Origin of the sequence: Campylobacter concisus, from assembly GCF_015679985.1 — a bacterium.
GTDB classification, from domain to species: domain Bacteria; phylum Campylobacterota; class Campylobacteria; order Campylobacterales; family Campylobacteraceae; genus Campylobacter_A; species Campylobacter_A concisus_AC.
In genome coordinates this window covers 1,383,556-1,800,519 of sequence record NZ_CP049239.1, presented here as the reverse complement: position 1 = coordinate 1,800,519, position 416,964 = coordinate 1,383,556, and the positions used below count along the sequence as shown (strand labels likewise).

The window sequence follows — 416,964 nt, the reverse complement described above, 5'->3', positions numbered from 1 at the left end:
ATTTTTATGCCTTAAATTTCGAGAATTTTTATAGTGATACTATCTTAATTTTAATAAAACCTTTGTTAAACTCTGACAAACTTTTTCACATCGTGAAAAAGTCGTGAAAAAGTATTGAAAAGATAGTGATGAAAATTTTAGGAATCGATCCAGGTACGAAGAATTGCGGTTACGCGATACTTGAAAAAAATAAATTTAAAACTACTCTTCTTGAAGCAGGACTCATAAAAATAAAACCAAATACACTTCAGTATCAGATTACCGAACTTTGCGAGGGGCTTGATCTCATCTTTGAAAACCATAAATTTGACGAGGTCGCGATCGAAGATATATTTTTTGCCTACAATCCAAAAACGGTTTTAAAGCTTGCTCAGTTTCGAGGGGCACTTAGCCTTAAAATTTTACAGCTTCATGGTGATTTTGCCGAGTATACACCGCTTCAGGTGAAAAAGACGGTCACTGGCAAGGCTAAAGCTGATAAAGAGCAAGTGGCATTTATGGTGAAGAAAATTTTAGGAATAAATAAAGAGATAAAACCGCTTGATATCACCGATGCGATCGCGATCGCACTAACTCACGCAAATAATTTAAGAATAAGCTAAATTTTGATAGGGAAAAGATGGCAACATTAAAAGCATTATTAATTGGCGAGGTGAAAAACTATGGCTCGCAAAGTGCTACTAATAAGCTAAATACACCATGGAGTTCAGCTATATTTAAAGTAGCTCAAAATGGCGAAATTTTCGCAAATGAACTTGGCTTTGTGGGTGATAGTGTCGCTGATACAAAGCACCATGGCGGCCCTGAAAAGGCAGTTTTTGCAAATTCATTTGCAAATTACGCCGATTGGGAGAGTTTTTTAGGATTAAAAAATATGGCTTATGGAGCTATGGGGGAGAATTTATGTGTTGATGGGCTTGATGAGAGCTGCGTTTATGTGGGTGATATCCATAAGATTGGCTCGCTTGTGCTTCAAGTCTCGCAGCCTAGAAAACCATGCTTTAAGCTCTCAAAAAGATGGGGCAATGAAAATATGGCTACTCACATCTTTGAAACTGGCCTTACTGGCTGGTATTACCGTGTCATAACACCAGGATCGTGCAAAGTGGGCGATGTGATAGAAGTTATAGAAAAAGATCCAGTTCATATGAGCATTTTAGAAGTAAATAGACTTTTTTGCGCTCCAAGTAAAAATTTAAATTTACTAGAGAAATTTAACTCTCTTACTACTCTTCCAAAAAGTTGGTATAGTGACATGGAAAGACGTATTCAAGGTATTTATAGCACAGAATATATGAGAAATTTATAATAGTAAGTAAAATTTTTATTATTTTAATACCCACAAACATTCAGATATTACAAGGTTTATCTGAAATTTTGCATGAGCCTTTAAATTTTAAACATTTTTTACGCTAGAATTACCAAAAATTTAAAGGAGAAAATATGCCATTACTTGATAGTTTTTGTGTAGATCACGTAAAAATGCAAGCCCCAGGAGTAAGACTAGCAAAAAGTATGAAAACGCCAAAGGGCGATGATATCAGTGTTTTTGACTTAAGATTTTGCAAGCCAAATGAAGAAATTTTGCCGGAGAAAGGTACTCATACATTAGAGCATTTGTTTGCTGGCTTTATGAGAAATCACCTAAATGGCAATAGCGTGGAGATCATAGACATCTCACCGATGGGCTGTAGGACTGGCTTTTATATGAGTTTGATCGGCACACCTAGCGAAGAAGCTGTAAAAAAAGCATGGCTTGCCTCTATGAAAGACATCTTAGAAGTCAAAGACCAAGATAAAATTCCAGAGTTAAATAAATTTCAATGTGGCACTTATAAGATGCACTCACTTGATGAAGCACACGCCATAGCAAAGAAAATTCTTGATCTTGGCTTAGTCATCATAAACAACGATGAGATCAAGCTTGACGTTGATGGTATGGGACTAAAAAAGCACTAATTTGAAGACGACTAAGCTAGAAAATCAAGCCTATCTAAAAGAGCAAATTTTAACCTATCTTGGTAACAAACGCTCGCTTTTAGGCTTTATAGATCTAGGCGTAAAATACGCAAAAGACGAGCTTAAAAAAGAGAAGCTTAGCTGCTGCGACCTCTTTAGTGGAAGCGGCGTGGTAGCTAGGTTTTTAAAACAAAATAGCGAATTTCTAGTTACAAACGACTTGGAGTTTTATAGCTTCATCACAAACTCATGCTACCTGCAAAACGCCACAAATGAGCTAAGAGATGAGATAAATTTTTGGCAAAAAAAGCTTGAAAAAGAGATAGAAAATAACCTTTCTGAAGGCTTTATAACAAAACTTTACGCTCCAAAAGATGATGAAAATATCGCTTTTGGTGAGCGGGTCTTTTACACGAGAAAAAATGCCAAATTCATTGACACTGCTAGAAGGCTCATAGATGAGATGTTGCCAGAGGAGATGAGAAAATTTTTCATAGCTCCACTACTTTATAATGCAAGTGTGCATGCAAATACAAGTGGAATTTTTAAAGGTTTTCATAAAAATAAAGAGGGCATTGGCCAGTTTGGTGGCAGGGGGCAAAACGCCATTTCAAGGATCACTTCTGATATAAATTTGACTAAGCCAATTTTTTCAAATTTTAGCGTGCCATTTGAGGTCTATCAAAAGGACGCAAATTTACTAGCAAAAGAGCTTGATGGGCTTGATCTAGTCTATCTTGATCCGCCTTATAATCAGCATCCATACGGCTCAAACTACTTCATGCTAAATCTCATCGCAAGCTACGAGGAACCAAGTAAAATTTCAAAAGTTTCAGGCATCGCAAAGGACTGGAACAGATCAGTCTTTAATAAAAAATCATCAGCAAGCGAGGCATTTTTCGAGTTGATAGCAAATTTAAAAGCGAAATTTGTGCTTATCTCGTTTAACTCAGAGGGCTTTATCAATCAAGATGAATTTGATCAAAACCTAAATAAAATTGGCAAGGTTCAACTATTGCGCCAAAAGTATAACGCCTACCGTGGTAGTAGAAATTTAAAAGCTAGAAACATCCACGTAGACGAGCTTCTTTATGTTTTACAAAAGTAAATTTAGTGCTCGTTTCATCACTTCTAAACCATAAACTACACTAACATAAATGTTAGTTTTGCTCATCCTCTGGCAAGCACTTTTCAAAGATAAATTTATGCTCTTCAGGCAAGGCATCGTAGATAGCATTTGCTAAATTTCTTATCTCCCAAAGGGCTGATTTTGAGCTTCTTAGTGAGATGAAATTTTGCAAGCTTCTAGCATTTATGCTCCATGTAAGCTCAGTTTTATAGCACTCTGGCAAGCAGTATTTGACGATGTCAAGGCTTTTTGTAGTTGAGGCTAAAATTTCACGCAAATTTTCAAGTGCTTTTATGCTTGTGTTATCGACTAACTCATCATTTGTTAGTACAATAAATTTAGCCGCACGCTCAAACTGCCCTAATTCAAATTTTTCCTCTTTTTTAAGCTCTTTTAATGTGTAGCGAGTTGATTTGACGCTTAAGCTCGCTAAGCGGTGACGAGCTAGCTCTTGAAGTAGCGCACGAGAGATACCTTGGATGTAGAAGTTGTAGTATAGGTGCTCTAAGGTCGAGGCGTGTTTAAATTTATTACCTACTCTATCTATTAGCTCAACATCTTTTTCACCGCCGTTGTCACCTTTTTCAAAGCTTTGCCAGCATGTGCGGATAGCGTGAGAGCAGATATTTAGTGGAGTATGATTTAGTAGTGTTACTTGCATTTTTTCTCTTTTGTAAAATTTTTTAGCATTTTACAAAAAGAAGGCTGATTTTATTTGTAAATTTAAAGCATAAATTTTAAAGGGAGACAAACGCTCCCTTTTGTAAAAGTATTAGTTATTATTGTTTTAATTGAAGAAGTGTATTTAGCATCTCATCACTTGTTGTGATCGTTTTTGAGTTTGCTTGGAAACCTCTTTGAATAACGATAAGATCTGTTAGCGCACGGCTTAGATCGACGTTACTAGCTTCAAGTTTTGAAGCCGCGATCGTTCCTTTATCGCCTGTGCCAGCTGCACCGATAACTGCTTCACCTGAGTTTGCGGTTTGTGAAAAGACATTTCCGCCCTCACTTTGAAGACCTTCATTATTTGTAAAGGTAGCAAGTGCTACTTTAGCCAGGCCAAAGCTTTGACCATTTGAAAATGAGCCTATTATCGTTCCGGTCTCATCTATTTTTATGCCATTTAGAGTGCCACCTGTGTAGCCATCTTGTGAGATTGACTCAGTTGATGAGTCTTTATCAAAGCTTGTTAAGCCGTTAAAATCAGTTCCCAGACCAAAATTTAAGCTAATGTTTTGACCACTTTGTGAGCCGTTGTTAGCTGAAAATGTTATCGTTGCTGGGTGGAAACTTGCGAGTGAGCCATTTGCGTTAAATCTAGCTGTTCCAGTTATAACGTTATCTGGGCCTTCACCTGTATAGTTTATCTTAGCTGGCTCTGGTACTTGTATGACCATACTCCACTCAGTTCCACCATCTGTTGTGGTGCCTGTCTTTGTCCATTTGATACTAACTGTGTGTTTTGAGCCAAGTGAGTCAAAAATTTCTGCCGTTGAGCCGTGGCTTGACATCATCATCTTTCCACTTGCTCTTAGAGCTTGGCCTGGGCTTAGTGCGCCATCAAGTGCTTTCATAATAGTTGTAAGTCTAACGTTTTCATTTACAGCTGAATTATTTGTACCTTGAGCTGGCTTTGTAAGACCAGTTGTTGTCATGTAAAGTGCATGATCTGCTACTTCATTTGATGGGTTTTCTAGTTGAAATTGACCTAGTTTATTTACAGTGATCTTTACACCATCGTTTGTATCATCACCTGCAAGTGCTTGAAGTGCCGCGATACCAGCTGCGTGCTTTTGATCCGGAGTACCAGCTGCAGCGGCATATGCTGTATTATAAGCTGTTTGATATGCAGTGTTAGTTATGGCTGCTCCACCAGTTCCAGGTGCTATTCTATGTGCTGCGGTTGCTAGTTTTGCCGCATCAAGTGCATCTGAGTTTGCTCTTATTTGGCCGTCGCCGTTATAGTCAACGTGGTTTCTAGCATCTTCTTGCATAGCAGCGCGAAGATCTTCTGTTGTTGTTACTTGTCTTGCGATTTTATCGTTATTTGGATGAACAGCTGTTGTTTGTGAGCTTGTATAGACATATTGATAAGCTGTTATGATATCTTTATCAGCTAAACCAGTAACTGTATTTCCGCCATTTACTTTTAAATGGATATTTTTTGTCTCTTCAGTAGTGCCTGAGTTATTTCTATTTATAAGTGTTAGTTTATTACCTTCTGAAATTTCAGCTCTAACGCCAGTTTTATTATACTGGGCGTTGATAGCAGCTGCAACATCACTTATACTTGTTATTGTGTTAGCTTGAGATTTGATGTTTGTGCCATTGATCGTGATATCAAGTGTTGCTGCTGGGTTTATCTGTCCGATGCTTTGTGGCAATCCACTTCCTACTGTAAATTTTTCAGTTTTAGCATTTGCGTAGCTCACCCAGATACCTTGTCCATCTCTTAAAGCAAGGCCATTTCCAAGCTCATCAAATGTAACACCAAGATCGACGCCACGCTCTGTTAAGCTTTGTTCTTTTCTTGAGTTCGTATAAAACTGATCATTATTTACATCATTCTCGTTATGGACTTCGTTTGCATTTAAAATTCCATCATTGTTATAGTCACGTCCACCAGCAACAGAGTCTAGTGAATAAATAGGCGTGCTTCTTTGTCCTATGGTATTACCTGAGTCAAGGTTGCCTTTTATCTTTACTTCTGTTGTCGCTCTTGCTGGAGTGGTAAGACCCTCTTTGATCACGATATTTTTTATAGGACCTGTTGAGTCGATAGTGCCAGTCTCTTCATCTCTTGTCCAGCCTTGAACGATATAGCCACTATTGTTTACAAAATTTCCAGCTTTATCACGGACAAAGTCACCATTTCTTGTATAGTATCTTGTAGTTCCACCATCTGGAGATACGACAAAGAAACCATTTCCTTGAAGTGCAAGGTCTGTTTGCTTATCAGTAGATGTTAGTGTGCCTTGTGAGAAAATTCTTGTAGTTGAGTTTATAGTCGTTCCTAGACCTATTTGCATAGCATTTTGACCGCCTAGCTGACCTTGTGGAGCAGTAGCGACTCTTGGAGTTTGGCTTAGTATATCAGCAAAATTTGCACGGTTGTATTTATAACCATAGGTATTAACGTTTGCGATATTGTTGCCTTCTACGTCCATGGCTATCTGGTGGGCTTGTAGGCCTGAAACACCAGACCAAAGTGATCTCATCATTGACTTATCCTTTTTGCATTTTAAATTTTTATATTTTTCAAAAGCAAAAGATGTTCCAAAAATTTATATTGATAAAAAGTAGAAGAAATAAAAAGAAATTTGGCGTAATTAACGCCAAATTTTATCCAAGTATCATAGCTCCAACTATGCCACCGATGATAAGTGGGATATTGAAAAATACAAATGTAGGCACACAAGTATCATATATGTGGTTGTGTTCACCATCAGCATTTAGACCGCTTGTTGGCCCAAGTGTGCTATCGCTTGCAGGACTTCCAGCATCTCCTAGAGCTGCTGCTATACCAACTAACAAGATGATGGCTGGTACGCCAAAACCAAGACTAACGCATAGTGGCACATAGATAGAAGCTAAGATAGGGATCGTACCAAAGCTAGTGCCTATACCCATCGTAACGAGAAGTCCGATAAGAAGCATCAAAAATGCTCCGCCTATCTTGCCGCCAGATACCAAGCTAGCGTATTTTACAAGCTCGTCTATGCCGCCACTCTCTCTTAAGATAGTGCCATAACCTGCAGCAACTAGCATGATAAATGCGATAAATCCCATCATAGCAAGGCCGTTATCCATGATCTTATCTACTTTTTTATACTCGATACCGCCAAAAACGACCATAACCAAAAGTCCAAGTAATGCACCAAGAGGTAGTAGCTCAGTATAAATTTGCACACCAAAAGCCACAACTGCACCAGCTAAAACCGCCCACTCTTTTTTAGTCATCTCAAGGCTTTTTGCACGCTCGATCTCATCAAGCTCTTCTTTTTCAAATTTTGAAGTTTTATAAGCTCTTTTTTTACCATAAAAAAGTATGGCAAGGATAAGTCCAATAAGCATCGAAGCACCACCTATCCACATAACAGAAGAGATATCAGAAATAGATGTGGTTATGCCGTTATTTGCTAGCTCTTTTTTTAAGATATTGTGAAAAAGCAGACCAAAGCCAACGCTAAGGCTTACATAAGGCGCTTGAAGACCAAATGTCAAAGCACAAGCCACGGCACGTCTATCTATTCCCATTTTGTTCATAATAGCAAGAAGCGGCGGGATCAAAATAGGTATAAAAGCTATGTGAACAGGGATTAAATTTTGAGATAAACACGCTATAAATGCGATAGTTAGTATAAAAATCACTTTATTTGAGCTAAGGAATTTACTCAAAGCATTTATCAAGATAGCAGTTAAATTTGTATTTGCGATGGCGGCTGCTAAAGCACCAAGCAAAATATAACTAAGCGATGTTTCAAGATTGCCTTGCATACCGCTTATGAGGCTTTGTGTAGTCTCTTTTAGGGCTGTAAAGAGGCTATCGATCCCACCTGCAATGCCACTTTCAAATCCACTAAATCCATGCTTATACATTACTCCCGCAACAAGAGCAGAGATAAGTATAGAAAGCAAAATGTTAAAACGCAATAGACAAAGTATCGTCATTACCAAAATGCTAAAAACAACAGGGTTAAATATAAGCATGAGCGTCCTTTTTGTGAGTGTTGAGAGATTATACAAATGTGTGGCTTATTAAATTTTAAAAAGAGTGGCTTAAGTGGGCTTGTGTTAAGATTTTGAGTAAATTTTAAAAGGAAAAAACGATGGATTTAGAGAAAATTTATAAAGAGGCTGGGGCATATTTAGAGGGACATTTTTTACTAAGCAGCGGTAATCACTCGCAGTTTTATCTCCAAAGCGCAAAGGTGCTTGAAGACCCAGCTTTGGCTGGAAAGCTAGCTGACGAGCTTGCCCGTGTGATAGAGAAATTTGGTATTAAATTTGATAGCGTTTGCTCGCCTGCACTTGGAGGAATTTTAGCTGGCTATGAGCTAGCTCGCGCAGCAAAGAAGCGATTTATATTTACAGAGCGAGTTGAAAAGGCAATGAGTCTTAGGCGCGGTTTTGAGGTAAAAAAGGGTGAGAAATTTATCGTTTGTGAGGACATCATCACGACTGGCGGCTCGGCACTTGAAGCAGCGCACGTGATAGAGAGCCTTGGTGGTGAGGTAGTTGGCTTTGCAGCACTTGCGAATCGTGGCTTTTGTAAGGTTACAAATTTAGACAATAAGGCCAAGCCAAATGCAAAACTGCCAAGCGATAAGCCATTTTTTGCTTTAGGAAATTTTGAGTTTGAAATTTATGAGCCTGAGCATTGCCCACTTTGTAAAAATGGAAGCAAAGCGATCAAACCTGGAAGCAGAGGCAACTAAAATTTATACTATAAATATAGCTATCTTTCTTTTTTAAATTGATTGATAGCTAAAATTTTTAGAAAAATCCAAAATAGTACTCATAGAAAAATTTTAATCAAGACTTCAAATCACTTCAACAAAAATTTATAGTTTAATTTTTAAAAGTAATCTGTTTTTTATATTGGTATGAATTATTTTTTAGATAATCTTATTTTTTAAGCTACCAAGTGATAATATCTGCTCAAAAAGCGAGATGAAGCTATGCAAGAATATGATATTTTAGACGTTTTATCAAATAAAAAGGTCCTTTGCCTTGAAGATGAAGAGGCGATTTTAAAAAATATTTGTGCTTCTTTGGAACTATTTTTTGCCGAAGTAAATGGTGTAACAGATGGCTATGATGCACTTGAGCTAGCGATGAGCGATGCTTATGATGTTTTGGTGCTTGATATAAGCGTGCCAAACATCGATGGCCTAGAGATCGCTAAAAAAGTAAGAACCATAAATCAAAAAATTCCTATCGTGATCTTATCAAGCCATGTCGAGCAAGAGTATTTGTGGAGAGCGGTTGAGCTAAAGATCACAAGATATCTTGCAAAGCCATATGATAAAAAATCATTTATAAAGGCCCTAGAAGACGTTGCTTTAGAGCTTGTTGGACGCAAACCTACTCTTAGGCTAAATGATGAATTAGAATACGATTTTGGCAAAAAAGTACTTTATATAAATGGTGAAATTTCTCATCTAAGTAAGAGTGAAAGTAGGCTTTTAGAGTATTTTTTAAACAACAAAAATCAAACTATAACTTATGAACAAATTTTTGATTATATTTGGGAGTATGAGCAGCCAAGCAAAGAGGCGATAAAGACGATCGTAAAAGAGCTTAGAAGGAAGCTTGGCAAAGATGTGATTAAAAATTTATACGGTGTAGGTTATCTTTGTGAAATATAAATTTCAGCTAATCGTAAGTGTTTTTATCTTTGTTTATCTCTTAATATCCGCACTTGTTTTAAATTTTTATAATAATCTTGCAATGAAAGATGCCAAAAAAGAGGCGTATTATGTGCTTGAGAGTATAAATTCTGTAAGAGAGTACATTGCAGGCGTTCAGCGTCCGCTAATAGAGCAGCTAAAACATGATGGCATTATAAAAGAGGATTTTTTTGACGAGAGATTGCTTTCATCTTCATATATAAGCCGTGAAATTTATAATATCCAAAAGAAAAAATACAATCTTGACTTTGACTACAAACTAGTCGCCATGGCGCCTTTAAATAAAGCTCATGAGCCAAATGAATTTGAAGCGCAGGTATTAAGAGGCTTTAAAGAGAATAAATTTAGTAAATTTTCAAAGATTATAAAAGATGAAAATGGCTCACAATTTTTTGTAGGGCTTCCTATAAGAAGTCAAAATACATCTTGCTTAGCCTGTCACAATAGCGAAAGTGCTCCAAAACAGATGTTGGATCGTTATGAAATTTCAAATGGAAAAATTTCTGAAGCAAGTGAGATGATGGCAATGCTATCTTTTAAAATCCCACTACGTGCCATTTTTTCTTACCATTTAAAAGAGGTTGTCATCATAATGAGCGCGATAGCCTTTATATTTGGGATATTTTTGCTAATTGTTTATAAGATGCATAGGCGCGGAGAAGAGAGCAAAAGACAGACCGAGCAGCTAATGATACATCAAAGCCGCCTAGCCTCAATGGGCGAGATGATAGGCAATATCTCACATCAGTGGAAGCAGCCTTTAGCTCAAATCAGCTCAGCTTTAATAAATTTAGAACTCTATCAGGAGCGAAAAAAGCTTGATGAAGCAAAAATTTATGAGTTTATAGAAGAGACTAGCAAGCAGATAAATTTTATGTCTGAAACGGTTGATGATTTTAAAAACTTTTTTAAGCCAAATACTTTAAAAAGGGAGTTTAGCGTAGAGGAAGTAGTAAATCAGACTATAAAAATTCTAAACGCCTCACTTAAGAAATATCAAATCGAAGTAGAGATCGATATAAGAGAAAATTTTACGATTTTTGCAAATTTTAATGAAATAATTCAAATTTTAATAAATATTATAAATAACGCAAAAGATGCATTTAAACAAAGCTATGTAAAGCCAAGAGTAATAAAAATTTATACTTTTGTAAAAGATAATCGTAAAAATTTATGCGTGCAAAATAATGCAGGAGCGATAAAAGCTTCGTTTTTAAAGGTTATCTTTGAGCCACACTTTAGCACAAAAGAGTCTGGTAGCGGGCTTGGCCTATATATGAGCCGACTAATCGCTAGCAAAAATAACGCCCTAATCTTTGCTAGAAACGTAGATGAAAATAGTATTACATTTACAATTAGTTTCGAAAATTTATAATTTATTAAAATTCCCCCTTTTCTACCCTTTTTTGGTGTTAGTATTATCAGTATGAAATCATTTTGATTTTAGGATAAAAAATTTAAAGGAGGGCACATGAGAAATCTACAAAAAGCCTTAGCTGGTTTGCTCATGGGTGTTAGCATCTTCGCTTCACAAGCCTGTTGCGAAGAGCATAATATGCAGATGTCCGATAAAGCACGTGATGTTATCGCAAATCCTAAAGGCACACTGCAAAGTAGAGGTGTTATCTCCTTGCAAGACTACGTTGTAGAAGAGCAAGAGATGTATAACTGGTTATTTAAAAACCACCCTATTTTTACAAAATATGGTGGTAAAACCGTCGGTAAAATGGTCGTTCACGACCGTGGCTTAGAGTGGCTTGCCGAGGGACATGGCTTTGATATGTCAAAGCTTAGTAAAAGAGATGGCGGTAAGGGTTATAGCTCTATGATGTATAGAATTCCAGCCACTTCATCGCTTCAGTTTCCTAATAAATTTGTAGGACCAGAAAAGTGCGGTGAGTGTCACCCAGCTCAGTATGAAGTGTGGAGCAGATCTCGCCACGCAACTACTATGCGTTTTCCTGGTGAGCACCCAGAGGTTAATAACAACCTAACTGAGCCAGTATTTGACAAAGATACCGCTTCTATCCTTCCAAAAGGTATCACTCCAGATGTCATCTACGCAACCGTTGGTCACTTAAGAACCAAAATGGGCTACGTAGATGCATGGCTACTTCGTGGTACTTACTACGTTGAGGGCGGCTTGCTAAGAGATGGCACAGGTCAGATCGTAGCTGGTGGTAACCAATGGCAAAGAACATGGGCGTTAAATTTAGACGACGCTACTGTTAAAAAGATAAAAGAGCTTGTTCCAGAATTTCCTGGCACTCTTGAAGAGTATGGCGACAATGGCGGATATGTTAGAGGTCTAGCTTCATACGCCGCAAAACATAAAAAGTCGATGTTTTTCCAAGCAAACTCATCATATTGTGAAGTTTGTCACCCAGTTAAATTCGATTTCAAATCAAAAGCAGAATTTTACGCAGCACTTGGTAATGCCAAAGAGCTTCAAAAACACACTATCTCAAAAGGCGTAAGCTGTGAGGAGTGCCACGGAGCCGGTGGTCACCTTGACGGCGCTACGAATTTTAGAACATCAAACTGCGAACGCTGCCACCAAAGATTTAACTTTAGCCCAGATCTAGCTCGTGCTAATCCTCTTAATAACGGTAAGCTTGATCTATCACTTAGCTCTAAATTTAAATCAATGGGACCAGGATGTGGTTCTGAAGGTTCACAATCATACTTTACAGCTCACTATGACAAAGGTATGAGATGTGTTACTTGCCACGATCCACATGATAACACAGGTCCAGTTGTAGGCGATAAGAGCGTAACAGGTATGAACTATAACTCAGAACAAGGCTATCTAAGCTCATTCTATACTAAACCAAAAATTAGAAAAGAGTGTAAAGATTGCCACGAAACTCAAGCATATATCGCATCTAAAGCAGATACTCACAAAGATAACACTTGTGCATCTTGCCACATGCCATTTATGATGAGTTGTGAGAATTTCTACGCTGTTCAGTTCCAAGACAACGCTGGCTTTGATACTCAAAGACGCTCTCACATCTGGAAGATCATGGTTGATCCAAAAGAGAAATCTCTAGTACCAGGCGATGCTGCTAAAGGTCCAAGAGATGCTAAAGATTGGCACTTTGAGAGAGATAAAAATGGCCATAACTACGTTGACTTGATGTGGGCTTGCGCTAGAACATCTTGGGCTGATAAAGATATGAAAGATACCAAAGGCTGCCATAGCCCAGTATTATCTGAGCTAAAACCAACACTTCACTTCAAAAACCAAAAACAAGTTTATGATGAAGTTATGGGATGGCAAACTCCAGTTAAGAATGAATTCTCTGAAGTTAAGATTGGTATTGAAGGACTTTACTCACTACTTGAGACTAAAAAACTTGATGCAAGTGATAAAGTAAGAGTTTATGAGCTTATCCAAAATGCTCAAGAGATCATCGATATGGTTGAAAAAGATGGTTCGTGGGGTATGCACGGATTTAAATTTACTAAACAAAAACTCGATGCATCAAAAGAGTATATAAAAGAAGCTCAAAGAATTTTGAATAAAAATTTATAGCATTTAGGGGCTAGTTTTAGCCCCTTTAATCTTAAGGGTTTGATATGAAAAATAAGGTTTTAAAATTTACGCTACTTCTTAGCTTAAGTGCTTATGGTTTGCTTGCAAATGTAGATTCAAATGAGTCTTATGCTATGGGAGCAACAAGTGGTGGATATGTTTTAAAAGGGTTACTTGAACAAAAACAAATAGGCATTAGCTACGATGCTGAGGCCGTTATCAAAGGTTTTAGTGATGCACTAAAAGGAGAGCTAAAACTAAGCGATGATGAGATAGCAAAGCTACTAAACAAAAGAGCTGAAAATTTAGACAAGATAGTAAAAGAAAAAGAAGCCGCCATACTTAAAGAGAATTTAAAGCAAGGCAAGGCTTTTATGGATAAAAATGCAAAAAATAAAAATGTAAAAACGACAAAATCAAAATTGCAATATGAAATTTTAAAATCAAGCAAAAAAGGAGCGACTCCAAAACAAGAGAGTATCATCATAGCAAACTACAAAGCTAGCTTTATCGATGGTAAGGTCTTTGATGAGACAAAAGAGGCTCCAGCTCATCTTTCTATGCTAAATTTGATCCCAGGTCTTGAAGAGGGCTTAATGCTCATGAAAGAGGGCGATAAGTTTAAATTTGTTATCCCGCCAGAACTTGCGTATGGCGATAGCGGCATGGAGGGTATACCTGGAGGCGAGACTATTGTTTTTGAGATAGAGCTTGTTAAGGTCTTAAAGCCAGGTGAATTAGCCGAGGCTGCAAAGAAAATTCACGAAAAAGAACTAAATGAGGGCATTAAAAAGCCTCATTAAGATATAAAATGGAGTTAAAAATGCAAAATCAAAAAAATAGAAGAGCCTTTTTAAAAAGCATGGTAGTTGTGGCTGCTGGTGCTGGTGCGGCAAGTAGTGGTTTTGCTTTTAAGAGTGAAGAAAGTGTAAAAAAACCACACTTTGGTATGATATTTGACCAAAATAAATGTGTTGGCTGTACAGACTGCGAGATAGCTTGCAGAAAGGTAAATTTAGTCCCAAAAGGACAGATGAGACTTTTTATAGAAGATAAGACTAATCCTAAAAATTTACTAGATAAAAGATTTGTAAGAGTATCTTGTCAGCAGTGTGTCGATGCGCCTTGTGTAGCTGTTTGTCCAACCAAGGCTTGTCATAAAGACGAAAAAACTGGCATACAAACTACAAATATAGATGACTGCATCGCCTGTAAATACTGCATCGTAGCCTGTCCATATGATGTGAGATATATCGATAAGGTTACGCATTCAGCTCAAAGCTGTAACTTTTGCGTAGATACAAATTTAAAGGACGAAAAAGAGCCAGCTTGCGTAGAAGCTTGTAGATATGAGGCGATCGTCTTTGGTGATCTTAACGATGAAGATTCGCACATCAGTAAGCTACTAGCTGTAAAAGATAGCATAAGGCTAAGAGCAGAGCTTGGCACAAAACCAAGCCTTAGATATATTCCTAAAGTAAAAATGGGGGTGTAAGATGGATGGTGCATTAAATTTCACTGCAACATTTTCGCATGGAGTAGAGTGGGGCTGGCCGATCGCTGTTTATCTTTTGCTAGCTGGTATGAGTGGTGGAGCGCTAATCGCTGCTATACTTTTAAAACACTATAAAAAGCAAGAGAGCTTTAGCCCATTTTTCAAGGCTGCTTCGCTTTTAGCATTTGTTAGCATCATGCTTGGTATGGTTTGCTTGATAGCTGATCTTGAAAAGCCACTTTTGTTTTGGAAAATTTTGATTAATTATAATTTCACATCAGTTATGTCTATCGGTGTTGCTGGACTTTGTGTATTTATACCGCTTAGCTTTTTGATGTGCATTTATGCATTTAATGATGAGATTTCAAATTTCTTAGCCAAAAGTTTAAAATCTTTTAGCACTCTTTTTGCATTAATAATGAAAATTTTAATACCGCTTTATCCATTTTTAAGTCGTATTTGTCTTATTTTTGCTGTAATAATTTGTGCTTATACTGGATTTTTGATCTCAGTTTTGATTAGATTCCCGCTCTTAAACACAGCTGTGCTTCCAGCTTTATTTATAGCTTCAGGACTAAGTGCTGGTATAAGTGGCAGTAGCTTGGTCGCAGCAGCTTTATTTAAAGAAGATCCACATTCAAGCGACCTTCATTCGCTTCATAGCGTAGAATTTAGCGTTTTGGGAGCTGAAATTTTACTCATTTTAATGCTTTTTGTATCGCTTTTGCTTGGTTCAAGTTATCAGCAAAATGCAGCTGTTGCTTTTTATAGCGGTGTTTGGGCAAATTTCTTTTGGCTTGGTGTTGTGCTAGTTGGCTTCATTGTGCCTTTTGTTTTAAATTTTGCATTTGGCAAAAAAGTAGCTAGCCTAAAATTTAGCTTTTATATCAGTTCATTAGCGGCTGTTATTGGTGTTTTACTGCTTAGGGTATTTATACTTTATGCGGGACAAACTTATAGCATCTAAGGCAGAGGCGGGCGATGAGAATTTTAAATATCTACCGCTTGTCTTTGATATTATTATTTATTCTTGCTTTTGGTGCAGGGCTTGCGACTTTTTTAGAAAATTTTTATGACACACAAACGGCCAGAGTGCTTGTCTATGAAGCGCTTTGGTACGAGTGTGTTATGTTTGCTTGCACTATTTGTTTAGCCATTAGTATCGTAAAAACCAAGATGTATAAAAAATTTGGCGCATTTTTGATACATCTTGCTTTTATCGTTATCTTCATCGGAGCCACGCTTACAAGGTATTTTGGCGAAGAGGGCGTTATGCATCTTAGAACCTTGCAAAGCTCAAATTTAATGCAAAGCGTCAAGCCTTATCTTAGAGTCGAAATGCTTGGAGAAAATTTTAGTTATCCATTAAAATTAAGCTTATTTGGTAAAAACGACTTTGAGTTTAAAAAATTTATAGACGGCAAGGAATTTATAATTAACCTGCTTGGATATAAAAAAGATGAGAAAAACGCTCCAGCTACGCTTAGTTTAGAAATAAGCTTTAACGGCGAAAAAAAGAGTGTTAAGCTAAAAGGCGGAGCTGGATATGAGCTGGAGCCTAGTGTGCTAAGTTTTGGTGGGCAAGAGGTGAAATTTTACTTTAGCTCAAAGGCTTTAAATTTACCATTTTCATTAAAGCTTGATGAGTTCATTTTAGAGCGATATGCAGGGCTAAATAGTCCATCATCTTATACAAGTAAAGTAAGTATCGCTGGTGGTAAGTACGACATCTCGCTAAATAGTCCACTAACGATTGATGGCTATAAAATTTTTCAGTCTTCATACGATCCTGACGAGCTTGGAAGTGCTTTTGAGATCAGCCGTGATCCTGGCAAAATCCCAACTTATATCGGATATTTTTTGCTTTGCGTTGGCTTTTTGGCAAATTTATTTAGCAAAAAGAGCCGATTTTTTAGGCTACTAAATTTTATAAAAAGTTCCCAAATCGCATTTTTGGCTATTTTGCTTTTAAATGCTACTCCAAATTTTGCCGATGAAAATAATAAAAATTTAGAGATACATGCAAGCAAATTTGCCAAAATTTTGACTCAAGCTGATAGCAGAATCGCTCCAGCTGGCTCTTACTCAAGAGCTGTGATAAGTAAAATTTCAACCAAAACCACGCTCTTTGGGCTTAGTAGCGAGGAGCTAATGCTCTCTTTTGCCATCTCGCCAAAAGAGTGGATGGATAAAAGATTAGTAAAGATCACAAGTGAGCGTGTGGGCGAGCTTTTGGGAGTTAATGAAAAATTTGCTAGTTTTAACGATGTCTTTAACGAAAATGGCGAGTATAAGCTGGCTAAATTTGTAGAAGCTGCAAATGAAAAATCCGCCTCAAAAAGAGATAAATTTGATAACGATGTCATTAAATTTGACGAGAGGCTAAATATCTTATACCTTGCACTAAAGGGAGAAATTTTAAAATTTATACCAGCTAAAAATGGCGATAAATTAACGTGGCTAGGCGTAAATGAATCCTTTGGCTCAAGTGAAATTTCAAGCGAGCTTAAAAGCGTTTTAGGCGCTTATATAGAAAATTTAAGCCTTTGCGTAAAAAGTGGTGAGTGCAAAGAGGCTGATAGGAGTTTGGAGAAAATTTCAAGTTATCAAAGAAACACTCTAGGCTCTCTTGTGCCAAGCGAGGCAAAGGTGGAGCTTGAGGTGCTTTATAATCAAATGGAAATTTTTAAATTTCTTATATATTTTTACATGATTCTTGGGCTAGTTTCGCTCGCTCTTGGTTTTTATAGGCTATTTTCTGGAAAGAAATTTAGATTTGAAAGCGCATTAAGCCTTGCATTTTATTTTGGCTTTGCGGTGCATTTGTTAAATTTAGCTCTTCGTGCTTATATCTCAGGGCATGCACCTTGGAGTGATGCTTATGAGAGCTTAGTCTATATCTCGCTTGCAAGTGTACTAGCTGGAGTTTTATTTTTTAAACATCAAAACTTTGCTCTTGGAGCTGCTTCACTTTTTGCAAGTGTGAGCTTGCTGGTCGCTCATCTAAATTTTATAAATCCACAAATAACAAATCTAGTCCCAGTTTTAAAGTCATTTTGGCTTAGCGTGCATGTAAGTGTCATCACGGCAAGCTACGGCTTTTTGGGCTTTAGCTTTGTGCTCGGGCTTCTTGGGCTTCTTTTAATGGCTATAAAAAATCAAAAAAACGAGCAAAAGCTTAGTGAACAGATAAGATACCTCGCTGCAACTGATGAGCTAAGCCTCATCATAGGACTTAGCTTGCTAACTATTGGAAATTTTCTTGGCGGCGTCTGGGCAAATGAGAGCTGGGGTAGATACTGGGGCTGGGACAGCAAAGAGAGCTGGTCATATATTACGATAATTATTTATGCCATTGTGCTTCATTTAAGATTTATCCCAAGATTAAAAAATATTTTTACCTTTTTGGTAGCTAGTGTGCTCTCTTTTGGTTCAGTTATTTTTACCTATTTTGGTGTAAATTTCTATCTAAGCGGACTTCACTCATACGCAAATGGCGATGGATTTAGCGTTTCAAATTTGCTTTATTTGCTTTTAATGCTCTTGGCTTTACTAATCGCCTTTGCTTATAGAGGTAAGGATATAAAAGAGATTTAGGAGATATGATGAAAAAGAGTTTGGTTTTATTGTTTGCTTGTTTGGGACTATTGAATGCTGGCTATATCAAAGAGGCTTTAAGCGCAAAAGACGATCACAATAAGCTAGCACAAATTTATGAAGATGCTTGTGATAAAGAGAAAAAGGCATCAGGCTGCTACAATCTAGCTGTGCTTTACAGCAGAGGTGATGGCAATGTCAAAAAGGACGAAGCAAAGGCAGCAATGCTTTATGAAAAAGCTTGTGATCAAAACTTCTCTATGGCTTGCAGCAACCTTGGCTACGTCTATGAAAAAGGCAAAGGTGTGGAAAAAGACCTAGCAAAAGCAGTTAAATTTTATGAAAAAGCATGTAGCGACAACGAGGGTTGCACGGAGCTAGGCTTGCTTTATGCAAATGGCACCGGCGTGACAAAGGATATTAAAAAGGCAAAAGAGCTTTATGAAAAGGCTTGCAAAGCAGGGGACGGCATAGGATGTAGTAACCTTGGCTATCTATACGCGCAGGGTGAAGGTGTCGAGAAAGACTATGCAAAAGCCAAAGTAAACTACGAAATGGCTTGCGCAAACGAAGCTGGCATAGGGTGTGATAATCTTGGCTTTTTATATGTTTATGCACAAGGCGTTGATCAAAACCTCACAAAAGCCACAAAACTTTATGAGCAAGCGTGTATATATGGATATGAAAAGGGCTGCAATAATTACGCTATCATGCTAGCTGAAGGTAAAGGCGTAAAAGAAGACGTGGAGGAAGCACGTGAAATTTTTACTAGAAGCTGCAAAAATGGCTTAAAAGAAGCGTGCGAGAATTTAGAAATTTTAGGAAAGCATTGATGCTTGATAAAGTTAGCCCAGTGGCATTTAAAGCTTATAAATATAAAAATAAAAAATACTAAAGGAGATAATTATGATTTTACGTTCTATCTTGAGTTCAGCACTACTAGCAACCATACTTTTTAGTGCTTCTACAAATGAACAAGCCGTCAAAATGAAACCGATGTTTCAAAGCGTGGATCCTAGCAAGGCTACACTAGTAGGAAATGGCGAGGGCAAGGAGTACTGCGCCGTTTGTGGAATGAATTTGGTTAAATTTTATAAGACCAATCACGTATATAACGGCAAGCAAGTAGCATCACTCCACTGCCTATACGAGCTAACAGAAGGCAAGATCCCAAGCGACGCACAAGTCGTTGATACTAAAAATTTAAATTTGATCGACGTAAACAAGGCATTTTACGTAGTTGGTAGTAGCGTCAAAGGCACAATGACTAGAAATAGCAAATATGCCTTCTCAACCGAGGCTGACGCAAAAGAATTTCAAGCAGAAAATGGCGGCGAAATAATGAACTTTGCTAAAGCTTACGAGATCGCTGGACAGGATTTCGAGGGTGATAATAAAATGATAAAAGCTAAACGTGAGGACGGCGTTTACGCACATGGTAAGGAATTTTACGAGGCAAACTGCGATAAAACTGATCCAAAAAGCTTTAAAGCTATCTCTGAGCTAAAAGCTCATCTTAAACAAGTATGTGACTCAAAAGAGGCCAGCAAAGCTCCAGAGTACGACAAACACCTACAAGCTGCCGCTTTGTATCTATGGGACGCTCCGGCAAATTTAGGTACTAGCAACCAAGCCTCAAAAGCTAAACAAGAAATAAAAAAACCTGAGAGAATAGTCGTACCAAAAGGTGCAAGATGTGCGGTATGTGGCATGATTGTTAAAAATTCTCCATGGGCGACACTCATCAAAGCAGATGGCAAGGATTATTATTTTGATGGCGTAAAAGATATGGCACAATTTTATTTTGCGGACGGTAAAATGAAAGATGCTTATGTGAGTGACTATTACACGCTAGAAAAGCTTGATGCAAAAGATGCGTTTTATGTTCACGGCTCAAACGTTTACGGACCAATGGGCGATGAGTTTATCCCATTTAAAGATGAAGCAAAGGCAGAGAGCTTTTTAAAAGATCATGCTGGCAAAGGTGTCATAAGATTTGACGAGATAAAGAATTTTATCGGTAAATAGTGTGAAATTTCTAGTTTTTTTGGCGTTATTTTTTGGACTTTCTTATATGCTTTTAGCGGCACACTATCTTAGCTTTGATTATAAAGCAAAGCAAGATGAGCTAAGAGAAATTTCTAAGATAACAAGAGCAAATGCTGCTTTTAGTTTTAATCAAAAGGGGCAAAAAGGCTTTGTCTATGATAGGTAAAAATTTTATAAACTACGCCGTGGTTCTGCTTTTTAAAGATAGAAAGGATCACCTTTTTAGCTTTTGCCTCTTTGCACTCATTATCTTTGTGCTAAGCTCGGTACTTTTCATCTCTGGATCGATCCAGCATGATCTTATAAATTTAGTAAAAGATAGATCAAGTATAGTAGTGAGTGCATTTCGTGCTGGCAAAGGCGATCTAATGCACCCTGGCTATATCTACGATATCTCGAAGATTGATGGCGTAAGTGATGTAAAGGGTGTAGTTGATGGAGAGTACTACTTCGTGCAAAAGCGTGTTTGGTTTCATCTATATGAAGATGATAGCTTAAAAGAGGATGAGATGATCGTCGGAGAAGGTGTCAAGGCAGCGATGAATGAACTTTACTACGATGAGAGCTTTAATTTTCTAACTGAAGAGCGCATGATACCAGTAAAGATATTAAAGACTATGCCGGCACAAAGTGGTTTAATCTCAAATAACGCTATATTTTTGCATCCAAATACGCTAAGAGCTATCTTAAATTTAAAAGATGAAGAGTATACAAAGCTCTACGTTGAGGTGCCAAATACCGATGAGATCAGTGAAGTAGCTTTAAAGATAGAGAATTTATATCCAAATTCTTTCGCTCTTAGTATAGAAGATGAAGTGGCTAAGGTTAGGCACCTTTATTATTATAAGGGTGGAATTTTTATGAGCATTTACGTTAGCGTTATGCTTATATTCTTTGTCTTGCTTAAAAACCAAATTTCACTCGCCTATGGTAGTAAAAAGCGTGAAATAGCTATTTTAAGAAGCATTGGTTTTTGCATAAAAGACATTATATTTTTAAAATTTATACAAAATTTCATCGTTAGTGTTAGTGCTTTTTTACTAGGTGTTATGCTGGCTTATCTCTTTGTTTTTGTATTAAATGCTCCACTTCTAAAAGGAATATTTTTAGGTGATGAGCTTTTAAATTTTACAGATTTCACGCCTATTTTAGAGTTTGATAAGCTCTTTTTGATCTTTGTTTTTGGTGTGATACCATTTTTGGCGTTTGTGCTCATACCTTCATGGAGAGTAGCAAGTAGTGACATAAATGAGGGGCTAAAATGATAAATATAAGAGGTGTTAGCCTAGTTTATAACCAAAACAAACAAAATGAGTTTTGTGCTTTAAAAAATATAAATTTAGATATTAATGACGGCGAGCTAGTGATACTAAAAGGCATTAGTGGAAGCGGTAAAAGTACCTTGCTTTCGCTTATCGCCCTACTTCAAAAGCCAACTAGTGGAGAAATTTTAATAGATGGCACTAACATTGCGAAGCTGCCTGATGCTTTTTGCTCTGAGCTTAGACACAAAAGGCTTGGACTTGTCTTTCAAAATTTTAACCTTATCGAGGGCTTAAGTGTCTATGAGAATTTACTAGCTCCATTTGCTCTAACAAATTTCAAGGCAAATGTGCGAGATGAGATGATAAAAAAGGCTCTAAGCCTAGCAAATATCTCTCATAAAAAAGATGAGAACGTATCAAATTTAAGTGGTGGCGAGCGTCAAAGATGCGCGGTAGCTAGGGCTTTATCTATGGATGCTAACATCATCTTGGCCGATGAGCCAACGGCAAATTTAGACAGACAAAATGCACGTGCATTTTTAGGCTTGCTAGAGTCTTTTAAAGCTCTAAAAAAGAGTGTTATTGTCGCTACTCACGATAGCATTTTTGATGAGCTAAGTGCAACAGATAGGGTTGTCAGCTTGCAAAACGGAGAGATAGTATGAGTGTCTTTTTATCAAACGCCGTTATTGCCTTTTTGTTAGCGGAGTTTGTTCTTTTAGTTTTGATGAGTATTTCGCTCTTTTACGTCGTTAGGATCGTGAGGTCGTGGGACTATAACGCACTAACATCGCTTCAATACTCGCTTGAAAAACAAAACTATCTTGTAAATACCATCTTGCTTTTTTGCGTCTGTATCAAGATCGTATTGTTTATATTCTTTGCACTTTGCCTAAATGAACTCTCTGATATTGTGCCTGGTGCTATGTGTTCAGCTGGTGTGATCGGCTCAAATAAATTTGGTGGCATATTGATGCTCACTAAAATTTTGCTGATCTTTGGGCTTGGTATCTGGCTGGTTATAAATAAGCTTGACTTGCAGGCCCTAAATTTCCCTTATCTAAAGAAAAAATACGCCATTTTTATCTGCCTTTTTGTCATGATACTACTTGAGCTTGGTATAGAAATTTCGTTTTTTTACAATATTCCACTAAAAGTGCCGGTCTTTTGCTGCTCTGTCACTTTTCAAGCTCCAAAGCTACCATTTGGCTATACAAATTTTGGCTTAGTAAGCGTATTTTATGTGCTATTTTTTGTTATTTTGGTGCTAAATTTTTTAAAGCAAAGCATGGCAAGCTTTGTGGCAAATTTATTGTTTTTGGTGCTTAGCTACTATGCTATTACCTACTTTTTTGGCCTTTATGTTTACGAGCAGCCGAACCATAAATGCCCATACTGCATGCTAAAAAGTGACTATTTTTATGTTGGCTACCTCATCTGGGGCAGTTTGTTTCTTGGTGTATTTTACGGCCTTATGCCGTATCTTGTTGAGATCATTACAAAGACAAACTACTCACACAAGCTTAAATTTTCATCGATCTGGCTAGGTATTTGCGTGCTGATCTGCTCGCTTTATGTCCTGAAATATTATTTGTTAAGAGGATTTTTATTTTGATAAAGCAAATTTTTTCTTTGTGTTTGTTAGCTCTAGTTTTAGCCGTACTTGCCTATAATGCCGACATAAGCGACGATAAAATTTTAGTTTTAAATAATGGCAAATCAGAGCCGATCGAGCAACTTACGCCAAATAAATTTATATGTTATGAGAGTAGGACGCTTATCGCTGATAACAACGACACAGCCCAAGCCATCATGCCAAATGGCGACATCTACTTCTTTAACGACATCACAAATTCTTTCATCTGGTATATGGCGCAAAATAGCAAAGATAAGATAAAGCTATATGTCTATTCAAGAGATACGAATCGCTATATTCTAGCGCAAGATGCTTGGTATTCAAGGGTTGATATAACTCCGATGGGATACGGCATAGGGGCGTATGAGTTTCACACTTACGGCATAAACGATAACTACTTTAAAGAGGTCTTGCTCTACGCAGCACGCGGTGAGACGTTACTAAATCCATATATAAACATCTTGCTTTCAGAAAATAAGATATAAATTTATGTAGCTCTAAATTTGTTAGAGCTCGCTAGGTTGTTTTTGGTATTAAAAGCCTTTTTCATTTAGTTTTTTATAGGTGTCACATCCATTTTGATGCCCCAGATCACAAGATTCACCAAAATATTCTTTTGCAATGCGATAATCTTGTCTTACTCCTTGTCCTTTTACATACAAAAATCCTAAATTATAGCAACCTTGAGCATTTTCCCCATTGCAGGCTTTTTCAAATAGTTCTGCTGCTTTGTTATAGTCTTGCTTTACTCCTTGACCATTCATATATAGTATTCCTAAAACACCACAACTATCGGCATAACCGCTATCACAAGTTTTTTTCAAACTGCTCAACTGCTATTTTATAGTCTCCTCTAATATAAGCTTCAGCTCCAAGCCGCAAAAGATCTTTGGAAAAACCAACAGATAGCAAAACTACAAACAAAAAGATAATTTTTTTTATTTTTACTCCATCTTTTACAAAATTCTTAAACAATATTTTGTCCTTTTAAAACTTAGATTATTGTTAATTATCTATTTATCTTTTGGTTAATATGTAAAATAAATTTACATATTATTTTATTAATTTTTGTAATTGTGGTGTGTGTTTTAAAGGTATATTTGACTTGCCTCCTTTTTTAGAGAAAGCAAGCCAAATTTAGTATCTAACGTTATTAACCTTTAAAAAGTCTCTTAGGTCTTCGTATTCGCTGTTTTCAAAGTAGCGCCATTTGCCAGGCTTTAGCATATCAAGGCTAACACGTCCAAAGCTAACCCTTTTTAGATCCATCACCTCAAGGTCAAAGTAGCCAAAGAAACGGCGCAGTTCCCTATTTTGCCCCTCGTTAATGATGACCTTTAGTTTTGTATAGCCTCCGCTTGAGCCAAAGACTTTATAGGCTAGAAATGGCTTAAATTCCATTGATTTTATAGTAGTTTTTGCGTGAGCGCCTTTGGTGGCGTCCTTGGCAAAAAAGCCATTTGTCATCGCTTCTATAACCTCTTTTGTTACCTCACCTTTTACCTTTAGGTAGTATTCACGCTCTAAGTCGCTATTCATGAGTGCTGTGGCGATCGCTGGAGCGTCAGTTAGTAAAAGTAGTCCCTCGCTTGCATAGTCTAAGCGTCCTACGCTAACAAATTTTGCAAATTTCTTATCTAGCGTATCATAGATCGTCTTTCGTCCGCGGTCATCTTTTTTGCTAACTAGTTCACCCTTTTGTTTATGATAGACGATAACAGTAAATTCCTTTTTTAGCTTTATCAAACGGCCGTTTATACGCACTTTATCATCTTCATCCACGCTTGTGGCAAGGTCGCTAACCACACGTCCTGCTATGCTAACCTTGCCAGCTTTTATCAGCTCATCTGCCTCACGGCGTGAGTAGTTTGTGTTATGTGAGATAAATTTATTTAGTCTTGTTTTTTTCATTTTTATAGTCCTAAATTTGCAAGGTCATGAATGTGTAAAACACCCACGGGTACGCCATCTTCCACAACGGCAAGAAGCTGAATTTTATATTTTTCTATCAAAGCTAACGCATCCACAGCTAACATTTCCTTGTCGTTTATCTCTTTTGGATGTAAGGTTGCAAATTTCATTGCTGGCTCGTCTAGGTCAAAGTCCTCTCGCATAAGTGCACGTCTAAGGTCGCCGTCGCTTAAAAGGGCATCTAACACACCATCTTTATCGACGATAAGAACCGTGCCAAGTTTGCCATGTGTCATAGTATCGATTGCTTTTTTTAGGCTTGCATTCCAGCGAACTATCGGTAAATTTTCGCTTCTCATCACATCTTTGACCTTTAAAAATAGCCTCTTGCCAAGGCTACCACCTGGATGAAAATTTGCAAAGTCCTCTTTTTTAAAGCCTCGCCTTTGCATCAAACAAACAGCCAACGCATCTCCAAGAGCTAACGTTAGCGTAGTTGATGCTGTTGGAGCGGCATTTAGTGGGCACGCCTCTTTTTCTACGTCAATGCTAATAAATGCATCGCTAAATTTACCAAGTGAGCTTGTTTTACTTCTTGCCATTGCGACGATCTTTACGCCAAAGCGCTTTACATGAGGTAAAATTTTTATAAGCTCATCGCTCTCGCCACTAAAGCTAATGGCTAACAAAACATCATCCTTTTCTATCATGCCAAGGTCGCCGTGCATAGCCTCTGTTGGATGCAAGAAAAAGCTTGGCGTACCAGTGCTTGCAAGCGTGGCAGCGATCTTTGCGCCTATGTGACCGCTCTTGCCTACGCCTGTTACTATGACCTTGCCTTTTGTATTAAATATCAAATTTACAGCATCTTCTATCTCTAAGTTTTTAGCATGTCTTAAAAGCTCGTTTGCTTCTATCTCTAAAACTTCGGCTGCGATTTGGTTGATTGTTTGCATAAATTTCCCTTACATTAGATAGATAATTGGTACGATAGTTGGGTACTTTTTGACCTTTCTAAAGATATGCTTTCTGATCACTTGGCGCACTTGTGACTCAAGCAATCTACCATCTTTTAAAAGCTCCTCTTTGACGTTGCTTAAAAACTGCGTCAAAATTTCTTGCATCTCTTTGCTAAACTCCGCATCTTGCTTGTTACCCACAAGTCCGTAGCTAATAACACGAGGCTTATTTATAAGCTTTGCACCATGACGTGAAATTTGAGCAATTATCATGACGACACCTGCTTCAGCAAGGTTTTGTCTATCGATGACGACATCGTCTGAGATTTGTTTATTTATTTGATTGTCTATGAAGACTTTGCCGGTTTTTACCGTTTTTACACGTTTTAAGTATTTTTGGCAGATCTCCATTTGATCGCCATCACTCATTAGATAGATATTTCTCTCATCCACACCACAGCTAATGGCCGTCTCTTTATGCTTTGCGATGTGATTGTATTCGCCATGCACTGGCAAGAAAAATTTTGGTTTTATAAGACGTAGCATCAGCTTTTGCTCTTCTTGTGCCGCGTGACCGCTGACGTGGATCTCGCTAAAGTCTTGATAAGCGACACTTGCACCTGATTTTATTAGGAAATTTAATACAGTTGAGATGCTGCTTTCATTACCAGGGATCGCCTTTGAGCTGATTATTATCTGATCGGTTGGCTTTATTTTGATGTATTTGTGCTCATCGGTAGCCATTCGGTAGAGTGCGCTCATAGTCTCACCCTGAGAGCCAGTGGTAACGATCAGCACTTCGTTATCTTTAAATTTGCCAACCTCGTTAGCGTCGATAAAAATTTTCTTATCAAGTTTGATGTAGCCAAGCTCCATTGCAGTATATAAATTTCTCTCCATTGATCTACCGATGACACAGACTTTGCGGTTGTATTTTAGCCCCCACTCGATCGCCTGATAAACGCGGTGGATGTTTGAGCTAAATGTGCTCATAATGACGCGTCCTTTGGCCTTTGAGAATATCGCGTCAAAGGTCTTGCCAACACTACTTTCGCTTTTTGTAAATCCTTCTCGGTAGCTGTTCGTGCTATCGCTCATTAGGCACAATACACCTCTTTCGCCGTAGTATGCAAGTCTGCCAAGATCTGTCGGATAGCCATCTATCGGCGTATGGTCGATCTTAAAGTCACCCGTATGGATGATGGTGCCCGCCTTTGTCGTGATAGCAAGTGCTGAAGCATCGATTATAGAGTGAGTTATGTGTATCCACTCAACCTCAAAGTCGCCTATTAGATATGGCTTTCTTTTTTCAACAGAGCGGAAAAGCGAGCGCTCCTGCTTTAAGCCGTGCTCTTCAAATTTATTGTTTATCATACCAAGTGGCAAAGGCGTAGCGTAAATCGGAAATTTAAACTCTTTGTAAAAATATGGTACCGCGCCGATGTGATCCTCGTGCGCGTGAGTGATGATGACGCCTTTTATCTTATCTTTTATTTTTCTAACATAGTCAAAGTCAGGGATGAGTATATCCACGCCATGCATACTCTCACTTGGAAAACTCATACCAATATCAACAATGATGGCGCTAGTTTCTGTTTCAAAGATAGTCATATTGCCACCGATCTCGCCAAGACCGCCAAGTGGAGTTATGCGAATTTTATGCTCGCTTGAGTTTAGATACTTCATCGGCTCCAGACGTAGCTCGTGAACGGCCTTGTTTGCTACCATTGCGCTTGCGATATCTTGCTGCCATTGTTCATTACCATTTAGTTTTGCAGGTAAATTTTTCTTTGGCTTTTTAGCTTTTTTAGGCTTTTCTTTTTGTTCTTGCGTTTTGGTTTTTGTTTCTTGTGGTTCTTGTTTTTGATCTTTTGGCTTATTATTTTCGCCATTTTTGTTTTGATTTTTATTGTTTCTTGGCTTTTTTGGGCGAGGATTTTGGCTCTTTGGCTCGGCGTGAGTTTCAGTTTCGGCCTGCTCTGCTGCAAAAAAGTTATCTATCACACTTTTGCTTACTAGTGAAGCTTGCTCGGTAGTTTCGCCTTCTTGTTTTGGTTTATTTTTTGGTCTAAATCTTCGTCTTTTGTTGTTTTTACTTTGGTTAGTTACAACTTTTTCTTCGTTTTTGTCGTTCATTATCTTCCTTTAATCTTTCAAATACTTTTAGATAAAAATCGACATCTAGCTCGTGTGGACGTAAATTTTGAGCTAAGCCTAGGCTTTCAAAAATTTCTTCTAACGCATTTTTGTCAAAATTTGTGGATAAATTTTTCAAAAGCGTCTTTCTTGGCGAAGCAAACGCAGCTCTTAAAAATACTTTAAAAGCCTCGTACTGTTTTGCATCTTTGAAAATCCCGTCTTTGCCAAAAATCTTTTTTGTTTTTTGTAGTTTGATGACTGAGGATGTGACCTTTGGAGGTGGATTAAAAAGCTTTGCATCCACGTCGAACAAAAGCTCACACCTACCTTGAAGTGAAGCGAGGATCGATAAAGAGCTAAATTCTTTATCCTTGCTCTTTGCACTAAATTTAAGAGCAACCTCTTTTTGTATCATCACAATAAGCCCAAGGCATTTTTCGTCATCTATCGCATTTAGGATCATCTTCGTAGCAACATAATAGGGCAAATTTGCGACCAAAAAGTAGTTCTCACTACTTAGTCCGCCCTCTTGCTGCCACTGCTCTAATGCATCTTTACAAAAAAGTTTTAATTGTCCATTTTGGATCTCATTTGCAAATTTGGCCTTTAAAATTTGAAACAGCTCACAATCTATCTCAAAACAGGTTGTCTTATAAATTTGCAAAAGTCTAAATGTCAAATCACCTAAGCCAGGCCCAATCTCAACGACGTTTGCTACATCATTGGGTATCGCTTGGATGATCTTATCTAGTGTTGCTTTGTCTTGTAAAAAATTCTGTCCAAAGTGCTTTTTTGCCTTTATCATAGCCGCGATATTAGCCAAAAATTACTTATACAATGATTACAAGTTTAGTTTAATCATATATAAAATGGATTATAATCACTAAACAATAACGAAATAAGGCATAAATTTGAGCAAAGCAAATACCTTAAAATACTTTTTATTATCACAATATTTAGAGCCAAAAACCTTAGACGAGCCAAAAAAGACAAATACCAAATTTAAAAAATCAATAGACCTTGACATTACAAATTTTGATGAGAAATTTCTACAAATTTTAAGGGTATTTGATAGGTCGCTTTTAAAAAATGGTATAGAAATTTCAATTTATGGCGGCATTTTTGAGACTGACTTGCTTGCTCTTGCGATATCAAAGCTAGCAAATGTTAAATTTGAAAAAGAGCAAATTTTAGAGGAACTACGCTCTGAACAAACGAGCTTTGATAAGGCGTTTTGCTATAAATTTAAGCTTGCTGGTGATTTGGTATTTTGTAAAGATGATCAAAATTTTGCTTTAAAAGATGTAGATTTAGATGATGATTTAACTCCGTTTTTTACACCAAACTCATCTGATGACCTTTTCATCCCAACAGCTCCTTGGGCAATGGCTCGCCTAGATCATCTAAAAGAGATAAATCAAAGTGACTTTAGCAAAGAGTGCGAGCGCATAAAAGACAAGCTATCTATCTATAAAGAAAAAATGGAATTTGGCAAATATATAAAGCTTATAAACGATGAGCTAAAAAGTGTACTTAAAACACCATTTTGTAATGATTTCTTAAGGCTTGAGATAAAGATCATAAATCCAAATTTTAAAGAAAATGATAGCCTTTTAAATAGCTTTTTTATAGATGATATAAATTTGCTTATAAAATTTTACGAGTCAGGCAGGACACACGAGCTAACGGATCAGTTTTTGGACGAGGGCAGTGAGAATAAATTTGAAAGACTTGATGTAAGAGATGAGCAAAATAAAAGGCTTGTTAGAGATTTTCTTAAAGCAGAAGAGTATCCAAGATCAGCCTTTGCTAGCGACTTCGCTCTAAATTTTTCACAGCAAATTGCCGTTAATAACATCATTAAAAAATTTAAAGAAAAAAGTGGTGGAATTTATAGCGTAAATGGTGCTCCAGGCACTGGTAAAACAACGCTTTTAAAAGATGTAATGGCTGAAGTTGTTACGCTTAGGGCGATAAAGCTTGCACAAATGAGTAGACATGATATCTTTGCTCCAGTTCGAGATAGTAGCGATAAGGTGCTTTATTTCACTCTAAATAAAGAACTCCAGGGCTATGAGATGGTTGTTAGCTCTTGCAATAACGGTGCGGTTGAAATTTTAAGTAAAGAGCTTAGCCAACTAAAAAGCATCGGTAGTTACGCAGGCGAGATTGATTATTTTAAATTTATAGCTACAAGGCTTCTCTCGGCCGATGAAAAGATAAATTTTGGAGAAAAATCTTTTATCTCAAAACCTGCATGGGGGCTTTTTTGCATACCTCTTGGCTCAAAGCAAAATAAGTCAAATTTTGTTTTTAATGCGATTAATGGCGTAAAGATCGAAAAAACGCATAGTCAGTTTGAAGATATTTCAAAAGAATTTAAAGAATTTATAGAACAAGATGGCTTTTTAATGGGGCTTGGCAAATACTTGGCTACCGGCGAAGGAATTGATGATTACGACGAGGCAAAGGAGAAATTTAATCAAGCCCTACATGAAGTAAATCTACTTTTTAGTGAGATCAGGATCAAAGAAGAGGAGCTAAAAAGTATAAATAGTGAGCTTATAAATATTGATAAAAGACTTGATAACTATAATTCAGCAAGGCAAATAGACGAGCTTTTAAGGCCACTAATAGATGAACTGGATTTGAGCAAAAATGAGCTAGAGCAAAAGGCTACGGAAGCTAACGAGCTAACAAAGCTTATTGGTCAAAATGAAATTTTACAAGAGTATCTGAGTACGCCTCCAAAGCCATCATTTTTTATTTTCCAGCAAATTTTAAAGACGCAAGCTTTTGAAAAATATAACAATGAAGCGCAAAAAGTTAGTGAGATAAATCGCCAAATAGCTGAGCAAAATTTGAAAGCAAGCAAGCAAAATAGTGAAAATAAAGAGAAGAATGAAGTAAAATTAAACGAACTAAAAGCTCAAATAACTCAGCTTGAAGAGAAAATTTTAGAACTTAATACCAAGATAGACCATCTAAACAAGCTTAATGATGACTTTATTAGACGTCAAAAATTAATTGGTAGAAGCGAAGAGCTTGATAGCTTTTTAAATGGTAGTTTTAATCAGAGTAATGAAGATATGCAAAAGAGTATGCCATTTATGATGGAGCGTGATCTTGATGAGAAACCCCACAAGACGAAGCTTTTTAAGGCAAGAATTAAGCTTTTTAAAGAAGCGCTTAATCTACATAAAGCCACTATCTTTGCTTGCAAAGAAGCTGTTAGAACAAATTTACGAGCTCTTAGCGTTGTATTTAATGATGAAAAAATGGCTGAGAAAAACGGGCTTGAGGCTAAAGATAGACGTAAAATAATAAAAGGATTATTTTTACTAACGCCAGTTGTTAGTTCTACTTTCGCATCTTTTAATAATACCTTTAAAGAGCTACTAAATGGCGATATAGGTTTGCTTTTAATAGATGAGGCAGGGCAGGCAAATTTAACTAACGCATTAGGTGCACTGCTTCGTTCAAACATGGCTGTTGTAGTTGGTGATCCACTTCAACTTGAGCCTGTTGTAACATTGCCACCAGCTTTAAATAATGCTATTTTACGCTACTGTGATGCAAAGGATGAGTTTAATCTACTAAAATCATCAGTTCAACTTCGAGCCGATAAAGTACAAAATATTGGTACATATATAAAAGGAGAGGGTAAGTCCATTTGGGTTGGTTCGCCACTTATCGTTCATAGAAGGTGCGCCAACCCTATGTTTAAAATTTCAAACGAAACAACATATGATGATATGATGATACTTGGCAGAAGTAGTGAAAGTAAACTTAGTGACCCTAATATCAAAACAGAATGGATTGATGTTAGTAGTGATGAATGGATAGGTAATTATAATAAAGCCGAAGGTATGATCGTTAAAGAGCTTTTAGATGGTAAGCTAGCCAAGCTAAAAGATAGTGTTAAAATAATAACACCTTTTAAAGATGTTTGTAAAAATTTAAAAGGGGCTGGTACCATTCACACCATGCAAGGCAAAGAAGCTGATGTTGTTATCTTTGTTCTTGGTGGTGCCACAAAAGGTGCTAGAGCATGGGCCGCTAGTACACCAAATTTACTAAATGTAGCACTAACAAGAGCAAAAGAGGTTGTTTATATAGTTGGCAACCGAGAAAATTGGTCTAATCTTCCATATTTTGAGGTAGCTGCTAGAAAAATAGATAAAGGATAGATTTGAATCATTTTGCAAAACGTATAATCCCATGCCTTGACGTAAAAGATGGTAGAGTCGTAAAGGGCGTAAATTTCGTAGGGCTTGTTGATGCTGGAGATCCTGTCGAGATAGCTAAAAGATACAATGACGAGGGCGCTGATGAACTTTGCTTTTTGGATATCACTGCCTCTCATCTTGGGCGTGATACGATAGTTGATGTCGTAAAAAAGGTCGCAAGTAAGCTTTTTATCCCACTAACAGTTGGCGGAGGTATACGCACGATCGATGATATCTCTCGCCTTTTAAATGCTGGTTGCGATAAAGTAAGCTTAAATTCATCAGCTATACAAGATCCAAATTTGATTGATGAGGCAGCTAAGAAATTTGGCTCGCAATGTGTTGTAGTAGCGATCGATGCTAAAAAGATTGAAAATGGTTATAGCATTTTTATAAATGGTGGTAGGATCGATACCAAAAAAGATGCCTTTTCTTGGGCAAAAGAGGTCGAGTCGCGAGGAGCAGGTGAGATATTGTTAACCTCTATGGACAATGACGGTGTCAAACAAGGCTTTAATCTTGAGCTAACAAAGATATTTAGTACGCTTTCTATACCGACTATTGCAAGCGGCGGAGCTGGTAAGATGGAGCACTTTAAAGAGGCTTTTGAAGCTGGGGCTGATGCGTGTTTAGCTGCTTCGATATTTCACTTTGGCGAAATTGAGATAAAAAAGCTAAAAGAGTATCTCAAAGCAAATGGTATTGAGGTTAGGCTCTGATGTTAGTTATCTCTGCTGGAAAAAATGAAATTTTTGACTTTGCTTTGCCAATGGGTGTGGGGCTAGTTGATATGGCAATAAATTTGACAAAATTTTTGCAGAAACGAGCATGTATTGGAGCGGATGAAAAGGGTATAAATTTAAAAAATATCGATCCGCACTATCTTGCAAAAATTGAAGCTAAATTTGCAAACTCATCAAATTCAGAGCTACAAAATCTAAGCCAAAATTTGTCAAAAAATCCTGAACGAAATTTGTATCAGATGCCAGAAAAAATAGTTTTTGTTGGCTCTGCAGGGCTTTATAAAGATGGTGAAATTTTGCAAATTTATGAAAGTTCGGTTGGGGCAAATGTTGAAATTTCCAGCATAGAAAATAGATCTTATACGCCTATTGAGTGTGAAATTTCTTCTATCGTTTCACGTGGAACTATCAAAACAAATTCGTCAAATTTTATAACGACTGATAAAAATTTAGCTTATAAAATGTTTGAAAAAGGCTATTTTTTAGAAAATATGGAGTTTTTTTCTGTTCTAAAAGTAGCTCAAATTTTTAAAATTCCAGCTTATGGAATTTTCGTAGCGACAAATTTTTGTAATAAAGATGCACATACTGATTTTGTAAAAAATCACGTAGAGGCCAAGAAAATTCTAACAAAATATATAAAGGAAAATATGTGATAAATTTGCTTGATCTTAGTATCGATGAGCTAAAAGAGTTAGTTTCTCCACCATTTAGAGCAATACAAATCTACGAGTGGATATATAAGAAAAATGCAACCGATTTCAGCCAAATGCTAAATTTGCCTAAAGATATGCGTCAAGGTCTAGCTGAAAAATTTTATATCGATCCTTTAAAATGTGTGAAATTTGAGCAAAGTAGTGATGGTTCGATCAAGTATCTTTTTGAGCTAAAAGATGGGCTAAAGATAGAGAGCGTTTTGCTACCGATGAAAGAGGAGATAAGTGATGAGAATGGAAAGATCAGTCGCCATGCTCGCTATACGGTTTGTGTTAGCTCGCAGGTTGGCTGTAAAATGGGCTGTGCTTTTTGTCTAACAGCAAAGGGTGGGCTTGTTAGAAATTTGACTGCAGGCGAGATTGTGGGGCAAATTTTATGGATAAAAAGAGAGAATAAGATACCTTATGAAAGACGCATAAATATCGTTTATATGGGTATGGGTGAGCCACTTGATAATCTTGCAAACGTTAGTAAAGCTATCAAAATTTTAGCTCTTAACGAGGGTCTAGCCATATCTCCATGTCGTCAAACCGTTTCAACTAGTGGCCTTGGCAGCCAGATAAAAAAGCTTGGTGAGATGGATCTTGGTGTGTTATTGGCCATATCGCTTCATGCTGTTACTAATGAGCTTAGAAGCCGTCTAATGCCGATAAATAAGGCGTATAATATTGAGGCTGTTATGGATGCTGTTAGGGGATTTCCTATCAATATGCGCAAACGCGTGATGTTTGAATACCTTGTTATCAAAGACCTAAATGACAGCGTTAGTGATGCAAAAAAGCTGGTAAAACTGCTGCATGGTATCAAGGCAAAGGTAAATTTGATCTATTTTAACCCACATGAGGGCAGTGAATTTGGACGACCTGAGCTTGCCAGCATGCTAAAATTTCAAGAATATCTAAGAGATCATGGCGTCACTTGTACGATTAGACAGAGCAAAGGGCTTGACATAAGTGCAGCTTGTGGGCAATTAAAACAACGCAATGAAAATGCAAAATTTAAAGCTATTGCTGGTAATAAAAATTCAAAAACACAGTCACTCGAAGAAATAGTAAAGCCAGTGTGAGTTAGAATGAGTGCGCTTGATATAGCCGAAATAGTCTTTATTGTTGTTGTGGTTTTACTTGGATTAGGGCTTATTTTAAAAGTTTTAAAAGATGAAAAAGATAGGCATAAAATCTAAGCCTTAACATTAAGATAAAGCCTAGCTCTCATAAAGAAATAAAATGGAGCATTAATTGCATAAACTACAAAATTATCATTGTGGTATTTAAAAGTGATAAACTTTGGCAAAACGTAGGTAAAGGTTTATGAGAAATAGAAATTTATTAAAAAATTTTAGACTAAAGTAAACCTTCTTTTGCAAATCTATAAAACTCGCTTTCAGCGTCAAATTTACTTTTTATGTTATAAAAAATTTCATCAAATTTAAAAGAAATCTCGTCCGAGTGAAGCAAGAGCCTTTTTGCTCCAGTTAAATTTATCCGTTCACACTCGCTCATCTCTTTATCTAAAATTTTCTCGATCTGCGGACGTGACAAACCATAAAGTGGTTCACCAAGTATCTTGTGTTTCACATGAAACAAATGTAAGCGAATTTGATGTTGTCTGCCAGTGAGTGGAATAGCCCGAACCAAAGTCGTATTGATATCGTCAAAATATCTGATCGGCAAAATTTTAGTCAAAGCACTCTTACCGTTTTCGCAAATTTGCATTCGCATTTTCACATCGTCGTAGTTGTTTGCTAGATCCATTTTGGCATCGATCGTAAATTCTCGTTCGATCTTGCCTTGTACCATCGCGACGTAGCTTTTAAAAACCTCTCTGTCTTCAAAAATTTTCTTTAGTCTAATCGTAGAATTTCTGTCTTTTCCAACGACTATCACGCCACTCGTCTCAAAGTCTAGCCTATGTGCCACGCTCGCATCTCGTCCAAAAAGCGTGTAAATTTCATCATTTAGTGAGTATTCGCAGTGTCTACCATTTGGATGGCTCAGCACCCCGCTTGGCTTGTCAAATACCGCAAAGCTTTCGCACTCAAAGATCGGCTTAAGTCCCTTTGGCTCAGCCTCATAGTCGATCAAAAAAATATCGCCACTCAAAATGGCATTTTTCTCACTCACGACACTGCCGCCACATATCAGCCTACCTTTATCTATTAGTCGTTGCGCCTCTCTCATACTAAAGCCAGTTTTCATTAAAATTTCATACGCTTTTTGTTTGTTTGCAGTGGCAATAAATCTATTTACGTATGGCAAGGTAATCCTTTTAAAAACGAGTGAGCTATCTTAAGCATAAATTTATAAGTATATAACCGACATTTCAGCACGGATTTTATATAATCCAAACTTAAATTTTATAAAATTATACGATGTGATTTTTGGCTTTCAAGGCTAAAATTTACTTTTATGATAAAGAAAAACTAATACAAAAAGGTTCAACAATGGTCGAAAGATACTCACGCAAAGAGATGGCTGATAAGTGGAGTATGCAAGCAAAATACGACGCTTGGCTCAAGGTAGAAAAAGCTGCTGTTAAAGCTTGGAATAAGCTTGGCTTCATAAGTGATGGCGACTGCGAGAAAATTTGCAAAAACGCTAAATTTGAAGTGGCTCGTATCGATGAGATAGAAAAGACGACAAAGCATGACGTCATCGCATTTTTAACAAGCGTCAGCGAGAGCCTTGGTGAGGAGAGCAGGTTCGTGCACTACGGCATGACCTCAAGCGACTGCATCGACACAGCTGTCGCCCTTCAGATGAAAGAGAGCCTAGAGCTCATCATCAGCGACGTAGAGGAGTTTATGCAGGCAGTCAAAGACAGAGCAAACGAGCACAAGCACACGCTCATGGTTGGCAGAAGCCACGGCATCCACGGCGAACCGATAACCTTTGGCCTTGTACTTGCCATCTGGTATGACGAGATCGCAAGGGCGCTAAAGCTTATCAAAGACGCAAAAGATACGATCAGCTATGGCAAACTCTCAGGCGCTATGGGAAATTTAGCCCACGCTCCGATGGAATTTGAAGAGCTAACATGCGAGGAGCTAGGTCTTAAAGCTGCCCCAGCGTCAAATCAAGTGATCCAGCGCGACCGCTATGCCCATGTGGTAAGCGCCATCGCAGTTCTAGCCTCTACTTGTGAGAAGATCGCAGTTGCCATTAGACACTACCAAAGGACCGAGGTTTATGAGGCAGAGGAGTACTTTAGCCCAGGACAAAAGGGCTCAAGCGCGATGCCACACAAACGCAATCCAGTCCTTAGCGAAAATATCACCGGCCTTTGCAGGGTGCTACGCTCATATGTCACGCCAGCGCTAGAAAATGTCGCCCTTTGGCACGAGCGCGATATCAGCCACAGCTCGGTTGAGAGATTTATCCTGCCAGATATGTTTATCACGGCTGATTTTATGCTGGTTCGCATCAAAAATTTGATAGCAAATTTAGTCGTCTATCCAGAAAATATGATGAAAAATTTAAATTTAACAGGCGGACTAGTCTTTTCACAGCGCGTACTTTTGCAGCTGCCACAGCGTGGAATTTCTAGAGAGGATGCCTACAAGATCGTTCAGCGCAATGCTATGAAGGTCTGGGCAGACTTGCAAGAGGGCAAAAAAGCGATCGACGAGCAAGGCCACAGCCTATTTTTGCAAAATTTGCTAAACGACGAGGACCTAACTAAGAGCCTTAGCAAAGATGAGATTAAAGAGTGCTTTGACTACAACTACTACACCAAAAACGTAGATAGAATTTTTGCTAGAGTTTTTGGCAAGTAATTTAAATGCAAGAAGTAAATTTATGCTTCTTGCTTCAATACATCGCTTCAAAAATTTTTACAACTATTTTAAAATAAGATCAAATTTTTTAAAAATAAAATATTATTTTTCGAATTAAATTTTATATCAAAAATCACTTTTTAAACAAAGAGAGTTTTTATCTCCTTTTGGATAAAATCCCAAATTAAAATTTAACATGGAGAGATATTTTTGAAAGTTATAAAACGTAATGGTAGAACAGAAGAGCTTGATATAAGTAAGATCAAAAAATATACAAATGAAGCGGTCCTTGGACTAAGCAATGTAAGCCTTAGCGAGCTTGAAGTAGACGCGAAAATCCAGTTTCGAGATATGATAACTACTGAGGAAATTCAGCAAACCCTTATAAAAACAGCAGTCGATAAGATCGACATCGACCGCCCAAACTGGACATTTGTTGCCGCAAGGCTATTTTTATATGATCTTTATCACAAAGTATCTGGCTTTAACGGCTACAATCACCTAAAAGACTACCTAGTAAAAGGCGAAAAGGTAGGCCGCATCATCCCTGGACTAAAAGAGAAGTATAACCTTGAGGATCTAAACGCTTACATTAGGCCTGAGCGCGACCTTCAGTTTGCATACCTTGGTATAAAAACGCTTTATGACCGCTATCTCATCAAAGACAAAAATGGCATGCCAATCGAGCTGCCACAGCATATGTTTATGGCGATCGCGATGTTTCTAGCGCAAAACGAGCTAGACAGTCAAGGCTGGGCTAAGAAATTTTACGACCTTATCTCTAAATTTGAAGTGATGCTAGCCACGCCAACACTCTCAAACGCAAGGACTACACGCCACCAGCTAAGCAGCTGTTACGTAGGTAGTACGCCTGATAATATCGAAGGAATTTTTGATAGCTACAAAGAGATGGCACTACTTTCAAAATTTGGTGGCGGTATCGGCTGGGACTGGAGCAAGGTGCGCGCAATGGGCGGTAGCATCGATGGACACAAAAACGCAGCTGGCGGTATCATCCCATTTTTAAAAGTGACAAACGACATCGCAGTAGCGGTCGATCAGCTAGGCACTAGAAAGGGCGCGATAGCCGTTTACATCGAGCCTTGGCATATGGACGTGAGCGATTTTCTCGATCTTCGTAAAAACTCTGGCGAAGAGAGACGCCGCGCACACGAGCTTTTCCCTGCGCTTTGGATAAACGACTTATTTATGAAGCGTGTTAAAGAAAATGGCCGCTGGAGCCTCTTTGACCCAGCTCAAGTAAGCGATCTTTGCGACCTTTACGGTGAGGAGTTTGAGAAGAGATACTTGGAGTATGAAAACGACGAAAATATCCAGAAAAACACCATCCTTGCAAAAGAGCTTTGGAAGAAAATTTTAACTAGCTATTTTGAAACGGGCATGCCATTTTTATGCTTTAAAGACAATGCCAATAAAACAAATCCAAACGACCACGAAGGCATCATCAGAAGCTCAAATTTATGCACCGAAATTTTCCAAAATACAGCGCCAAACTACTATAAGATTAAGATCACTTATGAAGATGGCAGCGAGGAGCTATTTGACGAAGAAGAAGACATCACGGTCGATAGTGGCATAACTAAAAAAGCCAAAAAGCTAAGCGCGCTTGATAGTCTAAAAGGTAAGCAAATTTTTATCGTAGAAAAAGAAAGCATCGAAGGCAAAACTGCAGTTTGTAACCTTGCAAGTATAAATTTAAGTAAGATAAACAGCAAAGAGGACATCGAGCGTGTCGTACCGATAGCTATCAGGATGCTTGATAACGTTATAGATCTAAATTTCTACCCACACAAAAAGGTAAAACACACAAACCTTGCTTCTCGCTCGATCGGCCTTGGTGTCATGGGCGAAGCGCAAATGCTAGCTGAGAAAAACGTAAAATGGGGCAGCTATGAGCACTTAGCGCTGATAGACAGCATAATGGAAAACATAAGCTACAACGCCATCTACGCTAGCTCAAATTTAGCCGTAGAAAAGGGCATCTATCCAAAATTTGAAGGCTCAAAATGGAGTAAAGGCATCATGCCAATAGACACTGCAAACGAGAACGCAAAGGCACTTTTAAACGACAAAGGTGGGCTATTTGACGAAAATGTCTGCGACTGGGACAAGCTAAGAGAGAAGGTCAAGCGCGACGGCATGAGAAACGGCTACCTAATGGCGATCGCTCCAACTAGCTCGATCTCGATCCTTGTTGGCACCACTCAGACCATCGAGCCAGTCTATAAGCGCAAGTGGTTCGAGCACAACCTAAGTGGAATGATCCCAAATGTCGTGCCAAATTTAAGCCCAGATACTTGGCAGTTTTACACGCCAGCTTACGAGCTTGATCAAAGAATTCTTATAAAAGCAGGCGCGATCCGCCAAAAATGGATCGATCAAGGTCAAAGTTTAAATATATTTATGAGCTTAGACAAAGCAAGCGGCGGATATTTAAGCGAAATTTACACGCTTGCATGGGAGCTTGGACTAAAATCAACCTACTATCTACGCTCTGAAAGCCCAGATAGCGAAAAACTAAACGACGTGGCCGACCGTTCGATCGAATGCGAGGGTTGTCAGTAAAGAACTTTTTATAATAAGATGTTTGATTTGTTTTCTTATTTTGGAGTAATAAAGCTATGAAAGTATGGTTGTTATATTTTATGAAATATGTTTATATAATTTTAAAAAATAAAGATACTTATTCTATTCTTGGTAATATTGCAACTATTATTGTTGCAATAACTGCCATATACGGATATATTTATACAATCAAACCAACATTTGAAATTAAAATGCTAGAAAAACAAGTAGCTACATTAAACGAAAAAGAACAAAATATTACTATTGAGAATCAAAAAATCAGCAAAGAATTGTTAAAGAAATCAAATGAACTTAATATGACTAATGTTAGAATAGCCGAACTTAATGATAAAGAAAACGATCTTAAAAACACCAATAATGCCTTAATTAAACAAATGGAAGAATATGAAAAAAATGTACAAGATTTACAAAATAAAGAACTGATTTATAAACAAAATTTAATAAATTTAAAAAAATTATATACTAGTAAAACGATTGAATATATCTCTTATGAAAGCAAGATAACCGATCTATTTGATGATAGAAATGTATCTGATATTTTTAAAATAAAAAATGTTAACAATATTGAACAAGATTTAAAAAAATCTCTGATTTTGCCCATTGATAGAATAAAACAACAACTTAATAAATTATACGAATATTTAGGCAATGCTAAAAGCAGTTCAGAAAAAGATAACTATCAAAGTATAATAAAAACATATTTATCTAACATGAAAAAATATCAAGAAATTTTGCATATTCAAGAACCTGACTATAGATTATGGAAAAATAGTTTTTTAAAAACAGTAGAGGCAAAGCAAAGATTTGTCGATATATGCAAAAAAGATTATGAAAAAGAATTTATAGAAATTAACATGAAAAATAGTAATTGGAACGATAATGTTCTAAAACATATGCGAGACAGCGGTGAGATAACAAAAACAGTAGAAAAACATAGCGATTGCGAAAGGCGTATTAACTTTCATATAGAATATTTATTTTTTGAAAAATGGTTAAAAAATCAAGGTATTGTTTCAGAAATAGGATTTGATATGTTAGATCTTATATATGGAAAAATAGGTGTAAAACAATTAAAATCTCGCGAATTATTATCTCCACCAAGCGAAGCAGATATAGAAAAGTATATTCTGGATATCTATAAAATTAAATAGCCATAATACTATATAATCTAATTAATATACTAATTTAAAAACTTAAATTAAAATAATTATTTAAGTAAAATAATCAAAATTTAACTTAAAATACTTATATAACGTAAATTTATGCTTTAAGAAAACTTCATAAAATTTTATATTTTTTGATAAATATTATTAAACAAAATAAAATAGTTGTCTATTGTTTAAGCTATCTTGTCCTATACTTTAAAACTCCATATTAAAAAAACAATCGGAAAGAGTGAGTGATGCGTGAGATTTTAAAACGAGACGGCACAAGACAAGAATTTGTAGCATACAAGATAGTAGATGCGATAAAAAAGGCATTTGCAAGCGAAAATGTGGCTTATGACGAGCAAGTTTTTACAAACGTAGTCCAAGATATCTTTCAAAAATCAAGCGCAATAACAGTCGAGGACATCCAAGATGCGATCGAAAAAGAGCTATTTGCTGGTGGTTACTTCAACGTCCTAAAAAGCTTCATGCTCTACCGCCACACACATAAGCTTCAACGCGAGCAAATTTTAGGTCTAAACGCCGACACGACCTATATAAACTCGACCCAAACCATAAATGAATATATAAACGGCACCGACTGGAGAATTTCTGCAAACTCAAACACTAGCTACTCAAACGCAGGCCTTATAAACAACACCGCCGGCAAAGTCATAGCAAACTACTGGCTAGATGCAGTTTATAACAAAGAAGAAGGTCTAGCTCATAGAAATGGCGATTATCACATCCACGACCTTGACTGCCTTACAGGGTATTGTGCTGGCTGGAGCCTACGAGCCTTGCTAAATGAGGGCTTTAACGGCGTTCGTGGCAGGGTCGAGAGCAGGGCTCCAAAGCACTTTAGAGAGGCGCTTTATCAGATGGCAAATTTCTTAGGAATTTTGCAAAGCGAGTGGGCTGGCGCTCAAGCTTTTTCTAGCTTTGACACCTACCTTGCGCCTTATGTTTTTAAAGATGATCTAAGTGATACCGAGATCAAAAAGGCGATAACTAGCTTTATTTTCAACCTAAATGTGCCTGCACGCTGGGGACAAAGTCCATTTACAAACGTAACAATAGACATCACCTGCCCAAGCGACCTAAGAGATCAGATCCCAACGAGCGATGATATACACCTCTTTACGAATGTAAAAGATGAGAAAATTTTGAAAAAAGCAAACGAGCGTGGCAGGAAAAATTTGATTGATATGACCTACAAGGACTTCGAGCCTGAAATGGCACGCATAGATAAGGCATTTTACGAGGTTTTAACAGCTGGCGATAAGTGCTCACAGCCTTTTACATTTCCGATACCAACGGTAAATATCACAGAGGATTTTGACTGGGATAGCGAAGTGGCGGATGTACTCTTTGAAAATACCGCCAAAATGGGCTCAAGCTACTTTCAAAATTTTATCGGCTCACAATATACTTATGACGAAAATGGCAATAAGATAGAAAACGAAAAAGCCTACAAACCAGGGCATGTCCGCTCTATGTGCTGCCGTTTGCAACTTGATCTAAGAGAGCTTTTAAAACGAGGTGGTGGCCTTTTTGGTAGTGCTGAGATGACAGGCTCTATCGGCGTCGTTACTATAAATTTGGCTCGCCTAGGATACAACTTCAAAGGCGATAAAGTCGCACTTTATAACAGGCTAAGCTATCTTTTAGAACTTGCTAAATCAACGCTTGAAAAAAAGCGTAAATTTATCCAAGAGATGTATGATAGAGGGCTTTATCCTTATACGGCTAGATATCTAAAGCACTTTAACAACCACTTTAGCACAATCGGTATAAATGGCATGAACGAGCTTCTTAGAAATTTCACAAATGATAAAGAGAATATCTCAACAAAATTTGGACGAGATTTTGCTATTGAGATGGTTGAGTTTTTGCGCGACAAGATAAGGACATTTCAAGAAGAGACTGGAAATTTATACAACCTTGAGGCGACTCCAGCTGAGGGCACAACATACCGCTTTGCCAAAGAGGATAAAAAGCGCTATCCAGACATCATCCAAGCAGGTGGCGGGGAGAATATTTACTACACAAACTCAACCCAGCTTCCAGCAAATTTTACAGATGATGCTTATGAGGCGCTTGATTTGCAAGATGATCTTCAGACTTCATATACTGGCGGCACAGTATTTCACCTTTATATGAAAGAAAGGATTAGCTCACCTAAAGCTTGCAAGGAGCTTGTAAAGAGCATAATCTCAAATTATAAGCTTCCATATATCACGATAACGCCTGTGTTTAGCGTTTGTTCAAAACATGGCTACATTGCTGGAGAGCATGAATTTTGTCCACTTTGTGATGCAGAATTAATAGAAAAAGAGAAAAACAATTCCAAATAAGGAGAGGAAATGACAGAAAAAGAAATTTTGGAAAAAGTACAAGACAAACGCACAAAATGCGTAGTCTATACTCGTGTTATGGGTTATCATCGCCCAGTTGAGAGCTTTAACCTTGGTAAAAAAGGCGAGCATAAAGAGCGTATTAAATTTGATGAATACGCAAGTTGCTGCAAAAGATAATTACCGCAGCCAATAAAAACATAAAAACTCAAATAAAAAAGGCACAATCTTCTGTGCCTTTTAAATCTCAAAAGGTCCACAAATTTGCATAAAGTCTTTAGCATAACGCCATTTACTACGCTTGATTATCCAGACAAAGTGGCAGCGGTAGTTTGGTTTGCAGGCTGTAATATGCGGTGTGTATACTGCTACAACGTAGAGGTTGTAAACTCAAATGGTACTATAAGTATGAATGAGGTTTGTAGCTTTTTAGACCGCCGTATAGGTAAGCTAAATGGCATCGTATTTAGCGGTGGCGAATGCACGGCAAATCCTTTGTTTTTAAAACTCGCAAGAGAGGTTAAGTCAAGAAATTTTTGCCTAAAGGTCGATACAAATGGCTCTCATATTGAGATTTTAAAAGAGGCGATAGGTGAAGGGTTGATTGACTATATTGCACTTGATTTTAAAGCACCAAAAGAGAAATTTGCTGGCGTAACTGGCTCAAATTTATATGAAAAATTTATTAGTACACTAAAATATCTGCTTGAGATAAATTTTGATTTTGAAGTAAGAACAACCGTGCATGCAGATTTTTTAGATGAAACAGATATTTCTTTGATGTCTGAAATTCTTTATGACCTTGGATATAGAGGCAATTATTATTTGCAAAAATTCCTTAGCACAGGTGAAAATTTTGGAAATTTGGTTGATGCTAAAAGTAGCTTTGATCCGAAAAAAATAATCTCAAAACTTCCTATCAAACTAAGAAACTTTTAAATTTCTACTCATTATTTTTAACAAAAATTTTTGCTTTGCAAAACTATAATCATTAAAATTTAGTAAGGAGAAACTATGCAAAACTTCAGCTTTTTAAATCCCACAAGAATAGAATTTGGCAAAGACAAAGAGCAAAACATCGGCAGATATATGAGAGAATTTGGCGCTAAGAAGACACTTATTATTTATGGTAGTGAAAGGATCAAGCAAAATGGCCTTTTTGACGTGGCGACAAAGAGCCTAAGCGCAAATGGTATTGAGTTTTGCAAGATCGGTGGTGTGAAATCAAACCCAGTTCTAAGCAAGGTAAATGAGGCCATAAATTTAGCTAAAAAACAAGGCGTCGATAGCGTGCTAGCCATAGGCGGCGGCTCAGTACTTGACACGGCAAAGGCTGTGGCTGCTGGAACTAAATATAACGGCGACGTTTGGGACTTTTTTACCGGCAAAGATCCAAGTGAAGCGCTTATGATATTTGACATCATAACGCTTGCAGCAACTGGCTCAGAGATGAACGGCGGCTCGGTCGTCACAAACGAAGCCACAAAACAGAAATTTGCTATGCACGGAGCATGTCTTTACCCAAAAGTTTCAGTGATAAACCCAGTGCTTCAAGCAAGCGTGAGCAAAGAGTATTTGGTGTATTCGGCCTCAGACATTATTGCTCACAGCATCGAGGGCTATTTTACGGCTAGCATTCAGCCTGAGATCATAAATTTATACATCGAAGCAAACATAAAAACCGTTATGAAAACGACTGAAATTTTACTAAAAGAGCCAAAAAACTATGACGCTAGAGGCGAGTTTGCTTGGGCTGCGACGATGGCGCTAAATGGCCTAACTTACGTTGGCACGGCTGGCTACTCATATCCAAACCACATGATTGAGCACGCCATAGGTGCGGTGGTTGATTGTGCGCATGGAGCTGGGCTAAGTGTCGTGATGCCAGCTTGGATGAAGTGGTATAAGAGTAGAAATTTAGAGGCATTTAAGCGCTTTGGCAAAGAAATTTTTGGCGTGGATGACGCAGACGCAGGCATAGAGAAATTAAAAGAGTGGTTTAGCAAGATCGGTACACCTACAAGCCTAATTGAGATCGGCGTTGATGAGTCAAATTTAGACGAGATCATGACGCTAGTTTATGACTACGCAAAGGGCAGGGGCTTGGAGCAAATTTATACAAAAGAGGCCATAAGTGAAATTTTTGCCTTAGCGAGATAGAATTTATCTAAATTTTACAAAGGAAAGATATGAAAAAGATCGCCCTTATAGCTGGAGCTAGCGGTGCTGTGGGAAGTGAGATTTTAAAAAATTTATGCGAGAGTGAGTACTACAACAAGGTTATCGCCCTTGCTAGGCATGAGCTAGAATTTACTCACGAAAAGCTTGAAGTAAAGATAGTAAATTTTGACGAGCTAAAAGATGAGGTGCCATTTATCGCTGATGATGTCTTTTGCGCGCTTGGCACGACGATGAAGGTGGCAAAGCACAAGGAGCAGTTTTACAAAGTCGATGTGACCTATCCGCTAAATTTTGCGAAATTTGGCTTGGAGTGCGGCGCAAAACGTTTTGTCTTGCTCTCGGCTGCAGGTGCTAGCAGAAAGTCAGGCTCGTTTTACCTAAAGGCAAAAGGTCAAGCAGAAGCAAAGATAAAAGAGCTTGGATATAGCTCATTTCACATCGCTAGGCTGCCACTTATTGAGGCTGAGAGAAAGGAATTTAGGCTTGGCGAGTACATGGCGATAAAGGCGTTTAAATTTATCCCAAAAGGCTTTTTTGACGAGTATCGTCCGATGAGGGCGGCTGACATCGCTAAAGTGATCATGCAAGTAGCGCAAGATGACCACAGCGAAGGTGTCAAAATTTATAGCCCTATGGAGTATGCGAAGTGAAAAGATACATCGCCATCACTGGAGCAAGCTCAGGCATAGGAGCGGCCGCGGCAAAGGCATTTGCAAAGAGTGGGGAGAATTTGATCCTTGTTGCAAGGCGTGGCGAGCTTTTAAAGGAGCTAAAAAGCGAGATAGCTAAATTTGCAAATGTCGATGTGGTGATAGAGCTTTGCGACCTTTCAAAACAAGAAAATGCTCTTTCTCTTTGGCGTAATTTAGAAAAATTTGAGCTAAAAGCGCTTATAAACAATGCTGGCTTTGGCGACTACAACAAGGTCGGCGAGCAAAATTTAGACAAGATCACACAGATGATAAATTTAAACATCATCTCTCTTGTCACGCTCTCAACGCTCTTTACGAAAAAGTATAAGGACAAAGATACGCAGCTTATAAACATATCTTCGATAGGCGGCTACAAGATAGTGTCAAACGCCGTCACGTACTGCGCTAGCAAATTTTTCGTAAGTGCCTTTAGTGAGGGACTTTACCACGAACTAGCACAAGATAAGCAGGCAAAGATGCAAGCAAAAGTGCTGGCCCCAGCTGCCACAAAGACAGAATTTGGCATGGTGGCAACTAGCAAAGAGAACTACGACTACGACAAAGCGTTTAAAAAGTATCATACGAGCGAGCAGATGGCGGAGTTTTTGCTTCGCCTTTATGATAGCCATTATTGCGTTGGCTCGGTCGATAGAGATAGCTTTGAGTTTAGCCTAAGTAAGCCAAAATTTGACTATGCGGTCAAATACGAGCCAAAAGATAACTAGGCGCTAAAGCCCTGGTAGCCTACGCCAAGGATGTGGAGCAAAAAGTAGGACAAAATAAAAAGGCAGATCATGAAAGGTGTTAGAGTTGCTATTTTAGGGGTTTGTTTGGTGGGCGCTTGCTTTGGAAATGAACTTAAATTTGATGAAAGCAAATTTGAGCTAAAAAGCGTGCAAGTTGGCGAGAGGACGCTTAAATTTAGAGCATATGAAGGCATAGTCTATGTGGCAAAGCCGGTTAGCGACTATCAGGTACTAAATTTTTATGTGCCAGAGGGTAAATTTAGCGACCAAAAGAGCGCTATCCTTATGCCAAACGCGATCGGCGGCTACATGAGCGCAATGCCACAAAAGCCAGAAATCCAAAACGAAAAACCAAATGCCACCCTTGAAGCGCTTCTTAGAGGCTACGTCGTGGCAAGCGTTGGCGCTAGGGGTAGGACGCTAAAAGATGGCGAGAAATTTATCGGCAAGGCACCAGCTGCGATAGTCGATCTAAAAGCGGCCGTTAGATATCTTAAATTTAACGACAAATTTATGCCAGGCGACGCAAACAAGATCATCTCAAACGGTACGAGCGCAGGCGGCGCGATGTCGGCACTTCTTGGCACTAGCGCAAATGCAAAAGAGTATGAGCCATATCTTAAAGAGCTAGGCGCTGCAAAGGCGGATGATCAAATTTATGCCGCTTCAGCCTACTGCCCTGTGACAAATTTGGAGCATGAGGACGAGGCGTATGAGTGGATGTTTGGGGATTTGGATAAATTTGAGAGGATTGATTTTGCAAGTCTTGACGCGGACTCTTTTAACGACAGGAGCAAAAAGCCAAAAATGATCACAGGCGAGCTAAACGCCACGCAAAAAGAGCTCTCGCGCGAGCTAAAGAGCAAATTCCCAGCCTATCTAAACTCGCTAAATTTAAAAGACGCCAAAGGCCACGCGCTAAGCCTTGATGAAAACGGCGAGGGCAGCTTCAAGGAGTATATAAACGCCCTCATCTCAAAGGCATTTACCGCTACAAAAAGCAGCGACAAAAGCACGCTCACGCCTAAATTTATCACTCTTGATACGCAGGGCTGTTCGCTTGGATATACATTCAAATTTGAGGACTTCATCACTTCGCTAAAACGCGCCAAAGCGGTGGTTGCATTTGATGGCCTTGGGCTAGAAAATCCAGAAAATGACCTTTTTGGCGATAGCAAAACGCCTGCGAAGCACTTTACTAAATTTGCAAAAGAGCGAAGCTTGGGCGAGATGGCAGAGGCTAGCGTCATAAAGATGATGAATGCGATGAACTACACTAAAAATAATGAAGCGGCGAAATTTTACCGCATAAGACAGGGCACAAACGACACCGACTTAGCCCTTGCCGTACCTGCTATGCTCGCGCTTTCGCTTAAAAATGCTGGCAAAGAGGTTGATTTTGAAGCGATCTGGGGACAAGGACATGGCGGCGACTACGATTTAGACGAGCTTTTTGCTTGGATTAAAAGAGTGGTTGAGAAATAAATTTAAGGAAATTTGATGATTAAAAAGCTATTTTTATTAGTATTTTCGGCAGCTTTTGCCTTTGGGGCGGAGGCGAAAGTGAGCTTATACGAGCTGCTTTCAACGCTAAATAACAAGAGCTTGCTGAGACAGCTTGGCAGGGAAAATATCCTTAGCTCAAAGAGCGAGCCAGGCACACAGGCGATCTTTTTTGCAAGCGCAAAGAGCAAGCCAGAGCTATTTTACCTGCTTGAGTTTTACAAGGACGAGGCGGCTTATAAAAAGCATATAAGCTCGGCGCATTTTAAGAAATTTGCAAGCGTAAGCGCTGAAATTTTGGCTAGCAAAAAGGCTATTGGTGTAAAAAAGAGGGCTGCGTTTTCTAAAAATTTAACGCCGGAGAGGCTAAAAGATGCCTACTTTCACATCACAAATTTAAGCCTTTTAGCAAAGAGCGATACGAAATTTGAAAAGATCATCAAAAAATATATGCAAAAAAGCGTAGATGAGGGCGCTTATGCGCAGTTTGCCTTTAGTAAAAAGGATGCGCCAAACAAGTGGGTGCTGGTTGAAATTTACAAAGACGAAGCTAGCTTTGAGAGCTACCGCCACAGCGAAAACTACAAGGCTTACGCCAAAGAGCGAGCAGGGCTAATAGACGAATTTGACGGCTTTGGTCTCAAAAACGAGACCTCATTTAGCAAGGTAAAATTTTAGGAGATCTTATGAAAAAAATTTCGCTTTTTTGCGCACTAGCACTCATTGGTAGCACGACTTTTGCTCTTGATAGGGCCGGATGTGAGAGTTTAAAAGATGTGAAAATTTTAAACAATGAAATCATAGATGTGGGGTCGAATGAAAGGGCGAAGCGCCAAAGAGCATGCTAGCTAAGAGTAGGACCTACGTTAGCAAGGAATTTTTGGTGTGTGCCTATCCAAAGGTGGCTACATACGTGGGCGGAGATACCAGCAAGGCAAGTAGCTTTGTTTGCAAGTAAATTTAAGAAAGTAAATTTAAGGGGCGAAAATGAGTGAAATTTTAGTTGTATCAGGTCACACTGACCTTGAAAATTCCTTTGCAAATAAGATTATATTGAGCGAGCTAAAAAAGCAGGTGCCAGAGGCTAAATTTGACATACTAAGCGAGCTTTATAAAAACTACGTGATAGACGTAAAAGCCGAGCAAGAAAAGCTAGTAAAGACTGATGTGATCGTGCTTGTTTATCCATTTTTCTGGTACGGCGTGCCATCGCTTTTACAAAAGTGGTTTGAAGATGTGCTAGTTCATGGCTTCTCTCATGGCAGCAGCGGAGATAAGCTACGTGGCAAGAAGCTGGTGCTTTCATTTACCTCTGGCGCGCCTGAGGAGCTTTATAAAAAAGAGGCACTTCAGCGCTACGAGATAGAGGAGTTTTTGCCGCCACTTAAGGCATTAGCAAATATGTGTGGCATGGAGTTTGCAGGCTATGTTTATAGCGGAGGGCTATCATATCAGAGCAGGCACGATGAGGCAAAGCTTGCTTTGATGAAGGAAAAGGCGCTTGATCATGCAAAGAGGCTAGGCGAGCTGATAGGTAAAATTTCATGATACCAGCAAAATTTTATAAATATGTTTTTGCGTTTATAATGTCAGCATTTATGGCGTTTTTTATGTCATTTGTGCTGACATATCTAAACCTTGGTTTTATTGATGGCTTTGTTAAAATTTGGCTAATCGCCTACGTAAAAGCCTTTGTAGTAGCTTATCCTGTGCTTTTGCTAGTTTCTCCATTTGTAACAAAACTCACACAAATTTTATGCAAAAAATAAAATAATAATATACGTTATCAATAAAAATTATTATTTACTTATTTTAATTATTTGGTTATAATCCACTCAAAATTTATCAAAATAGGAGTCAAAATGAGACAGTACGAAACATACAAATGCGAAAAATGCGGCAACGAGATCGAGGTGCAAAAGGTTGGCGGCGGCAGACTAACCTGTTGTGGCGAAGAGATGAAATGCATCACTGAAAATTTAACAGCGGTAAATTTGATGAAGGCATTTGCTGGCGAGTCACAAGCTAGAAACAAGTATGAGCTTTACGGCGACCTAGCTAAAGAAGCAGGCTATCACGCGATAGCTAGACACTTTTACGAGGCAGCTGAAAACGAAAAATGGCACGCAAGGGCTGAATTTAAGAAATATCACGAGATGATGAACGATCCGATCGATAAGATGGATAAAAATTTACTTGACGCTGCAGCTGGCGAAAACTACGAGCATACGACGATGTATCCAGACTTTGCAAAGATCGCAAAAGAAGAAGAGCTAAGAGATGTTGAAAGGCTATTTAACGCGATCGGCAAGGTTGAGGTTGAGCATGAGAGGGAGTATCTAGAGCTTAAAAAGATGCTTGATGAAGAGGGCTTTTTTGAGAGCGATGAAGAGGATATCTGGGTTTGCGAAGTGTGCGGACACGTTCACAGAGGCAAAAAAGCTCCAGGCGCTTGCCCACTTTGCAAAGCTCCAAAAGAGTATTTTAAGCGCGAATTCTTAGGCTAAAAAGCCAAAATTTTAGCCAAGGCGCTTGTCTTGGCTAAATTTAATAAATTTAAATCTATTTAAAATAAAAAAGTTATATAATCTCCTTAAATTTTCACAAGGAGAAAGAGATGAAAAAATCACTTTTAGTTTTAGCTACTCTTGGCTTTGCACTAAGCCTAAACGCTGCAGATCTTACAGATACTTGCAAGTCTTACTTCTCAGACATCGACAAAATGGTCGAAGCTTACAAACAAGCTGGTCAAGAGCAACAAGTAAAAATGTATGAAGATCAAAAAGCACAATCTATGAAACAACTTGCTGCACTTCCAAAAGAGCAACAAGACGCTACTTGCAAACAAGCTAAAGAGATGTTTGCTCAAGTAATGGATCAAATGAAAAAACAAGGTCTTTTAAAATAAATTTTATGGCTAGTTTTTCTAGCCATATCCTAATCCTCTTTTTCTAATTCGTTATTTACGCTGATCTCTTTTACTTCTATATCTTTTTGCTCGTCTGGAGACAAGCGTTTAAAATTTTCAAGTCTACTAACAAGACCATCTCTACCACTAAAACTTGATGCAAGGGCGTTAAAATGTTTATTTGCAGTATTTAGTGTATTGCTAAGCCTATTCATGTGCTCGGCCACATTGCGGACTTTATCATAAATTTTAATCGCACTCTTTACGATATTTTTGGCCTCTTCATTGCCACGCTCTATGCGCCATAAATTTGCCACTGTGCGAAGAATAGGCATAAGCGTAGTGTGAGATACTAGTATTACGTGCTTTTGAAACGCATAGTCAAAAAGTGAACTATCAAATTTTATAGCCTCGATATATGCCGGCTCAATTGGTATAAACATCAATACAAAATCAGGGCTATCAGGTACGATTTCACCGTAATTTTTGCTATTTAAACTATCTATGTGATTTTTCATAGAAGCAATATGCTCTTTCAATGCTAAATTTAGCTCCTCTTCATTGCTGGCTGTGATAGCCTTTTCGTAAGCTATAAGTGAGACTTTAGAATCAACTATTAGATGCTTGCCATCTGGTATCTTTACTATAAAATCAGGAATAAGACGTTTGCCTTCTTCGTTCTTGAAATTTTGTTGTGTCAAGTAATGCTCATCTTTTATAAGTCCAGAAGCCTCAAATGTGCGTTCAAGCTGTATTTCGCCCCAGTTACCAAGTGTTTTATTGCTACCTTTTAGTGCAGTGGCTAGCGAGTTTGCCTCTTTTGACATTGAGATACCAATCTCACTTATGTGCTTAATCTGCGTTCCTAGCGCGCTCATGCCTTTAACTGATTCGTCGTGGACTGCATTTACGCGCTCTTGAAAGGTTGAAATTTGCTCCTTTAATGGCTTTAGTAAAAGATCTAAAGAATTTTGGCTATTTTGTGTGAAATTTGCACTTTTTTCTTCAAATATTTTATTTGCAAGATTAGAAAATTCCAAATTTAATTCATTTTTTACTTTTAATAAATTTGTCTCCTGCTCTTTTAGGCTATTTTCTTTTGCTTCTATTTCATTTCTAAGCACAGCCATATCACGTTTTAATCTATTTTCTCTCTCATTTGCTTCAGTTAAAGCATTTTTATTTTGATTTAGCTCAGCTAGAGTTGCAGTGAAATTTGCCTCATTATTCTTGGCTCTTTCATTTGCTGTACCGATACTCTCTTTAAGCTCGTTTATCACGCGCTCCATCGCGTCTTCGGCTTCATCTTTTTGGGCTATTTTGGTTTTTAGCGCATCGATCTCGCCGATGAGCTCGTCTATTCGCTCGTGATTTGACATAAGTCTTGCTTTTTGCTCACTGATTAGCTGCAGATTTTCACTATTTTTAGATACTAAATTTGTTAGATTTGATGAAATTTCAAAATTTTCTTGCTCTTTTTGCGCCAAATTTCTTTTTAGCTCGAGTTTGTCTCTATTAAATGAATAGATGACAAATATCGCAATCAAAAATAGTACTCCTAAAAATATGGCAGCATAAAAATAGAAATCTTGTTGCATTTAGTATCCTTAAAAAATGAAGAAATTTTAATAGTTTTACAAAAAGCAAAGAGGCCACTCCTTGCTTTTGTGATAAATTTTTATGCTTCTAACACCGCTCCGTTGCTTGCGTTTGTGACTAGTTTGCGGTATTGCCTTAACCAGCGAGATGTTAGCGGTTTATCAATTGGCTTAAATTCTGCTCTTCTCTTTGCGATCTCGGCTTCGCTTAGGCGAACGTTTATCTCGTATTTATCGACGTCTATATCGATGATATCGCCGTCTTGTAGCAAGCCTATCATGCCGCCTTCAGCTGCTTCTGGACTTACGTGACCGATGCTTAGACCCCTTGTCGCTCCGCTAAAGCGACCATCTGTGATGAGAGCCACGTCTGCGCCAAGGCCTCGTCCCATGATGAGTGAGGTAGGGCTTAGCATCTCTTGCATACCAGGGCCTCCGCGCGGGCCTTCGTAGCGGATGACGACGACATCGCCTTTATCTACTTTACCACTTGAAATGCCAGCTATAGCTTCGTCTTGTGAGTTAAAGCAGACTGCTTTGCCGCTAAATTTACGCTCGCCAACGATGCCAGCTGTCTTGATGACACAGCCTTGCTTGGCTAAATTTCCAAACAAAATGGCAAGTCCGCCAACTTGCGAATAGGCGTTTTCTACTTTGTGAATGATACTCTCATCTTTGATGTCACTTATCTTTACGCGCTCTCCCAGAGTTTCGCCACTAACTGTGAGATTGTCTAAATTTAGCATGCCATTATCTCTGCGTGAAATTTCTTTTATCACTGCATTCATACCACCAGCTCTGCCGATATCCTCCATATGCACATTTGGCAAGCTTGGGCTGATCTTAGCGATGTGAGCGATGTTTTGGCTGATCTTATTTAGCTCTTTGATGTCTAAATTTACGCCAGCTTCTCTTGAGATAGCTAGCATGTGAAGGACGGTGTTGCTGCTACCACCCATTGCCATATCAACGACAAGAGCGTTGCGGATCGCCTTTTCATTTAGTATGTTTCTTATCTTAAATTTCTCATCAAGGGCGATCTGGCAAATTCTACGAGCAGCTTGCCTGATGAGCTCCTCACGCTCTGGAGTTAGCGCCAGGATGGTGCCGTTGCCAGGGAGCGCTATACCCATCGCTTCACAAAGCGTGTTCATAGAATTTGCTGTAAACATACCGCTACAGCTGCCACCGCTTGGACATGCATTGCACTCGATATCTCTTAGCTCGGCTTCGTCTATCTCTTTGGTCTCAAATTTACCAACCGCCTCAAACGCAGTCGCAAGATCAATCGGCTTGCCATCTTTTGTGTAGCCCTTTTTCATTGGGCCACCGCTTACAAACACGGTTGGGACATTGACCCTTAAAGCACCCATAACCATGCCAGGGACGATCTTGTCGCAGTTTGGCATACAAACAAGTGCGTCAAGTGCATGAGCGTTCATCACGGTTTCTATCGAGTTTGCGATGATCTCGCGGCTAGGCAAGCTATATAGCATGCCTCCATGCCCCATCGCGATGCCATCATCTACGCCGATACAGTTAAACTCAAATGGAATACAGCCATTTTTGCGAATTTCATCTTTTAAAATTTGTGCGTATTTGTTTAAGAAAAAGTGCCCTGGAATGATCTCTATAAAGCTGTTTGCAACGCCGATAAAGGGTTTAGCAAAGTCATCGTCTTTTAGCCCAGTCGCACGTAAAAGTGAGCGGTGTGGGGCTCTTGTGTAGCCTTTTTTGATTATATCGCTTCTCAAATTTGATCCTTTTTTAAAATTTGAGAGGATTTTATCACATATAAAGTATCAAAGATTTTAAAAAAATTTTGCAAATTTAAAAATTTTTTTATTACATAAATAACACATTAAATTTTTAAAATTTAGTCAAAAAGGATGAGCTAAATAGCTACGAAATTTCGGTAATTTTAATCAAAGCAGTATGCAAAATAATAACGTAAAAATATTATCAATGTGTTATAAATATTGATTTATAGGGCTTTATTGTACCTTGGTACAATTTACAAGACTTATGAAAATTTATACAATGCGATAAAATTTTTTAACAAGGATGAGAAAATGATCGTAAAAATAGAGGGCATAAAAGTGATGCCAATGCAAACTAAAATTTTAAATTCTGGCGCAAACTTTTATGAAAATAACTTCACAAATACAACTTTAATTTTTCCTTTTTACGCGAAGAAGTAAAACAACTTCTAATCTCCAAAACAAGAGCGATTTAGCTTTTATTTTAAATTTAATTTATAGTTAAGAGAGTTTTATATGCAAAGTGAAAAAACAGAAATTTTACTTGATGAAGTGAATGAAACAATAGATTCTATATTTAGAACCTGTAATAAAAATGGTGGAACAAAGAAAGCTTTGGAAAATAGAAAGCTAAATAAAGAAATTTTGAAAGATAAATTTGCATCGATCTTTTTAAAATTTGACCAGATAGACGATGATAATTTTAAAAGCACAGTTCTTGAAAGTGATGAGACAAAAGAGCTAAGCGAAATGGTAAAAGTGTTTGAAGCGGATAAAGATATAGACTTGCCAGAACTAGAGCGAGCGATAAATTTTAACCTTACTAGAATCAAAGAAGCAATCTATAAATTTCAAAACAACAACTAAAAGCTGGTGCGAGAAAAATCTCACACCAGATACTGCTAATAACTAAATACCTCCGGATCAATAACCATCGCCCTATAAGCAACATCATCTCTTGAAGCAGAGTCCACATCCATCTCAAATTTGATCTCATTTGTATTTGGATCGATCTCAACTAAAACCATTTTGATAGTCTTATCTGGCTTAAGCAAATTTACGTTTGAGCTTGAGATGAAGTAGGTATTTTTATCTTTTTGCCACTCGACGTTGCTAGTAACTGCACTATAAAAGTCAAAGCCACGCTCCTTACCAAACTGCCAAGTTTGTTCAACCGTACCCTTTTTCTCATCTATCTTATATTCAACTGCACGTGAGTATTTATCCTCTTTAAAGGCTGGCTGCTCCATGCCTCTTGCATCGCCATTGTCAAATACGCTTAGGTGTTTTATGCTGCCTTTGTTGTCATATCTTGGTGTTAGCCATGCGGTGTGCTGAGTCCATGACCAGTCAAATTCGCCCTCGCATTTTGAGTTTTCGCATTTTATCTTATTGCCTTTGCTATCGACTGGAGTTAGCACTTTGGCTTTAAATTCTTCACTCCAGCCCTCAGGCGAAGCCAATATCCATTTTACTTTCTTGCCACGTCCTATCTTTACGATACCTTGGTGGCGAAGTGAGAGGATAATGCTATCGTCGCTCTCGTCATACGAGATCGAATTGACGTGAGCCCAGTTTCTACCTGTGCCAGTAGAGGTGATATCGCCAAATGGTAGATCATTACTTATCTTTATCTCCTTTGCGTCCATGTCGATGTTTAGGCAAACAGCTCTAGCATCAAGCGCTTTTATGAGGTTGCTACGGTAGACATTGTTGCCAAAAATTTCATTTAGATCCCACTCTTCGACCACTTTACCGGTGCTATCGACCTCAATGATGTGATCTCTTATAGTGTGAGAAATTTTGCCATCTTTGTGGTGGTAGTTGTATTTGCCAACCCTAAGAAGTGCGTGATCATCCTTTAATGGCATAACTTCATGGCTTAGATCGATGTAGCCTCTTGGAAGCGGGCGGTTATAAATTTCTTTTCCCATAAGGTCATATCTTAGATATCTTTGAGCCATACCAAAGCTGATATCGCCATTTTTGAGCTGATGAAAGCCCATCATCATGCCCCCATCCATCACTCTTCTCTCGCTGCGGTCGTAAAATTTTTGATAGTCAAGATACCATCTAACCTCACCTTTGGTGTCTACGATGTAGTTTTCGGTAAAGTCATTCCAACTAGCAGCTCCGCCATTTTTCCAATCAAGCGGTTTATAGACGCTTGTGATCGTGTTATTTATGAGATAGAGCCTGTTCTTAAAGGCAGGATCGACCTTTTTTACGCGAGTCTTTTGCATGTGAGAAAATCTAAAATCACGGCTATATGTGACGATAGGCTGGGCGTAAATTTTATATGTTTCTACCTTTTTAGCTCCATTAAATGTGTAGCTAAGCACGACCTCGTTTAGATAGTCAGGATAAAGGCCCCAAATAGGCACACCATCATGCGTAAGCAAAGCATGCTCTGAGACGTTGTAGTCGATGTCGATGCCTCCATCTGGCTTGCCTTTTACTTTGACGTGGATATCTTTGATGTCTTTGCCAGCTCTATCAATGATAGCAGTTAGAGGCGATACGTCATATGGATTTATAAAGACTGATCCAAGCTCGCCTTGAACCTTTACGTGATGAGCCAGGACTCCAGCCTCTAGTGGCGTGATGCCTATACTAAGACCACTAACCAAAACAGCCGCAAGGGCAACAGAACCTAAGAAATTCTTGCTCATTTTTGCTCCTTTAATAAAATTTAATGATATCTTACTACCCAAATTTCACACAAAACTAACGCATATATGAAAAGTGGCTTAAGTAAATTTATAAAAGAGTCGTTTTAAAGGGTAAAAATGAAAAGAAGAATTTAGGAGCAAATGCCCCTAAATTTTAGTTATTTGCGTCAAATTTCTTAAGAGAAAAAAGAACAAATTTGTAGCTAGCAAATAGTGTCACTGGCCAAAGTATCAAAAAAATTCCTGCTTCTAACATCTTTTATCCTTAGTATGCGTGATGATCGTTTTTGATCTCGTCTTGCGTGATCTTCTTGCTATCTATCGCTCTCCAGACGACGATGATATAAGCAAGCACTACTGGCACTAGTAAGCTAACATAGGCCATAACGCCAAGTGTGTAGTGGCTAGAGCTTGCATTTTTGATAGTTAGCGAGCTAGCAAGGTCGCTAAATGATGGATAAAATGCAGTGCCATTTAGGCCAGTTATTAAAAATAGTGCAGTCACGGCCAGTGTTACACCAAGGCCGTAAGCAAAAATTCCACGAATACTTTTTGTAAATGCCCCTTGGAAAATTCCAACAAGTACCAAAACAACGCCAACAAGAAGCAATATGCCAACGATAGGCATTTCGATCAAATTTATAGCATATTTGTAAGGCATAAGGCTAACTACGCCGTTTGCGTCGTATACAAAGCCATCTTTTGTAAGCACCCAAGCAAGAAAGCCTAGGAAAAATGGCAAGAATAGCACGGTGTTGATAAATAGCTGTTTTCTAGCATTTTGTATAAATTCGCCATCAGCGATGTTATTTATAAGATACAAGCAGCCGCCTACGCGAGATAGGAAAAACATCGCTATGCCAAGCAAATACAAGTAAGGATTTGCCAATGCTTCAAGGCCGCGAAATGGAGTCTTCCACTCGACAAAGTTATGCTCATTTAGCACAAAGTCACTGCCGCTAAAAAATGTACTAACCGCCATGCCAATAAGGATAACGCCAAGTGAGCCATTTATGAAAAGGAAAATTTCATAAGTTCTAGCGCCTAAGAAGTTATCAGGCTTTTTGCGGTACTCGTAGCTTACAGCTTGGATGATAAAGCAAAATAAAATAGCCAGCCAAACCCAGTAAGCGCCACCAAAGCTAGTAGCGTAAAATAGCGGGAACGCCGCAAAGCACGCGCCTCCAAACATAACAAGCGTCGTAAATGTAAGCTCCCATTTTCTACCGATAGAATTTATGAGCATGTCTTTTTTAAGCTCGTCCTTGCCAAGGCTAAAGATGAGCGACTGGCCACCTTGAACAAACATCATAAAGACCAAAAGTCCGCCAAGAAGGCTAACTATAAACCACCAATAAATTTGTAAATTTTCTAAGCTTAAACTATGCATGATCATTAAATCCTATCTTTATTTGCTTAAGCATGATTTTGATCTCAGCAATCAGCAAGACCGTAAATAAAACAGCAAATAATATAAATGAAATTTTGATATTTGAGTCTGCTAAATTCGTAGCACCAACGCCAACGGTCATGAGATCTTGTATCACCCAAGGCTGACGACCGACCTCTGCTACTATCCAGCCAGCTTCAGCTGCGATGTAGCCAAGCGGTATGGTAAAGAGGCAGATCCACAAAAACGCTCTTATGTTTTCAAATTTATATTTTCTTGAAAGATTTAGATAGAGCGTAATAGCAAAAAGAGCTATGAAGTAAGTGCCAAGTGCGACCATAATGTGGAAACTATAAAATGTAAGTGCAACTGGTGGCACGGCCTCTTTTGCGTCTTTAAGATAGCCATATCCTAAGAAATTTAGGTTGCTCTCTAAATTTGAAAGCGAGCTTTTCATCAAACTCTCGTCATTTGCTTTTTTAGCCTCTTTGTAGTTTTTAAGAGCTTCGATAGCTACTTTGCCCTTTGCCATCTTCTCCTCAACGCTCATGAGATTGTGCTCGCTATTGCCATAAAGTAGGTCATTTATACCTGGTGTAAATGAGTCAAGCCCTCTGTTTGCCATGATACCAAGTGCGTAAGGCACCTTTATCTCAAGCAAAAATGGCTCGCTCTCGTCGCCAAGCTCTTTAGCTAGGTTTAAAATACCAGCAGCAACTAGCCCAGCGTTAGTCTCGCCCTTGTAAAGTCCCTCCATGGCTGCTAGCTTCATAGGCTGCTTTTGAGCTACAAAATATGCGCTCTCATCGCCGCTAAGTAGTAAAAATGCCGAAGTGATAAGTCCAAATGCGCTAGCAACCACGATACTTTTTTTAGCTAGCAAGATGTGGCGTTTTTTGATTAAAAACCAAGCAGAAATTCCTATCACAAAGATAGCTGAGATGGTGTAGCCGCTAGTTACTGTGTGTAAAAATTTGCTAATTCCAAGAGGATTTAGCGCAACTTCAAAGAAATTCTCCATCTCCATTCTGGCGGTATCTGGGTTAAATTTCATGCCTATTGGATACTGCATCCAGCCATTTGCGATCAAGATCCAAAGTGCACTTAAATTTGAACCGATCGCGACAAGCCAAGTTGAAAGTAGGTGAAATTTCTTACTAACCTTTTCCCAGCCAAAAAACATAATGGCAAAAAATGTACTCTCCATAAAAAATGCGAGCAAGCCTTCAATCGCAAGAGGAGCGCCAAATATATCGCCGACAAACCAGCTGTAATTCGCCCAGTTTGTACCAAACTCAAACTCCATGATGATGCCAGTAGCCACACCGATAGCGAAATTTATACCAAAGAGCTTTAGCCAAAATTTCGTTATCTCAAGCCAGGCTTTGTCACCAGTTTTGACATATATCGTCTCCATAATGGCGATGATAAAACTTAGTCCCAAAGTAAGTGGGACAAACAAAAAGTGGTAAATGGCAGTCAGCGCAAACTGAGCCCTAGACCAGTCAACAAAATCCATCTCAGACATTTTATTCCTTTATTAAATTACGAATTACAAATTCGCTTTTTTCTTCGTCGGTTTGAAATTTGGTATTTAGAGTCTCGTTAAAGATGAAGGCTTTTAAAATTCCAAACATGATGATAAGCTTTATTATTATGAGAAGCCATAATTTTTTGCCTATTTTCATGTTTTTAAAGCCGTCTATATATAAAGAGGCAATGATGTTTAGGTAGTTTTTTATCATAGTTTGTGAAGTCTATAACAAAAAGACTTAAAGAATAATTTTTAAAATTTATACGATTAATGCCTTACTAAATATTTAAGGGGTATAATCCGCAATTAAAAAATAAATAAATTTAAGGAAATTTAATGGCAAAAGAGACGAAGTACATTTTTATCACGGGTGGCGTTTTAAGCTCACTTGGAAAAGGCATCGCAGCTGCGTCTATCGCGACTCTTTTAAAAAATTCCGGACTAAAAGTAAGTGTTTTAAAAGCTGACCCATATATCAACGTAGATCCTGGCACGATGAGCCCACTTGAGCACGGCGAAGTTTTTGTTACAGATGATGGCGCGGAGACAGATCTTGACCTTGGCCACTATGAGAGATTTTTAGATGAGAGCCTAAGTCAAGATAATAACTTCACAACGGGTAGAGTTTATAGCTCGGTCATCGAAAAAGAGCGAAGAGGCGATTACCTTGGAAAGACTATTCAAGTGATCCCTCACATCGTTGGCGAGATAGTTGATCGCATCAAAAAAGCAGGCGAGGGTAAAGACGTACTCATAGTTGAGATCGGTGGAACCGTTGGTGACATCGAGGGCTTGCCATTTTTAGAGGCGATAAGAGCGCTAAGGGTGGAAGTTGGCAAAAAAAGAGCGCTAAATATCCACCTAACGCTTGTACCATTTATCAAAGTAGCTGGCGAGCTAAAAACAAAACCAACCCAGCACAGTGTAGGCGAGCTAAGACGTATAGGCATAACCCCAGACATCATCATCTGCAGATCTGAAATGCCACTAAACCGTGAGCTAAAAGATAAGATCGCAGCAAGCTGTGGTGTTGAGAAAAATTGTGTTATAGAGAGCTTAGATAGCGCAAGTATCTATCAAATTCCACTTTCATTTTTAAAGCAAGACATACTAACTCCAATCGCTGAAAATTTAGGCTTTAATGAGCTAAAACCAGATATGGCAAAGTGGGATAGCCTAGTAAAAAGGATAATCGCTCCAACAAATGAAACTACAATAGCATTTGTAGGTAAATACATCGATCTAAAAGAGAGCTACAAGAGCCTAACTGAGGGTATCATCCACGCTGGAGCAAATTTGGATGCTAGGGTAAATTTACGCTGGATAGATAGCGAAAAGATAGAAGAGAACAATGTAAATGAGCTTTTAAAAGACGTTGATGGCATCTTAGTCGCTGGCGGCTTTGGCGAGAGGGGCGTTTTAGGCAAGATGCAAGCCATTAAATTTGCTCGTGAAAATAAGATCCCTTATCTTGGAATTTGCCTTGGTATGCAGCTAGCACTAATTGAATTTGCAAGGGATGTTTTGGGCTTAGAGGATGCAAATTCTATGGAATTTGACAAAGAGTGCAAAAATCCTATCATCTATCTAATAGATAGCTTTATCGACGCTCACGGCAAAAAACAGATAAGAACGCACACAAGCCCACTTGGCGGCACGATGAGGCTTGGAGCATATAACTGCGACATCAAACCAAAGACGCTTCTAGCTGAAATTTATGGCAATGCAAAGAGCGTAAAAGAGCGCCATCGCCACCGCTACGAGGCAAATCCAAAATATAAAGAAATTTTTGAGAAAAATGGTCTTTTGGTAAGCGGTGAGAGCGATGGACTGATAGAGGCTATCGAGCTAAAAGGCCATCCGTGGTTTGTGGGCGTGCAGTGTCATCCTGAATTTACTAGCCGTCTAACTAAACCAAATCCTGTGATATTAGGCTTTATAAAGGCAAGTTTAGAAAACGTCAAATCTTAAATTTAGAGCCATCTGGCTCTAAAAATTCTTTTAAAAATTTTGCTGTTTTATTCAATTATTTGCCAAATAAATCCCACTTCTTTCTATAAATTTTTAAGGAGAAAAATGAAAACTCTAATCATCTTAGCATACCCTGATATCCAAAACTCGGTCATAAACAAACGCTTGCTACAAGAGGCTCTCAAAGAGCCGCAGCACTTTAGCATTCATGATTTGACGCAGGTTTATGGGGGCGGCAGTATCGACGCTGCGTGCGAGCAAGAGCTCATCAGAGCCCACGATGCCCTCGTTTTGCAGTTTCCACTTCACAACTTCTCCTACCCTCCGATTTTAAAATCGTGGATCGACGCGGTGATGACGCATGGCTTTGCCTACGGACGGGGTTCGGACGGCATAGCGGGGCGCAAGGTAGCTCTAGCCGTGACCGCAGGCATCAAAAAGAGCGATTACTGCCCGCAAGGACGCTATCATTTTAGCTTGCGCGAGGTTCTTACGCCGTTTGAGCTTGCATTTAAATACTATTTTCGCGCCGATTACCGCGACTTTTTCGCATTTTACGGCGCCGAAGAGACTCCGGGTGTGGACTACGTATCGAGCCAGGACGATTTAGAGCAAGGCTCTAGAGAATACGCGGAGTTTTTGCGAAATTTAGAATAAATTTTCATAAAAATGGTTTAAATTTTCTGGCATAAACCATTTAAAAATTTATAAATTTAATTGTATAAATTTTGTTAATACTTACTATTTTTGGCGGGTTAAATTTGTAAAGACTATCAATTTAACAAAGCTTTTAAGCTTGCTATGAGCCCTAAAATCTTACTTTCATTTAAAATTATAAGAAATTAAATTTCAAAAAGATATAATCCAAGCATTCAAAATAAAGACGAAAGATTGCGATGAAAAAGAAGTATTTTTATAGCCAAATTTTTGGCAATATGGGTGTAAATTTAAGTGAACAAGTGGCATTAAATAAAGTTGGTAAGTTCTTTAAAAATTCTTGCCAAAACCATGCTAAATAAAGAGGACATAAGGAATTTACTAGCGCATAGATTTTGTAACGACATACATAAAAAAATTAGTGAAATTCCAACACCAAGTGCCTTAAAAGATATTTACAAGGGTGCTAATCGCATAAAAGAAGCGATCGAGAAAAACGAGCGTATAGCCATTGTGGGCGATTATGATGTTGATGGTGTTGTTTCGAGCGTAATTTTGGCTGAGTTTTTTGATGATCTTGGCGTGAAAGACTACCTAGTAAAAATTCCAAATAGATTTAAAGATGGATATGGGCTAAATCCTGAGATAATAGACGAACTCTCAGCTGATGTAAGCTTGATTATCACCGTTGATAATGGCATCTCTGCAAACGATGCAGCCATTATCTGTAAAGAAAAAGGCATCGATCTTATCATCACTGATCATCACATGCCTCCAGCTGTTCTCCCAGAAGCCTATGCGATCATCAATCCAAAACAAGAAGACTGCAACTTTCCAAATATCGAAATTTGCGGTGCTGAAGTGGCATGGTATTTGGTTGGCGCGCTAAAGGATGTTTGCAAGCTAAACTACGATATGAGCAAGTTTTTAGAGCTTTTAGCTATCGCGATAATCGCTGATATGATGGAGCTAAGAGATATGAATAGAATGCTTGTTCGCCTTGGTATTTGTAAGCTAAATGCGTCTAAGCGTTCCGCATTTCATGCTATAAAAGAGTTTTATGGTAAGGAAAAATTTGAGTGCGATGATATTAGCTTTCTTATAGCTCCTCTTATAAATTCAGCTGGTCGTATGGACGATGCGATGAATTCATTTAACTTTTTGCGTGCAAAGAGCATAGAAGAGGCTTACAACTACCTTGATACGATCATTGAATTTAACAACTCCAGAAAAGAGGAGGAGCGCCAACTCTTTGAGTGCTCGCTAAAGGACGTAAAAGAAGACGATGAAGTCATCATCACTTGGGGCGAGCAGTGGCACGAGGGCGTGATAGGCATCGTAGCTAGCCGCCTAGCAAAGCACTTTGCAAAGCCAGCTATCGTCTTTAGTATCGATAAAGGCCGTGCAAAAGGTAGTGCTAGAAGCATTGGTAAGCTTGATATTTTATCTCTTATAGCAAGCCACGAAAATTTACTAACAAGCTATGGCGGTCACAAAGGAGCGGCTGGACTTACGCTTGCGCCTGAAAATTTGGTGAAATTTAAAGAAGCGATAAATAAAAGTTGCTCATGCCTAAATATGCAAGATTGCAAAAGCTCGGACGAGCTACTTGGCGACATAATGCCAAGCGAGATAGACTTTGAACTGCTTGAAATTTTAGAATTTTATGAGCCATACGGACAGAAGAATCCTCGCCCAGTTTTTAAGATAGAAAATGCTCTCGTTAAAAATGAAAGACTTATAGGAAGAGATCAAAATCACTTAAAGCTCATCTTGCAAAAGGATAATAAAACACTTGAGGCTCTATTTTTTAACTTTACAAAACACGCTAGAGTGGGCGAGATGATAGATATTATCTTTTGTATATCAAAAAATTCATTCCGCGGACTTGTTACCCCGCAGCTACTCATAAAAGAGATTTTATAAATTTTTATCTCGGTTTTATAATGCTAAATTTTAATAAAACCGAGATTGCTTCGGTTTAATTCACCAAAATCGCTTCTTTATATATTTAATGCAGTCCAACTAAAATAATACTATTTGAGTCAAATTTCTGTATTGTAAAATTAATGTTATATAAATATTTATACTTTGTTTAAGTTCATTTTTGCTTTAATTTTAATTTTAAATATTAATTTCATAGGACTAAACATGAAAATTTCTTACGTTTTAGCATTTGCTTTAGTACCAAATTTAATGCTTGGTGCTGAAGAAACGATAGACTTGGCTCCGGTTACCGTTTCCGCAAAGATACAAAAGTCCGTTCTTGACGAACCGACAAAGGCTCAAATAGTGGGCAAAGGCGCGATACTAGAAAATGGCGACATCGCTAAATCACTTTTAAATTTGAGCGGCTTTACGATGGAGCGCAAGGGCGGAGGTGGCAGCGAAGTTTATTACCGCTCGCAGACGGCGGCTAGGCTGCCGGTGCTAATCGACGGTAGCACGCTAAATGGCGGTTGTGGCATGCGCATGGATACGCCCATCACTTACATCTCGGCGCAAAATTATAGCTCGGTTCGCATCGTAAAAGGCCCGCAAGACGTTAGATACGGCGCGCTCATTAGTGGCGGTATATTTTTCGATAGAGAGATAGCAAGGCTATCAAAACCGAGCTTCGGAGGAAACGTAAGCGTGCTTGGCGGTAGTTTTAGAGGATTTGAAACTGCTGCAGACGTAGCGGCGGGTAACGAGCTTGGCAGCTTAGAAATTTCCGGCGGACACTACCAGAGCGGCGATTATAAAAGTGGCGACGGACAGAAAATGCATACGCACTATAAACGCAACAGCGTTTCGCTCGTAGGCACGCTAACGCCCACGGATACTACCGCCTTGCAGCTAAGCGCGGATCTGGGTAATGGAGAAGCGGCTTATGCCGATAGGATGAGAGACGGCGTGCAGTTTGACCGCAAGTCTTTCGGACTAAAATTTGAACAAGACGTTGGCGAGCACAAGATCAGGCTAAGCTCGTACTATCATCAAATCGATCACATAATGGACAACTTCACCATGCGTCCGGTGGTGCCTGGCACGGGGCGCGGCAAGGGATATAGCATCAGTCACCCGATACGCGATATGTACGGCTTTAAGCTAGAAGGCGAGTTAAATTTCGATAATCTAACCAGCTTCATCGGCATGGGATATTCTCAAGATACGTTTAAATGGCGAGGCGCAGGAAGCGGTATGGCGGGCGTATCTAAAGCCGAAATGGACTCCGCCGTATCAAAGCCCCACGTAAAAGAGCGCAAGGTAACGTATAAAACTATATACACTCAAAACGAATACGTTCTTGAAAACGACTACGGGCTTTTTGGCGGACTTAGGCTGGACGCGGGCGAGAGAAAACTGTTAAAAACGCATAAGAGCAGAAAAGAAAATTTATTCTCAGGCTTTTTTAGATACGAAAAATATCTGCAAAATTTAACGCTCTACGCAGGACTAGGCCATGCACAAAGGTTGCCAGATCACTGGGAAACGAGTAAAGACGATAATCTTAAGCTAAATAAAGAAAGAAACACGCAACTAGACTTTGGCGCCGTGCTAAAAGATAAAAACTACGAACTAAACGCAAATTTCTTTGTCTCTAAGATGGATGATTACATAATGATAAAATATAGTCCTATGGGCATGTCATCAAATGTATTTAATACCGATGCCTTACTATACGGCGGCGAGATCGAGGGCGATACGCTACTGGCCGACATATTTAGACTGGGTGCCGGCGTATCCTACGTCTACGGCAAGGTGACTAAAAACGCGGGCGGCCTAAAAGACGGCGACGCGCTGCCTAAGGTTTCGCCTCTAGCGTTTAAACTAAGCGCCGGCTTAGAAAAGCCCGACTGGTTCGTCAAAGCCGACTTCTACGCTAACGCATCGCAAAACCGCGCGCAAAAGGGCTACGGCGACGTGGGCGGCATGGACCTGGGCAAGAGCGATAGCTTTTGGACGCTGGGGCTAAGCGCGGGCTATAAATACAAAAATTATCAATTTTTGCTAGCGGCGGAGAATCTAAACGACGCCAAATATGCCTATCATAACTCAAAAGGCGGCTACGGCGGCGGTATCGCAGGCTACGAGACTATCCCGAACGGCACGAGGCTTTATGAGCCGGGCAGAAGCTTTTGGGCGAAATTTAAGGTGCATTTTTAGGGCTTAACTTAATAAATTTGGCATGGCTGTGGGCTTAGGATTTGCCCTAAAGCTGTGCTAAATTTAAGTATTTCTGCTCTTATATTCTTAACAATACTCACGCTTACTACATTTATTATTAGCAATAAATTGGCACTTGGTATAAAATTTCTTATTAAATTTTAAAGCCAAAGGATGATAAAAATAGGGCTTTATTAAATTTAAATTTTATATAGATTAAAAGCTTAGATGTAAAATCTCAGAAATTTTTTAAAGGAGAGGTATGAAAAATTTACTTGTAAAATCAAGCTTGATTCTAGCTTTGGCAAGCTCAGCTGCACTAGCTCAAGGTGCATTTGTTGGTGGTGAGGGTGATTACTCGTTTAACTCAAAAATCAAAACAAAAAACATAGCAAGTAGTGAGAAAAATAACTTCAAAAAAGGTCACTATGGTCTTGGCTTTTATGGCGGTTATGATTTTGACAGCTATAGAGCTTATGGTGGTTATTATTATGACTTTAAAGCCAGGAAAAATGCTGGTGAATCAGATGCAAAATGGAGTAAGCATAAATTTCTAGGCGGTATTGATTATACGCCAAATATCACTGAAAATTTTAAAGCCGTTCTTGGTGGATACACAGGTCTTGGCTACTTGAGCGTTAGAGAGAGATTTAATAACGAAACAAGTAAGAAAAATTTCAAAGGCTTGCTAGTTGGCGCAAAAGCGGGCGGTATTTACTCATTTGACGAACATAACGCGATCGAGTTTGGCTTAAAAGCTGATAAGACTTTTTATAAGAAAAATAGCGGAGCTCAGCTAAGAGATACAACTATAGGAATTTATACAGGCTATACTTATAGATTCTAACATTTAGGCAAGGCTTAGGCTTTGCCTTATTTTAGGCTACTCTCTACCCTCAAGAAGTGGCACAAAAAGGCACTCATCCAAGTACTCTTTTTCTAAATTTCCATCTTTATCTTTTTTAAATTTAGCGATAAATTGCTTGCCATCCTTCTTCATTGGAGCTACTAAAATTCCACCATTTTTCAGCTGCTTAAATAAATTTGGCGAGATCTCATCAGCAGCTGCCGAGAGCAGGATACGATCAAATGGTGCGTAGCTTCGCCAGCCGTTGTTGCCATCGTCATACCTTACATGTACGTTTTTTATTTTTAGTGCCTCGAAGCGTTTTTTTGCATCCATGGCTAGTTTCTCTATTCGCTCGACGCTAAAAATTCTATGTGCAAGTTTGCTTAAAATTGCTGCTTGATAGCCACTACCGCAGCCTATCTCTAGGATGTTGTCCGTATTTTCACACTCTAGTGCCATTGTCATTTTCGCAACGGTTAGCGGCGAGCTAATCCATTGATTGCCCAGTATGGGCTGAGCGTCAAGTTTATAAGCATGTGCAGTGATTGGTACAAAAATTGCGCGCTCAGTGGTGGCTATCGCATCGAACAAAAGCGGACTTAGCATGATCTCGTCGGCTATATCGCTAGCCAAATTTTGGCATTTTATCGCTTCTAGTTGAGTCAAAATTTATATCCTAAATAAAAATTAAATCGTTATTATACGATTTAAAGCTTATCTTAAAATTTATAAAATCCCTAAATTTGTCTTGATCTCTTTTATTAAATTTGCATCAAATATCGTCTCTTTAACAAGTGTGCCATTTGGTAAAAATACTCCAGCAACTTCTAATGCAAGTGAGCTTGAGATCATGACGTAGCAGTTGTTTGCGATAGCTAGAGCCTTGCAAAGACTAAGATAAGCATCCTCTCTAGCCTTACCCCACATGGCAGGTACCATGATGATGTCACATCCTTTTAGCTTTGCCCAAAGCTTGCTATCGCGTAGTTCAAAACAGATTAGCACCCCAAGCTTTAGCCCTCTAAAATCAAATGCATTTATATCGCTCACATCGCCAGCGGCAAAAATTTCATGCTCTAAATTTGGCCTAAAAAGTTCGGCTTTAAATTGTGAATGAAAGACATTATTTGAGTTAAGAAGCAAAAATTGGTTATAAATTTTTGGCTGGTGCGGATTTAGATTTGAAATTTTAGCAAGGCCAGCACTTTTATTTAGGCTACTAAGGTGCGTAAAACCAAGAAATTTATCTGGGCTAAGCGCCTCTTGCAAGCGTTCAAGCAGCATTGCATCAAAGCTGCCTATCATGCCACCAAGCATCGCTTTGTTTGCCCCTGCGAAAAAGCCGTCGAAATCATATCCACTTATGCAAAGCTCGCTTGCAAGAATGAGTGAGTTTTCAGGCGCAGCCTCAACTAAAGTTGCAAGCTCTTCTAGGCGATCTGTTGCATTTTTTGCCTTTAAAGTTAGGCTTATTAGGTTTAAATTTTCGCTCATTTATTTTCCAAATACAAATGTCATAGGTTTTTCGTCGTGGCAGTCTTTTGGAATTTTGCAGTTTATATCCGTACCACCGATGTTTGGTGTAGCTTTTAAAATGACGCTTATAGCTGTGATTTTATCATCTCTCTGGGAGAGTGGATCATTAAAAACCCAGACCTCAAAGCCAAGACCTATATCCTCATCATGTGAAACTACTCTTACCTCTTTTAGGTCTTTTGCTTCAAAGCCACACTGTTTGTTTATGCCAAGCATCACGTCATTTCCTAGCACAGATCCTAGCGGTGCGAAACTTGGTGCAATTTCGCCGTTTGGCATCTCTTGATAGATTTCTGCTTGGCTTGTCTCTTTTACCTTAACAAGCTTGTAGGCGTAGAAATTTTCGAGATTATTTTTATTTGCTTGATCAATTATCCTTTGATTGCTGCTCGCACACCCTACAAAAAGTACGCAGAAAAGGGCTAAGATGCCGTTTTTAAAAGTCATCAAAGCTTATACTTCCCTTGCTGTAGTTTGTCACTTTTGCTTCAAAGAAATTTGACTTTTGGTCGTTAAATTTCGCAAAGTCATCGACCCATTTGATCGGATGAGCGACGTTGTATTTGCGTTTTAGACCGATCGCAACTAGGCGCTGGTCGATGAGATAGTGGATGTATTGTTCGATGATATCGTCTGTAAAGCCCATTATTTGGTTTTGGGTGATGTATTTACCCCATTTGATCTCTAAATTTCCAGCTTTTTCAAACATATCATAAATTTTTGCCTCAGTCTCAGGCGTAAAGAGGTCAGGTCTCTCTTTGCGGACTGAATTTATCATGTTTTGAAACAAAAGCAAGTGTGTGATCTCGTCGCGTTGTATGAAGCGGATCATTTGAGCTGAGCCTAGCATCTTGCCAGCGCGAGCTAGAGCGTAGATCGCTGTAAAGCCGCTGTAAAAGTAGATGCCCTCTAAAATTTGGTTTGCAACCATCGCAAGAAGCAGCTTCTCGTCAGTCACTTCGCCTGCAAGCTCCTCGTAGACACTTGAGATGTAGTCGTTTTTCTCGCGTAAAACGTCGTCATGCTTCTCCATCTCGTAGATGAGGTCGGTGTTGTCACAGATCGCCTCGACCATGACGGCGTAAGACTTGCTGTGGTTTGCCTCTTCATAGGCTTGGCGGCTTAGCACAGCGTTGATCTCTGGTGCAGTGATGTAAGGGTTGATGTTATCAGCTAGGTTATTTGTCTGGAAGCTATCCATCGAGATGAGCTGGCTCCAGACGAGGTCGTACATACGTTTTTCAGCCTCTGTGAGATTGTAGGCGTAGTCGCGCACATCGTCGGTGGTGTCGACCTCTTTTGGAAACCAGGTGTTTGCCTCCATGAGGTCCCAAAGCTTTAACGCCCACTCGTATTTTGCCTTGGTGAAATTTAAAATACCGTGTGGGTTGCCGTTAAAGACTCTTCTGTCGGTCAAATTTTCATTTGAACTTGGGTTGTAGATGCGTTTTCTGTTCATAAATTTCTCTCTTGTTTGTGGTAAAAATTTCTTAAAATATTACCCAAAGCAAGGTAAAAATTTACTTTTATTTAGAGTGCCTTAGTCCTTTTTATGGTCATCAAAAAGCCAGTTATGATTAGTAAAACTGCGATCACACATGATACGGCAAACACTACCTGACCAATTTCGCCAAACATCTCTCCAGTGTGCAAGCTAAGCACTTTTCGCCCAGCCTTTTTGGCCTCTGGAATGCTTTCAGCCTTGCTAACAAGTTTATTCTCTTTGATCTTACCAGCGCTCGCGTCAAGTTTTAGTTTGCCCACTTGGCTCTCACTTGTTTCGTAGTTTATAGTGTAGGTAGTTTGATTATTTTCAGGTACGTTTATCGTGAGCGATTTTAGCTCTAGCGTGACATTTTCTTTAAAAATTTGCTTCGCAGTCTCGATCTCTTTAAATTTCTCGTCGCTTATTGGGAGTAAATTTGATTGTGGTAGACTTTTTTTCATTGGAGCTGTTTTTAGGTCAAAAAATATACTATTTACGCCACTTCTCACCCAGCCATAAGACCAGTAAAGTCCAGTTAGTGACATCACCACAAGCAAGATTGCCACGTAGGTGCCAAGGCCGGTGTGAAGATTATAGAAGCAGGCGTAGCCCTTTGCTTTTGGTTTAATTTTTAGCGAATTTAAGAAATTTCGCTTGATCGCTGGTGCGTAGAGGATGAGGCCACTGATAGCAAGCAGAGCCATGATGATAGAGCTAATAGCAACTATTTGTTTGCCGATATTGGCTGGTACTTTGCTATCAAGCAAGGCAAGTCCTAAATTTCTATGAAGACTTAAGATAATGATACGAAATTTCTCACCCCAGTCCTCGCTAATAACTTCGCCACTTCTTGGATCTATGAAGAAATTTAATTGCTTTTTATCCTTTGTAATGCTTATACGATAAGCTTCATTTGCTCCACCTATTTGTAAGCTTTCAAGCGTATCAAATTGAATCTCACTTTTTGCTTTAGCTAGGAGTTCATTTAAACTTAAATTTTCTTTTTCACTAGGAACTAGGTTTATAAAATTTTTATTTATCGCACTTTTGATCTCTTCTCTATAAGACGCAAATGGTGCTGAAAGAGTCATAAATATTAGCGGAATAGCCGCAATTAGTCCGATTATTAGGTGGATGTTGAAAATGATTTTTCCTCGTTTTAAAAACATTTTTTTCCTTTAAATTTTAATAGCGAATATTAATTTGTTTTTTGTTAATAGGAGATAAATTTGGTAAGAAATTTGCTATTTATTTTGAGCGATAGGCAAGAGATACTCAAAGGTTCTGATGACTGCGTTTAGATCCTTTTTATTTAGAGATTTAAATGGTTTTAGTAAGTGATAAAGTGGTTTAAATTTTATAATTAGCTGTAGTGAGCGCGCATAAATTTCACTCCCTCCGGCTGCCAAATATTCGCTAATGACTTCGCTTGCAAACTCGTCTGAAATTTTAAAACGAAATAACTCATCTATAAAAACAAGCAGATCGCGACACTTTTGAAGCTCTAGGTCATGGCTAAAAAATTTTGACTCAAAGTCTAAAAATTTTATCTCATCATTTTTTATGGCAATGTCCCTAAGAGCCGGGCGTCCGTGCGCAAAATTTAATGCGTGAAGTCCAGCTAGCGCGTGGGCCGCTTTTAGTAGAATTTCATGTTTAAATTTTTCATCGTTGCTATACTTAAAAAGCCGAGAAATCGGTTCACCGACATCTTCTATCACGAAAAACTCAGTACTTTTTAGAATGAGTTTTGGGGCAGGAGCTTTGGCTTCGTTTAAAATTTCAAGTTTCTTTATTTCGTTGGTAAATGATTTATAAGGATTTGGCTTGAAAATTTTAGTTAAAAAACTACCTTCAATGTTTTTTTCAATACGTTTTAACCAAAATTTTTGTCCATCAAATTCAAAGCTAAAGATACGATCATTGCCGTCACTATGACTTTTTAAAATTTCATTGACATATTGTTTTAAATTTTGCATATTTGTAATTTAGCGAAAGAAATCTGAATTTTTACATATATGTGGCGTAAATTTTAGTAAAAAGTAGTGAAAATATATTAAGCAAAAGAGATAGTAAAGCACTGGTGGAGTTAAGCGGGATCGAACCGCCGACCTCTTGAATGCCATTCAAGCGCTCTCCCAGCTGAGCTATAACCCCAAATAGATTTTGGCATTTTATCTTTTTATGGCTTACAATATTTTGAAATTCGTTTTAGTAAAATAAAATTTTAAGCAATTTTTGGATAATATTGCAAACTTTAACGCGGGAATAGCTCAGGGGTAGAGCACAACCTTGCCAAGGTTGGGGTCGCGAGTTCGAATCTCGTTTCCCGCTCCATTAACTTAGCCCGAGTGGCGGAATGGTAGACGCAAGGGACTTAAAATCCCTCGGTAGTTTTTACCGTACCGGTTCAAGTCCGGTCTCGGGCACCACGATATGGCGACATGGCCAAGTGGTAAGGCATGAGCCTGCAAAGCTTTGATCCCCGGTTCGAATCCGGGTGTCGCCTCCAAACTTCAAAAATAACTACTCGAAGGAATAACAGTGAGAAATTTACTTTTAGCAGCTTGTATAGCATTTTTTGTAGCTGGTTGTTCAAATACTTGGCATGGCGTAAAAGAAGATACTCATAATGCTAAAGAATGGACCAAAGAAAAGATAAATGATGGAGCTACATATATTAAAGAAAAAACAGAGTAAAATTTAGAGATTATAGTAAATTTTAAGCAAAGTTGGTTATAATCACAAATCTTTAATTCGGGAGATGGCTGAGCGGTCGAAAGCGGCGGTCTTGAAAACCGTTGAGGTGTGAAAGCCTCCTGGGGTTCGAATCCCTATCTCCCGGCCACCTATCTAATTTCTTGTATATTTTATAAAGCATTACCTAGATTTATTGTTCATAATGGCTATAAGAAAATTTTTATAAAAATTTAGTCTAAAATTTACTAAAACTAAAAATAGTATAAAATTACTTATTCAAAGTAAGATACTGTAAGATAATGGAAAGTTTAAGAGTTTTTATATTTTATTTTTAGCTGCCTTAAATTCTTAAAATAATATATGTAAAATTAATAATATTGAATAAAGAATTTAAGACGAATCCAAAATAAAAATTTAAATTAAAGCAATCCATGGAAATAGTTTAAAGACAAAGTGGTGGCTATGTTTTATGTAGTTAGGATCTATTTATATTTAATAGATAAAACACAACAGACAAAAAATTAAACTACTTGCTGATAAATATTTTTTTGAAATATTATTTTGAGAGAATATCTAGCTACATAAAAGTAGCTAGATAAGGAAAAATTTCTAAAAATTTTAGATTTTTAAAAGCTCGGCTTCTTTTTCTTTTACAAGAGTATCGATTTTTGCAGTGTAGGTGTCAGTTATCTTTTGAACCTCATCCTGTCCCTTTTTGCTCTCGTCCTCAGTTATAGCTTTGTCTTTTTCAAGCTTTTTGACTTCATCATTTGCATCTTTTCTTACGTTTCTTATACTGACTTTGGCTTTTTCTCCCATTGATTTTGCATGTTTTGCGTTTTCTTGGCGTTGCTCAACAGTCATAGGTGGAAAAAATAGCTTAACGCTCTCACCATCGCTATTTGGATTGACACCGATATTTGCTGCTTGGATAGCTGAAGAGATCGCTTTTATCATGCTCTTTTCCCAAGGTGTGATAGCGATAGTTGAAGCGTCGCTTGTAAGCACAGTGGCTACTTGGTTAAGTGGAGTTGGTGAGCCGTAATAATCAACCATTACATGATCTACGATATTAATATTTACCTTGCCTGTTCTAAGCGTTGTAAAGTCACGTTTTAATGAAGCTATTGCTTTTTCGCAGCCTTCTTTTTGTGTTTCGTAAATTTTATTTAGCATTGATGTCCTTTATTAGAAGTTTTGTACTTCGTTGATAATCTACTTTTAGTGATATTAAAACTTTGCGTTTATCGAGCGGTGGGTTAAATTTACACTCAAAAACACCATTTGTCATAGGTACCTTTTTAAAGCCATTAAAGCCAGTCATGAAAAAACTACCTTCGCTAGCATTTGTATCAGTTTTTATAATGAGTTTGTCTATTGCATTATTTTGTGGATAGCTATCCGGAAATATCCACTGGGCATTTAGAAATTTGCTATTAAAAGTCAGTGCTATTTTGGTACCGTTCATTACTGGTGTTCTATAAAGATCGTAAACATCACTCTTGTCTGAAACTGCACCTGAGTTTTGATTTAAAAGCGCTAAAAAACCAAATTCTTTTGCAAGTTTTACGACTCGACTATCGATCTCGCCGTATGGCACTGCAAAAAATTTTGGCTTATAACCCATATGTTTTTCAAAGGTCTCTACGCCTTTTTGAAAATCCTCTCTTAGTGCCTCGTCGCTAAGCTTCGTCATCCTTGGGTGCGCGTATGAGTGGTAGCCGATCTCGCCGTAGGCCTCAAGTTCTTTAATCTGATCAAAATCCAAATAATCGCCATATTTATTTGCACTGGCTTCCACATAAAGCATTAGTGCAAATGGATAGTTATACTCTTTAAATACACTAAGGGCCTTGTCATAGAAACTTTTATAACCATCATCTACAGTGATGACGATCCAGTTATCAGGTATTTTTTCGCCAGCATTTACAGCATCGACTAACTTTGAAAGTTTAACGACTTCATAGCCATTATTTTTGAAATATTCAAACTGCTCTCTTAAATTTTTAATAGAAATATCAGTGCTTGTATGTCTTGGATCATCAAAGCGATGATAGACTAAAATATGAGCGTCTGCTAAAGCAAATGTTAGCGTCAAGAATGACGCTAAAAGTGTTTTTATCATTGTTATTTTGCTGGAGTCTGTGGTGCACTAGGAGCTGATGGTACGTCGTTCGATTTTGGTATGACTAGAGATTTACTATCGACGCTATCAACGATAGAGCGTTTTAGATCTTTATTGTAGAAGTATCCAAGTGCAAGTGTATTTAAGATAAATAAAATACCTACGATAAAAGTAAATTTAGCTAAAAATCCAGCTGGTCCTTTTGCTCCAAAAAGACTCTCGTTACTTCCGCTATATGCCCCAAGTCCGATAGATGAGCTTTTTTGAAGTAAAACAGCGATAGTTATGATGACAGCTAGAGCAAACTGTAAGATCAAAAATATTAAACTCACGAAATTTCCTTTAAATTTTTAAAAATAATTGTTTGCGATTATACAAGAAAAGATTTAAATTTTTAGTTAAAGTTCTTTTTCAAGCTCATAAAGCTCGTATCTTATGCTTTTAAAAAGCTCGGCTTGTTCTAAATTTATGAGCTTAAAGCACTCTTCAAGCACGCGAGCGCTTTCCTGGGCGCGCTTGAAATTTGCAGTGATTATCTCGTCTAAATTTTCTCTAGCTTGCTCGCTTTTTGTGCTAGTTTTTAAAACGTCGTTTTGAGAATTTCTAAATTTTAAAAATTCTTTTTGCGGGATCTTTGCCTTGTGGCGGAGGGATTTTATTTTGTAGGCGAGCTTAGCGTCATCAAAGACATATCTTTTTATATCTTCAACAACGCGAAGCCCTTCTTTTAGCCTATTTAGGTTCGCATCTATTACTCGATAGATGCGCTCATCTTTAGTCATTCCTGTTGAAAATTCCTAAAATTTGAAGCAGTGATGTAAATAGATTTACAAAATCAAGATACAAAGCAACTGCGCCTTCAACTGGTGTTTCATAGTTTCCACGGATAATATTTTGCGTATCAAAAAGTATATATGCGCTAAATAAGATCGATGAAATACTTGCGATTACAAGTTGAAACATTGTACTTTTAACAAAGATATTGATAATAGCTGCTGCAACGATAACAATTAAAGTTATGAACAACATTTTACCCATTGTTGTAAAGTCACGTTTTGTATTCATTGCAAAGACACTTAATGCACCAAAAGCAACTGTTGTTAGTCCAAATGCTTGAGCTACAATACCAGCTCCACTTGGCATAGCCAAGATCGCTGAAAGTAGCGGAGTTAGCGTAAGGCCACTTATGAAAGTAAACGCAAATAGAAGTATTAAATTTAATCCCTCTTTGCGTTTAGCTGCCATTAAGCCAAAAAGTAGTGCAAACTCGACTATTACAAGTCCCCAGAACAAAAATCTATTTGCCGCAAAAACGCCAGCTATGCTAATACCTACATAAGCGCCAGCTGTTGCTGAAAGTAGCGATGCTGCAAAAAGTTGATAAGTTTGTTTTATAAAAGTGCTTAGTGAGCTTTGAGAGTACGCAAGTTCTTCTTGATTTTGTTTTGCGTAGTTCCTATCATACAGACTCATTTTATCTCCTTATGAATTTTTGAATGAGTTTAGCCTAAAATAATTAAACAATGAATAAAAAGAATTTTAACAAATTATATTAGTTAAAAATTTATATATTAAAGTATTTTTTAGATTAAATAAAAGTTGCTATAATCGCGTAAAAATATAAAAAACGGAGATAAATTTCTATGGATGACTCGTTACTTGAAGGTGCGGTAAAATTTATGGAAGATGGCTTTTTAGAGCATGAAGAGCTCTTTAAAAGTCTACAAAATAGACAAGACCCACATACCCTTTTTATATCCTGTGTTGATTCAAGAGTGGTACCGAACTTGATAACAAACTGCCTTCCGGGAGAGCTTTTTATGGTGCGAAATATCGCAAACATCGTGCCACCTTATAGAGTGAGCGAGGAGTTTTTGGCAACGACTTCGGCTATTGAATATGCATTAGAGCTTTTAAATATCAAAAATATCATTATTTGCGGACACTCTGACTGTGGCGGATGTGCAGCGCTTTATATGGATGAAAAAAAGCTCAAAACCACGCCAAATGTTAGAAATTGGATAAAGCTAATAGAACCAATTAAGAGAGAAGTGCTTAAATTTACAAGCGACGATCCAGCAAAGATGGCGTGGCTAACTGAGAGATTAAATGTGATAAATTCGATCGAAAATATAATGACCTATCCAAATGTAAAAGAGGAGTATGAAAAAGGAAATCTTCAAATTTATGGCTGGCACTACATTATAGAAACCGGTGAAATTTTCAGCTACGATTTAAAAGAGGGTACATTCAAACTTTTAGCAGATAAGAGGGGTGAAAATGCGTAAAATTTTAACCATCATCTTGCTCTCATTTGTAATTCTTCTTGGTGCTGAAAATAATAAAACACAAGAAGAAAATATACTAAGCCTAACAAATCAAATTTTAACTTTAAATAATCAAATCCAAATCATAAAAGCACAGCAAAAAGATACAAACTCAACAAAAGCTGATAATTCAAATTTAGCTGGACTTCAAAAGAAAAAAAATGATCTTTTGGAAAAAATTCCACTATATGTTATGCAGATTGAGGTAACTCAAAATGATATTGATAAATTTATTTTGCAAAAAAATAATTTAGAAAAAAAAGTAGCTAGATTAGAGAAGCAATCAAACAAAGATGCTTACGTTCAAAGTGCTATTGAGCTTGAGAAAATGAAGATAGATTATGCTTATTTATCGGCTTTAATTAATCTTGAAGAGATATTTAAAAAAGGTGCTAAAGCAAACTCTATAAAAGAGGTGATAGATAACGGACTTTTAAATTTACAAACAAATTCTTACGTCAGCATAAAGGAGCTAAAAGATTCGCTAAATGAGACTTCAAGCTCTTATGATAACGCATTTGCAGAGCTTGATTTAAAAAAAGAGACTGATGAGGAAATTTTAATCTATCTTAAAAATAATGCTGATCTTCTAAGCTCAAGCATGATCTTATCAGAGCTAAATTTAGTCGATACGGTCGAATATATAAATAAGCTAATTCCTATAAATTCGGCAAAATTTAACGTTGGTAAGATCGTAGTTATAATCGTAGTATTTTTATTTTTTGTCTCACTTACAAGAATTCTTGCCAAACTCACATATTGGCTTATGTCACTCATTGCATCGGGCGAAGGTGTAAAAGAGGCAAAGGATCAGATAGTAGATATCGTTAAAAAGCCTATATCTGCGCTTCTTATTATTTATGCACTAAATATTTGTATCGGTGTTGCCTTTTATCCAGTACCAGTGCCACTAACTCTAGCAAATATCTTTTCGATCGTCTATATAGTCGCATTTTCATGGCTTGTTTTAACTATCCTAAATGGTTACGGCATAGTGATAATAGATAAAATCGCACAAAAGAGTAGACGAAAAGAGGTCGTAAATTTAGTTTTAAAAGTAGTCTACGTAATTGTATTAATAATCGCACTTTTACTAATTCTTCAAAAGCTTGGCTTTGATATATCAGCACTCATAGCTTCACTTGGTATCGGTGGTCTTGCTGTTGCATTTGCGGCAAAAGATATCATCGCGAACTTCTTTGCTTCTGTCATGATGCTCTTTGATAACTCATTTTCGCAAGGAGACTGGATAGTTTGTGGTGATATAGAGGGCACTGTCGTTGAGGTTGGCTTTAGAAAGACGACTATTAGAAGTTTTGATAACGCTTTAATCTTTGTGCCAAACTCAAAACTGGCAAGTGATCCTGTTAGAAACTGGAGCAGAAGAAAAGTTGGTAGACGTATCAGAATGCTAATTGGCATTGAGTATGGAGCGACAACTGATGAGATTAAAAAATGTGTAGATGATATAAAAACTATGTTGATAAATCATCCAGATATTGCCAAAAGTGAGGATATAACAGCAAAGAAAAAAGGGCTAAAATATAGACAAAGTATAGTTTCGGTTGATGATTATGCTGGATATAAATCAAATTTATTTGTCGTGGTTGATGACTTTGCAGATAGCTCAATAAATATCTTAGTTTATTGTTTTGCAAAGACTATCGTTTGGGGAGAATTTTTAGATGTCAAGCAAGATGTAATGCTAAAGATTATGGATATTTTAAAGCAAAATGGTCTAAATTTCGCATTCCCAAGCCAAAGCTTGTATATTGAAAGTGTCAAAGATAAAATTTAAGGAGAAAACAATGAGTGATGAATTTGATTATGAAGAAGTAGAAGAAGACTACTCTGAATTTAATGACGATGAGGACGATAGTAGCGATAGTTATGACTATAATTACGATGAAAATGACTACAACTACGAAGATAGTGATGAGGATGAAGATAGTTACGACTCTTATTAAAAATACTTAATGAAATTTAATGGAATAAATTTACAGGGAGTTTTATTTGACACACGATTTTGTAGATCAAAGTAGTTATAAAGCGATCGATGATATCTATAAAACGATATTAGACGTTATGATAGCTGCGAATGCACTATCTTTGTTACTTTTTATGATCATAGCTACACCACTACTTTTTATGTGCTTATTATTTATAGCAGCTGGAATATTGCTTAGAATAAAATTTGACATAAAATATAGAGTATTAATATCTCTTGCATTTCACCTAAATATCATATTACTTGTTACTATTATTGTTACTACTATGGGTTGGAATACTGGAATTTGGATAATACTTGTTGGTGTAATTTTTATAAACTACTTCCTAGCGTTTGATTCAAAGAGCCTTACTTATATAATGGCATTTTTAGAACTAATCTTGCTTATACTTCTTTATTTTATTCATAAAGATGAGACGCCGCTGATCCCATCAGCTATACGAGGGACGATAGTCGTGTGTAGTATTGTTTTTGCTTTTTTTATTGTTTTAAGACTTTCAATGTTTGCAGATGTCATCACTTCTAGCGGATATCAGCAAATAAGAAAAGAGACAGAAGAGCTTGAAAAGGACTCAAAGCATGATTTTTTAACTGGTCTTTTAAATAGAAGAACAATAGAAAAAACTTTAAGATTTGAACTAGTTGCTAACAAGGAAAGAAGTGGTAATACAAATTTAGTCATAATGTTAGGCGATATTGATAATTTTAAAAAAATAAACGATACATATGGACATGACTGTGGTGATGAGGTCTTAAAAGATGTAGCCAGTGCCTTGAAGAAATCATTCAGAGGCAAAGACTATGTTTGTCGCTGGGGTGGAGAAGAATTTTTGATAATCTTGCCCGATACAAAGATAGAATTTATCCACGAAGTGAGCAAAAGGCTTAAAAAACAGATAAACAACGCAAAACTTCCAGATAAAACTCCAGTTACTATGACCTTTGGCATGCTAGTATGTGCAAATGGTATTGAGGTGGATTTTGAGCAAGCCATAACTTTAGTAGATAAGCTGCTTTACGAAGGCAAGCAAAATGGCAAAGACCGCATCGAATTAGAAATTTTAAAAAAGGGCTCAGATGCGTAGAATTTCACTCTATACGGCTCAAAAAATTATCATATTTTCAATATTATTAACTCACGTCTGTTATTTTTTCATTTTTGTATTTATGAAAGAAGAAATTCTAGCAGTTATGAATGTATTTTCAGTAGCAACCTATCTTTTTCTTTTAAGGCTTATCTACGATAGCCCTGAAAATAACAAGATAACAATGCTGATAGTCCAGCTTGAAATTTTATTTCATGCATTGGTTTGTATGCTGACACTTGGATGGGGATATGGATTTGGGTTGTTATTTTTAGCGTCGTCACTAATACTATTTTTTACTTCATTTACCTATAAATTTTTTAACTACATAATAGTTGCAGTGCAAATAATTTTATCTATAGCCTGCTATGTATATTTAGACGGACAGCCTGTAAAAGATTTTGACGGCTTTAAAGATCTACTTTTTGTTTTTAACTTAAGTATGGTTTGTATATTTTCGGTTGTTATTTCGTACCTTTTGGAAAGCTCAAATTTATTTATATTTTTAAGCATCTTAGAGGAAAAAGAGATGGCTGAAAATATCTTAAATCACGATCCATTAACAGGACTTTTAAATCGCACTTCGATGCAGAAAATTTTAAGCCAAAATGATCTTTATAAAAATAGGGACTTTGCTATCGTTATGTGCGATATTGATAACTTTAAAAAGATAAATGATACCTATGGACACGGCGCAGGAGATGCTGTTTTAAAAAGCTTATCAGGCATATTTAAAAATACATTTAGAGATAAAGATAGAGTAGCTAGATTTGGCGGAGAAGAATTTTTAGCAGTCGTCTTGGGTGTAAAAAAAGATGTAGCTGTAAGTATCGTAGAGCGTGTGAGAGAGACTTTGAGTAAAAATATAGTCGAGTTTGAAAACATAAAGATCAACGCAACTATGACTTTTGGAGTAGTTGCTCATGATGGCAGGGGAGAATTTAGCTTGGAAAAGATGATAAAACAAGCTGATAATCTACTTTATGCTGGTAAGCGAAGTGGTAAAAATATCGTTATGAGTGCGGATTACGATCCAAAAGCATAAATTTAGAGGCAAGAGCCTCTAAATTTTAATGTCCATACATTATGTTTGGCAACCAAAGAGAAATTTGTGGTATATAAGTAACCAAGATAAGGCCAAAGAATAAAGTAAGTGTCCACGGCAAGCATGCCATGATGACCTCTTTTAAGTTCATATTTGTAAGACCGCTTGCGACAAATAAATTTAGTCCAACAGGCGGAGTCACCATACCTATCTCCATATTTACAACTAAGATAATGCCAAAGTGTATCGGATCTATGCCAAGTTGTGTTGAAATCGGAAGCAAAAGTGGCACCATGATCATGATGACGCTTGAAGGCTCCATAAACTGACCCATGATAAAGAGCAAGATATTTACAAATATCAAAAATCCTATCATACCGATATTTGCGTCAAGTATCATCGAAGCGATCGCTTGTGGGATCTGCTCGCTAGTTAGCAAATATGCAAAAACAACGGCATTTGCAATGATGAAAAATATCATAGCTGTTGTAAGGGCTGAGTCTAGGCAGATATCCCAAAGATCTTTTATCTTTATATCCCTATAGATAAAAAGTGAGATAAATAGCGCATAGACCGCACTTGCCGCAGCAGCTTCAGTTGGAGTAAAAATTCCTCCATAAATTCCGCCGATGACCACGACAACGATTAAAAGCGCCCAAAATGCTTTGGCAAATTTCCGTACTCTTACTTTAAATGGCTCAGCCTTAGTCGCTTTAAAGCCAAGCTTTTTTGCGCCAACATAAGTTTGAACAAGCATAAAAGCGCCGAGTATAAGACCAGGTACAACGCCTGCCATAAAAAGCTTACCGATACTAACCTCAGCAGTTACGCCATAAACTATCATAACAACTGAAGGCGGGATCAAAATTCCAAGTGAGCCGGCCGTTGTTATGCCGCCAACTGCGTACTCTTTTGGATAGCCAGCCTCTTTTATTGCTGCAAACATAATCGAGCCAATAGCTACAACCGTCGCAGGCGAGCTTCCAGATACCGCTGCAAAGATGATGCAGGCAAATATCGCACTCATAGGCAAACCACCTGGTAAGTGTCCGACCATAGACTTTGCAAAGTCGATGATACGTCTTGCTGAACCGCCTTTACTTAGTAAATTTCCGGCCAAGATAAACATCGGTATCGCCATTAGCGAAAATTTATTGATACCATCAAATATAAGCTGTGGGATCGTAGCGATGTCTATGTCTGTAAAAAATATCATCGTTAAAACGGTGCTAGTTCCCAGCGAAACAGCTACAGGCACGCCTATTAGCATTAGTGCAAAAAGTAGGATAAATAAAAATGCTATTGTCATCTTTTTCTCCTTAATCTTTGACTACGCTACCATGAGCTAGCTCATGTGCTTCGTTGCTTACGACATTTTCAGCAGGCGTTAGAGCTACTTTTATGGCTTTTTCGATTGAGCGGTAGCTAGCTGTAACGAAGGCTATTGGAAGTACTACCATAGGTACCCATTGTGGTATGCCAAGGTCTATTATCATCTGCTCGATCTCGTGAAGAATTTGTAGATAATCAATCGAATAGACTGCGATAAATAACAAAAACACAGTAGTTAGTACATGAGAAAAGATTAAACACGCTTTTGCAAGGGCTGGTGGAAATTTTTCCACCAAGATAGTTACGCTTACGTGGATGCCCTTGTTAAAGCCATACGCTGCGGCAAAAAAAGCCGACCAAATAAACAAGTAGTTTGATAGCTCGCTCGCCCATGACCAGCTTTTGTCGAAAAAGTATCTGGCCACGACGTTGGCAAAGGCTAGTAGCGTTCCACTAGCTAGCCCTAAAACGGCGATAGTCTTATTGAGCGAGACTATCAATATATCAAGAGCGTTAATGAAATTTTTCATTATTTTGTCTCGATTGTTTTTTCTATAAGCTCTTTGCCGATGACATCGTAAAATTTAGGGTAGATAGCCTGCATAGTCTTCTCCCACTCAGCTTTTTGTGCGTCATCGATCTTGAAAATTTCTAGCTTTTTAGTATCTGCTATATATTTTTCAAGCTCTGCTATAACGTGAGCGTCCTCTTTAGCTGTCTCTTCTCTCTCGTAAGCTGTAGCTTCGCTTAGAGCTTGTTTTATATTTGCTTTTAGATCATCTGGTAGTTTGTTCCAAAATTTATCGCTCATAACGACTAAATAACCCAAATATCCGTGACTTGAAAGCGTAAGTGAGCTTTGAACTTCGTGAAATTTTGAGTTATAGAAATTTGAAAGTGGGTTTTCTGTCGCATCAACTACGCCTTGTTGAAGTGCAGAATAAACCTCTGAAAATGGCAGAACTTGTGGGTTGCCACCAACTACTTTAATTTGTTCTTCAAGCACCTTTGAGCTTTGGATTCTAAATTTTTGTCCTTTTGCATCTTCTGGCACAAGAACCGGCTTTTTGCTTGAGCTAAAATGCTTAAATCCAGCATCCCAGTAATCAAGCGCCACAAAGCCCTTCTTAGTCACAAGCGCTTTTAGCTCCTCGCCAACTGCACCGTCTTGAACCTTATGAAGGTGGTCTGCATCTTTAAAGATGAAAGGCAGGTCAAATAGCTGAAACTGCGGCACAATAGGCGTAAATTTTGAAAAACTTGGAGCTGCCATTTGAACATTGCCAAGTTTTAGCGCGCCAAAAACTCTATCATCATCAAGTAGCTGAGCTGATGGGAAGACTTGAACTTTTAATTTACCGCCACTTAGCTCCTCAGCACGTTTAGCAAAAAAGTCAGCTGCCTTGCCTTTTGGTGTAGAAGCTGCAACAACGTGAGCAAATTTGATCGTATAGACCTTGTCTGCACCAAATGCTAAGCCACTGATGGCACAAGTAAAAAGTAAAGCTTGTAAGAATTTCATCTTTTATCCTTTGTAATGGTTTTGTTAAACGCATTATAAATTTCAAAAATAAAATTTTAGAAATTTTGTTTCGTAAATTCACAGCTATTTATTTTTATATGTGTATTTTAGTAACAAATGTGCTCTTAAAAGCTAATTTATATTTTTAAAAATTTTTATAATTTTTCGATAACTAAACTTTTAAAGTATATTTGTTACTTTTTTACACATAAAATTTATTTTATTTTTACTTTTAATAAATTTTTGAGTCCATTTAAACAAATGTATGGGGTATTTTGCTCTAAATTTTTCTTTTCTATAAGTTTAAAAGTCAGCCAAAAAAATGTAAGTTTAGTCTTGCTTAAATTTAGCCTATATTTTATGGCTAAATTTAAAAGATTTTTATTTATTAATTTTTTATGGCTATAATACGAAACAACAAATTTTATTATTAAGGAATTATTATGTTTGAACTTAGAAAACTTCCATTTGATGCAAATAGTAATGCAGTAGTTAGCGCAAAAACCTGTGAATACCACTACGGCAAGCATCATGCAACTTACGTAGCAAATTTAAACAATCTTATAAAAGATACAAAATTTGCCAACGCATCTTTTTATGAAATTCTAACAAATAGCGAAGGTGGGCTTTACAACAATGTCGCTCAAGTTTATAACCACGACTTTTACTGGGACTGCATCGCTAAAAAAAGTGAGATGTCAAGCGAGCTAAAAGCTGCAATCGAAGCAAATTTTGCTAATTTTAAAGAGGAATTTTTAAAAGCAGCTACAACGCTTTTTGGCTCAGGCTGGGCGTGGCTTGTATTTGATCCAAGCAGCAAAAAGCTAGAGATCGTACAAACTAGCAATGCAAAAACTCCAGTGAGTGACGGCAAAGTGCCACTTTTAGTCGTTGATGTTTGGGAACACGCTTACTACATCGACAACTTCAACGCTCGCCCAAAATATCTAGAGACATTTTATGAGAACATAAACTGGGAATTTGTAAGCCAAGCTTACGAGTGGGCGCAAAAAGAGGGCCTTGGCTCAGTCGAGTTTTACACAAAAGAACTTCACAAATAATATCTGGCGGGGTTTCCCGCCTTTAAATTTCTACTTTTATCTAAATTTTTAAAATCATCAAATTTATCAGCAAAAACTATCTTGTTTTAAAAGAAAGTGTAACATCAAAAATGGCTCAAAATTTTGTTTTAGCAAACAATTTCTCTTAAAATTAAAACCAGCATAAGCTATCTTAACTTCAAATTTCTGCTTTGTTGAAAATTTTAAACCACTGCTAAATTTTATAAGCCATGGGTATAGAATTTATCACTTCAAAAAGGTACAAATTGCTCGCTTTAATCTACTATATCGTGATTGAGAGAGGTTATATACTTAAATTTAAGCAAGCAAATAAAAACTAGTGTAGGCCATTTTGTCTTTAAATTTATTAGCAAAACTTGATTTGATATTTAAAAATGTTGGGGCAATGTTCACTGTTTCAAAAATGCCCCGAGCTGTATTAATTAGGCAAGGGTAGCTTAAATTTCAAAGCCACCCAGCCAAATTTACTCAATTTATCTTTTTGAAGTGTATAAATTTATGCCATTTTGTAAGCGTTTTAGCCCCTCAAGCACTCTAGCTCTTTGGGTTGCGATATTCATACGGAGGAAAAATCTATCTCCTCTGTAAGCATTGCCGTCATTTAGCCATAGTCCAGCTTTATCACGCAAGAAATTCATAAAGTCGCTCGAATCCTCGCAAAATGCGCTGCAATCAAGCCACAAAAGATAAGTCGCATTTGATGACAAAAGTTTTACTGGCAAATTTTGCTCTTTTATGAAATTTATAACGATTTTTTTGTTTTCAAAGAGATAATTTCTAAGCTCATCAAGCCATGTTTGGCTATCGTTAAATGCCGCTATTGTCGCAGTTATTGCAAATGCGTTTGCTTCACCTATCTCATCATAATTTACAGCCGCATTTATTCTGGCACGTATTTGCTCATTTGGCGTGACGATGGCTGAGCTTTGAAGTCCTGCGATATTAAAGGCTTTTGTAGGTGAGATGCACGTGATTGAGTTATTTTTGCACTCTTCGCTAACGCTGATAAATGGCACGTAGCTTAGCCCAGGATCAGTTATGTCGCAGTGGATCTCATCGCTGATAACCAAAACATCATGCTTATAGCAAAGCTCGCCTATTTTTTTAAGCGTCTCTTTGTCCCAAATTTTTCCTATTGGATTGTGAGGATTGCAAAGAAGCATCATAGTTGTTAGCGGCTGCGCTAGCTTTGCCTCAAGGTCTTCAAAGTCAATCTCATAAGAGCCATTTTTATAGACAAGGTAGTTTGATAAAATTTCACGACCATTATTTTTGATGCAGTTAAAAAATACGTGATAGACGGGAGCTTGAACTAAAATTTGATCCCCTGGATTGCTAAATCTTCTAATAGCAGTAGAAATCGCTGGTATAACGCCAGTGCAAAAGCACATCCACTCGTTTTCAAAGCTAACATCATGACGCCTTTTCCACCAGCCTTTAATCGCTTCGTTCCACTCTTTTGGGATAAATGAGTAGCCAAAGACGCCATTATCAAGACGCTTTTGTAGGGCATTTAAAATTTCAGGTGCAGCCTTAAAATCCATATCAGCAACCCACATTGGCAAAACATCGTTTTTCATTCGCCACTTCGATGAGTTGGTGCCATCTCTGCTAATAAGTGTATCAAAATCGTACTTCATAGCTTTTCCTTAAAATAAAATTTTAAATCAATTATAACCCAAAAGATACTAATATAATTTGAAATTTTCTCTCAATTTAATATTTCAAAAGGAAAAATGATGAAATTAGCTCAGGCTCTCATTTTAAGAGCCGATACACAAAAACGTTTAGAGCAGCTAAAAGGTAGGTTGCTTGATAATGCAAAAATGCAAGAAAATGAAAGACCTAGCGAAGATCCAAAGCTTCTTTTAAAAGAGCTTGATAGGCTAAGCGATGAGCTATTTAGACTGATCTTGGCTATAAATTTAACAAACTCGAGTGCAAAATTTGAAAATGTGAGTCTAACTGAAATGATCGCTAAAAAAGATACGCTAAGCCAAAAAGCAAGCGTGCTTAGGGATTTTGCCAAAAGTGCAAGCCAAAAGGTCGATCTTTACTCAAATAGCGAGATAAAAATTTTAAGTAGTGTTGATGTAGCCATGCTTCAAAAGCAAATAGACGAGCTATCCAAAGAGATCAGAGAGCTAGATATGAAGCTACAAGAGGCAAACTGGCAAGTTGATCTTGTAGAGTAAAATTTATGGTGAAAATGTAGCTAAAGGCGAGTAAAAAGAAAAATTTATTAGGCTTGCGGGGAGAGGACAAAAGTTTAAATTTATCCCAGCAATTTAAAAAATGCATTTTAAAAATAAATGTTACTACCACTTACTGATTTAGCTACGTTTTGGGTGGGTTTGGGGAAGATTAATCTTTATTATGTAAGATTTCACAAATTTTTAAAAGGAAATTTATGAAACTTGACACATTGATCGTAAAAGGCATTGAAGCTAAGAATAATCCAAATAAAGCTGTCATTCCGCCTGTTTTTTTTAGCAAGTACGTTTGTGCAAGATGATCTTGAAAATTTTCAAGAATTTGCATATTCGCGTGGTAGCAACCCAACCAAAAAAGCATTTGATGAAATTTTTGCAAAGGTTGAAGGCAGCAAATACGCATTTAGCTTTGGCTCAGGCATGGCAGCAACAGCAGCCGCACTTAGCCTTATAAAAACTGGGCAAAAAGTCCTGCTAAATAGCAATGTCTATGGTGGCACTTATAGATATGTCACAACCGTTTTTGAAAGCCATGGCATAAAGAGCGAATTTATAGACGATCTAAATTTTTTAAGCGAAGATGACATAAGTGACGACGTAGCGGCAATATTTATCGAAACTCCGTCAAATCCTCTCTTAAGAGTGACAGACATCGCTAGAATTTCAAAGATCGCTCACAAAAAGGGCGCTCTAGTCATCGTGGATAATACATTTTTGACGCCTTACTATCAAAGAGTGCTTGATCATGGAGCTGATATCGTGGTTTATAGCGCTACAAAGTATATCGGTGGACACGCTGATGTGATCGCTGGTATCGTCACGCTAAACGATGATGCTTTGGCTGAGAAGATAAAATTTGCTAAAAACACACTTGGTGGCATCATCAGCCCGATGGACGCATACTACCTAATACGTGGGCTTAAAACGCTTAGCGTTAGGTTTGATAGGCAAACGCAAAATACACATAAAATAATCAAATTTTTACAAAATAATGACGCAGTTAGCGTGGTGCATTTTGCCGGCTCATATAGCGAGCAAGAGGCAAAGATGCAAGCGGCTCAAGCAAGCGACATCGGTGCACTTATCTCATTTGAGTTAGATGAAAAATATGATGTAAATAAATTTGTAAAATCGCTAGAAATTTTTGATCTAGCAGTGAGCCTTGGCGGCGCAGAAAGCCTCATTTGCAGGCCTGCGACGATGACACATGAGGCATATCCAAAAGAGGCGCTAGATAAGATCGGCATAAAGCAAAACTTGCTTCGCCTAGCAATCGGTATCGAAAACGCTGATGATCTAATAGCAGATCTTGATCAAGCATTTAAAAAAGCAAAAAAATAATAAAGGAGATAGATATGGCAACTACAAAATTTAAAGGTAGTGAGGTAAATTTAAGTGGAAACGAGGTCTTTGTAGGTTCTTATGCGCCTGAAGCAAAAGTCGTAGCGCAAGATCTTAGCGAGTTTAGCGTGGGCGGAAATAATGGCGTAGAAGTACTTGTTTGCTTGCCATCACTTGATACTGGCGTTTGCGCAGCAGAGGCTCGTAAATTTAACGAAAAAGTAGCTGGCAAACATGGTGTAAAACTTAGCATCATCTCAAATGATTTGCCATTTGCGATGGGGAGATTTTGCACGACTGAAGGCATAGAAAATTTACATGTTGGAAGTGACTTTAGATACGGAGAATTTGCTAAAAACTATGGCGTTTTAATGAGCGATGGCCCACTAAAAGGGCTACTTGCAAGAGCGGTATTTGTCATCAATGATGGCGTAATAATTCACAAACAAATCGTCCCTGAAGTGACAGAAGAGCCAAACTACGATGCTGTATTTGATGCTATTAAAAGTAGCGGTAGTTGCGGTTGCGGTTGCCATTAAAAAAGGCGTTATCTAAGCATCTATTTGATGCTTAGATAATTAATCTTAGTCAAATAGAGATTTTTCAAAAGACTTTACTACAAAGCTTTTTCTATGAAGGCTTGAATAGCCAAACTTAACAATGGCATCTAGATGTGCTTTTGTGCCATATCCTTTGTGCCCAGCAAAGCCATACTTTGAGTAAATTTTATCCCAGCCTTTCATTAAACTATCGCGGCTAACCTTTGCTAATATGCTAGCAGCGCTTACCCCAGCGACTTTGCTATCAGCCTTTATCATCGTTGTGATACCAACGCCGTAGTCTAAATTTCCATCATAAATAATCTCAAAATCCTTAAAATGCGCCTTAAAAAGTTTGAGCGCTCGTCTTAAACACTCACTTAGCCCAAGTTCGTCTATTTGTGTATTTGAGAAGTAGATGATGAGAAAATTTGAGCTTTTTATGATCTCTTTAAAAAGCTCTTCGCGCTTTTTTGCGGTTAGTTTTTTGGAGTCGTTTAGGCCTGAAATTTCTTTATTTAGCACGCAGGCCGCTACGCTTAAAGGCCCAGCTAAAGCCCCACGTCCAGCCTCATCTATGCCACAAATTTTTGCCATTAAAGTCCGATTTCATCACTAAAGTAAGGTCTTAGCTCATCAAGTGGCACGCTAATTTGCTCCTCATTTAAAAAGGTAAGCCCAAGTGGCGAAATTACAAAATTTTCGCTAACGCCTGCTGTTGCGAGGATTGCTTTTAGATGAGGGTCGTTTATATCTTTAAAAATCTGCTTTAACTTTAGCTTTTTGTTGGTTTTAAGCAAGACGACATCGCAACTAGTTTTGTTATTTTTATAGGTGCAGATGCTTTTTATTTTGTCATTTATATAGTAGATGTTATCTAGGCTTTCAAATTGGTTATTTGGCCATTTTTTACGCTCACTTTTTAGGTCATAAAGTGTCGAGAGTAATTTATTTTTATTTTTTTTAGCCGATTCTTTGGCAAATATGTCGTTAATTATAGCTTCGTATCTCGTGCCATTTGCTTCGGTCATTTGGATGCCAATATTTAGCATTTCATACTCTTTTTCTTTTTTGATAGTCGCATTATAGGCTTTGTTTTTAACGATTATTTTGCCCTTTAGCTCGCCATTTTCATTTTTAACGTCTAAATTTATCTTATCAGATACAGCATTTAGCGATGAAATTTCACTGCTATTTTGCTCAAAAGAGCCTTTTTCGTAGTCATATTTTGTACCATCAAAAAAGATATGTCCGCTTATCTTGGCCGGCACTTTAAAGCTCTTGCTTTGCTTAAAATTTTCAAATTCATCTTTAAAATAGTTCATATAAACTTCAAATTTTATACCATTTGCCTCGCCAATAAATTTATAAAATTTTGCCCAGTTTTCGTGATTTATCTCATAGCCAAATAGGCTTACTATAAGTATAAAAATCCCAAAAAATGCTCTCATATCCGTCCTTTATAGTTTTTTTGATTATAGCTTCTTTACTTTAAGCTTTTAAAACAATAATCAAATAAAGGTTTAAATTTATAAACCTAGACTCCACCTAGAAAATGGCAAAATTTCGCATTTTATGCCCTCAAAGCTAAGCTCAGCTTGGTTTGCGACGCTGATTATCTGAAGCTTACTAACGCCTAGCTCTTTTAAGCTTGCGTGGAGTTTTTTAAATTTTAAAAAGATAATCTCTGGCGCAGAAAACGGCACACAGATGATCGCGATCTTCCTTTTATTAAGGAAGAAATCAACCTCTTTTGTGTAGTAAATTTCATCTTTAAATTTAAGCAATTCGCAAAAAACGACATTTGCAAAGACAGCTAAAAAATCCTTTTTTAGATATAAAGCGTTACGAAGTGCAAAATTTGTAAAGTAGAGCTTTTTGCTCGTGCTGCTCTCATCTAAATTTGGCACTAATTCTATAAAACCATTTTCATTAAGGCTGGTTACTGCGTTATAGACACTATCTTTTGAAATTTTCATCTGCTCTTTTAGGTTTTTGTAGATACCAAAAGTACTAAGCACATCGTGGCATTTTGGAGCGCATTCTTTTAAAATCGCAATGCTTTGCTCGCTTAAATTTGCTTTTAAGAGCTGCTGCAAGTGCGCTGTGACCTCACTCGAGTCCAAAAAAGCACTTGCTATCTCGTTGCCGTGAGCCAAAAAGTAGCTAAAAAGCATGTCTTGGTCCAAATTTTTCTTAAAAAATAGTATAAATTCCTCGTAGTCGAGATAGTTTAAATTTATGCGAGCAAAGCCGTCAATCGTGAGTGAAAATTCCTTGCTTGTAAGGATGATATTTTCAAGTGTTGCGCCCTTTAAAAAGCCTAAATTTGCAAGGTCAGCAGCTTGTAAATTTTCAACTGCGAGCACCTTTATCTGGGCATTTTTTTCTAAAAAATCTTTTAGATTTGCTAAAAGTAAAGCTCTGTCTATCCTTAGATCGTCTAAATTTACATAAAGTCTCTCCTCACTTTTATAATGGCTCAAGAACTCATAAACAAGGGCTGTTTTGCCACTTGAAATGGCGCCTATTATAAGCGTTTTTGGCGAGATGATTTCGTATTTTCTGGGGATAAATTTACTTGATTTAAGCGGCTGATTGTAATAAAGCTCTAATTGGTTCATTTTCTCCCCTTTGTAAGATGTATATGTAAATTTTTACTATACCGTCAATTCCCCCCCCCCCCTTGTTATAAGCGCGATCTCATCGCTTGTTAGTTCATAAAGCTCAAAAACAAGTTTGTCTATTTTTTCGTCACTTGCCTTGATTTTGTCGTTTAGCGTGTCGATATTTTCTTTGGCTTTTAGCTTTTCATCAAGGCTTAAAGTAGGCATGTGCTTCTCGTAAAGCTTGATTTTTTCATTGGCTTTTAAAATTTCATCGACCAAATTTATTATCTCGTTTGCTAAATTTTCATTTTGTGGCGTGATTTGTGGGATAGGTAAAATTTCTAATCGATTTATTTTTATTTCGCCTTCAAGTCCGCCTCCAGCATAGAAAAAGTTGAAAATTTTATAAACAGCTGTTGAATTTAAAAAGGCTAATAAAAATTTTAGATTTTCGCCAGTTATGCAATATGCAGTATTGTCTGGAATATTATTATTTATATCGTAAGCAAATTTAGGGCTTTGCACCATTCTGGCACATAAAATTTTCTCTTTTTCGAATTCCTCCAGATATGCGCAGTTTCGCAGATTATAAGGAGTGGCTCCTTTATCAGAACGATTGGAAAGTTTTGGTTCAAATTTCTCAAGATATAGTTTTAGTTTAGGAAAATTATCTATATTGATGCGAGGCTCGGTGCCATATCCATTATGGATATTTATGAGCCACAGCCCAGCCCACTCATAGTCATAACGCTTTATATCTTGACCTCGTAAGATCGGCCTAATGAGCTTTTGCGTCTGTTCTCTTTCTTCTCCAACGCAGTTATTTAAAATTTTATCACGGGTGTCACTATCAATAATGAAAGCTTCGTTTAGTCCAGTTTTAACACCATAATTAATATTTACACCCCAATCTTTTAATGGCTTTGCGACTTTTTCGATCTTGCTTTTTAGTTCAAATTTGCTACTATCTAGGAAAGTGAAATTTGTTTCGCTTAGTGTGGATTGTGGTATTTGGATAAATTTTTGCGTTTTTAAATTTATGGTGCTTGAAGCTAGGAAATCAAATTTTGAATTTTCACCAGCTCTTATTTTTCTAAAAATAGTAACCGCACTATCTACGCTCGCGTCTTCAAAAACTTTAACCCCAGCAAAATCGATAATATGTGTTATTTGCGTGTTTTCTAGTATAAATTTACGCAAATTTTCACCATAGCTGGCACGGAAAAATTTATTTGAACATATAAAACCTAAAAGCCCATTTTCTTTTAGATGCGTAATGCCAAGCTCATAAAAATAGACAAACAAATCAGCCGTGCCGCTATAAACTTTATATTTTTGTAGAGCTGGCTTTTGCTCTTTTATCGCCTCTTGTCTAACATAGGGAGGATTGCCGATAACGACATCAAATTTAAAGTCAAAAGGAAATTCTAAAAGCGAGTTTGCTGCTATCAAATTTTTACTAAGATCTGTTAAAACTCGTCCCTTTGCAGCTGTGCGGAGCCAAAGAGATAGTCTGGCAATCTCGACTGCATCGGCATTTATATCTACGCCGTAAAGGTTATTTTCCAAAATAGTGCTTTCTATATCGTAAAGTCCCAAGCCTTCACCCTCATATACTTTGCGGTAAGTGTCTAATGCGCCATGCTCGGCAATTAGAAATTCTAAAGCTTGGTTTAAAAACGCACCAGAGCCACAAGCTGGATCAAGTATCTTAAGAGATAAGAGCCACTCGCGGTAAGTATAAATTTTGTCTTTGATCTCACTTTCTGCTTTGGTTAATTTTTTGGGATTTTTTGGTGCTAATAGCTCATTTAGATCAAGCCCTAGCTGATCTTTTTTGGCTTTACAAAGCGTACCAAGCGAATTCTCAATTATAAATTCTGTTATAAACTCTGGCGTATAAAATATGCCATTTTTTTTACGTTTGCTCTGTTTGGCATCAAATTCATTACCATTTATTTGCGCATTTAGCTCTTCAAGGTCGTTTAGTGAGCTTTCAAAGATATGTCCTAGGATATTTACACCGATGTCGCTTAAAAAGTCATAGTCGCTTAAAAACTGCGCTTCAAGCACGCTATCGTCTATCTTTAGTGCATCAAGCTCAGTATCTGTGGCAAAAAGTCCGCCATTGTAGCGTTTGATATCAAGACGTTCACTGCCTTCATCAATGGCTTTAAAGTAAATTTTGTAAAAGTCATAAAAGCTTAGCTCAGTAACTTGGTTTTGAAATTTATCTTTTATCTCGGCTATCGTGCGAAGTCTTAGTAATCCGCGGTCTTCGGCAAATAGTATAAAGACAAACCTATCACATAGTTTTTGAGTCAGGCTTAAAAGCCTATTTTTATCAATACTAGCATTGTTTTTGCAAATATTTTTAAAAAGAGTGAGCCTAAATGCGCTAAAGTCTTTATAAAATTTATTTGAAATTTCACGCTCGTGAGTGGCAAATTTCTCTTTTAGCTTTAGCGGCAGATCTGTGCTAATGCTCTCAAAGCTAAGCAGCAAATGAAGTCTTTTAAACTCGTCAAAGCTTGCTGTAAAAAGGTCAAATTTTTCAAATGTTGTTTTATTGCCGATGTAAAAACGCAGTTCATTAAAATTTGAAACAACGACATATTTGGCATTTTCATGCGAGATAAAATAGCGAAAGGCTTGATCTACTGGGCTAAGCTCGTGGTTGGATGGAGTTTTATCAAGATGCTGTGTAGTCTGATCTTTTAGCTCGATCACGCATCTAACTTCGCTATTTATCAGTATCGCCCCGTCTGCCTTTTTGCCGTCAGTTTCGTTCTTTTTCTCACGCTCAAGATTGAAATTTGTAGGATTAGTAGTGTCCAAAGTGTAGCCAAGGCAGTTTTCAAAGATATCTTTTAGAAACTGCGTTTGAAATTTCTCTTCTTTGAAGCTCTTAATGTCGCTAGCTTTTGCCTGATACATTTGCAAATTTATATAATGCTTTTTAAGCTTCTCCTCGTCTTGTTCTTGGGTTAGTAAGAATTTTGAATTAAAGATCGGCATCTTTTCTCTTTAAAATTTTAATTTCTTGGAATCTTATCTTTTTAAATTTTATATCTTCCTTATTAAAAGGAAATAATTAATCAAAATTCATCAAAAAATAACGTTTTTCTTGACAACTATAATAGCTTTTTTGTAAAATCGCGTTCTCTTTACGAAAAGACAAGCGTCTTTGCTCGTACGATCGCTTGATCCTATGCGAGTTATTTTGATGTAAAGAGGTCGCGAGTTTGCGACAAGTTCTTTTTAAAGGAAAATACATGGAAAGAATCAGGTTAAAGCTAAAAGCTTACGACCATAGAGTTCTAGACCGCACTGTTGCAGCAATCGTAGAAGCTGTCAAACGAACAGGTGCCGACGTTCGTGGCCCGGTACCAATGCCTACAAAGATCAAACGCTATACAGTCTTAAAATCTCCACACATCAACAAAGACTCACGTGAGCAGTTTGAGATGAGAATACACGCTCGTATGCTTGACATCGTAGCTGCTACTCCAGAAACTGTAGATAGCCTAACAAAACTCGACCTAGCTCCAGAAGTTAATGTCGAAGTTCGTGCGATGAAATAAGCGGACAAAAGGATAAGAGTATGGAATATATTGTAGAAAAAATAGGCATGAGTAGAACGATTGCCACGAAGAGTACGCCAGTTACACTACTTAAGCTAGTTGAGGCTAAAGTATGTGAGATCGACGAAAACAAACGTGCTATCGTAGCGTATGCCCACACTAAAGCAAACAACAAAGCTATCGCTGGTCAGCAAAAGAAATACAATCTGACTGCAGAATTTAACAAATTTGCTACGCTTGAAGTAGCTAATAGCGAAGTTGGAAACCTAGACTTTACACCATTAAACGAGGCTAAAATTTTAAAAGTTAGCTTTAACTCAAAAGGTAGAGGCTACCAAGGTGTGGTAAAAAGACATGGTTTTGGCGGTGGTCCAAAAAGCCACGGCTCACGTTTCCACAGACGCCACGGTTCAATTGGTAACTGCGAATGGCCAGGTCGTGTTCAACCAGGTATGAAAATGGCAGGACACATGGGCAATGAGAAAGTTACTGTTAAAAACGAGCTAATAAGCTTTGACGCTCAAAATGGCATCGTAGTTGTAAAAGGTTGCGTTCCTGGTCACAATGGTGCAATGGGTAAAATAAGGATTGTAAAATGAGTAAAATTCACGTATTAAACGATAAATTTGAAAATTCAGGCGAGTTAGAGCTTCCTGCAAGCTACGCTGAAGTAAATCCGCACAACCTATATCTTTATGTAAAATCTTACCTTGCTGGTATAAGAGCAAATTCGGCTCATACTAAAAGCCGTGCTTTTGTAAGCGGTGGTGGTAAAAAACCATGGAGACAAAAAGGACGTGGTGGTGCAAGAGCGGGTTCAACTAGAACTAACGTTTGGGTAGGCGGTGCAGTTGCATTTGGTCCAACAAACGAGAAAAACTATTTTCAAAAAGTCAATAAAAAACAAAAAAGACTAGCTCTTGAGTACGCTTTGGCAGTAAAAGCACAAGATGGTAAAATTTTCGCAGTAGATAGCATCTCAATCGAGTCTGGAAAGACAAAAGATGCAGCTAATATCATCAAAAATTTAAAAGTAAAAGACGCACTTATCGTTAAAGATTTACTAGACGATAAAACACTATTTGCTTTTAGAAATTTAGCAAACTGCTATGTAGTAGATGCAAATGAGGTAAATGCTTATCTTGTCTCTACATTTAGTTCGGTTATCATTGAAAAAGCTGCACTAAAAACTATAACAAAAGAGGGCTAAAATGGCGGATATAACTGATATCAAAACAATTATTTATACAGAAAAAACTCTAGGCCTTCAAGAACAAGGCGTTGTTGTTATCCAAACTTCACCAAGAGTTACAAAAAACAGCTTAAAAGCGGTTTTACAAGAGTATTTTGGAGTAACGCCTGTTCGCGTAAATTCACTTAGAATTAGCGGCAAAGTTAAGCGTTTTAGAGGAAGAGCAGGTCAGCGTGACGAGATAAAAAAATTCTACGTTAAGTTACCTGAAGGCGTAAGCCTAGAAAATACGGAGGCGTAAGATGGCTATAAAATCATATAAACCATATACACCTAGTCGCAGATATATGACTGGACTAAGCTCTGAAGATATAACAGCTAAACCAAGCGTTAGAAGCTTGCTTGTTAAAATACCTGCATCTGGCGGTAGAAATAACAATGGTCGTATAACTTCAAGACATAAAGAAGCAGGTGCAAAAAAACTTTATCGTATAATTGACTTTAAACGTCGCAAATTTGGTATAGAAGGTAAAGTTGAAGCGATCGAATACGATCCAAACAGAAACTGCCGTATCGCTCTTATAGCTTATAAAGATGGCGAAAAGCGCTATATCATTAGACCAAATGGCCTAAATGTTGGCGACGTTATCGCATCTATCGATGAGGGCTCACTAGATATTAAACCAGGCAACGCTATGAAACTAAGATTTATCCCAGTTGGTACTATCGTTCATAACGTAGAGCTAAAACCTGGCAAAGGCGCTCAGATAGCTCGTTCAGCTGGCGGTTATGCTCAGCTAATGGGTAAAGAAGAGAAGTACGTTATCTTAAGAATGCCAAGTGGCGAGATGAGACAAGTACTAGCTGAGTGTATGGCAAGTATCGGTGTAGTTGGCAACGAAGACTGGGCTAACATCACTATCGGTAAAGCTGGACGTAATCGCCACCGCGGTATCCGCCCACAAACACGTGGTTCTGCTATGAACCCAGTTGATCACCCACACGGTGGTGGTGAAGGTAAGAAAAATTCAGGCCGTCACCCAGTTACTCCATGGGGTAAACCAACTAAAGGTGCTAAGACTCGCCGTAAAAAAGCTAGCGATAAGCTTATAATTTCAAGAAGGAAAGGAAAATAGAGATGGCAAGATCACTCAAAAAAGGTCCTTTCGTAGATGATCATGTAATGAAAAAAGTTATTGCCGCAAAAAATGCAAACGATAACAAACCAATCAAGACTTGGTCAAGACGTAGCACGATTGTACCTGAAATGATTGGACTAACATTTAACGTTCATAATGGCAAGAGCTTTATTCCTGTATATGTTACAGAAAATCATATAGGCTATAAACTTGGCGAATTTGCTCCAACACGCACATTTAAGGGTCACAAAGGCTCAGTGCAAAAGAAAATCGGCAAGTAAGGGGAAATGATATGAGTAGAGCAATTATAAAATTCGTAAGACTTTCTCCTACAAAAGCAAGACTTATAGCAAGAGAAGTTCAAGGCATGAATGCCGAGCTAGCACTTGCAAGCTTGCAGTTTATGCCAAATCGTGGTGCTAAATTTATAGCAAACGCTATTAGCTCAGCAGTAGCAAATGGCGGATTTGAGCCAGAAGAGGTTGTAGTAACTAGTTGCCGCGTTGACGCTGGTCCTGTATTAAAGAGATTTAGACCAAGAGCAAGAGGAACAGCGAGCAAAATTCGCAAACCTACTTCTCATGTAATGGTAGAAGTATCTAAACCTGAAAAGAAGGAAGCATAATATGGGACAAAAAGTAAATCCAATAGGTCTTAGACTAGGAATTAACCGCAACTGGGAATCTAGATGGTTTCCAACCAAACAAAGTCTTCCTGAAAATATCGGTGAAGATTACAAAATTCGTGCATTTTTAAAGAAAAAACTTTACTATGCAGGAATTAGCCAAATTCTAATCGAAAGAACGGCTAAAAAACTTCGTGTAACCGTAGTTGCAGCTCGTCCTGGTATCATCATTGGCAAAAAAGGTCAAGATGTTGAAAACCTAAAGAACGAAGTTAGCAAACTTATCGGCAAAGAAGTAAATGTAAATATCAAAGAAGAAAGAAAAGCTCAAGCTTCAGCTCAACTTGCTGCTGAAAACGTAGCTATGCAACTTGAAAAGCGTGTCGCATTTAGACGTGCTATGAAAAAAGTTATCCAAGGCGCTCAAAAATCAGGTGCTAAAGGTATCAAAATTTCAGTTGCTGGTCGTTTAGGTGGCGCTGAGATGGCAAGAACCGAGTGGTATCTAGAAGGCCGCGTTCCGCTTCATACTCTTAGAGCAAAGATCGATTACGGTGTAGCTGAGGCTCATACGACTTATGGAAACATAGGTATTAAAGTATGGATTTTTAAAGGTGAGGTTCTTCAAAAGGGTGTTCAACCTGAGAAAACTGAAGAAGAAGCACCTAAAAAAACACGTAGAGCAAGAAGAGGTAAATAATTATGTTGATGCCTAAAAGAACGAAATTTCGTAAGCAAATGAAAGGTCGCAACCGTGGTTATGCGACTCGTGGAGCATCTTTAGCAACTGGCGAATTTGCACTTAAGGCTGTTGAAGCTGGTAGAATAAATTCTCGCCAAATAGAAGCTGCTCGTCAAGCTCTAACTCGTCACGTAAAAAGACAGGCTAAAATTTGGATTAGGGTTTTCCCTGATAAGCCACTTACTAAAAAACCTCTACAAACTCGTATGGGTAAAGGTAAGGCTGGAGTTGAAGAGTGGGTTATGAATATCAAACCTGGTCGTATAATATTTGAAATGGCTGGTGTTAGCGAAGAGCTAGCTCGTGAAGCTCTAACTTTGGCTTTACACAAACTTCCTTTCAAATCAAAATTTGTAACGCGAGAGAGTGAAAATGAAATATACTGAGTTAAAAGATAAGAGCGTTGCAGAATTAAACGCGTTGCTAAAAGAGAAAAAGGTGCTTTTATTTACTTTAAGACAAAAGCTAAAAACTATGCAGTTAAGCAACCCTAATGAGATTAGTGCTGTTCGCAAAGAGATAGCTCAGATCAACACTGCAATTAGTGCAACAAGACAAGGGGCGTAAAATGGCATTAAAAAGAGAAATTCAAGGTGTTGTTTTACAAAAAGCTGGAGATAAAACAGCTACTATTTTGGTAGAAAGACGCGTTATGCATCCAAGATACCATAAATTTGTAAAACGCTTTAAAAAATATTTAGTTCACGATGAGAAAAATGAGACAAGATCAGGCGATACGGTTGTTGCGATCGAGTGCAGACCACTTTCAGCTCGCAAGAATTTTCGCTTAAAAGCTGTATTGGCAAAGGGAGTTGAGTAATGATTCAAAGTTTTACAAGACTTGCAGTTGCTGATAATAGTGGTGCAAAAGAGTTAATGTGTATAAAAGTTCTTGGCGGCAGCAAAAGAAGATACGCTACACTTGGCGATATCATAGTTTGCTCTGTTAAAAAAGCTCTTCCAAATGGTAAGATCAAAAAAGGACAAGTTGTAAAAGCTGTTGTTGTAAGAACTAAAAAAGAGGTTCAAAGAGATAATGGTTCGCTAATCCGCTTTGACGAGAATGCAGCTGTTATACTTGATAGTAAAAAAGAGCCAGTCGGCACTCGTATTTTTGGACCAGTTGGACGTGAAGTTAGATATGCTAACTTTATGAAGATTGTTTCGCTAGCTCCGGAGGTTTTATAATGGCTAATGTAAAATTTAAAGTCAAAAAAGGCGATACCGTTAAGATCATCGCTGGTGACGATAAAGGCAAAACTGGTAAAATTTTAGCAGTTCTTGCAAAAAAAGGTCAGGTTATAGTTGAGGGATGCAAAATAGCTAAAAAAGCTATCAAACCAAGCGAAAAAACTCCAAATGGTGGTCACGTAAATAAAGAGATGCCAATTGACATATCAAATGTCGCGAAAGTTGAAGGATAAGAGATATGAGTAGATTAAAAGATAAATTTAACGAAACTATCAAGCCAGCTCTCGTAAAAGAATTTGACATCAAAAATCCAATGCTTATCCCTGCACTCGAGAAAATTGTGATCAGTGTAGGCGCTGGAGACTCTGCTAAAGATCAGAAAGTGCTTCAAAATATGGCTGATACCATTTCACTTATCGCTGGACAAAAAGCAGTTATCACTGATGCTAAAAAATCAGTTGCTGGCTTTAAAGTTCGCGAAGGTTTCCCTGTTGGTATCAAAGTAACTTTGAGAAAAGAGCAAATGTATGCTTTCTTAGATAAGCTAATCAGCGTTGCTCTCCCAAGAGTTAAAGACTTCCGTGGTCTTCCAAAAAATGGCTTTGATGGACGTGGAAACTATAACTTCGGTCTTAGCGAGCAGCTAATGTTTCCAGAGGTTGAGTATGATAAAATTTTACGAACTCATGGTATGAATATTACGATTGCTACTACGGCTAAAAATGATAAAGAGGCATTCAAATTGCTAGAGCTATTTGGTGTGCCGTTTGCAAAAGGAAAGTAAAATGGCAAAGAAATCAATGATAGCAAAAGCTGCACGCAAACCAAAATTTGCGGTTCGTGGCTATACTAGATGCCAAATTTGCGGTCGTCCGCACTCTGTTTATAAAGATTTTGGAATTTGCCGTGTTTGCCTAAGAAAAATGGCTAACGAAGGCCTAATACCTGGTCTTAAAAAAGCAAGTTGGTAAGGAAGAGAAATGTTAAACGATTTAATATCAGATGGATTAACACGCATTAGAAATGCAAGTATGAGAAAGCTTGAAACTACGAAATTGCTTCATTCTAAGGTTGTTGAGGCTACTCTTTCTATCCTTGCAGCAAAAGGCTATGTGGAGAGCTACAACGTTATCGAAGAAGGTAACAAGAAATTTATAAATGTAGTTTTAAAGTATGACGAGTACGGTAGAAGCGTTATAAACGAGCTTAAAAGGGTTTCAAAACCTGGTCGCCGTGTTTATCAAGGGAAAGACGACATTAAGCGTTTTAAAAATGGTTACGGAACAGTTATTGTTAGCACAAGCAAAGGCGTTATGAGCGGTATTGAAGCAAGTAAAGCTGGCGTTGGCGGCGAAGTTCTTTGTACGGTTTGGTAATAAACTGCATTAAACGCTATTTAACCTTATGATTTTAAGGTTAAATTTTTAGCTTGGTAAAATTTTAGATTTTGCCAAAGCTAAATTTAGAAATTCAAATGAAGGTTTCGTCAAATTTGACGATAAAATTTACGGCATTGTGGTGTTTATTCGTAAATGTAGGAACACCCTAGACAAGTAAAGGAAAAAAATGTCACGTATTGGAAAACAGCCTATCGCTATCCCAAGTGGTGTAGACGTTAGCGTTGAAAATAATGTCCTAAAATTTAAAAAGGGCAATCATATAAAAGAGCTTGACACAAAAGGTCATGTTGATGTTAAGATAGAAAATGGTCATATAGTTTTTGCTCCAAAAGGCGAAGATCGCCAAAGTAGAGCTTACTGGGGAACATATAGAGCACTTGCTAATAACATCGTAACTGGTATCACTGCGGGATTTACTCGCCAGCTTGAGATCAACGGCGTTGGTTACAAAGCAGCTGCAAAAGGTAAAATTCTAGAGCTTTCTCTTGGTTTTTCACACCTTATCAACTATGAGCTACCAGCAGGCGTTGAAGCTAGTGTTGAGAAAAACGTTATTACTATCAAAGGCGATGACAAACAAGTAGTAGGTCAAGTGGCTGCTCAAGTTAGAGGATTTAGACCACCTGAGCCATACAAAGGCAAAGGCGTTAAATATCTAGAAGAACGCATCATCCGCAAAGCGGGCAAGACATCTAAGAAGTAAGGAGCGGTAAATGACAGCAAAAGTACTAAAAAGAAAAATCGCTCTTAGAATTAAGAGAAAAAGAAGAATCAGAGGTAAAATTTCTGGTGTTGCAACTTGTCCAAGAGTTTCTATTTTCAAATCAAACAGAACTCTTTATGTTCAAGCAATTGATGACGTTACAGCTACTACACTAGCTGCGGTTGATGGCAGAAAGATAGGCATAAAAGCAAATAAAGAAGGTGCGGTCACTTTAGCTAAAGAATTTGCTAAGGCTTTAAAAGATAAGAAGATAGATGTTGCAGTTTTTGATAGAAATGGTTATTTGTATCATGGCGTTATCGCAGCATTTGCTGAAGCTTTAAGAGAAAATGGCATCAAGCTATAACCCAAAGGAAAATCGATGGAAAAATATAATAGAGAAGAATTTGAAGAAGTAATCGTCGATATCGGTCGGGTTACAAAGGTTGTTAAAGGTGGCCGTAGATTTAGATTTACAGCTTTAGTTGTTGTTGGTAATAGAAATGGTCTAGTTGGCTTTGGTTATGGTAAAGCTAAAGAGGTACCAGATGCGATGAGAAAAGCGATTGACGACGCATTTAAAAATATTATCCACGTTAAGATCAAAGGCACAACTATCCCTCATGATGTAGAGGTAAAATATAACGCAAGTAGAATGCTACTTCGCCCAGCTAGCGAGGGTACTGGTGTTATCGCTGGTGGTAGTGCACGTCCTATTATCGAGCTTGCAGGTATTAAGGATATCCTTACTAAATCACTTGGCTCAAACAACTCAGCAAACGTCGTTCGTGCTACTATAAAAGCACTTAGTTTGCTAAAAAGCTAAGAGAAAGGAGTTAAGATGGCATTAGAAAAATTAACACCTGCTGCAGGTTCAACTCATGCAACCAAAAGAATAGGTCGTGGCCAAGGCAGTGGCAATGGCAAAACTGCTGGCAAAGGTAATAAAGGTCAAAGAGCAAGAAAAGGCTACAATGAGAAAAGAGGTTTTGAGGGCGGACAGCAACCACTTCAAAGACGTCTTCCAAAAGTAGGTTTTACTTCTAAATTTGAAAAACCTTATGTTATTAATGTCGAGAAAATTGCAGCTATAAAAGAGCTTGCTGAAATTTCAATAGCAACAATAGCTAGCGTTCATAAAATTTCAAAGAGCGTTACTAAGATAAAACTAATCGGTGCAAGTGCAAAAGCTCTTGCTTCTAAGATCAAAGACGAGAACGTTAGCGTTAGCGGAACAAAATAATGGATAAAACACTGACCAACAAGATTTTAATCACGTTGGCATTTTTGTTCGCATACAGGATACTGGCTTATGTGCCAGTTCCTGGTGTTAATGTCGACGTAATTAAAGAATTTTTTAATTCAAACAATAGCAATGCCTTGGGCTTATTTAATATGTTTAGTGGTAAGGCTGCTGAGCGTTTAAGTATTATCTCTTTAGGTATCATGCCTTACATTACAGCTTCGATCATTATGGAGCTTTTAGCAGCAACATTTCCAAAATTAGGCCAGATGAAAAAAGAGCGTGACGGTATGCAAAAATATATGCAAATTATACGCTATGCAACTATCGTCATCACTCTTGTGCAATCAATCGGTGTTTCTATCGGACTTCAAAGTTTAAGTGGACGCGGTGGCGAACAAGCTATCATGATAGATATAAATTTATTTATCGCGATCTCTGCTGTATCTATGCTAACTGGAACTATGCTACTTATGTGGATAGGTGAGCAAATAACACAACGTGGTATAGGCAACGGCATAAGTCTTATCATCTTTGCTGGTATCGTCTCTGGTATACCTAGTGCGATCGGTGGAACTGTAAATTTGGTAAATACTTCTGAGATGAATTTCCTAACAGTTATCGCTATTTTGGTGATTATATTAGCTACTATTGGTGCTATTATATTTGTCGAGATGGGCGAAAGGCGTATCCCTATTTCTTACTCAAGAAAAGTGATAATGGAAAATCAAAACAAACGTATAATGAACTATATACCGATCAAAGTAAATTTGAGCGGTGTTATTCCACCGATATTTGCTAGTGCGATTTTGATGTTTCCTAGTACTATTTTACAAGCTAGTACAAATCCGATCATCCAAGCTATCAACGACTTTTTAAGTCCAAATGGCTATATGTTTAACGTTTTAACATTTTTATTTATCATCTTCTTTGCGTTTTTCTATGCATCGATCGTATTTAACACAAAAGATATAAGTGAAAATTTAAAGAAACAAGGCGGATTTATCCCAGGTGTTAGACCAGGCGAGAGTACAGCTAGTTATCTAAATGAAGTAGCTGGCAGGCTAACTTTGGGCGGTGCTTTATATCTAGGCATCATCTCAACCTTACCATGGGTACTTGTAAAAACTATGGGTGTACCATTTTATTTTGGTGGCACGTCAGTACTTATCGTGGTATCTGTCGCTCTGGATACTATGAGGCGTATAGAAGCTCAGTCTTATACAAACAAATACCAAACTCTAAGTGCAGTAGGTCTATAAAATGGCTATCACGCTAAAAAGACCGGTTGAGATAGAGAAAATGAGAGCGGCGAACAAGATCGTCGCTCGAACTCTTGATCACATTTCTACGATTATAAAGCCTGGAATTTCCCTTCTTGAGATAGATAAAATTTGTGAAGATATGATAAGGGCTGCTGGGGCAAAACCTGCTTTTAAAGGTCTTTATGGCTTTCCAAATGCAGCTTGCATAAGCGTCAATGAAGTGGTGATCCACGGAATCCCAAATGAATACAAACTAAAAGAGGGTGATATCGTTAGCGTTGATATCGGCTCAAATTTAGATGGTTATTTTGGTGATTCGGCTAGGACATTTGGAGTTGGTAAAATTTCAAAAGAAGACGAGACTTTGATCGCTTGCTCAAAAGATGCACTATATTTTGCGATTGACTATATAAGAGCTGGTATGCATTTTAAAGAAATTTGCTATGAGCTTGAGAAATTTATTCTTGGTAGAGGTTATGTGCCTTTACGTGGATATTGCGGTCACGGTATAGGAAAAAGGCCACACGAAGAGCCAGAAATTCCAAACTATCTTGAGGGGCATAACCCAAAAGCTGGACCAAAGATAAAAGAAGGAATGGTATTTTGTATAGAGCCAATGATCTGCCAAAAAGACGGCACGCCAGTTTTAGGAAGCGATAACTGGAAAGTAACCTCAAAAGATGGTTTAAGAACCAGCCATTATGAGCATTGCATGGCGATAGTTAATGGCAAAGCCGAAATTTTAAGCCAAGCGTAAAATTTATGGCAAAAATTTAAAGAAAGGAGAGTTTGTGGCAAAAGACGATGTCATTGAGATTGATGGAAATGTTGTTGAAGCACTGCCAAATGCAACTTTTAAAGTTGAGCTTGACAACAAACATATAATTTTATGTCATATCGCTGGAAAAATGAGAATGCATTATATAAAGATAATGCCTGGCGACCGTGTAAAAGTAGAACTTACGCCATATAGCCTAGACAAGGGCAGGATCACTTATAGATATAAGTAAATTTGACTTTGTGGCAAATATGCTAAGTAAATTTAAAGCTGGTTTTGGATAAAATCCAAGCTTTGCGAAAAGCTGTATGAAGAATTATTTTCAAAGTTCCCCACTTATTTTGAAAATAGTTGGTTTAAATTCTTTCTTTAGACCTGATGCAGCCCCTAAAAAAGTGGAATAAATTTTTAGGAGACTAAAATGAAAGTTCGTCCTTCTGTAAAGAAGATGTGTGACAAATGTAAAATTGTCAAACGTAGTGGCATAATTCGTGTTATCTGCGAAAATCCAAAACATAAACAAAGACAAGGATAAGGCATGGCACGTATTGCAGGTGTAGATTTACCAAACAAAAAGAGAATAGAGTATGGTTTGACTTATATATATGGTATAGGTCTTTACAAATCTCGTCAAATTCTTGACGCAGCTGGAATTTCTTATGACAAGAGAGTCTATGAGCTTAGTGAAGATGAAGCAGCAGCTATCCGTAAAGAAATTCAAGAGCATCACGTCGTTGAGGGTGACTTGAGAAAACAAGTTGCTATGGATATCAAAGCTCTTATGGATCTTGGAAGTTATAGAGGTCTTCGCCATAGAAAGGGTCTTCCTGTTCGTGGTCAAAAGACTAAAACTAATGCTAGAACCAGAAAAGGCAGACGTAAAACTGTCGGTGCAGCTACTAAGTAAGGCAAGGGTTAAAGGATAATAAATGGCGAAAAGAAAAATTGTTAAGAAAAAAGTAGTTAGAAAAAGTATAGCCAAAGGTATCGTTTATATCAGTGCAACATTTAACAATACTATGGTAACTGTAACTGATGAAATGGGAAATGCTATTGCATGGAGTAGTGCAGGTGGCTTAGGCTTTAAAGGTAGTAAAAAATCAACTCCTTATGCAGCTCAACAGGCAGTTGAAGATGCTCTAAATAAAGCAAAAGAGCATGGTATAAAAGAAGTTGGTGTTAAGGTTCAAGGTCCAGGTAGCGGACGTGAAACGGCTGTTAAAAGTGTAGGAACTGTTGAAGGAATTAAAGTATCTTTCTTTAAAGACATTACACCTTTACCACACAATGGTTGTAGACCGCCAAAACGCCGCCGCGTATAATTAGAGAAAAATAGGAGAAATTATTATGGCTAGATATACAGGACCTGTTGAAAAATTAGAAAGACGTCTTGGTGTGTCTCTTGCGTTAAAGGGCGAAAGAAGACTTGCTGGTAAAAGTGCTTTTGAAAAAAGACCTTATGCACCAGGACAACATGGACAAAGAAGAGCAAAAATAAGCGAATATGGCTTACAACTTCGCGAGAAACAAAAAGCTAAATTTATGTACGGTGTTTCAGAGAAACAATTTAGAAGATTATTTCAAGAAGCAGCACGCCGCGAGGGCAACACTGGTGCTCTTTTGGTTCAACTACTAGAGCAAAGACTAGATAATGTTGTTTACAGAATGGGCTTTGCAACAACTCGTCGTTTTGCTCGCCAGCTAGTAACTCATGGACATATTTTAGTAAATGGCAAAAGAGTAGATATACCATCTTACAGAGTTGAGCCAGGTGCAAAAGTAGAGATTGTTGAAAAATCTAAGAACAATCCACAAATTGTTCGTGCAATAGATCTTACAGCGCAAACTGGTATTGTTGCTTGGGTAGATGTTGAAAAAGAGAAAAAATTTGGAATTTTCACTAGAAATCCAGAAAGAGAAGAGGTTATCATTCCTGTTGAGGAAAGATTTATAGTAGAGCTTTATTCAAAATAATAGAGGGTATAAAGATGAGAAAGATTACTACATCAGCTTATATGCCAACTGAAATTGAAGTTAAAAGTGTTAGTGAAAATGTTGCTAACATTACAGCATATCCTTTTGAGGCGGGTTATGCTGTTACCTTGGCTCACCCATTGCGTCGTCTTCTTTACACAAGCACAGTAGGTTTTGCTCCTATTGGTGTAAAGATAAAAGGCGTTAGCCATGAATTTGATAGTATGCGTGGTATGCTAGAAGACGTAGCTTTTTTTATTATAAATTTGAAAAAGATCAGATTTAAATTAAAAAGTACCAGTGAGCGCGAAGTTATAGAGTATAGCTTTAAAGGACCAAAAGAGATAACTGGGGCTGATCTAAATAATGATCTAGTTGAGATCGTTAACCCAGACGCATACCTTGCTACAATAAACGAAGATGCTGAGTTAAATTTTTCAGTTATCATTCAAAAAGGTATCGGATATGTTCCTAGTGAAGAGATCAGAGAAGAGATTGAAGACGACTATATCGCACTTGATGCTTTTTTTACACCTGTTAAAAAAGCAGTTTATGATATACAAAATGTCTTGGTTGAGGATGACCCAGACTATGAAAAGATTGTATTTACTATAACAACTGATGGTCAAGTTAGTCCGATAGAGGCTTTTAAAAATTGTTTAGAAGCTATGTATCAACAAATGTCAGTATTTAAAGGAATTTTAGATATTGATGTTAGTACTCCAGTTGCTAGCTCAAGCGCAGGTGGTGAGTTTTCAAAGCTACTTTCTAGCGTAGAAGATCTAAATTTAAGTGCTAGAAGTTTCAACTGCCTTGACAAAGCTGATATTAGATTTATCGGCGAGCTTGCATTAATGGATGAAAATGGGCTTAAAGAGCTTAAAAATTTAGGTAAAAAATCTCTTGAAGAGATTAAAGCGGTTATGGAAGAGATAGGCTATCCAGTTGGTGCCGATGTATTAAAAGATGGCAAAGAGCAACTAAGAAAGAAAATAACCGAGCTTAAAGCACAAATGAGTGTAAAAGAATAAAAGGACAATAGATGAGACATAAACACGGATATCGCAAACTTGGTAGAACGTCATCTCATAGATCTGCATTGCTTAAAAATTTGGCGATAGCTATCATCAAAAGCGAAAAGATAGAGACGACTTTACCAAAAGCAAAAGAGCTTAGAAGCTATATTGAAAAGCTGATCACAAGAGCTAGAAAAGGTGACTCTAACGCTCATAGAGCAGTATTTGCTTCTTTACAAGATAAAGAAACAACAAATAAATTAGTTACTGAAGTAGCTCCAAAATTTAAAGAGCGCAATGGTGGCTATACAAGAATCATCAAGACTCGTGTTCGCAGAGGCGACGCAGCAGAGATGGCTTATATAGAGCTAGTAGCTGAATAATTATTAGAGAGCTTCGGCTCTCTTTTTTAATTTATTGAATATAAAATTACACCACTTTTAAAATAAAATCCTTCTTCCAAAAGCTTTCTCAAACTATAAATTTCTTTAATTATCTATCAAATTTATTAACCAAAAAATCATAAAATTTTTTATAGTTAAAAGTTGCAAATTTTCTAATCTAAAATCACATATTTTAAATTTTTACCTTTGAACTCTTTACTAAAATTTTATTTTATTAAGACGATATTTGTTTCAAATATCTTATAAATTTCAAAGGATTTGAGATGATAGGTAGTGTAAATGGAGTTGGCACAAATTTTTATGTTGGCTCGCAAAGTAGTAGAGCACAAGAGCTTGATGCTAATAATACTAAATTCAATATAGATAAAAATTCTTTAAATGATTTATCTAGCGGTTTGGTTGATGAACGAAAAAGTCATACCGATACTAGAGGTGAGCCAATAAATTTAAATGAAACAAATACGATAAAATTTCAAAAAAATAGCGAGAATCTAACATTTGCTAGCAATTTCTCGCTCTCAGGCATAGCTACTAATGGCAAGATAAGTATCTGGGGCAAGCTCATGGGGTACGACAAACAAGTCAGCCAAGATGAGATAAATGATCTCAAAAATTTTATCAATCAGACCAAAGCACTTGGCTTTGGCAGAGCTCACGAAGAGATCATAGGATATTATCCAACAGATGTCGATCTCTTTGCAAAAGAGTATACATCAAAACTTGATAACACACTTCTCGGGCTTGGTCACAAGAGCCACGTGGAAGGATTTGAGATACTTGATAAAGACCTAAGCATAGATGAGTTTAAAGATAAGTGGATTGATTATGCACTTAGGCAGTATCTTGGCGAAAGAGTCGGTGTAGAAAGCATTACGATAGGCAAAAAGGCTATCTCCATGCTAACTAGCACTAACAAGCCACCAATCGAGTATCAGACGCTACAAAATATAAATTTTACTGACGAAGAGAGCAGACATAGATTTCTTACGCTTATGAAAGCTGGCATGAAGAGCGGGGCGGATTTTAAAGAGGTGGTAGAGGGCGTGCTCTCACTTTATAATGTACAAAATACGGATAAACTTGATGGCAACAAGGTCTATGCCTCAGTGATCGGACGAAGCGAGAAACTAGCTACTTATGACATCAACAAAGATGAGAAATTCGCCTATCTTAAGGAGCTAATGCAGCTTGAGAAAAATGGAGTTGACATACTAAAGCTAATGGAAAAAGTGGAGCAAAAACAGAAGTTAGATATAAAAGTATAGGCTAAGTTTAGTTTTTTGTACCGCCTATCTTTTATGATTTTAGTCATAAGCGGCTCTTTTTACTTGGTTTAAATTTTTAAATGATAGAATCTTGATTTCTATTATTAAAATTATGGAGAACTCTTGAGAAAGCTACTTTGGCTAAATCCCGTTGTAAAAAATATGTATGACTTCTCTACGTTAAAAGAGCTCTTGCAAAATAAGGGCTTTAACATAGTAGAGTGCGAAAAAGATCATGTTAGCGATATCAAAAATTCATATAAAAATTTATACTCTAAAGGCATAGTTTTAGACAGTCGCTGTCCAAGAGCTGTAAATTTTATAAGATCAAATTTCAAAGAATTTTCAAATAATATTTCAAGCTTAAATCCCATTTTAATTGAAAGCGCCATTGAACTTAGCTCGAAACTAAAAGAAGATGAGTGGCTTTATATAACAACGCCTTGTGATGACTTGGCTGAGCTTGGAGATTCTTTAAAATTAGAGCGAACTACATTTTTAACATGGAAAAATTTTAAAGAGCTAAACGACATAAATTTACAAATAAACAAAATAGAATCAAGCCCGATTCCTCCTGGATTTTTTGAAAATTTAGGCATAAAAACACTAAGCTTATGTAGTAAAGAAAAGATACAAAACGCATTTTCGTATAAATTTAGCGAGCTTAAAAACTATCATATCATCGAGCTTTTATACTGTGAAAATGGCTGTCACAATGGAGATGGGCTGTGATAGAAATTTTTAAAAAGAGCGTTTTGATCCTAGCGATCTTTGCCCTCTGGCAGGTTGTTTGTGAGCTTAAAATTTTCACACCTTATATATTGCCAAGTCCTATTACGACACTTAAAACGATGCTTGATATGAGCTTAAGCGGCGAGCTAATAATGCATGTGATAATTAGCTTTAAGCGTATATTTATTGGCTATATTTTGGCTTTTGTTTTGGCATTTATTTTTGGCGGAGTTGCGGCGCTATTTCCAAAAGCTAGTATTTATTACGAGTGGATACTAGAGTTTTTTAGAAATGTTCCGCCACTTAGCCTTATTGCTATTTTGGTACTTTGGTTTGGTATAAACGAAACTCCAAAAATTATTATTATCATCCTAGCATCATTTTTCCCAATGTTTTTAAGTATTTCAAAAGGGCTAACTAGCTGCGATGTGAAACTTATTGAAGTTGGTAAAATTTTTTGTTTTAGTAAATTTGAAATTTTTTACAAAATCATCCTAAAAAATGCCATAAAGGATATCTTTGTAGGCATGCGAATAGGTTTTGGCTACGCTATGCGAGCGATTGTGGGAGCGGAGATGATCGCAGCTTCTAGCGGGCTAGGCTATCTCATACTAGATGCGGAGGAGCTTTCGCGTGCAGATAGGATATTTGTTGGCATTTTTACGATAGGAATTTGCGGCGTACTCATAGATAGGATATTTTTATTTTTGATATCTAAATTTAGCCTTTTGCGAAGTGAAAAATGATAGAAATTTTAAATTTATCAAAGCATTTTTTTATCCATGATAAGCGTATCGACGTTTTAAAAGAGCTAAATTTAAGCATAAAAAAAGATAAGATCACCGTCATACTTGGTAGAAGTGGTTGTGGTAAAACGACTCTTTTAAGGCTTATTGCTGGACTTGAGGGCGTAAGTCTAGGCGAGATAAAATTTAAAGAGCAAGCAAAGATCGGTTTTGTATTTCAAGAGCCTAGGCTTATGCCTTTTTTAAATGTCTATGAAAATATAGTCTTTCCACTTAAAAAGTGCGAGATAGACGAGGCAAAGATAGACAGGCTCATATCGATGATAGGGCTTAGCGACTTTAAATTTGCCGCTGTTTCGCAGCTATCTGGCGGTATGAGTTCGCGCGTTTCTCTTGCAAGAGTGCTTGCGTACGAGGCAAATTTGATCCTTATGGATGAGCCATTTGCGGCACTTGATGCTTTTACGAGAGCCAGCATGCAGGCTGAAATTTTAAAGCTCCAAGCCGGCAAAACCATCATTTTTGTCACTCATAATGTCGATGAAGCCCTATATTTAGCAGATGAGATAATTTTGCTTGAAAAAGGTGGGATGAAATCAAGCTATGATCTATCAAATCTAGCTAAGCCAAGAGATTTGCTTTGCGATGAACTAATAAATTTAAAGCGTAAAATTTTGAGCGAAATTTAGCATTTTATAAAATGATAATTAAAACCAAAACGAGGCAAAAAGTTATATAATTTGGAAAATTTTTAAAGGAGCAAATATGAGAAAATTTTTTAAGATTTTGTGTGCAGCCTCTTTGCTTTGTCTAGTCGCAAACGCAAGTGAGCTAGATAAGATCGGTATGACCTATGTCAAATCGCCGCTAAACGTCCCCTCAATCGTCGATAAATTTAAAGGCTTTTATGCTAAATCTTTTGGCATACCAGTCGAGTACTCTGAGATAACATCAGGTGCAAAGCAGACTCAAGCTCTAGCTTCGAATTCGCTCCAGTTTCTAAACTGCGTGGGCGGAACTTCAGTCATACTTGCCGCGGCAAATAAAGCTGACATAAAGATCATAAGTGCCTATTCAAGAGCACCTGAAGCTTTTGCGATATTTGCTAAAGATAAAGGCATAAAAACCGCTAAAGACTTAAAAGGTAAAAAAATAGCAGGCCCAAAAGGCACGATATTAAATGAGCTTTTGGTTAGGTATCTTGCTCTTGGCGGACTTGGTATAAATGACGTAGAGTTCGTTTCTATGGGCATCCCAGCTGCACAAGCTGCACTTGAAAATGGCAGTGTCGATGCAGCACTTCTTGCTGGACCAACTGCTTATAATGCTAAAAAATCAGGACTTAGTGTCGTAACAACAGGCAAGGGCGTCATCACTCCAGTCATCGTTACTGCCACAAGTGGAGAATTTTACAAAAAGCATAAAGATCTAGTTGAAAAATTTAAAAAAGCCCAAGATGAAATTTTGGCTTTTATGAAAGCAAATGAGGAAGAGGCATTAAAATTTACAGCTGAAGAGACCGGTCTTAGCATAGAGGCGGTAAAGAGTATGTATCCGCAGTATGACTTTAGTCCAAAGATCACGCCTGAAGATATAAAAGCACTTGAAGCTACGCAAGAATTTATGCTTGAGAGCAAGATGATCGAGCAAAAAGTAGATATAAAATCACTTCTAATAGATTAAATAAAAAGGGCGAAATTTGCCCTTTTATCCTAAAACTTATAATCAAAAATTTACTAAATTTTAGCTCACGCATTTAATAATCAAAACTGACTAGGTGTGTCAAAAAAGGTTTAAATTATAAAGCAAAATTAGCGCTAAGCAAAAATATAGCCATTATTTTTTGCATTTTTATTTTGCTATAATAGCCCAAAAATTTAATAGGAAAAGATATGATCCCATTTAGCGATGAAGAACTTTTAAAACCAGTCAGTGTGAGTTTGCAAAAGGTATTACCGATGCTTGAAAATGATGGCGGTGGCATGGAGCTACTTGGCATAAAAAACGGCAAAATTTATGTAAGACTTACAGGGCATTGTCATGGATGTGCAGCTAGTACAACTACACTAAAATATGGACTTGAAAGACAACTTCGTATGGATATTCACCCAGAGCTTGAGGTCGTAAATATCCCGATTGGCGAGGAATTTGACATTGATAGATTATAAAAAAATAGGCATTAAACACTTCAAACGCTCAAAATTTAAAGAAGCGATCTTTTACTTCTCTCTAGCTTACGAAAAGACACAGGATAAAAATTTACTATTTTTGATACAAATTTGCTCTCTTGGCGAGAAAAATGCAGAGGAAGCAAAACTTTTATTTGACTATTTTATGGATAAACTAAGAGCTGGCGAAGATGATGAAGGAATGGATGAAATTTTAAAAATTTTAGAATCAAGATTGGCTAGCGATGAGTATTTCGAAGAGCAAGACGCGATCAGCTACGAGGACTTTAAAAAGGCTGTTTATAAGGACGGGAGCTTCAAAAAAGTCTTTGAAAACATCATGTTCTCAACCAAGGTCATGATCTCAAACAAAGATGATTTTTTAGAATTTTTGGGAAATTTGATAAAAAATGACTTTATCGAAATGAGCATAAACTATCTTGAGAGTGCGGCGGTAATGTTTGGCGGTGATGAGCGCATAGATCAGCTTTTTAAAGAGATACAAAAAAGACAAAACGATGAAAATATCAGTAGAAAATAGCTTCATAACAGATGACTCAAACGAGTGCGAGCAGGGTGCATACTTTGTGCAAACTGCTGCAAACGCAAAATTTGCAGAGGCAGCGATAAAAAATGGCGCTAAGATAATCAGCCTTGAAGAGTGCAAGAAGCTTTTAAAAATAGACGAAAACTTAAAGATAGTTGGCATCACAGGTACAAATGGCAAGACCACAACGGCTGCGGCTATCTACGAGACCTTGCGAAATTTAGGCAAAAAGTGCGGGCTAAGTGGCACCAGAGGGGCATTTGTAGAGGGCAAGCAGATAGATGACAAGGCGCTTACGACGAGTGCCATTTTAAGGACTCTTTCATACCTCAAAGCAGCCAGCGAGCAAGGCTGCGAGTACTTCGTGATGGAGGTTAGCTCGCATGCGATCGCTCAAAAGCGTATAGAGAGCTTGAAATTTGCTCTAAAAATTTTTACAAATTTGACTCAAGACCACCTCGACTACCACAAGAGCATGGAGGAGTACGCTAGGGTAAAGTCTAGCTTTTTTGATGATGATGGCATGAAGCTTATAAATGCTGATGATAATGGCATTAAATTTAATCCAAAAAACGCTTATACGTATTCGCTCAAAAAGCCAGCCAGCTTTGCGCCGGTAGTTTATGGGCTAAAGGACGGCATAGACGCGGTTATCAAGACGCCAAATGGCGATGTGGAGATAGACTCAAGCTTGCAAGGCGAGTTTAATCTTTACAACCTAATTGCAGCCCTTGGCGCTGTTTGCTTGCTAGAGCGTCCAGACGCGACCGCGCTTTCAAAGGCGATAAGCAAATTTAAAGGGGTTAGTGGCAGAATGGAAGTGGTTAGCACCGATCCGCTAGTCATCGTGGATTTTGCTCATACGCCAGATGGTATCGAAAAGGTGCTAAACTCGCTTAGACATCTAAATTTGATCGCAGTCTTTGGTGCAGGCGGCGATAGAGATAGGACAAAGCGCCCAAAAATGGGAGCGATAGCCCAAAAATACGCAAGAATTTGCATCGTCACAAGTGACAATCCAAGAAGCGAAGAGCCAGAGAGCATAATCGATGAAATTTGCGCTGGTATGAGTCAAAATGAAAATTTGATACGAAACGCCAACCGCAAAGAGGCGATCGCACTGGCTATCAGCAAGCTAGAACCCGGCTGGGCGCTTGTTATACTTGGCAAAGGCGATGAGCCATATCAGGAGATAAAGGGCGTCAAGCACCCATTTAGCGACAAAGAAGTAGTAAAAGAGCTTTTAAAGAGGTAAAAATGAATATAGAAATTTTAGCTAGTAAGATCCACAGAGCCGTCGTAACAGACGCAAATTTAAACTATGTTGGCTCGATAAGCATCGGCGAGGAGCTTATAAAGGCTGCAAATTTGATAGAAAATCAAAAGGTTGAAATTTTAGACGTAAATAACGGCGAGAGATTTGCCACCTACGTGATAAAGGGCAAAAAAGGCGAAATTTGCCTAAACGGCGCAGCTGCTAGAAAGGTCTGCGTTGGCGACGTGGTCATCATCGTGGCTTATGCTATTATGAAATTTAAAAAGGCTAAGAAATTTAAACCAACCATCGTGCATGTAAATAACAAAAACGAGATCATAAAGGAGTAGGCGATGTTTGAGGGATTTGACTTTTCAAAGATGGGGCAGATGCTTGAGGATGTGCAAAAGCAGGCCAAGCAGATGGAAGAAGAGAGCAAAAATAAAGAATTTGGCGCAAAAAGCGGTGGCGGACTGGTAAGCGTGAGAGCAAACGGCAGCGGCGATATACTTGATATCAGCATAGATGATAGCTTGCTTGAAGATAAAGAGAGCATGCAAATTTTGCTAATAAGCGCCGTAAATGACGTGCTAAAATCAGTTGAGGCCGATAAGAAAAACACCGCTTCAAGGATGCTTGGCGGCCTTGCTTCGATGGGGATAAAATGAGACTAAAATATAAATTTGCCCTTGCTTTTTTGCTATCAGCGCTTTGCCTAAACGCCGATCCTAGGCCTACGCAAGAGGACTTTAACGCCTGCTTTGAAAAGAACAAAAACTCAATCGTCTCGGTAAATAAACACTTTGGCGTGGCTATCACTAAAAATTTGATCGCAGTGCCAAAAAGTGACGGAGCTCCGCTTGGCGAATATGTCAAATTTGACCCATATTTGCAGCTTTTCTTAGTGCGCTCTAGCAAGGAGCTAAGCCCCGTCGTGATGGCTGATGAGACCAACGAGGAGCGCATCAAAAAGAGCACTTGGGTTGGCGTTTTAAACGACTCTAACAACACCGTCATGGGTCACATCAAGTCTTTGGGACAAAATTTAGGCGACTTTGACACGTTAAGCTTCGAGTATAACGCAACTGGCGAGATAAACACGCCTTGTTGCAAGATGATAGGCATAGCTGTTGGAGCTGATAAATTTATACCAAATCGTTATTTGAAGCACTTTGTATCTTATGATGATGTCTATTACGGCGATATAGGTGTGAAATTTTTGCAAAAAGAGGATAAATTTTTTGTGGGTCTTGTTGATCCTTTGGGCCGTGGCAAGATGTTGATGATAGATGATGAGCTTGTTACGATAAATGGCATCAAACCAAAGAGTCTAAGAGAGCTAAATGAGATGGTGCTTTTTGCTCCAAAGGGCACAAAGCTTGACATCATTGTGAAGCGCGATAAGCAAGAAATGCTCTTTCAAGTGCCAGTAAGTGGGGATGTGAAATTTAACCAAAGTCTTGATGTAGACGCCCCTTCAAGCCTTGATATACCAAATTTTAACATCATTCCAAAAGAGCCACAAACAATGCTTGATGATAAGATTTTGATGGATTATGGTATCACGGTGGATAAAAATTTAGTCGTTACAAAGGTCGAGCCAAAGTCAAATGCAGAAATTTTTGGCATCAAGACCGGCGATAAAATTTTAGGTTTTGATAAACAAAGCGTGAGTAGTCGTGAAGAGCTTTTAGAGAAGCTTGGTGAGTTAAAAAATTTTACGCTTCTATTTACTAGAAATGACTTTCAGTTTTTTGCAAGAGTGCCAAAATGAGCCTACTTGAGGACTTTGTAAAATTTCTAAATGCAAATTTGCCAAAGGCGCCTAGCTTTCACCCTTACTACGAGGAGGCGCTTGGCGTTATGCTAAAGGCTGGAGGCAAGCACTTTAGGGCACTTTTGCTTCTTGGTGTGGTAAAAAGCGTTGATAAAAGCCTCACGCAAAAGGCTATGAGAGTGGCTTTGGGGCTTGAGATGATGCACACATACTCGCTCATCCATGATGACTTGCCATCAATGGACGACGCAAGCCTAAGACGCGGCACGCCAACACTTCACGTCACATACGACGAGACAACTGCCATACTTGTAGGGGATGCGCTAAATACGCATGCTTTTTATGAAATTTCACGTGCTGATCTGAGTGCTGAAACACGTATAAAATGCGTGGAAATTTTAAGCGAGAATGCTGGCGTTAGCGGCATGGTGCTAGGTCAGGCGCTGGATTGTTTTTTTGAAAATACGAACAAAGAGGATATCAAAAGAGCAAAGGCTAAATTTGGCCTATCTGGCAAGATGCTAAACCTTAATGAGCTAGTCTTTTTACACATCCACAAGACCGCAAAGCTTATCGCTGCAAGCCTAAAAATGGGCGCTGTGATAGTAAATTTAGACGAAATAGAGTGCGAGAAAATTTATGATATCGGACTAAAGCTCGGCCTTGCTTTTCAGATACAAGACGACATCATCGATCTTACAAGCGACGAGGCGGCCGCTGGAAAGCCTGTGCATAACGACCTAGCTAAAAACTCATTTACAAATTTACTAGGTCTATCTGGCGCAAAAAAGAAAAAAGATGAGCTTATTTGCGAGATAGAAGAGGCACTAAAACAGATAGATGCTGGCATAGCAAAGATGATCTTGGAGCTTACAGATAAACATCTAAGATAGTGCGTAAATTTCGTAAATTTATATCACTTTTTAGACATTTTGGACAAAAATGCAAGGCAAGTTTTAATCACTTTTTTGTATAATCTGACGCAATAAAAGGAGATCATATGCTAAAAAAACAAGCCGATACTATAAGATTTTTGTGCGCTGATATGGTGCAAAACGCTAACAGCGGACACCCAGGTGCACCTATGGGTCTAGCTGATATTATGGTGGTTTTAAGCAACTTTTTAAAACACAATCCAAAAAATCCAAAATGGCTAAACAGAGATAGGCTCGTTTTTAGCGGTGGTCACGCTTCAAGTTTGGTTTATAGCTTTTTGCATCTAAGCGGCTACGATTTAAGCCTTGATGAGCTTAAAAATTTTCGCCAACTTGGCTCAAACACTCCAGGACACCCAGAAATTCACACTCCAGGCGTTGAGATGGCTACTGGCCCACTTGGCCAAGGCGTAGCAAACGCAGTTGGTCTAGCCATGGCAGAAAAATACGCTGCAAACGTGCTAAATGAGCCAGATAATAAAATAATCGATCATAAAATTTACTGCCTTTGCGGCGACGGCGACCTTGAAGAGGGCATAAGCTACGAGGCATGTTCGGTAGCCGGAAATTTAAGACTAGACAACCTTGTGCTCATCTACGACTCAAACAACATCACGATCGAGGGCGACACAGCGATCGCATTTAGCGAGGACGTTAAAGCTAGGTTTGAGGCGCAGGGCTGGGAGGTCGCACGCATCGACGGACATGACTTCAACCAGATCGAATTTGCTCTTGAGCAAGCAAGCGAGAAAGAGTCGCCATATCTCATCATCGCAAACACACACATAGCACGCGGCGCAATGGAGCTTGAGGGCAGCCATCACAGCCACGGCGCGCCACTTGGCGAAGAGATCATCAAAAAGGCAAAGGCCGCAGCTGGCTTTGACCCTGAGAAGAAATTTGCTATCGACGAAGACGTGCTTTTAAGATTTAGAGGCGCAGTTGAAAAGGGCGATCTTGAAGAGGCGATGTGGAACAAAAAGGTTGAGGCGTTAAGCATTGAGGGCAAAAATTTATTAAACTCACTTCTTAATCCAGACTTTAGCAAGATCGAATTTCCAGACTTTAGCGACAAAAAGCTAGCCACAAGAGATACAAACCACGTCATTTTAAATGAGATAGCTAAAAAACTCCCTGGCTTTATCGGTGGTAGTGCAGATCTTGCTCCTTCAAACAAGACTGAGTTAAAGGGCATGGGCGACTTCCCAAATGGCAAAAATATCCACTACGGCATCAGGGAGCACGCCATGGCAGCGATCAATAACGGCATCGCCAGATACGGCCTTTTCTTGCCATTTTCAGCGACATTTTTCATTTTCAGCGACTACCTAAAGCCAAGTGCGAGGATAGCAGCGCTAATGGGCATCAAGCACTTTTTTGTCTTCACGCACGATAGCATCGGTGTTGGCGAAGATGGTCCGACACATCAGCCTATCGAGCAGCTTAGCACATTTAGAGCGATGCCAAATTTCTACACTTTCCGCCCAGCTGATGGTAACGAAAACGCAGCTAGCTGGCAAGTGGCTCTAAATTTAAACGCTCCAAGCGCATTTGTGCTTAGCCGTCAAGGGCTTGATCCACTTGCAAAAGGCGAATTTGGCGAGGTTAGTAATGGCGCGTATCTTTTAAGCTCGGCAAAAGATGCGAAGATAACATTTATAGCAAGCGGCAGCGAGGTCTCACTCTGCGTAAAAGCAGCTGCACTTCTAGCTGAGCAAGGTGTGGGTGCAAACATCGTATCAGCGCCTTGTTTTGACCTACTTTGCGAGCAGCCAGCTGAGTATGTGGCTAGAATTTTAGATAAAAACACAACCATTATCGCAGTTGAAGCTGCAACTGGCTTTGAGTGGTATAAATTTGCCGATGCAGTTTATGGCATGAATAGCTTTGGCGCTAGCGGAAAGGCTAACGAGCTATTTGATCACTTCGGATTTACGCCACAAAAACTTGCAAATTTTGCTAGCGAACTTATATAAATTTAATCTTGGGGAGTAAAATCCCCAACTGCAATCTAAAATCAAAAAAGGCATTTTATGGAAATTTCTCACGTTATTGTTTTGGCCTTGGTGCAAGGCATAAGCGAATTTTTGCCGATATCTAGCTCGGCTCATCTTATCTTGGTGCCAAAGCTACTTGGCTGGCCAGATCAAGGTCTTGCTTTTGACGTGGCAGTGCACGTTGGCACGTTAAGCGCGATACTTTTTTATTTTAAAGATACGATTTTTAAGCTACTTCGTGACTTTTTTGCCTCGATCGCACAAAGAAAGATGGTAGGCGATAGCTTGCTTGTTTGGTGTGTCGGCTTTGCTACCGTTCCAGTGGGAATTTTTGGACTTTTGTTTAACAACATTATCGAAGAATATGCAAGAAGTGGCGTTTTGATCGCTATTACTACGATCGTCTTTGGCATAGCACTTTACTTTGCGGATCTTCGCTCATCAAACAAAAGCGAATATGAAATGACCATAAAATTTGCGCTTATTATCGGCCTTGCCCAGGCCGTGGCGCTCATTCCTGGCGTCTCAAGATCAGGTGTGACGATGACAGCAGCACTTTTTTTAGGATTTAGCCACAAGGGAAGTGCAAATTTCTCATTTTTGATGTCGATCCCAGTCATCATCCTAGCCGGCGGACTTGAGAGCATAAAGCTAATTAAAGACCCAAATGCACTTCCTTGGAGCGACATAGCCCTTGGTGTCATTATAAGTGCTGTTAGTGCTTATCTCTGCGTTAAGTTGTTTATGGAGATCATCTCGAGAATCAGGATGCTGCCTTTTGTCATCTATCGCTTGATCTTGGGAGCATTTTTGCTTTATCTATTTTTATGATTTTAAAGCTTTAAAAAGTAAAAGCCAAGTGTGGATAAAATTTTCACACTTGGCAAGAATATATGGTGCGAATATCTTTCAGGAAAAATTTCAAGATAAGCTTGATAATTTAATCCTCTTTTTTATCTTTTTTAATAACATTTAACAGATCTTTTGCAGCTTGATAAGCCCTATCTCCAAATTTCTTGGCTTCTGATTTGATGTCAATTTGTTTGATGTCTTCAAATTTTTCATTGGCTTTCTTCTCAAGATTAGCGATCTCTTGTTTGATCTCTTCGATTTTATCGTTTGTATCAAAATTTAGTTTTAGCTTTTTGCTCTTGTCATTTAGCTCTTGCTTTAGGGCTTCAAATTTATTATTTGCCTCGCTCATAAGCTTTGCCATGCCGTTTGACTTTAACTCTTCTATCCTTGAAATAATCTGCTCTCTTGCTTGATCGCTAATGCGTTTAAATTTTGCTAGGTTTGTATCTAGCTCGCTATTTATTACATTTTCGATCTCATTTCTTGCTACACCTTCAAATTCCTTTTCAAGTTCCCTAAGCAAGGATATAAATTCTTCATCAATATTTTTTAAGTTTAGTAACTGTGAGTTTAGCCTAAGCTCATCTGGAGCAAATTTCGCCTCATCTTTAAGTTTTTCTATAGCCCTTAAAATACCATCTCTTGTGCCACTTATCGCTCCACTTATCAGCTCTTTTGCAAAGATATGACCCTCATCTGCTAAATTTGCTGCTGCTATGATGATGTTTTTTGAAATTTCAAGTATTCGCTCTTTGCTAAACTCTCCTCCAATGATCGCAACATAAGTCATATTTTTAGCTATCGCACCAGCTGTTTCCTCGACATCTTTTGCACCTTCAAGAGTTGTTAAAAATGCGATTTGAGCGCTCTCTTTTAAGATACCAAGAAGTCTTGTTTCTCTAATGATCGCATTATTTAAAAGCTCTAAAATTTCCTCTTTTTCACTAAAATTTCTATCTTTTACGACCTCTTCAGCTGCTTCAAATGAAATTTTAAGTCTATTTTTTATCTCCTCACGTTTTGCTTCTATTGCACGGTTTAGCTCATCTTTTTTATCAAGTAGCTCATAAAGTGCCTTTTCTTCAGTGCCGACAATGGCCTGATTTATTCCCTCCATGGCACTTTTTAGATTTTTTGCATTTATGAGATCTTCTTTGTTCATCTTGTCATAAAGCTCATTCATTTTAGCCTTTAAAATTTCTGGCAAAGCATTTATATCTTTGTTTGCAGCATCTTGAAAGAAGTTATTGCAAAGAGCTTTTATGCTTATTAATAAGCCATCGCTGCTTTTATAATCATGTAAATTTTGTTCTAAATTATTCATATTTTTTACCTTATAAAACGTATTTTGCTTCGTGTTTTAGTGCTGAAAATATCTCTAGCCTCTCTTCTTCGCTCAAAACTAGCACGGCTAAGTCATAGCTAGCGTATTTTTTATCTTTGCTAAATTTTGAAAAAACTAGCTTAAATTCTCTATCTTTTACTATCTCTTTTACCTTTTCTTCTACATTGACATCTGCATCAAATATTATTTTATATTCCCAATGTGTTGGGTAATCAATTTTTGCTTTTTTGTTATTTAGATCGCATATACTCGCCACTTTTTCCTCCCGTTTTACTCTCTAATACGATATTACTTATTTCCATGCTTTTATCTATAGCTTTCACCATATCATAAATGGTCAAAAGCCCCACGCTAACGCCAGTTAATGCTTCCATCTCAACGCCTGTTTTGCCCTCTATTTTTACGCTCACATAAAGCTTAAAAGCGCAAATTTCAGATAGCTCTTCGATATCACAATCCACACCTAAAATAGCTAGCGGATGGCACATCGGGATTAGCTCGCTTGTCTTTTTTGCACCCATTATCGCAGCAACGACGGCCGTTTGAATGACCGGACCTTTTTTGCCGGTATTTTCTTTTATCGCTCTAAAGGCCTCTTTGCTCATCTTGATGATCCCGCTAGCAGTTGCTACTCTTTTTGTAGGATCTTTTGGGCTTACATCGACCATTTTTGGACGATCTTTCTCATCTAAATGCGTTAGCATTATCTCTCCTTTTTTTGGCGGATTATAGCCTATTTAAACAAATTTAAATTATCAATAGGTTTAAGCTAAAAATATATCAAATACATAAATTTTAGCTTTTTACTTAAATACTAAGGAGAATTCTCATTCCTTAATATAATTATTTAATTTAAATAATTTTTTTAATAAATTATTTATAATTTAATTTTTAATGCATAGAATACCTAAAATAAAGAGCTTTATAGATAATAAATTTTATTAAAGCTATATTAGTATTGATTAAAGTCAAATATATATTTAATGTAAATAATAAAATTTAAAAAAAATTATTGATATTTTTCTTTAAAAGCTTAAAAAAATAAATTAATCGCTAATTTGCTTTTAAGAGTTAAGTATGTATAGTTTTTTGCTTAATAAATTTATGATGAAAGTGCCTTGGATTATGAGATTTCTGCTTTGTATAAGTTTGTTTTTGATAACAGCTTTTGCCCAGCAATTAGGCTGCTTTATTAATGAAAGCAACCAAAGCATCGTCTTTATAAAAGATGGACAAATTAAAAATTTGGATCTAAAAGAGACGATTTATAAAAATCAAGAGTGCGGAAATGATGGAGAATTCTTTTATATCGCAAATTTAAATAATGAGATTATTGAGGTAGCAAATGAGAGAAATTTTTTATTTGCCATGCCAAATGTCGGCTGTAAAATTTCACAAATTACGGCAATTAAAAATAAAATTTACGTAGCTTGCGATATGGCAAATGAAGTCAGCATAGGCGTTTTTGATAAAAATCTAAATAAACTTTTAACTAAAAATTATAAAGATGTTTATAAAATTTCAAGCCTTTTGCCAATTGATGATGAACTATTTTTTACGAGCTTTAATGGCAAAGCATTTTTGCTTGATAAAGAGCTTAATTTAAAAGAGAAAAAGCGTGTTGGTTTTGCTCCACTTAGCGCCTGTAAATTTAAAGGGAATGATATTTTGCTTGGCTTTAGAGATGGAGAAATTTTAGATTTTAAGAGTGGAATCAAAAAGCAAGTTTTAAAATCTAAAATTTCAGCTCTTGCGTGTATGGAGGATGAAATTTTCATAGGTGATGAGGATGGAGTAGTCTATAAATTTGATAAAGATCTTAAGCTAAAAGGACAAAAGGCTCTTTTTAGCAATGAGATAAAAAGGATTTTTATAGATAAAGGTGTCCTAAATGGCGTAAATTTAGACAATGAGATAAAGAGTTTAGAGATAAATTCATTTTAAAAAGGAGAGTAAATGCAAAAGTTATTTTGTGTCGCAAGTGCTGCGTTGCTTGGGCTATCTTTAACTACTGCTTGTGCTGCTAGTAGTGACCTTGAAAAAGTCATGAAAGAGCGTGGGCTAAGCGAAAAAGATGTCCTTGCAGCTGCTAAAACTTATCAGCCTAGCGGTAAAAAAGATGATTTCATCGTCTTTTCATCTGGCGGGCAAAGCGGTCAAGTGCTAGTTTATGGCGTTCCGTCGATGAGAATTTATAAATACATCGGCGTTTTCACACCAGAGCCTTGGCAAGGATATGGCTATGACGATGAGTCAAAAGCTGTTTTAAAACAAGGCAACATCAGAGGCAAAGAGATAACATGGGGCGATACACACCACCCAAATTTTACTGAGAAAAATGGTGAGTATGTTGGTGATTATCTATTTATTAACGATAAAGCTAACCCAAGAATCGCAGTTATAAATTTGCATGACTTTGAGACAACTCAAATCGTTGTAAACCCTATCATGAAGAGTGAGCACGGCGGTAGCTTCATCACTCCAAATAGCGAGTATGTTATCGAAGCTAGCCAATATGCAGCTCCACTTGATAACAACTATCACTCAATAGACGACTATGAAGCAGTCTATAGAGGTGCTGTAACATTTTGGAAATTTGACTATCCAAAAGGTAAGATCGACGAGAAAGAGTCATTTTCTCTTGAGCTCCCACCATACTGGCAAGATCTAAGTGATGCTGGTAAAGGCGAGAGCTACGGCTGGGGCTTTACAAACTCAATAAATACTGAGATGTATACTGGCGGTATCGAAAAAGGTCTCCCTCCATTTGAAGCAGGTGCAAGTAGAAATGACACTGACTTCTTACACGTTTATAACTGGAAAATTTTAGAAAAACTTGTTCAAGACAAGAAAAACTACAAAGTTATAAATGGACACAAGGTAGTTACAATAGACGCTGCTGTAAAAGCAGGTGCGCTATTTTTGATCCCAGAGTCAAAGAGCCCACATGGTTGTGACGTAAGCCCAGATGGTAGATACATCATTATTGGCGGCAAGCTTGATACTCACGCATCAGTTTATGACTTTAGAAAGATCAAAGAGCTAATCGACAAAAAAGAGTATGCTGGCACTGACCCATACGGAATTCCTATCTTAGATAGAGAAAAGTCAATGCACGGACAAGTCGAACTTGGCCTTGGACCTCTGCACAACTCTTTTGACGAAAAAGACGGCGTCATCTATACCTCTCTTTACGTCGATAGCCAAATCGTAAAATGGGATTATAAAAATTTAAAAGTCCTAGATAGGATTAACGTCCATTATAACATCGGACACCTAGATACTATGGAGGGAAAATCGGCCAAACCTAAGGGTAAATACGCTATCGCTCTTGATAAACTTTCAATCGATCGTTTTAACCCAGTTGGTCCACTTCATCCACAAAATCACCAGCTAATAGACATCACTGGTGCAAAAATGGATCTAATCTATGATATGCCTATCCCACTTGGCGAGCCACACGATGTTGTTTCAATAGCTGCTAGCAAATTAAGTCCAGCGCTTACTTACAACATGGGCACAAACTCAAGAACAGGCGAGGCTAGCCCATATGTAACTCTAGCTGGTCAAGAAAGAGTTGAGAGAAACGGTAAAAATGTAACTGTCTATGCGACAATGATCAGAAGTCACATCAACCCAGAGCACATCGAGGTAAATAAAGGCGATAATGTAACAATTCACTTAACAAACCTAGAGCGTGCCCAAGATGAGACTCACGGCTTTGGAGTTGACCTTTACAACATCCATGCGTCACTAGAGCCTGGCAAAACTGCTTCAGTAAATTTCGTAGCTGATATGGAAGGTGTCTTCCCATACTACTGCACCGAGTTTTGTTCAGCGCTTCACCTAGAGATGATGGGTTATTTACTTGTTAAAGATCCAAATAAAAAATATGAATCTGTTAAAAATAACAAGCTAAAAACTCTAAGCCCAGAAGCTTTAAAAGCCGAATACGACAAAGTAATCGCAACTAATAAGGCAACTGACGATGTTATCCAAGAGGTTGTTAAATACCTAAAAGAGAAACATTATGAGAAATATCCAAAAGTAAAAGCTTTGGTTGATGACGCACTTGATCAATACGGCCATATCAAAGAGGTAAAAGCTAAAGCTGACGAAGCTTACAAAAAAGGCGACGTAAATGGCGCTATCCTTTGGGAGTACCAAGTATGGCAATACATGGTTAAAACAGCTGACGTTGGCTTAAGAGCTAAAAATAACCTAGCTAAAGAGATCGCAACTCCGATGAGTCCAGCTGCTGCAAAAGGCGAAGAGGCTTATCTAAAAGGCGGATGTAATGGTTGCCACGTTATCGGTCAAGTAAGCTCAGGTCCAGACCTAACAGGCGTTTTACTAAGACATGAAAATGGCGAAAAATGGGTAGCAGAATTTATCAAAGATCCTGCTAAGTTCTATAATGACGACTACATTAAATCAATGATTGATTACTTTAACCTTAGAATGCCAAATCAGCATATGAGTGATGAAGAGATCAAAAATATCATCGAATACCTAAAATGGGTAGATGAAAACGCTGGTATGTAGTTTTTAAAGGGGCATTTTGCCCCTTTTTTAAATTTTAAAATTTTATTTTTAGCAGATGAAATTTTAAAATTTAAAGGAGAGATCATGAGTAAATATAAAATTTATACCATTGTTGCACTTGTCTTAATGACTGTTTGTTTTACTTTGCCTGTTCTTGGTTGGCACGGAGCAAAAGAGCGTATAGCTGATGGCGATAAACTACCATCTTATACCTACGGCATCTATAATCTTTTTAGCTCATTTCAGTATAAAAATCACCTTTTACCAAAAGATGTAGCAAGCGATCTTCATAAGATGATCGAACAAAAAGCAGAGATTGGTACGCCATCTTTTCCTATCTGGTACGTCTCTCTTGAAGCTCCAAATTATCCAAAATCAGCCTTTCCTGATGGAATTCCTGTATATTTTCACGTAGATGGATATAGTGGCGACGTGCATGAGATGAATACGATAAATCACTACATTGGTATGTATCCTATGGAGCATGGCGGAAATTTAGAGCGAGCGATAGCACCTTATTATTTGCTTATTTCAACGCTTTGTATGCTTGCTTTTTTGTATTACAATGGCAAATTTAACTCGCTTCTTATGGTTCCAACGATTATCGCGCCTGTGCTATTTATGAGTGCATTTGCAGGATGGCTTTACTGGTATGGACACAATATGCAAGAGTGGGGCGCATTTAAGATTAAACCATTTATGCCAACAGTTCTAGGCGATGGTAGCGTTGCACAATTTACAACGCACTCTTATCCAAGTATTGGATTTTGGGTTATGATCGCTATGAGCGTATTTTGCATACTTGCAGTATTTTCAAAGAAAAAAGAGCTAAATGCGTAAAATTTTCAATTTTGCCCTTGCTTTCTTGCCTATTTTTAGCTTTGCAAATATACTTCAAGATGTAATAAATAACGCTAGTCCTGGCGATGTTATAAAGCTAGGAGACGGCATCTATGAAGGAAGTATAACTATAAATAAGCCGCTTAGTATCGTTGGCGAGGGCAAAAATGCTCACATAAAAGGAAATGGTAAAGGCACGGTTGTAAAGATTATTGCCTCAAATGTTACGCTTAGAAATTTAAAGATAAGTGGTAGCGGAAATGACCTTGGTGAGCTTGATGCTGGCATTGGCTGTGATAAAGCAAATAATGTCGTGGTTACGCAAAATGACTTGAGTGACGTGCTTTTTGGGGTTGATTTTAAAGAGTGCAGTAGCTCAAAGATCACTGAAAATAACATCACTTCTAAAAAAGGGGCCAGTCTTGGTTTTAGAGGTGATGCTGTTAGACTCTGGTATAGCCATGAAAATTTAATAGAAGGCAATTATATTTATGATAGCCGCGATATGGTTGCATGGTATGCAAGTCACAATAAATTTTTAAAAAATAAAGCGATCCGCGGTAGATACTCGCTTCACTTTATGTATGCGAATCAAAATTTAGTCGAAAACAATGATTTTATCGGCAATGCAGTCGGAATGTTTTTTATGTATTCAGCTGGCTCAAATATAAAAAATAATCTTGTTATGGATAGTGACGGCGCTTTTGGTATTGGTATTGGTCTAAAAGATGTTTCAAATTTTACTATCGAAAATAATACACTTATCTATAATGCGAGAGGAATTTTGCTTGATAACTCGCCGTTTCAGCCAGGCTCAACGATAAATTTCTTAGGCAATAAAATTTTACACAACGTAGTTGGCGTATATTTTCACGCTACTCAGGGGACAAGTATCTTTGAAAATAATGATTTTATAGGTAATATGGATATCGTTGCGAACGATACTCCAGGCGATAAAATGGCATTAAATCGGTGGAGCAAAAATTATTATGATGAGTATGAGAGTTTTGATAGAGATAAAGATGGCTATGGCGATACGCCGTTTATGCATCTATCGTATGCCGATCAGCTTTGGCAGTATTATCCGAATTTGCAGTTTTTCTATGGCTCAAGTGTCTTTAGTATCTTAAATTTTTTAGCCAAACTCGCACCATTTTCTGAGCCAGTAAAGCTACTTGAAGATAGTACGCCAAGGATAAAACCACTTGATGCTTCAAATTTTAACGCATTAAGGGCAAAACGTGGATAGAAGAAAATTTATAATTTTAGGCTCAGTCGCAGCTGCCGCAGGATATGGCATAGGTAAAATTTTACCAAAAAGTAGCGGCGATAAACTCTATCTTAGACCACCAGGTGCGGTTGATGACTTTGATGATCTTTGTGTTAAATGTGGTCAGTGTGTGCAGGTATGCCCTTATCACAGTATAAGTTTGCTTGATATAAAAGATGGATATTCAAATGGTACAGCATACATCGATCCTAAAAAGAGAGGTTGCTATTTATGTGATCTTTTCCCATGTGTGCTCGCCTGTCCAAGTGGTGCGTTAGATCATGCTACAAAAGTTGTTGATGATGTGAAAATGGGCGTTGCTGTCTTGAGTAATGCAAATGCCTGTATGTGCCTAAAAAGAGAAAAGCTAAGCGAAGATAGCGTTGAAGATTTGCTTGTTCGCAAAGTTTATAATGATAGGGAAGAGGCAGAAAAAGATAAGATAAAAGGCAAAATCGGTCAAATTTGTGACCTTTGCGCCAGCATTTGCCCAGTTGGCGATAGTGCAATAGTAATGAGTGAAGCAAATTTACCACTCATAAAGCATGGCTGCGTTGGGTGTGGGGTGTGTGCTGAGGTTTGCCCTGTAAAAATTATAAATATTGCCCCAAAAATGAGTTATGATGAAATTTATAAGGAGAAAGAATGAGATTAATAACGTCTTTAGTGGCTGCTGCTTTGCTATTTGTCGGCTGTGAAAAGAGCGATGACAAAGCGCAAAAAGCAGCTAGCGAGCAACCAATAAATGTAGCCACGAGCGCTAGCATAAAGGTTGAAAAAAAAGAAAATAATCAAAGTACAAATAAACAAAATGACTTCATAAAATACGATATGCACGGCGAAAAGAGCGTAAAATTTGGACTTGAAGATAATAACGTAAGCCGTCAAATCGGTGCTTTAGCGATGGTAAGAACCCCTCTTCAAACTATAAATTTAAGACTTATAAAGGGCAGACTTAGCAAAATTTTCATTACAAAATGCTCAGCTTGTCACGATGATTATGCAAATGGCATCATCGGGCCATCACTCTTAACAAAAAGTGAAAATGAAATTTATACAATGATAAATGCTTATAAAAATAAAGAAAAAGTCAATGTTTTAATGCGAGACCTTGTTAAAAAAATGGATGATAGTGAAATCAGAAATTTAGCTAAAGAAATCAGTGATTTTAATACACAATTTAGGAGCAAATAATGAAAGTAGGAAAGATTATAACCATTATTTTAGCAGTAGCAATTTGCGGTATCATGGTGTTTATGTTAAGCCAGACTCCGCCTAAAAAGGAAAAAGTAGCAACTAATGCTCAGCCAAAAGTAGAGCAAAATTTTACAAAAGAGCAGTCAAAGTCTAGTGAAGAATTTGCTAGCGAAGATGAGCTAAAAAAGGTAAAAGAGCTAAGTCTAAGTGTGGCTAAAGTGCACAATGAAGGCGTTAGCAAGCAGTATCTGACAACTTGTGCCCCGTGTCATGGTGCAAATGCAAAAGGCGTCGTAGCTCCTGATATAACGCATCTAAGTAAGGATGAATTGCTTAAAAAGCTGGCTGATTATAAAGCTGGCAAGGTGCAAAACTCGCTTATGAAGGGGCTACTCACAAATGTTAGTGATAGTGAGCTTGAAAGCCTTGCAGATGAAATTTCTAAATTTAAAAAGTAAAAATGGACAAATATAACACTCGTGCGACGATTAGAAATGTAAGCTTTCTAAGCACATTAATCACAACTACAAAAGATGGCAAGAAGCGTCCTAGTATACGTTTTTGGCGCATATTTAGCATTATTCTAGTTCATCTTTTATTTGTGCTTTCATATAGAGTTGATATACAAATTTTAGAAGGCGACATCAGTGCCTCAAGGATATTTGGCTTTCACTTAGCGGATGCTTTTATGAGCCTGCAAGTTTTTCTGGCGACGCATGAAATCCATGTAAATTTAATAATTGGCTCACTTAGTATCTTGGCCTTTTATATCATTTTTGGTGGTAGAGGCTTTTGCTCTTGGATCTGTCCTTATTCGTTAATAAGTGAAGTAGCTGAGAAGATCCATGAAAATTTGCGTGCTAAAAAGATAGTGAAACCACGAGTGTTTGACACAAAGTGGCGATATGTTTTTACCATTTTATTTTTAACTCTTAGCTTTGCTAGTGCAAGCCTTACATTTGAAATTTTTAATGTTGTTGGGATTTTTTCAAGATTTATTATCTATGGCTATTTTCATGCTATTTGGTTCGTTGTGGCTATGCTTATGGTTGAAATTTTCTTCTCACGTAGAGCTTGGTGTAGGTATGTCTGTCCTATTGGAGCTACTTACTCAGTGCTAGCTAAACCAAATGCTATAAAAGTTAGCTGGGATAAAGAGAAGTGTGATCACTGCTTAGTTTGCACTGATGTTTGTCTAGTGCCTCACGTACTTTTTATGACAAAAAAAGGAGCAAAACTTGACAAGAATAAAAATATCTTTAGGATAGCTGGTGCTGATTGTACGCTTTGTGGTAGGTGTATTGATGTGTGTCATCAAGATGCACTGAAATTTGACAACGGCTTTAAAAAACTAATATAAGGAAAATTTTTGATAGATATAAAAGAAGTAACTAAAATTTTTGGCTCGCAAAGGATACTTGATAATGTTAGCCTAAATGTAAAATCTGGTGAAAAAATAGCAATACTTGGACAAAATGGAGCTGGCAAAAGCTCGCTCATGCGTATCATTTTAGGTGAGTTTATCCCAAATAGCGGAAGCATCGCAATAAATGGCGTAAACACTCTAAAAGATAGAAAAGGGGCTTTGAAATTTATCTCATTTGTGCCACAAACCCCACCACCGCTTAAATTTAATCTACGTGAGCTTTGTGAGTTTGTTTGCAAAAGTTCAAATGTAAAATTTGAAGAGATTCAGAAATTTAGCAAGCTTTTAGAGCTTGATCTGCATGCAAATTTAAATAAGCCATTTTATAAGCTCTCTGGCGGAATGAAACAAAAGATGTTAATAGCCATCGCATTTGCTAAGGATAGTGAAATTTTGATGTTTGATGAGCCAACGGCAAATCTTGATGTAAAAGCAAGGCTTTCTTTTAAAAATTTACTTGACAACTTCACGCAAAACAAAACACTTGTTTTTATTTCACACCGTATCGATGAGATAGCAAATTTATTAGATAGATGCGTCTATATGGATCTTGGCAAGATCATCAAAGAAGAAAATTTAAGGAGCAAGAGTGAATAATCTTTTTTTAATAGCAAAGCTTGATGTAAAAGAGTCTTTTCGCTCAAGATGGTTTGTGATATATGCTGCGCTTTTTTCTGCTTTGATGATAGGATTTTTATTTAGCGGCGTGACTGACTCACGTGTGCTCGGCTTTTCTGGGCTTACTAGAGCACTGCTTTTGTTTATTCAAATTTGTGTCATCATTGTGCCTATTTTTATTCTCATCTCAACCGTAAGAAGCATAAATCAAGATAGAGATACAAATTTGCTTGAATACATCCTTAGCTTCCCACTAAGCCTTAGAGAGTATTACTTTGGCAAGGCGCTGGGCCGTACATTTGTTGTTTTTGTTCCACTTTTGTTTGCTCTTTTGCTTTGTGTTATTGTTGGTTTTATAAAAGGTGTTGCAATACCTTGGAGTGTATTAACACTTTATTTTGGGCTACTTTTTAGCTTAAGTATCATTTTTTTATCGCTTGGATTTTTTATCTCAAGCGTGATTAAAAATCAAGAGACAGGCCAAGGCGTGGTGTTTTTACTTTGGCTTATAATGCTTGCTTTTATTGATCTAGCATTAATTGGACTTCTTATGCGAAGCTCGGTTGATGAGTACGTTATTTACGCTATTGCTATACTAAATCCGATAGAGCTTTTCAGGATAGCAGCACTTAGTCTTTTTGATCCAAATTTAGCAGTTATCGGTACTGCATCTTATTTTATTTTAAGCACCTTTCCAAAGGCAACATTTGTAGCTTATGCGATTATTTATCCACTTTTACTAGGCATTATTTTGCTAGTTTGTGGCTATTTTGCCTTTAGCAAAAAAGATTTGGTTTGAGATTGTTTTTTGTTAAAGAAAAGTTGGTTTTAAATTTAGACGAAACTTGTATTATTTCACTTGTCCAACAAGAAACCTCCTTTTTGTAATAGCTCCCTTTCCCCCAAAGGGAGCTAACTTCTTCCAAGGAAATTTATGAAAAAATCTATTTTGTTTTTAGCATTTACACTTCTATCTTTGAATGCAAACTGGGATATAAATGTGCAAGAGTGCATTAATAAAAGTAACGCTAAAGCTTGCGAGAATTTTACAAAAAAGCTTTCAAGTGAGTGTGAAAATAAAGATAAAATTTCTTGCTTTATCTATGCAGATATGCTAGGGCGTGGTCTTGGCATAGAAAAAGATACGCAAAAATCTTTTGAGATATTTAGATCGCTCTGTGATGATGGTGGTAGTGAGGCTTGCTACGAGCTAGCGACAAAGTATCTTCAAGGAAATGGCACTGAGCAAAGCTTTGATCTTTCTGCAAACGCTCTTGATAGAGCTTGCAATATGGGCAGTAAACGAGCTTGCAATGTATTAGAGCTTGTGCCTAAAAATTAGCTATTTTAATTTTGTACTTGCACTAATTAAAAGAAATTTCTTAAATGTAGCTTCTTTAAAGTTAAATTTACTTTAGTATTACTTGGAATTTCTTTTTTATTAACTAAAAATTTTATTAAAATTTATGCTTAAATAATACTATTTCATCGTCCTAAATGGACCCTCCTTTTTGTAACTGATAAGTCTTTGCTTCCCCCTTTTCTGGCTTTTCGTATACACAAAGAGGAGTTGTTTATTCTTTTAAAAATCAAATCTATTTATTTTTTTCAACTTACATTCTATAAAAATTTTTCTTTTTTGAAATCATAATTGATAATAGTTTTAAATATTATCAAAGTAAATTTTGTGTAAGATTGCAAGCCATTATCAAAACCTACTACTAAAAGGCTTTAAAACAAGGTGAAATTTCTAAATCAAAAATTTTTTTATAAATTGCACACTTATTTATCTATATTATTTTTCATTCCACTTGCAGTAGTTTGTTTTAGCGGTGCTATTTTGGTTTATAAAATGAGATAAACAGCCTTCTTGCCCCAAATGTCGTAAATGTAAATTTAAACAAAGAAAATTTAAGCAAAAGGATCAGCTTTGATGAGCAAAGAGAGATCATCGCAAGCGAGCTTGACGGCTACGAGATGGTCGGCATCAACATCGATGCCGACCCTAAAAAATGCGACAAAATTTGGTTAATTGAGCACAATGACAGCCAAAAAGAGTGGAAATTTATCTATTTTGACGCTTTTAGCGGTAAGATAAAGAGCGAGCCACTCGCACATGATGAGGGATTTTTTGGAGTTTTAACCGAGTTTCATGAGTCGCTATTTCTTGGGAAAATTGGTCACGTTATCCTTACTTTAACCGCTATTTTTACGTTTTTTATCTGCATAAGTGGTTTTGTGATTTATAGAAAATTCTGGCTGACACTACTTAGGCTTCGTGTAAATAGGCTAAATATTTTTATGAGCGACATTCATAAAATGATAGGAATTTTTTCTACGCCTATTTTACTGCTCATTTGCGTAAGTGGTGTTTGGTGGGAATTTCAAATGGCACGCATGCCAGAGTTTAAAAATGACTTCGTTATAGATACAAAAATTTATAACAAAAGCCTATCTCTTGATGAGCTGGTAGCCCGCTCAAAAAATGATCTTGCTGGCTTTGAACCACACTTCATCTCACTGCCTTTTATGCAAGGAGCAAACATACGCCTTTTTGGCTATGTAAAAGATCAAAATTTCTTGCATAACGAATATTCAAGCATATTAACTTACGATAAAAATAACGGCGAATTAGTAAGCATTTTGGACATAAAAAATGCAAATCTAAGCGAAGAAATTCTCTCAGCATTTAGAAAATCGCACTTTGGTAACTACAACCAAATCACAAAATTTATCTGGTTTTTAGTCGGCATTTCACCGCTTATTTTGAGCATTTCAGGGCTTTATTTGTGGATTAAAAGAAATTTTAAAAGGAGAAAAAATGAAAAAATTTTTAATTAGTTTGGTTGCATTAAATTTGATGCAACCTCAAATTTTTGCTAGCCAAAGCGATAAAATTTTAGAAGCAATTGATGTTGTAGAAAGCGAGAGAAGAGATGATGCAAACTACTTTGCAAAAGAGCTTGTAAAAAGCACAACAAGGCTAAATTTAACCTCTCGTCAAACGCCACAATCACTAACCGTGCTAACAGAAGCTAGGCTAAAAGATCAAGGCATCAAGGACTATCAAGTGCTTCTTAGAAATGTCCCAGGCGTTACGCTAAACAAATGGGACGAGCGCGTATATCCGACGGCTCGTGGCTTTAAGATAGATTATTACTTGCTTGATTCGATGCCTAGCTTTGGTGGCTTTAGTCTTGGCGCAAATGATATGAGCTTGCTGCCTTATGAAAGAGTTGAGGTGGTCAAAGGGGCAAATGGCCTACTTGCAGGCGCTGGCAATCCGGCTGCAAGCTTAAATTTCATAAGAAAAAGGGCAGACTCAAAGGAGCTAAAAGGAAATTTTGGCGTAAGTGCTGGCTCATACGATAGATACGGCGTAAATGGCGATGTGCAAACGCCGGTAAATGAGAGCGGAAGCGTTAGAGCCAGGCTTTCTTTCATGCATGAGAAGTCGCACTCTTATATGAATTATTACAACCGCAAAAATAGTGCGATTTACGGCGTAGTCGATAGCGACATAGGCGATAACTCGTGGCTTAGCCTTGGCGCGTTTTATCAAGAGCTAAGACGCCACGGGGTTAGATGGGGTGGCATGCCAGCTTTTTACGCAGATGGCTCTAGGACAAATTTTAGTAAAAATGAAATTTTCTCTCAGCCTTGGACTAGATGGGACATAAAAACGCTTGATTTTTACGCTGATTTTAAGCACTACTTTGAAAATGAAGCGAGCTTAAATTTAAGCTACTCATTTAGACGGGCAAACACTGACTCAAATCTACTCTACTACGGCGGAGCGGTAAATTTAGACGGCACTGGCAATATGAGTGACCTTAGCGTTTATGCAAACAAAAGAGAGGAGAACATCCACAACGTCGATGCATACGCAAATATCCCTTACGAGGTAGCAAATTTATCTCATGAGTTTGTCTTTGGTGCGATGTATAACAACTATAAAAAAAGTAGCGATAAGGTAAGTAGCTACTGGTTGCAAAAGACCACGCCAGCAGGGCTTGCTTATACGGCTAGAAGTAGGATTGATTTTAAAAACCTGCACCTTGATGATCCAAAGCTACCTTACGAAGATCAAAACAATAAAGACAAAACGATACAAAAGGCATTTTACGCGGCAAATAAACTATCAATCACCGATGATCTTAAATTTCTACTAGGTGCTAGGGTGAGCTACTACAAATACGAGATCGAGGGCGGCAAAGATAATAGAAATTTCACAAATGAGATCACGCCATATCTTGGCATCACTTACGACATCGGAGCAAACCACACTCTATATGCTAGCTACACGAGCATATTTAAACCTCAAAACGTAAAGGGCGCAAATGACAAGTATCTTGATCCGATCCAAGGCAAGGACTATGAAGTGGGCATTAAAGGCGAGTATTTTGACGGGGCACTTCAAGCAAGTCTTGGCATCTTTAAGATCGTGCAAGATAAGCTTGGCATAAAGACTGGCAGGAAAAATCCAGCGACAAATGCCGATATATATGAAGCTGGCAAAGGCGTCACAAGCAAGGGTGTCGAGCTAGACCTAAACGGCGAGATCACTAAAAACTTAAGCCTAAGCTTTGGTGCAACGCACTTTAACGCAAAAGATGCTAATGGCGAGAAATACGCCACCGACTCATCAAGAAGCACGGCAAATTTATTTGCAAAGTATGAGATCAGAGACTTTAGAGTAGGGGCTGGAGCTATGTATAAGAGCAAAATTTATACTGGCAAAGGCGCGGATGAAATCACACAAAAAGGCTACACTTTAGCTAATTTAATGCTTGGTTATAAATTTGCTAAAAACTTTGATGTACAGCTAAATATCGATAATCTCTTTAACAAAAAATACTACGAGGGTATCGGCAAAAATATGATGGTTTATGGCGATCCACGCACATTTAATCTCAGCTTTAACTACAATTTTTAATTTAATTAAATCACCAGCTAAATAAGCTGGTGATAAATTTTAACTCCTAAAGTGTATAATTAGAAAAATATATTTAGGATGAGTGTCATGTTTAAAGTAGAGGTTATTTATAAATTCTGTCTTGTTTTAGTTCTTATTTTAGGGCTTTGCATGCTCGCATTCTCTGGTGTAAATTTTGCATTTGGTGAATATAATGAGTACTTACTAAATGCCCATAAAATCGTAGGTTTTTTAATATTGCTTGCCGCAACACTTCACGTTATAAATCGTAGAAAAAAGCTAGTAAAGCTAATGAATGAAACAATGGATGTGCTAACACGCAGTAAAAATCCAAGCATTTGCAACATGGACCGAATTATCGCCTCGCTCGAGCCATACAGCATAACTGAAATTTCGCAAATGTTGGGCTTTGACAAGGCTATTTTTTGCGAAACTTTACGTAAAAATGGAGTTAAATTTAATGACGCTAGCCAAACTCTACGCCAGATCGCGCGAATGAATGACGAAAAGATATTTTTTGTGCTAGTTCTTATTATCGAGGCAAAATTTGGCAAGAGATTTTGCGGCGAACTAAAGTACAAACGCGGTGGAAAACTTAAAGATAAAAAAATGGTTGCGTAGGGCTAGCTCAGTCTTTGCTAGCTTGTGCCATGCAGATGAAGCTATCTTTACTCCAGCGCCTAAACGCGCAGTCATAGCAGCTTCTCTCGTCCCCACAGCTCGTCTCCTCTTCGTCGCTATCTAGCTTAAATTTAGTGCAGTTTTGGGCTATTTGATGAGCTTTTTTGTAGTTAAATTTGCCGTATTTAAACTCATTTTTCTCATTGAAATTTTGCATCATCAAAATTCCCGAAGCTCTTTTATATTTAAATTTCTAAACTCACCATTTTTGTCTTTTTGCACGAGTAAAGTTGCCTTGTGATGCCAAAATATAGTCTTTAAAGCGCCATCTAAATTTATCATCTCATCTTTTGCGAGCTCTTTAAAATTCTCATCCAAAACCGCCTCGATAAATGGAAGCTCTGTAAGCTTAGTAACGTTTAGCTTTGGCTCATTTAGATTAAATTTGCCCCTTATCTTGCCATCATCGCCGCTAAGTCTAAGCCCTATACCCGCGAGCGCGCAGGAGCTCATACAAAAGACGCGCTGGGGGCTTGGCGGCGAGCTAAGCGAAACGGAGGAGGCGCGGCTAGCGGAGTATTTTAACAGCGGCAAATACAAACCAAAGCAAGAATTTATGCACTGGGCGTTCGTAGCTGTCGATAAGGCAAATAGAATTTTATAGTTAAAATTTCTTCTAGAATGGAGCAAATTTGATGCTAGTTATATGCCTAACTATGACAAAAGTAAAAGATAATTGGCAAGATTTTAGTAAGTTTTAAAAAAGTAGTCTTTTGCTTAGTGCCAATGTTTTAAGCAATAAAAATAAAGGTCAGTAGACTTTAAGTTATAGATAGTTTTATGGCGGGTAGAGAGGGATTTGAAAAATCAACTCTTACTGCGTAATAGACGCCATTTTAAAAATATTAGTCAGCTAAAAGGTCAGCAAAAAAGATATTTTCTATACTTTTTCGGCTCTATTGATCCAGCCTCTTTCATATCTAGCCAAAGTCGGATTAGCTGACATAATAGCTCGATAATATGCTATTTCTGCTCGGTCGTAGTCTTTATCAAAGCTCACTTCATTATACGCATTTATCGCGGCTAGGGTATTAGCACCTAAAATGCCGTCCATTGTAACGCCTACAACCTTTTGGGCTGCTTTAATAGCGTTTTTGCACCCAGCATTTACACCAAATATAAACATTTCCACCTGCTTTTGGTAACTATTTATCTCGTCAAGCCTCATCACGTCCCAGTAGTTAGCCTTGTAAAATTTGCCTACAAGCTCAACTAAGGCGTCATCATTATATAGGGCAACGCTAGCCTTTTCAAGATCGCCGTATGCGTTGATTGCCGCCCTAACTTGCCCCCAGCCTTGCCAACTTGGGTGAGCAGCTTCATAAATACCCATAAAGGTTAAGCCTTTTTCGTTTGGGTTTTTGTGTAGTGCGTTTTTAGGGCTGTTAAATTCTAGGCTCATTAATGTATAAAATGCGTTAGTAAAGTTTTTCATTTTTTTATCCTTTAAAAATTTAAATCTTTAGGCGGTTTTGTAGAAAAATCATCATAGCCACCGCCCTCAAAGCTCTCTATTTTTTTATCGATCGCTTTATCAACGATCGTACATATCCAAGCTGTGCCACGCCATGCAAAAAAGCCGCCTACTGCAAGACTAAAGCGATCATTATTATTTGTAAAAAATGATGTTATTTCAAAGAATATCCAGCAAATAAATCCTGAGCTAATAGTGCCAACTATAAAATTTACTATTTTACGCCCTCTATTTATGGCTTGTTCTTTGTTGTTTATAGACCCTAGCGCTCCACCCAAAAAGCCGACAACTACAACCCAAAAATAAATGCCTACTTTGTTTATAAGATCGTCCATTATCCGCCTCTTTTTTTAAAATTTATAAGTAAAGATGAGCATTATTATCACGGACAAAATTATTTCAAATATAGCCATCTTATTTAGCCAAAAGGCTTTAGTCTTTTTTATGATCGCTTCCATTTATGCACCCTTATTTTTTTATTGTCTATCTCTTTTTTCTTCATAGTCTTTTATAGCCCCTAGTTGTTCTACACAAGACTTATAACCACTATAAACATCTATTAGTAGCACTCCAGCATCGCTTTGATTTGTTACATTTCTATCTGCTATCATAGGGGCTTCAAGCAAGTAGCTTGGTATCTTGTCATATTTATTTGTTACTTCCTTGCTTGCGCAACCCGTCAAGCACATAAGAAACACTGATGTCAAGAGCATTAGACATATCCTTTTTGTCCTCATTTTGCACCCTTTCTTTGACTTTATTTGCCTTTATCTCTATTATTTGCTTTTGTCTGCTGACCTTTTCTATAGTATCAAGCTTAAGAGAGATGAGCCTATCTTGCTCGTTTATCTCATCTTTTAGATTTTGGTTCATCTTATCGCTAGCACTCAATCTCTCCTTTGTGACACTCAGCTCATTATCTAAGCTTTGATACCTGTATCCAAGAAACAAAGTGGTAAGCAGCAAAAAACCACTAAGATATAAACTAGGACTTAGCATTATTGCTCCCTTGCACCCTTTTAAACGGATTTACACACCAAACACTTTTAAGCACCTTCTTATCGTCTGCTTCAAGATATGTGCTTTTGTTCTCTTCATTCATCCCACATATATCCATAAGCTTCCAACCAAGATATATGCGACAATACCATTTTGATTTGCCGTAACGTATTTCGCGGTAGTAGCCGAAACGCTCACGTCCATCTTTCATCTTACAAGTCACTAGGCACTGGGTGCTTTTTGCTCCTTTGTTTTCTGTAACTAGAATATCGCCTATGCTTTTAACACTACTTGCATCTATATCTTCAACTTTGACACCTAGATACTTCGCACTAAAGTTTCCTATACGGTTACGATAGAGCCAACAAAGCCTTGCAAAGTAGGTTCTATTTTTTGGCTCTTTAAAGTGGCATCTCCTCCAGCCATCATCGCCGTTTATGCCATAGTCGTTTTCATCAAACCATGCTGCCCATTTGGGCAAATTCTCGCTTTTCTCATCACAAGCTAACAGAGCGATAGGCACTATGAAAAAATGTGCTATCTCAAGTGGAAGCTCTACAGCTACGTTTTTAAGAATTTGTAGTTTTTGCTTTTGGTTTAGCTTCATCTTTTACCTCTACTTTATAGTTAGGGCACTTAGGGCAACCCTCCCAAGTGCAGTTGCTATCTTTATCTAGCTTACTAGCACACACTTCACATCTTTTTATTCTTACTCTCATTTTTTCTCCTATATAGGTAAGTTCATTTTCCATATTATGTATCCTAAGCATATTAGGACACCTACAATTAGTGATATTCCACAAGCTATTACATAGCTCATTTTAATTCCTCTCTTTGAGCGATTAGCTCCTTATACTCTGCTCTTAAGTTTTCAAGCACGGCGTTGTTACCGATAATCAAAGCGTGGCGTATATAATTTTCGCACTCGGCGATCTCGGCTTCAAGTTCCGATAGTTTCTCGTCTCGTTCATCTGCCTTTGGCTCTTTGTTTAGGCCTTTTTCTTGGCCTAGTTCGGTTATTATTATGGCGTTGTTCTCGTCGTCATAGTAGGTTTCGCCACGCTCGTCTTTTACTTGCTCCCACTTGCCATTAGTAAAAACGTTTACAAAGCCAGCTTTTGGCTCAGTTGGCGCGATCTGCGTTGCATTTGGTGGCATTAGATAGATCGCTTCGCCCTCGCTACTTGCTAGAGGGTCTATTTGTGCTTCTGCCTCGTATAGATATTCATTTGTTTGTGTGTCATAGATATAAATTTTCATTATTGCTCCTAATATTTAATCAATACAACTACGGCCATATTGTATGGGCGTGTTTCGTTGCCACCTGTTGCCCCCGATATAACATTATCTTCACTGCCTGCAAATGTACCAAAAGGCCCAGCATGTGGGGAACCTGAGCCTTTAAATCCAACACCGTGTGTATGTGATTTTATTTCATCTTGCTGCGCCACCCCTAAGGCAGCTGCCTTGCCGCCAGTGCCACGCATGAATTTTCCGTCGCTAAAGTTTGGCAGTAAGAATTTACCGCCACTTTTTCCGTATGTGTATCCGATCACTTCGAAAAGCGCGGAGTATGTGTTTTTATCAAGCGCTGATCCGTCACAGCGCAGAAATCCATCCGGAGTATTTGAGTTTGAGCTGTATAAAAGATAGCTTCCGACTGGCATGCCATCCTTTAATTCTGATTTTTTTACAAATATATCGTCACACCATTTTTGTGTTGCCACAATATCCCAAGTTGTCACCTCGTTGGCTGGGTTTTTGTTTGTGTTTTGGCTTTTTGCGATATAAATAATTCCACCTAGGCTCACAATCGCCCCGATCGGATATTCTAAATCTTTATCCCACTCGCCAACGCCTCGCTGTAATTGGTAGGCTAGCGACCTATCCACGCGATTAAAAGCGGCGTTAAAATACTCCATAGGCGGAATAAAGCCTAAATTCTCGGTTACTCCCCACCCTCTTTTTACGCTTGGAAATTCTACTATTTCGCCGTCTTTTGCGTCACTGGCGAAAATCTCATTTTTTGGTTTTTCGTAAATCATTACTGCTCCTTATATATTCTTGCAAACTTGCCAACACCAAAGGCTAGGTTGGCTTTATTTTGCTTGAAGCCAAAGCATTTTTTGTCAGCGATTAGTATTACGTTTAGCCCTACACCTACCGGGCGAGCTAAAATATCGTTTTTAAAAATTAGGTTTATTAAGAATTGTGTCGTCTTAGCATTTTTTAAGACCAAATTTAGGGTCATATCGTAATTGTCAAATATGAAGTTGCCAGCCCCTAATAAAAACTCTAGCGACTTGTAGCTATTCTCTAGCGTGCCAGTTTGGTAGTTCTTGATAATTTTTGCTTTTATTAAAAATCTATAATCGCTATCGTTGAGATAAAAACTACCCTTTAAAGAATTACCTAGGCGGTAAAACTCACCCTTATTAAAACCTTGTTTTTTCTCGGTTTGGGTAAAGGCGAAAAAATCTTTTAATATTAGATTTTGTTGCTCCCTACTTACGCCTACGTGGCGACCGACCAAATCTAAAGCGTAACCGCTCGCAGTATCAATATTTAAAATTTCGGCTACTTTTATGGCATCGTCAAAGGTTTTATACACTTCATCATTTAGAAGCTTTGCGGTCGCTCTAGCCCGCGGCTTTTTGCGATATTGCCAAATCAGCTCAACCATTACACTACCGCCAAATCAATATCGTTTTTATTGATCACACATATCTCACGCACGGCTACTGGCAAACTTTGCCCACCATTTATCTTAAATTGCGTAACCTCAAAGCCCTTAACGTCGTTTATAATGCTATATAGGCGGCTAATATAAACATCCTCGCCTATGTTAAAAACGTGGTTAGATAGTAGCTCTTTGATTTTATCGGTATTTATATCCGTTGCGCCCTCGGTGCGTTTTATACGCAAAAATATTCTAGGGTTTATCTGCGTTGGGCGGTCAAATTTAACCTCACGCTTAGCACCCAAAAACTCAATTTCTAGTTTTGTTTGCCCTTGTACACCGCAGCCGCCTATTTTTTTTCTTAAAATCGCCTCGCCTATTGCTGTATCGTCGCCACCTAAAACAATAGCATTTAGGCCATGTGGTTCTACTCCGTTGGCATCTGTTTGGTTAGTATAGTTTTCCAAAACCTTGCATTGTTTTACGCCTTTTAGATTGAGTAGGTAGCTTTCTAGCCCTTGGCGCTCGTCGTTGTTGTTAATGCTATGGCTTTGCATAAATCTAAGCAATAAATCGCCGTCGCTTTCCTCGTCTACCCCTAGTTTCGAGTTTTGAGTAGCCACTATTCTATCAACGCCTAGGATTATCTCTTGTATTTCTAGCTCGTCTTGCTCGTTTATCCTAAACGCCCCCGTTTCTTGGCTGGTTATACTAACGGCTTTTGACCCCTCAGCACCTAGTGTTACTTCATAATCTGTTACCCACAAATTGCTATTTTTGTCTTTTAAAATCGTGCCTTTTTTGATAATGGTTCCACCAACTCCGTGTATCATTACGCCACTAGCCCTGCTATAATCCGCTGTCTTTCTTAAAAGCCCTGCATAAGCCACGCGTTGGTCTAGCCACTCGCCTGTTGCTAAATAAGGGTCTAACATTTGAGTGATAAAAGTAAGCACTTGATTAACTTCGCTTAACGCTTCGCTAAATAGCCCGATCATTTGTCCGTCTGGCGTTGATGAGCCTAGCTCTAAATTTTCGCCGTAAATCGCCTTAAAGCCATTTTCTAAACGCTCTTTTATGGTTTCTAATTCGTCGATTATTATTCTATTTTCACTCACTCGCATTTATGTATAACCTTTGGCTTTCGTCGTAAATATCCCTATATTGCACTTCAATAGTTGCCTTGCGTTCGTTTGTGTTTATGTTTAAAATTTCCAAACTGCTAACGCCCTCAACGCTTAAGATTTGCCTTTTTATTTCATCTCGCATTTTGTCCGTGTTAGGATTTTTTGATAAGTAGTTAAACCACCTAACGCCGTTTTCAAAGTCTAAAAACCAGTCATTGTAAAGGCTTAAAATTTGCGTTTTCACGTTTTGTGCTATTGTCGCGCTATCCGCTTTATGCCCTAATAGCCAGTCGCCCTCGCTATCTATCGCCCTTACTTTCACTTATTACCCCTTAGTTTGGTTGTGTAGTTGTACCACCACTATCTCCGCCATGTGTATGGTATTTTAAACTTACGCCACTACCTATCATGTCTGTGGCGGTAATTGTGCCACTACTTACACTATTGCCCTCGACTTGTGAAAAATTGCCAACTAGGTTTTTATTCCCTACTTGCTTGTAGTCGCCCGTCTGTTCTATATTTCCCTTGATTATGATTTTTCCCTCGGTTAGTTTTATGTAGGTACTTTTGCTTAGTGTTCGCATGCAAACGCCGTCTAAATCTACATCTTTAACCGCTAAGGGGCGAGGGCTAAAGCCAGTTAAAAAGAAGCCGTCCGAGTAGTCGTGTAGCCTAAAATCTAACGGCTCGCCCTTGCTAGCACTAGCAAACCAGCCATCAATGCAACGCTCAGCAAATACACAAAGCCCGTGATCGCCCTTTCTTATCGGCGTAGTAATTACAAAATCGCCACCCCTAAAAAATTGCACTGGCACATCATCTATCGGCGGTAATGGTACGCTCACGCCGTCACGTTTTAGCTCATTTATCATCAGCTCAACCTGCACCGTATTATCACCTGCGTTAAATTTAAGCACCTTAGCAGGTAGTGCCGTATGCACCCCTGCCTCAAAGCTTAATAATCCGCTATCAAAAATTTGTGTTAAATTTGGATCGTTCATTTTTTCTCTACTTTGTGAAATTTGCCATTTATGGCGATTAGCTCCGTTTGCCACGTATCGTTTAGAAAATCGCCACTATGCGTTAGCTGGGTTATCTTATAATCGCCGTCATATTCGCTTAAAATTGATTGTATTCGCACGAGTGAGCCGATATTTAGTTTAGGGTTTAGTAAGCACGTAACCCTTAGCCCATCGTCGGTCTTTTCTGGGCTGTTAATCAAGCCAGTTTTTTCACTCAAAACAAAACCCTCGCTATCATTGATTACTTTATCCTTTGGTAAAATGTTTAAATTGCCGTCTAATATATGCCAGTTAGCGTCGTTATTTTTGGCTACGTGCTTTAAATAATCCTTTATATCGCCGCTTAATACTTTGCATCTTGGCAAGGCTTTATCTTTTGGCAAATCTACTACGCCTTGCTTTGAGCTCGACATTGCTTTAACGCACATATTAACTACGTCGCTATCCTTTACGCCAGCTTTTAGCGTTGTATATAGTCTAGATTTTGAGTAGTCATTTTGTCCGTCGCCACACTCAATATGTGTTATAAAATCTAAATCGTTGCGACTGGTGTAAGCCTGCGTTATTTGCCCTGCAAAAATTAATCTTGGCTCGTCGTAGCCTGCAAATAATTTCACTTGGTTAAAAATCTTATTGGCTATTTGGTTACGGTTATTGGCGTTTAGGTTGTAAATTTCTATTTTGCTAGTATTCGGCTCTTCGCTTATCGTCTTTTCAATGTTAAAGCTTATGGCGAGGTTGTCTATTACTATGCTTTGCGTGCTGTTGCCTATTTCTAAGCGGTAGCGTCTGCCATATTGCCTCATGCCCTATCCTTTGCTATCTCACTCATCGCTGCGTTAAACTCTTTTTTATCGACAGCATAAAGCTTCAAGCGTTCGCCTAACTCGCTAAAATAAACGCAATTAACGCCGCTTTTCGTGGTATCAACTAGCATTAAAATAAAAGGTAGGTTCTTATTAATAAAACTTGGTGCATTAACCGCTAAGCCCTTATTAAAAGCCAAAATTTTATTTGTGTTTAGATCGGTTAAATCAAATTGCCAAACTGCACCAACCTCGTTATATTTAAGGGTTAGCTCTAGCTCCATGCCGAATATATTAAAATTTTGCGTTTGTTTTAATTCGTCCGTAGTCATTATTTCGTAAATCAAAATATATCCTTTAAAAGGCTTGATTTTTTTAGTTTTGGCTCGGTCTTGCCTAAATTTACACCTCTTTTACCTACGTTTAGCCCTTTAGCCGTTTTTGTTTCAACGACAAAAATCTCCTCGAGCGTGAGTGTAACGTCAGCGTATAGGTCGCTTTCAGTAGTTACTTCAATGCTTGTAATTAACATATTCCTATATGCTTTTAATCCAGTTGTCACTATCAAAAACTCGCCACTCTTTTGCACTTCTAAAAGCTTTTCATATAGGCTTTGTAGTCTATTTTTGGCGGTGCTGTTGTCCTTATTTTCTTTTCCGTCAGTTAAAAATGGTGCTATTTCGCGTATTTTCTTATCAACGCCAAAAATCCTAGCGTATCGCATCGCCTCGTTTTTTATATGCTTTACATTGTTGTAGAGTTTGTATGCCTTTTGCGTAAAACGATGAGCAGTTTTTATATATGGCAGGTTAAAACGGACTACTTGCATAATCTCGTCAAATTGCGTAAAGCTAGGCGGCTCATAAGCCACTATCTTGCCCTTAATCGTTATTTCTTTCGGCTCTAATACGGCATGATCTGCTACATTTGCACCGCTTTCAATAGGATTTTTAGTAGTGCGTAGCGTGCTTTTATTGTTTTCTTGCTCGGTTGCGTCTAGTCTAAACGTGCCTATCTTACGGCTTGTTACTTCAATCATTAGTAGCCACCTCCCACATTATGATAAGCAGCTGCTAAATTTAATTGATTTTGTTTTTGCATTATGCGTTCAACCATTTCAGGATTTTGGGTTGTTATATTGTATGTATTTGTTATATCTCCGCCATTGTATGTACTCGTTCGATTATTATCTACGTATTGTGTAGGTAAGGCTGCTGTTTTTGCCGCGTCATTACTAAATCCAAATAAATTTTTTGTTTCCTCCCACATATCTTTAGCGGTCTGCCCTATATCAAAGTTTTTAACCGTATCAACGATCGGAGCTATATATTTGTTGTATTGATCTTTTATCCATTTAAAGGCAAGCTCAAAGGGTTGCATAATTGCTTTGCCTAAATTTTCAAAGCCAACTTTTATATCATCTATCCATGCAAATATTGTCTTTTTAACTTTTTCGGTAACCTCGCTCCACGACGTTCCAAATATATTGCACAACCCCTCTATCATTTTTTTGCCACCGTCGCACCAAAACTGAAGAGCTTCTTTTAAATCGGCTAGTCTAAGAGTGAAAAGAGCGCCTATTGAAGTAAGAATGCCAATAACTGACTGACCAAACCCCATAATTACTTTTACAGCTCCATTAAACACTTGTTTAATTGTTGGCTCGATCCCCTTATATACCGTAATAGCTTTCTTACCCCACTCAATAAATGGCTTCCAGTAGTCGCCAAGTAAGCTTTCGCCGCCATCTAAATAGGTCATTAGATCATCAATTAGTAAAATAAGACCGCCTATTAGCAAAATTACCCAGCCGATAGGGTTGGTTAAAAACGCCGCTAGCATTGCACGCTTAACGACTGCCAAAACACCTACAAGAATTAATAACGCCGTTTTCCAGCCTATCGTGCTACTTATTACTTTATTTAAAAATCTAAACGTGTTTGTAAATACTTGCCCTAGCTTCAATATCCACTTAAAGACATTAGTTAATCCCTCGACCACTAAAGCCTTATTCGCTCTTAGAAAGTTGTTAAAACCTTTTAGGCTTTGATTGACGACTGGGATTAATTTTATCGCTGTTTGGGTTACGATTGATTGCACCGCCGTTTTTGTTTTTTGTAGTTGATCTTGATACTCTTTTGCTTGAATTATTTCGGCTTGTGTGATGTTAAATAGTCTATCTTTTTTCTTTGCTAGTTCATCGATATTTTGCAAAGGCACGGTTAAGTAATTTGCTATTAGTCCGCTAGCTGCTGTCGCTGCTGCACCTATTAGCATAAATTTGCTTCTTATATTACTTAGCTCTTGTTTTAAATTGGTAGCTGGCTTTTTCTCGGTTAGTTTTTCCGTCTCTTTCGCTGCTTCTTTTGCTTTCTCGCCGACCTTTTCCTCTGCTTCTGCCACTTCATGAAAACCTGTAGCGAGTTCCTCGGCTTGCTCTCTAGCTCCCTCACACCAATTTTTTACGTTGCTTTTAAATTGATCTATTTTTGCCATTAGCTCAGCATTTCTTTCCATGCCAGCTTTTACTGCATCGCTTATGGGCTGGGCTGTTTGTTTAGCTATGCTAGAGACATTTTTTAACCCTTGCTCTATCTGCTTTATCTTGCCACTATCAACATCAAATCCGATTTTGTAGAGAAATTCATCTAATAGCACTATATATCCTTTTAAGGGGCATATTAGAGTATTTTTGAGTTGATTTTTCGGCTTGTGTGTAGAAAATAGAGGGCTAAACCTTATTTATTTTCTAAGGCTCGGCGCTCCTCGTTTAGTAGCTCTATAATTACTTCGTGCATTGCTATTGCGTCCTCTAGGTCGTAAATAGTGCGTAGGTCGTTTAGCGTGGCATAACCTTTTATTATCGGTAGCCACACCAAATAATCTATATCAAACTCGCTTTTTACACCTTGTTTAGGTAGGCTGTTATACCCGTTAAGGATTTTGCCCCAGCGGGTAAGAAGTCTAAAAAATGGTATTTTAGCCCCTCTAAAATAAGTTGTGCGTAGTCGCCTCTGTTGGCGTTAAAATGCGTTTCGGCTTGGCTAACATTTCTTAATAGTATTTCGCCACCCTCTGCATTTATCACGCTAGCATATTTTAAAATAAAATTTTCTACACCGCTAAACGCTGCACTGCCTATATTTGCTATTATTTGCCCTACGTCTATATTTACATCCTCGCCTTGCATTTTGATAGCGTCTTTGGCTAGCCCTAAAAGGCTTTGTAGTTGTGTTTTAGTTTCAAAAAAATTAGCACTTCTTAAAACGTACTTATTTTCGTTTATCATTAGCTCGTATGTTTGCATTAGTTACCAGCTCCATTTTCTAAGCGTTTGCTTATTCTTTCAAACTGAATTTTAAACTCAGTTGGGTTGTGAGCGTCGCCTCTTTTTAATCCACCGTCATTTACGAAAAAGCCATTTATTCCGCTTAATTCATCGCCGTTTAGTGTGTCCTTAAACTCCATTGTCATAGGGCTAAAGCTTTTAAACTCCGTTCTTTGCTGATTGTAAAGGTCTTGCAAAAATTTACAATCCTCGCTATGTTGTAGAAGTTTTAGGGTTAGCGTGCCACTTTGGTTACAACTGCCCGTAAATACACCCCTACCGCTAGCTCCTATTGTATAAGCTCCTGCATCCGCTGCGTTTTCTATGCTTATTACATCGCTTCCGTCTGCATAAGCGGTTATTTCGTAGCCGTTTAATAGTAAAACGATCGTATCGTGTTGGTATCTTGCCATTTTAGCCCCTTATCTGTTGTAATTTATCAAAATATCTACGCTGTGTATTGCACCAGCTAACTTAATAGCCACATTGATAGGCACTGACTTTCTAGCTTCTCGGTCTGCTTGTAGTTGCTCGGTGTAGCTAGGGCTGTAAACGTAATAGCCTAAATCCAAATAATCGCCACTTTCTAGCGTGCCAACTGGATCACCACGCCATTGTCCTGCTGCGATAAAGCCGTTTTTAACAAATTGCTCGCAAACTTGTTTAACCGCTGCTATTAGTCTTACTTGTCCCTTGTCGGTTTGTGGCACTTTCTTAGCACCTTTTAGCACGTTAAATACTGCTATTTGTGTTCGGTTGTTGAAAGCGTCAAGCCCTACAACTTCATCGATAAATTTACCGCCTAAAGCCACACCCTCGGCTATCATACTTACGCCGTCATAGTCGGTGTAATAATTTACGCCTAACTTGTCGCATTTCTCAGCTAAATTTAGCGTGATTGTTTCATCGGTGCCAGCCGTTTTTAGGTTTTTAAACTTCATTGTTTGGGCTGTGTTTGATCCCTCCCAATTAGTGCTTAGTGCTTTTGCTAGTAATTCAGCGCCTGCGTGTTCGTCGCCCGTGTTGTTATATGTTGCAAAAAAGCGACCGCTGTCTTTATCGGCTATCTTTTTTATCACGTTCGTATTCACACTTTCAAGCTGTGCCTTGCGTGTGATCGTATAGCCTGCTACGCTTGGGTTTTGTGCTGAAGTGATCCACTCGTTAAGCTCTGCTACTTCCTCGTCTGCCAAAATAGCTGACGAATAAACGCCGTAAAAGCCTTGTGTTGCGTTAAATAATTTATCTAACGCCTCGCTTAGGCTCTCTTTTTTCTGCGTTACGCTGTCTTTGCCTACGTAAATATCACTTTTGCCACTAACTAGATTTAAAAGCACGCCTACAAAGTCGCCACTATCTGCTTTCTCAAAATAACCTAGCCTTGTGTTGTCATTTTTGCCAGCCGTTGCTGCTCTAATTATGAAGCGGTTACCCTCTGCGTCATATACTGCCTTTATTCCGTCTTTGCTAATCGCTGCTGTTAGTTTTGTAGCTACCGCTTCAAAATCTACACACGAGCTAAAATCCAAATTTGTATAAACTTTATCCGCGCCGCCTACGTTTAGCTTAAAGCTTCCGCTTGTAATAGCTTTTAATTTATTAATGCCTACGTTTAGCGCTGAGCCTCTTAGCTCATTAGCTGTTGCTTGTGTTGTTTTGTTCTCTTTTACCCACTTAGCAACGATTGCTTTTTTAACCCCACTTACGCTAAAAATAGCTTTGGCGGCTTTAGTTGCTCTACTTTCACTACCAAAATTTAGTGCGGCGTCGTTTGCACTAGCGATACTTACAAATCTTGTATTCACATCATTGTAAGCCTCGCACCAGTCGTCGCTTAGAATAGCGATCACGCTAAAATCTCTATTCTTTGCTATTTGCCCTTGTTCGTTTAGCTGGATATTTACTATCCTTTTTATCGTTAAACTCATCTATTTACCTTTATGCCAAAATCTGCCGTTTTAATCTCGGCTATTTTTATCTCGTTTTGAGAAACTTCCACTCTATTTATGTAGCTTAGTGTTAAATCTATACTAGCTCGCTCCTCTACGCCACCGCCCACTATTTGGCTTAAGTTTCTAATAGGGCTAATCGTTACTAACCCTAACCCTAAAATCTTAAGCTCTTTTAAGCACTCGCTAGAGTAAAAAAGGGTGTTTAATTTTTCGATTATGAAGTTCGCATTTTTACCAAAAGCATTTACGCTCACTATGGCTTCACGTGTTGAAGTGATAACCTCTTTCTCGCCCTCGATAAATTTATATTCTCGCCCTTTTTGCGTGCTAGTTAATAAATGCAATGTTAAATAAGCCGCCTTATCATTTAGCGTTTTGGAGTAGCTATCACGCACTAAGCTTTCATCTACGCTCAAAGCCTTGGCTATCAAAACTTTCAAGCCCGTCAAATCTAACGCCTGCAAAGTTTTTGTATCCATATTCGCTCCAATCTTGCATATTGATAATGCGGTAATTTACGCCTTTGTAAGTGATTACATCTTGCAAATTTAGGTTAAATTTTGTATCTATCCTAACCGCTTCTTTGTATCTTTCCCCCTCTGGCAGCCTTTGCATTTCGTCGTTACTTAAAAACTGCACCACTGCCTTAAGCTCATCATCGCCTCTTTTGATAATTTGGCAAAAATCGCTATCCTCTATTAGCTCGCTAACGTTTATCATTTTCGCACCTCGTAAGTGATAGAATTTAGCAACTGCCCTGTATCAATTAGGGGCTTTGAGCTTTTTTTATGTTTAATCGTGGCTGGCTTTAAAGCTGGGCTTATGCCGTTAATTACTGCCTCTTTGCTTATACTCTTAGCTTCCTCGCCTACGTATCCTAGTGCCGCTTCTAGCGATATTTCACCTGCGATAAATTTTCCTATTGCGTTTTTTGCCAAATTAGCTACCGCTTCAGCATTATTTATCAAAGGCTTACGCAAAAATGAGCGCTCTGGGATATTGTGTGCTGGACTGCCAAACTCGTGTATTAAGGCTAAGTCTGCGTTGGTTAGCTCGTCGCTTCTAGCGTTGCTTTTAGCGGTTACGCCTACCACCACGCTAAGCCCTTTTAACTCGGTTATTTTGCCCTCTAGTTTTTCGATCATCTAACTAGCCCAAAATGTGGAGTTACTAGCTTTTTAAGCTCTAGGTAGCGTTGCCCGTATTTAGTTAAATAGTAGCTTCCGCTTTCACTCTCAAAGCCAGTTTTCCCACTTGTATAGCTTACGCTTAGGCTACCTACGGCTTTACTGCCTATTTCACGCAATGGCTGAGGGCTAGTTGTCGCTTCCGTGTTTAAAGCCCCCTGCATTGCCAAAATGTGAGCCGCTAAGTGTAAAACGCCGACCTCGTAAAAACGCCCCCAAATTTTCTCGGCAACTTGTAGCTTCGCCTCGTCTAAACTTATCTCTATGCGTGTTTCATCTACCGCTTTAAACTCTGGGAATTTATTTAAAAAATCGGCTGCTGTCATTATTAAGCCTTGTAATTTACGTAAGCCACTTTGTCAAGCTGACGGATTAATGTGCCAGTAAATTTAGCTTTAACGGCGATTTCCCAGCTTAGCACGCTTCTTTGAAATGGTGGCATTGCTGTTGGCGATAAAGCCCAGTCAGTGCTTAGTACGTCCTCGCTCTTTGTATATACAACGGCTCTATTTTTACCCTTGCCACCACCTAAGCCTTGTGCAAAGCCTAAAGGTATGCCAACGATATTAACATCGACACCTGTGCTTTGTGATAGTGCCTCTTTAATAGCGGTTAGTGCATTTACGCCACCATTTACCGCGCCAATAGAGTTGTCATATTTGCTAGCTAGTGCCATAAGGTCTTTACTATCGATCGCTATCGTATTAGGGATTAATAGACCGCCGTTTTGCTCGTAGCCAAACTCAATTAGCGACAAGAAAAATGCTCTAGCTTCTGCACCAGTCATTGCACTAATAGCCGTACCAGCTGTTAGGTCTTTTGCTTTTACGCTAGTGTTATTTAGCAAGCCTTGCACCGCACCGACCTTTGCGTGACCGACAAGAGCTGTTTTTTGCATTGTAAGAAGTGCTATACGCTCAAGGTTGCTAAGGTTTGCTGTGTCTAGCTCAATATCTAGCCTTTTAGCTCTAGCTACTGCTTCACTAGTATAAACCGCTGACTTAGCCCATATTAGGTATAGACCTTTTTTAGCTGTAATGTTTAAACCCTCGGTTTCTAGTGACGTTGTGTTTTCGTCAATTAGGCCGTTTTCTAAATCTTGAGTTCCCTCTATCTCACCATAATCTAGTGCGTCTATGCTCTCGTCGCCTTTTTGTGTAATAGGCACAAAATTAGCGAGTTGCACTTCTGGATATTCACGCTCTTTAAAGCCCTCGTTAAAGCTAGCCGCCGCTGACGCTAGTTGGCTTAAAATTTCCTCATCTCTTAGTTTCATATTATTCCTTTCTCATTAGTTTTACAAGATTACCGCTTACTTCGGTTACGTAAAATTTGTCTTTAGCTGCTGTTGTTGCTAGCGTTGCTGCTTTAGCTACCTTGCCAGCGTCTGCGCCTGCTGTTGCTTCTACTTGGATAGTGTCTCCAACCGCTAAGCCGTGATTTTCTTTACCTTGCACCCAAACTTCACTACCATAAGAGATTGATAAAACGCTCATAACCTCGCCTGGCTTGTTTTCGCTCTTTGTTCCCATTTTAAGGCTAACACCCATAATCTGATCGGTTGCTTTACTTATTTTTGCTACGCCGCCATCTTTGCTAGTTACAAATACGCCAAAAGGGATAACCTCAGTATCGTTATTTACATAAGCTAGTGCTACTACGGCACTTTCGCCCGCTCTAGCTACTTGTCCTGCAAAAGCTCTTTTGTCTAAATAGCCCATTATTTACCTCCAAATTTTTTATTTAAATCAATTTTTTTTGGCTTAGCGTCGTAAAACTTGTCTAGCACGCTGCCGCTGTTGTCTTTATTTTTAGCACTTACACGCATACCCATATAAATTGCCTTGATCTCACTATCACTTAGCTTTTTAAGCTCATCGGCAGTAAATGCTTTGCTGTCTAGGATTACCGCCTCATAAACACCCCTAGCGTTCTTAGCGTCGCTTAGTTTTACGTGGCTAAAATTTGCTTTGGCGTCTGTTACGGCTTCGGTTGTTGCTGCCTCGCCTTTTAGCTTTTCGATTTCAGCTTTTAGCTCTGCGTTCTCTTTTTCTAACGCTTCAACTTTAGCTTTTAGCTCTGCAATCTCTGCGTTTTCATCTGTGCCGTCGCTGTCTTTTACGTTTTTAGCCTTTACATCTGCTAGCTCAGTTTTTGTTTTTTCTAGCTCAGCGGTTGTTTCATCTAGTTTTGTGCTTACTTCCTCAGCACCGCTTAATGCTTGCTCTAAAAGATCAACTAGCTCATTGTTAGCCTCGTTGGCTTCCTCCACTTTTTCTTTACCAACTTCGTCGTTATCTTTAAATTTTTTGGCTGCTGTCAAAGCGCCTTTTAATTTATCTATGAATTTCATTTTTATCCTTTTACTATCACCTAATTTACAATCTTTGCCAGCTCGCCCCTCGGCTACTACTGCCAAATGATTGCCCCTTATATTCGTTTGCCAAATTTTCCCATCACGCTCGATTAGTTTGCTGTCATATCCGCAACTTACCTCCTTTATTCCTTGTTCTTTAATAATTTTGATCGCTATCTCGTCGTTGATGTAAGCATCGCCTACTAAAAAATCACCCTCACGGCGCACGTTTTGGATATGCCCTATTGCGGTATCTTTCCAGTTCTTGGCTGTTACGTCGTCGTCTGGGTGCGTTAGCGTTAGTGGCTTACCCTCAAAGCTTTTAATTGTTTCAGGGCTAAATACTTCTTTTTCATCCCTAAAAACTTTATACACCTTGCCACTGGTGCGTCCTATTTCCTCGCCTAGGTATTCCATAGGCTCAATACTTGCCATTTTGGCTTTTGTTATTATGTAGCCGTCATCGTTTATCTTGAAATCCATTTATGCCCCTAAAATCGCTTTTGCAAAACATCGACATTGTATATCAACGCCAGGCTTGCATTTCGGCTTGTCCGCTTCTCGTTTTATCCACGTTTTGCCGCCGTCCTTGCTATATACGCTATCATCATCAAAGCGACATAGCACGCCTTGCATATTTGCGTGCGTGTGCCTTACCCTTTCATCTTTAGCCGTTTGCCAAATATAAAGCTTTACGCCTAGATTTTGCATGCGTTCTTGGTCTAGCTCGGCGTTTATTTTTGCTGTCTGATCTCTAGCTATTAGCCTAGCCCTGCTTTTACTTACGCCCGTGCGTTCGTGTATGATCGTGGCTAAATTTTCAGCCCTGCCATTTTTTAAATAGCTCTCTCTTATTGCTTTTTCCACGTCGCTTAGATAGTCATTTTTTACCGAGGTTATCAAGCTCACATTTTTGGCTACGTATTCGTCTAGTTTTGCTTTTACGGCGGTATCGCCTACAAGCGGGGTTAGGTCTATATCTGTGCCTTTTTGCACGTTTTGGATTAGTCGCTCTTTGTTTGTTTCATTTACTGCACCAACCACACCTCGGCTTAATTTTTTGGCGTAGTCTAATGTGTCGGCTTTTCGTAATCCGTCTAGTATTTGGGTTGTGTGTTCTATTATTTCGGCGTCGCTAGGGTTACCCAGCAAAAACGCTCTAAGCCTTTTTAATAGCGCCGTTTTTAAAGAGGCTATTAGTAATAATAAGGCGTTACGATATTTAACCTCTGCACGCTTGCTAGGCTGCACTGGTTTAAACTCTTTATTACGTTTCTTGCTAAATAGCTCAGATAAGGTCGGTTTCATCGGCTGGCTCGTCTAACTTTTGGGCTAAAAGCTCGGCTTCGTTTATATCCTCGGCGCTTATGTTCTTAATCAAGCCCTCATCTTTTAGCTCTTTTAAAATTATCGCTTCGGTTATTACGCCCTTGTCTAGCAAATTTCCAAGGGCTGTGCTTTTTACGTTTAAAATTTCAGCTTTTTCTTTATCGTTTAGGCTGTCTATGCTGTAAAAATCGTATTCTAGGGTTTCGCCTAATATAAATGGATCGATGAAGTCATAAACTGGGCGTAATAGTGTGTTTTGTAATTCGTTTATCGTTTCATAATATGCTCGATTATCCTCCTCGCCACTACTAAAACCGCCTGCCCCCTCGCCGAATAGTATGCTAATAGGGCGGTTTAATGCTCCAGCTACCACAATACAGCTCTTGCTCCAAAGCTCGGCTATACCAGTTAGGTTATTTTCCTTTGTTAAATAGTCGTCTTTCATATCCATAGCGATTGCGTTAGTGTAGCTTTTGGCTTCGTTTATTAGTCTTAGCCGTTTTAGTATCTCGCTCTCATTACCAGTCGCTATTTGCTCGTTATACCCATCCATTTTGTATACATCTATTTTGCACTCCTCTATCAAGTCGCTAACGCTTAGCGTGATAGTGTCAAACATCTTTATCACATCAAGGGCGGTGGCTATATCGCTTATGCTTTCACGCTGCTTTATGCCATAGCTCTTTATTCCCCCTTGCACTATACAAAGACGGCTAACGTGTGTTTTAACGCCCTTTACATCATAAAGGCTGGGTCGGTTAAATTTATGCTCTGCGTTTCTTGCTTTAAATTCGCCCTTGCCAAATACGATAAATTGTTTAATTGTTTCATTTGGCATTAATGGGAGTTGATAGGTTTCCTCGCTTGCGTCTGTTACGGCTAAAATCGCCGCTTCGCCATAAAGCAAAACGTTAAAAAGCAGATCTTTAATAACGCCGTCTATCTCTAGCTTATTACAAGCGTCGTAATACTCTTTTTTGCGTTCCTCGTCTATATCGTCCCAGTCGATTTCACGCCCCATTTTTAGCATATCGCCTATTGTCTTTTTAATGTAGCGTTTAGCTATCCAGCCGTTGTTGTAAGCGTTTAAAAGCTGTGTGTTTGTGACTATTAACGGCGTATAATCTCTATTTGCCGTCATTTGCCCCATTTTAGTTACTAGGTTTTCTAAGCTATCGGTTATTTTTTGTCCCATTATTCCGCCTTTTATTTTTGATTAATAATAAGGCGTTTTTGGGCGTTAGCTTCGGCTTGTGATGTGTCCCCAAATTGTTGTTTTGCTTTTTATTAATGGCTCTAAGGCGTAACGTAATGCGTCTATGTAGTGGTTATTTTCATCTAGTATTTGAGGCAATATATCACCGCTGTGTGGATCGGTTTTGTAGCTGTATAGTCTAAATTCTCGTGCCGTTTCTACGCAACGCTCGTGTATTATGATCGTCTCAAAGCTACGTATAAATTCTATGCCGTCCTCTATGCTGCCTTTACCTTTTATTGTTGGCGTTATCATACTTAGTCCGTGTCTTTTTAAATAGCTTATACTTTCAGGGCGTGCGTTGTCGGCTCTTATTACATATTTATGTATATTTTCGATACGCTCTTTTAAAAACTCCGCTGTATAATCAAGCTCTAACCCTACCGCTCCGGCTTCGTGGCTTATATAAAGTTTGCGGTCGTGTATATAACACCTTATCGCAGCCGTTGGGTCGTTAGCAAAGCCGAAGTCTAAGCCGTGATAAGGATTTCCTAGCCCATCAGTGCTAAAATTTTCTACTCTAAATTTGCCTTTGAAAATAAGTGCGTCGCTCTTTGTGTTGTAGCCCCCTAGCCAAATATGCTCGTAGGTGCTGGGATTATACCTACGATCGTATTCTTGCTCGTTAAATAGTTCGGTTGGCAAAAATGGGTTATCACTAAAATTTGCCGTAATTAAAACAAAGTCCGTCGCACCATTCTCTTGCATTTGTTTAAAAAAGCTATCCACTGCGTCCGTTTCGTTTTCAGGGTTCCAGCTAAACCAAAGCTCTGAACTTTCCTTGCGTATAGTCGGACGTAAAAGCTCTAGGCTTCGCTTGCTTAGGTTTTGTGCTTCCTCTACCCACGCAATATCAAAGCCCTCTAGTGATTTTATACTATCGGCTGTATGATCTTGCATGCCTTGAAAAATTATTAACCCATTGCCACGCTTAGCTCTGATCTCGGTTAGTGTTATCTCAAAATATTCACTTACCCCTAAACTATTTATTTTACTTTCAATTAGAGCTTTTGATGAAAATTTTAACGATCGTTGTATCTCTCTTATACAAACAATTCTAGCATTTGGGTTAATTAGCATTGTTTCGATTATACACTCAGCGAAAAAATGGCTTTTACCACTACCACGTCCGCCCTTAGCCCCTTTGTATCTTTTGCTTTCTAATAGCGGCTCGAATATAGGGGCAGTGTTTAAATCAATTATCATTTATCCAACTTTACTATTGTTCGCCTAATTTCGGTTACTTCGTTTTGCTGTGCGTTGGTGTTGTTAATCTCTATTTTGTTGCTTTGTGGGTTAGCGATAGCCTCTAGGTCTTTTAACGCGCTAGTGCCTTGCTTGATCTCGGTCGGCGTTGCGTAGCGTTTGTCGCTTATCCCTCGCACAATTAGCGATTGGAATGCCTTTGCTATTTTGCGGTTATTAGAGACTATGGCATTATTTTCTAGCGCAATATTCACCTGCTCGATCATCTCTTTTTTTTGCGTTTCGTTGGCATTGCGAAAGCTTTCGCACACTTTCGCACTTGCTTCTTGAAACTCTGTTAGAGCCGCTTTTTGCTCGTGCGAAAGCACCCACCCCGCCCGCTTTATTTTGCTTCCTAACGTGCCAGCTGAAATATTATATTTTTTTCTTAGCTCGGCTTGGCTCATCCCTGCCTCAAAATCGGCTTTTATTTCGTCCCATTTGTATGGCGGTAATGGTTTAGCCATTTGCTGCTTCCTTGTACTCGTACCAATCAACCTCTTTGCCATTTATCTTTATTTTTGGGTTGTTTGTATAATCTACATATCTCTGAACTATTGCTTGGGCATATTTCTCGTCTAGTTCCATACCATAGCATTGCCTTGATAGGTTTTCACAAGCTATCATTGTTGATCCGCTACCTAAAAATAAATCTAATACAATTTGTTTTGTTTTACTACTATTAAAAATTGCTTTTTCTATCATCTCTACTGGCTTTGGGGTTGTATGCTTATTGTACTTCTTAGGTGTGTATTCCCACACTGAAATTTGCTTCCTGTCGCCGTTCCATTTGTGTGTTCCGCCTTTTAGCCATCCATACATACAAGGTTCGTGTATTGATTGATAGTCGGTTTGACTTAACACTAGTACCGGTTTTTTCCAAATAATCATTGATGAAAAATGACAAAAATCCCTAAATACGTTATGAAAAATATGTGCCATTCTGTCGCTATGAAAAACATAAATTGGTGCGCCTTGTTTTGTAAATGTAGCGTAATTTGAAAAAGCCTTTGTTAATAATCTTTCTAGTTGCTCTGGCTCATCATTTTTTATCCCTTGATAACCAACGCCGTATGGAGGATCAGTAAAAACCATATCTGCTTTTTTGCCATTCATTAATTTATTAACACTTGCCTCATCTGTGCTATCCCCGCATAAAAGTCTATGTTGATAATTATGCCCAAGCTCTATCAAATCGCCTTGTTTTATAATAGGGTGTTCCTCAATCTCTGGCACATCGTCTGCTTTGTCGGTATTTATCTCTATTCCGTCACCCAATAAGCCCATCTCTTCTAGCTCGTCCTCACTAAACCCCGCAAACTCTAAATCAAAATCTAAATTTTGTAACGCTTCTAGCTCCGCTTTTAATAAATCCTCATCCCAACCTGCGTTTAAGGCTAACTTGTTATCCGCTATCACATAAGCCCGTTTTTGTGCTTCGCTTAGCCCTTTTAGCTCAATAGTCGGCACTTCGCCCATATTTAGTTTTTTTGCCGCCGCCAGCCGTCCGTGCCCCGCTATTATCTCGCCCTTTTCGTCAATCAATAATGGGTTAGTAAAGCCAAACTCTTTTATACTAGCCACTATCTGATCTACCTGCTCGTCGCTATGCGTTCTAGCGTTATTTATGTATGGCGTAAGTTCGCCTATTTTTTTATATTTTATTTCCATTTCTACCCTTAAAATAAAGTCAGTTGTTGATATTTTTTCTTTTTGTATTTGCGTTTAGGCTTTGTGATTAAATATTTACTTTGGCACATCTTACGCCTACTTGCTGTCATTCTATGTTTTAATACCCAATCTAAAAATTCTTTAGGCGTATTTAATAGCGTGTTAAGTTCAGCTTGGTATTTTTTTACCTCGCTTACTCTTAGATTATTAATAACGGTTTCGTCCGTATAAGGGCTATTTAATACCTCCCTTATTAAAAACGAAATTTCCGTTAAATAATAATGGTCCTCTCTCTTTTCCCAGTCTGGGTAAAATTTATCGAGCACGGCATAAAATACGTCTAAATGTTTTAAATTAGGCAAATCCATTTATCTAATAAATCCTAAACTCGCCCTCTATCACTCCAAGGGCTATTTTTCTCTCTAGTAGTTTTCGCTTTATTTTGAAAACGTCCGTTTGCATTCCTTTTACGTCCTCAATGATGCGTGTACCATCTTTAAGACGATAAGTAAAATCCGCTATATATCTAATCTCGCGCACAGTCCTAAAACCTTGTCTTGTTGTTTCGTCTGCTATGGTGTAGCTAGGCATAAGCACAAAAGGCACTTGGCGGTTTAGTTCGCTTATCTCTCCAGCTCTTTGTAAGGCTTCTAGTTCTTGGTTTCTGCGCCACTCTTTAGCACTATCAAAGCCTTTAGTCTTTCTGTTGTGGTATTTGTTTCTAACAATCGCCGAAACGTTGCCAATTTTCATCTGCTACCTCCTCATATTTTTCTATACTCTCGTGTTTGTGCGCGTGACACCATTGATGACACTCTCTACAAACGGCTATTTGCTTGCTGTCGTCCTTATCTGCTCCAAATCTGCCATATCTTACATGGTGACACTCTATGCTTTGTTGTTCCTCGCATATTTGGCAAAGTGGGTATGCTTCAAGCAGTCTTAGCTGATAGGCTCTATTCTCGCTTCTTGTCAATCTCAAAATAGCCCCCTTGTTTCGTCGTCCTTGTGCTTCTCATTCCACTTTCTCATTACTTCAAGCACGCCGCTTGCGTCTTTACGACTTATCTCAAAGCTATCAAGTATCTTTTTGTTTTCATCCGCTACCTTTGCGATTATGCTAGCTCCGCTTTCGGTTATTGTGATATATACGGCTTTCATCTCACGCCCCAATCCTTTTTATCGCGCCCGTTAATATCGCCTTAATAGGTGATTTTTGCTCAGTTAGGGCTTTAAATTTAGCCACCTCCATAAATTTGCCGTCGTTATCTCCGCCGATAAAATATACTGGCTCGTTTCCACCTACGCCGTTGAAGCCATTATTCGCCTCGCTCTCGCCGATAAGATAATCAGGACAAATTTGCGGGGTTTTCGCGTAAATTTTGTAAAGCTTGGCGAAGTCCCACTTTTTAAAATTCTCCCAGTCTTGCCCTTCTAAGTTGCAAACCTTTACCCAGCCACCCCTAGCACGCACTACTGACATTATCGCTCCGTCTTTAAAGCACACGCTACGATAAGGTCCGTAGCGTCTTATCGCGTAAGCTAGCTCGTCTAACGCTTTTTGCGCTTTGTCGCCCTCGTCTCCGTTAAGCGCTTCTAAAATTTCCGCCGACGTAGGCATCGTAGGATATTTTCGCGTTTGCCTAACTAGTTTTAGCGCCGCGGCTAATTCGTTCGCCTCGTAGTCCATTAAGTCCTCGAAATAAAGTGCGATAACCGCTGGGCTAAGATCAGCCTTGTAGTATTCGACTATCGGCATAAATACGTCATAAAACTCATTTGTCGTCATAATTTCCTCCTACTCTGTGACCTTGACCGCTAGCTATTAGCTGGGCTTCAAATTCTCTAAAAGCTCGCATTGTGTTGAGCGTGCCTTGATTTAGTCCGTGTGGATTTGTTGCGGCATTGTTCGGCACGTTGCGCCCACTACCCCCTTGCGTCTTGGGCCTAAACACCCCTTGCCACTCGTTTGCCATAGCTTCACGTATGCAGGCGTTTACGTCTATACCATCGTTCGCCCACTTAGCCCACTCGCTAAATTTCATCTCGATACCCTTTTGTGTCAATTTTTCCCTGCGTTCTTTTTTGTAAGCTAGATATTCTTGCCAAAGATTTGGATTGATGAAGTCAGGTAGTGAAACGCCCTCAGGGGGTAGGGGGTTAATTGACGGTTCTTTGATGGTTCTACTGACGGTTCTATTGGTGGTTATATTAATAGGGGTGACACCCTTGTCACTACACGGTGTCATACTTGTCACCCTAGGGGTGTCATCTGTGTCACTAGGTAGTGTCATAGCTGTCACCCTCTCTTTTTCGTTTGTCACCCTAGGGTGCGTCTGTGTCACCCTATCCTTTTCGCTTAAAATTTTGTATAGATTTGCACTGCTTGTTCCATCTTTTAATTCTCTTTTTTCTTTTTGTAAAAATCCAAGTTCAGTTAGCTTTTCAACTGCTCTTATTGCTGTCCTTTTTGATTTTGATATTTTTTTGGCTAAAACTTCATAGCTAGGGTAGCAATAGCCCTCATCGTCTGAAAAGTCAGCCAAAGCCATAAGCGTCAGTTTTGCAGTGCTATCGTCAATTTCCATATTCCAAACTTGGCTCATTATTCTTATACTCATCTAAGCCCTTTCCAAATTTCAATAAATGTGTCAAGTATCGCCATAACACAAAGAGCCACTAAAAGATATAATGGAGTATTCATTACGCTATCCTTTCAGCGGGTTTTAATATCGAAGTGCTACATCCACTTATCACGTCTTTTTTTGATCCAATCTCAACTAAAAAGCCACGCGCTATTAACTCATTGACACGTCCGCAGACGCTGTTTATTGCCACGTTATACCAGCGTGCTATCTCTTGTCTTGTCGCACCCTCTTTGTGCTGGCAAAACATCTCATATACGGCTCTACGTTTGCCGCTTAGCTCAGGCTTTAGTTTGTTGTATGCCTCTAGGCTGTTATTCGCTACCATTGCACGCTCCTTAAGTTATCTTTCATATAAGCCCTTTTAAAATTTCAAAGCGACCAAGCCAAGAAATCCACAAAAAGGACTTATATGACAGATAAAGAGATAGTTTTAGAACTTACAAAACTCGCCATATCAAACAAAAGATATACAAGCGGCGAGAAAAAGAATGACTTGCTTGGAGGGGATGTCTCTGAAATTTTTAATAAAATAGCTCAAGAGATAGCCCCAACGCTAGAAAAACTCAATAAAGACACTAAAAAAGACTAACGTAAGCGTTAATCATTTTTGCGATCTTAGCTTGGTCGTCCATCTCAAACTTATCCAGCTCTTTCATCATCTTTTTTAATGACTTACGAAATTTCTTTTGAAATTTTCTCTTTGCAAGCTCTTTCTCTAGTTGTTCTTGCGTTTTTTTCATCTCCTGCCCCTTAAAATAAATTTACAAGCATTGACTGCCACCGTAAACACGCCAGCTAAGACAAACCCACCGACGAAAAGCGTTATGCTAGTCTTTAAAATTTCGATCATTTTTTAGCCTTTTGAGATTTTTCTTTTAGCCTTTGAGTTCTATACCAGCCGTTTTTTACTTCCTCCCAAAAAGTCGGTTTTATGCCATCCTCGACATACATAGCTGTTATTTTTTCTCTCTTAGGGCTAAAATAGCCATACTTTATTCCTTTGACAGAAACCTCTTTACTGTAATGCTTTCTTAATATTTGTGTAAATTTTTTAGTTGTCATAATGAAAGTATAGCTATACTATTCTTAAAAAGTTATTAATAGTATAGTATTACTATATTAAATTATTTTAAAAAAAGAATATAATTACTATACATTTTACTTTGGAGGATAGCATGGAATACAAACTCAATAAACCACTATTAAAAAAAGTTCTAAAGGAAAAGAAAATATCTTATGGAAAATTAGCAGAGATACTTACAGAAGCCGGGTATGAAATATCAGAAAGCGGTATAAAATTTTGGTTTAAAGACGACAAAAACAAACCCGAAATAGAAAAAGCACAAGCAATGTGCGAGCTATTAGGCATTCCAACAAATGACTTAATTTTACAAGACTTATTTCAGATCGTCCCGCCAGATAAAGAAGCCGAAGATGGAGAAAACAATAGCGATACCGTCTATGTTCCGTTTTTTAAAGATGGGGTAGTGTCTGCTGGGTTTGGTGCCGAGAATGGCGATATGGGCGACTACGATCTACTGCCTTTTAACCCGCAAGATTTAAGATTAATGTTCAACGTAAATCCTCGTGCTAGATTAGGCATAATCCCTTGTTTTGGCAACTCAATGGAGCCGACGATAAAGGAAACGGATTTGGTAGTCTTTTGCGTCGATCAAACAGAAGCGATAGAGGGGGCTATCTATGTTTGCCGTTATGATGGAGAATTGCTCGTAAAGAGGATAAAAAAGCGTCCATCATTACAGCTTATCAGCGATAATAAAGATTATGAACCTATCGTTATGTCCGAAGATCTACCAATAACCATAATAGGTCGCGTGGTAGGATCATATAGCATAAACTCTAAACGAATTTAAAAGTCCATTGCGAAGTGTATAAAGGGCTAACGTTTGAGGATTATGGGATAAAGTAGGGGTATTTTCTAAAAAATTAATAGTAGTTTTTGCAAAATAGTGTTAAAATTTTATAAAAAAGGACACCATAAAAAGAGAAAAATTAAAATGGTTATAGATGCTATAAATCTTTATCAAGAAACTATTAATTACGAATTAATGTGGGCTAGTATTCAAAATAGCAACCTAAAAAAAGTTGACGAGTTGAAACATTCTCAATTGCCGCTAAATATACAAGATGTGCGAGCGGATATAGAAAATTTTTTTAAAGATTTGCCTAAAAATTTTTCTATAATCACAAACGAAAGCTATCAATACCCAGCTCTTTTAAAAGAAACTTACATAAAAAAACTTTACTTTAAAGGGGATATTAGCCTTTTAGAAGCTCCAAAAAAAATCTCTATTGTGGGAGCTAGAAAGGCTACGGATAATGGCAAAACCAGAGCAAGGCATCTAGCTAAATTATTAACAGAAGAAGGCTTTGTAATAGTATCTGGGTTGGCGGCAGGTATTGATACCGAAGCCATGCAATCTACCATAAAGCACAGCGGGCATTTAATAGGCGTCATAGGCACACCGATAAACGAGTATTACCCAAAAGAGAATAAATCATTACAAGATGAAGTGGCACAAAAGCACCTATTGTTAAGTCACGTGCCATTTTTTAAATACTCAAAACAGCCTTTTGCTACAAAAAAATTCTACTTTCCAGAGCGTAATGCAGTAATGGCCGCTGTTTCGGACGCCACCGTAATCGTAGAAGCCTCTGAGACTAGCGGAACATTAACGCAGGCAAGAGCTTGCATGGAGATGGGCAGAAAACTATTTATATTAAACTCATGCTTTGAAAATGGGCTAAAGTGGCCACATACTTACGAGGACAGAGGGGCTATTAGAGTTAGTTCAATTGACGACATCTTAAGGCATTTTTAAAATGTGCAAGCCAATCAAACTAATACCTGATAAAAAGACAACTTATATTACGCAAAATGATGAATGCTACTATTTTTTGAACTATTTGCCAGGTGGTGGTTACTCGGCGTCTAAAGATAACGATTTAATATTTAATTTTAAAAAAGACATAAAATACAAAAACACTAATTCATGGGGCTATAAAACTGCAGCAATAAAAAAATTTGCCGATATGTTACACATTGTCCTAAATGGACGCTTTTGTACTATTATCCCAATGCCTACATCAAAGCCAAGGGGGTCACAAAAGTTTGATGACAGATTAGATCAAGTAGTATTATTCCTTGGTAAAAAGTCCCCAAATTATAATGTTCAATTATGTTTAGATGTTAAAGAAGAATGCTTGCCTGCGCATAATTACGGCGTGAGGAGTCCTGAAATTTTATTTCAAAATATAATATTTACCCAATCACCAGATCCTCTAAAAGAGAATATCATATTAGTAGATGATGTTTTAACTACTGGGGGACATTTTAAGGCTGCAAAAAATGTCATATTAAAAAAATACCCAGAAAAGAATGTTATAGGTTTTTTCTTGGGCAAAACATTGTATGTAGAAGAAGATATTGTGCCACCAATAGATATTAGCAATATTATCATTAATACTAATTAATTGACTAATGCGATTTTTATTTTTATTGCTCCCCTTATTTCTCTTTGCATTTTCAGCTAAAGTCATAAAAATATCTGACGGCGACACGATCACGGTGCTAAGCGGCAAAGAGCAAACAAAGGTAAGGCTATACGGTATTGACGCTCCAGAGAAAAAGCAAGACTACGGACAAAAATCAAAACAATTTTTAGCCCGCCTGATCGCAGGACAAGTGGTAGAAGTAGAGCCAAAAGGCAAGGATAGATATAACCGCACGCTAGGCATTATTTACTATAAAGGGCAGGATATAAACGCCCAAATGGTACTAAACGGCTATGCTTGGGCTTATGTAAAATACTCAAGAATATATGTAGATCAAGAGAAAACAGCGCGTGAGAACAAGCATGGGCTTTGGCAGAGTAGTAATCCTACTCCGCCGTGGGTTTTTAGAAAACAATAATACTAATTTTATTATAATAACTAATTTACTAAACAAAGGAGACTATATGGCTTGTCAAAGAGAACATAGACACAACGACGAATTTACTTTGTTGCCAAACGATCAAGGTGGAGACGGCCGCCACAAATGCGCGGGGTGTGCATACGAGGCTGGGCTTGAAGCAGGAAGGCAGTTGCAGACATCTTTAAATATTAATTTTGATGATCTAGAAGAAAGTCAAGCTGGAACCGTAAGACACAAGAGCCCTCACGCAGCATTTGCTTTGGGCTATTTAAGGGGCGTTTTTGAACATTACAATGAGAGTTGGCCCTTTTGACTAAAAATTTATATTCGCCCAAGCTATAAATTGGGCGAGGCTCATAACTTGAATTATTTTATTGTTGTTTTCGTTTTGGTATCGCCTATTATCGACGGCAGAATTTAGCCACTCAAGTGCACCAGTTTTATATCCATTACCATCAACCAAAATAATAATGTGGCTCTCCGGCATTGTCTCGATACAGTTCAAATAAAGATATGGAAATTTTTCATCAACACTGCCTGCTGCTTGTTGCCATTTGCACTCTATTCTTATCTCTATATTTCTAGAGGCGCTTTTTAATAAAAACTCCGTATTCCCCTGATGTCCATAAATGGTGTTATATGGGACGTTTTTTAAAAGTAGCTCGCCCCCATATAGAGATGGTGACTTTTGCCACTCTCTATACATTGCCACCTGAAAGCCTTTAGTAGTCATGGTTGATATAACAGCTTGCTCCAAAACATTACCAGAGCTATTGGCAGCGTTACCTTGTGTTCTACCTGGCATGATACACCGCCAAAACTTCCCCAGCTCTACTTCTTTTTTCGCCAATACATGAAATATACCTTTGCACCTCAAACTCCTCTATTAGATTAGCTCCACTATAAAGGTTTTGCGAGAACTCGTTATTATGGTTTGAGATAATAACTCTTACCCCTTTTTCTCTCAAATTTTGAGCCATTTTCATAAGGTCTATTTGATCCTGCTCGCCAAAACCTCCCTGTGCGTAAGACGTAAAGCTTGACGTTTTAGACAGCGGAATGTAGGGGGGATCGCAATATACGACATCGCCCTTTTTTGCACTCACCATAGTTTTTCTAAAATCTTGACATAAAAATTTAGCTTTTTTTAGTTTATTTTTAAAATCAATCATTTCATTTTCAGGAAAATACGGCGTCTTGTATCTACCAAAAGGTACGTTAAAACTGCCCTTGCTATTATATCTACACAGTCCGTTAAACCCATGTCTATTTAAATAAATAAAAAGTGCTGATTTTAATCTTTGGTCTTTAGTGGAGTTAAATTCTTCCCTAAGCTCATAAAACTTTTCTTGCGTATTGTTCTCTGTAATAAAGAAAGATTTTGAGTATTCAATAAAGTCATTATCGGCTATCAGTGTTTTGTAAAGCGTTATCAAGTCGTTATTTACGTCGGAGATGACATAGCTTTTTGCGTCCACATTTAAAGATATTGCACAACTGCCAGCAAATGGCTCTATAAATCTATTTTCACAATCTATATATTTTTTAACAATATCTTTTATCTGACTCTTGTTACCTGCCCATTTTAAAAAAGTCTTCATAATCTCCTCCATAACGTAATAGCATTATAACACAAATATTTTTAGCAATTAAATTCCAGCCTATTTTTAAAATTACATAACTTTAAGTAATATTTTAAATAACATTAAGTTATCTTTAATATAACCTTTTGGAATATTCTCTTCCCGCCATGGGTGTGGAGAAAATTAAGATAAATTGTTGGTATTGTTTTTTAATATTTGTTGTCCTATTGGGGTGTTAATTGGCACAAGAGTTTTAGCTCCACACACTGGACAAACATTTTCTTTTTTCCCTATTAGAAAATAAACGATCAAGCCCAATCCCATACTAATAAATATAAAAATTATCCAAAACCATCCCATCGAATACTTTCTTTTAAAATGTGCACCTGTTCTTGAATGGCAAGTGGTGCAAATATAATCTCCACTGTTATTGCCATTTGTCTGATCCGCTATGCTTGTTTCTTTCTTTTTAAATAAAATTTTTAAAATTAAAAAAAATAAAATAACCCCCAATATTACCTGTATATTCTCAAGTACACTGTGAAGCTCTTTATTTGTCAAATCGCTACCTGCCCCAAATAGTGCTATTTGTGTTGTGAGCAATAATAAAGCTAATATTCTTTTCATGTAATCTCCCTAAAAAATTTAACAAAAATTATACCACAAAATATATTTTAAAAAGTATAGTTATACTATTCTATTTTATATAAATTTAAGGATAGTTATACTATACTTCTCTCATCGAAACGAAAAGTAGATAGGCTTCAAGCGTAAGCTGACAGAGTGAGCCTCCTGCGAGTTTTGCAGGTCAATCACGTTTCAATCTGAAGCGGATATAGCGAGCCGAAACGTCGCTATTCGGTGCCAGCCCTGATTTAGGATAGTTTTTCACAGGGTTATTAATAAAACGAAAAAGTCTATTTTTATATGGCGGACGTATGTTAAGTGGCATAAACTCTTGGACGTCCATAAAACGAGATTTTGGAACGCAGGTTCGACTCCTGCCGTCCGCCGCCACCGTATCTTAAATCAAGCCCCGCAGTCTCCTTTGTCGATAGATTTTGCAAATACTAATATTCATCTTAGCGGGGTTTGCTTTAGGATACAAACCAAAGGAGAAAAAATGACAATCGAGGAGCTAGAGCAGGTTTTATCAAGCGTGAAAGCCTTGATAAAGGCAAAAAAAGACTACGAAAAACTAAGTGACAAATGCTCAAAAATAGACTTTAGAGAGGTCTCTAGATCGCAAAGAGCTAGGTCAAACGAAAGGCTAGGCGACGCGGCCTTTGACGTGAAAGTCAAAACAGACAACCTGCACGCCGACCTAGTCGATGCTGGCTTATGCGAAATGAAAGAACGTTACGAGCAAAGAGAGTTAGGACAAAGTGCAGGCTTAGGACATATATACCGCGCTGCGTATTTGCCAAAAGTACCAAAGAGATACAAGGAGCTACAAAAATGAAAAAGCTAATCAAGTTTTTTAGGGTGCTTTTTAGCAATGGCGGCGAGATCAAAAACATCGCCTATTTAAATATCAAAAGGGGTTAAAAATGAGTTTGAGCTACGATCTAGCACGTGCCGAAAGCGACGTAAAAAATATAAATCTTGAGCAAGAATACGACGAGCTAATAAGTGATATTTTGGCAGTTTATAACCGCTACGATGATACGTTTAAAAACGCTCTTTTTGAGAATACTGGAGCGATAATCGACTTATTAATAGAAAGATGTAGCCAAGACTTTTTCGCTTATGCTGCTTTGGTCTATGTGCTATGCGTTGAAGTTGGTCTAAGCAATGAAGCCTTTTTAGGCTATACGACTACTTATAAGCAAACACTTAAAAAACTACGAGAGGAGGCTGAAAGAGATGCGATACTCCACACTAAAGAGGCTTGTTGAGTTCTACGGCAAGCCAAATATGACTGTAGGTGAGTTTTTAGAAATTATAAAAGGACTTAACAATGCTAACAAATAAACAATACCACGCACGCCCTGAAATATCAAAGAGCGACCTCGACCTACTTGCACGTAGCCCACTTCACTTAAAAATGAAAAATGAGCTTAGGAGCGAGCCTACAAAGGCTTTGCTTTTAGGCTCTGCGGTGCATAAGCTAGTATTAGAGCCAAAAGATTTTTCAAATGAATTTTGCGTAGAGCCTGATGTTGATAAACGCACCAAAGAGGGCAAGGCAATTTATAACGACTTTTTAGAAAATTTAGGCGATAAAACCTCGCTTGATATTGATACTTTTGACTCAGCCGTAGAAATAGCAAACTCGGTTAATTCTATGCGTGAAACAGCTATATTTTTAAAAGATGGGCTAGCCGAACAAAGCTATTTTAGTGAGATAAACGGCGTAGCGGTTAAATGTCGCCCTGATTTCTACAATGAGAAACTGGGTGCAGTAATTGATCTAAAAACAACTTCTGACGCTTCGGCTAGTGGCTTTGCTAGATCGGTAGCTAGTTTTAATTATCACATACAAGCAGCGTTTTACAGCGATATTTTAAGAAGCTTAGGCAAAGAAGTAAACTATTTCTTATTTATTGCCGTTGAAACAAAAGCCCCTTATTTTGTAGGCTTTTATGAGCTTGATACTGCAGCAATAGAACAAGGTCGAAAAGCGTATCTTGAATTACTAGAGCTTTACAAATATTGCAAAGAACGTGACGAGTGGTGGGGCTATGCAAAAAAAGACGGCGACAAGATAGAGGCAGTGCAAACTTTGAGCTTGCCAGCGTGGAAATTTTACGAACAGATAGCATAAATTTGAAAGGATAAAAAAATGAAAGTAAAAGCAAGTTTTAGAGGCATTGAGATAGAAACAGACGTTGAGCCCGTGAATGATGGCTACTTTAATTTAGATTTTGACGGCGCGTATCTAATGGAGATTTTTTACGACGGTAAAGAATTTGCGCCTACGGGCAGAATAATGGACGGATGGGAAAACAGTGGCGTGCCTTTTATAGATAGCGAAGTAAAAATTGAAAGGATAGACAAATGAACCAAATACAACAAACTAAACCCCAAAGCCCGGCAAAGAATTTCAACAACCTGATGGCGAAATTCGCCGAGCAAAAGATGAGCGAGATAGTAGCCCTTAGCGGTGGCAGCAAAGTCAAGGCGGATAAATTCGTAACCGATTTAACCCTGCTTGGAATGGATAAGAATATTTTAGAGTGCGAGCCCATATCGGTCTTTAGCGTCGCGCTAAAAATCGCACAGGTAGGTCTATCTATCGTAAAAGAGCAAAAGCAAGCCTACATCGTGCCTTTTTCCGAAAGAGGCGTCAAAAAGGCTCAGCTGCAAATAGGCTACATCGGCTGGCGAATTTTAGCAAAGCGCGCAGGCTACGACATAGACGCCGAGCTAGTTTATGAATGCGATAAATTCGAATATACGGTCGATGAAAACGGCAAGAAATTTATATTTGAAGCCAATCTAAAAGACCGCAACGAAACAGACGCCGCATGGATAAATGAAAATCTGCTTGGCGCTATGGTGTGGGCTAGAGATAAGAACGGCATAACCAGAGATTTTATCAGCGCAAAGAAGCTAAACCAGCTAAAAAATACCAATCAGTCCGTAAAAGCGGGCAAATTCTCGGCGTGGACGAACTGGAGCGAGGAGATGTATAAGGCAAAAGCCATTAAATACATCGCCTCAAAATTGCCGACCGACGATTTTATGCTAATGAGTGCGGTAAATGCAGAAAACGAGGCCTACAAAGAACAGCCTAAATCTGAAGCTCCTGCAGCGCAAAACCTAAACGAGCTTTTGAGTAGTGCGGAAAAACCGAACAGCTCAGTTGGTGCAAAAAATTCACAAACTGAATACATCGAAGCCGCGCCCCTTGAAGTTGAAATCGCAACTGTAAAAGAAAATTTGACAGTTGAGCCAATGCCTCACGATCTACTACAAAGCGAGCTAATAAAACGAGGTGCTAGTGAAACAGAGGCTGAAAAATTAGTTGAGAGGTTAAGCATTGATGATGCTACTGCCTATCTAAACGACCCAAGCAGTATAGACAATTTAATAGAAAATTTAAAGGATAACTAATGAATGTAGGCTATTTTAAAAATCAAACTTTTAAAGCTCAAGACGGCAAAGAAGTAAAATTTATAGGGGGCATGATAAATATCCCCTTTTTACGCCCTATTGAGTGTGGGCTGATCCCAACTCCTGATGAGGAGCTAGCTAAAAATCAAAACGCACCAATATATAAAATCGTGCTTTTTAAGCCTAAAAAATACGAGGGGGCAAGGCAAGTTATAGGCGGTATATGGAACGCGGTAAGTAATGACGGAAAGATAAATTATTTTAAAGGGCATATAGAAACGCCTCTAGTAGCTGGCGGACGTGTTTATCTAGCATTATTTAGCCCAAAAGAGCCTAATGGGTTAATGTTTGAAGCTACGTGGAGTGCGCCAAAGAGGAATAATAACTCCCACACGCCACAAGCTAGCGAGAGTGAAAGCGATGAAATAGATGTGAGCCAATATTGCGATAGCGATGAAATACCATTTTAAGGGGTGGTAATGACTTATGGCGAAGCGATTATGAGCGCAAAAGATAAGATGAAGCTAGTAAAAGGCACGTTTAAGATAGGCGTGCCACTGCCGCAGCGGTTAAATTACGAAAGTGCGATGAAATACTACTGCGAAAAGTTAGATCGCTACTGGCTTAGCAAAATCGAGCTAAGCCCAGCCTCTAAATTTTCAAAGCAAGAGGTGCTACAAATACTAAAAGGCAAAAATCTAAACGGAGCGAGTGATGACAACGGCTGAGATAAAAGACGCTGCTATTTTCGTTATGGCGTATAGCTTTTTAAAAATGGATAGCACTGAGGAACTAGGACTATTTATCAATAAAAAAGCGAGCAAATTTATTGATGAGCTAATAGAAGCTATGACGCCAATAGTAGGACACTATCACGCTTTTAAAAGGCGGATAGAAACTCAGATAAACGCTTTGGATAACAAGGCATGCATTGCCAAGCAAAACTTTAGCACGACAGCGCCACAGCTAGCCTGCGATCTACTTTATTTGCGTTTAGCACCAAATGAACGCAAAGGGCAAAGATTAGCGCCGATACTAGCTGATTTTTATGCGGTGAATAAAGACAAAATAGCCTATATATCAAACAAGAGTTGTGATACGAAATACCGTAAAGAGGCAGAGGATAGCCAAACGCTGGCTTATTTTTATATTGAGAATATTTGAAAGGGTTGATAATGTTTTGGCGAAAAACGGACAAAGAGAAATTAATAGGGCTTTTGGAATGGTTTTTAAGCCATGATTGGCAATTTACCAAAATAGATTATAGAAAATTAAAACAATTAAATACCTTTCTTTTAAGATTTGATATAGATCCGGTATGGGTAAATTTTTCTCAGTATGACTGGTTTTATCTAAAAAACGCTGAGAGAGAAAGGCTGCTTGAAACATATAAAAAGCTAAAGGATGAACAATGAAAGAGCTTCTAAGAGAAGTTTGCTACTCGCTGGTGGCTTTTGACAAAACCTCTCCGCTAGCAAACTGCACCATAGCGATACTTTCCTTTGTGGGTAGTTTAACATTTCTATTTACTGCAATGTTTTACCTCACTAACGGGGTTATATTTTGGCGAGGGGTACACGTGATAGCGTTGTCTTTGTTGTTAGCAACGGCAATACTATTTATTGATGCATATATTAGGAAAAATGCAGAACATAAAAACACTAAAAATTAAAGGATATATGATGAAAAAGATAACACTAGAAGAAAAGATAGAAGTTATTAGGGCTTTTTCTGAGGGTAAGCCTGTGGAAGGTTGTAACAAAGAAGTAGGTCTATGGGAAGATAAAGTATATGACATTTGGGATTTTGATGATTGCAAATATAGGATAAAGCCTGAAGCAACTACTAAGTTTAAGTCCGGAGATGTCCTATTAGCCAAAGAAGACGAGTATCAATCTAATCCTGCTCGCTTTGAAATCAGTAATATTAAACAAGGATGTTACTGCTTTAAGGATTATATGGATAAACCTATTAATGACATAGACAGAGACTACGTTAATGAGCGAGATGTCCTATGGTACTTTGAAACTTATGATATTTCTGCTAAAACCTATGCTATGACTTTTACTAGAAAGAATATAACTGAAGCAGATAAAGAGTTTGCACCATATAAAAACTCAATGAAGTGGCAGCCTATGTATTCTCTTGGATTTAAACTAAAGGAAAGCTAATGGTGAGAAATATTAAGTATAAACTCTATTACCCAAGCTACAAGAAAGTGTTTAGAATAACAAATATAGCTTTCAGCAAAGAAGGGATTATAGATGCTGTTGCCATACCAATGAAAGATGTCTTACCAGAATACTATGGGAATACTGATTGCGTTCTCGTCCTTTATCCTAAGGATAAGATTGAACTACTAGAGTTTACTGGACACTATGATATTGAAGGTAAAGAGATATATTCAGGATATATAGTCAGCTTTGCAGCTTCTAACAAGAACTACATAGGTGTAGTTGAATGGAGCAATCAGTCAGCTAGTTTTCTTGTTAAAGCTAAAGACCATTATGGAGAGTATTTAAACGAAATCAATGAAATATTAGTAATAGGCAACATCTATGAAAACAAGGAGCTATTAGATGAGTAGCCCAGAAAGAGAAAAACACTTAGCAGCCCTTGCAAACCTAGAAGCGTTTTGCGAGGCTCACAATGAAAAGATAAATTTAGTTGAGCGAATACAAGCTCTTTTATTTAAATGCGACGTCCGCTATTTACGGCACGCTTTGCGAGATTTGAAAGATTATATTAAGGAGAGGAAATGAGCGATACATTTATTACGCGCGATGAAGCCTTAAAAGAGTTAGGCATATCTGCACGATCACTTTATGACAAAGTAAAACAAGGTGCAATAATCGCCAACAAAATAAACTCCAGAGTAATTTATTACTCCCTAAAATCTATACGTGCCTACAAATCAGGCAAAACCGCCCAAGTTATCTAAATAATCACTCCACCACTGCATAAGCTTAGCTCTCGCTTTTAGGTTTTTGGCGTGATTGTATGCGTCCTTAACCTTGTTACTCTCAACGTGTGCTAGGCAAAGCTCAATAACATCACTATTACAGCCGTGCTTATCTATGTTTTCGTTGGCGATCGTGCTAAAAGTCGCCCTAAAGCCGTGCGGCGTTACCATATCTTTGTTAAAGCCTAAATTTCTAAGCATTATGCGGATAGTATTGTCACTTAGTGGAGAAATGTTTGATTTTATGGACGGAAAAATTAACTCACTTTTTAACGGCAGGCACTCACGATATGTTTTTAATAGGTTGATTACACTTTTGCTTAAAAACACTTCGTGGGGCTTTGCCATTTTCATCTCGTCTGCTGGGATACGCCAAAGGCAATTTTCAAAATCTATCTGCGACCACTTGGCATTCCTAGCGTTTTGCCCTCTTACTGCGGTATATAGTTGAAATATCGCACACGTTTTTACTCTTATGTCTCCAAAATAATCTCTTATCGCCATTAATACGGCTCTTATCTCATCATCATTTTTTAAGTATGCAAAATGTTTCACTTCTCTACGCCCTAGTAGAGTTTTTTTGTCAATATCCGCTATTATGTTGTGATCTACATACTCGTGCAATAGAGCATATTTGAAAAAGCCGTTTAATATGCTTAGCACTCTATCGGCTGTTTCTAGTTTTTCATCCTCTAGTAGTGGGCTAATGGCAAATATTATGTCTTTTCTGCTTATCTCCTTTATGTCCATTTCGCCAAGTTTTGGCAATAACAACGTCTCAAACCGCCTTTTCATCCAAAACTGCTGCTTCTCACTCAACTTACTTTTTGTTTTATACCACGCTTCAAATACTGCTTTAAATTTTGTTTTTTCTACTGTTTGTGTTAGGCTCTCGCCTTGATTGAGTTTTAATCTTAGCTCACTTCTTTTATCTCTTGCCTCGCTTAGGCTCATTTCATCATATTTACCCAGTGTTAGGCGGTGGCGCTTGCTATTTTCTCGAAACTCATATATGAAAAATTTTGTGCCGTTTGGCATTATTTTAATTAGCAGATTATCGCCGTCGCTGACAAAATATGGCTTCTCTTTTGCTTTGAGATTTTTAAACTGCGTGATCGTGAGTTGGCGTGATAGTTTAGGCGTTTTATACCCCTTTGGCTGACTATTTTTATTTTTTTAGCTACTTTTTTAAAGGCAATCAGCCAAAAGTCAGCTAAAAAGTCTTTGCTATTACTTGCTTTTTATTTCTTTTTATTGCCGTAAGTTTATGAGATAATGCTTTAAATTATTGTTAAAATCGAGATTTTATTGCTGTAACTTGCTTATTAATTCTGTGTGTTTCTTAATATGGTGGCGGGTAGAGAGAGATTCGAACTCTCGGTGAGTTGCCCCACACACGCGTTCCAGGCGTGCTCCTTAAACCGCTCGGACATCTACCCAAGATGAAGGTGATTATATCTTTATTTGCTTAATGCTTGGCTTTTAGAGCTTTAGTCCCAAGATAACGACATCTTTATACTCGCCGTCCATCATGCAAACGCCAGGCAGTTCGCCCCATTTTTCAAAGCCAAATTTTAAAAATATCCTAGGACTTGCTTTATTCTCAATAAATATTAAAGTGATGATATTCTTTAAATTTAGCTCTCTAGTTTCATTTAGGCTGTGGGCTAAAAGCTGTTTGCCGATACCCCATTTAAGAGCCTTTTTAGCGACATAGATGCTTATCTCTACGCTTATATCGTAAGCGACTTTTGGATTAAAGTCACTCAGTAAGCAGTAGCCTAAAATTTTATCATTTTCTTTATAGAGAAAGATTTGGCGAGAGTTATTATTGGCTTTAAACCAAGACCCTTGCTAACTAGCCGAATATCAGCAGTCGTAGTTTTTTAAAATGTACTAGTTATAAATTTTGAGCAACCATCAAGATCGCTCAAATTTTTTTGAAGCCTAGCATTTTTTGGCTGCTTGATAGATCGGCTCAAGCTTTGCTGCGATCTCTTTTAAGTCCTTGATCCTGCTCTCATTTGATGGGTGAGTGCTTAAAATTTCAGGCACCTTTCCGCCACTCATCTTGCTCATTTTTACCCAGACTTCGACCGCTTCTTTTGGATCGTATCCAGCTCTTGCCATTAGCTCAGTACCGATGTGATCAGCCTCGGTCTCATGCGAGCGAGAAAACGGTAGAGATATGGTGTATTCGCTAGCTAAATTTAGAGCATTAGCTCCAAGATCGCCAAGGCCAGTAGCTGTAGCTATTGCAAAGATACCTATGCTTTTCATCTGATCAGCACTTGCTTGCTCCCTGCTGTGCTCTCTAAGCGCGTGGGCAATCTCGTGACCCATGACCGCTGCTAGCTGCGCATCTGTTAAATTTAGCCTTTTTATGATGCCACTATAAACGACTATCCTTCCCCCTGGCATACACCAAGCATTTAGCGTATCTTCGTTAATAACATTTACTTGCCACTTCCATTTTAGAGCATCATCCCTAAAAATACCAGTTTGAGCGATAAGCCTTTTAGCGATATCTTGAACTCTTTTTGTAAGGATCGGATCAACATTTAGCTCGCCTTTACTTCTAGCAGCTGTTAGCGTCTTGACGTAGGCTTGGGCTGAGCTTTGCTCCATAGCTTCTGATGAGACTAGCATAAATTGCTTACGATCAGCACCAACAACGCCTGCTTTTGTAACGCTTGAGCAGCCAGTGAAGAGCAAACTAGTCGCTAACAATGTAAGTAGAAATTTTTTCATTTTTATCCTTTTTGGACTAAAATTTTGCGTATTATAGCCTGAGTTGGATATGTATTGTTAAACGAGGGGAGAAAATTAATTTTTGTGATATCAAAAATAGTAATTTGCTTTTTTGCAAATTTTAAAATCTCATTCACTCGCAAGAATTGACTACTAAAATTTGGCTTCGCTTATAGCTTAGCTCAAATTTTAGAGCCGAAATTACTCGTTCATGAAATTTTAAAATTTGCCCGAATTTGCATCGCATGAATTCAAAATTTAGACGCTATATTCTAAATTTAACCCCTACGCCTTATAGTTTATATTTCTCTCAAATTCTCTCAAACGTTTATTTACAGATCTTAGCTCTGTTATCGTCGTCCAGTTGTCGATAAAGACGCTAAAACTCTCTCTAACTTGAGAAAAAGCGTTGCTAGCTTGTATAAGCACACCAAGCGTTATAACGCCGCTAAATAGGCCATTTCCCATGATGACATAAGGTACAATGACAAGAATTTGTGAAAAAGAGATGAGCCAAAGGTTAAAGTAGCCGTAGTGCAAAAATAGTTTGTAATAATTTAACTTTACACCCGTAAAAAGCTCTAGCATGACGTTTGGCTGGCAAAATTTAGACTTATCATCTTCGCCGTAAACCAGCTCTTTTCTAAATGCCGCTTCTGCTTTTTGGTTGTTATACTCGATATGTGGGAGTTTAATGCCCACAAACCACGAAATAATTAAGCCACCGATGCTAATTATTAAAGCGATATAAACAAGCGAGCCTTCGATATCTTTGATGTAAGGCAAACTCACGCTCTTGCTTAGCTCCCAAAGTACTGGTATAAAGGCAATTAGCGTCATGATCGCCCTTAAAACCTGCACGCCAAGGCTTTCCATTATTTTGGCAAAGCGGTAGACATCTTCTTGGATACGCTGTGAGCTGCCCTCGATGTCACTTTTGCAGTTTTGCCAAAATTTTAGATATCTAAACGTCATCGCCTCTCTCCAGCGAAAGACCCAGTGGCTAGCAAAAAACGAGATAACAGTGTAAGTCACGACATAAGGCATAGCGATTTTTATAAAGTTAAAAATTTCTCGCCAAAACTCACTTACATTATGATCTTTTGAGTTTTGCACGATGTCGTAGAAATTTTTATACCACTCGTTTATACGGACATTTAGGTGTGTTTGATAAACAAGAAGCAAGATGATAAATATCGCTCCGCCATAAGCCCAGAGTGCCCATTTTTTATCTTTAAAAAATGATGAAAACATAAAGTGCCTTTTGTAAATTTTGGCGAATTATAGCAAGCAATATTAAGCATTTATATAAAATTTAAATGCGAGCTATATCATTTTGCAAATTTTACGTAAAGGAAAATGATGAAGAAATTAGCATTTTTGGCTCTTGGCTTTTTTGCAACACTTGCGTTCGCGGCTGATATGAAGGTCTATAAAAGCCCAACTTGTGGATGTTGTACTAGCTGGGGTGAGGCGATGCAGAAGGCTGGATTTAGCGAAGAGGTCATAAAAGTAGATGATATAGCTAAAGTTAAGAAAGAATTTAACGTGCCGCTAGAGCTTTCAAGCTGCCATACAGCAATCATCGATGGATATATCATAGAAGGTCATGTTCCAGCCGATGAGGTAAAGCGCCTACTAGAGCTTAAGCCAAAAGATGTAGTTGGTATCGCAGTACCTGGCATGCCGATGGAGAGTCAAGGCATGGAACAAGGCAGTAAAGCCGAGCAATACGATGTTATTTTATTTAAAAAAGATGGCTCACAAGAAATTTTTGCCACTTATATTGGCACAAAAAAACTAAGATAACTTCAAAAATTTTTAAATTTAGCTTATTTTTTGGTGAGCTAAATTTAAAAAGAAATTCCCTTACTTACGGCTATGATACAAAGTAAAAATGTTAGCGGAACGTAGATAAATTTGCCTACAAAATACCAAAAATTACCATAAGATTTATTTGCTCCAGAATTTATCTCGTCTAAAATTTCATCTTTTTTAATAATCCAAAACCAAGAAATAGCACCGATTACCGCGCCGATTGGAATGATATAGATCGATACAAAGTCCATCCAAGGCCCCCAACTGCTAATAGGCTCCATAAACGCTCCTATGCCAAAGCAAACTGCACAAAGTAGCGTGAGTGTCCAAAATCTACTAAGAAACGGAAATTTATGCATTAGTGACTCAGCCACGACCTCAAACATATTTTGAAGTGAAGTGATACCACCAAAGATAACAGCTGTAAATAAAATAATGGCAAAAATTTGTCCACCGATCATATTTTGTAAAATTTTTGGAAGCGTTACAAAAAGTAGCTTTGGACCTTCGGCTGGATCCATAACATAGGCAAAGACCGCTGGGATCATAACAAGAGCGGCCACAAGAGCCGCAATAGTATCAAAAAAGGCCGTAGTTTTAGCACTTTCAACGATATCTTCATCTTTTGAAAGGTAAGCCCCATAAACTATCATGCCAGAACCCGTGATAGAGAGCGAGAAAAAGGCTTGACCCATCGCAGAAACCCATACCATCGGGTCCGCAAGCTTACTAAAGTCAGGAATAAAAAGGAATTTATACCCATCAAATGCATTTGGCAGCATCGCAACATTTATAGCCAAGATGCTAAACAATACGAAAAACAGTGGCATCATTATTTGATTTGTTTTTTCGATACTTTTTGCCCCAAAAAATAGTGTAAGAAGCGTGCCAACAACGATAATAAAATGATAAGGTAAGACTGAGTAGTCTTGAAGTGCAAATGAGTTAAACCAAACGTTCGTATCAACGCTCATAAATGAGCCAGTAAGTGCCTGAGTAAGGGCTTTTAGCACGTAGGCGATGATAACTGCGTAGCCGATGGCTATACAAAGTGAACCAGCAAGTGGAAGCCAACCAATAATACTACCAAATACGCCTAATTTTCTACTTTGCCAAGCATATTTATATGATCCAAGCGTACCAGTTTTTGCACGTCTGCCAATCGCATACTCCGCACTTAGACCAACGTATGAAAAAAGAGCTATAAAAAAAACATAGATGAGTAAAAACGCTGCACCGCCATTTGTGCCAAGTTTGTAAGGAAAGCCCCAGACATTTGCCATGCCAACTGCTGATCCAACACAGGCCAATATAAATGCCCAGCGCGATGAAAAATTCTTTTTGCTCATTGTAAAATCCATAAATTTAGTGATGAAAATAATGTTATCAAAATATGATTTAAGAAGTTTTTATAAATCTTAAATTTAAGAAATATTGTTACTTTTGGGCGTGGCTAATTTGACCGCTAAATATAAATTCGCTATAATCAGGCAAAAATTTTTAACTCTTAAGGATCATAATTGAACCCCAGTAGCGATAATTCGCTTTTAATGGTAATACTTGCCATTGTATTCATTTTACTAAATGCCTTTTTTGTTTTATCAGAATTTTCTCTTGTTAAAGTTCGTAAGTCTAGACTTGAAGAGCTTATCAAAGAGAAAAAGCCAAACGCTCAGCTTGCTTTTGAGATGTCAAACAAGCTTGATACCTATCTTAGTGCCACTCAGCTTGGCATCACACTAAGCTCACTTGCTCTTGGTTGGATCGGTGAGCCAGCGGTTGCAAGACTTATAGAAGCTCCACTTAAAAATTTCTTCAACTTTAGTGATATCTTAGTTCATACGGTTGGTTTTGCGATCGCATTTACGCTTATCACACTACTTCATGTTGTAATGGGCGAGCTTGTGCCAAAGTCAGTTGCTATCGCAAAGGCTGAGACTTCAGTGTTAAAAATCGCTCGTCCACTTCACTTTTTCTGGGTACTATTTTCGCCTGTAATTAAGCTTTTTGATATTTTAGCGACCATTGGACTTAAAATTTTAGGTATCCAGCCAGCTAAAGAGAATGAACTAGCCCACTCTGAAGAAGAGATAAAAATCATCGTTGGTGAGAGCTTAAAGGGCGGCGTGCTTGATAGCTTTGAGACTGAGATCATTAAAAATGCAGTTGATTTTAGTGACACAGTCGCAAAAGAGATCATGACGCCAAGGCGCGATATGATCTGTATAAATAAACAAAAGAGCTTTGAAGAGAATTTACAAGTTGTATTTGAGTCAAAATACACTCGCTTTCCTTATATAGACGGCTCAAAAGATATCATTTTGGGCATGATACACATTAGAGATATTTTGCAACTTCACTTTAGTAAAGACAAAGAAAAGAGTTTTGACTCAATTGTTCGTAAATTTGTCATCGTGCCTGAGAGCCTTTCTATTTCAAAAGTGCTTGTAATGATGAATAAAGAGCAAATTTCAGCGGCACTCGTAGTCGATGAGTATGGCGGAACAGCCGGACTTCTTACGATGGAAGATATAATGGAAGAGGTGCTTGGTGATTTTAATGACGAGCACGATGAAGTCGATCAACACTATAAAAAGATAAATGACAATATTTATGAATTTCAAGGCAGATATGATCTAGAGAGCGTTGAAGAGGTTCTTGGTATAAGCTTTGACGAAGAGACAGATCAAGTTACAATCGGTGGATATGTCTTCAACTTAATCGGTCGTTTGCCAGTTGTAGGCGATAAGATCGAGGACGAAAACTGCTACTACGAAGTAAGAAAGATGGATGGAGCTAGCATATCACGAGTCAAAGTTAGAAAAAAGATAAAAAATGAAGAGGAGAGCATTCAATCTTAAATTTATATATTTATGGCTTAAATAAGCCATGTTATGTAAATTTCTATCAATATTGTAATGCTATAGACTCAATTTCGCCATCGCTTATTTCATTAAATTTTTGTTTTAGATAAGTCTTCTTGTTGTAGTCAAACAAAATAAACTCATATAAATTTTTCGAGTAGATATCCAACAGTAAAATTTAATCTTAAATTTTAAATATAGTTAATATAATTAAAAATTGTTTTTTACGAGGAGTAAAGATGAGAATAATAAATGTAAAAGATATAAGAGAAGTTGTTGCTAAGCTTTGCAAACAGGCCTGTTATGTTGTGACGCCAGATTTAAAGGCTGCTTTTACAAAGGCTCAAAGTAATGAAAGCTCGTCACTAGGCAAAGACATTTTGGGCAAAATTTTACAAAACGCTAAGCTTGCAGAAGAGGGCGTTGCACCTATCTGCCAAGACACCGGTATGACGGTTGTTTTTGTGCAGATCGGCCAAGATGTGCATATTGAGGGTGGATATATTGAAGATGCGATAAACGAGGGTATTGCGGAAGGCTACACTGAAGGTTATCTAAGAAAGTCAGTTGTTGCTGAGCCACTTTTTGAGAGAAAAAATACCACAAACAACACTCCAGCCGTCATTCACACTAGAATCGTGCCAGGAGATAAGCTAAAGATAAAAGTAGCTCCAAAAGGTTTTGGTAGTGAGAATAAATCGGTTTTAAAAATGCTTGTGCCAGCTGATGGTATAGAGGGTGTAAAAAAAGTCTTTTTAGAGGCTGTAAAATACGCTGGACCAAACGCCTGTCCTCCACTAACAATAGGCGTTGGCATAGGCGGTACGATGGATAAGGCAGCACTTTTGGCAAAAGAAGCAGCAGTTCGTTCAGTCGATAGTAAAAATTCTGATCCAAGATATGCCAAATTAGAAGACGAGTTACTAGAGCTTGCTTGCAAAACTGGTGTTGGTCCTCAAGGGCTTGGTGGCGATACTACTGCCGTAAAAGTAAATGTCGAGTGGTATCCAACCCACATAGCAGGTCTTCCTGTTGCTATAAACATCAACTGCCACGCTGCACGCCACGCAGATGCCGAGCTTTAAGGAGAAAAAATGTCAGAAGTAAAAAGAATAACAGCACCATTTGATAAAGAGGTGGTAAAGAGCCTAAAAGCAGGCGACAACGTCCTAATATCAGGCACTATCATAGCAGCTCGTGACGCTGCGCATAAGGCACTTACTGAAACTTTAGCACGCGGCGAGAAACTACCAGTTGAGCTAAAGGGTGAGACTATCTACTACGTCGGACCAACTCCAGCCAAGCCAAATCAAGCTATCGGCGCAGCAGGCCCAACAACAAGCGGTAGAATGGATAAATACACCCCAACTATGATAAATGAAGTTGGTATAAATGGTATGATCGGTAAAGGCTACAGGAGTGACGCAGTAGTCGAGGCTATGAAAAAATCATGCTGTGTTTATATGGTTGCTATTGGTGGCATCGGAGCTCTCATTAGCCAAAGTATCAAAAAATATGAAGTGCTAGCTTACCCAGAGCTAGGACCAGAGGCAGTGGCTAGGCTTACAGTTGAGGATTTCCCAGCAATAGTTGCCATTGACTGCGAGGGCAATAACTTCTATGAAGTTGGCCAAGCACCTTACAAAAAGATCTAAATTTATCCCGCTAGCAAGCTAGCTAGCGGACTTTAGTAATATCCAAGACACATAGTTTCAGTTAATTTTATGCGTTTTTCAAATGGAGCAGGTGAGAAAAATTTACACTTTTCAATGTAAATTCTATAAGAATAGCTAAGATTAAAATCATCATAAAATTTCTTCAAGTCTATAAATTTGATGCCGCAAATCTCATGAAATTTAAAGAGCTCATAGATCTTAGAGCCATTTTTTGCTACAAGATGAGAAGGGGCAAGCGAGGTAAAAGAGCAAAATACGCCTGTTGGAATAAGGCCATTTAAAGGTGTGCAGGTTTTTATAATGTTTTGAAATTTGATTGGAATGCTATTTTTTCTAAGAAAAACTATTCTTGAGTTTTCAAATTTAGCACTTATGACATTTTTCCAAAAAAGATAAGCATTTGATGAGATGCCAGCATTTTTAGCCAACTCAGCACCGAGTACATAATCGTCTAAAAACTCATTTGGTGCGAGTATATTTTGCATCTTCATCCTTTTGAAATTTTGCCCATTATAGCTTTTGGAGACTAAAAATTTAGAAAATTTATAGTAGGATTTTAAAAAATTTCAAAAGGAGAAAATATGAAAAAACAAATCTCAACAAAAAATGCTCCACAGGCGATTGGACCATATTCTCAAGCTATTAGCGTAAATGGATTTTTATTTATCTCAGGTCAGCTTGGTGTCACACCAGCGGGTGAGTTTGCAGGTAGTAGCGTAGAAGCTCAAGCTGAGCAATCTCTTGAAAATTTAAAAAATATCTTGGCTGAGGCAGGGCTTACTTTTGATAATGCTGTAAAAACCACAATATTTCTAGCAGATATGGCAGATTTTGTTAAAGTAAATACTGTGTATTCTAAATTTTTTAAAGAGCCTTATCCTGCTAGAAGTACAGTAGCCGTTAAGACCCTGCCAAAAGATGCGCTTGTGGAAATAGAGCTTATAGCGGCTTATTAATAGATATTGTGTAAAAGTTCACATAATTTAATGCTTAATTATAATGGAGAGCAAAAACTCTCCAAATTTATATTTCAAAAACTAAACCCTATAAACCCACTAATAAAAATACACAATTTAAAATTTTTAATCGCTAACAATTTTTTCTCAAATTCCCTAATTATTTCAACTATCTTTAAGTATTGCTCGTATATAATTCCAGCTCACGAAACGAGAAACCACCTTTAACTTCATTGGTTAATAAAGCCTTTTCTTTTTATCGTTGTTCTTTTAACTTACAATTGTTAAACTATTAGTCAATCTTTGAAATCTAAACAAGTGATCGATTGAGCCAGTCTATTATTTTATAATTATAATAGATTAGACAAACTAATAAATAAAACTAAAAGTTTTTTTGATTAAAAACTTCATAATAAAATCCTATCAAATAAATTTTGCTAGGTAATAATATGGAGAGTTTGATCCTGGCTCAGAGTGAACGCTGGCGGCGTGCCTAATACATGCAAGTCGAACGGACAAGTAAGAGCTTGCTCTTATGAGTTAGTGGCGCACGGGTGAGTAATGTATAGCTAATCTGCCCTACACTAGAGGACAACAGTTGGAAACGGCTGCTAATACTCTATACTCCTGTCTTACATAAGTTAGATAGGGAAAGTTTTTCGGTGTAGGATGAGGCTATATTGTATCAGCTAGTTGGTGAGGTAATGGCTCACCAAGGCTATGACGCATAACTGGTCTGAGAGGATGATCAGTCACACTGGAACTGAGACACGGTCCAGACTCCTACGGGAGGCAGCAGTAGGGAATATTGCTCAATGGGGGAAACCCTGAAGCAGCAACGCCGCGTGGAGGATGACACTTTTCGGAGCGTAAACTCCTTTTGTTAGGGAAGAACAATGACGGTACCTAACGAATAAGCACCGGCTAACTCCGTGCCAGCAGCCGCGGTAATACGGAGGGTGCAAGCGTTACTCGGAATCACTGGGCGTAAAGGACGCGTAGGCGGATTATCAAGTCTCTTGTGAAATCCTATGGCTTAACCATAGAACTGCTTGGGAAACTGGTAATCTAGAGTGAGGGAGAGGCAGATGGAATTGGTGGTGTAGGGGTAAAATCCGTAGAGATCACCAGGAATACCCATTGCGAAGGCGATCTGCTGGAACTCAACTGACGCTAATGCGTGAAAGCGTGGGGAGCAAACAGGATTAGATACCCTGGTAGTCCACGCCCTAAACGATGTATACTAGTTGTTGCTAAGCTAGTCTTGGCAGTAATGCACCTAACGGATTAAGTATACCGCCTGGGGAGTACGGTCGCAAGATTAAAACTCAAAGGAATAGACGGGGACCCGCACAAGCGGTGGAGCATGTGGTTTAATTCGAAGATACGCGAAGAACCTTACCCGGACTTGATATCTAACAAATCATCTAGAGATAGAAGAGTGTCTGCTTGCAGAAATGTTAAGACAGGTGCTGCACGGCTGTCGTCAGCTCGTGTCGTGAGATGTTGGGTTAAGTCCCGCAACGAGCGCAACCCACGTCATTAGTTGCTAACAGTTCGGCTGAGCACTCTAATGAGACTGCCTTCGTAAGGAGGAGGAAGGTGTGGACGACGTCAAGTCATCATGGCCCTTATGTCCGGGGCGACACACGTGCTACAATGGCATATACAATGAGAAGCAATATCGCGAGATGGAGCAAATCTATAAAATATGTCCCAGTTCGGATTGGAGTCTGCAACTCGACTCCATGAAGCCGGAATCGCTAGTAATCGTAGATCAGCCATGCTACGGTGAATACGTTCCCGGGTCTTGTACTCACCGCCCGTCACACCATGGGAGTTGATTTCACTCGAAGCCGGAATACTAAATTAGTTACCGTCCACAGTGGAATCAGCGACTGGGGTGAAGTCGTAACAAGGTAACCGTAGGAGAACCTGCGGTTGGATCACCTCCTTTCTAGAGTACATATAGATATTCTCTCACAAGATATCTATAAGAAAGATATTCTCAATCATCCTTGTTTAGTTTTGAAAGATTGATAGACCTATAGGGGCCTATAGCTCAGCTGGTTAGAGTGCACCCCTGATAAGGGTGAGGTCACAAGTTCAAGTCTTGTTAGGCCCACCAGAGAATTTAATTGGGGAATTAGCTCAGCTGGGAGAGCGCCTGCTTTGCACGCAGGAGGTCAGCGGTTCGATCCCGCTATTCTCCACCATAAAATAGTTTAACTATATTAAGTCTAATTAGAGAGCTTAAAAATTAAACTTTCTAATTAGACTTTTGTCTAAATGTTCTTTTAATTAATATTGTTAATAGTCACAAGCAAGTTTTAAAAACAATTTTACAGGACTTGTTAAAGATTTAAATTTCTATTCTCTTTGCATTTAATGCAAAAGTTTGACATCACAATCTATTTAGGATTTAAAACTTATCTAAATAGTAGTCAATGCTTTCCGTCTTGAGAGCTAGAATTTAAATACAGTAACATAAAGTTATCTTTAACAAGGAAGTGATGCGAATTAGAATAATCTAATATAGAAAAGGTAAGCTACAAAGAGCAAGTGGTGGATGCCTTGGCTAGTAGAGGCGATGAAAGACGTGCCAGGCTGCGATAAGTCTCGGGGAGCCGTCAAGGGGCTTTGATCCGGGAATTTCTGAATGGGGCAACCCAGTTAAGCGCGAGCTTAACTACCTAATATGGAGCGAACGAGGGGAATTGAAACATCTTAGTACCCTCAGGAAAAGAAATCAAAAGAGATTACGCTAGTAGCGGCGAGCGAACGCGTAAGAGGGCAAACCGTTAGTTTACTAACGGGGTTGTAGGACTGCAATATAGACTAAACTTAGCTAATAGAATAACCTGGAAAGGTTGAGCGTAGAGGGTGATACTCCCGTATATGAAAGCTTTGTTTTACTTAGCAGTATCCTGAGTAGGGCGGAACACGTGATATTCTGTCTGAAGCTGGGTAGACCACTATCCAACCCTAAATACTACTACTAGACCGATAGTGCACAAGTACCGTGAGGGAAAGGTGAAAAGAACTGAGGTGATCAGAGTGAAATAGAACCTGAAACCATTTGCTTACAATCATTCAGAGCCCTATGATTTATCAGGGTGATGGACTGCCTTTTGCATAATGAGCCTGCGAGTTGTGATGTCTGGCGAGGTTAAGGAAACCCGGAGCCGTAGCGAAAGCGAGTCTTAATAGGGCGTTTAGTCAGACGTTGCAGACCCGAAACGATGTGATCTATCCATGAGCAGGTTGAAACCGGTGTAAGAGCCGGTGGAGGACCGAACCCGCTAGCGTTGAAAAGCTATGGGATGACTTGTGGATAGGGGTGAAAGGCCAATCAAACATCGTGATAGCTGGTTCTCTCCGAAATATATTTAGGTATAGCGTCATGTAGTAACACTAGGGGGTAGAGCACTGAATGGGCTAGGGCATACACCAATGTACCAAACCCTATCAAACTCCGAATACCTAGTGTGTAATCATGGCAGTCAGGCGGCGAGTGATAAAATCCGTCGTCGAGAGGGGAACAACCCAGACTAACAGCTAAGGTCCCTAAATCTCATTTAAGTGGAAAACGATGTGGAGTTACTTAAACAACCAGGAGGTTGGCTTAGAAGCAGCCATCCTTTAAAGAAAGCGTAATAGCTCACTGGTCTAGTGATTCTGCGCGGAAAATATAACGGGGCTAAAATGAGTACCGAAGCTTTAGACTTAGTTTTACTAAGTGGTAGGAGAGCGTTGTATTTGCGTTGAAGGTATACCGGTAAGGAGTGCTGGAGTGAATACAAGTGAGCATGCAGGCATGAGTAGCGATAATTGGGGTGAGAATCCCCAACGCCGTAAACCCAAGGTTTCCTACGCGATGCTCGTCATCGTAGGGTTAGCCGGGTCCTAAGCAAAGTCCGAAAGGGGTATGCGATGGAAAATTGGTTAATATTCCAATGCCAACTATAATGTGCGATGGAAGGACGCTTAGAGTTAAGCAAGCTAGCGGATGGTAGTGCTAGTCGAAAGGTGTAGGTTAAGATCCAGGCAAATCCGGATCTTTTTAAGCCGAGACCCCACAGGCGTTTGAAGTTCTTCGGAATGGATAGCGAATTGCTGATACTGTCGAGCCAAGAAAAGTTTCTAAGTTTAGTTATAGTTGCCCGTACCGTAAACCGACACAGGTGGGTGGGATGAGTATTCTAAGGCGCGTGGAAGAACTCTCTTCAAGGAACTCTGCAAAATAGCACCGTATCTTCGGTATAAGGTGTGCCTAACTTTGTGAAGGATTTACTCCGTAAGCATTGAAGGTTACAACAAAGAGTCCCTCCCGACTGTTTACCAAAAACACAGCACTCTGCTAACTCGTAAGAGGATGTATAGGGTGTGACGCCTGCCCGGTGCTCGAAGGTTAATTGATGACGTTAGCTCTGCGAAGCGTTTGATCGAAGCCCGAGTAAACGGCGGCCGTAACTATAACGGTCCTAAGGTAGCGAAATTCCTTGTCGATTAAATATCGACCTGCATGAATGGCGTAACGAGATGGGAGCTGTCTCGAAGAGGGATCCAGTGAAATTGTAGTGGAGGTGAAAATTCCTCCTACCCGCGGCAAGACGGAAAGACCCCGTGGACCTTTACTACAGCTTGACACTGCTATTGGGATAAAAATGTGCAGGATAGGTGGGAGGCTTTGATCCATAGACGCCAGTTTATGGTGAGCCATTGTTGAGATACCACTCTTTTTTATTCTGATAGCTAACTAGCTTGAGTTATCCTCAAGTAGGACAATGTCTGGTGGGTAGTTTGACTGGGGCGGTCGCCTCCCAAAATGTAACGGAGGCTTACAAAGGTTGGCTCAGAACGGTTGGAAATCGTTCGTAGAGTATAAAGGCATAAGCCAGCTTAACTGCGAGACATACACGTCAAGCAGAGACGAAAGTCGGTCTTAGTGATCCGGTGGTTCTGTGTGGAAGGGCCATCGCTCAAAGGATAAAAGGTACCCCGGGGATAACAGGCTGATCTCCCCCAAGAGCTCACATCGACGGGGAGGTTTGGCACCTCGATGTCGGCTCATCGCATCCTGGGGCTGGAGCAGGTCCCAAGGGTATGGCTGTTCGCCATTTAAAGCGGTACGCGAGCTGGGTTCAGAACGTCGTGAGACAGTTCGGTCCCTATCTGCCGTGGGCGCAAGAAGATTGAGGAGAGTTGACCCTAGTACGAGAGGACCGGGTCGAACCAACCACTGGTGTACGAGTTGTTCTGCCAAGGGCACCGCTCGGTAGCTATGTTGGGATGTGATAACTGCTGAAAGCATCTAAGCAGGAAGCCAACTCCAAGATGAATCTTCTTTTAAGAGCTCATATAGACTATGTGTTTGATAGGCTGGGTGTGTAATGGATGAAAGTCCTTTAGCTGACCAGTACTAATAGCTCGTCTGCTTATCTTTTAATAAGCATCACTTCCTTGTTAAGGATAAAAACTTAATAAGATATGTTTTTATAAGACTTTGTTTATGACTTTTAACTTTATCAAGTAGTGTTAAATAAGAGATTTATCTGATATATTTTTTATTTAACACTGCCCGTGACTATACAGACGAGGAAACGCCTTGCTCCATCTCGAACCAAGAAGCTAAGCTCGTCCTGGCTGATGATACTCTCCCTTACTGGGATGTTGGAAAAGTAGGTCGTTGCGGGCTTTGTTAATTTTTAATCTTCTTTATCTAAACAATCTTCTTTTAATATTTTTTTAATTTATAACAAAATATCAAATCTAAAATTTATTTATATTTTTAAATAATTAGACTTTTTATCTCTATGTTTATAAATATCTTTTAGTTTATGCTTTTATACAAGTGTTGACTAAAAACACCAAATATGATAGACTCCAAACCCAAATTTACCCAAAAAGGACAAAAAATGAAAAAGATTATATTCTCACTATTAGCAGCAGCTTCTACATTACTAGCAGCCATAAATTTAAACACCGCCACAAAAGAAGAGTTAATGAGTTTAGATGGTATAGGTTCTTCAAAGGCAGATGCAATAATAGAGTATAGAAAAGCGAATAAATTTAACTCAATAGAAGATATAAAAAATGTAAATGGTATAGGCGATAAGACATTTGAAAATTTAAAATCAGATATATCAGTATCAGGCACTACAAAGATAGATGACACAAAATCTAAAATAAAATCTAAAAAAGATGAGATAAAAGAAAAAGCAAGTAAAAAGAGTGATGAAGTAAAAGAGAAAAAAGATAGTGCTAAAGATAGTGCAAAAGAAGTCAAAGATAAGAAAGAAAAGCTAAAAGATAAAGCAGAGAAAAAGAGTAAAGCTAAAAAAGAGAAGAGCAAAGAGTAATAAATCTAGAAATTTATAAAAATTCTTACATAAAGTATATAAAAATAGTTAGGAGCGCATAGCGTTCCTAATAAAAAATAGATTGGTTTTTATATATTTGCCTACTTTTTAAATTCTATAACTTAGTTTGTCAACTTTTTAAATTTTTATAGATTAATAAGTTCATCCAATAGATCTTGTAAAGTAATGTTTCTTAAACTATCCTCTAAAGCTTCTTGTGCTTTTAGGAAGTGACCAGTTAAGAGTCCCTCGATCTTGCTACCAAGTGGGCAGGCTTTAGGTGAGTCAGAGTGGATCTTGAAAAGTTTTTCTTTATCATTTACTGCGTTAAAAATTTGAAGGAGGGTTAGGTGTTGGGGGAGTATCACTGACTTGAGATGTGGCGTTTGTGGGGCTGGGGTGTTTAGGTATCAAATAGTTATGTCAAGCATATGATGTTCGCTAGGCACTATTTCCTCATTATCTGCTATATCGTCCAAATTTTCTTCGTCACTATCTCTTGAATTTTGTTTTTCGCTCTCAAACTCACTTGTCTCTTCTTCATTTTTTTGGCGCTCATGCTCCTTTTCAGGGTCTATTTTATAAGACTCTTCCATCGGACGTACCTCTTTGATTTCTTCACTTTGTTGCGAGGCAAGCTCAGCTGCCATCAAAGACTGCATATCAAATCTAGCTTGTTGATTTGCATGCACTTGCGATACTACTGGGGCATTTTGATTTATAAAGTTACTATTTCCTAAAGGTGTTACTGCCATTTTTAGCCTTTATTTATGATGATCGTTTTGTAGTTTGTGTAAGTGACATTTGCGCCGTTTTCACGTTTTAAATTTTCACGCTTAGTATAGTCTACCTCGTATCTGCCAGCTCCCTTTACACTAAATTCCACGCAGAATTTAGCTGCCATTTTTAGCACATCTTCGGGTACCTTGCTCTTATTTGTTTTGATGATAACGTGAGCGCTTGGGGCGTCTTTTAGATGAAGCCAGATGTCATCTTTTTTAGCAAGATCAAGTAAATTTATATTGCCTTTTTCATTTCTACCAACTAAAATCTTAAACTCTCTAACGTAAAAAATTTCAGTATTTTCACTTACATCTTTTATGTGTCTATCTCTTTGTTTTGCCTTGTTTTTTGGGCTTAAAATTTCAAGCTCATAAAGACTATTCGCTTCTTTTAAAAGAGATTTTAGTCCTTCAAAAAAGTCGATTTTTTCTTTTAAATTTCTCTTTTCTATCTCCACGCCAAGGGCTTTTGCGCGAAGCTTTTTTGATCTTGCGTAAAACTCATTTGCGCTGTTTTTTGGAGTATCGCTAAGAGTTAGTTTTATCTCGTTGCCATCAAAATCTTTCAGGCAAATTTCTCTCTCATAGCCCTTAAAATTTCCCAAATTTGCAAGCAAAAGTGATCCTAAATTCGCAGCTTCTTCACTCTTTCTCATCAGCTCATCTTTGTCTTCAAGTGAGTTTAAAATTTCGCTCATGCTATCTATCTTTTTTTGTACGCTTGCAAGCTTCGCCTCTTTTAAGCCAACTATCCTGGACTCATTTACTCTGGCCGCTTCGCTCTTAAAAAACGCCTCAAAGTCAGTTATGGGCTCGCACGGTTTTTCTTTGATGGTGATAGCTGGAAGCTCTCTTAAAACTTCGCCAGTTTCTATCTTTCGGTAGCTATTATCGATGTGTCTTAACGCTTCGATTATTACGTTGTTTTCATCAGTTATCACAGCATTTGTAAAGCGACCTGTAAATTCAAGATAGAGGATAAAATTTTCACTTTTATATGCGCCACTTTGCGTGCAGATAAATTTTAAAATTCTATTGTCTTTTAAACATTCAACGCTTTTTATATGCGAGGCATTAAAGCGTTTTTTTAGCACATTATCAAAAGGTGCTTGATAGATTTTTGCTTCTTTTAGCTCGTCATCTTTGTAGATAGAGGAGTTTGATTTGTTTAGATCAAAGATAATCTTCTCGCCATTAAATTCGATCAAAATAGCCATATCATTAATGCGTTTTGCTTGGTTTATCTTTGTAAAATTTGATAAATAACTTGCTATTTGAACTAAATGTGCGTACTTCATGTGGGGATTATATCAGAAATGTTGCAAAAATGTTTTAATAAAAGCTTTATCGCTAGCTATGACAAGAATAGTAAAAATCTGTTTTCTGATCCATGTTTAATTTTTACAAATATTTTATTTGTAATGTTATTAAAATATAAATTTTTCGTAAATTTTTTTCATAAAAATTTAAAATATATTTTTATATAATGATAACTATTTTTATAATATTAAATTTTCTTTAAGGGATGTTAAATGAATAAATTTCGCATTAGTGCGGTGCTTTGTTTTGCTATTTCTGCTTTAAATGCTACTGATGTAAGCTTAGATGGAATTAACATTGAAGATAGCGCAGATGATGGTTACAGAGCCACAACGAGTGAGGTAGGCAAGACAAATACGCCAATTCTTGAGATCCCGCAGACGGTAAACGTTGTAACCCAGCAGCAGCTAAAGGATAAAAAGCCAGAGACCCTAGCTGAGAGCCTTCAAAATGTAAGCGGCGTTAGCTACGGCAACACCACGGGCGGCATCTTTGATTCGATCATAAAAAGAGGATTTGGTGGCGGACGCGACGGCTCGATCATGCGAAACGGCGTGTCTGCTAGCGTCATGCATAGTTTTAACAAAACCGTAGAAAGTGTCGAGGTGCTAAAAGGCCCCTCTAGCTTGCTCTACGGTGCGCAAGAACCTGGCGGCATCATAAATATGGTCACCAAAAAGCCAAAATACGACTTCTCAAACGAAATTTGGGCGGGCATCGGCAACCGCAACTACTGGAATACAGGCTTTGATACCACAGGACCTATTGCAGAGAGTGGATTTGCGTATAGATTTATATTTGATACGATGCAAAAGGACTACTGGAGAGAGTTTGGCGAATATAAAAATGTTCTCTTTGCGCCATCGCTTTCGTATAAAGGCGATGACTACCGCATAAATTTTGCCTATGCGCACACACGCTCGACCGATCCGATCGACCGAGGCATGTATCTCATTCCAAGCACTGGCAAGCTACTACCCATAGATAAGAAAAGACGCCTTGATGAGCCATTTAATAAGCTAAAAACAAAGCTTGACACGCTAGATGTAAATTTTGAGAAAAATCTCGGCGAAAACTGGCTACTAAAGGGCGCTTATGCATTTTCTCGCTCAAAGCACGAGTACGGACACATAAGGCTAATGAACGTAAATTTAAATAATGGCACAGCAACTAGGCGAAACGAATATTACGACGGATTTATCCACCGCACACATGCTGGATCACTAAATTTAAACGGCTATGTTAAAACAGGTGAGATAGAACACAACTTGCTCTTTGGCATCGACGCAAAGGAATACTACCGCTATAGACCAGGTGGCCTAAAAGATACGGGTAACCACTTAAGCATAAACATATATCATCCTATCTATGGAAGAGTAGGACTACCAACTGCCAGGGAGTCAAGCATCCAGTACCAAAAGCTAAAAACGATCGGATTTTACGCACAAGATAGCATAAATTTAACTGAAAACTTAATCTATTCTTTAGGAACTAGGTATGAATACTACGACCAAGTAGCTCGCGGCACAACCAGTGGGCCAAATAGCACAGATCAGCAAGATGGCAAATTTACGTGGCAAACTGGGCTTTTATATCTACTAACGCCTCAGTGGTCGGTCTATACCAACTACGCACAAAGTTTCAATCCGCAAATGGCTATGAAAGGCGATATCGGCGATATAAAGCCTGAAGAGGGCAAAAGTATAGAGTTTGGATCTAAATTTCAAAACGATAGCATAACGGCTAGTGCGGCGGTTTTTAATATCAATAAGAAAAACATCATGCGTACCGTAAGTGGCGTGAGTACGCCAGTGGGCGAGGCGCGCTCTAGAGGATTTGAGTTTGACTTTAACGGCCGCGTGACGCAAGGACTAAGCGTGGGCGCTAGCTACGCATTCACAAAAACTGAGGTGCGAAAGGATAGCGGAGCGTTTGCCGTGCTAGTGGGCAAACCGCTAGAAGCTACGCCAAAGCACCAAGCCAGCCTCTTTGCTAACTACGACTTTAGCCATCTAGGCGCAAAAGGCCTAAGGATCGGCGGCGGAGCTAGGTATTTTGGCTCATGGTACACCTACTACATGAGGACAAATTTATCTGCAGTACCAGCAGGAACGGCATTCAAGATGGATAGTGCACTTGTTTATGATGCTTTCATCAGCTACGATACCAAGATCGCGGGCTACGAGACGAATTTTTCATTTAACGTCAAAAACTTGACCGACAAGCTTTATTATACGTCCTCATCTACTGGTACGGATGCTAATATCATACCGATACAACCAGGCTATGCTCGTCAGTTTATGCTAACAGCTAGCGTTAAATTCTAAATTTACTAGGCCTTTTGGCTTAGTAAATTTTCTTTAAATTTAGCAATTTTCGTTAAAATCGCCTCAAAATTTAAAGGAAATTTATGAAACAAACTATCACCGAGAAAATATTTTCAGATCACGTTGGCAAAGAGGTAAGTGCTGGAGAGATCATCGAAAGCAAGATCGATATGATCATAGGTAACGACATCACGACACCTATTTCGATCAAGCAGTTTGAGCGAAGCGGCGCTAAAAAGCTAGCCAATCCAGACGGCTTTGCTATCGTGATGGATCACTACATCCCGACAAAAGATATCTTAAGCGCCAACCAAGCCAAAATTTCACGCGAATTTGCCTACAAACACGACCTTAAAAACTATTTTGATGAAAAAGATATGGGCATCGAGCACGCGCTTTTGCCTGAAAAGGGGCTAGTCATCCCAGGTGACGTCATCATCGGCGCAGACAGCCACACCTGTACACACGGCGCTCTTGGAGCATTTAGCACCGGCATGGGTAGCACCGACCTAGCTTATGCGATGATCACTGGTAAAAACTGGTTTAAAGTGCCTGAGAGTATCAAGGTCGTCTTTAAAGGCAAGCTTGATAAGCACGTTTATGGCAAGGATCTTATCCTTGAGATCATCCGCCAAATAGGCGTTGATGGCGCACTTTACAAGGCGCTTGAGTTTAGCGGTGAGGTAATAGAGGGCCTTAGCATGGATGATAGATTTTCAATGTGTAATATGGCGATCGAAGCTGGTGCAAAGAGCGGTATCATCGCGGTTGATGAGATCACAAAAGAGTTTTTAAAAGATAAAAATTTACGCGATAAACCAAAATTTTTCTACTCAGACGAGGGTGCAAAATACGACAAAATTTTAGAGATCGATGTCACAAACCTTGATCCAGTCATCGCATATCCATTTTTGCCAAGCAACGGCAAGAGCGTAAGACAAGCGGTTCGTGACGATTTAGCCATTGATCAAGCATTTATCGGTTCATGCACAAATGGCCGCCTAAGCGACCTTCGAATCGCAGCACAAATTTTAAAAGGCAAAAAAGTAGCCCGCAAAACAAGGCTCATCATCACTCCAGCGACGCAAAAGATCGCAAGAGCTGCCGAGAAAGAAGGCTTAATCGATATTTTCATCGAAGCAGGAGCGGTCGTGAGTAACCCAACATGTGGTGCTTGCCTTGGCGGATATATGGGAATTTTAGGTGCAAATGAGCGCTGTATCTCGACGACAAATAGAAATTTCGTCGGCCGTATGGGCGATAGAACGAGTGAAATTTATCTAGCCAACTCAGCAGTTGTAGCAGCCTCAGCCATAGCAGGTAAAATCGCCGATCCAAGGGACTTATAAAAAATAATATGGATAGTTCGATATCTGACTTATTGAAAATTGTACTTGGTGCAGTCCTAACAATGTGTGCGCAATGGGTGTATGCTAATCTAAACACGAAAAAAGAGAAAAATAAACTCAGGCAACAAAAGCTAGAGGAAGCGTTTATTATAGTAGGGGATATTTTAGGGGGAATACATTACAAAGTAGCTTTATTAATAAATCCAAATTTAAATATAGAAAATCCAAAATTTGAAATTGGTAAATTACACTCGCTTATCAGTTTTTACGCACCAGAACTGCAAGAGGACTATAAGGATTTTATGTCCACATATCAAGAATTTGGTCCGCTTATCCTAAACAAATTCAGAACTTTAGGTAGTGATGACAAAAGAATAGAGGCAACAACTGAGGAGCTAGTGCAAATGATCTTTTCGCTAAGCTCAAAAGGCAATATAATTAAAGAAAAGTTAGCCAAAATAGCGCAAACATTATAAATTAGTTGTTGCGGCGAAGCAAATAATGTTTTATATAAAATCGCCACAACAACTAAATCAGCGCATTAAAACGCTGTTATCGTAGCCAAAAGACCAAAGATTATGCCTGGGAAGTTTGCAGCAGAAAGTGGATAGTCTTTTTTAGCTTTTAATAGACCGTAACTTGTCCAGATTGTGCAGTTTAGTGCAGCCGCCAGTGGCTGTATAAAAGGCGTCTTGTTGCCGTCAAGGTTGCCCATTATTTGTGGGATGTATGAAAAGTACATAACAACTGATAGGCATGTGCCAATCCAGCCTAAAATTTGTAGATTTTTTTCGCTCATTGCTTCTCCTTAAATAAAAGCGCCATTATATCTTTTTTTAATCATAGCAAGCAAATGGATAAAATGGCCATGATTTTTACTGCGATTAAGATGGTTTTAGTAAAATTGAGCATTTTAAAAGGATAAAAATGCCAGATATAATATATGACAAAGCAAAATGGCACTGGGGTGCGAAAGATGCGCCGACTGATATACTGCATGAAAATGGTGCGACACACATTGCATTTTTCTTTCGCTGGTGCATGGAACACAAATTTTATTCAAAGGAATTTGCAGTAGATTTTGCGGATGATATAGCACAGATGGACGAAAATTTTAACTATCGTCAGTATCTTTTTGATGCTATGGACGGTGTACTTGGAGGTGCGGAGCTAAATACTGCTGGTAAAGCCTTTGCAAAAGCTTACTATACGACTGATCGGACAAAATTCGCCAAAATATATGGTTGGTATTTGCAGGATTATACGGATTTTGTTTCGAAAAAATTTGGTGAAAAATACTTTGATAACGCCTATTTTTATATAGAAAACTCACAAGAAAACTATGCCTTGATCAAAGCTATCATTGATCGTCGCTACGAGGAATTTTTAACAATGAAAAGGGCAAAGCAGGCTTAAAATTTCACAAGTAGCATAAACAAAAATAAGTTTTTATCACATATTTTTGGTAGATCAAAGCCGCTTTTAGCTAAATTTAGCCCCATAACTTTCTTAAGGGAAAAGATGCAAACTTGCGTGATTTTAGCAGGTGGCAAAAGCTCGCGTATGGGGCAAGATAAGACACTTTTGCCATTTGGTGGTTTTAAGACGCTTACTCATTATGAGGTTGCGAAATTTAGTAAAGTTTTTGACGAAGTTTATGTAAGCTCAAAATTTGAGAAATTTAGCCCACCACTAAAGCTTATAAAAGATGAAAATAGCGATAACTATTCGCCAATGCTCGCGCTTTACTCCATTCTTAAAAATTTTGATCATAGTATTTTTGTGATACCAGCCGATATGCCATTTTTTGATCTTAAAAGCTTAGAAAAACTTGCTAAATTTAAAGATGAATTTGACATGGTTGTGGCCAGTGATAATGAGCACATTCACTCGCTTTGTGGTTTTTTTAGCCCAAGGCTTGTCACTTTGGCTCATGAGTTTTATTTAAAAAATGAGCATAAAATCGGACTTTTGAGAAAAAGCTGTAAATGCAAAGTCGTAAATTTTAAAGATAGTGAGCAGTTTTTTAATGTAAATTTCCCTGACGAATACGAAATGGCAAAGAAAATCCAAGAAAAGAAGATAAATGATGAGTAAAATTTTATTATTTTTAAGCCTTAGTCTTAGTTTTTTGGTGGCAAGTGGGTTAGATGATTTTAAAAGGGCACAAGAGCTGGAGCAAAGTGGCGACATAAAGGCTGCGATGCAAATTTATAAAGAGCTAGCCAAAAGCTCTTTAAACGAGCAAAACGTGATACAAAATGTGCAAGAGAGCGAGCCAGCACCAAGAGAGGCGAAGCTAAAGCAAGCCGATCTTTTAAGAGAAGATAAAAGTGGTAAAAATTTACAAAATGCACTTGGTATCGAGCTTTATAAATTTAACTACCTTTTGCCGGTAACTTATGCTAAAAATGTGCCAAACAATGAGCGAAAGAGCGTTGAAACTAAGTTTCAAATAAGCCTTGCAAAGCCGTTATTTTATGACCTATTTGGGTTTAGAGAGAGCCTTGTAGCAGCCTACACGCAGACATCTTGGTGGCAGATAACAAGAACTTCAGCGCCATTTCGTGAAACGAACTATCAGCCAGAAATTTTTCTAAATTTTGCTTCGCCAAAATATTTGGATCAAATAGGTGTTAAAAACCTAAAATTTGGACTTTTGCATGAGTCAAATGGACGAGATGGTAGCAATTCAAGAAGCTGGAATAGAGCTTATGTGCAAAGTGATTTTGTTTTTGGCAAGCTTAGCATTTCGCCAAGAGCTTGGATGATAGTGGGCAATAAGGGCGATAATAAAGATATATTAAAATACATAGGACACGGCGATGTAAGGCTTAGCTACAACCTTAATGATCACATTTTTAGCCTAATGCTAAGAAATAACTTACATTTTGATAAAACAAATAAAGGTGCTGCTGAAATTTCATATATGTTTCCTATCTTCTCAACAGGAGTTTATGGCTATTTGCAGTATTTTACGGGATATGGCGAGAGTTTGATTGATTATAATAGGCATACTGATAAATTTGGTCTTGGTTTTGTTATTTTAAAATAAGCTAAAAATTTTAAACTTATAAAATGGCTAAATTTAGGCAAATAATTATAAATTTATTCAAATATGTCAAAAAAATTTAATTAATCAAAAAACTTAAAAATATTAGAAAAAATACAAGCAAATTTTGCTAAAATCTTAAGCAAAATCTCAGAGCAAAGGAGTTTTTATGAGCGGAATCTCACTAATTGTCTGTTTTGTTATAGCCATCATACTTATGATCGTTATGATCTCTAAGCTAAAAGTGCATCCATTCTTGGCACTTATGAGTATTTCTTTGGTTCTTGCGATCGTCGCAGGCATCGATCTGTCCAAGATCCCAGCGATGATAGGTGTCGGCTTTAGTGGCACATTTAAGAGTATCGGTATCGTTATTATCTTTGGAACGATCATCGGCACTGTGCTTGAAAAAACGGGAGCTGCTTTAAAGCTAGCTGATATGGTTGTTAAGCTAGTTGGACAAAAGCGTCCAGAGCTTGCTATGCTCATCATGGGCTGGGTTGTTGGCATTCCGGTATTTTGTGATAGCGGATTTGTCGTTTTAAACTCTATTCGCGAGGCACTTTATAAGAAAATTTCAGCAAGCCCAGTCGCGATGTCAGTCGCACTTAGTGGCGGCCTATACGCATCTCACGTCTTCATCCCGCCAACTCCTGGTCCAATAGCAGCCGCAGGAACACTTGGTCTTGGCGGAAATTTACTCCTTGTCATCATCATGGGAACAGTCGTTTCAGTGCCTGTGTTGATAGCTGTTTATTTCTTTTCAAAGAGTGTTGGCAAAAGCGTGACTATCAGCGACAAAGATGCTGACGCTACTATCACAGCTAGTTACGAAGAGCTTTTAAAGAAATTTGGCACGCTACCTAGCGGATTTTTGAGCCTTGCTCCTATCATCATGCCTATCATTTTTATGGCGATTGGTTCTATTGTCGATGTTTTAGCAAAACAAGGCATGTTTGATAAAACGGCTCTCTTACCAAAGATACTTTTATTTTTAGGAAATCCTATCATTGCTCTTGCCATTGGCGTGATCTTTTGTGTGTTTTTATTAGTAGAAGCCAGAAAGATAAGAGAATTTGACTACATCACGAACGAATCTTTAAAGATCGCTGGACCGATACTCTTTATCACAGCAGCTGGCGGTGTTTTGGGTAATGTCATCACTGAGGCTGGCTTTGTAAATTTCATAAAAGAAAACGCAACCACCATAAAAGCGATAGGAATTTTCTTCCCATTCATTATCTCGGCCGTACTAAAAACCGCTCAAGGAAGCTCGACCGTGGCTATCATCACGACAGCGTCTATCATGGGCGCGTTTAGTGCTGACAACTCGCTAATGCATACACTTGGCTTTACGAGTGAAATTTCAGCTGCACTTTGCGTCATGGCGATAGCATCTGGTGCGATGTGCGTATCTCACGCAAATGACAGCTACTTCTGGGTTGTGACAAATTTTAGTAAGATGAGCGCAGAACAAGGATATCGCACACAAACAGCTATGACGTTTATAATGGGTATCGTTGGTATAATTAGCGTTTACATATTATCTTTGGTGCTTTTATGAGAATTTTAGTTGCGATTGATTCATTAAAAGGCTCGCTTAGCTCGCTTGAGGCGGGCCTTGCTGTAAAAGAAGGACTAGAAGAGATTGGCTGCGAGGTCGTTGTCAAGCCTATCGCAGATGGTGGCGAGGGTAGTGTAGAGGCGATGGCTGATGCACTTGGTGCAAAATTTATAGATACGATAGTTAAAAATCCACTTGGAATTGAAATTTTAGCTAGATATGCACTAAAAGATAACCTTGCAATACTTGAAATGTCAAGTGCTTCTGGCCTTACACTCATAAATCCGGACGAGAGAAATCCACTAAAAACTAGCACATTTGGCTTTGGTCAGATGATAAAAGATGCCATTGCTAAAGGTGCCAGAAAATTTATCATTGGCATCGGCGGAAGTGCGACAAATGACGCTGGTACAGGCATGCTTAGTGCACTTGGCTTTAAATTTTATGATAAAGATGGTACTTTGCTTGAAGGAAAAGGCGAGAATCTAGCCAAAATTTATGAGTTTACAGATGAAGATGCTTTAAAAGAGCTAAAGGATTGCGAGTTTTTAGTCGCCTGCGATGTAGACAATCCTCTTTATGGCATGAATGGAGCAGCCCATGTTTATGCCCCTCAAAAGGGTGCAAATGGCCGTATGGTAAAAGAGCTTGATGATGGGCTAAAGCACTTTGCAGCTCTTGTAAAGGAAAAGACTAATAGTAAATTTCACACACAAAAAGGTGCTGGCGCAGCTGGCGGACTTGGCTTTGCATTCGTGGCATTTTTAGGAGCGAAACTTCGCCCAGGTATTGAGATCATTACACAGACTATTGCGCTTGAGGATGAGATCAAAAAGGCTGATCTAGTTATCACTGGCGAAGGCCGCATGGACTTTCAAAGCTCAATGGGCAAGACACCAACTGGGGTTGCAAAACTAGCCAAAAAGTATCATAAGCCAGTGATCGCATTTGCTGGAAGCGTACAAAAATGCGCCAAAGATTGCCACAAAAATGGGATTGATGCCTATTTTTGTATATTAAATGAGCCAGTGAGTCTTGAAGAAGCTATGAGAAAAGATGTCGCGATTAGAAATTTAAAGATGACAGCAGAGCAAGTCATTCGCCTTTATATGCTAAACTACAAAGCATAAATTTAAGAAGATAGAAGTTTATTTTCTATCTTTTTCCCACTTCTTTCTAAATTTTACTATCCAAATTCTATCTTTTAAGTGCTACAAAAATTCTCAAAATTTAATACATTTTGCAAAAATATAAAATAAACTTTAGAAAAAATATTTACTATGCTAAAATAAGAAAAAATTCTAAAAAGAAAGGAGAATTTTATGCAACAGACCTTAAATTCTCGTCGCAGCTTCATTGCAGCTGCAGGGTTATTTTTTGCTACGACCGCACTAAAGGCTGCACCAAAGGACTTTAGCGGTAAGTAGTGTTCGCTACGGCATGGCGATAGATTTAACAAGATGTGTTGGATGTCAGTCATGTACTATGAGCTGTATGTTAGAAAACGACGTTCAGCCAGGTGCTTTTAGAACCATTGTTTCCGAGTATGAGGCAAGAGATAAAAGCGGTAAAATGGCAGTCATTGCGTCACTTCCAAGGCTTTGCAACCATTGCAACAATCCAGCCTGTATTAGTGTTTGTCCAACTGGTGCTAGCCATCAAAGAAGTAATGGCATAGTAAAGATTGATACAAAAGAGTGCATAGGCTGTGCGCTTTGCGTAGAGGCCTGTCCATATCACGCAAGATATCTTAGCCTGCATACCTACAAGGCCGATAAATGTACTTTTTGCGACCACAGGCTAAGAGTAGGGCTTCAGCCAGCATGTGTAGAGAGCTGTGTGGGCGGTAGCCGTATAATAGGCGATCTTAATGATCCTAACTCAAATATTAGAAAATTTCTAGCCACACATGAGACTATGGTTATAGATAGCCCTAAAAATACAAATCCACAGGTGTTCTACCACGGTGTTAGTGAAATTTTGGCTAAAAACAATAAAAAACTCGAGCTTGATAATGGATATAAAAAGGTTATCAGCTGGAGCGAAGAGATGGCACAGTAAAAGGAAATAAGCAATGCAAAGAAGAGAATTTTTAAAAAGATCAGCCGTACTCTCAACACTAACCACGAGTGCTATGCTGGCAGATGAAGATAAGGACGACTATAAACCGCAGTCAAACTCGCTAGAGCCTGAATTTAGCGTAAAGGATGGCAAAATTTCACTTAACGACGGACATAGCGTTGTCTTTTCAATGTGTCACGGCTGTACGACGAAGTGTGGCATAAGGCTTCACGTAGATGATAAAAACGACCGAGTTTTAAGATGTAGCGGCAACCCATACCACCCACTCTCAAACGTACACTGGGCAAATTTTGACACATCGATAAATGACGCACTTCTTGCCACAACACTAAGTGGCGAAGACGAAAAGCGAGCTACAGTTTGCGCTAGAGGAGCGATATTGCCTGAGATGATAGACTCGCCTGCAAGGATACTAACGCCACTAAAGAGAGTTGGTAAAAGGGGTGAGGGAAAGTGGAAGAGCATAAGCTTTGAGCAGCTAGTAGAAGAGGTCGTAGAGGGCGGAGATCTCTTTGGTGAGGGGCATGTTGATGGGCTAAGAGCGATATATAGCGACGAGCTAATCGACAGCGAAAACCCAGGATATGGCACTAAGCGCAATCAATTTTTAAGTTTTTATCTATATGACGGACGCTCTGACATCGTTGATCGCTTTGTCAAAAAGTCATTTGGCACTATAAATCACTACTCGCACGGCGGAATTTGTGGTGGTGGCTTTAGGGTCGGTGGTAAGATTGCGCACAATGCAAAGGGTTTTGCACATACAAAACCAGACTATGAAAACTCTAAATTTGTTATCTACTGGGGCACTTCGCCCTCAAATGGTGGCAACCCTTTCCAAAAACAGGCAAAAATGCTCTCTTACGCAAGAGGCACTAGAGATGACTTTAGCTACGCAGTGGTCGATCCAAGCGTTACAAACGCTGTAAAATACGCCTCTTCGGGCAAAGGCCGCTGGATAGCGATAAAGCCAGGCACCGACTCAGCTCTAGCTATGGCGATGATACGCTGGATCATAGAAAATGAAAAATACGCAACGAACTACCTTATCCAGCCAAATTTAGACCAAGCAAAGCTAGCTGGCGAGATACACTGGTGCAACGCCACGCATCTAGTCATCACCGAAAAAGGTCACAAAGACTACGGCAAATTTGCACTTATCAATAACGAGTGGCAGGTCTGCTCGCAAGATGGCAAGATACAAAGCTACAAGGTAAATGAACCAGCCAAGCTCTACTATAAAGGTAAAATTTTAATAGACGGCAAAAAAGTCGAGGTAAAAAGCTCAATGCAGCTTTTAAAAGAGTCAGCTTATAAGCATAGCTTAGAGGAGTACTCAAAAATTTGTGGTGTAAGCATTGAAGATATCGTCTGGCTTTGCGAAAATTTCACTAAAAATGGCAGACAGGTGAGCACAAACGTGCATGGCGGTATGATGCATACGCAAGCCGGTATGACTACTTTTGCGATACTTTGTCTAAACACACTCATGGGCACTTATGGCTACAAAGGCGGCAACGTCAATACAAGTGCCGGCACACACGAGTTTTTAAAGGGCAGATATGACCTTGAGAGCTTTGAGGGTGCTTATAAACCAAATGGTCTAAATTTATCAAGATCAGGCAAATACTACGAAACAAGCTCTGAGTATAAGCGTAAAGTAGCAGCTGGCGGCAGCGGCTATCCAGCACAGCAGCCGTGGTATCCTATCTCTATGCCACTTGTAAATGAAACTCTTACGAGCCACAAGGCTGGCTATCCATACAAAGTAAAAGTTTTCATAAACTACATGACAAACGTACTTTACGGACAAGCAGGACTTGAAAGAGCGGTTTTAGACGTACTAAAAGATAGTAAAAATTTACCACTTTTTGTGGGCATAGACGCCTTTATGAACGAGACAAACGCCTATGCTGACTACATCGTGCCAGATGGGGTAAATTTAGAAAACTGGGCACTTCCAAACTCTCTTTGGGGAACGATCGCTAAAACTTCAGTCGTGCGCTATCCAGCCGTTAGCTCAAAGCAGGCAAAGGATAAAAACGGCGGCGCGATCGACGTTGAGGCATTTTATATAGCCGTAGCAAAGAGGCTTGGACTAAAAGGCTTTGGCAAAAATGCCTTCAAAGACAAAGATGGAAATTTCATGGACCTTGACGTAAAAGAGCAGTATTACGCGGCTGCACTAGCAAATTTAGCCTTTGATGGTGAGGGTGTGAAAGATATAAGCGACGAGGACAAAAAGCTTAGTAAGATATCAAGAGTGATGACAAAACTCGATCCTTATCTAAAAGACGAAGAGAAGCCAAAAGTAGCGCACATACTAGCAAAAGGCGGCAGATACGATAGCTACGAGAGCGCATATAAGGGTGATAAAGCAACCATAAAAGTGCCAGCGCCTACGCCAGCTTCTATCTACTATGAACCACTTGGCGGACACAGGCACTCAATAACAGGCGAATTTATGCCAGGAGTGCCAAGTCTGATGCTACCAGTAGCAAGTGATGGCACACCGCTTGAGAAATTTTTCCCACGCTCTGAGTGGAAATACACAGTGAGCTCAAGAAAGTCAAATATCCAACACTTCTACACCTTTGTTAGCCCAAGACTAAGAGCTGTTCATCCTAGCAACTTCATAAGGATAGCACCAGATGTTGCAAGTGAGCAGGGCATTCGCTCAGGCGATAAGGTTAAAGTGACTACGCCTTATGGTGCGCAAGTTGGTGAGGCATTTGTGACAGACGGTGTTGCTAGAGGGGTCATCAGCATAGAGCATGGATTTGGCCATGATGAGTTTGGTATAAGAACGCACATCGTCGATGGAAAGCCAGCTTTTGGGATCGCAAATTTAGAAAAAGGGGTCAATCATAATAAGCTTGGACTTCTTGACCCAAAAAGAAATGGCGAATTTAGTTTAAATGACTGGTTGGTTGGCACTTGCGCTAGACAAGCACTTCCTGCAAAGATAAGAAAGATCGGCTAGGCCGATATAAATTTGGCGAGCAGAATAAAATTTGCTTGCCAAATTTCACTTTTTGTAAGAGCTTTTGACTGGTGGATTGTAAATTTAGATACAGAGCAAGCTTTTAGGCTGCTTGCAAGCTAAAATTTCCTCATATATTTATAGGGTTTCATAGTTAAATAATGTTTTAAATTTTGCATGAGTTAAATTTAGTATTGCTAGTTTGCTAGATCCTCAGCCACCTTTGCAGCAAGTTTTAGCTTGTCGCTATCAAAGTGGGTGTAAATTCTTGAGGTATTTAAGCTTGCATGGCCTAAGGCTTCTTGCACTAAGACTAGGTCTTTTTGCTTTTTGTAAAGCATCGTTGCAAAGGTGTGACGCAGCATGTGAGCACCATTTTTCTCTTTTCTGATGCCAGCTTTAAATAAAATTTGCTCAACTATACGGCTAACATAAGCTTGCGTAAGTCTCGTGCCTTTTTTATTTATAAAAAGATAGCCTTCTTTATTGATATAATTTATTGCGATCGCATTTAGATGAGCTTCTATTAGGTGGCGTTTTATCATAACGATGCGGTATTTGTTACCTTTGCCTCGGATCCTAATGATAAAAAGATCGCCATCTTCAGTGATGTCCTTTCGCTTTAAATTTAGAGCCTCGCTCACACGAATGCCAGTAAAAATTATCGTTTTTATTATGAGCTTATTGCGATTTGAGTTTTGCTTAAAGTCACTTTCTTCGATCGCATCAAGAAATTTTTTGACCTCATCTTCACCCATAAACTCAGGTAACTTTTGCCCTTTGTTACCGCTCACTCCGCCCCAGTTTTTTAAATTTATATCAAAAACATGGGCCTTGCCATCCTCTTCGTTTTGTTTGTCTAAAAACGCAAAGAAATTTATCACTGAGATGCGGTAATTTTTCTTGCTAGCATCGCTTAGCCCGCCAGTCGTGCTAGCTAATATTTCACTTAGCAACTCTTCATCGATCTGCTTTAGGCTGCTAAGCTCGTAAAATTTTATCGTTTCATATATTTTTTTAAGTGGATTAAAGTAGGTATTTATGCCAGTAAGCCCTGCATTTCTTGCACTTTTTACCAAGCCATCAAGCTGGTCTATATTTTTTATCTCGCGGCTTAGAGCGTAATTCACACTTGCAAGCGCCTTTGGATCCCTAAGCTCTTTATTCGAAAGTGAGCTAAGTTTAAATTTGACGTAGCGAGTAAGCCAAAATATAAATGAGTTTTCAAAATTATCTTTACAATCAAGCGGATATTTCAAACCAATAACCTTAAATTTTTATTTTGAAAAGTATTATATTTGAAATTTTATAAAAACTACTCTTTTTAAAATTCAACTATAAAAGCTTAAGCAAATATCCATTTTCAGCGGCTTCGAGCTTATATTTATGCATTTTATCAAGCTCTAAAACTACTCTGAAATATCTATCGTGCCAACCTATGATCACATTTTTAAAATGTTCATTTTCAAGTTTTAAGCTCTTAGTTTTAAAGCTTCTTGGCGGCCTTGCAAAGTCAAGAACGATCTTATTTTTCTCATAAGCAAAATGCCTTAAATTTTTAGCTTTTGTAGCGATTTTTAGATCTTTGTCATTGGCTAGAAAGCTTATAAAACCTAGAAATTTAACATCTTTTCCATTTTTTACACTATCAACTGGTTTTGTGCTAGGCTCGATCTTTATCTCGACCACCTTTTGTTCAGGCTTTATGGTAGTTTCTTTTGTTTTGTCTGTGCTAAGATCGATCACTACAACATTTGGAGTTGGCATATCTGAAGTTTTATTTCTATCTTTATTTGAAATTTTAGTTTCATTTTTTTCTATTATCACAGGAGTGCTTACTCTTTGGCTAGGCATATTTGCCATTGTGACCGAAACATCTAGCTTTTTTGCCACGACCGGTTCTGGATTTTTTACCTTATTTAAAGCAAATTCATCGCTGTAATCGATAGTTTTATTTATATCGGCTAGTCTTTTTTCCTTTATAGTACCGTCATTCGCCCTATATCTTATGGTGACATCTAGTAAAAGTGCCGCATCGCTTGGAAATTTAAACGAAAGAGAATCAAATCTATCAAATTTTTCTATGATATTTGTTGTCATAACGCTTGTATTTAGCTCGCTAATAGGCATAAATGGGTTCTCTCTAGCAAAGACGCTTGCTGCAAATATAGATAAAACTAACCAAAATTTTTTCATCATTCCTACTTTTTATTAAAGTCTGGCTCAAGGCCTTGTAATTCAAAATAATCTTTTTGCAGACGCGCGTTCATTTTTTTTAAAATTTCCACGTCTTCGCTAAGCCTCTCTTTTTTGCTCTGAAGGCTTAACATAACATCAAGTGAGCGTTTGCCAAACATCATATTGCCTACATAAAAAGCAAACATAGCCACACAAATGGTGGCTATGACGTAGCGTAATGTCGGTCTAATGTATTTTAAAATTTTATGAAATATGCCATCGGTGTTGCCATATTCGTCTAAAATTTCGCTCAAATATTATCCCCCAAAAACTCTCCAGCCTCAAGCTCGATCTCAAGCAAGCGGTTGTATTTCGCGTTACGCTCGCTTCTTGAAGTGGCACCTGTCTTTATCTCGCCAGTATTTAGTGCAACTGCAAAGTCAGCGATGAACGCATCTTCGCTCTCGCCGCTTCTGTGGCTCATTATGCAGCGATATCCGTTTCTTTGAGCAAGGCGGACAGTTTGCATGGTTTGAGTGACTGAGCCTATTTGATTTGGCTTGATTAAGATAGCGTTTGCGATCTTTTTCTCGATACCTTCGCGTAAAATTTTCTCATTTGTGACAAAAAGATCGTCACCTACTAGCTGAACTTTGTTTCCAAGCCTTTTTGTAAGTCCAGCCCAGCCACTCCAGTCGTCCTCGCTAAGGCCATCTTCGATAGAAAATATCGGATATTTTTCGCAAAGTTTTTCATAGTAGCTAATAAGCTCGTCGCTGCTAAATTTCTTGCCCTCAAGCTCGTATTTGCCGTCTTTATAAAGCTCGCTTGAAGCGACGTCAAGTGCTAGTTTTATCTGGCTGCCTAGCTCATATCCAGCCTCTTTTACAGCTTGTGAGATGAGCTTTAGCGGCTCTTCGTTATCTTTTAAATTTGGAGCAAAGCCACCCTCATCGCCGACAGCCGTGCTGTGTCCAGCTGCGTTTAGGATAGATTTTAGCTTGTGATAAATTTCAGTTGCAGCTCTTAGCGCCTCGCTAAATGTGCTAAAACCAAATGGCATTATCATGAATTCTTGAAAATCAACGCTGTTATTTGCGTGTGCACCGCCATTTATGATGTTAAACATCGGCACCGGCAAGATGCTGGCGTTTGCACCGCCAAGATAGCGATAAAGCGGGATATTTAGGCTCTTTGCAGCTGCGCGAGCTACTGCCATAGATACGCCAAGGACTGCGTTTGCGCCTAAATTTGAGTAGTTGTGCGTGCCATCAAGCTCAAGCATCTCAGCATCGACTGCTTTTTGGTTGTAAGCATCAAGGCCTATAACTGCCTCTGCGATCTTTTCATTTACGTTTGAAACAGCTTTTAAAACGCCCTTGCCAGCGTATCTCTCGTCTTTGTCACGAAGCTCGAGCGCTTCACGCTTGCCTGTGCTCGCGCCACTTGGCACAATCGCGCTTGCCTCAGTTCCGTCGCTTAGTCTAACTGTCGCACGAACTGTTGGGTTGCCTCTGCTGTCTAAAACCTCGTGAGCTTCTACATCTTCAATAAATACCATTATTCATCTCCTGCTTCGTTTGTGTCGTCGTCTTCGTCTTTTGCGCCGCTGCTTATTAGGTGATCGATCCCCATTGAGCCTTTGATCGCCGCTACTATCTCATCAGAAATTTCTGGGTGCTCTTTTAGGTAGGCTTTGGCGTTTTCTCTGCCTTGACCCAGTTTTTCGGCCTTGTAGCTAAACCACGCACCTGATTTATCTATGATGTCAAGTTTTACGCCATAGTCGATGATCTCGCCCTCTTTGCTCACACCCTCGCCAAACATGATGTCAAATTCGGCCACTTTAAATGGAGGCGCAACCTTATTTTTAACCACTTTTGCTTTTGTGCGGTTGCCGATAGGCTCGTCATTTTGTTTAAGTGTAGCTATCTTTCTTACATCGATCCTTACAGATGAGTAAAATTTAAGCGCATTACCGCCAGTTGTGGTTTCTGGCGTGCCATATCCCATCATACCGATCTTCATACGAATTTGATTGATGAAAATAACGGTTGTCTTCATCTTGCTTAAAATTCCAGTTAGCTTTCTAAGCGCCTGGCTCATAAGCCTAGCTTGCAGACCAACGTGCTGATCGCCCATGTCGCCATCTATTTCGCTCTTTGGAGTAAGAGCAGCGACGCTATCAACTACAATAAGATCGATCGCACCACTTCTTGCAAGTGTCTCAACGATCTCAAGTGCCTGCTCGCCAAAGTCTGGCTGAGAGACGTAAAGGTTGTCGGTATTTACGCCTAAATTTGAAGCGTATTTTACGTCTAATGCGTGCTCTGCATCGACAAATGCACAAATTCCGCCAGCTTTTTGCGCTTCAGCTATGATGTGAAGCGTGAGCGTGGTCTTACCAGAGCTCTCTGGTCCGTAGATCTCGATGATCCTGCCTTTAGGAACGCCGCCTATGCCAAGAGCCAGATCAAGCCCTAGCGAGCCAGTCGGTATCGACTCGATAGCCTCAACCTCTTTGTCGCCAAGTCTTAAAAGCGTGCCTTTGCCAAAAGCTTTATCGATCTGCTTTAGTGCAAGCTCGAGCGCCTTTTTCTTGTCCGCTTCGCTCTCTGGGATAGCTATCTTTTTGTCACTATCTTTTTCTTTTGCCATTTTTTACCTTATAGTTGAAATTTGGCTTGATTTTATCTAAAAAGAGATGAATTTTACTTGATTTACTCGCAAATTATAATATTTTCGCCAAGCAGCGCAGCGCTATCAATAAGAGCAAAAAGGTGCTCTTTTTCAAACAAAAATCCATAAATTTGATCTTCGTTTTTTAGTATTGCTAGCTTAAGTGGCTCTACAAGCGAGCTTGCGCAAAGATTTAAAAAGGCTTCGTCTATATTATTTTGTGAAATTTGGGGCTTATTTTTGAAATTTTCATCTTTTATAAAAGAGATAAATTCCTCTTGTGAGGTAGATTTATTAAATTTAAAAATTAGTTTTTCTTTTAAGGCCTGGGCTAAAATTTCATCAAATTTAACTAGGTCTATATGATTTTGAACGCCTAAAATTTTGGCAAAATTTAGCAGATTTTTATCGTAATCAGCCACATTTTTCTCATGCTCGCTTTGCGCCTTTTTAGCCCTATAAATGGCGTAAAACCCAATAGCTATAAATAAAAATGAAAGGGTAAAAACTTCGCTCAAAAACTCACTCATCATCGTCCTTATAAAATGCAAACTTCAGTCTTAAGCTCTACTCCAAATTTCTCTAAAACTCTAGTCTTTGCCAAATTTATAAGGCTAGTGGCGTCCTCAAAGCTTGCGTGGTTAAAATTTATCAAAAAATTTGCGTGCTCCTCGCTAAATTTCGCTCCGCCTATCGCGTATCCTTTTAGTCCAACCGCCTCAAGCAATGCCCCTGCAAAGTACCCCTCTGGATTTACAAAGCAGCTACCAAAGCTAGCTCCTTTTGGCTGATTTGCCCTTTTTGCGCTGATAGCTTCAGAAATGCTTACGTCAAAGCCACTTTGAAGCTCAAATTTAGCCCCCAAAATAGCCTCATCTATGCCGCTGTGGCGGTAGCTAAAGTTTATCTCATCCTTGCTCACCCAGCCACGAGCCAGACGCACATGCGTGAGGTTGTCGCTTATGCTAAATTTAAGCAGTCCAGCGTTCATCTTGATAAGTCCGCCAAGTGTGCCTGGGATATTTTTTAAAAACTCAAGGTTCGCGATATTGTTTTGTTTGCAGAAGTTATAAATTTTGGCAGATTTTGTCGCAGCTCCTATCTCAAGGCAAATTTTATCGCCGAAGCATTCTAAATTTATATAGTCAAAGCTCTTGCCAAGCATCGCCATTTTTGGGGGATTTGGCGAGATGAGTAGGTTGTTACCTCCGCCTATCATCACAGCGCCTAAAAAGTGAGGCGATTTTAGATCTTCAAGGCTAGTTACCTCAAAAACTTCATGCACGCCGCCTATCCTAACCGAGGTAATTTTAGAAAAATCAACAAGCCTCGTCACTGGATAAATTCCGGTATAAACTCAAACATGCGAGTGGTAAATTCAACCATCATCGAGATCATCCAAGGCATCAAAAATATGATGACAACGACAACTAGCAAAATTTTTGGCACAAAGCTTAGCGTGGTTTCGTTTATCTGTGTGGTCGCTTGAAAAATGGAGATGATAAGACCTGCGATTAGGCCGCTTAGCAGCATCGGAAGGCTGATGTAAAGGGCGATCTTAAAGGTTTCAACTCCAAGTGAGACAAGCGTACTTTGCATCAGCTAAACCTTACTTCGTTGTATTCAGTTGGAATTAGGTAGTCGTTTACGTCGATAGCTTTTTCAAAAAAACCTTTGTCATAGCCTATTTGATAGAGCTTATTTAGCGCTTTTAGCTGCGTTTCGTTCATGCTTATTGACTCGTCATTTGCGTATAAATTTAGATACGTTTTAAGCTCATCTTTGCCAACTCTGATGAGGTTTCGCTCCATTAGCATGTGAGATAAAAATGGCTTGTGCGAAGTGGCGATCCTAACGGCCTCGCTAAGCACTCTCTCGCACTCGATCGCGTCGGTTATCGGCAGACTTCGTCTAAGCGCCATGCCGCCAAGTGGAAGCGGTAAATTTTCGCCGTTTAGCTCGCTCCAGATATCCCAAATTTCGCGCTCTACGCAGAGCTGGTCTGAGAAATTTAAGATACTTTCATGTATAAGCACGCCAGCATCGACTTCGCCGCTAAGCACGGCATTTTCGATCTCTAAGAAATTTTTATAAACGATCCTTGCCTCTGGGTAGGCTATGCGAAAGAGCAGGGCGTTTGTCGTATTTTTACCAGAGAGTGCGACTTTAAAATTTCGCTTTAGCTGCTTGCCTTTTAGCTTGATAAGCTTTGGGCCATATCCATTACCAAAGCTCACCGCACAGCGTAAAAGTGCAAATTCATCGCAAATTTTAGGATAGAGTGCAAAGCTGATCGCTGTTGCCTCATAAGTGCCTTTTAGCGCCTCTTCGTTTAGCGTTTCTATATCAAGCGCCTTTGATGTGAAGGCTAAATTTTTACTGCTAACCCAGCCAAATTTGACCGCGGCATACATGAAAATATCGTCGGCATCAGGCGAGTGGGCGACATTTATAGTTTTTAGATTATGCAAAGATGATCCTTTTTTTGATTACGCCATTTTAATGAAATTTATTTAAAATAAAGTTTTAAGGGCGGTTTTGAAACGATTTTACCAGCTTTGCCTCTTTGAAATTTAGCACGTATTTCACGTCTATGGCGTCTTTAGCCCCTTTTCTTCGTGTGAAGATTGTCGAGTAAAACGGATGCTTAAGTTCAAGCATCTTAAGCAGTTTTTGATCGCCATCTTCTTTTTTTATATTTTCAACGATTATTGTCGTTATAAAATTACCCTCAAACTCGTAAAATGGCCATACTATTACGCCAGCACCGCTTGTTTTAAAGTCAGTAATTTTAGATTTTTTAGGGATATTTAGCATGGAGATGATCTTTTTGCGTGAGCTATCCAAGTTTTGTACTGAGATCACCTTTATAAGCAGGTCTTTTTTGACACCGAGGCCATTTTGGCTAAAGCGATAAACTCCGTCTTCAAAGATGCCAACCTTTTCAAAAGCGTTAGCGTAGTTTGCGGCGGTGCAAGTAGTCAGCAAAAGTGACAGAAGCATTAAAATTTTTATAAATTTCATCTTTTCTCTTAAAATTTCACTCTCTTTAGCCTATCTGAAGCGAAATTTTTCCTACCAAATTTAGCCTCATCTTTGCCATTTAGCTCGACTAGATCACCAGTAAAGCCACAAATGTCATTTTTAACAAGATAACTTCCAACGCCATAAGTATCAACCGGCGTATTATAAGTTTCAAATTCTTTTATAATTTTAGGGCTAAAGCCTGAGCTAACGACTATTTTAACGTATTTAAAGCCAGCTTTATCAAGCGCCTCTCTTAGAGCAAATATAAGCTCCTTGCAAACGCCGTGTGGGTCAAATTTGCTCGTATCTTTGTCCTCAAAATACTTATCTATCAAATTTTTACTAGTATCAACTCTAACCGCACCAAGCCTCTCTTTTAAGGCATTTGCAGCCCTTAATGCGTCTGTGATCACGTCGTTGTTATAGTCCACCAAAGCCGTGATCTTTTCATTTTCAAAGGTTTTAGCATAAATTTCTGAGGCTTTTACTATATCCCCGCCGCACATTTGAATGAGTGCATGAGGCATGGTGCCACCACCTTTTAGCCCAGTAAGCTCGCCCTGAGCATCTGTGGCGACCTTTTTGATGCCGCCTACAAATGATGCATAGCCGTCGCCTGGTTGCGTGCAGATGTCATCTTGCCTATCCGCCATGCTAAAGACGTCCTTGCCATTTGCCGCTCTTATCACATCTCTTGAGTTTGTCGCTACACAGCTTCTTCTAGTAAGCGTCGCGTCGATCACATTTTCTAAAAAGCCAAAATTTTCATACTTGCCGCTTATTTTTAAAACTGGCTCGTTTGCGTTTATAATATCGCCATCATCAAGTGCGTAAATTTCAAGCTCGCTTGAGTTTTTGGCAAATTTATTGATGATGGCTAAAACCTCGTCAATGCCACAAAGCACGATATCATCGCGCCTTTGGAAAAACTGCATCGTCACGTGCTGATCTGGCAAATTTTGCTTAATTATCTCATTTACTTTTAGAAAATATTTCGCTGTGAAATATCCCTCGCCGATCCTTGGATCTAGCTTAAAGGTCTTGTCTGTTAGCCTATCTATCTTGCCTTGCATCTTTAGCTCAAGTTCGTTCATGTTTGTCCTTTTTTAGCGTGATTATAGCATTTTAGTAGAAAAGTGAAAATTATAAAAATATATTTTAAGAATGTATAAGAGTATATTTTATAAAATCTTGAAATTTTACTTTTAAAGGAAAAATATGAAAAAGTTCTTACTTTTAATGGTCGCAATTTTTGCATTTGGCAATGAAAATTTGCTAGTAAGTGCTGGTGGCGGATATAAAAAGATAGTTGAGGCAGTCGCGCAAAATCTCAAAAAAGATGGCGTAAATATCGACACTTCTTTTGCGAACATCACAGCTATCATGGCTCAGGCAAAAGAGGGTAAAACTGACGTGATCGTGGGCGATGAGGACTTTTTGAAAAAGTCTGATCTAAAGATCGCTGAGTATGTAAATTTAGGCTCAGGTGCCTTGGTGCTGGCTACTAAAAAAGGTGTAAAAATAGAAAAAGTTGAAGAGCTAAAAACTCTTTCTAAGATCGCTATGCCAGATGCAACAAAGACGGTTTATGGCAAAAGAGCAAATGAATTTATGCAAAAAGCAAATTTAAGTGGCGAGCTAAAGGATAAAATTTTAGCAGTTGCTGGCGTGCCACAAGTCATTACTTATATATTAAACGGTGAAGTTGATGCTGGGTTCATCAACCAGACCGAACTAAATGCACACAAAGACGAATTTGGTAGTTTTATTTTGATAGACAGAGCGCTTTATACTCCAGCAAACATTGTAGCTGCAAAGCTTGAAGAATGCGATAAAAAGGCTGATTGCGTTAAATTTCTGGATGAGCTAAAAAGCGAGAGATCAAAAGAAATTTACACTAAATTTGGCATAAGATAAGGCTAAGCTTGCAAGAGCTCTCTTGGCTTTTTGATCCGCTATTTTTAAGCATAAAGGTCGTTTTGTGCCAAGGGGCTTTGCTTATCGTTTTTGGGCTGGCTCTGGCTTATTATTTAGCTTTTAGTAAGGCTAAATTTAAAGCTATTTTAGAGATGATCGTAACTTTTCCGCTCATCTTTCCGCCCATTGCTACTGGATTTTTACTGCTTTATCTGCTTGGCAAAAATGGTATCGTCGGCAAGGCTTTAAATTTAGAAATTATTTTTAGTTTTAAGGCTCTTGTGCTAGCTGCTTTTATAGCCTCTTTACCACTATTTGTAAAGCCTGTCGCTTCTGCTCTTGGCTCACTTTCAAAAAGCCTAAGTGAAGCAGCATACAGCCTTGGGAAAGATAAATTTCAAACAGCTATTTTCGTGCTCTTTCCATGCGTTGCGAAAAGCGTAGCATCGGCTTTTGTTCTAGCGATCTCGCGTGGGCTTGGCGAGGTTGGCATAACACTAATTTTGGGTGGCAATATCATAGGCAAAACAGACACTATTTCGCTTGCCATTTATAATGCCGTATACGATGGCAAAAGTGATGAAGCGCTGATTTTAAGCCTTGTTTTGGTTGTATTAAGCTTTATTTTGTTTGAGATTATAAATTTGCTTGATAAAAGTAAAATTTAAAGTGAGTGGCGAGAGGATGAGAGAATCGAACTCCCCACCAGACGGTCAACCGCCCAGTCATCGGGTTTGAAGCCCGTGAGCATCACCAGATTACTTTATCCTCCGTGTGCTTTATTTTAGCAGATTTAGATAAATTTTAGCCCATTTTCTATAAACTTTTTGAAATTACAAAAGGATTTCTGATTTTAAAATTTAGCGTTTTTGCATTTTTGGCTCTATTTTTTTGCTCTTGCTCTTCAGTACTAACCCCAGCAACCGCGCCACTAAATGTATATGATGCATACTCTATTTCACGCGATAAACGTGGTATTTACTCGATCACAAGAGATAAATTTATACAAAGCAAATTGCAAAGCAAAATTTTATTTTCAAAAAGTCTTAGTAATATTGATATCGAGATAGAGGTTTTTTACGGAGATGCTTATCTTATCGGACTCGTTGATAGTAAAGAGCTTGAAGATAAGCTAGTAGAATTAGCCAAAAGCACAGATGGAGTGCGGAAAATTTATACCTATCTTCGTATCAAAAAGCCAGAGTATCCATGCGATAGTCTAAAAATTCTTGCAAACTTAAAGCAAAATCTTTTTAAAGATAGTATAGTTGAGGGCACAAATGTGCGTGTTAGCATAGTTGGCTGTGATGTTGTATTTAGCGGCGTAGTTGATAGCATTGAGCAAGAAAAACATGCTATTTGGTATGCTAAGCACATTGACGGCGTGGCCGATGTCTACTCGTTCATCAAAGTTATCAAATAAATTTAGCTTAAATATCGCTCTTTTTTACAAAGCTCGCAATGAGGCTTGGTAAGATGATTAGTGCACCAAGAAGCATAAAAACCATAACAAGATCGGTTAGTAAGCCAAAATATATAGTTGGAATAAAATTGCTAGTTATCATCACGCTAAAACCAAGAAAAATAGTAAATGATGTGTAATACATCGCATATCCGATGCTTGCATGAGCAGCTTTAATACTCTCAAAAACGCTTTTTGTAAGCATTTCTTCTTTAAATCGGTGGATGTAATGGATAATATCATCAACGCCGATACCTATACTAATGGCTGCGATCGTGATACTCATCACATCAAGCGGAATGCCAAAAAATCCCATCACACCAAAGAGTGTGCAAAGTGGGATTAAATTTGAAACTATCGCAATGGTTGCTAACTTTATACTCCTAAAGATAAAGCAAAATATGACAAAAAGTATAGTGACAGTTAGCCCAAAAGTATCAACTTGCGAGCTAAGTAAATTTTGAAGCATATTGTTATAAAGCACCATCATGCCGGCAACTTCTATGCTTACATTGTCATTTTTAGTAAGCTGTGCTAGCCCTTCTCTAAGCTCTTTTAGAAATAAATTTCGTCTAAGCTCAGAGTCACTATCGACGATCCTTATACTAAATCTAAGCTCATCATCTTCAACGCTCACATAAGGGCTTAATAAGATATTTTTATAATTTTGTGGTAATTTCTCATACATCGCAGCTAATAAAAAATCATCACTCGCGCCGTTATTTAGCTCTTTTATGGCTTTTATAAGGGTTGCTAGCGAGCTTACATGTCCGACAAATTTTTGCTCTTTTAGATAATCATGAATCTTCTCAGCAACCCTTGTGTGATAGCTATTAAACCAGTACTTTGCATCCTTAGCGTTGCTTTCAAACTCATTTTCAAACTCATCTTGCTCGGCATTTTTTTCTTGTTTTTGCTCTTTAAATTTCACTATCACATCAACCGGTATCGTGCCACCAAGCTTAGTATCAATGACTTGCATTCCTTGGCGAATTTCTGTACTTTCTTTAAAGTAGCCAATGAAGCTATTTTCAACCTTTATCTTGCTGATACCATAAACGCCAAAACAAACGACTAGAACGCAAACTACGTAGATAATCTTTCTTGAGTTTAAGGCTAAATTTGCGCAGTATTTTGTAAATTTAAAGCTATTTTCAAAGGTTCTAATAGGAGCTAATTTTTCTAAATTTACATTTATCGCGCCAAATAGCAAAAATGCAAGCATAAGTGAAACGCTAATGCCAGTGCTCATCATAATGCCAAGCATGATAACTGGCTTTATGTCAGCACTCATAAGCGAGCTAAAGCCAATAACCGTGGTAAATATCGCCCAAAAAGATGGAGAGAATTTATCACGAAGCGTTAGATAAATTAGCTGATTTTGGCTATATTTTGGATGCTTTGCGTAAAATTCTCGGTAGCTAACGACAAGATGAATCACGGTTGAAATAGTAATGATGAGCTGAAGTGCGATGTAGTTTGAGCTAATGACCGTCACTTCCCAGTCAAATATGCCAAAAATTCCGGTCGTAAAAATGGCACTTACGGCACATATAAACATCGGCAAAACTATCCATCTAACCTGCCTGAAAAATAGCCACAAACTAAAGCTAAGAAGCGCTAGAACGCTTAGCCCATAAACCAAAAGATCGTTCTTTATAAAGCCTATCATATCATCAGCGATCATATTTGCGCCGCCTAAGAATAGCTCGTCATTTGCGTTAAATTTAGCTATGGTTGCTTTTATGGCCTCAAGGTTTTCGTGATCGCTCTTTCTAAGCTCGTCTCGGTAGGCTTTAAACTCATAGGCAAGAGCCTCTAGCTTAAGTCGCTCAGCTTGTGTGATAGTGCCGTTTGACTCTTTTTGGCTAAGCAAATTTCTCTCATTTACAAGCTCATTAAATTTCTCATCTTGTTTTAAATTTAGAGCAATTGCTGTGGTTTTTAGATCTTTGCTTATCAAATTTCCGCTGTAAATCGGACTTTTGGCAAACTCGAGCTTCGCTTTTGAAATATTTATATCTTTATCTTGCAGCGTTGGAGTATGATCTAAGATGCCCGTGATCCCGCCTTTTACACTATTTAAAAGCGGAATATTTATTATAGAGATGACGCTATTTACCATATCGTTTTTAGCTAGTTCATCACCTAAATTTTTGATAAGTTCTAAATTTTTAGGTGAAAAAAGATCGTCTTTTGGGGTAAAAGCGACCACTAAAAATCCGGGTGAGTCGTAGCGTTTGGCTATCTCTCTATAAGCTTTTAAGTCAGGATCATGCTCAAGCAGTAGCGTTTCAGCTGATGCATCAACGCTAAGCTTAGTGCTAAGATAGCCAAAAACTACGCTTAAAGCTAAAATTAGAGCAATAATAAGCTTGTTTTTAGCAATGATAAATTTAAAAATTTGTCGCATTAAGGGTTAGTTTTATTTTGATCAGGCAAAACAGCTTCGTTTAGCTTTTGTAAAAGAGTATTGAAATCAGCGTTATTTAGCACATCACCAAACTGACTTCTGTATGTTTGAATGATGCTTACACCAACGATATCAAGATCGTAAATGAGCCAACCACGCTCTTTAGCGTCATAAAATTTATAGACAAATTCGTAGCTCTTGCCATCATTTGTCAGCTCAGATGTTAGCCAGTATCTATTTTTTTGAGGTTCGCTCTCGCCAGTTATATGTATCTCTTGATCTTTGTATTCTAAAAGTTTATCTATGTATGAGCTTTTTAGTTTTTGCTCAAATGCTGCGTCAAATTTAGCCTGTTCATCGCTACTTAGACTGTTGTAACGTTTGCCAAGGCTTATCTTTGCCATTTGTTTATAGTCAAAAAATGGATCAAGAAGAGCAAAAATTTCTTTTGTCTTTGCGTTATTGTCTAAATTTGTATCTTTTAAAATTTCAATAACCTTTGTTGTTTTCATCTCTACTTCAGGCTTGATCTGCTCTTTTGAAATAGCAAAAAGGCTAGTTGTAAAAAGTAAAATCATAGTTAGAATTTTTAAAATTTTCATATTTACTCCTTGATAAGCTTGTCGCGTCTTTGCTCGTAAGCATCGCGTAAAAATGGATAAAGATCAATAGCATCTTTTCTTAGTTTTTCATAAGCAGTTGGATCTTGTGAAAAGCTATTAAACGCTCTATATGACTTGATGCCAGTTGATAAAAGTATAGGATCTACGTAGCTAATAGGATCAGCAAAATAATCTCCGACCATGCCACCAGTATCTCTTAAATTTGATGGTCCAATAAGTGGCCAAACGATATGAAAACCGCTGCCAAGCCCCCAATATCCAAGCGTTTGTCCAAAATCTTCATCGTGAGCTTTGAGGTTGTAGTATTTTGCTCCGTCTGTTAGTCCGCCAAAGCCTATTATCGTATTTGCTAAAAATCTTAATGTCTCTTCGCCAGCATTTTGGAATTTAAACTGAAGTAAGTTATTTACAAAGCGAACCGGGAAAAGCAGATTATCAAAGAAATTTGAAACCATTGTTCTAGCTGTTTTTGGCACAACATAGGCATAGCCTTTTGCCACCGGAGTTAGCATATTTACATAGATAAAGTCATTTGCATGTGTCATCATTCTATTGTAGCCACTAAGTGGGTCAAAAACATCTTTTCTTGCCTCAAATTCAACATCAAATTCATCGCTTTCACTATTCGCATTTATGTCAGTATTAGCACAGGCTAAAAGCAAACTAAAAAAGATAGAAAGCAAAAATTTCATACTAAGCCTTATTTTTATTTATAAAATGTAGCTTGATTTTATCTTTTAAAAACTTTACAAGAAATTAAGAGAAATTTATAAATCGACTTAAATCTTTAAGCTTAAGGATTAATATAATTAGATATACTTCACAAATTATTCTCCAATATAGTAAAGGTAAAATTTTGAAAGCAGATATAAATTTAGAACTATTTTTAGGCGAAGATACACAGGTTTTAGCTAAACATATTACATTATTAAAGGCCATAAAAGAGACAAAAAGTATCACAAAGGCAGCAGAACTGGTTGGCATATCGTATAAAAATGCTTGGGACTGCCTTGATACGATAAATAACAAAAGTAGTAAGCCGCTTATTATTAGAGCTGATGGAAACAAAAAAAATAGTGGCTCTGAGCTAAGCGAGTATGCCGATAAACTGATAAAAATTTATGATGCCATTCTTGAAACTCAAAAGGACTTTTTACAAAAAATTTGTCAAAAAGTAGATTTTGAGGATGTAGATATTGTAAATCTTCAAAGAATGAATATGAACTTAAGTGCCAGAAATCAGCTCTCATGTGAAATCACTAGCATAAACCGCGGTGCGGTAAATTCTCAAATAGTTGCAAAACTAAGTAATGGCTGCACGCTTGAGTCAAACATCACGGTTGAAAGTGAGAAAAATTTAGGCCTAAAAGTTGGACAAAAAGTTATTTATATTTTTAAAGCTCCAGCTGTCATTTTAGCTAAGGATCTAGATATAAAAATAAGCACAAAAAATCAATTAAAAGGCGAAGTGATAGAAGCAAAGATAGGTGCTGTAAATGCTGAAATCACTTTAAAACTAAGCGATGAGCAGACTTTAACTGCCATCATCACAAAAGATAGTGCTATCCAGATGAAAATAGGTGTTGGCGATACACTTTTAGCAATAGTAAAATCATCTCAAATCATTATAGGAGTTTAAATGAGAAAAGTTTTTAAATTTTTATGTGTGGCGGCTTTGCTTGCCATAAACGCATTTGGTGCTGAAGTAAATGTATATGCTGCAGCAAATACAACATACGCATTTCCAGAGCTTATAAAAGAGTTTAATAAGCTTCATCCAGATGCTAAAATCAACTTAACTCTTGGTGCAAGTGGCGGTCTTGTTACACAGATCCAAAACTCGGCTCCAGCTGATATCTTTATGGCTGCTGATATGGGATTTGCTCAAAAAGCTTATGACACAGGATTTGCAGTAGCTGCTCCAAAAGTTTATGCACAAGGTGCTGTTGCTATTTTTTCTATTAGAAATGTTGATTTCAAAAAAGGTATTGAGGTTGTTCGTGGCCTAAAAGCGATCTCTATCGCAAATCCACAAACTGCACCATACGGCAAAGCTAGTATAGAGGCTCTTAAAAACGCAAAACTTTATGACGAAGTAGAAAAAAATATCGTCTATGCTCAAAAAATTTCTGAAACTCTATCTCAAGCATTAAGTGCTTCTGATGTAGGTTTTATCGCTGCTAGCGCACTTTTTGATGAGAAAATGTCAAAATACAAAGAGGGCGTTAATTACATCTTTGTTCCGCAAGAGCTATACACTCCGATCGATCAAGGCATAGTTCTTCTAAAACATGCTGAAAAAAATGATGATGCAAAAGCATTTTATGAGTTTATCTTAGGTGATAAATCAAGAGAAATTTTCAAGAAATTTGGTTACAACGTTCCAGCTAAATGATAAGAGCAAAGATCGTTGGAATTTTAACTAAAGATGACGTTAGCTTATTTGAGCTAAAGGGTCTAAATTTAGAGGCAAATTTATTTATGCTAGTCTTGAATGAGGCTAGCAAATTTGCCTTAAATGATGAGATTAACTTAGGTTTTAAAAGCTCCGATGTTATCTTGGCAAAAGACAAACTAAGTGATAGCTCGCTTGAAAACGAGCTAAAGTGCGTGATTGAAGCTATAAATTTTGGTGAAATTTTAAGTGTTATTAGCTTAAAGTGTGGCGAAATTTACTTCGAAGCTATTATCTCAAATCACGCATTAAAAACCATGAACGTAGGTGAAAACGATGAAGTCTTTGCCTATATAAAATCTACAAGCATTCACATAAGTACACAAAAATGATAGAAATTTCTTGTAAAAAAGAGCTAAATGGCGGTGGCGGAAAATTTTTACTTGAGGCTGATCTTAGCTTTGAAAGTGGTGATTTTGTCGCACTTTATGGAGCAAGTGGTGGCGGAAAGACTACTATTTTACGCTTGATCGCTGGTTTTGAAGCACCACAAAGTGGCTTTATAAAGGTTGGAGATAAAATTTTCTTTGATGAAAAGACAAATTTGGCTCCACAAAAGCGAAATATTGGCTTTTTATTTCAAGACTACGCACTTTTTGAAAATATGAATGTCTTTAAAAATTTACTCTTTGCAAAAAATGATCTAAATCTGGCGAACAAGCTTCTTGATATCTGCGGTCTAACCAGCCTAAAAAATACAAAAATTAGCACTCTTTCTGGCGGCCAAAAACAACGTGTTGCTTTAGCTCGTGCAGTTATGAGAAAGCCTGAAATTTTACTACTTGATGAGCCGTTAAGTGCGCTTGATAATGCTATGCGTGAGAAACTTCAAGACTATTTACTAGCACTTCATGATGAGTTTAAGATGAGCACTATTTTAGTAAGCCATGATATCGCTGAAATTTATAAGCTTTGCAATAAAGTCTTTGTCCTTGAAAGTGGAAAAATTTCAAGATCAGGTAGTGCAAGTGAGATATTTTTAAAGAGTGCAGGATCACAGAAATTTGCCTTTAACGCTAAAATTTTAGAGATAAAAAAACGTGATGCTATTTACGTGGCAAATGTATTAATAAACCGCCAAATTTGTGAAGTGGTGCTAAGTAGTAGCGAAGCAATGAATCTAAAAGCAGGCGATATGGTAGTAGTTAGCACAAAAGCATTTAGTGTAAATTTGGAAAAAGCATGATAGACGAGTTAAAAAGTATCGATTACGAGCCATTTTGGTTATCACTAAAATTATCTTTTATAACAACTTTTATTTTATTTTTTGTCTGCATCGCACTTGCCTATTTTATGTCTCAAAAGAAATTTTTTGGCAAGTCGTTTTTAGAGTCGGTAATCTCACTGCCTTTGGTTTTGCCGCCAAGTGTTCTTGGCTTTTATCTGCTCATTTTTCTTTCGCCTTATTCGGCCTTTGGTAAATTTATTGAAGAAATTTTTGGAGTTAGGCTTGTTTTTAACTTCACAGGTCTTGTTGTGGCAAGTTGTATCTATTCATTACCATTTATGTTTGGGCCGATTTATGCTGGGCTAAATAGCCTAGAAAAGAGCCTTTTTGAAGCAAGTTATAGTCTTGGTAAAAATAAGCTCACGACTATTTTTAGGGTGATTTTGCCAAGTATAAGATCAAATTTATTAACAGCTACTGTCGTTAGTTTTGCTCACACTATGGGCGAGTTTGGTGTTGTTTTAATGATAGGTGGTAGCGTAGCTGGAGAGAGCAAGGTTGCGAGTATTGCGATATTTGAAGCGGTTGAAATGCTTGATTACACCAAGGCTCATATCTATGCACTTTTGATGTTAATAATTAGCTTTTTTGTCCTTTTCGTAGTTTATCTTTTAAATTCTAAAAAAGCTTAAGGCAAAGCTTATAAAGATATAATAGTAAAAAATTTTAAAGGATGAAGTATGATAAAAGTGCCTACAAGTATATATTTAAATACCTTAGATGGTAAGGAATTTGATTTTTCCGCCTTTGCAAGAACGCATGACTGCGTTATTTTTATCTACCCAAAGATAGGCGAGGACTTTAGTCTTTTAAGTGAGCAACTACAAAATACACCTGGTATGAAGGGCTGCACCAAACAAGCGATAAACTACAAGAAATTTTTAAAAGATTTTAACGATCTTGGTTTCATGGTAGTGGCCATTAGCTCACAAGATATCGCAGCTCAAAAGAAATTTCAAGAAGAGACTTTAACTGGTGTTATGTTTTTAAACGATAGTGAGTTTATGCTTGAAAGGGCGCTTGAGCTTCCAGTTTTTTCTGCATCAAATGGACATAAATTTTACTTTAGGCAAACGCTCATCATAAAAGATGGCAAGATAAGGCGTGCATATATAGTGGATGATCCTGAGAATGATGCTAAAAATATGCTAGAAAAAATCAAAGAAAAAGACTACTAGGAGCTAAAATGAGCCAAAATAGTAAAATTGAGAAGTCTTATGATGAGCTAACTTATAAATCAATAGCTTTTGCCCAATCGTCGCCATATAGGCTTGAAGCTTGTGCGACACTTCTTGGCATAAATCCGCCTCCATGCGAAAATGCAAGAGTTTTAGAGATAGGATGTAGCTTTGGTGGAAATTTGATCCCATTTGCAGTAAATAACAAAAATGCGAAAGTAGTTGGCATAGATCTTAGCGGCGAGCAGATAAGGCGCGGACAAGAGATCGTTAAAGAGATGGAGCTTACAAATTTAGAGCTTATACACGGCGATATTTGCGAATTTAAAAGCGATGAGAAATTTGACTATATCATTGCTCATGGTGTTTTTAGCTGGGTGCCTGATTTTGTAAAAGAAGCTATATTAAAAGTCGTAAGAGAGAATTTAAGTGCAAATGGCGTGGCGTTTATCTCTTATAATGTTTATCCTGGCTGGAAAGTAAAAGATATCGTAAGAGATATAATGCTACTTGCTGCAAAGGATAAAGAGAGCATGCAAGAGAGGCTAAAAGCAGCCAAAGAAGCACTTTTAGTCTATAAAGAATATTTGTTAACAAGAAATGAAGAAATTTATGAGGGAAAAATACCCCTTAAGATGCTTCTTTTTGTAACAGAACATGTGCTCTCAAAAGATGACTTTTACATAGCTCATGAGTTTTTAGAATACACAAATGATCCGTTTTATTTCAAAGATTTTAATGCCATGCTTGCCAAAAATGAGCTTACTTATCTTTGTGAGTATACGCTTGATGATATTTTTACTCCAGATGTTGGCACAGCCATAGTAGATGAATACAAAAATAATAAATTTAAAGACAGAATCGATCTAGAGCAATTCATGGATATGATTAGCAACAAAGTCTTTAGACAAAGCCTAATAGTCCATAGCAAAACTTATGAGAGCATAGCCAATAAACAAATAGGTCCAAGTGATATTAATAAAATTCACGTTGTGGCAGATTTTATAAAGAAAGATAACCAGTGGCAAGATAGTTATGGTGCTATGCCACAGGATATATCATGGCTTTGCGAGGTCTTTTATAAGATGTATCCAGCTAGCATAAACCTTTCTCAGATTTTAGAAATTTTGCCAGAAGATAAGCTTATGGTTTATAGCGCTTTTGTAAGAATTTTAACAAACTCGTCTGATGCAATGATTTTAAAAGATGAGCAAAAAAATATCGAGTATAAGCCCGGCTACTCAAGACTTAGTCAAAATTTAATAAATTATGTAAGATATTTTTTAAATCATAAAAATAATGCCGATGTTGTTTTTGCTAATAAATTTAGCATCTCAAGGAAGCTTAACAATATCGATTATTACATACTTTTATTGCTTGATGGTAAAAATAGTTTAGAAGATGTCGCAGCAAAAACCTTAAAATTTATCAAAGAGAACAACGAAGAAATATTTGACATAAATGGCAAAGTGCTTAAAAAAGATAAAGTCGCAGCAAATATAATGAGTTACGTGCTAGGCACAGCAAAAATAGCTAGTATGCTTTATCTACTAGAAGAAATTTAAGGTTTAAATTTTACTTTGCTTATATAGCTGTGTGATTTTATCTTTTAGATTTAGTGTGTTTTTTGAGAGAGCTATGAAAAATGGACTTTTTAGATGAACAAGCTCGTAGCTCATCTCTTTGCTGCTATTAGCGTCAAATACTTTTCCACCACAAAAATTTACGAGCGCTTCTCCTGCTGCATTGTCCCAAAGGTAGCTTGGGGCAAATCTCAAATAAGCTCCACCAAATTCAACCAAACGGCAAAATTTTATGGCTGAGCCGATGCACCTTTGCTCAAAATTTAAGCTCTGCCCTATAAATTCTATCTCTTTGGCATCGCCTCTTCTGCTTGAAAAGATTAGATTGTCTAAATTTTTATCTTTTTTGTTTAGATCAACTCTGTTTATGATCTCGTCATTGTCATTTAAAATTTCTTTAAAAGCGCCATTTTCATCAGCATAAAAAAGCTCTTTGCTAACTGGGATAAATATCACGCCAAGCACCGGCCTAGCTTTTTTTATAAGCGCTATGCAAACGCAAAATTCGCCGTTTCTAGCTAGAAATTCTTTCGTGCCATCAAGAGGATCTACAAGCCAAAACTCATCTTTGTCACTCTCTTGCAAGATGCTCTCTTCAGAGCAAATTTTTATCCCGCTTTTGCTTAGAATTTTTATTATCGCTTCATTTGCAGCTAGATCAGCGCTAGTTAGTGGCGAGCTGTCATCTTTTAGGCAGACTTTAAGAGCCGTATTATCTGCAGAGTAAAATTTCATTATTTGCGCTCCAGCATTAACGGCTGCTTTGATGGCTAAATTTAGAAGCTCACTCATTTTGGTGTTCTGTTTGTCTCTCCAACATAAAGCTGTCTTGGGCGGACGATCTTTATCGTATCTTGCTCTTTTAGCTCGATCCACTGGCTGATCCAGCCTGGAGTCCTGCCGATGACGAAGATGACGGCAAACATATTATTTGGTATGCCAAGCGCTTTTAGGATGAGGCCAGAGTGAAAATCAACATTTGGATATAAATTTCTACTTACAAAATAGTCATCATTTAGCGCGATCTCTTCGATGCGGTTGGCAATCTTGATAAGCTCTGAGTTGATGCCTATCTCATCCATCAGCTGATCTCTCATCTTTTTAAGCACTTTTGCGCGAGGATCAAAATTTTTATAGACCCTGTGACCAAAGCCCATTAGTCTAAATGGATCGTTTTTATCCTTTGCTCTAGCGATGTATCTATCGACATTTGCGACTGAGCCTATCTCTTCAAGCTGACGTATAACGCCCTCGTTTGCGCCGCCATGAGCCCAGCCCCAAAGTGCGCCGATGCCCGCACTTATACATGCGTATGGGTGAGCGTGCGTTGAGCCAACGGTTCTAACAGTAGTCGTTGAAGCGTTTTGCTCGTGATCTGCGTGCAGCATAAAGACCGTGTCAAGTGCTTTTATCTCGATTGGTTTAAGATCGACGTGCTCGTATGGATAGCCCCTCATCATGTAGAGGAAATTTTCAGTAAAGCCACGATCTAAATTTGGATATATAATAGGAAGTCCGCGTGAGTAGCGGTAGCTAAAGGCCGCGATTGTTGGAATTTTAGCGATTATACGCATGGCCATCTCGTGATACTCTTCAGGTTTGTCCATATTTAGATGATCTGAGTAAAACGCACTTAGTGCCGATACTGCTGCTTGCAAGATCGCCATAGGGTGCGCCTTATCTGGAAATGCGTCAAATAGTTTCATCATACCTTCATGTATAAAGCTTCTTTTTTTAAGCTCAGTTTTAAAATTTATATACTGATCATTTGTTGGAAGCTCTTTGTTTAAGAGTAAGTATGCCACGTCTAAAAATGTCTTATTTTCAGCCAAATACGCGATATCGTAACCTCTATACATTAGCTCGCCTTTTAAGCCGTCTATATAAGTTATCGCCGAGCGACACATCGCAGTTGAAGTATAACCTCTGTCAAAAGTAAACATTCCAGTATCACTAAAAAATGTCGAGATGTCTATCACATCAGGTCCCATAGTGCCTTTTAGTATAGGAAACTCGTAACTCTTGCCAGTTCTGTTATCAGTTAGCGTAGCTGTATTTGATGACATTTTTACTCCTTACTTCTTGATTGCATTAGAAATTTTATAATTATTGTCCCTATTATAGCTTGAGCTAGGCTTGCTAGGATAAAAGATGAGTAAGAATAGTCACTTATCTCACCTGATCTGTGTGCGATAGTAGCAACTGCTACTAAAAGTGTTAGTGGCATGGATTGTGAGAGAGAAAACAAAAATATCCCCTTAAATCCTAATTTCCCTACAAATAACACACTTGAAAAAAGCCTTGTGGTAAGCATCGCACAAAATATAAAAATAGCGTCTTTTATCACTTCATTTGAGCTTAGGCTTGAGAGCTTGAAGGTTGAGCCTATGTGTATAAAAAATATCGGTACCAAAAATCCAAATCCAAAGCTTGAAAGCTTGTGCGGTAAGTCTTTTTTATGATCAAAAAATGTCGCTATAAACATACCTGCGATAAACGCGCCAAAGGCAACTTCTAAATTTAAATAAAGCATAAGTGCAATCATCGAAAAAAATACAGCAATGCTTAGCCTAATATCTTTTTCATCCTTGTCATAGTGTGGCATAAGGATCACTTTAAGCCCTGGATACCACCAAAAAAGCACATCTAAAATTTTAAAGCTAAGCACGCTGATAGCTAAAAATAAGATCAAATAGCCAATCGTTAGCCACAAATTTATACTAGCTCCAAACTGCAAATAGGCTGCTATAAATGTCAAAAGCGTAATGCTTATAAGCTCACCAATAGTTGCAATAAGCATGCTTAAATTTAGCCATTTTACATCTCTGCCATACTCTTTAAATAGCGTAAATATCATGCCAACAGCCATTATCGGGATAATGATAATATAGAGCAAACTAAGATCAAAACTAAATGTAAGTGCGGTTGCTAGCGAGTAGATGAGTGCAAGATAGATAAGCCCCAGACGTAAAATTTTGCGGTCAATGTTTATAAGCATTCTAAGATCGATCTCCATACCAGCTAGAAACATCAAAAAGAAAAAGCCAACTTCGCTAATTAGCTTAAACATCTCATTTTCGCCGACAAGCCCGATGTAGCTAGCCAGTGCTCCAAGTATTATCTCAGCAGGAGCGACAGGAATGCGTAAAATTTTAGAAATATAAGGCGAAGCAAAGACGATAAATGCCAAAACGACAAGAATACTAAGCTCGCTAGCTTGATGTAACTGCAAAAAGATCCTTAAATTAAAAATGTTTGATTGTATAAAAAGCTTTGTTATTTTTTGATTAAGCTAAGCGATCTTTGGGCAAAATGGCGATAAATTTTTAAAAATTTGGAGTGCAAATTTATGCGTAAATTTCTATTTTTTGTCTTGATGTTTTTTGGAATTTTTAGCTTTGGGGATGAGCTAAGTTTGGTTCAAAGTTTTAAATTTGATGGAAGCGTTTTTTATAAGAAAAATACAGCCAAAGATGAGAGTTTTTACTTTTTAAAAAATGAAAATTTTGATGAGCATTTTGTAGGCTTTAGAGTGAAATTTGACAAAAATATAAAAAGTGAAAGTATGCTTGCTGAGCTAAAAAAGAATATAAAAGAGGCTAAAGAGGTGCTTTATAGTGAAGAGAATGATCAAATTTTAGCTCTCATAAAAGATGAAACTAGCAGTAAAAATATAGAAATAATCCACTTTTTACTTAGAAATAATGGAGTCTTAATGCTTTCATATGAGAGAATTTATGATCCAAAAACTCTGGTAGATGGGCTTAAGCCTGTACTTTTAAGCGAAGCTAGAAATTTTATGCTTCAGATGCCAAAGGTAGAAGCTAGATAGAAAGGCGGATGTGGCGGTATTTTGCACTGCATGCGATTAAAAACTACGACAAATTTTTATTTATCAAGTCAGATAAGCGTCAAGTAAATTTTAAAATTTCATGAACGAGTAATTTCGGCTCTGATTTTAGTGGCAAGCTTTGCGAGACCTAAAATCAGTAGTCAATTCTTGCGAGTGAATAGAATTTTAAAATTTTCGCGATAGTAAAATTCTATTTTTAAAAATACAGACTTTTTTATTTTAGGTTCTTTTATTCAAAAGGGAGACAAGGGGACTCGAGTTACGAAGCCGTCCCCTTATCCCCCTTTTTAAATCCCCCAATCCCCTCGCACGTTCAAAGTGCATGCAATGGTGCTAAAGCACTGCATGCGATTAAGAAAATCTAGCAAAATTTAAACTCTATTAAATTTGCAAACTCTCATAAACTCTTGCCAAGTAAAATACCAAGATAGCTTGCAAGTAGACAAAAAACAAGGTTTAAAAAGATATTTAAAAGGCCTTTTACCAGCTCGCCTTCTAGTAAAAATTTCACACTATCAAGGCTAAAGCTTGAAAATGTTGTAAAGCCACCAAGTATACCAACAACGAGAAATACTCTCACGCTTTGGCTTAAATTTAGACAAAACAAAACGCCGATAATAAAGCTGCCAAGCACATTTACGCCAAGCGTAACTAGCGGAAAGTGGCTAAATTTTAGCAGCTCGCCAGCTAAAAACCTGCATCCAGCCCCGATAAAGCCTCCAAACCCTGTGAAAAGCAAATTTGCAAGCATTAGTGACAGATACTAGCGAAGCTAAAACCGCGCTTTGTAAGCTCCTCGATATCCTTGCTAGCTTTTTCGCCTTTTGCAGTGAGATAGTCGCCTATCACGATCGCATCGGCTCCATTTTCAAAGATCTCGTATTGTCTATCGCCTAAAATTTTCTCCCTACCGCCAGCTATCATGACTCTAGTTTCTGGTAGATCTCTTTTGGTCTCACGCACTATTTTTAGGGCTTCATCCGCACTAAGAGGAGGCAGATTAAGAGTTAGAGCTTCATTTTTAATGAAAAAATTTATCGGCGACGAAAATGGCTCAAGCTCTTTTAGACTAGCTCTAAAGCTCACCCTATCAGCCTCACTCTCGCCAACGCCGTAAATACCACCAGTGCAAAGCATAAGACCTGCTCTTTTTGCATCTAAATTTGTCTGATATCTCTCGTCCCAAGTGTGTGTTTTACAAATTTTTGGGAAAAATTCTCGGCTTGTTTCAAGGTTGTGGTTGTAGCTAAAAACGCCAGCCTTTTTAAGCTCGCAAAGTTGCTCATAAGTGGCCATGCCGTTACACGCGATAAGCATCAAATTTGGCACTTCTTTGCTCACAGCTCTTGCTAAAGATGCGATGTAGTCAGTCTTTTTGTCATTTAGTCTAGCACCGCTTGTGACTAAACAAAAGCCAAGAGCGTGGTTTTTATAAGCCATTTTGGCCTCGTCTACCACCTGCTGCACGCTTTTTTCTTTAAATTTTGAGATATCGGCACCAGCTTTGGCACTTTGTGTGCAGTAAGCGCAGTCCTCGGCGCAGTTTCCTTGAGTGACTGAGCATATCGCACAGAGCATAATTGTTTTCATTTTTCATCCTTTTTGGGGCGTATTATAGCTTTGGTAGGTTTAAAATTTAAGTAGGGCGGTTTATGAATTTACAAAAATAGTTTGATGAAATGTATAAATTTATTTTTATTCAAAGGGGACAAGGGGGCTTGAGTTACGGTCTGCTTGCAGCTGCGAGCTAGCGAAGCAAAGAGCCGTCCTCTTATCCCCCTTTAAATCATCTAGGCCCTTCGCATGTTAGAAGTGCATGTGATAGCACTTTGCACTGCATGCGTTCGTATATCTATAAATTTTAAAATTTGCTCCACAATATAAACTTATTAAAAACTATGCGAAAAATTTAAATTTTATGACATTACTTTCTATTGTAAATTTCCGCTCTCTCTTTTAAAAGATCTGTTTTTAAATTTGGCAAAGCGCTAAGCTCGCCAAAAAGTCCAAAAAGTGGGTGCTACGATGTGAAGCTACCCTCTAACTGAGTGTAGTTGGTGACGAGGTTTTTGCCCTTTATACTGGCTAAGCTTAGCGGTGGTGTCAGGCATTTAAAGTCCAAATTTATAAAAGCCAAATTTAGGCTCAAGGGGCTCAAATTTGGCTAGAAATTTTTAGTTTTCAGAGATAAGGGTCTTTTTCTTACACTTTGTGCACTCTATAAATGTACCTTTTTTAAGCTCTTTTTTGATCATATCGCCGCCACATTCGTCGCATTTTTGCTCAACTGGCTCGTAGTTTGAAACGAAGTCGCATTTTGGATAGTTGGCACATCCATAAAATTTACCGCGCCTGCTAAATCTCTCGACGATCTCGCCGCCACATTTTGGACATGGCACATCAAGCTTTTTAAGCTCACGTTTTGGCTTAGCAGCCGTTGCAGTGTCAGTTTCTGTGCTCTTTTCATTATCTTTTGCGACGTTTCTTGAGTATTTGCATTTTGGGAAATTTGAGCAAGCTATAAATTCGCCGTATCTGCCCTTTCTAAGTACTAGCTCGCTTCCGCACTCTGGGCACTTCTCTCCGATCGGAGTGGCTGTTTTTAGGCTTTTTATGCCAGTTTTGCCAGCGCTAATTTTTTCCATAAATGGATAGTAAAAGTCGCTTAACACCTTTTGCCAGTCGGCCTTGTCAAGTGCGATTTCATCGAGCTTTTCTTCAAGATGTGAGGTAAATTCGCTATCAACGATATTGCTAAAGTGCTCCTCCAAAACGCCTATCATGCTAAATGCGATCTCGTTTGGTATGAGCTGCTTTTTCTCGACTCTCACGTAGTCTCTTGAGGTTAGCAGCGTGATAGTCGGTGCATAGGTACTTGGGCGACCGATACCTAGGCTCTCTAACTTCTTAACAAGGCCAGCTTCTGAGTACCTAGCTGGTGGCTCGGTGAAATTTTGCGTGCTTTTTATGCTTTGCAAGCTCATCTCGTCGCCCTTTTTTAAATTTGGCAAAATTTTATCCTTATCAAGCTCGCCATAAACCTTGTAAAAGCCATCAAATAGGACCTTTCTGCCACTTATCTTAAACTCGCCTTTTTCACTTGCGACGTAGACATTTTGCGTTTGGCTCACACATGCGCTCATTTGGCAGGCTAAAAATCTATTGTAGATGAGTGTGTAGAGTTTGAGCGCGTCTTTTTCTAAAAATTTAGCCGCTATTTGTGGCGTGAAGTTTAAATTTGTAGGGCGGATCGCTTCGTGGGCTTCTTGCGCGCCTTTTGAGCTTGTCGTGTAGCTTATCGCTTTGGCTGGCAGATACTCTTTGCCGTAGTTTTGCAATATATGCTCTCTAGCGGCTGCGACGGCCTCTTTGGCTAAATTTAAGCTATCTGTTCTCATATATGTGATCGCACCCATGAAACCCTCGTTTGTTTGCACACCCTCATAGAGGCTTTGTGCGATCATCATCGTCTTTTTAGGGCTAAAGCCAAGGCGGTTGCTCGCACTTTGCTGAAGGGTTGAGGTCATAAATGGCGGGCTTGGCTGGATCTTTCTATCCTTGCTCTCGATCTCACGGACGCTAAATTTCTCATTTTGTAAATTTTCAATGATGTATTTTGCGCGATCTGGGTTTTGGATAGTGAGCTTTTCGATCTTTTGGTTTTCAAATTTAACTAGCTCAGCGTCTAAATCTTTTTTGAAAAATGTATCAATCGTGTAATATTCAACCGGTTTAAATGCCTGTATCTCACGCTCGCGGTCGACTATTATTTTTAGAGCTGCACTTTGCACACGGCCAGCGCTTAGTCCTTTTTGTATCTTTAAATTTAAAAGCGGACTTAACTTATAGCCAACTATGCGGTCAAGTAAGCGCCTTGTTTGCTGGGCATTGACGCTATTCATATCGACGCGTCTTGGGCTTTTTAGAGCATTTTGTATGGCACTTTTGGTGATCTCGTGAAAGACGATACGAGGTAGGCTAGTTGGCTCCTTGCCGATAGCGTTTGCGATGTGAAATGCGATCGCCTCACCCTCTCTATCCTCATCGGTCGCGAGGTAAATTTCATCAGCACTTTTGGCGAGCTCTTTTATCTCTTTTACGATGGCTGAGTGATCACTGCTGATACGATACTCTGGGGTAAATTTATCGTCCTCTATCTTGATGCCAAAGCTTGTTTTTGGCAGGTCTCTGATGTGTCCTTTTGAGGCGATGACATTGTAGCTTTTGTCTAGAAAATTTTTGATAGTTTTTGCTTTTGCGGGAGATTCCACGATGATTAAGCTTTTCATTTATATATAGCCTTTGAATTTTTTGGCGTAATTGTAGCAAAAATAATTTTTAAAGTATCAAGGCATAAAAATCAAATCCATGTTAATCTTTAAAAATTTTTTCATTCATGCCTATAAAGTTTTTAGAAAATTTCACGATATAGTTTTTGTGCGACAAGAAGTCGTAACTAAAAAATTAAAAGGATTTACAATGAGTTTTCGTATTAACACAAACGTAAACGCACTTAACACACACGCTAACGCAGTTAGCAACAACACTGACCTATCTAAGTCACTTAACAAACTTAGCTCAGGTCTTAGGATTCAAACAGCTGCAGACGATGCTTCAGGTCTATCTATTGCAGATAGTTTAAGAAGTCAAGCTTCAGCTTTAGGTCAAGCTATTGCAAACGGTAATGATGCTATTGGTATCATTCAAGTTGCCGATAAAGCTATGGACGAGCAGCTAAAAATTCTTGATACTATCAAGACAAAAGCTACTCAATCAGCTCAAGACGGCCAAACAACTCAATCACGCCAAGCATTGCAAGCTGATATCGTTCGTCTAATGGAAGAGCTTGACAATATCGGTAACACTACTTCATTTAACGGTCAGCAACTACTAAACGGAACATTCTCTAATAAAGAATTCCAAATAGGTGCTTACTCAAACCAAACTGTTAAAGCAAGTATTGGTGCGACTACGTCTGATAAGATCGGTCTTACACGTTTTGAGAGTTCAAGACTACTTACAGCTATGGGTACAGTAAATCTTAAATTCTTAAACGTTGATGGTGTAAATGATGTTGGCGTTACAGCTGCTACTATCTCAACAGGTATCGGTAAAGGCCTTGGCGCTCTAGCCGAGAACATCAACAAAGTTGCTGATAGAACTGGTGTTAGAGCTACAGCTGATGTTACTTGGAAAGCAAGTGCTGCTATTGGCGGTGGTTTAATTCAGTCTTTAACAATCAACGGTGTTAAAATTGGTGATCTAGAGGTTAAAGCAAATGATGCAAACGGTGCACTTGTAAATGCTATCAACTCTGTAAAAGATCAAACTGGTGTTGAAGCTTCTGTTGATGCTGAAACAGGCAAAATGGTATTAACAAGCCGTGATGGCCGTGCTATCGTAGCTTCTGGTAAAGACATCTCAAAGGGTCTTGGCGGTAAAGGTGCAGCTGCTAAAGGTACATCTTTAACCGGTTTCGTAGGTAGACTAAACCTTGTTCGTCTTGATGGTAGAGATATCAAGCTAAATGCTGGTGGCGTTGCTAAACTATCGCTAGCATTCTCTGCTAATGGTGGTGCTCAACAATCAGTATCTCTAAGAGATATAAGAGGACAAATAGATAAAACCCTAGCAACAGCTATGGGCTTCCAAAGAATGAGTGGAGCTTTATCAGTAGCTCAATCTGCTGGTGTTATGACACTTCGCGGTGCGATGGCTGTTATGAGTATCGCTGAGTCTGCTCAAAAAACACTAGATCAAGTTCGTTCAGACCTTGGTTCAGTTCAAAACCAACTTCAAGCTACAGTTAATAACATCACTGTAACTCAAGTTAACGTAAAATCAGCAGAATCTCAAATCAGAGATGTTGATTTTGCTAGCGAGTCTGCTAACTTCTCAAAACATAACATCCTAGCTCAATCAGGTGCTTATGCTATGAGTCAAGCAAACAGCGTACAACAAAACGTAATGAAGCTACTACAATAGTTTCATTAAGGTTTTAGATAGAGGCTTTGTCGCAGTAACAAAGCCTTAAGAGTGTTAATGCTTTTACAATACGCAAACCCACGCCCCAGAGTTTAACTTTGGGGCTTTATCTACTAAAAATAAATAGTAATGTATCTATTTCATTTTTGCTCTAGTGGTTTAATAATGGGTTGTGTTATAAATTTATAATTGTGACAGAGGCTTACTAAAACTAGTAAGCCAAATAAAAAGACTGTAAGTAAAATAATTCTACTTACAAATTAGCTTATATACTCAGTATAAAATTTTCTTTTGCTTTTCCTATCTCATTTTTAGTTATTAGTTTTCTCTTTTTTAGCTCAGCAACAAGTGTTTTTGAAGCTTTTTTAGTAACTTCAATGTCGGCATTTAGTCCGCCAGCTGCAGAGAACATCCAGTACTTGTGCATATTTACCCACATAAGAAGTTTGTTAGTTTTTTGGATAGTTGTGTCGCTTGGCGCTACAGAAATTTTTGCAAGCTCAAGTTCTTGATAATAGACTGAAATTTGCAATATATTATCTACATATTTTTGATAATTACGTTTTGCGATTACATCTTTTAGTTTATCTATCTTTTTTGTTATTTTAAGAAGCTCATTAAAATGCTTTTTTTCTATTTTATTTTCTTTATTGAGCTCAAGCAATTTATCTATGCTAGGCACTACTTCTAAAAAGACTTTTTCTATTTGTTGTTTGACTTCACTTTGAGCCTTTATCTTTGCAAGTATGACTTTATAAGCTTTTAAAAGGTTTTTATTTACCGTCGTTTCACTGTCTTTTTTGATATTAGGCAGTTTTTTAATCTCTTTGCCTTTGCAAAGCTCATGCATTACTTCTAAAAACGGCTTTTCTATAGTGCCTTCTATTCTAGCACCACCTTCGGTACAGTTATATGATTTTATATTCTCTAAGCTTGATTGGGCGATGTCATTTTCAAACTGGTTTTTAAATAGAGTCCAAACATATGTTGTTTTAACCTCCCCCTCTCCGCCATAAGCTTTAACATATAAATTTTCATCCGCTTGTGCAAAAGCGTGACCTTTTGCATGGCTTGCTCCATCTTTACCAAATGCTAGATCCTGTCCTATGAAAACGATATTTTTATGTCCTAAGACATAGGCTAGCTGGTAGGCCATGTTTGCACAACTATGCCCCACACCCAAATATCCATATCTTTTTAGACCAAACATATACTCCTCTTGTTGAGGTCTCATAGTTAGTACTAGTTTTCTTGGCAAGATATTTTTAATAGTTTGCTTGTGTGTAACTGAGGCAACAATAAAGTGTATATTGTCATCAATATTTGGATGTTTTTTTTCAAAAAAACTAGAAGTTGGTTCTATTCTTTCAATCGACATTACATAATCAGGCTTGATATCATGCCTTGCAAGGATTGGATAAGAGGCATCAACGCTTATAATGCTAACATATGGAGCAAATTTTTTAAGCGTATTAAGCTGTTTATCTAGGCTTGGGCCAGTTGATACAATTATAGCTGTATCCATAAGACCATATCTTTTTTTAACAAGACTTGTGTAGCAATAATTGCTAATCATGGGCACTAAATTTTCACAATTTTGTCTTGTGCCTAATAAAAGATCGTCTATGCTATTGCCGTGAGCAACTACTATTTGAGAAAATGCCCTTGTAATCTCTTTGTTTATTCTTATGTAGTCTTCTTCAAATTGATCATAAAAAGGCATATGAATCATAAGATTATCATAGGTTTTTGCATATGAGTTTAGTTTCGCTTCTGTAACCAGATAATAAAAATGTGTATAGGTGGCAAATTTTGAATAAAAAAGTATTATCTGTCCACTTTCTAGTTCGTTTGATAGATCAATAACATTTAAAACAAGATATATGATCTCGATCTCTGGCTCTATGACTACGATTTTTTGGTGTGTTTCATTTTTTGCTAGTGCTTTATAGAGTACGCCATTACCTAGTCCATAAAAAAATAGTATCGGATAACGTTTATAGTCACTTTCTATATCTTCAAGTAGCTTTAAAATGTCTGCTCCAGGATTTTCATAGATATATTTAAGAGTATGTTTGTTTATTAAATTTATATCAATTGGATCTTTTCCTATAAAAATTTCATAGTCTTCATTACCTGCAATAGACCAAAGCCTTGCTGCTAGAATTTCATCTTGCTGAAATAGTGCTTGAAGATTTTTTTGAAAGATAGGATTTTGGATATTTGATACATTATCTTTAGATGGTTTTACCTTTTTATTAGATGCCTTATCGTTTTTGTTATTCATATCAAATCCTCCTTTGTTAATCTCTCGCTAAATTTTATATCTCTTTTTGCTTTTTTGCCGATCAGCTCTTTTAGAAATTTAGGGTGCAAGCCATATCCTGGGCGCACGCTCCTTATATTTAGCTCGCTAAAAATTTCACCTTTTTTTATATCTTTGCTTGCATAAAGTGAGCGTGAAAATCTCCTGTTTAAAGCCGCTTTTTCATCTAGCTCGTAGCTTACTTTACCCAAAAGCTCCTCAGCCTCTCTAACGCATTTTGTCATAAGAGTAAATTCGCTCTCATCAAGGCTAAATGCGCTATCAACACTTTTTACGCTTTTATCAAGTATAAAATGCTTTTCAATTATCCTAGCACCCAAGCTAACCGCAACAACTGGGGCTGTCACACCTAAAGTATGATCTGAAAAGCCGACCTCAACGCCAAATTTCTCTTTCATATCAGCTATAGTTTGCAAATTCATGCTATTTAGCGGCGCTGGGTAACTTGAAGTGCATTTTAAAAGAGCGATGTCGCTATTGCCTACATTTTTGCAAATTTGCACCACATCTCTTATCTCTTCTTCATAAGCTATGCCGGTTGAGATGATAATAGGCTTGCCTTTTTTAGCTATAAACTCTACAAAATCATAGTCCGTTACCTCAAAACTTGCGATCTTGTAAGCTGGCGGGTTAAACTGCTCTAAAAAGTTGGCGTCGTCCTTACAAAATGGGCTTGAAAAGCAGACAAGTCCTTCTTCTTTTGCTACTTTAAAAAGTTCGGCGTGCCACTCTTTTGGCGTTAGCGCCTCTTGATAAAGCTCGTATAAATTTCTCTTGTCCCAAAGTCCGCCTTTTATGACAAAGTCGTCCAGGTGCGAATTTAGAGTCAAACTATCAGGCGTATATGTCTGAAGCTTTATCGCGTCAGTTCCAGCGCGCTTAGCTGCCTTTATCGTATCTACCGCCGTTTTTAGGCTGCCACTGTGATTGGCGGAGAGCTCTGCTATTATAAAGACCTTTTTGTCTGTATCAAAATTTCCTATTTTCATCCGTTAGTCCGTTTTATTTTTAAGCTCAAGATAGCTAAATTCACCATCTTTTGCATAGATCCTAAAGCCAAAATTTTTATAAAGTGCGAGCGCTTTTTCGTTGTTATTATAAGTTTTTGCCTTTAGCGAGCCAACCTTTAATGTAAAAAAAGCGTAGTCTTTTATGAGATCAAGCAGCTTTTTGCCCACACCTTTTAACTCTGGGTTTTTATAAACGCCAAATTCGCAACTTTCTTTCGTGATATCAACAAAGCTTATTACTCCGATAAATTTGCTCTCGTCTTTTACTAGAAAATAAATCTTATCTTGAATGCTCTTTAATCTCTCTAAAAAAGCAAAATGCTCCTCTTTGCCAACGCTTTTATTTTTCATAAATTTAGCTATGCGCTCGTCGTTTCGCCACTTTAAGACCATCAACTTTTGCTCGTCATTAAGCGAGGTAAAATTTATAAGCTCAAGCAAATCTCATCTCCCCAGTAAGCCTCATATCCATTTTCTTTTAGCCAAGCAAAGATCTCTTTTTGATTATCAGCTACGCAAATGGCTTTAAATTTAGCTCCCAAAACGTAAACTTCATTTACTAGCGAGCTTGCTGTTATGATGAGCATTTTGGCTTCATTCATTAGCTTTGCCACGCTTTTGCTATCTACAAAAAGACTGAAATTTTCGCTCTTGCTTGATAGCTCTTTTAGAACGCTTAAGTTTTTATTTCCGCTAGTTGTTATGACAGCTGTTTTTAGCTTTTTAAGAAGCAGTTTTTCTGAAATTTTTGCACTTAGCCCTGAGATATCAGTACCTCCAAGAATGATAGCATAGTCGTAAATTTTCTCCCTTTTTACCTGCGCTTCTTCATAAAACTCATCTCTAACTAGCAAAAACTCGTTTCCACAAAATACCTCGCAGTTCTTTTCTACCAGCCCCTCATATCTTGCCTTTTGTGCATACAAATTTACATTCAAAATATAGTCTGCAAAATGTTTTTCATAAGTGTCGTCAAATGATAAAATTTTAATGCCAGTTTTTTCTTTTATAGCTCTTTCTTTTTCAAAGCTAAAGCCGTAGTGATCGATGATGAGAAGCTCGAATTTATTATCTTTTATAAGCTTACAAAGCTCATCTATCTCGCCACTTCTTAAGCTAAATCTAGGGTAGTTTATCTCATCAAAAATGTCACCATCTAGCCTCAAAGACGCAAATGAGATGTCGCTAAATTTTTTAGCAAGCAAAAGATCTCGCCTGATGTGCCCATGCCCTATCTTACTGCTACTATCGGCGCGCACGAGCGTTTTTAGCAGGGGGAGTCCTTTAAATTCTTTCAATCAAATCTTTCCATTATTTATCAAATAAAGCTTCTTAGTAAACTCAAAATCCTCTAGCGTATCTATGTCACAGACTAAATTTCTTGGCAGCAAATATGCTTTTGAATGTGGCGCAAACAAAGCACTGCACTCCAGCCAAGCCTCTTTTTTGCCAAAATAAAATGCCCCAGCGTCATGAAAAGCAGGCTCAAGATCTTGCGAGCGTGTCTTTTCAAACTGCGGATAAAACATGCTAACTCTAGCATTTTCATCAAGTTTTATCGCCCTTTGTATAGGAAAATCAAACGCAGTCGCTGAAAACAAAAATTTACATTCCTGCCTTTTAAACTCTCCTGCGGCCTTTTTTAAAATTTCAGCCGTTATCAGTGGCGCTGTCGCATAAAGACAGCAGACGTCACTAAAGCTAGAATTTGCGCGCCTTATCGCGTCTTTTATCACGTCAGTGCTTGTCGCGTAGTCATCGCTTAGGCTCGCATCTCTAAAAAATGGCACGTTAGCTCCAAATTCTCTAGCCACATTTGCGATCATTTCGTCATCGGTGCTTACGATCACTTCGCTAAAAACTTTAGAATTTAGCGCAGCCTCGATGCTATATGCGATTAAGGGCTTGCCTAAAAAGTCTTTGATGTTTTTGCCAGGTATTCTCTTGCTGCCACCTCTTGCTGGGATGATACAGATCATTTTTACTCGCTAAAACTTTTTAGCACATCAAATAGCGTGCTTGCAACAAATTTAGCATCATCCACGCTCATGCCATGGTGGCATGGTATGCTAAGCTCAGCGCTATAAAATTTCTCCGCATTTGGTAGTGAAATTTCGCCAAGTAGCTCTTTGTAAAAGCTAAATTTATATGTTGGCTTATAATGCACCTGCACGCCAACGCCTTTTTGCAAGAGCGCTTCAAAAATTTGCTCTTTTTTATCCCAAAATTTCTCATCCAAAAGCACTGGATATAGGTGCCTTGAGCTAGTTGTATTTGCTGGGATTTCTATAGTTTTAAAATATTCACACCCGCTAAATTTCTCATCATAAAATTTAGCTATCTCATTTCTTTTGGCAATAAAGCCATCCAGCCTTTTTAGCTGACTAAGCCCCAAAGCGCAGGCTACGTCTGTGATCCTATAGTTGTATCCAAGCAGGCTCATGTCGCTATCCCAAAGCTTTGTTTTAGCGATGCCGTGGCTTCTATATAGCCTTGCTAGCCTTGCTAGCTCATCGTCATTTGTAGCAAGTGCGCCGCCTTCAAGCGTGGTGATAGGCTTTACTGGGTGAAAGCTAAATATGCTAATATCAGCCTTAACGCCCACTTTTACGCCATTTTGCACGCTACCAAGGGCGTGAGAGGCGTCGTCTATCACTTTTATGCCGTGTTTTTTGGCTAAATTTATGATCTTATCTAGCTCCACTGGATTGCCACCGTAATCAACCGCAGTTATCACCTTTGTCTTTGGAGTGATTAGAGCTGGAATTTTCTCTTCATCGATGTTGCCATTTGCTTTTACGTCGCAAAATTTGACCTGCGCTCCAGCCATCAAAGCCGCATTTGCAGTGGCTGCAAAGGTGATAGGCGTCGTAATCACTTCATCGCCGTCTTTTACGCCAAGGCTAAGATAGGCTACGTGAAGAGCCGAAGTGGCTGAGTTCATGACGACAAAATGCTTTACGCCAACATACTTTGCCAGCTCCTCTTCAAATTGACTAACCTTTTGGCCACCTGTTAAGATGTCGTCTCTTAAGGCATCTGTGACTGCCTTTATATCCTCTTCTGTGATCTGCTGACGGCTGTAAGGGATCATTTAGCATCTCCTATCATCTCAAGAAGGCCTGCTCTATCGAGCCAAATTTTATTTGTATTTGAGCTATATTCAAAGTCCTCGCTCACTGGTTTGCCCTTTTGATGAAGAGCATTTGTCGAGAAGTCTTGGGCTGTTAAAAACTGGATAGACGGACTAATAACGTAGTAATCATCAAATTCGTATGTAAGATGTGCGTCGTCTCTTGAGATCATCATCTCATGCATCTTTTCTCCTGGGCGAATGCCTATGATCTTGACGCCAAGCTCTGGCGCAAGGGCTTTTGCAAGATCCATCATCGTCATTGACGGGATCTTTGGTATGAAAATTTCGCCACCTTTCATTCTCTCAAAATTTTTAAGGACGAAATTTACACCTTGCTCAAGCGTGATCCAAAACCTAGTCATCTTCTCATGCGTGATAGGAAGCTCTTTTTCTCCTTGTGCGATTAGCTTTTTAAAGAGCGGCACGACTGATCCACGAGAACCAACGACGTTTCCATATCTTACGACGCTAAATCTTGTCTTTTTATCTCCAACGATGTTATTTGCAGCGACAAAGAGCTTATCGCTTGCTAGCTTTGTAGCTCCATATAAATTTACAGGGTTGCAAGCTTTGTCGGTTGAGAGAGCGATCACCTTACTAACGCCACACTCCAAAGAGGCGTCGATGACGTTTTGAGCGCCGTCAATGTTTGTTTTGATGCACTCCATTGGGTTATATTCTGCGATTGGTACGTGTTTCATCGCAGCTGCGTGGATGACATAGTCTATGCCGTTCATTGCGGTTCTTAAGCGCTTATAGTCCCTCACGTCGCCGATGAAAAAACGCATCGCTTTGTCTTTAAAGACTTGAGCCATTTCGTATTGCTTTAGCTCGTCGCGTGAGTAGATAACTAGCCTTTTTGGCTTATATTTTTTTAATAAAATTTCGGTGTATTTTTTACCAAAACTTCCTGTTCCGCCAGTGATTAGTATTGATTTATCATTAAACATTATTGCACCCTTTACTAACTATTTTTGGGGTATAAATAGCTAAATCTAAATTGTATTTTATAAAAATTTAAGCAAAAGCTATGCCAAATTTTTAAAATTTATTAAAAATTTTTTTATCTTTCTAGATTCTATTTCGTCAAATTTTAATTAATGTTTAGAGGAAATCATAAAAGTAGTGTTTAAAATTTAGCCTTTGCAAGGTCGCAAAGGCATAAAATCACTTCAAAATTCTTGGCAAAGTGATGCCTTCTTGGGCTTGGTATTTGCCATTTTTATCAGCATAAGTTACCTCGCAAGGCTCGTCACCCTCGATAAATAGCACCTGTGCGATGCCTTCGTTCGCATAAATTTTTGCAGGAAGTGGCGTCGTGTTTGAAATTTCTATCGTGATGTGCCCCTTGAATCCAGGCTCAAAAGGCGTTACGTTTACGATGATGCCGCACCTTGCGTAGGTGCTTTTGCCAAGGCAGATCGCTAGCACGTTATCAGGCATGTTAAAATACTCGATCGTGCGCGCTAGAGCGAATGAATTTGGCGGCACGATGCAGACATCGCCCTTAAAATCGACCACGTTCTTTTCATCAAAATTTTTAGGATCAACTACGGTTCCGCCGATGTTTGTAAAAATTTTAAACTCATCACCAACGCGGATATCGTAGCCGTAGCTAGAAACGCCGTAACTAACCACGCCGCGTCCGACCTGCTCCTCGGCAAATGGCACTATCATATTTTTCTCAACCGACATTTTTCTTATCCAAGAATCTGACTTTAAACCCATTTTTGCTCCTTTTTTGGGCGATTATAACGCTTTGCGTCTTTAAAGTAAATTTAATAAAGCGAATAAATTAGATGAAAATTAGTATAATTTTAACAGCAAAAATTAATAAAGGACAAAAATGCAAGAGAAAAATGCAGAAATTTTTACTGGCGAGCGTGCGATGTTTGGGGCAAAAAGTGTAAATTTTACAAACTGCATCTTTGAAGATGGCGAATCGCCGCTAAAGCACAGCTCAAATTTAAAGCTAAATGAGTGCGTTTTTGCCTACAAATACCCACTTTGGTATGCAAATGATATCACGCTAAATGGCGGATACTTGGAGCCTCTAGCAAGGGCTGGCATGTGGTACAGCACAAATTTAAGCTTTAAGGATATGGTCATAAATGCTCCAAAAAGCTTTAGAAAAAGCTCGCAAATTTTACTAGAAAATGTAAATTTTTCAGACGCTGCCGAAACACTTTGGGGGTGTGAGGATGTGAAGATAAAAAATGTTTTTGCAAAAGGCGATTACTTTGGGGCAAATAGCGAAAATTTAGAGATTGATGGGCTAAATTTAGACGGAAACTACTGCTTTGATGGTTGTAAAAATGTCCATATCACAAACTCAAAGCTCATTTCAAAAGATGCTTTTTGGAACTGCGAAAATGTGGTAGCGCAAAACTGCCTCATCTCAGGCGAATATCTAGCTTGGAACTCAAAAAATGTGACGCTCATAAACTGCACGATAAAGAGTTTGCAAGCCCTTTGCTACGTGGAAAATTTGGTCGTAAAAGATTGCATTTTTATGGATACGAGTCTTGCGTTTGAATATTCAAGTGTCGATGTAAGCACAAGCGGAGCGATAAAAAGTATAAAAAATCCAAAAAGTGGCGTGATAAGGGCAGCAAAGATAGATGAGATCATCATCGATGAAAATTTAGTGGATACTAAAGGCATTAAGATAATTATTACTGAAAAATAACTTAGCAAAAAAGAGTAGCTTTGAGTTCTCGTTTTTGCTTCATAAAAAAATTTTTTATCTAATTTTCGCTACAATTAGACGCTTATATAAAAATTTAGGAGAATTTTCTATGAAAAAAGAAGATATAAAAGAGCTTATCGAATTTTTTAATGATATGGAGATGAATCATATCAAAATAAAAAGTGGTGATTTTGAGGTAGAGCTTGAAAAATTTTCAGATTATTGCGCGCCTGCTAAACCAGCAGCACAAGCACCAGCTCCAGCACCTGTAAATGTAGTCGTTAATTCAGAGGTAAAACCAGCCGCAAACTCACCAAAAGATAGCATAAAATCTCCTATGGTAGGTACTTTCTATGCTGCTCCAAGCCCAGGCGCTGCCCCATTTGTAAAAGTAGGCCAAAGAGTAAGAAAAGGCGATGTAGTAGGTATTATTGAGGCTATGAAGATAATGAACGAGATCGAGGCTGAGTTTGACTGCCAGATCACTGAGATGCTAGTCTCTGACGGACAGCCAGTTGAGTTTGGATTGCCGTTATTTGGCGTGGAGAAAAATTAATGGAATTAAAAAGAATTTTAATCGCGAACCGAGGCGAAATCGCTCTTCGTGCTTTGCGAACGATAAAGGAGATGGGTAAAGAAGCCGTTGTAGTCTATTCAACAGCTGATAAAGACGCACTTTACGTAAAATATGCTGATGTAGCCATTTGTATCGGTAAAGAACGCTCAAGTGATAGCTATCTAAATATCCCAGCTATCATAAGTGCCGCTGAGATCAGCGAAGCAGACGCTATTTTCCCTGGATATGGCTTTTTAAGTGAAAATCAAAATTTTGTTGAAATTTGCTCACATCACAAGATCAAATTTATAGGACCAAGTGTCGCTGCGATGGCTTTGATGAGCGATAAAAGTAAGGCAAAGCAAGTCATGCAAAGAGCTGGCGTGCCAGTCATCCCTGGCTCAGACGGTGCTGTGGCTGATACAAAAGCTGCAAAAGAGCTAGCTAAAAAGATAGGCTATCCAGTCATCTTAAAAGCTGCTGCAGGTGGCGGCGGACGCGGCATGCGCGTGGTTGAACGTGAAGAGGATTTAGAAAAAGCGTTTTGGTCGGCTGAAAGTGAAGCTATGAGCGCATTTGGCGATGGCACAATGTATATGGAAAAATATATCCTAAACCCACGCCACATCGAAGTTCAAGTAATTGGCGATAGCCATGGCAATGTGCTTCATATCGGCGAGCGTGACTGCTCTATGCAGCGTCGCCACCAAAAACTAATCGAAGAGAGCCCAGCTATTTTGCTTGACGAAAAGACAAGAGAGAGACTTCACGAAACAGCCATAAAAGCGGCAAAAGCGATTGGCTACGAGGGAGCTGGTACGTTTGAGTTTTTGGTTGATAAAAATTTAGACTTTTACTTCATCGAGATGAACACAAGACTTCAAGTTGAGCACACAGTGAGCGAAATGGTAAGCGGTCTTGATATCATCGAGCTTATGATAAAAGTGGCTGAAGGCGAGGCGCTACCATCACAAGAGAGCATCGAGCTAAAAGGTCATGCGATCGAGTGCAGGATAACAGCTGAGGATCCAAATACATTTACGCCGTGTCCTGGTAAGATCACAAAATATGTCTGCCCAGGTGGCCGCAATGTAAGAATGGATAGCCATATCTATCAAGACTACTCGATACCGCCGTATTACGATAGTATGATCGGCAAACTCGTGGTTTGGGACACTGATAGAAATAGGGCGATCCATAAGATGAAAGTAGCTCTTGATCAGCTCATAATAAATGGCATCAAAACAACAAAAGATTTTCACATCGCTATGATGGAAAATAAAGACTTTTTAAGCAATAACTACGATACAAATTATCTTTCAAGACACTAAAATTTTTAAGTCAGGATTTGCAAAAAGCAGATCTTGGCTTAAATATATTAAAATTTTTAAGTTTATCTTAGGGGAAGCATGGTAAACAAAATCAAAGATCAAAATACAAAATTTTTCTCAAATGCTGACCTTGCGAAGCTATTTTTCCCTATTGCAGTTGAGCAGTTTTTAGAGTATAGCTTAGGGCTTGCAAACTCGCTAATGGCAGCAAGTGTTAGTGAAAGCGCTGTAAGTGCGATTAGTCTTGTGGAATTTGTCATGGCACTTTTTATCAGCATTTTTACAGCCATCGCTACTGGCGGCTCAGTGGTTGCTAGCCAGTATCTTGGTAATAAACAAAGTGGCAATGCCAAAATCACAGCAAATCAGCTCGTATGGTTTAGTTTTATCTTTGCCCTTTTTATCGCAGCGGTCATCATAGTTTTAAAAGATATTATCCTAGATTATGTCTTTGGCGATATTGGCGAGCAAGTAAGGCATGATGCTAGCCACTATCTTGTTTTCTCGGCCATTTCCGCGCCATTTTTGGCTGTCTATGCAGCAGCTGCGGCGATCTTTCGTACGATGTCAAATGCCAAGCTTCCTATGTATATTATGGCGGCTGCAAATTTATTAAATGTACTTCTAACTGCCATTAGTATTTATACATTTCATACTGGCATTTTAGGTATAGCTATTAGTACGCTTATAGCCAAGGTGCTCGCTTGCTTTGTCATAGTCTATCTACTCCTTGATGTAAGGCTAAAACTTCACATAAGAAAGAGTTTTGTCTATAAATTTGACTACGAGATTATCAAGAAAATTTTAAATATCGGAGTGCCTTATGGCTTTGAAAATTCGATGTTTTATGTGGGTCGCATCATTGTTTTGAGTCTTGTTTCACTCTTTGGTACGGCAAGTATCGCTGCAAATGCCGTGGGAGGAACGATCGTGATGTTTCAAGTACTCCCTGGCATGGCGATAGGCACAGGACTTAGTGTAGTTATCTCAAGGTGCGTTGGCGCAAACGACTTTGCTCAGGCTAAATTTTACGTAAGAAAGTCGATGATAAGCATCTATATTGTCCAGCTTTTTAGCACAGCAGTAATTTTGCTTTTACTTGAGCCACTGCTTAGGGTTTATAATCTCTCAAGCGAAGCCATAAATTTAACAAGGCAGATCGTCTGGTATCACGGTATCGCTATGTGTCTTATTTGGCCACTTGCCTACACATATCCAACCGTTTTTCGTGCTGCAGGGGACGCTAAATATCCGATGATTGTAAATTTAGTTTGTATGTTTGCTTGTAGAGTCATCTTGGCCTATGTCTTTGCGCTCACATTTGATCTTGGTATGATAGGTACTTGGTTTGCAATGTTTGCTGACTGGGCTGTAAAGGCGGTGCTTTTTACGATTAGATACTTAAAAGGCACATGGATGAAATTTAAAGCTATTTAAAAAGAAATTTAGTAATATACAAGCGATTTTGTCGCAAAGGATAAAAAATGAAAAATGTATTTAAAATTGGTGCAGTTTTGCTTACAGCAGCTCTTTTTGCTGGATGTGCGAGTGAGAGCTCAAGAGTTGTTGAGTCTCCAAAAGTAGCAAGCTACGGCACAGTTTACAATGGTCAAAAAATTTCGGTTTCGATAGGTCGATTTAATAATCAATCAGCTTACCAAAATGGTGTATTTGCTGATGGTGAAGATAGGCTTGGTAACCAAGCTCAAAGTATTTTGATCACAAATTTACAGCAAAGTGGCAGATTTTTGGTGCTTGATAGATCAAATATGAAAGTGATCAAACAAGAGAGCGAGCTAAGTAAAACCGCTCAAAATCTAAAAGGTGCAAGATACGTGATAACTGGTGATGTGACTGAGTTTGGGCGAAAAACTACGGGCGATCACCAGCTATTTGGCATACTTGGCAAAGGCAAGCAACAAACTGCCTATTCAAAGGTAAATTTAAATATCGTTGATACCAAAACAGCCGAGGTTGTCTATTCAGTTAGTGGTGCTGGCGAATACACCCTTTCAAACAGAGAGATCATCGGCTTTGGTGGCACAGCAGGATACGACTCTACGCTAAATGGCAAGGTTTTAAGCCTAGCTATTATTGAAGCGGTAAATAATCTCGTAAATGGCATAGAAAGTGGAGCATGGCAAGTAAAATAAAGCTTGCCGGCCTCGCACTTTTTGCACTATTTTTAGCAGGTTGCGGTCATTCAAACGGCCCAAGATCACTTTATTATTGGGACGGATCATATAGTAGCTCGCTATATAGTTATCTAAATGAAGAGGGCGATACAAACGAGCAAATTTCACGCTTAGAAAATTTGGTGCAGATATCAATACAAAAGGGCTATAAGATCGCTCCTGGCGTATATGCACACCTTGGACTTTTATATCTAAATAATGGAAATTTAGGTGCTGCAAATGCAAATTTTGACAAAGAGGTGCAAAATTTCCCAGAGTCAAGGGAATATATAAATTTCATCAAAGGCTCTAAAAATTTAACTCCAAAAAAAGTAGAGCAAAGAGGGGGCAAATAATGAAAAATAGCCTGAAATTTATAGCCGCTATATTTTTGGTAGTATTTTTTACGGGTTGCTCTATAAAAGAGCCTGAGCCATACGACTACTCAGAATTTTTACAAAAAAGACCTCACTCTATCTTAGTGCTTATGCCAACAAACGATAGTACAGAAATTTCAGGCCCAGCTGCAGTTTTAGCAAATACAGTCGCACCACTAAGTGAGGCAGGATACTACGTATTTCCAGTAGCTCTTGTAAATGATACCTTTAAGCTAAATGGCATAACCGAGCCAAGCGAGATCGCAGCCGTGCCACTAAATAAGCTTGATAAAATTTTTCATGCTGATAGTGTGCTTTACATAAACATAAAAGATTATGGTACGAGCTATGCAGTCATCTCAAGCTCGACAAAGGTTGTCCTTGAAGCAAAGCTTATCGATATAAAAAGCGGCGCTACTCTTTGGCAAGGCAGTGCTATGGCAGCAGAAGATAGCAGCAGTGGCCAAAGTAGCCTACTTGGCATGTTAGTCTCAGCCGTCATCTCGCAGGTAGCAAATACCATCTCAGATAGATCATACGATCTAGCAGTGATGGCAGATGCTTATTTATTTTCAAGAGATTGCCATAACTGCATACTTTATGGACCATATTCGCCGTATTATGGCAAAGATGCACAGCTTCATAAAGATAGATAAATTTAAATGAATACTCATCGTCTTGGGATACTTCTTACTTTAGTTGGTGGTATCCTTTGGGGATTTAGTGGGGTTTGTGGGCAGTATCTATTTTCACTTGGTATAAATTCTGATTTTTTGGTGCCATATAGACTGATGCTAGCTGGCATTGTTATTGTGATTTTTTATGCTTTTAAAGAACCAAGTGCCGTTTTTGCTCCGATTAAAGATATAAAGCTTCTTGGCGAGTTTTTAGTCTATGCCCTGCTTGGGCTTATGATGACGCAGTATGCCTACTTTTACTCCATTGAGCTTTCAAATGCCGCAGTAGCAACTGTTATTCAATACACTGCTCCTGCTTTAATTTTAATGGTCATTTGTATAAAAGAAAAACGCGTCCCAAGAAAACTTGAAATTTTAGCTCTATTTTTAGCCATGCTTGGCGTATTTTTCCTGAGCACACATGCGCAAATTTCATCTCTTGTCATTTCGTCAAAGGCATTGTTTTGGTGCTTTGTGAGTGCCGTTTGTGTTTGTGTTTATAATCTTGCTCCAGCAAGACTAAATGCTAAATACTCAGTTGCGCTCACGCTTGGCTGGGGCATGATAATAGGTGGCGTGGTTCTTTGCCTCTATATGAGGGTTTGGGAATTTGCTGGACTTAATGGTATAAATCAATGGCTGGTATTTATTGCTGTTATTACGCTTGGCACCATTTTTGCATTTAGCTTTTATATGATAGGTGTTAAGCTCATAGGCGCAGCAAAAGCTAGTTTATTAGCCTGCATAGAGCCACTAAGCGCAGCATTTTTTGGCTACTTTTGGCTTGGAACAAAATTTGTATTTTGGGATTTTTTAGGATTTGCTCTAATAATCTCTTGTATATTTTTACTATCAAAAAGAGAAAAAATATGATATTTCTAGCACAAACTGATACGACAGCTGGCTTTTTGAGTAAAGATTATAAAGAGATAAATAAGGCCAAAATGCGTGATGAGAATAAACCTTGCCTTATCACGACGGCAAAATTTAGCGTTTTAAATGAGCTTGTTAGAGTGCCAAAAAAATATAAAAATTTTATACGCCATTCAAGAAAAGCCACATTTTTGTATCCAAATTTAAAGGCTATTAGAGTCGTAAAAGAGTGCGAGCACGAAAAATTTTTAGCTAAATTTGACTGGCTTTATTCAAGTAGTGCGAACAAAAATGGACAAAATTTTAATGAAGCTTGGGCTATGAGCGTGGCTGATGAAATAGTAGATGATCATTTTTTCGAAGATGCTCCATCAAAAATTTATAAAATTTCTCGAAAAAAAATAAAACGTTTAAGATAACTAGCGAATTTATACAGCCACTACCTTTTTAAACTCATCTAAATTTTTTAGTGCTTCATCTATACCAATCAGCCAAAATTCGCACTTTGTTGTATCTTTTTTAAAGTGTTTTTTTATTAGCTCTTCCACGCTTTTTGTGCCACACTCTATTAAAAATTGTTTATAAATTTTGCAAAATTTTGCTTCATCTTTTTTAAACTCACTTAGAAAAAATTGTGATAGCAGATAACCGACACTATAAGGATAGTTGTAGATATAGTTATCTGTTTTATAAAAATGTGGCTTAAAATATGGCAAAAATTCTTCAACATCGCTCGTGCTGTCTTTATAAAATTTATCCCAAGCTTGTTTTAAAAGATCGCTTGCATCTTTTTTACTGACTTGACCTTGTTGTCGCAACTTTATAAAACCAGTCTCAAACTCATATCTAACGCTTATATGAAGTAAAAAATTTGCAGCGCTTTTTAGCTCCTGCCATAAAATTTCTACCCTAAGTGAGTCATCTTTTTTTAGCTCATTTCGTAAAAGAGTCTCATTAAATGTACTCGCACTCTCGGCTAAGCTCATTGGAAAATTTGCGCTTAAAACTGGAAGATCACGCATCAAGTAGTAGTGCCAAGCATGCCCAAGCTCATGAGCTTGCTGGATTAAGTGCGAAAGAGTATTCATGTAGGTGGTAAAAATTCTTGGTTGCTTAAATTTTGGCAAACTCACAAAAAATGCTCCACCAGCTTTATTTTCTCGTACATCGCTTTCTATCCAGTGTTTGTCTATCATAAGCTCGATAAAATTATCTTCGCCCAGTGGTTTTAATGCTTTTTTGATGATTTTAATAGCCTCGTCATGAGAAATTTCATGATGCTTGCTAAGTGGATAAGGTGCCAAAAGATCGCAACTTCTCATACTTTTGCCACCTAAAAAGCTAGCTCTTACTCTTACGCATTCTCTTATTTTTTCCACTCTTTTGCTAATGGCTTCTTGCATGGCGTTTAAAGTGTCAAGGCTCATTTTATTTTCTTCAAGGCTTGGAGTTAAAAAATCAACTTTTGCTGCTTTAAATTTAGCCAGTCTAAATCCATGAAGCATATTTAAGACATCAAGGTAGAGATCAGCAAATTTATCATAGTGAGAGCTCAGACCATCAAACACATTTTTGCGTAAAATTTCATCATCTGATCCTTTTAATATACCCATACATTTTGTAAGATTATAGCTTTGTGTTTTTGCATTTTTATTGGTAGCAGAGATATTTATTAAATTATTTAGATGTCTAAAATTTGTAAAAAGTGGAAAAAAATTTATGAGCGCTAAATTGGCAAAAAAATCTCTTTCACTCTTTTTTCGTATTTTGCTCTTGCTATTTTTATGCTCTAAATATAGAAATTTTATATGTTTAAATTGAGTACTTTGAAAAATTTTATCATCACTTTTTAGGCTATCAAATTTATCAAAAAGTATCTCCTTTGCCGTATCAAGTTTAGCTTTTTGCTCTTTTATTTTTAGCTCAAATTTACTAGCTAGCTCATCTTTTGTATTATCACTACTTTTACAACGACAAAATGCGAGTAGGCTAGCTGCTTCTTTGTATGCTTCTTCGTATGAGATGATAGCTTTGGTAAGCTCGCTATTGTTTAAAAATTTAACTAAATTTTCATTTTGTGCTTTTAGATTTTCAAACGATGAGGTAAAAATTTCGCTATCAAAATCTACATAAGAATCATCAAAGCTCCATCTCATATTTTCTCCTTAAAATGATAGTAAAAATACAAATATATGGTGGCTTATAAGACCTAAAATAGCTGGCACGCTACATCTTTTAATTAGCGAAAGCGGGCTAATGTGAAGCATACCTGAAATGGCTACCACTACGCCAGAGACAGGTGAAAGTGGTCTAGCTATTGTGGAGGCTTGATGCATAGGAAGCACGAGCATAACAGAGTTGATGTTTAAGCTCTTAGCTATATTTGGCACCATGTTTAAAAGCGGATAAAAGCTTGCGCCATTTGAGCCAGCTATGATTGTAACGATGGTTGTTATAAATACAAAAAGTATAGACATGCCAAGCCCTCCAAAACCTATGCTTTTTGCCAAATTTACAATAGCATCAAGCATACCAAGAGCTTTAAAACCTTCAGCAAATATACCAGCTGCTACAACTAGCATAACAACACCGCTTAAGCTTTTTGCCATGGCATTAAAAAATACTTTTAGCCCTTCACCAAGCTTTTCAAAGCTAAATTTATGTCTAAATGCTTCAAAAACCATAGCAATTATCATAGAAAGGATTATGACGCTTGATATATTTAATTTTATGGTTTTTAAACAATATGGTGAAAAAACTACTACTAAAATCATCGGTAAAAATGGTAAAAGAGCATAGATCATAGGTGCTTGCTCTTTTGGAACATCCACCTTATCGTCAAAACTAATGCTCTCTCCTACATGCTCGCTACAAACCCAACCTTCTTTTTTGTCTAAGTATCTATTCCAAAGAACTAATGCAATGCCGATCACGAGCACAGTTGGAAGAGCTGCTGGAATTTTATAGATAAAAACATAATCAAGTACCTCAAGTTCAGTTGCTTTTGCAGCGGCAGCTGTTGATGAGCCAAGAAGTACCATTGAGCTAGCTCCACTCATCGCACAAATACTACCAACGCTTAGTTTATTTAGCCCTAGTGATATAAGAATTGGTCCAAGAAGCGCAAGACAAAGTACACCAAGTCCAACCGCACTGGTTATTACCATGCTTATAAGTTTTGCTACGCAAAAAGCTATGAATATCATAAAATATGGGCTTTTTATGGCTTTAAACCTTTTTGTGGCGATGCCTACAAAGGCTTGATTTGCTCCGATATGAGTCATATAACTTGCAAAACCGACCATTAACATAATTAAAAGTCCAAGTTGCGAAAAATTATTTGAGAGCATATAGCGGATAAACTCAACTACATCTAGCAAGGAATTTCCAGTGCTCTTTACCTTTTCTGGTAAAAATTTTCCCGTATCAAGAATGACCGAAGAGACAAGCATGATAACGCCAGAGAGCAAGAGAACGAAAGTGGCGTATTTGCCTTTTAAAATCGCCCAGCCTACAACAAAAAGCGTAAGTAGAGCTATGATTAGACCAAGAGTATGCATTTTTGCTCCTTATTAAGATATTTAAAAACCAGAATACAAAAATCAAAATACACTTAAAATATAAAAAATAATATTTATATGCTTGCAATTATACTACTTGTTATATTGAAATTTCGCTTTTATTTATAAAAATATTATCGATTTTATAAATGAAATTGTTGCTTTTATGACTAAGATACAAAAGATAAATATAAAAATTTTAATATTAAGTACGACTATTGTAGTGTGATTTAAAGCTAATTAAAATATTCAAAATAAAAAAGGACGTAAATATTTGGTTTGGTAAAAATTCAAATGATGCCAGTAGCAACTTATTTTAGTATTTACTCCCTCGGCAGTCCGTTTTTATCAAACTTGTCGCTGATTAACTTACCCGATTCGTCGTATTTTTAGCGCGCACGAGCCTGCCGTGCATAAACTCCCCTTCGGCTTCGAGTTTGCCGTTTGCAAAAGATGCCGTAGGTTTGGCATCTAGTATTGCCGATGTCGGCGTAGTTACTACGAAAACGTCGAAATTTTCGGAGATTTTGCTTAAAAATTTAGGGGTCTTAAATTTTATAAAAGTGGTGGTAGGCCGCGACGACGTGCTAAATCCAAAACCTAACGCGGAGCCCGTAAATTTAGCTCTTGCAAAACTTGGAAAAGATAAGCGAAACGCATTTATGATAGGCGATACGCAGATGGATCTAATGGCGGTAAAGAACCCGGCATCAAAGGTATCGGCCTAACTTGCGGATACGCGGATGCGCAAAGTCTAAAAGAGCATTCGGATTTAATCTTTCAAAACGCTTATGAAGCGGTAAAATTTTTAGCAAGCAACTAAAATTAGTGGATTTTATTAAACAACCTTACTTACCGCTCGGCTAAGTCATTTCCTTCGTTTAGCGACCGTTTTGATTAAGCATAGACAACGCCGCCTCAACCGCCGCGTCAATGTGTATCTGCGTCGTATCAAAAAGCCGCACATCCGTATCCGCCTGCGATACCAGCATGCCTATCTCGGTGCAGCCAAGTATCGCTCCTTGCGCGCCGCGCGACCTAAAATCCTCGATGATGCGCAAGAAATTGGCCTTTGAGCTAGGCGCGATTTTGCCGTAGCAAAGCTCCTCAAAGATTACGCGATTTACTTCAGCCATATCGCCCGCGCTTGGCAAAAGCACCTCCGCGCCGCCCTCTATCAACCGACTTTTGTAAAAATCCTGCGTCATCGTATAAACGGTGCCGAGTAGCCCTACCTTGGCGACGCCTGCGTTTTTTAGCGCTTTTAGCGTGGCGTCCGCGATGTGCGCTACGGGTACGCTAACGGTGCTTTGCACGGCGTCAAAGCACCTGTGCATCGTGTTTGTGCAGATGAGGATAAAATCAGCCCCGCCACCTTGTAAAATCCTAGCGTGCCGCGCCAAAATTTCGCCCGCGTCCTCCCATCTGTTTTCGCGCTGGCAGGCCTCGATCTCCTCGAAATTTACGCTGCTTAGCAGTATCTCCGCGCTGCTAAGGCCGCCCAAGCGCTCGTTTATTTTGCGATTTATTTGCTCGTAATACGTTACTGTGGACTCAAAACTCATCCCGCCGATTAGGCCGATTTTTTTCATATTTGCTCCTTAAATTTCGGCGATTTTACGGTTTTAAATTAAATTTGCTATAAATTTAATTTAGCTCGCTGCGTTAAATTCGGCTGCAACCGCCTAAAATAACGAGCATAAATTAAACCGCATAATTTTTTAGCCTGCGACGAAAATGTGGTCAAATTTTAGCGCGCTAGCGACCTAAATTTGCGCGTAAATTTTATCGGCTAAAAGCGGCATTTTGATTACTTCGCGCGGGCGGATTAAATTTACGGCTTTTCGGTTTGGCAAAGTTTTATTTTTTGCAAGGTAAAATCGCCTGCAAATTTTACCCGTTCGCGTCCGCAAGTCTCGCGCCTACGTTTTGGAGTGCTTTGCCAGAGTCGCTTCGGCATCTTTTAAATGCTAGCTTGACGCCCAAACCGCCTCCGTTTTACGCCAGCAAATGCAAAAACCTGCGTTTTGTCGTCAAATCTCATCTAGTCCCCGCCCCAGCCCGCGCAAATATCGCCGCTTTACGTTTTAGCGCTTTAATCTCGCGCAGTGAAATTTAAGCGCCGTCTGCGCGTAGTCGTTTCGCGCAGCAAAATTTATAAAATTTCGCAGATTTTTATCGCTTCGCCGTTTTTTTGAGCTTTGCGCACCAAATTTCCAGCCAAAGCGATATAAATGTTAAATTTACGGCTAAAAGCTAAAATTTAAAGAGCAAATTTAAACCGCAAAGGCATAAATTTAGCCGAATTTACTCCCTCGGCAGTCCGTTTTTATCAGACTTATCGCTGATTAGCTTACCCGATTCGTCGTATTTTTTGGCGCGGATGAGCCTACCGCGCTCAAACTCCCCCTCGGCTTCGAGTTTGCCGTTTGCGTAGTAGTGGCGCGCCTCGCCGACCTCCAGCCCGTCCTCAAACATCACTCTGGCTTTTAGCTTTCCGTTTTCGTGATACTCCTCGTACAGCCCGTGATAGCGCCCGTTTTTAAACATCACTTTGGCAGCCGGGGCGCCGCTCTCGTAGTAGTCCAACCCTGCGCCCGTTTGGCGGCCGTCTTTGTACTCGTATTCGCCTCGTAGCTTGCCGCTTGGGTAGTATTCGCGCGCGACGCCGTCCTTTTCGCCGTCTTTGTAATTTTCTACCACGCGCGTTTTGCCGTTTTCGTAAAATCGCTTCCAAACGCCGTTTTTGCGGTCATTTTTGTATTCGCCCGTCTCCTCCACGGCGCCGCTTTCGTAGTACCATTTTTCCGCGCCTTCTCGTTTGTCATTTTTGTAGGTTCGCACGCCACGGATTTTGCCGCTTTTGTAGTAGTCGACGTCCTCGCCGTTTCGCATCCCGCCGACGTATGGGCTGCGCGCGCTAACGTAGTAGTCGGTAAACATGCCCTCTCGCCTGTCCGCCTTGAAAAAGCCCTCCTGCTTTAACGCGCCGCCCTCGTCAAAGTAGTAGCGGCGATAACGCCCGTCGCGGACGCCGTTTTTGTATTCGCTCTCGCCCATCAGAGCGCCGCTATCTGCGTGGTAGTGCTTAGCCGTGCCCTCGCGAACGCCGTTTTTTAGGGGATATTCCTTTGAGGGTTTGTCTCTGCCGTCAAAATAATCCTGTATCGCACCGCCGTGCCGCCCTGCACGTCTATCTCGCGTATGAGCGTGGGCGGCAGGGGCTTTAGCCTCGGATAGACCATGCCCATCGCATTTACGTCATATAGGTCCTCGACGCTGTATCGAAGCATCTTTAGCGTGCCGTCGTAGGGCTTGCCTTTTACGTAGTAAAGCCCGTTTTTTAGGCTCGCTTCAGGCTTCATTACGACTTTTGGCTCCAGCGCTTGCGCACCGATGGCTAGAAGCGGAAGTAAAAATAGAAATTTTAGGATTTTCATGGTTTTCCCTGCTTTGTTTGATTTTGGTGATTTTAAAATTTGAAACTAAATTTAAGGTGAAGATGAGGCTAAAATCCGTTGTTTGTTTTTATTTATTGATAATTAATTTACAAGTTGGTTTTTGATAGTATTTCGCATAATGTAAATTTTTAGCATGTGCTTGATAGCGAGGTTTAAAAATGGGTTTAGATATAGATAAAATTTTGAAAGCGCCAAGAGAAGAGATTGGGCAAAATGATCTTAAAAGACTTAAAGTGCTTGAAATTATTAGCGAAAATATATATCCTTTTAATGCACTAGAGCGGTCCAAAAAACAGTATTGGGTTAAAAAATGCAAATATGACGGTCAATCTTTTTTCATTTTTTATTATTTTGTCTTTGATTCGGATCTAAATCCAGAAAATAATATAAATTTAGAAAAGTATCTACAAAGCGATGAACCAAATATAATCCTACAAGACTGCCTTATAGGAAATCAAAAAGATATAAAAAATTTAAACAAAATCAAGCAAGCTATTATAGCTATCAACTCTGAATTTCCCAACATCAGCTCTTGCGAATTTGAAAACGAAGTATTTTTACGCGACATCAGCAATAACAGCGCGTTTGGCGGATGTGAATTTGCAAAAGAAGTTTACGTAGACGGATATGCGTATTTTCATGCATGCACGTTTAACAGCGATTTCATATCCAAAAACGCTAGACAAGATATATCCTTTGCAAGTAGTATCTTTAATAAATCTTTTAAATTAGATACAAAAAATGAGTTGGGAGAGGTAAAATTTGAAGCCGCCTATTTTAAACAAAAATTTACTATGGATATAGGGAAATTTAGCGTTCTAGATTTCTCAAGTGCCGAATTTTATTGCGAGCTTAATTTGCACGCAAGGCAGTTTGACGGGATAAATATAAATTTTACCAATGCCAAATTTAACCAAAAGCTAAGTTTTAATAAGAGTATAATTAACTGCGAAATGCTTTTCAAAGAAGCTTGTTTTGAGGGCGACTTAATTTTTACAGAAGCCAAATTTGATTACGTAGTAAATTTAGATAAATCAAAATTTAAAGGAAAGGCGCAATTTCGTGGAACTAAATTTAGCGAAGCAATACTGACGAAAACAACTTTTGAAAATAAAGCCGACTTTTCAAATGCGAAATTCAACGAAAAAGCATATTTTACAAATGCCGTTTTTAAGGCAGATGCAGACTTTAGCTCTGCTACTTTCGCCGATGAGGCACGGTTTTTAAATGCAAACTTTAAAGGCGTGGCAATTTTTAAAAATGCCGAATTTAAAGCTAAAGCAGACTTTAAAACAGACATAAATCTTACTTTTGGAAAAGATGTAAATTTTAGCAATACTACTTTTCAAGATAATGCTTATTTTAATAATAGAGTTTTTGAGGAGTTTGTCGATTTTCACGAGGCTGATTTTAAAAAAGTCGCTTGCTTTTATAGTGTCGCTTTTAAAAAACCGGTTAATTTCTCATCAATTATTTTTAATGGCGCTTTAAATTTCGTAAATGCAAAAACGGATTTTACTTACGAAGAGCTAAAAGAGCTTATCGAGACTCAAATCAAACGCGATAAAAGCATCAACAATATAAGTGCAACAAATGACTTTAGGGACGGGTTTAGACTCATGAAATACGCTTTAAATAACAAAGGTAATGCGCTAGACGCAAGCTTGTTTCACCGCCTAGAACTATACTGTAAAGAGTTGGAGCTGGAATTTACTCTTGAAAATGCAAAGGCTAAAAATAGCGAAAATAGCAAAGAAGTAAAATCTGTCGATGAAATAGAAGCCAAGCCCAAAAGCAAAAGTCGTATCGAGCTTTTTTTAGATTTGATAACGCTAAAATTATATAGAAATACCAGTGATCATCACACAAATTTATTTAAGATAATAAACTTTACTATTCTAAGTATTGCTGTGTATGGATTGTCTTTTTGGGTTTTAGATAATTTTTTGTTGAAAGCAATGATTGATAGTCCTAAAATATTGATGTTATTGCTACTGTCTATTTTTCTAATTGGACTACTAGCATGTTTATTGTATTTAACCATGAAATATAAAATACGATGGGCGACTGTACCGATAGGAATTTTTATATATGTCATTTCAATCATACCAGGCTTAGTTAATGCCTTTGATTATTCTATTTATGTTGTTATTTTTATACTTTTATATGTGTCATTATATGCTTTGTCGTTTTATTTGTTTAGATTTGGCTTTGTGCGTTTTATGGCATATTTAATTTTTATGGCTATTTTTTTGGATAAACCTGTATTAATAACGCCGTTTATTGGTATTTTTACATCGGAAAAAATAGCTGAAAGCAAATTTGAAGAATACATAATAAAATACAATAATAATGGCTTGGACGATATGCTTCTGGATGCAAATTTTACCAATATAAAAGCGGAACATAAGATCAATTTTATAGTTAAAAATAGAAAAATAATTTTAGAAAGATTGGATAATAGTAGGACAAACACTCCTTTAATTGATTTTGTGAAAAAATACATAAAATATTCAAAGGAACCCATGGATAATAATACCAGCTACAAAAATTTAAATGAAACCACTAAAAAATCGTATGAAAAGGCTCTAAATGCTCTAAAATACGATGAAACAATGCAATCAATACAAAAAAGTGCAAATTTGCTTTATGTTTTTATTATGCTGCTCGTCATCTACTCTCTTACAAAAACTGCACGTAGAAATTCTGTAGTGCCTAGCTAGAGGTTTATGTCGCTATTAGTGGCAATAAGGTGAACAAGCCTTTTAAAATTTTGTTTGCTTCTTAAAATTTTGGCGGTACATTTATTTTAGATTTTGCCATTTGCGATAACAGATAAGTAAAATAGCTAAATTTAAATAGATAAAATTTAACCGTCTTTTAACGCTTCGACGACGACCGTCCACTCGCGCACGAGCCTTTCAAAGCTAAAATTTGCATTTGCCGGACTAGTCGAGGGTAGTTTGACGGGCGATTTGCCCGTTGCATTTAAAATTTGATTTTTTAGGTATTTTTCGCAGATTTCATGCGCCTTGCCGCCGTTTGCGTAGACTTGCGTGATATTTGCGGTTTTGAAGATCGGCTCTAAATTTGCAGGCGCGACGGCAGTCATTTTAGCATCGCTCGAGCCCTTTATCTCGCACGAGATCGCAGCGTCGTAGATAGCGATGCGGTGAGCTAGAAGGAAATTTATCTTTTCATCCGTACTTGTAGGCAGCGGAGCGTTTAAAATCCCGGCCAGTACCCGCCAAAAGCGATTTTGCGGATTTGCGTAGTAAAAGCCGAATCTACGAGAAACCACAGAAGGGAAGGAGCCGAGGATTAAAATTTTAGAGTTTTTATCGAAAATCGGTTTAAAAGGATGGGTTTGGCTCATTTTGCGCCTTTTAAATTTGCTGCGTTAAATTTAAAATTTCAAATTTGAAAGCAAATTTAACCGCCCGAACGAGCGGCTAAATTTACGGAAATTTTCTCTCGCCCGTCGAATTTAGGCGAGAGAAATTTGCTCCTTACTCGGCTGCGGTACCAGCAGAGGCATCCTCGGCGCTCTCAGGCGTGCCAGACTCGACCTCGTCGCTAAAATCAGCTAAGCTTAGGCGTTTTAGCTGGCGGTAGCGTCTTTGCGCGTCGGCCTTGTTTTTAGCTAGCAGCTCGTCTGCGTGCTGCGGGTTAGTTTTTTTAAGCGAGTTGTAGCGAACCTCGTTTAGCAAAAACTCCTCGTAAAGCGACCAGTCGGGCTCTTTTGAGGTCATTTTGAGTGGGTTTTTGCCCTCTTTGATTAGGCGCGGATCGTATACGTAGGTCGGCCAGTAGCCGCATTTCGTCGCTAGCTCGCCTTGACCGCCCGAGAGCGCCATGCCGCCTTTTATACCGTGCGCGATGCACGGCGAATACGCGATTACAAGGCTAGGTCCGTCATAGGCCTCGGCTGCGGCGATGGCTTTTATCGTGTTTGCTTGGCTCGCGTTTGAGTTGATCTGCGCAACGAAGATATTTCCGTAGGTCATCGCGATGTAGCCTAGGTCTTTTTTTTGCATCGGCTTGCCGCTAGCGGTAAACTGCGCTATGGAGCCCGCGCGGCTTGATTTTGAGCTTTGGCCGCCGGTGTTTGAGTACACCTCGGTGTCAAGCACGAGCACGTTTACGTTCTCGCCGCTAGCTAGTACGTGATCAAGACCGCCAAAGCCGATGTCATAGGCCCAGCCGTCGCCGCCGATGATCCACTGGGATTTTTTGACGAGGTATCTTTTTAGCTCTAAAATTTCTTTCACACCCTCTACGTCTAAATTTTGCTCCAAAATCGGCGTTAAAATTTTAGCGATTTGCGTCGTTTTCTCGCCGTCGTTTTTGTGCGCGATCCAGTCGGAGTATAGTGCGGCTAGGGCATTTGGCGCGGCGTCTTTGGTGCGTAGCATGACGTCTTCGACACGGTGGCGCAGAGTCTCTACCGCGACGTTCATGCCCATACCAAACTCCGCGTTATCCTCAAACAGCGAATTTGCCCACGCTACGCCCTTGCCCTCTTTGTTCGTCGTATAAGGCGTCGAAGGCGCGCTACCGCCGTAGATCGAGCTACAACCGGTCGCGTTTGCCACTATCATACGGTCGCCGAACAGTCTTGTGACAAGCCCGATATAAGGCGTCTCGCCGCATCCCGGGCATGCGCCGTGAAACTCAAATAGCGGCTGAGCAAAGCCAACGCCCTTGACGCTATCTTTGCTCATTAGGTCGTCTTTGTAGGTTACTTTTTTAAATAAATAATCGGCGTTTTCCTGCTCGTTTTTCTCCATTTCCTCGGCTAGAGGTACCATGACGAGCGATTTTTCCTTGCTCGGGCAAATTTGAGCGCACAGTTCGCAGCCCGTGCAGTCAAGCGGGCTAACTTGGATTTTGTATTTTAGCCCTTTTACCTCTTTGCCTTTGGCGTCTAGGACGTGATCTTGCACGGTTTGCGGCGCGGCGGCGAGCTCGTTTTCGTCGATGAGAAACGGCCTGATCACTGCGTGCGGGCAGACGAAGGCGCACTGGTTACACTGGATGCAGTTGCCCTCGATCCACTTTGGCACCATGACGCCGATGCCGCGTTTTTCGTATTGCGTCGTTCCTGATTTAAAGTGTCCGTCCTCAAAGCCAACAAACGCCGAAACGGGTAAGCTGTCGCCCCTGGCGGCGTTTATAGGCTTGACGATTTTTTCTATAAATTCGTCGCCGACGTATTTTTCCTCCGCGCTCGCGTCATCCGTCAAATTTGCCCAGCTAGGGTCGACTGCGACCTTAACCAGCCCGTCTGCGCCCATATCGATGGCCTTGTAGTTCATCTCTACGATCGCTTCGCCCTTTTTGGCGTAGGCTTTGTGCGCGTACTCTTTCATATATTTTTGCGCGTCGGCAAACGGGATGATGTCGGCGAGCTTAAAAAACGCCGACTGCATGATGGTGTTCGTGCGGTTTTTTAGCCCGATCTCGCGAGCTAGCTTAGTAGCGTTGATGATGTAGAAATTTACCTTTTTGGCGGCTAAAATTTTCTTTACTTTATTCGGTAGCTTAGCAACCGTCTGCTCGGCGTCCCAGATCGAGTTTAGCAGGAACGTGCCGCCCTCGCGGATACCGTCTATGACATCGTAAATTTCAAGATACGCCGCGACCGAGCAGGCGACGAAGTGCGGATTTGAGACGAGGTAGGTCGAGCGGATCGGGTTTTTACCGAAACGCAGATGCGAGCGCGTGTAGCCGCCCGATTTTTTGCTGTCGTAGGCAAAATACGCCTGCGCGTAAAGATCGGTTTTATCGCCGATGATTTTGATGGAGTTTTTATTTGCCCCAACGGTACCGTCCGCGCCAAGGCCGTAAAATAGGCACTCTTTCACGCTTGCGTCGCTTAGCGAAATTTTCTCGCCGACTTTTAGCGAGGTGAAGGTCACGTCGTCTTCGATACCGACGGTAAAGCCGTTTTTAGGTTCGCTTAAATTTAGATTTTCAAAGACGGCTAGCATTTGCGCAGGATCGACGTCTTTTGAGCTCAGACCGTAGCGGCCGCCCACGATCACTGGCTGATTTTTGCGTCCGTAAAATGCCGCCTTGACGTCCAGATATAGCGGCTCGCCGAGGCTTCCGGGCTCTTTCGTGCGGTCTAGCACGGCGATCTTTTCTACCGTCTCAGGCATCACGTCAAAGAGGTATTTTAGGCTAAACGGACGGTATAGATGTACTTTTAGCACGCCTACTTTTTCGCCTTTTGCGCGCAGGTGATCGACTACCTCTTCGAGAGTTTGCGTAACCGATCCCATCGCGACCACGACGCGAGTAGCCTGCGGATCGCCGTAATAATTAAACGGACGATAATCGCGTCCCGTGATATTTGAAATTTCTTTTAGATACTCAGCCACGATATCAGGCACCGCGTCATAGTAGCGGTTAGCTAGCTCGCGCGTCTGGAAGTAGATGTCGTCGTTTTGAGCCGTGCCGCGAGTTTTCGGGTTTTCGGGGCTTAGCGCCTCGTCTCTAAATTTTTGCAACGCCTCGCGGTCAAGAAGCCTATCAAAGTGCGCGTAGTCAAGCACCTCGATCTTTTGTATCTCGTGGCTCGTGCGAAATCCGTCAAAAAAGTGCAAAAACGGCACGCGACCCTTGATCGCCGCTAGATGCGCGACGCCCGCGATATCCATGACTTCCTGCACGGAGCCGCTTGCCAGCATCGCAAAGCCCGTTTGGCGACAGGCATAGATGTCCTGATGATCGCCGAAGATAGAAAGCGCCTGAGCCGCGATAGAGCGCGCGCTCACGTGGATGACGCCCGGTAGCAGCTGGCCCGCGATTTTGTACATGTTTGGGATTTTTAGCAAAAGGCCTTGCGAAGCCGTGTATGTGGTAGTTAGCGCGCCTACTTGCAGCGAGCCGTGCACGGTGCCGGCAGCTCCGCCCTCGCTTTGCATTTCGACTACTTTAACCGGCATACCGAATAGATTTTTCTTGCCTTGAGCCGCCCACATATCGGTGTAGTCGGCCATCGGCGAGCTAGGGGTGATCGGGTAGATGCCCGCAACCTCCGTAAATGCATAAGCCGCGTGCGCCGCAGCCTCGTTTCCGTCCATAGTTTTCATTATTTTAGCCATTTTTCCGCCTTAAATTTTCTTACGATTTTTAAAAATCTTTTATTATAGAGATAGTTTCCAAAATCTACTATTAATCTATGTCATTAATAAATTCTGAGAATTTTGCCTTTTGAATTACTAACTTTAAGCAAAATTCCATTACCTTAATGAAAAAATTTAAGGATAAAATTTGATAAGTGTTCATAGGGTAGCCTATTTAAGGGTTATAGCTCTTGCTTTTTGTGCTTTTATATTTAACACTACTGAGTTTGTCCCAGTACCACTTTTAAGTGATATTGCAAAAGACTTTGATATGAGCACGGCTGATACCGGTCTTATCATCACGATTTATGCGTGGAGCGTCACGATACTTTCTTTGCCACTTATGCTTTTGACTGCAAATTTAGAACGAAGATCTCTTCTTTTAAAGGTTTTTATCGTATTTGTTGTAGCTCATACGCTTTGCGCCTTTGCTTGGAATTTTAAAATTTTAATTATTGCTCGGTTGATGATAGCTATTGCTCATGCCATTTTTTGGGCTATCACTGCTTCACTTGCTGTTAGGCTAGCTCCGATAAATAAAAGCTCGCAAGCTCTTGGATTGCTAGCTCTTGGTACATCGCTAGCGATGATACTTGGTCTGCCACTTGGAAGAATTTTAGGTGACGCACTTGGCTGGCGTGTGACCTTTGAACTGATCGGAATTTTTGCTGTTGGTGTTGGAATTTGGCTATATAAAATTTTGCCACTTCTGCCAAGTAAAAACTCAGGCTCACTTAAAAGCTTGCCAGAGCTTGCAAGAAATGGCCTTTTGATGGTCGTATTTTTACTAACTGCAATTATCATAAGCGCGCATTTTAGCACCTATAGCTACATTGAGCCATTTGCAAAAGATATCAGTGGCTTTGATGGAAAATTTATCACAATATTCTTACTTATATTTGGCGTTGCTGGTGTAGTCGCAAGCCTGCTTTTCTCTAAATTTTATAAGCTCATTCCAAATGCATTTTCAGCAATTTCTATTATGCTTATTTTATGTTGCTTGCTTTTGTTAAATTTTATTGCTAAAAATGAAGTTTTAATGCTAGTCTTGGCCTTTATTTGGGGGCTTGGCATAGCTGGTGTAAATATGAGTTTTCAAATAAAAGTGCTAAATTTAGCCTCAAACGCTACTGATGCTGCAATGGCGATATTTTCAGCTATTTATAACATAGGTATCGGAGCAGGGGCGCTAATAGGGCATCAAACGATAGTTCATTTAGGCGAGCAAAATATCGGCAATGTCGGTAGTTTTTTTGCCGCAAGTGGACTTATTATATTTTTGTTTGCGGTATCTAAGGTTAAGAGAATTTAGATGTTTAAATATCTAAGCAAAACGTTACAAATTTCTACATATAAGTGATAATAAATATCATAACTAAGAAAAATTTTAGTTAAGCTTCCTTATAATCATTATCATAAAATGAATAAATTTTAGGAGCTTATTATGTCAGTTTTAGTTATCGGTGCAGATGAGATAACGCCTATCAAGGCAGTTTTACATGATTTGGGAGCTGAAAAGATAGAACACTGGGATGCTAGAAATGAAAACCGCGTAAATCGCAAGCCAATCCCTCAAGATACTGAGTGCGTGGTGATGCTTACTAGTTTTTTAAACCACAATACGATGAAGACGATTAAAACTCAAGCAAAAAAGAGAAATATTCCAATTGTTTGTGCAAAAAGAAGCGTTAGTTGCGTATTTTGCGAGTACTGCAAGGTCTTTGGGCTAGATAAGGAATTTGGATGCAAAGAATAATCAATGAGATTCGGGCTTTTATCAGATATTGGCGAAATAACTCCAAATATTTTTGCAAAGCTTGATAGGCTTTCACGTGCAAAAATTTTTATTGCACTTTATAATTCTGGCGTAGAAAGTGAGCTAAAAATTCCGCTTTCTTACGCTAAATTTCTAAATTTCAAAGAAATTTTTGAGGCTAGGGTAAATTTCCTACTTCGTGAGAAATGTCTAAATTTTAAGCCAGCAGATCGCTTTTGTTTTTCATCAAATATCATCATAAATGCTTATTTAAAAGGCGACTTTTCAAAGATCAAATTTATAGTAAAAGAGCCAAAAATGGCAGCTGCAAAGATGATAAAAATGCTTTATGCAAGTGGAAAATTTGAGTTTTGTATCGATGCGGCACAGATGTTTTGTCAATTTGTTTATGATAAAATACGCCTCCGCCATCAAGACAAAGAGGTCATGCTAAATAGCGGTGTCATCTCGGTCAAAAAAGATGGTAAAAATTTGCTCAGCGTCATGCCAAGCTTTAAAAAAGTGAGCTTTGATGATATGAGAAATTTAAACGACGATATAGATAGAGCTGTCGGTGTGCTTTGTCACGAGTGCGAGATGGTTTATATCGTTTTTCCTAGAAATGAGGAATTTAGGCGACACGTTGAGGTTAGGCACTGTTATGCGAGAGGTTTGATCAAGCTCGTGCCTTATACGATTATTAGTAAAATTTTTTAAAAAGGATAAAAATGATAGGTATAGTTTATGGAAGCAGCATGGGAAATACCGAAGATGCAGCAAAACTTATAAGTGAGGGTCTAGGCCTTGAAAATGAGCTTTTAAACGTTGCTGACGTAGATGCAGCGAAGCTAAATAGCTTTGATAAGCTCATCCTTGGTACATCAACCTGGGGCAGTGGTGATCTTCAAGATGATTGGGATGCATTTGATTTTAAAGCATTAAATCTAAGCGGCAAAACGGTTGCTGTTTTTGGTATGGGCGATAGCGAGAGCTACTCTGATGAGTACTGTAACGGCATGGCAAAGCTTTACGATGAGGTCGTAAAAGCTGGCGCAAAAGTAGTTGGTGAGGTTAGCACTGATGGATATACATTTGATGGCTCTGATGCTGTAAGAAATGGAAAATTTGTAGGTCTAGCACTTGATGCTGATAACCAAAGTGATAAAACTGAGGGTAGAATTTCAGCTTGGATCGAGCAGATAAAACCTCATTTTGCTTAATGTAATTTTAGCTAGATTTTCTAGCTAAAATTTTCATATATCCATAGCTGAGATGAAGCTTTTTATTCTTTCGTTTTGGCTATTGAAAAACTCATCTACTAACCCATCAAATGCGATCACACCTTTATCTAAAAATAAAATTCTATCAGCTATCTTTCTAGCAAAATTCATATTATGAGTGACAATGATCATAGACTTTTTCTCTTTTGCAAGAGATAAGATGACCTTTAAAACTTCAGCCTCAAGCTCTGGATCAAGCGCACTTGTAGGCTCATCAAGCAGTAAAAAGTATGGATTTACAGCTAGGGCTCTAGCGATGGCCACGCGCTGTGCTTGTCCGCCAGAGAGCCTGTTTGGATAGGTATCTTCTTTGTGGCTAAGCCCCACTTTAGCTAAAAGCTCTTTTGCTTCTTTTATTGCTTCGTTTTTATCCTTTTTTTGAACGTAGATCGGAGCTTCTGTGACATTTTGAAGCGCTGTTAGGTGTGGGAAAAGGTTAAAGCTTTGAAAAACCATGCCTGTTTTTTTGCGAATTTCTAAAAGCTCTTTTGAGCTAAGCTTCTCTTTAAAATTTACAGCTCTGTCATCTACTTCTAAAATGCCACTTTGTGGGATCTCAAGTAAATTTATGCATCTAAGAAGCGTTGATTTGCCACAACCAGATGAGCCAACGATCACGGTCGTTTGTCCTTCTTTGAAGCTTGTGTTTATGTTATCTAGCACCAAATGATCGCCGTAAGATTTGCTTATATTTTTAAAATTTATAGCCATTAGACATACCTTGAGACAGCTTTTTCAAGCCTTGATTGAAGATATGTTAAGAGCGTGCAAACCACTAGATAGATGAGCGCTGCTAGGATGTAGAGGATGAGTGGCTCAAAGGTCCTTGCTGCGATCCTTTGAGCGACCATAAACATATCTACCATCGTTATAGAAGCTGCTAGTGAAGTGTCCTTAACAAGGCCTATAAATGTGTTTGAAAGCGGTGGCAGAGAGATCCTTACTGCTTGAGGTGCGATGATATGCTTTAAAATTTGATAGTGCGTCATGCCAAGCGATGTGGCAGCCTCCCACTGACCTTTTGGCACAGAAAGTATGGCAGCCCTTACAGACTCAGAGGCATAAGCGCCCACGTTTAGGCTAAATGCGATAGTGGCCGCACTCCAAGTATCAAGCATGACACCGATGCTAGGAAGCCCATAAAATACTATAAAAAGCTGCACGAGAAGTGGCGTGCCGCGAAATATCCAAACATAGGTGGCAAATATAAATTTTAAAATTTTTATATTTGAAAGCCTCGCTACTGCTGTGATAATAGCGATGACAAGCCCTAGCGAAAACGAGAGTAAAGTAAGTGGGATCGTCACTTTTAAAAGTGCGATGATCATCGGTAGCGTCGAGCTTGAAACAAGCTCGATCACTCTATCTAAATTTTCCATTTTTGCCTTGTTGGTTTATAATTTTATTTTGAGACGTCTTTGCCAAAGTAGCTTTTTGAGATAGCTTCTAGTTTGCCCTCTTTTGAAAGTTCGTTTAGAGCGTTTGAAATTTGCTCTGCAAGCTCGGCGTTGTCTTTTTTAACAGCTGCTGCTGTGTAGTCTTTCTCATCAAGTGAGGCGGCTATCTTTACAGGTGCGTTTGGACGCTCTTTTATGAAGTCGTAAAATACGATGTTATCTCTTACAACAGCATCTACGCGTCTTGATATAAGAAACTCCATACTTTTAGCAAAACTATCTGTTACGACGTGTTCAGCGCCGTATTTTACGGCGACTTTCGCCCAGTTGCTCGTAGCTGAGTCAGCATTTCTTTTGCCTTTTAGATCAGCAAAACTTTTTATGTCGTTATTATCTTTTCTGGTGATGATAGCGCCAAATGTCACAGTATAAGGCACTGAAAAAGCATATTTTTTCTTTCTCTCATCAGTTATGCTTACTTGATTAAATACAACGTCTGCCTTGCCCGCGTCAAATGCCGCTAGCATCGCGTCCCAAGGAGCTGTTAGAAACTCAACTTTTAAATTTAGCTTTTGTGCTACTGCTTTTGCGATATCTACATCGTATCCTACTAGCTCATTTTTGTCATTATAAAATGTAAAAGGCGCGTAAGTGCCTTCAGTTGCGACGATAAGTTCGCCTTTTTTGATAGTTGAAGCATTTAAATTTAAAGCTAAAAAAGCACCTGCGATCAAGCCAAAAATGGGCTTAAAATTCATTAATTCTCCTTATTTAAAATATCTTTACCGAAGTATTTAAGCGAAATTTCGCTTAAAGCTCCTTCCTTGCTAAGCTAATTTAGGGCAAAATTTATCTTAATTAGCAGCACTTTGTTACCTTTTTCTACGTTATAGCCCATTTGTTCACTATTTGTATAGCATCATCTTTTATGATCTGCCAGTAAAATTTTGTAAAGGTAGAATTTAGCAAACAATCGCACGAATTGCACCAAATTTAAAAAGCAATAGAAATTTTTATACAAAACTCTTTGCAAAAAATAAAATCAATAGCAAAATTTGCAAAAAAGAAAAATTTTTTAAGATTTATGCAAATGTCAGTCGCAACTGCGACTTGGGTAGTATTTTGGCGCTATTTTATTACAAAAAAGAGGCGGTGCCTCACTCCGCTAGAAGTGAGACCGCTAGAGCTTTTACGCCCTTAAAATCAACCTTGCCGCTTGCAAGTGTTGGAATATCATCAACGATAAATATATAGCTTGGCATCATGATCGGAGCTAGGCTGCTTTCTTTTAAAATTTGCTCTAAATTTTTGGGCTCTGTGCCACTTTTTACTAAAAGTGCGATCGCTTCGCCCTTTTTGCTATCTGGTACGTTTGCGCTGCTAAAGACCACGTCGTTTCCAAGCACCTTTGTAAGCTCTTCTTCGACGCTTCCAAGGCTTATCATCTCGCCGCCTATCTTGGCAAATCTTGAGTATCTATCGACGATAAAAACAAAGCCGTTTTCGTCTATGTGGCCTTTGTCGCCAGTTTTATAGTATCTTACGCCATCGATATAAGTGATGACGTCATTTGTTTTAGCTTCGTCGTTTAGATAGCCCTTCATCACTTGCGATCCGCCGATGACGATGAGGCCGTCTGTGTCAGTTTCTAGCTCTTCAAGCGTCTCTGGGTCGATTATTTTTATGATGGTGCCAGGCAGAGGCATACCAACACTGCCATGTCTATTAAATGTAAGTTCTTTTAGGCTCTCTTTTTCTAGGATATTTGGCATATTTACAGCAGCTACTGGCGCCGTTTCGGTCGCGCCATAACCTTCATAAATTTCTATGCCAAATTTGAGCCTAAACTCATCTTTTATCTCAGGTTTTAGCTTTTCAGCCCCAGCTACGACCATTCTGGCACTTTGAAACATCAGTGGATGAAGCTTTTTGTTTCTGGTGTAGAGCCTAAAGAAGGTTGAGGTACCAAAGATGATGCTAGCGCTGTGTCTTGCAGCCATTTTGCCGATAGTAGCTCCGTCTGTTGGGTCAGGTACGCTTACCATTTTTATGCCCTCGCAAAGCGGCATGAGCGTGGTGACTGTTAGCCCAAATGAGTGAAATACTGGGAGTGAATTTAAGATCACGTCATCTTTTTTGAAATTTAGAAGTTCGCTTATTTGCTTGATGTTTGCGAGTAAATTTTTATGGCTTAGCTCGATGCCTTTTGGCTCGCCTTCGCTGCCACTACTAAATAAAATGGTAGCCGTATCTTCTAAGCTTACACGCTTAAAATAGCAAAGCTTAATGAGCCAAGTTGGAGCAAAAAATGCCGTTAAAAGCGCTAAAAATTTCTCTTTTTTTGAGACGCTAGCTGAGAGATCTTCCGCAAATTTAGCTTTTCCACTCATCGCATCTTTTAGATCAAAGCCTTTAAGCGCTAGTTTTTCAAGAAATTTACTAGATGTGATCACTGTGTTTATATTTGCCTTTCTTAGGGCGTGATTTAGCGAGGTAACATTAAGCGTATAGTTTAAATTTACGCTCACTTTGCCCATGGCAAGAAGCGCCATATTTACGATGGCTGCGATGCTTGAGCTAGGCAGCAAGATACCTATATTTTTCTCATCTTTTAGCTCGCGTTTGAAAATTTTGATAAATACTAAAACGGCCGTTATAAATTTCAAGTTGCTTAAATTTAGCCCTGTGCTGTCGCTCACACACTCTTTAAATTTATCCTCTTTTGCGTTGTTTAGCCACTCCTCGGTTAGTGGTTTTTGCCTTGAGATAAAGCTCTCCCACGATGAAAAGCTAAGCTCAAGCACCTTTTGCTTCATCTTTGCAGCGTTTATAAATGTGGTTATTGGCTTGCCAAAGGCGACGATGATGTCGCGTCTGCCGTTTTTAGAAGTGAGGTCTTTGTAAAATTTACTTGCCCTTGAAAAGCTCGAACCCCAAAGGCCACGAAGATAAAATGGCACGATGCAAATTTCTTCTAGATCTCTGATGATAAGCTCAAAGCCTTTTTGAAACTCATTTATCTGGCCGTTGTAGCTGATGTGGCCCTCTGGGAAAAGCGCGACTACTTCGCCATTTTTTAGGCACTTTCTAACTAGCTCGATCGACTCTTTGCTAGCCCCTGCGCCTATTGGGATCACTTTAAAAAATTTAAAAATTTGCTTTAGATACCATTTGTTATAGATCGTTCTATACATGACAAATCTTATGCCCCTTGGGCTTGCAGCTTGCAGCACGAGCCAGTCGATCCAGCTGATGTGATTACCAAGAAGTAGCGCACCGCCACTTTGCGGTAAATTTTGAAGCCCTTCAACGAAAAAGCGGTACTTTGTCTTTAAAAATGGTAGTAAAAGTAGCCTTGTGAAAAGATGTGGAAGCTGTAAAATGGCGTAAAAACTGCCTATTAAGCAAACAAGCGCTGTAAAGACAAAGAGTCCAGTGGTTGAAATTTCAAAATATACTAAGCCTATGCCAATGGCTAGAAATAGCAGCATTGAAACATTTTGCAAGAAGTTGTTTGCCGCCATTATCTTGCCGGTGCTCTTTTGCGGGGCAAAGTACTGGATCATCGCATTTAGCGGTACTATAAAAATTCCACCAAAAAAGCCAAATGCAAATGAGTTAAGGCTCACTACGCCGATGCTTGAGCCAAATGCGAAAAATAAAAGCGAGAAAAATATGCCCATAGCGCCCATCGGCACGATACCAAGCTCGATGTGAAGCTTTGACATAGAGCCAGCCACGTATGAGCCAAATGCGATGCCTATGGCGCTTGCTGCAAGGATTGCTTGTACCGCTAGCGAGCTGTCGTCGTTAAAAACGGCTTTATAATGAGCTGGGAAAGCTGCGATGATGATCTGAGAAATTCCCCAAAATATACTAAGTCCAGCGATGCTTAGCCAGATATTTTTATCTGACCTTACTTCTTTTAAATTTTCTCTTAAATAGCTAAGGCGAATATATTTTTTAATATCAAAATTTTCGTTTGTTTCGTCTTTTTCATCGATGCAAGGTAACTTATAAGCAAAATATGCTTCAAGTGCGCTAAATACGACTAAAAAGATGCCAATAGGATAGACGCTTTTTAAAATTTCTTCTGAATTTTCGCCTTGGATGTATAAATTTTCAAATATAAATGAAAATAAAAATGAGCTAACAAGTATCGCTACGATGGTGAGCGCTTGAATAATGCCATTTGCTGTGCCAAGGCGCTCAGGGCCGACTAGGGCTTTGATGATGCCGTATTTTGCTGGTGAGTAGATCGCACTTTGAGCGGCTAGTATGAGTGTGAGTGCAAAAGCTACGCCAAAAGCGCCCGCAAGATAGCTAAAAAGCACCGCGACGCTGATAATAACGCCAAAAATGGCACAAATTCTTATGACCTTTATTTTTGCGAATTTATCATTTATAAAGCTTGAGGGCGAAAATAAAAATATAAATGGAAGCAAGATCATTGCGTTTATGACGGCTGTTAGGATAAAAAGTATGTCGCCATCATATGTTTTTAAAAGAACATTTTGTATGGTGATTTTGTGTGCTAGATCGACGCTCGCATTTAAAAATGCGATCGCAAGGTAGGGCAAAAAGCCAGCAACTTTTAATAAACTCATCATAGAAATACCTTTGTGATTTTAAAAATTTTGTAAATCTAACAGCAAAATATTTAAAATATTATTAATAAAAAACTCTGCATTAAATTTGGCAATAAAAATTTTTAAGAAATTTAAATTTTATATGCTTTTGGATAAAATCACACAATCAAAAAATAGGAAAAATTTATCATGAATTATGAAATAATCGTCGTTGGTGGCGGACATGCAGGCATTGAGGCAAGTCTTGCGGCTGCTAGAATGGGCAAAAAAACTTTACTGATCACGATCTTAGCCGAGCAAATAGGCGCTGCAAGCTGTAACCCAGCAATTGGGGGCCTTGCAAAGGGACATCTTGTGAAAGAGATCGACGCGCTTGGCGGTCAAATGGGACTTACAACCGATGCTGTTGGCATCCAGTTTCGCGTGCTAAATGAGAGCAAAGGCCCAGCAGTGCGTGGTAGCCGTGCTCAGATAGATATGGATAGATACCGCGTTTATATGAGAAATTTGCTTTTAAACACTCCAAATTTAGAAATTTCTCAAGAGATCGCCACTGAAATTTTAAGCGAAAATGGCGAAGTAACTGGTGTTAAAACCCACCTAAATAACATCTATAATGCAAAAAAGGTGATAATCACAACTGGCACATTTTTAAACGGGCTAATTCACGTTGGATTTAACAAACTAGAAGCCGGCCGTGTGGGCGAGCTAAGTGCAAAGGATCTAAGCGGCAGTCTAAGGGATCTTGGGCTAAATTTAGGCAGGCTAAAGACCGGAACATGTCCAAGGATCGATGCAAAAACGATAAATTTTGAAATTTTAGAAAAGCAAGATGGCGATGCAAAGCCAGTTGCATTTAGCTTTAGAACTAAAAATTTCTCCCCAACGCAGCTGCCATGCTACATCGCCTATACAAACGAAACTACGCATGAGATAATCCGTTCAAATTTTGACAAAGCACCACTTTTTACAGGTCAGATCGAGGGCATCGGACCAAGATATTGCCCTAGTATCGAGGATAAGATAAACCGCTTTGGCGACCGTGACAGACACCATCTTTTCATCGAGCCTCAAACACTTGAAGCGACAGAGTACTATATAAACGGCTTTTCGACTAGCTTGCCTTATGAGGTGCAAGTGCAGATGTTGCGCTCCGTAAAGGGCTTTGAAAACGCAAAAATCGTAAGACACGGATACGCCATCGAGTACGATTATGTCGAGCCAACACAGCTAAAACATAGTTTGGAGACAAAAAAGGTAAAAGGGCTATACTTGGCTGGGCAGATAAACGGTACGACTGGATACGAGGAGGCCGGTGCTCAAGGGCTAATGGCTGGTATAAATGCAGCTCTTTCACTGGATAATAAAGAGCCACTTGTCTTGCGCCGCGATGAAGCGTATATCGGCGTTTTGATAGATGATCTTGTGACAAAAGGGACAAAAGAGCCATATAGGATGTTTACGAGCAGGGCGGAGTACCGCTTGCTTTTGCGTGAGGAAAATGCCATTTTAAGGCTTGGCGGATATGGCCATGAGCTTGGACTGCTTGATGATGAGACTTTTAATGAGATAGAAAATATAAGAAGAAATTTAAAAGAGGGGCTGGAGTTTTTAAACGAGACTCAGATCACGCCGAGTAAGGCAAATTTAGAGCTTTTAGCAAGCCTTGATGAAGAGCCGATCAGTCAAAACGTGAGCCTTCAAAAGATCGTCGCACGCAAGAGCTTTACGGCTGAAAAACTAAGAAAGCTTGATGAGAGATTTGTAAATTTAGACGATGCGAGTGTGGATCAAATTTTAACCGAGTGTAAATATCAGCACTACATAAATGAGCAAAAAAATCAAATAGAAAAAATGAAAGATATGATGGATGTAAAAATTCCTGAAAATTTTGACTTTAGAAGTGTTAGTGGCCTTAGTAATGAAGTGGTCGAAAAGCTTGAGAAATTTGCTCCGCCGACGCTCTTTGCTGCGAGTGAAATTTCAGGTATTACGCCAGCTGCGATTGATATCTTACATATTTATATAAAGATGAATGAGAAAAGGCTTGGCTGATTTTGATTTTTGGTTTAGTTCAAAAAGCCATAAAGCTTAAAAATTTTTATCTTAAAATCAAGATTTACGTTTAAGTTAAAATTAACATTATTTTTGCAGATTATATTTAGAAATTATACTTTTTTAATTTTTTGAGAGTATAATCGTTAAGAATTTATTTATAGAAAGGAATTTAATGTCAGTAAAGCAAGAAAGACGTAGCTTTATCGGCCTTGCGTTTGGTGCTGTGGCAGCTGTCGGCGGCGCTATGTCACTAGTGGCTGTTAAAAAGACTTGGGATCCGCTTCCAAGTGTAAAAGCTGCTGGTTTCACAACAGTTGATCTAAGTCCGATCAAAGATGGAGAAATGAGGCAGGTTGAGTGGCGTAAAAAGCCTATTTTCATCCTTAAAAAAAGTCCTGATATGGCTAAAAATGACAAAAGAGATGTTGTCGTAGGGAATGCTAGATACGTAGTTCTTATCGGACTTTGCACGCATCTTGGCTGTATACCTGAGTATAAAGCAAGCAAACAAATGTTTGTATGTGCCTGTCATGGCGGCGAATTTAATGCCGACGGAATGCAAACATACGGACCTCCTCCAAGACCACTTGATATACCACCATTTAAGATTGATGGAACCAAGCTAGTTCTAGGCGAAACAAGCCCAGAATACGAAAAATTAGTAGCAAAAGCTTAGGAGGATAGCAATGTCTTTAGCTCATAAATCAACTGGCGTTATTGACTGGCTTGATCAACGCCTAGCTTTTACAAAACTTATGAAGGTTCTAGTTAGCGAATACTGGATTCCAAAAAATATAAATTTCCTTTGGGCAATGGGCGTTATTTTAACAACGCTTTTTATGCTCTTAATCGTTACTGGTTTTTTACTTTTAATGTATTACAAACCAGATGTAAATTTGGCATTTGATAGTGTAAATTATACTATTATGCAAGAGGTTGAGTATGGCTGGCTTTGGCGTCACATTCACGCAGTTTCAGCTTCTACGATATTTCTTATTATGTATATTCACTTGCTTACTGGACTTTACTATGGCTCATACAAAAGAGGCAGAGAGGTCATTTGGATAAGCGGTATGGTGCTATTTATCTGTTTTTCAGCAGAGGCATTTAGTGGTTATATGCTCCCATGGGGACAGATGAGCTACTGGGCGGCAACTGTTATTACTCAGCTTTTTGGCGGTGTGCCAGTTATTGGTGACGCTTTAGTTGAGTGGATTAGAGGTGATTATGCAGTTGGTGACTCAACACTTACTAGATTTTTTATGCTTCATGTTTGTTTATTGCCGCTTGTAACGATAGCTGTTTTGGTTATTCACTTCTACTCTTTAAGAGTTCCACACGTTAATAACCTAACAAGCGAAGATATCGACTTTGAAGTAGAAGCACAAGAGTATCTACATGGCGATAGAGCAAAATCTAAAGTTATACCATTTTGGCCAGGATTTTTGGCAAAAGACTTTATGTATGTATCATTCTTTATGATATTTGTTATCTATCTTGTTTGCTATCACTTCAACTTTGCAATGGATCCTATCAACTTTGAGCCAGCAAATCCACTAAAAACCCCACCACACATCTATCCAGAGTGGTATTTCTTGTGGCAATATGAAATTTTACGTGGCTTCTTCTTTGATATAGCTGGAATTTCTGCTTATAATATCGGTCTTATTGCATTTGCGTTTGCGGGTGTTGCCTTTATGCTTATACCACTTTTTGATAGAAGCGACCTTGTAGCTCCAGCTCATAAAAGACCACTATTTTTTATATGGTTTTGGGTCTTAGTTGTCGATCTTATCGTTTTATCTATATATGGCAAGCTCCCAACAGGTGGTTATAATGACTGGATAGGGTTTTATTCATCATTGCTATTCTTGTTCTTATTTATAATTGCGTTGCCAGTTATAACAATACTTGAAAGAAAGAGGGGCTAATTATGAAAGAGCTTAAAATTTTTGCCATTGTTGTTATTCTTTCAGGTGTTTTATATTGGGGTATCGAGCCTTATGCTCACACAAAGCTTCATCCTCATACTGCAAATGCTGAGTATAACTTCTCAAAAGAAGATACTGACTATGCAAAGCACTTTTTAGAGCAAAAAAAGACAGCACTTGAGACTGCTAAGGCTAGCGGAAATAAGGCAAGTATAGACGCGGCTACAAAGGATGTAGAAGTAGCACAAAAAATTCTTGACGACTATACAGCATTTTGGAATGACATTAACTCTATCGACCTCACAAAAGGTGACGCCACAAGGGGTGCTGATACTTTTGTAGCAGCAGGATGTACAGGATGCCACGGTATAGAAGCAGCAGGTATGCCAGCTGGTATGGATGTTGAGACAGCTAGTCAAAGCTTTGGTGTAGTGCCACCAGATCTTAGTACCGCTGGTAAAATTTATGACGATAAATTCTTGGCTGCACTCATTAAAAATCCAAATATGGCTTTAAAGCTAACTCATAAATTTAACGACGAGCATCCATTTCCGATGACCGCATTTATGGGTGCTGGTGGCGATATAAATGCTGAGACTGCCGATATAGTAGCTTATTTGAAAAAGGTATCTGCTGATTATGAAAAGGCAAATAATAAGATCACTGAAGAAAAGGTTTTCGCTGATGCATGTCAAAGATGTCATGATATAAAATATGACAAAAAATATGCATTTAGCAACAAAGTAAGCCTTGCTGCTTATATGGGCTCAAACCCACCTGACCTATCGATGATGATTCGTTCAAAAGGTGATGAGTATTTACATAAATTTATAAACGATACTCAAAAGATGCTACCAGGTACCGCAATGCCAAGAGTTGGTTTAAATAAAGCCGCTGAAGACGACGTGGTAGCTTATATCCAAAAAGTAGGTGACAAGAAGAAGGCTGAGCGCGAGAGCACAGGGCTTTATGTCATGATCTACTTCTTTATATTAGGAATTTTTGCTTGGCTTTGGAAACGCAAAGTTTGGAGCGAACTACACTAGAATTTAAGAGCCTCTTTGGCTCTTAAATTCTCTCTGGTAATTTTACATATATAAATTAGGTATTCTTTAAATTCGTTTTTGTAAATTTGATCAAATACTCTTACAAATTTTAAAATCTTACTCACTCGTATTAGCAACTTACCAAATTCAGGTCTCGTTATCACTTGCCACTGAATTTGGAAGCATGATATGCTCGCTCATAAATTTTAAAATTTGCTAAACTTTCATTCGCTACCAAGAATTGACTCCTAAAATTACTCATTTATGAAATTTAAAAATTTGCCTAAAAACCTAAAGCAGTAGTATGCCTATACTACCATGTAAGCTATGAATGCACAAGCGTTTTGGTAGAAATATAGAAATATATACGAGTTCAAGAAGTCACCCCAGGTAAATAAATTTATATTTTAAGCAAATCACTCACCAAAACCCACTAAATTTCACAAAAATAGCAAAATTTAGCTCCGCATCAAGCCTATTTAAAATTAAATTTCCTTGGCGATCTTGCTCATTTTATTGAGCAGTTTTTCACGTTCATTTGGCTTTAGGTTGCCGTATTGAAGCTTTGTTATCATCTGCATGAAGTCAAATTGTTTAAACATTTGCGCATCGCTTTTTAACTCTTTTTCTAGCTGTTTATAAATTTTTTCAGTCTCTTTATTTGCTTTTTCTAAATTTTGTAAAAAGCTTCCAGTTGCGCTCATATCAAGGTCATTTTTTGCAGCTTTATCGATGACATTTTTTAGATTTGCTAAATTTTCAGAAATTTTCATCAGCATTTCCTTTTGGATTTTAAAATTTAGAGCAAAATTTATTCCTAAATTTTCTCCCACCACTTTTTTCTAGGCAGATTTTGTGCGGTGAAAACTTCTCCGATCATCGGCGTCGCGTAGTTTAGCTCAAGTTTTGTCGCTGCCTTTTCAAAACGCTTGATCGGCTCATCCCAAGCGTGATAAGATAGATCAAATTTGCCCCAGTGCACCGGTACGCCAAGCTTTGCACCAAGATCTTTTAGTGCTTGCGCTGACTCCTCTGGCTTCATATGCACGTAAGGCCAGCCATCGCCGTAAGCACCATTTTCGATAAAAACTAGATCAAAGGCGCCAAATTTCTCATTTATCATCTTAAAATGCTTGCCGTATCCGCCATCTCCGCTAAAATAAAAGCTAAAGCCAGCCTCTTCAACCGCCCAGCCACCCCAAAGTGTCGTGTTTCTTTTAAATGTGCGCCCACTAAAGTGCCTTGAAGGACAAAACGTGAAGTTTAAATTTCCTATTTTTTGCTCACCAAACCAGTCAAACTCATAAATTTTGTCTTCATCAACGCCCCATTTTACAAGATGAGCTTTTACACCAAGTGGCACTAGAAATTTGCAAATTCTATCTTTTAGCTCAAGTATCGTTTTATGATCAAGATGATCGTAGTGATCGTGCGAGATGAGGGCGATGTCGATCACATCTGGGTAATCGCTAGCGGTGATAGCATGCTCGTAGGTAAATGGCTTACCGCCAATTGGTAGTGGAAATGCTCGGTGCAAAACTGGGTCAGTGATGATAGTTTTGTCATCAAGCTTGCAGATGAGGCTAACGTGCCCAAGCCAGATAAACTCGCCGTTTTTGAGGGCTTTTGCGTCAAATTTTAAATTTGGCAAAGGCTTAGTTGGTAGCTTACCTTTTGGTGGAAAGAGCGCTTGCAGGACGAAATTTAACATAGATGCTTGCGGATTATTTTTTACTATATCAATCGTTGGTTCTAAATTTATAAAAACTTTGCCGTTAAAATTTGGCGAAGCCTTTATCAGCTTTTGGCTTTTAATATCTGGCACGCCACCAAAAACTGGGGCAAATCTCATAAATACAAAAACTGTAACAATAAACAAAACTATAACTATAAAAATTCCCATAAAAAGCCTTTAAATTTAAAGGTCGGATTATATTTTAGATTTTTAAATTTCAGTTTTATTTAATTAATCCGAGCTTAAATAATTAACTTGTAAATTTAAATTTAATTAAGATATTTTTACTCTTTATAGGAAAATTTTATTAATAAATATTATCCTTTAGCAAATAAATATACCTAAAAATCGATATTAAGTAGATAATCTTAAAGATATATAAAATAAAATTTTAATTCTAAAAATACAAAATTTGTCAGATAGATGACGGAATTTATTCATTGTAAGTTATAGAATTATTACAAAAATTAGGAAGGAGCGTTTGAGATGTTAAATAAAAATTTAACTATCTCTATTTTGGTGACTAACCATCACTTTAAAAGTGAGCAGGGCAGTTTAGCCTTGTTTAATGGGAGGAATTTATGAAAAAACATAAATTTGTGATTGCCGATTATAAACGCTGTATAGGATGTGCAACCTGCATGGCTGCATGTTTTAAGAGCGCTTATGAACGCGGTAAGCTGTCACGTGCAAGGCTAAGTGTGCTAAGAGAAGCTACTGGCGTTATGCCAACTCAGTGCAGACAATGCGACGATGGTCCTTGCGCGAATGTGTGTCCAACTGGAGCATTGCGATTTAATGATAATTGCATCGAGCTTCACGAGGAAATTTGTATAGGCTGTAAGATGTGCACGATCGCTTGTCCTTACGGTGCGATAAGCTCAAGTGCAGAGCTTATGCCTTCAGTAAATTACGCTGTCGAGCCAAAGTACAACCTTGAGATAGAGTCACAATCAGGTGCAAAAAATATCGCTGTTAAATGCGATATGTGCTTTGGTCGTGAAAATGGACCAGCTTGCGTTGATGTCTGTCCGACAAGTGCTCTTGTTATGATTGATCCAGAAGAGGGCAAACATAAACTTGGCAAGAGGATAGATTATGAAGCAGCGAATAAATTTGCTACTAAAATTTTAAACGGACAAGGAGCATAAGATGACTACGGTTTATATGCTATTTCTTATAAGTGCCGTCGTTAGCATCTTGCTTTATTGTGCTCCAAAGGCCGCTGTAAAGGTTGGTTTTGGTCTAAGTGCTTTAAGCTGTTTTTATGCGATGTGCCACTTTGTTGCAAATATGGGAGTAAGCGATAGCTTTGCTCTTATGGATGGCTTTTTGTATTCGCCAAAATTTGCGCTAAATCCACTTGGAAATTTCTTTAGCTTTGTCGTTGTTTTCATAGGATTTGCAAGTAGCGTTTATGGTATGAGCTATGCAGACGAGTATATCAAAAAAGCAAACGTTGGCGTATTTGCATGTTTGTTTAATACGTTTATACTCTCAATGCTTCTAGTAATTAGCGCTGATAATGTATTTTGCTTTGTCGTTTTATGGGAGCTTATGACTCTTATCTCATCGTTCCTTATCATAGTAAATGATGGCAAAAACACTTTAAAAGCGGTCATGGTATATCTTGGTATCGCACAAATCGGTGCATTTTGTATCACCTGTGGCTTGCTTATCACAGCTTACTATGCAGGAAGCTTTGAATTTAGCGCATTTATGGGTGTTAAGATGTCATTTGGCGCTTCTGTTGCTACATTTATACTATTTCTAGTTGGATTTGGTAGCAAAGCTGGTATGTGGCCATTTCACGTTTGGCTTCCACAAGCTCACCCAGCAGCCCCATCAAATGTTTCAGCCCTTATGTCAGGCGTTATGATTAAAGTTGCTCTATTTACACTAGTTAAATTTACACTTTACCTACCACTTAGTACATATTTTGGTCTTACAATACTCGCTCTTGGTGCAGCTAGCTCACTATTTGGTGTTTTATACGCTCTTTGCCAACACGACTTTAAGGCTTTGCTTGCTTACCACTCAGTTGAGAACATAGGCATCATCTTACTAGGTCTTGGAACAGGAATTTATGGCGTTGCAGCTGGAAATTTAACACTTGCAGCAGTAGGTTTTCTAGCAGGTTGCTACCACGTAGTTAACCACGCTATATTTAAAGGTCTTCTTTTCCTTTGCGCTGGTTCAGTTATCCACGCTACTCATACACAAAATATGGACATCCTTGGTGGTCTTGCTAAAAAAATGCCATGGACAAGCCTTGGTATGTTTATAGGTATTATGGGTATCGCAGCTTTACCTCCAGTAAATGGCTTTGTTTCAGAGTGGTTTACATATCAAGGTATGCTTCAAGGTGCAATGGGAGAAGGAACATTAGTTAGATATGCATTTACACTTGGCGTCGTAGCTCTTGCGCTAACAGGCGTTTTGGTTGGTATGCACCTTAAACTTTACGCTGTTATCTTTGCAGGTACTCCAAGAGATCAAAAAATTTGGGAAAATGCTAAAGAGAGTCCGATAGGTATGGTTCTTGGTATGATCATCCTAATGATAGGCTGCGTTGGCTTTGGTCTTGGCGCAAACTACATAGTTGATTACATCATGCAAGCTGTAAATTCTATCGCTATAAGCGACTATAAAGCTAGCCTTGGTGCTATAAATGTAACTTCACCTATGGGTAGCATGATCTCAACTCCACTTATCGCTTTAGTCCTATGTGCAACTATGATTTTGCCATTTATCATCCTTGCTGTTATGAAAGCAAACAGAGATAAACCACGCGAAACTGATCCTTGGGCTTGTGGCTTTAAATATAGCTCACGTATGCAAATGACAGGTGGTCCATTTACAGGCGATCTTAGAAAAATTATGCAATGGCTATTTAGAGCTGATAAAAAAGTAGTTACTAGAAATTATTTTGACGCGGTTGAATATCACAACCATCCAAAAGATATCTGGTGGGGAATGTTTTATGAGCCAGTCATCAAATGGTGTATGAAATTTGCCGATAAACTAGGCATTGTTCAAAGCGGATATACAAACATATATACACTTTATATTCTAGTTTATTTATGTGCCATACTTGCTGTGGGCTACTTTTTAGTTTAGGAGACGAAAATGCAAACTATACTTTTAATGATATTTCAAGTAGTCGTTATCGTTTTGGTAGCTCCTTTGTTTGATGGTATGGCAAGAAAACTAAGGGCTAGACTTCAATCAAAACAAGGTAGCGATTTCTTTCAAACATATCGCGATATTATAAAACTCTTTAGAAGAGGAAGAACTGTGCCTGAGTGCTCACACTGGGTATTTAGATGGGCTCCATTTTTCCTTTTTGCAACTTCAGCTGCAGTTCTAGCTGCTATACCTATAACATATAGCAAAGATACTGTTTTTGGAGCATATTCAGATATATTTGTGATCCTTTATCTTGGCGCATTGCTTAGATTTGTATTTGGTGCAGCTTCAATGGATAGTGGCAACCCATTTGCAGCAACAGGTGGCGGCAGAGAGCAAATGCTGGGCGTATATGTTGAGCCAGTTATGATCATGTGCCTAATCGTAGTAATGCTTGCAGCTAAAACATCAAATTTAATTGAGATCCAAGAGATGGTAAAAACTGGCGTTATTGGATATCAAATCCCAAGTTTTGCCGTAGCTTCTATCGCATTTTTATGGTGCATGTATGTTGAAACTGGCAGAAAACCATTTGACCTAGCTGAAGCTGAGCAAGAGCTTCAAGAAGGCTTGCTTGGCGAGTACGCAGGTAGCGACCTTGGTTTAGTTCAAGCATCACTTATATTAAAACAGTTTGCTATGATCGGACTTTTCCTAACTATATTTGAGCCATGGAATTTTAGCAATCCTTTCTTAGCTATTATCGTTTTTGTGATAAAAACTGGAGTATTTTACGTAGCGGCTGTCTTTATAGACAACTTTGGACCACGCTTTAAAATGACTTCATCTTTACGCAAAAATGCACTTGGTGCACTTGCTATCTCGTTTGTTGCACTAACACTTTATGTAGTAGGAGTGTGAGATGCAAACACTTGATATTTTAGCCATTTGCATGATCGTAACTTCGCTTGCGGTTTTTGGTCTTAGAAGTTTGAAACTCTCAATCATTGCTTATGCGATTGAGACACTACTTTTAGTTAGCATATTTTTCTTGCTATCTGAGAAATTTAACGCCGAGCAGCTTAAAACTTGGGCGATAGTTGCATTTTTTACCAAAGTTTTGCTTGTGCCAGGAATTTTATTCTGGCTTATCAAAAAACTTGGCGTAGTTAGCGAAGATGAGCCAGTTGGTGGATTTTTTGTAAGTCCTGTTATTGCTATGGGATTTTCTCTAGCTCTTTCAATGAGTATCCACCCTATATTTTTAAAATTCTCTCTTATCAAAGAAGAGATCATGCTAATCGCAGCTGGAACGGTCTTTATGATGGGAATTTTTGGCTTCATGCTAAGAAACTCATTTATAAAACAAATTCTAGCTTACTGCTTGTTTGAAAATGGTATCCACCTAAGCCTTGCTCTAATGGCTTATAACTCACATGAGTTAGTTGAGCTTGGAATTTTAACAGATGCGATATTTGCCGTTATCATCATGAGCGTCTTAGCGATTAGATTTTATAAAGCTTATGATAGCTTAGATACTTCTAAAGCTTCAAATTTAAGGGGTTAGAGATGGATAGTTTAGCTTTAATACTTATCTTACCGCTCCTTGGTGCTTTGGTCTTGTTTTTGAGTCCTAAAAATTATGCGGTATTAAGCGGACTTCACGTTTTGTTTTCTGCTGCGACATCGGTGGCTTTACTTAACAATGTTCTTAAAGTCTTAAGTAGCGGAACTTTTTATAGTTTTGATAAATTTTTGTTTTTAGATAGCTTAGGCTGTGTTTTCTTGGTGCTTATCGCTGTAACTGGATTTATAGTAAATTTCTACTCTATCCACTACATGAGATGGGAGCTTGAAGATGGACACATCCACTTAAGCGATCTTAAAAAATATTATGCACTAAGCCATGTATTTATCTTTACAATGACTTTAAGCGTTATTTGTAACAACGTTGCGTTTATGTGGGCTGCTATCGAGGCAACAACACTAGCTTCTGTGTTTCTTGTCGCTATCCACAAAGATCAAAAATCAACAGAGAGTGGTTACAAATACATCGTTCTTTGCTCAATCGGTCTAGCATTTGCACTTTATGCGACTGTTCTTTTATACTCAGCCACATTTAGCACTCTAGGGGATGGCGAAGCTTCTATGCTATTTTCAAGCATAATGGCAAACGCTAAAAATTTAAACCCAGATGCAGCAAAACTTATCTTTGTATTTGCTCTAATTGGTTTTGGTACAAAAGCTGGTCTTGCTCCAACTCACACTTGGCTACCAGACGTTCACGCTGAAGGTCCAGCACCTATTTCAGCTTTGCTTTCAGGCGTACTTTTAAAATGTGCGATGCTAGCGCTCTTAAGATACTACGCTATTACAGCTCAAGCTGTTGGATTTAGCTTTGTTGAGGGCATAATGATCGTTTCAGGAACTATCACTCTTTTTGTAGCGGGATTTTTCCTAATCAGACAACACAACGTAAAAAGAATGTTTGCATATCACTCAATCGTTCACATGGGTGTTATCGCATTTGCACTTGGTGTTGGCGGTAAATTTGGTCTATTTGCAGCGATATTTCACTGCTTAGCTCACAGCTTTACAAAAGCTTTGGCATTTTGCTCAACAGGCAATATCGCAAGAATTTACGGTCACAAAGATATGAGCAAGATGGGCGGTATGGTTAAGATCGCACCGATCACCACTATAATGTTTGGCGCGGCTGTTTGCTCACTTGTTGGTGTTCCAGCATTTGCTATATTTGTTAGCGAATACAATGTCTTTTTAGGAGCTATCACAAGCGGTCAATACATCGCAGTTGCGCTATTTGCTATTGCACTTGCAGTTATTTTCATAGCTGACTTTGCACACTTTAACATGGCAAGCTTTGGTGAGCCAAAAGGTGTGGTTGTTCATAATAAAGAGATGAGTTTGTTAGAGAATTTACCTCTTATAGCACTTTGTGCCCTTATCATAATCTTTGGCGTATGGCACGTAGATAGCTTTTATACGCTAGTAGATAACGGTGTTAATATAATGATGGGAGCTTTAAAATGAGAGGCGATAAATTTATAGAAATCCTAAAAACTAAAGTAAAAATTTTAGAGGTAACTCGTCAAGCAGACGATCAGATCACTGTTTTAGTCGATAGAAATGACCTCCCTTTAGCTGTTAAAACGCTCTACTATGATATTGGCGGCTTTATAAGCACAATGATACCAAATGACGAGCGCCAGATAAATGGCAGCTATGCGCTTTACTACGCTATCTCAATGGAAGGTAGTAAGATGACTGAGGCGGACGACTTTGCGGCTGAGGATAAGTGCTTTATCACTGTTAAAACGCTTATTCCAGGAAGTGATCCGACATTCCCATCTGTTACTCCGCTAGTGCCAGCTTGTGTTTGGTATGAAAGAGAAGCTTATGATATGTTTGGACTTGTGGCTGAAGGTTTGCCTGATAAAAGGCGTCTAGTTTTAAGTGATGACTGGCCAGACGGACTTCACCCACTTAGAAAAGATGCGATGGATTATCGCTACCGCCCTGATCCGGTTGATCATAGAGATGAGCCTGATTCTGAGTTTTTGTTTCCAACAGGTGATGCAGTAGTTGATGTGCCACTTGGACCACTACATATTACTTCAGATGAGCCAGGTCACTTTAGACTTTTCTGTGACGGCGACGAGATCATCGATGCTGACTACCGCTTGTTCTATCAACACCGCGGTATGGAAAAGCTAGCTGAAAACAGAATGAACTATGATCAAATGGGCTATCTTGCAGAGCGTGTTTGTGGAATTTGTGGTTATGCTCACGCTATTGCTTGTATAGAAGCAGCAGAAAAAGCTATCAAGCTTGAAATTCCACTAAGAGCTCAAGCTATACGCGTCATCTGTCTTGAGATCGAGCGTCTTCATAGCCACCTTTTAAATATCGGTCTAGCTTGTGAGGTCACTGGTAACTATAATGCGTTTATGCACATCTTTAGGGTTCGTGAGTACTCTATGGAGCTAGCCCAACTAGTAACTGGCGGACGTAAAACATACGGCAACGTCGTTATGGGCGGCTTAAGACGTGATATGACAAACCAAGAGATTAAAAAAGGCATCGAGATCATAAATAAACTTGACGTTCAAATTTCAGAAATTTGGGACGCAGTTATAGAGGATAAACGCCAAATCGGACGCTGGAAAGGTGTGGGCATCCTAGATCGCCAAATAGCACGTGACTTTAGCCCAGTTGGTCCAAATATGAGAGGCTCTGGCTTTAAACGCGATAACCGCTACGATCATCCATATGACTTCTTTAAACAGATAGAATTTGAAGTAGCAGTTGAGCATGGTTGTGACGTTTTTGCTCGTGAGATGGTTAGATATAAAGAGCTAAAAAGCTCTATCCACATCATCCGCCAATGCTTTGAGCTAATGCCTCAAACTCCGATCATGATCGATCCTGTGACTATGATCAAACCTGAAAATTTTGCACTTGGTCATGATGAAGCACCACGTGGCGAGAATGTTCACTGGATCATGCAAGGCAGTGCTCAAAAAGTATATCGCTGGAGATGCAGGGCAGCAACATACAACAACTGGCCAAGCCTAAGATATCAATTTAGAGGAAACAACATAAGTGACGCTGCGCTTATCGTTTGCTCACTTGACCCTTGCTACTCATGTACAGAGCGTGTTACATTAGTCGATGTAAGGACTAAAAAGAGCAAAATTTTAACAGAGAAAGACCTTAAAAAATTCTGTCAAGATGGCGGGGTTAGTAAAAAGGATTTAAGATGATGAAGTTATTTGACATCACAGAAAAATATGGAAAAGCGACATACGCCTATCCATTTGAGCCATATATTGTTCCTGAAAATTTTCGTGGTCAGCCAAACTATACATATGATCTTTGCATAGGTTGTGCAGCCTGCGGTATCGCTTGTCCTAGTAACGCGATAGAGCTTAAGATGAATGAGGAGCAAACAAAGCTTGTTTGGGAATTTGACTGTGGTCGTTGTATATTTTGCGGGCGCTGCGATGAGGTTTGCCCAACTGGAGCTGTAAGACTTAGCGATAGCTTTGAGCTTGCGGTTAAATTTGACAAGAGCGCTCTTATACAAAGGGGCGAGCTTGAGATGCAAACTTGCAAATGCTGCGGCAAGCCATTTACGCCAAAAAGGCTTATAAATTTCACCCTTGAAAAGCTTGGCACAGCAAATTTACTCCCAGGCAGACTTGAAGAGGCAAAAGACTACCTTTATATCTGCCCAGAGTGCAAGAAAAATCAATCTGCTGAGAGGCTAACAAAAGGCATTGAGGAGGCTATAAAATGAGTCTATATCAAGTCCCAGAGGACATAAAAACAGCAAATGATCTAACTGCAAAGCTAGAGCATCTAAAAAATATCAAAAGAAGCTTTAGCGTTTATAGGATCGACTGTGGAAGCTGTAACGGCTGTGAGATAGAAATTTTTGCAGCTATTACACCGATGTGGGATCCTGAGCGTTTTGGTTTTAAACTTGTTGCAAACCCAAGACACGCTGATATTTTGCTTTGCACCGGTCCTGTAACAAGACAGATGTATTATCCACTTCTTCGTGCTTATGAGGCGACTCCAGATCCTAAGATCGTAGTTGCTCTTGGTGCATGCGGAAGCAGTGGCGGAATTTTCCACGACGCTTATAGCGTTTGGGGTGGCATCGATAAGATAATCCCAGTCGATGTCTATATCCCAGGCTGTCCTCCACACCCAGCAAGCATTATTTACGGTCTTGGCATGGCTCTTGGTATCATCGATCAAAAACTTCATAAAAAAAGCTATGAAGAAGATAACACATTGCCACCTTCAGTTGAGAAGTCGGTCATAGGTGATATTTTGTTCGAGCGCGACTTGCAAGCTGAAAGTAGAAGGCTAATGAGCTATATCTTTGGTAGAATCCTTTTCGAAAAATATATGAATGCTATCAAATGCTCAAAAGATGTCCATGACCCAAGCATTTCAAGAGAGGCTGTGCTTACAGCTATCAAAAAAGAGGAAGATCCTAGATATGCTGAGTGCATGGGGCTTTTGCATAATGATGTCTATCTAAAATATGCAAAAGCTGATAAAAGCTTTGCGATAGACGTTGATAGCGAGGTTTGGAGTAAGAGATGATACAAGCTTATAAGCTTACAAAAAGGCATATGGATGACAACGATAAGCTTCCACGCGAGCTAAAAGAGATAAAAATTTTCTCCACTTGCGTAGGACATGGCGTTGGTACGATTGATTTTAGCGAGAAAATTTTAGAGCTAAGCGATGAGGAATTTGACGAGATGATCAAAAACTCAGGCGAATACGTGAAATTTAAAATCGGAAATTTAAGCAAATATTTTGAAGTTGAAATTTTTGCCGAGCATATCGCTAAACTCTTGCCGCAGCTTTGTGAGTGTAAGCTTAAAGAAATTTTGGCAAATTTAAAAGAGGGTTATATCGTGCTTAGGAAGGACTTTTGATGAAAAAGGCCATCCTTTGCATCGGTAATCCTATGCGTGGCGATGATGATGTGGGCAATGAAGTAGGTCGCATCGTAGAGACCGAGCTAAAAGAGTGGAAGGTCTTTTTTGGACAAGATGTGCCTGAGAATGAATTTTCAGCCATTAGAGAATTTGCACCTGATATTTTGATAGTCGTCGATGCGATGAGCGGCTTTGATGAGGATAAGATAGAGTTTTTTGACCTAAGTGACGATAGAGACTACATCTACTCAACTCACAATCTACCAACGCCAGTGCTTTTGAGTTATTTGCGAAAAATTTGCCATAAAACGCTGTTTTTAGGCATTAGCGTCTTGCTCGAAAATGTCTTAAATTTTGAAGAGGGACTAAGCGAGCAGGCTAAAAAAAGTGCAAGAAAAGCTTTTTTGAGAATTGTAGAGATTGATAAAAATTTAGTTGGTTAAATTTGGCAAATGGCTAATTTTAATCTTTTGGTTACTAAAGACAAAAATTTGCTTTTAATCTCAAGCAGTGGTTTGGCTTTAGTGATTTTGCAAAGTGTTAAACTTTGGTCGCAAAGATGAGCCTGGCTCATGTGCGAGATTGAAAATAAAAAGGAGAATGTGATGTTAAATCCGGCAGAAACTGCTCAAGCGGTCTCAAGCTCTATGGAGCATAAGGCTCATATGCCGCTTACTAGTATTATTTTTCTTGCTATCATGGCTGGAGCTGCTATTGCTATGGGTGATATTTTTTGGGCTCACTCAACAGTTGGTATGGCTGAAAACCAGTCTATTGGTCTTTCAAATTTTATCGGCGGTATCACATTTAGCTGTGGTCTTATGATGGTTGTCTTTTATGGTGGACATCTTTTTACAAGCTCTGTTTTAAGTGGTGTTAGTGCATATGAAGGAAAGCTAAAACTAGGTAAGACTATCGGATACTGGGCTATCGTTTGGATATTTAACTTCGTTGGTGGCGCATTGATTGCGTATATGTACTACTACTCAGGCTTGCCACTAAAGTATGATGGCTATATCTTGCAGCACTTTATACCAGCTGGCATTGGCAAGATCACAGCACCATTTCATGAGCTATTTATCCGCGGAATTTTTTGTAACGTCTTTGTTTGTATGTCTATTTGGACTGCGACAAGTGAGAGCAATCTATCTGGTAAATTCTTTGCCATTATGTGGATGATCGGCGCATTTGTGGCTTGCTCTATGGAGCACTGCGTGGCAAATATGTTCATAATCACTGAAGCCATCATCTCAAAAGCTCACTATATAGCAGCAAACGGCGGAGATATCGCTGCTGCGGCTGCAGCTTTAGGACATGGCATTACGGCTGAAAAACTAGAAGTTTTAAACTGGGGAAATTTTATCGGTAAAAACTTAGTTCCAGTTACGCTGGGCAATATCTGCGGCGGACTTTTCTTTGTTGGTTTAGTTGGCTTTATGGCTAATAAATTTGATATGAAGAAAAAGCTTAAAAATTTTTAGTCTTTGCTTTTTGGCAAAGACTAATCCTCTAAGGCTACTCTTTGCTAGCCATTATAAAAATTTTTGATTTTTAGTTTGTGTAACTTTCAAGTTTTTCATAATCAATTATTAAAAACTCGTGTGGTGTGATCTTTCTTATGATGTCATCTTTTATAAGCTCATTAAAAGTAGTTGAAGCGCTTTGGCGTTTGAGCCCCACAAAGCTTGAAAGCACCTTTAGAGAAAATGGTAAAAATATGTAGTGATATCCATTTTGCTTTAGATCCTGCTCCTTTGCAAGCTCGATCAAAAAATTTGCAATCCTACCTTTTGCATCTTCAAAAAGTATTGATTTTATGATCTGACGTTGCACGATAATGGCGTTTAACGCCGCTTTTAAAATTTCATCTACAACATTTACATTTGATAAAATTTCACTTATTTCGCTTAAGTTTATGGAGTAAATTTTTGCATCTTCTAAAATTTCAAAAGCGCAGTTATCATCAAGAACAGCAATGTTATTTGCTTCCAAACGGTAAAGGATAAATTCCTCTCCATCTTCAAAAAATGAGAGCTTTGCACAGCCACTTTTTAAGATGATGATCTTGATCTCTTCGGTGTAGATTATGCTTGTTTTTGGTAGCTCTTTATACTCAAATTTATCAAGCTCATTTTGAGTTAGGATCTTTGTGATTTGTGTTTGCAAAAGACCTAGGCGTGATTTTTTCATTTTTCTCCCAAAAAATGTATAGAGCCTGATTTTACTTCACAAAGCATTTAAAGAAGTTGAAAAATATTGCTTTTAGTTTAAGAATTTCAATAATTTTTAAAAGTAGTATTAATTTTTTAATTTGGTTGCATAAATCGCAACCAAATTTTTAAAATCCATGAAGTTGTTTTAGCTTCTCATCGATTGGCTTTTTAAGTCCATCTTTTGTTACACTGACGTAGGTTGCAATAGCGCTTGTGACATGTATAGTCTCTCTAAAGCCACCGTCATTTAGCCTAAGTGCAGTCACTTCTATTTGCGTTGTTATCGAGGTTTTACCAACGGAGATGATTCTAGCGTAGCAGCTTAGCACATCGCCAACAAAAACAGGTTGTTTAAAAATGATCTCTTTCATAGAAATGGTCACAACGCGTTCAGGAGAAATTTCTCTAGCAGCCTGAGCACCTGCAAGGTCGATCTGACTCATTATCCAGCCACCAAAAATATTTCCAGCTGAGTTTGTGTCCTTTGGCAACATAACTTGTTTGATACGTGGCTCACCAAAATCCTTTAAAATATCCATTTTTTGCCTTTTAGATGTTAAAATTTTTGGTTGATTGTAGCAAATTTTAAGGCTTTATGCTAAAATCTTGCAACTTCAGGGGATGAAAAAATGAACGATTTTAAAAGATTAAATGAACTCACAAAAGAGCAAAAAAACAAGTTAAATGCTATTTATAAAAATTTAGATGATGATATCATAAATGAGGCTGTTAAAATTTGTGCTCTTGCTGGCACACCAAGCCAAAAACTAGCCCTTGCAAGAAGGATAGTAGATCTTAAAGTAGATCCGCTTCGAAATGAGCTAAAAAAGCTAAATTTAGGCGAAGACGAGCAAAAAAGTGTACTAAATTTAATGTATGGCTACGTTAGAAATTTATATGAAAATCTGCACGCCAAGCTTTTAGAAAAGGCCAAAGAAGAAAAAATTTTAGATCAGTTTAATCAAGCCTTTGTGCAGGCTATGCATGAGCTTGGGCTTAGTCTAAATACGTGGCAAATTTCATGGCAGGATCGCATTATCGACACTACAAATAAAGAGTTTGAAGCTAAATTTAAAGATTTAAGCCTGGCAAATGAGTTTATCAATAAAAACGGCTTATTTCAGTGCGATAGTAACGGTGTAAGGGCTGATAGAACTTATGGCGCAGTTTGCGAAGAGGGCGAGAAATTTAGCTTTTTGCCTTACGCACTTGCTTTTAAAAATGAGGTGAGAGAGCTTAAAAGCGTCTTTGCTAAAAATCTTGAAATTTTAAGAAATTTAGCTAAAAACGACGAGCAAAAATCTTATGTCAAATACCTTGAAAAGCTACAAAACGCCTTTTGTGAAGAGGACAATGCAAAGGTGATAAATGCATGGCAAGAGGCCGAGATAGCGTGGATGGATGTAAAAGGAGCACTTCAGCCAGGCCATCCGCTAGAATACTACGAGGATGCCTACACGCACGCAGTTGCGCTTGAATGGGATATCAGGCTGGTTGATAGCGAGGGCATTGATGAGCTTAAATTTAAAGAAAAAGTGTCAAAAACTTATAAGAGCGTTTGCGAAAAGATCAAGTTTGATAATGCCTCGACAAACAAGGCAGTTAGCGAAAATATCGCTAGGACGCAGCTTTATATAAGCGTGCCGATGATTTATTATGGTGCGGAATTAAATGGACTTTTTAGTGCTCAAGTCGTGCCAAATGATGAGAGTGTTAGCGTAAAATGTGGTAAGAAAATTTTTGCTTTTGTAAATCACGTCTACGAGGGCGCAAAGGCAAAGCCTTTTATGAAGCTTGGGGCTGAAATTTTTAACAAGGAATTTTTGGATTTTGGTAGAGAAATTTTATTTTTAAAGCCAAAAATTTGGAAAAAAGTATATGAAATTTCAACAATTGGCCATGAGTTTGGACACATCCTCTTTATCGGGCTTGATACCGAGATGAGCATGAATAAAAGTGGCGTCTTTAAATTTATAGAAGAGTATAAGGCGACAACTGGTGGGCTAGTAAATTTTTTCTTGCACGAAGAGGCGGAGTATAAAATGGCTGTCTTTCACGAGCTAATCGCCCGTGCTGTTGGGCTTATCGCGTGGCGAAAGGTTGATGAGGTGAGGGCGTACTACTGCGAGGGGCTCATACATCTTAGTTTGCTTTTTAGAGCTGGGGTGCTTAAATTTGACGGCAGGCTAAGCGTAGATATGAGCGAGCAAGCTTACGCTAAATTTAAAGAAATTTGCTTAGAAAACTACTATGATCTAGCGCAAACATACGCTAAAAAAGTTGATGCGAGCACATTTTTAGAGAAATTTTGTCAAAAAGATGAGCAAAGCTATCTGCCAAAAGATGAAGAGTGCAAGAAATTTGTTGAGCATTTTTACGCTAGATACGAAGCTATCGGCAACGACGTCGATGAAAGTGGCGAGTGGCAAAGGTGGCAAAGCTTAGCCAAAAAGGCAAAGTAAAGATATATAAAGACAGAACATGATAAGTAAAATAAGCAACGATAATCAAGCATCTTTTTTATTTATGTTGATACTTTTTTGTGCATATGTTGTTAGTTATTTTATTGCTAGTGGTTTTTATGAAGACATAATTACTGCTCTATTTGATTTTATGATCACATTATTTATCTTTTTAAAGCTAAAAGAGACAAGGAATTTAAAAACATATTGGATATATATATTACTAGGCCTTACTTGCTGGGTAGCATCAGACACTATGTGGATGCTATATGATAAGGTTGATTTTTTTAAACAATTTCTTTCTAAAGTCAATTTTATACAAATCTCATACGTAGTTTCATATTTTATGTTCGCATTTTCTGCCTTTTACATTTTGATCAAAAATTTGAAAAATTTATTTTTAATGCAAGTATTTGTGGACTCAGTCTCTATTTCCGCAATATATTTTAGCTTTATGTGGTTTATGATTTTTGATAGAAATTTAACTCAAGTTTTAAGCCAAAAAGATTTTTTTAATCTAAGTTACATTGCCATAGATTTATTTATGTTTTGTACCTCATTTGTTGCGTTTTTTTCACTTAAATTTTCAAAAAGAAGACTATCTATACTTTTATGCTTGATAGCGCTTATTGTAATAAGCACTTATGATATTTTTACCACTACAATGGATTTTTGGATAGATGAAATATCCTTTTTTGGATACGACATTGTATTTAAGAGTGCATTTTTTATGTTGTTTGTTGCTACGCTTCATTTAAGAGAGGGTGAGGCAAATCTAAAATTTAGGGCGCTCAGAAACGATTTTGATAAAATTTTAATACAAAAGCTATTTGTTTTTGCCGCATTTTTGACAATTATGATCTTGTACTCTTGGAAGATAAATTTGACATGGTTATTTTCTATTTTAGTTACTTTGCTTGCATACGGGGCATTATCTTATACATTTTCTAATGTTAGAAAGATGGATATTTTAATTAAACGTGAAATACATATCAAAAAAGTATTAAATAATCAGATAGAAAGTAAAGTAAAAGAGCTTGAAGAGACAAATAGGCACCTACAAAGGATCAGTAAATATGATTATCTAACGAATGCTCTAAATCGCCAGTATTTTATTGCAAGGCTTGAAGAGATGATAAAGTCAAAGGCACTTGGAGAAAAGATAGATATTTATAGTATTGACATAAACCATTTTAAAGCGATAAATGACTCGTACGGGCACTATATCGGCGATGATGTAATAGCAAAGTTCGCTTTAAATATTGAGTCAATATTGCCACCAAACGATTCCTTATTTGCAAGATCTGGCGGCGATGACTTTATCGTTGTTATCAAACAAAATGAAAATGTGCATTGCAGGGAATTTTTACATTATCTACTAAAAGCTATTTCAGAGCCAATCGTTATAGATGATTATAAAATTGTACTTGATGCGAAAATAGGGATTAGCTCGATACAAACTAGTGAAATTTTAGCTGATGATTTTATCATGCAATCAGAAGCAGCACTAGAAGCAGCAAAGAAAGATGCATCTGAAAAGTACGTTTTTTATAGTGATATAAAAAGCATTATTCAGGATAGAAACTACATAGAAATATTGCTAAATAGCATAAGCTTTGATGAAGAATTTGAGCTAAAATTTCAGCCCCAGTATCTAATAGAAGGTAAAAAAATAGTAGGAGCAGAGGCTCTTGTTAGGTGGAACTCTCCTATAAAAGGTCCGGTAGATCAATCAAAATTTATCCCAATAGCTGAACAAAGCTTTATTATCAATGCAATAGGAAAATGGGTGGCAAAAAATGCTATAAAACAAATGGCCTTTTGGAATGAAAAATATAATACAAACCTAAAAATAGGCATAAATATCTCGCCAAAGCAGATTGATAATATAAATTTTGCATCTAAATTTTTAAGCTATATAGATAGATACGGCATCGATCCATCTTGTGTAGATGTTGAGATCACTGAGGCTAGCCTTGTAAATGCCGAAGAGATGATGCAAAGCGCGTTATTTGAGCTTTCTAATAGAGGAATTTGCATATCCATAGATGATTTTGGCACCGGTTTTTCATCGATGAGTTATATCAAAAAATATCCTATGAGTCGCCTAAAGATCGCTAAAGAGCTGATAGATAATATTGCTAAAAATGATATAGATAAAGACGTAGTAAAAAGCGTTATAGCTTTGGCTAAAAATGTGGAGCTAAAGACTATTGCTGAAGGCGTCGAAGATGAAACCCAGCTTGAAATTTTAAGAGAGCTTGGATGTGATGAGGTGCAAGGGTATCTTTGGGGTAAGCCTATGAGTGCAGAGGATTTTGAAAAGCTTATAATAAGTGCTATTTAAGCACACTCTTTGCACTAAAATTTTCAAATTTTAAAATATCTTTATTGCAAAGTTTAGCCAGCTCATTTATCATTTTTGAGCTAGCTTCATCTTTTGGGATTATTAGATGAATTTTTTCTTCTAAAAAAATGATAAAAATATTTTTGAGCTCATAAATTTCACTAACTTTATTTAGGTCAAATTTTTCATTTTCTTTGGGTTCGTCTTCATAGTAAGCCAGAAATTTCTCATTTACTTCAAAATTCATTTGCTTTTGAACGTCTGAAATTTCAATTCTTTTTAATGCAGCTATGCGACTTCTTTTTAAAAAAATAGGATAAAAAATGATCCAAAATATAGCAAAAACAGCTCCAATAACAGTAAAAATTTTACTTTTTAATAGCATATCAGCAACAAAACCAGCTATGATGGCTTCAGTAAATATCATAAAAGTGTTTATAAAATACTGCTTTCTTGCCGCCTTTGAGAAAAATAAGATAAAAGATTTATAATCTATTAAATTTTGTCCATTTATGACGATATTGCACTTCATAAGATACCTTTGTGAATTTTAAAATTTTTTGGGAAATTATAACCAAAAGCAAAGTCAATTTTTGTATAATTTGGACTATTTCTTAGGAGAGGGACACTATTTTTTTATTATCAAAATCATCTATAACTGGCATGCGAAAATGGATCTTGGTTGCAGTTGTAGCACTATTCGTATTTGCACTATTAGCATCTTTACTAGACTATAATCTAATTGGAAAAATATCTATTTTGCTTAGTTTCTTTATAATAACTTTTGGCATTTATACTTCAATGGATAAAGTAAAAACCAAAATAACGCATTGGCTTGCAATATGTTTTGGTGTTTTTTTATGGTCTATTTGCGATGCACTAATGGTGTCAAATCAAGATGTGCTATTGCGGGCTCATAGTTCTTATGCGTATCTTGATGTGTTTTTTATGTTGCCGATGATATCTATTTTAACTGGCGTTAGTATATTTTTGTATTCAAAATTTGCAGCCAGTCAAGAGAAACTAGCCATCATTATGGATAGCATAAGTGTCTTTTTTTTAATAGTAATTTTAATATATGGTATTTTTGACGAAATAGATATTTCATCAATGATAAATAATAGATCAAATATTGTTTTTCTCTCTATTGTAGCCATAAATTTTCTTATACTTTTTATTACTTTAAGTGAGATTTTTACAAGTAGTTTGCTTCATATAAGAATTAGTGGCTTTTACCTTATATCAGCTAGCATTTTATTTACGATGCTAAATTTATTTATTTTTTATAGTCAGATCTCAAATGTAAATTTTGGCCATAAAATAGATTTTTTGTATATCGTTCCTTTCTTCTTTTTAATGATAGGAGCTTTTCATTTAAAAGCCCAAAACGAATATGTTACAAATACTGATAAAGATATCTCAATAGGATCAAAATGGCTACCAATAATAATAGTTTTGCCTTTGCTATTACAAGAAGATCTAACATCTTTTAGTGCGCTCATCTCACTTTTTGTTTTAGTTGTAAATGCTATTGTTAATTACTATGTTAAAAGCTCTATTGCAAGCAGAAAAATATTAGATTATGAGAGAAATCTTCATAGAGAAATGGAAAAGTCGATGCATGAGCGGACCAATGAACTTATGCTCGCAAATTTAAGACTTCAAGATATGTCTGAGAAAGACTATCTAACAGACCTTGGCAATAGAAATTTTATAGTAAATGAGCTTGAGAGAATGTGTAAAAGCATTTCTGAAGATGAGGAAATCGCAGTTTATTATATAAATTTAAGCCGTTTTAAAAGCATAAATACATCTTACGGGCATGAAATAGGCGATAGAATTTTAAAACTAGTTGCAAAAAGGATACTTGAAGTTTGCAATAGACAAGAGGCCATAGCAAGGATTAGTGCGGACGAATTTATCGTATTAGCAAAAATGGAGATAAATAGTCATACAAAACGCTTAAATCTTGGTATTGCCTTAAAAGACGCTATTGAAAAGCCAATTCAAATAGATAGATATCACTTTGGGCTTAAGTGCATAATAGGCATAGACGTAGCAACAAAAAATAGTACGGCAAATCCAAGAAATATTATAAAAAATGCAGATATGGCAATGTATTACGCCAAGAAAAATCCAGCTTTAAATCCTATGGTTTATAGCGATAAAATTAGCAATGAAATGCACCTAAGCTCAAGCATCGAGATCGCGCTTAAAAAAGCTAATTTGCAAGAAGACCTTCATGTATATTTTCAACCAATATTTGATCTAAAAATCGAAAAAATGATCTACGCAGAGGTTTTTTTATATTGGAAATCAGAAAAATTTGGCTTGATGGAAGCAAGTAAATTTATGAAAGAGGTCAATGTAAATAGTGATATCTTAAACGATATTTGCTCGCTTTTAGTTTCAAAGACCATAGAGTATGTAGATAGATGGCAAAAAGAAAAACTCTTGATACCAAAAATAAGTATAAATGTTGCACAGATTCAAAGTAAATCAGAAAAATTTGTTTTAGATTTTGTTTCTAGCTTACGCTCGCACCATATAAATCCAGAGCTTTTTGAAATAGAATTTGGCGAAGAAATATGGACAAATAATTCTAAAACGCTCGATAAAATTTTTTCTATTCTTAAAGAAAATAATATAGATGTTTGCATAGATAATTTTGGCTCTGGATATACTTCATTTATTTATATTAGAAAATACGGTGTTAAGCGTATAAAAATAGCAAGTGAATTTGTTGCTCAAGCATCAAATAGCAAAATAGATGCACAAATCGTATCTGCAATTATTGATTTAGCAAAGGCAATGAAGATAAAAGTTGGTGCAAAAGGCATAGAAAAAGAAGAAGACATTCGTTTCTTAAAAGAGCTTGATTGTAATGAAGTGCAAGGACTTTTCTTATCTCGTCCTATGAGCGCGGAAGAATTTGAAGACCTTGTAAGACAAGATCCTCAAATGATAGCTAGAGTTTAAATTTCGGCCTTTATCTCTTCGTTTGATTTTACGACCATGCCTGAGCCATGGATTACGCTTGGAACACAACTGGTGCAGATATCAACTTCTTCGCCATTTTTATGAGCGTGGATAAAAACCGCATTTGTATCATCGCTGCTTTTTAGTCCGCAAACATTGCAAACCACTAGATCTTTTTCTCTCATTTTTTCTCCTTTGAAATTTTTGCTTATTTTAGCTCCTAAATTTTATACATAAAATGATTTAAGTCAAGCTTACCTCGTGGCATTTAATAATTTTTTGTTATAATCCTTTAAAATTTTAAAAGGCCTAAAATGAATGAAAGAACGATTATTTTAGAGATGTTAAAGATGCAGCAAAGCCTAAATGATGAGACAAATGGGCTTGGCTGGGAAAATGGTTATACTAATAAAAATAAATTAATTAGCTGGAGGCGCTGCATATATATGGAGTGCGCTGAGCTGATTGATAGCTTTGCTTGGAAGCACTGGAAGAGCATCGATGCTAAGACTGATGAGCAAAATTTACGCATAGAAGTTGTTGATATTTGGCACTTTATTATGAGTCTAGCTTTACAAATTTATAAATCAAAACAGCTTGGAGATATAGAAACTTTGGCCGATGATATTTGCCAATCAAGCGGATTTAGTGAGTTTTGCAAAGAGCCACTAAAGATCGAAGACGAGAGCATTTATGAGATAATGAATGATGTTGAAATGCTTATACATGAGTGTAGCGGATTTGACTACGATATATTTGATATTTTAAAAATTTACTTCTCTATGTCTTTAAAATGTGGAGTAAATTTGTACTCGCTTTACGAATGCTACATCGCCAAAAACGTGCTAAATCGCTTCCGCCAAAACAACGGCTATAAAGAGGGAAGCTACAAGAAAAACTGGAACGGACGCGAAGACAATGAAGTGATGAGCGAAATTTTGTCAAATGGCGTTAGTAAGATAGGTGAAATTTACGCCGCACTTGAGCATGAATACAAAAAGGTGAAATGATAAATCTTCTTCGCCTTGGTTTTAAAGATTTTTTTACAGCCAAATTTATAACGCTATCCATCTTGCCACTTTGCCTTAGTATTTTTAGTCTTGCGTGGCTTACGATCTGGGGCGGCGGTGAGATATTTGACCTTTTAAGTGATAGTGCTAAAAACGAAAATTTTGCCTTTTTAGAGCCAAACTCGGCGCTCTCTTTTATAGCTATTAAAATTTTAAGCTTTAGTGCCACAAAATGGATAGTTAGCATACTTTTTTACGTTTTAAGTACCTTTTTAACGATAATTATTAGCATAGTAATCGCCCTAATCGTAGCTGGCTTTTTAACGCCAGTTGTAGCTAAAGAGATAAACAAAAGGCACTATCACTACATTCCAAAAAGCGAGGCTAGCACGGCTAGAGTGCTAAAAGTGATGATGGTTGAGATCATGAAATTTCTTGGGATATTGCTCGTTTGCCTACCTCTTTTATTTGTACCAGTCTTAAATTTTTTCATCATCAACGTGCCGTTTTTTTATATCTATTACAAACTTTTACTAATAGACGTTGGCTCAAACACTCTTGATAGTGATAAATTTGAGCTAGCACTGCTTGAAGGTGGCGGGATAAAATTTATAGCTTTTACGCTTTTGTTTTATCTCATCTCGCTTGTGCCGCTTGTGGGACTCTTTTTTCAGCTTTATTTTGTGATAGTCTTGTCGCACCTCTTTTTTGAGAAAGAAGCACTTATAAAAATTTAGAGCCAGAAGGCCCTAAATTTACGCATAGTAAGATACTTTGTTGCTCTCATCAAGCAATGTGTCAAATAGCCTTTTTGTGGCACTTAGTAGATTTTTGTTTGCATCATTTTTAGCCAGAAGCTCGTCAAACATCTTTAGCATATTGTCATTTATGAAATTTTTGTGATTTAGATCTTTTGCGTCAGGCAACATCTGCTTGATCTTGTTTGAAAGATCGCTTATGCTTTGGCTGCTACCCGCGATCTTGTCGCCCTCTTTGACGTTTTTCATAAATTCATCAACTTGTGGGCGAATTTGCTTCATCGCCTCTTCAATCTCTTTCATATCTTGCTCGTCTATGCCGTTTCCTTTATATAAAAACTCATAGCCGTATTCGTGCGTGAGAGTAAGACTTCTTTGGCTTGAAGTACCATTTTTCTGGCTTGAAAACTCCAAACTTTTGTTGTCATACATCGAAAAGCTTATCTCATCGCCTGAGCTAGTCTTCATCGAAAAGCTCATGTTGTTGTAGCTTCCTTGAGAGTAAAAATTTGTTTGCATTTTTAAATCCTTTTGAGGCTAAATCGGCAAAATTTTAATTTCATAAAGCAAAATTTTGTAAAATGCGTCAAAAAAGGACGGGCGATGTGTTGTTTTGGGACTAGGATCTTTTTGCTTATGCTTATCACTGTTTTAAGCTTTGGCTTTGCTAGGCTCTACCCAGTTTTACCAGTCGTTGGCTATTATTTGATACTTGCAAATTTGCTCTCAATTTTGATGTTTTCACTATTTTTTAAAGGGCTTTTGCCAAGCTTTGTAAAGGTTAATGCGATCCACTATTTTTCGCTAATCGGCGGCTTTTTAGGAGCATTTTTAACGATGCTTGTTTTTAAAAAAGTTGCAAAAGATAAATTTACTTTAGTAGAGCTTATTATTTTTACGCTTTGGATGCTAATAATCGCCATAGTCATCTTTAAATTTCAAACCATTCTTGACATTTTTAGGGGAATTTAGATGGATGAGAGGATAGTAAAATTTTTAAAAAAGATGCATCTTGCAAGTGTTTGCGCCATTGATGATGAGGGACAGCCTTACGCTTTTAGCGCATTTTACGCCTTTGATGAGCTAAGCTTTTGCCTTTTGCTAGCTAGCTCTGACGAGAGCTCTCATGTTAAATTTTTAAAAAACTCAAAGCTCGTTGCTGGTACGGTCGCTCTTGATACAAAGATCGTTGGCAAGATAGAGGGCGTGCAGTTTCAAGGAGTGATGAGAGAGGCTAAAGAAAATGAAATAGAAATTTATTTTGAAAGATTTTTTTATGCAAAAGCGATGGATCCAAAAATTTGGTGCATAAATCTTGAAAAACTAAAATTTACAAGCAACGTTCTTGGTTTTGGCAAAAAGATAAAGTGGGAAAGAAACGATAAAATTTAGACGTTAAGCTTATATAAGCTACAATCGTTGAAAAATTAGAAAAAATAAGGAGAATCTATGAAATTTAGCGGAAAAAACGTGCTAATAACAGGTGCAAGTAGAGGTATCGGTGCACAAATCGCAAAAACGCTTGCAAATATGGGCTTAAAAGTGTGGATAAACTACCGTTCAAAGCCTGAGATAGCAGACGCTTTGCAGGCTGAGATCGAGCAAAATGGCGGCAAGGCTGCAGTGATAAAATTTGACGCGACAGACGAAGATGAGTTTATAAAAGGTATAAATTTGATAGTTGATAGCGATGGTGAGCTAAGCTATCTTGTAAATAACGCTGGCATTACAAACGACAAGCTAGCACTTCGCATGAAAACTAGCGAATTTACAGATGTAATAAATGCAAATTTAACTTCAGCTTTCATAGGATGTAGAGAGGCTTTGAAAGTGATGAGTAAAAAGCGCTTTGGAGCGGTCGTAAATGTCGCATCTATCGTTGGTGAGATGGGAAATGCAGGACAGGTAAACTATTCAGCCAGCAAGGGCGGACTAATCGCCATGAGCAAGAGCTTTGCAAAAGAGGGTGCAAGCAGAAATATACGCTTTAATAGCGTAACTCCGGGCTTTATCGAGACTGATATGACGCATGGGCTAAGTGATGAGGTGAAAAAAACTTATAGCGATAATATCCCGTTAAAACGTTTCGGCAGTGCTAGTGAAGTAGCTGAGGCGGTTGCATTTTTACTAAGCGATCACGCAAGCTACGTAACTGGTGAGGCGCTTAAAATAAATGGCGGACTTTATATGTAATGAAATTTCAACAAGTTTTGAAATTTAAAATAAATAAAAGCGTAAATATTATAAGATAACAGACATTTTTTATAAGGAGACCTTAAAATGGCAGTATTTGAAGACGTAAGAGACGTAGTTGTAGAGCAACTAAGCGTAGATCCACAAGCGGTAAAACTAGAGTCTAAAATCATTGAAGATTTAGGCGCTGATTCACTTGACGTTGTAGAGCTAGTTATGGCTTTAGAAGAGAAATTTGAAGTAGAAATTCCTGATAGTGAAGCAGAGAAATTAATAAGCATTCAAGACGTTGTAAATTATATAGAAAAACTAGGTAAATAATTAAAATTTACATAGTTTGATTTAAGGAGATGTATTGAAACGAGTCGTTGTAACTGGTATAGGCATGATAAACGCACTTGGTCTTGACAAAGAGAGTTCTTTTAAGGCTATTTGCGAGGGTAAAACAGGTGTGAAAGAGATCACAAGCTTTGATGTAAGTGACTTTCCTGTTAAAATTGCTGCCGAGATAACTGATTTTGATCCAAATAGTATTTTGGACGGCAAAGAGGTGAAAAAAGTAGATCGTTTCATACAGCTTGGCATAAAAGCATCTAATGAAGCTATGGCTGATGCAAATTTTAAAGAGTTTGATGCTCATAAATTTGGCGTTAGTTCAGCAGCTGGTATAGGTGGCTTGCCAAATATTGAGAAAAATTCAATTACATATTTTGAAAAAGGTGTAAAGCGAATTTCGCCATTTTTCATTCCATCAGCACTTGTAAATATGCTAGGTGGAATAGTTTCAATAAATCATGGGCTAAAAGGTCCAAATTTATCTAGTGTAACAGCTTGTGCGGCAAGTACTCATGCAATATCTCAAGCAGCAAAATGCATTATGATTGGCCAAGCTACAAATATGCTAGTTATTGGCGCTGAGTCTACTATTTGTGGTGTTGGAATAGGTGGTTTTGCTGCCATGAAAGCACTATCAACTAGAAATGATGAGCCAAGCAAGGCTTCAAGGCCATTTGATGCAAACCGCGACGGCTTTGTAATGGGTGAAGGAGCCGGTGCACTTGTGCTTGAAGAGTATGAGTCAGCTATTGCAAGAGGTGCTAAAATTTATGCTGAAGTAGTTGGATTTGGCGAGAGTGGAGATGCTCATCATATCACGTCACCAACACTTGAAGGTCCATTAAGTGCGATGAAACAAGCACTTGATATGGCAAAAGGTGTAAAGATAGATTATGTCAATGCACATGGTACTTCAACACCTGTAAATGACAAGAATGAAACTGCGGCGTTAAAAGCAGTTTTTGGTGACAAATGTCCACCAGTTAGCTCAACAAAAGGTCAAACTGGACACTGCCTAGGTGGTGCTGGTGCGATCGAGGCTGTTATATCTATAATGGCAATGAGAGACGGTATTATACCTCCAACAATAAACTACGAAACTCCTGATCCAGAGTGTGATCTAGACTATGTTCCAAATAAAGCTAGAAAAGCTGATATAAAGGCTGTTATGAGCAATTCGTTTGGCTTTGGCGGCACGAATGGCGTCGTGATATTTAAAAAGTTGGATTAAGATGTCAAATTATTTAGATTTTGAAAAAAGCATAAAGCAAATTGATGAAGATATAGCAAATGCTAAGATTAGAGGCGATGAACATGCTGTTGAAATTTTAAATAAGAATTTATCTAAAGAGATATCAAAAATATATAAAAATTTAAACGAATATCAACGTTTGCAACTTGCTCGTCATCCAGATAGACCATATTCTATTGATTATATTAATGCGTTTTTGATTGATGGATATGAGATTCATGGAGATAGAGCATTTAGAGATGACCCAGCAATAGTTTGTTACATCGGTTATATCGGAGGTAAAAAGACTGTTGTTATAGGTGAGCAAAAAGGCCGTGGCACTAAAAACAAATTAAGAAGAAATTTTGGTATGCCTCATCCTGAGGGTTATCGCAAAGCTCTTAGAGTTGCAAAAATGGCTGAAAAATTTAATTTACCTATTTTATTTCTCATAGATACTCCAGGAGCATATCCAGGCGTTGGAGCTGAAGAGCGAGGACAAAGTGAAGCCATAGCTAGAAATTTATTCGAGTTTGCAAATTTAAAAACTCCAATAATTGCTGTTGTTATTGGCGAAGGTGGAAGTGGTGGCGCATTAGCTATAGGCGTGGCTGATAGACTCGCTATGATGAAAAACTCCGTTTTTTCAGTTATCTCTCCAGAAGGCTGTGCGGCAATACTTTGGAATGACCCAGCTAAACAGGAACAAGCTACAAAATCTATGAAAATAACAGCTGATGATTTAAAAAGTCTATCACTGATTGATGCTGTTATAGATGAGCCGATAAATGGAGCCCATAGAGATAAAGAAGGTGCTGCAAAAGCACTTGTAAATTATTTTATCTCAGAGCTAGCTGAGCTTGAAAAGCTTGATATAAATGATCTTGTTGCAAAAAGAATAGAAAAAATTCTCTCTATCGGAGCATTTGAAGAATAAATTTATAGTCACAACAATTTTATAAGAATACTTATCAAATTTGTTTGTGGCATCATCTACCAAAATACTAAAACAATTTAAAAATCAATATAAATTTAATCGCTTTAACAGCCATAATTTTTACACTAGCTTTTATATCTTTAAGATTTAAACACTAAAATTGTTAATGTCAAATCTACATAAAGAGTATTAATGAATAAATTTCAAGAAAAATATATCACTCTTTCAAAAGAATATTATAAAAATAATGGCAATGCTTCTAGCATTGAGGCACTCTATCAGTTTAAAGAAGAGTTGGAAAATTGTGATGACATTTGCGCAAAGTATGTTTTAGTCGATGTTTATAAGCTTTTATCTATGAGAAAGAGTGCTTACGACTTACTTTTAAAAATACATGACAAAGGTGATAAAAAACAGCTAAAGGCACTTGGCCATCTAGTGCAATTCATTGACGAAAATGATAAATGGGCGCTGCCTCGCCCAAAAAGTAGAGGTCAAATTTTGGCTCAAGAAGATAAAGCCTCCACACTACCAAAATTTATCTACCATCCTAACCCTTTAAAAACTGGCGCATTTAAAGATGATATGAGCATCTTGTGTGAGTGTTGTGGCAAAGATACCGAAGTTTATTATAGCGGTAGCATTTATTGCGAGAAAGATATTTCGTATCTTTGTCCTACTTGTATTTCTAGTGGTAAGGCTGCTAAGAAATTTGACGCAACATTTGTGCAAGATACTGACAAACTAACTACAAGTGATGCTAAAAAGGATGACGAACTCTTTAGAAGAACCCCGGGCTACGAGAGCTGGCAGGGCGAGCATTGGATAGCTTGTTGTGATGATTATTGCGAATTTTTAGGTGATGTTGGAACAAAAGAGCTTGAAGAAATGGGTATAGCAGACGAGGTCTTTGAGGACTATGCAAAAAGAGCCGAATATGACGATAAAATGCTACGCGAACATCTTGTTAAAGCTGGCGATATTGCTGGATATTTGTTTCGTTGTTTGCATTGTAAGAAGTATCATATATACGTTGATGCTTGTTAAAGAGGAAAATATGGATATTGCAAAAATTTCTAAAGGTTGTAAAGAACGTGGGCTGGATGAACTTTTTAAACTTTTATCGCCACTAGCAAGAAATGCCATAAGGATAGATGTGCAAGCTAAAAATGACGATGATATCGCCGTTGGAGCGTCTAAATTTGGCGGCTCGCCAGATCTGCCAGATAGTTTAGCATGGCCGTCAAATGAAAATGGCGCGCTTAGCTTTGTGGTACAGATAAATTTTACTGAAGCTAGCAAATTTGACATTGACTCACTACTGCCAAAAAGTGGAATGCTCTATCTCTTTTATGATAGAAATTTACGTGTTTGGGGCTATGATCCTGCCGATAAAAACGGCTTTGCAGTGATCTTTTCTGATGTAAATAATGGACTGCTTTCTCGTAGGAGAGCGGAGAGCTTAGAGGGAGAAAATTCTACATTTAACGCACGCTTGCTTAGCTTTGAAAATGAGATAAATTTGCCAAATTTACAAAGCTCGATTGTGCCATTTAGTAAAATTAGTGAGGCTGAGTGGGAGGCCTATCATGAGGTTATTGAGCCAAGCTGGCAGGCTAAAGAAAATAAGCTCCTTGGGCACTCCGATAATGTCCAAGATGGTATGGAGCTAGAGTGTGAGCTGGTTGCAAATGGACTTAGCTGTGGTGATGGTAGCGCTTATCACCACCCAAGAATAGCGAAATTTGAGAAAAATGTTGCCCAGTGGCAATTGCTCTTACAGATAGATAGTGATGATGATGGCGACATGGACTGGGACGGAGAGGGTAGAATTTATCTGTGGATAAAGAGGGATGATCTTTTGGCGCGCGATTTTAGCAAGACGTGGCTAATTTTGCAGACAAGCTAAGACTGCTAAATTTATAAAAAATAAAAAACTAAAATTTGTAGAGAATTTATACTAGAGTTACCCAATAAATTTTTATTAGCATTCTTGGTGTGATTACCAAAAATTCATCGCCATTTCTACCACTATCTACTTAAATATATAAAATAATCAAAGATGGTAATGCCCAAATTTAGGCAAAATTTAGTAAAATCCTTAAAAATTTTAAAGGCAAAATATGTTTAATGGCTTGATTCGTGAGTTCGCACAGGTTGTTAGTTATTCACAAAATATTTTAAGGCTAAAGGCAAATTTTCGTCCAAATTTAGGCGATAGCATTGCTGTAAATGGTACTTGCCTGAGCGTAATAAAGCTGCATGAAGATGGCTTTAGCTTGGAGCTAAGCGCAGAGAGTAGGGCAAATATCGCGGTTGAAAATTTAAAAGAAAGAGTGCATATCGAGCCAGCGATGAAGCTAGGAGACCGAGTAGATGGGCATTTGATGCAAGGACATATCGATTTTATCGGTAAAATTTCAAATATCAAAAAGAATGAGAATGGGGTTGATTTTTACATCGACTTGCCGCGCGAGGCTATGAGTTTGATGTCAAATAAAGGCTCAGTGGGCGTAGAGGGCGTGAGTCTAACCATAAATGAAATTTTGCCAAAGGGTATAAGGCTTACAATCATACCGATTACATTTAGAGATAGTCTTTTTGGCACTTTCAAGGTTGGTAGACGCGTAAATATCGAAAGCGATCTTTTGGCTCGCTACGTAGCTAGGCAGCTTTTTTGTAAGCAAGATAGTGGCCTTAGTTGGGACGATGTCGAGCGAATTTCTAGCCTTTACTAGGTGGATAAAATGCGTAAAAATTTAGAGATCGTCTTTGATAAAAATGGCGTATTAGCTGGCTTTACAAATAGATTTGGCGGTGTGAGTGAGGGCATTTTTGAGAGCTTAAATTTAGCAGATCATGTTGGCGATGATCCGCTAATGGTCGCACAAAATCGTAAAATTTTAGCAACAGCACTTGGCATTATGCCTGTTAATTTAAAATTTATGAGCCAAATCCACTCAAATCGAGTGGAAATTTTGCAAGATTTTAACGATGATCTACTTCCGTGTGATGGTGTAATAACATCATTAAAAGGTGTGGCGCTTTGCGTCTTAGTCGCTGACTGCGCGCCTGTTTTGATAATAGATGAATATCTTGGCGTAGTCGCAGCTGTGCATGCGGGACGCGCAGGTGTTACTAGTAAAATTTGCACAAATGCAGTGGGGCTGATGACGAGTGAGTTTGGTTGCCGTGCGAATAATTTATGCGTGTTTATAGGCGCAAATATCAAAGTGCAAAACTACGAAGTAGGCAAGCTAGATCTAGGTGAATTTAACCGATATAAAAATGATGGAAAATTTGATATAAACGCAGCTTTATTAGACGAATTTGCTAAGCTTGGAGTAGAGCAAATATCGCTAGATCCTCGTTGTACTTTTGAGAGAGATGAATTATTCTCATACCGCAAACAGAGTAGGACCGGGCGTTTTTGCGGATTTGTGATGAATAGAGCCACATCGGTAAATACTAAAAAATAAAAGTAAATTTTTAGCCTCATTACTTGCCTGTTAAAATTTGCCTGCTAAATTGTATTGAACGTTTTTGATATTTAATTTGATCTAAAAAATGGCTAAATATAATAATTTTTAGCCACAATTTGACATCAAATCTCAAAAATAACAATAAGGGAGATCATGAAAATAGGTAGAATTTTGACCGCCATTATGTTAACGGGAGCCTTTTGTATGGTGCAAGCACATATGTTTTGGGTAGATGGAGCTAATGATGAAAAGCTAGGAAAATTTATCGCAAACATGGGTTATAGCGATGATTTTCCAAAGCTAGAGCCTATTATGGCCGAACGCGTCCATCTTTTTGCGCCAATTACTGTAATAAGTAAAGATGGTAGCAAAAAGAAGCTTACACAAAGTGGCGAGAACTACCGCTACGAGGGCGAAAGATTAGACAAAGGCACATATATTTTACTAGCACAGCAAAATCCTATGTATTCGCTTAAAAAACGTAGTGATGGCAAGTGGCTAATAGACAAAACTAAGCTTGATCTAAAGGATCTAAGCGATATACAGATTTGCCGGCTGATGACGATAACGTCTAAGAGAGTCTTAAATTTAGGTGAAATAAACGACTTCGTAACTAAACCTATTGGAGTTAAAATCGAGATCGTACCGCTACAAAACCCAGCGGAATTTAGAGTAGATAAGCCTTTTAAATTACAGGTTTTTGCTGATGGAAAGCCGCTAAAGCGAGCTAAACTAACTGGTACTTTTACTGGGTTTTTAGACCATAAGCACGCGTTTCATGGTGTGGCTGATGAGCAAGGCATCACTGAAGTGTTAGCTCTAAGGCCAGGTTTTTGGGTATTTGAGGTGATTTATGAAAGACCTTATCCAGATGCTACGAAGTGTGACAAAGAGACGTTAAAAACGACACTTAGTTTTGAGATAAAAGAATAAAAGTTTGATATAAATTTGAGTTCGAATTTATTATAAATTTTTTATAATCGCTTTGTAATTTTGAAAGTAGAGAAAGAATGCCTTACGAAAACTTTAAATCAAAAAATCCTCTTGTGCTAAAAATCACTACAAACGCAAGAAAATTTGGCGTAGAAACGCTACAAAATGAGGAGTTTGTAAGCATTCTTTTAAATGTTAAGAAGCTTAAAATTTCATCCGAACAAAGACAAACAATGGCAGAAATTTTTGCTAAGTTAATAAAAATCGAAGAAGACTCGCAATTAAGTAAATAAACTTTAGTTTAAATTCATATTAGTTTAAGTATAATCCCCCTTTATTTCACACACGACAATCCTAAATTTGGTTGTGCGAAAGCATTAATGGTCGTGGAGGATAAAACTAAATTCAAGGCAAAATGCCTAAAACAAGGAGAAACTCATGGTAACTATGAGAGATTTATTAGAGTGTGGCGTACATTTTGGTCACCAAACACGCCGCTGGAATCCAAAGATGAAAAAATTTATCTTTGGCGAGAGAAAAGGTATCTATATTATAGATCTACAAAAGACTATCCGCTATTTCCGCTACACTTACAACATTGTTCGTGACGCAGCTGCTGAAGGTAAGTCAGTGCTATTTGTTGGTACTAAAAAACAAGCTATCGATGCTATCAAAGAGTACGCTGAAAAATGTGGAATGCCTTATGTGAATCACCGCTGGTTAGGTGGTATGATGACAAACTTTGGTACTATCCGCCAGTCTATCCGCAAACTAGAAGTTATCGAAACTATGGAAGAAGATGGTTCGATAAATTTGTTAACTAAAAAAGAGGCTTTAATGCTTCGCCGCAAAAAAGAGAAGCTTATCGCAACTCTTGGTGGTATCCGCAATATGAAAAGCCTACCTGATATGATATTTGTTGTTGATACAGTTAAAGAAAAAATCGCTGTTCAAGAGGCAAACCGCCTAAAAATTCCAGTTGTAGCACCTATTGATACAAACTGCGATCCTGATGTTGTCGACTATCCGATCCCAGGAAATGACGATGCTATCCGCTCTGTTCAGCTTTTCTGCCAAGAGATGGCTGAAGCGATCAACGAAGGCAAATCACTTCTTGAGCAAGATGGTGGCGAGCAAGCTGCTGGCGAAGAAGTAAGCCAAGATGAGAAAGATGCAGTTGTAGCTGAGGCTATGAGTGAAGAAGACTTTGGCGAGGACGAAGAGTAATGGAAATAACTGCACAAATGGTAAAAGAGCTCCGCGAATCAACCGGAGCTGGCATGATGGACTGCAAAAAGGCACTTGGCGAAGCAAATGGTGACATGGAAAAAGCTGTTGACATCCTTCGCGAAAAAGGCCTAGGCCAAGCTGCTAAAAAGGCTGACCGCCTTGCAAGCGAAGGCTTGGTAAGTGTTGAAGTTTGCTCAAAATGCAAAAAAGCAACTATCAGTGAGATCAACTCTGAAACTGACTTCGTTGCTAGAAACCCACAGTTTCAAGCACTTGCAAAAGACGCAACAGCTCACATCCAATCAAGCGGCATAAAAACAGTTGAAGAGCTAAATGCGAGCACTTTAAATGGTGTTAAATTTGAAGATTATTTCAAAACTCAGATCGCAACTATCGGTGAAAATCTTGTAGTGCGCCGCTTTGAGACTATTATTGCTGATGATAAAGGCGTGGTAAATGGCTATGTTCACTCAAATGGTCGTGTTGGTGTACTTATCGGTGCAGCTTGCGAAAGCGCAGAAGTTGCAAATAAAGCAGCTGATTTTATAAGAAATTTATGTATGCATGCAGCTGCTATGAAGCCAAGCGTTATAAGCTATAAAGACCTTGATAAAGATTTTGTTGAGAAAGAATTTATCGCACTTCGTGCTGAGCTTGAAAAAGAAAATGAAGAGCTAAAACGCTTAGGCAAGCCACTTCATCACATCCCTGAGTATGCTAGCCGCTGCCAGATAGGCGAGGCAGAGCTTGCAAAAGCTACAAAAGCGATCGAAGAAGAGCTAAAAGCTGAGGGCAAACCTGAGAAAATTTGGGACAAGATCATCCCTGGTAAGATCGAGAGATTTTATGCTGATAACACAGTGCTTGACCAACGCCTCACACTTTTAGGCCAGTTTTATGTAATGGACGATAAAAAGACTATTGAACAAGTTATTGAAGAAAAAAGCAAAGAGCTTGGTGGCAAGATCGAGATCGTAAAATACGTTCGTTTTGAACTTGGCGAAGGCTTAGAGAAAAAAGTAGATGACTTTGCTGCAGAAGTTGCTGCTCAAATAGGCTAATGGAAATTTTAAGAGCGTCTAATCTAGGCTTTGCGTATGATTATACGCTCTTTAATAATATAAATTTAACTCTCAATCAAAAACAAAGCATCGCGATAACCGGCGTTAGTGGTTGTGGCAAATCAACACTTTTACACATACTTTCGACACTTTTAAAGCCAAATTTTGGTAAGGTTGTCTATCAAGATAGATCGATCTATGAGCTTTCTCAAAACGAGCTTTTGGCCATTAGAAGGCTTCATTTTGGCATTATTTTCCAGTCACACTATCTTTTTAAAGGATTTAGTGCTTATGAAAATATCGAGCTTGCAAGCATCTTATCTGGCGAAAATATAGAAAAAAATGATCTTAAAGCGCTTAAAATTTCAAGTGTGATAAATCAAAAAGTTGGCGAGCTAAGCGGCGGCCAGCAGCAGCGTGTGAGTATCGCTAGAGTGCTTACTAAAAAGCCAAAGATCATCTTTGCAGACGAGCCAACGGGCAACCTTGATAAGCAGACGGCAAATGAAGTGATGCAAGTTTTATTTGACTATATAAATGAAAATAACGCTGCCCTTGTTCTAGTTACTCACGACAACGATCTAGCCGCTAAATGCGACAATTCATACAAGCTTGATAACAAAGAGCTTGTGCAAATTTCTTAAATTTTAAAAACTAAAATTTATTATTTTATCTTTAATATTTTTATAAATTTTTCCAATTTAGATTTATCTCTATCTTTATAATATAAATTTGTATTAAAAGCTTTATGTAAGAAGTAGAAACAGGCAAACTTAAATCGCTTGCTTGATGAATAGAAAATTTAGACTTATCCAGCCATACCACCAGCTGGTTTTGAGCGTCTTTATGACTTTTTGTCTTAAAAAATTCCTTTTTTTCTTTTGTAGGTTTATATTCATCTTTGAAGATTTTTTCTTAGCATCAATCTTTTTCTCTAGCATATTCTTCTCATAAATTTTATATGTTAGCTTTCGGTATTCAAGGTAATTTCTAAAGCTAGCCTTATATCCTGCATCATAGTGGCAGCTTACACACATTAGTTCTTTATTACTATCAAGTAGTTGTTTGTGGTGAGTATGTATCTTTTGAATTTGTGCTGAAGTGTTGTTAATCTATTACATTTGTGTGGAGCTAGTGCCACTATTATCAAATACGAAATACTCGCGATTTTTTATATTCTTATGCCAATCAATCGCATCAAGAAATATACTCAGCCCTCTAAAATATCATCTTTGCCTCTGTTAGAGCGTATTTTGAGGTATTGTTATGTGGTATGTGGTAGTCTACACATCTTGCTTTGATAACCTATTTTGCCATTATCACTGTGGACGTCATCGTTATATACAATGACCACAGAATCCATCTCATGACAAACTATACAGAATTCATCCCACTTGTATCATCAAGTGTATAATGAACTGCAAAATAACTAAAATCCAAAATTTTACTTATAAAGAATATAAGCACTAATAGTTTTTTGAAATTTTCAAGGTGTTACCCTCCACATTCATTGTGGAATTTCATGCTCGTGGCACTCATCGCAGTATAAAGTCGGACCATCATAAGCTGAGTTGTGAGGATTTGCTTTTAGAGTATCCATAAATTTTAGTCCATCAGCTAAGAGCTTTTTACTCTTATGATAGGATAAGAAGCCATTATCACTGGTCGCTTTAAATTTGCTAGGATCATCGCCTTGGTTTTTGATGGCAATCAATACAATCAAAGCTTAAATGTTCGTGATGAGGCTTTAGCTTATGCTTAGCTCTTAGCTCGTCAGAAACTACTATCTTTGTAATATTTAGATCGCTCTTTGGTATGTCAGTACCAATCTATTAAGATAAATTAATATAAAAGTGTGTCAGTGACTACCAATGCATTATTCTAAAATAATTTATAAGTAAATAATCGGACTTTATATCGTTAGAGAAATTTTATACTTTATGATAATAGAGAAGGACTTTAAATTTCCTCTTTGATTTTTTTATAAAGCTCTAAAATCTCATCTTTTTTAATAATAAAGCTATTTTTATTTGCTATTAGATAAGCTGAGCTTTGCATGATATCACCAGCGATCTTTAGCCCATTTTGTTTCATGGTTGAGCCAGTCTCGACTACATCAACTATCGCGTCGCTTAAGCCAACTAATGGTGCAAGTTCGATCGAGCCATAAAGCTTGATGATCTTTACAGCTACGGCTTGTTTTGTAAAATAATTTCTTGTTATATTTGGCATTTTTGTGGCTATTTTTAGCTCTGGCTGGTTTAGATCTAGTTCAGAGTCGTTTTTTATACCAATGCAAACTTTACACTGTCCGATTTTTAAATCCAGTAGTCTTACAACGTTTGGCTTGTGCTCTTCAAGTACGTCAAGCCCCACTACACCAATATCAGCTGCACCTTCAGTGACATAAGTTGGGATATCTTGGTTGCGAACCATTAAAAATCTAAAATTTCCTTCTTCAAGGATTAATTTTCTATCTTCAAATAAAAAACTTGAACCAAAAATTTTTCTAAAAATTTCTAGTGTTGCCTCGGCTATTCTTCCCTTTGGTAGTGCTACTGTTATCATATTATCATATCTTTCTTTTCAGTTATTAGCTTTTGCATGGCACGAAAAACTAGCATCTTGTCGCAAATAGCATTTTTAAAAAATTTTGACAAAAAATCGCCATCTCCACCAGTAAAATAGACTTTTTTATCACCGGCTAGCTTATCTAGTAGAGTTATTATCGGTTTAATAATGCCATAACTCACGGCATCAGCTGTTTTTTGTGGTAGTGCATCTATGTCAATTTGTGAATTTATAGTAATATCAAGTCGTGGCGAGATACTTTTGTAGGCGTTTAGCATACTTGAAATGCCTGGCAAGATATATCCTCCAAGATGGATAGAATTTGCCATAATGTCAACTGTTATGGCGCTTCCAGCATCAACGATTACGCCATTATTTATAGAGTAACATGCTGCGATTCTATCTACTCCTAGACCCTGATATATCGTATCAATAGTAAAAAATGGTTCTAGATCCACAAACATCTTATTATCTTTTAAAATATTTAAAATTTCATCATTTACGGATATAAAATATACTTTTTTTTCTGGCTTATAGCTTTTAAACTCAGAAATTTTCATACGTGAGATTTTGCCATCTTCTAAAAATGTAGCGTTAGTATTGCCTATATTACACAAAATCATAACATCGCCAATTATTATCTTGTAGTTCTTTTAAGGCTTTAGAACAAATTTCTGAGCTATAAAATATAGTTTTTTTTCTTAGGCTTGTTTGGAATTTCATCTCTATTTTTTTAGAAATTTCTTCAAGCTCCAAAGCCTCTTTGCGTAGTAATCTACTTTTTGCTGTTCTTAAAAAGACAAGATTGTAAAAGCTCTTATTGTCCACTCCCCAAAAGATATCAAGCGTCTTTTTTGTGCTAAATTCACTTGTATTAAGTGCTTTGATATCTTTTAAAAGGATTTTTTTGGCTTCAAAAAGCTCCCAAATTTTTTGGTTCATTGCCCTAAATTAACAAGTTCATTATCATAGTAAAAGGCACCATTGCCCATAAAGCTTTTATCTTTTATCTCATCGCTAAATTCATAAATTTCAGTTCCACTGAGGTCTAAATTTGTTTTTATAACGTAGCCTGTTTTTTCGATTACGTAGAGCTTATTATTGATAATAGTGGCTGCTGAGAAGATGGCAAATTTGAAATTTACTTTATTTTGCTCTTTTAGCATAAGATTTGTTCTTACGATCGTACCATCTTTTTTAAAGATATAAATTTCATCGTTATTAACTAGTACATCTTTGATCTCACCGTCATAATAAACCGTTTGACTTGGGTTAATGACGATTAGTTTTTTTGCTGTTGCTGCTATTAAGTTATCACCCTCAACGCCTAAGAATATGATGTTATTAAAGAAATTTTCAGAACTTACGACCACGTCACGTAAAATTCTACCAGTCTCTTTTTGTACTATATAAATTTTGCCATCTAATGCCGGATAAACGATAAGCGAGCTCATAAAAAATGGTGCTACGACCCTTGAATCAACTGCTGCTATATTAGACGAGCTATATTCCATTATTGTTGTTGCGGTATTTATGTCTATTAGATAGATGTGGTTTGTCGCGCTAATAGCTGCTAATAGGTTTTTATCAAGAGAAGCAGCAACAATTGCTGTTGGAAATTTATTGCTATAAATGCTGCGTCCATTAGGATCTGTCACATTTAGATCGCCATTTATACTAGCTGAGATGATAAAGCCGTTGTTTTCATTTAAGAAATTAAAATTTTCAGGCAACTTAATGTTTGTATTTAGGCCATTTTTGGTGATAATATTGCCGTTATCAAGAGTGGCGCCATTTGCATTTGCTGATTTGATATAAGATGGCATATCTTTTGACAAAGAAATTTTGCCAGAGGTTTGAGCTGGCTCGAAATATTGTCTTTTTGTGCCACATCCGCTTAAAACTAAAGCCAAGGCAAAAGCCAAGAAAAGAGTAATTTTTTTCATTATTTTATTCCCTGATAGTGTTTTAAATTTTTAACTAAAGTTTGAAGTTGAGAGTCGAGTGAAATTTTATTAAACTCATCATTTGCTTCTTTGATTTTGTTTTGCTTTAAAAGCTCAAAACCTTTTAAAAGTGTGCTATATTCGCTTAAAATTTGATTGTTTACATTACCATTTTGTGAAAGAATGATATCTTTTACTATAGGATTTACTTTTAAATTTACAAGCTCGCTAATACCATTTGTCTCATTTTTATCAAGCTTTTGCTGAAGTGAAAAAAGTGCATATAAATTTGGCTCTTTTTCTTTTAAAATGCTTAAGGCATTTGCATCGTTTGGATTTAAAATGAGCTTTGAATAAGCCAAATTTGCATCTTCAATTCTATTATCATTTATTGTTTTGTTCGAATAAAATCCAATAATTGCAATTACAGCAACAATAATGGCAATTATCATAAATTTTTTATACTTTCTAAAGAAACGCTCACCTTTGATCATGCTTTCTAAAAACTGTTCTTGAGCACCAATCTCTTGTTTTATCTGTGTTAGATCTTCTTTTATAGCCAACGCTTTTCCTTTATTTTTAAAAAATTTTAATTCGCAGATTTTAACATAATTAAATTAAAACTATCCCAAAATTAAAGCTTGAATGTGATATAATGGCTCAAAATTAATTAATAAGGTTACTTATATAATGCAAATAGATGATACTCTTTTGAATAAATTAGAAAAACTCTCTGCCTTACAAATCAGTGATGAAAAAAGAGAAGAAGTAAAAAAACAACTAAGCGAGATTGTATCTTTTGTTGATATTTTAAATGAACTTGATCTAAGCAGCGATGAAGCTGTAGTTAGCTCTATAAAAGGTGGCACACCTTTAAGAGAAGATGAGCCAAGGCCGAATGATGTGATTGATACGATCTTAAAGTACGCTCCTTCACGTGAAGGGCATTTTTTTGCTGTACCAAAAATAATAGAATAATGGTAAAAATATGGATCTAATCGAACAGCTTCAGGCAAAGAATTTAAGTGTAAAAATACCAGAAGATAATAGCCTTAATAATCTTGCTGGCGATATAAAAACACTTTTAAAAACTGTTGTGAGTGATAAGGCAAGCGATCTTCATCTTGTTTCAAGATCCGAGCCACAAATAAGAGTAGATGGTGCTTTAAAACCTATTGATTTTGGCGTATTAAGTGGCAAGGATATAGAGAATTTATGTTTTGCTTTGATTACTGATGAACAAAAAAGTGAACTTGAGAATAATAAAGAGCTTGACTTTGCGATTGAGCTTCCAGATATTGGCCGCTTTCGTGGCAACTATTACTATACCATGAATGGCGATTTAGCTGCCGCTTTTCGTATAATCCCAATCAATATCCCATCTCTTGATGAGTTAAATGCCCCACAAATTTTTAAGCATATTATTAAGCGTGAAAAAGGTCTTATTTTGGTTACTGGACCGACAGGAAGTGGTAAATCAACAACTCTCGCAGCTATGCTTAATGAGATAAATTTAAATTATAGAAAGCATATTATTACAATTGAGGATCCAGTCGAGTTTGTGCATAACAATAAAAAAGCTCTATTTTCTCATAGAAATATCGGCACTGACGCAACTTCTTATTCAAGGGCTCTAAAATCTGCGGTTCGTGAAGATCCAGATATCATACTTGTGGGCGAGATGAGAGATAGAGAAACGATTTCAACGGCTATTACGGCGGCTGAGACCGGACACTTAGTCTTTGGTACGCTTCACACAAATTCAGCCATTCAAACTATAAATAGGATCGTTGATAGTTTCGATGGAAGTGAGCAATTACAAGTAAGAAATATGCTTAGTGTTTCGCTAACTGCTGTCGTTTCACAAAGCCTGATCCCAAAGATAGGCGGTGGAAGGTGTGCGGTGCATGAAATTTTAATAAACAATATGGCTATCTCAAACTTGATACGTGAAAACAAAATACATCAAATTTACTCTCAGATGCAGCTAAACCAGCAACAAACTGGTATGAGTACGCAAACTCAGGCTTTGATGAAAGTACTAAAAGAGGGTAAGGTTACAAAAGAAAATGCGCTAGCTTATTCAACTAGCCAGCAAGAACTTCAAAATTTAATAGGAACTATATAATGGATTTAGTAACGTGGTTTGATATCATTATTATTGCTCTTGTCTTGATGCTTGGCATAAAAGGCATATTAAATGGACTTATAAAAGAAGCATTCGGACTTATCGGACTTATCGGCGGCTTAATTATAGCTAGTAGATTTTCAGATCTATCTGGTGAGTTTATAACTAAAAATATATATAAATTTGAAAATCCTTCATTTTTACAGTTTGTCGCATTTATCTCTCTTTGGCTAGTTTTTTGGCTAGTTTGCTTGCTAGTTGGTAAATTTTTATCAAAAATAGTTTCAGTAAGCGGACTTGGTTTTTTGGATAGACTTGGTGGATTTGTTATGGGAAGTGGAAAAATTTTCTTAACATTTTCGGCAGTAGTTGCTGTAATATCTGGCACTTCGCTAAATAATATAATTGCTCCTTATTTTGCGAACAGTAAAGTTTATCCGGTTTTGATAGAAACTGGCAAATGGATAACAAATCTTGATGTAAAAAATATCAAAAGTGAGTTAGATGAGATAGTGGCAAGACCAATGGATACAAATAAAACTGACGCATTTATCTCAATGGATGCAAATGCTAGTGTAAATACCGACTCTAATATCACAAAAGGGGAATAAGATGATAGAAAATTTAGAATATGATGCGTTGCTTGAGAAATTCAAAAGAGTGCTTCGCGACAATGGTTTAAAATACACGAAACAGCGTGAAATTTTACTAAAAACGCTATATAACAATGGCGAACACTTTACTCCAGAAAGACTTTATCTTTTTATAAAAGAGACACACCCTGAGCTAAATATTGGTATCGCAACTGTTTATAGAACGCTAAATTTACTAGAAGAATCAGAGATGGTGACATCAATCAGCTTTGGTTCACAAGGTAAAAAATTTGAGCTTGCCACAAAGCCACATCACGACCATATGATATGCAGAAAGTGCGGCCTTATCATAGAATTTGAAGATCCAATGATAGAAAAAAGACAAATCAGTATCGCAAAAGATCATGGCTTTAAACTAACTGGCCATATGATGCAGCTTTATGGAATTTGTGAAAAATGCTCAAAAAATAATATAAAGGGAAAGTAAGGTGATATTTGACAACCAACATGAGATTCAACGACTACAAAGCATAGACGAGCTAAGAAATTTAGGAATTAATCCATATCCGCATTTTCTTAGAAGAGATATGAATATCTCTAAATTTAGACTAAAATTTAACTACATTAATGATACAGAAGAGAAAAAGGCCGAAGGTCAGCTAGTGGGTCTTGCAGGTAGAATAAAACTCATTCGTGATGCTGGAAAAGCGGTTTTTGCAAATATCGAAGATGAAGATGGAAATTTACAAATTTACTTTAGTAATAAAACGCTTGATCCAGAGTGGTTTAAAATCGTTAAAAAATACGTAGAGATAGGCGATATCGTCTATGTTAGAGGTTATGCATTTATAACAAGAACTGGCGAATTTTCTATGCATGTAAGCGAGCTTAGCCTTGCTTCAAAGTCGATAAGCCCACTTCCTGAGAAGTATCATGGTCTAGTTGATGTTGAGACAAGATATCGCCAAAGATATCTTGACATGATAATGAACCCTGAAGTTAGAGCTGATTTTAAAAGACGCTCAGTGATTATTAGTACGATTAGAAGATTTTTTGAAGAAAAAGGCTTTTTAGAAGTTGAAACACCAATGCTACATCCAATAGCAGGTGGTGCAAACGCAAAGCCATTTATCACTTTTCACAATGCCCTTGGAGTCGAGAGATACCTAAGGATTGCACCTGAATTATACCTCAAACGCCTTATAGTAGGTGGCTTTGAGGCTGTTTATGAGATGAATAGAAATTTTAGAAATGAAGGAATGGATCTTACTCATAATCCTGAGTTTACAAGTATAGAGTTTTACTGGGCATACCATAACTATCACGATTTAATGGGCATTACAGAGGATCTTTTTAATGTCATTTTAGACAAGCTAGATATGGAAAAAGTTGTAAATTTTGATGGCATGGAAATTGATTTTAGTAAGCCATTTAAGCGAATAAGCTACAAAAAAGCTCTCGTTGAGATCGGTGGACTAGATGAGAATGTCATAAATGACAAAGATAAAATTTTAGCAAAACTAAGAGCTGATGGCCTTGAAGCAAATGAGAAGCTTGATCTTGGCCACTTGCAGGCTGAGCTATTTGATAACTATGTAGAGAGCAAGCTTATACACCCAACATTTGTTATTGATTATCCGATTTCGATCAGTCCACTTTCAAGAAGAAGTGACGCAAACCCTGATGTGGCTGAGAGATTTGAGTTATTTATCGCTGGTCGCGAGCTAGCAAATGGCTTTAATGAGCTAAACGATCCAATCGATCAATATAATCGCTTCAAAGCGCAAATCGATGCTAAAAACGCAGGCGATGATGAGGCACATGAGATGGATGAGGACTATGTAAAAGCCCTAGGATACGGCATGCCACCAGTTGCAGGTGAGGGCATAGGCATCGATAGGCTTGTTATGCTTTTAACGGATAAAAAATCAATACGTGACGTTGTGCTCTTCCCAGCGATGAGACCACTTAAAAATGAGATAAAGGAGAATGAAAAATGAGTTTGCAAAGCTATGATAAAGACATTTACGATCTAGTAAATTTAGAGTTAAAACGCCAATGTGATCACCTTGAGATGATCGCTAGTGAAAATTTTACATATCCAGAAGTTATGGAAGTAATGGGCTCAATCCTAACAAACAAATACGCTGAAGGCTATCCTGGCAAGAGATATTATGGTGGCTGCGAATTTGTCGATGAGATCGAGCAAATAGCAATCGATAGATGTAAAGAGCTTTTTGGATGTGAATTTGCAAACGTTCAACCAAACTCTGGCTCTCAGGCAAATCAAGGCGTTTACGGCGCCTTACTTAATCCAGGTGATAAAATTTTAGGCATGGATCTAAGCCATGGTGGACACTTAACACACGGCGCAAAGGTAAGCAGCTCTGGCAAGATGTATGAGAGCTTTTTCTATGGCGTCGAGCTTGATGGCCGCATAAACTACGATAGAGTCATGGATATCGCAAAGATAGTAAAACCAAAAATGATCGTTTGTGGCGCAAGTGCATATACAAGAGAGATCGAGTTTAAAAAATTCCGTGAGATAGCTGACGCTGTTGGTGCGATACTCTTTGCAGACGTTGCCCACATCGCTGGTCTTGTTGTTGCTGGTGAGCATCAAAGTCCTTTCCCATACTGCGATGTCGTAAGCTCAACTACGCATAAAACATTAAGAGGCCCAAGAGGCGGTATCATTATGACAAACAACGAAGAGTATGCTAAGAAGATAAATGCCTCTATTTTTCCAGGCATTCAGGGCGGACCACTAGTTCATGTCATCGCAGCAAAGGCAGTTGGCTTTAAGCACAACCTTAGCCCTGAGTGGAAAATTTATGCTAAACAAGTAAAAGCAAATGCTAAAAAATTAGGTGAAGTGCTAATAAAAAGAGGCTTTGACCTAGTGAGTGGTGGCACTGATAACCACCTAATTTTGATGAGCTTTTTAAATAGGGATTTTAGCGGTAAGGACGCTGATATCGCTCTTGGAAATGCAGGCATAACAGTAAATAAAAATACGGTTCCAGGCGAGACAAGAAGCCCATTTATCACAAGTGGTATACGTGTTGGTAGTCCTGCGCTTACAGCTCGTGGTATGAAAGAGGCTGAGTTTGAACTAATAGCAAACAAAATAGCTGATGTGCTAAGCGATATAAACAACACATCTTTGCAAGAAAAGACAAAAGCTGAGCTAGTTGAACTTGCTCATAAATTTATAATCTATGATAAAGCGACATTTTGATGCAAAGTATTGATACGGCACTTATAAAGATTATTACAACTCACTACTATATCAAGCGTGATACGATCGTTAATAAAATAGAATATAGAGGCAAAATTTTCTTTGATAAATTTGAAAAGATCAACGAGCCACTGACCTATAATATTATGAAAGAGCATGAAGAGGGTAAGTCCGTTATTGCGCACTCTTTAATAAATGCATACGATAAAGTTGAAAATATAGTCTTTGACTATAACGGCAGAACCCCTGATAGATTTTGGCATAAAGCACAGCTTCTTTTAAGAGAAGAGGGCTTTATAAATTTTACAGCCTACGAGAGTAAGACGCCAGGACATCTGCATCTTTATGTGCATAAAGGCCACACTACGCTAAATGAGGCTTGCCAGCTAGCAAATATGCTCAACGCAAAGCTTTCACAGAAGCTGCCTAAAGAGTGGAGAATGTTTCCAAATATCGATATGCCAAAAGAATTTAACATACTAACTTTACCTTATAAGCTCTATCAAAAAGAGCGCGGGGCAAGTTGGTCAAAATATATGTAATTAAGGATAAAAAGTGGAAAACGATGAGTTAAAAGATATTCTTTTAGAAAGAGATGATGACGCAAGAGGATTGAAGCTAAAAAAACTTCTGATATTTATAGCAGCTCTTATTATACTTTTTTTGATCATTGTAGTGGCTATGAAGCTAGTAAATTCAAGTGATCCTTCACAAGCTCAAAATGAAGCTGATTCAAGACTAGTGCTTCCTCCAGTACCAGCTGAGCAGCCAGTAGATAGACAAGCTCCGATAGCTGATACAAATTCAGACAATAAAAAAGGCGATACACAGCTCTTTGAGCAAGTACCGATCGTGCCTGAAAATAAGCAACAAGATGAATTTGAAGATATGATCAAAAAGCTAAAAGATAAAGAAAACAATAAGCCTGTTTCTAAAACTGAAGAGCCAAAAGAGATAGTTAAGCCTATCGAAAAGCCTGCTGAAATACCAGCAAAAAAAGCTGAGACAAAGGTAGATACTCCAGTTAAAAAAGTCGAAAAAGTCGCAGCTACTGATAAAAAGAGCGAGGCAAAATCAGCTAAGACTGAAAATAAAGTAGATAAAAAGATTGAAAAGAAGGTTGAAACCAAAATAGAAAAAACGGATAAAAAAGCTGAAGTAGCTAAAACTGAACCTGCTACAAAAGGCTCTTATGTTCAAGTATTTGTGACTAGTAAATTTAATCCAAATGCTGAATATATGAAGAAGATCGCTGCTAAGGGATATAGCTACAAGACTATAAAAGTTGGTGAACTGACTAAAATTTTAGTTGGTCCATTTGATGAAAAAACGCTTCAAAAAGCAGTAGGTGATATTAGAAAAGATATCAATAAAGACGCTTTTATCTTTAAAGCAAAATGAAAACATTCGCAGTCTTTGGAGATCCAATAGCTCACTCGGTATCTCCGAGACTGCACAATAAGGCCATTGCGGACCTGGGCTTAAAAGCACTTTATACAAGAGTCTTGCTAAAAGATGGTAGCGAATTAATCAATAAATTTAAATCCTTAAAATTAAACGGTGCAAACGTAACACTTCCACATAAAGAGTGGGCTTTAAATTTAGCCGATGAAGCTTCAGATATAGCTCGTAAAATAGGCTCTGCAAATACTCTTGTGCTTAAAAATGACAAAATTTATGCTCACAATACAGATGCGCCTGGGTTTTTAAAGGCAATAAAAAATTTTAAAGATGTAAAAAAAGCTATTGTTCTTGGAGCTGGCGGTACTGCAAATGCCATAACTTATGCATTAAAAGAACAAGGCGTTGATGTTTGCATACTAAATAGAAGCAAAGATAGGCTTGAGAAATTTAAAAATGAATACAAATGCTTTAGTTGGGATAACTACGAAGAGCAAATATTTGATCTAGTTATTAACTCGACCTCTGCTGGCTTAAAGGATGTTTTTTTACCAGCACCTAAAGAAATTTTAAAAAGCATTTTTAAAGATGCTAAATTCGCATTTGATGTGATTTATGGTAAGCAAACACCATTTTTAGAAATGGCCAAGCAAAGCAGCCTTGGTGTAAAAGATGGTGCCGATATGCTTTTATATCAAGCAGTTCTAGCGCTAAATTTATTTTTTAACAATACACTTGATGAGTCAAAGATAGAGCACTCAATGAGAGAAATTTTCTATCTATAATAGCCACCAGTATTTATTTTTGTAAAAATTTATGGCTTGTATAAAAACGTTTTGATTAAAATTTTTATTGAAAGTAACTGGAGTAAATATAAAAGCAGGGAAAATCCCTGCTAAATTTTACTATTCGTTTGTTTTGATATAAGCGTAGTCTGAAATTTTAGTCCATTCTCTTGCTTTTTTAAGGAAAGCTCTTTGAGACTCAACGATCTCTTTAAATAACGGATCTTTAGCACTCTCTTCATCAAGAAGCTCATTTGTGGCTTTTTTAAGAGCTGCTATTACTTCTGGTGGGAAAGATTTTACTTGGATGTCTGGATACTCGCTCTTCATTTTATCCCAGTACTCGACATTTGAATAAAATACTTTTGTATTTGCATCTCTTGCTACTTCTGCTGCAGCTGCTTCAAAGATCGCTTTTAGGTCATCTGGAAGTTTTTCGTATGATTTTTTATTAAAGAAAAACTGAGTCTCACCGTTTGGCTCTTGCCAGCCTGTGTAGTAGTATTTTGCCACTTTGTGAAAGCCAAGTGCCATATCATAAGCTGGGCTAACCCATTCGACTGAGTCGATCGTTCCCATCTCAAGAGCCATATAAAGCTCACCAGTTGGGATAGTATTGATGTTAGCGCCAAGTTTAGCGTAAATTTCACCACCAAAGCCCGGAATTCTTATCTTTAAACCTTTGATATCATCTAGTGATTTTATCTCTTTTTTAAACCAGCCACCCATTTGCATGCCGGTATTTCCAGCTCTAAAAATTTTGATATTGTATGGATCGTAAACTTTTGCCTCAAGCTCCTTACCACCGCCAAATTCATACCAAGCTGTTTGCTCGTCAGTATTCATCATAAATGGAGTTGCTGTAAAAAATATAGTTTTAGCATCTTTGCCTTTATAATAATAGCTACTTGTGTAGGTAATGTCGTATTGACCGCTTTTAGCAAAATCAAGCATTGCAAAAGGTGATTTATGCTTTGATGGATAATCAATCCTTAGCTCAAGTCTGCCATTACTCATCTTTTCAACTTTATCCTTTAGCTCTTTTGGCACATCACCAAGCACTGGCATAGTGCTCTCCCATGAGCTAGCAAGCTTTAGCTTATAAACTTTATCATCTCCCATAGCAACGCAAGCAACAGCTGCTAGACCAAGAGACGCTAATAAAAATTTATTCATATCTTCTCCTTTGAAATTTTGACTATTATACAAAAAATTACATTATTAAAATGTGTTATAATCGCAAAAATCAAATTTATGGGGCATAAAATGATAAAAAAGACGAAAATCGTAGCTACTTTGGGGCCAGCAAGTGATAATGAAGAGACAATGGAAGCGATGGTAAAAGCGGGTGTTAATGTCTTTCGTTTAAATTTTAGCCATGGGACACACGAATACCATAAATCAAACATTGACAAGATAAGAAATATCGAAAAAAGGCTAAATAAAAGAATAGGAATTTTACAAGATATCTGCGGCCCAAAGATCAGAGTTGGCAAGCTTAGTGAGCCATTTTATCTAAAGGCCGGTGATGAACTTAGTATCCATGCTGATGAGATCATCGGTGAAAAAGTGGAAAACGGAATTTATAAAGTAAGCCTAAACCAGCCTCAAATTTTGCCTATGCTGAAAGTTGGCGAGTATGTCTATCTCTATGATGGCTCTATAAGAGCAAAGGTTGTCAGCGAAGGTAAAGAAATAGTAAAAACTATCATTGAAAATGATGGAATTTTAAACTCAAATAAAGGCGTGAATTTCCCAAATACGGCTCTTGGCATCGATATCATCACACCAAAAGACAAAGAAGATATGAAATTTGGCGCAAAGCATGGTGTAAATTTTGTTGCTATTAGCTTCGTGCAAGATGCAAATGACGTAATAAAGGCAAAAAATATCTTAAAAGAATTTGGCTCAAGAGCTGCTGTTTTATCTAAGATCGAGAAATTTGATGCGGTTGAAAATATAGATGATATCATCGCAAAGAGTGATGGTATCATGGTGGCTCGTGGCGATCTTGGCATAGAAGTGCCATTTTATAAGGTTCCAACTATCCAAAAGCTCATCATCAAAAAGGCAAATGCAGCAAGCAAGCCAGTCATCACAGCAACTCAGATGATGCTAAGTATGGCAGAGCATGAGACTGCCACAAGAGCAGAGATCAGTGATGTGGCAAATGCCGTGCTAGACGGCACTGATGCTGTTATGCTAAGTGAAGAGAGTGCGATCGGTAAAAACCCAGTCGCAGTCGTGGAGGCGATGAGTAAAACGATCATCCAAACTCAAAGCATCTATCCATATAATAAATTTGATGAGTTTGACTTTTTTGACGAGACTGATATGGTGGCAAGTAGCGCCGCATCTCTTGCTGTTCGCATAAAAGCAGATGCATTAATCTCAATCACTGGCTCAGGAAAATCGGCTATAAAATTAGCTAGAAACCGCACAAATATCGACATCATTGCAGTCGCTCACGATGAGCAAACAGCTCACATGCTTACCCTTGCTTGGGGTGTTACGCCAGCGCTTGTACTAGAAAAAACAAAGCTTAGCTCACTTTTAGCAAATGTCATGAAAAAGGCGTATGAAGAGGGATATGTTGAACACGACAAGACTTATCTTGTCACAGCCGGTCACCCTACGGGTGTTGAGGGTAGCACGAACCTTATACGTATCATCAGACGCGATCAGCTTGATTATTATTTGGAGCTTGCAACTGAGTAAATTTATACTCTCTTGCAAATTTTAAAATCTTACTCTCTCACCTTAGCAAACTAGTAAATTTAGGCCACACTTCGTTTAGCACTAAATTTAGGGCCGTGGTATGCTCGATAATAAATTTTATAATTTGCTGGAAATTTAATATAACGCATGCAGTACGTTAGTACTGAGGCATGCCACTTCTAACGTCGTCGGGGTTAGGGGATTGTTAAGGGGAAGGGAGCGACTTCGTAATTCAAGCCTCTTCCCCCCTTAACAAAAGAAACAAACGTTTAAATTTAACTAGATTGCTTTGTAAATTTTAAAACTTTCATCCACTCGCAAGAATTGACTACTAAAATTTGGCTTCACTTAACGCTTAGCTCAAATTTTAGAGCTGAAATTACTCGCTCATGAAATTTTAAAATTTGTATGAAATTTACTTGTAAAAATTAGGATATATAAAATTTATTTTGAAAGAATTTGTGACGCTAAATTTAACGCCACAAATTAAATTTATTTTTTCTTTTTGCCTTTTGGCTCATCGCCTTTAAACCAGCTTTTTATCTTATCAAAGACGCTTTCATCGGTATTTGATTTACCTGATTCTATGCCAAAGCTAGCTTGAAGCTTATTTAAAAGCTCTTTTTGCTCATCGCTTAGTTTTTCAGGCGTTTGAATAGAAATTTGCGCTACGAGCCTACCTTTTTTACGCGAATTTACGCTTTTGATACCTTCACTTTCAAAGATAAATTGCTGCTTGTCCTTTGCTCCAACAGGTAGTTTTAGCTCAGTTTCTCCTCGAAGCGTTGGAATTTTTATACTCTCGCCAAGTATAGCTTGCGTGAAAAAGACAGGAATTTCTAGATAAATATCGTCGTTGTGACGAATGAAATGCTTGTCTTCTTTTACGTTTATACTTACATAAAGATCGCCTTGAACGCCGTTTGTACCGATATTGCCTTTGCCAGCTACTCTCATTCTCATACCGCTATCAACGCCCTCAGGAATAGTAATCTTTACAGTTTGTTGCTGGATTTTATAAGCTTTTGCATTACAATCAGGGCATGGTTCGCTTATTACTTCACCGCTTCCGTGGCAATATGGACACTCTTGGACGATATTCATAAAGCCATTTCCACGTGTTATCCTGCCACTTCCGCCACAGTACTGGCAAGTCTTGCTCTTGCCATCTTTACTGCCAGTCGCATTGCATGTTGGGCAAGGCACTTTTTGATCAAATTTTATCTCTTTTTCACAACCAAAAATAGCTTCGTTAAACTCCAAATTTATAGGAATTTCAAGATCGGCTGAGTATTTTTCTGAGTATCTTTTTCTCTGTCTAGAACTACTCGCAAAACCGCCGCCAAAAAATGAGTCAAAAATATCTGAAAGATCAAAATCGGCACTAAATCCGCCACCGCTACCAAATCGACCCTCAAGGCCTTCTTTGCCATATCTGTCGTAGATAGAGCGTTTTTGCTCGTCGCTTAAAACTTGATAAGCTTCATTTATCTGTTTAAATTTTAGTTCAGCCTCTTTGTCGCCAGAATTTCTATCTGGGTGATATTTTAAAGCAAGTCTTCTAAAGGCTTTTTTGATCTCATCTCCGCTTGCATTTCTTGAAATTTCAAGGATTTCGTAATAGTCAAATTCCACATTTTTCCTTGTTAATTAAGCTTATTTTAAATATGGGATTTTACCCAAAAAAGTTTAAATTTAAAAAAGAATTTACATTTTTGCCGTATAATCTCTACTATTTTTAATAAAAAGGATAATTCATGGTTAATGTTTTAATGATAGAAGACGATCCAGAATTTGCGCAAATTTTATCTGAATATCTTGATAGTTTTAATATAAAAGTTACGAATTTTGAAGATCCATATTTAGGACTTAGTGCTGGGATAAAAAACTATGATTTGTTAATACTTGATCTTACTTTGCCGGGCATTGATGGGCTTGAGGTTTGTAAAGAAATTCGCCAAAAATATGATATTCCTATTATCATAAGCTCAGCTAGAAGTGATATTAGTGACAAGGTTGTTGGACTTCAGCTTGGTGCTGATGATTATTTGCCAAAACCATACGATCCAAAAGAGATGTATGCTCGTATCACAAGTCTTATTAGAAGATACAAAAAGACAAATGAAGTACAAGAAGAGGTCGTTGATAGCGCATTTAGGATCGATGATAAACGTCACGAAATTTACTTTAATAATGAGCCGTTAGCGCTTACTCCAGCTGAGTATGAAATTTTAACTTATCTCATTAAGCAACACAGCTTTTCAGTATCACGCGAACAGCTAGTTTATAACTGCAAAAGCCTAAAAGATAAAGATTCAAAGAGCTTAGATGTTATTATCGGACGCCTTAGATCAAAAATCGGTGATAGCTCAAAAGCCCCAAAACATATATTTTCAGTAAGAGGCATAGGATATAAGCTTATCGGATGAAATATTCCATAACTACGAAGATAACTATTATCTTTGCCATAGCTTTCTCATTGATGTGTTTGCTCTTTGTAACCTTTGCAAACATTCAGCAAGAGAGCGCTTTAGAAAAACTAAAGGATAGACAAATAAGTGCGATGAACTATCTTGTCGCACTCTATGAACGCGGAAATCCCCCAAGGGATTTAGAACATTATTTTAAAAATTTTTACTTAGAGTATGTTGGAAATAAAAATTTAGCCACTTCAATAGCTACAAATGGAACTGTTGTTTTTACGCAGCACACACCTCTTGGAGTGGTGCAATCGGTTAATTATAAAGGTGATTTGTATTTGCTTATTAAAAACCCATCTTTTCAGCTACTTCTTGAAAGTAATGATGCAAGACACGTAAATGATCCGCTTTGGGTCGCATTTTTGATAGTTTCAGCCCTTCTCATCTCACTTTATGTTTCTGTTCTTAGAAGTCTTTCACCACTTAGAAGGCTTAGTAAAGATATCAGAAAATTTGCCAGTGGAAATATGGAAATGGCGATGACGGCTAGGCTAAATGAAAACGAGCAAGACGAGATCGGACAAGTCGCTGTTGAGTTTGATAATGCCGTTTGCAAGATAAGAGAGCTCATCCGCTCAAGGCAGCTATTTTTGCGTGCGATCATGCATGAGCTAAAGACTCCTATTGGCAAGGGCAGGATCGTCTCTGAAATGGTCGCAAATGAGACCCAAAAAATGAGGCTCATCAATGTGTTTGAGCGCCTCGAGATGCTTATAAATGAATTTAGTAAGGTCGAGCAGCTTCTTTCAAAAAGCTACGCGCTAAACTATCAAGAGTGCCATTTTTCACTCATTTTAGAGCAGGTGCAAGATATGCTCATGCTTGATAAATTTGAAGAGCGAGTGAGCTGTGATATTAGAGATGATGTTATATTAAGAGTGGATTTTCAGCTTTTTAGTTTGGCGATTAAAAATTTGATAGACAATGCCCTAAAATACGCGGAGGACAAGAAAGCCATCTTGATCTGCGATAGCGAATTTATAGCGGTTAAAAATTTAGGTAAAAAGCTAAATCACCCTATCGACTACTACAAACAAGCCTTTGTTAGAGGCGACAAGGTGAGTGCTGGGAGTGGCATGGGGCTTGGACTTTACATCATCGAGCAAATTTGCCAGATGCAAAAATTTGAACTAGTTTATGACTACGAAGACGGCTATCACGTCTTTAAAATTTTACTTCGTGCAAAGGCAAAACGCGCATGAAAAGGGGCTTAGAGAAATTTAATGAGCTAACTGAGTCATTTGCTAAGCTACCAGGTGTCGGTAAAAAATCAGCCGCGAGATTTGCCTACTTTGTCTGCATGCAAGATAGCTTTGCAGGGCTAAGGCTGGCGCAAAATATCGAAGATGCGGTTAGGTTTATCAAACGCTGTGAGCGTTGTGGTGGGCTAAGCGAAAATGAAATTTGCGACATTTGCAGCGACGAGAGCAGGGACAGCGAGGTCATCTTGCTAGTTGAGAGCCCAAAAGATATCTTGGTTTTTGAGCAAAATGGCATCTACAACGGCCTTTACTTCGTGCTTGACGAGATCGACGAGGACGCCATAGAGAGGTTGCGAAGTGCTATCAAGCAAAATGGCTCAAAAGAGGTCGTCTTTGCTTTTACACCTGGGTTAAATTCTGACGCACTTATGCTTTACGTTGAGGATAAGCTAGGGATGAGTGAAATTTCATTTAGCAAGATCGCCCAGGGCGTGCCAACTGGTGTAAATTTAGAAAACGTCGATATGCTCTCACTCCTAAAAGCCTACGAGAGCCGCACAAAAGCCTAATTAAAATTTCTTTTAGTTATAATCTCACCTAAATTTATAATATTTAGTCCGCACAGCCGCCGCTAAATTTAAAAGGATAGAGATTGATTTTACTTATAGATAACTACGATAGTTTTGTCTTCAACGTCGAGCAGTACGTAAAAGAGCTCACAAACGAAGAGGTTAGATGCGTTAGAAACGACAAGATAACGCTTGATGAGATAAAAAAACTAAACCCAAGTAAGATCATCCTAAGCCCAGGGCCAAAGCACCCACAAGATAGCGGAGTTTGTTTAGAAATTTTGCAGGCAGATCTTGGCGTGCCGGTGCTTGGAATTTGCCTTGGACATCAAGCTATAGGGCTTAGTTTTGGCGCAAAGATAAAAAGACTAGATGACCCACTACACGGCAAAACCTCGTTTATTGACGTGAAAAATAAAGAGCCACTTTTTGCTGGGCTGCCTGAGCGCTTTGAGGTTATGCGCTACCACTCACTTTATGTTGATGAGCTCCCAGCTAGCTTGAGCGCTGACGCAGTGAGCGATGATGGCGTAGTTATGGCACTTAGCGTTAAAGATAAGCCGATCTTTGGGATCCAGTTTCACCCAGAGAGCTACTTCACGCAATATGGCAAAAAGATCGTTGAAAATTTTGTAAATTACAAGGCAAAAAAAGAGGTAAAAGAGCCTAAAATTCGCTCACTCAAGCCATATCTTATCAAGCTTCAAGAGAACATCCCGCTTGATGATAGCGACTTTGAGCAAATTTGCGAGATAATAGCCAGCAAAGAGTACGAGATCGTGCAGCTTTCAGCCCTTTTGGTGCTCATTAGCGAAAAGAGCCTCTATCCAAAAAGCCTCGCTGCGCTTGCAAAAAATATCCTAAAATACTCGCAAACTTACCGCGACGATACGCCTATGATCGATCTTTGCGGCACTGGAGGCGATGGCTTTAAGACGATAAATATCTCAACTACAGTTGCATTTATCCTTGCAAGCCTTGGCATAAAGGTCGCAAAACACGGCAACAAGGCAGTTTCAAGCAAGTCTGGCAGCTCTGATGTGCTTGAAATTTTAGGCGTAAAAAGTGAAAAATCACTGGCAAAACAGCGTGAAAATTTAGCCAGTAAAAATTTAGCCTTTTTCCACGCGCCATTTTTCCATCCGCTAGTTGGTGAGGTGAGAGAAGTGCGCCAAAGACTTGGCATAAGAACCGTATTTAACGTGCTTGGACCGCTTTTAAATCCAAATTTAAACCTTACAAATCAGCTAGTTGGCGTCTATCATAAGCCTGTCCTAAAACTCTACGCCCAGACGCTTAAGATCCTTGGTAGAAAGCACGCTTTGGTCGTTCGCGGCGATGACGGACTAGATGAGATCACGCTTTGCAGTGAAACAAGCGTTGTGGAGCTAAAAAATGGCGAAATTTTTGAATATAGCATCACGCCAGAGCAGTTTGGCTTTAAAAGAACGCTTCACAGCGACATTGAGGGTGGCACACCTGAAGAAAACGCTAAAACCTTGATACGCACGCTAAAAGGCGAGGAGCAGGGGGCGAAATTTGACATCGTGGTCTTTAACGCAATGTTTGCACTCTACGCGGCTGATGGCGCAAAGAGCCCAGACGAGGCCAAAAAAATGGTTTTAGAGGCGATAAATTCTGGTAAGGCGTATAAATTTTATGAAGAGTTTATAAAGGCACAAGCGTAATGGCGCTAGTTAAAATTTGTGGCATCAAAACGCTAGATGAGGCAAGTGCGGTTTGCGCTTTGGATGTTGATTTTATAGGGTTAATATTTGCTAAAAGCAAAAGAAAGGTCGAGCTAAATTTAGCTAGGCAGATAGCGAAATTTGCTCACAGCAAGGGCAAAAAAGTAGTTGGTGTTTTTGCTTTGCAAAGTGAGTGTGAGATAATGGAAATTTGCCAGTTTGCTGGTCTTGACGTGGCTCAGGTGCATGGAGTGGTGAGTGAAAATTTAGGCGCAAATTTAAAAGATATGGGGCTTGAGATTTGGCAGGTTTTTAGCGTGAAAGATAGCTTGCCAGAGGTTGATTTTAAGCATTTTGACATGGCGCTTTTTGACTGTAAGGGCGAAAATGCCGGCGGAAACGGCACTAGCTTTGAGTGGGAAATTTTAAAAGAGGTTAAGTTTAAATTTGGCATGGCTGGGGGCATAAGCGAGCACAATATAAAAGAAGCGCTGAAATTTAAGCCATATCTAGTCGATATCAATTCAAAAGTCGAGGATGAAAACGGCATAAAAGATGCGCAAAAGATAGAGAGAATTTTAAAGATCATAGGTGTGAGGTAGAAGATGAATAGTAAAGCATATTTTGGAAAATTTGGCGGGCAGTTCGTGCCTGAGACGGTGATGTTTGCCCTTGATGAGCTAGAAAATGCTTATGAGAGCATCGCAAAGACAAAAGAGTTTAAAGACGAGCTTGATGATCTTTTGAAAAACTACGTTGGCAGGCCTAGTCCGCTCTTTTTTGCAAAGCGCCTGAGCGAGCACTACGGACATGAAATTTACCTAAAAAGAGAGGATCTAAACCACACGGGCGCACACAAGATAAATAATGCCCTAGCTCAAGCACTGCTTGCTAAAAAGATGGGTAAAAAGAAAATTTTAGCTGAGACTGGAGCTGGCCAGCACGGCGTGGCAACAGCGACTGCAGCGGCACTTTTGGGCTTAGAGTGTGATGTGTATATGGGTGCAACAGACGTGGCTAGACAGCAGCTAAATGCCTTTCGTATGAAGCTTCTTGGCGCAAAGGTGGTGAGCGTGGAAGATGGCTTAAAAACTCTAAAAGAGGCGACTACGGCGGCCATACAAGCGTGGGTAAATGAGATAGAGAGCGCATTTTACGTCATTGGCTCAGCCGTTGGCCCGCACCCATATCCAAAGATCGTGCGTGACTTCCAAAGCATCATCGGTACAGAGGCCAAAGCTCAGCTTGAAAATTATGGCAAAAAGGCGGACTATGTCATCGCCTGCGTTGGCGGCGGCAGCAATGCTATTGGCATTTTTAGCGCATTTTTAGATGATAAGAGCGTAAATTTGGTAGGTATCGAGGCTGGAGGCCTTGGCATAGAGACGCCTTATCACGCAGCTACGCTTAGCAAAGGCAAAACTGGCATCATCCACGGCATGAAAACTACGGTCTTGCAAGATGAGTATGGTATGATCTCGCCAGTGCATAGCATCTCAGCAGGCTTAGACTACCCAGGCATCGGTCCAGAGCATGCTCATCTAAACGACATCAAAAGGGTAAAATATGAAGCCGTGACCGATGATGAGTGCATAAATGCTCTTTATTTCTTAAGCAAGATGGAGGGCATCATCCCAGCCATCGAGAGTGCGCATGCACTAGCGTATCTGGAGAAGCTTTGTCCAAAACTTGATAAAAAAAGCGTCATCGTCGTAAACGTCTCAGGCAGGGGCGATAAGGACATAAATACAGTTATCGGCTATGAAAAAGGAAAAATTTATGGATAAGGTAAGAAGCGCATTTAGCGGCAAAAAGGCAAACATTGGCTACATCGTGGCTGGATATCCAAGCCTAGAAAAAACGAAGGAATTTTTAGAAAATTTGAACGAGAGCACACTTGATCTAGTTGAGATCGGTATCCCTTACTCTGACCCGCTGGCTGACGGAAAACTCATCGCGCAAGCTAGTTTTGAGACGGTACAAAATGGCGTAAATACTGACTTTGTCTTTGATATGCTTGAGAGTTGTAAGGCAAAAGTGACAAAGCCACTTGTTTTTCTGGTCTATTACAACATCATCTTTGCTTACGGCGTTGATAAATTTTTAAAAAGATCAGTTGAGGCTGGAATTAGCGGCTTTATCGTGCCGGATCTGCCTTGCGAGGAGTGCGAGGAATTTGCTCTGAAGTGCAAGGAGCTAAATTTAAGCCTGATACCACTTATCAGCGTCACATCTGGTAGTAGAGCGGATGGAATTTTAAAATTTGGCTCAGGGTTTATCTACGCTCTTGGCGCAATCGGCGTTAGCGGTTCAAAAAGGGCTGATGAAGATAGGATAAAAAATTTGGTCCTAGAGCTTAAGAAAAAGAGTAATTTGCCGGTGGCTGTGGGCTTTGGTATAAAAAACAAAGATGATGTTAATGAAGTAAAAAAATATGCTGACGGAGCGATAATAGGTACGCAAATAGTTAAGCTTTGTGCCGAATTTAGTGGTGAAAAGCTAGCAAAAGAGATAGATAAACTCTTTTAAAATGCTTAATAAATTTATAGCTAATTTAGTAAAGCCAAAGTATAATTGAAAATGCATTTCAAGTCTTAAGGAAGAGATATGAGAAAAGTTATAGATGAAGCTACAAGCTATCTTTGCAAGGATACTTTAGGGCTAGATTTAGAGTTTGGCAAGAGTCTGGGCAAAGGATTTTACGGAGCTAGTATACCAGTCTATAAGGGCAAGAGCGAGTATCATTTTTACCTATTTTTTAAAAAAGATACTTTGAAAATTTTTATGAATGCCTTTTTTGGTCACGAAGATGTTGATGGTGGCGATCTGGACGATCTTTGCAAAGAGATAGCAAATCAGATCATTGGCAAAGCTAAAAATTTACTAAATGAAAAAGAGCCAAATGCTTATAAACTTGGAACGCCTGAATTTTTAGGTGAAGTTGAAAATTTTGGCATAAAGCTAAAAGAGAAATTTGTATACAAAATAAAAAATAGAACATTTCAAATAGGCTACGACATACAATGAACGACGAGAGTGCGATAGAGACGCTAGAGCAGCTAGGGCTTTTTAAGAGCTATGATGAGCTTATGGATATAAGCGTTGATTTTATAGCTGAGCTAGGAACTACCACGGTTAGCATAAATGAACTTTTGAAATTTGAAGCTGGCTCGGTCATAGACCTCGAAAAGCCAGCTGGTGAGAGTGTGGAGTTATATATAAATAATAGAATTTTTGGAAAAGGCGAAGTAATGGTTTATGAGAAAAATTTAGCCATCAGGATAAATGAAATTTTGGATTCAAAGTCAGTTATTCAGTACTTCAAAAAAGAACTTTTATGAAATTTATACTATTTTTCTTACTTTTTGCAACTCAAATTCTAGCTTCAAACCTATTAACTTATAATATCTATGAACGTGCCGATAGAGTCGATATTATGCTTAGCTTTGATGCACCTTATGAAGGAAATATCTTTCAAAAGCGCGAAAAAGACACAACATCTTTGATATTAAATTCGCTAAATTACGATCAAAGTGCTAGTAAAGACATAAACTCAAAGATTATTCAAGAGCTTGAGATAGAGCCAAAGCAAAACTCGCTTGTCTTAAATTTGCGCTCAAATGATGCTATTATCGTAAATGCTTCAAAGACGACCGATAGTTTTGGACTTCGCATTCGTGTAACTCTAAAAAATGCAAAACCTCAAATACAAAATATGCCTCAAGCTAGTGCAAAAATAGAAACCCCTGGTACTCCAAAGATAGATGAAGAGCCTATGCTGAATATAGACTCAAGGTATTTTATAGTTTTAAGTGTGCTTATTGCGCTTCTTGTATTTCTATATGTATTTAAAAGATATATTACTTCAAAGAGTAATGATTTTGGCGGATTTAAAGCACCTAGAAATCAGTCTCAAAATGATACAAAATCAATGAACTGGCTACTTAAAAATCAAAATAGTAACGTCAATATAATATATGAAAAATATCTTGATCGCACGAATAAACTAATGCTATTAAGCTATGAAAATAGGCGTTATTTAGTGATAGTTGGTAGCTCAAATGTAATGCTTGATAGCTTTGGTGAAGACAAGATACAAAACGAGCAAGATTTTGCTATATTTTTTGAAGAGAACAAGAAAAAACTAAGCTCATTTTTAGAAGAGCGAAAAAATAGTTTAAGTAACTATAAAGATAAAATGAGCGGAGAATTTTAGTAGTTTTAGCTAAAATTCTCATCCAATTTAAATTTTTAGCGTTAAAGCTAGTTTCAAAATTTATACAAACGAAATAGCAAAAATTTCAGGCTTTGTGATCTTTTTTATCTCTTCTTTTGCCATAGCAAATTCTTTTGCGCCTTCTATTTTTAGCGTATGCCCACTAAATTCGAAGTTTAAATTCAGCCTTTCACAGGTTAGATTAAGTGCCTTTGCTAGTGAGAGTATAAAACTTAGCCATCTTATACACTCGGCTTTTGGAAGTAAATTTTTATATCGCTCAAATTCATATATATTTTTCTTTCCGTTTGTGCCAATTACTACTGCAATCAATGCTTTTTGTTCATGCGAAAAGCCATAATTTAAGGCATTTAAGACTATATAGGCTGAGTTTTTATGATCGCCATAAAAGCCAATCTCTTGACCGACATTGTGAAGTTTTGCAGCAACTAAAAGTATTTCAAGATAGTTATCACTTAGACCGTGAAGCTTTTTTAATACCATAAATATATCTTTTGCATATCTTGTGACCGATTTATTGCATGATAATATAAAACGATCTTGCAAACTTTTGATACTTGGATTAAAATTTTGCGGAAATTTAAGGCTAGGGCGTAAAAAATCTTTTAAGAATACTCCCTCTCTTACGCCAACTCCACTTGTTATAATATTTTTGGCATTTAGAGCTTTGGCTAGGGCCAAAAAGATATGTGCACCCTCCCTAATGGTATCGTATCTATCTTTTTTAATAGGAAATTTATTTAGCTCAAGCACGCTAACGTTTGCGATGCTCTCGATGTAGGCTTGCTCGTCGCTAAGCTTGTAGCAAAAGCCATGCAGTGATGAGAGCGGATATAAATTTTTGCTCATTATGGCAGATGATATCGCTCTAAGAGAGCCACCAATAGCGATTATATTTTGGCATTTAAATCGCTCATCTATCTGTTTTGTAACTTGTTCTAAAAATTTTGGCAATTTATTTAAGTTTTTTTTATCAAAAAAAAGCTCTTTTAATCTAACTGTGCCAATGTCAAGTGAGAGTGTATCTATTATTTTACCTTTGCTTATTCTGGCGAGTTCAGTTGATCCGCCACCGATATCGATAGTGACGCATTTATCGATGTTATGGAGTAAATTTTTGGCTGCGATCGCACCAAAAGTAGCCTCTTCTTTGCCGTCAATGACTTTTAAATTTATACCAAGCTTTTTTCTTAAAAGAGAAATTAGAACATTTGCGTTTGGAGCATCCCTAAGCGCTGAAGTACCAACACATAAGACTTTATTGCATTTGTAGCTTTTTATGATATTTGAAAATTCGCTAAAGGCCTTTAGCGCTTTTTCCATTGAGCTTTCGGATATTTCATTGTTTGAGCCATATCCACCTTCGCCTAGACGCACTTTTGTTTTATATTCAGCTAGTATAAAAAATGCTAAGCGTGACGTTCTCTCAAATATCGCCATTCGCATAGAATTTGAGCCAAGGTCGATTACTGCGGTTCTCTTTGCCATTTTTATCCTTTTATATTTAAAACTAGGCTTGCGACTGCACCGCTTCTATCGTTTCTATTTTTAATGTCTACTTCGCCACCAAGAGCCTGTGCCGCACCTTTAGCTAGAAACAACCCAAGTCCAGCACCACCTTTGTCGCCATATCTTTTAAATGGGGCAAATAAATCTTTGCTCTCATCTATGCCTATTCCTTCATCTATTACTTCGACGATAAATTTATTTTTTATAAGCTTAGAGCTAATCGTAATGGTGCTATTTTTTGGTGAAAATTTAATGGCATTTTGAACAAAATTTTGCACAATGTGTGTTAGTAAGCTAGTTTGTATTTTTAGATTTAAAATTTCTGGTTTTAGGTCTAGTTTTATATTTTTTTCATCATTTTTTGCAAGTATCTCATAGTTTTTTGCAAGTTTTTTTAAAAATCCTATGACATCGGTATTTACCGGCTCTTCAAACTGAGCTCCCTCTTGGCGGCCGATCTCAAGCACAGAACTTATCATCGCGTTCATGCCGTTTATAGCTTCATTATTTGATTTTAGAGCCTCGATATATTTTTCACTCTCGCGTAGCTTTAAAAGCGTAACTTCATTTTTTGTTTTCATTACAGCCAGCGGTGTTTTTAGCTCATGTGCCACGCCTACAAAAAGTTCTTTTTGGTATAAGACAAATGTTTGGATGCGAGAGATTAATCTATTTATGCTCTGCCCAAGTGGCAAAAACTCATCTGGTAGGCTCTTTATATCTATTTCATGAAGAAATTTCTCGTCTAAATTTGTAAGTTTGTGACTCAAAATTTTTATAGGTATTAAAAGCATCCTTGATAAAAATAGTGCATAAAAAAGCACCAAAAGTATCGCTGACACATTTACGATTATAATATCTATAAAAATTTCTTCTACTATATGAGCTTGAAGCGTAGTATCTTTTTCTAGGCTTAAATAACTGCTTTCATCGAGTTTTGTTATTAAAAAAGTTTTACTCTGATCATTTGATTTTTGCGTTACGATATATGTTTCTTTATCTTGTGGCTCGTCTGTTTTTATCGTTGCTAGAGTTTTGTTTGGATTTTCTATCGTAAATGTTTTTGAATTTAAATGATTGAAATTTTGAGGATTTTTTTTATAAGCTTCGGCTTGATAGTTTAGCTCATTAACTACACTTTGAAAAACGGTAACCCTTATATAGTGATAAAGCATTACCGAAATAACTACAATTAGCATCATAGCACCAGATGCTAATTGTAGTATAAATCTATTCCTTAGGCTTTTTTTGGAAAACAAAATCTATATCCGCGTCTTCTAACAGTTTCAATTGTTGAAATATTTAGTGGTTTGTCCATTTTTTGGCGGATTTGGTTGATAGCGACTTCAATAACGTTTGGAGTTACAAGCTCTGGCTCTTCCCAGATAGCATCAAGTAGTTGCTCTTTAGATACGATCTGATCTGAGTGTCTTGCAAGATGAGTTAGGACTTCAAAAGGTTTGCCCTTAAGCTCAATATCACGACCCAAATATGTGATTTTCTCCTCATCTGGATTGATGATAAGCTCATCGATTTTTATAATATTTGTGCCACCAAAGCGTAGTCTTGCTTCAAGTCTAGCTACTAGGATATCAAAATCAAATGGTTTTTTGATATAGTCATCAGCACCAGCTCTAAGTGCTTTTATTTCGCTTTCTTTGTCATCTTTTGCAGAAAGAACTACAACTGAAGTGCGTGGAGATTTATGTTTGATGATGTTTATAAGATCTATGCCATCGCCGTCTTGAAGCATCCAATCAGTCAAAACTAGATCATAGTTTCTAATGCCTATATAGTACTCGGCATCTTTAAAATTTTCAGAGCTATCAGTTTGATAGCCAAACTCTTGCAAACCCTCAGCAATCGTCTTATTTAGCGTCACTTCATCTTCAACTATTAAAATACGCATTTTGATTCCTTAAACTAAAATTTATGGGCGATTGTATCATAAATTAAGCAATATTTCAAGATAGTTTAATAAATTTTTAAAAAATAGTGTTTATTTTTGCTCCAACAACTGCGTTTGGTAAAATTTCAGTTTTTAAAATTTCCATTTTAAGGCTAGTTAGTGACCCAAACTTCTCTTTTAACGCTTTGCTGGTTTCTTCAAGAGACTCTTCAACGCTTTGGAACTGTCTTTCATTGTAAAAATTTTTAACAAAGCCAATAATTAAAACATAATCAATAAAGCCAGTTGAGCAAATTTCTAGATTCATTTGTACTTCTTGCTTAGTGACTCGCTCAAAATCAAGCATTCCGATGATCGTTTCAAATTTATAGTCTTTAATGATCGTCGTCATCTCGCTTTTCATACGACTTTTTTCTCCTTACCGGATATTAAACGAACGATATTTGGTATGTGTTTATAAACCACCAAAAATGCGATGATTAGTATCGGAGCGTGTGTATAGATTTCATCTAACTCTGGATGGATTATAAAGCTTGATGCTATGAGAGCTATCAACGCGCAAAGTGAAGCAAGAGAACTAATTTTTAAAAATTTTCCGATCACAAACCAAACAGCTAAAGCGATAATGATCTCAACTGGCAAGAAAAATGCTATCACACCAGCTCCAGTTGCCACACCTTTGCCGCCTTGAAAGCCCAAAAATATAGAAAAACAATGTCCAGCCACGCTTAAAACCGCCATCGTCCAAAGTACACTTTGGCTAGCTCCTAAATATGAAGCGACAATAAGTGGCAAAACGCCCTTTAAAACATCACAGACTATCGTTAAAATGGCTAGTTTCTTGGCTAGTTTTGGATCTTTTTGTTTTAAAACTCTTAAAACATTTGTCGCACCGATGCTCTTGCTACCTTCGTTTTTTATATCAACATGCCCAAAAATTTTTGCAAGAATGAGGCCAGATGGAATGCTTCCAAGTAAATAACTAACGGCATAAAGTATTAAATTTTGCATATTTTACCTTTTAGATTTAATAGAAATGATAGTAAAAAAATACTAATTATTTTATAAATCATCTCCATAAAAGCACGACTTTCTCGTCATAGATATCGCTTTTCTTTGGTGAAATTTGTATTTCATTTATGGTGATATTTTTTATATCGTTTTCTTCTTTTAACGCATCGCACTCTTGTGCAAATTTCTCCTCAAGTTCGCTTATGGCTAAATTTATATCATTTACGCTTTGCTCGCTAAGCTTGACGTCACTTCGCTCTTTTAAGACTCTATTAGCGCTTCTTGTACTTGATGCGATCTTGCTCGCATTTTGACGAGATAAAAGCTTGTTGCCAAATATCGCTCCAAGTATGCTAGCGCCTATATTTATGGCAGCATCAAGCCCACTTGTGGTCATCTCTTTTTGCTCTTTATCAAGCTTTGCTAGAGCCTTGTTTAGCTTATCTTGTAAGCTTTTTCGCTCTTTTTCAAATTTTGCTGTAAGTTTTGCGGTTTGTTCTTCTAAAATTTCATTGCACTTATCTTGAAGCCTGATATAAAACTGCTCCTTTGTTTCATTGTTTTTTGAATAAATTCCCAATGCTTCAAAGATATTAAATTTAAAATTTCTATACAGATACTCTTTAAAATCTTTTTGGATATTGTCAAAATTTTTAGCTTTTAAAATGAAATTTGGCACAGCTGCAAAGCTAGCACCACTTGGCTCATTTTCGATTACATCAACGCGCATGCCTTCGCTAGCCTCATCCCAGTTTGGCTCATTGTCATTTTCATTTAGTTCATAAAGATAGCTTACTTCATAAACGCTATCGATACCTTTTTTAGTATCATAAATTCTCACCTTTGCGCTTGCTAGTAAATTTGGCGTGAGGTTTTTTGAGTTAGCATAAAGTTGCGTGATTTCATTTGAGATTATGGGCTTTATGCTAAATTTCATCTCGCTTTTATCGATCCTTGTATAAGATAAATTTTCTTTTTGCTCTTTCATTAAATTTGAAATTTGCTCACGGCTTAGCGGCCCTTTTAGATAGCTAAGCGCCCAGCGAGTGGAGATGACACTTAGTCCGTCTTCGTTTATATTTTTAACTAAAAAATTTCTCTTTGCCAAATTTGATATGAGATTTTCAAGTGAAGCTTTGTCTAAGCTTGAGCCTGCGATGCCGCTTAGCCCGTCGATCACGCGTGCTTTATCCTGCGCTGTTTGGAGGCGACCGATGAACCAAGTGCCGATGTTGCTTAGACCTTTATAATCAAGATCGACTGGGTTTTGCGTGCTTAATACGCAGCCAAGGCCAAATGCACGGGCTTGTTTTAAGAGCGTGAGCATAGGCATTTTTGATGGCGGATTTGCGTTTGGTGGAAAAAATCCAAAAATTTCATCCATATAAAGGATCGCTCTAAGTGAGCTTGTGCCCTCGGTGCCGCGCATCCACGCGATGATCTCGTTTAGTAAAAGGGTAACAAAGAACATCCTTTCAGCGTCATTTAGGTGCGAGATCGTAAAGATATTGCACTTTGTTTTGCCGTTTTCGTCAAATAGCATCTTTGAAATTTCTAGTCTAACGCCTTGCGTCCAGCCTTTAAAGCTTGGGCTTGCGATGAGTGCATTGATCTTCATGGCAAGCTTTAAGCGGTCACTACTTGGATAAAACGTATCTACATCAAAAACGCCTATCTTTTTAAAAGGCGGATTTGCGATGAAATTTATTAGCTCTTCGATACTGACGTCTTTTTGCTCTTTAAATTTGCTCTCAAATATAGTTGAGATAAGTAGCTGTTCTTTTGAGTTCATGTCCTCAGAATTTATACCAATAAGAGATAATATCGATGCTGCAAGCGAATTTATATAGTTGCTAAAAATTTCTTCATCAGTGATATTTGGGCAGGCAAAGTCACTAAGTAGCGCCACGCCTATGCCAGCTGAACTTTTTGGTGTGTAGATGTTAAAGCTAGCGCTCTCTTTTAAAATTTTTACTCGCTCAAGGTCTTGAAAGCTCGACTCTATGCCGTTTCTCCAAAGCTCAGCTTGAGTAGCGGCAAATTCCTCTACACTTTGACCTTTGTTGGTTGCTTCTGCTTCATCTATGTATGGTAAAAAATTCTCCGGCCTCATCTGCGGAAAAGTGAGAGCTAAATTTGTGATATCGCCCTTTGGATCGATGATGATAGAAGGGATATTGTCTATGCAGGCCTCTTCTAAAAGTGTGATGCCAAGGCCTGTTTTACCGCTACCTGTCATACCGATGATGACTGCGTGAGTGGTTAGATCCTTATTTTTATAAAAAAATGGCTCTTTGTCTTTTAGTCCGATATAAAAAAGTTTTAAATTTTCTTGTATTGTTTTCACTAGCTGCCTTATTCGTATAAATTTATACGTGAGCGAAGCTCATCAAGTGTCTCTTTTATGCGCTTTTGCGTAAAATCTTTTATCGTTTCATCATCATCGATAAGCTTCATACAGTATCTTATGTAGCCTTTATATGCCAGCTCTGTAACAAGTCTTAGCTTTAAAGTTACATTTTTTACTTTATCTGGTGCGATTGAGATATCAAAGGTCGCTTCTAGCTCTTCTCCATCTTGAAAATTTGTAGTTTGCGGGCTTAATACGCTTATGCCGCCTTCGGAAACATCATAAAGGCTATCTTCGATCTTATCTTGCTTGCCTTTGATAATAGTTTTGGTAAAACGATTTGGCAAGATACGTTGGAATTTTCTTTTATATGCGTACATCGTCGTATTTCGTAAGAAATTTGAAAGAGTGACGCCTTTATTAACTATATTGTAATTAACAATATCAGCACATAATGGCTTTGAGAAAAAGCTATTTGGCAAAATAAAACCTTTGCCGTCTTGTTTCATAGCTAAAATTTGCATCATATCCACGCGAAAAACGACACTATCTTCTTTAACTTCTAAAATTTCAGCCTCATATTTTATATTTAATCCATCATATAAATTTAAAAGCTCTGGCCTTGCCTTGGCTTTTTTCATGCGAGTGAATGTATTAATCGGATCTTCATAAAAAAATGTTCCGGTTTCGATCATATCTTTTACATTTGTTTCTTGCTGGTCTTTAACGTCACATAAAATTTCTTTGATTCTTGAAACGGCATTTACGAAATAACCTACGAAGGTACTGTTGTCGCAAGAGTGACTAAAATTTAAGGTCAAATTTAAAAGTAGGAAATTTATTAATTCGTCTCTTGCGTTTGATTTTGGTATTAGATTATTTAAATCATCTTGTAGCTGCGTAGCATTTGGCTTTTGAATAAGCAGTGTATCAAAGATGTTTTCAAGACAAATTTTTACCTGATCGTGCGGTACGATAAATGTTAGCTGTCTACAAAATTTGATACCATCGTCGATAAATTTATCTCTTAATTTAAGTATGCTATCTTCGCAATTTATTACAAGCTCTTGCCTGCCTTTAAAATCCATGTAGTCTCCGGAATGTTATTGATTAAAGCCAAGGCTATGATATAAAAAGTTATATTAAAAAAGTATTTAAATTTATTTGGAGGAGAAATTTCTAGGTAAAGGATACCTAGAAATTTCTGTTGATTATAGTTTGCCTTCGTTGTGTGAAAGGTAGTCAGCAACACCTTCAGTGCTTGGTTTCATACCAGCATCACCTTTGTTCCAGCCAGCTGGACAAACTTCGCCGTGCTCATTTGTAAATAGCATAGTATCTACCATTCTTATCATCTCATCGATGTTTCTGCCAAGTGGAAGATCATTGATAACTGCATGGCGAACAGTGCCATCTTTGTCTAGTAAGAATGAGCCACGAAGTGCCACACCAGCATCTTCTAGAAGTACGTCAAATCCGCGAGCGATTGATTTTGTCATATCAGCTACGATAGGGAAGCGAACTTTACCAATACCGCCTTTGTTTACTGGAGTCTCTTTCCATGCGAAGTGAGAGAATTGGTTGTCGCATGAAACTGCGATAACTTCGATACCACGTGACTTGAACTCGTCATATCTTTTATCAAATGCGATAATTTCGCTTGGGCAAACAAAAGTAAAGTCCATTGGATAGAAAAATACAACCGCGCCTTTCTCGCCAATATTTTTATAAAGATTAAAATCATTTACAATTTGATTGTTTCCTAAAACTGCTGCAGCTGTAAAATCAGGTGCTTTTTTTGTTACTAACATTTGTTCTCCTTAATAATAAATTTTATTGATTGCGAAATTATATCTATTCAAAATTAAATTTAGTTTAAACATATTTTAGAAATTTTTTTGTAGTAAATTTAGCGTTATTGATAAGAGTAGAAAATGGATTTTTGTTAAAAGTGTTAAAAATTTGAATTTTAAAAATTTTATTGATGAGAATACTTGAAAGAAATTAGTAAAAGCGTTACTAAAAATTTAGAAAATTACTTGCTGTAATTATTGTAAGTCGCTAAAATTTTTTCCACCAAATTTTAGAATTGCTGATCCCCATGTAAAGCCGCCACCAAATGCATCAAGAAGCAAAACTGAACCATTTTTGATACGGTCGTCTTCATAGGCATTATTTATAGCCATCGGAATTGAAGCGGAGCTTGTATTGCCATATTTAGCAACAGTCAAGACACACTGCTCATCTTTAAAATTTAATCTATTTTTTACTGCATCTATTATTCTTATATTTGCTTGATGAGGTATAAAAAAATCAATATCTTCGCTTTGCATTTTATTTGCATGTAAAATTTCTATTACGCTTTTGCTAAGTGTTTGAACTGCTATTTTAAAAACTTCATTTCCACTCATATGGATAAAATTTAACCTATTTTTTAGTGTTTCCTCGCTAGCTGGAAATACACTCCCACATCCTGGAGTTATTAAAAGTTCAGCTTGTTTGCCGTCACTTGCTGTATGGATATCGATGATCTCATTACCATTACTACTACTAATTACAGCTGCACCTGCTCCATCACCAAATAATATACAAGTGCTTCTATCTGTATAGTCAACAATAGAGCTTAATTTTTCGGCCCCAATGATTAAAACATTCTTTTTGGCACCGCTAACAATGAGAGAATTTGCAAGTTCTAAAAGATAAATAAAACCGGTACAAGCCGCACTTATATCAAATGCTGTAACTCCATAGTTTAAACCCAAATTTGCAGCTATTTTGCAAGCAGTAGAAGGCATACAAAGATGATCTGGAGATATTGTGGCACAGATGATTGCATCTATTTGAGATTTATCAAGTCCTGAGCGTTTTATGGCTAATTCACCAGCCTTTGTACCAAGGTCACTTGTTGTTTCGTTAGTTGCAATATGCCTTTGCTCGATACCTGTTCGCTTTACTATCCATTCATCACTTGTTTCAACCATTTTTTCAAAGTCAAAATTTGTTAGAATTTTTTCTGGAATATAAGAAGCGATAGAAATCAGTGAAGCTTTTGGCATATTTTACCTTGCAAAGTGCGAAAGTTCTTCTTCGATAACTTTATTTATGTTTGAATTAGCAAATTTTATTGCTTGAAAAATTGCATTTTTTATAGCTTTTGAATTACTTTTGCCGTGACTTATGATAACACAACCATTTACACCAAGAAGTGGTGCACCGCCATATTCGTCATAGCTAACCTGTTTTTTAAGTGTCTTAAAAACTTTTCTCATGAGTACAGAGCCAGCTATAGCAAGAGGTGATTTTTTAATTTGTTTTTTGATAATTTTACCTATAGCATCTGCAACGCCTTCGCTAGTTTTTAAAAGAATATTTCCCATAAAACCATCACAAACCATTACATCGATACTACCATCAAAAATTTGATTGCCTTCTGCATTACCAACAAAGCTATCAAGCCTAGAAACTAATTTAAAGGCTTCTTTGCTAACTTCATTGCCTTTGCTTTCTTCTTCGCCATTTGATAAAAGACCAACTTTTGGCTCTTTCCTACCTAAAATTTCTTTTGCATAGGCTTCACCCATTATGGCAAATTGAAACAGATGTTCACTTCTGCAATCAACATTTGCACCAACATCTAAAACCAAAGTCGCAGACTCTTTTGAATTTGGCATAAGTGTTGCAATTGCTGGACGAGAGATATTTTTTAGCCTACCGATTCTTAGAGTAGCTAAACTCATAGTTGCACCACTATGACCAGCAGAAACTACAGCATCAACTTCCTTGTTTTTTAAAAGTTCAATCGCTTTGTAGATCGTACTATCTTTTCTTTTAAGCGCATCAGTTGCGCCATCTGCCATTGAGATAACTTCACTAGCTTCTAAAAATTCGATATTTTTTAAATAAGACTGTGGAATGAGTGGTTTGATGACATTGCTATCGCCGACTAATACAGCTTTAAATTCTGTCTCTTTTAGTGCATCAATAACACCAGATATTATAGGATCTGCACCAAAATCACCACCCATAGCATCGATAGCAATGCGAATCATATTTTAATATTCACCTGTAGTTTTGTTTATGCGGTGAGGCATTTTCCAAGAACCATCTTTGTCTTTTACAGGTACTGGAAGTGTAACTTTATAATGTGTTCTACGTTTTGCTGCACGAGAATGACTCACTCTTCGCTTTGGTACTGCCATTTTTACTCTCCTTTATAAATTTTTACATTTTTCACAATAGAAATAATCACTTTTAAAAGCTTCTAACTCGCTCTCAAAGACTTCTTTTAAATTAATATTGCCATCAAAAAATTCCATCGTATCGCTAAGCTCATTTTCGCTATCTTTATAAATACCGTCACTTAAATTTAGCTCTACATCTTGATCGATAGGTAGCATAAATACTTCACCGCATCGATCGCAAACATAATTTATATTCCCTTTTATTTTGCCTTGGCATTTTACCAAAAAAGGGTCTTTTCTTTTTAAAATTCCAATAAAAACTAAATTATCATTTCCTGCTAGCTCAAAGCTTATATCTTTGTTTGCTATTTTAGAAAAAGATATAATCAATTTTCTTGACCTAAAATTAGCAAATTTCTTTTGAAGCAAAGAAGAAATTTATTTCATTCACAGCATTTTCTAGACTATCACTTCCGTGAACCGCATTTGCATCAATGCTATCAGCAAAATCAGCTCTTATAGTGCCAGGAGCTGCTTCTTTTGGGTTAGTTGCACCCATTAGCTCGCGGTTTTTAGCAACTGCATTGTCGCCCTCTAAAACCATAACCACAACTGGCCCACTTATCATAAATTCGACTAGATCGTTGAAGAAAGGTCTATCTTTATGAACTGCATAAAATGCTTTTGCATCGCATTTGCTAAGTTGGATTTTCTTTGCAGCTGCGATTCTTAAGCCGTTACTTTCAAATCTATCTATAATTTTTCCAACAACATTTTTCTTAACAGCATCAGGCTTAATAATAGAAAGTGTTCTTTGCATAAATTTTTCCTTAAATCTAGGTTATTTAAATTGAAGTTGGCAATTATATCAAATAAAGCTTAAAAATAAAATAGGCTCAAATCGAGCCTAAAATTTATAAATATAAATTTATTGAATAACTGGAATAGAGCCATTGCGTGCATCAGCACCGATCTGATCGCGAGAAGGTTGTCCTGCTACAACAGCGTCCCATACGATACAACCGTCAGTTGGACAGGCAGATGCACAGGCTGGCTCATCGTTATAGCCTACACATTCAACGCATTTATTTGAATAAACATAGTATGTATCTGCACCAGTTGGGTTGTCGCTATCATCAACGATGGCTGAAACTGGACACTCATCAATACATGAACCACAGCTTATGCATATATCAGTTATTTTTACAGACATTTTTTCTCCTTAAATAAAATTTTGGCGTAGAATATCAAAAAAAACTGAAAATGATATAAATATACTCTTAAATTTTCACAGCACGCTTAATTTCTATAAACTACTTTATAAAGTTTTTATCACTTTTAGACTAAATTTACAGATTAAAATTTTAAAAAGGTCGTATAAATTTAATGAATGATACTATAAAAATAACTGGTGCAAGAGAGCACAATCTTAAAAATTTAAACCTTGAAATCCCAAAAAACAAACTAGTAGTTTTTACCGGTCTTAGCGGAAGCGGCAAGAGCACGCTAGCCTTTGACACGCTCTATGCTGAGGGGCAGCGCAGATACATGGAGAGCCTTAGCAGCTATGCTAGGCAGTTTTTAGACCGTGTGGGTAAGCCGGATGTCGATAAGATCGAGGGTCTAACGCCTGCAATCGCGATCGATCAAAAGACAACTTCAAAAAATCCTCGCTCAACGGTTGGCACGATCACTGAAATTTATGATTATCTAAGGCTTTTATACGCAAGGGTTGGCGTGCAGCACTGCCATAAATGTGGCAAACCTATCTCAAAAATGAGTGCAAGCGACATCATAAATGAAATTTCAAAGCTCCCACTTGGAGCAAAAGTGATCATCTATGCGCCACTAGTGCGTGAGAAAAAGGGTACATGGGCGGATTTGATAGAAAATTTACGCCAAAAAGGCTTTGTAAGGGCACAGATAGATGGCGTAGTGGTGAGGCTTGATGAGGAGATCGAGCTAGCTAAAACGAAAAAACACACGATAAAGGTCATCGTTGATAGGATCGCTATCGATGAGCAAAATCACGAGCGCCTTGCAAGCGACGTTGAAAAGGCGCTAAATGAGAGCTTTGGCGAGGTCGAGATAGAGATTGCAAATGCTGATGAACTAGGACTTAAAGAGAGTTTTATACATTACAGCGAGCACATGGCTTGTTTTGACTGCAAAATTTCATTTACGCCGCTTGAGCCGCTAAGCTTTAGCTTCAACTCACCAAAGGGTGCTTGCGAGCACTGCGACGGACTTGGCATAAGATATAGCCTAGATATGAGTAAGATCATCGATGAGGAAAAGTCGATAGAAAACGGTGCGATCAAGTTGCTTTATGGCTATAACATGAGCTATTACTATAAATTTTTACTTGCTTTTTGTGAGCAAAATGGCATCGATATCAAAAAGCCATATTATGAGCTAAGTGAAGATGAAAAGAGGCTTGTTTTATATGGAAATGTCAAAGAAGTTGAGTTTTTTTGGAAACGAAATAAACTACTTAGAAAGTTTGATGGTGTTGTTAAAATTTCACATGGTCTTTTGAAGGATTATAAAGACTTTGACGAGTATATGAGCGAGAAAATTTGTGATGCTTGCAACGGTCACAGGCTAAAGCCTCAAAGTCTAGCAGTCAAGGTCGCTGGTCTTGGGATTGGTGAAATTTTAGATATGAGCATAGAAAACTGCACCGCATTTTTTTCAAACGAGAAAGATTTCGCCTATCTTAGCGACTACGACAAGGCGATCGCAAAGCCTATCTTAAAAGAGATCAACGAGAGGCTTTTCTTCTTGTACGACGTGGGACTTGGCTACTTGTCGCTTGGACGAGATGCTAGGACGATCAGCGGTGGCGAGGCACAGCGCATCAGGATCGCGAGCCAGATAGGAAGTGGGCTCAGTGGCGTCATGTATGTGCTTGATGAGCCAAGCATCGGCCTTCACGAGCGAGATACATTAAAACTCATAAAAACACTTAGAAATTTACAAGCTAAAGGCAACTCTGTAATCGTCGTCGAGCATGATAAAAAGACGATAGAAGAGGCTGATTTTATCGTAGATATCGGCCCTGGAGCTGGTAAATTTGGCGGTAATGTGGTCTTTGCAGGCACGGCAAAAGAGCTTTTAAGCTCAGACACCCAGACCGCACAATATATAAATGGTAAGAAAAAGATCGACTATCAAAAAAATAGAAAGGCTGAGAAGTGGCTTGAAATTTCAAATGTAAATATCAACAATATCTCAAATTTAACCGCTAAATTTCCGCTTAGAAATTTAGTTGGTATCACTGGTGTCTCAGGATCTGGCAAGAGCTCGCTAGTGCTTCAGACCTTGCTTCCAGAGGCGCAGGAGCAGCTAAATAGAGCTAAAAAAGTGAAAAAAATAGCTGGGGTAAATTTAAACGGACTTGAGAATTTAGACAAGGTTATATACCTCGATCAAAGCCCGATCGGCCGCACTCCACGCTCAAATCCAGCGACATACACTGGCGTGATGGATGAGATAAGAAATTTGTTTGCGCAGACTAAAGAGGCCAAGCTTAGAGGCTATAAAATAGGGCGCTTTAGCTTCAACGTCAAGGGCGGGCGCTGCGAGAAGTGCCAAGGCGAGGGTGAGATCATGATCGAGATGCACTTTTTGCCTGACATCAACGTGGTTTGTGATGTTTGTAATGGCGCTAGATATAACGCTCAGACCTTGGAAATTTTATACAAAGGCAAAAATATCGCCGAGGTGCTAAATATGAGCATAGATGAGGCGGTTGAGTTTTTCAAGGCTGTGCCAAAGATCGCTTCAAAGCTCACTACGCTGCAAGACGTGGGACTTGGCTACATCACGCTTGGACAAAACGCAGTCACACTTAGTGGCGGCGAGGCGCAGCGCGTGAAGCTAGCAAAAGAGCTTAGTAGAAGTGACACTGGAAATACGCTTTATATCCTTGATGAGCCAACGACAGGACTTCATTTTGCAGATGTTGATAGGCTGGTAAAGGTGCTAAATCACTTAGTTGATCTTGGAAATTCAGTCTTTGTGATCGAGCATAATATGGATGTTATCAAAAACTGCGACTATATCGTAGATATGGGACCAGAAGGCGGCGCAAAGGGCGGTAAAGTGATCGCTTGTGGCAACGTCAAAGAAGTAGCTAAAAACTATAAAAAAACTGGCAGCTACACTGGAGAATTTCTAGCGCAAGAGCTTGAGGAGATGAAGAAAAAATAAAAATTTTGTTCAACCGTTTCTTTGTAAAATTTGAAACGGTTGATATGTACTGCAGTATTAACTAAATTTTTAAGGTCGATTTTTCATCTATCGCACTTAAAGCTAGGGCCCAAAATAGTAGCATTAAAAGTGCATTTTCATGGTGAAATGTTGTATTTGCAAGTGAAATTATATTATTAGCCATAAGCATTAAAAGCGCAAGAAAAACTATGCTATTTTGTCTAAAATTTTTAATAAATTTTATAAAGAGTGATAGTTGAAATACCAAATATGCAAGCAAGGCAACGATACCCTTTTCTGTTAAAAATGTTAAAAAGGTATTGTGTGCGTGACTAACGTGAACTTCAACATTGCCTGGAAAATATTTTGTTATATCAATGATCTTAAACTCACCAGAACCTATCCCAAATAAAGGGTGGTCTAACCACGTATAAAATGCACTAGCAAAGATTGGATATCTAGTCTCTGATCCAGTAACCCCCTTTGTTAGTTGACTATACAATCTATCATCTTGAGTGATATTCGTTGATATATATATATAAGAAATAGCTATTATGCTAAACAAAATTATCAAGCCTAATAAAAATTTTATTTTTATCTGTTTATTTAAAATTTCAAAAAGCAAGTAAGTAAAAATAATGATTGGTAAAAGATACATTGTAGCTCTAGAGCCAGCTATCATTATTCCAAGGACGCAAATTCCGGCAACACTTATGCCTATATACTTTTCAAAAATTTCTTTGCTATTTATCGAAACTAATGCTACACAAAAAACTAGTAGCATAAAAATAGCGCTATGATTTACGTGTCCTATTGATTTAAGCTCAAAAAGTGCAGTCGGATCACTTGAAGTAAATTTCTTAACACAAGCTGGAATAAATGCAACGATAAAACCAGCAAATAAGGCAAAAAATAAAAATTTAAAATTTATTTTTTCTATGCCAACACTTCTGGCTACAAAGAAAAATAGCATACACCTTAGCGGATCAAGCGCTCTTGATGCAGAAACTCCATTTACAAGGCAACTTATAAAAGTAGCCAAAACAAAGATAAAAAGCGAGATATTTATGAGATCAAATTTAAATTGCCTTTTTTCTTTGACGCAAATATAAATTCCAGCCAAGACAAAAAGTGTAAGTGAAATTTGCTTTAAGCCCTCAGTTACTGGTAGCGTAAATAAGACAATAACTAAAAAAAGATTGTAGAGCTTAGACACGATGTCGTTTTTCATGCAGATCCTTTAAATTTTAAGTGGACATTTTATCATTGCTGAACTAAAAATAATATACAATTAAACAAAAATTAAAAGGAAGTATCGTGCCTGATGTGAAGATAAGCTTTGTAGTGCCTGTTTTTAACAAAAAAGAGCACATTAGGGATTGTTTAAATTCGCTTATATCTCAAGACATGGATGATATTGAGATTATAGTTATTAATGATGGAAGTACTGATAATACGCTAGAAATATTAGAAGAATATGAAGATAAAATAATATTAAAAACAAAGAGCAATGCTGGTGTCAGTGCTGCCAGAAATGACGGTATATTGCTAGCTAGTGGCAAATATACTATCTGCGTAGATGCTGATGACTATGTGGAAAAAGATTATGCTTCAAGTGCTTATGATATCGCAGAAAAATTTGATGCCGACATAGTGATAACAGATATGTGTAAGGTCTATGGTCATAAAAAGCTCCTTTTTAAGGATTTTGAGACAAAAGAGGATGGTGTAATCTATAAAAATGAGTATCTAAAAAAGCTTTTAGCTTCAAGACATAACAAAGTTTTGCATAATGCGGCAAATAAGGCGATTAGGACTGAAATTTTAAAAGAAAATTTATTTCCAGTTGGAATCACACAAGCTGAAGATTTTCACGCTATAGTGAGAAATGTTATCGCTTCAAAAACTCTTGTAAAGTTAAATAAGGCATTTTATTATTATAAGATCGGAGACAACAACACTGCTGGTTTTGAAAAGCTAAAAGCTGTGATGGATCATAAATTTGTTTATGACGATATAATCTCAATTTTAAAAAACAAAAATTTAGCTCTTGAAATGGTGCCTGATCTAGAATTTAAAAAGATAAAAAGCGTCTATATGCCAGCTATTTCGGCGAGACCAAATCTAAAAAATAGTAGCTATGTAAAGGCACTTGATCTTTTTTATGAAGATATTGATAGCATTATAAACTCAGCTGGTTTTTCAAAACTTAGACTAAAACAGAGAATTTTGCTTAAAGTGCTAAAAAATGTAAGATCGTACGAAAATGTATCAAAAATTTTAAAAATCTTTAATACAATAAATGGCTTTTTATCAAATAAAAAAATGAAAGAATTTAAAGAGTAGAAAATGATAAATATACTTGAGCTTGAAAGCTCCTTAGGATTTGGCGGACAGGAACACCGTACTCAGCGTGTGATAAATGGACTAGATAAGAGCAAATTTAAGGTTTTTTACGGCCTAAATCCTGGCTCAAAGAGCTTTGAGAAGCAAATAGAGTGTGAATTTGTTGAGTTTGATCTCAAAAAGTCTTTCAATGTCTTTGAAATTTTAAAAATTTGCAAATTTGTAAGGCAAAATAACATAAAAATAATCTCAACTCACTCGGGTAAAGACGGCACCATAGGCGCGCTTGTGGGCAAAATTTGTGGCGTTAGTGTGGTTCGCACTAGGCATTTGCAGCTGCCTATAACATCGCCTTTGCCTTATAATCTAAGTACAAAAGTAGTAGGCGTATGTGACTCAGTTTGTGCTGATCTTATCAAAAGAGGCGTGAAAAAAGAGAAGGTACTAAAAATTTACACTGGCATTGATACGCAAAAGTACACACCAGAATTTAAGATAAATATGAAAAAAGAATTTGGCCTAAGTGACGATGTAGTAGGAATTTGTATTGTGGCAGTGCTAAGGGCTGCTAAAAACCACAAGCTCTTAATCGATGCTTTTAGTGAGCTAAATTTAGAAAAGTCAGCCCTTTTCATCGTAGGTGACGGCCCTCAAAATGAGAACCTAAAAGAGTATATAAAAGATAAAAAAAATATCTTTATGCTCGGCAACAGAACCGATGTGAGCGATTTTTTGGGCTCACTTGATATTTGTGTGTTACCTTCAGATATGGAGGCCATCGGTGGAGCGCTACTTGAGGCGTCTTCGTGTAAGCTGGCTACCATCGGAAGCGACGTGGGAGGTCTTGGCGAGGCAGTAAGCGACGGAAAGAGTGGATTTTTATTTCAAAATGGCGATAAAGAGGGGCTAAAAAAGGTGCTTGAAAGGCTCATTTTGGATGAAAATTTAAGAAAACAGATGGGTGAGTTTGGCAGAGAGTACGTAAAAGAGGTATTTAGTATCGAAAAAATGATAGAGAACACACAAAATTTATATATGGAGCTTGTAAAATGAGCGTACCAGTTTTGATGTATCACCACGTGCTTGAAAAGAGCGGATTTATCACTAGTAGCGTGGATGAGTTTAAATCGCATATGAAATTTCTAGCTGAAAATGGCTATAAAACGCTAAGCATAAATGAATTTATTGCATATAAAAGAGGTGAGCTTGAAGTGCCTAAAAAGAGTGTTTGCATAACATTTGATGATGGCTGGATGGACAACTACATCTATGCTTATCCTATCGTGAAAGAATTTGGGCTAAGGGCAAATATCTTTATAATTACTGGCTGGATAGAAGCGGCACAAAAGGCACATGAGATGAGGCCTGCTAACTTTTTAAATGTTGATCACAACGAGTGCAAAAGGCTTGCTCCAAGTAGGCCACAAGATGTGATATTAAATTTAGAGCAGATTGAGAAAATGAGCGATTGTTTTTACTTTCACTCACATACGCACGGTCATTTTGATGGATATTTTGGGCAGCTTAGCTTGGACGAGGAATTTGGTCTTTGCCGTGAATTTATGAAGAAAAATTTTGGCTTTGAGGACGATGCGCTTTGCTGGCCGCGTGGTAAATACAGTGATGAGTATCTAATAGCGGCCAAAAAGCATGGTTATAAGGCATTTTTCACTACAAAACGTGGCATTAATAAAGCTGATGGCAACCTTGAAGAGATAAAGCGCATTGTTACAAAACGTGATGAAAAATGGCTAAAAAAGACTATGTTTATTTATCAAAATAATATTTTAGGCTCTATCTACGCGGCGATAAGGTCTTAGTGAACTAAATTAATTGGTAAAAATTTTCTTATTTTTGGCTATATGTTTTTTGTGATATCTGGAGAATCGCTTCTGATTATATATTTTGCTTTATTGGCGATTTGAACTCTAGTTTAAATTTATGCTCATTGTTTTGATTACTGGCTTGGATCCTTGCTCGAGTTTCTTTTATAAATTCCAGCGATTCGAGCTTCTTCATCAGCGTTTAAAATACAAAGAATGTCACATTTACTTATACGTAAGAGTGGATTTGCGCTTACGTATATTACGACTTTTACAAATGGCATGATAAATTTAAAAAAACGGCATTATCTCATTTTTGTGGTCGACTTTAATTTTTACCATTGGTCATATAAAAAAGAGATTTATACTCATTACATCATCGTCGATTACAGCGGCTTGATAAGGTTTAAAGTTTTTAAATCCATTTTTTCTAATTTGTTTTGCAAGTGTGCTTTTGCCACTGCCGTGAAGCCCAGTAAGAGCGATTAAGGCTCATTTTTTATCTTTTAAAATTTCTTTACAAGCCTCGTTTAATGCCTCAAGCATTATTTATAGCCTCTATTTCTAAAATTTGAATATAAATTTCCTAGCATCGGCGTAGAATAGATAAAAAGCTTCTTTTTGATCCTAAAAATGTAGTCGTTCTCGCTTTTTGCATTGTTTGATATATCTATACGTCTTATCTTAAATTTATCATCTCCTGCGCAAAATCCACCATCTATCACACTAAAAGCAAAGTCATAATACTCTCTTACAACTTTTAGTGAAAGCTCGTTAAAGTGCCCTTTGGGAAAGCAAAAGCCAAATTCTTGTTTTTCGGAAAATAGCTCTTTTATCTTAGCCAGCGAGCTAGAAAATTCCTCTCTTAACTTTGTTTCATCATTGCTTTTACAAGAAAAGTGGCTCGCTGTATGGCTATCAAACTCAAAAAGCCCGCTCTCTTGCATCTGCCTAATCTCGTCTAAATTTAAAAAATACTCCGCGTCTTTATCATAATCGATCTCTTTATGTTTTTTAAATGCAAAGTCGTAATCTTGCCTTTTAAAATCCTTGATCTTATCTGTTATCAAAAAGCACACAGCTGGAATTTTTAGCTCTTTTAGGATAGGAAATGCAAATTTATAATTATCAAAATACCCATCATCAAAAGTTAGTAAAATGCTCTTTCTTGAGGCTTTTACTCGGCCACTAGCTATATCTTTAAACTGAGCATAGTTTATAAATTTATAGCCCTCATCTAACGCCATAAGAAGCGCTTTTTTAAATAGCTCTGGCTTAATGGCAAAGTCGTTTTCATTGTTATTGCAGTGATGCATCGTTAGCACGCAAACTGGGTAGTTCATTTTTGCTCCAGTAAATTTTTAATAGCTTCCTTTAGCGCTTTATGGCTAAAGTTTTCATCCACAAATTTAAAGGCGTTTTGTGAGTAAATTTTGGCTTTTTCAGGCTCATTTATAAGCTCCAAAATGCACTCTTTTAGTGAAATTTCATCTAAATTTTTAGCACAAAGTCCACGCTCTTTATCTTTAACTAGCACGTTCATCGGCGCGTTATTGTAGACCACGATAGGCACTTTTGAGCTCATTGCTTCAAGCAAAACTGTGCCAAGCCCCTCAGAGTGCGATGCAAAGACGTAGATATTAAAGCCTTTTATGATATTTGCCGCGTCTTTTCTAAAACCAGTAAATATAATCTTATCTTTTTTACTAAAAATCGAGGCAATCTCATTTTTTGTGCTTTCGCTGATATTTCCTGCAAAAACTATTGTGGCGTCCTTCTCTTTTAAAATTTCTTTTGCTGCACTTGCAAAGTCAAAGACACCTTTCTTGCGGTAAAGCGAAGTAAATGTACCGATAACTAGCTCATCTTGAGATATATTAAACTCATCTCTAAAAGTGCTTTTTGTAGCATCTATCGCCTCCACATCGACCGTACTCGGCATAAAAACTAGCCTATCTTTGCTAACGCCGATGCTTAGCAGGTACTCTTTGACACTATCTGAGATGTATAAAATTTTATCAAATAGTCTTTTGTGCATTAGTTTTGAAAGAAAGCCTTTTATAGGAAAAAGATTATGCCTTTCCTTGTAAAATTTAATGCCTTTGCTTCTGTAAAATAGTCCAGCAATTGCCCCAGCCCAGCTATCAGTCGAGCCATGAGTGATCACGACATCTATCTTGTTTGAGCTTATTGCTTCACAAAGTGCTGGCACGCTTTTATGAAAATTTTTCTTATTCATCTCTTGTGCTATAACACTAAAGCCTTCTTCTTTTGCAATGCTTTCTATCTGAGAATTTGGGTTGCAAAAAAGTATGACATTGTGACTCATCTCACGCATAAAATGCATCTCATTTAGCGTCTTGTTTTGCTCACCACCCCAGTTAAAAAGTGTCTGCGTGTGAAGAATATTCATCTGCCTATCCTAAAATTTCTTTTATTTTGGCTTTTATCTTTGGCATTTCGTCGCTAAAATCCATCAAGGACTTTTCTATGCCATGCTTTGCTATACCTTCCTTGTCGCAAGGCACAAAGTCCCAGTCTTTTTGATAGACGATGTGTTTGCCCATACTTTGGATGCTATTTTGCGCTGTGTAGCCATTTTCCATAAGTGAGTTATCCCAAGGCCCCCACTCAAAAGCATTACTTGGACCAAAAAAGGCTATGACTGGTACATCATTTGCAGCGGCAATGTGCATTATAGCTGTATCCACTCCGATAAAAAGGCTTGAATACTTTGATAGGGCGATCGTTTGTTTCAAATTTAGCTTGCCGCCTAAATTTATAGGCTTACTCTTGCAAATTTTTAGTACGCTTGCTAGCTTTTCAAGTTCATTTTCTTTATTATCGCTTGTTAGCACGACCTTTACACCAAGCTCATTTTCGCAGTAGTCAATGAGCTCTGCCATGCTCTCATCATTTGCGCATTTAAACATCCAGCGGCTTGTTAGATGCATATGTACAAAGCATTTTGGTAGATTTAGATGCTCCACGCTCTCGTCTGAAAATACGCTCACCTTTTTGCTAACCGGTTCAAACCCCAAAGCTCTTAAAGCGTTTAGATTATGATCGATCGTATGTGAAAAATTTTCATAGTATTTTGCCTTGACGTTTAGAAGTTTATTTATTGAGTGATTTTTGCCAAGAAAGCCTACTATTTTTTTGATCTTTGCGTATTTTGAGATGATGATACCACGATCCCCCGTGGTTGTTTGTATGGCCATATCGTATTTTTCTTTTTTGATGGCTTTTATAAATTTTATCTCGGTAATTAGTTTTTTAAAAAAGCCAGAATTTGCACTTTGTCTATCGTAAATGTGGATTTTGTTTATGTAAGGATTGCCTTCTATCATCGCTTCTGTGCCTTTGTTTAGGGCAAAGTCGATGGTCGCATCTGGGTAGTAGTGGTGCAAATTTTCAATGAGCGGTGTTGTTAAAAGCACATCGCCGATGTTTCTAAATTTAATCACAAGTATTTTCATTTTATATATTTCCAAAATGTGTACTGAGCGTAAAGTCTAGCTATGATGTAGCCGGCAAAGCCCTCTTTAAAGCCACCTTTTAGCACATAAAGCTTAAAAAATGTCCACGCTGGACTTGTAAGCGCCTTTAGTAAATTTCTTTTTGCGCCCATGCTTGAGTAGCGATTTTGCTTAGCTATAAACTGCTCGATGCTCTCATATGCATAGTGTAAGAAGTGATTTTTAAGCGCGCCAAGCCTTTGTGAGCCGTCATTTAAAACGACCTTTTCATGCACAGCTCTGCCATCAAATTTGGCAAAATTTTTGTTAAAAAGCCTCACTGTGTAGTCTGGATAGAGCCCCATATTTTTGATCGCTTTGCCAAAGAAAAAATTTAGCCTAGCTACGTTGTAGGCCATAAATTTTGGCTCTTTTAGCGTATCTATGATCTCGTTTTTAAGTTCATCCGTGATCACCTCATCACTATCAAGCACAAAGATCCACTCGTTTTTGGCTAGATCCACGCCCTTTTGCTTTTGTGCGCCAAATCCAAGCCATGCTTGCTCGTGAAATCTCACGTTGCTAAAGCTATCACAAATTTGCCTTGTGCTATCTTTTGAGCCGCTATCAACCACGATGACCTCATCTGCAAAATTTGTACTTTCTAACACTTCTTGCAGATATTTTTGGCTGTTAAAAGTTAAGATAACGACACTTAGCATTTATACTCATTTTCGTAAAATCTCTTAAATCTTTGGTGAAACCAAAAGTATTCTTCAGGCCTTGCTCTAACCATCTCTTCGCACGCGCTACACTGCATTTGAGTTACTTTTTGTACCGCCTCTTCTTTGTCAAATTTATTTATATCAATGGCTAGTGAAAAGCAAATTTCGCTTATATTTTCATCTTTTTGATAGATAAATGCATTAATTATTAGTGCGTTTGTTTTTTGGGCTAGTACGCTTGCAGCTGGTGTGTGAAGCACATCTTTGTCAAAGAATTTCACCTTTATGCCATCTTTTGGAGATGTATTTTGATCGACTAAAATCCCCACTATTCGCCTAGCTTTTAGTGCTTTTAAGATATCTTTTGCACCACCATCTTTGTCTATTAGCTCCACGTCAAACTGCGATCTGTTGGCTCTTAAAATTTTATCCATGACGCTACTATCAAGCTTTCTGCCAAGCACTGAGACTGCGCCAAAACGAGCGGACATTGCTAAGCTAAAAAGCTCCCACTGCCCAAAATGAGCGGTAGTCACGATAATCGGACGATCAAGCTTAAGCGCTTCAAGCAGATTATGTTCATTTTTAAAGCTAACTTTTTCAAGCACTTTTTGCTTTGTTGTATTTTGATTTAGGATGAAATTTATACCAAGATATTTTGCAAAGTTGTAGTAGCATTTTTTAGCGATCTCAAGCTTCTCTTCCTTGGTTTTTGACTCACCAAATGCAAGATTTAAATTTATCATCACGATATGAAATCTCTTTTTTTTAAGTTTCATAAACGCAAACGCTAAAAATTTGGCAAGCAAATCTCTAAGTGAACTAGGCAGTAAAAATATAAAAAATTTTAAAGTATAAAAGCCAGCCAGATAGAGCCTATCCATTTAGTAGCCTTTTTGCAAAATTTGCAACCGTTTCTGGGAAAATTTCTCTTATGCAAAAGTCGTTTTTATCGATACTTCTGGCATCTATTTGCTTGCCCATATCTATAACTAAATTTTTATCCGTGATGTAAGCATTTCTGTGGCTGGGACGGTTGCCAAAAAGTGTGATAGAAGGCCTATTCATCGCCCAAGCAAGGTGTGTTAGGCCACTATCGTTGCCAATTACTAAATCACAGCTTGTAATGAGGCTTATCATCTCTTTTATGCTAAGTTTTTCAAGTAGCTTTGCCGAGGTACCTGAGATGATCGCCTCAGCCCTTACTTTCTCGCTCTCACTTCCGTAGCAAAGGCAAATTTCGCATCCATCAAGTAGCCTGATCACATCTTTAAATTTGTTATAAATTTTGCTCTCTTCGCTTGCAAAGGCAGCGATCAAAACGCGTTTTTTACCACTTTCGTTTTTATAAATTTCACTTGCTTCAAAGCAAGGTACTTTTTCTAAAATTTCACTTGCTTCAAAGCTAAAATTTAGAGCAAAAGCTACAAGCGATAAATTTCTAATGATTATATTTTCGTTGTAATCAATTTTAAATTTATGTCTATAAAGCCTAGCTGCGATCTTTTCTTTGACACTCTCTCTGCTAAAGCCATAAGTTTGCTTGCCTATTATTTTTGCGACGACGGCTGATTTAAAAAGTCCTTGCAGATCGATCACTTTGTCAAATTTACCAAGCGTTTTTAGTATCTTGTAGCTCTTTTTAAAGCTTTGTTTAAGCGGCAAAACGACTAGCTCGTCGATAAGCGGATGATCTTTTAAAAGGCTTGCAAAACGAGCATCAACTAGCCACGTGATATGAGCATTTTGGTAGTGCTTTTTGATAAACTGAAGTACAATAGCTGCGTGCACGATATCCCCAAGAGCTGAGAGTTTGACGATGGCTATTTTTAGTTGATTTTTGTTTTGCATTGATCACTTTAGATATAAATTTTTGGTATGATTTTAAAAAAAAATGCTTAAAAAAGGGCTAAAATGGCGAAAAGTTACATCTGTGTCTTTGACTGCGAAACGATACCTGATGCAAATTTGATAAGAAAAATTTACGGCATTGATGGGAGCGACGAAGATGTGAGCGTACAAGCGATGATGCTGCAAAAAGAGGCCAGTGGTAGTGAGTTTTTGCCTGTGATGTTTCATAGAGTTGTGGCGATCTCTGCTGTAATGGCTGATGAGTACGGCAAATTTTTAAAGGTTAGCACGATGGAGGGCAAGGACGAGCGCGAGATCATCGCTAAATTTTTAAAATTTATAAATGATTATAACCCAAGGCTTGTTAGCTTTAACGGCCGTGGCTTTGACCTACCGATGTTAATGGTACGTGCGATGCGCTACAATCTAAACGCGGCGGCATATTACGAGAGCGAAAACAAAGAGCTAAATAAAAATAAATGGGAAAATTATAGGGCAAGGTATTCGCCTAAATTTCATCTTGATTTGCTTGATTTTATAAGCGATTTTGGAAGCGTAAGAGGACTAAAGCTTGATACACTTTGTGCTAGCTTAAATTTACCTGGCAAATACGACGTGCACGGCGATCAGGTGCTTGAGCTCTACTACGCAGACGAGCTTGATAAGATCAACGAGTACTGCGAAAGTGACGTGCTTAACACCTACTGGCTCTTTTTAAAATTTGAGCTTTTGCAGGCAAATATCTTGCAAGATGACTATATAAATCACCTAAATGTGATGAGTGAATTTCTAGCCAAACACTGCGCTCACAGAGGATACACCGAGGTCTTTTGCACTGCGATAAGCGACGAGCTAGCTAGACTTAATGGCAAGCTTGATTACGAGATAAAGATCCAAAAAAAAGACGATGAAGAATTTGACGATTTTAGCGATCTTGATGGTATGAAAGATACGCCAGAGCAGTTAAATGAGCGTTTGGCAAGACAAGGGCTTGATGGGCTTTTAAAAAAAGCGAGTGAGGTTGCGTCAGCTGCCAAAAAAGATAAGAGTTTTGCCGAAGAGAAACTACCTGAAATAAATTTGGACGAAGAGTAGAAATTCTATACTTTTAGGCCGTAAAATATCTTTTGCTACTCTATGGAATTAATATCCTGATCCGCGGAATATCATGGGTATTCAAATCCAAATTCATACTCTTTTAAAACTCCATTAGAAAAGATGAATTTCTCGTAATAAAGTGGCATGTCAAATTCTTGCAAGAGGTTGCTCTCGTTTTGCTCAGTGATGTAGGTGACGATAGAGGTGGCATTTTCTTCTTGTAGATCGTTTGGCTTACCTAGCTTCTTTAAAATTTGCTCTTGTTTGTCACCAAGTTTGATGCCAGAATTTGTAGTGAAGTCTTTTATTTTGCTGGAATTTATATAATCTTTAGTCAAATTTTTATCAAAAAATTTGACATTTATCCTTTGGACTTCACCGCTACCACCACAACAAAAATCGAGCGTCATTATCTGTGTTCTTGATAAATTTATGAAGCTTGCCTTTTCGCCATCTAAGAAATATTTGATTTTTTTAGATGATAAATTACTTGTAGGTAAAATTTTACCTACTTTGATTTTGTCTATGCTTGTTGTGCGCGGTAAATTTTCACTAGCTGTTAAATTTAGAAAACCTAAAATTATAGATAGTATTAAAAAATGTCGTGTCATGTTATTCCTTTACTGTAATTTTTTTGGAGGCTTAGAGTTATTTGGATTATTTTTTATGTTAATAGTAGCATGAATGCTCTTTTTGGGTGCCAGTAACTCCAATACAACCAAGTGTTCCTTTGCTGTTACCATCGGGATGAATTCTTAGAAGTGATCTTTCAGTTTTAAATTGTGGATTTAGGTTAAAACTAAAACCCACTCCATGAATATTCATACCAGGATTATAATCTTTGTCTTTTCTTCTGTTTCTATATGTATCAACTGTATATTCTCCATTTTGTGGAGCACCGCTTCCAAATCCACCAGCTACCATTGTAATGGACAGTATAATGTCATCATTTTCTTTTAAATATAAAAGTCCATTTCCCATTTTACTATTTTCCATTGTTCCTTCGATTAATATGTTGTATATCTTATTATTGACATCAACCCCAACCCCCTCATCTCCATCTTTCCACATACCTTTATCTACTCTAGTTAAACTCTTTGATTCATTAAAAGAGTTAATAAATTTATCCATATTCTCTTTATTTAATAAATTTATACCAAGCTTATCATCTTTATCTGCATTAGACTGATTATTAGAGCTTTCTTTTTTTGCATAAATTTTATAGCTCTTATTTGTCTTCTCATCACTTTTTAACTCTTTGCTTAGCTTATCATCTTCATAGATACTTATCTCATTTGATGAGATATTTTTATTTATATATAAGTAATTATCATTTTTTATTAAAGCATCGTCTTTATCATCACTAAGCTTTAATTTAGCATCAAATGCCTTCTCTTTTATAGCATGCTCAAACTCATATATAACTAGCTTATCATTACTAAATCCAATATGTAAAGGTATCTTTATATCTATCCTTATATTGTTTTTGCCATATCTTGTATAAAACTTAAATTTATCCTTATCACCTTCAAGATATGCAAAAAATACTATAGTATGACCACCTTGTTTTAGCTTATCTAGATCATCTTTTTGTATAACATCTGAAATTTTAAATGTTATCTCTTTGCCTTTTTGATCTTTGAGAGCTACTACATCTTTTGGATTTGATTTGGATAGCTCATCATACTCTTTACTTTTTATGACCTTATATCCCCAAAGTATCTCTTTATATCTCTTACTACCTTTTTCTTGTTTATATATAGCCTTTAAACATATTGGTTCATTTGTCTTAAATGGATACTCACTATCAGAGATTACATTTGTTATATGATCTGTTATATCTCTTAACGAGACCTTATTGCTATAGCAAAAGTTAGAGCTACTCTTATCTTGATATCCTAAAGATATTACAGCTGTATCAGTGTGAGCATGAATATCTTTAGTGCTATAAACTTTACTTAGATCACTTGAATAAAGTATAAATTTAGTATCTCCTTTATTCTCTTTATCTATTGGGATATTAAATGTAGCTGTATATGAGTTTTTGATATCTGAGTCTTCATTTTTTACTAAAGATATACTCTCATATATACTTTTATCAAAGCAGTGATGAAGATATATCTTATCTATATCTTCACTTGCCTTACCATCTTCGTTTTCAATGATGAGATTGTTTATTGTAAGAGTAAGACCTGAACTTGATGCTGATGTAGGCACTACATTATTGCCATGAGCTAGACGAAGCTTTATATCAAACATAGCTGAGTCTTTATCATCTCTTAGGGTAAAGTTATTCTCTTTAGCGAAATTTAATAAAGAGAAATTTAGGTGTTTGTTTTTGGACGTTTGGTCTTCAAAGTACTTCATACTTATAACGCCATCTTCTAGTTTATACTCTATATCATCGCTATTTTGCTTTATGCTAGTAAAGGTAGCACCATTTATCTTATCTTTTTCATTTTTGTTTTCTTGATAGAGTATTACCGTATCTTTGCTCTTTGCATTTTTAAATTTTATCTCTTCATTTTTACTATCTTCGTAAGAGTCAAATTTAAAGTCAGTAAGTATTAGCTCGCATAAATTTACCTTGCCATAGTTTGGCCTACTAGAATTTAGCTCTTTTGGGTTTAGCTCGCTGCAATCAAATGGAGTCTGACTAGCTAGCACAACGGTAAATTCGCTCTTTTTAGATTGAAAGACTCTAATAGGAGTTGTCATCTTTCTTGGACATAGCAAGAGTATATTTTCTTGTTTGTAAAATTCCTCCTCTCTTTGCCTTAAAAGCTTATTTATTCTTGAAGTGTTTGAAGCATTTGAGCTGATTAAATTTACGCAGTATATGTTTTCAAGGTTAAAGGTCTTTGTACTTTGAGTACTTAATAAAGAATTTATCTTTGTAACAAATGGCTGAAATAATGCCTCACATTTTGATGTACCTGGTGCGTTTAAATTTGATCCATTTTCTTGAAGCTTTATAAATTCTAAATGAGTGACGTTCTGGATGATCTCTTTATTGTTTTGATTTTTTAATTTATATTTTGCTTTGGATATATTTAAATGACTAAAAACATCTATGCACTCGGCAAAATTAACATTTTGTTCATCACTTTCATAAAGCCCAAACTGATTTGAAATTTTTTCTCGCAAAAGAGATATTTTATTGCTTACTTCATCACTAAAGCTCTCATATGCTAGCCAAAACCAGGCCTTAAAACGATTTTTGCTTTTGATATGGCTTGCTAGAGGGATGGATCAATATTACTTTTCTTGCTGATATAAAGAAGTGCTAAAAGTGCGACATGCTCTCTTGAAATTTGGCTGTTTTGCGTATCTGAAGTAAGTGAAAGGGCTTGTAAATTTTTAAGTGGCGAGTTGTTTAATTTTTGATTTATCTCTTGGATTAGCGGCGTAAGCTTTTGCTCCAAGATGGCATTTAGTTGATCTTCCGAGCTAAATTCAAACTCAGGCAAAGTATCGGCACTTCCAGACTTTGTATAAGCCTCTTTTGCGGCGTCATTTATCTTTTTAAAAAGTTCATCTGTATTTATCTTTTCTATGGTAGTCGTACTCGCGGTGTTAGCAATAGCTCGCTTGACATCTTTTATGACTTTGTCTTTGTTGTTTTTATAAATTTGAGCACAAATAAGTTCTATATCATCTTTTAGACTAAAGCCATATCCAATGAGTAGTTTGTTGTTAGATATAAATGGTCTGCTTATATCATTGTCATATGAAAATTTTATAATATCTATTAAAGTCCTTTTAAAATTTACATCATTTCTGGGCGTTAGAGGCATTAAACTTCCTTGGAAATTTTTGCTAAATATTAGCACAAACTTAAAAAGTATTCAACAATAAAACTTTATAGTAAAAATTTATGTCAAAAACATAAATTTGTATGTTTTTATTTTTGACAAGGCTATTTAAAAGGGCTTGTAAATTTAAAGCGCCTTTATAAACTCTTTAAATTTATCGCCTCGCTCGGCATAGCTCTTAAACTGATCAAGACTTGCAGCTGCCGGGCTTAGAAGCGCTATCTCGCTAGTCTTTAGCTCTTTATTTATCTCATTGACAGCATTTTGTAAAAAATCGCATTTTAAAGCCGGTATGCCAAATTTAGTCGCTAATTTCATGAGTTTGTCACTATTTGAGCCAATGGCGTAAATTTTTACTCTTAAACTCTTTAAGCCTTCAAAAAGTGGCGTCATATCAACACCCTTATCATCGCCACCAAGTATTAGATGTATGAAATGATCTTTGTAGCGTTTAACGGCCTGTATGCTCGCGTCTATGTTAGTCGCTTTTGTGTCATTGACCCAGATTCTGCCATTTTTATCATTAAATTCTTCGAGCTTGTTTGCTTCAATAACAAAGGTATTTAAAAGCGCGACATCGCATCGGTCAAATAAAATTTTCTCCACCGCTAATGCAAGCAGTGCATCAAGTAAAAATGGCGTTTTGAAATTTATATCATCTACGCTTACACCGCAAAATTTAGCCAGATCGCTCTCGTCTTTGTAAGCGATCACTTTTGCCTTTGTTGGCGTATTGGCGTAAATTTCAGGCACGATCGCCACGCTGCTTTCGCTCATGCTAGCAAGCGGCTTTAGCTTAGCCTTTTCGTACTCGCTCATGTCGCCATGCCAGCTTAGATGATCTGGAGTGATGGGCAAAAGCACGTAGATACCTGGTGCGGCGCGCTTTGTGTAGTGCAGGGTAAATGAGCTAGTCTCTAGTATCCAAATTTTAGCGTGCGGATCTAAATTTGCTAGTGCGATACCAACATTACCGCCCATGACTGAGCCCTTGCTCTCTAGTAGGTGCTGCGTCATCTTTGTGGTCGTAGTCTTGCCGTTTGTGCCACTTATCCAGATATTAAATGGCAGATTTTCTTTATAAATTTCATAAAAATAGTCATACTCGCTTACCAAATTTCTAGCTTTTTTAATAAGCTTGTGATGAGGCGGGATACCCGGACTTGGTATCTCTAGGCTGCTTTTTGCTGGATCAAATTCGCTAACTGGCAAAAGAGTGTTGCCAAACTCATCTTTTGAAATTTCACTAAATTTATCATCATAGATATCCCAAAGGCCGTCTTTTGTGAAATTCTTTGCGATCGCCTTTATCGTGCCACCGTAGCCAAATAGCGATTTTCTCATGACTTTCCTTATCTGATCTTTAGCGCAGTTAGTGCGATTAGATTTGCTAAAAGTGCGATGATCCAAAAGCGAACGATGATCTTATTTTCCGCCCAGCCTTTTATCTCAAAATGGTGATGTATAGGCGCCATGAGAAAAATTCTACGTTTGAAAATTTTAAAGCTGCCCACTTGTAAGATAACGCTTAGAGTCTCAACAACAAAGATGAGGCCGATGATGATAAGTAAAATTTCATTTTTTGTCGCAACGCCCATAAAACCGATATATGCTCCAACGCTCAAACTACCGCTATCGCCCATAAAGACTTCGGCTGGATGGCAGTTAAACCACAAAAAGCCCATCAATGAACCAATTAGGGCTGAAGAGACAACAACGCTTTCACCAACGCCTATGATCTTTGGCAAGAGTAAATATGAGCTAAAAACAGCGTGTCCGCAGATGTAAGCAAAAACGCCAAGTGTTAGAAGCGAAAATATAGATGGCACTGTAGCTAGCCCGTCAAGCCCGTCTGTTAAATTTACCGAATTTGAAGCAGCGACTATGACTAGTGTCCAAAAGAAAATGGCAAAAATTCTTAAATCCAAAATAGGTTGCTTAAAAAAAGGTAGATAAAACTCGGTGCTAAGCTCGTGACTTGCATATAAAAAAATAGAAATAACAAAGGCTATTAAAAATTGAAAAAAAAGCTTTGCTTTTGGGCTTAGGCCGGCGTGGTTTTTTGCTCCTAAAATTTTGCTGTAATCGTCCTTGTAGCCAAGCAGTGTAAAGCAAACTAGGCAAAAGAGAGATGTTAAGACAAATGCGTTATCAAGCCTTGCACAAATTACCGTGGAAAGTACGGCTGTGAAGACAAAGACAAGTCCGCCCATGGTCGGCGTTTTGGCCTTTTTTTGGTGAGTTTGTGGGGCAAGCTCATAGATAGGCTGGGCGGCGTTTTTTGCCTTTGCCCAAGTGATAAATTTGGGCATCAAATAAGTTGTGAGTGCAAAAGCGATGAAAAAAGCGATACCAGCACGGACGGTGATATATTGAAAGATATTAAAATTTAAAATTTCATAGATATAGTAAAACATGAGAGCCTTTATTTTTAAAAAAAGCAATTTTAGTATAATGGCCTTAAAAATTATCTAAAATTAAGGATAAATTTTCAAAATGAGTCAAAAAACTATTTTAATAATAACTGATGGTATTGGATTTAATAAAAGCGGTAAATTTAACGCATTTGAGGCGGCTAAAAAGCCAAATTACGAGAAATTTTTTAAAGAAATTCCAAACTCACTTATAAAAACTTCTGGAAACGCTGTGGGACTACCTGAAGGGCAGATGGGAAACAGCGAAGTAGGGCATATGTGCATAGGAAGCGGACGAGTTTTGTATCAAAATTTGATCAAAATTTCACGCAGCTTCGCTGACGGCTCGATATCAGAAAATGAAGCCCTAAAAGCTCTTTTTAAAAAGTGCAAGAAGATCCACGTCATAGGGCTTTATAGCGATGGTGGCGTGCACTCACATATGGAGCATTTTGATGGTATGTGCGAGCTTGCTAGTAAAAATGGTTGCGAAGTTTTTGCTCACGCTATCACCGACGGACGCGACGTTAGTCCAAATAGTGGCATAAATTTCATAAAAAGCTTGGAAGCTAAATTTAAAGTAGCGACCCTTTGTGGAAGATTTTACGCGATGGATAGGGACAAACGCTGGGAGCGCGTAAAAGAGGCTTATGATAGCTTGGTAAATGGAGCAAATTTAAGCAGCTTATCGCCAAGTGAGTATCTACAAAAAAGCTACGATGAGGGCGTGACAGATGAGTTTGTAAAGCCAGCAAGCTTTAATGGCTTTAAAGGCATAGGCGAAGATGACGGCGTGATCTTTATAAATTTTAGAAATGATAGAGCAAGAGAAATTTGCCAGGCTCTGGGCGAGGAGAAATTTAGTGAGTTTGAGCGACCTTTTGCTATCAAAAATCTAATCACCATGACCGAATACGACGCAAATTTTAATTTTGAAGTGCTATTTAAAAATAAAAAGATAAACAACACTCTAAGCGAGGTCATAGCAGCGGCTGGACTAAGGCAGCTTCACACGGCTGAGACTGAAAAATATGCCCACGTAACATTTTTCTTTAATGGCGGCGTCGAGGAGCTAGCCAGCAACGAAACGAGGGTGCTCATCCCTAGTCCAAAAGTAAAAACCTACGACGAAAAGCCAGAGATGAGCGCTGCTGAGGTTTGCAAAGCCGTGCTAAAAGGTATGGATGACGAGCAAGACTTCATCGTTGTAAATTTCGCAAATGGCGATATGGTAGGGCACACTGGCAACTATGAGGCCGCTATAAAGGCAGTTGAAGCGGTAGACACTGCTCTTGGAGAAATTTACACTAAAGCAAAAGAGAAAAACTATGCGATGATCATCACTAGCGATCACGGAAACTGCGAAGAGATGCGTGATAGCAGCGGTGAGCTACTGACAAACCACACGACTTATGATGTCTTTTGTTTTGTGATGGCTGATGGCGTAAAAAAAGTAAAAAACGGCGGTCTAAACAATATCGCTCCTAGTGTTTTAAAGATCATGGGGCTTGAAATTCCAGCTGAGATGGACGAGGCGTTAATATAAGAGGATGGAACTAGTCGAGTTTTTTGGAGCGGATAAAGTCATAATATTTATGCTCCTTTTTGCGCGTCTTAGTGGGCTTATCGTATTTTTTCCATTTTTTTCTCACAATCAAATCCCGCTTAGCGTAAAAACTTTACTAGTTTTTGCCCTTTGTGTTGTACTTTTCCCGCTCTCACACGCCCATGAGCATGCTATAAATTTTTTGATCATGGAAATTTTAAGTGAGGCCATGCTTGGACTTTGCGCTGGGCTTTTGCTAAATATCGTTTTTGCTATACTTCAAATGGCTGGCGAGCAGATCTCTATGATTATGGGTTTTTCGATGGCTTCAGTGCTTGATCCGCAAACTGGTACAAATTCGCCAGTGATCGCAAATATTTTAAATTTTATCGCACTTCTTGCATTTTTGATGCTTGATGGGCACCATTTGATATTACAGTTTTATTCCACTTCACTTTCTGCTATACCGCTTGGAGATTTTTATCCAAGAAGTGGTGTGATGAGCTACGCTATAAAGCTTTTTGGAAATCTTTTTATGTTTGGATTTGTTCTGGCTTTTCCTATTATCGCGCTTTCTATACTTTCAGATGCTATTTTTGGAATGCTTATGAAAACTATGCCACAATTTAACTTATTAGTCGTTGGTTATCCTATTAAGGTAAGTATCGGCTTTTCGGTTTTGATAGCTATTTTAGCTGGCATTATAAAAATCATAACTGATATGATGGTGCAGATTTTAAACGATATGCCAGCACTATTTTTTTAAGTAAATAGCAATGAAATTTATCATAAAATACAGCCTCAAGCTCTTCAAGGAGGGATCATGAAAGTTGCACTTGTAAACAAAAACCCCGCAGTTTCTCGCCTTATAACGTTAAGTTTAAATAAGCTAGGCATAGAATATAGCGAATTTGACGATGTTAATAGTGTTGGAGATCAATTTGATTATATTATCATCGATAGTGATATGGATAGCAGCGATGTTAATTTAAATCAAAAGATAATGTATCTAGCACCTAGAGGCGGTGAAAAGCCTGATTTTGCTGATGTTATGCTTGAAAAGCCCTTTTTACCAACAGAATTTATTAGTTTATTTGAACAAAATAAAGATACTGACAATGATAAAGAACTTAAGCTTGGACTAGATGAGCCTGCAAATTTTAATGACTTTGACGAAAGCAATAAAAACTTTGATGATTTAGAAAATTTTGAGCTTCCAGAAATTGACATGGGTCTTGAAAATTTAGCAAAAGAAGATGATAAGGCAGATAAATTTGATAATGAGGCTTTAGATGATGAGTTTTTAAAAGAGGAGCTAAGTGAGCTAGAGACCGAGGATTTAAAGGATAAAGATATCAGTTTTGATGAAACAGACACTGAACTCATAGATGATGATATGATAAATGACATAGCTAGCAAATATATGGCTGATTCAGAAGATATAGACAAATCCTTAGAACAAAACAATGAGCCACCCGTGATAAAAGAAGAGCATAGTGATAACTTTGATGAGCTTAGTTCACTTGTAGATGAGATAGATGATATGGACGAGAGTGACTTGGCGGATGAAGAGGCGAAAAACGAGCTTGATAAAATGGTCGAGCAAAATTCTCAAAATTTAGAAACTGCCGAGCTTAATGAAGACTTTGTAGATGATATAAGCCAAAGTAAAAAAGAGCTCAGCGAGATCGAGTCTTTGGATAAAGAGCTAAACGAAGAAGCTAGCGAAGATAGCGAAAATTTTGATGAGCTAGAGACTGATTTTGGCAATGATGAAAATTTTGAGCCTGAAAGCAGCGAGGCAAATTTGATAGATGAAGCTAGCCAAAATTTAGAGGAAGATATAGATGAAGAATCTACCAAAGAAGCAGAGGACATTTCTTTGGGTGAAGATATAGACCTTGAAAAAGAGCCAGCTAAAGAAGATCATGAAGAAATTTCTGAAGAAGTCCTTGCTCAAGAAGATCTAGGCATGGTAGATGAGGTGTTTGAGGAAGAAAATTTTAAAGAAGAGACGTTGGGTAGCCTAAATTTTGATGTAGCGTCTATTGAGGAAATAGATGAAAATACGATGCAAGCAGCATTTGGATTAAATAATGCACCACAAACTAGCTCATGCGATGAAACAAAAATCGATGCTGACTATAAAGAAGAGCTAACCAAAAAGATCACAAAACACGTCCATGAGTCGTTAAACGAAAGCTCGCTAAGAGATGTGCTAAAAGATATGAACATAAAGATAAATATAAGTTTTGAGGAAAAGTAGTTGCAAGGACAAATTTTAGTAGTTTCTGGGCCTAGTGGAAGTGGGAAAAGTACGCTTTTGGGTCGTCTTTTAAAGGAAGAGAAGGATCTTTATTTTTCTATTTCAAGCACGACTAGAGCAAAAAGAGAAGGCGAAGTCGATGGGGTGGATTACTATTTTATAAAAGAAAATGAGTTCAAAAGTGGCATAGAAAAGGGCGAATTTTTAGAATGGGCGCAGGTGCATAAAAACTATTATGGAACGAGTCTAAAGCCAGTTTTAGCAGCACTTGAGGCTGGAAAGATAGTTATATTTGACATAGACGTGCAGGGTTTTCACATCGCACTTGAGAGATTTAGAAGCTACATAACTTCAGTTTTTATCACGACTGCAAATAAAAAAGAGCTTAAAAAACGCTTGAAAAACCGCGGAACTGATAGCGACGAAACGATAGAGAATCGCCTAATGAACGCGGTTGGTGAGATGGAGCACATCTTAGAATATGATTATTTTTTGGTAAATGATGACATTGAAAAGAGTTATAAGGGTCTAAAATCAATTCTTAGAGCGATGAGGTTAAAAAGCGCGAAAATAGACTTAAGACGCGTTATTGATGAGTGGATAGATTGCTAGAAATTCAGGAATTTATGATAACATTTTGAAAAATTTATTGAGGAGAAAAAATGGGTTCTTTTAGTATTGGTCACTGGCTAGTTGTTTTAGCGATTATTGTTTTACTTTTTGGAGCGAAGAAGATCCCAGAACTTGCAAAAGGACTAGGCAAAGGCATAAAGACTTTTAAAGCTGAGATGGAGGATACAACCCCTGAAAAAAGTGAGAAAGTCGAGCATAAAGAAGAGAATGCCGATAGTCAAAAAATAGAAGAAACAACTAAAAACGCATAGGTTTTAGAGTTGAAAAATAAAATAAAAGCTGAAATTTCAAAGGTTTTAGAGCGTGAATTTGTGCTTGAAAAGCCGAAGGATAAAAATTTAGCCCACTATGCAACGCCTCTTTTTAGCCTTGCAAAGGAGCTAAAAAAGTCGCCAGCTATGATAGCTAGCGAGTTTGCCGATAAATTTAGTGGCAGTAAGATAGTCGAAGCCAGTGCGGTAAATGGATATTTAAATTTCAAGCTAAAAAGCGAATTTTTAGATGAAATTTCAAAGCAAATTTTGCTAGATAGCGAAAATTTTGCAAAAGAAGATACGAAAAAAGATAGCTATTTAATAGAATACATCAGTGCAAATCCAACTGGGCCGCTTCACATCGGGCATGTTAGAGGCGCAGTTTACGGCGATACTTTGGCAAGACTTGGCAAAAGACTTGGCTACGCTATCTCAACAGAATACTATATAAACGATGCTGGCAATCAAATCGATCTGCTCGGCACTTCGATATCGCTTTCGGCAAAAGAGCAGCTTTTTAACGAAAGCGTCGTCTATCCAGAGAAATACTACCGAGGCGATTATATTTTAGATATTGCCAAACTTGCAAATGAGAAATTTGGCAAGGAAATTTTTTATGATGAAAGTAGAAACCTCGAGCTTGCCGAGTTTGGCAAGGATATCGTGCTTGAGATCATTAAAAAAGATTTAGCGGACGTTGGGATATTTATAGAGAGCTGGGCTAGCGAGAAAGCTCTTTATGATGGCTTAGAGCCAACTATAAACAAGCTAAAACGTTCAAATCAAATGTATGAAAAAGAGGGCGCTACTTATATCGCTTCAACCACGCTTGGCGATGACAATGATAGGGTTGTGGTTAGAAATGATGGTAGACCGACATATCTAGCTGGCGACATTATCTATCATAACGCCAAATTTGAGAAAAATTTCGACCACTACATAAACATTTGGGGTGCAGACCACCATGGATATATCGCAAGGCTAAAGGCTGCGATAAATTTCCTTGGATACGATGAAAACAAGCTTGAAGTGATACTTATGCAGATGGTTAGTCTACTAAAAGATGGCAAGCCGTATAAGATGAGCAAGCGCGCTGGCAATGCCGTGCTGATGAGCGATATCGTAAGTGAGATCGGTGCTGAGGCGCTTAGATTTATCTTTATAAGCAAGGCAAATACGAGTAGTTTGGAATTTGACGTGGATGAGCTTAAAAAAGAAGATAGCTCAAATCCTATCTTTTATATAAACTATGCTCATGCTAGGATAAATCAAGTCTTTACAAAGGCTGGGAAAAATGTTCAAGATGTAATCAATGCAAACTTCGAATGCCTAGATGAAAATGCTAGAAATTTACTTTTTGAGGCGCTAATCTTGCCTGAAATTTTAGAGGACGCTTTTATCTCAAGGCAGCTTCAAAAGATCCCAGACTATCTGAAGTCCCTAGCTGCTAGTTTTCATAAATTTTATAACGAAAACCGTGTGGTTGGAAATGAAAACGAAGATAGCTTGCTAAAAGTTTTTGCAGTTGTCGCTATCTCGATAAAAACAGCATTTAATATAATGGGAATTACAGCTAAAGATAGGATGTAGAATTTGTATTTATTCTGACTAAACGCAACAAAATTAAATTTGAAAAAAGGTTTATTTAAAAATATCTCAAACTCATGATGCTCTTGAGAATTTAAACGCCTTTTTTCTCAAATATAATCGCGATAGTTTTTACTATGATCTTTATCTCCAGCCAAAGTGACCAGTGTTTGATATAGTAAAGATCATACATTAGTTTTTGTTTGGCGTCGTGTGTATTTGAGCCATAAGGGTAGTTCACCTGCGCCCAGCCAGTTATCCCTGGGCGAACGATGTGGCGTTCATTGTAGTAAGGGATCTCTTTTTCAAAGAAATTTATCCAGTGTCTTCGCTCAGGCCTTGGACCTATCAGATGCATTTGTCCTCGAAAGACATTTATACACTGCGGCACCTCGTCTATACGAGTTTTTCGCATAAATTCGCCAAACTCAAATACTCTCTCATCATTTTCGCTAGCAAATTTTGCTCCATCTTTCTCGGCATCTTCCATCATCGAGCGAAATTTAATGCACTCAAATTCCTTGTTATCTAGCCCAACTCTACTTTGTAAAAAGTAAAGACTTCCAGGCGATTGCTCGTCTATCTTTCTCTTTACATAAAATTTTAGACCAAAAAGCAAGAGAAAAAGTATCAAACAGCCAGCATAATCGATCATTCGCTTCAGTGCGTAATCAAAGGCACCATAAGGCCTTATCTCATCTAAAAAATTAAGATTTTCGCCATTTTCTGGGATATAACATTTTTGTAGATAAATTTCTAAAAAATTCTCTACGTTTAGAAATTTTATCTTTTTATACTTCGTTTTAAACTGCAAAAGCGTGAGAAATCTCACCAGTTTGCCATCAACTGGCTTTGCGGTATTTAGCACGATCAGCCTTTGATCGCCTGATTTTATGAGATTTTCTAGTGCGTTTCGCAAGGCTTTTGCGTCGCTATTTTCATGGGATAAAAAATTTACTTGACCAAATTTCTTTCTAAGCTTTTCTAGTTCTAGGCTGGTAAAAGTATATTTTTCGCCAAGGATGATCATAGGCCTATCCCTTTATCTTTATTTTAAATTTGCATTATAAAATTCGTCTAATTATACCCAAACGTGCTAATTGCATTTTTAAAAAATATATTAAGGTTAAAATATGTCTCATAAATTTTTCGCTGTGTTAGTTTTATCGCTGATTTGTGCCGTCTCTTTTACGCTCTCAAATACACTTTTAGCTAAATTTCACACTAGCCCACTCATCATCTCCATCGTTTTAGGCGCCATTTTTGCAAATCTTTTTACCAAACAGACTCAAATTTTAAAATCTAGTGGTGTCGTAGCGATTGCTGGAAAGCAAATTTTAAGGCTTGGCATCATACTTTTTGGCTTTAATATAAGCCTTAGCGAGATCGCAAGTGTCGGCACCCTTGGTGTGATATATGTAGCTTTTATGGTCTTTGCGACCTTTTGCTTTGCGCTTTTTGCCGCCAAAGCTTTGGGACTTAGCAAGGATAGTGCTGTGCTCATTGGCTCAGGGGCTAGCATATGTGGCGCAGCTGCTGTCATGGCTACTCAAAATGAGATAAAAGCAGACGCAAACAAGCTTGCTATTGCCATTTGTACGGTGGTACTTTTTGGGACGATCGGTATGTTTATCTATCCATTTATCACCAATTTTCTAGCTCTCACGCCACACCAAACCGGCTTTTTTATAGGTGGCTCACTTCACGAAGTAGCCCATGTAGTGGCAGCTTCAGCAGCATTTGACAGCACAGCAAGTAGCACTGCCGTCATTATAAAAATGCTTCGCGTAATCATGCTTGTGCCATTTTTGTTTTTACTAAATTTCTTAAATTTAAGCCAAAATAGTGGTGGCTCAAAGCTAAAGAGCATACCATGGTTTGCGCTATTTTTCCTAGTGGCGATATGCGTTAGATCTTTGCCATTTTTCCCTGAAAATTTGGTGCAAATTTTAAAGCTAGCCGCTAGCATCTGTCTTTGTGTTGCGATGTGTGCTTTGGGGTTTGGGATAGATAGGAGTATATTTAAAGCGACGGGCAAAAAGCCATTTTTGCTAGCATTTTTTATATTTTTATGGCTTATTTGCTCATCGCTTGTTTTTGTTAAGACTCTTTGCTAGTTTTTAGCTTTTGCAAAAATTCTTCGATGTTGTATTTTGCTCTGTAAGCTGGGCTTAAAAGATGTATCAAAATGTCGCCAAGGTCCATCACTATCCAATCAGGCGAACTCTCCGTACCTATAAATTTTTCTCCAAGAGGCTTGAGCTCCTCTTTTAGATCCTCGCTCAGTGAGTAAGCATGCCTCTCACCAAGCGTTGTAGCGATAACTACGGCTTTTACGAAATAATCATCCCCACTCATATCAAACACTTGTATCTCTTCAGCCTTTTTTGCGTCTAAAACCTTAACTATACTTTCGGTGCGCTCTTGCATCGATCTCTCTTGCATTTTTAATCCTTGGTAAAAATTTATAACTTCATCTTTTATCTTGCTGGGCAGCTCATCAAGCCCCTTTTGGTGCCTGATCTGTGACGAGCTAACATCCACATGCACGTCCATTTTTTGTAAATTTTGTGGAATTTCTATGTGATTGCGCTTAGCGATCACAAACTGCACTAAGCTTTTTAGCTCCTCGTACCCGTGCCACTTATCAAGCGTGGCTAGGTGATCCGCGCCTATTATGAGATAAAATTTTTCTATCTTGAATTTCTCATACAAATACTTGACCGTCTCTATGGTAGGCACAGGGCGAGCTAAATTTATCTCATAGTCAGAAATCTCGACCTTCTCTAGGTCGCCCCAAATTTCTCTTATCCACTTTAGGCGAAGCTCTGGCGGAGCTGAGAATTCGCTCTTAAAGGGACTTATAAAAGTTGGCATGATGATGAGCTTGTCGATATCAAGGCTATTTAGTGCCATTTTCACAATGCTATCGTGTCCTAAATGAACCGGATCAAAGCTCCCGCCAAAAAGTGCTAACTTCATCTATTAAAGTGCCTTGTTTATATTTGTTTTAAAATTCTTTTTTGTAGAATTAGGCGTAATTATATCAAAAGGAGCTAAGATGTCAGTTAAAGTAGCAATAAACGGCTTCGGGCGTATCGGCAGGTGCGCTGCTCGTATTATTTTAGAGCGAGACGACGTTGAGCTTGTCGCTATCAACGACACCGCAACAAGGGATATGACGAGGTATTTGCTCAAATACGACAGCGTACACGGCGAATTTAAACAAGACGTTAAGGTGATAAACGACGAATTTATAGAAGTAAATGGTAAAAAGATAAGAGTTTTTTCAACAAGAGATCTAAACGAGCTTAACTACGCAGACTACGGCGCGGACGTGGTTTTGGAGTGTACGGGCAAGTTTTTGACTACCGAAAAATGCGAGCCCTATCTAGCTCGCGGTATCAAAAAAGTCGTCATGAGCGCTCCGGCAAAAGACGACACGGCGACGTTCGTAGTCGGCGTAAATGACGATAAATATGCAGGCGAAGCGATCGTTTCAAACGCAAGCTGCACCACAAACGGCCTAGCTCCCGTCGCAAAGGTGCTAAACGATAAATTTGGCATCGTAAAAGGGCTCATGACTACGATCCATGCCTACACCAACGGTCAGAGCCTAGTAGACGTAAAGGCCAAAGACTTCCGCCGCTCGCGCGCTGCGGCCCTAAATATCGGGCCTACGACCACCGGAGCCGCAAAAGCGATCGCAAAAGTACTTCCCGAGCTAAACGGCAAGATGCACGGACAAAGCGTGCGCGTGCCGGTCGCTAACGTCTCCATGGTCGATCTAACGGCGGTTTTAAAAAGACCGGCTAGCAAAGAGGAGATAAACGAGGCGTTTAGAGCGGCTGCTGAGTCGAATTTAAGGGGAATTTTATTCGTCGATGACGATTATAGGGTTAGCAGCGACTTTTGCACGAGCGCATATAGCAGTATCGTAGCGAGCGACACTACGCAGGTTATTGCGGGCGATATGGTGAAGGTCTTTGCGTGGTACGACAACGAGTGGGGCTACTCGACAAGGCTCGTCGATCTTGCTAAGATCGTGGCTACGAAGTAAATTTAAAGGGTGAAAAATGAGTGAAATTTTATCGATCAACGATCTTGAGCTCGGCGGCGCGAAGGTATTTGTCAGGTGCGATTTTAACGTGCCGATGGACGAGTTTTTAAACATCACCGACGACCGCCGCATACGCTCGGCGATCCCTACGATCCGCTATTGCCTGGATAACGGCTGCAGCGTGGTTTTGGCCAGCCACCTCGGGCGCCCTAAAAACGGCTTTGAGGAGAAATTTTCGCTGCGAGGCGTAGCAAAGAGGCTTTCAAGGCTGCTTGATAGAGACGTGATATTTGCCGAGGACGTAATAGGCGCGGACGCCAAAGCCAAAGTCGCCGCACTGAAGCCCGGCGAGATTTTGCTTCTTGAAAATTTACGCTTTGAAAAGGGCGAGACCAAAAACGATGAAACTTTGGCAAAAGAGCTTTCAGAATTTGGTGAATTTTACATAAACGACGCGTTTGGCGTCTGCCACAGAGCGCACGCATCGGTTGAAGCGATCACTAAATTTTACGACGAGAAGCATAAGGCGGCGGGATTTTTGCTACAAAAAGAGATAAATTTCGCTCAAAATCTCATCAAACACCCTGCGCGCCCGTTCGTCGCGGTCGTCGGCGGCAGCAAGGTAAGCGGCAAACTGCAAGCCCTACACAACCTGCTTCCGCGCGTGGATAAGCTGATAATCGGCGGCGGCATGGCCTTTACGTTTTTAAAATCGCTCGGCGAAAATATAGGAAATTCGCTTCTTGAAGAAGATCTCATCGAGGACGCACGCGAAATTTTACGCAAGGGCAGGGAGCTTGGCGTTAAAATTTACCTACCGGTGGACGTCGTCGCAGCCCAGACCTTTTCAGCTGAAAGCGCGGTGAAATTCGTCCCCGCCCAAGAAATACCTAGCGGCTGGATGGGACTAGATATTGGACCTGCGTCGATTAGGCTCTTTAAAGAGGTCATCGCCGACGCACAAACTATCTGGTGGAACGGACCGATGGGCGTTTTTGAGATGGATAAATTTAGCAAAGGTAGCATCAAAATGAGCCACGCCATCATCGACACTCACGCGACTACGGTCGTTGGCGGCGGCGATACGGCCGACGTGGTCGAGCGCGCCGGGGATGCCGACGAGATGACCTTTATCTCGACTGGAGGCGGCGCTAGTCTGGAGCTTATCGAGGGCAAGGAGCTGCCAGGCATAAAACCGCTTAGAAAGGCTGCGGAGTGAGGTTTTTAGCAAATTTAAAGTGCAATCATACGAGAGAAAGCTTTGCTAAATACGCTCAAATTTTAGACGCAAATTTAAGCGCAAACGACGACGTGACGGTATTCCCCCCGTTTAGCGCGCTTGATGGCGCGGCTCATAAATTTAAACTTGGCGCGCAAAATTTCTACCCGTGCGAAAGCGGCGCTCACACCGGCGAGATCGGCAAGGCGATGCTGGATGAGTTTGGCGTAAAAAGCGTACTGATCGGGCATTCCGAACGGAGGGAGCTTGGCGAGAGCGAGGAGCTTTTGCGCGTTAAATTCGATTTTGCCGCAAAGGCTGGCTGGCAGATCGTTTACTGCATCGGCGAAAATTTGAGCGTGAAAGAAGCTGGCGGCACGAAAGAGTTTTTGGCAGAACAGCTAAAAAATATCGACCTTGGCCACGAGCGGCTGCTGATCGCCTACGAGCCAATTTGGGCGATAGGTACGGGCAAGAGCGCGAGTGCGGAGCAGATCGAAGGAGTTTTAAATTTCATCCGCGAGCAGACGAGCGTACCGCTACTTTACGGCGGAAGCGTCAATGCAGCAAACATCGCTGATATCGCAGGTATAAAAAGCTGCGATGGGGTTTTGGTAGGCACAGCCAGCTGGGATGCGAATAATTTTTTAAATTTGATACGCGTTGTCTCGTGAGCGCCTTTTAATGAGTTCGAAATTTTAAGTCTGCGACAGGCTATTTGCCTAGTCTGGACCTAAAATTTCTACACAACATTAAAATTCATCTCACGATACTGCCGCTATTAAATTTGGTTTAAAATTTAAATATCGCTTAAAAGTCAAACAAAATAAAAGGAGAAATGATGATACTAAAAGGTAAAAAAGGTCTGATCGTCGGTGTCGCCAACGCCAAGTCAATAGCTTACGGCATCGCAAAAGCTTGTCACGATCAAGGTGCACAGATGGCATTTACATACCTAAACGACGCTCTTAAAAAGCGCGTAGAGCCGATCGCTGAAGAGTTTGGTAGCAAATTTGTCTACGAGCTTGACGTAAATAACCAAGCTCACCTAGACGGGCTTGCAAATCAAATCAAAAAAGACCTTGGCGAGATCGATTTTGTCGTGCACGCTGTGGCTTACGCACCAAAAGAGGCACTTGAGGGCGAGTTTGTAAACACCACAAAAGAGGCATTTGACATAGCGATGGGCACTAGCGTCTACTCGCTGCTAAGCCTTACTCGCGCGGTTTTGCCAGTGCTAAAAGAGGGCGGCTCGGTGCTCACTCTTACATATCTTGGCGGACCAAAATTTGTGCCACACTACAACGTAATGGGCGTTGCCAAAGCAGCACTTGAAAGCTCAGTCCGCTACCTAGCACACGACCTTGGCGCTAAAAACATCCGCGTAAATGCGATCAGCGCAGGCCCAATTAAAACGCTTGCCGCAAGCGGTATAGGCGACTTTAGGATGATCTTGCGCTACAACGAAGTAAACAGCCCACTAAAACGCAACGTCACCACTGAAGACGTCGGCAACAGCGCTATGTACCTACTTAGCGACCTAGCTAGCGGCGTAACAGGCGAAGTTCACTACGTAGATTGCGGCTACAACATCATGGGCATGGGCGACGTGGCTACCGACGCCGAGGGCAACACGATCCTAGCTTGGGACGCAAAATAATCTACCTATATAAATTTGGCGGGGCGACTCGCCAAATTCTTCTTTTAAATTTCACCAAATTTATAGCAAGGACAGAAAATGAGAGCTTTAGACGAGCTTATAGACACAAATGAGCCAGGCTGGGCGCTGATCGAAGAGTGGCTAAAAGAGGCTAAAAATGACTATGAAATTTTGCCTCGCGATGAGAGCAGGGCGCAAAAGGAGCTTTTGGGGCTTCAGGTAACCACTCGCTCGCCGATGGGAGCGCTTGTTTATGGGTGCGGCGGCATAGTGATAGATGGCGGTTGGTTGCGCCTGCTTGGCTCAGGATGTGAGCAGATGAAGCGCGGAATTTACAGCTTTAACCTTGGCAAAAGCTTTAGCGAAGCAGGGCAGATGCCTGGCTACTTGCTCGTGGCAGACGATGTTTTGGGCGGATTTTTCGCGGTAAATGGCGGCGCCTTTGGTGGCAAAGCTGGCAATGCCTTTTACTGCGTGCCAGATAGTGGCAAATGGGAGGATACGTAGCTTGGCTACTCGTAGTTTTTATACTGGGCGCTTTGCGGCGAAATATCGAAAATTTTATGAGCTTTACCACTGGGATGACTGGCGTGAAGATGTGAAAAATTTTAGCCTTGATAGGATGATATTTGTACTACTGCCGATACTTTGACAAGACATCAACGTGAGTCTAAGACTAAAAGATATGAAAAAATAGTATTTGCATGAATGAATTTTCAAATTTTGCCTTCAAGGGCTTCTAATAAATTTGTATGTTACTTCTATTAGATCCAAGAGTTTCGCTCTATCTTATTTAAAATTTATAAAATTTTTTCATAATTTACTTAAGAGTGTTTATAAAAATAATTCTAAATACTAAAAAGCAAAATTTATTTTAGATTTCTTAAGCCTTTCTTGATAAAAATTATCTACAAAATTTAAGAATTTTTATACTTGTAAGAAATTTTCTGTTAAAAATTAACCTTATTTACTACCTTGATAAAATTATATAATTTCGTTCCTTATCTCAGAATCTAATTAATTTATTAGATAATTAAAATTTAAAAATAGTTTATATTTTTGCCAAAAAACTCAAAAATTTATCCAAAATTTATACTTAAAATTATAATATTCAATCTCAAAATTATACTATAAAATTAAAATAGTAATTTTAATAACCAAATTAGGAGAAAATATGAGATTTAAAAGCTTATTTAAACTCTCTCTTGCAGCAAGCATAGCAGTTTGTGCAAATGGGGCAGACGAGAGCGTATTAAGCGGAGTTGAGGTAACAAGTAGTAGTGGCGGATATGGCGTTGATGACATCAAAATTTCAACTAGAAACGCTGGCCTAGTAAAAGACGTAATGAGAGATATTCCTGGTGTTTATGTTGGCGGAACAAACGGCATGAATCAAAAAATTTATATGAGGGGCGTTAGCGACCGTGGTCTAAATATCACGATAGATGGCGCAAAACAAAACGGAAATACATTTCACCACAACGCTGACTTGCTGATCGATCCAGATCTTATAAAAGCTGTTGATGTCGAGGTTGGCTCAAGATCAGTGGTAAACGGCTCAGGTGCACTTGGCGGTTCGGTCGCCTTTAAAACGGTTGACGCAAAAGACTTGCTAGAAAGCGGCGAAATCATCGGCGCAAAGATAAAAACAGGATACGCCTCAAATAACAGCGAATTTTCTCAAGGCCTTATGCTATTTACCGCGCCGGTTGAAGGGCTTGACTTTATAGCTGCTATTAATCACAAGGGCTACGACTACGGCAAAAGCGGCAACAAAAGAAAGATAGGCGGCGACGGAAACGATCTTAGCTATCTTTTAAAGCTTGGTTACAGCTTCCTTGATGCGCATAGAATTTCTATCTCAAGAGAGCATAATGAATTTAAAGGCATGTATCCAATGAGAGCTGAGTTTGGTAGCTGGTATAGCGATTCAAATGCTGTTGATAATCGTAAATATGAGCGAGATACGACGACGCTAAAATACGAGTATAAACCAAGTGATCTTCTAAATTTAGATGTAACGGTATACAACACTGAGCATAAAAAAGATGATCCAGTCTTAAAAATTTTAGGCGTAAAAACAAACGGTATAAACGCAAAGGCTAAAAGTGTAGTAGAGACCGGTGCTTTGACACAGACGTTTAGATACGGCGCTGAGTTTTACCAAAGTAAAAATTTTAACAAGCCAAATAATCACTATCCTGAAAAAGTAAATAACTACTCAATCTATGCAGAAGATGCGCTAAATTTTAGCTCGCTAACTGTTACTCCAGGTATCAGATACACTCGCCACGAGCTAAAAAGCTACGATGGTAGAGCTGGAAATGTAAAGAGCTACACCTATAAATTTAATGAATTTACCCCAGCGCTTGCACTCGATTATGAGATACTTAAAGGGCTTAACGCATTTGCAAGCTACGCAAGAGTCTTTAGAGGGCCTGACGTTATGGAGTCGATGATGGCAGGCGGAAGCAGAAGCTGGGAAGCTAACAAAGATCTGAAACCTACAACTGGTAACAGCTACGAAACTGGTCTAAAATATCAAGGCGATATAAGTGAAGCTAGCTCATATAGCTTATCTGCAAAATACTTCATGACAAAATATAAAAATTTAATAGTCGATAACAACGCAGCAGGTGGTAGAACAAATCCGATAATGATTAGAAAAAACGCTGGTGGTGCTGATATAAGCGGTGTTGAGCTACTTGCAAGGCTAAATTTAGACGCACTAAGCCTAGCTGCTAGCTACACTCATCAAAATGTAAAATATAAAGATAGGGTCGCTAAGGCAAGCGGTGGCTACTATACCTCAAATATCATTGGTTACCGCGATCAGGGCGATAAATACACATTTAACGCAGAGTACGCATTTTCTAGCATTGATACGCTAATAGGCTACAACTTAATCTACTTCGCTTCAAAAAATACCATATCGGCCGGCGATAATGAAACTACTAAGATACCAAGCTATGCAGTTAGCGATATCTATGCTAGCTATACGCCAAGTAGCGGTAAATTTAAAGGGCTAGAGATAAATGCTGGAATTTATAACCTCTTTAATAAAACTTATGCTTCGCAGTCTCAAAGAATGGCTGATTATACAGGCAATCCAAACTATGTGGACTGGGAGCCAGGTAGAAATTTCAAGGTAAACATATCTTATAAATTTTAACTTCAAGGCAAGGTGAAAGCCTTGCCAAATTTCTCTTTTATATAAAAATTCTAGCTTTTTTCACTATGCTGTTTGTTTTAAAATTAATATAGTATCATTTTGGCGACTAAACTTTTTTGGGAGAAAAAATGAGGCAGAAGCACTTTGAAGTGGTAATTGTCGGAGCTGGCATTAGTGGGACAGCGCTCTTTTACGAGTTGGCTGCATTTAGCGATATAAAAAAGGTCGCACTTTTAGAAAAATATGACGGCGTGGCTACTCTAAATTCAAACGGCAAAGGCAACTCACAAACCATTCATTGTGGTGATATCGAGACAAACTACACGCTAGAAAAAGCAAAAAAAGTCTCTCGTGTGGCAAATATGCCAGTAAAATATGCTCTAAAATACAATCTTGATGGCAAATATATGTTCGCTCATCAAAAGATGGCACTAGCTATCGGAGATGCCGAAGTAGAGCGCATGAAAGAGAGATATGAGAGTTTTAAAGAGCTTTTTCCTTACCTTGAAATTTATGACAAAGAGAAGTTAAAACAGATCGAGCCAAACGTTATTTTTGACACAAATGGTAATGAGAGGCCAGAAAACATCATCGCCATAGGCACGCAAAATGGGCAGTTTACGACGATGGACTTTGGCGGCTTAGCAAACTCACTTGTGCAAAATGCGCTGAATTTAGGCGGAGATGGCTACGAGATCAGTCTAAACTCAGAAGTAACTGATATAAAAAAGGCGGGTGATACATTTCACATAAAGATAAATGATGGCGAGGTGATCACCGCAAACTACGTTGTAGTAGATGCTGGAGGACACTCGCTATTTTTGGCTCACAAAATGGGTTATGGACTTCATCTTAGCACATTGCCCGTTGCTGGAAGCTTTTACTTTGCAAAAAAACGCTTACTAAATGGCAAAGTTTATATGGTGCAAAACGATAAGCTACCATTTGCCGCGCTTCACGGCGATCCAGATATCCTAGCTAATGGCAACACCCGCTTTGGACCAACAGCTCTAGTCATACCAAAACTAGAGAGATACCACGGCTGTTCAAGCTTTTTTGACTTTTGTAAATGCCTAAAATTTGATAAAAATGTCTTTGAAGTCTTTACAAATCTCTTAAAAGATAGCGACATCAGATCTTATATTTTGAGAAATTTCTTATTTGAAGTGCCATTTATCAATAAAAAAGAATTTGTAAAAGATGCTAGAAAGATCGTACCAAGCCTAAGTGAAAATGACCTAAGCTATGCTATAAATTTTGGCGGCGTAAGACCGCAAGTTATCGACCGTAATAAAAAGTGCCTTGAGCTTGGCGAGGGCAAGATAAGCACAGGCGAGGGCATAAGTTTTAATATGACTCCAAGCCCTGGGGCTACGAGTTGCTTTGAAATAGCAAGAACTGATATGATCGAAGCCTGTAAATTTTTAGGTAAAAATTTTAACGAAGAGAAATTTAACGCTGAGTTTTTGGATAAAAATGGGAGTGTTTAATATTTTTAAAAAAGGTGCGGATATGCCAAAAACAGCACAACAAAGAAAAGATGAGAGCATAAAAATTTTAAAAAAAGAGGGCGTGGCTGTGCTTGAGAGCCTGCCACTAAGGTATGACAATAGTGAAGTTACGCCAAGAAGCGTTGATGAGATCATTGCTCGTGCGGTTTGCTCATTTACAGCGATCATGTGCGCTTGTACGATTCGTGACAATGGCCACTTAAGTGAAGATGAGATAGCTTGGGCTAAAGACTTTTTGGGCGATTTTTATAATGACCTAAGTGTAAAAGAAAAAGAGGTCGTAGAGGGCAGAGCTGATATAAACGCTGCTGTAAATATGGGCTGGAAATATGAGTCGCTTTGGATCTTGCTTTGGGCTCTTAGCATCGCAGAAGATATCGGTGAGATGGATAAAATTTGCGACTGTGAGTTTGTGATGGATGTCTTTAGGGAGGGCGGACTAAAAAACCGCTCAAAGCTTCGCAGTTTGGATGAAATTTTAAGCAAACTTGATCTAGTTTATCGCTACCACTGGGCGTGTGTAGATGCTAGGATAAACGGTAAAAAGGTTGCTGGACTTGACGAAGAGGTTGTTATGGAAAGACGTGCGGGGCTTGAGTGGCTATGTTGCAAAGGGCAAGAAAATGATGACATAAAGGCCGAATTTAACACCTGGGACCACCCTGATCTAAATACGTAAATTTACATTTTTGCACTAAAATAAGCCAAAAATGAAAGGAAAAATATGAAAATTTTAGTAACTGGAACAGCTGGATTTATAGGATTTCACCTTGCAAATGCCCTTATAGCACGTGGCGATGAGGTTGTTGGGTATGACGTTATAAATGACTATTACGACGTAAATTTAAAGCTTGCACGCCTAAAAACGGCTGGCTTTGAGACTAGCGAGATAGATTATGGTAAGCTGATCACCTCAAAGACGCATCCGAATTTAAAATTTATAAAAGCAGACCTCGCTGATGAAAAGACTATGAAAGAGCTTTTTGCCAAAGAAAAATTTGATGTAGTGGTAAATTTAGCCGCACAAGCAGGCGTTCGCTACTCACTCATAAACCCAAAAGCCTACATCGACAGCAACATCACAGGCTTTATGAACATCCTAGAATGCTGCCGCCACAATGAGATCAAAAATTTAGTCTATGCAAGCTCTAGCTCGGTTTATGGACTAAATGAGAACATGCCGTTTTCTACGCACGAGGGGGTCAATCACCCTATAAGCCTCTACGCAGCAACCAAAAAGAGCAACGAGATGATGGCGCACACTTATAGTCATTTATTTAACGTGCCAACGACTGGACTTCGCTTTTTTACAGTTTACGGACCATGGGGACGCCCTGATATGGCGCTATTTTTGTTTGTCGACGCCGCACTTAAAGATAAAACTATCGATATTTTTAACTATGGCAAAATGAAGCGTGACTTTACCTACGTGGACGACATCGTAAAGGGCATCATCAAGTGCATAGACAACCCTGCTAAGCCAAATCCGGCTTGGGACGCAAAGCACCCAGATCCTGCCACTTCAAAAGCGCCGTTTAAGGTCTATAATATCGGCAACAACAGCCCAGTTGAGCTCATGGACTACATCAAGGCTGTTGAGATAAAGATCGGCCGTGAGATCAAGAAAAATTTCCTCCCACTTCAAGCAGGCGACGTGCCAGCGACATTTGCTGATGTGAGCGATTTGGTGGCTGACTTTGACTACAAGCCAAATACAAAAGTAAACGACGGTGTGGCTAAATTTGTCGAGTGGTACTGCGAGTTTTACGGAGTTGAGATTTAAGGGACGCAGATGAGGCGATGCGAATGGGCAAAAGGCGAGCTTGATATAGCTTACCACGATAACGAGTGGGGCAAAGTCGTAAAAGATGATAGAAAATTTTTCGAAATGATAGTTCTGGAGGGCTTTCAGGCGGGACTTTCGTGGCATGGAGTACTTCAAAAAAGAGAGGCTATGAGAGAGGCATTTGATGGCTTTGATCCAGAGAAGATCAAGCTTTACGGTGAGGCTGAGATAGCTAAATTTATGCAAAATAAGAGGCTGATCCGTAATAGATTAAAACTAAAATCACTTTCTGCAAACGCCCTTGCATTTTTATCAGTAACCAAAGAATTTGGCAGCTTTTATGACTATTTGTGGGGATATTTGCTAAGAAAATTTGACCCAAAATTTGACGGCAAGCAGATCATAAATCACTATCAAGATATCAAGCAAGTGCCAGCCACTACGCCTATGTCAGACTTTGTGGCAAAGGAGCTAAAAAAGCGAGGGTTTAAATTTTTAGGCTCTGTTAGCACCTATGCCTTTTTGCAAAGTGTGGGCGTTGTAGATGATCATATGAATTATTGTTTTTGCAAGGCAAAAGCTTGATTAGAATAATTTTTGCGGTTTTACTCCTTTTAAATTTTGCATTTTCTCTTGATTTGCTGCGCCTTAGCGAGTATAAAGATCAAAACGTCTCAGGCTGGCTAGCTAGCGAGAAGCTTGATGGCGTGCGTGCCTACTGGGACGGAGAGAATTTACTCTCAAGACAGGGCAAAAAGCTAAATGCACCGCTAAGTTTTACTAAAAATTTTCCTAAATTTGCGCTCGATGGCGAGCTTTACGCAAAGGAGCTTAAATTTGAAGAAATTCAAGCAACAGTGATGGATAAGTTGCCCGATGAAAAAGCGTGGGGCAGGCTTAAATTTCACATTTTCGACGTGCCTGAGGCAAGTGGTAGCTTGCTTGATAGGCTTGAAGTTTTGGCTAAATTTCTAAAAAATGAGCCAAATCACAATTTAATCATAATAAAACAGATAAAAATGCGAGATAACGCTCAATTTTTGAAATTTACTGAAAGTATCATCGCAAAAGGCGGCGAGGGAGCAGTGGTGCGTGAGCCAAATGCACCGTACGAGCGAAAAAGAAGCAAAAATGCACTTAAATTTAAGAAATTTAAAGATTCCGAGTGTGAAGTGACCGCTATAAATAAAGGTAGCGGCAAATACGCAAAATTTGCTGGCTCGCTTACCTGCAAAGCGCTTGGTGGCAAGCAGGGTGAAGAAAAAGCTGGTGAACCAAAATCTGGCGCTATCTTTAAAATAGGATCGGGACTAAGCGATGAAAAGCGCCAAAATCCCCCAAAGATAGGTTCTATCATCACATATAAATTTCAAAATTTAACAGCCAACGGCAAGCCAAGATTTCCAATATTTTTAAGGGTTAGAGAGGATTAAAATTTATTCAAAAGCCTTGCTTTACTTTTGCTTTACCCTATTTTTGATAAAATTAACCACTTTTTACGAAAGGCTTAAACTTGAAAATTTTAGTAACAGGTGGTGCTGGATACATCGGCAGCCACGTAGTAAAAGCACTTTTAAAGCAAGGCAATGATGAGATAACCATCATCGATAATCTCTGCAAAGGCTCACAAAAAGCACTTGAGGCACTCCAAAGAATCGGAAATTTTAAATTTATAAATGCAAATTTAGAAGATGATCTAAGTGAAATTTTTGCTAATGGCAAATTTGATGCGATCATCCATTTTGCAGCGTTTATAGAGGTTTTTGAGAGTATGAGTGAGCCACTAAAATACTATCTAAACAACACCGCAAACGTCGCAAGGGTGCTAAGATACGCAAAAACTTACAATGTAAATAAATTTATATTTAGTTCAACTGCCGCAGTTTACGGCGAGCCAGACGTGGCAGAAGTTAGCGAAACAACGCCTACAAATCCGATAAATCCATACGGCAGAAGTAAGCTTATGAGTGAGCAGATCATCAAAGATTATGCCTCTTCAAATGAAAATTTTAAATTTGCGATTTTGCGCTACTTTAACGTGGCAGGCGCAGACGAAGAGGGGCTTATCGGTCAAAACTATCCAAACGCCACGCACCTTATCAAGGTGGCCGTGCAAACTGCCCTTGGCAAGCGCGAAAGCATGGGTATCTTTGGCGATGACTACGCGACAAAAGATGGCACATGCGTTAGAGACTACATCCACGTTAGCGACCTAGCGGACGCCCACATAAGCGCACTTGACTACATCAGTCAAAATGGCAGCGAAACTTTTAACGTGGGATATGGCAGGGGATTTAGCGTAAAAGAGGTCATCGAGACCGCAAAAAAAGTAAGCGGGGTAAATTTTAAGGTGTTAAATGCGCCAAGAAGGGACGGCGACCCAGCTATCCTCATCTCAAACGCAAGCAAACTACGCTCTCTAACAAGCTGGAAGCCAAAAAGAGACGATCTAGCGCTCATCATAAAAACTGCCCTTGAGTGGGAAAAAAGAATTTAAGGATAAGCATGAAAATAGCAGTAATCGGAACTGGATATGTTGGACTAGTAAGTGGTGCATGCTTTGCTAAGATGGGCAACAGCGTGATCTGCGTCGATGTTGACAGTAAAAAGATCGAGGCGCTAAAAAACGGCGTCGTGCCTATATATGAGCCAGGGCTTGCTGATATCGTGAGCGAGTGCTACAAAAATGGCTCGCTTAAATTTAGCACGCAGATAACTGAGGCGCTAGAGCATGCAGATGTGCTATTTATCGCGGTTGGCACGCCTATGGGCGCTGATGGACAGGCGGATTTAAAATACGTTCTCTCGGTGGCAAAATCGATCGGAGAAAATTTAAGCAAACCACTAATAGTCGTAGATAAATCAACCGTTCCAGTAGGCACTGGAGCTAAGGTGCATGAGGTGATCGAGGCTGAGCTTAAAAAGAGAAATGCAAAGGTTAAATTTGAAGTCGTCTCAAACCCAGAGTTCTTAAAAGAGGGTGCGGCAGTTGAAGACTTTTTAAAGCCAGACCGCGTAGTTATCGGGGCTAGCAGCGAGTGGGGCTTTAGCGTGATGAGAGAGCTTTATGAGCCATTTATGAAAAATCACGACAGGCTAATTTGCATGGACGTAAAATCAGCCGAGATGACAAAATACGCCGCAAATTCGATGCTGGCAACCAAAATAAGCTTTATAAACGAGATAGCAAATATCTGCGAACGCGTGGGCGCTGATGTAAATTTAGTAAGAAAGGGCATCGGCAGCGACTCAAGGATCGGATATAGCTTCATCTACCCAGGCTGCGGATACGGTGGTAGCTGCTTTCCAAAAGACGTCGAGGCGCTCATCTACACAGCTAGGCAAAATGGCTTTGAGCCAGAGCTTTTAAACGCGGTCGAGTCAAGAAATAAGGCTCAAAAAAGAGTGCTGTTTGAGAAAATTTATAACTTTTTTGGCGGCGATCTAAAGGGCAAGACAATTGCGTTTTGGGGGCTTGCGTTTAAGCCAAACACAGACGATATGCGCGAGGCTAGCTCGATAACATTGATAAAGCTTTTAGACGAAGCTGGCGCGAAAGTGGTGGCATATGATCCTAAATCAAGCGAAGAAGCTAAAAAATATATGCCAAATTTAGATGTAAAATATGCTAAAAATAAATATGACGCGCTTAATGGTGCCGATGCAATGGTGCTTGTGACTGAGTGGAGTGAGTTTAGATCGCCTGATTTTATGGAGATCAAAGAGAGGCTAAAAAACGCCGTTATATTTGACGGGCGCAACCAATACAACGCTAAAATTTTAGCCGAGCATGGATTTAAGTATTTCCAAATCGGAGTAAAGGCATGAGAAAATTTTTACTTTTTATCGCAGCTTGCGTGCTTCCGTTTTCACTTTTGGCGAGCGAAAATGCGCCAAAAACCGAGGAAAATATTTTTGAGCTACCTATCTCAAAGATGCCGCCTGATTATTTTAAATACGAAGTCGCATTTTTTAAAGAGATAGAAATCGACTGCAATTTCGCCTTTTTACTCGGTGGGAAGCTTGAAGAAAAAGAGGACGCGCGCGGGATTTATTACGAATTTAGTGGCGGGGATGAGCTAGCGCAAACGATGATGCTATGCAAGGACGGAAAGAAAAAGAGGCAGGTTTATTACGAATTCACTAAAATTTTACCAGGCGTTAGCCCTATTAGAATCATAATTCCAAAAGGTGTAAGTGCGGAAATAAGAATGTATGAACGCGTAAAAAAGATAGAAGCAAAAAAGAAAGGAAAAAATAAATGAAAATAGCAGTAGTAGGACTTGGATATGTGGGACTTCCACTTGCAGCAGCTTTTAGCGAAAAGTACGAAGTAGTGGGCTTTGATGTAAATGCAAAACGTATAGAAGAGCTTAAAAGTGGCTATGATAGAACGCTTGAACTTAGTAACGAACAGATGAAAAAAGCGATCGATAATGGCATGAAATTTAGTCTAAATTTAGATGATATTAGAAGTTGTAACTTCTTCATCGTGACCGTTCCAACTCCGATAGATAGGAACAAGCGCCCTGATCTAACTCCAGTCGTAAAAGCGACTGAGAGTGTGGCAAAAGTGCTTAAAAAAGGCGACATCGTTGTCTATGAAAGCACCGTTTATCCAGGCGTTACAGAGGAGATTTGCGTGCCACTTCTTGAAAAAAGTGGGCTTAAATTTAACAAAGATTTCTTCTGCGGCTACTCTCCAGAGCGCATAAACCCAGGTGACAAAGAGCATACTGTAACTAAGATCAAAAAGATCACAAGTGGCTCAACTCCAGAGATCGCTGACAAGGTCGATGAAATTTACCGCTCTATCATTACAGCCGGCACTCACAAAGCTTCAAGCATCAAAGTGGCAGAGGCTGCAAAGGTCATCGAAAACACTCAGCGTGATATAAACATCGCCTTTATAAACGAGCTTGCGATGCTTTTTGAAAAGCTTCATATCAACACCATTGACGTTTTAGAGGCTGCAGGTACTAAGTGGAATTTCTTAAATTTCCGCCCAGGTCTAGTTGGTGGACACTGCATCGGCGTAGATCCATACTACCTAACTCACAAAGCTCAAGAGGTAGGCTATCATCCAGAGATGATCCTAGCAGGTCGCCGTATCAACGATGACATGGGTAGATACGCAGCTGATCAAGTGATAAAACTAATGATAAGAAAAGGCGTGCTTATCAATAAAGCCCGCGTGCTTGTCCTTGGTATGACATTTAAAGAAAACTGCCCTGATATAAGAAATTCTCGCGTTATAGACGTAGTTGATGAGTTAAAAGACTTTGGCTGCAAGGTCGATGTGACCGATCCTTGGGCCGATAGCGCTGAGGTAAAACACGAGTACGGCTTTGATCTAGTGAAAGAGTATAACCTAGATGACTACGACTGCATCGTGATTGCCGTAGCTCACAATGAGTTTAAAAAGCTAAATTTAAAAGGCCATTTAGTTTACGATATAAAAAATATCTACCCAGAGGCTGACGCTAGGCTGTAAGGAATTTAGTGCACAAAGTAAGCGTAAATTGTAAAATTTTACTTATATTTCTAGCTGCTTATCTGTTTGGATTTGCGGCTAGGATGCTCTGGGTATTGTGGGCAAAGGATATGCCAGAGTTTTACTTTAATGGCGAGTTTATGCTTACGACAAATGACGCATACTATTACGCAGAAGGTGCTAGAGATATGCTGGCTGGCTTTCATCAGCAAAATGACTTTAGCCCCTTTAATCACCCAATCTCAACTATAGTTTTTTATATTTGCAAAATTTTACCTTTTAAGATCGAAAGCGTGATGTTTTATATGAGTGCGCTTTTAGCTCCTCTTATCGCACTTCCAGTTGTTTTGATATCACATGAGTTTAAGGCACTAAAAGCTGGGGCTGTGGCTGCATTTATGAGTGTTATCTTGCCAAGCTATCTTTCAAGGACATCGCCTGGATATTTTGATAGCGACATGTTAAATGTCACATTTGCACTTTTTATCATCTATTTTTTGATCAGGCTTTTGAACGCAAATGAACAAAAATTTATCGTTTTGCCTGGAGTCTTTGTGTCGCTTTATCTTTGGTGGTATCAAAGCTCATATGCACTTATTTTAAGCATTTTCTTTATGTTTTTACTATATACGCTAGTTTTTATGCGAGATAGATTGCAAAATTATCAAGCGATATTTTTTATGTTTATAGGCATCGTAAGCTCAAATGTTTTTACTAAAGATCCACTAATAGCAAATAAAATTTTGGTTTCAAATTTAGCAGTTATTGCTTTATTTTTCTCTCTTTTTTGCAAATATAAAAATTTACTCTCAGCTAGAAATTTAGCCATTTTTCTTACTTTAATGCTAGCTATTTTTATCTATTTTGGTGGTTTTGATTTCATTACTTCAAAAATGGATATTTATGTTTTTAAAGGCAATGAAATTCTTAGCGATAAATTTCACTTTATAAATGAGCATAATTTCATAAGCGAAGTAAAAAGTGCTAGCCCTTTGTATTTTATCTATTTCATGTCAGGAAATATTCTTATATTACTTGCAGCTATTATTGGATACTTACTACTTTGCTTTAAATTTCGTCTATTTTTGCTTACGTTGCCAATGCTTGGACTTGGACTCCTCTCTTTTTTTAGCGGAGTTAGATTTGTTATGTACGTAACACCACTTGTTGCGCTTGGTTTTGGGTATTTTTTGCATTTTTTTTTAAATTTATTTGATCTTAGAAATTCTATTAAAAATTTATCACTTTTGGTTTTTGCCGTAGCCGCTCTTGCTATAAATTTAGATTTTGCTTATTCATATAGGCCAAACACTGTAATTAGCCGTGATGAAGCAGTGGCGCTTGATGGGCTCAAAAAGGTAGCAAAGCGCGATGATTATGTATTTTCATGGTGGGATTACGGATATGCTATAAGATATTTTGCTGATGTTATGACTTTAAACGATCCTGGCAGGCAAGGTGGCGAAAATAATTATTTTGTTAGCCTTGCTTTGAGAAAAGATGAGGCATTTTCGGCTAGACTTGCAAGAGTGGCAGTTACGTATAATGACATCTCGCTTGAGCAAAATATAAGGACAATAGATAAAATTTTAAAAGACTACAACACAAGTGATATAAACACTTTTTTAAGTCAGCTTAAAAGCGAAAATTTCACTCTGCCAGCTGCAAAAAAAGAGGTTTTTTACTATCTTGTGCCTAATATGATTGACATCGCGCCAAATATCTTTAGATATAGCTATATCGATATTACAACTGGTAAAAGGCAAAAAGAGAATTTTTATCATGTTAGTGTATTAAATGGCGTTAGCGAAGCTGGTATCGACCTTGGAGATGGTTATATTTTACCTACAAATGAGCAAAAATTTATCATACATAACGGTGAAAAAATAGCCGTAAAATCATTTTATAAGGTAAAAGGAACCGGAAAAGATTTGCGAATAGATGAAAAAATCATAGATGAAAACGCTAAAATTTATGTCATTTTTTTGGAAGATTATGCGCGGATATTGTTGCTTGATGAAAATGCTTTTAACTCATCTTTTGTGCAGCTTTTTATATTTGAGCGCGCCGATGAGAGATACTTTGAGCCATTTGTCATCTCAAGTGGTGTAAAAATTTACAGGTTAAAAGTCTAATGCTAATCAATCTAATAAGTTCGATCGTCGTTTTTGTCGTATCAATGGGCATAAATTTCTTTCTCACACCATTTATCTTAAAAAGCCTTGGCAACGAGGCATTTGGCTTTGTGGGCCTTAGCAACGCCATCGTAAGCTACGCAGCGGTCGTAAGTGTAGCCATAAACTCGGTCAGCGGGCGCTTTGTCGCTCATGCGTGGCACAAAAAAGATCTAAGCCTTGCAAACACTTACTACTCATCAGTGCTTGTTGTAAATATCTTCTTTTGCGCCGTTGTAGTGGTGCTTAGCTCGGTTTTTATCATAAATTTGCAAAGCTTTTTAAACGTCCCTGAAAATTTGCTCTTTGATGTGAGAATGACCCTTGTTTTTTACTTTATAAATTTCTGCGTTGGCCTATTTAACGGTGTTTTGACGGTTTGCGCCTTTGTGACAAATAAGCTTTATCTACTCTCCATCAGAAATGCCATCTCAAGCGCGATCCTGGCGATCCTTATCGTGGCACTCTTTTTCTTTTTTAAGCCGTTCATTTCATACATCGCCATTTCAGCGCTAGTTGCTAGCCTTTTTGTCTTTTTTAGCACCATTTTTATGTCAGCTCGCATCACGCCAGAGCTAAAATTTAGCCTTAACAAATTTGACTTTTCTAAGATCAAAGAGCTTTTAAGTTCTGGCATTTGGAACAGCTTTAATGCGCTAAATCGCATACTTTTAACAGGTATGGACCTTTTTATCTGCAACATTTTTGTAAATGCAAACGCCACTGGACTTCTTTCTGTCGCCAAGGCCGCCCCTATCATACTTGAGAGCTTTGTGGCACAGCTTAGCGGTATCTTTGCGCCAAAATTTGTCGAGCTGTACTCTAAAAATTTGATCACGGACCTTATAAAAGAGGCTAAATTTTCGATGAAGGTGATCGCCTTTGTGATGAGTGCTCCGGCAGCATTTTTCGTCGTTTTTGGGCTTGATTTTTACACGCTTTGGCTACCTTTTAAAAGCGCAGATGAGGTCAAATTTATCTACAACGTCTCGATGATAACGCTAGTGCCTATCGTCTTTATAAGCTTTGTTTTTTCGCTTTTTAACCTTGATAGCGCGACAAACAAGCTTCGCCGCCCAGCCATTGCCAACACTATCCTTGGTGTTAGCACGATCATAGCGCAGATCGCACTGCTTAAATTTAGTGACTACGGCGTTTATGGTATCGTCATCGTCGCAGCCATTTTTTATAGCATAAGAATTCTTGGCTTCGACCTCATAAATGCTGCTTTAAATTTAGAGGTAAAGCTCACTACGTTTTATGGGGTTTATTTTAAAAATTTAGCCGTTTTTGCGCTCTGTGTGCTTGCGATGTTTACCTGCAAGGACTTTGTGAGCTTAGATAACTGGTTAAAATTTGCTATCTTTGCTGTGATACACGCCGGCGCAGCTTATGTTTTGGGATATTTCTTATTTTTTAATGACTTCGAGAGAGGCATAGTCTGGCGTAAAATTTTAAAAAAAATTAAAAGGTCTTAAATGGATGAAATTTACCTGATCTCTTTGGCAAAAGATACCAAAAGGCGCGAGCTTTTGCAGCAGAAATTTAGCTCTTATGATAGCTTTAAGCTAATAGACGCAGTTGATGGCAGGGAGCTAAACGCGAGGAAGTACTATAAGATTATTTCGCCATCATTTAAAGCTTACGGCAAGGTTTTAAGCCCAGCGGAGGTTGGCTGTTCGCTCTCACACGTGAAAGCCTATGAGGCGTTTTTGGCAAGTGAAGCCAAATTTGCTCTCATCTTTGAAGATGACGTGATAGGGGGTGATGAGGACATAAAAGAGGCCTTTTTGGCAGCTAGCAAGATGGCTGAAAACAGTGTGCTGATATGTGGCATGCAAGATGGGCTGGAGGGCAGGTTTAGCGCCTTTGGCAAAAAGGTGGATACTAGCCTAAGTAGGCCGCTTTGGCAGGTCTCAGTGCACTCATTTTCAAGCATTTATAGAGCAGGGGCCTATGTACTAACTAAAAAAAGTGCCAAAAATTTGCTTGAAATTCACAAACGTGCACTTTGTACGACCGATGTTTGGGACTATTTGCTTGGCGTTAATGATATGCAGATGTATTTTTGCGACCTTTTTGCGCACCCAACTGATCTTAGCGGCTCAAACATCGAAGGCGAGCGCCTTGAGAGAGGATACAGCGCAAATTTAAAGGCCTATATCAAGACAATTAAATTTATATTTTTCTCACGTCTTGAAAAGCTTCAAGGCTATGAGAGAATTTTTAAAAGGGGCTAAATGAGCGAGCCATTAATCAGCATCGTAACCGCGACTTATAAGCGTCCAGAGCTTTTAAAAAAGGCCATAAGAAGCGCTCTAGCTCAAAGCTATAAAAATTTAGAAATAGTTGTAACTGACGACGGCGATGACGAGAGTGCGAGTGAAATTTGCAAGAGCTTTAACGACGCAAGGATCAAATTTGTAAAAAACAGCGCTCACAAAAAGAGCCCAAATGGCAACAAAAATAACGGCTTTGATAACGCAACAGGTGAGTTTGTCTGCTTGCTTGACGATGACGACGAGCTTTTACCAGAGGCGATTGCTGAGTGCTATGAAATTTTAAAAAGTGGCGAGTATTCGTGCGTTTTTGCAGACGCGATCTGCGAGAAAGATGGCGTGATGACCGAGGTGATGGCTGGTAGAAGCCCATATAACAAGAGTGGGGCGATGAGCAAGGTGGACTATCACTGCGGGCGGATAAATGGCGAGTACTTTAAGCTTTTTTCGCGTGAATTTATAGATGATTTTAGGTTTGACGAGAGTAGTTTTGGCGGTGAAAATGAGCTTTACATCCGCTTTTTTAAAAAAAATGTCTTTTACCTTAAAAAGCCACTTTACATCTACCGCATCTCAAGAAGCGATAGTGCGACGCTAAATGCCAGCAAGCACGCGTTAAGCGTAGCAAACGCCTATATAAAAACAGCAAATTTACACTACGACATCGCCATAAAAAATGAGCCAAAATTTCTAGCTATGCAGTATAAAAATGCCGCTTACTACGCCAAGATAGCAGGCAAATATGGCCTAATGTTAAGGTGCATCTTTAAAAGTCTTAGTATTAAATTTAGCAAAGAAGCGTTTATTTTCTTACTGCTTTGCCCACTTCCAAGTGGCATTTTACCAGCGCTCTCAAAGCTTAGAGTAAAGATAAAGCAAAGGTTTGGCGTATGAGAATATTATTTGTCACATCAACGCTTAGAAGTGGTGGTGCGGAGCGAGTTTGTGCGGTGATCGCATCAAGATTTAGCTTGGATCACGATGTAAGCCTTGTTAAATTTGACAAGGATGAGCCATTTTACGAGCTAGCAAGCGGCGTGAAGCTCATAAATTTAGGCATTGGGGCTGATGAGCTTGGCTTGGTTGGAAATTTAAAAAAGAGAGTTTTGAAAGCGCTTGCCTTAAGGGCGCTCATAAGAGAGGGCAAATTTGACGCTGTGATATCCTTTTTAGACGCCGTAAATACCTTGGTGCTCTTTAGCTCAGCTGGACTAAAAACGCCTATTATCATAAGTGAGCATACAAACTATCTTGCGCCAAAAAGAGCCATTTTTAAGGTGCTAAGACGCATAAGCTACCCATTTGCAAACGCACTTAGCGTATTAAGCGACGAGGATCTTGGCTACTACTCTAAATTTTGCAAAAATGTGATGAAAATTTACAACCCACTCTTTGAAGAGGTGCGCAGTGAGAGTTTTGCCAAAGAAAATTTAATCATCTTTGTTGGCAGGCTAAATAAGATAAAAAACTGCGAAATGTTTGTAAGAGTGGCTGCAAGCTTAAAGCAATGTGGCTATAAATTTGCTGTCGCTGGAGATGGTGGTAAGAGAGCAAATTTAGAAAATTTAGCTAAAAATTTGGACGCTAATATCGAATTCTTAGGCAACGTTAGCGACATCGCCTCACTTTATAAAAGAGCAAAGGTGCTGCTTTCTTGCTCAAATTTCGAGGGTCTTGGAAACACCTTGATAGAGGCGATAAACTATGACTGCGTGCGGGTTGCGACAAGAACTAGCGGGGCAAAAGAGCTTATAAAAGATGGCTTTGATGGTTTGCTTTGCGAGATAAATGACGCTGATCAGATGAGCAAAAAGCTTGCAAATTTGCTGCAAGATGAGGCAAAAATGGGCGAATTTGTCAAAAACGCAAGAGCTAGACTTGATGAGTTTAGCGTGGAGCAAATTTATAAAAAATGGCTGGAGCTTTTAAGACTTGGAGGTGTGAAGTGAAAATTCTTTTTGTCATCGCCGCACTTAGAAACGGCGGAGCCGAGCGCGTGCTAAACGTGCTAGCAAATGAGCTTAGCAAGGACAATGAGATCACTATCGCCCTGCTTGAAGATGATTTTGGACTTTATAAATTTAGTGAAAAGATAAATATCATAAACCTTAATGTCACTGGCTCAGGGCTCGCTTTAAAATTTAAAAAAATCCTAGCTCTTAGAGCGCTTTTTAAAGAGCAAAGGGCTGATTTGATAATTAGCTTTATCGACTGGACAAACGTCGCTTGCGTACTGGCAAATGCTGGGCTAAAGAGCAAACTAATAGCAACTGAGCATCACGAGCATAGCTACTTAAAAAGTAAAATCGCAAGCGCTATGCGTGACTTTTCGTATAAATTTGTAGATGGCTTAAGCGTGCTAAGCAAAAGCGACTATGACTACTATAAATTTGCCAAAAACCGCGAGGTCATCCACAACCCACTTTTTATTGATGTGCCTGAAATTTGTGAGAAGCAAAATGTCATCCTAAGCGTGGCAAGGCTGGAGGCGGTAAAGGGCTATGATGTCTATTTTGAGGCACTTAGCAAGGTGAGTAAGAGCTTGCTTGATGGCTGGGAGATAAAGATCGCAGGTAGTGGCAGGCAAGAAGTGCAGCTAAAGCAGATGGCGTCAAATTTGGGGCTTAACATCAAATTTTTAGGACATATGAGCGACGTCACAAAGCTTTATAATGAGGCAAAAATTTTTGTTCTTAGCTCACGAAGCGAGGGACTTTCAAACGTGCTAATAGAGTCAGGTGCTTTTGGCTGCGCTAGGTTAAGTAGCGACACTGTGGGCGCAAGAGAGCTTATAAATGACGGCACAGACGGGCTTATCTTTAAAAATGGCGACGCAAATGATTTAAAAGATAAGCTTGAAATGCTTTTAAAAGATGAAAATTTAAGGCAAAAACTAGCAAAAAACGCCAGCGAAAATGCAAATTTATTTAGCAAAGAAAATATCATAAAGCAGTGGAGAGAATTTATAAAAAAGGTTGTTAGCAAGTGAAAAAATTAGCCGTTTTTTTATACTCGATGGGACCTGGTGGGGCTGAGCGAAATGTGGCAAATTTACTGCCATTTTTGGTAAAACGTTATGAAGTTCATCTCATCTTAATGAGCAAGGTCATCGCTTACGAGATCCCAAGCGAGGTGCAAATTCACTTTATAGAAAATAGCGATCCTTATGAGAGAGGGCTAAAAAAGCTTGCAAGGCTCTTTTTAGCGATGCCAATGCTTGCCTTTAAATATAAAAAGCTCTGTCAAAACTTAGGCATCGACATGCAGTTTGTGCTGATGAACCGCCCTTGTTATATCGCTGGGGTTGCTAGGATTTTAGGGCTAAAGGCTAGGCTGGTTATTAGCGAACGAAGCTGTCCGTCAATCCTATATAAAAACGATCTAAGCGGACGAGTTAATAAATTTTTACTCACTCATCTTTATAAAAAGGCTGATCTAATCCTTGCAAATGCAGCTGGCAATAAAGAGGATCTGGTGCGAAATTTTGGCATGAGTGAGGCAAAAACAAAGGTGCTTTATAACGCCCTTGATCTAAAAACTATAAATTTGCTAAAAGATGAGCCGATCGAGGGTAATTTTAGGCCATTTTTTATAAACATCGGCCGCCTTGATAGCGGTAAAAATCAAGCCATGCTAATAAAAGTCATAGCTTCCATTAACGACCCTCACGCTACGCTTGGTATCCTTGGTAAAGGGCCTTTAAAGGACGAGCTACAAAATTTGATAGACAAATTTGGCGTGGGTGATCGAGTAAAGCTTCTTGGCACTGATAAAAACCCATTTAGGCATATAAAAAACGCCTCGTGTTTGCTTTGTGCTTCACGTTTTGAGGGCTTTTCAAATGTCTTGCTTGAAGCACTAGCATGTGAAAAAACTATCATCTCGACCGAGCACAAGAGCGGTGCAAAGGAGCTTTTAGGCGAGAGTGAGTTTGGCATTTTGGTACCAGTTGATGACGAAAATGCGATGAAAGAGGCGATGATAAAGGTGCTTAATGCGCCTGAAATAAGGCAAAATTTTGAAAAGGTTGCGTATAATCGGGCTAAATTTTTTGATAGTGAAAACATAGCGAGCGAGCTTATAAATTTTTTGGAAAATCCTAATGAATAGAAATTTATTTTTTAAAAATTACTCTTTATACTTGATGATATTTGTCGCAGTCTTTTTTAGCGTGGTTTGTAGGCTTTACTGGATCTTTTGGGCGAGTGAATATCCGGTATTTTTCTGGAACAACGAGCTGATGATTAGCACAAACGACGGCTACGCATTTGCCGAGGGTGCAAGGGACATGCTGGCTGGCTTTCACCAAGAAAACGACCTTAGCTACTATGGCTATCCGCTCTCGACGCTTACTTACTGGATCGTGAAATTTCTAGGTGTCAAGCTTGAGACGGCGATGATTTATATGAGCGTATTTTTCTCATCGCTTGTGGCTGTGCCAGTTATCCTGATCGCAAATGAATACAAACTAAAAATGGCTGGCTTTATCGCCGCACTTCTTGCAGTGGTCGCAAATAGCTACTACAACCGCACTATGGCAGGCTACTACGATACTGATATGCTCATCATCCCACTTAGCGTCTTTGTCGTTTGGGGGCTTGTTAGAGTGCTTGAGAAAAAGGACGCAAATAGCCTAATAATCGCACCCTTAAGCGTGCTTATTTATATGTGGTGGTATGCGAGCGCGTTTTCGCTTATTAGCATTTTAACTGGGCTATTTTTACTTTACACGCTCATTTTTGATAGGAAAAATTCTCTTTTTTATCTTGAAATTTCGCTGCTTCTGCTTTCCATTTCAAACCTTGATCTATCGCTTAAATTTGCCCTAGTATTTGCAGTTTATGCACTTTGCCTCTTTAAAAAAGAGGCGATAAATTTAAAATTTGCTCTTGCTGCTTTGGTTATTGTTTTTGTTGTTTTTGCCATTCGTGGCGGACTAAATCCGATTATTTTTCAGCTTAAATTTTACGTCTTTAGAGATGCGCCTGAAGTTGGAGGCATGAGCTTTCACTTTTTTAATGTCAATCAAACCATCCAAGAGTCAAGCATCGTTGATTTTACGCTATTTTGCGAGAGGATCAGCGCAAATGTCATCACATTTTTGATCTCGCTTGCTGGCGTTGCTCTTTTTTATTTTAAAAACCGCTCATTTGCCGTCTCGCTTGGCATGCTAGCACTTGGCTTTTTGGCATTTAAAAGTGGCCTTAGATTTACCATTTACGCTGTGCCTATCATGGCGCTTGGTCTTGGCTATTTGGTGGAGTTTATACTTTTAAATTTAAAGCTAAAAGGAGCGGTGCTAAATCTTGCGAGAGCTTTTATAACCGTGCTTGCTCTTACTCCAGCGCTCATTCATATCTATGGCTACAAAGCTGAGCCAGTTTTTGTGCACAAAGAGGTTGAAATTTTAAATAAGCTAAAAGGTATCGCAGGACGCGAGGACTACGTGGTTGCGTGGTGGGACTATGGATATCCGATCAGATATTACAGCGATGTTAAGACGCTCATTGACGGCGGAAAGCACCTTGGACGTGAAAATTTTGCCGTGAGTTTTGCGCTTGGAAGCGATGAGATGAGCTCGGCAAATATGGCAAGGCTTGATGTAGAATACACTGAGAGAAATTTTAAAGAGCGATTTAATGGCAATTTGGCTCAAATTTTAAAAGAGAGAAATGCAAGCATTGATCAGTTTTTTAGTGATATAAAAGAGGCAAATTTTAGCTTACCAGCAAAGACAAGGGATATTTACTACTACTTGCCAGATAGGATGCTTGGTATTTTTCCGACCATTTTGCAATTTAGCAAGATCGATCTAAAAAGCGGTAAAAATTTAAACAACGGCCTTTTTATCGTCACAAGAGCGATCTCTCAAAATGAAAATGGCATTAGACTAAATGGTGGTTTTACGCTCACAAGCGATGTCACAAATTTAATCTATGATGGCAACATCTTGCCTCTTAAATCTTTCATAGAGACTGATTATAACGAGGCTGGCAAGCTAAATGTCAAAGAGTATAAAAATAACGAAAGCTCAAATATTTCTGTCATTTTTATGAGAGATTATGGCAGGTTTATCATCCTTGATGAGGGTATTTTAAATAGCACTTATATACAGCTTTTCGTGCTAGAAAGATACGATCCAAAAATTTTTGAGCCAGTCATACTTGATGGGGCGGCAAAAATTTATAAATTAAAGAGGTAAAAATGGCAAGGATAGGGTTTTTAAGTCATGCCGATATGAGCATACATTTTTTTAGACGCCCTATTATGCAGGCTTTAAAAGATATGGGGCATGAAGTTTTTGCGATCGCTCCAAAAGGAAATTTCACTGATGAGCTTGCTAAAAGCTTTCACTCTGTCACTTACGAGCTTGACAAAGCCAGCCTAAATCCGCTAACCGTCATAAATAACTCAAAAAAACTATCTCAAATTTTACGTGAGCTAAATTTAGACTTGCTGCAAACTGGCGCTCACAAGTCAAATGTATTTGGCACATTTGCCGCTAAAAACGCTGGCATAAAGCACGTGATAAATTTGGTTGAAGGCCTTGGCAGCTTTTATATAGACGATGACATTAAGACAAAGGCCGTGCGTTTTATCATGGAGAGCCTTTATAAATTTTCCTTTGCAAAGGCCGATGCTTGCGTATTTGTAAACGACTCGGACGCTGATTATATGATCTCGCGAAATTTGATAGATAAAAACAAAGTTTGCCGCATAAAAAGTGTCGGCGTGGATACTGCTAAATTTGACCCAGCTATCACGCAGGCGGCTGACCTTGGTGAAAAAAAGGTCATTTTGATGATTGCAAGGGCGATGTGGCACAAGGGCGTGCGTGAGTTTTACGAGGCAGCAGAAATTTTAAATGGCTATAAAAACTGCGAATTTGTATTTGTGGGTGAGGGCTTTGCTGGTAATAAATCAACCGCAGAAGAGGCCTTTTTAAAAGGCGGCAAAGTACGTTATCTTGGTGCTAGAAACGATATACCGCAGCTTTTAAAAGCTTCTTACTTGCTGGCACTTCCTAGCTACAAAGAGGGCTTTCCAAGAACGGTTTTAGAGGCGATGAGTATGGCAAAAGCAGTCGTTGCAAGCGACGTTACAGGCTGCAATGAGGCAGTAAAGGATGGCTACAACGGGCTTTTATGTAAGGTAAAAGACGCAAATGACCTTGCTGATAAGATAAGAGTTTTGCTTGATGACGAGGAGCTTTGCGTAAAGCTTGGGCAAAACGGCAGGGACTGGGCGGTAAGCGAGTTTGACGAGCGAGTGATCGCAAAAAAATATATAGAAATTTATAGGAAATTTATAGATGTATAGAAATTTTTTAAAAAGGGTGATTGACATTTTGGGAGCTTTGTTTTTGCTCATTTTAACATCACCTATCATTATAGCAACGGCGATTTTTATCTACTTTAAGGTAAGTCGTGATGTCATTTTTACGCAGGCAAGACCAGGACTTAATAAGAAAATTTTTAAAATTTATAAATTTAAGACGATGAGTGACGAGCGTGACGAAAATGGTAATCTCTTGCCAGATGAGCAGCGTCTTGGTAAATTTGGCAAACTGATCCGCTCTCTTAGCCTTGATGAGCTACCACAGCTCTTTAACGTGCTAAAAGGCGATATGAGTTTCATCGGACCAAGGCCGCTTTTGGTCGAGTACCTACCCATCTACAACGAAACGCAAAAGCACCGCCACGACGTGCGCCCTGGTATCACGGGCCTAGCACAGGTAAATGGCAGAAACGACATAAGCTGGGAGAAAAAATTTGAGTATGACGTCTATTACGCTAAAAATTTAAGCTTTATGCTTGATGTAAAGATTGCCTTACAGACCATCGAAAAGGTGCTAAAACGAAGTGGCGTCAGCAAAGAGGGGCAGGCGACGACGGAGAAATTTAATGGTAAAAACTAAGAAAATTTACATCTACGGAGCAAGCGGTCACGGTCTTGTGGTCGCTGACATCGCTAAAAGTAACGGCTACGATGAGATAGTTTTTTTAGATGACGCTAGCGAGCGTAAATTTAGCCCAGAGCTTGAAAAAGCTGACATCATAATAGCCATTGGCGAAAACAAAACTAGGCAAAAGATTAGCCAAAAAGTAGAGACTGCTGGCTTTGATATAGTAAATTTGATCCATAAAAGTGCGGTTGTGAGCGAAAGCGCCGTGATAGAAAAAGGCGTAGTTGTCATGCCAAATGCCGTTATAAACGCAAAAGTTCGTATAAAAGAGGGCGCTATCATAAATTCTGGCGCGGTGATAGAGCATGAGTGCGTGATAGGTAAATTTGCTCACATCAGCCCAAATGTGGCTCTTGCTGGAAATGTTAGCGTGGGCGAATTTACGCATGTTGGCATTGGCTCAAGCATCATTCAGGGTATAAGTATCGGCAAAAACTGCATTATCGGCGCTGGAAGTGTGGTCGTTAGAGATATAAAAGATGGCATAAAGGCTTACGGCGTACCTGCATGCGAGCGCGCTAAGATATAAATTTAAAAATAAGTGCTAAAATCGCCAAAAAATCACGAAAGGGATGAAATGGATAGGGTTTTTTTATCTCCACCAAATATGAGCGGAAAAGAGCAAGAATATATAAAAAAAGTTTTTGAAAGCAACTATATAGCGCCACTTGGCGAGTATGTTAATAAATTTGAAGAAAGTATAAAAAGCTACACCGGAGCAAAAGATGCTCTTGCACTAAGCGCTGGAACGGCGGCGCTTCACCTAGCACTTCGCGTCCTTGGCGTAAAAGAGGGCGACTTTGTGCTAGCTTCTAGCTTTACTTTTATGGCTTCGGTCTCGCCTATACTTTATGAAAAAGCAACTCCAGTCTTCATCGACTGCGACGAGAGCTGGAATTTAAGCCCAGAACTACTTAAAAAAGCGATATCAAATTTACCTAAAAAGCCAAAGGTATTAGTCGTTACTCATCTTTACGGACAAGCTTCAAAGATGAAAGAAATTTGTGAAATTTGCCAAAACGAGGGCATCGCTTTGGTTGAAGATGCAGCTGAAGCACTTGGCGGATTTTACGGCGGTAAGGCACTTGGCACATTTGGCGTGATGGGCGCATATAGTTTTAATGGTAATAAAATAATCACCACTTCAGGCGGCGGTATGCTAGTTGGCGACAAGGAATTTGTAGAAAAAGCTAGATTTTACAGCACTCAGGCAAGAGAGCCTTTACTTCACTATGAGCACAAAGACTATGGCTACAACTACCGCTTAAGTAACGTCCTGGGCGCTATTGGTGTGGCACAGATGGAAGTTTTAGAAAAAAGGGTCGAGCAAAAGAGAAGAGTTTTTGAAATTTATGAAAAAGAGCTTGGCAACGTTTTAGAATTTATGCCAGAGCTAGCAAATTCTCGTGGCAACAGATGGCTCACAACTGGCGTTTTTGCTAAAAAAGATGCACATTTAAAAGTTATCAAAGCACTAGCAGATGAAAATATTGAGAGTCGCCCACTTTGGAAGCCTATGCATTTACAGCCTGTCTTTAAAGGTGCATTAAGCTTTATCGATGGATATAGCGAAGATCTATTTTCAAGAGGAATTTGCTTGCCAAGTGGCAGCGATATGAGCGAGCAGACACAAGAAAGAGTGATAAAAATAGTCAAGGAAAATGCGTAGATGTTTCATGCAACAAAGTTAAAAAGGCTTGTATTTTTCCTTCTTGGCGATGTTTTTATATTTATCTTTTCGATATATGTGGCTTATCTTTTAAGATTTAACGCTGACATCCCAGATATCTACGTACAAGGGCTTTTTGTAACGGCTGGATTTTTGATCTTTTTTAAGCTCTTTTTTATGTGGATGTTTAAAATTTACAAGGTACCGTGGAGATTTTTTGGATTAAACGAAGCAAGAAAAATTTTCCTAGCTCACGTTTGCTCAGCGGTTTTATTTACGATCGTTTTTTTTATCATTCAAGATTTTTTAAATCCATATCCAAGAAGCGTTATTTTCATTGATCTTCTTATTTCATGCTTACTTGTTGGGCTTTTAAGAATTTCAAAACGCATGGTGCTTGACTTTTCAAACAAACCTCACAAAGGTGAGCCTTGTATCGTTATAGGTGCAACGTCAAAAGCGCTTCACGTCTTGCGTGGCTTAAAACAAGGGTATCTTGACTACTACGCAGTTGGCGTGGTAGATGGCAGAAGTGACCTTGTTGGCACATATTGTGATGGATTTTTAGTACAAGATAAAAAAGATATACCAAGCCTTATAAAAGACTACGACGCAAAGACCGCTATCATCGCGCTTGCACTTGATCAAGATGAGCTTCAAGCTCTAGTTGATGAGCTAAGTGGATATGGTATAAGAGATATGAAGCTCTTCTCTCTTATCGAAAATGAGCCGATCAAGGATATCTCGATCGAAGACTTGCTAGCTAGAAAGCCAAAAGATTTAAACCCAGAGGCTATTTCAAATTTTTTAAAAGATAAAAGAGTGCTTGTCACTGGAGCTGGCGGCAGTATAGGAAGTGAAATTTGTAAGCAGTGCTTGAAATTTGGTGTAAGTGAGCTTATAATGGTTGAACACAGCGAGTTTAACCTTTATAAAATAGGCGAAGATACAAGAGATAAAAGAACTGTTAGCAAGCTTGTAAATATCACAAATTTAAAAGACTTTGAAGAGGTTTTTGAGGAATTTAGACCAGAGATCGTCATCCATGCAGCAGCCTACAAGCATGTGCCACTTTGCGAGCTAAATCCTCGCTCGGCTGTCGAAAACAACATCCTTGGCACAAAAAATGCTGTCGATCTTTCTAAAAAATATGGTGTTAAAAAATTTGTCATGATCTCATCAGACAAGGCTGTGCGTCCAACAAATATAATGGGCACAACTAAGCGTGTTTGTGAGCTTTACGCACTAAATTCAAACGAGGCAGGTGTTTGCGAAATAGTTTGCGTGCGCTTTGGTAACGTCCTTGGCTCAAGTGGCTCAGTTATACCTAAATTTAAAGCACAGATCGCTGCAAATAGGCCACTAAGTGTCACTCATCCAGAGATCACAAGATATTTTATGCTTACATCAGAAGCTTGTCAGCTAGTCCTTCAAGCAGCCTCTATCGCAAAAGGTGGCGAGCTTTTCGTGCTTGATATGGGTGAGCCTGTTAAGATCGTTGATCTTGCTAAAAAGATGCTTCTTCTTTCAAACAAAGAGCATTTGGGTATAGAATTTGTAGGTCTTAGACCGGGCGAGAAGCTTTATGAAGAGCTACTTATCAACAAAGATGATGTGCAAACCAAGTATGAGTCGATCTTTGTAACGCATTCAGAGCCTTACGATTTAGCACTTTTAAACTCGCAGATAAGTGAGCTTTTGCAGCTTGAAGATGATGAGGTAGCACCTGCTCTTAAGGTGATCGTGCCAGAGTTTAATCATGCATTAAATTTAAAAGGCTAATTTTGGTTATAAAAGATATTAAGAGATTTAGTGACACGAGATATAAGGCAAGG

Annotated in this window: 449 protein-coding genes, 10 tRNA genes, 3 rRNA genes and 3 pseudogenes (1 of these 465 only partly in view); 283 read left to right on the top strand and 182 right to left on the bottom strand. The window is 38.2% G+C overall.

The window, feature by feature from the left end; all coding sequences use genetic code 11:
• The first annotated feature begins 122 nt into the window (after positions 1-122).
• The 4 genes from ruvC to G5B98_RS09255 all read left to right on the top strand — a co-directional run bounded on the left by ruvC (position 123) and on the right by G5B98_RS09255 (position 3,067).
• Complete coding sequence (gene ruvC, locus G5B98_RS09270; RefSeq protein WP_196087372.1) at positions 123-602, top strand: crossover junction endodeoxyribonuclease RuvC; 480 nt, start codon at positions 123-125, stop codon at positions 600-602.
• 17 nt (positions 603-619) lie between these two features.
• Positions 620-1,309: an MOSC domain-containing protein gene (locus tag G5B98_RS09265; RefSeq protein ID WP_196086772.1), complete on the top strand. Its 690-nt coding sequence runs from the start codon at positions 620-622 to the stop codon at positions 1,307-1,309.
• Between the two features lie 134 nt (positions 1,310-1,443).
• Positions 1,444-1,959 (top strand): S-ribosylhomocysteine lyase, encoded by a 516-nt coding sequence (gene luxS, locus G5B98_RS09260; protein WP_196086771.1) that lies wholly within the window; start codon positions 1,444-1,446, stop codon positions 1,957-1,959.
• 1 nt (position 1,960) lies between these two features.
• Positions 1,961-3,067, top strand: coding sequence for a DNA adenine methylase (locus G5B98_RS09255; RefSeq protein WP_196086770.1), 1,107 nt, complete (start codon positions 1,961-1,963; stop codon positions 3,065-3,067).
• Positions 3,068-3,119: 52 nt separating this feature from the next.
• Here G5B98_RS09255 and thyX read toward each other — a convergent pair whose 3' ends face one another.
• From thyX to G5B98_RS09240, 3 genes are all read right to left on the bottom strand, one after another.
• Positions 3,120-3,749: an FAD-dependent thymidylate synthase gene (gene thyX, locus G5B98_RS09250; protein ID WP_196086769.1), complete on the bottom strand. Its 630-nt coding sequence runs from the start codon at positions 3,747-3,749 to the stop codon at positions 3,120-3,122.
• A gap of 118 nt (positions 3,750-3,867) precedes the next feature.
• Positions 3,868-6,312, bottom strand: coding sequence for a flagellar hook protein FlgE (flgE, locus tag G5B98_RS09245; RefSeq protein WP_196086768.1), 2,445 nt, complete (start codon positions 6,310-6,312; stop codon positions 3,868-3,870).
• Positions 6,313-6,433: 121 nt separating this feature from the next.
• The gene (locus G5B98_RS09240; RefSeq protein WP_087578090.1) at positions 6,434-7,801 is read right to left on the bottom strand and encodes a Na+/H+ antiporter NhaC family protein; all 1,368 of its coding nucleotides are present in this window, start codon (positions 7,799-7,801) and stop codon (positions 6,434-6,436) included.
• 119 nt (positions 7,802-7,920) lie between these two features.
• Between G5B98_RS09240 and pyrE the strand changes: the two genes are divergently transcribed.
• The 15 genes from pyrE to G5B98_RS09165 all read left to right on the top strand — a co-directional run bounded on the left by pyrE (position 7,921) and on the right by G5B98_RS09165 (position 23,569).
• Entirely contained in the window at positions 7,921-8,529 is a 609-nt protein-coding gene (gene pyrE / locus G5B98_RS09235) for an orotate phosphoribosyltransferase (RefSeq protein WP_196086767.1), read from the top strand.
• A gap of 243 nt (positions 8,530-8,772) precedes the next feature.
• Complete coding sequence (locus tag G5B98_RS09230; RefSeq protein ID WP_072595294.1) at positions 8,773-9,462, top strand: response regulator transcription factor; 690 nt, start codon at positions 8,773-8,775, stop codon at positions 9,460-9,462.
• A complete protein-coding gene (locus G5B98_RS09225) occupies positions 9,452-10,879 on the top strand; it encodes a c-type heme family protein (protein ID WP_196086766.1) in 1,428 nt (475 codons plus the stop codon). The genes G5B98_RS09230 and G5B98_RS09225 overlap by 11 nt, the downstream gene beginning before the upstream one ends.
• A 96-nt stretch (positions 10,880-10,975) precedes the next feature.
• Positions 10,976-13,042 (top strand): multiheme c-type cytochrome, encoded by a 2,067-nt coding sequence (locus G5B98_RS09220; protein ID WP_021090404.1) that lies wholly within the window; start codon positions 10,976-10,978, stop codon positions 13,040-13,042.
• A gap of 44 nt (positions 13,043-13,086) precedes the next feature.
• Positions 13,087-13,845 (top strand): FKBP-type peptidyl-prolyl cis-trans isomerase, encoded by a 759-nt coding sequence (locus tag G5B98_RS09215; RefSeq protein ID WP_196086765.1) that lies wholly within the window; start codon positions 13,087-13,089, stop codon positions 13,843-13,845.
• Positions 13,846-13,865: 20 nt separating this feature from the next.
• Positions 13,866-14,537, top strand: a complete 672-nt coding sequence (locus tag G5B98_RS09210; protein WP_072595319.1) for a 4Fe-4S dicluster domain-containing protein — start codon at positions 13,866-13,868, stop codon at positions 14,535-14,537.
• A gap of 1 nt (position 14,538) precedes the next feature.
• Positions 14,539-15,504: an NrfD/PsrC family molybdoenzyme membrane anchor subunit gene (gene nrfD, locus G5B98_RS09205; RefSeq protein ID WP_196086764.1), complete on the top strand. Its 966-nt coding sequence runs from the start codon at positions 14,539-14,541 to the stop codon at positions 15,502-15,504.
• Between the two features lie 14 nt (positions 15,505-15,518).
• On the top strand, positions 15,519-18,134 hold the full coding sequence (gene ccsA / locus G5B98_RS09200; protein ID WP_196086763.1) for a cytochrome c biogenesis protein: 2,616 nt from the start codon (positions 15,519-15,521) through the stop codon (positions 18,132-18,134).
• Between the two features lie 8 nt (positions 18,135-18,142).
• Positions 18,143-18,967, top strand: a complete 825-nt coding sequence (locus G5B98_RS09195) for a tetratricopeptide repeat protein (protein ID WP_196086762.1) — start codon at positions 18,143-18,145, stop codon at positions 18,965-18,967.
• Between the two features lie 73 nt (positions 18,968-19,040).
• A complete protein-coding gene (locus G5B98_RS09190) occupies positions 19,041-20,162 on the top strand; it encodes a nitrous oxide reductase accessory protein NosL (protein WP_196086761.1) in 1,122 nt (373 codons plus the stop codon).
• Between the two features lies 1 nt (position 20,163).
• Positions 20,164-20,349: a hypothetical protein gene (locus G5B98_RS09185; RefSeq protein WP_196086760.1), complete on the top strand. Its 186-nt coding sequence runs from the start codon at positions 20,164-20,166 to the stop codon at positions 20,347-20,349.
• Positions 20,339-21,448, top strand: coding sequence for an ABC transporter permease (locus G5B98_RS09180; RefSeq protein ID WP_196086759.1), 1,110 nt, complete (start codon positions 20,339-20,341; stop codon positions 21,446-21,448). Before G5B98_RS09185 ends, G5B98_RS09180 begins: the two co-directional genes overlap by 11 nt.
• Positions 21,445-22,113 (top strand): ABC transporter ATP-binding protein, encoded by a 669-nt coding sequence (locus tag G5B98_RS09175; protein WP_196086758.1) that lies wholly within the window; start codon positions 21,445-21,447, stop codon positions 22,111-22,113. The genes G5B98_RS09180 and G5B98_RS09175 overlap by 4 nt, the downstream gene beginning before the upstream one ends.
• A complete protein-coding gene (locus G5B98_RS09170; RefSeq protein ID WP_196086757.1) occupies positions 22,110-23,063 on the top strand; it encodes a hypothetical protein in 954 nt (317 codons plus the stop codon). The genes G5B98_RS09175 and G5B98_RS09170 overlap by 4 nt, the downstream gene beginning before the upstream one ends.
• Before the next feature lie 17 nt (positions 23,064-23,080).
• The gene (locus G5B98_RS09165; protein ID WP_232525366.1) at positions 23,081-23,569 is read left to right on the top strand and encodes a hypothetical protein; all 489 of its coding nucleotides are present in this window, start codon (positions 23,081-23,083) and stop codon (positions 23,567-23,569) included.
• Positions 23,570-23,617: 48 nt separating this feature from the next.
• Here the strand turns inward: G5B98_RS09165 and G5B98_RS09295 are convergent, their stop codons facing one another.
• The 6 genes from G5B98_RS09295 to rsmA form a co-directional block, all read right to left on the bottom strand.
• Positions 23,618-23,908, bottom strand: a complete 291-nt coding sequence (locus G5B98_RS09295) for a tetratricopeptide repeat protein (RefSeq protein ID WP_223155889.1) — start codon at positions 23,906-23,908, stop codon at positions 23,618-23,620.
• Entirely contained in the window at positions 23,892-24,059 is a 168-nt protein-coding gene (locus G5B98_RS09500) for a hypothetical protein (protein ID WP_196086756.1), read from the bottom strand. The genes G5B98_RS09295 and G5B98_RS09500 overlap by 17 nt, the downstream gene beginning before the upstream one ends.
• Before the next feature lie 162 nt (positions 24,060-24,221).
• Positions 24,222-24,995 (bottom strand): pseudouridine synthase, encoded by a 774-nt coding sequence (locus G5B98_RS09150; protein ID WP_196086755.1) that lies wholly within the window; start codon positions 24,993-24,995, stop codon positions 24,222-24,224.
• Positions 24,996-24,997: 2 nt separating this feature from the next.
• Entirely contained in the window at positions 24,998-25,951 is a 954-nt protein-coding gene (locus G5B98_RS09145; RefSeq protein WP_196086754.1) for a KpsF/GutQ family sugar-phosphate isomerase, read from the bottom strand.
• 9 nt (positions 25,952-25,960) lie between these two features.
• Positions 25,961-28,090: a ribonuclease J gene (locus tag G5B98_RS09140; RefSeq protein ID WP_232524586.1), complete on the bottom strand. Its 2,130-nt coding sequence runs from the start codon at positions 28,088-28,090 to the stop codon at positions 25,961-25,963.
• A complete protein-coding gene (gene rsmA / locus G5B98_RS09135; RefSeq protein WP_196087370.1) occupies positions 28,056-28,898 on the bottom strand; it encodes a 16S rRNA (adenine(1518)-N(6)/adenine(1519)-N(6))-dimethyltransferase RsmA in 843 nt (280 codons plus the stop codon). The genes G5B98_RS09140 and rsmA overlap by 35 nt, the downstream gene beginning before the upstream one ends.
• A 106-nt stretch (positions 28,899-29,004) precedes the next feature.
• Between rsmA and G5B98_RS09130 the strand changes: the two genes are divergently transcribed.
• From G5B98_RS09130 to rlmN, 4 genes are read left to right on the top strand one after another with little or no spacing between them, the layout of a single operon-like run.
• Positions 29,005-32,283 carry an AAA domain-containing protein gene (locus G5B98_RS09130; RefSeq protein WP_196086753.1) on the top strand — a complete coding sequence of 1,093 codons (3,279 nt, stop codon included), beginning with the start codon at positions 29,005-29,007 and terminating at the stop codon, positions 32,281-32,283.
• 2 nt (positions 32,284-32,285) lie between these two features.
• Entirely contained in the window at positions 32,286-33,041 is a 756-nt protein-coding gene (hisF, locus tag G5B98_RS09125) for an imidazole glycerol phosphate synthase subunit HisF (RefSeq protein ID WP_196086752.1), read from the top strand.
• Positions 33,041-33,721: a purine-nucleoside phosphorylase gene (locus tag G5B98_RS09120; protein ID WP_196086751.1), complete on the top strand. Its 681-nt coding sequence runs from the start codon at positions 33,041-33,043 to the stop codon at positions 33,719-33,721. Before hisF ends, G5B98_RS09120 begins: the two co-directional genes overlap by 1 nt.
• On the top strand, positions 33,718-34,848 hold the full coding sequence (rlmN, locus tag G5B98_RS09115; RefSeq protein WP_196086750.1) for a 23S rRNA (adenine(2503)-C(2))-methyltransferase RlmN: 1,131 nt from the start codon (positions 33,718-33,720) through the stop codon (positions 34,846-34,848). Before G5B98_RS09120 ends, rlmN begins: the two co-directional genes overlap by 4 nt.
• Before the next feature lie 277 nt (positions 34,849-35,125).
• Here rlmN and G5B98_RS09110 read toward each other — a convergent pair whose 3' ends face one another.
• Positions 35,126-36,040: a pseudouridine synthase family protein gene (locus G5B98_RS09110; RefSeq protein ID WP_196086749.1), complete on the bottom strand. Its 915-nt coding sequence runs from the start codon at positions 36,038-36,040 to the stop codon at positions 35,126-35,128.
• 185 nt (positions 36,041-36,225) lie between these two features.
• On the opposite strand from G5B98_RS09110, the gene purB reads away from it, so the two are divergent.
• From purB to G5B98_RS09025, 15 genes and pseudogenes are all read left to right on the top strand, one after another.
• The gene (gene purB / locus G5B98_RS09105; RefSeq protein ID WP_196086748.1) at positions 36,226-37,557 is read left to right on the top strand and encodes an adenylosuccinate lyase; all 1,332 of its coding nucleotides are present in this window, start codon (positions 36,226-36,228) and stop codon (positions 37,555-37,557) included.
• Between the two features lie 210 nt (positions 37,558-37,767).
• Positions 37,768-40,143 (top strand): ribonucleoside-diphosphate reductase subunit alpha, encoded by a 2,376-nt coding sequence (locus G5B98_RS09100; protein ID WP_196086747.1) that lies wholly within the window; start codon positions 37,768-37,770, stop codon positions 40,141-40,143.
• An 80-nt stretch (positions 40,144-40,223) separates the two neighbouring features.
• Entirely contained in the window at positions 40,224-41,315 is a 1,092-nt protein-coding gene (locus G5B98_RS09095; RefSeq protein ID WP_232524585.1) for a hypothetical protein, read from the top strand.
• Between the two features lie 251 nt (positions 41,316-41,566).
• Positions 41,567-43,849 (top strand): annotated as a pseudogene (locus G5B98_RS09090) (ribonucleoside triphosphate reductase).
• 84 nt (positions 43,850-43,933) lie between these two features.
• Entirely contained in the window at positions 43,934-44,608 is a 675-nt protein-coding gene (locus G5B98_RS09080) for an anaerobic ribonucleoside-triphosphate reductase activating protein (RefSeq protein ID WP_148821847.1), read from the top strand.
• 75 nt (positions 44,609-44,683) lie between these two features.
• Positions 44,684-45,829, top strand: a complete 1,146-nt coding sequence (locus tag G5B98_RS09075; RefSeq protein WP_148821845.1) for an iron-containing alcohol dehydrogenase — start codon at positions 44,684-44,686, stop codon at positions 45,827-45,829.
• A 29-nt stretch (positions 45,830-45,858) separates the two neighbouring features.
• Positions 45,859-46,500, top strand: coding sequence for an NAD(P)H-binding protein (locus G5B98_RS09070; protein ID WP_148821844.1), 642 nt, complete (start codon positions 45,859-45,861; stop codon positions 46,498-46,500).
• Complete coding sequence (locus G5B98_RS09065; RefSeq protein WP_196086744.1) at positions 46,497-47,267, top strand: SDR family NAD(P)-dependent oxidoreductase; 771 nt, start codon at positions 46,497-46,499, stop codon at positions 47,265-47,267. The genes G5B98_RS09070 and G5B98_RS09065 overlap by 4 nt, the downstream gene beginning before the upstream one ends.
• Positions 47,268-47,336: 69 nt before the next feature.
• Positions 47,337-48,773, top strand: coding sequence for a subtype B tannase (locus G5B98_RS09060; RefSeq protein WP_196086743.1), 1,437 nt, complete (start codon positions 47,337-47,339; stop codon positions 48,771-48,773).
• A 15-nt stretch (positions 48,774-48,788) separates the two neighbouring features.
• On the top strand, positions 48,789-49,469 hold the full coding sequence (locus G5B98_RS09055; protein WP_196086742.1) for a putative quinol monooxygenase: 681 nt from the start codon (positions 48,789-48,791) through the stop codon (positions 49,467-49,469).
• 8 nt (positions 49,470-49,477) lie between these two features.
• Positions 49,478-49,639 carry a hypothetical protein gene (locus G5B98_RS09050; RefSeq protein WP_196086741.1) on the top strand — a complete coding sequence of 54 codons (162 nt, stop codon included), beginning with the start codon at positions 49,478-49,480 and terminating at the stop codon, positions 49,637-49,639.
• Positions 49,640-49,778: 139 nt separating this feature from the next.
• Positions 49,779-50,339 carry an NAD(P)H-dependent oxidoreductase gene (locus G5B98_RS09040; RefSeq protein ID WP_196086740.1) on the top strand — a complete coding sequence of 187 codons (561 nt, stop codon included), beginning with the start codon at positions 49,779-49,781 and terminating at the stop codon, positions 50,337-50,339.
• A gap of 38 nt (positions 50,340-50,377) precedes the next feature.
• A complete protein-coding gene (locus G5B98_RS09035) occupies positions 50,378-50,560 on the top strand; it encodes a DUF2798 domain-containing protein (RefSeq protein WP_346010436.1) in 183 nt (60 codons plus the stop codon).
• 93 nt (positions 50,561-50,653) lie between these two features.
• Positions 50,654-51,298 carry a ferritin family protein gene (locus tag G5B98_RS09030; RefSeq protein ID WP_196086739.1) on the top strand — a complete coding sequence of 215 codons (645 nt, stop codon included), beginning with the start codon at positions 50,654-50,656 and terminating at the stop codon, positions 51,296-51,298.
• 110 nt (positions 51,299-51,408) lie between these two features.
• Positions 51,409-51,699, top strand: coding sequence for a DUF5339 domain-containing protein (locus G5B98_RS09025; RefSeq protein ID WP_149712350.1), 291 nt, complete (start codon positions 51,409-51,411; stop codon positions 51,697-51,699).
• Between the two features lie 29 nt (positions 51,700-51,728).
• On the opposite strand, the gene rmuC is transcribed toward G5B98_RS09025, so the two are convergent.
• Positions 51,729-53,297 (bottom strand): DNA recombination protein RmuC, encoded by a 1,569-nt coding sequence (gene rmuC / locus G5B98_RS09020; protein WP_196086738.1) that lies wholly within the window; start codon positions 53,295-53,297, stop codon positions 51,729-51,731.
• A gap of 80 nt (positions 53,298-53,377) precedes the next feature.
• On the bottom strand, positions 53,378-55,051 hold the full coding sequence (gene ilvD / locus G5B98_RS09015; RefSeq protein WP_196086737.1) for a dihydroxy-acid dehydratase: 1,674 nt from the start codon (positions 55,049-55,051) through the stop codon (positions 53,378-53,380).
• Between the two features lie 243 nt (positions 55,052-55,294).
• Here ilvD and G5B98_RS09010 point away from each other — a divergent pair, with 243 nt between their 5' ends.
• A complete protein-coding gene (locus G5B98_RS09010; protein ID WP_196088170.1) occupies positions 55,295-55,498 on the top strand; it encodes a hypothetical protein in 204 nt (67 codons plus the stop codon).
• A 75-nt stretch (positions 55,499-55,573) separates the two neighbouring features.
• Positions 55,574-55,924 (top strand): hypothetical protein, encoded by a 351-nt coding sequence (locus tag G5B98_RS09005; protein WP_196086736.1) that lies wholly within the window; start codon positions 55,574-55,576, stop codon positions 55,922-55,924.
• Positions 55,925-55,959: 35 nt separating this feature from the next.
• On the opposite strand, the gene G5B98_RS09000 is transcribed toward G5B98_RS09005, so the two are convergent.
• The 4 genes from G5B98_RS09000 to G5B98_RS08985 all read right to left on the bottom strand — a co-directional run bounded on the left by G5B98_RS09000 (position 55,960) and on the right by G5B98_RS08985 (position 60,864).
• Positions 55,960-57,729: an aryl-sulfate sulfotransferase gene (locus G5B98_RS09000; protein WP_196086735.1), complete on the bottom strand. Its 1,770-nt coding sequence runs from the start codon at positions 57,727-57,729 to the stop codon at positions 55,960-55,962.
• A 265-nt stretch (positions 57,730-57,994) separates the two neighbouring features.
• Positions 57,995-59,122 (bottom strand): cytochrome d ubiquinol oxidase subunit II, encoded by a 1,128-nt coding sequence (gene cydB / locus G5B98_RS08995; RefSeq protein ID WP_232524636.1) that lies wholly within the window; start codon positions 59,120-59,122, stop codon positions 57,995-57,997.
• A complete protein-coding gene (locus G5B98_RS08990) occupies positions 59,112-60,647 on the bottom strand; it encodes a cytochrome ubiquinol oxidase subunit I (RefSeq protein ID WP_196086733.1) in 1,536 nt (511 codons plus the stop codon). Before G5B98_RS08990 ends, cydB begins: the two co-directional genes overlap by 11 nt.
• A gap of 1 nt (position 60,648) precedes the next feature.
• Positions 60,649-60,864 carry a DUF4492 domain-containing protein gene (locus tag G5B98_RS08985; RefSeq protein ID WP_087580468.1) on the bottom strand — a complete coding sequence of 72 codons (216 nt, stop codon included), beginning with the start codon at positions 60,862-60,864 and terminating at the stop codon, positions 60,649-60,651.
• Positions 60,865-60,989: 125 nt separating this feature from the next.
• Between G5B98_RS08985 and G5B98_RS08980 the strand changes: the two genes are divergently transcribed.
• From G5B98_RS08980 to G5B98_RS08960, 6 genes are all read left to right on the top strand, one after another.
• Entirely contained in the window at positions 60,990-62,624 is a 1,635-nt protein-coding gene (locus G5B98_RS08980; RefSeq protein WP_087578046.1) for a CTP synthase, read from the top strand.
• A 105-nt stretch (positions 62,625-62,729) separates the two neighbouring features.
• On the top strand, positions 62,730-63,281 hold the full coding sequence (locus G5B98_RS08975) for an NAD(P)H-dependent oxidoreductase (RefSeq protein WP_196086732.1): 552 nt from the start codon (positions 62,730-62,732) through the stop codon (positions 63,279-63,281).
• A gap of 239 nt (positions 63,282-63,520) precedes the next feature.
• Positions 63,521-63,643 carry a hypothetical protein gene (locus G5B98_RS09545; protein WP_257638069.1) on the top strand — a complete coding sequence of 41 codons (123 nt, stop codon included), beginning with the start codon at positions 63,521-63,523 and terminating at the stop codon, positions 63,641-63,643.
• Positions 63,633-65,207 carry a single-stranded-DNA-specific exonuclease RecJ gene (gene recJ, locus G5B98_RS08970; protein ID WP_196086731.1) on the top strand — a complete coding sequence of 525 codons (1,575 nt, stop codon included), beginning with the start codon at positions 63,633-63,635 and terminating at the stop codon, positions 65,205-65,207. The genes G5B98_RS09545 and recJ overlap by 11 nt, the downstream gene beginning before the upstream one ends.
• A gap of 225 nt (positions 65,208-65,432) precedes the next feature.
• Complete coding sequence (locus tag G5B98_RS08965) at positions 65,433-67,430, top strand: TonB-dependent receptor domain-containing protein (RefSeq protein WP_196086730.1); 1,998 nt, start codon at positions 65,433-65,435, stop codon at positions 67,428-67,430.
• Between the two features lie 262 nt (positions 67,431-67,692).
• A complete protein-coding gene (locus tag G5B98_RS08960; protein WP_107691590.1) occupies positions 67,693-68,277 on the top strand; it encodes a hypothetical protein in 585 nt (194 codons plus the stop codon).
• Positions 68,278-68,313: 36 nt separating this feature from the next.
• Here the strand turns inward: G5B98_RS08960 and G5B98_RS08955 are convergent, their stop codons facing one another.
• The 7 genes from G5B98_RS08955 to G5B98_RS08925 all read right to left on the bottom strand — a co-directional run bounded on the left by G5B98_RS08955 (position 68,314) and on the right by G5B98_RS08925 (position 73,459).
• Complete coding sequence (locus G5B98_RS08955) at positions 68,314-68,946, bottom strand: protein-L-isoaspartate(D-aspartate) O-methyltransferase (protein WP_196086729.1); 633 nt, start codon at positions 68,944-68,946, stop codon at positions 68,314-68,316.
• A 60-nt stretch (positions 68,947-69,006) separates the two neighbouring features.
• Positions 69,007-69,774, bottom strand: a complete 768-nt coding sequence (locus tag G5B98_RS08950; RefSeq protein WP_196086728.1) for a carbon-nitrogen hydrolase family protein — start codon at positions 69,772-69,774, stop codon at positions 69,007-69,009.
• On the bottom strand, positions 69,775-70,263 hold the full coding sequence (locus tag G5B98_RS08945) for a hypothetical protein (RefSeq protein WP_196088169.1): 489 nt from the start codon (positions 70,261-70,263) through the stop codon (positions 69,775-69,777).
• Positions 70,253-71,275 (bottom strand): ribonucleotide-diphosphate reductase subunit beta, encoded by a 1,023-nt coding sequence (locus G5B98_RS08940; RefSeq protein WP_009494790.1) that lies wholly within the window; start codon positions 71,273-71,275, stop codon positions 70,253-70,255. The genes G5B98_RS08945 and G5B98_RS08940 overlap by 11 nt, the downstream gene beginning before the upstream one ends.
• Before the next feature lie 71 nt (positions 71,276-71,346).
• Complete coding sequence (locus G5B98_RS08935; protein ID WP_196086726.1) at positions 71,347-72,471, bottom strand: PepSY-associated TM helix domain-containing protein; 1,125 nt, start codon at positions 72,469-72,471, stop codon at positions 71,347-71,349.
• Positions 72,472-72,546: 75 nt separating this feature from the next.
• The gene (locus G5B98_RS08930) at positions 72,547-73,281 is read right to left on the bottom strand and encodes a spore coat protein (RefSeq protein WP_196086725.1); all 735 of its coding nucleotides are present in this window, start codon (positions 73,279-73,281) and stop codon (positions 72,547-72,549) included.
• Positions 73,282-73,383: 102 nt separating this feature from the next.
• Positions 73,384-73,459, bottom strand: a tRNA-Ala gene (locus tag G5B98_RS08925).
• A 105-nt stretch (positions 73,460-73,564) separates the two neighbouring features.
• Here G5B98_RS08925 and G5B98_RS08920 point away from each other — a divergent pair.
• The 5 genes from G5B98_RS08920 to G5B98_RS08900 all read left to right on the top strand — a co-directional run bounded on the left by G5B98_RS08920 (position 73,565) and on the right by G5B98_RS08900 (position 74,150).
• A tRNA-Gly gene (locus G5B98_RS08920) sits at positions 73,565-73,639 on the top strand.
• Positions 73,640-73,647: 8 nt separating this feature from the next.
• Positions 73,648-73,734: transfer RNA gene (locus tag G5B98_RS08915), tRNA-Leu, on the top strand.
• 6 nt (positions 73,735-73,740) lie between these two features.
• A tRNA-Cys gene (locus G5B98_RS08910) sits at positions 73,741-73,814 on the top strand.
• A 32-nt stretch (positions 73,815-73,846) separates the two neighbouring features.
• The gene (locus G5B98_RS08905; RefSeq protein ID WP_021091097.1) at positions 73,847-74,002 is read left to right on the top strand and encodes a hypothetical protein; all 156 of its coding nucleotides are present in this window, start codon (positions 73,847-73,849) and stop codon (positions 74,000-74,002) included.
• Between the two features lie 58 nt (positions 74,003-74,060).
• Positions 74,061-74,150 (top strand) — tRNA-Ser (locus tag G5B98_RS08900).
• Between the two features lie 470 nt (positions 74,151-74,620).
• Here G5B98_RS08900 and frr read toward each other — a convergent pair.
• From frr to G5B98_RS08875, 5 genes are all read right to left on the bottom strand, one after another.
• The gene (gene frr, locus G5B98_RS08895) at positions 74,621-75,178 is read right to left on the bottom strand and encodes a ribosome recycling factor (RefSeq protein ID WP_072595202.1); all 558 of its coding nucleotides are present in this window, start codon (positions 75,176-75,178) and stop codon (positions 74,621-74,623) included.
• The gene (locus tag G5B98_RS08890; protein ID WP_196086724.1) at positions 75,168-76,127 is read right to left on the bottom strand and encodes a polysaccharide deacetylase family protein; all 960 of its coding nucleotides are present in this window, start codon (positions 76,125-76,127) and stop codon (positions 75,168-75,170) included. Before G5B98_RS08890 ends, frr begins: the two co-directional genes overlap by 11 nt.
• A 2-nt stretch (positions 76,128-76,129) precedes the next feature.
• Entirely contained in the window at positions 76,130-76,459 is a 330-nt protein-coding gene (secG, locus tag G5B98_RS08885; RefSeq protein ID WP_021091090.1) for a preprotein translocase subunit SecG, read from the bottom strand.
• Positions 76,460-76,525: 66 nt separating this feature from the next.
• Positions 76,526-76,909 (bottom strand): thiamine-phosphate pyrophosphorylase, encoded by a 384-nt coding sequence (locus G5B98_RS08880; RefSeq protein WP_194167689.1) that lies wholly within the window; start codon positions 76,907-76,909, stop codon positions 76,526-76,528.
• A complete protein-coding gene (locus tag G5B98_RS08875) occupies positions 76,902-77,600 on the bottom strand; it encodes a Bax inhibitor-1/YccA family protein (protein WP_084109905.1) in 699 nt (232 codons plus the stop codon). The genes G5B98_RS08880 and G5B98_RS08875 overlap by 8 nt, the downstream gene beginning before the upstream one ends.
• 170 nt (positions 77,601-77,770) lie before the next feature.
• Between G5B98_RS08875 and G5B98_RS08870 the strand changes: the two genes are divergently transcribed.
• From G5B98_RS08870 to G5B98_RS08850, 5 genes are all read left to right on the top strand, one after another.
• A complete protein-coding gene (locus tag G5B98_RS08870; protein ID WP_103618982.1) occupies positions 77,771-78,415 on the top strand; it encodes a carbonic anhydrase in 645 nt (214 codons plus the stop codon).
• A complete protein-coding gene (locus G5B98_RS08865; protein ID WP_196086723.1) occupies positions 78,408-80,252 on the top strand; it encodes a mechanosensitive ion channel domain-containing protein in 1,845 nt (614 codons plus the stop codon). Before G5B98_RS08870 ends, G5B98_RS08865 begins: the two co-directional genes overlap by 8 nt.
• 10 nt (positions 80,253-80,262) lie before the next feature.
• Entirely contained in the window at positions 80,263-80,421 is a 159-nt protein-coding gene (locus G5B98_RS08860) for a hypothetical protein (RefSeq protein ID WP_180997316.1), read from the top strand.
• Between the two features lie 46 nt (positions 80,422-80,467).
• Positions 80,468-81,547 (top strand): GGDEF domain-containing protein, encoded by a 1,080-nt coding sequence (locus G5B98_RS08855; protein ID WP_232525365.1) that lies wholly within the window; start codon positions 80,468-80,470, stop codon positions 81,545-81,547.
• 82 nt (positions 81,548-81,629) lie between these two features.
• Positions 81,630-82,592, top strand: coding sequence for a GGDEF domain-containing protein (locus tag G5B98_RS08850; RefSeq protein ID WP_346265381.1), 963 nt, complete (start codon positions 81,630-81,632; stop codon positions 82,590-82,592).
• A gap of 25 nt (positions 82,593-82,617) precedes the next feature.
• Here G5B98_RS08850 and G5B98_RS08845 read toward each other — a convergent pair whose 3' ends face one another.
• Genes G5B98_RS08845 through G5B98_RS08835 form a run of 3 tightly spaced genes read right to left on the bottom strand, consistent with a single transcriptional unit; the run spans position 82,618 to position 85,446 of the window.
• Positions 82,618-83,901, bottom strand: a complete 1,284-nt coding sequence (locus tag G5B98_RS08845; RefSeq protein ID WP_196086721.1) for a TRAP transporter large permease — start codon at positions 83,899-83,901, stop codon at positions 82,618-82,620.
• A gap of 10 nt (positions 83,902-83,911) precedes the next feature.
• Positions 83,912-84,454 (bottom strand): TRAP transporter small permease, encoded by a 543-nt coding sequence (locus G5B98_RS08840; RefSeq protein ID WP_196086720.1) that lies wholly within the window; start codon positions 84,452-84,454, stop codon positions 83,912-83,914.
• Positions 84,454-85,446: a DctP family TRAP transporter solute-binding subunit gene (locus tag G5B98_RS08835; RefSeq protein ID WP_196086719.1), complete on the bottom strand. Its 993-nt coding sequence runs from the start codon at positions 85,444-85,446 to the stop codon at positions 84,454-84,456. Before G5B98_RS08835 ends, G5B98_RS08840 begins: the two co-directional genes overlap by 1 nt.
• Before the next feature lie 443 nt (positions 85,447-85,889).
• Between G5B98_RS08835 and sodB the strand changes: the two genes are divergently transcribed.
• Positions 85,890-86,507 (top strand): superoxide dismutase [Fe], encoded by a 618-nt coding sequence (gene sodB, locus G5B98_RS08830; RefSeq protein ID WP_196086718.1) that lies wholly within the window; start codon positions 85,890-85,892, stop codon positions 86,505-86,507.
• Between the two features lie 494 nt (positions 86,508-87,001).
• On the opposite strand, the gene G5B98_RS08825 is transcribed toward sodB, so the two are convergent.
• Positions 87,002-88,168 carry a MalY/PatB family protein gene (locus G5B98_RS08825; protein WP_196086717.1) on the bottom strand — a complete coding sequence of 389 codons (1,167 nt, stop codon included), beginning with the start codon at positions 88,166-88,168 and terminating at the stop codon, positions 87,002-87,004.
• Between the two features lie 99 nt (positions 88,169-88,267).
• On the opposite strand from G5B98_RS08825, the gene G5B98_RS08820 reads away from it, so the two are divergent.
• From G5B98_RS08820 to tpx, 3 genes are all read left to right on the top strand, one after another.
• Positions 88,268-88,723, top strand: coding sequence for a DIP1984 family protein (locus G5B98_RS08820; protein WP_087577420.1), 456 nt, complete (start codon positions 88,268-88,270; stop codon positions 88,721-88,723).
• 309 nt (positions 88,724-89,032) lie between these two features.
• The gene (locus tag G5B98_RS08815) at positions 89,033-90,082 is read left to right on the top strand and encodes a trans-sulfuration enzyme family protein (protein WP_232524583.1); all 1,050 of its coding nucleotides are present in this window, start codon (positions 89,033-89,035) and stop codon (positions 90,080-90,082) included.
• Positions 90,083-90,096: 14 nt separating this feature from the next.
• Positions 90,097-90,621 (top strand): thiol peroxidase, encoded by a 525-nt coding sequence (gene tpx / locus G5B98_RS08810; protein WP_103589168.1) that lies wholly within the window; start codon positions 90,097-90,099, stop codon positions 90,619-90,621.
• 45 nt (positions 90,622-90,666) lie between these two features.
• On the opposite strand, the gene G5B98_RS08805 is transcribed toward tpx, so the two are convergent.
• The 4 genes from G5B98_RS08805 to G5B98_RS08790 all read right to left on the bottom strand — a co-directional run bounded on the left by G5B98_RS08805 (position 90,667) and on the right by G5B98_RS08790 (position 96,248).
• Positions 90,667-91,218: a ribonuclease HII gene (locus G5B98_RS08805; RefSeq protein WP_196086716.1), complete on the bottom strand. Its 552-nt coding sequence runs from the start codon at positions 91,216-91,218 to the stop codon at positions 90,667-90,669.
• A complete protein-coding gene (locus G5B98_RS08800; RefSeq protein ID WP_196086715.1) occupies positions 91,218-92,072 on the bottom strand; it encodes a hypothetical protein in 855 nt (284 codons plus the stop codon). The genes G5B98_RS08805 and G5B98_RS08800 overlap by 1 nt, the downstream gene beginning before the upstream one ends.
• Positions 92,073-92,150: 78 nt before the next feature.
• Entirely contained in the window at positions 92,151-93,245 is a 1,095-nt protein-coding gene (locus G5B98_RS08795) for an ATP-binding protein (RefSeq protein WP_196086714.1), read from the bottom strand.
• Positions 93,246-93,281: 36 nt separating this feature from the next.
• Positions 93,282-96,248, bottom strand: coding sequence for an Eco57I restriction-modification methylase domain-containing protein (locus G5B98_RS08790; protein WP_196088168.1), 2,967 nt, complete (start codon positions 96,246-96,248; stop codon positions 93,282-93,284).
• A gap of 257 nt (positions 96,249-96,505) precedes the next feature.
• Here G5B98_RS08790 and rpsJ point away from each other — a divergent pair, with 257 nt between their 5' ends.
• The 43 genes from rpsJ to G5B98_RS08575 all read left to right on the top strand — a co-directional run bounded on the left by rpsJ (position 96,506) and on the right by G5B98_RS08575 (position 122,739).
• Positions 96,506-96,814 carry a 30S ribosomal protein S10 gene (rpsJ, locus tag G5B98_RS08785; RefSeq protein ID WP_009295257.1) on the top strand — a complete coding sequence of 103 codons (309 nt, stop codon included), beginning with the start codon at positions 96,506-96,508 and terminating at the stop codon, positions 96,812-96,814.
• 20 nt (positions 96,815-96,834) lie between these two features.
• Positions 96,835-97,413, top strand: coding sequence for a 50S ribosomal protein L3 (rplC, locus tag G5B98_RS08780; protein WP_002941563.1), 579 nt, complete (start codon positions 96,835-96,837; stop codon positions 97,411-97,413).
• Complete coding sequence (rplD, locus tag G5B98_RS08775) at positions 97,410-98,024, top strand: 50S ribosomal protein L4 (RefSeq protein WP_196086712.1); 615 nt, start codon at positions 97,410-97,412, stop codon at positions 98,022-98,024. Before rplC ends, rplD begins: the two co-directional genes overlap by 4 nt.
• Before the next feature lies 1 nt (position 98,025).
• Positions 98,026-98,307: a 50S ribosomal protein L23 gene (locus G5B98_RS08770; protein ID WP_002941535.1), complete on the top strand. Its 282-nt coding sequence runs from the start codon at positions 98,026-98,028 to the stop codon at positions 98,305-98,307.
• A 1-nt stretch (position 98,308) separates the two neighbouring features.
• A complete protein-coding gene (gene rplB, locus G5B98_RS08765) occupies positions 98,309-99,142 on the top strand; it encodes a 50S ribosomal protein L2 (RefSeq protein ID WP_021091121.1) in 834 nt (277 codons plus the stop codon).
• A 2-nt stretch (positions 99,143-99,144) separates the two neighbouring features.
• Entirely contained in the window at positions 99,145-99,426 is a 282-nt protein-coding gene (gene rpsS / locus G5B98_RS08760; protein WP_002941639.1) for a 30S ribosomal protein S19, read from the top strand.
• An 11-nt stretch (positions 99,427-99,437) separates the two neighbouring features.
• Complete coding sequence (gene rplV / locus G5B98_RS08755; protein WP_002941544.1) at positions 99,438-99,770, top strand: 50S ribosomal protein L22; 333 nt, start codon at positions 99,438-99,440, stop codon at positions 99,768-99,770.
• A gap of 1 nt (position 99,771) precedes the next feature.
• Positions 99,772-100,470 (top strand): 30S ribosomal protein S3, encoded by a 699-nt coding sequence (gene rpsC / locus G5B98_RS08750; protein WP_002941650.1) that lies wholly within the window; start codon positions 99,772-99,774, stop codon positions 100,468-100,470.
• Between the two features lie 2 nt (positions 100,471-100,472).
• Positions 100,473-100,898 carry a 50S ribosomal protein L16 gene (rplP, locus tag G5B98_RS08745; protein ID WP_021091116.1) on the top strand — a complete coding sequence of 142 codons (426 nt, stop codon included), beginning with the start codon at positions 100,473-100,475 and terminating at the stop codon, positions 100,896-100,898.
• Positions 100,885-101,079: a 50S ribosomal protein L29 gene (rpmC, locus tag G5B98_RS08740; RefSeq protein WP_002941625.1), complete on the top strand. Its 195-nt coding sequence runs from the start codon at positions 100,885-100,887 to the stop codon at positions 101,077-101,079. The genes rplP and rpmC overlap by 14 nt, the downstream gene beginning before the upstream one ends.
• A 1-nt stretch (position 101,080) precedes the next feature.
• Positions 101,081-101,332 (top strand): 30S ribosomal protein S17, encoded by a 252-nt coding sequence (gene rpsQ / locus G5B98_RS08735; RefSeq protein ID WP_196086711.1) that lies wholly within the window; start codon positions 101,081-101,083, stop codon positions 101,330-101,332.
• Positions 101,332-101,700: a 50S ribosomal protein L14 gene (rplN, locus tag G5B98_RS08730; RefSeq protein ID WP_021091075.1), complete on the top strand. Its 369-nt coding sequence runs from the start codon at positions 101,332-101,334 to the stop codon at positions 101,698-101,700. The genes rpsQ and rplN overlap by 1 nt, the downstream gene beginning before the upstream one ends.
• Positions 101,700-101,936: a 50S ribosomal protein L24 gene (gene rplX / locus G5B98_RS08725; RefSeq protein WP_002941666.1), complete on the top strand. Its 237-nt coding sequence runs from the start codon at positions 101,700-101,702 to the stop codon at positions 101,934-101,936. The genes rplN and rplX overlap by 1 nt, the downstream gene beginning before the upstream one ends.
• 5 nt (positions 101,937-101,941) lie before the next feature.
• Entirely contained in the window at positions 101,942-102,487 is a 546-nt protein-coding gene (rplE, locus tag G5B98_RS08720; protein ID WP_002941643.1) for a 50S ribosomal protein L5, read from the top strand.
• Position 102,488: 1 nt separating this feature from the next.
• Positions 102,489-102,674 carry a type Z 30S ribosomal protein S14 gene (locus tag G5B98_RS08715; RefSeq protein WP_002941532.1) on the top strand — a complete coding sequence of 62 codons (186 nt, stop codon included), beginning with the start codon at positions 102,489-102,491 and terminating at the stop codon, positions 102,672-102,674.
• Between the two features lie 9 nt (positions 102,675-102,683).
• On the top strand, positions 102,684-103,079 hold the full coding sequence (gene rpsH, locus G5B98_RS08710) for a 30S ribosomal protein S8 (protein WP_196086710.1): 396 nt from the start codon (positions 102,684-102,686) through the stop codon (positions 103,077-103,079).
• Between the two features lie 190 nt (positions 103,080-103,269).
• Complete coding sequence (gene rplF / locus G5B98_RS08705; RefSeq protein ID WP_021091127.1) at positions 103,270-103,806, top strand: 50S ribosomal protein L6; 537 nt, start codon at positions 103,270-103,272, stop codon at positions 103,804-103,806.
• 10 nt (positions 103,807-103,816) lie between these two features.
• On the top strand, positions 103,817-104,173 hold the full coding sequence (rplR, locus tag G5B98_RS08700) for a 50S ribosomal protein L18 (RefSeq protein ID WP_196086709.1): 357 nt from the start codon (positions 103,817-103,819) through the stop codon (positions 104,171-104,173).
• A 15-nt stretch (positions 104,174-104,188) separates the two neighbouring features.
• Entirely contained in the window at positions 104,189-104,632 is a 444-nt protein-coding gene (gene rpsE / locus G5B98_RS08695; protein WP_002941646.1) for a 30S ribosomal protein S5, read from the top strand.
• A 15-nt stretch (positions 104,633-104,647) separates the two neighbouring features.
• Positions 104,648-105,049 carry a 50S ribosomal protein L15 gene (rplO, locus tag G5B98_RS08690; protein ID WP_021089212.1) on the top strand — a complete coding sequence of 134 codons (402 nt, stop codon included), beginning with the start codon at positions 104,648-104,650 and terminating at the stop codon, positions 105,047-105,049.
• Positions 105,049-106,311: a preprotein translocase subunit SecY gene (secY, locus tag G5B98_RS08685; protein ID WP_035167388.1), complete on the top strand. Its 1,263-nt coding sequence runs from the start codon at positions 105,049-105,051 to the stop codon at positions 106,309-106,311. Before rplO ends, secY begins: the two co-directional genes overlap by 1 nt.
• 1 nt (position 106,312) lies before the next feature.
• On the top strand, positions 106,313-107,071 hold the full coding sequence (gene map, locus G5B98_RS08680; protein WP_196086708.1) for a type I methionyl aminopeptidase: 759 nt from the start codon (positions 106,313-106,315) through the stop codon (positions 107,069-107,071).
• Between the two features lie 34 nt (positions 107,072-107,105).
• Complete coding sequence (infA, locus tag G5B98_RS08675; protein WP_002848031.1) at positions 107,106-107,324, top strand: translation initiation factor IF-1; 219 nt, start codon at positions 107,106-107,108, stop codon at positions 107,322-107,324.
• Between the two features lie 189 nt (positions 107,325-107,513).
• Positions 107,514-107,627: a 50S ribosomal protein L36 gene (rpmJ, locus tag G5B98_RS08670; protein WP_002941545.1), complete on the top strand. Its 114-nt coding sequence runs from the start codon at positions 107,514-107,516 to the stop codon at positions 107,625-107,627.
• A 3-nt stretch (positions 107,628-107,630) separates the two neighbouring features.
• Positions 107,631-107,999 carry a 30S ribosomal protein S13 gene (gene rpsM / locus G5B98_RS08665; protein ID WP_012140556.1) on the top strand — a complete coding sequence of 123 codons (369 nt, stop codon included), beginning with the start codon at positions 107,631-107,633 and terminating at the stop codon, positions 107,997-107,999.
• Positions 108,000-108,021: 22 nt separating this feature from the next.
• Positions 108,022-108,414: a 30S ribosomal protein S11 gene (gene rpsK, locus G5B98_RS08660; protein ID WP_103582356.1), complete on the top strand. Its 393-nt coding sequence runs from the start codon at positions 108,022-108,024 to the stop codon at positions 108,412-108,414.
• 25 nt (positions 108,415-108,439) lie between these two features.
• The gene (rpsD, locus tag G5B98_RS08655) at positions 108,440-109,066 is read left to right on the top strand and encodes a 30S ribosomal protein S4 (protein WP_054197275.1); all 627 of its coding nucleotides are present in this window, start codon (positions 108,440-108,442) and stop codon (positions 109,064-109,066) included.
• A gap of 14 nt (positions 109,067-109,080) precedes the next feature.
• Positions 109,081-110,097 (top strand): DNA-directed RNA polymerase subunit alpha, encoded by a 1,017-nt coding sequence (locus G5B98_RS08650; protein ID WP_196086707.1) that lies wholly within the window; start codon positions 109,081-109,083, stop codon positions 110,095-110,097.
• Positions 110,098-110,108: 11 nt separating this feature from the next.
• Positions 110,109-110,465, top strand: coding sequence for a 50S ribosomal protein L17 (gene rplQ, locus G5B98_RS08645; protein ID WP_103628647.1), 357 nt, complete (start codon positions 110,109-110,111; stop codon positions 110,463-110,465).
• Between the two features lie 284 nt (positions 110,466-110,749).
• A complete protein-coding gene (locus tag G5B98_RS08640; RefSeq protein ID WP_196086706.1) occupies positions 110,750-111,751 on the top strand; it encodes a hypothetical protein in 1,002 nt (333 codons plus the stop codon).
• 123 nt (positions 111,752-111,874) lie between these two features.
• Complete coding sequence (locus tag G5B98_RS08635; RefSeq protein WP_196086705.1) at positions 111,875-112,483, top strand: hypothetical protein; 609 nt, start codon at positions 111,875-111,877, stop codon at positions 112,481-112,483.
• Positions 112,480-113,229, top strand: coding sequence for an ABC transporter permease (locus G5B98_RS08630; RefSeq protein WP_196086704.1), 750 nt, complete (start codon positions 112,480-112,482; stop codon positions 113,227-113,229). Before G5B98_RS08635 ends, G5B98_RS08630 begins: the two co-directional genes overlap by 4 nt.
• Positions 113,226-113,918, top strand: coding sequence for an ABC transporter ATP-binding protein (locus G5B98_RS08625; RefSeq protein ID WP_196086703.1), 693 nt, complete (start codon positions 113,226-113,228; stop codon positions 113,916-113,918). Before G5B98_RS08630 ends, G5B98_RS08625 begins: the two co-directional genes overlap by 4 nt.
• 76 nt (positions 113,919-113,994) lie before the next feature.
• The gene (locus G5B98_RS08620; protein ID WP_196086702.1) at positions 113,995-114,912 is read left to right on the top strand and encodes an NrtA/SsuA/CpmA family ABC transporter substrate-binding protein; all 918 of its coding nucleotides are present in this window, start codon (positions 113,995-113,997) and stop codon (positions 114,910-114,912) included.
• Between the two features lie 209 nt (positions 114,913-115,121).
• Entirely contained in the window at positions 115,122-115,397 is a 276-nt protein-coding gene (locus tag G5B98_RS08615; RefSeq protein ID WP_196086701.1) for a NifU family protein, read from the top strand.
• The gene (locus tag G5B98_RS08610; protein WP_021091130.1) at positions 115,384-115,938 is read left to right on the top strand and encodes a hypothetical protein; all 555 of its coding nucleotides are present in this window, start codon (positions 115,384-115,386) and stop codon (positions 115,936-115,938) included. Before G5B98_RS08615 ends, G5B98_RS08610 begins: the two co-directional genes overlap by 14 nt.
• Positions 115,916-117,199 carry a UDP-N-acetylmuramoyl-L-alanyl-D-glutamate--2,6-diaminopimelate ligase gene (locus tag G5B98_RS08605; RefSeq protein ID WP_196086700.1) on the top strand — a complete coding sequence of 428 codons (1,284 nt, stop codon included), beginning with the start codon at positions 115,916-115,918 and terminating at the stop codon, positions 117,197-117,199. The genes G5B98_RS08610 and G5B98_RS08605 overlap by 23 nt, the downstream gene beginning before the upstream one ends.
• 2 nt (positions 117,200-117,201) lie before the next feature.
• Complete coding sequence (gene panD / locus G5B98_RS08600; RefSeq protein ID WP_196086699.1) at positions 117,202-117,549, top strand: aspartate 1-decarboxylase; 348 nt, start codon at positions 117,202-117,204, stop codon at positions 117,547-117,549.
• A 3-nt stretch (positions 117,550-117,552) separates the two neighbouring features.
• The gene (locus G5B98_RS08595; protein WP_196086698.1) at positions 117,553-117,867 is read left to right on the top strand and encodes a YbaB/EbfC family nucleoid-associated protein; all 315 of its coding nucleotides are present in this window, start codon (positions 117,553-117,555) and stop codon (positions 117,865-117,867) included.
• Positions 117,864-118,973 (top strand): DUF7488 domain-containing protein, encoded by a 1,110-nt coding sequence (locus G5B98_RS08590; protein ID WP_196086697.1) that lies wholly within the window; start codon positions 117,864-117,866, stop codon positions 118,971-118,973. The genes G5B98_RS08595 and G5B98_RS08590 overlap by 4 nt, the downstream gene beginning before the upstream one ends.
• The gene (locus G5B98_RS08585) at positions 118,970-119,869 is read left to right on the top strand and encodes a polyprenyl synthetase family protein (RefSeq protein ID WP_196086696.1); all 900 of its coding nucleotides are present in this window, start codon (positions 118,970-118,972) and stop codon (positions 119,867-119,869) included. Before G5B98_RS08590 ends, G5B98_RS08585 begins: the two co-directional genes overlap by 4 nt.
• Before the next feature lie 107 nt (positions 119,870-119,976).
• Positions 119,977-121,887 carry a transketolase gene (tkt, locus tag G5B98_RS08580; protein ID WP_196086695.1) on the top strand — a complete coding sequence of 637 codons (1,911 nt, stop codon included), beginning with the start codon at positions 119,977-119,979 and terminating at the stop codon, positions 121,885-121,887.
• A 57-nt stretch (positions 121,888-121,944) separates the two neighbouring features.
• A complete protein-coding gene (locus tag G5B98_RS08575) occupies positions 121,945-122,739 on the top strand; it encodes an undecaprenyl-diphosphate phosphatase (RefSeq protein WP_196086694.1) in 795 nt (264 codons plus the stop codon).
• Between the two features lie 109 nt (positions 122,740-122,848).
• Here G5B98_RS08575 and G5B98_RS08570 read toward each other — a convergent pair whose 3' ends face one another.
• The 3 genes from G5B98_RS08570 to moaC are packed head-to-tail and all read right to left on the bottom strand — an operon-like array spanning position 122,849 to position 124,815.
• Complete coding sequence (locus G5B98_RS08570; RefSeq protein ID WP_196086693.1) at positions 122,849-124,087, bottom strand: hypothetical protein; 1,239 nt, start codon at positions 124,085-124,087, stop codon at positions 122,849-122,851.
• Between the two features lie 10 nt (positions 124,088-124,097).
• Entirely contained in the window at positions 124,098-124,364 is a 267-nt protein-coding gene (locus G5B98_RS08565) for an HP0495 family protein (RefSeq protein WP_021091143.1), read from the bottom strand.
• Positions 124,339-124,815 (bottom strand): cyclic pyranopterin monophosphate synthase MoaC, encoded by a 477-nt coding sequence (moaC, locus tag G5B98_RS08560; RefSeq protein ID WP_178140250.1) that lies wholly within the window; start codon positions 124,813-124,815, stop codon positions 124,339-124,341. The genes G5B98_RS08565 and moaC overlap by 26 nt, the downstream gene beginning before the upstream one ends.
• Positions 124,816-125,185: 370 nt before the next feature.
• On the opposite strand from moaC, the gene G5B98_RS08555 reads away from it, so the two are divergent.
• The 14 genes from G5B98_RS08555 (at position 125,186) to G5B98_RS08490 (ending at position 139,561) form a co-directional block, all read left to right on the top strand.
• On the top strand, positions 125,186-126,052 hold the full coding sequence (locus tag G5B98_RS08555; RefSeq protein WP_196086692.1) for a hypothetical protein: 867 nt from the start codon (positions 125,186-125,188) through the stop codon (positions 126,050-126,052).
• Between the two features lie 12 nt (positions 126,053-126,064).
• Positions 126,065-128,653, top strand: a complete 2,589-nt coding sequence (gene nosZ / locus G5B98_RS08550; RefSeq protein ID WP_196086691.1) for a Sec-dependent nitrous-oxide reductase — start codon at positions 126,065-126,067, stop codon at positions 128,651-128,653.
• 84 nt (positions 128,654-128,737) lie between these two features.
• Positions 128,738-129,493, top strand: a complete 756-nt coding sequence (locus G5B98_RS08545) for a cytochrome C (RefSeq protein WP_196086690.1) — start codon at positions 128,738-128,740, stop codon at positions 129,491-129,493.
• Positions 129,486-130,742 (top strand): nitrous oxide reductase family maturation protein NosD, encoded by a 1,257-nt coding sequence (gene nosD, locus G5B98_RS08540; protein ID WP_196086689.1) that lies wholly within the window; start codon positions 129,486-129,488, stop codon positions 130,740-130,742. The genes G5B98_RS08545 and nosD overlap by 8 nt, the downstream gene beginning before the upstream one ends.
• A complete protein-coding gene (locus G5B98_RS08535; RefSeq protein WP_087577998.1) occupies positions 130,735-131,412 on the top strand; it encodes a 4Fe-4S dicluster domain-containing protein in 678 nt (225 codons plus the stop codon). Before nosD ends, G5B98_RS08535 begins: the two co-directional genes overlap by 8 nt.
• Positions 131,409-131,957: a c-type cytochrome gene (locus tag G5B98_RS08530; RefSeq protein ID WP_196086688.1), complete on the top strand. Its 549-nt coding sequence runs from the start codon at positions 131,409-131,411 to the stop codon at positions 131,955-131,957. Before G5B98_RS08535 ends, G5B98_RS08530 begins: the two co-directional genes overlap by 4 nt.
• Positions 131,957-132,418, top strand: a complete 462-nt coding sequence (locus G5B98_RS08525; protein ID WP_196086687.1) for a c-type cytochrome — start codon at positions 131,957-131,959, stop codon at positions 132,416-132,418. Before G5B98_RS08530 ends, G5B98_RS08525 begins: the two co-directional genes overlap by 1 nt.
• Before the next feature lie 2 nt (positions 132,419-132,420).
• Positions 132,421-133,320: a NapH/MauN family ferredoxin-type protein gene (locus G5B98_RS08520; RefSeq protein ID WP_196086686.1), complete on the top strand. Its 900-nt coding sequence runs from the start codon at positions 132,421-132,423 to the stop codon at positions 133,318-133,320.
• A 9-nt stretch (positions 133,321-133,329) separates the two neighbouring features.
• Positions 133,330-133,983: an ABC transporter ATP-binding protein gene (locus G5B98_RS08515; protein WP_196086685.1), complete on the top strand. Its 654-nt coding sequence runs from the start codon at positions 133,330-133,332 to the stop codon at positions 133,981-133,983.
• On the top strand, positions 133,976-134,803 hold the full coding sequence (locus G5B98_RS08510) for an ABC transporter permease (protein ID WP_196086684.1): 828 nt from the start codon (positions 133,976-133,978) through the stop codon (positions 134,801-134,803). The genes G5B98_RS08515 and G5B98_RS08510 overlap by 8 nt, the downstream gene beginning before the upstream one ends.
• Positions 134,804-134,938: 135 nt before the next feature.
• Positions 134,939-135,346, top strand: a complete 408-nt coding sequence (locus G5B98_RS08505) for a tetratricopeptide repeat protein (protein WP_196086683.1) — start codon at positions 134,939-134,941, stop codon at positions 135,344-135,346.
• Between the two features lie 515 nt (positions 135,347-135,861).
• On the top strand, positions 135,862-136,845 hold the full coding sequence (locus tag G5B98_RS08500; RefSeq protein ID WP_346265386.1) for a PepSY-associated TM helix domain-containing protein: 984 nt from the start codon (positions 135,862-135,864) through the stop codon (positions 136,843-136,845).
• Positions 136,826-138,940: a TonB-dependent siderophore receptor gene (locus G5B98_RS08495; protein WP_196086682.1), complete on the top strand. Its 2,115-nt coding sequence runs from the start codon at positions 136,826-136,828 to the stop codon at positions 138,938-138,940. The genes G5B98_RS08500 and G5B98_RS08495 overlap by 20 nt, the downstream gene beginning before the upstream one ends.
• An 87-nt stretch (positions 138,941-139,027) precedes the next feature.
• Positions 139,028-139,561, top strand: a complete 534-nt coding sequence (locus G5B98_RS08490) for a chemotaxis protein (RefSeq protein WP_196086681.1) — start codon at positions 139,028-139,030, stop codon at positions 139,559-139,561.
• Positions 139,562-139,568: 7 nt separating this feature from the next.
• Here G5B98_RS08490 and G5B98_RS08485 read toward each other — a convergent pair whose 3' ends face one another.
• From G5B98_RS08485 to G5B98_RS08290, 41 genes are all read right to left on the bottom strand, one after another.
• Positions 139,569-139,781 carry a molybdopterin biosynthesis protein MoeB gene (locus G5B98_RS08485; RefSeq protein WP_196086680.1) on the bottom strand — a complete coding sequence of 71 codons (213 nt, stop codon included), beginning with the start codon at positions 139,779-139,781 and terminating at the stop codon, positions 139,569-139,571.
• Positions 139,781-140,074 (bottom strand): hypothetical protein, encoded by a 294-nt coding sequence (locus G5B98_RS08480; RefSeq protein ID WP_196086679.1) that lies wholly within the window; start codon positions 140,072-140,074, stop codon positions 139,781-139,783. The genes G5B98_RS08485 and G5B98_RS08480 overlap by 1 nt, the downstream gene beginning before the upstream one ends.
• 427 nt (positions 140,075-140,501) lie before the next feature.
• Positions 140,502-141,056, bottom strand: a complete 555-nt coding sequence (locus G5B98_RS08475; RefSeq protein WP_196086678.1) for a putative peptidoglycan-binding domain-containing protein — start codon at positions 141,054-141,056, stop codon at positions 140,502-140,504.
• Between the two features lie 11 nt (positions 141,057-141,067).
• Positions 141,068-141,430, bottom strand: a complete 363-nt coding sequence (locus tag G5B98_RS08470) for a phage holin family protein (protein WP_196086677.1) — start codon at positions 141,428-141,430, stop codon at positions 141,068-141,070.
• Positions 141,431-141,571: 141 nt separating this feature from the next.
• Positions 141,572-141,706: a hypothetical protein gene (locus G5B98_RS09540; RefSeq protein ID WP_269775680.1), complete on the bottom strand. Its 135-nt coding sequence runs from the start codon at positions 141,704-141,706 to the stop codon at positions 141,572-141,574.
• A gap of 37 nt (positions 141,707-141,743) precedes the next feature.
• On the bottom strand, positions 141,744-142,094 hold the full coding sequence (locus G5B98_RS08465; RefSeq protein WP_196086676.1) for a hypothetical protein: 351 nt from the start codon (positions 142,092-142,094) through the stop codon (positions 141,744-141,746).
• The gene (locus tag G5B98_RS08460) at positions 142,081-142,701 is read right to left on the bottom strand and encodes a DUF7338 family protein (protein WP_196086675.1); all 621 of its coding nucleotides are present in this window, start codon (positions 142,699-142,701) and stop codon (positions 142,081-142,083) included. Before G5B98_RS08460 ends, G5B98_RS08465 begins: the two co-directional genes overlap by 14 nt.
• A complete protein-coding gene (locus G5B98_RS08455) occupies positions 142,664-142,813 on the bottom strand; it encodes a hypothetical protein (RefSeq protein WP_196086674.1) in 150 nt (49 codons plus the stop codon). The genes G5B98_RS08460 and G5B98_RS08455 overlap by 38 nt, the downstream gene beginning before the upstream one ends.
• A 97-nt stretch (positions 142,814-142,910) precedes the next feature.
• Positions 142,911-143,354, bottom strand: a complete 444-nt coding sequence (locus G5B98_RS08450) for a hypothetical protein (RefSeq protein ID WP_196086673.1) — start codon at positions 143,352-143,354, stop codon at positions 142,911-142,913.
• Positions 143,355-143,362: 8 nt separating this feature from the next.
• Positions 143,363-144,139: a phage tail protein gene (locus G5B98_RS08445; RefSeq protein WP_196086672.1), complete on the bottom strand. Its 777-nt coding sequence runs from the start codon at positions 144,137-144,139 to the stop codon at positions 143,363-143,365.
• Positions 144,139-144,777, bottom strand: a complete 639-nt coding sequence (locus G5B98_RS08440; protein WP_085658509.1) for a DUF2612 domain-containing protein — start codon at positions 144,775-144,777, stop codon at positions 144,139-144,141. The genes G5B98_RS08445 and G5B98_RS08440 overlap by 1 nt, the downstream gene beginning before the upstream one ends.
• Entirely contained in the window at positions 144,777-145,892 is a 1,116-nt protein-coding gene (locus tag G5B98_RS08435; protein WP_232525364.1) for a baseplate J/gp47 family protein, read from the bottom strand. Before G5B98_RS08435 ends, G5B98_RS08440 begins: the two co-directional genes overlap by 1 nt.
• A complete protein-coding gene (locus tag G5B98_RS08430) occupies positions 145,885-146,223 on the bottom strand; it encodes a hypothetical protein (RefSeq protein ID WP_196086670.1) in 339 nt (112 codons plus the stop codon). The genes G5B98_RS08435 and G5B98_RS08430 overlap by 8 nt, the downstream gene beginning before the upstream one ends.
• A 10-nt stretch (positions 146,224-146,233) precedes the next feature.
• Entirely contained in the window at positions 146,234-146,902 is a 669-nt protein-coding gene (locus G5B98_RS08425) for a Gp138 family membrane-puncturing spike protein (RefSeq protein WP_196086669.1), read from the bottom strand.
• Positions 146,899-147,729 (bottom strand): phage protein, encoded by an 831-nt coding sequence (locus G5B98_RS08420; RefSeq protein WP_085658513.1) that lies wholly within the window; start codon positions 147,727-147,729, stop codon positions 146,899-146,901. The genes G5B98_RS08425 and G5B98_RS08420 overlap by 4 nt, the downstream gene beginning before the upstream one ends.
• Positions 147,726-148,076, bottom strand: coding sequence for a phage baseplate plug family protein (locus G5B98_RS08415; RefSeq protein ID WP_196086668.1), 351 nt, complete (start codon positions 148,074-148,076; stop codon positions 147,726-147,728). The genes G5B98_RS08420 and G5B98_RS08415 overlap by 4 nt, the downstream gene beginning before the upstream one ends.
• Complete coding sequence (locus tag G5B98_RS08410; protein WP_196086667.1) at positions 148,073-148,768, bottom strand: phage baseplate protein; 696 nt, start codon at positions 148,766-148,768, stop codon at positions 148,073-148,075. Before G5B98_RS08410 ends, G5B98_RS08415 begins: the two co-directional genes overlap by 4 nt.
• Complete coding sequence (locus G5B98_RS08405; RefSeq protein ID WP_196086666.1) at positions 148,768-150,387, bottom strand: hypothetical protein; 1,620 nt, start codon at positions 150,385-150,387, stop codon at positions 148,768-148,770. Before G5B98_RS08405 ends, G5B98_RS08410 begins: the two co-directional genes overlap by 1 nt.
• Positions 150,388-150,467: 80 nt before the next feature.
• Positions 150,468-150,605: a hypothetical protein gene (locus G5B98_RS08400; RefSeq protein WP_180999262.1), complete on the bottom strand. Its 138-nt coding sequence runs from the start codon at positions 150,603-150,605 to the stop codon at positions 150,468-150,470.
• Positions 150,606-150,631: 26 nt separating this feature from the next.
• On the bottom strand, positions 150,632-151,036 hold the full coding sequence (locus G5B98_RS08395; protein ID WP_196086665.1) for a putative phage tail assembly chaperone: 405 nt from the start codon (positions 151,034-151,036) through the stop codon (positions 150,632-150,634).
• Complete coding sequence (locus G5B98_RS08390) at positions 151,036-151,470, bottom strand: phage protein (protein WP_196086664.1); 435 nt, start codon at positions 151,468-151,470, stop codon at positions 151,036-151,038. The genes G5B98_RS08395 and G5B98_RS08390 overlap by 1 nt, the downstream gene beginning before the upstream one ends.
• 9 nt (positions 151,471-151,479) lie before the next feature.
• Positions 151,480-152,985, bottom strand: coding sequence for a DUF3383 domain-containing protein (locus G5B98_RS08385; protein WP_196086663.1), 1,506 nt, complete (start codon positions 152,983-152,985; stop codon positions 151,480-151,482).
• A complete protein-coding gene (locus tag G5B98_RS08380) occupies positions 152,982-153,425 on the bottom strand; it encodes a phage neck terminator protein (protein WP_232525363.1) in 444 nt (147 codons plus the stop codon). Before G5B98_RS08380 ends, G5B98_RS08385 begins: the two co-directional genes overlap by 4 nt.
• Positions 153,412-153,729 (bottom strand): hypothetical protein, encoded by a 318-nt coding sequence (locus tag G5B98_RS08375; protein WP_196086661.1) that lies wholly within the window; start codon positions 153,727-153,729, stop codon positions 153,412-153,414. The genes G5B98_RS08380 and G5B98_RS08375 overlap by 14 nt, the downstream gene beginning before the upstream one ends.
• Entirely contained in the window at positions 153,726-154,154 is a 429-nt protein-coding gene (locus tag G5B98_RS08370; RefSeq protein WP_196086660.1) for a hypothetical protein, read from the bottom strand. The genes G5B98_RS08375 and G5B98_RS08370 overlap by 4 nt, the downstream gene beginning before the upstream one ends.
• Entirely contained in the window at positions 154,151-154,522 is a 372-nt protein-coding gene (locus tag G5B98_RS08365; protein WP_196086659.1) for a DUF4054 domain-containing protein, read from the bottom strand. Before G5B98_RS08365 ends, G5B98_RS08370 begins: the two co-directional genes overlap by 4 nt.
• Before the next feature lie 2 nt (positions 154,523-154,524).
• Complete coding sequence (locus G5B98_RS08360; protein ID WP_196086658.1) at positions 154,525-155,472, bottom strand: major capsid family protein; 948 nt, start codon at positions 155,470-155,472, stop codon at positions 154,525-154,527.
• Between the two features lies 1 nt (position 155,473).
• Positions 155,474-155,917, bottom strand: coding sequence for a structural cement protein Gp24 (locus G5B98_RS08355; protein ID WP_196086657.1), 444 nt, complete (start codon positions 155,915-155,917; stop codon positions 155,474-155,476).
• Entirely contained in the window at positions 155,917-157,035 is a 1,119-nt protein-coding gene (locus tag G5B98_RS08350; protein ID WP_196086656.1) for a DUF2213 domain-containing protein, read from the bottom strand. The genes G5B98_RS08355 and G5B98_RS08350 overlap by 1 nt, the downstream gene beginning before the upstream one ends.
• Positions 157,036-157,860 carry a phage minor head protein gene (locus G5B98_RS08345; protein ID WP_196086655.1) on the bottom strand — a complete coding sequence of 275 codons (825 nt, stop codon included), beginning with the start codon at positions 157,858-157,860 and terminating at the stop codon, positions 157,036-157,038.
• Positions 157,841-159,076, bottom strand: coding sequence for an anti-CBASS protein Acb1 family protein (locus G5B98_RS08340; protein ID WP_196086654.1), 1,236 nt, complete (start codon positions 159,074-159,076; stop codon positions 157,841-157,843). Before G5B98_RS08340 ends, G5B98_RS08345 begins: the two co-directional genes overlap by 20 nt.
• 45 nt (positions 159,077-159,121) lie before the next feature.
• A complete protein-coding gene (locus G5B98_RS08335) occupies positions 159,122-160,342 on the bottom strand; it encodes a PBSX family phage terminase large subunit (RefSeq protein WP_196086653.1) in 1,221 nt (406 codons plus the stop codon).
• Complete coding sequence (locus G5B98_RS08330; RefSeq protein WP_196086652.1) at positions 160,339-160,848, bottom strand: hypothetical protein; 510 nt, start codon at positions 160,846-160,848, stop codon at positions 160,339-160,341. The genes G5B98_RS08335 and G5B98_RS08330 overlap by 4 nt, the downstream gene beginning before the upstream one ends.
• A complete protein-coding gene (locus tag G5B98_RS08325) occupies positions 160,841-162,052 on the bottom strand; it encodes a site-specific DNA-methyltransferase (RefSeq protein WP_196086651.1) in 1,212 nt (403 codons plus the stop codon). The genes G5B98_RS08330 and G5B98_RS08325 overlap by 8 nt, the downstream gene beginning before the upstream one ends.
• Positions 162,053-162,060: 8 nt before the next feature.
• The gene (locus G5B98_RS08320; protein ID WP_196086650.1) at positions 162,061-162,420 is read right to left on the bottom strand and encodes a hypothetical protein; all 360 of its coding nucleotides are present in this window, start codon (positions 162,418-162,420) and stop codon (positions 162,061-162,063) included.
• A gap of 4 nt (positions 162,421-162,424) precedes the next feature.
• A complete protein-coding gene (locus G5B98_RS08315; protein WP_196086649.1) occupies positions 162,425-162,805 on the bottom strand; it encodes a DUF1064 domain-containing protein in 381 nt (126 codons plus the stop codon).
• On the bottom strand, positions 162,774-163,034 hold the full coding sequence (locus tag G5B98_RS08310) for a hypothetical protein (RefSeq protein ID WP_196086648.1): 261 nt from the start codon (positions 163,032-163,034) through the stop codon (positions 162,774-162,776). The genes G5B98_RS08315 and G5B98_RS08310 overlap by 32 nt, the downstream gene beginning before the upstream one ends.
• A complete protein-coding gene (locus G5B98_RS08305; protein ID WP_196086647.1) occupies positions 163,031-163,213 on the bottom strand; it encodes a hypothetical protein in 183 nt (60 codons plus the stop codon). Before G5B98_RS08305 ends, G5B98_RS08310 begins: the two co-directional genes overlap by 4 nt.
• Before the next feature lies 1 nt (position 163,214).
• Entirely contained in the window at positions 163,215-163,841 is a 627-nt protein-coding gene (locus G5B98_RS08300; RefSeq protein ID WP_196086646.1) for a DUF6475 domain-containing protein, read from the bottom strand.
• Positions 163,828-164,673, bottom strand: coding sequence for a helix-turn-helix domain-containing protein (locus G5B98_RS08295; RefSeq protein ID WP_196086645.1), 846 nt, complete (start codon positions 164,671-164,673; stop codon positions 163,828-163,830). Before G5B98_RS08295 ends, G5B98_RS08300 begins: the two co-directional genes overlap by 14 nt.
• 82 nt (positions 164,674-164,755) lie before the next feature.
• A complete protein-coding gene (locus G5B98_RS08290) occupies positions 164,756-165,025 on the bottom strand; it encodes a hypothetical protein (RefSeq protein ID WP_196086644.1) in 270 nt (89 codons plus the stop codon).
• 84 nt (positions 165,026-165,109) lie between these two features.
• Between G5B98_RS08290 and G5B98_RS08285 the strand changes: the two genes are divergently transcribed.
• A complete protein-coding gene (locus G5B98_RS08285; RefSeq protein WP_084109828.1) occupies positions 165,110-165,289 on the top strand; it encodes a hypothetical protein in 180 nt (59 codons plus the stop codon).
• Here the strand turns inward: G5B98_RS08285 and G5B98_RS08280 are convergent.
• Both G5B98_RS08280 and G5B98_RS08275 read right to left on the bottom strand, forming a co-directional pair.
• Positions 165,276-165,440: a hypothetical protein gene (locus tag G5B98_RS08280; RefSeq protein ID WP_180378715.1), complete on the bottom strand. Its 165-nt coding sequence runs from the start codon at positions 165,438-165,440 to the stop codon at positions 165,276-165,278. The two genes, G5B98_RS08285 and G5B98_RS08280, sit on opposite strands and share 14 nt — an antisense overlap.
• Before the next feature lie 106 nt (positions 165,441-165,546).
• Positions 165,547-165,762 carry a hypothetical protein gene (locus G5B98_RS08275; RefSeq protein ID WP_196086643.1) on the bottom strand — a complete coding sequence of 72 codons (216 nt, stop codon included), beginning with the start codon at positions 165,760-165,762 and terminating at the stop codon, positions 165,547-165,549.
• Between the two features lie 287 nt (positions 165,763-166,049).
• Between G5B98_RS08275 and G5B98_RS08270 the strand changes: the two genes are divergently transcribed.
• The 5 genes from G5B98_RS08270 (at position 166,050) to G5B98_RS08250 (ending at position 168,950) form a co-directional block, all read left to right on the top strand.
• Positions 166,050-166,574, top strand: a complete 525-nt coding sequence (locus tag G5B98_RS08270) for a S24 family peptidase (RefSeq protein WP_232524581.1) — start codon at positions 166,050-166,052, stop codon at positions 166,572-166,574.
• A gap of 96 nt (positions 166,575-166,670) precedes the next feature.
• Entirely contained in the window at positions 166,671-167,543 is an 873-nt protein-coding gene (locus G5B98_RS08265; protein ID WP_198425253.1) for a DNA-processing protein DprA, read from the top strand.
• 1 nt (position 167,544) lies between these two features.
• Positions 167,545-168,195: a phosphoribosyltransferase gene (locus G5B98_RS08260; protein ID WP_196086640.1), complete on the top strand. Its 651-nt coding sequence runs from the start codon at positions 167,545-167,547 to the stop codon at positions 168,193-168,195.
• Positions 168,196-168,220: 25 nt separating this feature from the next.
• Positions 168,221-168,634, top strand: coding sequence for a thermonuclease family protein (locus tag G5B98_RS08255; RefSeq protein WP_232524580.1), 414 nt, complete (start codon positions 168,221-168,223; stop codon positions 168,632-168,634).
• Between the two features lie 46 nt (positions 168,635-168,680).
• Positions 168,681-168,950, top strand: a complete 270-nt coding sequence (locus G5B98_RS08250; RefSeq protein WP_196086638.1) for a hypothetical protein — start codon at positions 168,681-168,683, stop codon at positions 168,948-168,950.
• Here G5B98_RS08250 and G5B98_RS08245 read toward each other — a convergent pair whose 3' ends face one another.
• The 3 genes from G5B98_RS08245 to G5B98_RS08235 form a co-directional block, all read right to left on the bottom strand.
• A complete protein-coding gene (locus G5B98_RS08245) occupies positions 168,951-169,442 on the bottom strand; it encodes a PD-(D/E)XK nuclease superfamily protein (protein WP_196086637.1) in 492 nt (163 codons plus the stop codon).
• Entirely contained in the window at positions 169,432-170,238 is an 807-nt protein-coding gene (locus tag G5B98_RS08240; protein ID WP_196086636.1) for a DNA adenine methylase, read from the bottom strand. The genes G5B98_RS08245 and G5B98_RS08240 overlap by 11 nt, the downstream gene beginning before the upstream one ends.
• 165 nt (positions 170,239-170,403) lie before the next feature.
• Positions 170,404-170,847, bottom strand: coding sequence for a hypothetical protein (locus G5B98_RS08235; protein ID WP_196086635.1), 444 nt, complete (start codon positions 170,845-170,847; stop codon positions 170,404-170,406).
• Positions 170,848-171,150: 303 nt separating this feature from the next.
• Between G5B98_RS08235 and G5B98_RS08230 the strand changes: the two genes are divergently transcribed.
• The 15 genes from G5B98_RS08230 (at position 171,151) to G5B98_RS08160 (ending at position 177,220) form a co-directional block, all read left to right on the top strand.
• Positions 171,151-171,233 (top strand) — tRNA-Tyr (locus tag G5B98_RS08230).
• A gap of 110 nt (positions 171,234-171,343) precedes the next feature.
• The gene (locus G5B98_RS08225; RefSeq protein ID WP_196086634.1) at positions 171,344-171,682 is read left to right on the top strand and encodes a hypothetical protein; all 339 of its coding nucleotides are present in this window, start codon (positions 171,344-171,346) and stop codon (positions 171,680-171,682) included.
• An 88-nt stretch (positions 171,683-171,770) separates the two neighbouring features.
• Positions 171,771-172,118, top strand: a complete 348-nt coding sequence (locus G5B98_RS08220; protein ID WP_196086633.1) for a hypothetical protein — start codon at positions 171,771-171,773, stop codon at positions 172,116-172,118.
• 62 nt (positions 172,119-172,180) lie between these two features.
• Positions 172,181-172,987 (top strand): PD-(D/E)XK nuclease-like domain-containing protein, encoded by an 807-nt coding sequence (locus G5B98_RS08215; RefSeq protein WP_196086632.1) that lies wholly within the window; start codon positions 172,181-172,183, stop codon positions 172,985-172,987.
• Between the two features lie 18 nt (positions 172,988-173,005).
• Entirely contained in the window at positions 173,006-173,224 is a 219-nt protein-coding gene (locus G5B98_RS08210; RefSeq protein WP_196086631.1) for a hypothetical protein, read from the top strand.
• The gene (locus tag G5B98_RS08205; protein WP_196086630.1) at positions 173,221-174,279 is read left to right on the top strand and encodes a RecT family recombinase; all 1,059 of its coding nucleotides are present in this window, start codon (positions 173,221-173,223) and stop codon (positions 174,277-174,279) included. Before G5B98_RS08210 ends, G5B98_RS08205 begins: the two co-directional genes overlap by 4 nt.
• Positions 174,279-174,749, top strand: coding sequence for a DUF736 family protein (locus G5B98_RS08200; RefSeq protein ID WP_196086629.1), 471 nt, complete (start codon positions 174,279-174,281; stop codon positions 174,747-174,749). Before G5B98_RS08205 ends, G5B98_RS08200 begins: the two co-directional genes overlap by 1 nt.
• Positions 174,750-174,758: 9 nt before the next feature.
• Complete coding sequence (locus G5B98_RS08195; protein WP_196086628.1) at positions 174,759-175,007, top strand: hypothetical protein; 249 nt, start codon at positions 174,759-174,761, stop codon at positions 175,005-175,007.
• A complete protein-coding gene (locus G5B98_RS08190) occupies positions 174,994-175,443 on the top strand; it encodes a hypothetical protein (protein ID WP_196086627.1) in 450 nt (149 codons plus the stop codon). Before G5B98_RS08195 ends, G5B98_RS08190 begins: the two co-directional genes overlap by 14 nt.
• Before the next feature lie 11 nt (positions 175,444-175,454).
• Complete coding sequence (locus G5B98_RS08185) at positions 175,455-175,694, top strand: hypothetical protein (protein WP_196086626.1); 240 nt, start codon at positions 175,455-175,457, stop codon at positions 175,692-175,694.
• Positions 175,691-175,951, top strand: a complete 261-nt coding sequence (locus tag G5B98_RS08180; protein ID WP_196086625.1) for a hypothetical protein — start codon at positions 175,691-175,693, stop codon at positions 175,949-175,951. The genes G5B98_RS08185 and G5B98_RS08180 overlap by 4 nt, the downstream gene beginning before the upstream one ends.
• Before the next feature lie 10 nt (positions 175,952-175,961).
• Positions 175,962-176,450 (top strand): hypothetical protein, encoded by a 489-nt coding sequence (locus G5B98_RS08175; RefSeq protein ID WP_196086624.1) that lies wholly within the window; start codon positions 175,962-175,964, stop codon positions 176,448-176,450.
• Positions 176,450-176,866: a YopX family protein gene (locus G5B98_RS08170; RefSeq protein ID WP_085658556.1), complete on the top strand. Its 417-nt coding sequence runs from the start codon at positions 176,450-176,452 to the stop codon at positions 176,864-176,866. Before G5B98_RS08175 ends, G5B98_RS08170 begins: the two co-directional genes overlap by 1 nt.
• Positions 176,859-177,041 (top strand): hypothetical protein, encoded by a 183-nt coding sequence (locus tag G5B98_RS08165; protein WP_103569168.1) that lies wholly within the window; start codon positions 176,859-176,861, stop codon positions 177,039-177,041. Before G5B98_RS08170 ends, G5B98_RS08165 begins: the two co-directional genes overlap by 8 nt.
• A complete protein-coding gene (locus G5B98_RS08160) occupies positions 177,038-177,220 on the top strand; it encodes a helix-turn-helix transcriptional regulator (RefSeq protein ID WP_196086623.1) in 183 nt (60 codons plus the stop codon). Before G5B98_RS08165 ends, G5B98_RS08160 begins: the two co-directional genes overlap by 4 nt.
• Here the strand turns inward: G5B98_RS08160 and G5B98_RS08155 are convergent.
• From G5B98_RS08155 to G5B98_RS08135, 5 genes and pseudogenes are all read right to left on the bottom strand, one after another.
• Positions 177,194-178,357, bottom strand: a complete 1,164-nt coding sequence (locus tag G5B98_RS08155) for a tyrosine-type recombinase/integrase (protein WP_196087368.1) — start codon at positions 178,355-178,357, stop codon at positions 177,194-177,196. The two genes, G5B98_RS08160 and G5B98_RS08155, sit on opposite strands and share 27 nt — an antisense overlap.
• A gap of 235 nt (positions 178,358-178,592) precedes the next feature.
• Positions 178,593-178,680 (bottom strand) — tRNA-Ser (locus G5B98_RS08150).
• Between the two features lie 43 nt (positions 178,681-178,723).
• Positions 178,724-179,059, bottom strand: a pseudogene (locus G5B98_RS09495) (GNAT family N-acetyltransferase); the annotation flags it as partial.
• A 129-nt stretch (positions 179,060-179,188) separates the two neighbouring features.
• Positions 179,189-179,992 carry a M48 family metallopeptidase gene (locus G5B98_RS08140; RefSeq protein ID WP_196086622.1) on the bottom strand — a complete coding sequence of 268 codons (804 nt, stop codon included), beginning with the start codon at positions 179,990-179,992 and terminating at the stop codon, positions 179,189-179,191.
• 285 nt (positions 179,993-180,277) lie between these two features.
• Positions 180,278-181,246, bottom strand: coding sequence for a putative transporter (locus G5B98_RS08135; RefSeq protein WP_107770862.1), 969 nt, complete (start codon positions 181,244-181,246; stop codon positions 180,278-180,280).
• A gap of 108 nt (positions 181,247-181,354) precedes the next feature.
• Between G5B98_RS08135 and G5B98_RS08130 the strand changes: the two genes are divergently transcribed.
• Entirely contained in the window at positions 181,355-181,801 is a 447-nt protein-coding gene (locus G5B98_RS08130) for a DUF411 domain-containing protein (RefSeq protein ID WP_054197245.1), read from the top strand.
• Between the two features lie 44 nt (positions 181,802-181,845).
• Here the strand turns inward: G5B98_RS08130 and G5B98_RS08125 are convergent, their stop codons facing one another.
• Complete coding sequence (locus tag G5B98_RS08125; RefSeq protein WP_196086621.1) at positions 181,846-183,159, bottom strand: sodium-dependent transporter; 1,314 nt, start codon at positions 183,157-183,159, stop codon at positions 181,846-181,848.
• A 201-nt stretch (positions 183,160-183,360) separates the two neighbouring features.
• Here G5B98_RS08125 and G5B98_RS08120 point away from each other — a divergent pair, with 201 nt between their 5' ends.
• The 3 genes from G5B98_RS08120 (at position 183,361) to G5B98_RS08110 (ending at position 186,329) form a co-directional block, all read left to right on the top strand.
• The gene (locus G5B98_RS08120) at positions 183,361-184,671 is read left to right on the top strand and encodes a hemolysin family protein (RefSeq protein ID WP_223154647.1); all 1,311 of its coding nucleotides are present in this window, start codon (positions 183,361-183,363) and stop codon (positions 184,669-184,671) included.
• 242 nt (positions 184,672-184,913) lie between these two features.
• Complete coding sequence (locus G5B98_RS08115; protein ID WP_149707053.1) at positions 184,914-185,759, top strand: fumarate hydratase; 846 nt, start codon at positions 184,914-184,916, stop codon at positions 185,757-185,759.
• A gap of 9 nt (positions 185,760-185,768) precedes the next feature.
• Positions 185,769-186,329 carry a Fe-S-containing hydro-lyase gene (locus G5B98_RS08110; protein ID WP_084109801.1) on the top strand — a complete coding sequence of 187 codons (561 nt, stop codon included), beginning with the start codon at positions 185,769-185,771 and terminating at the stop codon, positions 186,327-186,329.
• 32 nt (positions 186,330-186,361) lie between these two features.
• Here the strand turns inward: G5B98_RS08110 and G5B98_RS08105 are convergent, their stop codons facing one another.
• A complete protein-coding gene (locus tag G5B98_RS08105; RefSeq protein ID WP_430746684.1) occupies positions 186,362-186,835 on the bottom strand; it encodes a cysteine permease in 474 nt (157 codons plus the stop codon).
• 96 nt (positions 186,836-186,931) lie between these two features.
• On the opposite strand from G5B98_RS08105, the gene G5B98_RS08100 reads away from it, so the two are divergent.
• From G5B98_RS08100 to G5B98_RS09670, 7 genes are all read left to right on the top strand, one after another.
• Positions 186,932-187,306: a RidA family protein gene (locus G5B98_RS08100; protein WP_087577984.1), complete on the top strand. Its 375-nt coding sequence runs from the start codon at positions 186,932-186,934 to the stop codon at positions 187,304-187,306.
• Between the two features lie 446 nt (positions 187,307-187,752).
• Positions 187,753-189,263: ribosomal RNA gene (locus G5B98_RS08095) — 16S ribosomal RNA — on the top strand.
• Positions 189,264-189,357: 94 nt separating this feature from the next.
• Positions 189,358-189,434 (top strand) — tRNA-Ile (locus G5B98_RS08090).
• Between the two features lie 12 nt (positions 189,435-189,446).
• A tRNA-Ala gene (locus tag G5B98_RS08085) sits at positions 189,447-189,522 on the top strand.
• Positions 189,523-189,848: 326 nt separating this feature from the next.
• Positions 189,849-192,752 (top strand): 23S ribosomal RNA (locus G5B98_RS08080).
• Positions 192,753-192,885: 133 nt separating this feature from the next.
• Positions 192,886-193,004 (top strand): 5S ribosomal RNA (gene rrf / locus G5B98_RS08075).
• Together the 16S, 23S and 5S rRNA genes with 2 tRNA genes alongside form the textbook arrangement of a ribosomal RNA operon.
• 220 nt (positions 193,005-193,224) lie before the next feature.
• Positions 193,225-193,668, top strand: coding sequence for a ComEA family DNA-binding protein (locus G5B98_RS09670; RefSeq protein WP_084110099.1), 444 nt, complete (start codon positions 193,225-193,227; stop codon positions 193,666-193,668).
• Between the two features lie 146 nt (positions 193,669-193,814).
• On the opposite strand, the gene G5B98_RS09485 is transcribed toward G5B98_RS09670, so the two are convergent.
• From G5B98_RS09485 to G5B98_RS08060, 3 genes are read right to left on the bottom strand one after another with little or no spacing between them, the layout of a single operon-like run.
• A complete protein-coding gene (locus tag G5B98_RS09485) occupies positions 193,815-194,036 on the bottom strand; it encodes an Rrf2 family transcriptional regulator (RefSeq protein WP_232524579.1) in 222 nt (73 codons plus the stop codon).
• Between the two features lie 42 nt (positions 194,037-194,078).
• On the bottom strand, positions 194,079-194,423 hold the full coding sequence (locus G5B98_RS08065; protein WP_196086619.1) for a hypothetical protein: 345 nt from the start codon (positions 194,421-194,423) through the stop codon (positions 194,079-194,081).
• A gap of 2 nt (positions 194,424-194,425) precedes the next feature.
• The gene (locus tag G5B98_RS08060) at positions 194,426-195,748 is read right to left on the bottom strand and encodes an NFACT RNA binding domain-containing protein (RefSeq protein WP_196086618.1); all 1,323 of its coding nucleotides are present in this window, start codon (positions 195,746-195,748) and stop codon (positions 194,426-194,428) included.
• 234 nt (positions 195,749-195,982) lie between these two features.
• Here G5B98_RS08060 and G5B98_RS08055 point away from each other — a divergent pair, with 234 nt between their 5' ends.
• The 3 genes from G5B98_RS08055 to G5B98_RS08045 all read left to right on the top strand — a co-directional run bounded on the left by G5B98_RS08055 (position 195,983) and on the right by G5B98_RS08045 (position 199,922).
• Positions 195,983-198,097: a TonB-dependent siderophore receptor gene (locus G5B98_RS08055; RefSeq protein WP_196086617.1), complete on the top strand. Its 2,115-nt coding sequence runs from the start codon at positions 195,983-195,985 to the stop codon at positions 198,095-198,097.
• An 83-nt stretch (positions 198,098-198,180) separates the two neighbouring features.
• Positions 198,181-199,446, top strand: a complete 1,266-nt coding sequence (leuC, locus tag G5B98_RS08050; protein ID WP_103604161.1) for a 3-isopropylmalate dehydratase large subunit — start codon at positions 198,181-198,183, stop codon at positions 199,444-199,446.
• An 8-nt stretch (positions 199,447-199,454) separates the two neighbouring features.
• Positions 199,455-199,922 carry a hypothetical protein gene (locus G5B98_RS08045; protein WP_196086616.1) on the top strand — a complete coding sequence of 156 codons (468 nt, stop codon included), beginning with the start codon at positions 199,455-199,457 and terminating at the stop codon, positions 199,920-199,922.
• Positions 199,923-199,987: 65 nt separating this feature from the next.
• On the opposite strand, the gene G5B98_RS08040 is transcribed toward G5B98_RS08045, so the two are convergent.
• Positions 199,988-200,245, bottom strand: coding sequence for a SemiSWEET family transporter (locus G5B98_RS08040; RefSeq protein WP_021091682.1), 258 nt, complete (start codon positions 200,243-200,245; stop codon positions 199,988-199,990).
• 128 nt (positions 200,246-200,373) lie between these two features.
• On the opposite strand from G5B98_RS08040, the gene G5B98_RS08035 reads away from it, so the two are divergent.
• The 7 genes from G5B98_RS08035 to G5B98_RS08005 all read left to right on the top strand — a co-directional run bounded on the left by G5B98_RS08035 (position 200,374) and on the right by G5B98_RS08005 (position 209,127).
• Entirely contained in the window at positions 200,374-200,862 is a 489-nt protein-coding gene (locus tag G5B98_RS08035; protein WP_196086615.1) for a hypothetical protein, read from the top strand.
• A gap of 105 nt (positions 200,863-200,967) precedes the next feature.
• Positions 200,968-201,543 carry a molybdenum cofactor guanylyltransferase gene (locus G5B98_RS08030; protein WP_196086614.1) on the top strand — a complete coding sequence of 192 codons (576 nt, stop codon included), beginning with the start codon at positions 200,968-200,970 and terminating at the stop codon, positions 201,541-201,543.
• Entirely contained in the window at positions 201,533-202,501 is a 969-nt protein-coding gene (locus G5B98_RS08025; RefSeq protein ID WP_232524578.1) for a phospholipase A, read from the top strand. The genes G5B98_RS08030 and G5B98_RS08025 overlap by 11 nt, the downstream gene beginning before the upstream one ends.
• Positions 202,502-202,667: 166 nt before the next feature.
• On the top strand, positions 202,668-204,062 hold the full coding sequence (locus G5B98_RS08020) for a GntP family permease (protein WP_196086613.1): 1,395 nt from the start codon (positions 202,668-202,670) through the stop codon (positions 204,060-204,062).
• A complete protein-coding gene (locus G5B98_RS08015; RefSeq protein WP_196086612.1) occupies positions 204,059-205,192 on the top strand; it encodes a glycerate kinase family protein in 1,134 nt (377 codons plus the stop codon). Before G5B98_RS08020 ends, G5B98_RS08015 begins: the two co-directional genes overlap by 4 nt.
• Before the next feature lie 310 nt (positions 205,193-205,502).
• Positions 205,503-206,123, top strand: coding sequence for a 4Fe-4S dicluster domain-containing protein (locus tag G5B98_RS08010; RefSeq protein WP_232524577.1), 621 nt, complete (start codon positions 205,503-205,505; stop codon positions 206,121-206,123).
• A gap of 13 nt (positions 206,124-206,136) precedes the next feature.
• Positions 206,137-209,127, top strand: coding sequence for a molybdopterin dinucleotide binding domain-containing protein (locus tag G5B98_RS08005; RefSeq protein WP_196086611.1), 2,991 nt, complete (start codon positions 206,137-206,139; stop codon positions 209,125-209,127).
• Positions 209,128-209,324: 197 nt separating this feature from the next.
• Here G5B98_RS08005 and G5B98_RS08000 read toward each other — a convergent pair whose 3' ends face one another.
• The 11 genes from G5B98_RS08000 to G5B98_RS07950 form a co-directional block, all read right to left on the bottom strand.
• Positions 209,325-210,386 (bottom strand): tyrosine-type recombinase/integrase, encoded by a 1,062-nt coding sequence (locus G5B98_RS08000; RefSeq protein ID WP_196086610.1) that lies wholly within the window; start codon positions 210,384-210,386, stop codon positions 209,325-209,327.
• A 76-nt stretch (positions 210,387-210,462) separates the two neighbouring features.
• Positions 210,463-211,323, bottom strand: a complete 861-nt coding sequence (locus G5B98_RS07995; RefSeq protein ID WP_196086609.1) for an AMIN domain-containing protein — start codon at positions 211,321-211,323, stop codon at positions 210,463-210,465.
• 5 nt (positions 211,324-211,328) lie between these two features.
• A complete protein-coding gene (locus G5B98_RS09560; RefSeq protein ID WP_180378667.1) occupies positions 211,329-211,511 on the bottom strand; it encodes a hypothetical protein in 183 nt (60 codons plus the stop codon).
• A gap of 104 nt (positions 211,512-211,615) precedes the next feature.
• Positions 211,616-212,866, bottom strand: a complete 1,251-nt coding sequence (gene eno, locus G5B98_RS07985; RefSeq protein WP_196086608.1) for a phosphopyruvate hydratase — start codon at positions 212,864-212,866, stop codon at positions 211,616-211,618.
• Complete coding sequence (gene recA, locus G5B98_RS07980) at positions 212,866-213,963, bottom strand: recombinase RecA (protein ID WP_002940852.1); 1,098 nt, start codon at positions 213,961-213,963, stop codon at positions 212,866-212,868. The genes eno and recA overlap by 1 nt, the downstream gene beginning before the upstream one ends.
• A gap of 62 nt (positions 213,964-214,025) precedes the next feature.
• Positions 214,026-214,514, bottom strand: coding sequence for a hypothetical protein (locus G5B98_RS07975; RefSeq protein ID WP_178139989.1), 489 nt, complete (start codon positions 214,512-214,514; stop codon positions 214,026-214,028).
• A gap of 8 nt (positions 214,515-214,522) precedes the next feature.
• Complete coding sequence (locus G5B98_RS07970; RefSeq protein ID WP_196086607.1) at positions 214,523-215,320, bottom strand: UDP-N-acetylmuramate dehydrogenase; 798 nt, start codon at positions 215,318-215,320, stop codon at positions 214,523-214,525.
• Entirely contained in the window at positions 215,317-215,586 is a 270-nt protein-coding gene (gene fliQ / locus G5B98_RS07965; RefSeq protein ID WP_223154533.1) for a flagellar biosynthesis protein FliQ, read from the bottom strand. Before fliQ ends, G5B98_RS07970 begins: the two co-directional genes overlap by 4 nt.
• Positions 215,583-216,398: an MqnA/MqnD/SBP family protein gene (locus G5B98_RS07960; protein WP_232524634.1), complete on the bottom strand. Its 816-nt coding sequence runs from the start codon at positions 216,396-216,398 to the stop codon at positions 215,583-215,585. Before G5B98_RS07960 ends, fliQ begins: the two co-directional genes overlap by 4 nt.
• A gap of 112 nt (positions 216,399-216,510) precedes the next feature.
• Positions 216,511-217,008 carry a hypothetical protein gene (locus G5B98_RS07955; RefSeq protein WP_196086605.1) on the bottom strand — a complete coding sequence of 166 codons (498 nt, stop codon included), beginning with the start codon at positions 217,006-217,008 and terminating at the stop codon, positions 216,511-216,513.
• Positions 217,009-217,016: 8 nt separating this feature from the next.
• The gene (locus G5B98_RS07950; RefSeq protein ID WP_196086604.1) at positions 217,017-218,105 is read right to left on the bottom strand and encodes a nicotinate phosphoribosyltransferase; all 1,089 of its coding nucleotides are present in this window, start codon (positions 218,103-218,105) and stop codon (positions 217,017-217,019) included.
• Between the two features lie 124 nt (positions 218,106-218,229).
• On the opposite strand from G5B98_RS07950, the gene modA (G5B98_RS07945) reads away from it, so the two are divergent.
• Both modA (G5B98_RS07945) and G5B98_RS07940 read left to right on the top strand, forming a co-directional pair.
• Positions 218,230-218,928, top strand: coding sequence for a molybdate ABC transporter substrate-binding protein (gene modA / locus G5B98_RS07945; RefSeq protein WP_196086603.1), 699 nt, complete (start codon positions 218,230-218,232; stop codon positions 218,926-218,928).
• A gap of 8 nt (positions 218,929-218,936) precedes the next feature.
• Positions 218,937-219,596 (top strand): molybdate ABC transporter permease subunit, encoded by a 660-nt coding sequence (locus G5B98_RS07940; RefSeq protein WP_196086602.1) that lies wholly within the window; start codon positions 218,937-218,939, stop codon positions 219,594-219,596.
• A gap of 6 nt (positions 219,597-219,602) precedes the next feature.
• Here G5B98_RS07940 and G5B98_RS07935 read toward each other — a convergent pair.
• A tRNA-Sec gene (locus G5B98_RS07935) sits at positions 219,603-219,700 on the bottom strand.
• A gap of 75 nt (positions 219,701-219,775) precedes the next feature.
• Between G5B98_RS07935 and G5B98_RS07930 the strand changes: the two genes are divergently transcribed.
• Positions 219,776-220,351, top strand: a complete 576-nt coding sequence (locus G5B98_RS07930) for a BON domain-containing protein (protein WP_196087366.1) — start codon at positions 219,776-219,778, stop codon at positions 220,349-220,351.
• Between the two features lie 7 nt (positions 220,352-220,358).
• Here G5B98_RS07930 and G5B98_RS07925 read toward each other — a convergent pair whose 3' ends face one another.
• From G5B98_RS07925 to G5B98_RS07915, 3 genes are read right to left on the bottom strand one after another with little or no spacing between them, the layout of a single operon-like run.
• Positions 220,359-222,803 (bottom strand): efflux RND transporter permease subunit, encoded by a 2,445-nt coding sequence (locus tag G5B98_RS07925; RefSeq protein ID WP_196086601.1) that lies wholly within the window; start codon positions 222,801-222,803, stop codon positions 220,359-220,361.
• The gene (locus tag G5B98_RS07920) at positions 222,803-223,405 is read right to left on the bottom strand and encodes an ABC transporter substrate-binding protein (RefSeq protein WP_196086600.1); all 603 of its coding nucleotides are present in this window, start codon (positions 223,403-223,405) and stop codon (positions 222,803-222,805) included. Before G5B98_RS07920 ends, G5B98_RS07925 begins: the two co-directional genes overlap by 1 nt.
• Before the next feature lie 2 nt (positions 223,406-223,407).
• Complete coding sequence (locus tag G5B98_RS07915; RefSeq protein WP_085658669.1) at positions 223,408-224,118, bottom strand: MlaA family lipoprotein; 711 nt, start codon at positions 224,116-224,118, stop codon at positions 223,408-223,410.
• A gap of 164 nt (positions 224,119-224,282) precedes the next feature.
• Between G5B98_RS07915 and G5B98_RS07910 the strand changes: the two genes are divergently transcribed.
• Genes G5B98_RS07910 through G5B98_RS07880 form a run of 7 tightly spaced genes read left to right on the top strand, consistent with a single transcriptional unit; the run spans position 224,283 to position 229,852 of the window.
• Positions 224,283-225,065 (top strand): TOBE domain-containing protein, encoded by a 783-nt coding sequence (locus G5B98_RS07910; protein WP_087579256.1) that lies wholly within the window; start codon positions 224,283-224,285, stop codon positions 225,063-225,065.
• Positions 225,066-225,821, top strand: coding sequence for a molybdate ABC transporter substrate-binding protein (gene modA / locus G5B98_RS07905; RefSeq protein ID WP_085658670.1), 756 nt, complete (start codon positions 225,066-225,068; stop codon positions 225,819-225,821).
• Positions 225,818-226,213: a TOBE domain-containing protein gene (locus G5B98_RS07900; RefSeq protein ID WP_196086599.1), complete on the top strand. Its 396-nt coding sequence runs from the start codon at positions 225,818-225,820 to the stop codon at positions 226,211-226,213. Before modA (G5B98_RS07905) ends, G5B98_RS07900 begins: the two co-directional genes overlap by 4 nt.
• The gene (locus tag G5B98_RS07895; protein ID WP_196086598.1) at positions 226,210-227,067 is read left to right on the top strand and encodes a sulfate/molybdate ABC transporter ATP-binding protein; all 858 of its coding nucleotides are present in this window, start codon (positions 226,210-226,212) and stop codon (positions 227,065-227,067) included. Before G5B98_RS07900 ends, G5B98_RS07895 begins: the two co-directional genes overlap by 4 nt.
• A complete protein-coding gene (gene modB, locus G5B98_RS07890) occupies positions 227,064-227,741 on the top strand; it encodes a molybdate ABC transporter permease subunit (RefSeq protein WP_196086597.1) in 678 nt (225 codons plus the stop codon). The genes G5B98_RS07895 and modB overlap by 4 nt, the downstream gene beginning before the upstream one ends.
• A gap of 48 nt (positions 227,742-227,789) precedes the next feature.
• A complete protein-coding gene (locus G5B98_RS07885; protein ID WP_196086596.1) occupies positions 227,790-228,287 on the top strand; it encodes a redoxin family protein in 498 nt (165 codons plus the stop codon).
• Positions 228,288-228,295: 8 nt separating this feature from the next.
• Positions 228,296-229,852 carry a class I SAM-dependent methyltransferase gene (locus tag G5B98_RS07880; RefSeq protein ID WP_196088167.1) on the top strand — a complete coding sequence of 519 codons (1,557 nt, stop codon included), beginning with the start codon at positions 228,296-228,298 and terminating at the stop codon, positions 229,850-229,852.
• Between the two features lie 3 nt (positions 229,853-229,855).
• Here the strand turns inward: G5B98_RS07880 and G5B98_RS07875 are convergent, their stop codons facing one another.
• The 3 genes from G5B98_RS07875 to G5B98_RS07865 are packed head-to-tail and all read right to left on the bottom strand — an operon-like array spanning position 229,856 to position 233,102.
• Complete coding sequence (locus G5B98_RS07875) at positions 229,856-230,662, bottom strand: 3'(2'),5'-bisphosphate nucleotidase CysQ family protein (protein WP_196086595.1); 807 nt, start codon at positions 230,660-230,662, stop codon at positions 229,856-229,858.
• Positions 230,659-231,936, bottom strand: a complete 1,278-nt coding sequence (locus tag G5B98_RS07870; protein ID WP_084109619.1) for a citrate synthase — start codon at positions 231,934-231,936, stop codon at positions 230,659-230,661. The genes G5B98_RS07875 and G5B98_RS07870 overlap by 4 nt, the downstream gene beginning before the upstream one ends.
• 2 nt (positions 231,937-231,938) lie before the next feature.
• Positions 231,939-233,102 (bottom strand): cation:proton antiporter, encoded by a 1,164-nt coding sequence (locus G5B98_RS07865; protein ID WP_103588295.1) that lies wholly within the window; start codon positions 233,100-233,102, stop codon positions 231,939-231,941.
• A gap of 117 nt (positions 233,103-233,219) precedes the next feature.
• On the opposite strand from G5B98_RS07865, the gene G5B98_RS07860 reads away from it, so the two are divergent.
• Positions 233,220-233,702, top strand: coding sequence for a hypothetical protein (locus tag G5B98_RS07860; protein WP_196086594.1), 483 nt, complete (start codon positions 233,220-233,222; stop codon positions 233,700-233,702).
• 418 nt (positions 233,703-234,120) lie between these two features.
• Here the strand turns inward: G5B98_RS07860 and crcB are convergent, their stop codons facing one another.
• The 3 genes from crcB to topA form a co-directional block, all read right to left on the bottom strand.
• Complete coding sequence (gene crcB / locus G5B98_RS07855; RefSeq protein ID WP_196086593.1) at positions 234,121-234,474, bottom strand: fluoride efflux transporter CrcB; 354 nt, start codon at positions 234,472-234,474, stop codon at positions 234,121-234,123.
• Positions 234,474-235,313: a biotin synthase gene (locus G5B98_RS07850; protein WP_196086592.1), complete on the bottom strand. Its 840-nt coding sequence runs from the start codon at positions 235,311-235,313 to the stop codon at positions 234,474-234,476. Before G5B98_RS07850 ends, crcB begins: the two co-directional genes overlap by 1 nt.
• A 584-nt stretch (positions 235,314-235,897) precedes the next feature.
• The gene (gene topA, locus G5B98_RS07845) at positions 235,898-238,012 is read right to left on the bottom strand and encodes a type I DNA topoisomerase (protein ID WP_196086591.1); all 2,115 of its coding nucleotides are present in this window, start codon (positions 238,010-238,012) and stop codon (positions 235,898-235,900) included.
• 190 nt (positions 238,013-238,202) lie between these two features.
• Here topA and G5B98_RS07840 point away from each other — a divergent pair, with 190 nt between their 5' ends.
• Positions 238,203-239,708 (top strand): flagellin B, encoded by a 1,506-nt coding sequence (locus G5B98_RS07840; protein ID WP_021091720.1) that lies wholly within the window; start codon positions 238,203-238,205, stop codon positions 239,706-239,708.
• Positions 239,709-239,973: 265 nt separating this feature from the next.
• Here G5B98_RS07840 and G5B98_RS07835 read toward each other — a convergent pair whose 3' ends face one another.
• From G5B98_RS07835 to dcd, 8 genes are all read right to left on the bottom strand, one after another.
• On the bottom strand, positions 239,974-241,995 hold the full coding sequence (locus G5B98_RS07835) for a motility associated factor glycosyltransferase family protein (RefSeq protein WP_196086590.1): 2,022 nt from the start codon (positions 241,993-241,995) through the stop codon (positions 239,974-239,976).
• Positions 241,992-243,023 carry a pseudaminic acid synthase gene (gene pseI, locus G5B98_RS07830; RefSeq protein ID WP_196086589.1) on the bottom strand — a complete coding sequence of 344 codons (1,032 nt, stop codon included), beginning with the start codon at positions 243,021-243,023 and terminating at the stop codon, positions 241,992-241,994. The genes G5B98_RS07835 and pseI overlap by 4 nt, the downstream gene beginning before the upstream one ends.
• 3 nt (positions 243,024-243,026) lie before the next feature.
• On the bottom strand, positions 243,027-243,485 hold the full coding sequence (gene pseH, locus G5B98_RS07825) for a UDP-4-amino-4,6-dideoxy-N-acetyl-beta-L-altrosamine N-acetyltransferase (RefSeq protein ID WP_196086588.1): 459 nt from the start codon (positions 243,483-243,485) through the stop codon (positions 243,027-243,029).
• Complete coding sequence (gene pseG / locus G5B98_RS07820) at positions 243,470-244,342, bottom strand: UDP-2,4-diacetamido-2,4,6-trideoxy-beta-L-altropyranose hydrolase (protein WP_196086587.1); 873 nt, start codon at positions 244,340-244,342, stop codon at positions 243,470-243,472. The genes pseH and pseG overlap by 16 nt, the downstream gene beginning before the upstream one ends.
• Positions 244,343-245,023 carry a pseudaminic acid cytidylyltransferase gene (gene pseF / locus G5B98_RS07815; protein WP_196086586.1) on the bottom strand — a complete coding sequence of 227 codons (681 nt, stop codon included), beginning with the start codon at positions 245,021-245,023 and terminating at the stop codon, positions 244,343-244,345. It abuts the gene before it with no gap.
• Positions 245,024-245,025: 2 nt separating this feature from the next.
• Positions 245,026-246,138: a UDP-4-amino-4,6-dideoxy-N-acetyl-beta-L-altrosamine transaminase gene (pseC, locus tag G5B98_RS07810; RefSeq protein ID WP_196086585.1), complete on the bottom strand. Its 1,113-nt coding sequence runs from the start codon at positions 246,136-246,138 to the stop codon at positions 245,026-245,028.
• The gene (gene pseB, locus G5B98_RS07805; RefSeq protein ID WP_103588285.1) at positions 246,135-247,130 is read right to left on the bottom strand and encodes a UDP-N-acetylglucosamine 4,6-dehydratase (inverting); all 996 of its coding nucleotides are present in this window, start codon (positions 247,128-247,130) and stop codon (positions 246,135-246,137) included. The genes pseC and pseB overlap by 4 nt, the downstream gene beginning before the upstream one ends.
• A 217-nt stretch (positions 247,131-247,347) precedes the next feature.
• A complete protein-coding gene (gene dcd, locus G5B98_RS07800; RefSeq protein ID WP_021091674.1) occupies positions 247,348-247,908 on the bottom strand; it encodes a dCTP deaminase in 561 nt (186 codons plus the stop codon).
• A 118-nt stretch (positions 247,909-248,026) separates the two neighbouring features.
• Between dcd and G5B98_RS07795 the strand changes: the two genes are divergently transcribed.
• The 9 genes from G5B98_RS07795 (at position 248,027) to G5B98_RS07755 (ending at position 255,276) form a co-directional block, all read left to right on the top strand.
• Positions 248,027-248,869, top strand: a complete 843-nt coding sequence (locus G5B98_RS07795) for a DUF3737 family protein (protein ID WP_196086583.1) — start codon at positions 248,027-248,029, stop codon at positions 248,867-248,869.
• Positions 248,870-248,978: 109 nt separating this feature from the next.
• Positions 248,979-249,425: an acetyl-CoA carboxylase biotin carboxyl carrier protein gene (gene accB / locus G5B98_RS07790; RefSeq protein WP_084041901.1), complete on the top strand. Its 447-nt coding sequence runs from the start codon at positions 248,979-248,981 to the stop codon at positions 249,423-249,425.
• A complete protein-coding gene (locus G5B98_RS07785; RefSeq protein ID WP_054197187.1) occupies positions 249,425-250,756 on the top strand; it encodes an acetyl-CoA carboxylase biotin carboxylase subunit in 1,332 nt (443 codons plus the stop codon). Before accB ends, G5B98_RS07785 begins: the two co-directional genes overlap by 1 nt.
• A 78-nt stretch (positions 250,757-250,834) precedes the next feature.
• Positions 250,835-252,193 (top strand): MATE family efflux transporter, encoded by a 1,359-nt coding sequence (locus tag G5B98_RS07780; RefSeq protein WP_196086582.1) that lies wholly within the window; start codon positions 250,835-250,837, stop codon positions 252,191-252,193.
• Between the two features lie 47 nt (positions 252,194-252,240).
• Complete coding sequence (locus tag G5B98_RS07775; RefSeq protein ID WP_196086581.1) at positions 252,241-252,909, top strand: CsgG/HfaB family protein; 669 nt, start codon at positions 252,241-252,243, stop codon at positions 252,907-252,909.
• A complete protein-coding gene (locus G5B98_RS07770; protein WP_196086580.1) occupies positions 252,894-253,286 on the top strand; it encodes a DUF4810 domain-containing protein in 393 nt (130 codons plus the stop codon). Before G5B98_RS07775 ends, G5B98_RS07770 begins: the two co-directional genes overlap by 16 nt.
• Positions 253,286-253,963, top strand: coding sequence for a DUF799 domain-containing protein (locus tag G5B98_RS07765; protein ID WP_107788675.1), 678 nt, complete (start codon positions 253,286-253,288; stop codon positions 253,961-253,963). The genes G5B98_RS07770 and G5B98_RS07765 overlap by 1 nt, the downstream gene beginning before the upstream one ends.
• Before the next feature lie 6 nt (positions 253,964-253,969).
• A complete protein-coding gene (locus G5B98_RS07760; RefSeq protein WP_196086579.1) occupies positions 253,970-254,857 on the top strand; it encodes a DMT family transporter in 888 nt (295 codons plus the stop codon).
• On the top strand, positions 254,854-255,276 hold the full coding sequence (locus G5B98_RS07755; RefSeq protein ID WP_149719542.1) for a Sua5 YciO YrdC YwlC family protein: 423 nt from the start codon (positions 254,854-254,856) through the stop codon (positions 255,274-255,276). Before G5B98_RS07760 ends, G5B98_RS07755 begins: the two co-directional genes overlap by 4 nt.
• 9 nt (positions 255,277-255,285) lie before the next feature.
• On the opposite strand, the gene G5B98_RS07750 is transcribed toward G5B98_RS07755, so the two are convergent.
• Together G5B98_RS07750 and dcuC are read right to left on the bottom strand one after the other, a co-directional pair.
• A complete protein-coding gene (locus G5B98_RS07750; RefSeq protein WP_196086578.1) occupies positions 255,286-257,013 on the bottom strand; it encodes a peptidase M3 in 1,728 nt (575 codons plus the stop codon).
• 9 nt (positions 257,014-257,022) lie between these two features.
• On the bottom strand, positions 257,023-258,417 hold the full coding sequence (dcuC, locus tag G5B98_RS07745) for a C4-dicarboxylate transporter DcuC (protein ID WP_196086577.1): 1,395 nt from the start codon (positions 258,415-258,417) through the stop codon (positions 257,023-257,025).
• Between the two features lie 464 nt (positions 258,418-258,881).
• Here dcuC and G5B98_RS07740 point away from each other — a divergent pair, with 464 nt between their 5' ends.
• Entirely contained in the window at positions 258,882-259,145 is a 264-nt protein-coding gene (locus G5B98_RS07740) for an HAD family hydrolase (protein ID WP_346265379.1), read from the top strand.
• A 153-nt stretch (positions 259,146-259,298) separates the two neighbouring features.
• Here the strand turns inward: G5B98_RS07740 and G5B98_RS07735 are convergent, their stop codons facing one another.
• The 3 genes from G5B98_RS07735 to G5B98_RS09475 all read right to left on the bottom strand — a co-directional run bounded on the left by G5B98_RS07735 (position 259,299) and on the right by G5B98_RS09475 (position 261,857).
• Positions 259,299-260,009: an aspartate/glutamate racemase family protein gene (locus G5B98_RS07735; protein WP_196086576.1), complete on the bottom strand. Its 711-nt coding sequence runs from the start codon at positions 260,007-260,009 to the stop codon at positions 259,299-259,301.
• A 715-nt stretch (positions 260,010-260,724) separates the two neighbouring features.
• On the bottom strand, positions 260,725-261,477 hold the full coding sequence (locus tag G5B98_RS07730; protein ID WP_232524574.1) for a toxin-antitoxin system YwqK family antitoxin: 753 nt from the start codon (positions 261,475-261,477) through the stop codon (positions 260,725-260,727).
• A 56-nt stretch (positions 261,478-261,533) separates the two neighbouring features.
• Complete coding sequence (locus tag G5B98_RS09475; protein ID WP_232524573.1) at positions 261,534-261,857, bottom strand: hypothetical protein; 324 nt, start codon at positions 261,855-261,857, stop codon at positions 261,534-261,536.
• 179 nt (positions 261,858-262,036) lie between these two features.
• Here G5B98_RS09475 and G5B98_RS07725 point away from each other — a divergent pair, with 179 nt between their 5' ends.
• Positions 262,037-264,601, top strand: coding sequence for a pentapeptide repeat-containing protein (locus G5B98_RS07725; RefSeq protein ID WP_196086575.1), 2,565 nt, complete (start codon positions 262,037-262,039; stop codon positions 264,599-264,601).
• Positions 264,602-264,747: 146 nt separating this feature from the next.
• On the opposite strand, the gene G5B98_RS07720 is transcribed toward G5B98_RS07725, so the two are convergent.
• Both G5B98_RS07720 and nifJ read right to left on the bottom strand, forming a co-directional pair.
• Positions 264,748-265,254, bottom strand: coding sequence for a DNA-deoxyinosine glycosylase (locus G5B98_RS07720; protein ID WP_196086574.1), 507 nt, complete (start codon positions 265,252-265,254; stop codon positions 264,748-264,750).
• A 133-nt stretch (positions 265,255-265,387) separates the two neighbouring features.
• Positions 265,388-268,990, bottom strand: coding sequence for a pyruvate:ferredoxin (flavodoxin) oxidoreductase (gene nifJ / locus G5B98_RS07715; protein WP_196086573.1), 3,603 nt, complete (start codon positions 268,988-268,990; stop codon positions 265,388-265,390).
• A gap of 169 nt (positions 268,991-269,159) precedes the next feature.
• On the opposite strand from nifJ, the gene G5B98_RS07710 reads away from it, so the two are divergent.
• The 4 genes from G5B98_RS07710 (at position 269,160) to fldA (ending at position 271,987) form a co-directional block, all read left to right on the top strand.
• Positions 269,160-270,323, top strand: coding sequence for a sugar transporter (locus tag G5B98_RS07710; protein WP_196086572.1), 1,164 nt, complete (start codon positions 269,160-269,162; stop codon positions 270,321-270,323).
• 132 nt (positions 270,324-270,455) lie between these two features.
• Complete coding sequence (locus G5B98_RS07705; RefSeq protein WP_002939277.1) at positions 270,456-270,767, top strand: DUF2325 domain-containing protein; 312 nt, start codon at positions 270,456-270,458, stop codon at positions 270,765-270,767.
• Between the two features lie 3 nt (positions 270,768-270,770).
• A complete protein-coding gene (locus tag G5B98_RS07700) occupies positions 270,771-271,484 on the top strand; it encodes a hypothetical protein (RefSeq protein WP_196086571.1) in 714 nt (237 codons plus the stop codon).
• 11 nt (positions 271,485-271,495) lie between these two features.
• Complete coding sequence (gene fldA, locus G5B98_RS07695; protein ID WP_072595412.1) at positions 271,496-271,987, top strand: flavodoxin FldA; 492 nt, start codon at positions 271,496-271,498, stop codon at positions 271,985-271,987.
• Between the two features lie 33 nt (positions 271,988-272,020).
• Here the strand turns inward: fldA and G5B98_RS07690 are convergent, their stop codons facing one another.
• The 4 genes from G5B98_RS07690 to G5B98_RS07675 form a co-directional block, all read right to left on the bottom strand.
• Positions 272,021-272,758, bottom strand: a complete 738-nt coding sequence (locus G5B98_RS07690) for an amino acid ABC transporter ATP-binding protein (RefSeq protein ID WP_103576604.1) — start codon at positions 272,756-272,758, stop codon at positions 272,021-272,023.
• The gene (locus tag G5B98_RS07685; protein WP_196086570.1) at positions 272,758-273,426 is read right to left on the bottom strand and encodes an amino acid ABC transporter permease; all 669 of its coding nucleotides are present in this window, start codon (positions 273,424-273,426) and stop codon (positions 272,758-272,760) included. Before G5B98_RS07685 ends, G5B98_RS07690 begins: the two co-directional genes overlap by 1 nt.
• Before the next feature lie 23 nt (positions 273,427-273,449).
• Entirely contained in the window at positions 273,450-274,202 is a 753-nt protein-coding gene (locus tag G5B98_RS07680) for an amino acid ABC transporter substrate-binding protein (protein WP_196086569.1), read from the bottom strand.
• A gap of 399 nt (positions 274,203-274,601) precedes the next feature.
• Entirely contained in the window at positions 274,602-278,054 is a 3,453-nt protein-coding gene (locus tag G5B98_RS07675) for an acyl-[ACP]--phospholipid O-acyltransferase (protein WP_196086568.1), read from the bottom strand.
• A gap of 168 nt (positions 278,055-278,222) precedes the next feature.
• On the opposite strand from G5B98_RS07675, the gene mnmG reads away from it, so the two are divergent.
• The 4 genes from mnmG to G5B98_RS07655 all read left to right on the top strand — a co-directional run bounded on the left by mnmG (position 278,223) and on the right by G5B98_RS07655 (position 283,068).
• Positions 278,223-280,088, top strand: a complete 1,866-nt coding sequence (mnmG, locus tag G5B98_RS07670) for a tRNA uridine-5-carboxymethylaminomethyl(34) synthesis enzyme MnmG (RefSeq protein WP_196086567.1) — start codon at positions 278,223-278,225, stop codon at positions 280,086-280,088.
• A 175-nt stretch (positions 280,089-280,263) separates the two neighbouring features.
• Positions 280,264-280,767 carry a ubiquinol-cytochrome c reductase iron-sulfur subunit gene (gene petA / locus G5B98_RS07665; RefSeq protein ID WP_196086566.1) on the top strand — a complete coding sequence of 168 codons (504 nt, stop codon included), beginning with the start codon at positions 280,264-280,266 and terminating at the stop codon, positions 280,765-280,767.
• A gap of 10 nt (positions 280,768-280,777) precedes the next feature.
• Positions 280,778-282,022 (top strand): cytochrome b, encoded by a 1,245-nt coding sequence (locus G5B98_RS07660; RefSeq protein WP_196086565.1) that lies wholly within the window; start codon positions 280,778-280,780, stop codon positions 282,020-282,022.
• Positions 282,023-282,024: 2 nt separating this feature from the next.
• Positions 282,025-283,068 carry a c-type cytochrome gene (locus tag G5B98_RS07655; protein ID WP_148799065.1) on the top strand — a complete coding sequence of 348 codons (1,044 nt, stop codon included), beginning with the start codon at positions 282,025-282,027 and terminating at the stop codon, positions 283,066-283,068.
• A 485-nt stretch (positions 283,069-283,553) separates the two neighbouring features.
• Here the strand turns inward: G5B98_RS07655 and G5B98_RS07650 are convergent, their stop codons facing one another.
• Together G5B98_RS07650 and G5B98_RS07645 are read right to left on the bottom strand one after the other, a co-directional pair.
• Positions 283,554-283,841, bottom strand: a complete 288-nt coding sequence (locus G5B98_RS07650; protein ID WP_021091759.1) for a hypothetical protein — start codon at positions 283,839-283,841, stop codon at positions 283,554-283,556.
• 44 nt (positions 283,842-283,885) lie between these two features.
• On the bottom strand, positions 283,886-284,971 hold the full coding sequence (locus tag G5B98_RS07645; protein ID WP_196086564.1) for an MBL fold metallo-hydrolase: 1,086 nt from the start codon (positions 284,969-284,971) through the stop codon (positions 283,886-283,888).
• A gap of 413 nt (positions 284,972-285,384) precedes the next feature.
• Here G5B98_RS07645 and G5B98_RS07640 point away from each other — a divergent pair, with 413 nt between their 5' ends.
• From G5B98_RS07640 to G5B98_RS07590, 11 genes are all read left to right on the top strand, one after another.
• On the top strand, positions 285,385-285,954 hold the full coding sequence (locus G5B98_RS07640) for a 4Fe-4S dicluster domain-containing protein (RefSeq protein WP_021091760.1): 570 nt from the start codon (positions 285,385-285,387) through the stop codon (positions 285,952-285,954).
• Position 285,955: 1 nt separating this feature from the next.
• Positions 285,956-287,923, top strand: a complete 1,968-nt coding sequence (locus G5B98_RS07635) for a proton-conducting transporter membrane subunit (protein WP_196086563.1) — start codon at positions 285,956-285,958, stop codon at positions 287,921-287,923.
• A 9-nt stretch (positions 287,924-287,932) separates the two neighbouring features.
• Positions 287,933-288,853 (top strand): respiratory chain complex I subunit 1 family protein, encoded by a 921-nt coding sequence (locus G5B98_RS07630; protein ID WP_196086562.1) that lies wholly within the window; start codon positions 287,933-287,935, stop codon positions 288,851-288,853.
• Position 288,854: 1 nt separating this feature from the next.
• Positions 288,855-289,499, top strand: a complete 645-nt coding sequence (gene hyfE, locus G5B98_RS07625; RefSeq protein WP_072594544.1) for a hydrogenase 4 membrane subunit — start codon at positions 288,855-288,857, stop codon at positions 289,497-289,499.
• A gap of 2 nt (positions 289,500-289,501) precedes the next feature.
• The gene (locus G5B98_RS07620) at positions 289,502-290,983 is read left to right on the top strand and encodes a hydrogenase 4 subunit F (RefSeq protein ID WP_196086561.1); all 1,482 of its coding nucleotides are present in this window, start codon (positions 289,502-289,504) and stop codon (positions 290,981-290,983) included.
• Positions 290,980-292,716: an NADH-quinone oxidoreductase subunit C gene (locus G5B98_RS07615; protein WP_196086560.1), complete on the top strand. Its 1,737-nt coding sequence runs from the start codon at positions 290,980-290,982 to the stop codon at positions 292,714-292,716. Before G5B98_RS07620 ends, G5B98_RS07615 begins: the two co-directional genes overlap by 4 nt.
• Entirely contained in the window at positions 292,713-293,252 is a 540-nt protein-coding gene (locus G5B98_RS07610) for a formate hydrogenlyase complex iron-sulfur subunit (protein ID WP_054197155.1), read from the top strand. The genes G5B98_RS07615 and G5B98_RS07610 overlap by 4 nt, the downstream gene beginning before the upstream one ends.
• Positions 293,249-294,073 carry an NADH-quinone oxidoreductase subunit B family protein gene (locus G5B98_RS07605; protein ID WP_021091627.1) on the top strand — a complete coding sequence of 275 codons (825 nt, stop codon included), beginning with the start codon at positions 293,249-293,251 and terminating at the stop codon, positions 294,071-294,073. Before G5B98_RS07610 ends, G5B98_RS07605 begins: the two co-directional genes overlap by 4 nt.
• Positions 294,070-294,414 (top strand): formate hydrogenlyase maturation HycH family protein, encoded by a 345-nt coding sequence (locus G5B98_RS07600; protein ID WP_196086559.1) that lies wholly within the window; start codon positions 294,070-294,072, stop codon positions 294,412-294,414. Before G5B98_RS07605 ends, G5B98_RS07600 begins: the two co-directional genes overlap by 4 nt.
• Entirely contained in the window at positions 294,414-294,860 is a 447-nt protein-coding gene (locus G5B98_RS07595) for a hydrogenase 3 maturation endopeptidase HyCI (protein ID WP_196086558.1), read from the top strand. Before G5B98_RS07600 ends, G5B98_RS07595 begins: the two co-directional genes overlap by 1 nt.
• A 162-nt stretch (positions 294,861-295,022) precedes the next feature.
• Positions 295,023-295,898: a formate/nitrite transporter family protein gene (locus G5B98_RS07590; RefSeq protein WP_196086557.1), complete on the top strand. Its 876-nt coding sequence runs from the start codon at positions 295,023-295,025 to the stop codon at positions 295,896-295,898.
• A 70-nt stretch (positions 295,899-295,968) separates the two neighbouring features.
• Here G5B98_RS07590 and G5B98_RS07585 read toward each other — a convergent pair whose 3' ends face one another.
• The gene (locus tag G5B98_RS07585; RefSeq protein WP_196086556.1) at positions 295,969-296,607 is read right to left on the bottom strand and encodes a Crp/Fnr family transcriptional regulator; all 639 of its coding nucleotides are present in this window, start codon (positions 296,605-296,607) and stop codon (positions 295,969-295,971) included.
• Positions 296,608-296,755: 148 nt separating this feature from the next.
• The gene (locus G5B98_RS07580; RefSeq protein WP_196086555.1) at positions 296,756-297,169 is read right to left on the bottom strand and encodes an acyl-CoA thioesterase; all 414 of its coding nucleotides are present in this window, start codon (positions 297,167-297,169) and stop codon (positions 296,756-296,758) included.
• Between the two features lie 90 nt (positions 297,170-297,259).
• Between G5B98_RS07580 and ciaB the strand changes: the two genes are divergently transcribed.
• Both ciaB and G5B98_RS07570 read left to right on the top strand, forming a co-directional pair.
• The gene (ciaB, locus tag G5B98_RS07575; RefSeq protein ID WP_196086554.1) at positions 297,260-299,092 is read left to right on the top strand and encodes an invasion protein CiaB; all 1,833 of its coding nucleotides are present in this window, start codon (positions 297,260-297,262) and stop codon (positions 299,090-299,092) included.
• A gap of 664 nt (positions 299,093-299,756) precedes the next feature.
• A complete protein-coding gene (locus tag G5B98_RS07570; RefSeq protein WP_232525362.1) occupies positions 299,757-301,439 on the top strand; it encodes a putative bifunctional diguanylate cyclase/phosphodiesterase in 1,683 nt (560 codons plus the stop codon).
• Here the strand turns inward: G5B98_RS07570 and G5B98_RS07565 are convergent.
• Positions 301,432-301,971 carry a hypothetical protein gene (locus G5B98_RS07565; RefSeq protein WP_196086552.1) on the bottom strand — a complete coding sequence of 180 codons (540 nt, stop codon included), beginning with the start codon at positions 301,969-301,971 and terminating at the stop codon, positions 301,432-301,434. The genes G5B98_RS07570 and G5B98_RS07565 overlap by 8 nt on opposite strands.
• 269 nt (positions 301,972-302,240) lie before the next feature.
• Between G5B98_RS07565 and G5B98_RS07560 the strand changes: the two genes are divergently transcribed.
• Positions 302,241-304,418 (top strand): bifunctional diguanylate cyclase/phosphodiesterase, encoded by a 2,178-nt coding sequence (locus G5B98_RS07560; protein ID WP_232525361.1) that lies wholly within the window; start codon positions 302,241-302,243, stop codon positions 304,416-304,418.
• On the opposite strand, the gene G5B98_RS07555 is transcribed toward G5B98_RS07560, so the two are convergent.
• Positions 304,415-304,603 (bottom strand): hypothetical protein, encoded by a 189-nt coding sequence (locus G5B98_RS07555; protein ID WP_021091806.1) that lies wholly within the window; start codon positions 304,601-304,603, stop codon positions 304,415-304,417. The two genes, G5B98_RS07560 and G5B98_RS07555, sit on opposite strands and share 4 nt — an antisense overlap.
• Positions 304,604-304,732: 129 nt before the next feature.
• Between G5B98_RS07555 and dut the strand changes: the two genes are divergently transcribed.
• Together dut and G5B98_RS07545 are read left to right on the top strand one after the other, a co-directional pair.
• Positions 304,733-305,428 carry a dUTPase gene (gene dut, locus G5B98_RS07550; RefSeq protein ID WP_084041937.1) on the top strand — a complete coding sequence of 232 codons (696 nt, stop codon included), beginning with the start codon at positions 304,733-304,735 and terminating at the stop codon, positions 305,426-305,428.
• On the top strand, positions 305,425-306,165 hold the full coding sequence (locus G5B98_RS07545; protein ID WP_196086550.1) for an EI24 domain-containing protein: 741 nt from the start codon (positions 305,425-305,427) through the stop codon (positions 306,163-306,165). Before dut ends, G5B98_RS07545 begins: the two co-directional genes overlap by 4 nt.
• A gap of 18 nt (positions 306,166-306,183) precedes the next feature.
• Here G5B98_RS07545 and G5B98_RS07540 read toward each other — a convergent pair whose 3' ends face one another.
• On the bottom strand, positions 306,184-306,705 hold the full coding sequence (locus tag G5B98_RS07540; protein WP_103593654.1) for an ATP/GTP-binding protein: 522 nt from the start codon (positions 306,703-306,705) through the stop codon (positions 306,184-306,186).
• Between the two features lie 84 nt (positions 306,706-306,789).
• Here G5B98_RS07540 and G5B98_RS07535 point away from each other — a divergent pair, with 84 nt between their 5' ends.
• The 15 genes from G5B98_RS07535 to G5B98_RS07465 all read left to right on the top strand — a co-directional run bounded on the left by G5B98_RS07535 (position 306,790) and on the right by G5B98_RS07465 (position 318,233).
• Positions 306,790-307,158: an L-arabinose ABC transporter gene (locus G5B98_RS07535; protein ID WP_196086549.1), complete on the top strand. Its 369-nt coding sequence runs from the start codon at positions 306,790-306,792 to the stop codon at positions 307,156-307,158.
• Complete coding sequence (locus G5B98_RS07530) at positions 307,159-307,578, top strand: pyridoxamine 5'-phosphate oxidase family protein (RefSeq protein WP_196086548.1); 420 nt, start codon at positions 307,159-307,161, stop codon at positions 307,576-307,578.
• Positions 307,579-307,635: 57 nt separating this feature from the next.
• A complete protein-coding gene (fabG, locus tag G5B98_RS07525; RefSeq protein ID WP_196086547.1) occupies positions 307,636-308,379 on the top strand; it encodes a 3-oxoacyl-ACP reductase FabG in 744 nt (247 codons plus the stop codon).
• Positions 308,380-308,466: 87 nt separating this feature from the next.
• A complete protein-coding gene (gene acpP / locus G5B98_RS07520; RefSeq protein WP_021091725.1) occupies positions 308,467-308,700 on the top strand; it encodes an acyl carrier protein in 234 nt (77 codons plus the stop codon).
• Positions 308,701-308,734: 34 nt separating this feature from the next.
• Positions 308,735-309,946, top strand: coding sequence for a beta-ketoacyl-ACP synthase II (locus G5B98_RS07515; RefSeq protein ID WP_084041941.1), 1,212 nt, complete (start codon positions 308,735-308,737; stop codon positions 309,944-309,946).
• Between the two features lies 1 nt (position 309,947).
• The gene (gene accA, locus G5B98_RS07510) at positions 309,948-310,883 is read left to right on the top strand and encodes an acetyl-CoA carboxylase carboxyl transferase subunit alpha (protein ID WP_196086546.1); all 936 of its coding nucleotides are present in this window, start codon (positions 309,948-309,950) and stop codon (positions 310,881-310,883) included.
• 192 nt (positions 310,884-311,075) lie between these two features.
• A complete protein-coding gene (locus G5B98_RS07505) occupies positions 311,076-311,930 on the top strand; it encodes a CbrC family protein (RefSeq protein ID WP_196086545.1) in 855 nt (284 codons plus the stop codon).
• Entirely contained in the window at positions 311,821-312,792 is a 972-nt protein-coding gene (locus G5B98_RS07500; protein WP_196086544.1) for a YwqG family protein, read from the top strand. Before G5B98_RS07505 ends, G5B98_RS07500 begins: the two co-directional genes overlap by 110 nt.
• Positions 312,793-313,006: 214 nt before the next feature.
• A complete protein-coding gene (locus G5B98_RS07495) occupies positions 313,007-313,621 on the top strand; it encodes a riboflavin synthase (protein ID WP_196086543.1) in 615 nt (204 codons plus the stop codon).
• Between the two features lie 9 nt (positions 313,622-313,630).
• Complete coding sequence (locus tag G5B98_RS07490; protein ID WP_196086542.1) at positions 313,631-314,362, top strand: polyphenol oxidase family protein; 732 nt, start codon at positions 313,631-313,633, stop codon at positions 314,360-314,362.
• A gap of 156 nt (positions 314,363-314,518) precedes the next feature.
• Positions 314,519-315,298, top strand: coding sequence for a DUF4198 domain-containing protein (locus G5B98_RS07485; protein ID WP_196086541.1), 780 nt, complete (start codon positions 314,519-314,521; stop codon positions 315,296-315,298).
• A gap of 77 nt (positions 315,299-315,375) precedes the next feature.
• Complete coding sequence (locus G5B98_RS07480) at positions 315,376-315,591, top strand: acetyltransferase (RefSeq protein ID WP_084041948.1); 216 nt, start codon at positions 315,376-315,378, stop codon at positions 315,589-315,591.
• A 145-nt stretch (positions 315,592-315,736) separates the two neighbouring features.
• On the top strand, positions 315,737-316,525 hold the full coding sequence (gene rpsB / locus G5B98_RS07475) for a 30S ribosomal protein S2 (RefSeq protein ID WP_002941277.1): 789 nt from the start codon (positions 315,737-315,739) through the stop codon (positions 316,523-316,525).
• The gene (gene tsf, locus G5B98_RS07470; RefSeq protein WP_084109562.1) at positions 316,525-317,589 is read left to right on the top strand and encodes a translation elongation factor Ts; all 1,065 of its coding nucleotides are present in this window, start codon (positions 316,525-316,527) and stop codon (positions 317,587-317,589) included. Before rpsB ends, tsf begins: the two co-directional genes overlap by 1 nt.
• A complete protein-coding gene (locus tag G5B98_RS07465; protein ID WP_084109561.1) occupies positions 317,589-318,233 on the top strand; it encodes an ABC transporter ATP-binding protein in 645 nt (214 codons plus the stop codon). Before tsf ends, G5B98_RS07465 begins: the two co-directional genes overlap by 1 nt.
• A 129-nt stretch (positions 318,234-318,362) precedes the next feature.
• On the opposite strand, the gene G5B98_RS09470 is transcribed toward G5B98_RS07465, so the two are convergent.
• The 8 genes and pseudogenes from G5B98_RS09470 to G5B98_RS07430 all read right to left on the bottom strand — a co-directional run bounded on the left by G5B98_RS09470 (position 318,363) and on the right by G5B98_RS07430 (position 322,669).
• A complete protein-coding gene (locus tag G5B98_RS09470) occupies positions 318,363-318,626 on the bottom strand; it encodes a hypothetical protein (protein WP_232524571.1) in 264 nt (87 codons plus the stop codon).
• A gap of 227 nt (positions 318,627-318,853) precedes the next feature.
• Entirely contained in the window at positions 318,854-318,952 is a 99-nt protein-coding gene (locus G5B98_RS09465) for a hypothetical protein (RefSeq protein ID WP_232524570.1), read from the bottom strand.
• A 144-nt stretch (positions 318,953-319,096) separates the two neighbouring features.
• Positions 319,097-319,418: pseudogene (locus tag G5B98_RS07455) on the bottom strand (cytochrome c3 family protein).
• A gap of 130 nt (positions 319,419-319,548) precedes the next feature.
• A complete protein-coding gene (gene hisG, locus G5B98_RS07450; protein WP_084109560.1) occupies positions 319,549-320,157 on the bottom strand; it encodes an ATP phosphoribosyltransferase in 609 nt (202 codons plus the stop codon).
• Positions 320,154-320,783, bottom strand: coding sequence for a type III pantothenate kinase (locus tag G5B98_RS07445; protein WP_084041953.1), 630 nt, complete (start codon positions 320,781-320,783; stop codon positions 320,154-320,156). Before G5B98_RS07445 ends, hisG begins: the two co-directional genes overlap by 4 nt.
• Positions 320,770-321,102 (bottom strand): hypothetical protein, encoded by a 333-nt coding sequence (locus tag G5B98_RS07440; RefSeq protein ID WP_103577002.1) that lies wholly within the window; start codon positions 321,100-321,102, stop codon positions 320,770-320,772. The genes G5B98_RS07445 and G5B98_RS07440 overlap by 14 nt, the downstream gene beginning before the upstream one ends.
• A complete protein-coding gene (locus G5B98_RS07435; protein ID WP_196086540.1) occupies positions 321,099-322,106 on the bottom strand; it encodes an L-seryl-tRNA selenium transferase in 1,008 nt (335 codons plus the stop codon). Before G5B98_RS07435 ends, G5B98_RS07440 begins: the two co-directional genes overlap by 4 nt.
• Positions 322,106-322,669, bottom strand: a complete 564-nt coding sequence (locus G5B98_RS07430) for a hypothetical protein (RefSeq protein ID WP_196086539.1) — start codon at positions 322,667-322,669, stop codon at positions 322,106-322,108. Before G5B98_RS07430 ends, G5B98_RS07435 begins: the two co-directional genes overlap by 1 nt.
• A gap of 127 nt (positions 322,670-322,796) precedes the next feature.
• Here G5B98_RS07430 and gatC point away from each other — a divergent pair, with 127 nt between their 5' ends.
• Genes gatC through G5B98_RS07385 form a run of 9 tightly spaced genes read left to right on the top strand, consistent with a single transcriptional unit; the run spans position 322,797 to position 330,254 of the window.
• Positions 322,797-323,084: an Asp-tRNA(Asn)/Glu-tRNA(Gln) amidotransferase subunit GatC gene (gene gatC / locus G5B98_RS07425; RefSeq protein WP_084109555.1), complete on the top strand. Its 288-nt coding sequence runs from the start codon at positions 322,797-322,799 to the stop codon at positions 323,082-323,084.
• 10 nt (positions 323,085-323,094) lie between these two features.
• Positions 323,095-324,234, top strand: a complete 1,140-nt coding sequence (locus tag G5B98_RS07420) for a type IV pilus twitching motility protein PilT (RefSeq protein ID WP_196086538.1) — start codon at positions 323,095-323,097, stop codon at positions 324,232-324,234.
• A complete protein-coding gene (locus tag G5B98_RS07415; RefSeq protein ID WP_084041229.1) occupies positions 324,234-324,845 on the top strand; it encodes a CvpA family protein in 612 nt (203 codons plus the stop codon). Before G5B98_RS07420 ends, G5B98_RS07415 begins: the two co-directional genes overlap by 1 nt.
• Position 324,846: 1 nt before the next feature.
• Positions 324,847-325,314 carry a Fur family transcriptional regulator gene (locus G5B98_RS07410; RefSeq protein WP_021091630.1) on the top strand — a complete coding sequence of 156 codons (468 nt, stop codon included), beginning with the start codon at positions 324,847-324,849 and terminating at the stop codon, positions 325,312-325,314.
• A 4-nt stretch (positions 325,315-325,318) separates the two neighbouring features.
• Complete coding sequence (lysS, locus tag G5B98_RS07405) at positions 325,319-326,827, top strand: lysine--tRNA ligase (protein WP_232524632.1); 1,509 nt, start codon at positions 325,319-325,321, stop codon at positions 326,825-326,827.
• On the top strand, positions 326,824-328,068 hold the full coding sequence (locus tag G5B98_RS07400) for a serine hydroxymethyltransferase (protein WP_084041231.1): 1,245 nt from the start codon (positions 326,824-326,826) through the stop codon (positions 328,066-328,068). The genes lysS and G5B98_RS07400 overlap by 4 nt, the downstream gene beginning before the upstream one ends.
• Complete coding sequence (locus tag G5B98_RS07395) at positions 328,068-328,610, top strand: DUF1882 domain-containing protein (RefSeq protein WP_087579291.1); 543 nt, start codon at positions 328,068-328,070, stop codon at positions 328,608-328,610. The genes G5B98_RS07400 and G5B98_RS07395 overlap by 1 nt, the downstream gene beginning before the upstream one ends.
• Positions 328,611-328,623: 13 nt before the next feature.
• Entirely contained in the window at positions 328,624-329,469 is an 846-nt protein-coding gene (locus G5B98_RS07390) for an SPOR domain-containing protein (protein ID WP_196086537.1), read from the top strand.
• On the top strand, positions 329,466-330,254 hold the full coding sequence (locus G5B98_RS07385; RefSeq protein ID WP_196086536.1) for a shikimate dehydrogenase: 789 nt from the start codon (positions 329,466-329,468) through the stop codon (positions 330,252-330,254). Before G5B98_RS07390 ends, G5B98_RS07385 begins: the two co-directional genes overlap by 4 nt.
• A gap of 120 nt (positions 330,255-330,374) precedes the next feature.
• On the opposite strand, the gene G5B98_RS07380 is transcribed toward G5B98_RS07385, so the two are convergent.
• A complete protein-coding gene (locus G5B98_RS07380; RefSeq protein ID WP_021091622.1) occupies positions 330,375-331,430 on the bottom strand; it encodes a TRAP transporter substrate-binding protein in 1,056 nt (351 codons plus the stop codon).
• Between the two features lie 90 nt (positions 331,431-331,520).
• Between G5B98_RS07380 and pyk the strand changes: the two genes are divergently transcribed.
• A complete protein-coding gene (gene pyk / locus G5B98_RS07375) occupies positions 331,521-332,972 on the top strand; it encodes a pyruvate kinase (RefSeq protein ID WP_107775449.1) in 1,452 nt (483 codons plus the stop codon).
• Positions 332,973-333,464: 492 nt separating this feature from the next.
• Here the strand turns inward: pyk and dnaJ are convergent, their stop codons facing one another.
• Complete coding sequence (dnaJ, locus tag G5B98_RS07370) at positions 333,465-334,607, bottom strand: molecular chaperone DnaJ (RefSeq protein WP_196086535.1); 1,143 nt, start codon at positions 334,605-334,607, stop codon at positions 333,465-333,467.
• A 122-nt stretch (positions 334,608-334,729) separates the two neighbouring features.
• Here dnaJ and G5B98_RS07365 point away from each other — a divergent pair, with 122 nt between their 5' ends.
• The 10 genes from G5B98_RS07365 (at position 334,730) to G5B98_RS07320 (ending at position 343,127) form a co-directional block, all read left to right on the top strand.
• Positions 334,730-335,401, top strand: coding sequence for a response regulator transcription factor (locus G5B98_RS07365; protein ID WP_021091583.1), 672 nt, complete (start codon positions 334,730-334,732; stop codon positions 335,399-335,401).
• Complete coding sequence (locus tag G5B98_RS07360) at positions 335,398-336,654, top strand: ArsS family sensor histidine kinase (protein ID WP_087580335.1); 1,257 nt, start codon at positions 335,398-335,400, stop codon at positions 336,652-336,654. Before G5B98_RS07365 ends, G5B98_RS07360 begins: the two co-directional genes overlap by 4 nt.
• Entirely contained in the window at positions 336,651-337,223 is a 573-nt protein-coding gene (gene recR, locus G5B98_RS07355) for a recombination mediator RecR (RefSeq protein ID WP_009294391.1), read from the top strand. Before G5B98_RS07360 ends, recR begins: the two co-directional genes overlap by 4 nt.
• An 83-nt stretch (positions 337,224-337,306) precedes the next feature.
• Positions 337,307-338,911, top strand: a complete 1,605-nt coding sequence (trpD, locus tag G5B98_RS07350) for an anthranilate phosphoribosyltransferase (RefSeq protein WP_196086534.1) — start codon at positions 337,307-337,309, stop codon at positions 338,909-338,911.
• Positions 338,911-339,513: a phosphoribosylanthranilate isomerase gene (locus G5B98_RS07345; protein WP_196086533.1), complete on the top strand. Its 603-nt coding sequence runs from the start codon at positions 338,911-338,913 to the stop codon at positions 339,511-339,513. Before trpD ends, G5B98_RS07345 begins: the two co-directional genes overlap by 1 nt.
• Positions 339,514-339,516: 3 nt before the next feature.
• Positions 339,517-340,698: a tryptophan synthase subunit beta gene (gene trpB / locus G5B98_RS07340; protein ID WP_196086532.1), complete on the top strand. Its 1,182-nt coding sequence runs from the start codon at positions 339,517-339,519 to the stop codon at positions 340,696-340,698.
• Entirely contained in the window at positions 340,691-341,440 is a 750-nt protein-coding gene (gene trpA / locus G5B98_RS07335) for a tryptophan synthase subunit alpha (RefSeq protein ID WP_196086531.1), read from the top strand. Before trpB ends, trpA begins: the two co-directional genes overlap by 8 nt.
• A 78-nt stretch (positions 341,441-341,518) precedes the next feature.
• Positions 341,519-341,938, top strand: coding sequence for a chemotaxis protein CheX (locus G5B98_RS07330; protein ID WP_084041241.1), 420 nt, complete (start codon positions 341,519-341,521; stop codon positions 341,936-341,938).
• Positions 341,935-342,252 (top strand): flagellar motor switch protein FliN, encoded by a 318-nt coding sequence (gene fliN, locus G5B98_RS07325; protein ID WP_021091807.1) that lies wholly within the window; start codon positions 341,935-341,937, stop codon positions 342,250-342,252. The genes G5B98_RS07330 and fliN overlap by 4 nt, the downstream gene beginning before the upstream one ends.
• Positions 342,249-343,127, top strand: coding sequence for an excinuclease ABC subunit A (locus G5B98_RS07320; protein WP_196086530.1), 879 nt, complete (start codon positions 342,249-342,251; stop codon positions 343,125-343,127). The genes fliN and G5B98_RS07320 overlap by 4 nt, the downstream gene beginning before the upstream one ends.
• A 60-nt stretch (positions 343,128-343,187) precedes the next feature.
• Here G5B98_RS07320 and G5B98_RS07315 read toward each other — a convergent pair whose 3' ends face one another.
• The 14 genes from G5B98_RS07315 to G5B98_RS07250 all read right to left on the bottom strand — a co-directional run bounded on the left by G5B98_RS07315 (position 343,188) and on the right by G5B98_RS07250 (position 355,321).
• A complete protein-coding gene (locus tag G5B98_RS07315) occupies positions 343,188-344,636 on the bottom strand; it encodes a Ppx/GppA phosphatase family protein (protein ID WP_196086529.1) in 1,449 nt (482 codons plus the stop codon).
• A gap of 2 nt (positions 344,637-344,638) precedes the next feature.
• Positions 344,639-345,856 (bottom strand): sensor histidine kinase, encoded by a 1,218-nt coding sequence (locus tag G5B98_RS07310; protein WP_196086528.1) that lies wholly within the window; start codon positions 345,854-345,856, stop codon positions 344,639-344,641.
• 38 nt (positions 345,857-345,894) lie between these two features.
• Positions 345,895-346,566, bottom strand: a complete 672-nt coding sequence (gene hsrA / locus G5B98_RS07305; protein WP_021091657.1) for a homeostatic response regulator transcription factor HsrA — start codon at positions 346,564-346,566, stop codon at positions 345,895-345,897.
• Positions 346,567-346,642: 76 nt separating this feature from the next.
• Positions 346,643-346,969 carry a dihydroneopterin aldolase gene (locus G5B98_RS07300; protein ID WP_196086527.1) on the bottom strand — a complete coding sequence of 109 codons (327 nt, stop codon included), beginning with the start codon at positions 346,967-346,969 and terminating at the stop codon, positions 346,643-346,645.
• Positions 346,966-347,577: a glycerol-3-phosphate 1-O-acyltransferase PlsY gene (gene plsY / locus G5B98_RS07295; protein ID WP_196086526.1), complete on the bottom strand. Its 612-nt coding sequence runs from the start codon at positions 347,575-347,577 to the stop codon at positions 346,966-346,968. Before plsY ends, G5B98_RS07300 begins: the two co-directional genes overlap by 4 nt.
• Before the next feature lie 58 nt (positions 347,578-347,635).
• Entirely contained in the window at positions 347,636-349,924 is a 2,289-nt protein-coding gene (locus G5B98_RS07290; RefSeq protein ID WP_196086525.1) for an ATP-binding protein, read from the bottom strand.
• Positions 349,925-349,932: 8 nt separating this feature from the next.
• Positions 349,933-351,015: a PilZ domain-containing protein gene (locus G5B98_RS07285; RefSeq protein WP_196086524.1), complete on the bottom strand. Its 1,083-nt coding sequence runs from the start codon at positions 351,013-351,015 to the stop codon at positions 349,933-349,935.
• A 123-nt stretch (positions 351,016-351,138) separates the two neighbouring features.
• Entirely contained in the window at positions 351,139-351,738 is a 600-nt protein-coding gene (locus G5B98_RS07280) for a peroxiredoxin (RefSeq protein ID WP_021091673.1), read from the bottom strand.
• Between the two features lie 237 nt (positions 351,739-351,975).
• The gene (locus G5B98_RS07275) at positions 351,976-352,983 is read right to left on the bottom strand and encodes a beta-ketoacyl-ACP synthase III (protein WP_196086523.1); all 1,008 of its coding nucleotides are present in this window, start codon (positions 352,981-352,983) and stop codon (positions 351,976-351,978) included.
• Positions 352,984-352,986: 3 nt separating this feature from the next.
• A complete protein-coding gene (plsX, locus tag G5B98_RS07270) occupies positions 352,987-353,976 on the bottom strand; it encodes a phosphate acyltransferase PlsX (protein WP_072594492.1) in 990 nt (329 codons plus the stop codon).
• Positions 353,977-353,979: 3 nt separating this feature from the next.
• Positions 353,980-354,126: a 50S ribosomal protein L32 gene (gene rpmF / locus G5B98_RS07265; protein WP_002942540.1), complete on the bottom strand. Its 147-nt coding sequence runs from the start codon at positions 354,124-354,126 to the stop codon at positions 353,980-353,982.
• Between the two features lie 12 nt (positions 354,127-354,138).
• Complete coding sequence (locus G5B98_RS07260; RefSeq protein ID WP_107812151.1) at positions 354,139-354,498, bottom strand: hypothetical protein; 360 nt, start codon at positions 354,496-354,498, stop codon at positions 354,139-354,141.
• Positions 354,499-354,514: 16 nt separating this feature from the next.
• A complete protein-coding gene (gene ndk / locus G5B98_RS07255; RefSeq protein ID WP_196086522.1) occupies positions 354,515-354,928 on the bottom strand; it encodes a nucleoside-diphosphate kinase in 414 nt (137 codons plus the stop codon).
• A 108-nt stretch (positions 354,929-355,036) separates the two neighbouring features.
• A complete protein-coding gene (locus G5B98_RS07250) occupies positions 355,037-355,321 on the bottom strand; it encodes an NADH-quinone oxidoreductase subunit I (RefSeq protein WP_021091598.1) in 285 nt (94 codons plus the stop codon).
• A 173-nt stretch (positions 355,322-355,494) separates the two neighbouring features.
• On the opposite strand from G5B98_RS07250, the gene uvrA reads away from it, so the two are divergent.
• Positions 355,495-358,323 carry an excinuclease ABC subunit UvrA gene (uvrA, locus tag G5B98_RS07245; protein ID WP_196086521.1) on the top strand — a complete coding sequence of 943 codons (2,829 nt, stop codon included), beginning with the start codon at positions 355,495-355,497 and terminating at the stop codon, positions 358,321-358,323.
• Between the two features lie 61 nt (positions 358,324-358,384).
• Here uvrA and G5B98_RS07240 read toward each other — a convergent pair whose 3' ends face one another.
• Entirely contained in the window at positions 358,385-359,554 is a 1,170-nt protein-coding gene (locus G5B98_RS07240) for an O-antigen ligase family protein (protein WP_196086520.1), read from the bottom strand.
• An 86-nt stretch (positions 359,555-359,640) separates the two neighbouring features.
• On the opposite strand from G5B98_RS07240, the gene G5B98_RS07235 reads away from it, so the two are divergent.
• Genes G5B98_RS07235 through G5B98_RS07225 form a run of 3 tightly spaced genes read left to right on the top strand, consistent with a single transcriptional unit; the run spans position 359,641 to position 362,489 of the window.
• A complete protein-coding gene (locus G5B98_RS07235; protein ID WP_196086519.1) occupies positions 359,641-360,669 on the top strand; it encodes a glycosyltransferase family 2 protein in 1,029 nt (342 codons plus the stop codon).
• Positions 360,670-360,672: 3 nt separating this feature from the next.
• Positions 360,673-361,722: a glycosyltransferase family 4 protein gene (locus G5B98_RS07230; protein WP_196086518.1), complete on the top strand. Its 1,050-nt coding sequence runs from the start codon at positions 360,673-360,675 to the stop codon at positions 361,720-361,722.
• Positions 361,719-362,489, top strand: coding sequence for a polysaccharide deacetylase family protein (locus G5B98_RS07225; RefSeq protein ID WP_196086517.1), 771 nt, complete (start codon positions 361,719-361,721; stop codon positions 362,487-362,489). Before G5B98_RS07230 ends, G5B98_RS07225 begins: the two co-directional genes overlap by 4 nt.
• Positions 362,490-362,837: 348 nt before the next feature.
• Here the strand turns inward: G5B98_RS07225 and G5B98_RS09665 are convergent, their stop codons facing one another.
• The 7 genes from G5B98_RS09665 to waaC are packed head-to-tail and all read right to left on the bottom strand — an operon-like array spanning position 362,838 to position 368,526.
• Complete coding sequence (locus tag G5B98_RS09665) at positions 362,838-362,978, bottom strand: hypothetical protein (RefSeq protein ID WP_369008292.1); 141 nt, start codon at positions 362,976-362,978, stop codon at positions 362,838-362,840.
• Between the two features lie 59 nt (positions 362,979-363,037).
• The gene (locus G5B98_RS07220) at positions 363,038-363,835 is read right to left on the bottom strand and encodes a polysaccharide deacetylase family protein (protein ID WP_196086516.1); all 798 of its coding nucleotides are present in this window, start codon (positions 363,833-363,835) and stop codon (positions 363,038-363,040) included.
• Positions 363,832-364,905, bottom strand: a complete 1,074-nt coding sequence (locus G5B98_RS07215; RefSeq protein ID WP_196086515.1) for a glycosyltransferase family 4 protein — start codon at positions 364,903-364,905, stop codon at positions 363,832-363,834. Before G5B98_RS07215 ends, G5B98_RS07220 begins: the two co-directional genes overlap by 4 nt.
• Positions 364,906-364,909: 4 nt before the next feature.
• Entirely contained in the window at positions 364,910-365,971 is a 1,062-nt protein-coding gene (gene rfaQ, locus G5B98_RS07210) for a putative lipopolysaccharide heptosyltransferase III (protein ID WP_196086514.1), read from the bottom strand.
• Positions 365,968-366,672: a glycosyltransferase family 2 protein gene (locus G5B98_RS07205; protein WP_084109523.1), complete on the bottom strand. Its 705-nt coding sequence runs from the start codon at positions 366,670-366,672 to the stop codon at positions 365,968-365,970. The genes rfaQ and G5B98_RS07205 overlap by 4 nt, the downstream gene beginning before the upstream one ends.
• Positions 366,666-367,559 carry a lipid A biosynthesis lauroyl acyltransferase gene (locus G5B98_RS07200; RefSeq protein WP_084109522.1) on the bottom strand — a complete coding sequence of 298 codons (894 nt, stop codon included), beginning with the start codon at positions 367,557-367,559 and terminating at the stop codon, positions 366,666-366,668. The genes G5B98_RS07205 and G5B98_RS07200 overlap by 7 nt, the downstream gene beginning before the upstream one ends.
• Positions 367,552-368,526: a lipopolysaccharide heptosyltransferase I gene (gene waaC / locus G5B98_RS07195; protein ID WP_196086513.1), complete on the bottom strand. Its 975-nt coding sequence runs from the start codon at positions 368,524-368,526 to the stop codon at positions 367,552-367,554. Before waaC ends, G5B98_RS07200 begins: the two co-directional genes overlap by 8 nt.
• 63 nt (positions 368,527-368,589) lie before the next feature.
• On the opposite strand from waaC, the gene G5B98_RS07190 reads away from it, so the two are divergent.
• Positions 368,590-369,621 carry a 3'-5' exonuclease gene (locus G5B98_RS07190; protein WP_196086512.1) on the top strand — a complete coding sequence of 344 codons (1,032 nt, stop codon included), beginning with the start codon at positions 368,590-368,592 and terminating at the stop codon, positions 369,619-369,621.
• 71 nt (positions 369,622-369,692) lie between these two features.
• On the opposite strand, the gene G5B98_RS09290 is transcribed toward G5B98_RS07190, so the two are convergent.
• The 5 genes from G5B98_RS09290 to mraY all read right to left on the bottom strand — a co-directional run bounded on the left by G5B98_RS09290 (position 369,693) and on the right by mraY (position 375,856).
• The gene (locus G5B98_RS09290; RefSeq protein WP_198425252.1) at positions 369,693-370,235 is read right to left on the bottom strand and encodes a hypothetical protein; all 543 of its coding nucleotides are present in this window, start codon (positions 370,233-370,235) and stop codon (positions 369,693-369,695) included.
• A 58-nt stretch (positions 370,236-370,293) separates the two neighbouring features.
• A complete protein-coding gene (locus G5B98_RS07180; RefSeq protein ID WP_196086511.1) occupies positions 370,294-372,771 on the bottom strand; it encodes a hypothetical protein in 2,478 nt (825 codons plus the stop codon).
• Between the two features lie 92 nt (positions 372,772-372,863).
• On the bottom strand, positions 372,864-373,421 hold the full coding sequence (locus tag G5B98_RS07175) for a hypothetical protein (RefSeq protein WP_196086510.1): 558 nt from the start codon (positions 373,419-373,421) through the stop codon (positions 372,864-372,866).
• A gap of 144 nt (positions 373,422-373,565) precedes the next feature.
• Complete coding sequence (gene murD / locus G5B98_RS07170) at positions 373,566-374,783, bottom strand: UDP-N-acetylmuramoyl-L-alanine--D-glutamate ligase (protein WP_196086509.1); 1,218 nt, start codon at positions 374,781-374,783, stop codon at positions 373,566-373,568.
• A gap of 8 nt (positions 374,784-374,791) precedes the next feature.
• The gene (gene mraY / locus G5B98_RS07165) at positions 374,792-375,856 is read right to left on the bottom strand and encodes a phospho-N-acetylmuramoyl-pentapeptide-transferase (RefSeq protein WP_196088165.1); all 1,065 of its coding nucleotides are present in this window, start codon (positions 375,854-375,856) and stop codon (positions 374,792-374,794) included.
• 79 nt (positions 375,857-375,935) lie between these two features.
• Between mraY and gpmI the strand changes: the two genes are divergently transcribed.
• Genes gpmI through argS form a run of 6 tightly spaced genes read left to right on the top strand, consistent with a single transcriptional unit; the run spans position 375,936 to position 382,142 of the window.
• Positions 375,936-377,399, top strand: coding sequence for a 2,3-bisphosphoglycerate-independent phosphoglycerate mutase (gpmI, locus tag G5B98_RS07160; RefSeq protein ID WP_196086507.1), 1,464 nt, complete (start codon positions 375,936-375,938; stop codon positions 377,397-377,399).
• A 4-nt stretch (positions 377,400-377,403) separates the two neighbouring features.
• The gene (gene fliR, locus G5B98_RS07155) at positions 377,404-378,165 is read left to right on the top strand and encodes a flagellar biosynthetic protein FliR (RefSeq protein WP_196086506.1); all 762 of its coding nucleotides are present in this window, start codon (positions 377,404-377,406) and stop codon (positions 378,163-378,165) included.
• A gap of 57 nt (positions 378,166-378,222) precedes the next feature.
• Entirely contained in the window at positions 378,223-379,665 is a 1,443-nt protein-coding gene (locus G5B98_RS07150; RefSeq protein ID WP_196086505.1) for a Highly acidic protein, read from the top strand.
• The gene (gene gmk / locus G5B98_RS07145) at positions 379,666-380,277 is read left to right on the top strand and encodes a guanylate kinase (RefSeq protein ID WP_196086504.1); all 612 of its coding nucleotides are present in this window, start codon (positions 379,666-379,668) and stop codon (positions 380,275-380,277) included.
• Between the two features lie 50 nt (positions 380,278-380,327).
• Entirely contained in the window at positions 380,328-380,549 is a 222-nt protein-coding gene (tatA, locus tag G5B98_RS07140; protein WP_021091616.1) for a twin-arginine translocase TatA/TatE family subunit, read from the top strand.
• A gap of 9 nt (positions 380,550-380,558) precedes the next feature.
• Positions 380,559-382,142: an arginine--tRNA ligase gene (argS, locus tag G5B98_RS07135; protein WP_196086503.1), complete on the top strand. Its 1,584-nt coding sequence runs from the start codon at positions 380,559-380,561 to the stop codon at positions 382,140-382,142.
• 91 nt (positions 382,143-382,233) lie between these two features.
• Here argS and G5B98_RS07130 read toward each other — a convergent pair whose 3' ends face one another.
• Positions 382,234-383,169, bottom strand: coding sequence for a sugar transferase (locus G5B98_RS07130; protein WP_196086502.1), 936 nt, complete (start codon positions 383,167-383,169; stop codon positions 382,234-382,236).
• A 103-nt stretch (positions 383,170-383,272) separates the two neighbouring features.
• Between G5B98_RS07130 and G5B98_RS07125 the strand changes: the two genes are divergently transcribed.
• A complete protein-coding gene (locus G5B98_RS07125; RefSeq protein WP_196086501.1) occupies positions 383,273-384,256 on the top strand; it encodes a YeiH family protein in 984 nt (327 codons plus the stop codon).
• Here the strand turns inward: G5B98_RS07125 and nadD are convergent.
• On the bottom strand, positions 384,240-385,121 hold the full coding sequence (gene nadD / locus G5B98_RS07120) for a nicotinate (nicotinamide) nucleotide adenylyltransferase (protein WP_196086500.1): 882 nt from the start codon (positions 385,119-385,121) through the stop codon (positions 384,240-384,242). The genes G5B98_RS07125 and nadD overlap by 17 nt on opposite strands.
• 79 nt (positions 385,122-385,200) lie before the next feature.
• Between nadD and gap the strand changes: the two genes are divergently transcribed.
• The 30 genes from gap to G5B98_RS06975 all read left to right on the top strand — a co-directional run.
• On the top strand, positions 385,201-386,199 hold the full coding sequence (gap, locus tag G5B98_RS07115; protein ID WP_196086499.1) for a type I glyceraldehyde-3-phosphate dehydrogenase: 999 nt from the start codon (positions 385,201-385,203) through the stop codon (positions 386,197-386,199).
• A gap of 16 nt (positions 386,200-386,215) precedes the next feature.
• Complete coding sequence (locus G5B98_RS07110) at positions 386,216-387,418, top strand: phosphoglycerate kinase (RefSeq protein WP_196086498.1); 1,203 nt, start codon at positions 386,216-386,218, stop codon at positions 387,416-387,418.
• Positions 387,415-388,092, top strand: coding sequence for a triose-phosphate isomerase (locus G5B98_RS07105; protein WP_196086497.1), 678 nt, complete (start codon positions 387,415-387,417; stop codon positions 388,090-388,092). Before G5B98_RS07110 ends, G5B98_RS07105 begins: the two co-directional genes overlap by 4 nt.
• A 167-nt stretch (positions 388,093-388,259) precedes the next feature.
• A complete protein-coding gene (gene fabI / locus G5B98_RS07100) occupies positions 388,260-389,078 on the top strand; it encodes an enoyl-ACP reductase FabI (protein WP_009294739.1) in 819 nt (272 codons plus the stop codon).
• A 78-nt stretch (positions 389,079-389,156) separates the two neighbouring features.
• Positions 389,157-389,585, top strand: a complete 429-nt coding sequence (locus G5B98_RS07095) for a DUF2625 family protein (protein WP_232524568.1) — start codon at positions 389,157-389,159, stop codon at positions 389,583-389,585.
• Position 389,586: 1 nt separating this feature from the next.
• Positions 389,587-389,730, top strand: a complete 144-nt coding sequence (locus G5B98_RS09460) for a DUF2625 family protein (RefSeq protein ID WP_232524567.1) — start codon at positions 389,587-389,589, stop codon at positions 389,728-389,730.
• Positions 389,731-390,252: 522 nt separating this feature from the next.
• The gene (locus G5B98_RS07090) at positions 390,253-392,250 is read left to right on the top strand and encodes a TonB-dependent receptor domain-containing protein (protein WP_196086496.1); all 1,998 of its coding nucleotides are present in this window, start codon (positions 390,253-390,255) and stop codon (positions 392,248-392,250) included.
• A 128-nt stretch (positions 392,251-392,378) separates the two neighbouring features.
• Positions 392,379-393,740 (top strand): FAD-dependent oxidoreductase, encoded by a 1,362-nt coding sequence (locus G5B98_RS07085; RefSeq protein ID WP_196086495.1) that lies wholly within the window; start codon positions 392,379-392,381, stop codon positions 393,738-393,740.
• Between the two features lie 22 nt (positions 393,741-393,762).
• A complete protein-coding gene (locus G5B98_RS07080) occupies positions 393,763-394,440 on the top strand; it encodes a DUF4272 domain-containing protein (protein ID WP_232524566.1) in 678 nt (225 codons plus the stop codon).
• A gap of 45 nt (positions 394,441-394,485) precedes the next feature.
• Positions 394,486-395,544 (top strand): NAD-dependent epimerase, encoded by a 1,059-nt coding sequence (locus tag G5B98_RS07075; protein ID WP_196086493.1) that lies wholly within the window; start codon positions 394,486-394,488, stop codon positions 395,542-395,544.
• 9 nt (positions 395,545-395,553) lie between these two features.
• Positions 395,554-396,132: a DNA-3-methyladenine glycosylase I gene (locus G5B98_RS07070; RefSeq protein ID WP_196086492.1), complete on the top strand. Its 579-nt coding sequence runs from the start codon at positions 395,554-395,556 to the stop codon at positions 396,130-396,132.
• The gene (locus G5B98_RS07065) at positions 396,132-396,980 is read left to right on the top strand and encodes a DNA ligase (protein ID WP_196087364.1); all 849 of its coding nucleotides are present in this window, start codon (positions 396,132-396,134) and stop codon (positions 396,978-396,980) included. The genes G5B98_RS07070 and G5B98_RS07065 overlap by 1 nt, the downstream gene beginning before the upstream one ends.
• Before the next feature lie 80 nt (positions 396,981-397,060).
• Complete coding sequence (galE, locus tag G5B98_RS07060; RefSeq protein WP_196086491.1) at positions 397,061-398,044, top strand: UDP-glucose 4-epimerase GalE; 984 nt, start codon at positions 397,061-397,063, stop codon at positions 398,042-398,044.
• Positions 398,045-398,052: 8 nt separating this feature from the next.
• The gene (locus tag G5B98_RS07055) at positions 398,053-399,375 is read left to right on the top strand and encodes a UDP-glucose dehydrogenase family protein (RefSeq protein WP_196086490.1); all 1,323 of its coding nucleotides are present in this window, start codon (positions 398,053-398,055) and stop codon (positions 399,373-399,375) included.
• Positions 399,372-399,812, top strand: a complete 441-nt coding sequence (locus tag G5B98_RS07050; RefSeq protein WP_196086489.1) for an ecotin family protein — start codon at positions 399,372-399,374, stop codon at positions 399,810-399,812. Before G5B98_RS07055 ends, G5B98_RS07050 begins: the two co-directional genes overlap by 4 nt.
• Complete coding sequence (locus tag G5B98_RS07045) at positions 399,809-401,041, top strand: nucleotide sugar dehydrogenase (protein WP_196086488.1); 1,233 nt, start codon at positions 399,809-399,811, stop codon at positions 401,039-401,041. The genes G5B98_RS07050 and G5B98_RS07045 overlap by 4 nt, the downstream gene beginning before the upstream one ends.
• An 8-nt stretch (positions 401,042-401,049) precedes the next feature.
• Positions 401,050-403,176 (top strand): STT3 domain-containing protein, encoded by a 2,127-nt coding sequence (locus G5B98_RS07040; RefSeq protein WP_196086487.1) that lies wholly within the window; start codon positions 401,050-401,052, stop codon positions 403,174-403,176.
• Complete coding sequence (locus tag G5B98_RS07035) at positions 403,176-404,693, top strand: MATE family efflux transporter (RefSeq protein ID WP_196086486.1); 1,518 nt, start codon at positions 403,176-403,178, stop codon at positions 404,691-404,693. The genes G5B98_RS07040 and G5B98_RS07035 overlap by 1 nt, the downstream gene beginning before the upstream one ends.
• Positions 404,694-405,455, top strand: coding sequence for a glycosyltransferase family 25 protein (locus G5B98_RS07030; protein ID WP_196086485.1), 762 nt, complete (start codon positions 404,694-404,696; stop codon positions 405,453-405,455).
• Positions 405,456-406,388: a glycosyltransferase family 2 protein gene (locus G5B98_RS07025; protein ID WP_196086484.1), complete on the top strand. Its 933-nt coding sequence runs from the start codon at positions 405,456-405,458 to the stop codon at positions 406,386-406,388.
• Complete coding sequence (locus G5B98_RS07020; protein WP_196086483.1) at positions 406,385-407,443, top strand: glycosyltransferase; 1,059 nt, start codon at positions 406,385-406,387, stop codon at positions 407,441-407,443. Before G5B98_RS07025 ends, G5B98_RS07020 begins: the two co-directional genes overlap by 4 nt.
• Positions 407,440-408,483 (top strand): glycosyltransferase, encoded by a 1,044-nt coding sequence (locus G5B98_RS07015; protein ID WP_196086482.1) that lies wholly within the window; start codon positions 407,440-407,442, stop codon positions 408,481-408,483. Before G5B98_RS07020 ends, G5B98_RS07015 begins: the two co-directional genes overlap by 4 nt.
• The gene (gene pglJ / locus G5B98_RS07010) at positions 408,480-409,604 is read left to right on the top strand and encodes an N-acetylgalactosamine-N,N'-diacetylbacillosaminyl-diphospho-undecaprenol 4-alpha-N-acetylgalactosaminyltransferase (RefSeq protein ID WP_196086481.1); all 1,125 of its coding nucleotides are present in this window, start codon (positions 408,480-408,482) and stop codon (positions 409,602-409,604) included. Before G5B98_RS07015 ends, pglJ begins: the two co-directional genes overlap by 4 nt.
• Positions 409,597-411,696 (top strand): STT3 domain-containing protein, encoded by a 2,100-nt coding sequence (locus G5B98_RS07005; protein ID WP_196086480.1) that lies wholly within the window; start codon positions 409,597-409,599, stop codon positions 411,694-411,696. The genes pglJ and G5B98_RS07005 overlap by 8 nt, the downstream gene beginning before the upstream one ends.
• A gap of 2 nt (positions 411,697-411,698) precedes the next feature.
• Positions 411,699-412,814: a N,N'-diacetylbacillosaminyl-diphospho-undecaprenol alpha-1,3-N-acetylgalactosaminyltransferase gene (pglA, locus tag G5B98_RS07000; protein WP_196086479.1), complete on the top strand. Its 1,116-nt coding sequence runs from the start codon at positions 411,699-411,701 to the stop codon at positions 412,812-412,814.
• Positions 412,807-413,412, top strand: coding sequence for an undecaprenyl phosphate N,N'-diacetylbacillosamine 1-phosphate transferase (gene pglC, locus G5B98_RS06995; protein WP_196086478.1), 606 nt, complete (start codon positions 412,807-412,809; stop codon positions 413,410-413,412). The genes pglA and pglC overlap by 8 nt, the downstream gene beginning before the upstream one ends.
• Positions 413,399-413,989: a UDP-N-acetylbacillosamine N-acetyltransferase gene (gene pglD, locus G5B98_RS06990; protein WP_196086477.1), complete on the top strand. Its 591-nt coding sequence runs from the start codon at positions 413,399-413,401 to the stop codon at positions 413,987-413,989. Before pglC ends, pglD begins: the two co-directional genes overlap by 14 nt.
• A 48-nt stretch (positions 413,990-414,037) precedes the next feature.
• A complete protein-coding gene (gene pglE / locus G5B98_RS06985) occupies positions 414,038-415,129 on the top strand; it encodes a UDP-N-acetylbacillosamine transaminase (RefSeq protein ID WP_196086476.1) in 1,092 nt (363 codons plus the stop codon).
• Positions 415,130-416,911, top strand: coding sequence for a UDP-N-acetylglucosamine 4,6-dehydratase (configuration-retaining) (pglF, locus tag G5B98_RS06980; protein WP_196086475.1), 1,782 nt, complete (start codon positions 415,130-415,132; stop codon positions 416,909-416,911).
• A gap of 2 nt (positions 416,912-416,913) precedes the next feature.
• Positions 416,914-416,964, top strand: partial view of a PDC sensor domain-containing protein gene (locus G5B98_RS06975; RefSeq protein ID WP_196086474.1) — the 5' portion only. 846 nt of this gene lie beyond the right edge of the window; only the first 51 of its 897 coding nucleotides appear in the window; the start codon lies at positions 416,914-416,916; the stop codon falls past the right edge of the window.

Coding starts and splice junctions, on each gene's coding strand:
- G5B98_RS09265 (WP_196086772.1), top strand. CDS start 620: ATGGCAACATTAAAAGCATTATTAATTGGCGAGGTGAAAAACTATGGC.
- luxS (WP_196086771.1), top strand. CDS start 1,444: ATGCCATTACTTGATAGTTTTTGTGTAGATCACGTAAAAATGCAAGCC.
- thyX (WP_196086769.1), bottom strand. CDS start 3,749: ATGCAAGTAACACTACTAAATCATACTCCACTAAATATCTGCTCTCAC.
- flgE (WP_196086768.1), bottom strand. CDS start 6,312: ATGATGAGATCACTTTGGTCTGGTGTTTCAGGCCTACAAGCCCACCAG.
- G5B98_RS09240 (WP_087578090.1), bottom strand. CDS start 7,801: ATGCTTATATTTAACCCTGTTGTTTTTAGCATTTTGGTAATGACGATA.
- pyrE (WP_196086767.1), top strand. CDS start 7,921: ATGGATTTAGAGAAAATTTATAAAGAGGCTGGGGCATATTTAGAGGGA.
- G5B98_RS09230 (WP_072595294.1), top strand. CDS start 8,773: ATGCAAGAATATGATATTTTAGACGTTTTATCAAATAAAAAGGTCCTT.
- G5B98_RS09220 (WP_021090404.1), top strand. CDS start 10,976: ATGAGAAATCTACAAAAAGCCTTAGCTGGTTTGCTCATGGGTGTTAGC.
- G5B98_RS09215 (WP_196086765.1), top strand. CDS start 13,087: ATGAAAAATAAGGTTTTAAAATTTACGCTACTTCTTAGCTTAAGTGCT.
- G5B98_RS09210 (WP_072595319.1), top strand. CDS start 13,866: ATGCAAAATCAAAAAAATAGAAGAGCCTTTTTAAAAAGCATGGTAGTT.
- nrfD (WP_196086764.1), top strand. CDS start 14,539: ATGGATGGTGCATTAAATTTCACTGCAACATTTTCGCATGGAGTAGAG.
- ccsA (WP_196086763.1), top strand. CDS start 15,519: ATGAGAATTTTAAATATCTACCGCTTGTCTTTGATATTATTATTTATT.
- G5B98_RS09195 (WP_196086762.1), top strand. CDS start 18,143: ATGAAAAAGAGTTTGGTTTTATTGTTTGCTTGTTTGGGACTATTGAAT.
- G5B98_RS09190 (WP_196086761.1), top strand. CDS start 19,041: ATGATTTTACGTTCTATCTTGAGTTCAGCACTACTAGCAACCATACTT.
- G5B98_RS09180 (WP_196086759.1), top strand. CDS start 20,339: ATGATAGGTAAAAATTTTATAAACTACGCCGTGGTTCTGCTTTTTAAA.
- G5B98_RS09175 (WP_196086758.1), top strand. CDS start 21,445: ATGATAAATATAAGAGGTGTTAGCCTAGTTTATAACCAAAACAAACAA.
- G5B98_RS09170 (WP_196086757.1), top strand. CDS start 22,110: ATGAGTGTCTTTTTATCAAACGCCGTTATTGCCTTTTTGTTAGCGGAG.
- G5B98_RS09150 (WP_196086755.1), bottom strand. CDS start 24,995: ATGAAAAAAACAAGACTAAATAAATTTATCTCACATAACACAAACTAC.
- G5B98_RS09145 (WP_196086754.1), bottom strand. CDS start 25,951: ATGCAAACAATCAACCAAATCGCAGCCGAAGTTTTAGAGATAGAAGCA.
- G5B98_RS09140 (WP_232524586.1), bottom strand. CDS start 28,090: ATGAACGACAAAAACGAAGAAAAAGTTGTAACTAACCAAAGTAAAAAC.
- rsmA (WP_196087370.1), bottom strand. CDS start 28,898: ATGATAAAGGCAAAAAAGCACTTTGGACAGAATTTTTTACAAGACAAA.
- G5B98_RS09120 (WP_196086751.1), top strand. CDS start 33,041: ATGTTAGTTATCTCTGCTGGAAAAAATGAAATTTTTGACTTTGCTTTG.
- purB (WP_196086748.1), top strand. CDS start 36,226: ATGGTCGAAAGATACTCACGCAAAGAGATGGCTGATAAGTGGAGTATG.
- G5B98_RS09095 (WP_232524585.1), top strand. CDS start 40,224: ATGAAATATGTTTATATAATTTTAAAAAATAAAGATACTTATTCTATT.
- G5B98_RS09075 (WP_148821845.1), top strand. CDS start 44,684: ATGCAAAACTTCAGCTTTTTAAATCCCACAAGAATAGAATTTGGCAAA.
- G5B98_RS09070 (WP_148821844.1), top strand. CDS start 45,859: ATGAAAAAGATCGCCCTTATAGCTGGAGCTAGCGGTGCTGTGGGAAGT.
- G5B98_RS09060 (WP_196086743.1), top strand. CDS start 47,337: ATGAAAGGTGTTAGAGTTGCTATTTTAGGGGTTTGTTTGGTGGGCGCT.
- G5B98_RS09055 (WP_196086742.1), top strand. CDS start 48,789: ATGATTAAAAAGCTATTTTTATTAGTATTTTCGGCAGCTTTTGCCTTT.
- G5B98_RS09050 (WP_196086741.1), top strand. CDS start 49,478: ATGAAAAAAATTTCGCTTTTTTGCGCACTAGCACTCATTGGTAGCACG.
- G5B98_RS09040 (WP_196086740.1), top strand. CDS start 49,779: ATGAGTGAAATTTTAGTTGTATCAGGTCACACTGACCTTGAAAATTCC.
- G5B98_RS09035 (WP_346010436.1), top strand. CDS start 50,378: ATGTCAGCATTTATGGCGTTTTTTATGTCATTTGTGCTGACATATCTA.
- G5B98_RS09030 (WP_196086739.1), top strand. CDS start 50,654: ATGAGACAGTACGAAACATACAAATGCGAAAAATGCGGCAACGAGATC.
- G5B98_RS09025 (WP_149712350.1), top strand. CDS start 51,409: ATGAAAAAATCACTTTTAGTTTTAGCTACTCTTGGCTTTGCACTAAGC.
- rmuC (WP_196086738.1), bottom strand. CDS start 53,297: ATGCAACAAGATTTCTATTTTTATGCTGCCATATTTTTAGGAGTACTA.
- G5B98_RS09005 (WP_196086736.1), top strand. CDS start 55,574: ATGCAAAGTGAAAAAACAGAAATTTTACTTGATGAAGTGAATGAAACA.
- G5B98_RS09000 (WP_196086735.1), bottom strand. CDS start 57,729: ATGAGCAAGAATTTCTTAGGTTCTGTTGCCCTTGCGGCTGTTTTGGTT.
- G5B98_RS08990 (WP_196086733.1), bottom strand. CDS start 60,647: ATGTCTGAGATGGATTTTGTTGACTGGTCTAGGGCTCAGTTTGCGCTG.
- G5B98_RS08985 (WP_087580468.1), bottom strand. CDS start 60,864: ATGATAAAAAACTACCTAAACATCATTGCCTCTTTATATATAGACGGC.
- G5B98_RS08980 (WP_087578046.1), top strand. CDS start 60,990: ATGGCAAAAGAGACGAAGTACATTTTTATCACGGGTGGCGTTTTAAGC.
- G5B98_RS08975 (WP_196086732.1), top strand. CDS start 62,730: ATGAAAACTCTAATCATCTTAGCATACCCTGATATCCAAAACTCGGTC.
- G5B98_RS09545 (WP_257638069.1), top strand. CDS start 63,521: ATGAAAAAGAAGTATTTTTATAGCCAAATTTTTGGCAATATGGGTGTA.
- recJ (WP_196086731.1), top strand. CDS start 63,633: ATGCTAAATAAAGAGGACATAAGGAATTTACTAGCGCATAGATTTTGT.
- G5B98_RS08965 (WP_196086730.1), top strand. CDS start 65,433: ATGAAAATTTCTTACGTTTTAGCATTTGCTTTAGTACCAAATTTAATG.
- G5B98_RS08960 (WP_107691590.1), top strand. CDS start 67,693: ATGAAAAATTTACTTGTAAAATCAAGCTTGATTCTAGCTTTGGCAAGC.
- G5B98_RS08950 (WP_196086728.1), bottom strand. CDS start 69,774: ATGAGCGAAAATTTAAACCTAATAAGCCTAACTTTAAAGGCAAAAAAT.
- G5B98_RS08945 (WP_196088169.1), bottom strand. CDS start 70,263: ATGACTTTTAAAAACGGCATCTTAGCCCTTTTCTGCGTACTTTTTGTA.
- G5B98_RS08940 (WP_009494790.1), bottom strand. CDS start 71,275: ATGAACAGAAAACGCATCTACAACCCAAGTTCAAATGAAAATTTGACC.
- G5B98_RS08935 (WP_196086726.1), bottom strand. CDS start 72,471: ATGTTTTTAAAACGAGGAAAAATCATTTTCAACATCCACCTAATAATC.
- G5B98_RS08930 (WP_196086725.1), bottom strand. CDS start 73,281: ATGCAAAATTTAAAACAATATGTCAATGAAATTTTAAAAAGTCATAGT.
- frr (WP_072595202.1), bottom strand. CDS start 75,178: ATGCTAAATAAAATTTACGAAACACAAAAAGAAGGCTGCGAAAAAGCA.
- G5B98_RS08890 (WP_196086724.1), bottom strand. CDS start 76,127: ATGATAAAAACACTTTTAGCGTCATTCTTGACGCTAACATTTGCTTTA.
- G5B98_RS08880 (WP_194167689.1), bottom strand. CDS start 76,909: ATGACTAAAGATGAGCGCATCTATCGAGTAATAGATGCGAACCTAAAT.
- G5B98_RS08875 (WP_084109905.1), bottom strand. CDS start 77,600: ATGAGTCTGTATGATAGGAACTACGCAAAACAAAATCAAGAAGAACTT.
- G5B98_RS08870 (WP_103618982.1), top strand. CDS start 77,771: ATGGATGACTCGTTACTTGAAGGTGCGGTAAAATTTATGGAAGATGGC.
- G5B98_RS08865 (WP_196086723.1), top strand. CDS start 78,408: ATGCGTAAAATTTTAACCATCATCTTGCTCTCATTTGTAATTCTTCTT.
- G5B98_RS08860 (WP_180997316.1), top strand. CDS start 80,263: ATGAGTGATGAATTTGATTATGAAGAAGTAGAAGAAGACTACTCTGAA.
- G5B98_RS08850 (WP_346265381.1), top strand. CDS start 81,630: ATGAAAGAAGAAATTCTAGCAGTTATGAATGTATTTTCAGTAGCAACC.
- G5B98_RS08845 (WP_196086721.1), bottom strand. CDS start 83,901: ATGACAATAGCATTTTTATTTATCCTACTTTTTGCACTAATGCTAATA.
- G5B98_RS08840 (WP_196086720.1), bottom strand. CDS start 84,454: ATGAAAAATTTCATTAACGCTCTTGATATATTGATAGTCTCGCTCAAT.
- G5B98_RS08835 (WP_196086719.1), bottom strand. CDS start 85,446: ATGAAATTCTTACAAGCTTTACTTTTTACTTGTGCCATCAGTGGCTTA.
- sodB (WP_196086718.1), top strand. CDS start 85,890: ATGTTTGAACTTAGAAAACTTCCATTTGATGCAAATAGTAATGCAGTA.
- G5B98_RS08825 (WP_196086717.1), bottom strand. CDS start 88,168: ATGAAGTACGATTTTGATACACTTATTAGCAGAGATGGCACCAACTCA.
- G5B98_RS08820 (WP_087577420.1), top strand. CDS start 88,268: ATGAAATTAGCTCAGGCTCTCATTTTAAGAGCCGATACACAAAAACGT.
- tpx (WP_103589168.1), top strand. CDS start 90,097: ATGGCAACTACAAAATTTAAAGGTAGTGAGGTAAATTTAAGTGGAAAC.
- G5B98_RS08805 (WP_196086716.1), bottom strand. CDS start 91,218: ATGGCAAAAATTTGTGGCATAGATGAGGCTGGACGTGGGGCTTTAGCT.
- G5B98_RS08800 (WP_196086715.1), bottom strand. CDS start 92,072: ATGAGAGCATTTTTTGGGATTTTTATACTTATAGTAAGCCTATTTGGC.
- G5B98_RS08795 (WP_196086714.1), bottom strand. CDS start 93,245: ATGAACCAATTAGAGCTTTATTACAATCAGCCGCTTAAATCAAGTAAA.
- G5B98_RS08790 (WP_196088168.1), bottom strand. CDS start 96,248: ATGCCGATCTTTAATTCAAAATTCTTACTAACCCAAGAACAAGACGAG.
- rpsJ (WP_009295257.1), top strand. CDS start 96,506: ATGGAAAGAATCAGGTTAAAGCTAAAAGCTTACGACCATAGAGTTCTA.
- rplC (WP_002941563.1), top strand. CDS start 96,835: ATGGAATATATTGTAGAAAAAATAGGCATGAGTAGAACGATTGCCACG.
- rplD (WP_196086712.1), top strand. CDS start 97,410: ATGAGTAAAATTCACGTATTAAACGATAAATTTGAAAATTCAGGCGAG.
- G5B98_RS08770 (WP_002941535.1), top strand. CDS start 98,026: ATGGCGGATATAACTGATATCAAAACAATTATTTATACAGAAAAAACT.
- rplB (WP_021091121.1), top strand. CDS start 98,309: ATGGCTATAAAATCATATAAACCATATACACCTAGTCGCAGATATATG.
- rpsS (WP_002941639.1), top strand. CDS start 99,145: ATGGCAAGATCACTCAAAAAAGGTCCTTTCGTAGATGATCATGTAATG.
- rplV (WP_002941544.1), top strand. CDS start 99,438: ATGAGTAGAGCAATTATAAAATTCGTAAGACTTTCTCCTACAAAAGCA.
- rpsC (WP_002941650.1), top strand. CDS start 99,772: ATGGGACAAAAAGTAAATCCAATAGGTCTTAGACTAGGAATTAACCGC.
- rplP (WP_021091116.1), top strand. CDS start 100,473: ATGTTGATGCCTAAAAGAACGAAATTTCGTAAGCAAATGAAAGGTCGC.
- rpmC (WP_002941625.1), top strand. CDS start 100,885: ATGAAATATACTGAGTTAAAAGATAAGAGCGTTGCAGAATTAAACGCG.
- rpsQ (WP_196086711.1), top strand. CDS start 101,081: ATGGCATTAAAAAGAGAAATTCAAGGTGTTGTTTTACAAAAAGCTGGA.
- rplN (WP_021091075.1), top strand. CDS start 101,332: ATGATTCAAAGTTTTACAAGACTTGCAGTTGCTGATAATAGTGGTGCA.
- rplX (WP_002941666.1), top strand. CDS start 101,700: ATGGCTAATGTAAAATTTAAAGTCAAAAAAGGCGATACCGTTAAGATC.
- rplE (WP_002941643.1), top strand. CDS start 101,942: ATGAGTAGATTAAAAGATAAATTTAACGAAACTATCAAGCCAGCTCTC.
- G5B98_RS08715 (WP_002941532.1), top strand. CDS start 102,489: ATGGCAAAGAAATCAATGATAGCAAAAGCTGCACGCAAACCAAAATTT.
- rpsH (WP_196086710.1), top strand. CDS start 102,684: ATGTTAAACGATTTAATATCAGATGGATTAACACGCATTAGAAATGCA.
- rplF (WP_021091127.1), top strand. CDS start 103,270: ATGTCACGTATTGGAAAACAGCCTATCGCTATCCCAAGTGGTGTAGAC.
- rplR (WP_196086709.1), top strand. CDS start 103,817: ATGACAGCAAAAGTACTAAAAAGAAAAATCGCTCTTAGAATTAAGAGA.
- rpsE (WP_002941646.1), top strand. CDS start 104,189: ATGGAAAAATATAATAGAGAAGAATTTGAAGAAGTAATCGTCGATATC.
- rplO (WP_021089212.1), top strand. CDS start 104,648: ATGGCATTAGAAAAATTAACACCTGCTGCAGGTTCAACTCATGCAACC.
- secY (WP_035167388.1), top strand. CDS start 105,049: ATGGATAAAACACTGACCAACAAGATTTTAATCACGTTGGCATTTTTG.
- map (WP_196086708.1), top strand. CDS start 106,313: ATGGCTATCACGCTAAAAAGACCGGTTGAGATAGAGAAAATGAGAGCG.
- rpmJ (WP_002941545.1), top strand. CDS start 107,514: ATGAAAGTTCGTCCTTCTGTAAAGAAGATGTGTGACAAATGTAAAATT.
- rpsM (WP_012140556.1), top strand. CDS start 107,631: ATGGCACGTATTGCAGGTGTAGATTTACCAAACAAAAAGAGAATAGAG.
- rpsK (WP_103582356.1), top strand. CDS start 108,022: ATGGCGAAAAGAAAAATTGTTAAGAAAAAAGTAGTTAGAAAAAGTATA.
- rpsD (WP_054197275.1), top strand. CDS start 108,440: ATGGCTAGATATACAGGACCTGTTGAAAAATTAGAAAGACGTCTTGGT.
- G5B98_RS08650 (WP_196086707.1), top strand. CDS start 109,081: ATGAGAAAGATTACTACATCAGCTTATATGCCAACTGAAATTGAAGTT.
- rplQ (WP_103628647.1), top strand. CDS start 110,109: ATGAGACATAAACACGGATATCGCAAACTTGGTAGAACGTCATCTCAT.
- G5B98_RS08640 (WP_196086706.1), top strand. CDS start 110,750: ATGATAGGTAGTGTAAATGGAGTTGGCACAAATTTTTATGTTGGCTCG.
- G5B98_RS08625 (WP_196086703.1), top strand. CDS start 113,226: ATGATAGAAATTTTAAATTTATCAAAGCATTTTTTTATCCATGATAAG.
- G5B98_RS08620 (WP_196086702.1), top strand. CDS start 113,995: ATGAGAAAATTTTTTAAGATTTTGTGTGCAGCCTCTTTGCTTTGTCTA.
- G5B98_RS08615 (WP_196086701.1), top strand. CDS start 115,122: ATGATCCCATTTAGCGATGAAGAACTTTTAAAACCAGTCAGTGTGAGT.
- G5B98_RS08605 (WP_196086700.1), top strand. CDS start 115,916: ATGAAAATATCAGTAGAAAATAGCTTCATAACAGATGACTCAAACGAG.
- panD (WP_196086699.1), top strand. CDS start 117,202: ATGAATATAGAAATTTTAGCTAGTAAGATCCACAGAGCCGTCGTAACA.
- G5B98_RS08595 (WP_196086698.1), top strand. CDS start 117,553: ATGTTTGAGGGATTTGACTTTTCAAAGATGGGGCAGATGCTTGAGGAT.
- G5B98_RS08590 (WP_196086697.1), top strand. CDS start 117,864: ATGAGACTAAAATATAAATTTGCCCTTGCTTTTTTGCTATCAGCGCTT.
- G5B98_RS08585 (WP_196086696.1), top strand. CDS start 118,970: ATGAGCCTACTTGAGGACTTTGTAAAATTTCTAAATGCAAATTTGCCA.
- tkt (WP_196086695.1), top strand. CDS start 119,977: ATGCTAAAAAAACAAGCCGATACTATAAGATTTTTGTGCGCTGATATG.
- G5B98_RS08575 (WP_196086694.1), top strand. CDS start 121,945: ATGGAAATTTCTCACGTTATTGTTTTGGCCTTGGTGCAAGGCATAAGC.
- G5B98_RS08570 (WP_196086693.1), bottom strand. CDS start 124,087: ATGAATAATTTAGAACAAAATTTACATGATTATAAAAGCAGCGATGGC.
- G5B98_RS08555 (WP_196086692.1), top strand. CDS start 125,186: ATGTATAGTTTTTTGCTTAATAAATTTATGATGAAAGTGCCTTGGATT.
- nosZ (WP_196086691.1), top strand. CDS start 126,065: ATGCAAAAGTTATTTTGTGTCGCAAGTGCTGCGTTGCTTGGGCTATCT.
- G5B98_RS08545 (WP_196086690.1), top strand. CDS start 128,738: ATGAGTAAATATAAAATTTATACCATTGTTGCACTTGTCTTAATGACT.
- nosD (WP_196086689.1), top strand. CDS start 129,486: ATGCGTAAAATTTTCAATTTTGCCCTTGCTTTCTTGCCTATTTTTAGC.
- G5B98_RS08530 (WP_196086688.1), top strand. CDS start 131,409: ATGAGATTAATAACGTCTTTAGTGGCTGCTGCTTTGCTATTTGTCGGC.
- G5B98_RS08525 (WP_196086687.1), top strand. CDS start 131,957: ATGAAAGTAGGAAAGATTATAACCATTATTTTAGCAGTAGCAATTTGC.
- G5B98_RS08520 (WP_196086686.1), top strand. CDS start 132,421: ATGGACAAATATAACACTCGTGCGACGATTAGAAATGTAAGCTTTCTA.
- G5B98_RS08505 (WP_196086683.1), top strand. CDS start 134,939: ATGAAAAAATCTATTTTGTTTTTAGCATTTACACTTCTATCTTTGAAT.
- G5B98_RS08495 (WP_196086682.1), top strand. CDS start 136,826: ATGAAAAAATTTTTAATTAGTTTGGTTGCATTAAATTTGATGCAACCT.
- G5B98_RS08490 (WP_196086681.1), top strand. CDS start 139,028: ATGTTTAAAGTAGAGGTTATTTATAAATTCTGTCTTGTTTTAGTTCTT.
- G5B98_RS08485 (WP_196086680.1), bottom strand. CDS start 139,781: ATGATGCAAAATTTCAATGAGAAAAATGAGTTTAAATACGGCAAATTT.
- G5B98_RS08480 (WP_196086679.1), bottom strand. CDS start 140,074: ATGAGCTCCTGCGCGCTCGCGGGTATAGGGCTTAGACTTAGCGGCGAT.
- G5B98_RS08475 (WP_196086678.1), bottom strand. CDS start 141,056: ATGAAAAACTTTACTAACGCATTTTATACATTAATGAGCCTAGAATTT.
- G5B98_RS08470 (WP_196086677.1), bottom strand. CDS start 141,430: ATGGACGATCTTATAAACAAAGTAGGCATTTATTTTTGGGTTGTAGTT.
- G5B98_RS09540 (WP_269775680.1), bottom strand. CDS start 141,706: ATGATAGCAGATAGAAATGTAACAAATCAAAGCGATGCTGGAGTGCTA.
- G5B98_RS08465 (WP_196086676.1), bottom strand. CDS start 142,094: ATGCTAAGTCCTAGTTTATATCTTAGTGGTTTTTTGCTGCTTACCACT.
- G5B98_RS08460 (WP_196086675.1), bottom strand. CDS start 142,701: ATGAAGCTAAACCAAAAGCAAAAACTACAAATTCTTAAAAACGTAGCT.
- G5B98_RS08455 (WP_196086674.1), bottom strand. CDS start 142,813: ATGAGAGTAAGAATAAAAAGATGTGAAGTGTGTGCTAGTAAGCTAGAT.
- G5B98_RS08450 (WP_196086673.1), bottom strand. CDS start 143,354: ATGAAAATTTATATCTATGACACACAAACAAATGAATATCTATACGAG.
- G5B98_RS08445 (WP_196086672.1), bottom strand. CDS start 144,139: ATGATTTACGAAAAACCAAAAAATGAGATTTTCGCCAGTGACGCAAAA.
- G5B98_RS08440 (WP_085658509.1), bottom strand. CDS start 144,777: ATGGTTGAGCTGATTTGGCAATATCGCAAAAAGCCGCGGGCTAGAGCG.
- G5B98_RS08425 (WP_196086669.1), bottom strand. CDS start 146,902: ATGAACGATCCAAATTTAACACAAATTTTTGATAGCGGATTATTAAGC.
- G5B98_RS08420 (WP_085658513.1), bottom strand. CDS start 147,729: ATGAGGCAATATGGCAGACGCTACCGCTTAGAAATAGGCAACAGCACG.
- G5B98_RS08410 (WP_196086667.1), bottom strand. CDS start 148,768: ATGATTGAAGTAACAAGCCGTAAGATAGGCACGTTTAGACTAGACGCA.
- G5B98_RS08395 (WP_196086665.1), bottom strand. CDS start 151,036: ATGCAAACATACGAGCTAATGATAAACGAAAATAAGTACGTTTTAAGA.
- G5B98_RS08390 (WP_196086664.1), bottom strand. CDS start 151,470: ATGGCAAGATACCAACACGATACGATCGTTTTACTATTAAACGGCTAC.
- G5B98_RS08385 (WP_196086663.1), bottom strand. CDS start 152,985: ATGAGTTTAACGATAAAAAGGATAGTAAATATCCAGCTAAACGAACAA.
- G5B98_RS08375 (WP_196086661.1), bottom strand. CDS start 153,729: ATGATAAACGTTAGCGAGCTAATAGAGGATAGCGATTTTTGCCAAATT.
- G5B98_RS08370 (WP_196086660.1), bottom strand. CDS start 154,154: ATGATCGAAAAACTAGAGGGCAAAATAACCGAGTTAAAAGGGCTTAGC.
- G5B98_RS08365 (WP_196086659.1), bottom strand. CDS start 154,522: ATGACAGCAGCCGATTTTTTAAATAAATTCCCAGAGTTTAAAGCGGTA.
- G5B98_RS08360 (WP_196086658.1), bottom strand. CDS start 155,472: ATGAAACTAAGAGATGAGGAAATTTTAAGCCAACTAGCGTCAGCGGCG.
- G5B98_RS08355 (WP_196086657.1), bottom strand. CDS start 155,917: ATGGGCTATTTAGACAAAAGAGCTTTTGCAGGACAAGTAGCTAGAGCG.
- G5B98_RS08350 (WP_196086656.1), bottom strand. CDS start 157,035: ATGGATTTCAAGATAAACGATGACGGCTACATAATAACAAAAGCCAAA.
- G5B98_RS08345 (WP_196086655.1), bottom strand. CDS start 157,860: ATGAAACCGACCTTATCTGAGCTATTTAGCAAGAAACGTAATAAAGAG.
- G5B98_RS08340 (WP_196086654.1), bottom strand. CDS start 159,076: ATGGGACAAAAAATAACCGATAGCTTAGAAAACCTAGTAACTAAAATG.
- G5B98_RS08335 (WP_196086653.1), bottom strand. CDS start 160,342: ATGATAATTGATTTAAACACTGCCCCTATATTCGAGCCGCTATTAGAA.
- G5B98_RS08330 (WP_196086652.1), bottom strand. CDS start 160,848: ATGGCTAAACCATTACCGCCATACAAATGGGACGAAATAAAAGCCGAT.
- G5B98_RS08325 (WP_196086651.1), bottom strand. CDS start 162,052: ATGGAAATAAAATATAAAAAAATAGGCGAACTTACGCCATACATAAAT.
- G5B98_RS08320 (WP_196086650.1), bottom strand. CDS start 162,420: ATGGATTTGCCTAATTTAAAACATTTAGACGTATTTTATGCCGTGCTC.
- G5B98_RS08315 (WP_196086649.1), bottom strand. CDS start 162,805: ATGAAAATTGGCAACGTTTCGGCGATTGTTAGAAACAAATACCACAAC.
- G5B98_RS08305 (WP_196086647.1), bottom strand. CDS start 163,213: ATGAAAGCCGTATATATCACAATAACCGAAAGCGGAGCTAGCATAATC.
- G5B98_RS08300 (WP_196086646.1), bottom strand. CDS start 163,841: ATGACGACAAATGAGTTTTATGACGTATTTATGCCGATAGTCGAATAC.
- G5B98_RS08295 (WP_196086645.1), bottom strand. CDS start 164,673: ATGAGTATAAGAATAATGAGCCAAGTTTGGAATATGGAAATTGACGAT.
- G5B98_RS08290 (WP_196086644.1), bottom strand. CDS start 165,025: ATGGTAGCGAATAACAGCCTAGAGGCATACAACAAACTAAAGCCTGAG.
- G5B98_RS08285 (WP_084109828.1), top strand. CDS start 165,110: ATGACAGATAAAGAGATAGTTTTAGAACTTACAAAACTCGCCATATCA.
- G5B98_RS08280 (WP_180378715.1), bottom strand. CDS start 165,440: ATGAAAAAAACGCAAGAACAACTAGAGAAAGAGCTTGCAAAGAGAAAA.
- G5B98_RS08275 (WP_196086643.1), bottom strand. CDS start 165,762: ATGACAACTAAAAAATTTACACAAATATTAAGAAAGCATTACAGTAAA.
- G5B98_RS08270 (WP_232524581.1), top strand. CDS start 166,050: ATGTGCGAGCTATTAGGCATTCCAACAAATGACTTAATTTTACAAGAC.
- G5B98_RS08260 (WP_196086640.1), top strand. CDS start 167,545: ATGTGCAAGCCAATCAAACTAATACCTGATAAAAAGACAACTTATATT.
- G5B98_RS08250 (WP_196086638.1), top strand. CDS start 168,681: ATGGCTTGTCAAAGAGAACATAGACACAACGACGAATTTACTTTGTTG.
- G5B98_RS08245 (WP_196086637.1), bottom strand. CDS start 169,442: ATGCCAGGTAGAACACAAGGTAACGCTGCCAATAGCTCTGGTAATGTT.
- G5B98_RS08240 (WP_196086636.1), bottom strand. CDS start 170,238: ATGAAGACTTTTTTAAAATGGGCAGGTAACAAGAGTCAGATAAAAGAT.
- G5B98_RS08235 (WP_196086635.1), bottom strand. CDS start 170,847: ATGAAAAGAATATTAGCTTTATTATTGCTCACAACACAAATAGCACTA.
- G5B98_RS08225 (WP_196086634.1), top strand. CDS start 171,344: ATGACAATCGAGGAGCTAGAGCAGGTTTTATCAAGCGTGAAAGCCTTG.
- G5B98_RS08220 (WP_196086633.1), top strand. CDS start 171,771: ATGAGTTTGAGCTACGATCTAGCACGTGCCGAAAGCGACGTAAAAAAT.
- G5B98_RS08215 (WP_196086632.1), top strand. CDS start 172,181: ATGCTAACAAATAAACAATACCACGCACGCCCTGAAATATCAAAGAGC.
- G5B98_RS08210 (WP_196086631.1), top strand. CDS start 173,006: ATGAAAGTAAAAGCAAGTTTTAGAGGCATTGAGATAGAAACAGACGTT.
- G5B98_RS08205 (WP_196086630.1), top strand. CDS start 173,221: ATGAACCAAATACAACAAACTAAACCCCAAAGCCCGGCAAAGAATTTC.
- G5B98_RS08200 (WP_196086629.1), top strand. CDS start 174,279: ATGAATGTAGGCTATTTTAAAAATCAAACTTTTAAAGCTCAAGACGGC.
- G5B98_RS08195 (WP_196086628.1), top strand. CDS start 174,759: ATGACTTATGGCGAAGCGATTATGAGCGCAAAAGATAAGATGAAGCTA.
- G5B98_RS08190 (WP_196086627.1), top strand. CDS start 174,994: ATGACAACGGCTGAGATAAAAGACGCTGCTATTTTCGTTATGGCGTAT.
- G5B98_RS08185 (WP_196086626.1), top strand. CDS start 175,455: ATGTTTTGGCGAAAAACGGACAAAGAGAAATTAATAGGGCTTTTGGAA.
- G5B98_RS08180 (WP_196086625.1), top strand. CDS start 175,691: ATGAAAGAGCTTCTAAGAGAAGTTTGCTACTCGCTGGTGGCTTTTGAC.
- G5B98_RS08175 (WP_196086624.1), top strand. CDS start 175,962: ATGAAAAAGATAACACTAGAAGAAAAGATAGAAGTTATTAGGGCTTTT.
- G5B98_RS08170 (WP_085658556.1), top strand. CDS start 176,450: ATGGTGAGAAATATTAAGTATAAACTCTATTACCCAAGCTACAAGAAA.
- G5B98_RS08165 (WP_103569168.1), top strand. CDS start 176,859: ATGAGTAGCCCAGAAAGAGAAAAACACTTAGCAGCCCTTGCAAACCTA.
- G5B98_RS08160 (WP_196086623.1), top strand. CDS start 177,038: ATGAGCGATACATTTATTACGCGCGATGAAGCCTTAAAAGAGTTAGGC.
- G5B98_RS08140 (WP_196086622.1), bottom strand. CDS start 179,992: ATGAAAAAATTTCTACTTACATTGTTAGCGACTAGTTTGCTCTTCACT.
- G5B98_RS08135 (WP_107770862.1), bottom strand. CDS start 181,246: ATGTTTTCATCATTTTTTAAAGATAAAAAATGGGCACTCTGGGCTTAT.
- G5B98_RS08130 (WP_054197245.1), top strand. CDS start 181,355: ATGAAGAAATTAGCATTTTTGGCTCTTGGCTTTTTTGCAACACTTGCG.
- G5B98_RS08125 (WP_196086621.1), bottom strand. CDS start 183,159: ATGAGCAAAAAGAATTTTTCATCGCGCTGGGCATTTATATTGGCCTGT.
- G5B98_RS08120 (WP_223154647.1), top strand. CDS start 183,361: ATGGTAATACTTGCCATTGTATTCATTTTACTAAATGCCTTTTTTGTT.
- G5B98_RS08115 (WP_149707053.1), top strand. CDS start 184,914: ATGAGAATAATAAATGTAAAAGATATAAGAGAAGTTGTTGCTAAGCTT.
- G5B98_RS08110 (WP_084109801.1), top strand. CDS start 185,769: ATGTCAGAAGTAAAAAGAATAACAGCACCATTTGATAAAGAGGTGGTA.
- G5B98_RS08105 (WP_430746684.1), bottom strand. CDS start 186,835: ATGCAAAATATACTCGCACCAAATGAGTTTTTAGACGATTATGTACTC.
- G5B98_RS08100 (WP_087577984.1), top strand. CDS start 186,932: ATGAAAAAACAAATCTCAACAAAAAATGCTCCACAGGCGATTGGACCA.
- G5B98_RS09670 (WP_084110099.1), top strand. CDS start 193,225: ATGAAAAAGATTATATTCTCACTATTAGCAGCAGCTTCTACATTACTA.
- G5B98_RS08065 (WP_196086619.1), bottom strand. CDS start 194,423: ATGGCAGTAACACCTTTAGGAAATAGTAACTTTATAAATCAAAATGCC.
- G5B98_RS08060 (WP_196086618.1), bottom strand. CDS start 195,748: ATGAAGTACGCACATTTAGTTCAAATAGCAAGTTATTTATCAAATTTT.
- G5B98_RS08055 (WP_196086617.1), top strand. CDS start 195,983: ATGAATAAATTTCGCATTAGTGCGGTGCTTTGTTTTGCTATTTCTGCT.
- leuC (WP_103604161.1), top strand. CDS start 198,181: ATGAAACAAACTATCACCGAGAAAATATTTTCAGATCACGTTGGCAAA.
- G5B98_RS08045 (WP_196086616.1), top strand. CDS start 199,455: ATGGATAGTTCGATATCTGACTTATTGAAAATTGTACTTGGTGCAGTC.
- G5B98_RS08040 (WP_021091682.1), bottom strand. CDS start 200,245: ATGAGCGAAAAAAATCTACAAATTTTAGGCTGGATTGGCACATGCCTA.
- G5B98_RS08035 (WP_196086615.1), top strand. CDS start 200,374: ATGCCAGATATAATATATGACAAAGCAAAATGGCACTGGGGTGCGAAA.
- G5B98_RS08030 (WP_196086614.1), top strand. CDS start 200,968: ATGCAAACTTGCGTGATTTTAGCAGGTGGCAAAAGCTCGCGTATGGGG.
- G5B98_RS08025 (WP_232524578.1), top strand. CDS start 201,533: ATGATGAGTAAAATTTTATTATTTTTAAGCCTTAGTCTTAGTTTTTTG.
- G5B98_RS08020 (WP_196086613.1), top strand. CDS start 202,668: ATGAGCGGAATCTCACTAATTGTCTGTTTTGTTATAGCCATCATACTT.
- G5B98_RS08015 (WP_196086612.1), top strand. CDS start 204,059: ATGAGAATTTTAGTTGCGATTGATTCATTAAAAGGCTCGCTTAGCTCG.
- G5B98_RS08010 (WP_232524577.1), top strand. CDS start 205,503: ATGGCGATAGATTTAACAAGATGTGTTGGATGTCAGTCATGTACTATG.
- G5B98_RS08005 (WP_196086611.1), top strand. CDS start 206,137: ATGCAAAGAAGAGAATTTTTAAAAAGATCAGCCGTACTCTCAACACTA.
- G5B98_RS07995 (WP_196086609.1), bottom strand. CDS start 211,323: ATGAAAAAATTTTGGTTAGTTTTATCTATATTTGCAGCAAGCGTCTTT.
- G5B98_RS09560 (WP_180378667.1), bottom strand. CDS start 211,511: ATGTTTGCTTTTTATGTAGGCAATATGATGTTTGGCAAACGCTCACTT.
- eno (WP_196086608.1), bottom strand. CDS start 212,866: ATGGTATTTATTGAAGATGTAGAAGCTCACGAGGTTTTAGACAGCAGA.
- recA (WP_002940852.1), bottom strand. CDS start 213,963: ATGGCAAAAGAAAAAGATAGTGACAAAAAGATAGCTATCCCAGAGAGC.
- G5B98_RS07975 (WP_178139989.1), bottom strand. CDS start 214,514: ATGAGTGAGTTTTTGAGCGAAGTTTTTACCCTTTCATTTTTATTTATA.
- G5B98_RS07960 (WP_232524634.1), bottom strand. CDS start 216,398: ATGTATGCCGCGGTCAAATTTGGCTGGGTTAGCAGTAAAAATTTAGCC.
- G5B98_RS07955 (WP_196086605.1), bottom strand. CDS start 217,008: ATGAAATTTATAAAAATTTTAATGCTTCTGTCACTTTTGCTGACTACT.
- G5B98_RS07950 (WP_196086604.1), bottom strand. CDS start 218,105: ATGAACGAACTTGAGCTAAAGATGCAAGGCAAGATAGATAGGCTAACA.
- modA (WP_196086603.1), top strand. CDS start 218,230: ATGAAAAAGTTCTTACTTTTAATGGTCGCAATTTTTGCATTTGGCAAT.
- G5B98_RS07925 (WP_196086601.1), bottom strand. CDS start 222,803: ATGCGACAAATTTTTAAATTTATCATTGCTAAAAACAAGCTTATTATT.
- G5B98_RS07920 (WP_196086600.1), bottom strand. CDS start 223,405: ATGAAAATTTTAAAAATTCTAACTATGATTTTACTTTTTACAACTAGC.
- G5B98_RS07915 (WP_085658669.1), bottom strand. CDS start 224,118: ATGAAATTTTTGCTTTCTATCTTTTTTAGTTTGCTTTTAGCCTGTGCT.
- modA (WP_085658670.1), top strand. CDS start 225,066: ATGAGAAAAGTTTTTAAATTTTTATGTGTGGCGGCTTTGCTTGCCATA.
- G5B98_RS07900 (WP_196086599.1), top strand. CDS start 225,818: ATGATAAGAGCAAAGATCGTTGGAATTTTAACTAAAGATGACGTTAGC.
- G5B98_RS07895 (WP_196086598.1), top strand. CDS start 226,210: ATGATAGAAATTTCTTGTAAAAAAGAGCTAAATGGCGGTGGCGGAAAA.
- modB (WP_196086597.1), top strand. CDS start 227,064: ATGATAGACGAGTTAAAAAGTATCGATTACGAGCCATTTTGGTTATCA.
- G5B98_RS07885 (WP_196086596.1), top strand. CDS start 227,790: ATGATAAAAGTGCCTACAAGTATATATTTAAATACCTTAGATGGTAAG.
- G5B98_RS07880 (WP_196088167.1), top strand. CDS start 228,296: ATGAGCCAAAATAGTAAAATTGAGAAGTCTTATGATGAGCTAACTTAT.
- G5B98_RS07875 (WP_196086595.1), bottom strand. CDS start 230,662: ATGAGTGAGCTTCTAAATTTAGCCATCAAAGCAGCCGTTAATGCTGGA.
- G5B98_RS07870 (WP_084109619.1), bottom strand. CDS start 231,936: ATGTCATCAAATACAGCTACGCTAACTGATAACAGAACTGGCAAGAGT.
- G5B98_RS07860 (WP_196086594.1), top strand. CDS start 233,220: ATGCGTAAATTTCTATTTTTTGTCTTGATGTTTTTTGGAATTTTTAGC.
- crcB (WP_196086593.1), bottom strand. CDS start 234,474: ATGCTTGCAAATTTGCTTTTCACAGGGTTTGGAGGCTTTATCGGGGCT.
- G5B98_RS07850 (WP_196086592.1), bottom strand. CDS start 235,313: ATGAAAACAATTATGCTCTGTGCGATATGCTCAGTCACTCAAGGAAAC.
- topA (WP_196086591.1), bottom strand. CDS start 238,012: ATGAAAAGCTTAATCATCGTGGAATCTCCCGCAAAAGCAAAAACTATC.
- G5B98_RS07840 (WP_021091720.1), top strand. CDS start 238,203: ATGAGTTTTCGTATTAACACAAACGTAAACGCACTTAACACACACGCT.
- G5B98_RS07835 (WP_196086590.1), bottom strand. CDS start 241,995: ATGAATAACAAAAACGATAAGGCATCTAATAAAAAGGTAAAACCATCT.
- pseI (WP_196086589.1), bottom strand. CDS start 243,023: ATGAAAATAGGAAATTTTGATACAGACAAAAAGGTCTTTATAATAGCA.
- pseF (WP_196086586.1), bottom strand. CDS start 245,023: ATGATCTGTATCATCCCAGCAAGAGGTGGCAGCAAGAGAATACCTGGC.
- pseC (WP_196086585.1), bottom strand. CDS start 246,138: ATGATCCCTTACAGCCGTCAGCAGATCACAGAAGAGGATATAAAGGCA.
- pseB (WP_103588285.1), bottom strand. CDS start 247,130: ATGTTTAATGATAAATCAATACTAATCACTGGCGGAACAGGAAGTTTT.
- dcd (WP_021091674.1), bottom strand. CDS start 247,908: ATGGGTTTAAAGTCAGATTCTTGGATAAGAAAAATGTCGGTTGAGAAA.
- G5B98_RS07795 (WP_196086583.1), top strand. CDS start 248,027: ATGCAAGAGAAAAATGCAGAAATTTTTACTGGCGAGCGTGCGATGTTT.
- accB (WP_084041901.1), top strand. CDS start 248,979: ATGAAAAAAGAAGATATAAAAGAGCTTATCGAATTTTTTAATGATATG.
- G5B98_RS07785 (WP_054197187.1), top strand. CDS start 249,425: ATGGAATTAAAAAGAATTTTAATCGCGAACCGAGGCGAAATCGCTCTT.
- G5B98_RS07780 (WP_196086582.1), top strand. CDS start 250,835: ATGGTAAACAAAATCAAAGATCAAAATACAAAATTTTTCTCAAATGCT.
- G5B98_RS07775 (WP_196086581.1), top strand. CDS start 252,241: ATGAAAAATGTATTTAAAATTGGTGCAGTTTTGCTTACAGCAGCTCTT.
- G5B98_RS07770 (WP_196086580.1), top strand. CDS start 252,894: ATGGCAAGTAAAATAAAGCTTGCCGGCCTCGCACTTTTTGCACTATTT.
- G5B98_RS07765 (WP_107788675.1), top strand. CDS start 253,286: ATGAAAAATAGCCTGAAATTTATAGCCGCTATATTTTTGGTAGTATTT.
- G5B98_RS07760 (WP_196086579.1), top strand. CDS start 253,970: ATGAATACTCATCGTCTTGGGATACTTCTTACTTTAGTTGGTGGTATC.
- G5B98_RS07755 (WP_149719542.1), top strand. CDS start 254,854: ATGATATTTCTAGCACAAACTGATACGACAGCTGGCTTTTTGAGTAAA.
- G5B98_RS07750 (WP_196086578.1), bottom strand. CDS start 257,013: ATGAGATGGAGCTTTGATGATTCTTATGTAGATTTTGATAGCGAAATT.
- dcuC (WP_196086577.1), bottom strand. CDS start 258,417: ATGCATACTCTTGGTCTAATCATAGCTCTACTTACGCTTTTTGTTGTA.
- G5B98_RS07735 (WP_196086576.1), bottom strand. CDS start 260,009: ATGAAAAAAATCGGCCTAATCGGCGGGATGAGTTTTGAGTCCACAGTA.
- G5B98_RS07730 (WP_232524574.1), bottom strand. CDS start 261,477: ATGGGCGAGAGCGAATACAAAAACGGCGTCCGCGACGGGCGTTATCGC.
- G5B98_RS09475 (WP_232524573.1), bottom strand. CDS start 261,857: ATGAAAATCCTAAAATTTCTATTTTTACTTCCGCTTCTAGCCATCGGT.
- G5B98_RS07725 (WP_196086575.1), top strand. CDS start 262,037: ATGGGTTTAGATATAGATAAAATTTTGAAAGCGCCAAGAGAAGAGATT.
- G5B98_RS07720 (WP_196086574.1), bottom strand. CDS start 265,254: ATGAGCCAAACCCATCCTTTTAAACCGATTTTCGATAAAAACTCTAAA.
- nifJ (WP_196086573.1), bottom strand. CDS start 268,990: ATGGCTAAAATAATGAAAACTATGGACGGAAACGAGGCTGCGGCGCAC.
- G5B98_RS07705 (WP_002939277.1), top strand. CDS start 270,456: ATGTCAGTTTTAGTTATCGGTGCAGATGAGATAACGCCTATCAAGGCA.
- G5B98_RS07700 (WP_196086571.1), top strand. CDS start 270,771: ATGAGATTCGGGCTTTTATCAGATATTGGCGAAATAACTCCAAATATT.
- fldA (WP_072595412.1), top strand. CDS start 271,496: ATGATAGGTATAGTTTATGGAAGCAGCATGGGAAATACCGAAGATGCA.
- G5B98_RS07690 (WP_103576604.1), bottom strand. CDS start 272,758: ATGGCTATAAATTTTAAAAATATAAGCAAATCTTACGGCGATCATTTG.
- G5B98_RS07685 (WP_196086570.1), bottom strand. CDS start 273,426: ATGGAAAATTTAGATAGAGTGATCGAGCTTGTTTCAAGCTCGACGCTA.
- G5B98_RS07680 (WP_196086569.1), bottom strand. CDS start 274,202: ATGAATTTTAAGCCCATTTTTGGCTTGATCGCAGGTGCTTTTTTAGCT.
- G5B98_RS07675 (WP_196086568.1), bottom strand. CDS start 278,054: ATGATGAGTTTATTAAAAGTTGCTGGCTTTTTGCCCTACCTTGCGATC.
- mnmG (WP_196086567.1), top strand. CDS start 278,223: ATGAATTATGAAATAATCGTCGTTGGTGGCGGACATGCAGGCATTGAG.
- petA (WP_196086566.1), top strand. CDS start 280,264: ATGTCAGTAAAGCAAGAAAGACGTAGCTTTATCGGCCTTGCGTTTGGT.
- G5B98_RS07660 (WP_196086565.1), top strand. CDS start 280,778: ATGTCTTTAGCTCATAAATCAACTGGCGTTATTGACTGGCTTGATCAA.
- G5B98_RS07655 (WP_148799065.1), top strand. CDS start 282,025: ATGAAAGAGCTTAAAATTTTTGCCATTGTTGTTATTCTTTCAGGTGTT.
- G5B98_RS07650 (WP_021091759.1), bottom strand. CDS start 283,841: ATGAAAATTTCTGAAAATTTAGCAAATCTAAAAAATGTCATCGATAAA.
- G5B98_RS07645 (WP_196086564.1), bottom strand. CDS start 284,971: ATGGGAATTTTTATAGTTATAGTTTTGTTTATTGTTACAGTTTTTGTA.
- G5B98_RS07640 (WP_021091760.1), top strand. CDS start 285,385: ATGAAAAAACATAAATTTGTGATTGCCGATTATAAACGCTGTATAGGA.
- G5B98_RS07635 (WP_196086563.1), top strand. CDS start 285,956: ATGACTACGGTTTATATGCTATTTCTTATAAGTGCCGTCGTTAGCATC.
- G5B98_RS07630 (WP_196086562.1), top strand. CDS start 287,933: ATGCAAACTATACTTTTAATGATATTTCAAGTAGTCGTTATCGTTTTG.
- hyfE (WP_072594544.1), top strand. CDS start 288,855: ATGCAAACACTTGATATTTTAGCCATTTGCATGATCGTAACTTCGCTT.
- G5B98_RS07620 (WP_196086561.1), top strand. CDS start 289,502: ATGGATAGTTTAGCTTTAATACTTATCTTACCGCTCCTTGGTGCTTTG.
- G5B98_RS07615 (WP_196086560.1), top strand. CDS start 290,980: ATGAGAGGCGATAAATTTATAGAAATCCTAAAAACTAAAGTAAAAATT.
- G5B98_RS07610 (WP_054197155.1), top strand. CDS start 292,713: ATGATGAAGTTATTTGACATCACAGAAAAATATGGAAAAGCGACATAC.
- G5B98_RS07605 (WP_021091627.1), top strand. CDS start 293,249: ATGAGTCTATATCAAGTCCCAGAGGACATAAAAACAGCAAATGATCTA.
- G5B98_RS07600 (WP_196086559.1), top strand. CDS start 294,070: ATGATACAAGCTTATAAGCTTACAAAAAGGCATATGGATGACAACGAT.
- G5B98_RS07595 (WP_196086558.1), top strand. CDS start 294,414: ATGAAAAAGGCCATCCTTTGCATCGGTAATCCTATGCGTGGCGATGAT.
- G5B98_RS07590 (WP_196086557.1), top strand. CDS start 295,023: ATGTTAAATCCGGCAGAAACTGCTCAAGCGGTCTCAAGCTCTATGGAG.
- G5B98_RS07585 (WP_196086556.1), bottom strand. CDS start 296,607: ATGAAAAAATCACGCCTAGGTCTTTTGCAAACACAAATCACAAAGATC.
- G5B98_RS07580 (WP_196086555.1), bottom strand. CDS start 297,169: ATGGATATTTTAAAGGATTTTGGTGAGCCACGTATCAAACAAGTTATG.
- ciaB (WP_196086554.1), top strand. CDS start 297,260: ATGAACGATTTTAAAAGATTAAATGAACTCACAAAAGAGCAAAAAAAC.
- G5B98_RS07570 (WP_232525362.1), top strand. CDS start 299,757: ATGGATTTTTGGATAGATGAAATATCCTTTTTTGGATACGACATTGTA.
- G5B98_RS07565 (WP_196086552.1), bottom strand. CDS start 301,971: ATGAAGTGCAATATCGTCATAAATGGACAAAATTTAATAGATTATAAA.
- G5B98_RS07560 (WP_232525361.1), top strand. CDS start 302,241: ATGGATAAAGTAAAAACCAAAATAACGCATTGGCTTGCAATATGTTTT.
- G5B98_RS07555 (WP_021091806.1), bottom strand. CDS start 304,603: ATGAGAGAAAAAGATCTAGTGGTTTGCAATGTTTGCGGACTAAAAAGC.
- dut (WP_084041937.1), top strand. CDS start 304,733: ATGAATGAAAGAACGATTATTTTAGAGATGTTAAAGATGCAGCAAAGC.
- G5B98_RS07545 (WP_196086550.1), top strand. CDS start 305,425: ATGATAAATCTTCTTCGCCTTGGTTTTAAAGATTTTTTTACAGCCAAA.
- G5B98_RS07540 (WP_103593654.1), bottom strand. CDS start 306,705: ATGCAAACAAATTTTTACTCTCAAGGAAGCTACAACAACATGAGCTTT.
- G5B98_RS07535 (WP_196086549.1), top strand. CDS start 306,790: ATGTGTTGTTTTGGGACTAGGATCTTTTTGCTTATGCTTATCACTGTT.
- G5B98_RS07530 (WP_196086548.1), top strand. CDS start 307,159: ATGGATGAGAGGATAGTAAAATTTTTAAAAAAGATGCATCTTGCAAGT.
- fabG (WP_196086547.1), top strand. CDS start 307,636: ATGAAATTTAGCGGAAAAAACGTGCTAATAACAGGTGCAAGTAGAGGT.
- acpP (WP_021091725.1), top strand. CDS start 308,467: ATGGCAGTATTTGAAGACGTAAGAGACGTAGTTGTAGAGCAACTAAGC.
- accA (WP_196086546.1), top strand. CDS start 309,948: ATGTCAAATTATTTAGATTTTGAAAAAAGCATAAAGCAAATTGATGAA.
- G5B98_RS07505 (WP_196086545.1), top strand. CDS start 311,076: ATGAATAAATTTCAAGAAAAATATATCACTCTTTCAAAAGAATATTAT.
- G5B98_RS07500 (WP_196086544.1), top strand. CDS start 311,821: ATGACGATAAAATGCTACGCGAACATCTTGTTAAAGCTGGCGATATTG.
- G5B98_RS07495 (WP_196086543.1), top strand. CDS start 313,007: ATGTTTAATGGCTTGATTCGTGAGTTCGCACAGGTTGTTAGTTATTCA.
- G5B98_RS07490 (WP_196086542.1), top strand. CDS start 313,631: ATGCGTAAAAATTTAGAGATCGTCTTTGATAAAAATGGCGTATTAGCT.
- G5B98_RS07485 (WP_196086541.1), top strand. CDS start 314,519: ATGAAAATAGGTAGAATTTTGACCGCCATTATGTTAACGGGAGCCTTT.
- G5B98_RS07480 (WP_084041948.1), top strand. CDS start 315,376: ATGCCTTACGAAAACTTTAAATCAAAAAATCCTCTTGTGCTAAAAATC.
- rpsB (WP_002941277.1), top strand. CDS start 315,737: ATGGTAACTATGAGAGATTTATTAGAGTGTGGCGTACATTTTGGTCAC.
- tsf (WP_084109562.1), top strand. CDS start 316,525: ATGGAAATAACTGCACAAATGGTAAAAGAGCTCCGCGAATCAACCGGA.
- G5B98_RS07465 (WP_084109561.1), top strand. CDS start 317,589: ATGGAAATTTTAAGAGCGTCTAATCTAGGCTTTGCGTATGATTATACG.
- G5B98_RS09470 (WP_232524571.1), bottom strand. CDS start 318,626: ATGTGTGTAAGCTGCCACTATGATGCAGGATATAAGGCTAGCTTTAGA.
- G5B98_RS09465 (WP_232524570.1), bottom strand. CDS start 318,952: ATGGATTCTGTGGTCATTGTATATAACGATGACGTCCACAGTGATAAT.
- hisG (WP_084109560.1), bottom strand. CDS start 320,157: ATGATAACAGTAGCACTACCAAAGGGAAGAATAGCCGAGGCAACACTA.
- G5B98_RS07445 (WP_084041953.1), bottom strand. CDS start 320,783: ATGATTTTGTGTAATATAGGCAATACTAACGCTACATTTTTAGAAGAT.
- G5B98_RS07440 (WP_103577002.1), bottom strand. CDS start 321,102: ATGAACCAAAAAATTTGGGAGCTTTTTGAAGCCAAAAAAATCCTTTTA.
- G5B98_RS07435 (WP_196086540.1), bottom strand. CDS start 322,106: ATGAAAAAAATTACTCTTTTCTTGGCTTTTGCCTTGGCTTTAGTTTTA.
- gatC (WP_084109555.1), top strand. CDS start 322,797: ATGCAAATAGATGATACTCTTTTGAATAAATTAGAAAAACTCTCTGCC.
- G5B98_RS07420 (WP_196086538.1), top strand. CDS start 323,095: ATGGATCTAATCGAACAGCTTCAGGCAAAGAATTTAAGTGTAAAAATA.
- G5B98_RS07415 (WP_084041229.1), top strand. CDS start 324,234: ATGGATTTAGTAACGTGGTTTGATATCATTATTATTGCTCTTGTCTTG.
- G5B98_RS07410 (WP_021091630.1), top strand. CDS start 324,847: ATGATAGAAAATTTAGAATATGATGCGTTGCTTGAGAAATTCAAAAGA.
- G5B98_RS07400 (WP_084041231.1), top strand. CDS start 326,824: ATGAGTTTGCAAAGCTATGATAAAGACATTTACGATCTAGTAAATTTA.
- G5B98_RS07395 (WP_087579291.1), top strand. CDS start 328,068: ATGCAAAGTATTGATACGGCACTTATAAAGATTATTACAACTCACTAC.
- G5B98_RS07385 (WP_196086536.1), top strand. CDS start 329,466: ATGAAAACATTCGCAGTCTTTGGAGATCCAATAGCTCACTCGGTATCT.
- G5B98_RS07380 (WP_021091622.1), bottom strand. CDS start 331,430: ATGAATAAATTTTTATTAGCGTCTCTTGGTCTAGCAGCTGTTGCTTGC.
- pyk (WP_107775449.1), top strand. CDS start 331,521: ATGATAAAAAAGACGAAAATCGTAGCTACTTTGGGGCCAGCAAGTGAT.
- G5B98_RS07365 (WP_021091583.1), top strand. CDS start 334,730: ATGGTTAATGTTTTAATGATAGAAGACGATCCAGAATTTGCGCAAATT.
- G5B98_RS07360 (WP_087580335.1), top strand. CDS start 335,398: ATGAAATATTCCATAACTACGAAGATAACTATTATCTTTGCCATAGCT.
- recR (WP_009294391.1), top strand. CDS start 336,651: ATGAAAAGGGGCTTAGAGAAATTTAATGAGCTAACTGAGTCATTTGCT.
- G5B98_RS07345 (WP_196086533.1), top strand. CDS start 338,911: ATGGCGCTAGTTAAAATTTGTGGCATCAAAACGCTAGATGAGGCAAGT.
- trpB (WP_196086532.1), top strand. CDS start 339,517: ATGAATAGTAAAGCATATTTTGGAAAATTTGGCGGGCAGTTCGTGCCT.
- trpA (WP_196086531.1), top strand. CDS start 340,691: ATGGATAAGGTAAGAAGCGCATTTAGCGGCAAAAAGGCAAACATTGGC.
- G5B98_RS07330 (WP_084041241.1), top strand. CDS start 341,519: ATGAGAAAAGTTATAGATGAAGCTACAAGCTATCTTTGCAAGGATACT.
- fliN (WP_021091807.1), top strand. CDS start 341,935: ATGAACGACGAGAGTGCGATAGAGACGCTAGAGCAGCTAGGGCTTTTT.
- G5B98_RS07320 (WP_196086530.1), top strand. CDS start 342,249: ATGAAATTTATACTATTTTTCTTACTTTTTGCAACTCAAATTCTAGCT.
- G5B98_RS07315 (WP_196086529.1), bottom strand. CDS start 344,636: ATGGCAAAGAGAACCGCAGTAATCGACCTTGGCTCAAATTCTATGCGA.
- G5B98_RS07310 (WP_196086528.1), bottom strand. CDS start 345,856: ATGCTAATTGTAGTTATTTCGGTAATGCTTTATCACTATATAAGGGTT.
- hsrA (WP_021091657.1), bottom strand. CDS start 346,566: ATGCGTATTTTAATAGTTGAAGATGAAGTGACGCTAAATAAGACGATT.
- G5B98_RS07300 (WP_196086527.1), bottom strand. CDS start 346,969: ATGAAAAGCGAGATGACGACGATCATTAAAGACTATAAATTTGAAACG.
- plsY (WP_196086526.1), bottom strand. CDS start 347,577: ATGCAAAATTTAATACTTTATGCCGTTAGTTATTTACTTGGAAGCATT.
- G5B98_RS07285 (WP_196086524.1), bottom strand. CDS start 351,015: ATGGATTTTAAAGGCAGGCAAGAGCTTGTAATAAATTGCGAAGATAGC.
- G5B98_RS07280 (WP_021091673.1), bottom strand. CDS start 351,738: ATGTTAGTAACAAAAAAAGCACCTGATTTTACAGCTGCAGCAGTTTTA.
- G5B98_RS07275 (WP_196086523.1), bottom strand. CDS start 352,983: ATGCCAAAAGCTTCACTGATTTCTATCGCTTCTTATATTCCAGAAAAA.
- plsX (WP_072594492.1), bottom strand. CDS start 353,976: ATGATTCGCATTGCTATCGATGCTATGGGTGGTGATTTTGGTGCAGAT.
- rpmF (WP_002942540.1), bottom strand. CDS start 354,126: ATGGCAGTACCAAAGCGAAGAGTGAGTCATTCTCGTGCAGCAAAACGT.
- ndk (WP_196086522.1), bottom strand. CDS start 354,928: ATGCAAAGAACACTTTCTATTATTAAGCCTGATGCTGTTAAGAAAAAT.
- G5B98_RS07250 (WP_021091598.1), bottom strand. CDS start 355,321: ATGTCTGTAAAAATAACTGATATATGCATAAGCTGTGGTTCATGTATT.
- uvrA (WP_196086521.1), top strand. CDS start 355,495: ATGAATGATACTATAAAAATAACTGGTGCAAGAGAGCACAATCTTAAA.
- G5B98_RS07240 (WP_196086520.1), bottom strand. CDS start 359,554: ATGAAAAACGACATCGTGTCTAAGCTCTACAATCTTTTTTTAGTTATT.
- G5B98_RS07230 (WP_196086518.1), top strand. CDS start 360,673: ATGATAAATATACTTGAGCTTGAAAGCTCCTTAGGATTTGGCGGACAG.
- G5B98_RS07225 (WP_196086517.1), top strand. CDS start 361,719: ATGAGCGTACCAGTTTTGATGTATCACCACGTGCTTGAAAAGAGCGGA.
- G5B98_RS07220 (WP_196086516.1), bottom strand. CDS start 363,835: ATGAACTACCCAGTTTGCGTGCTAACGATGCATCACTGCAATAACAAT.
- G5B98_RS07215 (WP_196086515.1), bottom strand. CDS start 364,905: ATGAATATTCTTCACACGCAGACACTTTTTAACTGGGGTGGTGAGCAA.
- rfaQ (WP_196086514.1), bottom strand. CDS start 365,971: ATGAAAATACTTGTGATTAAATTTAGAAACATCGGCGATGTGCTTTTA.
- G5B98_RS07205 (WP_084109523.1), bottom strand. CDS start 366,672: ATGCTAAGTGTCGTTATCTTAACTTTTAACAGCCAAAAATATCTGCAA.
- G5B98_RS07200 (WP_084109522.1), bottom strand. CDS start 367,559: ATGGATAGGCTCTATCTGGCTGGCTTTTATACTTTAAAATTTTTTATA.
- waaC (WP_196086513.1), bottom strand. CDS start 368,526: ATGCAAAACAAAAATCAACTAAAAATAGCCATCGTCAAACTCTCAGCT.
- G5B98_RS07190 (WP_196086512.1), top strand. CDS start 368,590: ATGGCGAAAAGTTACATCTGTGTCTTTGACTGCGAAACGATACCTGAT.
- G5B98_RS09290 (WP_198425252.1), bottom strand. CDS start 370,235: ATGACACGACATTTTTTAATACTATCTATAATTTTAGGTTTTCTAAAT.
- G5B98_RS07175 (WP_196086510.1), bottom strand. CDS start 373,421: ATGCCTCTAACGCCCAGAAATGATGTAAATTTTAAAAGGACTTTAATA.
- murD (WP_196086509.1), bottom strand. CDS start 374,783: ATGAGAAAATCGCTATTTGGCTACGGTGGCACGATAAAGGCGATCGCA.
- mraY (WP_196088165.1), bottom strand. CDS start 375,856: ATGTTTTACTATATCTATGAAATTTTAAATTTTAATATCTTTCAATAT.
- gpmI (WP_196086507.1), top strand. CDS start 375,936: ATGAGTCAAAAAACTATTTTAATAATAACTGATGGTATTGGATTTAAT.
- fliR (WP_196086506.1), top strand. CDS start 377,404: ATGGAACTAGTCGAGTTTTTTGGAGCGGATAAAGTCATAATATTTATG.
- G5B98_RS07150 (WP_196086505.1), top strand. CDS start 378,223: ATGAAAGTTGCACTTGTAAACAAAAACCCCGCAGTTTCTCGCCTTATA.
- tatA (WP_021091616.1), top strand. CDS start 380,328: ATGGGTTCTTTTAGTATTGGTCACTGGCTAGTTGTTTTAGCGATTATT.
- G5B98_RS07130 (WP_196086502.1), bottom strand. CDS start 383,169: ATGATCATCCTTGGCGAAAAATATACTTTTACCAGCCTAGAACTAGAA.
- G5B98_RS07125 (WP_196086501.1), top strand. CDS start 383,273: ATGTCTCATAAATTTTTCGCTGTGTTAGTTTTATCGCTGATTTGTGCC.
- nadD (WP_196086500.1), bottom strand. CDS start 385,121: ATGAAGTTAGCACTTTTTGGCGGGAGCTTTGATCCGGTTCATTTAGGA.
- gap (WP_196086499.1), top strand. CDS start 385,201: ATGTCAGTTAAAGTAGCAATAAACGGCTTCGGGCGTATCGGCAGGTGC.
- G5B98_RS07110 (WP_196086498.1), top strand. CDS start 386,216: ATGAGTGAAATTTTATCGATCAACGATCTTGAGCTCGGCGGCGCGAAG.
- fabI (WP_009294739.1), top strand. CDS start 388,260: ATGATACTAAAAGGTAAAAAAGGTCTGATCGTCGGTGTCGCCAACGCC.
- G5B98_RS07095 (WP_232524568.1), top strand. CDS start 389,157: ATGAGAGCTTTAGACGAGCTTATAGACACAAATGAGCCAGGCTGGGCG.
- G5B98_RS07090 (WP_196086496.1), top strand. CDS start 390,253: ATGAGATTTAAAAGCTTATTTAAACTCTCTCTTGCAGCAAGCATAGCA.
- G5B98_RS07085 (WP_196086495.1), top strand. CDS start 392,379: ATGAGGCAGAAGCACTTTGAAGTGGTAATTGTCGGAGCTGGCATTAGT.
- G5B98_RS07080 (WP_232524566.1), top strand. CDS start 393,763: ATGCCAAAAACAGCACAACAAAGAAAAGATGAGAGCATAAAAATTTTA.
- G5B98_RS07075 (WP_196086493.1), top strand. CDS start 394,486: ATGAAAATTTTAGTAACTGGAACAGCTGGATTTATAGGATTTCACCTT.
- G5B98_RS07070 (WP_196086492.1), top strand. CDS start 395,554: ATGAGGCGATGCGAATGGGCAAAAGGCGAGCTTGATATAGCTTACCAC.
- G5B98_RS07055 (WP_196086490.1), top strand. CDS start 398,053: ATGAAAATAGCAGTAATCGGAACTGGATATGTTGGACTAGTAAGTGGT.
- G5B98_RS07050 (WP_196086489.1), top strand. CDS start 399,372: ATGAGAAAATTTTTACTTTTTATCGCAGCTTGCGTGCTTCCGTTTTCA.
- G5B98_RS07045 (WP_196086488.1), top strand. CDS start 399,809: ATGAAAATAGCAGTAGTAGGACTTGGATATGTGGGACTTCCACTTGCA.
- G5B98_RS07035 (WP_196086486.1), top strand. CDS start 403,176: ATGCTAATCAATCTAATAAGTTCGATCGTCGTTTTTGTCGTATCAATG.
- G5B98_RS07030 (WP_196086485.1), top strand. CDS start 404,694: ATGGATGAAATTTACCTGATCTCTTTGGCAAAAGATACCAAAAGGCGC.
- G5B98_RS07025 (WP_196086484.1), top strand. CDS start 405,456: ATGAGCGAGCCATTAATCAGCATCGTAACCGCGACTTATAAGCGTCCA.
- G5B98_RS07020 (WP_196086483.1), top strand. CDS start 406,385: ATGAGAATATTATTTGTCACATCAACGCTTAGAAGTGGTGGTGCGGAG.
- G5B98_RS07005 (WP_196086480.1), top strand. CDS start 409,597: ATGAATAGAAATTTATTTTTTAAAAATTACTCTTTATACTTGATGATA.
- pglA (WP_196086479.1), top strand. CDS start 411,699: ATGGCAAGGATAGGGTTTTTAAGTCATGCCGATATGAGCATACATTTT.
- pglC (WP_196086478.1), top strand. CDS start 412,807: ATGTATAGAAATTTTTTAAAAAGGGTGATTGACATTTTGGGAGCTTTG.
- pglD (WP_196086477.1), top strand. CDS start 413,399: ATGGTAAAAACTAAGAAAATTTACATCTACGGAGCAAGCGGTCACGGT.
- pglE (WP_196086476.1), top strand. CDS start 414,038: ATGGATAGGGTTTTTTTATCTCCACCAAATATGAGCGGAAAAGAGCAA.
- pglF (WP_196086475.1), top strand. CDS start 415,130: ATGTTTCATGCAACAAAGTTAAAAAGGCTTGTATTTTTCCTTCTTGGC.